This is a genomic window from Luteimonas pelagia (assembly GCF_054776035.1).
This window is the reverse complement of record NZ_BAAHCG010000001.1, coordinates 1-455272: the sequence shown is the minus strand read 5'-3', so window position 1 is coordinate 455272 and position 455272 is coordinate 1. Positions and strand designations below refer to the sequence as shown.

The following is a 455272-nucleotide window of genomic DNA, read 5'->3' as shown; positions in this document are numbered from 1 at the left end:
GATGGCGCTGCGCCGCGGACTGGAGCATCCGCTCGCGGCCGAGGAGCGGATCGGCGAGACCCGTGACGCGGCGCGGTCGATGCTCGTGGCCACCGGCGTCGGCGAGCAGGAGGCCGAGACGCTGTTCGCGCGCATGCCCGACAGCGCCTTCCTGCGCGGCCGGCCCGACCAGGTGGCGTGGCAGGCGGCGTCGCTGCGCGGCCGTACGCCGGGCGACGAGGTGGTCCGCGTGCGACCGCTGCTGCAGCACGCCGGGACGCTCGAGGTCTTCGTGCATTCGCGCGACCGCGACGGGTTGTTCGCGGCGATCGTCGCCACGCTCGACCGCCTGGGCCTGGCGATCCAGCAGGCCCGGGTGCTCGACGGGCCCGACGGCACGATCTTCGACAGCTTCGAGGTCATCCCGGGCGAGGGGCGCGAGGCGCCGGCCCCGGAGACGGTCGAGGCACGGCTGGGCACCGCGCTCGCCGGCGACCTCGCCGCGATCCGCCCGGCCCGCCGCACGCAGCCGCGCCACCTGCGCCATTTCCGAATCGCGCCGCAGATCGCCTTCACCGCCGTCGGCGGCGACGACGCGAACCGGCGCGGGCGCACGGTGCTGAGCCTGGTCTGCACCGACAGGCCCGGCCTGCTGGCCGAAGTGGCGCAGGCGCTGCGCGGCGAGCGGCTCCGCGTGCACGACGCGCGCATCGCGACCTTCGGCGAGCGCGCCGAGGACGTCTTCCAGATCACCGACGAGCGGGACCAGCCGCTCGATGAACACCGGCAGCAGGCGCTGCGACAGGCGCTGCTCGCACGCCTCGATGGAGAAGCACGATGAGTCCCCCGAAGAAGAAGCCGGCCGCGAAGAAGGCCGCCAGTAAGGCCTCGACGAAGGCCGCGAAGAAAGCCACGCAGAAGGCCACCAGGAAGGCCGCGACCGGGAAGGCGCCAACGGCGAAGAAGACGCCTGCGGGTCCGACGAAGGTCGAGGTTCCGGCGCGGAAATCGGTCCCGAAGAAGTCGGCCCCGGAGACGGCGTCTCCCAGGCAGGCGGCGTCTCCGAAGCCGGCGGCGCCGAAGGCGCCGGCGCAGCCGCGCAAGCCGAGCGCGCGCGACAACGCGGCCGCGGGCCTCAAATTCATGATCGACAGCGCGTGGGAGCGTCGGACGATGCTCACGCCGGACGAGCTCGAAGGCTCGACCCGGCCCGCCGTCGAGCAGGCGATCGAGGGGTTGGAGTCGGGCGAATTCCGGGTCGCGGAGCCGGACGGCGAGGGCGGCTGGCGGGTCAACGAGTGGCTGAAGAAGGCGGTGCTGCTCTACTTCCGGGTCAACGACATGGAACTGGTCGAGTCGTACCCGGCGCCGTTCTGGGACAAGGTGCCGGCGCGCTTCGCGACCTTCGACGAGGCGGCGTTCCGCAAGCTGGGCGCGCGCGTCGTGCCGGGCGCGATCGTGCGCGCGGGCAGCCACATCGGCCGGGACGTGGTGCTGATGCCGAGCTTCGTGAACATCGGTGCGCACGTGGGCGCGGGGACGATGGTGGACACGTGGGCGACCGTGGGGTCGTGCGCGCAGATCGGCAGGCATTGCCATCTGTCGGGCGGGGCGGGAATCGGCGGGGTGCTGGAGCCGTTGCAGGCGACGCCCACGATCATCGAGGACCATTGCTTCATCGGTGCGCGCTCGGAGGTCGTCGAGGGCGTGGTCGTGGGGCACCACAGCGTGATCGGCATGGGGGTCTTCCTGGGCCAGTCGACGCGGATCTACGACCGGGCGACGGGCGAGGTCAGCTACGGGCGGATCCCGCCGTACAGCGTGGTCGTGTCGGGCCAGCTGCCGTCGGCCGACGGGTCGCATTCGCTGTACTGCGCGGTGATCGTGAAGCGCGTGGACGCGAAGACGCGCAGCAAGACGAGCATCAACGAACTGCTGCGGGGTCTTGCCGAATGATCATCGGTTTGCGCGGGCGAGCAGGCGCCGCGCAGCCTGGTGCGCGACACGCCGTGAATACGTCCCTGTAGGCTCGGTGGCGACATCCATGTCGCCAACGGTCGCGCACCAGGCTGCGCGACGCCTGCTCCTCGAGATCCTGGAAGTTCTGATGACGACGACGCTGTACGGATTGAAGAACTGCGACACGTGCCGGAAGGCGCGGAAGTGGCTGGACCGCTTCGGCGTCGCGCACGACTTCGTGGACTACCGGGACGAGAAGCCGTCGCCGGAGACGCTGGTGGCGTGGAAGGACGCGCTGGGCGGATGGGACGCGATGGTCAACAGGTCGTCGACCACCTGGCGGAACCTGCCGCCGAACCGGAAGGTGCCCGGGTCCGATGCCGAGTGGACGCTGTTGCTGCGTGAATATCCGCAACTGGTGCGGCGGCCGGTCGTCGTCACTGGAGATGGCGTGGTGACGCAGGGCTTTTCAGACAACGGCTTCAAGAAGCGGTTCGATACCAGATGACCTGTCGTCCCGAGCGCAGCGAGGGACCTGCGCTTGCGCTCGTGGGCGCGGGAAACGCGGGAAGCAGGTCCCTCGCTGCGCTCGGGACGACAGGCTCTGCTGGAGGTGCGCCATGAGCGACGTGCTGCAACTCACGCGGGAACTGATCGCCCGGGCGTCGGTGACGCCCGACGACGCGGGTTGCCAGGCCTTGATCGCCGGGCGGCTGGAGCGCGCGGGATTCGCGTGCGAGCACCTGCGGCTGGGCGAGGTCGACAACCTGTGGGCGACGCACGGTCCGCTGGACGGCAACGAGGACGGTCCGGTGCTGGTGCTGCTGGGGCACACCGACGTGGTGCCGCCGGGGCCGCGCGAGGCGTGGGCGAGCGATCCGTTCGTGCCCGAGATCCGCGACGGCGTGCTCTACGGACGCGGGGCGGCGGACATGAAAGGCAGCGTCGCCGCGTTCGTCGTCGCGGCCGAGCGGTTCGCCGCTGCGCATCCCGACCATCGCGGGACGCTGGCGCTGCTGCTCACCTCGGACGAGGAGGGCGACGCGATCGACGGGGTGCGGCGCGTGGCCGAGATGTTCCGCGAGCGTGGGCAGCGGATCGACTGGTGCGTGACCGGGGAGCCGTCGTCGAAGAATACGCTCGGCGACCTCCTTCGCGTCGGGCGGCGCGGGAGCCTCTCGGCGACGCTCGACGTGCGCGGCGTGCAGGGGCACGTGGCGTATCCGGGCAAGGCGCGCAATCCCGTGCACATGGCCCTTCCGGCGCTCGCGGCCTTGGTCGCGCGCGAGTGGGACGCGGGCTACGAGACGTTCCCGCCGACCAGCCTGCAGGTGAGCAACATCAACGCGGGGACGGGCGCGAACAACGTGATCCCTGGCGACCTGCGCGTGCTGTTCAACCTGCGCTACAACCCGCACTGGGATGCCGGGCGCCTGGAGCGCGAGTGCGAGGCGATCCTGCAGTCGCACGGCCTTGGCGCCGGCGACTACGCGATCCATTGGCACCGCAGCGGCGAGCCGTTCTTCACCCCGGAGGGGCCGCTGCGATCCGCCGCCCGCGACGTGCTCACGCGCTTCGCCGGCGCGCCGCCCGAGGAGAGCACCGGCGGGGGCACGTCGGACGCGCGCTTCATCGCGCCGCTCGGCGCGCACTGCATCGAGGTCGGGCCGGTCAACGCGAGCATCCACAAGGTCGACGAGCACGTGCGCGTGTCGGACCTCGAGGCCTTGCCCGACCTGTACCTCGCCCTGGTCGAGCGCCTGCTGGTCCCCTGAGGCCATCAACCGCGACGCGCCGTAGGAGCGCGCCTACGCGCGCGATGTCCTCCGGTCACACCACGCGTGCAGTGAACGCGCCCGGGCGATGAGGCAATCGCGCGTCTAGGCGTGAGGCGGGATGCGCGAGCCTTTCGTCACTCGCGCTCCGGAACCAGGCGCAGCGTGTGTCGCGTCTCGCCAGGCAGGAACGGCGTCGGACGCCCATGGACCCAGTCGTCGTGGCCCGCGCCCCAGAAGGGCGAGAGGGGGGTGGCCACTCTGGCCGCCGGGCATGTGCGCGATGCCTTCCGCCTCGTGCCCGGGCGCGACGACCATGCGCTGCGATGCACCGGCGTCCGGCGACTGCGCGCGCGGGGTGAGCGTGTCGCCCGCGAGCGGCTCGCGCGGCATGCACAGCACGCGAACGCCGAGGAGCGGGATCGCCCCGGCCAGCGGGTGGCAGATCCGCGCGGTGTTGCGCTCCGACCACGTGCGCTCGGAGAGCGGACCGCGGCCGGACAGTTCGTCGCGGACTTCCCTGGCGGCGTCCTCGAACAGCGCGGGCCAGCTGTCGAACGCGCGCGGCAGCAGGTGCGCCGGCCGTGTCGACGCGATCGGCCAGGCGACGCCCTCGAACTGCGGAAGGCCCGGGACAGGCATGGCGTCGCCGAGCTCGGCGCGCGCGGGCGCGAGCAGGCCGTCGAGGATGCGTGCATGGACCGCGAGGCGCCATGCGCGCGCGATCCGGTAGCTCGCCGTGTCGCCACTCGCGCGCCGTGGCCATGCCGCGTCGGCGTCCGCCAGCGCCGAAAGCGCCGGCGTGCCCGCCGCGCGTGCCTGCGCGCGCAGCAGGTCCCACCAGCGCTCGAGGAACATCGCGCGGTCATCGAGCTGGATCTCGAGCAGGTCCCGTGCGTCGAAGCGCGTGCCCGCCACGAGTCGATCCCGGATCATCCAGGCGCGCACGCCGTTCGCGTAGCCGCCGTCGCCGATGGCGGCCAGCGCCTCGCCATCCACGACGCGGGCGTTCGCGGTCCACAATCGGCCGTCCACGGGGTCCTTGATCCCGGGGTTCCCGGCAGTCGCCAGTTGCCAGGGGCTGCACGACGCTGGTTCCGGATCCGTCCCGGGCGGGTCCGCAAGGGGGCCGTCGACGTCGCAGCGCCCGCCCACCGGAATGGGCCCGAGCAGGCGCCAGCCGATGCGGCCGCTCCGGTCGCCGGCGACCAGGTTCTGCGCGGGAATGGCCGTGTCATCCGCTGCCGCGAACAGTGCATGGAGGTCGCCCGCGTTCGCGAAGTCCAACAGGCCCAGGTTCAGCGCGCCCGGCAGGTGGGCGGCCCAGCGCATCGCGAGGCCGTCGCCCGACGGCGTGGCGTGCACGAGCGGTCCCCAGTCCGTTTCCCGCACTTCGAAGCGGACCGGATCGCCACCGGCGACCTCGATGGTTTCGACATGGACGCGCGCGGCCCGGCAGCCCACCGCGCAGCCCGGCTCCCGCCGCCAGTCGGCCCAGTCGCCATAGCTGTTCGTGAAGCCCCAGGCGACGTGGCCGTTGCTTCCCACGACGACCCCGGGCAGGCCCGGCAGGCTGAAACCGGTGATGTCCGCGCGTCCGCCCGGCGCGCCGCGATCCGGATAGCGCAACCGCACGCGGAACCAGATGTTCGGCGCGCGCAGCCCGAGGTGCATGTCGTCGGCGACGAGCGCCGCGCCGTGCCGGGTCAATGCGCCCGACACGGCGAAGTTGTTGCTGCCGCGCGCGAACGGGGGTTCGACCGACGGGCCGGTGACGGTGCCGGGCGCCGGCAGGGCACGCAGGTCCACGACGTCGGGCTCAGGAAGCACGGCGTCACCGCGGCCACTGCCCTGCAACGGCGCGTCCCAGCTGCTGCCGTCATGCACCAGCAACCGGTACAGCGCGGGCGGGAGGTGCGGGCGCACGCGCCACAACGCGTACTCCCGCGCGTTGTCGCCGCCCTGCAGGTCGAAGTACATCGCGAAGCCGACCAGGGCCGAGTCCGCCGGCGTCCACGGCGCGGGCGGCTGGCGCAGCAGGAGGTAGGGCCAGGGGCGCCCCGCCAGCGCGTCCAGTCCCGCGTTGGCGCCTTCGGCATAGGCGTTGGCGACGCCCTGGTGGCGGCCCAGGATGCGCGCCAGGTTCGCGTCGGTGCGCGCGCGCATCCGGTGGATGCGCTGGCCGCGATCATGGTCGAGGGCGCGGGGGCCGAACAGCGCCGCCAGCTCGCCGGCGGCGCTGCGGCGCATCAGGTCCATCTCGAAATAGCGCTCCTGCGCGTGCACGTAGCCGAGTGCGCGCATGGCGTCGGCCTGGCTGGCCGCGTCGATGGTGACGGTGCCGAGTGCATCGCGCGCCACGGTCGCCGGCGCGGCCAGGCCGGACAGCGGGTGTTCGCCGTCAAGCGGTGGAAGGCTCCGCCGCAGGCCGATCCAAGCCGCGAGCACCGCGACCATCGCGAGCGCGACCAGGCCGCCGGCGCCCCACGTGCTCCATCGGCGCAGTTGCCGCCTGTCCATGCGATGTCGCCCCCGTGCGCGCCGTGGCCGAACCGGCCTCGCCGGCACGTTGGCCCAGTCGTGCACCGCGACGCAAGCGCCATGGGGCACGCGGCCCCCGCCGGGCACGGGTGCCCCGCGGGCGGACAGGACAACCAGGTCGGCGCCCGAAGCCGGCGACCGTCCGACGCGGGGCGACGCTCGCTCTCCCCGGCCTGCACAGGGATGTGCGGGCCTTTTCTTTTTTCAGGACGGGGGCGCTTCCCGGGCCGGCATGTCGGCCCGTGCCAGCCATCGCGCGAGCAGGACGGCCGCCACGGCCCCGGCGACCTGCGCGGCCACGAACGCGCCGACGTCGTCCGGCCGGATGCCGGCGAAGGTCGTGGTGATCGAGCGCGCCAGGGTGACTGCCGGATTGGCGAACGACGTGCTCGCGGTGAACCAGTACGCGGCGAAGATCCATGACGCGACGAGCCCGGGGACCGCGGCGGGCCGGTGCCGCAGGCCCATCAGGATCGCCAGCACCAGGCCGAACGTGGCGACGCCCTCGCTCAGCCATTGCGCGCCGCCGGTCCTGGCGCGGAGGCCGGGTTGCACCAGCGGGAGTTCGAACATCGCGTGCGCGAGCAGGACGCCCGCGATCGCACCGAGGACCTGCACCAGGACGTAGGCGAGGGCGTCCCGCGTCCGCATCGCGCCGCGAAGGCGCATGGCCAGCGTCACGGCGGGATTGAAGTGCGCCCCCGACACGGGACCGAACAGCACGATCAGGACGTAGAGCACCGCCGCGGTCGCGGCGGCATTGGCCAGGAGCGCGATCCCGTCGTTGCCCTGGGCGAGCGCGACGCCCATCACGCCCGACCCGACCACCGTCGACAGCAGGAGCGCGGTGCCGAGTCCCTCGGACAGCAGCGTCGCAGGCGTGGCGCGGATCACAGGGCCCCCAGGAGCGCGATGACGCGGGCTTCGATGTCGTCGCGGACCGCGCGATAGCCGTCGTCGTCCATGTCGCGCGGGTCGGGCAGGGCCCAGTCCTGGCGCAAACGTGCCGCGATCCAGGGGCAGCTGTCGCCGCAGCCCATGGTCACCACCGCGTCGAAGGGTCCCTGGACGTCGTCCAGGGACTTCGAACCGTGCGCCGAAAGGTCGTAGCCGCGCTCGGCCATGAACCGGACTGCCTTCGGGTTGATGCGCCCGGTCGGCCGCGAACCGGCGCTTGCCGCCTCGACCGCGTCGCCCCCATGCGTGCGTGCGAACGCCTCGGCCATCTGGCTGCGATTGGCGTTCTCCACGCACACGAACAGCACGCGCTTGCGCTGGTCCATGGTCCCCGGCCCTCAGCAGCAGCCGGACGCCGGCGCGCAGCACCTGCCGCTCGAGGCGGCCATCGGCTGCATCCTCGCGAGGTCGGGCGTGCAGGAGGCGCCATCGGTCGCGCAGGCGGCGGACGCGCCGTGGTAGGTCGTCGCGCTGCCGAACGTGTGGAACGTCTCCCACTTCGTCCCCTGCGGATCCTCGGTCCAGAACTTGTCCGAGCGCGCATAGCAGCAGACGGTCGCTTCTTCGGGCACGACGGTGCCGCCGGCGGCGTCGAGCCGGCGGCCGAGTTCGGCCAGTGCATCGGGATCGTCCGCCTGGATGCCCAGGTGCTCGATGCCCACCGCGCCGCTGTTGGTGGAGATGGCGAAGTTCACGCGCGGGTCGTCGAGCAGCCACTTCGCGTAGTCGGTCTTCTCGACGGTCGGCGCGCTGCCGAACAGGGCGGTGTAGAAGCGGATGCTGGCGTGCAGGTCGGCGACGGCCAGGTGGACGTGGAAGCGGTTCATGCGGGTGTCTTCCTTCCGGGGGTGCAGTCGGTTGCGGGGCCGCAGGTGGCATCGCCCCCGCAGCAGTTTTCGGTGAGGTAGCCGAGCAGCGCGTCCATCGCGTCGTAGGCGGCGCTGACGCGGATCACGCGACCCTCGCGCCGGTCCCGGACCAGGCCGGCGGCGCGCAGGGTGTTGAGGTGGGCGGTCAGGGTCGCGGGCGGGACGTCCAGGCGCGCGCGCAGGTCGCCAACGGGCATCCCGTCGCGTCCGGCCTGCACGAGCGCGCGGAACGCGGCGAGGCGGGTCTCGTGCCCGAGGGCGGCCAGTGCCTGCAGCGCGGTCTTGGTTTCCATCATTCCAGAATAATGGAAATAAGTGACCTGTCAATGGCCCGCAGGCGGCGGGCTATCGGCGCACGATGCGGTAGGCGACGGTTTCCAGCGCGGTCACGCCTTCGGCCACGAACCCCGGCTGGTCGGCCAGGATGTCGCGGCGCTCGAGCACGTCGACCATCCAGTCCCGTTCGAACAGGGACCGCACCTCGACTTCGGGCACGGTGAAGGGCGGACCCTTCTTCTCGGCCGGCGGGTACTCGAGGGTGATCACCAGCCCGCGGCAGCCGCGGGGCAGCCGCGCGTAGGGCGTGCGTGCGTAGCGCGCACGCAGTTCCGGCGGCAGGGCGATGAGCGCCGCGCGGTCGAACACGCCCTGGCACGACGCCAGCAATGCATCGTCCATGTCGAACACGTCGCCGCACACCAGCTCGACGCCGCCCGCCGCGTAGTGCGTGCCCGAAGCCGTGTCGCGCACGGACGGCGCCAGCCCCTGTGCATCGAAGAACGCCTCGACCGCGATGCGGGACAACTCCACGCCGAGCACCGGGTGGCCCCGTGCGGCCAGCCAGGCCATGTCCAGCGACTTGCCCGCGAGCGGGACGAAGACGCGCCCGCCGTCGGGCACGCCGACCGCGTTCCAGTGCGCCTGGAGCAGGGGCGTGACCTGGTCCTGGTGGAACCCGGTCCGCCCCTCGCGCCAGCGCGCCTGCCAGAACTCAGGATCCATCCAGGGTTCCCGCGGCGCTGGCCGATGCGGCGACCCGGCGCGTGGACCGGTGCCCGCTCATGCGAGCGAGAGGCCGTCGACCTTCTGCCACCCGCGGGGCAGCAGCCCGCCGCGGCTGGCGCGACTACCCAGGTACGCCTCGAGGTCCTTGAACGCGAGCGACATCGTCCGTTGCCCCGAGTGCACCTGCAGCGTGCCGCCCGGCGGCACCACGGCCACGGCCACGACCTTCTCGGTGCCGCGCTTGGCCTTGGGGATCTCGATCAGCTTGTTGCCCTTGCCCTTTGCCAGCTCGGGCAGGTCGGCGACGGGGAAGGCGAGGAGGTGGCCGGCCGAGGTGACCGCCACGATCCGGTCGGCCGCCACGTCCTGCACCATCGCCGGCTGCACGACCTTGGCGCCCGGCGACAGCGACAAGAGCGCCTTGCCGGCCTTGTTGCGGCCCGTGAGGTTCTCGAACCGCGTCACGAAGCCGTAGCCGTGCGAGGACGCCAGTACCAGCGCGGCATCGTTCTCGCCGCTGGCCAACGCCTGGAACGACGCGCCCGAGGGCGGCGCGAAGCGGCCGGTCAGCGGCTCGCCATTGCCGCGCGCGGAGGGCAGCCCGTGCGTGAGCGTCGAGTAGCTGCGACCGGTCGAATCCAGGAACGCCACCTGCCAGGTGCTGCGCCCCGGCACGGCGGCCAGCAACGCGTCCCCCTCCCGGTAGCCGAGGGTGGCCGCATCGATGCCGTGGCCCTTCGCGGCGCGCACCCAGCCCTTCTGGCTGAGCACGACGGTCATCGGCTCGCTGGCCACGAGGTCGGTCTCGTCCAGCGCCTGCGCCGATTCGCGCGCGACCAGCGGCGAGCGGCGCGCGTCGCCGAACTTCTTCGCATCGGCCAGCAGCTCGTCCTTGACCAGCTTCCGCAGCTTGGCCTTGCTGCCGAGCGTGGCGATCAGGCGGTCGCGCTCGCTGTCGAGTTCGTCCTGCTCGCCCCGGATCTTCATCTCCTCCAGGCGCGCGAGCTGGCGCAGGCGGGTCTCGAGGATGTAGTCGACCTGGTCGTCGGACAGTTCGAAGCGCTTCTGCAGCACCGGGCGCGGTTCGTCCTCGGTGCGGATGATGCGGATCACCTCGTCCAGGTTGAGGAAGGCGACCAGCAGGCCCTCGAGCAGGTGCCGGCGGCGCTCGACCTTCTCCAGCCGGTGCTTCAGGCGCCGGGTGACGGTGTCGCCGCGGAACGCCAGCCATTCGGACAGCAGCGCCCCGAGATTCTTGACCTGCGGCTTGCCGTCCAGGCCGATCACGTTGAGGTTGACCCGGAAGCTCTTCTCCAGGTCCGTGGTCGCGAACAGGTGGCCCATCAGCTGCTCGACGTCCACGCGGTTGCTGCGTGGCACCAGCACGAGGCGCACCGGGTTCTCGTGGTCGGACTCGTCGCGCAGGTCCTCCAGCCACGGCAGCTTCTTGGCCCGCATCTGCGCGGCGATCTGCTCGATCACCTTGCTCGGCGACACCTGGTGGGGCAGGGCGTCGACGACGATGTTGCCGCTGCCTTCCTTCTTGAAGGTGGCGCGCGCGCGCACGCTGCCGTTGCCGGTTTCGTAGAGCGACAGCAGGTCGGCGGCCGGCGTGATGATCTCGGCGGTGGTCGGGTAGTCCGGGCCGCGCACGTGCTCCATCAGGTCGCGCACGGTCGCGTCCGGGTCGTCGAGCAGGCGCACGCACGCGCTCACGATCTCGTTGAGGTTGTGCGGGGGCACGTCGGTCGCCATGCCGACGGCGATGCCCGTGGTGCCGTTGAGCAGGAGGTGCGGCAGGCGCGCGGGCAACCAGCTCGGCTCCTCCAGCGTGCCGTCGAAGTTGGGCGCCCAGTCGACCGTGCCCTGGCCGAGTTCGCCCAGCAGGACCTCGGCGATCGGCGTGAGCTTGCTCTCGGTGTAGCGCATCGCCGCGAACGACTTGGGGTCGTCGGGCGATCCGAAATTGCCCTGGCCGTCGATTAGCGGGTAGCGCCACGAGAACGGCTGCGCCATCAGCACCATCGCCTCGTAGCAGGCGCTGTCGCCGTGCGGGTGGTACTTGCCGATCACGTCGCCGACGGTGCGCGCCGACTTCTTCGGCTTGGCGCCCGCATTGAGGCCCAGCTCGCTCATCGCGTAGACGATCCGCCGCTGCACCGGCTTGAGACCGTCGCCGATGAAGGGCAGGGCGCGGTCCAGCACCACGTACATGGAGTAGTCCAGGTACGCGCGCTCGGCGTACTCGCGCAGCGGGATCTGCTCGAAGCCGTGGAAGGCGGGGCGGACGGCGTCGTCGGTCATCGTCGGTCGTACGTCGGGGGAACGCGCGATTGTACGGTGCAGGGCCGGCGCGGCCGGGTCGGCCCCGCCGCTGCATTGGCGGGGTTGGGCGCGGGATGGCGCTCGCCCGGCGGCATGGCGACGTCACGCCCGGCGCGGCGCCGTGCGGATACACTGCGCGCCTTGCGCCGAGGGCCCAGGCATGACGAACACGTTCTCCACCGTTGACCGCGAGAGCGTCCTCCCGCTGGACGTCCAGGAAGTCTTCGGTGACGGCGACGCCGGCATCGAGGAGGTCCTTGCGGCCGCCCGCGAGGCGTTCCCGGGGCGGCGCCTGATCGTCTGGCAGGGCGATCCGCAGACCTTCGCCTTCGACTACGTCGGGGGCGACGCCGAGCAGCTGCTCGGCCACCCCGCTTCCCTGTGGCTGGACCCGTCGTTCTGGGTGGACACCATCGTCCATCCGGAGGACCGGCGCGACGCCGTCGCCTACTGCGCGCTGGCCTCGGGCAAGGCGCGTGACCATGTCTTCGAGTACCGGGCGGTCCATCCCGGGGGCGGCGTGGTGTGGCTGGTCGACTACGTCCGGGTCATTCGGGGCCTTCGGGGGATCCCCACGGTCCTTCGCGGGATCATGTTCGACATCACGGCCGAGAAGGCGCGCTGCGGGGACTACGCGCGTGCGCCCACGTTGCGGCTGCCAACCGCATCCGACCTGAAGGCGCTGCCATAGCGGGACTGGGCCGTTGACAAGCCCCCGGCCGCACCGCAACATACGCGGCCCACCTGCCCAGGTGGCGGAATTGGTAGACGCACTAGTTTCAGGTACTAGCGGGTAAAACCGTGGAGGTTCGAGTCCTCTCCTGGGCACCATGACACCGTCGGGCGGCATCACCGTCCGGCACCAGAAACCCGCCGATGGCGGGTTTTTTGTTGACCGGCACGGGATTCCTCATGCCGCGTCGATCCCCCGGGTGGGATAGTCCGGCGTCTTGCGCGGAGGCACGATGGAAGGCAAGGACCGCAGGAAGGACGAGGCACGCGACCTCGCCCGATTGCGCGCGGGATTGAACGCGAAGCAGTTGTCCACGATCGCCACGATGCAACATCTGGGCTGGACGCTCCGGTTCGTGCGGCGTCCGTTGTTCCTGGAGCCGGTCCCGGTCATGTTCGACCGCGCCGGACGCCGCAGCGCGGTGATGGAGCCCGATGGCACCGCCAACGGGGACCATGGGCTCAAGCTGCGCGACTGACTGGCCCCGCTCCACCGCGACGGGCCGCGACACGCGAACGGGCGAAAGGAGCCGCGAATGAGCAGGAAGTCCGGCAGGGACAAGGGCGCCAAGGCGGGCAAGGGTGCGAAGCCAGGCGGCAAGGCCTCCCCACCGCGGGGCGGATCAGGCGGCAAGCGGGGCAAGCCCGCGTCCAGCCGCCCTGGATGGATGCCCGAGCCGCCGGCGCGCGGCCCCGGGAGGCGTGCACCGGCGGAAGCCGGACGCGGCGGCCGTGGTGGTGGCGCGGGCTTCCACGACCCGCATGCCGATCGCGAGGCGCGTCGCTACGCGGATCCCATCGCGAGCCGCGAGGCGATCCTCGCGCTGCTGGACGCTGCCGACGGCCCGCTGGAGGCGGATGACATCGCAAGCCGGCTCGGCCTCGAGGCGCCGGACCGGTTCGACGCCCTCTCCAAGCGCCTGGCCGCGATGCTGCGCGACGGCCAGCTGCTGCAGAACCGCCGCGGCGGCTACGTGCCCGCCGCACATGCGGACCTGGTGCCCGGCACCGTGATCGCGAACCCCGACGGCTTCGGCTTCCTGCGCCCGGACGCCGGCGGCGACGACCTGTTCCTGCCGCCGTTCGAGATGCGCAAGGCCATGCACGGCGACCGCGTGCTGGCCAGCGTCACCGGCATGGACCGGCGCGGCCGGCTGGAGGGCGCGATCGTCGAGGTGCTCGAGCGCCGCCTCACGCGGCTGATCGGCCGCTACATCGTCGAGGCAGGGATCGGCTACGTGGTGCCCGACGATCCGCGCATCCAGCGCAACCTGCTGATCGCCCCCGACGCGCACGGCGACGCGCAGCCAGGGCAACTGGTGGTGGCGGAAATCACCCAGTCGCCGGACCCGCGGCGCCCGCCGATCGGTCGCATCCTGACGGTGCTCGGCGACCGGCTGACGGCGTCGCTGGCGGTGCAGGCGGCGATCCACGGCCACGACATCCCGCACGAATTCCCGCGCCCGGTGCTCGACCAGGCCGCGGGCGTGCCCGTCGACGTGCAGGACGACGAGGCGAAGCGCCGCCGCGACCTGCGCAAGCTGCCGCTGGTCACCATCGACGGCGAGGACGCGAAGGATTTCGACGACGCGGTGTACTGCGAGCCCAACCGGGACGGGTTCCGGCTGGTCGTCGCGATCGCCGACGTCTCGCACTACGTGCGCCCGGGCACGCCGCTCGACGACGAGGCGCAGAAGCGCGCGACGTCCGTGTACTTCCCGGGCTTCGTGGTGCCGATGCTGCCGGAGACCCTGTCCAACGGCATCTGCTCGCTCAAGCCGAAGGTCGACCGGCTGTGCTTCGTCTGCGACATGCAGGTCGACCGCAAGGGCGAGGTCACCGGCTCGGAGTTCTACGAGGCGGTCATGCACTCGCATGCGCGCCTGACCTACACCCAGGTCTGGAATGCGCTGGACGAGGGCGCGCCCGGGCCGGAGCGCGAGGAGGCCCTGACGGTCATCGGCAAGCTGCTGCCGCAGGTCGAGCGCCTGCACCAGCTCTACGAGGTGCTCGCCAAGGCCCGCCGCAAGCGCGGCGCGATCGAGTTCGAGACCAGCGAGGTGCGCTTCGTGCTCGGGCCGAAGGGCGAGGTCGTCCAGGCCGGCATGCTCCAGCGCAACGACGCGCACAAGCTGATCGAGGAATGCATGATCGCGGCGAACGTCGAGGCCGCGAAGTTCCTGCTCGGCGCGGAGATCCCGGCGCCGTATCGCATCCACGACCGGCCACCGGAGCAGAAGTACGCGGACCTGGAGGAATTCCTCAAGGAGTTCCAGCTGCGCCTGCCGCCATGGGCCCGGGTGCAGCCGAAGGACTTCACCAGGCTCATGGAGAAGATCCGCGAGCGCCCGGACGCCGCGCTGATCGAGTCGGTGCTGCTGCGCAGCCAGAGCCTGGCCGTGTACGACCCGGAGAACATCGGCCACTTCGGCCTGGCGCTCGGGGAGTACGCGCACTTCACCTCGCCGATCCGGCGCTACCCGGACCTGCTGGTTCACCGGGCGATCAAGCACGCACTCGGCGGCGGGAACGCGGAGGACTTCCACTACGCGCACCAGGAGATGTCCGCGCTCTCGCTGCAGAGCTCCGAGCGCAGCCGGCGCGCCGACGAGGCCTCGCGCGAGGTCGACGAGCGCTACCGGGCCGCGTGGATGGAACAGCACGTCGGCGGCGAGTTCGAAGGCGTGATCAGCGGCGTGACCAGCTTCGGCCTGTTCGTCGAGCTGGACGCGTCGAAGGTCAACGGCCTGGTGCACGTGACCCAGCTGCCGAACGACTACTACCACTTCGACCCGATCCGGAAGACGCTGTCCGGCGAGCGCCGCGGCAAGGAATACCGGCTTGGCGACCGGGTGCGGATCCTGGTGCTCAAGGCGAGCGTGGAGGACCGCAAGATCGATTTCCGGCTGGTCGAGGAGGGCGGCCCGCGCAAGGGCGAGCCGAAGCCGCCGAAGGCACCGAAGCCGCGCGGGCAGCCCGCCAAGCGGAAGAAGCACTCGTACTGATGGCCAAGGACACGCAATGGATCGCCGGCATCAACGCGGTCGCCTCGGCGGTCGCCAACGATCCGGAGCACGTGCGCGAAGTGCTGGTCGAGGCGGGGGCGAAGAACCCGCGCCTCGGCGAGCTCGAGACCGAGGCGCGCCGGCACGGCATCGACGTGCGACGCGTGGCGGCCAATGCGCTGGAGGGCGCGGCCGGTGGCGTGCGGCACCAGGGCGTGGTCGCGCGCTACGCTGCGGCGAAGACCTGGGGCGAGCACGACCTGGCGGGCCTGGTCGATGGCGCCGAAGGCCGCGCGCTGCTTCTGGTGCTCGACGGCGTGCAGGATCCGCACAACCTCGGCGCATGCCTGCGCAGCGCGGCGGCGGCGGGCGCGACGGCGGTCGTGATCCCGCGCGACAAGTCGGTGCAGCTCAACGCCACGGTGCGCAAGACCGCGGCCGGCGCGGCGGAAGTCGTGCCCGTGGTCGCGGTGACCAACCTGTCGCGTGCGCTCAAGGACCTGCAGAAGCAGGGCGTGTGGGTGTACGGCCTCGCGGGAGAGTCGGACGGTTCGGTGTACGCGCTCGACCTGAAGGGCAACGTCGCGCTGGTGCTGGGCGGCGAGGGCGAGGGATTGCGGCGCCTGACGCGCGAGACCTGCGATGGCCTGGCGTCGATCCCGATGCCTGGCGGCTTCGAGAGCCTCAACGTGTCGGTGGCCGCGGGCGTGGCCCTGTTCGAGGCGGTGCGCCAGCGGCAGTGACCGCGGCCGTCCGGCCGCACGTTCCGGGGAGGGAGCGATGAACCTCGAGTGGTACGACTGGGTCGGGATCGCCGGCACGCTGATGGTGCTGGGCGCGTTCTTCGGATTGCAGGCGGGGCGCTTGCACGGCAACCGGCTGCCCTACCAGCTGCTCAACCTGTTCGGCGCGGGCGGCGTGCTGGTCTCGCTGCTGGGCAAGTTCAACGTCTCCGTGTTCCTGCTCGAGGCCGCGTGGGTGGCGATCAGCGCCTACGGCATCTGGCGCACCCTCGCGGGCCCGAAACCCGGGAACCCGTAGGAGCGCGCCTGTGCGCGATACCGGCATGGCGCCGGCGTCGCGCCGCGAACCATTCGCGGGCGTAGGCCCGCTCCTACGAGAGCGCGGGAGCGCCGAACCCCTGTGGGAGCGCACCTCGGGGCGCGACCCCGCGTCGGCTGGATCCGCGGCGCAGGCCATCGCGGTGCAAGCCCCGCTCCTACAGGGGCGCGCGCCACGAGTCCGGTGGATGGACGCGCGTAGGAGCGCGCCTACGCGCGCGATGGCGATCGAAGCCCGGATGTCGCGGCGCAAGCGATCGCGGGCGCAGGCCCGCTCCTACAGGACCGGGCGTCCGGCCTCAGCGCGACCGGGGCCAGGCGTTCGCGATCGCGCAGAACAGCTGCGCCGTGCGCTCGGCGTCGTACACCGCCGAGTGCGCATCGGCCTGGTTCCAGTCCAGCCCGGCCGCCTGCACGGCACGCGCGAGCACGGTCTGCCCGTAGGCGATGCCCGCCATCGTCACGGTGTCGAACACGCTGAAGGGATGGAACGGATTGCGCTTGTGGCCACTGCGCGCGACCGCGGCGTTGAGGAAGTTCAGGTCGAAGTGGGCGTTGTGGCCCACCAGAATCGCGCGCTGGCAGCCGTTGCGCTTCACCGCGGCGCGCACGGGCGCGAACACGTGGTTGAGCGCCTCGCGCTCCTCCTTCGCCAGCCGGAACGGATGGTCGATGTCGATCCCGGTGACCTCGAGCGACTTCGGGTCGATCTCCGTGCCGGGCGCGGGGACGAGGTGGACGCTCGCGGTGTCGCCGGGAACGAACCGGCCGTCGTCCGAGAGTTCGATCGGCACCGCCGCCAGTTCCAGCAGCGCGTGGCGGTTCCAGTCGAAGCCGCCGGTCTCCACGTCCACCACCACGGGCAGGTAGCCGCGGAAGCGGGTGGCCATGGGGGGCGTCGAGGGGGTGGCAGCGGCCTCGACGGGGGCCACGGGCGGTGTGGGGGCGTCGCCGGTCATCCCGCCAGCCTAGCAGGCCGCGCGGGCGCGGCCATTTCCGCCCTCAGGCCGCACTCGGGGGGCGCGCGACGGTCCCCTCGCCGGCAAGCCGACGGAGCATCGCGTGGCCGTCCGAGACGAAGCGCGCGGCATCCGGCGCGTCGGCCTCGCGCGCCAGTTGCGTGAGCAGGGCGCGCCCCGTCCGCGCCTCTTCGCCCGAGGCCAGTTCCAGCAGGCGCCAGGTCAGCGGCGAGAGTTCGGAGAAATGCACCGTGCCCGCGGCGTCCCGCCGCACCAGGAGCAGGGTGGGCGCCTCGGGTGCCTCCGAAGGCTGGAAGCCGGGCCCGATCCGGTGCACCGGCCACGCGTATGCCAGGACCCACGCGAGCGGGGAGAGGGCCACGGGGACGTCGAGCAGGTCGTCCCCCGTGCCGAAGCGCTCCGGCGCGGGCGCCTCGCTGATCTGCAGCGCGAGTTCCACCCACTCGTAGTGCGCGAGCTCTGCAAGCCAGGGCGGGTCGCCCGCGTCGGTTCCCGCGCGCGCCTCGAGGCACGCGATGAACTCCCGCGCGACTTCGGTGAACAGCGGCGTGCGGGACCGGTGGGTGGCGTAGAACGCGGCGACGAGCGCACGCCAGCCGGCGTCCCCGAGGGTGAGGCGGATGACCGGGAAGTTGCCCGCCAGCAGCGCGTCGATGCCGTTGAGGAACAGGTCCCGGTACACCTTGAGCCGCCGGTCCTCGACGCCCGCGGGCGCGGCGTGCGTCGCCGGATCGCGCACGTGGTCGGCCAGCGTGTCGAGCTGGGCGCGCAGCGTGGCGGCCGGATCAGCCATGGGCCCGCCTCCCCGCCGCTGACGATCCCTGCAGCGCACGGATTCTGTCCACCTCCGCGCGCAGGCGCTCGAACGGCGGGAAGTTGAAGTCGCGCTCGAGCAGCGTGGGCCGCACGCCATGGCGCGCGTAGGCATGTGCGAGCAGGTCCCACACCCCGTCCTTGACCGGCGCGCCGTGCGTGTCGACCTTCAGGTCGTCGGCTTCGTCGAAATGGCCGGCGACGTGGTAGCAGGCGATGCGTTCCGAAGGCATCGCATCGATGTAGGCCACCGCGTCGTAGCCATGGTTCACGGCATTGACGAAGACGTTGTTGACGTCCAGCAGGAGGTCGCAACCGGCCCGGTCGAGTACCGCGTTGACGAAGTCCGCCTCGGCCATCGGCTCGGCCCCGGGCGCCGCGGGATGCGCGAGGTAGTAGCTGACGTTCTCGATCGCGATGCGCCGGCCGAGCGCGTCCTGCACGCGTCGGATGCGCCCGGCGACGTGCTCGACGGCCGCGTCGGTGAAGGGCAGGGGCAGCAGGTCGTACATCTGTCCGCCGTCGCTGCAGTAGCTCAGGTGCTCGCTGTAGAGCGGCACGCGATGGCGGTCCAGGAACACGCGGATGCGCGCCAGCAGCGTCTCGTCGAGCGGGTCGGGCCCACCCAGCGACAGGGAGAGCCCGTGGCACGTGATGGGCACGCGCGCGGACAGCTCATCCAGGGCCTCGCCCAACCGCCCGCCGACGCCGATCCAGTTCTCCGGCGCGCACTCGAGGAAGTCGAACGCACCGGCCGGCGCGTCCCGCAGCGCGTCCAGCAGGCGGCGCCGCAGGCCCAGGCCCGCGCTGCCCGGCGGAATCGGCTTCGGTGCGTTGTCGGTGGTCATCGTGAAATGGAACGGGGCGCCAAGCGCGCCCCGTCCATGGTCATGCATCGCGTCACCGGCGCAGGTCGCGCACCGGGCCGCGCTCCGGGGAGGCGGTCAGGCCGCGCCGCCGCACTTGCCCTCGCCGCACTTGCCTTCCATCGATTCCTTCTCGCCGGCGGCGTGGTGCGCATCCATCTCGGCGGCGCTGATGAAGCCGTCGCCATCGGTGTCGATGCCGGCGAACTTCCCGGCCTGGCCTTCGTGCTTGGCGGCGAACTCGGCCTGCGACAGGCGGCCATCGCCGTCGGTGTCCATCTTCTCCATGCCGCAGCGGCCTTCGCCGCACTTGCCTTCGGCATGCTTCTCGCCGCCATGGTCCTCCATGGCCGCGCCCAGCGCGTAGCCCTGTGCGAGCGTATCCATCGCGAAGGCCGAGCCGGACAGGGCCAGGCCGCCGGCGAGGGCGACGCCCACCGCGGCGACGACGGGTTTGCGGGTCTGCTTGTTCATCGAAACGCTCCGGATGGCGGGCGGCGGGCCCGCAGGGACCCGAATCGTAGCGCCATCTCCGATCCCGAACGCAAGCGTCTCGTTAACCCGCCGAAACGCGACGGCTTCGGTGGTTTACGCAGGCACCCGACCGGCCGGCCGCGCGCCCGCGAAATCGTCCGGCGCCGCTCTTAGGGCGAGGGCGTCGCGCTGCTGCTGTCGTCGCGCTTCTCGCGCGGCGGCAGCTGCTCCTCGCCGTGCACCAGGAACCAGATGTTCTCGGCGATGTTCGTCGCGTGGTCGCCGATCCGCTCGATGTTCTTGGCCATGAACAGCAGGTGCGTGCTCGGCGTGATCGAGCGCGCGTCCTCCATCATGTAGGTGAGCAGCTCGCGGAACAGGCTGGTGTACTGCGCGTCCAGCTCCGCGTCCCGCTCGCGCACCTGCTGCGCCAGGTCGGCGTCGAACGTACGGTAGGCCTTCATCACGTCGCGCACCAGGTCGGCGGCCAGCTTCCCGAGCGTCGCCAGGCCCCGCGTGTGGGGCAGCGGCGGCGCCTGGTTGAGCGTCTTGGAGCGCTTGGCCACGTTCGCGGCGTAGTCGCCGATGCGCTCGATGTCGGAGGCGACGCGGAGCGCGGCCAGCAGCTCGCGCAGGTCGCGCGCCAGCGGTCCGCGCAGCGCCATCTTCATGACGTCGTGTCCCACCTGCTGCTCGATCGCATCGATGGCCTCGTCGTTGGCCACGATGCGGTCGGCGGCGTTGTCGTCGCGGCGGTCGACGACGTCCAGCGCCGCCTCGAGCTGGGCCACCGACATCTCGCCCATGCGGACCAGCTCGTCGAGCAGGTGCTCGCGGTCGGCGTCGTGGCTCTTGAGGATATGGTCGTGGGGTTGTGCGGTCATGTCAGCCGAACCTTCCGGTGATGTAGTCCTCGGTCTGCTGCTTCGAGGGGTTGGAGAAGATGGTTTCGGTCGGACCGTGCTCGACCAGGTCGCCCAGGTACATGAAGGCGGTGAAGTCCGAGACGCGTGCGGCCTGCTGCATGTTGTGGGTCACGATCGCGATCGTGTAGTCGTGCTTGAGCTCCTCGACCAGCTGTTCGATGCGGCTGGTGGAGATCGGGTCCAGCGCCGAGGTCGGCTCGTCGAGCAGCAGCACGTCCGGGCGCAGCGCCACGGCGCGGGCGATGCACAGGCGCTGCTGCTGGCCGCCGGACAGGCCCAGCGCGCTCTGGCCGAGCTTGTCCTTGACCTCGTCCCACAGCGCGCCCTGTCGCAGGGCCTGCTCGACGCGGTCCTTCATCTCCGCCTTGTTGAGCCTCTCGTGGTGGCGGATGCCGTAGGCGACGTTCTCGAAGATGGTCATGGGGAACGGCACGGGCTTCTGGAACACCATGCCGACCTTGCTGCGCAGCCGGTTCATCGGGAACTTCGGGTCGAGGATGTTCTCCCCGTCCAGCAGCACCTGGCCCGACGCCACTTGCTTCGGGTACAGCGCGTAGATGCGGTTGAAGATGCGCAGCAGCGTGGACTTGCCGCAGCCCGACGGCCCGATCAGCGCGGTGACCTTCTTTTCCGGTATGTCGAGCGAGATGTCCTTGAGCGCGTGGAACTTCCCGTAGTGGAAGTCCAGGCCGCGCGCGGCGAGCTTCGGCAGCTTCGCGCTGGCGGCCGAGGCGACGGTGGCGGAATCGTTCATGGCCGGTGTCCTGGCATGGGCATGGAGGGGGCGGGGCGTCTGGTCGAGCATCATGGGGGTCATCCGTGGCCGACCCGCCCGCGCGCAACGATCGCACGCGCCACCAGGCTGACCACCAGCACGAAGAGGGTGAGGACGAAGGCGCCGGCCCAGGCCAGGCCGTGCCAACTGTCGTACGGGCTCATCGCGTACTGGAAGATCACCACCGGCACGTTGGCCATCGGCGCCAGCACGTTGGTGGACCAGTACTGGTTGTTGAGCGCGGTGAAGAGCAGCGGGGCGGTCTCGCCGGAGATTCGGGCCAGCGCCAGAAGGATGCCGGTGACGATGCCGGGCATGGCCGAGCGGTACAGCACCTGCACGATCACCTTCCACTGCGGCACGCCCAGCGACAGCGCGGCCTCGCGCATCTGCGCCGGCACGAGCTGCAGCATCTCGTCGGTCGTGCGCACCACCACCGGCAGCACGATGAAGGCCAGCGCGATGCCGCCGGCCAGGGCCGAGAAGTGGCCCATCTGCGCCACCACCAGGGTGTAGACGAACAGGCCAAGGACGATCGATGGGGCCGACAGCAGGATGTCGTTGACGAAGCGGACCGTCTCGCCGAGGCGCGCCGACCATTTCGAATGCGAGTACTCGGCCAGGAACGTGCCGGCGAGCACGCCGATCGGCGCACCGATCGCGATGCCCAGCAGGCTCATCAGCGCGCTGCCGAAGAAGGCGTTGCGCAGGCCGCCGTCGGCGCCCGGCGGCGGCGTGTCCTGCGTGAACAGCGACAGGTTCATCGCCGAAAGCCCGTGGCTGAGCGTGGTCCACAGGATCCAGACCAGCCAGAACAGGCCGAAGGCCGTCGCCAGCACCGCCAGCACGTTGGCGACGAGGTTCTTGATCCTGCGCGCGCGGTACAGGGATTCCATCAGCGACCCTCCCGGCGGGACAGGCGGCGCAGCATCAGGCGCGAGATCGTCAGCACCACGAAGGTCACCAGGAACAGCACGAAGCCCAGGGCGATCAGCGAGGACAGGTACATCGGCGAGTCGGCCTCGGCGAACTCGTTGGCGATGGTCGCCGCGATCGAGTTGCCCGGTTCCAGCAGCGAGGCGGTGAGCCGGTGCGCGTTGCCGAGCACGAAGGTGACGGCCATGGTCTCGCCCAGCGCGCGGCCCAGGCCCAGGAACACGCCACCGATCACCGCCGATCGGGTGTACGGCAGCACGATGTCCCAGACCACCTCCCAGCGGGTGGAGCCGAGCGCGTAGGCCGATTCCTTGAGCTGCCCCGGCACGGTGAGGAAGACCTCACGCATCACCGACGAGACGAACGGGATCACCATGATCGCCAGCACCAGGCCCGCCGTGCCCATGCCCAGGCCCAGCGGCGGGCCGGAGAACATGGCGCCGATGAGCGGGATGGCGCCGAGGTGCTCGTCAACCCAGGGGTAGATGTTCTGGCCGAGGAAAGGCACCAGGATGAACAGGCCCCACATGCCGTAGATGATCGAGGGGATGCCGGCGAGCAGTTCGACCGCGGCGCCGACGGGACCACGCAGCCACTTGGGCGCGATCTCGGTGAGGAACATGGCGATGCCGAAGCTCACGGGCACGGCGATGAGCATGGCCAGGAACGCGGTGACCAGCGTGCCGTAGATAGGCACCAGCGCGCCGAAGTCCTGCTGCACCGGGTTCCACGCGTCGCGCCACAGGAACGCGAGGCCGAACTTCTCGAACGCTGCGCGGCCGCCCCAGAGCATCGACAGCGCGGCGGCGGCCAGCGACACCAGCACCAGCACGCCCGCGCCGGTGACGACCCAGCGGAAGCCGCGGTCGGCGCGCGCGTCGGCGACGTCACGGGCGGGCGTCGAGGCGGGCAGGGCGGTCGCGTTCATCGGGTGGAATCCATCGGATCAGCCCCGGCAGGCGCGGGGGCGGACAAAGGCGGAGGCCGGCGGGTGGTTGGCCACCCGTCGGCCCCTGGAGATGCGCCCGGCGCGCAGGACGCGCCGGACGACGATGGCAGGCTGGAGTTTACAGCTTGAACTCGGCCGCCCAGTACGCCTTGACCTGCGCGACCAGCTCCGCAGGCAGGGGGACGTAGTGCAGTTCCTGCGCCTGCGGCTGGCCGTTCTCCAGCGCCCAGGTGAAGAAGTCCATCGCGTCGCGCGAACGCTGCGGATCCTTCGGCTGCTTGTACATCAGGATGAAGTTGGTCGCGGTCAGCGGCCAGGCCTGCTCGCCCGGGGCGTTCGTGATGACCAGGCTGAAGTCCTCCGCGTTCGCCCAGTCGGCGGTCGCGGCGGCGGCCTGGAAGGTCTCGATGCTCGGCTGCACCCAGTTGCCCGCGGCGTTCTGCATCGCGGTGTAGGCCATGCCGGTCTCGGTCGCATAGGCCAGCTCGACGTAGCCGATGCCGCCGTCGATCTGCTTCACGTACGCGGCCACGCCCTCGTTGCCCTTGCCGCCCACGCCGGTCGGCCAGCTGACGGACGTGCCCTCGCCGATCGAATCCTTCCACGCCGGGCTGACCTTGGAGAGGTAGTTGACGAAGTTGAAGGTGGTGCCCGAACCGTCCGAGCGGTGCACGACGCTGATCTTCTTGTCGGGCAGTTGCACGCCCGGGTTCACCGCGGCGATCGCCGGGTCGTTCCAGTTGGTGACCTTGCCCATGAAGATGTCCGCGAGCAGCGCGCCGGTCAGGCGCAGCTCGCCGGCCTCGATCCCCTCGATGTTGACGACGGGGACCACGCCGCCGATCGCGGACGGGAACTGGCCCAGGCCGGCCTCGTCGAGCTCCGAAGTGGGCAACGGCTTGTCGGACGAGCCGAAGTCCACCGTGCCGGCCTTGATCTGGGCGATGCCGCCGCCCGAGCCGATCGACTGGTAGTTGATCCGCGCGCCGGTGGCCTTGTTGTAGTCGTCGGACCACTTCGAGATCAGCGGGTAGATGAAGGTGGCGCCGGCGCCGGTGATCTGGGCGGCGACCTGGTCGGACGGAGCGGCCTGGCCCGGCAGCGGGGCGTTGGCGTCGGAGGCGGCCGGGGGCGCGCCGTCGGAGCAGGCGGCCAGTGCCAGGGAGACGGTCAGGACGGCGAGGGCCGGGATGCGGGACATCGGTGACTCCAGGTCATTGGGTGCCGGCATGCTGCGACGGCGGTGCGACCATGGAATGACATCCGTGTTACATCCGTGTGACAGCCGTCTCCCGAAGGCCCGCAGGACGCCCTGGGTGACATGGGGGGGCCGGAAAGGCAACGCCCCGGTCATGTGACCGGGGCGCTTGCGGGCGGATCAGGCCAGCCGGGGACGCTCGGGCGGCAGCGTCACCAGTAGAACTGCGCGCGCGCCTCGAGGATGTCCGGGTCGTCCGACAGGCGGCGGCGGTCGCTGGAGACGTCGACGTAGTTCAGCATGAACTTGAAGTTCTTCTGCCAGTACCAGTTCACGCCCACGGTCACGGCATCCATCTCGCCGCCCTCGACCAGGCCATCGTCCAGGTCGATCGTGTCGTAGCGCACGCCCAGCTGCCACAGGCCCAGCGACGGATTCTCCGCCTTCGGCGTGGCCGGCACGCCCGGCTTGTAGGCGAAGGACTCGCCGGTGACGTTCCACAGCGCAGCCAGGTACGCACCCTCGGCACCGAAGTCGCCGGCGTTGTAGCGGTCGATCGTGCTGCGCATCACTTCGCCCTGCAGCTTGACCGGGCCGGTGGCCCACATGCCTTCCAGGCCGATCGTGGAGATGCGGTCGGCGTCGGCCAGCGTGCCGGTGTCCACCAGCCGGATGCCGGCCTGGTCGGCCTGCGGGCGGGTACGCAGCCGCGCGCTGTCGTTCGCGGTGTCGTAGTCGACGTAGGACACGCCGACGTGCGCGAGGTTGCCCTCGCCGACGTCGGGGGCGAAGGTGCCGCGCAGGCCGTAGCCCGCACCGCGCGCGCCGCCGTCGGTCAGCTCGCGGCCGAACCAGCTGGCGGTCGCCGTCCAGGGGCCTTCGGCGTAGCCGTACGACGCGCCGAGGCGACGCGAGACGCCGAAGGTGTTGGTCACCATCGCCTTGGAGATGAAGTCGTTGTTCTTGGTGGAGGACAGCTCTTCCATCGAGTTCGGCTGCTTGAACTGGCCGACGCGGAAGGTGTGCGCGCCGAAGCTGCGGGCGAGGTTCACGTCCAGCCACTTCTCGCCGGTCATGTCGTAGCCGGCGACCCAGTCGAAGCCGTGGATGCCGCCGGACAGCACCAGTTCGGAGCGGCGCAGGCCGAAGTCGGCGTCGTCGCCGTCGCCGGCATCGCCGTCGAGGTCGGCCAGGTCGCTGTCGTACCAGTAGGCGTCGGTCTGGACCATGCCCTCGAAGCCGATGCTGAAGTCGTCGGATTCATGGATGGCGACCTCGGCATGGGCGATCGGCGCGAGGGCGGCGGCAAGGAGCGCGAGGGTGAGTCGGCGGGGTGTCAGGTTCATGACGAATTGGCGTCGCATGGCTTGGGGACGGCGCGCAGTCTTGCGTCCGGAGGTTTCGGGAATATGACAGGCCAGCCGGTGGCGGGGCGCCGACCCGCTATTCCGGGTCGCCCGGCGTCTTGTCCCGGTACAGGCACAGGTCCCGCACCGGGCAGCGCGGGCATTCGGGCCGGCGCGCCTTGCAGGTGTACCGCCCGTGCAGGATCAGCCAGTGGTGCGCGTCGTGGAGGAACGCGGCGGGCACGCGCGAGAGCAGCGCGTCCTCGACCTCGCGGACGTCGCGGCCGGGCGCGAGGCCGGTCCGGTTGGCGACGCGGAAGATGTGCGTGTCGACCGCCATGGTCGGCTCGCCGAACGCGGTGTTGAGCACCACGTTCGCGGTCTTTCGGCCCACGCCGGGCAGCGCCTCGAGCGCGGCGCGGTCGCGCGGGACCTCGCCGCCGTGTTCTTCAACCAGGATGCGCGCGGCGGCGACGACGTTCGCGGCCTTGGTGTTGAACAGGCCGATCGTGGCGATGTACGGCTTCAGGCCCTCGACGCCGAGCGCGGCCATCGCCGCGGGCGTGTTCGCCACCTTGAACAGCCGGCGCGTGGCCTTGTTGACGCCGGCATCGGTCGCCTGCGCCGACAGCGCGACCGCGACCAGCAGTTCGTAGGGCGTCGCGTATTCGAGTTCGGTCTTCGGCGCGGGATCAAGCTCGCGCAGGCGCGCGAAGAATTCGTGGATGTCCGCTTCCGGCATGCGTCGCGCGCGCAGGGCGGGGCGCTTGCGCTTCGCGGGCCCGGCCGACGCCTTCTTCGCCCGGGTCGCGGTCGAGGGGGACTTCGCGCGCCCGGGCATCAGTCCGGCTTCGCGGCGCGTGCCAGCGCGCGGGCAAGGGCGTCGGAGGCCGCTTTCGGCAGTTCCGCGGGTGCGCCGGGGCCGGCGGTCGGATCCGCGGCGCCGCGCCGCTGCGCGTCGCGCTCGGCCGCGCGGCGCGCGAGCCGGACCTGCCGCTCGCGGTACCGCTCGCGGGCGGCCAGTGCGGATCGGCGGGCGTGGCGCGCCTCGGTGACCCGGGCCCGGCAGGCCGCGTCACACATGTCGCACGCGATGTCATCGAGCAACCCGCCCTCGATCGCGCGGTCGACGTCGTCCACCAGCAGCGCCGCCACGACCGCATGGGCGGGCGCGTTCGCGATGCAATGGCAGGCGGGGCAGGGCGTCGTCATCGTCAAGTCCCTGTCGTTCCGAACGCAGTGAGGAACCTGCTTCTTCCTTTCGTCGGTGCCTGAAAAGCAGGCCCTCGCTTTGCTCGGGACGACAGTGGGGCGGCTAGGTGCCCTTGAATTCCGGCTTGCGCTTGCCGAGGAACGCCGCGGTGCCCTCGCGCATGTCGTCGGTGGAGAACACCAGGCCGAACTGCGCGGACTCGTACTCGAGGCCCTCGTTCATCGCGCACTCGCCGCCCACGGTGATGCAGTCGAGGATGGCGCGCAGCGCGAGCGGCGCGGCGGCGGCGAGCTGGGCGGCGAGCTTCATCACTTCCTGCTCGAGCGCGTCCTGCGCCACCACGCGGTTGACGATGCCCAGCTGCAGCGCCCGCTGCGCATCGACCGGGGCGCCCGTGAGGCACAGCTCGAGCGTGGCCGCGCGACCGGCCAGCCGCAGCAGCCGTTGCGTCCCACCGAAGCCGGGGACCAGGCCCAGGTTGATCTCCGGCTGCCCGACCTTGGCGTTGTCGGAGGCGATGCGCAGGTGGCAGGCCATCGCCAGTTCCAGCCCGCCACCCAGGGCGAAGCCGTTGACCATCGCGACGACGGGTTTCGGGAAGGTCTCGATCGTGCGCATCAGGCGCTGGCCGCGCAGGGAGAAATCGCGGCCCTGCACCGGCGTGAGGGTGTTCATCTGGGCGATGTCGGCGCCGGCGACGAAGGCCTTCGGGCCGGCGCCGGTCAGGACGACGCAGCGCACCCCTTCAGCGGCGGCTGCGGCGTCGAAGGCGGCCTGCAGCGCGTCGATGGTGGCCGCATCCAGCGCGTTCAGCTTGTCGGGGCGGTTGACGGTGACCAGGCGGACGGCGTCGTGGTCGCGGGTCGCGACGGGCGTGGTTTCGGGGGTGTCGGGCATGGGTTCGGGTCCGTGTCCGGAAGTGGGATGGCTCGGGGTGGTCGGGGCCGAAGGCGCGATGAACGGACGCGGCCGGGGCCCCGGCGGGGGCGGAACTTCCACGGACACCCCCTGTCAGAGGGCCCGCGTCAGTGGAGATTAAGCCCTGCCGCGGCTATCCTAGCGCGTCCAGTCCGTCGCTCGCGGCGGCAGGAATCCTCGGGGCGGCACCACCGCCCCGATTCACATCCGGAGGTTGGAATGAAGTTGCGTTTGCTCGCTGCCGCGGTCGCGGCGCTGACCCTTGCGACCGGCGTGTCGGTCGCGCAGGACACCTCGTCGGACAAGGGCAAGCTGAGCTACGCGCTCGGCTACGACCTGGGCCGCAACGCCGCCGAGAGCGGCGAGTCGCTCGACATCGCCACCATCATCAAGGGCCTGCAGGACGGTTACGCCAAGCGCGAGCCGACCGTGCCGGTCGACCAGTTGCGAACCGTGGTCCAGGGCATGCAGCAGCGCCAGGCCGCCAAGGCCAAGGCGAACTGGGACAAGGCGGCCACCGAGAACACCGCGCGCAGCAACCAGTACGTCACCCAGTACCGCGGCACCAGCGGCGTGAAGGCGCTGCCGGGCGGCGCGATGTACCGGGTGCTGCAGAACGGCAACGGTGCCAAGCCGACCGCCGCCAGCACCGTGCAACTGCAGGTCGCCGGTCCGTTCCCGTGGGGCCAGAAGCCGCAGCAGGTCCCGGCGGCGCAGACCACCAGCATGAAGGTCAGCGGCATCGAGCTGGCCGCGATGCGCGAGGCGATCACCAACATGACGGCCGGCTCGAAGTGGGAAATCGTGCTGCCGGCCGACAAGGCCTATGGCGCGGACCCGCGCACGGGCTTCCCGCCGAACGTGGCGGTGATGTTCGAAGTGCAGCTGGTGAGCGTGCAGTAGGCACGCGCTCCAAGCGTCGAGGCGACGCCGGCCCCGGGCCGGCGTCGTCGTTTCAGATCCCGCTTTCCCCGATCCCCCCGGCACGAGCCATGTCTTCCGGTTTCCGCGCGGTCCTCAGTCCCTGCATCGGCGTGTGCACGCTCGACGAGGAGGGCTTCTGCCACGGCTGCCTGCGCAGCAACGCGGAGATCGCCCGCTGGCTGCAGATGGGTGACGACGAGCGCCTGCGCCTGATGGAACACGTCCTGCCGGCACGCGAGGCGCGCAGGCAGTGAACGGCGGCGGCGCGCACCGCGCCCGGCGCGAGGCGATCGCCCGCGTGCTGCACCCGATCGACCACCCGCCACCCGGCGAGGGCTGGAACCGGCGCGACCTCGATGACCTGCTGCGGCCAGGGCTGGTGTTTCGGGAAGCGGCGGTGCTCGTCGGGCTGGTCGAACGCGACGCCACCCTGCAGGTGCTGCTGACGCTGCGCCCGCCCGCGATGCGCCTGCATGCCGGCCAGGTGAGTTTTCCCGGTGGCCGGATCGACCCCGGCGACGCGGGGCCGATGGCCGCCGCCCTGCGCGAGGCGCACGAGGAAGTGGGCCTGGGCGTCGGCCAGGCCACGCCGCTCGGCTACCTGGATCCCCTCGCGACGATCAGCGGCTTCCGCGTCGTCCCGGTGGTCGCCGACATCGATCCCGGCTTCGTCGCGCGACCGCACGCGGCGGAAGTCGCGGCCGTCTTCGAACTGCCCCTGGACTGGTTGCTGGATCCGGCGAACCTCCAGGCACGCGAGGTCCCGTGGCGCGGCCGCATGCGCAGGGTGCCGCAGTTCGTTCCGCATCCGGCCGCACCGGCCCCGGTCTGGGGCGCCACCGCGATGATCATGCAGAACCTGGGCGCACGCCTCCTCGGGTGACGCATGCGTTCACGCCCCGCCCATGGCGCGGGTCTAGGATGTCGCGCTCGGACCAGGGGGTGCCGCGATGTCGAAGGGTTGGACCACCGTCGTCCAGGCCGAAGTGCTCGGCATCGCGCTGGGGCGCGCGGACCTGGCCATCGTCGATTGCCGCTTCGATCTCGGGGACACCCAGGCCGGCGCCCGCGCGTATCGCGAAGCCCACATTCCCGGGGCGGTGTACGCCCACCTCGACCACGACCTGTCAGACCACGGCAAGCACGGGCAGGGGCGGCACCCGTGGCCCGATGCCGAGGCGTTCACCGCGCAGCTCGGTGCATGGGGGATCTCGCCGTCGCACCAGGTCGTGGCCTACGACGAGGCCGATGGCGCGATCGCCGCGCGACTGTGGTTCCTGCTGCGCAGCCTCGGCCACGAGCGGGTGGCCGTGCTCGATGGCGGCTGGCGGCGCTGGGTCCACCTCGGGTTGCCCGTCGACACCGCCATGCCGTCGGTCCGTTCCACCCGGTACGAAGGCGGTTTCGACGCCACGCGCCTGGTCGACGCCGACGCCGTGCAGGCCCGTCTCGAGTCCGGCGACCTGCTGCTGGATGCGCGGGCCGCGGACCGGTTCCGGGGCGAGCAGGAACTGATCGATGCGCGCGCCGGACATGTCCCGGGCGCGACCAGCCGTCCGTACGCGGCGAACCTTGAAGACGGTCGCCTCAAGCCGCCCGCGCAGTTGGCCGACGAGTTCCGGGCGCTGCTCGACGGCCGGCCGCCGGAGCGGGTGATGGCCATGTGCGGTTCCGGCGTCACCGCATGCCACCACCTGCTGGCGATGGAGCGCGCGGGCCTGAAGGGCGCCGCGCTGTACACGGGTTCGTGGAGTGGGTGGATCAGCGACCCGGACCGGCCGGTCGGCACCGGCGACGCCTGACCGCCCGCGGTCTACTTGCCCAGGCGCGCGACCAGCGCGCGCAGCCCCGCCTGCGTGTCCGGGTCCTGCCAGTCGTCGATGAAGCGGTCCAGGTCGATGTGTTCCGGGCGCAGCGCATCCACCACGTCCGCGCGTGCGATGGCCCGCGTCGTCAGCATCGGTTGGCGGGGCAGGGCGAGCAGCGGGCGCAGCCAGGCGAGGCAGGCCTCCACCACGGCCTCGCCCTCGGCGAGTGCGTCGACGATCCCCGCCTCCAGCGCGCGCTCCGCGGGAAGCAGGTCGCCTGCCACCAGCAACTGTTCCGCCCGGCGTGGGCCGACGGCGCGGACCATCAGCCGCTGCACGCCGATCGGCGCGGCCAGGCCGACGCGGGTCTCGTTGAGCCCGATGGCATAGGGCCGCGCGGCGTCCGCGCTTCGCGCCATCACCCGCCAGTCGCAGCACAGCGCGAGGACGCAGCCACCGGCCGGGGCGTGGCCGTTGATGGCCGCGGCCACGGGGACCGGACTGCCCGCCAGCGCGCGCGCGGCGCCGAAGAACGCCTCCCACGCCGCCATCAGCGCGGCGCGGTCGTCGCCGAGGGAAAGGAGGTGGGGCACGTCGAGGCCCGCGGAAAACACCTTCGGGCCACCGGACAGCACCAGCCCCGCGGCGCCGTCCTCGATCGCCGCCGCCACGGCATCGCGCAGCGCCCCGCACAGCGCGGGGTCGAGCGCGTTGACCGGCGGGCGGGCCAGCCGCAGCTCGACGATGTCGCCGCCTTCGCCCGGATGCGTCCGGCGCTCGACCAGGCTCAAGGCGTCATGCCCCGCGGCCAGCTGTAGCGGACGGTGTAGGCGAGCACCGTCTCGCCACCCGTGGGCACGGGCACCTCGAACTCGGCGTGCTGCGCGTCGCGGCGGGTGCCCTCGATGCTCGATTCGGTGAGCGCCCAGTCCGACCAGCGCCCCATCGGCTCGACCACCGTGACCACCACGTCGGCATCGCGCGCATTGCGCACGGTGACGCGGAACGATTCGGTCATGGTGCGGCCTTCGCGGTCGACGGCGAAGGCGACACGCTCGCGTTCGGCGGTCAGGTCGAAGGCCGTGCCAACCTCCATGCGCAGTTCGGCGCCCGCGGGCGTGTGGCCCTGCTGCGACTCGCCGAGGAACTCGTCGCCGTCGAACACGCGGATGCGGCCTTCGGGAAGCGGGCGGCCCAGGCCGGTGTCTTCGCTGTTGGCGATTTCCACGACCGCCTTGACCGGCTGGGCACCGGTGCCGGTGTCATAACCCGGCTCGAGCAGCGGACGCGGCGGCTGCCAGGGCTCGCCGGCGGGGCCGGTTACGTAGCTGCGCTGGCAAGCGACCGCCTCTGCCCGCGTGAACAGCGGCACGCGTTCGATCGCGCCGTCGGCCAGCGTGCTGTGGCCGGGCAGGTCGTACGCGTGGTATTCGCCCGCGCGGCGCCGGGTCGGCATCGCCCCCTGGGCCATGTCCATTTCCGGCGCGGCCGCGGGCGCGGGTGCGGCGCGGAACTTCCGGGCGTCCTCGGTCGCGCGCTCGGGCTCGCCGGCCACGAGGGTCAGCTGGGCATTCGGATAGCCGACGCCGGACCGGTTGGCGACCATCGCCCAGCCGTCGAGCGCGAGCTGGCAGCCGTCCTCGACCTTGGCCAGCCGCGCCACGTATTCGGCCCGCCATGACAGGCCGGTCGTGGGGTAGGAGAGCAGGAAGTTGGCGTTGCCCGCCTGCGGCGACGTGACCTGCCAGCGCAGGGTCGGTTCGGCACCCGGCAGGTCGCCGGCTTCGAGCACGCTCAGGCTGTCGTACTCCCGGATCAGCTTGTAGCGGCCGTCGGCCAGCGCGAGCGTGATCGCATCCCCGGCCGCCACGAGCGTGCCGCTGTCGGTCTGCTTGGCGCCACCGGAGCTGTGCTCGACGGATACCCGGCGTCCGATCGCACGGGCCAGCACGCTTTCGGCGCTGTCGAACGGGGCAAGGAAGCGCTGGGCCCCGACGTCCACGCCCTGCGTGGACGGTCGCAGCGAGACGGCGGCGACGTCGACGCCACGCGGCAGGTCGCCGACCGCGATGCTGTTCGCGCCCGACTGGAGCGCGTAGGTCAGTTCGCTCCGCACCTGCGCGAAGCCGCCACTGCCGCCGGATGCGAGCTGTGCGTAGTCGCCGCTGAAGATGGTCAGGTGGGAGGCCGCACGCGGTTCCGGTGCGTTGCCGCCTCCGTCCGGCGCCGCCGCTTCCGGTGCGACCGGGCGCTGGGGCGGCGCGTCCGGCGCGTCGACGTTGTTGCAGGCGACGAGCGCACCTGAAAGCGCGAACGGCAGCACGAGGCCCCGCGGCATGCGGATCAGCGATCGATTCATCGACGGCTCCGGCAAGGACGTGCCGATATCATAGGCCGCCCGAACTGAGCCGTGTCATGTCCCAGCCCTCGAACGCCATCCGTGCCGATCGCGCCGTGCGCAGCCTGCCGCTCGCGCTCCTGGTGCTCGTCCTCGCGGCGTGCGGGGAATCCGCGGCACCTTCCGGCGACGCGGGGGCGCCCGACGTGGAACCCGTTGCCGGGTTGGACGATGCCGCCCCGCTGCCCGCGGACGACGCGACGGAATGCTCGCCCGGGCTGGCGGATGGTTGGGCGCGCCAGGGTCCGCCGGGGATGCCGATGCTGGCGGGCTTCGGCACGCTGCGTAACGCCTGCGAGGCAGCCGTGACGGTGGTGTCGGCATCGAGCCCGGCGTTCGGTGCGGTGGAACTGCACGAGACGCGCATGGGCGAGGACGGGGTCAGCCGGATGCGGCCCGTGCCGCGGCTGGCGATCGCGCCCGGCGAGAGGGCGACACTCGCGCCCGGGGGGCTGCACCTGATGCTGATGCAGCCGGTGAATCCGCTGGAGGCGGGCCAGCGCGTGGAGGTCACGTTCGTCCTGGACGATGGCCGCGAGATCGCCGGCCAGTTGGAAGTCCGCAACGCGAACTGACCCCAGACCCGCGCAGGCCGTGACACGGGTGCCGGCGCCGGATGCATCGCGCGCGTAGGCGCGCTCCTACGGGGCCCGAGTGGATCCCGCGGCGGATGCACCCGTAGGAGCGCCTCTACAGGCGCGAAGCCGCGACAGGTCGCGTGTGATGTGCTCGCGGTTCACGATGTCAGCGCCGGCGCCGGCGCCCGTGCCCATGCATCCCCGCCCAAGGGCGCGTGGGTAGCGGCGTCAGGCGGCCATCTCTCGGATGACGTCGGGCAGGGGCACCGGCCGGCCGGTGGCGCGGTCGATCCAGACCATCACGACATGGCCGTCGGCGAACAGCGTGCCGTCGGCGCCGACGATGCGGTGCTCGATCGTCGCGGAGGTGTTGCCCAGGCGCCCGGCCAGCAGTTCGACGGACAGCTCGGACGGATACGGGATCGGCATCCGGTAGTTCATCTGCACCGCGGCCAGCAGCGGCGCCACCGCGTCGGTCATCCACGGCCGGTCCAGGCTTTCGAACCAGCGGATGCGCGCCTCCTCGATGTAGGTGAGGAAGTTCGCGTTGTTGACGTGGTTGAACGCGTCCAGGTCGCGCCATCGCAGCTGCATCGGCGTGCGGAACAGGACGCGCGGTGCGTTGTCGCCCGGCGTCGCGCTCATGCCGCCGACTTCCGCTTGCCCGCCTTGCCCCTGGCCGGTGCGATGCCGCCCATCCGGGCCAGGAACTGCCCGGTGTGCGATGCGGCGATGCCCGCGAGATCCTCCGGCGTGCCGGTGGCGATGATCTGCCCGCCACGATGGCCGCCTTCCGGACCGAGGTCGATCACCCAGTCGGCGGTCTTGATCACGTCCAGGTTGTGCTCGATCACCACGATCGTGTTGCCGTCGTCGCGCAGCCGGTGCAGCACGACCAGCAGGTGCTCGATGTCGTGGAAGTGCAGGCCGGTCGTCGGCTCGTCGAGGATGTAGAGCGTGCGCCCGGTGTCGCGCCGCGACAGTTCCTTCGACAGCTTCACGCGCTGGGCCTCGCCGCCCGAGAGCGTGGTGGCCGGCTGGCCGAGCTTGATGTAGCTCAGGCCCACGTCCACCAGCGTCTCGAGCTTGCGGGCGATCGCCGGCACCGGTTCGAACAGGGTGAGCGCGTCCTCGACCGTCATCTCCAGCACGTCGTGGATGCTGTGGCCCTTGTAGAGGATCTCCAGCGTCTCGCGGTTGTAGCGCTTGCCCTGGCACACGTCGCAGGGCACGTACACGTCCGGCAGGAAGTGCATCTCGACCTTGATCAGGCCGTCGCCCTGGCAGGCCTCGCAGCGGCCGCCGCGCACGTTGAACGAGAAGCGCCCCGGCGCATAGCCGCGGGCGCGCGACTCGGGCACCTGGGAGAAGAGCTCGCGCAGCGGCGTGAACAGGCCGGTGTAGGTGGCCGGGTTCGAGCGCGGCGTGCGGCCGATCGGCGACTGGTCGATGTCCACGACCTTGTCGAACAGGTCCAGGCCCTCGATGTCGCCGTGCGGCGCCGGCGTGTGCGAGGCGCCGTTGATCTCGTTGGCGGCCAGCGCGTAGAGCGTGTCGTTGATCAGCGTCGACTTGCCCGAGCCGGACACGCCGGTGATGCAGGTGAACAGCCCCGACGGAATCTCCAGGTCGACGTCCTTGAGATTGTTCCCCGTCGCGCCCTTCAGCTTGAGCATCATCTTGGGGTTGGGCTTGCGGCGCTGCTGCGGCACCTCGATGCGGCGCTTGCCCGACAGGTACTGGCCCGTCAGCGAGCGCGGCGCCTCGAGCACGTCCTCGAGCGTGCCCTGCGCCACGATCTCGCCCCCGTGCACGCCGGCGCCCGGGCCGATGTCCAGCACGTGGTCGGCCATGCGGATGGCGTCCTCGTCGTGCTCGACCACGATCACCGTGTTGCCGAGGTCGCGCAGGCGCGTGAGGGTGCCGAGCAGACGCTCGTTATCGCGCTGGTGCAGGCCGATCGAAGGCTCGTCGAGCACGTACATCACGCCCACCAGGCCCGCGCCGATCTGCGAGGCCAGGCGGATGCGCTGCGCCTCGCCGCCGGACAGCGAGTCGGCCTTGCGCTCGAGGGTGAGGTAGTCCAGGCCCACGTCGACCAGGAACTTCAGCCGGTCGGCGATCTCCTTGACGATCTTGGCCGCGATCTCGCCGCGCCAGCCGGGCAGCGTCATCGAGGTGAAGAACGCCAGCGCCTCGTCGATCGGCAGCACCACCAGGTCCGGCAGCGGCCGCTCGGCCACGAACACGTTGCGCGCGGCGCGGTTCAGGCGCGCGCCGCCGCACTCGGTGCAGGCGCGCTCGCTGATGTACTTGGACAGCTCCTCGCGCACGGCCGCCGACTCGGTGTCGCGGTAGCGGCGCTCCAGGTTCGGCACGATGCCCTCGAACCGGTGCCGGCGCTGGCTGCGCCCGCCCGCGTCGGTGAGGTAGCTGAAGGTGATGGACTCGTTGCCGCTGCCGAACAGCACGGCCTGGCGCACGTCCTCGCCCAGCTCGTTCCAGGGCGTGTCGACGCTGAAGCCGTAGTGCTTGGCCAGCGAGGCGATCAGCTGGAAGTAGTAGGCGTTGCGGCGGTCCCAGCCGCGCACCGCGCCGGCCGCCATCGACAGCTCCGGGTGCACGACCACGCGCGCCGGATCGAAGAACTGGCTCACGCCCAGGCCGTCGCACTCAGGGCACGCACCCACGGGCGAATTGAACGAGAACAGCCGCGGCTCGAGCTCGGGCAGCGAGTAGTCGCACACCGGGCAGCTGTACTTGGAGGAGAACAGCAGCGGGGGATGGCCGTCGTCGTCCAGCGGCATGACCACGGCCATGCCTTCGCCCAGCTTGAGCGCGGTCTCGAAGGATTCGGCCAGGCGCTGGCGGATGTCGTCGCGCACGCGGAAGCGGTCGATCACCGCGTCGATGCTGTGCTTCTGGCGCAGGGCCAGCGCGGGCACGTCGTCGATCTCGTGCAGCACGCCGTCCACGCGCACGCGCACGAAGCCCTGGGCGCGCAGCTGCTCGAAGACCTGGGCGTGCTCGCCCTTGCGCTCGCGGATCACCGGGGCGAGCAGCATCCAGCGCTTCTCGGCCGTCTCCTCCTTTTCGCCCAGCGCCAGGACCTGGTCGACCATCTGGCTGACGGTCTGCGCCTCGAGCGGGTAGCCGTGGTCGGGGCAGCGGGGCAGGCCGACGCGGGCGTACAGCAGGCGCAGGTAATCGTAGATCTCGGTGATCGTGCCGACGGTCGAGCGCGGGTTGTGGCTGGTGGCCTTCTGCTCGATGGCGATGGCCGGGCTCAGCCCCTCGATGTGGTCGAGGTCGGGCTTCTCCATCACGCTCAGGAACTGGCGGGCGTAGGCCGACAGCGACTCGACGTAGCGGCGCTGGCCCTCGGCGTAGATGGTGTCGAACGCGAGCGACGACTTGCCTGAGCCGGACAGGCCGGTCACCACGATGAGCTTCTCGCGGGGCAGGTCGAGGTCGAGGTTCTTGAGGTTGTGCGTCCGCGCGCCGCGGATGCGGATGTATTCCATCGCCATCGGTGGGGCCGGAATCCTTTCGACGAGGGTGGGGCGGCCGGCCGATCGGGCGGATCGCGGGCCAACGGACGAGCGTAGCGAGGCCCCTATCTGGGGGCAAATGCCCGGACTCCCACCGTCCCAAGCCCCCGGAATGGGGTCAGGTTCATTTTCACTGGCTTCGGGTCGCCCGGCCCCGCGACCCGGGGTATCCCGCTCTTCGCGCGGCAGGGCGTCCTGCCCTGACGCGCGCGCCGGCCATCCTTGGCCGGCTTGTCGCGGGATACCCCGGGTCACGGGTCCTCCTCGGCAGCCAGGACGCCCGGCCTTCGGCCAGAACAGCGCGTCTCGCGCACTGCCTGTTTGGAGCGCTTCTTCCGCCGAAATCGGGTCACCGAGGAGCGGACGGACGGGGCGGGTGCTCGCGCCAAGCAGGCCAGGGATGGCCTGCGCCCGAGTCAGGGCAGGATGCCCTGACCGAGGGAAAAGCGAGCACCCGCCGCGGCCGGCCGCGTGCCCGCGCCCCATCCCGGAGCCGCTTCCACGCGGAGAGCGGCGTTGGGCCGCGGAGCCGGGGTTCCGGGGTTCCGGGGCCTGAGCGTGGCCCTGGGGTCGGTTGACCCTAACCCGCTGAAAGCCCTACAATTCCGCTTCTGTCCGCCCTCGATGGCGGGCAGGTACCCAGAAGAACTACACAACGCACCAAGCTAAGGAACACAGTCATGTACGCAGTTCTGGTCACCGGCGGTAAGCAATACCGCGTGATGAAGGGCGAGGTCCTGCGCGTCGAGAAGCTCGATGCCGAGGAAGGCAAGGAGATCAGCTTCGACAACGTGCTGATGCTCGGCGATTCCGATGGCGTCAAGCTCGGCGACGACATCAAGGGCGCCACCATCAAGGCCAAGGTCGTCGGCCACGGCCGCGCCGACAAGGTCCGCATCGTCAAGTTCCGCCGCCGCAAGCACCATCGCAAGCAGATGGGCCACCGGCAGCATTACACCGAAATCGAGATCACCGGAATCAACGGTTCCGGCGACGGCAAGAAGTAAGGAGAAGCAGCCATGGCACACAAGAAGGGCGTAGGTTCCTCGCGCAACGGCCGCGACTCCAACCCGAAGTACCTGGGCGTCAAGCTGTACGGCGGCCAGGCGTGCGAAGCCGGCAACATCATCGTCCGGCAGCGCGGCACGCAGTTCCACCCGGGTTCGGGCGTCGGCCTGGGCCGCGACCACACGCTGTTCGCGCTCGTCGACGGCAAGGTCGAGTTCTCGACCAAGGGCCCGAAGAAGCGCCGCACGGTGAGCGTCGTCGCCGAGGCCTGAACCGCCGCGACAACGTGAGTCGAGAGGCCCCGCTCCGGCGGGGCTTCTTGTTTGCGGCGCCGCCCGCGGAGTTCCGCCAACACTGTCGTTCCGAGCGCAGCGAGGAACCTGCTTTCCCTGCAGCCACGATGAAGCAGGTCCCTCGCTATGCTCGGGACGACAGGCTGCGTCGCTGCTTCCACAGCACGTTGTTTATGCTTTCCCGCGGCCGCGCCATGCGCGCCACATCCACACCGGGCGACCGATCCAATGAAACTCGTCGACGAAGCTGAAATCCAGGTCATCGCGGGCCGCGGCGGCAACGGCTGCATCGGCTTCCGGCGCGAGAAGTTCATCCCGCTCGGCGGGCCGGACGGCGGCGACGGCGGCGACGGCGGCAGCGTGTACCTGCTGGCCGACGAGAACCTCAACACGCTGGTCGACTTCCGCCACCAGAAGCAGTTCAAGGCCCAGCGCGGGCAGGACGGCATGGGGCGGCAGATGTACGGTCGCGGCGGCGAGGACCTGGTGGTCACGGTCCCGGTGGGCACTGTGGTGGTCAACGTCGAGACCGACGAGGTGATCGGGGACCTGACCCGCCACGGCGAGCGCCTGCTGGTCGCGCGCGGCGGCCGGGGCGGCCTGGGCAACATGCACTTCAAGAGTTCGGTGAACCGCGCGCCGCGCAAGGCGACGCCGGGCGCCGAGGGCGAGGAGCGCACGCTCAAGCTCGAACTCAAGCTGCTGGCCGACGTGGGCCTGCTCGGGTTCCCGAACGCGGGCAAGTCGACCTTCGTGCGCGCGGTCTCGGCCGCCACGCCGAAGGTGGCCGACTATCCGTTCACCACGCTCTATCCGAACCTGGGCGTGGTGAGCGTGGAGCCGCACCGCAGCTTCGTCATCGCCGACATCCCGGGCCTGATCGAGGGTGCGGCCGAGGGCGCGGGCCTGGGTGCGCAGTTCCTGCGCCACCTGCAGCGCACCCGCCTGCTGCTGCACCTGGTCGACATCGCGCCGATGGGCTACGAGAGCACGTTCGATGACGGCAGCGACGACGACGGCGCCCCGGACCCGGTGGAGCAGGTGCGCAAGCTCGAGCGCGAACTGGAGCGCCACGATCCGGAGCTGCTGGCCAAGCCGCGCTGGCTGGTGCTCAACAAGGCCGACCTGATGCCCGAAGCAGACGCGAAGGCGCGCGCCGAGGACATCGTCGCCCGGCTCGGGTGGGAAGGCCCGTGGTACCTGGTGTCGGCCATCGGCCGCGAGGGCACCATGCCGATCATGCGGCAGGTGCAGGCGTTCCTCGATCGCCAGCGGGAAGAGGACGCCGAGCGCGCCGCCGCCGAAGACGCCTCCGCAGGCGACACCACCGCGTAACCGCCCCGCGCATCGGCGCGCCTACGCGCGCGATTGAATCCGGCACCCGGGGACAATGGATCCCGGCCTTCGCCGGGATGACGGCGTCGCACCGGACAGACCCGCGCAAGACCCCTTGTAGGAGCGCGCCTACGCGCGCGATTGAATCCGGCACCTGTGGACAATGGATCCCGGCCTTCGCCGGGATGACGGCTTGGATGCTGTCCGGCGGGAAAGCGCCCCCTGTAGGAGCGCACCTTGGGGCGCGATGCCATGCCGACAGGCGTCGCGGGGAAAGCCATCGCGGTGCAAGCCCCGCTCCTACAGGAGGCGCTTCCCGGGGTCGTGGATCGTCGCCACCCGGGTCGCGCGGGCAACAAAAAACCCGGCCGAGGCCGGGTTTCCTGGTATTGCGGGAGCGCGAGCCTCAGGCGGCCTGCAGCGCCTTGATCCGGGCGGTCAGGCGGCTCTTGTGGCGGGCGGCCTTGTTCTTGTGGATCAGGCCGCGGGCGCTGAAACGGTCGAGGAGCGGCTGCGCCGACTGGAACGCGGACTTGGCGCCTTCGGCATCGTTCGCGTCGAGGGCCTTGAGCACCTTCTTGACGGCCGTGCGCAGCATCGAGCGCTGGCTGGCGTTGCGGTTGTTGCGCACGACAGCCTGCTTGGCGCGCTTCTTGGCGGACTTGATGTTGGCCACTGCGGGAATCCTGGAAGAAACTGGTAGGGTGTTGGAGCGATTGCGCGGGCCGACGGCCCGGCAAGACCGGAAATTATGGGCATTTCAGCAGCTTGGGTCAACCCGGGCGGCCAGGCGGACGGGGCGGGGGGGCGCATGAGTCATTCAGGAGGCGGGGAGGCCGGCGAGCCCGGCGGCCAAGCCGCGCCACCCAGCCCCCCGGCCGGTGCCCCGGAGGGCAGCCCGCCCGTCCCCGGAAACCTGCCCGAGCCCCCGCCCGGCGTCCCCAAGCGCGCCCGCACGGGCCTGATGCGTTCGGGCGCGGTCTTCAGCGCCATGACCCTGCTGTCCCGGATCGCGGGGCTGGTGCGGGACATGCTCCAGGCCCGGATCTTCGGCGTGTCGCTGGCGATGGACGCCTTCGTCGTCGCCTACCGCATCCCCAACTACCTGCGCCGGATCTTCGCGGAAGGCTCCATGCAGATGGCCTTCGTCCCGGTCTTCAACGAGATCCGGCAGAAGGGCGACAAAGCCGCGCTCAAGGACTTCCTCGACCACATGGCCGGCGCCCTGTGCGCGGTGGTGCTGGTGGTGGTGGCCCTCGGCATGCTGGCCGCACCGGGCATCGCGGCGGTCTTCGCGCCCGGCTCGCTGGACGAGCCGGCCAAGTTCGACCTGATCGCGCGGATGCTGCGGATCACCTTCCCGTACCTGCTGTTCATCTCGCTGATGGCGCTGGTCGCCTCGGTGCTAAACAGCTTCGGGAAGTTCGCGCTGCCGGCCGTGACGCCGGTGCTGCACAACCTGACGGTGATCGCGGCGATGCTGTTCCTTGCGCCGCTGCTGGAGGTGCCGCCGGTCGCGCTGGCCTGGGGCGTGCTGGCCGCGGGCGTGCTGCAGCTGGTGGTGCTGTGGCCGGCGCTGGGCCGGCTGGGGCTGCGGCCGCGGTTCAAGGCCGGTTTCAGGCATCCGGACGTGCGCCGGGTCGCCAAGCTGATGCTGCCGACGCTGTTCTCCTCGTCGGTCGCGCAGCTCAACCTGCTGGTGGGCACGATCTTCGCCTCGCTGCTGGTGACCGGCAGCCAGACCTGGCTGTACCTGTCCGACCGGCTGGTCGAGTTCCCGCTGGGTCTGTTCGGCGTGGCGCTGGGCACGGTGATCCTGCCGCACCTGTCGCGCCGGCATGCCGACCAGGACGTCGAGGGGTACTCGCACACGCTCGACTGGGCGATGCGGATGGCGCTGCTGATCGGATTCCCGGCCGCCCTGGGCCTGGTCCTGCTGGCCGGGCCGCTGACCGCCACGATCTACCAGTACGGCGCGTTCACCGCCTTCGACACCCGGATGGCCGCGATCAGCCTGGGGGCGATGGCGATCGGCGTGCCGGCCTTCATGCTGAGCAAGGTGCTGCTGCCGGCGTTCTATGCCCGGCAGGACACGAAGACCCCGATGCGCGCGGCGATCTGGACGGTGGTGGCCAACGTGCTGCTGACCATCGCGATCACCACGCCGCTGTGGCTCAACGGCGTGCAGGGCGCGCACGGCGGCATCGCGCTGGCCACGGCGCTGGCGGGCATCTTCCACGTCTGGCTGCTCCGGCGGTACGTGAAGCGGGCCGGGCTGCACCGGCACGAGCCGGGCTGGGGCGTGTTCGCGCTGCGGATGCTTGCTTCGTGCGCGGTGATGGCGGCGGTGGTCTACGGCCTGCGCGCGTGGGTCGGCGACTGGGATGCGCTGCACGGGCTGGCGCGGGTGTGGTGGCTGCTGGCGATCGTGGCCGCCGGCGCCGCCAGCTATGCCGCGGCGCTGCTGATCTTCGGCCTGCGCCCCCGCCACCTCCGCGACCACTGACCGCGGGAGGGATTCGCGGGGCGGCGCGTTGCACCGCCACCGGGGCTACGCGATTGCATCTTCCCCCGTAGGAGCGCCTCTACAGGCGCGAAGGGCGCGGTCTGTGGCGTGCGACGCCATCCGGTGGCGGTGACGTCCCCGGCGCCGGTGGCATCGCGCGCGCAGGCGCGCTCCTACGAGAGGGTTCGCGTTTCCCGTAGGAGCGCCTCTACAGGCGCGAAGGGCGGGGCACGTCGCGTGCGATCCAATCGCGGCCATCCGGGATGGCCCCGGCGCCGGTGGCATCGCGCGAGTAGGCGCGCTCCTACGAGAGGGTTCGCGTTTCCTGTAGGAGCGCCTCTACAGGCGCGAAGGGCGCGGCACGTCGCGTGCGACCCAATCGCGGCCTCCGGAATGGCCCCGGCGCCGGCGGCATCGCGCGCGTAGGCGCGCTCCTACGGGCAGGGGGCCGCGGTGTGCATGGGTCCCGGTGGCTATACTGCCCGGCCGCTTTCGACTTGCCGGGCCGGCCCTTGGGCTGGCCGGCCACGCCCGCCCTGGACGACGCCGCCCGCCCCGACTGCACCCTGTTCCGCGATCCCGCCGGCCCGCGGCTGTGCCCGGCCGGCAGCGCGGTGTGCATCGGTGCGTTCGACGGCCTGCACCTCGGCCACCAGGCCCTGGTCGCCGCGACGATCGTACGGGCCCGCGCGCTGGGCGTCCCATCGGTCGCGATCACCTTCGACCCGCTCCCGCGCGAGTATTTCGCGAAGGACGCGGGGCCGCCGCGCGTGATGCCCACGCGCCAGAAGATCGAGCGCCTGTGGGACCTCGGCATCGACCTGGTCGGCATGCTGCACTTCGACGCCTCGCTCGCCGCGCAGTCGGCCGAGGCCTTCGTGGGCGAGGTCCTGGTCGACCGCCTCGGCGCCCGGGCCGTGCGCATCGGCCCCGACTTCCGCTTCGGCAAGGGCAGGGCGGGCGACCTCGCGCTGCTGCAGGCCGAAGGCGCGCGCCACGGCTTCGACGCCGCCGCGATCGAGCCGCTGCACCTGGACGGCGAGCGCGTCTCCAGCACCGCCGTGCGCGCCGCGCTCGCGGCCAGTGACTTCGGCGCCGCCGCCCGCCTGCTCGGCCGCCCGTACACGATCGCAGGCACCGTCGTGCACGGCCAGCACCTGGGCCGGACGCTCGGCTACCCGACCGCGAACCTGCGCTACCCGCATGCGCCGCCGCTGACTGGCATCTTCGCCACCCGCGTGCACGGCGTGGGCGACGCGCCCTGGCCGTCGGTGTCGAGCTTCGGCACCCGCCCCACGGTCGACGGCCGCGAGCCCCTGCTCGAGGCCCACCTGTTCGACTTCGACGGCGACCTGTACGGCCAGCGGCTCGAGGTCGAGTTCGTCGCCAAGCTCCGCGACGAGGAGAAGTTCGACGACCTGCCGGCCCTGGTCGCGCAGATGGATCGCGATGCCGCCGCGGCGCGTGACATCCTTGATGCCCTCGCGGGTCGCACGGCCGACGCCGACCCCGCCACGCCCCCCATCCAGCAACGAGCCAACGCGTGACCCAGGACGCCAACCCCTACAAGGCCACCATCCACCTGCCGGCCACCGACTTCCCGATGCGGGGCGACCTGCCCAGGCGGGAGCCGCACACGCTCGCGCGCTGGGAGGAGGAAGGCCTGTACGCGAAGGTGCGCGCCCACGCCAAGGGCCGCCCGAACTTCACCCTGCACGACGGCCCGCCGTACGCGAACGGGGCGATCCACATCGGCCACGCGGTCAACAAGGTGCTCAAGGACATCGTGGTCAAGTCGCGCCTCATGGCCGGCTTCGACGCGCCCTACGTGCCGGGCTGGGACTGCCACGGCCTGCCGATCGAGCACGCGGTGGAGAAGAAGTTCGGCAAGGTCGGGGTGAAGCTCGACGCCGAGCAGTTCCGCGCCAAGTGCCGCGAGTACGCCGGCGAGCAGATCGAGACCCAGCGCCGCGACTTCAAGCGCCTGGGCGTGATCGGCGACTGGGACAACCCGTACCGCTCGATGGACTTCCGCTACGAGGCGGACATCGTGCGCGCGCTGGCGAAGATCGTGGAGCGCGGGCACCTGTCGCGCGGCGTGAAGCCGGTGCACTGGTGCTTCGACTGCGGCTCGGCGCTGGCCGAGGCGGAGATCGAGTACGCCGACAAGACGTCGCCGGCGGTCGATGTCGCCTATCCGGCGCGCGACCCGAAGGCGCTGGCCGCCGCGTTCGAGGCCGCGCTGCCAGAGGGCGTCGAGGTCGCGGTGCCGATCTGGACCACCACGCCGTGGACACTGCCGGCGAGCCTGGCGGTCGCGCTGGGCGAGGACCTCGAGTACGTGCTCGTCGATGGCCCCGCGCGCAACGGAACCCGCCGTTGGCTCGTGCTGGCCGCCGACCTCGCCGACGCCGCGCTCAAGCGCTACGGCATCGACGAGGCCACGATCCACGGCCGCGCCAGGGGCGCCGAACTCGCCGGTGCACTCCTCGACCACCCGTTCCGCGCCGGCGACGCCGCCTGGTCGCGCGACGTGCCGCTGATCCTCGCCGAGCACGTGTCGGACGAGGAGGGCACCGGCGCCGTGCACACCGCCCCCGGCCACGGCCAGGAGGATTTCGTGGCCGGCCAGCGCCACGGCCTGCTGGCGAAGTACGCCGCCAACGAACTCAACCCGGTGGACGCGCGCGGCGCCTACTTGCCTTCCACGCCGGGCATCGGCGACACCGCCATCGCCGGCGTGCACATCTGGAAGGCGAACCCGCTCATCGTCGAGGCGCTGCGCGCCGACGGCAACCTGCTCGCGCATTCGGAACTGCGCCACAGCTACCCGCACTGCTGGCGCCACAAGACGCCGGTGGCGTTCCGCGCCACGCCGCAGTGGTTCATCTCGATGGAGAAGCAGGGCCTGCGCCGCGACGCGCTGGCGGCCATCGACGGCGCCGCGTTCGTGCCCGACTGGGGCCGGGCCCGCATCCGCGGCATGGTCGAGGGCCGCCCGGACTGGACCGTCTCGCGGCAGCGCTTCTGGGGCGTGCCGCTGTGCCTGTTCATCGACCGCGAGAGCGGCGAGCCGCACCCCGAGACCCCGGCATTGATGCGCAAGATCGCCGAGAAGATCGAGACCGACGGCGCCGACGCCTGGTACACCCTCGACACCGCCGACCTGCTGGGCGCCGACGCCGAGCGCTACGACAAGGTCCCGGACATCCTCGACGTCTGGTTCGACTCGGGCGTCACCCACTTCTGCGTGCTCGAGCAGCGCGCCGCCGAGGGCCTGCACAAACCCGCCGACCTGTACCTGGAAGGCTCCGACCAGCACCGCGGCTGGTTCCAGTCGTCGCTGCTGACCGGCGTGGCGATGGACGGCCGCGCGCCGTACAAACAGGTCCTCACGCACGGCTTCGCGGTCGACGCGCAGGGCAAGAAGATGTCCAAGTCGGTCGGCAACGTGGTCGAGCCGCAGAAGGTCATCGACGCGATGGGCGCGGACGTGCTGCGCCTGTGGATCGCGGCCACCGACTACCGCCAGGAGATGTCGGTCTCCGACGAGATCCTGAAGCGCAGCGCCGACGGCTACCGCCGCATCCGCAACACCGCGCGCTTCCTGCTGGGCAACCTGCACGGGTTCGACCCGCGCACGCAGCGGGTCGATGCGCAGGAGATGGTCGCGCTCGACCGCTGGATCGTGCACCGCGCCCACCAGCTGCAGCAGAAGATCACTTCGGCCTACGAGCGCTACGACTTCGCCGAGGTCGTGCACGGGCTGTCGAACTTCTGCAGCGTGGACCTGGGCGCCCTGTACCTGGACGTGACCAAGGACCGGCTCTACACGATGCCTGAGGACTCGCGCGGCCGGCGCAGCGCGCAGACCGCGATGTACCACGTCGTCGAGGCGTTCGCGCGCTGGATCGCGCCGGTGCTGGCATACACCGCCGACGAGCTGTGGTCGCACCTGCCGCCGCCGGCCACGGGCGAGCGCGAGGAGAACGTGCTGTTCGCCACCTGGTACACGGGCCTGTCCGCGCTGCCGGAGGACGCGGCGCTGTCGGCGGTCGACTTCGAACGCCTGCTGGCGCTGCGCGAGCAGGTCGCCAAGGTGCTCGAGCCGATGCGCGCGGGCGGCGAGATCGGCGCCGCGCTCGAGGCCGAGATCACGCTGGGCTGCAGCGTGGCCGACCAGAACCGGCTGGCGCCGCTGGCGGAGGAACTGCGCTTCCTCTTCATCAGCGGCGACGTGAGGGTCGAGGCCGCGCCGGACGCGAAGGCGATCCAGGTGACCGCCGCGGCGACGGACAAGGCCAAGTGCGTGCGCTGTTGGCACCACCGCGCCGACGTCGGTTCGATCGAAGCCCACCCGACGATCTGCGGCCGCTGCGTCACCAACATCGAAGGCCCCGGCGAGGACCGCCACTACTTCTGATGAGTCGCCGACGCCCGTGGTCCACATCGCCCCACCCGCGCGACGCGCTCGGACACCCTGTAGGAGCGCGCCTACGCGCGCGATCCCACCGGCGCCCGCGCGGGTTCGGACGCGGCGATGCCCCGGTCCGGTGCGGAGGCGCTTCATCGCGACTGTAGAGGCGCTCCTACAGCGGCACCCACCGTGAATGTCGGCGCACAGGCCGCCCCTCAACCGAAGAAGAACACGCCACCCATGACCACCCCGCGCCCGACCCCGAACGCCCTGATCTGGCTCGTCCTCTCGGCCGTGGTCATCGGCCTCGACCAGCTCACCAAGTGGTGGGTGCTGACCTCGCTGCCCGAGTACACCGCGATCCCGGTGATCGACGGCTTCTGGAACTGGTACCGCACCTACAACACTGGGGCGGCCTTCAGCTTCCTCGCCGATGCCGGCGGCTGGCAGCACTGGTTCTTCCTGGCCACCGCGGTGGTGATCTGCGGGCTGCTGGGCGCCTGGCTGCGGCGCACGCCGCGCGACGACTGGCGCACCGCGCTGCCGTTCGCGCTGGTGATCGGCGGGGCGATCGGAAACGTCATCGACCGGCTGGCCTACGGGCACGTCGTGGACTTCATCCAGTGGCATTGGCGGGACTACTACTGGCCCGCCTTCAACATCGCCGACGCCGCCATCGTGGGCGGCGCGATCGGGATCGCGGTCTTCGGCCTGTTCCCCCGCAAGCAGCCCACCCCGTCCTGAGACCTGTCGTCCCGAGCGCAGCGAGGGACCTGCTTTTCCCGCGGCATGCGTAGAAGCAGGTCCCTCGCTGCGCTCGGGACGACATTCCGGGGCTGCGCTGGCCCGGGGGCAAGTGAAGGCCCGGGACAGGCGCGGGTCACGCCGCAGGGCCCGCGGCGCGTAAAATGGGCGCGATGGACGTCCTGCTCGCCAACCCCCGCGGCTTCTGCGCCGGCGTCGACCGCGCGATCGAAATCGTGAACCGCGCCATCGACCTGCTCGGCGCGCCGATCTACGTGCGCCACGAGGTCGTCCACAACCGCTTCGTGGTCGACGAACTGCGCGCCCGCGGCGCCGTCTTCGTCGAGGAACTGGACGAGGTCCCCGACGGCAATACGGTCATCTTCTCCGCCCACGGCGTCTCCCAGGCCGTGCGCGCCGAGGCCGAGCGCCGCGGCCTGAAGGTGTTCGACGCCACCTGTCCGCTGGTGACCAAGGTGCACCTCGAGGTCGCCCGCCAGTGCCGCGCCGGCCGCGACATGGTCCTGATCGGCCACGCCGGCCACCCCGAGGTCGAGGGCACGATGGGCCAGTGGGCGAAGGAGGGCGCCAACGGCGCGATCCACCTGGTCGAGGACCTGGACGACGTCGCCACGCTCGCGCTCGCCCAGCCGGACAACTGCGCCTACACCTCGCAGACGACCCTGTCGGTCGACGACACCCGCGGGATGATCAACGCGCTCAAGGCCCGTTTCCCCGCGATCCAGGGCCCGAAGAACGACGACATCTGCTACGCCACCCAGAACCGCCAGGACGCCGTGCGCGACCTGGCGCGCGAGTGCGACCTGATCCTGGTCGTCGGCTCGCCCAACAGCTCCAACTCAAACCGGCTGCGTGAGCTGGCCGAGCGCGAGGGCGTCGAGGCCCACCTGATCGACGGCGCGGGGGACATCGATCCCGCCTGGGTCGAGGGCCGCGCCCGCGTGGGTGTCACCGCCGGCGCCTCGGCCCCGGACGTGCTGGTCCGCGGCGTGCTCGCGCGCCTGCGCGAACTGGGCGGCGGCGATGCCCGCGAACTGGCCGGCCAGCCGGAGAACATGGTCTTCGCGCTGCCCAAGGAGCTTCGCGTCCAGCTGGTCGACTGAACCGGTTGGGTCTAGACTCCGCCAGCCGTCCGCGCGGGTTCGCCGCGGCGGGTCCAGCGAAAGGGGGCAGCATGGACGAGATCTCGATCGAAGACCTGGCCCTGCTCGAGGTCCTCAAGCGGGTCGACCAGCAGATCGAACTGAAGTCGGGCGACACCGAAATCCACCAGCGGCTGGTCCAGAGCGGGCTGCTGGCGGAAGACGAGGATGGCGTCTTCCGCCTGACACCCGCGGGCGTGGAAATGTGCAAGTCCCTCCAGCATCGCGTGGCCGCCGACCTCGAGGCGGCGCGCATCCTGGCCGAGCGGGAGGGGGAGCAGGCCCCCGGCTAGCCCGCGGGGGCAGTGCACCGTCGCGTGCCGCACGGCGCCCGGGATTCCGGCAGTTGGTGTCGCCTGCCGAACCCGGTAGAATTCCCACCCTTGGCCGGCATCGCCCGCCAACCCCGCCGGAATAGCTCAGTTGGTAGAGCGGCGCATTCGTAATGCGTAGGTCGTAGGTTCGAATCCTATTTCCGGCACCAGATCCAGGAGGCCCGCTTCGGCGGGCCTTCGTCGTTTCCGGAACATTGCCGCGTGGACCTCCGCCACGAGCGCGGGCGATTCGCGGGCTGTCCTGAATCCCCTGCCTGGACCCGCGTCGACGGGCATCGGCGCTCCAACCGTTTGGGTTTGGTGTTCTCGCTATCATGGCCACGTTCCGCGGCCACGGGCTTCGGTGCTCGAACCGCATTGGGGCGCAACGACGTTGAACGGTGCCGACCTGCTGCTAGCCACGCTCGCCCTCTGCGTCGGGCTGGTGCTGGCCCGGCTTTGCGTGCCGACGATCCGGGCGCTCCTGTTCGTGTCGACCCTGGTGGTGTCCGGGTTGCTGTTCATTCCCGGCGCGACGCTGAAGGCATGGGTCGGTGCCCATCGCGTCGACGCCCTCGAAGCGGTCGTGGCCCGGACGCCATGGGACATTCCCGACTGGGTGCACCTGGCCGCCTTCTTCTGGCTGACCCTGTTGCTGTGGGTGGGTTGTCGCCGGCTCCGGAACGGGCCTGGGGTGTTGTTGCTGTGCGGGCTGGCGGTCGCGGCCGAGTTCGCGCAGTGGCTGACCGACAGCCGGGAGGTCCGGCTCGCCGATGCCGGCATCAACCTGCTGGGGGTCGCGACGGGGGTCTGCCTCGGCGCAGCGTGGGTCTGGCGGACGCGGACGGCGCCGGTCGACGCGGGAACGCCCTAGATCCCCTCCACTTTCCGTTTGAATCCACGGAAGACGTTCCGCGGGTGTTCGCCAGGGAGCTCCAATGAAAGTCCTCGTCACCGGCACCGCCGGCTTCATCGGCTCCCACGTCGCCCACAGGCTCCTCGCGCGCGGCGACACCGTCGTCGGCTTCGACAACCTCAACGACTACTACGACGTCACCCTCAAGCAGGCCCGGCTGGCGCGCCTGCAGGACGTGCCCGGCTACACGCACGTGACAGCGGACCTCTCCGACCGCGCGGCGGTGGAGTCCGTCTTCGCCCGTCACGCGCCCGAGCGGGTCGTGCACCTCGCGGCGCAGGCCGGCGTGCGCTATGCGGCGGAGAACCCGCACGTGTACGCCAGCAGCAACGTCACCGGCACGCTGCACGTGCTGGAGGGCTGCCGCCACCATGGCGTCGGGCACCTGGTCTTCGCCTCCACCAGTTCGGTGTACGGCGCCAACCTGGACATGCCGTTCTCCGAGCACGCGTCCACGGAGCATCCGCTCACCCTGTACGCGGCCACCAAGAAGGCCAACGAGCAGATGGCGCATGCCTATGCGCACCTGTACGGCATCCCGTGCACGGGCCTGCGCTTCTTCACCGTCTACGGCCCGTGGGGCCGGCCGGACATGGCGCTGTTCCTGTTCACGCGCGCGATCCTGGCCGGCGAGCCCATCCGCGTGTTCAACCACGGCCACCACAAGCGCAGCTTCACCTACGTGGACGACATCGCGGAGGGCGTGGTGCGCGTGCTCGACAGGCCGCCGTCCAAGGACGCGGCGTGGGACGGCCGGGCGCCGGACCCGGCCAGCAGTGGCGTGGCGCCGTACCGCATCTTCAACATCGGCAACGAACAGCCGGTGGAACTGCTGCGGTACATCGAGGTGCTGGAGCAGTGCCTGGGCCGGAAGGCGGTGATGGAGATGCTGCCGCTGCAGGCCGGCGACGTGCCGGATACCGAAGCCGACGTCTCGGACCTCGCGGCGGCAACGGGCTACCGCCCCGTCGTGCCCGTCGAGGAAGGCGTGGCGCGCTTCGTCGAGTGGTACCGGGACTACTACGAACCCTGATGCCATTGACCGGGCGCGCCGGCGCCTGACGTTTCCGGGAAGGGATGCGGGGGCCATGCGTCCCGGGCGATATGATCTCCCCAGCTTGCGGGGGACGCCGCGGCACTCCACGGCAGGAAACGGGGACATCGGATGCGGTCAATCGAAGACGCCCGCGTGTGCGTGGTGGGACTGGGCTACGTCGGGCTGCCGTTGGCGGTGGCCTTCGGCCGGGAGTTCGACACCGTTGGATTCGACATCGACGCCGGGCGGGTCGATGAACTGCGGCGGGGACGGGACCGGACCGGGGAGACCTCGGCGGAGGAGCTGGCGTCGGCGACGCGCCTGGCGTTGACGTCCGATGCCGCCGCCATCGAGGACCGCAACGTCTACGTCATCACCGTGCCCACCCCGGTGGACGAGGCGACGCGCCCCGACCTGCGGCCGCTCGAGGCGGCCAGCGCGCTGGTCGGCGGGCGGATCAGGCCGGGCGACGTGGTGGTCTACGAATCGACGGTCTACCCGGGCACAACCGAGGAAGTGTGCGTTCCCATCCTCGAACGGGCCTCCGGCCTGGCCTTCGGCACCGACTTCCACGTCGGCTACAGCCCGGAGCGCATCAACCCGGGTGACCGGGCACGGCGGCTGCCGGACATCATGAAGGTCACCTCCGGTTCGTCCCCGGAGGCCGCGGCCTTCGTGGACGCGCTGTACCGGCGCATCGTGCCCGCCGGCACCCACCTTGCGCCGAGCATCAAGGTCGCCGAGGCGGCCAAGGTCATCGAGAACACGCAGCGCGACCTCAACATCGCGCTGGTCAACGAACTGGCGATGATCTTCCACACCATGGGGATCGACACCCAGGACGTGCTCGCCGCCGCCGGCACGAAGTGGAACTTCCTGCCGTTCCGCCCGGGGCTGGTGGGCGGGCACTGCATCGGCGTGGATCCCTACTACCTGACGCACAAGGCGACGGTGCTGGGCTACCACCCGGAGCTGATCCTCACCGCGCGCCGCATCAACAGCCGCATGGGCCTGTACGTCGCGCACGAGGTGCTGCGGCTGATGGCGCGCAAGCGGATCCACGCGGTCGATTCGCGCATCCTGGTGCTTGGCGTGACCTTCAAGGAGGACTGCCCGGACCTGCGCAACACGCGCGTGGTCGAGGTGATCCACGAACTGCAGGCCGCCAACGCCCGTGTCGAGGCCTACGACCCCGTGGCCGACGCGGCGCAGGCGAAGGCCGAGGTCGGCGACGCCTGGATCGAAGCGCCGACGGGGACCTACGACGCGATCGTGCTCGCAGTGCCCCACGCCACGTTGCTCCGGGATGGCGCCGACGGCGTGCTGCGCCATGCGAAGCCGGACTGCGTCGTCTATGACGTCAAGGGCGCGCTGCCCGCAGGACGCGTCGACGGGCGCTTGTGACGCGGGGGGGCGCCCGAGCGCTCAGGCGGCGAGGTGGAGGAGCAGCCGGGCGAGGGTGACCACGTCCTGGTGGTTGTGCCTCGCGACGCCGCGAAGCTTCGCCGCGGAACCCCCGCGCAGGTAGCCCAGCCACGCCGCCGGCGCCTCGCTGCCCGGCACGTCGTCCTCGCGCACGATCGACAGCGCATTGCGCTCGATCGTCGCGAGCCTGCAGTTCTCCCACCGTCCCTTGTACCGGCGGCGCGTGGGATGAAGCAGGTCGAGGTGATCGATGCCCGCAAGCGGCGTGCCCATTCGCGCGAGGCGGAACCGTCCGGCGAGCAGTGGCGCGTCGTAGCTGCGGCCGTTGTAGCTCACCAGCTGCGTGCCGGGGCGCAGCCAGGAGGCGAACGCCTCGAGCATGGCGGGCTCCGCGCCGGTGCCGGTGATCAGCAGTTGCCGGACGTGCAGTTGTCCGCCGGCCCAGTGCGCGGCGCCGATCATGAAGGCGCGGGTGCCCACGCCACCGGCCAGGCCGGTGGTTTCGGTGTCGAAGAACAGCATGTCGGCGGTCGGCAGCGCGTCGCGCCGGGCGAACGCGCCGTCGACGTCGGGCGGGACATCCGGTGCGGGGAGTGACGCCTCGGCGTAGTGCAGGCCACGGGCGATCTCCACGCCCGGCACCTCGCGATCGTCGCTGCGCAGCGTGGGCATCCCGCGTTGCCGGATCCGCAACAGTGACCGCAACGCCGGCGCGTCCACGGCGGGGCGTCCGCCGGGAATCGACACACTCCCTGTAGGAGCGCACCTCGGGGCGCGACCCCGCGCAAGGCCGTCCCCATCCAGCACGTCCGGCCGGCGCGCCACCTCCTTCGCGAGCGCCGCACTGGACGTCCGCCCGGCCTGCCGCGACAGCGCCCGCAACCGCTCCAGCGCCACGCTCATGTCTGTGCGTCCCGCGGATTCCACGCATCCGCGGCGTCAGCGTTCCGGATGTCCACCGCGCTCTCCGCCTCCAGCGCGTCCTGCGCCTCCAGCGCGGCGAGGACGGTGACCGCGAGCTCGCGCGGGGTCACGCCAGGTCCCGTGTCCAGCGCCGGGCCCACGCACGCCGGGCATCCGGCCTTGCAGTCGCAGCCGTCGACCAGTTCCCGTGCGTTGCGCACCAGATCCGACTGGCGGCGCCACAGCGGCTCGCTCAGGCCCACGCCGCCCGGGTAGTTGTCGTAGAGGAACACGGTGGGAACGAACGCGTCGGCCGTGCGCGGATCCTTGACGCCTTCGTCGAGCGAGCGCAGCTGCCCGCGGCCCCGCCCGTCGGCCTGCGCGAACCACGCCCCGTCGCCGCTGCCGACCGCCTTCCGCAGGTCGGCGGCATCGGCCATCACCGCCACCTTGGCCACCACGTGCAGCGCGTGCGCCGCGCCCAGGAACCCGTCGAGCATGTCCTGCCGCGACTCGAACAAGGCTTCCAAGGTCGCCTGCGGCAGTTGCCACCACGCCGCCGAGGTGTGCATCTCCTGGTCGGGCAGGTTCACCGGCCCGTAGCCGATGTTCTCGTGGGTGTAGTAGCGGATCTTCTTGTAGCCCGACACGCGCCGGACCACGTGGACTTCGCCGTGGTGGCACCCGCCCTCGCCGGCGATCGACCCGTCGAAGCGCTCCAGCACCTTGAGCTTGGTGTAGTCGATCGCGTCCGTGTAGTAGTCCACGTGCGTCCGGGTCACGAAGGCCTTGCGGCCCTCCCAGTCCAGGTGCTCGACCTGGTAGGGCGTGGACTGGACCATGTGGATCGCGCCCTCGTAGAGCATCAGCGGGGCGGAGCTGTAGTCGACCTCGGCGATGATCACCTGCCGTCCGTCGGTGCGGTCCACGACCACGAAGTTGCCGTCGGCGACCGACCGCAGGTTGACCGCATTGGCCGGGTAGCTGTCGGCGATCCACTCCCAGCGCCCGCCCTCCGGGTGGACCACGCCGTCCTCGGCCAGCAGCTCCAGGTAGACGTGCGGGTCGACCTCGCCGAACCGCTCGCCGGTGCGGAAGGGCAGCTCGAACGCCGCGCAGCGGATGTGGTCGAGCAGGATCACCGGCTGGTCCGGCGCGATGCGGGCGTGCTCGGGCGGGGCGTCGGCGAAGAAGGCCGGGTTGCGGACCACGTACTGGTCCAGCGGGTCGGAACTGGCCACCAGCACGCCGACCGCGGCCTGCTGGCGCCGCCCGGCGCGGCCGAAGCGCTGCCACGTGCCGGAGATCGAGCCCGGGTACCCGTTGAGCACCACCACGTCCAGGCTGCCGATGTCCACGCCCAGTTCCAGCGCGGAGGTCGAGACGATGCCGTCGATGTTGCCCGCGCGCATGGCGCGCTCGGCGTCGCGCCGTTCGGTGGGCAGGTAGCCGCCGCGGTACGCGCGGATCCGGGCCGGCTTGCGCGGATCGTGGTCGAACACGTCCTTCAGGTACTTGGTCAGCACCTCGACCATCGTCCGCGACTGCGCGAACACCAGCGTCTTCAACCCGGCCTTGATGGCGGCGCGGGCGATCCGGTTGGTCTGCGACCGGGCGGAGGCGCGCAGGCCGAGGTCCGGGTTCACCACCGGCGGGTTCCACAGCAGTACGTGCTTCTCGCCGGAGGGCGCGCCGGACTCGGTGATTGCGGTGGCATCGGCCTCGATCAGCGCCTCGGCGTGCGCCTTGGCATTGCCGATCGTCGCCGAGCACAGGATGAACTGCGGGTTCGACCCGTAGAACGCACACACCCGCCGCAGCCGCCGCAGCACGTTGGCCAGGTGCGAGCCGAACACGCCGCGGTACGTGTGGATCTCGTCGATCACCACGTACTGCAGCGACTCGAAGAACTGCGCCCACTTGGTGTGGTGGGGCAGGATCCCCTGGTGGAGCATGTCCGGGTTGGACACCACGATGTCACCGGCCAGCCGGATGGCCTGGCGCTGGTCGCCAGGGGTGTCGCCGTCGAAGGTGGCCGCGCGGATGCCCAGCTCGCCGGCACGGCTGAGTTCGATCAGCTCGGCGACCTGGTCCTGCGCCAGGGCCTTGGTCGGGAACAGGTACAGGGCCTTGGCCTTGCGCTCCATGGCCGCGGACACGACCGGCAGGGTGTAGCAGAGCGACTTGCCCGAGGCGGTGGGCGTGGCGACCACCACGTGCTCGCCCCGGCGGGCCGCGTCCCAAGCCTCGGCCTGGTGGCTGTGCAGCGACTCGATGCCGCGCGAGCGCAACGCGCGGGCGAGCGGGGCGGGCAGGTCATCGGGCAGCGGCGCGCTGCGGCCCGCGTTGGCAGGAATAACGAAGTGGCCGGTCACCCGGTCCAGGTACTTGCGGCGCAGGCGCGTGGCGAGCGTGCCGCCGTCTCGGGCCGGCGCGCGCGCCGGCACCTGCGGCCACGGCACGCTGGCCTGCAGCGCCGTGCCGGTGGCGGGGGCGTCGGGATCGGTCGAATCGACCCGTTGGAGCTGGCTGTGCATGGCGTGCCCTCGGTGCGGGCGGCCAGTGCAACCGATGTGCGTCTCACCACGTGGGACGCATGCTCCTCCCCCTGCGTGCAGGGGGAGGTTGGGAGGAGGTGCTCCTGCCTGCGCAAGCCAGGAGCCCCCCTCCCCAACCCTCCCCTGCAAGCAGGGGAGGGAGTGACGACGCGGCGGAGACGCGCGCCTGCCACAATGCGGCGCTCACCGCATCCGGAACCCCCGCATGGCCGGCGCCAGCCTGTTCACCCTGCTCGACGACATCGCCTCGGTCCTGGACGACGTGGCGGTGCTCACCAAGGTCGCGGCGAAGAAGACGGCCGGCGTGCTCGGCGACGACCTGGCGCTCAACGCCCAGCAGGTGACCGGCGTGCACGCGGCCCGCGAACTGCCGGTGGTTTGGGCGGTCGCCAAGGGCTCGGCGATCAACAAGGCCATCCTCGTGCCGGCCGCACTGGCGATCAGCGCCTTTGTCCCCGTGCTGGTCACGCCGCTGATGATGATCGGCGGCGCCTACCTCGTGTTCGAGGGCATGGAGAAGGTGCTGCACCGCTTCCTGCATTCGAAGGAGGAAGACGCCGCGCACCACGATGAACTCGTCCAGGCGGTCGCCGACGAGGACATCGACCTCGTCGCCTTCGAGAAGCAGAAGATCAAGGGCGCGATCCGAACCGACTTCATCCTGTCGGCGGAAATCATCGTGCTCTCGCTGGGCGTGGTCGATGGGCAGCCGCTGGCGCAGCAGGCGCTGGTGCTGACCCTGATCGCCGCGGCGATGACCGTCGGCGTGTACGGCCTGGTGGCGGGCATCGTGAAGATGGACGATGCCGGCGAGCACCTGGCGGCCAAGGAGGGCGCGGTCGCCGCGCTCGGACGCGGGCTGGTGTATTCGGCGCCGTACCTGATGAAGTTCCTCTCGGTGGCCGGCACCGCGGCGATGTTCCTGGTGGGTGGCGGCATCCTTGCCCACTCGATCCCGGCGGTCCACCACTGGATCGAAGGCATCGCGCCGGAAGGCTGGGCCGGCGTGCTCGTCGAATCGCTGGCCAATGCCGCCATCGGGATGGCCGTGGGCGCGGTGATCGTCGGCGTGGTCACCCTGTTCCAGCGCATGCGCAGCAAGCCCGCCGCGGCGTAGCGGACGCACCCACCGTAGGAGCGCCTCTACAGGCGCGATCCCGCGCCACCATGGCGTGCCTGGCCGACTGGGCGACCGAAGAATCACTGGCGCCGGCGGCATTCGCGCGCGTAGGCGCGCTCCTACAGGGGGCGCTGGTGTTCGGGTCTCGCGGGGCGAGACGCCTGCCCGCACAATGGCGCCCATGGGGAAGACCACCACCAAGGCCCGCACCGCCTACGTGTGCACGCAATGCGGTTCGGACCATTCCAAGTGGCAGGGCCAGTGCAGCGCCTGCGGCGAATGGGACACGCTGACCGAATTCGTGGTGGAACCCGCGGCCGCCCGCCGGGTGGCCACGCCGCCGCGCAAGGCCGGCTGGGCCGGTGGCGCGGACGCACCGGCGGTCGTTGCGCTGTCCGAAGTCCAGTCGGGCGCCCACGCGCGCGTGTCCACCGGCATCGGCGAACTCGACCGCGTGCTTGGCGGCGGCCTGGTGGAGGGCGCGGTGGTGCTGGTCGGCGGCGACCCGGGCATCGGCAAGTCGACACTGCTGCTGCAGGCAGCCGCGAGGATGGGCACCACGCTCCCGGGCCTGTACGTCACCGGCGAGGAGTCGCTGGCCCAGGTCGCCGGCCGCGCGCAGCGGCTGGGGCTGCCGCTCGAGGGCGTGTCGGCGCTGGCCGAAACCGGCGTCGAGCGCATCCTCGCGCACGCGTCGGAGGCGCGCCCGCGCCTGATCGTCGCCGACTCGATCCAGACGCTGTGGACCGACACCCTCACCGCCGCGGCGGGCTCCGTCAGCCAGGTGCGCGAGTCGGCCGCGCGCCTGGTGCGCTTCGCCAAGGAGACCGGCACCGCCGTGTTCCTGGTCGGCCACGTCACCAAGGAGGGCGGCATCGCCGGCCCGCGCGTGCTCGAGCACATGGTCGACGCGGTGCTCTATTTCGAGGGCGAGAGCGGCAGCCGCTACCGGGTGCTGCGCGCGTTCAAGAACCGCTTCGGCGCGGTCAACGAACTGGGTGTGTTCGCGATGGGCGACGCCGGGCTCAAGGAAGTCCCGAACCCGTCGGCGATCTTCCTGTCCGGCGGCAGCCTGCAGCAGCCCGGCAGTTGCGTGATGGTCACGCGCGAGGGCACGCGCCCGTTGCTCGTCGAGGTCCAGGCGCTGGTCGATTCATCGCCGCTGTCCAACCCGCGCCGCGTGGCCGTGGGCCTTGAGGGCAACCGCCTCGCGATGCTGCTGGCGGTGCTGCACCGCCATGGCGGGGTGGGCACCGGCGACCAGGACGTGTTCGTCAACGTGGTCGGCGGCATGCGCCTGCAGGAGACCGCCGCCGACCTCCCGGTGCTGCTGGCGGTGCTGTCGTCGCTGCGCGACCGCCCGCTGGCCGAGAAGACGATCGCGTTCGGCGAGGTTGGCCTGTCCGGCGAGATCCGGCCCGTGCCCAACGGCGAGGAGCGCCTGAAGGAGGCCGCCACCCACGGCTTCGCGCGCGCGATCGTGCCGAGGGCCAATGCGCCGAAATCCGGCCGCATCCGCGACTTGGAAGTCATCGCCGTGGAGCGGCTCGCCGACGCGCTCGAAGTGGCGTAGCGGGCGGCCGAAGGCGGGGAATCCCCCCGCGCGTCCATTCAGGTCGACCGGCTCCGCGCCTCGCGCGGGTCGCTGCGTCGTTCAGGGGAAGCCGGGTGACCGGCGCTGCATCCGTCGCCCGCCGGCGACCGTAACCCCTGCCTGAACGACCGGGATCGTCCCGGGCCGCTCGCGTCGACACCGTCTTCCGAACCAGGAGCTCGACCATGAAATCCGCGAAATTCGCGCCGATCGCAGCGGTGCTCGCATTGGCATGCGGGACCACCGTGCTCGCTTCCAGCCACCGGGAGGCGCCGCTCGTGACGGGAACGCCCAAGGTGGATGCCACCGATTTCTACATGTTCAGGAGTTATGAACCCGACCGGCAGGGGTTCGTGACGTTCCTCGCCAACTACCAGCCCCTGCAGGATCCCTACGGCGGTCCGAACTACTTCCTCATGGATCCGCGCGCGGTGTATGCGATCCACGTCGACAGCGACGGCGACGCGTTGCCCAACCATTCCTTCTATTTCCGCTTCTACAACAAGTACAAGAACCTCACGGTCCCGGTCGATGGACGGGACATGCCCGTTCCATTGAGCAACATCGGCCCGTTCGGCGACAGCGGCGCGCAGAACGCCGCCCTGAACGTGGACCAGTCGTACGTCGTCGTGGCGCGGATGAACCAGGGCGAGCCGCGGGTGGCGACGAACTGGAGCCTGAGGAATCCGGGGCCGATGTTCCTCAAGCCGTTCGACAACATCGGCAACAAGTCGATCCCCAACTACGGGTCCTACGCCGACCGGCACGTTTCGCGCATCCAGGTCGACGGATGCCCCTTCGAAGGCCGCGTGTTCGTCGGACAGCGCAGGGAGGGCTTCGCGGTGAACCTCGGCGAGGTCTTCGACCTCGTGAACACCAACCCGGTCGGTGAACGCGACGCGGAACCCAATGCGCTCACGGACAAGAACGTCACCACGATCGCCCTCGAATTCCCGATCTCGTGCCTGACCAACGGCGATCCGGTGATCGGTGCGTGGACAAGTGCCTACCTTCCGGATGCCAACGGCAACCAGCGTCCCGTCTCCCGCCTGGGCATGCCGCTCGTCAACGAGGTGGTCGTCGGCCTGCCCGACAAGGACGCCTTCAACGCGTCCCAGCCGTACTTCGACAGGCAGTTCGCCGACTACGTGACGCGGCCGACGCTGCCCATCCTGCTGCAGGCGCTGTTCGGCGTGCAGGCGCCGACGACCTACCCCAGGTCGGACCTGGTGGCGGCATTCCTGACGGGACTTGACGGCCTCAACAAGCCGTCTCCATACGTCCGGCCGGCCGAGATGTTGCGCCTGAACACGTCGATCGCGCCGAAGGCGCCTGCCAGCCAGATGGACCTGGGGGCCCTGGCGGGTGACGTGGCCGGCTTCCCGAACGGTCGGCGGCCGGGCGACGACGTCGTCGACATCGAACTGCGCGTGGCGATGGGGGCCCTGCTGAGCGCGTCGGAGGCGCCGGATGGCCAATTGCCCTACACCGATGGCGTCCGCATGGACGCGACGGCATTCAGGCCGGGGTTCCCGTACCTCAATACGCCGCTTCCCGGCGCGCCTGCGAACTGAAGGCGATGTCGCCGGACAGCGCCTCTCGCGGTCGGGTGCAAGCCCGGCCGCGATCGTCCATCGCGAGGGCGACGCGGTTGATCGTGATCGCCTGGCTGGCCGGTGCCTGCGCGCTGTCCGGCTGCACGGAGGGCGGGGACGGGATGCCGCGCGCGTATGTCCCCGAGTCCCGGGACCACATCGTGGAACACCTGCCCGAAGGGTTTTCCAGTGGGTCGCAGGATGGCGAACCGGATTCCCCCGCCGACAGGGTCGAGACACTGCTCGCGCTGGCGGCGACCACGGGCGACGGACGGTTTGCGGGTCGCGCGTCCGCGTTGCTGGAAAGCCTGCCTCGGGAGCAGCTCCGGAGCGTGCGCATGCAGGGCCTGCACGCGTCCGTCCTCCAGCACGGGCATCGTTTCGAAGACGCCGGGACCCTGCTGGACGCCGCCATCCGGTCCGCGCCCCGGGATGGAGAGCTGCGGCTGGCCCGGGCGCAATTGCGCCTTGTGCAGGGACGGATCCGGGCGGCCCGCGAGGATTGCCGTGCCCTGGCGGTGGGCCTGGACGCGGCCCGGGGTCTCGTCTGCACGGCCGCCGTCGAGTTGCGCGTGGGCCGATACCGCCAGGCAGGGGAACTCCTGGATCTCAGCCTGTCGCAGGCGATGCCCATGCCGGATGCCGCGACGTATGTCCTCCTGATGCGTGCGGAGGCGGCCTCTCGCGCGAAGCAAGCGGAGGTGGCAGACGCGTGGTTCACGCGTGCCCTTCGCGCGTCACCGGGAGATGCTCGCGTCCTGGTCGCCTGGTCGCGTCATCTCAGGCGGACGGAACGGCCGGAGGCTGCGCTCGAGATGCTTGGAACGGCGCGCGGCCAAGGCGTGATCCGCGTACAGCGCGCATTGGCGGGCGTCGAGGCCGGCGCTGCGGGGGCCATCGATGCGTGCCGCGCCCTGGCCCGGGAGTTCGCACGACTGCGACGGGCAGGGGCCGTCCCCGAGGCCCGGGACGAAGCGGCGTTGATCCTGGCGTGCGGGGAAGATCCCGGACGTGCGCTGGCACTTGCGCTCGAGAACTTCGAGTGCCAGCGGGACCACGAAGACGTGGCGGTCCTGGTCGACGCCGCGCGAGCGGCCGGGCGACCGGAAGCCGTGGACGCCGCCAGGGCATGGGCGAGCCGGGAAGGCGTGCCGGTGGAGGCGATGGTCCAATGACGCGCTGGCGCCTGCTCGCGGTGGGTCTCCTGCTGGGCGCGCTGCCGCCCGTTGCCAGCGCGCACTCGGTGTCGACGGCGCACGTCCTGATCGAGCAAGGGCACGAGGACGGTGACGTCCTGACGCTCGACGTGCCCGTCGTGGACGCCGCATTGGCGTTGCCCCTGGATGCGGACCGCGACGACCGGATTACCTGGGGAGAGGCCTGGGCGCGCCGGCAGGACCTGCTCGAGATGGGCGTCGACGGGATGCGGCTCGAACGCGGGGGGCGAGCGTGCACCCTGCACCCGCGTGGACTCGCCACGCGACGGATCGACGGCCTTGGTCACCTCACGCTCGATTACCGCGTGGCCTGCCCATCGCAAGGTGCGCTGCGCTTCACGTATCGGCTCTTCGCCGAAACGGACCCGGAGCACCGTGCGTTCGTGCGCGTTCGCGAAGGCGCATCGCAGGCCGCGGTCGTCACGGGAGGAAATCGCCAGGGCGTCGCCATTCCAGCGGTGCAGTCGAGCGGATTCTCCAGCTTCTTCGTCGAGGGCATCAGGCACCTGGCCATCGGCTACGACCACATCGCGTTCCTCGTCGCGCTCCTGCTTCCGGCCGGGCTGGCCACGGTGGGCGGTGCATGGCGACCTTCGGGAAGCTTCCGCACGGCGTTGTTCCATTCCGCGGCGGTCGCGACCGCGTTCACGCTCGCCCACTCGCTGACGCTCGCGGCCGCCGTGCTGGGTTGGGTCCGCGTGGACAGTGCGGCGGTCGAAGCGGTCATCGCCGGGAGCATCATCATCGCGGCGCTCGCCAACCTGCGTCCGCGATGGTCGGGGCGGACGTGGAAACTGGCCTTCCTGTTCGGCCTGGTCCATGGCTTCGGATTCGCCGGGGCGCTGTCCGCGCTCGGGCTTCCGGCGTCAGGGCGCACGTGGGCTCTGCTCGGCTTCAACCTGGGCGTCGAGATCGGCCAGCTCGCGATCGTCGTGTTCGCGCTGCCGCCCCTCTACGTGGCGGCGCGAACCCGTTGGTACCGGCACGTCGGCATGCCGCTGGTGTCGCTGGCCGTCGCGGGCCTCGCGCTCTTCTGGCTGGTCGAACGGGTGGGCGGCTAGTCGTCGGCGTCAGCCGACGCCGCGGCCCAGCACCAGTTCGACCACGAACTTGCTGCCGAAGAACGCCAGCGCCAGCAACGCCATGGCCGCCAGCGTCCAGCCCACCGCCGTGCGCCCGCGCCAGCCGCGGCGCCAGCGGCCCAACAGCAGCACCCCGAAGGCCAGCCAGCTGAGCACGCTGAACACCGTCTTGTGCGCCAGGTGCTGGGCGAACATGTCCTCGACGAACAGCACGCCGGTCAAAAGCGTCGCGGTGAGCAGGACGAAGCCGACGGCGATCGTGCGGAAGAGCAGCGATTCGAGCTCGACCAGGGGGGGCAGGGCGCGCATCCACCGGTGGCGCTCGTGGCGGCGCAGCGCACGTTCCTGCGCCCACGACAACAGCGCGAGCAATGCCGCGATCGCCAGCACGGCGTATGCGAGCAGCGCGCACCAGGCGTGCAACTGGATCGGCCAGGGCATCGGCGCGCCCGGGGCCGTCGCCACCGAGGCGTCGCCCACCAGCAGCGTGGCGGCCAGCGGGAACACGAACACGCCCAGCGCGGCCATGCGCCCGCTGGCGCCGAAGAGCGTGGTCAGCGCCGCCATGCCCAGGCCGGTCAGCGAGAGCGCGGCGAAGAAATGCAGGTCCGGCACGCCGGTGGCCTGCCATTCGCGCGCATGGTGGACCGCGTGGAGGACGACGCCCGTGACCGCGACCGCGAGCCAGGCGCGTCCTACGCCGCTGGCCTCGACGGCCATCGTGCGCATGAGCAGCACGGTGGCGGCGAGATAGGCCAGGACAGCAATGAGAACGAGTGTCATCGGCCGAGTGTGGCACAGCCGCGACCCGTCCCGCCCGCCCCAGTCGCCCCGCCCGGCACTGTCGTCCCGAGCGGCCCTGTCGTCCCGAGCGGCACTGTCGTCCCGAGCGGCACTGTCGTCCCGAGCGGCACTGTCGTCCCGAGCGGCACTGTCGTCCCGAGCGGAGCGAGGGACCTGCTTTTGATCGCAACAAGACAAAGCAGGTCCCTCGCTTCGCTCGGGACGACAGGGGGGGCGGAGCCCGTCACCGGCCGGCCGCCTATAATCCGCGGTTCGCTTCCGCTGCCCCCGCAAGGCCCCGCATGTTCGAGTCCCTGACCCAGCGCCTGTCCGGCACCATCGAGCGCCTGCGCGGGCGCGGCCGCCTGACCGAGGAGAACATCCGCGAGGCGACCCGCGAGGTGCGCATCGCGCTGCTGGAGGCCGACGTCGCGCTGCCGGTCGTGCAGGCGCTGGTCGAGCGGATCAAGGTCCGCGCCGTCGGCCAGGAAGTGCTCAAGTCGCTGACCCCGGGCCAGGCCCTGATCAAGGTCGTGCGCGACGAGCTCACGGCGGTGATGGGCGCGCAGGCCACCGACCTCAACCTCAACGTGCCGGCGCCGGCGGTCATCCTGATGGCCGGCCTGCAGGGCGCGGGCAAGACCACCACCGTCGCCAAGCTCGCCAAGCACCTGAGGGAGCGGCGCAGGAAGAAGGTCATGGTCGTGTCGGCCGACGTGTACCGCCCGGCCGCCATCGAGCAGCTGCAGACGCTGGCCGGGCAGGTCGGCGCGCAGTTCTTCGCCTCCGACCCGTCGCAGAAGCCCGAAGCCATCGTCCGCGCGGCGATCGACGAGGCGAGGAAGACGTTCGTGGACGTGCTCATCGTCGACACCGCCGGCCGCCTCGCCATCGACGAGGCGATGATGGCGGAGATCAAGGCCCTGCACGCCGCGACGAATCCGGCCGAGACCCTGTTCGTCGTCGACTCGATGACCGGCCAGGACGCGGCCAACACCGCCAAGGCGTTCTCCGAGGCGCTGCCCCTGACCGGTGTCGTGCTGACCAAGACCGACGGCGACGCCCGCGGCGGCGCGGCGCTGTCGGTGCGCTACGTCACCGGGCGGCCGATCAAGTTCATCGGCACCGGCGAGAAGCCCGACGGGCTGGACGTGTTCCACCCCGACCGCGTCGCCAACCGCATCCTCGACATGGGCGACGTGCTCAGCCTGGTCGAGCAGGTCGAGCGCGACGTCGACAAGGACAAGGCGGCCAAGCTCGCGGCGAAGGTCGCCAAGGGCAAGAAGTTCAACCTCGAGGACATGCGCGACCAGCTCGAGCAGATGCAGGGCATGGGCGGCATCTCCGGCCTGATGGACAAGCTGCCGGGCATGGGCAAGATCCCGGATTCGGTGAAGGCGCAGGTGACGGGCAAGGAGGTGCCGCGCCAGATCGCCATCATCAATTCGATGACCCCGCGCGAGCGCCGCAATCCGGCGCTGCTCAACGGCTCGCGCCGCAAGCGCATCGCCTCCGGCGCCGGGGTGACCCCGGCCGACGTCAACCGCCTGCTGAAGGCCTTCCAGCAGATGGAGAAGATGATGGGCAAGCTCGGCCGCGGCGGCGGCATGAAGGGCATGCTCCGCGGCATGCAGGGAATGATGGGCGGCCGCGGCATGCCCCCGATGCGCTGAGCGGAAGGCTTGCCCCCGTAGGAGCGCGCCTACGCGCGCGATTGCACCCGGGGCCGCGGCCGATTGGCCCCGTGCAGGGGAACAGTTGTGAGGGCGACGGACGAGAGCCTTCGCGCCTGTAGAGGCGCTCCTACGGGGGGTGCGGTCCGCGAGGGGCGTGCCAGCAAGGTTCCACGGCCCCGGCCGAGCCGCTATACTTGCCGGCTTACCCTGCCATCCTGGCAGCTGGGCAACACCGAAGAACCTATGGTCAAGATCCGCCTGACGCGTGGTGGCGCCAAGAAGCGCCCCTTCTACCACATCATCGTGACCGACAGCCGCAGCGCCCGCGACGGCCGCAACATCGAGCGCCTGGGCTACTACAACCCGGTCGCCTCCGGCCAGGACAAGCCGGTCGAGCTGAACATCGAGCGCGCCGAGTTCTGGATGGGCCAGGGCGCCCAGATGAGCGACAAGGTCCGCGCGCTGTACAAGCAGGCCAAGACCGCCGGCACCGACGCCGCCTGACGGCGCCGCGCGGGCCCCGGCCCGCGCCCCCGCGATGAACGACGCCACGCGCCCCCGAACCGTCCCGATGGGCCGGATCCTGGGCGCGTTCGGCGTGCGCGGTGAACTGAAGGTCGAGTCCTGGAGCGATCCGCCCGCGCGGATCCTCAAGTACCGGCCGTGGCTGCTGCGCGACGCGCGTGGCAACGTCACGGAACTCGAGGACGTGCGCGGCCGCGAGACGGCCAAGGGCGTGGTCGCGCGCCTGCCCGGCATCGAGGACCGCGACGCCGCCGAGGCGATGCGCGGCCAGGAGATCCTCGTTCCGCGCGACGTCCTGCCGCCCCCTGCGCCGGGCGAGTACTACTGGGTCGACCTGGAGGGCCTGCGCGTCCACACCGTCGAAGGGGTCCACCTGGGCACCGTCGCCCACCTGATGCCCACCGGCGCCAACGACGTGATGGTCGTGCGCGGCGACCGCGAGCGCGTCATTCCCTTCATCCAGCCGCAGTACGTCACCGCCGTCGACATGGACGCCGGCACGATCACGGTGGACTGGGACCCGGATTTCTGACGCATCCCTGCCGTCCCGAACACACCCTGCCGTCCCGACCACACGTCGTCCCGACCACACCCTGTCGTCCCGACCACGCCCTGTCGTCCCGAACGCAGTGAGGGACCTGCTTCCCCACGAGACGGCAAGCGACGAAGCAGGTCCCTCGCTATGCTCGGGACGACACTGGCCGGACCTGCCGGAGACTTGGCTCCCATGCGCATCGACCTCGTCAGCCTGTTCCCCGAGTTCGTCGAGCAGGTCGCCGGCCACGGCGTGGTCGGGCGGGCGGGGGAGCGCGGGCTGGTGTCGCTGCACGGCTGGAACCCCCGCGACTACGCCGAGGGCAACTACCGCCGCGTGGACGACCGCCCGTTCGGCGGCGGCCCGGGCATGGTCATGCTCATCGACCCCTTGCGCGCGTGCCTGGCCGCCGTGCGCGCGGCCGACCCGGCGCCCGCGAAGGTGGTCTACCTGACGCCGCAGGGCGAGCGCCTGACCCAGCGGAAGGTCCGCGAACTGGCGGGTCGCGAGCGCCTGGTGCTGCTCTGCGGTCGCTACGAGGGCATCGACGAGCGCCTCGTGGCGGCCGAGGTCGACGAGGAGCTGTCGATCGGCGACTACGTGCTGTCGGGCGGCGAACTGGCCGCCGCGGTGGTCATCGACGCGGTCGCCCGCCTGCAGGCGGGCGCCCTGAACGACGCCGAGTCGGCCGCCCAGGACAGCTTCGGCGCCTGCGACGACGACCTGCCGCTGCTCGATTGCCCCCACTACACCCGCCCGGTGGAACATGAACTCGGGCAGGTGCCGGACGTCCTGCTGTCCGGCAACCACGCCGAGATCGCCCGCTGGCGCCGCCAGCATGCCCTGGGGCGGACCTGGCTCCGGCGGCCGGACCTGCTCGACGAGGCCGGGCTCTCCAGGCAGGACCGGGCCCTGCTGGACGCGTTCAGGGCCCACTGGGCCGCCGCCCAGGACGAGCCCTCCGGCGACGCCTAAGCGCTGGACGCGCCGGGATTTTTCCCGTTAGAATGCGCGGCTTCGCGCGCGTCGCGAACTGCCGTACCAAGTGCCATGACGCGGGTCCACGTGCACTCGCGCAGACAACGACTCCAACAGGCGTGCGCCGCAACGACGGCGCCAGCAAAGGCAACCACCATGAACAAGCCCTCGATCCACACTCTGCTCCAGGAATTCGAATCCGCCCAGGTCCAGCGCGAACTGCCCGACTTCAGCCAGGGCGACACCGTCGTCGTGAACGTGAAGGTCAAGGAAGGCAACCGCGAGCGCCTGCAGGCCTACGAGGGCGTGGTGATCGGCATCAAGAACGCCGGCCTGAACTCCGCCTTCACCGTGCGCAAGATCTCGCACGGCTTCGGCGTCGAGCGCGTGTTCCAGTCCCACAGCGCCGCCATCGACTCGGTCGAGGTGAAGCGTCGCGGCAAGGTGCGCGCGGGCAAGCTGTACTACCTGCGTGGCCTGGAGGGCAAGAAGGCGCGCATCAAGGAGGACCTGGCTGCCCAGGCCAAGGCCAAGGCCGAAGCCAAGGCGCAGAAGGCCGCCGCCGCGGAGTGATCCGCGCGACGTCGCCGGATCCGGCGCACGTGCCCCGAACGGCCGCCCCAGGGCGGCCGTTCTCGTTTCCGCCCCCCCCCCCTGTCGTCCCGAGCGCAGCGAGGGACCTGCTCCTGTTTTTTCTCGGGCGGCAGATGGAACAAGCAGGTCCCTCGCGATGCTCGGGACGACAGGCACGCCCGGGTCTTCGGTGACAGAATCCGGCCCATGTCCCGCCGGCCCGCGATCGCAGCCCTGGTGGCGTGCCTGTGCGTGGCGCAGGCGGACGCCGCGGGTGTGTCCGCGAACGAGACCTTCGACCGGTATTCACCCCTGGCCGGTGCGCTCGAGCTGGCGCGCCGGACCCAGACGCCGACCACCGCCGATCGCCTGGAGCGCTACATCCAGGCCACCGGGACGCAGCTCGAGGCCGCGCCGGTCGACCTGCGGCAGGCCCGCTTCGACGTCTACGTGCCGCCCGCACCGCGTGCCGACGGCCGCTACGCACTCATGGTCTGGGTCTCGCCCTTCGACGAGGCGACCGGCCCGCGCGAGTTCCAGGGCGCGCTCGACGCGCACGGCATGATCCTGGTGTCGGCGCGCGACAGCGGCAACGACCAGAACCTGCTGGTGCGCCGGCTGCCGCTGGCGCTGCATGCCGCCCACAACCTCATGTTGCGCCACCCGGTGGACCCGGCCCGGGTCTACGCCGGCGGTTACTCGGGTGGTTCGCGGACCGCGTTCCGGCTGGCGATCGACTTCCCGGACGTGTTCCGCGGCGCGCTCCTCAACGCGGGCAGCGACGTGCTGGGCGGGGACGCCCTGAGCCCGCCGGCCACCGACCTGCTCGAACGGGTCCAGTCGCGCAGCCGGTTCGTCTACGTCACCGGGGTGCGCGACCTGCCGAACCGCGCGATGGACGCCGACAGCCAGGCGTCATTGCGCGCGCATTGCATCGAGTCGATCGAGCGGATGCAGATGTCCCGCGGCGAGCATCCGCGCATCGACCGGCGGCACTTCGCCCGCGCGCTCGACCGGCTCGACCCGGAGCGTGCCGGGCCGGTGGATGCGGACGCGCTTTCGGCGTGCCGCGAGCGACTCGCCCGCGAGGTGTCGAGCGAACTCGACGCGGTCGAAGCGGCGATGGACGCGGGCGACCTCGACGCCGCGGGCACCCGGCTGGCCGTCATCGACCAGCGCCGGGGCGGCCTGGCCGCGCCCCGCAGCATCGAACTGGCGCGGGAACTCGCCGGTCGCCGCGACGCGCGAACCGGTCCCTGAACCACCCGCCTGTCGCGCACTTCCAGCGCGCGCGGTCGGCGCTACGATGAAGGCGTTCGACGACCACGACTTCCGCCGCATGGACGACGCGACACCCGACACCATCCGCCTGGACGTCTGGCTCTGGGCCGCCCGGTTCTTCCGGACACGCGCGCTCGCGCGGGCGGCGGTGGAGGGCGGCAAGGTGCACGTGGCCGGGCAGCGCGCGAAGCCGTCGCGCGCGGTGCGTGCCGGTGATGCGCTGTCGATCGACCGCAATGGCGAACAGTTCGAGGTCGCCGTGCGCGGCGTGTCGGACGCGCGCGGCCCCGCGTCGGTCGCGCAGGCGCTGTACGAGGAATCACTCGATTCGAAACACGCGCGCGAAGCGGCCCGCGCCCAACGCGCGGCCGAGCGCGCCGGCTACACGCCACCCGAAGGGCGTCCCGACAAACGCGCCCGTCGCCTGATCCGCGCCCTCGGCGACATCGACGCCACCTGACATCGCCCCTCCCCCTGCTTGCAGGGGGAGGTTGGGAGGGGGTGCCCCGACTCGCGTCGGCAGGAGCACCCCGCCCCGACCCTCCCCTGCAGGCAGGGGAGGGGGGGTGCAACCACGATGATCCCCCGGAAAAAAAGAAGGCCCCGCCGGAGCGGGGCCAGGACGCGCGTGCGCGGCGCGCCACGAATCGCCTTCCCTGTCAGCGATGCAGATCGAAGCGGTCGGCCTCCATCACGTGCACCCAGGCCTTCACGAAGTCGTTGACGAAGTCCTTCTGGCCATCGTCGGCGGCATACACCTCCGCCAGCGCGCGCAGCTGCGAGTTCGACCCGAAGATCAGGTCGGCCACCGTCGCCGTCCACTTGCGCTTCTCCGTGGCGCGGTCCAGGCCCTCGAAGACGTGTTCGTTTTCCTCGGTCCTGCGCCACTTTGTGCACATGTCGAGCAGGTTGACGAAGAAGTCGTTCGTCAACGCGCCCGGGCGGTCGGTCAGCACGCCGTGCATGGTGTTGCCGAAGTTGGCCCCGATCGCGCGCATGCCGCCGATGAGCGCGGTCAGCTGCGGCGCGGTGAGCTGCAGCAGCGCGGCCCGGTCGACCAGCGCGTACGCGGTCTGCTCCTCGTCGCCCTTGCGCACGAAGTTGCGGAAGCCGTCGATCGCCGGCTCCAGCACCTCGAACGAGCTGGCGTCGGTCTGCTCGGCGGTGGCGTCGGTACGGCCGGGGGTGAACGGCACGGTGACGTCGTGGCCGCCCTTCCTGGCCGCGGCCTCGATGCCGGCGCTGCCGCCCAGCACGATCAGGTCGGCGAGCGAGATCTTCCTGCCGCCGGTGGCCTTGTCGTTGAAGTCCTTGCGCACCTTTTCCAGCACGCCCAGCACGCGCTGCAGTTCATTGGGCTCGTTGACCTCCCAGTCCTTCTGCGGCTCGAGCTGGATGCGCGCGCCGTTGGCGCCGCCGCGCAGGTCCGTGCCGCGGAAGGTCGAGGCCGAGGCCCAGGCGGTCTTGACCAGGTCCTGCACCGACAGGCCCGAGTCGAGCAGCGTCTTCTTCAGCGTGGCGATGTCGCCGTCGTCCACCAGCGGGTGGTCCACTTCGGGCACCGGGTCCTGCCAGATCAGGTCCTCTTCCGGCACCAGCTTGCCGAGGTACCGGCGCTTCGGCCCCATGTCGCGGTGGGTGAGCTTGAACCAGGCGCGCGCGAAGGCGTCGGCGAACTTGTCGGGGTTGGCGAGGTAGTCGCGCGAGATCTTTTCGTACACCGGGTCGAAGCGCATGCCCAGGTCCGCGGTGGTCATCATCGGCTGGTGCGCCTTGCCCTTGATGTGCGCGTCGGGAACGGTGTCCTTGCCCGCGTCGCCCTTGGGCTTCCACTGGTGCGCGCCGGCCGGGCTTTTGGTGAGCTCCCAGTCGTACTTGAACAGCGTCTCGAAGTAGGCCATGTCCCACTTGGTCGGCGTCGGGGTCCAGGCGCCCTCGATGCCGCTGGTGATGGTGTGCGGTCCGCAGCCGCTGTCGAGCTTGTTGGCCCAGCCGAAGCCGAGTTCCTCGATGTTGGAACCTTCGGGCTCAGGGCCGACGTTGTCGACCGGGCCGGCGCCATGGCACTTGCCGAAGGTGTGGCCACCGGCGGTCAACGCGACGGTCTCCTCGTCGTTCATCGCCATGCGCGCGAAGGTCTCGCGGATGTCGCGCGCGGACGCCTTCGGGTCCGGGTTGCCGTTCGGGCCCTCCGGATTGACGTAGATCAGGCCCATCTGCACCGCGCCGAGCGGATTGGCCAGTTCGCGCTCGCCGCTGTAGCGCTCGTCGCCCAGCCAGGTGGATTCCGGGCCCCAGTCGATCGGCTGCGGTTCCCATACGTCCTCGCGCCCGCCGCCGAAGCCGAAGGTCTTGAAGCCCATGGATTCCAGCGAGACGTTGCCGGCGAGGATGAAGAGGTCCGCCCAGGACAGCTTGCGCCCGTACTTCTTCTTGATCGGCCACAGCAGTCGCCGCGCCTTGTCCAGGTTGCCATTGTCCGGCCAGCTGTTGAGCGGGGCGAAGCGCTGTTCGCCCGAGCGGGCGCCGCCGCGGCCGTCGAAGATGCGGTAGGTGCCCGCGGCATGCCACGCCATGCGGATGAAGAAGGGGCCGTAGTGGCCGTAGTCGGCCGGCCACCAGGACTGCGAGTCGGTCATCAGGTCGTGCAGGTCGGAGATCACCGCGTCCAGGTCGAGCGACTCGAATTCCTTGGCGTAGTCGAAGTCCTCGACCATCGGGTCGGAGAGTTCGGAATGCTGGTGGAGGATCGACAGGTCGAGTGCCTCCGGCCACCAGTCGCTGTTCCGGCGGGCGCGTCGCGGGGTCTTGGCGACGGGGCACTGGGATTCGTCGTTCATGGGCTTGCTCCTGGCGGATGGCGGGCTGCGGTGGCTGGACGGCAGGGGACCCATTGACACTACGCCGCTTCAAGGCATCAATGAAATCGCATGTAACGAATGATTCGATAGCCTCCCCCGATCAAAACCGTGGGTTTCATCCAAGCCGCCACGCTGTAGGAGCGCGCCTACGCGCGCGATGGCCCCGCAAGCCGCGACAGGTGGATTCCGGCTTTCGCCGGAATGACGGCGCGGGGGCCGAAGGTGCGCGGCGCAAGCCATCGCGCCTGTAGAGGCGGTCCTGCAGGGGGAAGGCGGGGCCGCTGTTGTAGGAGCGCACCTTGGGGCGCGACCCCGCGGAAGGCAGGCCACCCGGCGCGGGGAGAGCGGTCGCGGTGCAAGCCCCGCTCCTACAGGGGCGTCGGTACGCCCTGTAGGCGCGCGCCTACGCGCGCGATGGATCCGGAGACCGCGGAAAAGCGCCGTCAGCCCAGGGACTTGAGGCGGTACAGGGCCTCGAGCGCCTGCTTCGGCGTCAGGTCGTCGGGGTCGAGCTCGGCCAGCGCCGACAGCGCCGCGGCCTGCGGCGCGAACAGCCCGATCTGCTGCGGTGCATCCAGCGCCTCGCGGTCCATCGACGGCCGCGGCGCATCCCGCCCGGCCTGCTCCAGCTCGGCCAGCCGACCGCGTGCCTGCCGCACCACCGCCGGCGGCAACCCGGCCAGGGCCGCGACCTGAAGCCCGAAGCTCCGGTCCGCCGGGCCGTCCTTGACCGCGTGCATGAAGACCAGCCGCTCGGAGCCGTCCGGGCCGCGGTGCTCCACCGCGTCCAGGTGCACGTTGGCAATGCCGCTGCCCGGCGTCGCCAAGGCGGTCAACTCGAAGTAGTGCGTGGCGAACAGGGTGTAGCTGCGGTTGGTCGCGGCCAGGTGCCGCGCGCAGGCCTCGGCCAGCGCCAGTCCGTCGTAGGTCGACGTGCCGCGCCCGATCTCGTCCATCAGCACAAGCGACCGGTCCGTCGCGTGGTGGAGGATGTAGCTGGTCTCGCTCATCTCGACCATGAAGGTCGACTGCCCGCGCGCCAGGTCGTCGCCGGCGCCGATGCGCGTCAGGATGCGGTCGATCGGCCCCAGCACCGCGCGTGCCGCCGGCACGAAGCTGCCGATGTGCGCCAGCAGCACGATCAGCGCGTTCTGCCGCATGTACGTGCTCTTGCCGCCCATGTTCGGGCCGGTGATCACCAGCATCCGGCGCGGGCCGACCGCCTCGCCGCCGTCGCGTTCGACCGGCTCGTCGCCCAGCACCAGGTCGTTGGGTTCGAACGGCGCGTCGCGCACGGCCTCGACGACGGGATGCCGGCCCCGCTCGATGTGCAGCCCGGGCGAATCGGACAGCTCGGGCCGCGCCCAGTCCAGCAGCGCCGCGCGTTCGGCGAAGCACGCCAGCACGTCCAGTTCGCTCAGCGCCGCGGCGCAGCGCTTGAGCGGTTCGAGGTCCGCGGCCAGCGTCTCGACCAGTGCCTCGTACAGGGCCTTCTCGCGGGCCAGCGAGCGCTCCCGCGCGCCCAGCACCTTGTCCTCGAACGCCTTGAGTTCCTCGGTGATGTAGCGCTCGGCGTTGGCCAGCGTCTGCCGCCGGGTGTAGTGCGTCGGCACCTTGCCGGCGTGCGCCTTGCCGACCTCGAGGTAATAGCCATGCACGCGGTTGTAGCCGACCTTCAGCGTGCCGATGCCGCTGGCCTCGCGTTCGCGCTGCTCGAGTTCCACCAGCACGTTGTCGGCACTGGTGGAGAGCGCGCGCAGTTCGTCGAGTTCGGCGTCGTAGCCCTCCGCGAGCATGCCGCCGTCGCGCGAGAGCACCGGCGGCTGTTCGACCAGCGCGCGACGGAGCAGGGCGGCGGTGTCGTCGTGCGCGCCGAGTTCCGCCGAGAGCGTGGCCAGGCGCGGCGCGTCGAGCGGCTCGAGCAGCGTGCGCACGTCCGGCAGCAGGGACAGGCCGTCCCGCAGGGTGGACAGGTCGCGCGGCCGCGCGCTGCGCAGCGCCACGCGCGACAGGATGCGTTCCAGGTCGCCGAGCGCGCGGAACGTCTCGCGCAATGCATCGCCCGCCCCGGATTCCACGAGCGTGGCCACGGCCTGGTGCCGCAGGCGCAGGACGCCGTGGTCGCGCAGCGGCCGATGCAGCCAGCGCCGCAGCAGGCGCCCGCCCATCGGGGTGACCGTGGAATCCAGGACGCCCAGCAGCGTGTGCCGGACCTCACCGTCCACGCGCGAATCCAGTTCCAGGTGCCGGCGGGTGGCGGCGTTCATGGCGATCGCCCCATCGCCCGACTCGACCGCGATCGCGGTCAGGTGCGGGAGCCGCTGCTTCTGCGTTTCCTCGACGTAGCCGAGCAGCGCGCCCGCCGCCGCGGTCGCCAGCGGCTGGTCCTCGATGCCGAAGCCGGCGAGGTCGTGCACGCCGAAGAACGCAAGCAACTGCCGCCGCCCGGCCTCCGCATCGAACAGCCAGGGTGCGCGCCGGCGCAGGCCGCCGCGGGTCGACACGGCGACCGGCCAGCCCTCCTCGTCGGGCACCAGCACCTCGGCCGGCTCGAGCCGCGCGAGTTCCGCCTCCAGCGCGTCCTCGCCCGCGACCTCGTTGGCCAGGAACCGCCCGCCGGCCAGGTCCGCCCAGGCCAGGCCGTAGCGCCAGCCCTTCGTCGCCGAGCCGCCGCGCGCCACCGCCAGCAGCAGCGTGTCGCGCCGCTCGTCCAGCAATGCCTCGTCGGTCACCGTGCCCGGGGTGACGATGCGCACCACCTTGCGTTCGACCAGGCCCTTGGACTGCGCCGGGTCGCCGATCTGTTCGCAGATCGCCACCGACTCGCCCAGCGCCACCAGCCGCGCCAGGTAGCCCTCGTACGCATGCACCGGCACGCCGGCCATCGGGATCGCCTGGCCCGCGGACTGCCCGCGCTGGGTCAGGGTGATGTCGAGCAGCCTGGCCGCGCGCCGCGCGTCGTCGTGGAACAGTTCGTAGAAGTCGCCCATCCGGAAGAACAGCAGGATGTCCGGGTGCGCCGCCTTCGCGGCGAAGAACTGGCGCATCAGGGGCGTGTGCTGGGCGTGGTCGTCTGGGCTCATCGTGGGGCGGAAGTGTAGGGGACGACGCGGTCCGGGCCGCGGAACGCCTTGCCGCCCTGCAACATCGTGCGTGACGGGTGTCTCGTTTGCCGCGCCGGTCCCCGGGGCCCGGGGTGGACGTGTGGACGCGTCGGATTCCCCTTGTTTTTCCGTGCCTAACGGTCATCCGCAGGCCCGGGCGCGGGGGATCCGTTAAACCGTTAAGACTGCTTTCCTTGCCCCCCGCCGGATTTCCTGCCTACGGTCGGGACGGGGCGGGGGAGAGACCGCGACCACGTTGGAGGACGCGCCCGGCACGTGCCGGGCCGCGGGCGTCTTGACGTTCAATTTTTCCATTTTCGTTGAGGGGAGTACCTGATGTCGAAGTCGAACACCCTGCGTCCGGGCATGCTGGCCGCCGCCGTCGCGGTCGCGTTGACCGCCGGATTCTCCGGCACCGTCGCCGCCGCCGGACGCGCCGACATCGCCGGCCTGCATGCCGCCGACCAGGCCAGCTTTGACCAGTTCATCGTGAAGTACCGCGACGGGACCACCGCTGCGCAGCAGCGCGGCAACCTGGCCGGCGCGGCGAACGCGAGCGGGAAGGCCGTGGGCCTGGAACGCCTGCGCACGCTGTCGGTGGGTGGCGTGGTCGTGCGCGCCAACCGCGGCCTGGATCGCGTGGAAGCCGAATCCGTGATGCGCCAGATCGCGGCCGACCCGAACGTCGTGTACGTCGAGGTCGACCAGATCATGAAGCCGCTGATGACGCCAAACGACACGCACTACGCCACCTACCTGTGGGGCATGCAGTCCGGTCCCGGCGGCATCCGCGCCGACCAGGCCTGGAACATGGCAGACGGCAGCGCCATCGTCGTCGCCGTGCTCGACACCGGCTACACCGACCACAGCGACCTGGTCGGGAACATCCTCCCCGGCTACGACTTCATCAGCAGCAGCCGGGTGGCGGGCGACGGCGATGGCCGCGACGCGGACGCGCACGATCCGGGCGACTACTACCGCAACTACAGCTCCAGCTGGCACGGCTCCCACGTGGCCGGCACCGTCGCGGCGGTGGGCAACAACAACCTCGGCGTGATCGGCGGCGCGTACGGCGCCAAGGTCGTCCCGGTGCGCGTGCTGGGACGTGGCGGCGGCTACACCTCCGACATCGTGGACGGCATGACCTGGGCCTCGGGTGGCAGCGTGTCCGGCGTGCCGGCCAATGCCAACCCCGCCGAGGTCATCAACATGTCGCTTGGCGGCAGCGGGTCGTGCTCGAGCACCTACCAGAACGCGATCAATGCCACGGTCGCGCGTGGCACGACCGTCGTGGTGGCCGCGGGCAACGACAATGCGGACGCCGCGGGCTTCACGCCGGCCAGCTGCAACAACGTGATCAACGTGGCCGCCACCAACAAGAGCGGCACGCGGGCCAGCTACTCGAACTACGGCAGCAAGATCGACGTGGCCGCACCGGGCGGCGACAGCCCGGACTGCACCACGCTGATCGTGTCCACCGGCAACTCCGGCACGAAGGATCCGTCCACGGAGAACTACATGTGCATGGCCGGCACCTCGATGGCGGCCCCGCACGTGGCCGCGACCGTGGCGCTGATGCAGTCCGTCGCCACCACGCCGCTCACCCCGGCGCAGGTGGAGTCGATCCTCAAGAGCACCCTGCGGGCCTTCCCCGGCAGCAACGACCAGCCGATCGGCAACGGCATCATCGACGCCGCCGCGGCGGTGTCGGCGGCCGCCGCCTACTGATCCGCGCATAACGGCGTCACTCGGGAACCCCGGCTCCGGCCGGGGTTCTTTTTTTCCCGGCGCTTGTGCCGCGACATCCCGGGGCGCATCCATGCCATCCGGCACCGTTCCCACCCGTATGGCCCTGTGCTAGCGTTCGCCCGGGCCGTCCGCCCGCGCGATCCATGCCGTGTTCCCCCCACCACGGCATGTCGCGGGACCCGCGGGCACCCACGCACCAGGGGAGTGGTGCGGACCTGACCAGATCCGGCTCGCCGCGCAGGAGCGCGCGGGCCGCCAGCCGAATCCAATAGAAAAGGGGGAGTCCATGTCGTCGCACGCCAAACCCGGTCGCAACCTGCTCACTTCGGCCGTGCTCGTGGCGCTGGCCACCTGCGTGGCGCTGCCCGCCATCGCCCAGGACGCGTCCCCGGCGACGGAGGAGGAGGACGAGGCGACGACCCTGTCCACCATCGTGGTCACCGCGCAGAAGCGCGAGGAAGCGCTGCAGGACGTGCCGATCTCGGTCACGGCGCTCGACTTCCAGATCCTCCAGGACCAGGGCGTCAAGGACATCAAGGACCTGCAGGTCGTGGTCCCGGGCCTGACGGTCACCAGCACCCAGAGCGAGGCGGTCACCACCGCGCGCATCCGCGGCATCGGCACCGTCGGCGACAACGCCGGCCTGGAGTCGTCGGTCGGCGTGGTGATCGACGGCGTGTACCGCCCGCGCAACTCGGTCGGCTTCGGCGACCTGGGCGAGCTCGAGCGCATCGAGGTGCTCAAGGGCCCGCAGGGCACCGTGTTCGGCAAGAACACCTCCGCGGGCGTGATCAACGTGGTGACCCGCCGGCCGAGCTACACCCAGCGCGCCGAGGCCGAGGTCACCGTCGGCAACTACAACGCGCTGGGCGTGTCCGCCTCCTACAACGACGCGATCGCCGACAACGGCGCCTTCCGCATCTACGCGGCCAAGCGCAAGCGCGACGGCTGGATGGACGTGGTGACCGGCCAGGGGCCGCGCACCGAGGACAAGGACTACGACCAGGACTACCACCTGTTCCGCGGCCAGCTGCTGGTCGAACCGACCGAGGACGTGGACGTGCTGGTCATCGGCGACTACACCAGCCGCGAGGAGAACTGCTGCACCGGCGTGCAGCTGGTGACCGGCGCCACCGGCCCGCTGCTGAACCTGCTGGGCGGCGGCAACGCGATCGCCATCCCGGCCGATCCGTTCGCGCGGGTGGCCTACAGCAACCGCAGCACCGCGCAGGACATCAAGGACAAGGGCCTGTCGGCGCAGGTCGACTGGGACACGGGGCTGTTCGGGGATGCCACGCTCACCTCGATCACCGCCGCGCGCGAGTGGCAGTCGATCAACGGCCTGGACTTCGACTTCACCACCGCCGACATCCTGTACCGCAACCCGGAGCGCGACGACGCGTTCACGGGCTTCGACACCTTCAGCCAGGAACTGCGCCTGACCGGCGGCAGCGACGCCTTCGACTGGATGGTCGGCATGTTCTACGCCGACGAGGACCTGGACCGGAACGAGTCCTACCGACTGGGCGCGGCCTACGAGCCGTACGTGTCCACGCTGGTGGGGCAGCAGGTGCTCGGCGGGCTCGCCGCGCAGCTCGCGCCCTTCGCGCCGCTGGGCATCACGGTGGACCAGAGCAACCCGCAGCTGTTCTTCTCGCAGCTGACCGGCCGGCCGTTCGGCACGAACTTCTCCGGCCTGGGCGCGCGTGACCGCCACCGCCAGAACGCGAAGAGCCTGGCGTTCTTCACCAACAACACCTGGCACGCGACCGACGCGTTCGACCTGACCCTCGGCCTGCGCTACACGCGCGAGGACAAGGAACTGCGGTCGGTCCACACCAACCCGAACGGCAGCATCGGCTGCGGCTCGGTGCTGGCCAATCCCGCCGCGGCCGTGGGCGGCGCGCTGGCGCAGCGCATCACCGGCTTCGCGGCGCTGCCGCCGGAGACGCAGGCCGCGCTGATCGCCGCCGTCGCGCCGCAGGTGGCCGGCTTCATGTGCCTGCCGTGGGCGAACGCGCTGCACAACGGCCGCATCAACGAGCAGGAACGCGACGAGAGCGAGTGGTCCGGCACCCTGAAGGGCGCGTACCGCTTCAACGACACGGTGATGGGCTGGGCCTCGGCCGCGCGCGGCTACAAGGCCGGCGGCTTCAACCTCGACCGCGTGCAGTCGTCCAACGGCCTGTCCAGCGGCGGCCCGGGCATCATCCCGGTCAACGACACCTCGTTCCCGGCGGAGTTCGTCAACAGCTTCGAGCTGGGCGTCAAGACGACCTGGGCCGACGGCAACCTGCTTTGGAACGCCACCGCCTTCCACCAGACCTACGACGACTTCCAGCTCAACAGCTTCCTGGGCACCAGCTTCGTGGTCCGCGCGATCCCGGAAGTCGTGTCCAAGGGCATCGACATGGAGGTCCTGTGGAACCCGGCCGCCGTGCGCGGGCTCTCGCTCCAGGGCGGCCTGATGTACGCCGACACCCGCTACGCGGACGAGATCCCGGGTGCCGACTTCCAGGCCCCGAACGGCCAGCTGTACAAGCTGCCGGGCAGCCGCGTCAGCTTCGCGCCGCGACTGTCGGCCTCGATGTCGGCGACCTACGAGTGGGACGTTGGCTCGAACCTGATGGGCCGCTTCAACATCGGCGGCAAGTGGATGTCCGACTACAACACCGGTTCGGACCTGGACGTCGAGAAGGAACAGGACGCCTACGGCATCGTCAACGCGCGCTTCGGCTTCGGCCGCCGCGACAACCGCTGGATGGTGGAGGTGTGGGGCCTGAACATCTTCGACGAGGACTACGTGCAGGTCGGCTTCGACGGCCCGCTGCAGGCGGTCGGCTCGCCGCAGCCGAACGACCCGCGCAACACCTACAACGCGTTCCTCGGCGCCCCGGCCACCTACGGCGTGACCCTGCGCGTCGCGTACTGAGTCCCGACCTGCGCTGTACGAACGGCCCGCTCCGGCGGGCCGTTTTTTTTTCGCGCGCACCTGGGTCGGGCGGGCATCCGGTGCGCGGCATCCCCCATGCCGTCATCCCCGCGCACCCGGGGATCCATCGTCTCCGCTGCCCGTGCGGCATGGATTCCCGCTTTCGCGGGAATGACGGGGTTCCTGTTCGTCATCCCCGCGCACGCAGGGATCCATCGTCTGCGCTGCCCGCGCGGCATGGATTCCCGCTTTCGCGGGAATGACGGTGTCCCTGTTCGTCTGCCCGCGCACGCGGGGATCCATGGTCTCCGCTGCCCGTGCGGCATGGATTCCCGCTTTCGCGGGAATGACGGGGTCCCTGTTCGTCATCCCCGCGCACGCGGGGATCCATCGTCTGCGCTGCCCGCGCGGCATGGATTCCCGCTTTCGCGGGAATGACGGGGTTCCTGTTCGTCGTCCCCGCGCACGCAGGGATCCATCGTCTGCGCTGCCCGTGCGGCATGGATTCCCGCTTTTCGCGGGAATGACGGGGTCCCTGTTCGTCATCCCCGCGCACGCGAGGATCCATGGTCTCCACTGCCCGCGCGGCATGGATTCCCGCTTTCGCGGGAATGACGGGGTCCCTGTTCGTCATCCCCGCGCACGCGAGGATCCATGGCCTCCGCTGCCCGTGCGGCATGGATTCCCGCTTTCGCGGGAATGACGGTGTTCCTGCTCGTCATCCCCGCGAAGGCGGGGATCCATTTCCGGGCGCCCAAGCCGCCCCGGGGCGTCGCCCGCGGTGAAGGCGCGCATGGTCGCAACCGGGGCGTGCGGGCGGGGCGACATCGCGACACGGATCGGCTAAAACGCACGGCATCCCGCGCGGTTCCGCTCCCATGCCCCACCCTTCCGACGCCGAACTCCACGCCCTCGCCGAATCCATCGGCGCGCGCCTGCGCGACCACCACCACATGCTGGTGACCGCCGAGAGCTGCACGGGCGGCTGGATCGCCAAGACGGTGACCGACATCGCCGGCAGCTCCGGATGGTTCGACTGCGGCATGGCGGCCTACAGCTACGAGGCCAAGCAGGCGCTGCTGGGCGTGAACCCTCACACGCTCGCCGAGCACGGCGCGGTCAGCCAGGAGACCGCGATCGAGATGGTGTCCGGCGCGCTCGTGCACTCGGGCGCCAGCGTCGCGGTGGCCGTCACCGGCATCGCGGGCCCCGGGGGTGGCACGGACGACAAGCCCGTCGGCACCGTGTGGATCGCCTGGAAACGTCGCGGCGGCTATCCCCGCGCCGAGGTCTTCCACTTCGACGGCGACCGCGACGCCATCCGCCGCCAGACCGTCGCCGCCGCCCTCCAGGGCCTCGTCCCCATCACCGACTGAGCGTCGCCGCGATCACCGCGCCCGCGACGCGCCGGCGCCATGCGTGCGTGAGGCCTCCGCTCCTCCAAACCGCCGCGATTCCGGTGCCCCTGTAGGAGCGCACCTCGGGGCGCGACCCCGCGCAACCCCAAATCCCCAGCAATCGCCGCACCCCTGCGCCGCCGAAGGCGGCATCCGCGCCACACGCGCCACGCGTGCCCGCGTCCGGCCCTTGCGGGACCCGTTTGTTAGTAGTAATACTACCCACCATGGACCTGACCGACACCCAGCGCACGCTGCTCGGCCTCATCGCCGAGGGCATCGCGCGCGACGGCATGCCGCCGTCGCAGACCGAACTCGCACGGGCGATGGGTTTCGCCGGGGTGCGCGCGGTGCAGTACCACCTCGAGGCGCTCGAACAGGCTGGCGCGATCCGCCGGATCCCGGGCAAGGCGCGCGGCCTGAAGCTGCTCCTGCCGCCCGAGGCGCTGCACGGCGAGGGCGACCTGTTCGCCGCCGAGGCCACGGCCCCCGCGCAGCCGCCGGCCGCGAACGAGGACGCGCTGCGCCTGCCGGTGCTCGGCCGCGTCGCCGCGGGCCTGCCGATCGGCGCGGCGGTCGACCCGATGGCCGACGACTTCGTCCTGCTCGACCGGGTGTTCTTCTCGCCGGCGCCCGACTACCTGCTCAAGGTCAACGGCGACTCGATGCGCGACGAGGGCATCTTCGACGGCGACCTGATCGGCGTGCACCGCACGTCCGACGCGCGCTCCGGGCAGATCGTGGTGGCGCGCATCGAGGACGAGGTCACCGTCAAGCTGCTCAAGATGGCGCAGGGCCGCATCCGCCTGCTGCCGCGCAACCCCGACTACGCGCCGATCGAGGTGCAGCCCGACCAGGACTTCGCCATCGAGGGCCTGTACTGCGGCCTGGTGAGGCCCAACCGGTGAGGGTGGGGGCGATGCGCGCGCGCGGTGTTTCCCGACGCGGGGGCAGGGCGCCTGCCGCTGCCCTCAGCACGCGGGCCGGCGCAATCTCGATCCCCGCCGCACCCGTCTCAGCCCGTGCGATGCGCCGCCGCTAGCCTTTCGACCAGCACACAAGATTCCCTTCCAAGACTCCGAGGACACCGCCATGGACGAGAACAAGAAGCGCGCCCTTTCCGCCGCCCTGGGCCAGATCGAGAAGCAGTTCGGCAAGGGCTCGGTCATGCGCATGGGCGACCGCACCGTCGAGGCGGCCGAGGTCATCGGCACCGGCTCGCTGATGCTCGACGCGGCGCTCGGCATCGGCGGCCTGCCCAAGGGCCGCGTGGTCGAGATCTACGGGCCGGAGTCCTCGGGCAAGACCACGCTCACCCTGCAGACCATCGCCCAGTGCCAGAAGGCCGGCGGCACCGCGGCCTTCATCGACGCCGAGCACGCGCTCGACCCGATCTACGCGCAGAAGCTGGGCGTCAACATCGACGACCTGCTGCTCAGCCAGCCGGACACCGGCGAGCAGGCGCTCGAGATCGCCGACATGCTGGTGCGTTCGAATGCGGTCGACATGGTGGTGATCGACTCGGTCGCCGCGCTCACCCCGCGCGCCGAGATCGAGGGCGAGATGGGCGACCAGCTGCCGGGCCTCCAGGCGCGCCTGATGAGCCAGGCCCTGCGCAAGCTCACCGGCAACATCAAGCGCAGCAACTGCATGGTGATCTTCATCAACCAGCTGCGCATGAAGATCGGGATCATGATGCCGGGCCAGAGCCCGGAGACGACCACCGGCGGCAACGCGCTGAAGTTCTACGCCTCGGTGCGCCTGGACATCCGCCGCATCGGCTCGGTCAAGAAGGGCGACGAGATCATCGGCAACCAGACCCGCATCAAGGTCGTCAAGAACAAGATGGCGCCGCCGTTCAAGCAGGTCGTCACCGAGATCCTGTACGGCGAGGGCATCTCCCGCGAGGGCGAGCTGATCGACCTGGGCGTGGACGCCAAGGTCGTGGAGAAGTCCGGCGCCTGGTACAGCGCGTTCGACGAGCGCCTGGGGCAGGGCAAGGAGAACGCCCGCCAGTTCCTCAAGGAGAACCCGGACGTGGCGCAGAAGATCGAGGGCATCCTGCGCGAGAAGCTCGTGCCGCAGGGTGCCGCCTCCGAAGAGGACGGCGACGACGCCTCCGACGAGGATTGATGCGCCGCGGGCACGTACCTGGGACCGGCATCGCCGGCGGCGGCGGATCCTCGTCAGGCCGCCGCCGGCGAGCGCCGTTTGGTGCGCGCGCCGCGGAGGACGCATCGACGCAACACCAGGCCGCGAACGAACGCGACACCGGCGCCATGGCGGAAGGCGAGGGCGCCGAGGCGACGCGACCCCGCAAGCGCCGCGAACAGACGCCAGTCCAACGCGCAATCGGCCTGCTCAGCCGCCGCGAGCATTCGCGGCGCGAACTCACCGCCAAGCTCGAGGCGCGCGGCATCGAACCTGATGCCGCCCGCGAAGCCGTCGAACGCGTCAGCGACGCCGGCTGGCAGGACGAGGCCCGCTTCGCCGAAAGCCTGATGCGCAGCCGTGCCGGCGCCGGCCACGGCCCCGTTCGGGTCCGGGCCGAACTGGCGATGCACGGCCTCGACGATGCGCTGGTCTCGAGCACGCTCGCCAACCACGATGGCGACTGGACCGAGGCGGCCCGCGACCTGGTCGCCCGCCGCTTCGGCACCCTCGACCCCCGCGACCACGCCCGCCGCCGCAAGGCCGCCGACTTCCTCTACCGGCGCGGCTTCGAAGGCGACCAGGTCCGCGCCGCCCTTTCCGGCGACCCGGACGACGACTGATTGCCAGACCCCTGTAGGAGCGCGCCTACGCGCGCGATCTTCGCGATGATGACGCTACTGCCCGACGCCCTTCGGCGCCATGGGGTCACGGCATCGCGCCTGTTGAGGCGCTCCTACGGAGGGGCTGGCTGTGGACCGCCTCGCCGTCGGCCACCCGTGCCCCGGCACCCCACCGCTGATACCCTTTGCGATCCCGGCGAACCCGCCACGCCGCCGCCCTCCAGGGCCGGTGGCCACCCGCTGTCCGCCCACGATCCGCTCCCGAAGACCCCATGGCCACCCAGTCCGTCCCCAGCAGCAACCAGATCCGCCGCGACTTCCTCGGCTTCTTCCAGGCCCGCGGCCACGCCGCCGTGCCGTCCAGCCCGCTGGTCCCCGGCAACGACCCGACGCTGCTGTTCACCAACGCCGGCATGGTGCAGTTCAAGGACGTGTTCCTGGGCGCGGAGAAGCGCAGCTACACCCGCGCGACCTCCAGCCAGCGTTGCGTGCGCGCCGGCGGCAAGCACAACGACCTCGACCAGGTCGGTTACACCGCGCGACACCACACCTTCTTCGAGATGCTGGGCAACTTCAGCTTCGGCGACTACTTCAAGAAGGACGCGATCCTCTGGGCCTGGCAGTTGCTGACGGAAACCTGGGGCCTGCCGCCCGAGCGCCTGCTCGCGACCGTCTACCACACGGACGACGAAGCCTTCGCTCTCTGGCGCGACGAGGTCGGCCTGCCGGAGGACCGCATCATCCGCATCGGCGACAACAAGGGTGCGCCGTTCGCCAGCGACAACTTCTGGCAGATGGCCGACACCGGTCCGTGCGGCCCCTGCAGCGAAATCTTCTACGACCACGGCCCGTCGTATGAAGGGGGCCCCCCGGGTTCGCCCGACGAGGACGGCGACCGCTTCATCGAGATCTGGAACCTGGTCTTCATGCAGTTCGACCGCCAGCCCGACGGCAGCCTGCAGCCGCTGCCCGCGCCGTGCGTCGACACCGGCATGGGCCTGGAGCGCCTGGCCGCCGTGCTGCAGCACGTGCACAGCAACTACGAGACCGACCAGTTCCAGCACCTGATCAAGGCCGCCGCGGCGCTCACGTCGACCGGCGACCTCGAGAACAAGTCGCTGCGCGTCATCGCCGACCACATCCGCGCCTGCGCGTTCCTGATCGTCGATGGCGTGCTGCCGTCCAACGAGGGCCGCGGCTACGTGCTGCGCCGGATCATCCGCCGCGCGCTGCGCCATGGCTGGATGCTCGGCGTGCGCGGCGAGTTCTTCTGGAAGATGGCCGCGCCGCTCGTCGAGATCATGGGCGAGGCGTATCCGGAGCTCGCGGCGAAGCGCGAGTTCGTCGAACAGGCGCTGCGTGCCGAGGAGCAGCGCTTCGGCGAGACGCTGGAGCAGGGCATGCGGATCTTCGACGAGGTCGCCGCGCGCAGCGAAGGCACCATCCCGGGCGAGGACGCCTTCCGCCTGTACGACACCTACGGCTTCCCGGTCGACCTGACCGCCGACATCGCGCGCGAGCGCGGCCTGTCCGTCGACGAGGCCGGATTCGAGGCCGCGATGCAGCAGCAGCGCGAGCGCGCCCGGGCCGCCGGCAAGTTCGCCGGGGCGACCGCGCTGCCCGCGGACCTCATCGCCCGCCTGCAGCCCACCGAGTTCCTCGGCTACGAGCACGACGAGGCCGGTGGGCTGGAAATCGTCGCGCTGCTGCGCGACGGCCGGCCGGTCGACGAAGCCCGCGACGGGGAGGACGTCGTCGTCATCCTCGACCGCACGCCGTTCTACGCCGAGTCCGGCGGCCAGGTCGGCGACGCCGGCCAGCTCGCCGAGCAGGGCGTGCTGTTCGAGGTCGAGGACACCGTCAAGCTCGCCGGCCAGTTCCACGGCCACGTGGGCACGGTCAAGGCCGGCACGCTGCGCACCGGCGACCACGTCGTCGGCGTGATCGATGGGCCGCGCCGCGCGGCCACCGTGCTCAACCATTCGGCGACCCACCTGCTGCACGCCGCGCTGCGCCAGGTGCTCGGCGACCACGTGCAGCAGAAGGGCTCGCTGGTCGCGCCCGACCGCCTGCGCTTCGACTTCTCGCACTTCCAGCCGATGACCGCCGACGAGGTCGCCGAGGTCGAGCGCCGCGTCAACGCGGAGATCCGCTCCAACCACGAAGCCGAAGTGCACCACATGGGCATGCAGGAGGCGCTCGACTTCGGCGCGCTGGCCCTGTTCGGCGAGAAGTACGGCGAGCGCGTGCGCGTGCTGCGGATGGGCGAAGGTTCAACGGAGCTGTGCGGCGGCACCCACGTCGGCCGCACCGGCGACATCGGGCTGTTCAAGATCGTGTCCGAAGGCGGCGTGTCCGCCGGCGTGCGCCGCATCGAGGCGGTGAGCGGACAGGGCGCGCTCGACCACGTCGCGCGCGAGGAAGCCGCGCTGGCCGAAGCCGCGTCGCTGCTCGGCGGCAGTGCCGCGGAAGTCTCGGAAAAGCTGCGCATGCTGCTCGACCAGCAGAAGAAGCTGCAGAAGGAACTCGCCTCGCTCAAGGCCAAGGCGGCCTCAGGCGCGACGTCGGACCTGGCCGCGTCGGCACGTGACGTCGACGGCATCAAGGTCGTGGCGCACCGGCTCGAGGGGTTCGACGCCAAGGCGCTTCGCGAGGCGGTGGACCGCTTGCGCCAGCAGCTGGGCGACTCCGTGGTACTGCTGGCCGGTGTCAGCGACGGCAAGGCCGCGCTGGTGGCCGGCGTCGGCGGTGCCGCGCAGCAGCGGGTCAAGGCGGGCGAACTGATGTCGCACGTCGCCCAGCGCATCGGTGGCAAGGGCGGCGGACGGCCCGACATGGCGCAGGGTGGCGGGCCCGACGGCCCGGACCTCGCGCGCGCGCTCGAGGACGTGCCGGACTGGGTGGCCGGCCGGGCAGCCTGACAGGACACGCGCCTGGCCCCGGCCGGCGCGCCAGGCTGTGACCCGCCGCGCTTGTGGCACGCGAGGCCGCGCCCTTAACATGTGGGGCGCTGGAAGTCTTACGGACAGCCCGCCCGGACCCCCACCGGGCCACGCCGGCACGCCCCCCGAGCCGGCAACAAGGAGAATCCCATGCTCATCCTGACCCGACGCGTCGGCGAAACCCTGATGATCGGCGACTCGGTCACCGTGACCGTGCTCGGCGTGAAGGGCAACCAGGTGCGGATCGGCATCACCGCGCCCAAGGACGTCGCCGTCCACCGCGAGGAGATCTACCAGCGCATCCAGCGGGGCGACGAGCCCGCGGAGAGCGGGGAAGGCGATCGCGGCTGAAGTTTCCTGCGGCCGAGGTTTGCCGCAAAGGGGGCCGACCGGCTATCCTTTCGCGTCGCGAATGCGGCGCGATGCGCTGCAAGCTGCACAAACCGGAGAGTTGCCCGAGAGGCCGAAGGGGCTCCCCTGCTAAGGGAGTATAGGGTCAAAAGCTCTATCGAGGGTTCGAATCCCTCACTCTCCGCCAGTCAAGGAAAAGCCGCTGGAAACAGCGGCTTTTTTCTTGCGCGGACGCCTGCGGGCCCGCGTCGGGCAGGTCGCGGAACGTCGCGTCCACGCCGGCTGAACCTGGCCGCGGCGACCATTGACGCACCGCAGCGCAATCCGCATAATGCGCCGCCTGCGCGCCCGTAGCTCAGTTGGATAGAGCACCAGGCTACGAACTTGGGGGTCGGAGGTTCGAATCCTTCCGGGCGCGCCATCAGAAGTCGAGAAGGGCCAATGGGTTGCAACCCATTGGCCCTTTTTCGTTGCCTGACGGTGCGGACGCTGTGCCCAGCGTGTGCCCATCTCGTGACCATCGAGCCGACCGTCTGGCCTTGCATGCGCGGCCCGGCGTCGTTGCTTGGGGGTCGTCGTGCCGTTGGGGGCACTTCTCTCCTGTAGTAGGGTCGTCCGAATCCGGAACTAGGGGGAAGACATGACGCTCAGAGCATGCTTGGGACTGATTGTGGGGGTCGCGCTGACGGGCTGTGCGACGTACAGCTCCAACGTCCGCATCGGCAACGACATGTCCTACACCAGCCTCAGTGACCAGCGCGCGGCCTCTCAGGGGATCGAGGTCCTTGCCACGGTTCCGGAGGGTGCCACCGTCCTGGGGGAGGTCGACGCCGGGAGGTGTCACCGCAGTTTCGTCGAGACGGCGCCCGCGGAACATTCCCTCATGCTGGATCTCAAGATCGCCGCTTTTGCGATCGGTGCCGATGCCATTGCGGATGTGGACATCGAGAAGCAGTCTGCCTTCACGAAGAACTGTTGGTACATGCTCGACGGGAAGGCGACTGCGGTCCGGCTCTCACCTCAAGCGAATCCGTAGGCGGTCTTTGCTGGGGTGAGTGGTTTCTCGCCCCTTAAGAGAGAGAGTGTGTGTGTTCGGGTTCGCCAGCCGCGCCTGTGCGGCAGGTGCTGACGTCGCCGCCAGTTGGCTGCTTCTGTGACGCGATTCGAAGTTCTACGCTGCGCTGCGCAAGTCGCTGTCCAGACTTCTTTACTGAAGACGTTCTCTCTAGCCGGGGAGATGTTGGCAACTGCAGTGCGAGACCGGCCTCAAGTCTAGGTCGCGCTCAAGTCGTAAGCTTCCCCGGTAGGTAGACACCCGACAAGTAGAGCTTTCTGGCATGATGAATCGCCCCGGCTTCTCTAGACATCTCCAAGCCGTACATTTCGGCAATGGCGGAGGTGGACATGTGCGGCAAGCGGTACACGGATGAGTTCAAGGCGGAAGCGGCCCGCAGGTGATCGACCAGGGGCGGCCCCCGCTAGGGGTGAGCGTGCACTCGATGTACGAGCGGGTCCGCTTGCATCACAAGGCACCACAGGAGCGCCGGGACGATACCACCCTTGCGTCCGAGAACCGGCGCCTGAGGCCGAGCTGCGGCGGGTGGCGGAGGAGCGCGACATTCTAAAAAAGGCCGGGCGTACTTTGCCAAGGGGTAAGGGCGAAGTACGGGTTCATGCAATCGCACCTAGACGAGTGCCGCATCACCAGCATTTGCTAGGTGCTGGGCGTGCAGCGCGGCGGGTTCTACGCCTGGCAGCGACGGCCGCACAGCGGCCGTCACCGAGAGGACCGGCGCTTGCTGGGTCTGGTCAAGCAGGCATTGCTGGTGAGCGGCACGGTCTACGGCTACCGGTAGGTCACCGCGGACCTGCGCGACCTGGGCGAGACCTGCGGCAAGCACCGGGTGGCGCGGCTCATGAAGGGGGAAGGGCGGCGGGCGCAGGTCGGCTACGGTCGTCGCCCGCGTCCCCGCAGCGGCGTGGTGTCGACGGTGGCGCCGAACCACCTCGACCGCCAGCTCGACGTGCCGGCGCCGAACACGCACTGGGTCACCGACATCACCTAGATCCGCACGCACGAGGGGTGGCTGTACCTGGCGGTGGTGCTGGACCTGTACTCGCGGCAGGTCGTCGGCTGGTCGATGCAGGGCCGGATGCAGGCCGACCTGGTGCTGCAGGCCCTATTGGCGGCGGTGTGGCGGCGAAAGCCGGCACCGGGCCTGGTGCTGCACTCCGACGAGGGCCGCCAGTTCACGGGCAGCGAGTGGCAGGCGTTCCTGAAGGCACACGGCATCGTCTGCAGCATGAGCCGGCGCGGCAACTGCCACGACAACGCCGTGGCCGAGAGCTTCTTCCAGTTGCTCAAGCGCGAGCGGATCAAGCGCCGGATCTACCTGACCCGGGACGCCGCCAGGAGCGACGTGTTCGATTACATGGAGATGTTCTACAGCCCCAAACGCCGGCACGGATCCAACGGAGGCAGGCTTCCGGTAGAGTTCGAATGGCAGGCGGGATTTTCAGGCTCGTAGGTGTCTACGAAAGCCGGGGCGATTCATTTTGGGCTGTATCAGTAAGCCGTACGCATATGGTTATGACCATGAATAGCTTGTCTATCTTACCCATAATTGCTCACGATTGGTCAGAACCATGACATCCAATGCTGACGCGGGGGAGATCCTCACCCTCAGACAGGTCGCAGAGTTCCTGAAGGTCACGGACCGGACGATCTACAGGCTGGCCGCAGCCAAGAAGATCCACGCGTTCCAGGTCGGTGGGACATGGCGGTTCTCCACGGCGGAGATCACTGAATGGATTCAGTAGCAAATGCAGGGCGGAAAAGCCGATAAGACGTAACCACAGGAGGAGTTGATGACCCAGCAGGCCGAAAGCAGTGAGCAGATGGAGCAATCCCTGCTCGACATCGCTGTCGAGAGTTGGCGTTTCTCGCGTCTGTTCGGAAAGGTCGTCAGCAAACTCGATGCGGGTGAGTCGGGTCGTTACGTCAATCAGCTCCGCTACTTCCAGAAGAAGGTCGAGGAGAGCCTCGACTCGGCTGGCCTTAAGCTGGTCAACGTTGAGGGGCAGCCCTACGACGCGGGCATGGCGGCATCTGCTTTGAATCTCGGGGACTTCGGCCCTGATGACGTGTTGCTCGTCGATCAGATGGTGGAGCCAATCATCATGGGGCCGAACGGCCTGCGCAAACAAGGCACGGTAATGCTCAGGAAGGTGGAAGCATGAAGTACGTCGGTATCGACCTCGGCACGACCAACAGTGCCATCTGTTCTTTCGACGACGAGTCGATCCGGCTCTACAAGAGTCCAGAACAGCACGACGTCACGCCGTCGGCCATCTTCATCGACCGGCGTGGCAACAAGTACGTCGGTTCACGCGCCTACAACAATGCCGCCCGCAACCCCGACAATGCGGCGGTGCTGTTCAAGCGGCTCATGGGTACGAGCACGCCGGTCAAGCTGCCGGCGGTGAACCTCACCATGACGCCAGAGGAATGCTCTGCCGAGGTGCTGCGTGCGCTATACGGCTACCTGCCCGAAGAGATACGGGGCGACGGTGATACCGGCACTGTCATTACGGTTCCAGCCGCGTTTAACCAGATGCAGAAGGACTCGACGATGGCTGCCGCTGATGCGGCTGGGCTTGGGCGAGTGGCCTTGATGCAAGAACCGGTAGCCGCCGTGATGAGCGTCATGCGGCAGCGCAAGAATGACGGCGTGTTTGTCGTTTATGACCTCGGCGGTGGAACGCTCGACATCGCAATTGCAGAGAGTATTTCCGGCGGGGTGACACTTCTCGCGCACGGTGGCATCGCCATGTGTGGCGGGCGCGACTTCGACCGGATTCTGTTCGACAACATCGTGAAGCCGTGGCTGCTGGAAAACTTTGATCTTCCGGACGACTTGACGACCAATCCACAGTTCAAGTCCCTACTGCGTATGGCCACGTGGGCGACAGAGAAGGCAAAGATCGAGTTGTCGCAGAAGGAGGAGGCCGTCGTCAGTCTGCCCGAGACCGAACTCGGTGTCCGCGATCAGGCTGGTGAGGAGATCTACATCGACATCACCATTGATCGCAAACGATACGACGGTCTGATCGGACCGAAGGTGGAAGAGTCCATCGTGTCCGCCCGCGAAACCCTCGAAAAGGCTGGATTGAGCCCACACGACGTCGAGCGTGTCGTCTTTGTAGGTGGCCCAACCCACTACAAGCCCTTGCGTGACAAGGTGGCCTTCGAACTCGGTATTGCCCCGTCTAATGATGTGAATCCGATGACCGCCGTTGCGGAAGGCGCAGCGGTCTTCGCCGAGTCCATCGATTGGGCGACGGAAAGCCGTGGACGCAAGAGCGCCCGAGGAGCCATCAGCGCCGGTGGCGCGCTCGACCTGTCGTTCAACTACATCGCGCGCACGCCGGACTCGAAGGCAAAGATCGTCGCCAAACTGGGAAGTTCTGCTCCGGCTGGAGTCGAGTTTCAGATTGACAGTCTGGACACCGGGTGGTCCTCAGGACGCATCGCCCTGAAGGATGGGGCAGGTATCGAACTCAACCTGACCAAGCCTGGCGACAACACCTTCAAGGTGTTTGTGTTCGATTCCAACGGCGGACCCGTATCGCTGCGTGAAGACAAGATTGTCATCGCACGCACCGCCGCCAGCATCGATGCGATCCCGGCATCGCATTCCGTCGGCGTGGAAGCGCGCGACAAGGTGGGCGGTCGCTTGAGCTTGGATTATCTCGTTCGGGAGGGCGATCAGCTACCCAAGAAAGGCAAGAAGACTTTCAAGGCGGGCGAGTCTCTCAAGGCTGGAAGTGCTGGGTCGATCAAGTTCAAGTTGTGGGAGGGCGACATCTCCGACCCCATCAACGACAACCGATTCATCGGCATGTTTGAGATCAAGGGAACGGATTTCGACGACGGTGTCATCGCCGCTGGCGCGGAGCTGATCTGCGAGTACGAAGTACTCGACTCCGGCAACATCGTTCTGGAGGTTTCAGTCCCTTCAATCAGCGGTTCGTTCCAGAGCGGGCGTAACTTCTACTCCAGCCAGGAAGGCAAGGTCGACTACACCAACCAGGCGAAGAACATCCGGGAGCAGTCGGACCACACCTTGCAGCGGCTCGACGAGATGGCATCCAAGGTCGATGACCCACGTCTGGAGCAGGCTCGGGAGAAGCTGGAGCAGGCGGGCACTATCAAAACTGACGAGGCCGACCCCGAGACGGCCAAGCAGGCGATGGATCACGTTCAGGAGGCCAAACGGCTGCTGGCGCTGACCCGCAAGGAGCATCTGAAGGACATTCGCCAGCTGGAACTTGACAAGGCAGTCGATTTCTTCGACAAGGTGGTGCGCCAGCACGCCAGACCCACCGAAGCCTCGTCTTTCGACAACTTGGTCAAGACGGCGCAGCGCGCGATTGACAACAACAGTGGCGACTTCGAGTCGCACCTGGATGATCTGCGCAGTCGCAACTTCATGATCCTGTGGCGTCAGGACTGGTTCGTCATCGAGCGCTTCAAGTGGCTGGCCCAGGATACCTACCTCTTCCCAGATGCCCGCGAGCATGCCCAGCTGGTGGCTGCGGGAGCGGAGGCGTTGAAGGTCAATGACATCGACAAGCTTCGTGCCGTAGTAGCCCATCTCGACTCCATCCGCATCGGTTCTGCGGGTGAAGACGACATGCTTGCTGGCGCGAACATCTTGCGGAGTTGACCCATGGCGCTCGACGCGTGGCTTCCCATCGGTTTCAAGTTGCCCGACGGTGCGAAGGCGCGCGTCGCCCTGTTTGAAGGGGCAGACTGGCAGATCCTTGAGACCCAAGGCGGTGGGCGGGCGCTCGTCGTACGCGACGCACTGGCGGAGCATTGGCTAGATGCCGGGATGATCGATGACGGGACCTTCAACGCCTTCCAGTTCGGCGATCAGCAGCTTCGGTCCATTTCCTGCGGCCCGAGCCAGACGCTGTGCCCGGTCAGCGAGGCGAAATCACCCGATACCAAGGCCGAGGCGCTCGCCTTTGCTCTTGCATTGAAGGCAACACGCGATATCGATGCGGATTCGGCGCTCCAGGATGCGCTCTACGTTGAGAAGATCACGCGGCTGCTGCCCACCTACAGCATCAGCTCCCGAACTGGCGATGACGTCGTGCTCGGCTACTGGCTGACAGGCGGCACCAGCATTCCGGCTACTTCCTTCCGCCGTCTCCGCCAGACCATGAGCTGGCTGGGCGCGAGCCACCTGAAGGATGTCGTGCAGGCGGCAGGCTTCGAAGTCGCGGAAGTCATGCCGCTGGAGCGCAAGCCAGCGGCTCCTTCCGAAAAGACGGAAGTTGCTCCCGTCGAGAAGGTGGAGAAAGTCGAACGCGCCGAGTCGGAACCCAACAAGGTCTTCGAACTCGCCGGGCGCCCCGAACTGGCGACCTTCTTCAACGAGCACATGGTCGACATCATTCTGCACCGCGACCGCTACAAGGCGCTCGGTATTGAATTCCCATCAGCCGTGATCCTGTACGGCCCTCCAGGCACAGGCAAAACCTTTGCGGTAGAGCGACTGGTTGATTTCCTTGGGTGGCCAAGCTTCCAGATCGACGCATCCAGCGTAGCTAGCCCGTACATCCACGAGACCAGCAAGAAGGTCGCACAGATGTTCGACAACGCGATGGAGAACGCGCCGTCCGTTCTCGTGATAGACGAGATGGAGGCATTCCTTGCCGACCGCGAGATGGGCTCGGGTCATCACCGCGTAGAGGAAGTGGCCGAGTTCCTGCGGCGTATCCCGGAGGCCGTGAAGAACGAGGTACTGATCATCGCGATGACGAACCGGATCGACATGATCGACCCCGCTATCCAGCGCCGGGGACGCTTCGATCACGTCATCAAGGTGGACTTTGCAAGCGAGATCGAGGTGCAGTCGCTCCTGGACAAGCTGTTGTCTGCTTTGCCAAAGGAGTCGGATGTCGACTCCGAGCCACTGGCGCAAGAACTCGCTGGACGACCATTGTCCGACGTTGCTTTTGTTGTTCGGGAAGGTGCAAGGCTCGCAGCACGCTCTGGCAAGGAACGGCTGGACCAGGCCAGCTTGCTGGCTGCCTTACGAACGACACCTGCACGGGAGCGTGAAGGCAGCGAAAAGCGGCGCATAGGATTCATCTAGAGGAGACACAGGTGGCAGCGGAGGAAGAAAACAACAAGAAAAATGAAGGCAAAGGCTTCGCTGGCCTTTCCTCGCTCGTGTCCGACGTGGACACGACATCGCCACCCCCTGCGCCTAAGACCGAATCCGCCGGCTCCAGGACATCCACCGGACGCCCAGCCGCACAGACTGCTCAACCGCAACCGCAGCAGCCACCTCAGCGTCAGACGTATCAAGCGCCTCCGCAACCGTCGTCTGGCGGCAAGTGGTTGCTGGGCATAGCTGCCGTAGTTGGCCTGCTTTGGCTCATCGGCCAGTCCAACAAGCCCACAAGTTCACCGGCTCCAGCCTACTCACCCCCCGCGCAAAGTGCAGCGCCGATCTATTCGCCGCCTGCTCAACCGCAAGCGACCTCCGTGCCACAAGAGACAAAGCCGCCAGTCGGTCAGGACTTGGTGTTTTCAACGGCTCAGATTCGTTATTGCTTGGCGGAAGACATTCGCATGGACGGCGCGAAGGCCGCCATCAACAACTACAGCGAATCCGATGTCGATCGGTTCAACGCCATGGTGGCTGACTACAACAGCCGCTGCGGCAGTTTTCGCTACAGAGGCGGCGCACTGCAGAGCGCGCGCCGAGATGTTGAGCCGTACCGGAGCCAACTTCAGGCAGAAGGCCGGAGCCGATTCGCTCGCGGTCCATCCACGGGCTCCCTGTCGGCACCAGCACCAGCACCAGCGCATCCTGCTGCGGATGAATCGGTGCGTGCCGTTCAGCAGAAGCTCAATGAGCTTGGCTACAACGCCGGCCACGCCGATGGGCTGATGGGAAGGGGCACTCGTGCCGCCATCATCGCTTTTCAGCAAGACAGAGGCCTGGCCGCAACTGGCGTAGCAGATCAGACATTGCTGTTTCAGCTTCGGCAGGTTCCTTCAGGTACCGCTCGCGGTTCGGGTGCCAACGCCCAATCACGATCTGCGCCATCCGCGACTGCGCCCCTGTTCGTTCCTCCAACGCCAAGCGTGCAGAGATCAGGCCCTCCAGCCAATTCTTGGGTGTCAGGCTCGAACTGGTATTGCAGCGATGGTTACAAAAAGGTCGGTAACAGTTGCGAGAAATTGAATGTGCCTCGTAATGCTTGGGTGTCCGGCTCCAATTGGTACTGCAATGACGGATTCAAGAAAGTCGGAGACCAATGTGAAGCCCTCAACGTTCCTGCTAATGCTTGGGTGTCGGGCTCAAAATGGTATTGCAATGATGGCTATCGAAAGGTCGGCGAGCGCTGCGAGAGGCTGAATGTTCCTCGGAACGCTTGGGTTTCGGGGTCTAACTGGTATTGCAACGATGGATTCCGAAAAGTTGGAGACCAATGCGTAGCGCTCAACGTTCCTGCTAATGCTTGGGTTTCGGGTTCTAACTGGTATTGCAACGATGGATTCCGAAAAGTCGGAGACCAATGCGTAGCGCTCAACGTTCCTGCTAACGCTTGGGTGTCTGGTTCCAACTGGTACTGCAATGATGGGTACCGAAAGGTTGGCGAAAAGTGCGTTTCCGTCTACGAGCGATGAGTGAGTTCTGTAATGGCAATTTGCTTTAAATGTGGTTCAGAGAAGTCAGGCGCATTGCTCGCCTGCGGTGCATGCGGAACCATTCCACGATTAAACAGCGAGCTGGCTTTGTCGCTCGTGCTTACTGATCATCTCTCGTCAAGAACGCAGCTGGCGCATTACAGCCACGAGCTTCGAAATCATTTAAAGCTTTCCGCGCCATCTGATGCATTGACTCAGGCGCAAGAAGCCTTGAAGGACCCGCAGCTCATGGCGATGCTCGGCGCTCAACCAGCATCAAGCTCTTCGGCGGCACCAGTGCCAACAGCGGCGTCCTCCCGTCCAACCGCTGTGCCCCCTCTGCAATCGACCCGGCATACCCTATCTCCGCGAGCCGCTCAACGCACAATGAAGACAACTGCGCTCCATGAGACGCCCTTCGCGATTCTCGGCGTGACCACTCGCGACGACCGCAGGCGAATCGTTGAATTGGCTAAAGAGAAGACTTTGGAGCTGGACCACGATGTCTGCCAGAAGGCACGGTCTGATCTAACGAATCCACGTACTAGGTTAAGCGCAGAGATTGCATGGCTCCCCGGCGTTTCTCCACGAAAGGCATCCCACCTCGTTGAAGGTCTGCTCCATGATGCTATGGCGGTCAGGGAGGAATCTGGCCTGCCCACGCTTGCACACTTAAATTTGCTCGCCGCCGCCTTCGAGGCGGTGGATAGCGAGCACGATGCGGAAGACCTGGCCAGCTTCATTCAGGAGGTTGCTTACCTCGTGGATGAGATCGATCCCGAAGATGTCCTACGCGACATCAATGAAGACCGCGCTGTCTCCGGCTTCCCGGAGGTCTGGGCACCCGACCAAATTGAAGCCGAACTGGCGGAACGTAAACGGTACTACCGCAGCGCCATCAAGGACGCCCTCGATAGGTTGGCACCGACGACGCTTGTCCAGGTCATGACGGACACAGTGGAGGGGGTTACGTTGGGCGGCGAGGATCACGCGCCCGAACTGATCGATGACCTCGTCGACAGCTACGAAGTGGAAACCCAGGGCTTCCTGCAGAAGGAAGCTGAGAACGTTCACAAGCTGATCAAAGCCGCCCGTGACTCGGCGAACTCGGGTGAAGCTGCCGTCAAACCGTATGTGGACAAACTTGATGCCGTGGCGCGCAATTGGGACAAGGTCGCACAGCCTATCCAGCTGAGCGCCAAAGCGCGCGGCATCGATCATGAAGCAAGCCGTGACCTAGCCTACGAAATACGTAGCCTTGCCATCGACCTGTTCAACACGCATGACATATTGACGCAGTCCCAACGGCTGACTGGTCTTCTTCAAGAGCTGTTTGCCGAGCTACCTGAAGTGTCTGAACGCGTTGAGCAGGATGCGGATGCGCTTGCCGATATCTTCCATGAGCGGAAGCAGGCGGTAGCACGCAGAGACGAATGGGCGCGTGAGATCACCTACCGCGCTGAAATTGGTGTGATGTTCAAGGACACCCTGAGCATTTCACCCGATGGCATCTCATGGAAGGGACAGAGTTTTTCTCTGGACTCGATCACTCGAGTTCGCTGGGGTGGTGTGCGCCACTCCGTAAACGGCGTGCCGACCGGGACGACCTACACCATTGCCTTCGGAGACAAACGCTCCGAGGCGGTTGTCGAGCTAAAGAATGATGACATCTACAGCAAGTTCATCGACAAGCTGTGGCGAGCCGTGTGCGTTCGCCTGTTGGGTGAGATGCTGGAGGCGCTGAAGGATGGGCGGGAGCTCTACTTTGGCGACGCACTCCTTCACGACGATGGCATCACCTTGGTGAAGCACAAATTTCTGGGTGCCAATGAAAGGGTACGGTGCACGTGGGGGCAGGTGCAGATATGGAATGCTGATGGATCGTTCTGCATCGGGTCCAAGGACGACAAGAAAACCAATGCCGGCATTTCCTACATTCACGTCGCAAACACGCACATCCTGGAGCAGCTCATTCGCATGGCTTTCAAGAAGCCGGGGCTGCGCCGCCTGAGCGAATTGCTGCAATGACGTAATCCATTCGGCTTTGGGGGCAGTTTATATGGGATTTTTATCAAACCTCTTCGGGGGCAACAAAGAAGAAAAGGCGTTACGTGAGGCGTTTGCGCGCATCCATCGCATCCTGGATGACGAAAAGTTCCAACTGGAGCTCGTTCATCCAATGATGAAGGCGATGCTGGAATCTGCGCCTGCCTACGACAAGGTCCCGAACGGCTCTGGACCATTTGGCTTTACTGAAACGAACCCGATCCCGGTCAACGGGCCGATCGGTCAGCTGGCATATCTGTCCAGACTCGAAACGCAGACGGGGCAGCGAATCATTTTTCATCGCCTCGGTGCCATCGATAAAGTGGACGTGTTTGAGGCCGTGACATTCGACGGAAGCGGATGGTTCATCTTTTTCGTTGACTTCTACCATCCACGGCGCTCGCGCCTCACCCCAAACGGCTTCCGATTCACGAAGGATGTCGCGCAGTTCTCCGGCTTCCACAAGTTCTGCGAGAACTTCCCATACGATTTCGTCGAGAAGAAGGCCTCAGAGCGGGAGTCTGGCTTGAGCATGGCATACATCGCCATCAGCAAGGTGTCCGACCAAATCCAGAATCGTGTTTTCAACAGGCCACTGGCCCATAAGGCCAAGCTAGACCTCATGAAAAGCCGCTTGTCGAGCTTCCAGACCCAATAGGCGATGGTCATGAAGAAGACACTACTGGCCGCGCTTGCCGCATTAATGACCCTTCAGGCCGGATCAGTTCTGGCTGAAAACTATGATGTGAGCCTGTGACCTGCCCCCCGATTTCCGGGCCAGTCTGACTTAAGTAGAGTCCGTTCCCAAGACAGAGGACGGACATGAAGTAGCGCTACACCGGCGAGCAGATCATCGGCTTCCTGAAGCAGGCGGCGGCCGGCACCCCGGTCTAGGAGCTGTGTCGCAAGCACGGCTTCAGTGACGCGTCCTCCTACCTGTGGCGCCGGAAGTTCGGCGGCATGGACGTGCCCGATGCCAAGCGGCTGCGGTCGCGGGAGGCGGAGAACGCGAAGCTCAAGAAGATGCCGGCGGAGGCGATGCTCGGCATCGAAGGGCTGAAGGTGGTGGCGCGGGGAAAGTTCTGAGCCCGCACGCGCGGCGCACTGCCGTGGCGGCCGTGCGGGCCAGGACGAATCACTCGGCACGCCGTGCCTGCCGGCTGCTGGGGCTGTCGCGCAGCGTGCTGCATTACGCCTCCCAGCGTCGGGACGATGGCCTGAAACAGCAACTGGTGGAGCTGGCCGGCCAGCGCCGGCGCTTCGGCTACCGGCGCCTGCACATCCTGGTCGAGCGGCAGGGCTTCGTGGTCAACCACAAGCGCGTGCACCGGCTGTACCGGGGAAGCTTAAGCCGGTGGCGGGCCCGTCGCGATCGGTCGAGTCGACCAGTTGGAGTTGGCTGTGCATGGCGGGCCCTGGGTGCGGGCCGCCAGTCCAGCTGATGTGCGTCTCACCTGATGGGACGCGTGGGGTCGCGGGCCAAAACAAGCCGTCGCCCCGCCGGTCCTCCGCACGGCTCCGGCGATGCCCAGGCGCGGAGCTACTAGGTGGGCGCCTTGGCGACGACCTCGAGGACGGCGGCTGCGGCTGCTGGAGACACATCTGTATGGTCCAGCGCACTGCTGATCTCGGCCAACGCCGTCTCGCGCCGATCCCACGTGGAGTACCTCCAAGGCAAGACCTCCTCAAGGTAGGTAATCCTCAGCCAGGAGGAAGCCGTCCCAAGGCTTGGCGGCAAGCTGCCGAGCTTGGCGAGAAGGGCGCCTTCCTGCCCCCGCGGGATGAAGATCCACGGCTGGAAAGACCAACTTTCACCGGGTACGGAGTCGCGCTGGATCGCGGCGCAGAGATCTGGCCAATGTTGAGCCCAGAGTCTTAGGCGCTGGACCAAGGCCTGCATCGACCTCGAGTAGGTGACCTCGCACAGGTACACCTTCTTTTCCTTGATGTTCACTGCTAGTGCGTCGCAGTACCAGTGGCGGTCCCTCTTGGGCTCCCCGTCGTTGTCTAGGCGGAGTAGACACTCTGTGTTTACGAAAACGGCGCGATCCGCGCGCAGGTACTCCGTCACCACGCCCTGAAAGTAGTCCAATCGATTCACCCCTTTGCTAAGTCCTACAGAAATACAGGACAGGCCACGTCTCGGCTTCAATCGGCGCCCTGCTGTCGCAAGGTTCTCAATCGTCGCGTCCAACGATTGACTACATCCTGGTCTTGACTCTTGTGCACCTCAGTCAGAACTACCTGTTCCACATCAGGCGCGACGTGGAGAGCAAAGAGCCTGTGCCACCGGTAGCGTTCCATGAATGCGAGAGCGGCGAGTAGGGAAGTTGCCTCGTGAACCTTGCCGCTGAAAGCCTCTAGGTCCTCCTCTCCGTAGTCTCCTTCGTCGAGATACACAGAGAATGGCGCCTGGTTGTTGCCGGGCTCAGGACCGTAAACGGAGAGAGAGCCTCCCTCTGCGCCAAGTCGAAGCAACAACCGGCCTTGCCCATCTTCGGCTGTGCCCAATCGAGTGTCTCCCCATCCTCCGACTCACGGGGTAGAACGAAGTCCATGCCGCGCAGCGGCCTTGCTGGCGGCGCGGCTCGCGAACTCTCGAGTCCAGCTGAATCGCCCCGTACGCGCCGCGTCCAGACGCCGCGAAACCCAGGTAGGTCGCGCCAGCATAGTGGGCAGTGCCGGTATCCGGCCGGCACCGTCACCCCCTTGGACGACCAAAGGTCAGGGGCTAGCCCAGACCGATATTCCAGCGCATCGACGGCCCGGGGGATGTAAGAATTGCATCGGCTTTAGCTTGGAATTGCTTCCCGACGAGGGGGGAGACAGTTCAGATCGAACCTCGCCTCCAACTTCTTAGTGCCACGACCGCTCGGCTCCGCGTGACCTGGGTCGACCGCAGGGCGCCGCCGTCCGAGGGTTGTCCGCCCCGAACTGGTAGCTCAGCCCGTTGCGCCGCCCATGATGGATTCCAGGTACGCGATGACCACCCGGGCATTGCCTTGCGTCACGAGTTGGTCTGGCGTGTGGCCCCCGAAGTCTCGGAGCTCTTGGGTCAGGAACCACTGTGCGGCCCGCTTCTCGTCATCGGCGTACTCGAAGGCGACGATCAGCACGTCAACGACGTGGCCGAGGTATGCCTGCACCTGCGGCGCCTCGGGCTGGGTCATGAACAATTGGACGGGCACGCCGGCGCGCTGGGCCAGTTCTGCAGGGCGCAGGCCGAGCAAGCGGCCCACTTTCCCGGGCGAGTAGTAGTCGGGCTTCGGAGGCATCGCGCCGAGCCGAAACCTGTAGCGGGGATCGCTCGAGTTCTGGTCGTCCCACGCCTCCGCGAGGGTGGGTTCGCCGCGCTCGCGGAGGATCTCGTCTCCCACGCATACGCGGCCGCCCCAGCGAATCGGTAATGCATTGGCCCACTCGATGGCCAAGGCAAATGCTTCAGGCTCGCGCGTTCGCTGCCGGTTCCGAAAAGTCTCCAGGGACTTCGCGGCGCGACCGCCCTTTGGCGGGTCGGCTTCACTCCCGTCGCGGTTGTCGGACACCGGCTCGCTCCCTATGGCCCAGAAGAGGTCGCCACTATTGGCCACCGCGGATACTTCAAGACATGCGCGTCTCACAGGCTGGGATGCGTACCACCAACCCTGTCACCAGCGTTCTCGATCCCTGCGACAGCAATCTGCAACGCTGGCCAAGTCTTGTAGCGGAGTGGACGGATGAGACTACTTGCCAGCTTCGTGTCCGGTCTATTGCAAGGGATGCGTGAAGGACCCGGACTGTTCTTCTGGCCGGTCAGGGCCCTGTGGCGCTGGGGCGCAAGGCAGGTGAGCTGCTCCAGTGGTGCTGTTCCTATGTGATCTTCCTAGCTTGAACAGCCACTATTTCGTGGGTGCCAAGATGGCAGAGCACCCAGGCCATTGCTTGAAGGGGAGACTGTGGAAGTAAGCCCGGACCAAGCGGCGCTCATCGAGGACGTCGCGGAGCAGTTTGTCTATTGGTGCTTCCCGACGGGCCGAAATCCTGCCTTCTGCGCGTGCCCGGGTGCATCGCTGACAGAGGCGTTGATCCGTGCGGTCACACTACGCGCGGCGGAGAAGGGGGTTTGCACCGAAGTCGTGAGGCTCGCGCCGGATCCCGGCGAGGCGTTGGATTCGGTCACCGATCGACTTGAGGAATCGCGCTGTCGACAAGACGACAGCCCGCCTCCTGCACCCCTCTTGATCTTGGACGGCTTTGACCTGCTGGAGGGCTACGAGAACGAAGGCCCCACCTATCCGTTCCGGTCCGAGTTCGACATCGACTATGGGCGGCATCTCTGGCTGTTCCTCGGACAGGATCACGAGCGCCTACGAAGGTTGTTCTTCAGCCGGGAGTTGCCACTGTATCGCTCGGCCTCTTCCCTGACACCCCAAGCATGGCGAGGCGAGGCAGGCCGCGCGGGCAGCCACCGTTCTCCATGGAAGATGCCTAAGCGCTGAAGCACAAGCGAGCGCGCACACGTCTTGCCGCAAATGTTCTTTGACGTGGTCAGGGGACCGGAGCGTGATGTGCGCCGGTCTAGGTCGGCTGCGCTAGCGCTGGAGGAGCTGCAAGGTCGCCTCGGGGCGGCCTATGCGGGGTCCTCAACATATATTGCCAGGTCACCCACTTGGCACTCGAAGTACTTGCACAGCCGATCGAGGATCTCCGTGCCGGTGTGATAGCCCCGGTTGTTGGCGATCTTCGACAGCGTCACCCGATGGATGCCCGTGGCTTCTGCCACCTCGGCCAAGGTGATCACGCGGTTCTCCCGGAACTCGCGCTCCGCCATCAGTTCCTTGAGCCGGAATCGAATCATGTGTCCGTGTAGCCTATAGAATACAAAAGTAGTTGACAGGCATCATCCGATGTGATCTAGTGACTTCGAACGTAGCTCAAACGCTACATCTGAAGGTTACTGACATCGGAGATGAGATGGCAACTTACCTGAGCACGCGTGAACTCGCCAGCCGGATCCCCTACGACGAGCGGACGATCCGGGAGCAGCTCAAGGACTCGGTCCTTCTGGAGGGCGTCCACTACATCCGGCCGTTCGGACGCCGGCGGGTCGCCTATATCTGGGAGGCGATCGAGCGGGACATGCGGGCCGCGTCCGAGGCCATGTGTGGCATCCCCCTGACGTCGGGGGGCAGCTGCAATGGCTAGCGTCAGGACCCGGGCAGAGACCGGGAAGCTCTACATCGACTTCCGGGCGGACGGCATGCGGTTCCGGGAGCAGACGGAGTTGTCGGACACGCCCGCCAACCGCAGGCGTCTGTCGGCGGTCGTGGCGCGCCTGGATCTTGCCCTGCGGGCGGGGCAGTTCCGGTATGCGGAGTTCTTCCCCGGCTCCCGCAACATCGATCGCCACGAGTCCGTCGCCAGGACGGTGTCCCGGCCCACGGTCGGGCATGGGGCAGGGCGGACCCTCGAGGACTTCTCCGAGCGCTGGTTCACGCAGAACGAGGTGCGGTGGCGGAGGACGACCAAGTCGCTCGTGAGACAGCAGCTCGACTCGCACATCCTGCCGCGATTCGGTGCGAAGCCCTTGGAGGAGATCGGCCGGCAGGACCTGCTCGACTTCAGGGCTGACCTTGCCTCGCCGCACCGGCCGGGCAGGGTGCTTTCGCCCAAGACGGTCAACGACATCTTTGGGCTGCTGAAGTCGATCGTCGACGAGGCGGCAGCCTCGGCGGGCTCGCCGAGCCCCGCCGCCAACATCAAGCGATTGCGGGTGCCGCGGAGCGACGTGGAGCCCTTCACGCTGGAGGAGTGCAGGCGCCTCATCGAGGCCATCCGGCCGGATTATCGGGACTACCTCGTGGTCCGGACTTTCACCGGCATGCGCACTGGCGAGGTCAATGGCCTGCGCTGGAAGAACGTGGACCTGGACCGCGCCCTCGTCCTGGTCCGCGAGACCTTCACGCACGGGGAGATGGACGAGACCAAGACGGATGGCTCGTGGCGCGAGGTCGAATTGCCCGCGCTCGTCCTCCAGACGCTGCGGCGCAGGATGGCGCGCGTGCAGGCCCGACCGGAGGCGTTTGTCTTCGCCAATGCTGTGGGCGGACCGATCGACAACCACAACTTCACCAAGCGCGTCTGGTACCCGCTCCTGCGGCGCTTGGGAATCCGCCCCAGGAGGCCCTACCAGCTGCGGCATACGGCCGCGACGCTCTGGCTGTCGGCCGGGGAGAACCCGACCTGGATCGCGAGGCAGCTGGGGCACTCCAGCCTGGAGATGCTCTACCGGACGTACGCCCGCTGGACCCGGAACATGACGCGCCGGGACGGCTCCTCCTTCGACCAGCTCCTCGTGGGGCACGAGCTGGGAGAGCAGCCGCATGGTCAGGATTGACTCCTTCAACGCAGAAGCCATTTCCGACGGCTATCTGATCGCCCGACTGACCTCGGTCGAAGCCCGTTCGACCCTCGGCGGTGGCAGGCGCGTGGATGCGGCCCTCGACGACTCCACCGGCAAGCTGCAGGTGTTCTGCGCCCAGTACGTGGACGCGCTTGAGGCCGTCGAGCCCGGGAGCGCGATCGAGTGCCGTGTGAGGGCGAGGGAGCTCGGGGGTCGCAGGTTCAACGAGCTCAGCGAGCTGTACGTCCTGGACAGTTTCGACGTCCCCTGGCACGCGGGTCGCCTGATGCCACACGAGGCCTGCCCGGTCCGCGCCCGGGACGCCCTGGCGCGTCTGGATCGAATGTTCGATTCGCTGGGACACGCCGGCCTGCGCAGGTTTCTTGGCGGCGTGCTGTCCGACGACGCGCTCTTGGTCCCGTTCCTGACATCGAGGGCGAGCCGGAACCACCACCATGCGTACCCCGGGGGGCTGCTCGTCCACAGCGTCGAGACCGCCATGCGTGCCGCCGCATGGTCGGGTGATCTTGCGCCGGACTTGGCAGAGCTCGTCCAGGTGGCCGCCCTCCTGCACGACATTGGCAAGATCAAGACGGTGGGTTGCGGGAGGGGACGGCCCGAGTTGGGCCGCTGGGTGCGCCACGAGGACCTCACACTCGAGATCCTCGCCGGTCACTTGGCGCAGATGGAACGCCACTGGCCCCAAGGCGCTGCACTATTCCGGCATACCGTCACTTGGTACCGCCCGGCCAAGCCCTCGGGTTACGCCAAGTTCGTTGGGGCCGACATCTTGCGTGCGTGCGACAGCATCGATACCGCGGTTGACCTCGGCAAGCATGCCCCCCGAATCCCCGACCGTCCGCTCTCCATCTAGCATGCGCTAGAGCAATGACGGCTCAAGCTGGCAGTGGACCAGGTCTTCATCGGTCGCGAAACGGACCTCTTCGACCAGCGCAATATCGAGCCTGAAGGCGTTAATCGTACCTGCGCCCACGACCGCGACCGGCCGATCTGGGGTGGCCGATCGCAGGAATGCGGGGTGTCCCGCAAGGAGCACCTCGATGCTCCTGTAGGCATGACGATTGTCCAAGACTTCTAGCGTGAGAGCCTGTTCCCGCCAGCGGGTGTGAAGCACGTTTCCGACCGCGATTCCTCTCCACGGCGAGCCCAGCTGAGGCGCGTCAGCCCGGGCAAGGTTTCGAAGATGGACGACCTGACTATCCAGGGAGACCAGCCCCTCAAAGCGGGGATCGGAGAACACGCGGTTCAGATCGAAGAGCGTCTTTCGCCGCTTGCCTTGCTCGAGTCGAGAGATGCGCTCGCTGGCAATCATCTCCCGCAGGTCGCCGAAGCAGCCATTCAAGTCAAGTGGGCGCGACGTCTTGATCCGTCCGACGGCAGAGCAGTGCTTGGTCGACGTCTTCATGTCGCCCGCACCATTGTGGAAGCGAATGCCCGGATTGTGCGCACGCAACAGTGAAAGCGTACCGTCGATGGTTTCGACTAGGTACTTGTATGCCTGGGCCGCAATCCTTGGGACTTCAGACGCCCCCTGAAGAATGCGGATCTCACACTCGAGCCGAGTGAAGTGGCTCATGCGAGTCCCACCGCTTGCGCGCGATACCTGATCAGCCAGAGCGCCGCCGCGGCGACCATCGGACGAAGTCGCGCCTTTTCATCGCGTTCGAAGTTGAGGCGCACCAGAAATCCACTGGCCCGCTCACGCTTGCGCATCGAAGCGTCCACACGATGTTTCGGCGCGATCACGTTGACAAGCTCCAGCGACCTGTCCGACTCCTTCAAGCCTTCGCGGACTGACGGAAGATCCCCGGGTGCTTGGATCTCGATCCTTTGTGGGAGGACCCCCATCGCGGCTAGCATCCCGCACCCATCGACCAAGTCTCCCCACGTCCGGATGCTGAGCACCGAGCGGCTCTGCGAAAAGTTCCTGCACAGGGCTTCGGCCATGCGCGCGGTCGATTCCGTCGCCTCGAGGTTCTCGGCCTGCTCCATTGCATACGTCGAGAAGTGGTGCCGACCGGATTCGATCAGCCGCGTCTGCACCAACCCCTTCGAGGTGCGTGCGAGCTCTTCGTCCTCGATGAGCACGATTCCGCTCCTAGCCCGAAGTTTCAGCGCCTCGGAGACGATCGCTGCGACGCGGCTCTCGGCCATGCCAGTCTGCTGCGCGATACGTTCGACAGGAAGATCGAGATCTCGTTGCAAGAGCAGGGCGTTTCGAACAGCCGGCAGGCTGATTGCAGCAGCGCCGGGTGCGTCCATCTTTTTCGTGAGGTCGGGTGCGGGCGCACGCTCGAGGTTGGACAGCAGCGCCGTGGGTGGCAGGTCTCTAATAAGAGTGCGAAGGCGAAGTGAGAGCATCTCTGCCGGGCTTTCCCCTTCAATTGCCGCCTCACCATTCGGTGCGGCCGCCACGCCGATGATGCGAGCCAGCGTCGCCAGCGGGATGTCATGAAGGGTGGCGTCCAATGCCTTGGCGACGGTGAATTCCAGGTTGTGTACGTAGGCGGAGAGTGTCGTTTCCGGGCCTGCATGTCCGGCAAGCTGCGAGAGTCCGCGCATGGCGCGTCGGCTGGCCATTTCGTCACCGACGATGGCCATGCGCAGGTCCCTGCCTTGCTGCCATTGAGCAGACTCGTACCCGGGGTGCAGAAGCGCTTCCGCGGCCCTGGTGATGCCCGAGTGGCGGAGATGATGCGCGTGGACGGCGGGGTCGTTGGTCCCCTTCCGTAGGGCCCAACTGATCTGCCGCTCCAGCCAGTTGCGGTCGACCAGCCAACTTGGGCGTTCCGAATCGCAGAAGATGGGCGTCGTTGGCAGCTTCGAAAGACCTCGCGCCCGATCGACCGCGATGTCGAGGAGTGCCCGGGCAGCCGCCCAGCGTTCGCCGACCATGGGGATCGCACGCCGCCCCGCCTCGCTCTTGGTCTTTCCGTGAGCGGTGCTCCGGATCAAGAGGAAGTTTTCGTGGACATCGCCCACCCTCAGGCGGAAGGCTTCGCCCATACGAAGACAAGCGGCGTCCATCAGTCGAATGGCGAGCTGGGCCATGGGGCTGTAAACCGGCTCCTGCGATCGGTTTCCTTCCAAGAGGGCGATCGCGAGTTCAAGCTCGTGCGGGTAGACCAGGTTCGCATCCACCCTGGCCTCGACATCGGGCAGGCCCTGCGTTGCCGCACCCCATTCGATCCCAGGAAGCCCGAGTTCCTTCTGTCCCACTTTCAGGATCTCTACAAGACACATCAGCGTCCGCCGGCGGGAGGGACCATCGGTATCCAGCAGCAGACCGTGAATGAGCTCCTCGAGCGCCATTGCGTCGAGTGAGGTAATCGAGGCTCCGTCCAGTCGCTTCAACAGCGCGGTATACGTGCCGAAGTAGGTTTTTACGGTGCCGAGTGCCAGCTTCTCCTTGCGAAGTCCGCCGTTCCTCAGCATTTTTCGCAACCATTGGATGCCAAGCCAGGCGTGTGCCTCGTTCTCGATGCGGACCAGCTCTTCAAGCTGGACCTCTAGCGCGTGCCCACGTTGCCCTTCGCTGCCCTTTGCGGCTCCCCCTGTACTGCCCGAGGCAAGTGACCAGCGCAGCAACTTCTTGAGGTCCTCCAGCTTCTGGTCACGGAGGAGCCCCCGAAAAATGTCGGGTTCTTTCAAGGGCGCTTCCGCCGGCGAAACGGGGCAGGCCAAGCGGGCATTGGCTCGGGCGATCGTCCGGCTCGGAACGGGGGCAACGACCGTGGTCCCCTCGATGATGGCGGTGAGATGGCAAGGGAGATGATGTCGGTACCACGCCAAGGCCGTGCGCCAGATCGATTCGCGCGGTGACGAAGTCTCGGCCGGCGTCGGGTCACGAAAACTGCCTACAAGCTTTCTCGTGTGAGCAAGAATCTCCTCCGAAGTGGCAGTCAAACCATCGCCGTGGCGGATGATGGCTGTGGCGATCAAGCAGCTGGTCAAGGCATCGGGTACCCAGCGCCGTGGAAGGCCCTTGCGGGTGTAGTCCACCCAGATTCTGTCGTCTGATGCTCGCAGGCCTTCCTGCAAGGCGGGCATGACGTAGCGGAGCACTTTGGGGCTCGCGCCACCGAACACCATCGCCGACAGGCGGATCTTGGCCAGTGATACGGTCGGTTCGTCCAGGCAGGGAGGCTGTTCGCTCGTCCCAAGAGCTTGCATAAGGGAAGTCCGTAGAACGCCGTGCCTCTCGATCTGCTGCAAGTGATCGTCGGAAAGCCTAGGAACTTCGGGCGTCAGCACGTTTTTCTTCATGCGGCGTGCCTGCGACTTGTTGCGTCACGACAGCTGCTTCGACTGGATGTGACGCGTCCTTGGGCATAGGGGCGGAGGTAGCGACTGGCTTTGACCTGCAAGAGTTCTGCATACGAATTCAGATGACCGCGTAGTGCCTCCATCACTTCACGGGGTGTGGCGCTGCATGCCGCCGTATGCATCGCCTGTCCGGGTTCCGCGTGTCCGACGAGGAAGCTGATCAGCTCGCGGGATGCCCCCATGCGCTGGAGTGCCTGGATCAGCGCGTGACGGTTCGTGTTTGGAGGTTGCGACCACGCATCGAGATGGGCCAACCAATCCATCGGGATGGCAGGCCTCAGCCGCCAGCCTCCGCGAGTCTTCTCTAACATGGAGAACGCGGGATGCGTGGCATGTAGCGAACCCCGGAGCGCTTGCGCTAGCTCGGGGTGGCTCGGCATCAGCAGATCCGCGGCAACCTGGGTGGTCCTGCGCAGGACGCGAAGTTGCTCGGTCGCGACGGAGGGCAGGGGGACGATGCGAAGGCTGGTCCGGTCGTCGAAAACTTTATCCGAGATCGCAACCGCGGTGAGGTCCGAGGAGAAGTTCCGCCAGGCGCCAAAGCCATCAAGCGTGTGCCGATGCGCGGTGAGCACCTGGAGCACGGCCAGCGTGTAGCGGCTGATGGTGTTGAAGGCCTCGATCACCCGCTCCGCGGTCCGCCGTCCGCGCGCAGCTTCATCAGTCGCACCCCTGAGCCGGGTCAGGTCTTCGCGCAGCGCGTCCACGCGAACCGATACCTCGCTGCCCACCGTCGAGTCGCCGTACGCGTCGAGCCAGGCCGGAATGCCGGCCTCGGAAGCAAACAGATCGTTGGCCGCGCGTTGGTGGATCTGGAACGCTTCAAGAACGGTAATCGCCGAGTAGTAGCTTCCCGCGCCTGCCGCGACTCCTGCCGCTGGCAAGACCACCTGTACTTTGCACTCGTCCTGGGTCAGGCTCATGATCGGCGCGCAAAGCGCGCGCCTGAGTCGGCCGATGTGCTGTCTGCCCAAGGTCTTCGCGCGCAGGGCTGCGGCAAACTCCCGCGCCGATTCCACGACCCTCGGATGGGCCGCCGCGAGGCAGGGCAGCGGTTGATCTGGAGCTCGACTTGCGAGCGCCTGCGGGATCTCCTGCACGACGTGGCTGGAACAGGGCAGGAAGTGTTCTTCCACGACAGCGCCCCTGCGAAATGCCTGGGGCGGGCGACGCACCTGCTGGAGGAAAAAGAGTCGGTCGGCCTGCCAAAGGAGAACGCACGGCTGACGTTCGACGAACCGTTTGGCCTCGTCGACCGAGTCAAGCACCGGCGCGAGCGCGAGATCGAGAAGGTCGCACCCGGTGACCATCGCAAGCCCGACACCGAGTGCACCGCTGTGGGGTCCGGCGGCGAGCGCATCCTTCACGCTGATTGCAGCCACTTTCAGTTCTTCGCTGGTCGCCAGGCTGACGTGGAGCGGCAGGTGGGCATGGACGTTTGCGGTGCCGATCCTGACAGCTGAGAGCGTGGCGCTTGAGACTTCTCCCTCGTCATCGACGGCATCGGGGACCTCGAGACGGACCAGTCCCAAGTCTTCGGGCGCCAACCCCTCGTCCAGCGGGTTGGTTTCCTGGTCACCGACCTGTCTCAGGAGGCCGAGTTCGTCAACCTGGGGCCGGGTGCGCGGCGCGTACTCCAAGCCGGCCAGATAGGTCTGCTTGGCGCGTGCCAGGCACATGCGCAGGTCGCGCACCGGCCACGGGCTGTCTGGCAGATCCTCGACCGGGATCTCCCCGATTTCCATGGCGCCACCCAGCGCATCGCACATCTCACGCTCCCGTCCCGGATGGTGGGCATTGCGCAGCCAGGTGAGGAGCTTCTCCGGTGGCTCGCCGCTCGGCGGTCCGAGCTTGAGGTGCTCCTTGATCGTGGGGGCGGCGACGAGCGTGGCCACCAGGCTCCAGTTGTGATCATCCGGCACCTGCATCCCGCCAGCGATGGCGGAGATCAGCTTGAAGTCGTTGGTGGATCCAAAGAGGGCATTCGGATGCGAAGGGCGAATTGCCGAGTGGTGCGTACGTTTGGGAGCCGTGCTGGCAACGTAGGCTTCAAGCAACCGGGGCCACATCGGCACGTGGGGTTCGATCCGGCACAGCACCGCGATCACTCGCGCCAAGCCCGCGTCGACGTCAGGGATGCCGTCCTGATGCTGCTTGAGGAGGGAGGGGGGCAGTAGGAGGATGGAGAGATAGCTCTTCATGCCTGTCATCGTGGCCAAGTCAGACGCCCAGCGGGGGGCGGAACCGGCCCCGCGTGACGGGGGGTTAGCCGATGAGCGAGCCCGGTCGTCGACTCGAGGGACACCGCGGCGATGGGCTAGCTCGAGCTTCCTGAGCCGATGTCGTGACCGCTAACTGCCTGATTTTTCAGGTTGGATATACAGGGCGCGGGCCTCGCCCACCTCTGCCGCGATGTCCTCGCGCAGCGCGCTTGGCTGACGCACCCTGACCTGGGCGCCAAACGCGAGCAGCCACCAGCGGAACCGCATGTCGTTCTCCACCGTCGCGGTGACGCGGACCCAGCCGTTCTCGAGTCCGGTGATCTCCTGATCCGGCGAAAGTGGTGTCTCATGGAGGTGGGCAGCCGCGTCAGCGCGGAAATCCGCCTCAAAGCGGATCACGCCCGCCGAGCGCAGCAGCGCGCCCTCATGGGCCAGATGCTGCGACAGGTCGAAGCCTACGGGCTCGCGGGATCTCTCCAGGGTGTCGACAGCCGCAGCGATCCGATGCACCGCCATATGCCGGACGTCGGGGTAGTTGAACAGCGTGGCGACAAGGTAGGTCACTGGCCCCCGTTGGAAGAGGCCGAGAGGATGGGCGATCCGCCGACGCGCTCCGGTGCCGCCCTTCTCCTTGTACTCAAGATCGAGTACGTGGCGACGGGCGATCGCCCGTTGCACCGTGGCCAGGATCTCACCATCGATTGCGGGGGGCTGCGGCTGGAACTGCAGTGCCAGGACGGCAGTGCGACGGTGCCAGTCGCTCCAGCCCGAGTCGCCCAGCGTGCGCATTGCCGAGCCGAATAGTGGCTCGAGCTCGTTGCGCATCGCGTAGGGCACTAGGCCCTCCAGGTGCCTTTGAGCCAAGAGCAATGCCACCGCCTGTGCCGGCGCAAGCGCCGGCATGAAGGCGAAGGCAGCGTCCCTTGCCCAAGACCATCCAAAGGGTTTGGACCGGTCGTCCACGACCAGGGGAAAGCGCGCCGAAAGCGACTGGAGGTCGCGCTCGATGGTTCGACGCGCCACCCGGAAGCCTTCATCGAGGAGCTTCTGCTCCAGTTCGGCCACGGTGATTCGAACCGGTGCGCGGGGGACGGCGGCAAGCATCTTCCACTGCCTTGCCAGGGTCTCGTTGGCATCCGACTTCACTGCGCGCCCTCCGTCCTTGAACCCCCGCAGCGTCGTCGAGGGTGCGACTTATCCTGTCGCAGGCCTGCGGATCATGGAAGCCCGTCATCGATCCGGAGCAACCATGCCGCGGCCCGCCAACCTGCCCTCGTGTCCTGCCGACGCCCGTCGCCAGGCTGCCCGGTTTCGCGACCTGACCCGCCTGTGGCGGCTGCGCATGTTGCTGGATCTGGGGGCCCTGGCGGCCTGCGACTACGGTGACGCATGCCCGACCAGCCGCCAGCTTAGGCGGCTCCTTCGGGATGACGTCCGCTGGACCGGGGACCTCGAACTCGATCAGGTATCGACGGGGCTCGAGCTCCTGCGCCAAGCCTTGGAGGCCCGAGCCGGCCAGTTGCGGCTGCCCGATCCCCTGCACGGCAACCTGCGTCGCCTGCAGCAAGCCTTCTCGATCGGCACCGTCGAAGCTCGAGTGCTTGGACTCGCGGTTGTGCTGATGGCCGATGAGTCGTTCCGGGCGCTGGCGAAGGTCACGGCGGATTCCTGCGATACCACAAGGCAGCTTGCCGTGGTGCTGGGGGCCAGCGAGCTCCGGGTGGCAGAGGCCCGGGCGGCCGGCAGTCGTCTGCGTCGCACCGGACTTCTCACGGTGACCACGGGGGGCGGGGTCGCGGATAACCTCGAACTGTGCCGTGGCGGCCTTCGTTGGCTCGCACGTCGTCCCATGCGGCAGGCCACCGACCTGTTCGCCCGGGTGATCACGACTGCACCTGCGCCGTCGCTCTCGCTGGAGGCTTACGGTCACGTCACTCCGGCTGTCCGCGCGATCGGCTCACTTCTTCGCGAGGCCCTGGCCACGGGGCGCAAGGGCGTGAACATTCTTCTGCACGGACCTCCGGGGACGGGAAAGACCGAACTTGCCCGCGTGCTCTCGGCTGCAGTCGGGGCCTCCCTCTATGAGGTGGCCAGTTGCGGTCATGACGCGGACACGCTGACGCCCGGCCAGCGCCTGGGTGCAACCGCGACCGCCCAGTTCCTGCTGTCGAATCGGAAGGCAGTCGTCTGTTTCGACGAGGTGGATGCGCTGTTCGAGTACGGCTCGATTCCCACGGGCGGTGCGTCGACGGCGGATCATCTGAAGGCATGGGTGAACTCCATGCTCGAGTCCAACGGCGCTCCGACAGTCTGGATCGCCAACCAGGTCGGTCCGATGGATCCTGCCTTCCTCCGGCGCTTCGACGTGATTGCCGAGGTGGACATCCCGCCGCAGGCGGCCCGGGAAAAGCTGTTGGTCGACGTCTGCGGCGACCGACTTCCCCACGCTGCCATCCAGCAATTGGCCAAGGTCGAGCGGGTGGCACCCGCCAGCCTTGTGCGCGCGGTGTCGGTGGCCGAGCGGATGTCGTCGGAAGGGCACATCGGCATGGTGGCGGCTGTCGAGGCCAGCGTATCGTCATTGCTGAACGCGCAGGGGGACCGTGGCATCGTTTCCGGCTCGCTGGCCAACCCCGCCAGTGCGTTCGACCCGGCGTTCTGCAACGCCAGCGTCGATCTTGCCGAGCTCGCCGAAGGGGTAGGGCAGGTCACCGGCGCCCGCATCTGTCTCCATGGTCCACCGGGGACCGGGAAGACCGCGTTCGGCGAATGGCTCGCGGGCCGCGCCGGCCGACCCCACCTGCTGCGACGCGTGTCCGACCTCCAGTCCCATTGGGTCGGGCAGATGGAGAAGAACCTTGCGCGGACCTTCAAGGAGGCCGAGCAGGCCGGCGCCGTGCTGCAAATCGACGAGGTCGACAGCTTCCTGCGCGACCGTCGACGCGCCGACCACGGCTGGGAGGTCTCGCAGGTCAACGAGTTCCTGCTGCAGCTCGAAAGCTTCCGTGGCGTGTTCATTGCCAGCACGAACCTCATGGACGGACTGGATCCCGCAGCGTTGCGCAGGTTCGACTACCGGGTGCGGTTGGCACCGCTGCATGCGGAGCAGGCCGCGGCGCTTGTGGCGCGCTGCCTCCAGGAGCTGGGCATAGCGCACGGTCCGGAAGACCTCTCGCGGGCGAAGCGGATTGAGATGGTCGTACCCGGGGATTGCGCGGTGCTTCTCAGGCGCCATCGGGTCGTCCCCTTCCGCCGAGCTGGCGACTTCATCGAGGCCCTGCACGAGGAGGTGTCGGGTCGCGTCCGAACCGCCCGGATCGGATTCCTGCCATGACCAGCCGATGGGTGGACCGGCGGCCGATCGCGACCCGGCATTCGGGCTATCCGGCGTGGGTCCTGCGCCGGCTCGATGGGCTCGACCGGGCGTTCATTGACGGCGACGGACTGAAACATCCCGAGGTGACGCGCCGAGCTTACTCACGAATGGGTGGGGGCTCGGGCTGCCAGATTCTCCCTCACCATCTGGACTGGATCGCCAGGTCAATGCTTGTCGCGGGGCCGCATGCGCCGCGGCCTCCCACGGTGCAGCTTCCGGGGCTCGTCGAGGCCCTGAACTGCTTCCAGCAACTGCATCCGCTGCTCGAGACCTGGCTGACCGACCTTGCAGCGGCTCACTTGCGTCGGCACGGGTGGGACAGCTTGTGCCGGCTGAATCTGGCGAACGACTACCTCGAAAAGCGAATCCTCCAGCGCTACTGGGACTGGCTGATCGGAGTCGTGTCGACGTACCGACCGTTCGAGTACACACTCAAGAGAAGCGAGGAGGAGCTCGCCAGCGCCCGCATCGTCAGGTCCCTCTTTCGGGATACGGGTCTGGCGGGGCTGTGCGAACGCGCAGCCAGGTGGATCCGCAGCCCCCCGGAAGTTCGGGCGCCGCTGGTCGAAACGGGGGTCGGTGCGTGGCTGCCGCTCCTGGATGACAAGTGCGGCGTGTTTGTTGACGGCGTCGCAGTCGCCTGCCTGCAAAACAGGACGTCCATCACATTTGCGGCCGCGGAGCTGGAGGTGGACCCCGGACGAATCTGGGAGGCTGTCCTTTCGCGGGTCTACTTAACGTTCTCTTTGTGGGATTCCGAAGCCGCGCTTGGCGCCTTGGCGAATCTCGTGTTCGTCGAACGGCACGGCTGGCACGTGGCGGAGCTCAAGGGGAAGAGGGGGGCGAAGATTTTGCAGGGAAGCAGACTTTGGTACGTGGCAAGGCGCCTGTGCGAAGTGCTCGATGAGACTGGCGAGAGTCACCCTCTGGCAGCAGAGTATGTGTCCGGCGACTCGGAGGCCGCGCGATGGCGTAGGGTCGGGCGTCATTTGGCGGAACCCGACAAGATGGGGATGCATGTGGCGGGCGTTGGAAACGACGCATCCTGCGTGTTGAGGACCGAGTGGCGGCGGGTGATGCGCGGCTATAGCGCGACCGCGCCAGGTCGGTGAGCGCGCAAGGTTGCGTTGCGGCACGCGAATCGAGTGGCTATCTGGAAATTGAAGTTGGGGGGGTTAAGTGAATTCGCGAGAGCTTCAGGAGTGTGTCCGCTCCGGTGACATCTACGTCTACAAGCTGACTTCCGACAATGGCGGGGCCCCATGCATCCACAAAGACAAACTCTCGCTGGCCATCTGCAAGCCGAAGATCCGCACGAGCGCCCAGACCGGTGACTGGATCCTTGGCTTTGGCGGCAAGAGCGTCGCGGAGCTGAAGAACAAGCTCATCTACATCGCCCGTGTGTCGAGCGTCATCAAAGACGGAGAGTACTACCGCGACGAGCGCTATGCAGATCGTCCCGATTGCATCTATGAAGAGCGAGCCGGACGCTTCGCCTACCGTCATGGGAAGAAGTTCCACTCGGAGGAGGATATAGCCCACGATATTGGCGAAGCACCGGAATACGACCGCGCCGTGACCCTGTTGAGCGATACGTTCGTCTATCTCGGAGGAGAGGCTGACGAGTCTTCGATTGCCGCGGTGCGAGACATCTATGAGAGCCTCCCGCGCGACTATCGGAAAAACCACGATCCCCAGGTGCGGGAACGCCTCGAGAGCTACATCGTTGCCATGCTCCTGGCAGGCGATGGGGGTTCTTCTGCGCAGCCCACACATCAGGACACGAAGCGCAAGTGCGGCGGCGAAGAAGACGAGCTGCTGATCGTGTCTACATGCAGCCGATGACTGCCCTTCCCGAACCGGCTAGGGCAATTCTGGTTCGTGTTGGCGCAGACCAGAGCTTCGGAAAGTGGAACGGGCCGTGCAACCCAAGAACCGGCGACTTCGTGTATGTGCCGATTCCTCAGAATCGAGCAAATGCACCGGGCATGGCGCGTGACTATTCCATCGTGACTCCGGCGTTGCAGGCCTTCTCGGCCAGCAATAATGTCCAGTGCGAGCTGCCTGCGCACCTGACTGGCCAGCGGATGCACCTTGATCCCGACTTCGAGCATCTGACGTACGGCGATACGCAGACTCGTGGAAAAAAGCTCCTCGAGTTCCGTAGGAACGATTGGGTGGTGTTCTATGCGGGCCTGCGACCTTCAGACGGGCAGGCCGGCTTGGTCTATGCCCTCATTGGCTTGCTCGTGGTCGAAGGTGTTCGGCGCGTTCGGGATATTCCCTCTTCCGAGCATGACTGGAACGCCCACACTCGACTTGCGGAGAGAACCGAAACAGATGTGGTTGTGACTGGTCGCAAGGATCTTTCGGGTCGCTTCACACGATTTTTGGAGATCGGTGAGTTCAGAAGTGGTGCCTACCGCGTGCGGCGCGATCTTTTGGATGCTTGGGGAGGGCTCAGCGTCAATGACGGATGGATTCAGAGAAGCGCCAATCCGCCGATGTTCCGGAATCCTGGGCTTTTCGCGATTTGGCTCAAGACGATGTCCCCCTCGCTGATCGCAGCGAACAACTTCGCCTCCCTCTCCCTGTGATGTCGGCACCGTTCGTGACTGGCGCGGGTATTGGGGGTCCAGTGGCCCCTGGCCACGTTTCGAACGTCAGGGAGTCAAGTCGAAAGGCTTTCGGCGGAGCCAAGCTATCGCCAGCTTTATGTTTGAAGGACTGCGGTTCTTGGACGATGTTCGAGGCGAGTGATGAATCCGCTTCGGAGTTCGAGGTTCCAATGTGGGCGGATGGCTTGGCAAACGTCGGTCACTGGGTTGTCAGTGCCGCGACCGCTGGGCAGTTTCATCGGTTGGTTCTAATAGTGCCAGCACGGCAATCCGCGAGCGTTTGGCTCGCCTTGGGCTCATTGTTCGCGAGTCTTCAAGCTTCGCATCCCAAGGACGTCGTCCCGGGCGACACAGTCTGGTTTCCGCCCGTGCGCAACAGGACCAGATTCACGAAAGGTACGGTCTTGGATCCGGCACAGGATCCGGATGGCCTATATCGAATCAAGACAACCTGCGGAAAGAAGCCGTCTTGTATCGAGTCGCGGAGGAGGAACGACTTCTTTGCTCTAGAGGGTGCACCAGGACTGGAGTCTGCAAGGTGCGCTGAGAAAACCTCGCAGCTCGCAGCACGGCTCGGCGTCTCCTGTCGCCCTGAGCAATGCCTCAGGCTGGAGAACGCAGTGCAAATTGCAGGTCGCGAAGCTCAGTTCATGTCATCTGCCGAGAGATTTCGCGTTGCCGGTGCTTCCTTGGCGCAGTTGCTCATGTTCAATGTGGGCGCAGGGTTTGCGGTGTGCAGGCATCTTGGCGAACGTCATGCAGTTGCAGACGAGCAGGCAAAAGTAGTGATCGTCGACGGCCCGAATGCACTCGGTGTCCTTGAGGAGGAGTCATTCCGGACGGCAGAAACACCTGCGATCGTTTTGTTGACGCCGGATGAATGGTTGTCCGGACAGCCGGACTCCAACAGGATCGTGAATGCTCTGGGCGATTGGGGTTGCCAGTGTGAAGATTGGCCGGACCCAGAGATAGCGATTCCAGGTTTGGGTGGTCTGAACTTCCGGCTTGGATGAGTGGGGCAGAGCAACGATGGAATTGGAGGCGAGGATATGGACACAGGCAGGAAGCTGCTCAGCGCACTTTCATTGCATTCACGATGCACGGATATCTGCGGTCGACAGTGTGCTGCGGAGCGCAATTGTCAGGGCCGGCGAACGAGGAGAGCCAACGAGCAAGCTTTGGCAGCTGCGTCTGATGCTTCTGCAGAGTCTGCAGCCTTTCAACCTCATTGATTCCGTGCGCGAGGACCTCCTCTTGGAGGCCTCGGAGACTCCTGAACTTGGACGCGTCTTGACTGAGATTGAGAAAGTCTTTTCAGATGAAGGTCCCAATGAGAAAGCTGAGTTCCTCGACTCTCTCTACTGTGCCTACGACGGTGATATCCATGTCTGGAACAGACCGTGGAATGAGTCTCCGCCCGGATGGCCACTCGATGCGAACCAACGGTTTGAGAGCGAATACGGGTCAAGAGTCAGGATTATCGGTGGAATTCGTGAGATCCCGGAGGTGGGTGACTCGTTGGTCTTGGTCTCGCCGCTGCATTCGAAGCGCTTTCCGTTCGCGAGTGCCGTGAAGCTCCTCCGTCAGGGTCGCTGGAAATGCGTGCACGTGCTGCGGTATGGAGTCGCTATCGAGAGCGATGACTTCACCAGGGAAGCGCTGTCGCCAATGTTCAAAGAGAGGTCTTGGCGCGTGACGTGGGAGACGCACGACCACATCATTGGCTCGGTGGCCGATTTAGTTGAGGAGGGACAGGACAGGAATCAGGATATTCCGTTCATCGCAGATGATCTGTTTTCTCCGTCAGATCGGACGGATGAAAGTGCCGGCGAACCAGTGTCGGCGTGTGTCGTACGATTTCAGTCCGGCGAGTACGTCGCGCTAAGTGTTGGCGATGATGTGAGGCTGCTGAATGGCCAGCGAAAGCGCGTTCCTGTTCTGGATCTCCAAAGCGGTGACTTGATCCCGGTCAACGTTGACGATCCCGATCGAGAGCTCCTCGAGAGCGGGGCTCAGCAACGACTTGGCATCGAGCGCGTCGAATCCGTAAAAAAGCGAATGAGAGCTTGGAAGCAGATCGTTCGCACATGCCTCAACCATTGCGGCGATGCCAAGTTCAAGGCTGCCTTCGATGAACGAGGCAAGGATACGTGGAGGCAAGACGCTTGGACCGGCGAGCTGCCCTGGGCGCCCGCGAAGCGAGCGGATTTCAGAGCGCTGATTCTTGCGGCACGGGATCTGGGATTCTTTCGGGCCGAAGAGGATATCGAAGTCTTCATTCAGCACTGCTGGAGTGACGTACAGTCCCTTCGCAGCGCGCATCGTTCGGCGGGTCGCGATCTCGTTCATCGTCTCGATGACGAGCTTGAAGCGGATATCGCCAGTGGAGTTCAATGGGAGGCAGGGAATGTCGTAGGGGAGGAACATGGCGGTCGCAAGTACGTCGTCCTCGAGGTCATGAGCGTAGGAGAGGCCGGAAAGCTTTATCCAAGTCAACTCCAGAGGCTAAAGAATTGGCAAGGTTGATACCAGAGCATGCAATAAAGCCCAAGCGAACACCGTTGTCCGAGTGGGAAATTGTTTGCGGCCTGCGGGAGGATCGTGGCGCCTCGAAGACATGGTACGTATTGCACTCGCTCGACATCCGTCGACACATCACGAAGATGGAGGGCGAGGCGGACTTTCTCGTGCTTGCACCCGGGCTCGGCATCATGGTCGTCGAGGTAAAGGGCTGCAACGTAAGTCGCAGGAACGGCATTTGGACGTATCACTACTCTCATCCACAGAACTGTAGCGAAGGGCCGTTCGAGCAGGCTAGATCCGCCATGCATTCCCTCAAGAGGTGGCTCGATAGTCGACCTAGGGATGAGATGGAGCGGCTAGGGATCGGGAACTCCTCACGCTGGCCTTGGCACAGCTGTGTGGTCTTCTCCTCGCTAGAAGAGCTGCGTGTAGCACCGGACCACTCCGCTGCGGAGTTGGAGTGGATGCCTTCAGAGGTCGTAACGCGATCCGAGATCTCGTCTCACGGAGTTGCCGAAGCGCTTGCTCGAGCGCTCAAAGCTCGTCGACGAGAGCTTGCGTCGATGAAACGAGACGGAAATCGCGGAGTTTCCTGGTTCGATGAAGAGCGCAGTAGACCCTCTCAGGAGGAGATGGAGGCGCTGGTCAATGTTCTTCGGCCCGACTTCCGTTGCGAAGGTGAAGCGTTGGCTAACGTCCAGCGTCTCGAGAAGATCATCTTTGATGCAACCGAGAAACAGGCGGCAACTGCCAGTTTGGTTCTTGAAATCAAAAGATTGGTATTGAAGGGGGCGGCAGGAACCGGGAAGACCTATATTGCGCTCCGACTCGCCAAATTCTTTGCAGAATCCGGCCTCAGGGTTGGCTTCTTGTGCTTCAACAGCCTGCTTGGTGCTTGGCTGAAGAAGGAGATGGGCGCCGCCATCGGCGAGCATGGCTACGTTGGCACGTTCTCGAAGCTGATGCTGGAACTCACCAATGAGCAAGTCCCCCCCGGAGCTGACAGCGAGTTCTGGCGCGATCTCACAAAGCGCGCCCTTACTCAGCTGATTGAAGCTGATGAGGGGTCAAAATTCGACGTGCTGGTAGTGGACGAGGCGCAAGACCTTCTTCAGTCCGACATGGTTGATGCCTTGGATCTGCTGCTGGAAGGAGGTCTCAAGGATGGGCGCTGGGTTTTTTCGGGCGACTTCTCCGGACAAGCGATTTTCGCTGCAGGGGCAACGGAAGAAAAACTGCTGGCCAGACTTGATCGAAAAGGCATCGCACAGGCAACTGTTACGCTCAGGGAAAATTGCAGGAACGCGCTCAGGATTACGGAGAATATCCAGATCCTGACCAATCCTTCAATCGGCTATTCCTCGTGCTTGGGCGCCGATTTTCCCGGTGAGTTCAAGCCTCACTTCGGGGCTGACAGTCCGGAAGCTCTTAGCAGAATCCTCGAGAAGGTGATCGTTGAACTTCGCAGGAAGTTTAAGCCGGAAGAGATTGTTGTCCTCTCGCGACTGAATGAATCCACGGCTTCGAGTCTCGCCACTTCGCAGCCGGGATTGAACCTGCGGGAATTGAAGGATGCTGTTCCGGAATACGGGTTTTCAGGCTACAGCACGGTGCATGCCTTCAAGGGCCTCGATGCCCCGGCCATCATCTTGACCGACGTGGCAAGCCTTGGCGATTCCCTGTTCTACACGGGCATTTCGAGAGGCCGTCAGGAGGTGCATGTCTTGCTTCCCGAGGGCATGAAGCAGGCCTATGCGGCGAAGATCGTTGGGTGAAGCGCTAAGTCATTAGGGGGGAACATGGGGTTGCAAGAGAACTTGGAGAGCCGCCTGTTGCTTCTGCGGGGCCTTCGCAGTGAGGTTGTTGGACCTGATCCCGTCGGCATCAGTCTCGAGACCCTTCCTGCCAGGCTGTCGAACGAAGAACTCTGGAAAGAGTTCGCAGCTGTGCGGCAGGGAAACGGCGAGGAGATTCTCACGAGGGATGGCCCGGTTAGACGCTATGGCGCAGGCGTCCTCTACCCAAGAGAAACGCTGGAATCGCCCGATGCAGATGACGCGGATGGACTGGGTGCGGGCCCAGCAGATGCCGACACGGCGAGGAACGCCCGGGATGATGACGTTCGCGCGCAGGCGCAGGCCCGCACGAGGAGGTTTGACGCCGAGTCAGACGACTTCGGGCTGACGGCAACTAACGGTTTTAAGCCTTCCGCGATGGGGCTGAGTTTCGTCGTTGATCTTGGAGCTCTTGAGGCAGCGCGGCAAAGGCTGAACATCATCGTCGCGAGTCGATTTCGAACCGGTCGTGACTCATTTGAACAGGAGAATTGCGGCTTTTACCGTCTGCACAAGGTGGCAATGACGGATGGATCACAAGCTCAGGCAGAGAGCCGTGATCGCTCATGGTGGCTTCGAGCCCCCTTTATCGCCCAGCACAAGGAACCCACACTTTCCCTCGGTGCCGACGATCTTGACGCCGGCCTTGGTCGACATGATGTGGCGGGAGTCGAGGGCTTTCCCGGGAAGATTTCAATCCGATGGCATGTGCGCCGTTGGCCAGAAGCTGCGCCGCAAGAGCGGCTAGTGACGATCACTCTGGTTAACGAATCTCGGATCGGAGAAGGTGCCGTCGATTCAATCTGCTTGTTCCAAAGCGGGCTGGTGATTGAGGCACCGCTTGGAGTCATCAAGAACTACCCGCGTACAACCTTGTCCGACCGAGAGGCATACGATCCGCTAGAGGATGAACGCGTAAATCGCGTGATTTATCGCCAGCGCACTGTGCGCAGCGTGGGACACGGCTGTGCCGTGGACTGGCTGGACACCTCCGACGGTACGAAGTTGTGGACGGACGTCATGCCGGCATGGGAGATGCATCCCATGGATTTCGATGTCATAGATCGCGAGGGGAGGCCGCTGCAGTTGCCGATGCGCTTGTTCTCCGAGATGGAGCGGTCGGACTCGATGGCGTTGGACCTGCTCGAGCGATTGGTGTCTGGCTATGAGAAATGGATATCGGATCTGAAGCCCGACAGCGTCGCAGAGTTGCAGGAAACTGCGGTTGCCATCGTTCAGCGATGCAAGAAGGTGGCAGATCGAATGCGGGACGGGCTGCAGCTGCTCCGCGGACGCGATGCAAACGTCCTAAAGGCGTTCGCGCTAGCCAACCGCGCGATGCTGATGGCGCAGCACCGCCGCTCCGGAGAGGCGCGATTGGCGCTCTATGCCAAGGGCCAGGTCAGCGCATCGGGCGCTCGTCTAAGAGGGAGGTCGGCAGCTTCTGATCCAGATCCTGTGGGGTGGAGCAGAGCATACGAGGCGCTTGATCTCGAATCTGAGGATGCAAGAGCCGCGGAACAAAGATTGGATCGCCCAGTTGGAATGTGGCGACCATTTCAGCTTGCCTTCCTTCTCATGTCATTGGATGGCGTTGTTCACGATGACAGTGATGATCGTCAAACGGTCGATCTGATCTGGTTCCCGACCGGCGGCGGCAAGACGGAAGCCTACTTGGGGCTGACGGCGTTTACTGTCTTCTACAACGCCCTCTCCGGTCGAGTGAGCAAGGCGGAAGGTGAGAACCGCGCTGTGTCGATCATGATGCGATACACGCTTCGACTCCTAACCGCACAGCAGTTTGAGCGTGCTGTGAAGCTCTTCTGCGCCATGGAGCTGCTCCGTGTCGATTCGCAGGACGCACTGGGCGATCTCCCCTTCACTGTTGGACTTTGGGTCGGCGGAAGCAACACACCAAATAGGATCGACAACAGGAGCAATGAGGCACCTGGTGCCAAGCAAAGCCTTGAGAATCTGAGGCGAGATCCCGCCGCTAGAAACCCATTTGTGCTGCTGCAGTGCCCATGGTGCTGCGCCCCCTTCGGACCTGACGAGCTCGGATTCGTTCGCGGCTATCGAATTTCGGGTAGTGGAACTGCTGCAACGTTCGAGTACGTCTGCCCCGATCGCAGTTGTGAATTTGGTCAAGGTCGGGGTCTTAGAATTCCAGCGCAAGTTGTTGACGAGAATCTCTACAGGTCGCCACCAACGCTACTGATTGGCACGGTCGACAAGTTCGCGATGCTGGCATGGATGCCGGAGACGCGAGCGTTCTTTGGTATAGATGCTGATGGAGCGCGGCACGCGGCTGGCCCCAGTCTGATCATTCAGGATGAGATGCATCTCATGACTGGACCGCTGGGGACGATGGTTGGGCTGTTTGAGACGTCGATCGACGCACTGTGTCGTTACAAGTCTGGCACCTCGCCCAAGGTCATTGCATCGACGGCCACTGCCGCTCGCGCGGGTGAGCAGATCCTTGGGTTGTATTCACGCAAGGACAGCATGGTGTTCCCGCCTCCAGGACTGGACGCATCTGATGCATTCTTCGCGCGCGAGGACTCAAGCAAGCCAGGCCGCCTCTATGTTGGTGTGCTTGCTCCCGGGCATGGCTCGATGCAGACAACTCAGCGAATCGTGTACGCCGCACTGGCCCAAGGTGCGGCCGATCTGGCGTCATCTGCATATGCCAACACACCAGGGGATCGCGTCGCCAAAACTAAGGAGGCCGCCGAAGTGGCAGATCCTTGGTGGACGCTCTTGGCGTACTACAACTCTCTCCGTGAACTTGGAGGTGCTCTGACACTCTTCGGGGCCGACATTCCGGATCAGCTTGGAGTCCTTCGAAAGCGAAGGGCGACGGAGCCGAGCAAGTCTCGCCGAGTGTACGTGGACGGTCGCGTCCTTGAGTTGACCAGCCGCTTGGATTCCGGCGAGGTGCCGCATGCGCTGCGCTCGCTCGAGAAGGGCGTGCACAACTTCGCGGCCGACAAGGATGGAGGATTCTCGGTATGGGCGGAGTCAGGCCCCCAAGACGCGTGTCTCGCATCCAACATTGTTGAGGTTGGTGTTGACGTTCCGCGCCTGTCCCTAATGGCGATTGTCGGCCAGCCGAAAACGACGGCCTCATACATCCAAGCTTCGAGTCGGGTCGGTCGGCGGGAAGACAGGCCTGGATTGGTCGTCATGCTCTATAGCAGCACTAAGCCTCGGGATCGGAGTCATTACGAGCGGTTCCGCGCGTATCACCAAGCGATCTATGCATGGGTTGAGCCCACCAGCGTGACACCGTTCAGCCCACCCGTCTTGGAGAGAGCATTGCATGCAGTCATGGTGTCGATGCTGAGGCAGCGAGTGCCGGCAAATTTCGGTCCCCAGCAAGTGATCGAGATGGATGAGGCGCTGGCGTGGGTGGAGATCGAGCTGCGAAAGAGGGCGGAGAGCGTTGCCAGGGATGACGAGGTGACTGCACTTGTCGAGAAACTCCGCCGACTGGTACGGGAGTGGCGCGCATACAATCCGCACGAGTGGGGAAAGATCGTGATTTCCGGCGCGCTCGGGGACAGCCCGATGCTGATGTTCCCGACGGGCAGGGAGAAGCCCGAGTCGTGGCGCCTCGCTGGCTGGGCCACCCCAACGTCGTTGCGGGCCGTTGATGCCACGTGCGATGCAGAAGTGTCGTCGTGGTACGCCGAGCAGTTGGCATTGACCGACGACTCCTTGGAGGCACACTGAGATGGCAGCGAAGTCCATCCGATCTTTAAGGCCCATACGATCGTCGCAGGCCGTCGCACCGTTTGGCGTCGGCGCGATGATGGACTTTCCGGGTCCAGAGTCCTTGATCCACGCGGGCCTCGATGCGTGGCCCGGCGCCGTGGTAAGAGACGAGACGAGGAGAATTCGGAATGAACGTCGCTTGGCCGAGAGCTTGGGCGTTGACTTCTTCCTGACCCCTCCGCCGTTCGACCTCAGCAACGCTTCCTCCACCAGACTGCCTTGGCTTCGGTTTCCCCGATGGCACTTTTGTCCGGTGTCTGGGTGTGGGTTGATGAAGGAAGCGAATCTCCACGACCCCCGAGCGCCGCGCTGCGATGCTCATGGCGCGGGCGCCAAGCAGCCTGCAATGTTGCAGATGCGATTTGTTGCCGCCTGCGCGAACGGGCACCTGCGGGATTTCCCATGGCTGGAGTGGCTCGCGGCAGGAGAGGAAGGTAGGGGGGTCGACAGCTTGCGGAGGGACCTGACGGAAGGGGCGCGCCTTAGGCAGGTGGCGACTGGCGAGTCGGGCGGTGCCGGGGTGCGAATCGAACTGGTGCGCCGGAGGGATGGCGATGCGGCCTGGAGCATCTTGGCGAAGAGAACACTCGCGGGGGCATTCGGCGGAGACCCGGCCAGCAGTGAACCCGATGCAACGCCGCTCTCTCGGATTGGCGTCAAGTGCTGCAGCGAGAATCCGGCGATTGCCATTTCGCCTGGCGACTCGGAGTGCAACAGCTGTGATGCACCTCTTCTAGTTCTGCTGCGGGGCGCAGGTAACCTTTACTTCGCGGACGTTGCGAGTGCGATCCATATCCCTGACAAGGTTCCCGGGAAGCTGTCCGATGAGCTTGTCGAACTGCTCGAGGATGATGCCTTTGTTCGAAGGCTCCTCAGAGAGGCGAGTCGCGCAAATGACGGACGGTTGGACTCTGAGTCCGCCGATGAAGCATTCCGTGACCTAAAGCCTTGGATTACGTTATCCGGGGATGAGCGCGCGTCCTTCGTTACCACTTTCAATGCGATCGAGCCGTTCCGGCAACTGGAGAGATCATTCAGCAAGCTCAAGGGCATTAATGATTCGGTCGGATTGGATGAGCAGACGCTTCTGTCGATTCTCGCTAGCATCACGCTCGACGGGCGCCCGCTGGCTGGGTGGCGCGTATTGCCTACAGGTCTTCTCGAGCGGGCGCTTGACCTGGTGAGTGGAGCCTGTGTGAATTCTGAGGCGGAGCCTGCGGACGACCAGCGCAGCCGAGAGTTCAAGGTCTTCAGCCAGTCTCAGGGAGAGGTCAAGGGGATGCCGAAAAGCATCCTAAAGATCAGAAGTCACCCGATCGCGAGTTACGGTGGAATCATAAGTAGCCACTTTGAACACATCTCTCTACTGGACACACTACGTGAAACGCGCGTACTCAAAGGGTATAGCCGACTGTATGCCCGAAGTCGGCAGCCACATGAGTACACGAAGCTACTGTGGCGCTCAGCGCCAGCCGCCGAAGGCACGCGTTGGCTCCCGGCGACAATGGTTTACGGTGAGGGGATCTTTCTGCGCTTTAGACAGGAGGCTCTCGAGCTTTGGGAGCGGGGGCATCTCGAACACCACGTGCGGCGTTTGGATGCAGTCACCAGAAGCATGGCCCAGTTGGCGCGGCGCCGCGGGATTGAGCCCGAATCCTCGCATCCGCGACGTGCGATGATTCATACGTTTGCCCATTTGCTGATAAACCAACTGATTTTCGACAGTGGCTATGGATCCTCCTCTCTCCGCGAAAGGATTTACTTCTCGGAAAGATCGGAGGGCAATTCGGGCATGGCGGGAATCCTGATCTACACAGCCGCAGGCGACTCCGAAGGGTCCATGGGCGGACTCGTGAGAATGGGTGAACCCGGTCGATTGGAGGGCGCCGTCGGCAGGGCACTCGAGAACGCGAAATGGTGTTCCTCGGATCCGGTCTGCATCGAGAGTGAAGGTCAAGGGCCGGACAGCTGCAATCTTGCGGCTTGTCACTCCTGTGGCCTTCTCCCTGAGACAAGCTGCGAGAACCAGAATCGCTTGCTGGATCGCGGGACCGTTGTCGGGACGCTGGGAGACCCGGATTGCGGATACTTCAGCAAGGCGTTCGAAGCGTGATGGGGCGGTTTCGCGGTCGCTCCAAGTTGCCCACGTTCTGCGGTGGCACGTGCAAGGTGCTGCGACGCAGTACATCCTTGACAACATCTAGTACCTGCACCGCCAACGAAAGTTGACAGTTGTCAGTTTCGTGCGATCCTGGCGGCTCGGTTGCTTGAGCCGGATGGACACGTTCGAGTAATGCAAATTCCAGTCGTCGACATTTTTGCCGGCCCAGGCGGTTTGGGTGAGGGGTTTTCCGGTTTCGTTGCGCCGAACCGATCTAGGCCTTTCCGTATCGCCATTTCCGCGGAAATGGAGCAGAATGCATGGAAGACGCTTCGCCTCAGAGCGTTCTTCCGGCAGTTTCCTTCGGGCCATGCACCAGCCAGCTATTACGACTATGTTTCCGGGCGCGGGCAGCAGCCCTTCACTGCCAAAACGAAGGAGAAATGGGTCGCCGCGAACAGGGAGGCCTGCCAGCTGAAACTGGGCGACGCCGCCGACGACCGCGTCCTGCGCGGACGCGTTGAGGCGCTTGTAAAGAAGGGGGATCCATGGGTCTTGATCGGAGGCCCGCCGTGCCAGGCATACTCACTGGTCGGCCGGGCCCGCAACCGAGGAATCGTCGGATACCGCCCAGAAGACGACGAGCGGTACGAGCTGTACCAGCACTATCGCAAGCTCGTCTCGAGATTCCGTCCTGCGGCCTTCGTGATGGAAAATGTAAAAGGCCTCCTTTCCGCTGAGGCCTTTGGGTTATCGGTATTCGAAGAGATCGCAGAGTCTCTACGGCGCCCGGGAGGCAGAAGCGGTCCTCGGTATGAGTTGGTGCCGCTCATCAAGCCGGCAGGAGAGGGCGATTCCGTCAACGATCCCCGCAACTTCATCCTGCGTGCGGAGGACTTGGGCGTGCCACAGGCGCGCCACCGCGTGATTCTAGTGGGAGTGCGCAGCGACGTGTATGTCGGAACGGCGCATTTCCTGGCCTCCAGTGCGAACCGGTGTTCAGTCGGCGATTTGATCAGCACCTTGCCGCCGTTGCGGAGCGGCTTGCGTGTAGAGAAGAAGGAACGCGTCGTCGAAGACTGGGCAGCTTTTGCGGGAGGCTTGCTCCGCGATACTGCAGATCTGGTACTTGAGGACACCGTGGTCGCAAGACGGTTGCGTGGGCTATCTGCTGAGGTATCCAAGTCGATTGACCGGGGGCGTGGCGAGCTGCGTCAAGCCCGCACGCGTGGTTGCGACAGGGTGCCCGATCATCTTGAGTCGTGGCTTCTCGACCGAAGGCTCGATTGCCTGCTCAATCACCAAACGCGGAGTCACCAATTCAGCGATCTTCAGCGCTATGCCTATGTTTCTACGTTCGGCGAAGTTCACGGGCGGTCGCCACGCGGGGCCTCGGAGTTCCCGGAAGCTCTGCATCCGGAGCACAAGAACTGGAAGAGTGGCAAATTTGTCGATCGATTCAAAGTGCAGCTAAAAGACGATCCTAGCTTGACGATAACGAGTCATCTCAAGAAGGACGGCCACTACTTCATCCATCCCGATCCGGCGCAGTTTCGAAGTCTGACGGTGCGCGAAGCTGCGCGCTTGCAGACGTTTCCTGACAATTACTTTTTCGAAGGCGCCCAAGGGTGGCAGTATGGCCAAGTCGGAAATGCGGTGCCGCCGTGGATGGCTCGTCAGATCGCGGGGGTGGTTTACGCCTACTTGAGAACGTAGCTCACGAGAAGAAAATCTCTACCGCGTCCCGATCCGAGCCGATGAAATCAACGAGCGATTTGAGTGCTGCAGTTCGATTCAGTTTCAGGGCGCATTCCCAAATCACTGCAGTCCGCCAGCCAAGCGTTCGAAGCTGTGATTCGGTCTCCCGGTCTCGTTTTTGGTTTGACGAGATCTTCTCGCTCCAAAATTCGGGCCGGGTCGCTGGTAGCTTCGCGTACCTGCAGCCATGGTGCCCATGCCAGAAGCAGCCGTGAACGAAAACTACCGCTTTGTGCTTTCGGAGGACGATGTCCGGCTTTCCCGGCATGCCCTTCGGTGAAACTCGATATCGGAACCCGAGGGCATGTAGGTGGTGACGTACCGTCAACTCCGGACGCGTGTCTCGCGAGCGAATCGTTGCCATCATTCGCGAACGAACTTCCGGCGTCACCCTGTCAGTCATGAGTATGCTTCGGCGTCGGCATGAAGTTCTTCAGAAGTAGAGGCCTGTCGGTATTCTCGTTGCGTGCATTGCATAGTTCATTGAGGCCTTGCCAAGCCATAACCATCGCCAAGGTGTCCAGCTCACAGTAGCGAAGCAGCTGCAATTTGAGCCGCTTCTGCGCTGCATGGTCGAGCAGGCCACTCATGAGCAGGCCGTAGGCGACCATGGCAGCGCCACCATCCGCGATCGTCGAGGCTTCATCCTCGAGCGCCTCCAATCCTGCAAGTTCAGGTTCATCAGTGCGTTCTCCCAACAGTAGGTAGGGGTCAATGACCTGACCTTGCGAGTCGGTTTGCACCCACGTTTGATCCTTGAAAAACTTGGTACGCCATCCGCACTTCCATAGGTCGGGTTGCCGTAGTGCGCTCTGAGTGTCTCCAAGGTCGCAAGAAGGGCGGGGAGGATCCTTTTAAGCGAGCTGCTCCCACAAGTTCCGGGTAAGAAGACCGAGCGATGGACAAGCCGCCCAAGGTCAAGAAGGCGACCGGGCGCGTCCTTGCTTCCTATCAGTTCGTCAATAAAGGCCGTCAACTCTAGCCCGTCATCAAGCGCGCCCTCTGGCATTGCGGCGATCTGCGCACGGACTTCCTTGAGGACGGTTCGCTCGTGATCCCACCAATGCAGGATGCTGCCGTGAGAGTGTAAAGTGCCGTCTAACATTAAGCCGGCGGCTTACATGGTGGCGACTACCGTCCTGACCAAGGATCGGGGTATTACCAGCGTCCGAGACGTGCGCGCGGCGATGCTGGATGCCGCAGCGCACCTAGCGCTCTTGGGGCCAGCGCTGCGGGTGTGTCTTGTGCTGACTTCGCGTGAGCTAAGTGAGGAGACCATCCGAGCTGAGTGGAACCGGATGCTGCCCGCCTTGGAAACCGGCATCAGGTTGCGGTTGACCCTCGAGGTGGTCGCGCCCGACGAAACGCCCGCGAGGGGCAAACGAATCCCGCTGGACTCGATCAACTCCGTCCACGAGGTACTTCGCCTCTTGGCTCGTGCGGCCCTTCACGACGACGGCCACACGCCGGTCACCAGGCTGGCGGAGCAATCCGGGCTCTCGCGCCCCACGATCTATGGCGTGCTTAAGACGCTGCGTGAAGCCGGGCTGCTGCACGACGGTAGGGGGCCCCAGCTTGACCTCGGCGCCCTATCGCCCGAACTGCTGGCCACCGTCCGAGGACGGGCAGGGGCGTTGCGGTTCACCTTTGCCCGGGGCGCGTGCCCCATGGATCCGAGCACCCTGGTTGCGCGGGCGGGCGAACTGCTGCACGCGAACCGCAGGGGCTGGGGCTCGGTCGCGCTGTCGGGATTCGCGGCGGCCATGCTGGACTTCCCCGCGCTGGACCTGGTGGGCATGCCGCGCCTAGATCTTGCGGTCCAAGTGCCGCGCGGAACGCGGGAGCTCACCCCAGCCTTCATCCACGCCCTTCACCCCGATCTGGAACTCGAGCCTCGGATCAACGAGCCGGCTGCGGTGGTCGTGCACGTGCTGCGCGGCGAGCCGCTGTTCCGAACGCGCACAGACGGCATCGCGCTGGCGCAGGTAGGTGATGTCCTGCTGTCCATCTTTGAAAGCAGCGCAGTCAGGTACGCGCACGACTACATCAAGTACTGCAGGCCAGCGCGCAAGTGACCAATGACTTCAGCTTCTGACAGAGTCATGTCCTGATGCGCGACCCCTTGCCCCTTGGACACATTTGATCGTAGTGTGTGCCCGAGGTTCGTCGGTCCGGCTGGATTCGGGCGCAAATGCCGAGCTAGAACGGCATGTCTCGGGCACAAATGTGCATCTGGAATCAGCCGTCGCATCAAGGGCTTAGCCGTTTTTCACCTAGTGAGACCGGTTGCTGTCCTTCAAAACCGAACTCCGATCCCCGCCTACGAACTTGGGGGTCGGAGGTTCGAATCCTTCCGGGCGCGCCATCGGACATCGAGAAGGGCCAACGGGCTGCAACCCGTTGGCCCTTCTTCGTTGCCAGATCCGGCGGCGCCCCTGCCTGCCGGACGAGGGGCGAGGGATCTTCCGGCGTGCAGCCCAAGGCGCGATCCCGGGTGCGATCCGCTGGAAGCCCGGCCCCTCATCGCCTTCATCAGGGTCGATCACTCCGGCGCGGCGGTCGCCCGGTCCGACCCGGATGACGCCACGCGCTTGAACGATCGCGGCATCCCGGTCAGTGCGGCCATGTACCCGGGCCGGAACTCCCAACGGCGGAGCTGCGGGTCGCGCCACCCGGCCGGATAGGTCGTCTGGTCGCGCAGCTGCTGATCCGACCGGCCCTCTCCGCCCGCGCCGGGCGGCGAACTGCTCGTGTCGTAGAAGACCGAGGCGAGCGTCGACGGCTTCGGGCGGGTGTGGGTTCCCGTGCACAGGAACGGGCCCTGGGGTGACGTGCGCACGCCATCCGCGATGACGCCGACGGCACCGCCGGTCGTCTTGCCGATGCTGTCGTAGCCAACCGATGCATAGCTGTCCCGGATGCGCGCGTCCCCGATTCGACCGGCGATGCCGCCCGCCTGTCCGTCGGAGTCGATGAAGCCCTCGGCAGTCGCCTGGTCGACCAGCGCACCGCACGTGACCTTGCCCGCGGCGCCGCCGGCGACCGCGCCGCGGACCACCGCCAGGGCATGGCCGCCGCTCCAGCTTCCTCGATCGGCGTGGCCGATGAGCCCGCCGGCAACGGGCGCTTCGACGGTCCCGTTGAAGTGAGCCTGCAGGATCGTTCCGAATCGCTCGCGCACCAGGGCACCCGTGTACCCCGAGATACCGCCGGCCGTTCCCTTGGACGCGACGAGGCCTTCGAAGAAGGGCCCCTGCAACTGTCCACCGAACTGCTCGCCCACGATCCCGCCCGCCACGCGGCCCGCGCGGATCACGCCTTCGGCCTCGACGCGACGCAGGCCGCCATCATCCATCCTCACCGCGAAGGCGCCGGCTGCATCCGACACGTCGATGTGGACCTGTCGCAACCGTAGCCGGTCGATGCTGGCGCGCCGTCCGTCCAGGTGCGCGAACAGGCCGCCGGTGGCCGCGCCAACGAACCGCATGCCGATGATGGCGTGGCCGTCCCCCCGGAAGCGCCCGGTGAACCGCAGCGGAGGCTCACCCGGCTTGCGCGGCTGGCCGCCGATGGGATAGCCACCGGCCGGACCCAGCAGGGACCAGTGGATGTCCTGCGCAAGGACGAAGCGCTTGGACAGATCCTCGTCGCGGATCGCCATCAGCTGGTGCGCGGTGCAGATTCGGAACGGCTCGCCCTCCTCGCCGTCCACACCGGGCTCGCGCCAGTTCGCGTAAGGATGGTTCCTCCATCGCTGGACCAGCTGGCCGCTGACCGGGTCGGTGATCCATGCGAGGCAATACGGCGACTGGTCATGGATGCTGACGCCGGCGGGCCGCTGGTGGAACAGCGACTGGTACGCGTTGAGGCGGCGACCCTCGTCGATCTTCATCGCCATGCCTTCGAGCCGGTCGGCAGCGCCGAGCACGCGCGCGAGGCGGTCCTCGTATGTCTCCTCCGGATACAGCGCCTTCGCCACTGCGAAGACCGCCGCCACCATGGGGGTGGCCATGGATGTGCCGCTCTTGAGGCAATACGTGCCGCCCCGGCAGGTCGACAGGATCTCCTCGCCGGGGGCCGCGATCGCGACGCCGGGTGCCGTCACGCGGACGCCGAAGTTGGAAGAGGGCAGGAGCGCATCGTCGGCGCCGGTGGCCGCGACGCAGACCACGTCGACAACCGCGCACGGAAACACGGGCGTCTTGGTGATGTCCTTCCCGACGCCGTCGGGAAGTCCGTTGCCGGCCGCCGCGACCTGGTGGATGCCGGCGAGCCGGTTCTCACGCAACTCGGCCTCGAGGATGGGCGAGCCCACGTCCGTCTCGAACGACATGTTGATCACGTCGACCCCCTGGTTGCGGGCATACGCGAGCGCTTCCAGGACGGCGAACAGCGGTGCCCGCGATTGGGCCCCTTTTCCAAGGACGCGCAACGGCATGATCTTCGCGATGGGCGCCAGCCCGAAGGCGACGAAGGAGCGGGAAGGATCCGGCGGGTTCGAGGCGATGATGCCCGCGACGTGGGTGCCGTGCCCCGTGAAGTCCGGCACCTGCCCCCAGTGGCTGAGGAAATCCCAGCCGTTCACGTCGTCGACGTAGCCGTTGCCGTCGTCGTCGATGCGGTTGCCGGGGATTTCCTTCGCGTTGGTCCACACCGACTCGCGCAGCGAGGGATGGCCGGTCTCCAGCCCCGAGTCCATGACGGCGACGACGAGTTGGTGCTTGATCCGGGTGTTGTGGACGAGCGCGACGAGCGCCTCGTAGCCATCCACGTCGGCATCCGGCACGCGGCCGAAGGCGCCGGGGAACGCACCGACGTTGCGGAGCGCCCACTGCGATTCCAGTCCGCGGCCGAGCAGGTCCTGGTTTGACGAGGCCCGGAAGGTGAAGTTCGGCTCGAAGGCGAATCCGTCCGGCAGGTGCGGTCGGAGGCGCTCCAGGATCGCACCTGGCGCATGCGGCGTGGCGCCGTCGATGCGCAGGAGGAACAGGTGCTCGCCCGGGATTTCGCCAGCCACGCGCAGGCGCAGCCCGCTCGCCCGGATCGCGTCCTGGATGACCGTCCGGGGATCGTGCAGCGATTCGGGAGCCGCGACGATCAGTTCATTCGCGTGGATGCGCGTGGTCGACGCACGGCCATCGACCCGCTCGTAGGTGAGCAGCGGCAGTCGCGTGTCTTCGTCGGTGGACACCGAGGCACGCATCGTCGTGCCCGGGACCAGCGAGGGGCCCACGTGCCGCAGCCCCGGGCCGGACGTGGTTGCACCAATGGCGGCCGTGGCCAGGACAACGCCGACCAGCACGATCGTGATCGCCTTCATTCATCCCCCTGATGACGTGGATGGACCCCTGTCGGCAGGCATGCCCCGGCGGTTCCCCGGTTCCGTGGCGAGCCGACTCCAGAGCCAGATGGCCGTCCCCGCCACCACGCCTTGCCGCCCGCCACTGCGGCCGATCATCGCGGGCCGTCGAACCCCGTGCAAGGACACGCGCTGTGCGCATGGCGCCGTCAGCGCACGTCAACATCCTTCAAGAAGGCGACGGGGCGGCGGATCGGTGCCGTGGAGTCGACCGGCGCCAGTCAGTCGATGTCGGTGCCGGGCGTGAAGGCCGTCGGGCGAACGCGACGGTCGGCGCGGACCGGTCGCCCGCGTCGCCACCCCGTGGTGGCCGACCTGCGTGACCGCATCCCCCGGCCGGCCGGGACGGGTCATCGATAGGGGGGCGGTGCCATCGCCGCGGCGTGCGCCTCGCGGACCCGCGCCAGGTCGGGCGGGAACCGGAGTTCCCGTTCGGCCCGCGCGAGCGCGAGGACGGCCTGCGCCTTCGCCGCCTCGGCCAGGTCGGGCGTGCCCTGGCGGACCAGCATCCCCAGCATCTTCTGCACCCACATGTTGACCTCGACCGACCTTGGCGACGGCCGCGAAACAGTCCTCCATCAGGTCGCGTGGCGACAGCGGGCTGGCGTAGACGCGGTCGAAGTCGGGCGTGCGCGCCTGTTCCGCGTCACGTGGCCGGTTCCACTCGCGCAACAGGCGCGACATGCGCACCACGATGTCGATCGCGGTGCCCGGGTCGTTCACCGCCGGCGAGAGCGCCCGCGACGCGATCTCCGACATCACCACCAGGCCGAAGCGCGGGTCGAGCGCGTAGTTGCGACGCGCGCCGAACACGAACGCGTCGAGAAGTTCCCCGATGTCCGGTAGCGGCTCCGAGGAACGCCGCTTCACCGTGAGCAACGGCCGGTCGGTGCTCACCAGCGCCCCCGGTGGGGACCGCAGGTGCACGGTCGCCTCGTACTTCTCGCCCCAGTGCTGCAGCGCCCGCACGTCGACGTGCTGCACGAAGCCGATGTCGTTGCCGTAGAGGTGCAGGCCGCCACGCGGCGGGTCCGGATCCGGCCTCGCCCCGAGCGGCGCCTCCGGTGGCCATTGGGCGAAGGCCTCGCGGGTGGCGCGCTCCACCCGGTCGATCGTGTTCTCCAGCCGCCCCAGCCGCGCGATGTTGTCGACCCAGCGCACGAAGGTGAAGACGACCCACGCGAAGATGGCCAGCGTGAACAGGAACAGCGCGAACCGGCCCGCGATCGCGAAGTACTCGATCTTGATCGCGACGATGCCCACGATGCTGAAGATGAAGGCGCCGATGAAGCTGGACAGCGCCGTCTGCGAGAAGCTGTCCGACACCACCAGGACGAACGCGCGCGGCGTGGCGCGCCCGCTGGCCGATGCATACGCCGAGACCATCGAGGCCACCGCGAACGTCGCCACGCCCAGCATGCTGGCGGAGATCACGGTGAGCAGCTTCTCGACCGTTTCCGCGCTGACGTTCGGGACCACCTGCGACAGCGGCAGCCAGTCGGCCAGGGCGGCGACGAAGACCACGGCCACGCCCACCAGCGCGTAGCCGAGTGGCTTGATCCACAGCTTCTCCTGGAGCCTGCGCAGCGAGAACTTGAGCCTGCTGAGGATCATGGCCCGCTCCCTGCGGCGGCCGCGCCCGTGGCGACGATCGCGCAGCTTAGTCCCCGGGGCCGAGGGTGCGTGTCATGAATCGGCTGTGCGGGTCCTCGCCATACGGCCCGAACGGGCCGCAGGAGGAAAAGCCCGCGCTTTCGTAGAGGCGATGCGCCGGCTTGAACGCCTCGGCGGTGCCGGTCTCCAGGCTCAGGCGCGCGTAGCCCCGGCGGCGCGCCTCGTCGAGGATGTGGTCGAGGATGCGCCGTCCGGCACCCTGGCGCCTGCGCCCGGCGGGGGTCCGCATCGACTTGATCTCGCCATGGTCGCGCGCCAGCTCCTTCAGCGCGCCGCAGCCGGCCAGCCCGTCTTCGTCCCATGCGGTCCAGAACGTCATGCCGGGGCCCCTCAGCCCGTCGAGGTCGAGGGCATGCACGCTTTCGGCGGGGGAGAGGGCGAGCATGCCCTGCAGGTGCTCGGCGAGGAGGGCGTGGACTTCGGGGCGGGTGAGGTCGTCGACTTCGATGCGCATGGCTGGGGACGGGCAGGGCGTCAGGCGGGGCGGGGGACGTGCTGGTCGAGCATGACGACGTTGCCGTCGGGGTCGGACAGGACCAGGTGCGCCGGGCCGGTGCCCTCGGCGTCAGCGCGGGTGGTGATCTCGACCCCCGCGGCGTCGAGCGCGGCCTGGATCTCGCGCACGTCGGTGAAGCGCGGCACGGCGTTCGCGCCCTGGTCCCAGCCCGGATTGAAGGTGAGGATGTTCTTCTCGAACATGCCCTGGAACAGGCCGATCACGGTCGTCCCGTTCCTCAGGATCAGCCAGCCCTGCGCGGCATCGCCGCCCATCGCGGTGAAGCCGAGCTTCTCGTAGAAGTCGCGCGAAGCCTGCAGGTCCTTGACCGCGAGGCTGACGGAGAAGGCACCGAGTTCCATGGGGCAGCTCCTGGCCGGGCGGCCGTCGAGCATAGGCGAACCGGAGGGTGATCCGCGACCGCAAGATGGTCTGCGGCCGCGACCCGGTCAGGCGCGCTCTTCCGACGCGGTCCCCAACGCCGTGACGCCTGCGGCGGCAAGCTGCGCCCGGGCCTCGGGGTCTTCGGACACCAGCCGATGCAGCGTGTGGAAGACATAGGTGCGGCACAGCCCCGGCCACGCGACCAGCAGGTACACCGCGCCCGCCGCCAGCCAGTCCGGCCGGGCGAACGGCTTCCAGCCGGCGAAGTGCGCGACGGCGGTGTAGGCCAGCACGGCCAGCAGGACCCAGCGGAACCAGCGCCAGAAGCGCACGCCCCACAGCACGTTTCGGAAGTGGCGGATCTCGCCGTCGGTGAGCTTCATGCGCCGCGGCGCCGGCGGTCGACCAGCGCGATCCACAGCCATCCGAGGGCGCCGGCGGCAATCGCCCCCAACAGGCCGCCCCGGGTGAAGCGCTCGCCCGTGGCCCAGGCGGCCAGCGCGCCGATCGTGAAACCGACCAGCACGAGGACGGCGACCCTGCGGCGCTCGGCCAGGGATCGTGCCTCCTGTTCGCGTCGCGCGTGCAGCGCGGCCCGTGCCTCCGTGTCGGGGTGGGCGATCGCCTCGGCGATCGCATCGGCCCTGTCCCTGTGCATGGTGTCCGTCCCTGATGGCTGGAGGGCAAGCCTAAGGCAGCCCGGGCATGCAGGCGAGCACGGCCAGGATGGCCATCGAGCGCGGTGCAGTCCTCAGCGCGCGTCCGGCACCCGCCAGGGTGGGTGTGTGCGATTCACGCCGGCGTGGTACAGGCAGAGCACGTTGCCCGCCGGGTCCCGGAGCCGCGCCTCGCGCCAGAGCCAGCGCTCATCGGTCGGCGGTTGGTCGAACGCGATCCCCTGCGCCTGCAACGCGGCGACCCGCTGGTCCAGGTCGGCGCACTCGAAGTAAACGACGACGCCGGTGTCTTCCTGGGGTTCATCGACGAGGTGTACCGAGAACGTGGCATCGCCCTCCGGGCACTCGAACCGCGCGTAGTGGGGCGACCGCACGATCAGGGTGAAGCCCATCCGCGCGTAGAAGGCGACGGACGCGGCGATGTCGACGGCCGGAAGCGTGACCTGGTTGAGGTTCACCGAAGGCACTCCGAATAGCGTCGCCGCCGCAGGAGCTGGAATGCCAGCCAGCCGGCGACAGCGAGGTCGAACGAAAGGCATAGATGGGCGTACCACTGGGGCGCCGTGCCGGCCGCCGGACCCAGCAGGTGCAGGCCGATGTCCCACGCGACATGCAGCGCCCAGCCTGCTGCCAGCCACCATGCGGACAACCGGACCCCGGCCCACGCGAGCGCGCCGTACAGGGCCACGCCGACGAGCTCGCGCAACACGCCGGCTGCGCCCGCGCCCGCGGAAATCGCGAAACCGACGTAGATGAGTGCCGCGATGAGCAGGAGGACGGCCAACGACCGGATAGGCGACCTCGAGAGGCGGTACGCGAGGGCAATCACGAGTGTGGCAAGCGCGACACCTGCAAAGTGGAACATCCAGATCGTCAAGGGGTTATCGATTGGGTTGGGGGGCGGTCGAGGTCAGGCGATGACGCCTTACGGGCCCTCATCGGTGCCTCGCGCGGGCAAGCGCTCCGGCGATGAAGCGGAGGGCGCAGAAGACCAATGCGAGCCAGAGAACGACGCCAAGGACGTATGCCGGGAATGATGCCCCCGCATGCGGGTCGGTCGTCACGACATCCGACATGACCGAGCCGACCCAGAGCCCTGGCGCAAGCACGTAGAAGCCCAAGGCGCGACCCGCCTGCGCAGCGGAAGAACACGTGTGCGAGCCGTGGATGTCGTGCGGGCAGGCAACCAGCGACCCCAGGGCGATCAGGCAGACGACGCCGACCAGAATCCAGACGAACTTCATGGCCCCTTCCTTTGTCCTCGCGCGCATCACGCCGCGCCGTGAAAGGTTGTTGGCTCGGACGATTTGTCGGGCGGCAGCGATATCCCGCCGAGGTTGCCCACACGCCATTGGTGCAAGACGACGAGAAACGGTAGACCCACCGACAGCCCGAGCGCCAGAAGGACGTGTCCCCTTCGCAACCCGCCATCGCCCTCTCGAGCCATGCCGAAGCGGTATGCGGATTGCAGGAGAACTGCGAGTACCCCAAGGCCCGCCAGGGTGGCCATGAAAAACAGCGTTGCCCCTGCCGAAGCGGGCCACGGGTCATCCCCGAAGACATAGATCCACAAAATGCCCGTGCCGGCCGCAACGGTCACAGCCGTCACGATGAGACCGAGCACCGCGCTCGGGACCAGAAACAGCAGAGGGTAGACGTATCGAACCTTCATCTGCGACATCGCCTCCGAGGAGCCTAACTTTTGAGCTAAGCCGCGCCGTGAAGCGGCGTCGGCTTGAACGAATTGTTAGGGCGCGAGCCGCACGCCCACGAGGCGCGGCCACGGAATTGCCGCAACTGCTAGAAGGATGGCGCCAGCCAACAAAGCTGACTTCTCGGACAGGAGGAACGCTGAAAGAATCCCTCCTAGCACGAATAGCACCGCAACGAGTCGCATCGTTACCGGCTGTGGATCCGGTAATAGTTCGAACCACGTCCTAAGCTTCTGAGCGCGTACCCGGGAGTACACCCACGCCGCAGACATACATGGCACGAGTGAGAACACGGCGTCCAGCTGCGAGTTGGCAAAGCCTAAGTTACCAAAGGCGAAAGCACTTGGCGGGAACATATACATGCCAACCATGAACGTGCCCGTCCAGCCAGGACGCTCAAAGCCGTCAGCGTTCGCTTTGGCGAACACTGCGTGCATGAAGTCAAGGGACGAGAGAATCATTGTTGCCTGAGCGCCCTAACACCTAAGTTTAGCCGCGCCCCGATGCGGTGTCGGCTTGAACGCGTTGTTAGGCTGATGCTCAAAGTGATAGGTAACGCTCAGCAAAGAAGCTCTTCATGAAATCCAACACCTCCTCTTCTGTCATTCCGTCGGCATCGTTGCGGAGTTCTTCAAACTGCACTTTGAACTCTTCGGTGGCAGAGAATTCGTTGAACTTCTTGTCCTTGTACTGGACGAATTCATCGTCGGAAAGGATCACGTGCTCGACAACACGACCAGATTCTATGCGAAGGACCTGATAGCTCTCGTACGATGAGCCGTAACCCATGTGCACGTAACCGGTAATTTCACCCTGCGGAACTATAAGGGCACCACTGTACCAATCCGCGATCACTCCATTTGATGCCGAAGGGTACAGCTCCCCAAGGATGCTCTTCTTGATGTAGTCGCCACGGTCAGCTCCGTGGAGACGGATAGTTACATCTGTCAAGCGAAGCTGTTCATCCTTCACTTCCCAGCTTGCGATGTAGCCTCGCCAGTTGGCCGACGAGATGACAATGTCTTCTGGCGGGTCCCAGTTAAGTCGCTTCAGCTCAGTGGCTAGAGGATTCGTGTTTAGGGCATGCTCCTCGCCGTGAATGAGAATGACGTCTGGCGACTGAGCCGTGGCGAATGCGAGCCCAGGCAGCATGAGCGCAGCCGCAAAAAGAAATGCTCTAATAATCTGTGCCATATAGGTTCCCATCAGTCTAACGATTGAGTTGAGCGGCGCCACGAAGTGGCGTCCGCTTGAACGAATAGTTAGACCACAGCGAATCGAACTCGGTCATCGTCCGCGTCCCAGATGAGAAGCGATCATCCGCTTGGTGATCCATCTGCCAAGAAGGAAGAAAGGTCCAAGAACGGCAAGGGCACCAGCAAGATACGCGATCTCTCCGATCTGCGGCCGTGCCAAGTGCAGCGGCCACGCAACGACTACGATCGAGGCCATGAAAAGCCCTAGCCGAACTAGATACGCCTTCGTGTGCACCGTCATTTGGACTGGGGTTTAACGCCTGAATTAAGCCGCGCCGCGAAGCGGCGTCGGCTTGAATGAATTGTTAGGCGCCATGGCGAGTAACCTCGGAAGCGGCCTTCTGGATAGCGTCACTGACTCCACGAAACTCGTCCTCAAGTGCAAGGGAGAGTAGACGGATTTTACCGAGCAGTGCGAGAGTCTGCCCTAGATCCAAGGGCTGGGATGAAGCATCCGAAACCAAGCGATTGAAGTCCTTCAAATCCGCGGCGTAGTGCTTGCAACCGTCACTGGCTCCCTCGCGCAGGTCGTCGCGGAATGACAGACGAACGCCTGCCAATTCCTCAAGGCGGAGGACTGCTTCGTAGACCTGCGATAGTGCTGGTTCCATGGTGCCTAACGCCTGAGTTAAGGGGTGCCGCGAAGCGGCATCCCCTTGAACGAACTGTTAGGCGCCACCCGGCTCACCACCAGCCCGAGCCCACCGCCCGCTCAATGTCCAAGACTGAGTCTGGACCATCCTCCGGTCCGAAGAAACTGTAGCCGGAGTTCGGAGAACGCTTGAAAGGGCTCCACACACGCGACACCAGGTCTACCGACAGGACTGGCGGCGGCGAAGATTGGAATGCAGGCTCCGCGGCTGCTGTGGCCTCAACCAGACGCAGCGCCTCTTGAGCGGCGAGCTCCGGAGAAGACGCAGTTACGAATCGAGTTGTAACGAAGCCGGCGATGCCGTCAGGCGGGACGCTCATCCCAGTACCGACGACGACAATGCGAAAGCGAGCCATCTGTGTGTGGCGCCTAACGCCTGAATTAAGCCGACCCGCGAAGCGGGTTCGGCTTGAATGAATTGTTAGGGCTCACCCACCCGCGGCACACCAGATGGGTAAGCCAGGCAACTGGAGGGCCACATAAAATTGAAAACAACCCTAGCTCAAGCTGGACTAGCAATAGGAGAGCAGCAGGTACTAGAGCAACTGCCGACACAGAGACCCAGTTCGCCCGGCCCGTTCGCGAGAGCCAGACATACACCGGCGCTCCGTACAGCGTGACCGGCAAGAGACCAAAGAGAAATGTGCCGAGGAAACCAATGTGAGCGGAACCGGCAGGGCCAATCATTCCGGGAGAGTGAACCGCGCCCAGCGCGCCGAAGGCGGCCATGAGGCCGGCTACGACTATAAGCCAGCCCATCGCAACCGCTTCTGCACCGACAAGTTGCTTCCAAAGCCTCATGTGAGCCCTAACGGTTGAGTTGAGCGGCGCCGCGAAGCGGCGTCCGCTTGAACGAATTGTTAGGGCTCATCTCGCCCCCATGGAGTCGCACGCCCGATATTGCAGAGTGTGCCGGACCACTGACTGAGGTGTCCCCTCTCAGTTGCTGTGAAGATCCCCTCGAGGCGGGCGTAGCGATCATTCAACGCGTCAGGAATAGTAGCGCCCGTCACCCATAGGCCGTTGGGCGCGATGCCCTGTGCGTAGTCCTCGCGATGTAAATAGATGGCCGAATGCTCGAAGGAGCGGTGAAGGAAACCGATTACCGCGACGGGTTGGCCCTCAAAGCGTTTCGGCTCTGCAAGTAGCGCGGCCAACGAGACCCTGGCCGGATCTATCACATCCGACGAACAGGGCTCGGTACGCGGTGCGACGTCCACCGGCGCCGTTGCCGGGTCGGCCGCGCACCCACTAATGCCGAATGCCAAGGCTGCGAAGATCTTCCACATGGGCCCTAACGATTGAGTTGAGCGGCGCCACGAAGTGGCGTCCGCTTGAACGATTGGTTAGGCCTCATCTAACTCGACTACCCCCAATGCGGATGAGGGTGATGGCAAAGATCGGAAGTGTAGCCAAGAGCCAAAAGAGCCCGTCCTCGCTTATTTTGCTCCCGTCCCAATACAAAACGCCAATTGCTGCGCCTATGAGGGCAAGCAGTACGTAGGCTGCGCCCAGCAGGAGCCGATTCTCGCGGCGGTCGAGCCCGTACATGGCTGCGAGGAGCGTCACAAGGGATGCGGCCATCCAGATGCGATGTGGCGGCATTGCTGCAAAAACAACCACGTTGCCAAGGGCTAAAAACGCCAAGTAAAGAATCAAGCAAACTCGCGGCTTCGACGGAGCATCCATGGGGCCTAACGATTGAGTTGAGCGGCGCCACGAAGTGGCGTCCGCTTGAACGATTGGTTAGGGCTCAACGGTTTCACCCTCCCTTAGTGGCCTGCAAGACACGACCCGAGTCACGGCGATCTCTCGATCGTAAGCGCCCAAATGGCCGAACTGGCCAGCGGGAGAGACGGTGCCTTCCAGCTCAACGTAGACGTGATGCCAAGGTGCGTGGCGCTCTTGGTCCAAGGTCAGGAAAGCGCATGGAAGCGATCCCTCAACCCACCACCGCTCTTCCAGTGCTGCCAATGAGCGGAATTCGCGTGTCTCAAAGCCCTCTGTGTAGTAACCGGCATGAAAACGTGAGTCTGACTCTGCGGCGCCCGGCGGTGCTGGCGAGCGAGTGCAGCCACTTGCTGCGAGGACCAACAGAAGCAGCGCAAGTTTCATTGGGCCCTAACGATTGAGTTGAGCGGCGCCACGAAGTGGCGTCCGCTTGAATGAATTGTTAGACGGCAAGCTAATGGACACTGCGTGCGGCCGACAACGTGAGTATCGAGTGGTTGGGTGGCCCTCCTGATCTTGATGGGACGAACTCGAAGCTCGCCGTGATCTGAAGGGACTCGTCTCCATGCGGCCACAGCGGCGATTTGATCTCAGCGGGCAGCTCGTTCGCCTCAAGTTGGCGTATAAACAAATCTCGCTTCTGTGGCTCTAAGCAAGCAGCGACCCGCTCAGCATTTCGCTCGCCGAACTCCCATGACGTGTTTGGGAGCAGGTACTCGCATAGCGCAATCCCAGGCTGATACCCGGAATGATTGCATTGATGTGTCATGAGGGTATCCGGCCCATTGCCACCCCAACCACCGCGCAGGACGACGGAGCGAACTTCGCCTGGCGCGGTAGCTGTGGCAAACGAGGTGATCTGAGCGCACATCGCATCCTGCGGCTCGGTGCGGCCAGTAGCGCAGGACGAAGTCAGTGCGATGACTAACAGGCCCAGATACCGGATTGGCGATGATGCATCCATGCCGTCTAACTACTTTTCGACCCCAACGGGGAGGATAAGCCCGGAGTCTGCCCGCCTGCGGTGACCCGGTCAAACGGGGAAATCCTACGTCGGTCAGTGCCTTGGCCGGATGCCCGGCGGCGTTCCCGGAACCGAGCATGTCGGCTTATCCCGGCACAGGCACCCTCATATGCGTTATGGCGGCGAAACCACCCCGTCGGTGGACGGGGCGGTGGGTGGGCGGCCGTTGCGGCTGATCGATGCGGTTCGCGACCGGATGCGGGTCAAGCACTACAGTCTGCGGACGGAACAGGCGTACCTGTACTGGATTCGCCGCTATATCCGGGCGAACCCCGGGACGCATCCGCGCGAACTTGACGGGGTGGCGGTCGAGGGGTTCCTGACCAGCCTGGCCACGCGCGGGCAGGTGTCGCCCAGCACGCAGAACCAGGCCCTGGCGGCGCTGCTGTTCCTGTATCGGGAGGTGCTCGGCATCCGGCTGCCGTGGATGGAGAACGTCGTCCGGGCGAAGAAGACGCGCCGGTTGCCCGTGGTGCTGTCGAAGGCGGAGGTCGCGCTGTTGCTGCGCCACCTGTCCGGGCGGCAGTGGCTGATGGGGGCGCTGATGTACGGCAGCGGCCTGCGCCTGATGGAATGCCTGCGCATCCGCACCAAGGACGTGGACCTGGCGCGCAACGAGATCCTCGTGCGTTCCGGCAAGGGCGGGAAGGACCGGCGCACCGTCCTGCCCGCGTCCCTGCGCGAGCCGCTGCGGCGCCAGCTCGAGGAGGCCCGCCTGGTGCATGCGCGCGACCTCGAGGCCGGGCACGGCGAGGTGTCGCTGCCGCATCGGTTGGCGCGCAAGTATCCGAACGCGCCGCGCAGTTTCCAGTGGCAGTACCTGTTCCCGGCGGGCCGCCGCGGCGTCGACCCGCGCGACGGGCGGCACAAGCGCCACCACATCGACGAGAAGGTCCTGCAGCGGGCGGTCTCGCGGGCGGCCCGCGAGGCGGGCATCGGCAAGCCGGTCACGCCGCACGTGCTGCGCCACAGTTTCGCCACCCACCTGCTGGAGGACGGCGCCGACATCCGTACCATCCAGGAACTGCTGGGCCACAAGGACATCGCCACCACCCAGATCTACACGCACGTGCTGGGGCGCGGGCCCAACGGGGTGGTCAGCCCGCTCGACCGCTGACCGGCGGTAGAGTCGGCGGCGGGCCACGCCGACGGATCGCCATGCAGCCGCCGAACCCGTTCGAGACCCACGCGGTCGACAACCAGCCGCCGCCGTTCTTCGCGCGCGACCTGTGGGCGGACGACGCGTCGCTGCGCGAGGCACTTGTCCGCGAGGGGGGCGGGGCCTTCGAGGCACGCGTGGCCGGTTACGGCCGGGTCGCCGGCACGGACCTGCCGCCGCTGGCCGACGAGGCGCACCGCGATCGTCCGCGCCTGCGCACGCACGATGCGGCCGGGCATCGCATCGACCGGGTCGAATTCAACCCGGCGTGGCACGAAGTGATGCGCACCGCCATCGGGCACGGCGTCGCCGGGCTGTCGTGGGCCGACCCTGCGCCGGGCGGGCACGTCGCCCGCGCCGCGCTCGCCTACCTGCACTACCAGGTCGAGCCGGGCAGCAGTTGCCCGCTGACGATGACCCATGCCGCCGTCACGGTGCTGCGGCGGGAGGCCGCGTTCGCCGACTGGGCCGCGAAGGCCGCAGCGCCGCACTACGACCCGCGGCCCGTGCCCGTCGCCGACAAGGCCGGCATCACCCTGGGCATGGGCATGACCGAGAAGCAGGGCGGCAGCGACGTGCGCGCCAACACCACCACCGCCACCGCTGCGGGCGACGGCTACCGGCTGGTCGGGCACAAGTGGTTCTTCTCCGCGCCGCAGAGCGATGCGTTCCTCGTTCTGGCCCAGGCGCCGGGCGGGCTCACCTGCCTGCTCATGCCACGCATCCGCGACGACGGCACGCCGAACGCATTCCGCCTCGTGCGCCTGAAGGACAAGCTCGGCGACGCGTCGAACGCGTCCTCGGAGGTCGAGTTCACCGGGGCGCACGCGTGGCGCATCGGCGAGGAGGGCCGCGGCGTGGCGACCATCCTGGACATGGTCATGCTCACCCGGCTGGACTGCATGCTCGGTTCGGCCGGGCTCATGCGCATGGCGATGGCAAGGGCGCTGCACCATGCCCGGCACCGGCGTGCGTTCGGCAGGCCGCTCGTGGACCAGCCGCTGATGCGCAACGTGCTGGTCGACCTGGCCATCGAGGCCGAGGCCGCGCTCGCCCTGTCGATGCGGGTGGCCCGCGCCGTCGACGCCGCACCCCGCGATCCGGCCGAGGCCGCCTTCGCCCGCGTGGCGACCGCGATCGGCAAGTACTGGGTCTGCCGCCGCACGCCGATGGTGGTGAACGAGGCGCAGGAGTGCCTGGGCGGGGCAGGGTACGTGGAGGAGGGCGGCATGCCGCGCCTCTACCGCCAGGCGCCGCTCAACTCGATCTGGGAAGGCAGCGGAAACATCCAGTGCCTGGACGTGCTCCGCGCACTGGACCGCGAGCCCGCGGTCGGCGAAAGCCTGTGCGCGATGCTGTGCGGCGCACGTGGACGGGACCGGATGTTGGACAGCGGCGTCGACGCGGCGCTATCAGCGCTCGATGCCATGCGCGCTGCACCCGAAGACGCGGAAGCCCAGGCGCGCAGGCTGGTCGAACGCCTGGCGCTGGTGCTGCAGGGGATCGTGCTGACGGATGCCGGGAGTCCGGTCGCGCCGGCGTTCTGCGCGACGCGGCTGTCGCCGGATGCGCATGGGCAGGCCCTGGGCACGTTGCCCGTCGTGTGGGTGGATGCATCGGTTCTGGAACGCGCATTGCCGGAGTAAAGCGTCTTCGGCAACGGTGCGTTCCCCCGTTGGCATCGGCGTCGGAAGCATCGCGCGCGTAGGCGCGCTCCTACGGGATCATCGCGGAGAAACTGTCCCCTGTAGGAGCGCGCCTACGCGCGCGAATGGCGTCACGCGCGGAAATCCATCGCGGTGCAAGCCCCGCTCCTACAGGGGGCGTTTTTCGTTCGCCCTTGTAGGAGCGCACCTCGGGGCGCGATCCCCCCGAGCCCGTCACCTGCCCGCGAACCCTCAATCCAGGAACTGCAACTTCGCCAGCTCCGCGTACAGCCCGCCCTGCGCGATCAGCGCGTCGTGCGTGCCTTCCGCCACGATCCGCCCGCGGTCCATCACCACGATGCGGTCGGCTTTCAAGACGGTGGCCAGCCGGTGGGCGATGACCAGCGTCGTCCGCCCGGCCATCAGGTTCTCCAGCGCATGCTGCACCGCGCGTTCGCTCTGCGCATCCAGCGCGCTGGTGGCCTCGTCCAGCAGCAGGATCGGCGCGTCCTTCAGCAGCGCCCGCGCGATCGCCACCCGCTGCTGCTGCCCGCCGGACAACCGCGCCCCGCGCTCGCCCAATTCGGTCGCGTAGCGTTCCGGCAAGGCGTCGATGAAACCGTGCGCCTCGGCCGAGCGCGCGGCGGCCTCGACCTCGGCGTCGGTTGCCTCCAGGCGCCCGTAGCGGATGTTGTCCGCGGCGCTGGCGGCGAAGATCGTCGGGTGCTGCGGCACCAGCGCGATCGCCGCGCGCAGCTCGGCCGGGTCCAGCCGCCGCACGTCGATGCCGTCCACCGACACCGTGCCCGACTCCGGGTCGTGGAAGCGCAGCAGCAGCGACAGCACCGTGCTCTTGCCGGCGCCGGAGGGGCCGACCAGCGCCACCGTCTCGCCCGGCCGCACGTGCAGGTCGAAGTGGTCCAGCGCGGGCAGGTCCGGGCGCTGTGGGTAGTGGAAGACCACGTTGTCGAGCCGCACCTCGCCGCGCACCGGCAGCGGCAGCGGGCTGGCGTCGTCGGGCGCGGCGATCGCCGGGCGCGCCTGCAGCAGCTCGGCGATCCGGCCCATGCCGCCGGCCGCGCGCTGCACTTCGTTCCAGACCTCCGCCAGCGCGCCGACCGAGCCACCGCCGATCAGCGCGTACAGCACGAATTGCGCCAGCGTGCCTGCGCTCATCCGCCCGCTGACCACGTCGTGCGCGCCGGACCACAGCACCAGGGTGATCGCGCCGAACACCAGGGTGATCGCCACCGCGGTGACGACGGCCTGTGCACCAATGCGCTTCCGCGCGGTCGCCACCGCGACCTGCAGCGCCTCGGCGAACCGCCGGCGCTCGTGCGGCTCGCGCCCGTGCGCCTGCACCGTGCGCACTGCGCCCAGCGCCTCGGCGGCCACGGCGTTCGCGTCGGCCACGCGGTCCTGGCTCTGTCGGGAGATTCCCTGCAGCCGTCGCCCGCCCAGTACGATCGGCAGGACCGCCAGCGGGATGCCGACCAGCGCCCACGCCGCCAGCCGCGGGCTGGTCACGAACAGCATCGCGATGCTGCCGAGGAACGTCACCGCGCTGCGCAGCGCCACCGACATCGCGCTCGCCACCACGCTGCGCAGCAGTTCCGCGTCGGCGGTGAGTCGCGACACCAGTTCGCCGCTGCGCGTGGTGTCGAAGAACGCCGCGTCCAGCGAGACGAGGTGCGCGTACAGCCGTTCGCGCAGGTCGGCCACCACGCGCTCGCCGAGCAGCGACACGAAATAGAAGCGCGCGGCCGTCGCCAACGCGAGCGCCACCGCCACCGCGAACAGCAGCAGGAAGGCCTGGTCGATCGCCGCGCCGCCACCCGCCGAGAACCCGCGGTCGATCATGGTGCGGAAGGCGACGGGGAGGCTGAGCGTGGCGGTGCTCGAGGCGGCCAGCGCCGCCAGCCACGCCCCGAAGAGCCCACGATGCCGGCGCACGAAGGGCCACAGCGAACGCAGCCGCGCCACCGGCGCCTTCGCGGGCACGGGGGTGTCGTCGGCGGGCGTTCCCGGGGCGGTGGTGGACGTGGCGTCGCGCATCAGGGGCGCGATTGTGACGGCCGCGGCCGCCGCGCGCACCCCCGCGCCACGCACCGCCGCCGTAGGAGCGCGCCTACGCGCGCGATTGGCGCCGGCGCCGGTGCGCGACTGGCAACCCGATGGCGTGGCACGCCGCGGAGGCGCGGTGATCGCGCCTGTAGAGGCGCTCCTACGGGGTGGGGTGCATTTCGGACATGCCACGTAGGAGCGCGCCTACGCGCGCGATGGTCGTCGGCGCCGGTGCGAATGAAGCAACGGGAATGGCGCGGCACGCCGCGGTTGGCGCGGGTTTCGCGCCTGTAGAGGCGCTCCTACGGGATCTCGGGCCAGGTGGCCTGGTCTCGGGTGGCGTTGCGGACCTGGTCGCGGAAGGCGTCGACGTGGTCGACGGGCAGCCGCAACGTGATCCGGGCGCCCCGTGTGTCGAAGGACTCTTCGAGCTTGTCCGCGTCGAACGCGGCCAGCGCCTGGTGCACGGCGCCGAGCGCGTCGAAGGGGCAGGCCAGCGACAGCGTCGCCATCGGCACGATCGGCGTGCGCGGGGCGGTCCGCAGGCATTCGGCGGCGGCCCCGCCGTAGGCCCGCACGAGGCCGCCCGCGCCGAGCTTGATGCCGCCGTACCAGCGCGTTACCACCACCAGCACCCGGTCGAAACCCTGGCCGTCGATGGCGGCGAGGATCGCCCGGCCCGCGGTGCCTGCCGGTTCGCCGTCGTCGCTGGAGCGGTAGGCGTCGTCGATGCGCCAGGCCCAGCAGTTGTGGGTCGCGGCCGGGTCGGACAGGTCCGCGAGCCGCGCCATCGGGTCGTCGCCCGCGGCGAGCGGCACCGCCCGAGCGCGGAACCGGCTGTGCCGGACCTCGAGTTCGTGTTCGGCCGGCGCGGTCAGGACGTGGCGGGTCATTCCGCCAGCGCGCGCAGGTCCGCGGGCACCTCGGCCCCCGGCCAGCGCTGTCGCCACGCCGCGAGCGCGGCGCGCGCGGCTGCGAGTTCGCCGGCGTCGCGCAGGACCCGGATGCGTGCGAGTTCGGCGTCGCGTCGTGCGGCCAGGGCATCGCTGTCGCCGGCGGGGGGCGCCATGGCGGCATCCGCCGCGGCCATCGGTTCGCTGGCCTGTTGGGTCGCGGTCGCCTCGGCTTCGGCCTCGACCGCGGCGGCCCGTTCGTACAGCCGGGCGCTGCGCTCGGCGCTGTCCGCCGGGACATCCGGCGCGTCGGCGACCGGCGCCGGCGCGGGAAATGCCTCGGGCGCGGTGGCGGCCTGCGGCGTCGCGGCTGCGCTCGGCGCCGTTGGCGGCGGCGGAGGGGGCGCTGCCGGTGCAGGTGCAGGCGCGGGGTCCGTGGCCTCGGTGGTGCGCGCCCGGAGGTCGACCGGCGGCGCCACCATGTCCACCCTGGTCTCACCCTTTTCGTCGGTGCCCACGGCCGCGGTCCCCGCCTGCGCGGCGGCGGTCCCGTCCGGTCGCTCGAGCGCACGCCGCGGCACAGGCGCCGCGGGTTCCGCCGCGACCCCTGTGCGCTGGCCATCCATGCCCGTCGCGGGCGCCGGCGGCGGATCGAGCAGCGGCCGCAACTGCACCACCAGCACGAACGCCACCACCAGCGAGGCCGCGATGCCGAGCACGACGGGCATGCGCACGCGCCGGCGCGTCGCCGCCATTGGGGTGGCCGCCGCGCGCGCCGCGGCCAGGATCCGCGCGTCGAGGGCGTCCGGCGGCAGGCCATGGGGGCCGGTCCGCGCCAGCGCGTCGGCGAGCGCGCGCTCCTCGGGATCGAGCCGGTCGTGGGGGCCGCGCGGGGTCATGGCGCCACCCTCGCACGCAACTTGTCCATCGCATAGCGCAGGCGCGACTTGACCGTCTCGCGCCCCACGCCCGTGATCCGGCCGATCTCCTCCAGCGACAGTTCCTGTTCCAGCCGCAGCAGGACCACCTCGCGCTGCTCGTCGGGCAGGTCCTCCAGCGCCAGCTGCAGCCAGCGCCGGCGCTCGAACTCCGACACCGCGTGCTCGGGCGTGCGTCCGTCGGCGATGCGCTCGGTGCGCAGGTCGGCGTCCCGCGGCGCGGGGGGGCGGTGGCTGGCCGCGCGCCAGTGGTCGGCCAGCCGGTTGTGCGCGATCGTGAACAGCCAGGTCCGGAACGTGGCGTCCGGCACCCACCGCGCGCGTGCGGCGATCACCTTCTGCCAGATGTCCTGGAACAGTTCGTCGGCCAGCCCGCCGTCGCGCAGCTGGCGCAGGAGGAAGCGGTACAGCGGTCCCCGGTGTCGGCCGTACAGCTGCTCGAACGCGCCCACGTCGCCGGCCACCCAGGCCTGCATCAGCGCCGCGTCGTCCGGTGCGTCGTCCGCGCCGGGCGCGCCCGTGGCGGCGGTTTCGGCGGGGGCGGGCGGGTCGGACTCCATCGGCGCGAGCCTAGCAGCCGCGCGGGGCCGCGCGCCGGACGGGGGGCGGCAGGACGCGGGGCGGCGCCGGGCCGGACCGGGCGGGCGGGGGGCGGTGGCGGTGGACATCGCGCGGGGCAAACGCGCCGCGCCGGCGGGCGGGGTCACGCCGCCCTCGCGGGCCGGATCGACGCGCTATGCTTCCCCGCCATGGGCAGGGGACCGGCGCCGGTGCGGGAACAGGGACAGGGTCAGCTGAAGAAGGACGCGCCACGTCGACCGCGCAACCTGGGCCCCGCGCTCGCGCGTTCGCTCGAGGACTCGCTGCCGCCAGGCTCGCGGGTGGTCGTCCAGTGGCGCGACCCGCGCGGCGAGATGGTCTGCTCCGCGCGCCACGAAGCGCCCGACGCGCTCTTCGCACGCGCCACCGAACTGCTCAACGGCACTGCGGTCGCGCCCTCGGGCGAAGGCCTCGACGACACCTGGCAGGCGACGATGGGGCCGCGGATCGGTCTCGCCGTGCAGTTGTCCGCGCCGGTGCCCGACGCCGCGCAGCCGGCCTGGCTCGCGCTCGCGCGGCAGGCGGTTGACGCGAACCTGGAACTCCAGCGCGCCCAGGCGCGCATCGGGGTGCTGGAGAAGTCCGAGCGCCTGCAGCAGGCGCTGTTCGAGATCGCCGACCTCGCCGGGTCGTCGCTGGACCTGCAGACGATGCTCCAGCGGATCCACTCGATCATCGGCGGCCTGATGTACGCCGAGAACTTCTACATCGTCCTCTACGACGCCCACCGCGACACCTTCCGCTTCATCTATTTCGCCGACCGGCAGGACCCCTACGTCGCGGACCCGGACGTCGAGATCGCCGCCAGGGACGCGCCGACCAGCCTCACCCTGGCGATGCTCAAGCTCGGGCATCCCATCCAGGGCTCGTCGGCCCACGTCCGCGAACAGCTGGGCGTGCCGCGCGACCTGGCCCACGGACCCGACAGCCAGGACTGGCTCGGCGTGCCCATGCGGCGGGGCGACGAGGTGTGCGGCGGCATCGTGGTGCAGAGCTACGACCGCGGCGACTGCTACGGCGAGGAGGAGCGCGCGCTGCTGGCGTTCGTCGCCCAGCACATCCTCACCGCGCTCGACCGCCACCGCGCGCGCGAGGAACTCGAGCGACGGGTCGAGGACCGCACCCATGCGCTGCGCCAGGCCAACCGCGAGCTGCAGGCGGAAATCGTCGAGCGCCAGCGCGGCGAGCGACTGCAGCGCGCGCTGTTCCGCATCGCCGAACTGTCCATCACCTCCGAGACGCTCGAGCGCTTCTACGCCGAGGTCCACGGCGTGGTCGGGGAACTGCTGTACGCGCGCAACTTCTACATCGCGCTGCTGAGCGAGGACGGCAGCCGGCTGGAGTTCCCGTATTCGATCGACGAGCGCGACCCGGTGCGCGCGAGCCGCGCCATCGGCAAGGGCATGACCGAATACGTGATCTCGAGCGGCACGGCGCTGCTCGCCGACCGCGACCGGATCGAGGCGCTGGAACAGCGCGGTGCGCTGCGCAGCCACGGCGCGCTTTCGCACTGCTGGCTGGGCGTGCCGCTGCTGCGCGAGGACAAGGTCGTCGGCGTCATCGCGCTGCAGAGCTATTCGCCCGACGTGGTGTTCACCGACCGCGACCAGGAGCTGCTGACCTTCGTCGCCTACCACATCGGTTCGGGCCTGGCGCGCAAGCAGGCGCAGGACCGGTTGCGCGCGGCGCACGTCCAGCTCGAGCAGCGCGTGGCCTCCCGCACCCGGGAGCTGGCAGAGGCCAACGTCGAGCTGCGTGCGCAGATCGTCGAGCGCCTGCGCGCCGAACAGCGGCTGACGCACCAGGCGGAGCACGATGCCCTGACCGGGCTGCCGAACCGGTCCCAGCTGCTCGCGCGGCTCGACGGGGCGATCGCCACCGCGCGTCGCGACGGCTCGCTGTTCGCGGTGCTGTTCCTGGATCTGGACCGCTTCAAGCTGGTCAACGACAGCGTGGGCCACGCCGCGGGCGACGAACTGCTGGTCGAGGCGGGACGGCGCATCGTCGAATGCATGCGCGAGAGCGACGTCGTCGCGCGCCTGGGGGGCGACGAGTTCGCGATCCTGGTGCAGGACCTCGACGGGCTTGCCGCGGCGCGCGAACTCGCCGAGCGCCTGCTGGCCAACATCGGCGCGCCGATGCTGGTGGCGGGCCGCGAGATCTTCCCGTCGGCGAGCATCGGCATCGCGATGTGGCACCCGCGGTACCGCAACGGCGAGGAACTGGTCCGCGACGCGGATGCGGCGATGTACAAGGCCAAGGCCGCGGGCCGCGACCGCTCGGCGGTGTTCGACGAGCTGATGCGCGAGGAGGCGATGCAGCTCCTCGACCTGGAAGCGGACCTGCGCCGCGCCATCAACTTCGACGCCTTCGAGGCGCACTACCAGCCGATCGTGCGCCTGGCCGACGGCAAGGTCGCGGGCCACGAGGCCCTGCTGCGCTGGCGCCACGACCGCCGCGGCCTGCTGCTTCCCGCCGAATTCATCGGCCTGGGCGAGGACTCAGGCCTGATCGAGCAGGTCGACTGGCTGCTCTACGCGCAGGCGGCCGACCGGCTGGCGCGCACGACCGAGGGCTACATCTCGGTCAACGTCTCGCCACGGCACTTCCGCGCGGAGGATTTCTCGCGGCGCCTGCTCGGGTTGCTCGACGAGAAGGGGGCGGACCCCGCGCGACTGCGCATCGAGATCACCGAGGTGGCCCTGCTCGACGACGCGCCCCGCGCGCTGCGCACCATGCGCACGCTTCGGGACGCGGGGGTGGTGGCGCAGCTCGACGACTTCGGCACCGGCTTCTCGGCGCTTTCCTACCTGCACCGGTTCCCGATCGAGACGCTGAAGATCGACCAGAGCTTCGTCGCCGGGCTGGCCGGCAAGTCGCAGCCCGAGAGCCTGGCGGTCATCCGCGCGATCCTCGCGCTGGCCAACACGCTGAACATCGAAACGATCGGCGAGGGCATCGAGCAGCCCGCGCAGGCCGAGGCCCTGCTGGAGCTGGGCTGCGTGTACGGGCAGGGCTACCTGTTCGGGCGTCCCGCCGCGCCCTGACGGATTCGCCGCGCGTCAGTCGCGGATCACCAGCAGGCGAGGCTCGGTCATGTCCTCGATCGCGCAGCGGACGCCCTCGCGCCCCAGCCCCGACTGCTTCACGCCGCCGTAGGGCATGTTGTCCACCCGGAAGCTCGGCACGTCGCCCACGACGACGCCGCCCACCTCCAACCGGTCCCAGGCGCGCATCGCATGGGCGAGCGAGCCGGTGAACACGCCCGCCTGCAGGCCGAAGTCGCTGTCGTTGACGGTGTCGAGCGCGGCGTCGAAGTCGTCGAACGTCTCGAGCAGCGCGACCGGGCCGAAGGCTTCCTTGCGGTACAGCTCGAGCGTGCGCGGGACGTCCTCGAGCAGCCAGGCCGGCAGCAGGTTGCCCTTGCGTTCGCCGCCCGCCAGCTTCTTCGCCCCGGCGCGGCGGGCGTCCCCGATCCAGGCCTCCAGGCGCTCGGCGGCGGCCTCGTCGATCATCGGGCCGATGAACGTGGCCGGCTTGCGCGGGTCACCCATCGCCAGCTTGCCCACGGCGGCCTTCAGTTTCCTGCGCAGCGTGTCATGCACCTCGGCGTGCACCAGGATCCGCTGCACGCTGATGCAGCTCTGGCCGGACTGGTAATAGGCGCCCGTCACCAGCCGGTCGACCACCTCGTCGAGCGGCCGGCCCGGGTCCGCGTCGACGATGCACGCCGCGTTGCCGCCCAGTTCCAGCACGACCTTCTTGCGGCCGGCCCGGGCCTTCAGCTCCCAGCCGACCAGCCCGCCCGTGAAGCTCAGCAGCGCGATGCGCTCGTCCTCGACCAGCGCGGCGGCGTCCTCGTTCGAACAGGGCAGGATCGAGAACGCGCCCTTCGGCAGGTCGGTTTCCGCCAGCACCTCGCCGATGATCAGCGCGCCCACCGGGGTCTTCGCGGCCGGCTTGAGCACGAAGGGACAGCCGGCCGCTATCGCCGGCGCGACCTTGTGGGCGACCAGGTTGAGCGGGAAGTTGAACGGGGTGATGAAACTGCACGCGCCGATCGGCACGCGCCTGGTCATGCCGCGATAGCCTTCGGTGCGCTCGGCGATCTGCAGTTCCAGCACCTCGCCGCCGATGCGCGTGGCCTCGCCGGCCGCGATGCGGAAGGTGTCGACCAGCCGGCCAACCTCGCCCTTCGCGTCCTTGATCGGCTTGCCGGCCTCGATGCACAGCGCCATGGCAAGTTCGTCGCGCCGGGCATCGAAGCGCTCGGCGCAGTGTTCAAGCACGTCGCGCCGGGCATGGGCGGGCAGGGCGGCCATCGCCCGTCGTGCCCCGTGCGCCGCCGCGATCGCCTTGCGCACGGCGGCCGCATCGCCCATCGCCACGCGCGTCGCCACCTTGCCGGTGTACTTGTCGCGCACTTCCAGGTCCGTGTTCGCGGCGACCGGGCGGTTGGCGATGTAGTAGGGATACGACGCGTGCAGGGACGTGCGTTTGCTGGCCATCGGTCCTCCGTGGAAAGGCGTCCGCCCTCGGCGGCAGGTCGGCAGGATCGCGTCCCCCCGGTTAACCGTACGTGCCGAACCCACCCGCGCCGCGCTGCGGACCGCCGCGACATCGCCCCTGTAGGAGCCTCTACAGGCGGGATGGCTTTCCCCGCGCAACTTCGGCGCCCGCGTCGTCATTCCGGCGGATGCCGGAATCCATGTCTTCCCGTCTCCGGAACCAGCGCGCGCGTAGGCGCGCTCCTACATGGGGGTGTCCTGTGATCGGGGGGCGCGTTACGCGGCGTCGCCGTGCTCCACGCGCAACGGCAGGTGCCCGTCCGCCAGGCGCGCGCGCAACCGGTCGCCGGGCGCGGCGTCGCCCGTGCGGCGCAAGACGCGGCCATCGGGGTGCTGCAGGATCGCGTAGCCGCGCGCCACGGTCGCCAGCGGGCTGACCGCTTCGAGCGAACGGGCCAGGCCACGCAGCCGCAGGGCGTCGCCCCGGAGCCGGTGGGCGATCGCCGTGCCCGGCCGGGTGGCCAGTGGCGCGAGTCGCTCGCGCATCCGCGCGATGCGACGCGCCGGCGCCTCGGCGCGCAGGATGGCGCCGGCGGCATCGAGGCGCGCGCGGTGCCGTTGGAACGTCTGTTTGAGGGCGGTCGCCAGCCGTCGACGTGCCTCGTCGCGACGGCGCGCCAGCAGTTCCAGCCGCGCCCGCGGACGCTGCGCGGCCAGCCGCAGCGCCGCGCGATCGGCCCCCTGCATCGCCTGGCGCAGGTGCACGCGCACCTGCCGCAGCAGTTGCGCGTCCAGCGTCGACAGGCGCCGGGCCAGGTCGTCGCGGTGCGGCACCAGCAGTTCCGCCGCCACGGAGGGCGTGGGCGCACGCAGGTCGGCGGCGAAGTCCGACAGGCTGAAGTCGGTCTCGTGTCCGACCGCCGACACCACGGGCGTGTCCAGCGCGGCGATCGTCCGCGCCAGTTGCTCGTCGTTGAACGCCCACAGGTCCTCGAGCGACCCGCCGCCGCGGGCGACCAGCAGCACGTCGTAGCGTCCGCTGGCATCGGCGCGCCGCAGCATGTCCACGATCTGCGCCGCGGCCGTCTCGCCCTGCACCTGCACCGGGAGGACCTCGACCTCGAGCAACGGGCAGCGCCGGCCCAGCACGCTGAGCACGTCGCGCACCGCCGCGCCGGTGGGCGAGGTCACCACGCCCAGGCGCCGGATCCACGGGGGCAGGGGGCGCTTGCGCGCCTCGTCGAACAGGCCCTCGGCCTGCAGCCGGGCCTTCATGGCCTCGAACGCGCGCCGCAGGGCGCCTTCGCCGGCCTCCTCCATGTGGTCGAGCACGAGCTGGTACTCGCCACGGGCCTCGTACAGCGTCAGTCGTCCCCGGGCCAGCACCCGCATGCCCTCGCGGGGGACGAACTTCAGCCAGGTGCTCTTGGGCCGGAACATCGCGCAGCGCACCTGGGCGCGCTCGTCCTTCAGCGCGAAGTACAGGTGCCCCGACGCCGGCCGCGCGATCCCGCCCAGTTCGCCCTCGACCCACACCGTCGGGAAGGCATCCTCGAGCAGGTTCCGCGCCAGGGTGTTCAGCTGGCTGGGCGTGAGGGTGGGGTGGCTGTTCTCTTCCATCCCGCGCAGGGTACCGGACGGTGGTGGGGGCGCGTTCGCGGGCCAGGGCGAGCGGCGGGGCACTCCGGTGCGGGACACGCCGTGAATCCCCGCTGCGCGGGTCCGGCCCGCCACCGCAGGCGGCGGGCGTTCGGCAGCGCACGAGGCAGTGCCTCGCAAGCGCGCTGCCTCACCCATGGAGGCTCGATGGCGACATCCATGTCGCCAACGGTCCCGCACCGGAGTGCCCCGCCACTCACCCTGCGGGACATCCCGCGAAGAGCAACGGTTTCGCCAATGCCTTCGAGTGATGCGCCCGTCGGAAAGCCCGCGAGGACGGTGGAGCGGCAGCCTTCCGCGAAAGGCTTGGCGCCAGGGATGGCGCCACGCAGCCTCCAGGGATGGATTCACGGCGTCTTTCGCGGAAGGCTGCCGCTCTGCCGGCCGTCCAACCGGAGCCGATCGGGCAACGCCGACCGGCCGGCGCAATACAATTGGCCCATGAGCGTGGATTACGAGATCGGCGGCGCGGAAGGACCGGCGGGCGCCCAGGAGCGGTTCGGCCCGGCGGCCCGGCGGCGGACCCGGCAGGTCGAGATCGGCGGCGTGCGCGTGGGTGGCGACGCCCCGGTCGTCGTCCAGTCGATGACCAACACCGACACCGCGGACGTCGAATCGACCGCCCGGCAGGTCGCCCAGCTGTGGCGCGCCGGTTCGGAAATGGTCCGCGTCACGGTGAATACCCCCGAGGCCGCCGCGGCGGTGCCGCGGATCGTCGACCGCCTTGCGATGCAGGGCGTGGAGGTGCCGATCATCGGCGACTTCCACTACAACGGGCACCAGCTGCTGGCCGGCGAACCTGCCTGCGCCGAGGCGCTGGCCAAGTACCGCATCAACCCCGGCAACGTCGGCTTCGGCAAGAAGAAGGACACCCAGTTCGCCCAGCTGATCGAGTTCGCGATCCGCCACGGCAAGCCCGTGCGCATCGGCGCGAACTGGGGCTCGCTCGACCAGGCGCTGGCCGCGCGGCTGATGGACGAGAACCACGCGCGCAGCGAACCCTGGGACGCCGCGCGCGTGCTGCGCGAGGCGCTGATCCTGTCCGCGCTGGACTCGGCCGAACGGGCCGTGGAGCTCGGCCTGCCGCGCGAGAAGATCGTGCTGAGCGCGAAGGTCAGCGGCGTGCAGGAACTGGTCGCCGTGTACCGCGACCTGGCCGCGCGCAGCGATTTCGCGCTGCACCTCGGACTGACCGAGGCGGGCATCGGCAGCAAGGGCATCGTCGCCTCGAGCGCGGCGCTGGCGATCCTGCTGCAGGAAGGCATCGGCGACACGATCCGCATCTCGCTCACCCCCGAGCCGGGCGCATCGCGCACGCAGGAAGTGATCGTCGCGCAGGAGCTGCTGCAGACGATGGGCCTGCGCGCGTTCACGCCGATGGTCACCGCGTGCCCGGGGTGCGGGCGCACGACCAGCACCTTCTTCCAGGAACTCGCGCAGACCGTCCAGGACCACGTGCGGGCGAAGATGCCGGAGTGGAAGGTGACCCACCCCGGGGCGGAGAACCTCACCCTGGCGGTGATGGGTTGCGTGGTGAACGGGCCGGGCGAGTCGCGGCACGCGGACATCGGCATTTCGCTGCCGGGCACGGGCGAGGCGCCGTCCGCGCCCGTGTTCATCGACGGCGACAAGGCCGTCACCCTGCGGGGTGGGAACATCGCCGGGGAGTTCGTCGCCCTCGTCGATGCCTATGTCGAACGCAAATACGCGCGCCGCTCGACCGACTGAGCCGCCGCCCGACGCGGGCCCCACGCGCCGGGCGCTGCACCGAAAGCTGTGGACCCTGCTGGTCGAGGCCCGCTTCGGCGCCAACTTCCTGCGCCGCTACTGGCGGCGCGTGCTGCTCGTGTTCGCCCTGCTGCTGCTGCCGCTGTGGGGGTTCGCCGAACTGGCCGACGAGGTGCAGGACGGCGACCCGTTCGCCTTCGACAAGCCGATGCTCCGCTGGGCGCACGCCTGGGCGAGCCCCGGGGCGGACCGGTTCATGGCCGTCGTCACGCACCTCGGCTATGAGTGGTTCGTGGTGCCGTTCGACGTACTGCTGGTGCTGCTGCTGGCCTGGAAGGGGCGGATGCGCGAGGGCCTGTTCGCGGCACTGGCGCTGGGCGGGTCCGCGCTGCTCAACATGGCGACCAAGCAGCTCTACGCGCGCGAACGGCCCGACCTCTGGGTGTCGCTGCTGCCGGAGCACACGTACAGCTTCCCGTCCGGCCACGCCATGGGCTCGATGACCCTGGCGTGCGTGGCGATCCTGCTGGCCTGGCGGACGCCATGGCGCTGGCCCGTGCTCGTGGTCGCGGGCGGGTTCGCGCTGCTGGTGGGCGCGTCGCGCGTCTACTTCGGCGTGCACTATCCCTCGGACATCCTCGCCGGGTGGACCGCGGCGATGGTGTGGACCGCCACGGCCTTCGTCAGCGTGTTCCACCACCACCGGCACCCCTGGGAGCGCCCCGAGGCGGTCGCCGACGATCCCGAGGACGTCTAGGGCTCACTCCCCGGCGGCGTCGACCGGGACCGCGTCGACCGGCGCCTCGAACGCGATGAACAGCACGCAGTCGGGCCCCGCCGCGCACGCGCCGGAATGCGGCACGCGGGCGGGGCCGTACGCGTAGCTGCCGGGGCGGAGCACGACCGGGTCGGCGTCGTCGTACCGCACTTCCAGTTGGCCGGAGACCAGGACCATCCGTTCGGCGGACGTGTGCCAGTGCGAGGCGATCTCGCTGCCGCCGGGCACCTTGAAGAACAGGTCCGCGTTGGGCGCCGCGGGATCGCCGTGCAGGACCGCGATGGCGCAGCCGTCGGGGAAGAACTCCGGGCAGTCGGACCATGCGAGGGCGGGGTCGTCGTGCCGCAGCGTGGCCGGCGCGGCGGCCGTGTCGGTGGCCACCGGCGCCGCATCGGGTGCCGCCTGCGTGGCTCCATCGGCGGCGATCGCCTGGAGGCCGGTCACGGCGAGTCCCGTGGCGAGTGACAGGACTGCGAGGGTGCGCGGTTCGGGAGCGTGCATGCGGGTGTCCTCCGCGGCCCGGCGTGCGGACACGTCGCGGCCGGGCCGCTGACCGCGCGTGCTTCCGTGCCGTGCCAACGCGCTGGTGGCCGCCGTGCGGCCAGCCGATGCGCGCGCTGGCGTCATTCGCCCGGCTTGGCGGCCTCGAGGGGCGCCTGCGTCGCGTGGCGGCGCGCAAGCTGCGCCTCGCGGTGCGCGATGTAGAAGTTCGAACCGAGGATGATCCCCGCGCCGACCACGGTCCACCGGTCCAGCGTCTCGCCGAACAGCAGCCAGCCGAGCAGCGCCACCACCGGCAACTGCATGAAGCTGATGGGCGTGAGCGCGGAGACTTCGCCGAGCTTGAGCGCGCGCGTCCACAGCATGTGCCCGCCGGTGCCCAGCGCGCCCGCCGCGACCACCCACAGCCACATGAGGCCCGTGGGCCATTCCCACACGGCGAGCGCGGGCAGCAGCGACATCGGCACCCACAGCGCCGTGGTCCAGATGACGATGCGGTCCGCCGGCTCGGTGCGCGAGAGCTGCTTGATCTGGATCGCGACCAGGCCGCTGAGCAGGGCCGCCATCACGGCGACCAGCGAGCCGGCCGTGAACCCCGCCATGCCCGGCCGGACGATCACAAGCACGCCGATGAAGCCCACGACGACCGCGGTCCAGCGGCGCGCCCGCACCTGCTCCTGCAGAAGGATGACCGCGGCGATGGTGACGAACAGCGGCGACGAATACGTGATCGAGATGGCCTGCGCCAGCGGCAGGTTGGCGATGGCCCAGAACGCGGCGAACATCGAGGCGATGCCGATCAGGCAGCGCACGCCGTACCGCGGCAGCTGGTCCGTGCGCAGGAACCCGATGCCACCGTGGCGCACCAGCAGCGGCAGCGCCGCCAGCAGGCCGAAGAAGTTGCGGAAGAACGCGATCTCGAAGGTGTGCAGCTGCGCCGAGGCCAGCCGGATCGCCAGCGCCATCAGCGCGAACAGCAGGGTGCTGCCCAGCATCAGCAGCGCGGCGCGGCCGTGGTCGTTCATGGCCGGGCGGTCACCAGGCGTCGCCGACGATGCGGGGCTCGGGTTCGATGGCGACGCCGAACCGGTCATGCACCGAGGCGGCGATGTCGCGGGCCAGGGCCAGCAGTTGCGCGCCGGTCGCGCCGCCGTGGTTGACCAGCACCAGCGCGTGCGCGTCCGACACGCCCGCCGCGCCGCGCCGGTGGCCCTTCCATCCGCAGGCATCGATCAGCCACGCCGCCGAGAGCTTGGAAAAGGGGTCGGGTTCATTTCTTGCGGAAAATGAACCTGACCCCTTTTCATTCTCCTTTTCCTCCCGGCGCGCCGCGTCGGCGGGGAAGGCCGCGACCGGGAACACCGGCAGCCCGCCGTGCTCGGCCTTCAGCGCCGCCGCGACGCCGGCCGGCACGATCGGGTTCTTGAAGAAGCTGCCGGCGTTGCCGACCACTGCCGGGTCCGGCAACTTCCGGCGACGGATGCGCACCACCGCCTCGGCGACCCGCGCCACGCTCGGCGCGCCGTCGACGCCCATCGCCGCGAGTTCCTGAGTGATGCCGGCATAGCCCAGCCGCGGCGCCGCGTCACGCGCGAGGGCGAACTCCACCGCGGTGACGATGAAGCGGTCCGGTGCGTGCTTGAACAGGCTGTCGCGGTAGGCGAAGGCGCAGTCGGCCGCCGCCAGGCGATGCAGCTCGCCCGTCGCCGGCTCGTAGGCCTCGACGGCATGGATCGTTTCGCCGACCTCCACGCCGTAGGCACCGATGTTCTGGATCGGCGCGGCGCCCACCGTGCCGGGGATCAGCGCCAGGTTCTCCAGCCCGCACAGGCCGCGTGCCAGGGTCCATTGCACCAGCGCATGCCATTCCACGCCGGCGTCCGCGCGCACCACGGCGTGCCGGCCATCGTCGGAGGCGATGCGCACATCGCGGCCGCGCAGCGAGAGCACGGGCCCCGGTGCGTCGCCCGCGAACAGCAGGTTGCTGCCACCGCCGAGCACGAGGGGCGCGCAGGAACGCATGCGCGCGTCCGCGAGCACCGCCGGCAGCGCGGCCGCATCGGCGACTTCGGCAAGCACGGGCGCGCGGGCGGGCACGCCGAAGGTATTGCGCGCGTCGAGCGGCGCGTCGTCGAGGAAACAGAAGGGGGAACTCATGGACGCATGATGCCCGGAGTCGGTGCGCGACGGGCCGGTCGCGCCGGGAGCAGGCCGCGCGTCGTGGCGCCGGGCGATCGCGCGGGGGTCACTCCGGCGGCAGGTGGCCGCGGCTGGGCGCTTCCTTCCGCCGCCGCATCGCCTCGACGCACTCGCCGATGAGCTCCGGGCCCCGGTAGACCAGCCCCGTGTACACCTGCACCAGGTTCGCGCCGGCCGACATCTTCGCCGCGGCGTCGGCGCCGGACAGGATGCCGCCCACGCCGACCATCGGGATGCTCTCGGGCAGGCGCGTGCGCAGCCGGCGCAGGACCGCGGTCGCCTTGCCCATCAGCGGCGCGCCCGACAGGCCGCCGGCCTCGTCGGCATGGCGAACGCCCTGCACGGCGAAGCGCGAGACGGTGGTGTTGGTCGCCACCACGCCATCGACCTCCAGGTCCGCCAGCACCCGGCCGGCGGCGTCGATGTCCTCGTCCGACAGGTCCGGGGCGATCTTCACCAGCATCGGCACGCGCTTGCCGTGCCGCGCGCCGAAGGTTTCCTGCGCCTCGCGCAGCGTGCCCACCAGACGGCGCAGCGCCTGCTCTTCCTGCAGCTCGCGCAGGCCCGCGGTGTTGGGCGAGGAGATGTTGACCGTGACGTAGTCCGCCAGCGGGTACACCCGCTCCAGGCAGAAGAGGTAGTCGTCGACCGCCTCCTCGTTCGGGGTGTCCTTGTTCTTGCCGATGTTGATGCCCAGCAACGCGCCGCGGCGCCGGGCCCGGGACACGTTCGCAACGAGCGCATCCACGCCCAGGTTGTTGAACCCCAGCCGGTTGATCACCGCGCGGTGCTCGGGCAGCCGGAACATGCGCGGCTTCGGGTTGCCTTCCTGCGGGCGGGGCGTGGTCGTGCCGACCTCGATGAAGCCGAAGCCGAGCGCCATCAGCGCATCGACGTGCGCGCCGTCCTTGTCCAGGCCCGCCGCCAGGCCCACCGGGTTCGGGAACTCCAGCCCGAGCGCGCGGGTGGGCAGCCGACGCGGGTGCGGCAGGAACAGCCGGCCGACGCCGCTGCGGTAGGTCGCCTCCAGCGCGGACAGCGTGGCGTGGTGCGCGCGCTCGGCGTCGAGCCCGAACAGGAAGGGCCGGGCGAGTCCGTACATGGTCACTGCGCGAGCCAGGCCAGCCAGGCGACGCCGCCGAACACGAACAGGAACAGCACGAGGCCGAGCAGCACCAGGGCCAGGTTCGCCCAGCCGAGCACCAGGCCGGCGACCGCGAGCCCGTCGCCCTCGACCGCGCCGGCCGACCGGCGGATCTCGCCGCGCGCCACGTGCCCGGTCACCACGGCCACGATGGCCCCCACGAGCGGCAGCGCGACCCAGCTCAGGATGCCGAAGACCAGGCTGAGGATGGCGGTGGCGCTGGTGCGCCTGATCGGGTCGGTCATGCAGGTTCGCGGCCGCGCGGGGGCGTTCGTTCGGTTCGGTCGGGGGCGTGTCCCCCGGATGAACGCGATCCGCGGGCGCGGCAGGACGCCGCGCCCGCGACGCGCGTCACAGGTCGAACTTGATGCCCTGCGCCAGCGGCAGGTCGTTCGAGTAGTTGATGGTGTTGGTCTGGCGGCGCATGTAGGCCTTCCACGCATCCGAACCTGACTCGCGGCCGCCGCCGGTCTCCTTCTCGCCGCCGAAGGCGCCGCCGATCTCCGCGCCCGAAGTGCCGATGTTGACGTTGGCGATGCCGCAGTCGCTGCCGGCCGCCGAGAGGAAGCGCTCGGCCGCGCGCAGGTCGGTCGTGAAGCAGGCCGAGGACAGGCCCTGCGGCACGGCGTTCTGCATCGCGATGGCCTCGTCCAGGTCGTTGTACTTCATGACGTACAGGATCGGGGCGAAGGTTTCGGTCTGCACCACCTCCGCGTCGTTCGACAGGCCGGTGATGATCGTCGGCAGCACGAAGTTGCCCTTGCGGTCGATGCGCGCGCCGCCGGTCTCGACCTTGCCGCCCGCGGCCTTCGCCTTCTCGACGGTGTCCAGGTAGGCGTCGACCGCGTCGCTGCTGTTGAGCGGGCCCATCAGGTTCTTCGCATCGGTCGGGTCGCCGATCTTGCCTTCGACCTGCTTGTAGGCCGCGACCAGCTTGGCGAGCACGTCGTCGTAGATGTCGGCATGGAGGAACGCGCGGCGGGTGGTGGTGCAGCGCTGGCCGGCGGTGCCGACGGCGCCGAACACGATCGCCGGGATCGCCAGCTTCAGGTCGGCCGACTTGTCCACGATCATCGCGTTGTTGCCGCCCAGCTCCAGCAGCGACTTGCCCATGCGGCGGGCGACGCGCTCGCCGACGTGGCGGCCCACCTTGGTCGAGCCGGTGAAGCTGACCAGCGCGATGCGCCTGTCGTCCACGAATTCCTGCGCCAGGTCGGTGCCGGCGTCGTTGAACAGGAAGAAGATGTCCGGGAAGCCGCCTTCCTTCAGCGCCTCGTTGCAGATCTTCATCGACGCGATCGCCGAGAGCGGGGTCTTCGGCGAGGGCTTCCAGATGCAGATGTCGCCGCACACGCCGGCCACGAACGCGTTCCAGGCCCAGACCGCGACCGGGAAGTTGAAGGCCGAGATGATCCCGACCAGGCCCAGCGGGTGCCACTGCTCGTACATGCGGTGGCCCGGGCGCTCGGAGTGCATCGTCAGGCCGTACAGCTGGCGCGAGAGGCCGACGGCGAACTCGCCGATGTCGATCATCTCCTGCACCTCGCCGTCGCCTTCCGGCTTCGACTTGCCCATCTCCAGCGCGACCAGCGACCCCAGCGCGTCCTTGTTGCGGCGCAGGGCGTCGGCGCACAGGCGGATGGCCTCGCCGCGGCGCGGGGCCGGGGTGGTGCGCCAGACCTTGAACGCGGCCTCGGCGCGCTCGACGAGGGTGTCGTAGTCGGCCTTCGAGGACGCCATCACCTTCGCCAGCACGGTGCCGTCGGTCGGGTTGGTCGGCTCCAGCACGCCGGCATCGGTGGTCTTCGACCACTCGCCGCTGCCGAGGTAGGTGCCCGACTCGGTGTCGCCGAGGCCGAGGGCGGAAAGGACGGAATGGGTCATCGAAAGGCTCCTTGGAACGAAAAACGTCCGCGGCGGGCGCGGGGCCCGGGCGCGGAAGACGTGGGTGGCGACCCCGACACGATTCGAACGTGTGACCTTCCCCTTAGGAGGGGGACGCTCTATCCAGCTGAGCTACGGGGCCATGCGACCTTGCGCGCGGCCGCCGGCAGGTGGCCGGCCGGCCGATCCGCCCGATTTTCGCATGGCGGGCCATCCCCGGGCCAATCGCGGCCCGGCCGCGGTCAGGGCGAGCGCGGCAGCAGCGGCGGCCGGCGGAAGGCGTAGACGACCGCGCCGACGACCAGCGCCGCGCCGCCCATCGCCAGGTTCTGCCAGCTGGCGCTGGCCAGCAGGCCGAGCGACAGCGCGATGGCGAGGACCGGGATGACGGGCCCGCCGGGCAGCCGCAGCGTACCTTCCCGGTCCGGGTGGCGGCGTTGCAGCACGATCGCCGCGGACGCGGTGGCGATGTAGGCGAACAGCCGGGCGATCACCGACAGCAGCGCCAGTTCGACGAACGACCCGCTCAGGGCCAGCCCCACCGCCAGCACCGCCTGGACCCAGATCGCCACGTGCGGCGTGCGCCAGCGTGGATGCACCTTCGCCAGCGGGCGCGGCAGCAGGCCGTCGACGGACAGCGCGTACATGTAGCGCGGGCCGAACAGCATGGTGTTGAAGTTGGTGCCGAGGATCGACACCGCCGCGCCCACCGTCAGGAGCAGCGCGGCGCCGGTGCCCGCGAACGTCGCCGCGGCCTCGGCCAACGGCGTCTCGGACTGCGCGATGCCGGGCAGGGTGCCCTGCGCGACGGCCTGCACCGCCACGTAGATCGCGGTGACCAGCACGATCATCATCACCAGCGCGAACGGCACGTCGCGCCGCGGGTCCTTGTATTCGCCGGCCGCGGCCGGGGTGTTCTCGAAGCCGGCATAGGCGAACAGCAGCAGCAGGGCGGCCTCGCCCAGCTTCCCGGGCTGGTCCAGGGGCAGGCCCTCGAGCGCCAGGCGGGACGGGTCGACGAACCACATGCCCACGACGACGAAGAACAGCAGCGGCAGCAGCTTGAGGATGGTCAGCAGGGTGCCGGCGCGCGCGGCGGTGCGCACGCCGACCAGGTTGACCCAGGTCAGCAGCGCGAGCGAGCCGACGATCACCAGCACGCGCCCCATGCCCTCGGTCGCCCATGGCCAGAACAGCGACACCGCCAGCGCCAGCCCGTTGGCGAGCGCGGCGGCCGAGGTGAGGCGGGTGAGGATCGTCATCCAGCCCGCGCTGAAGCCCACGAACGGCCCGAACGCCTCGCGCGCGTAGAGATAGGCACCGCCGGGCTGGTCGAAATGGCTGGCGGCCTGCGCGTAGCACAGTACCAGCAGCGCGACCGCCAGGCCCGCCACCAGGATCGCCCACAGGCTGGCGCCGCCGAGCAGCAGCACCGCAGCGGCCGGCAGCAGGTAGATGCCGCTGCCGATCACGTCGTTGATCGACAGGCCCACGATCTGCCAGCGCCCGACGGCGCGGACCAGCGCGGGTCGGTCGGTGGGGGGCAGGGGCGGGATCGCGGTCGGCGTGCCGGACATGCAGGCTCCTCGGGGTCAGTCGTCGGTCGGGGGCAGGTGCCAGGCGGCCCGCAGTCGCGCGTGGTCGGCGTCGGTGAGCAGGACGAAGACCGGCGTGGCGGCGGGATCGAGCCAGCCCAGCAGCGTTTCCATCGTCGCCGGCGCCATCGCGGTGCAGCCGGCGGTCGGCGTGGTGGGCGAGGCCCACTCGTGGGCGAAGATGCAGCTGCCGCGACGGGGCACGGCCGCCGTGTTGTGCTCGATCACGAACCCGAGGCGGTAGCGCTGGTCGCCATCGACGTGGATGTCGCGGCGCATCGGCTCGGTCGATCCCTCGATCGCGGCCTCGCCGACGTCGTCCACGTCGACGATGCGGTTGTAGAGCGGCGAGCCAGGCACGTCGATGCACCAGTCGCCGGCGTCCATCGCCACGTAGGGCAGGGCGGTGGCGAACGAAGGTGCGTAGCCGAACGCGTGACCGATCCGGAACACGCCGGCGGGCGCGCGGCCGTCGCCTTCCTGCTTCGCCTCGCCGGGCTGGACCGGATGCAGGCCGTCGCCCCAGGCGATGCCCGCGCGGCCGACGGTGACAGGCGCGGCCTCGCCGACCCGGCGCCAGCCATCGTCGGCGTCGCGCTCGAAGCGGCGCAGCGTGCCGCGGTCGGCGTTGCTCGAGGGGGTCGTGACCAGGACCAGCTGGCGGCTGTCAGACCAGGCCAGCGCGGCGGAGGGCGAACGGGTGGCACACGCCGGGGCGAAGAGCGCCATGAAGACGAGGACCGCGGCGTGGCGGAGGCGGGCGCGTCGCGCGTCGGGCTTGGGCATGCGGTCGGTCTTCCGGTCGTTCGGGCCGGCGGCAGCTTCGCACATCGGCCCGGCACCGTGCCGCGTCAGCGTGTCGCGCGGATCCGGTGCGGGCGGACGATGGTCGTGGCCAGCGCGGTGAACGGCGTGCCGTCCCCGGCCACGAGCGTGTCCAGCGGGGTGACCACCACGCCGTTGAAGTGCATCGGGCGGATCGTGCCTTCCGCGTCGCGCATGTGCCCGCCGTGGATGTCGTGGACCACGTGGGTGGCGCCGTCGCGTTCGCCGATGACCAGCATCACGTGGCCCGGGATGTACACGAGGTCGCCGACCTCGAGTGCGTCGAGCGCCGCCATGCGGTCGGCGGGCGGCGCGCCGGAGAGGTCCGTGCGATCGAGGGCGGTGGCGGCGGCCTGGTCGCCCGTGTTGCGCGGGAGCAGCACGCCCATGCTCCGGTACACCTCCGACACGAAGCCGCTGCAGTCGCGGCCACCGTTCCAGTGGCCCCAGCCGTAGCGTTCGCCGAGGAACTTGAAGGACTGGCGCAGGAGGTTGGCGCGCGTGAGCGGCAGGACCCCCGGGCGGGTGTCCTCGATGCGTGGCAGCAGGGCGGGCGCGAAGACGAGCCGTCCCTCCGCGTCCCGCACCGGCAGTTCGACCGGCCAGTGCATGCCGGGGTGCTGGCCGTTGACCGGGCCCTCCGGGAGATGGCGCGCGACCGGCACGGCCACGCCCATGTCGAGCACGAGGTTCGACAGGGCGGGCGCCTCCGGCGCGGTCACGGTGCGTGCCACGGCCCCGGTGACGACCCGGCGCGGGCCGGACCCGATCCTGTCGAGGTAGCCGAGCACTTCGTCGCGCGGGCCCACCGCCACGTGGCGGGCTTCGATCCACGCCTGGTACCGCGGCGACGCGACGAACTGCCAGGCACCGTCGGCGCTGGAATGCAGGATCGCCACGGGCGTGCCGGGGAACAGCGCGCTCTCCTGGAAGCGGTCGATGTCCGAGTCGCCGGGGCGGGAGAACACGCGCTGCGGGGTCGGGAAGGTGCGCAGGTCGGCGCGGTGGACGACCAGCCCGAAGCGGATTCCAACCGTCGCGGGGATCGCGTCCAGCGCCAGCGAGGCGTCCAGCCGCGCCCAGTCCGCCTCGCCGAGTGCATTGCCGTCTGAATCGAATCGCGGGCCCGCCGGCCGCGACGACAGCGCGCGGATCCGCGAAGCGACGTCCTCGCCCGCCAGGCGTTCCGGGAACGTAAGGAGGTCCCGCATCGACGGGGCCGATCCGACCAGCAGCGTGTTCTGGGCGTCGATCGCCTCGCGCGACGCGAGCAGGTCGTCGCCGTCCGGCGCGACATCAATCCAGGCAGCGACGTCGACCTCTACGGGATCAGGACCGCCGGATGCGGCTCCAGAGGCGTGCGACGCAGCTGCGAGCAGCGCGAAGGCGAGCGTCGCGCACGCACGCGACATCGTTTTCGCAAGTCGCATCATCGGATGGGGGCTCGCAATCGGCGTCGCGGTGCATTGAAGCACGGGCACGAAAAAGGGCCGCGCTTGCGCGCGGCCCTTCGGGATCGTGGTGGAGCGGAGGAGGATCGAACTCCCGACCTTCGCATTGCGAACGCGACGCTCTCCCAGCTGAGCTACCGCCCCACGAGGGCGCGTAGTCTAGCCGCGCGTCCCGCCGGGCGCCAGCCCCGCCGGCAGCAGCGGCGCCAGCACCGGTTCCAGTTCAGCGCGGCGCCAGCCATCCAGCGCGCCGGGCCACGGGTCCAGCCCGCGCGCGGCCCGGTCGAGCATCGCCTGCAGCAGCCGCCGCGAGGCGAGGACGCCGTCGGGGAGGCCGAGGGCCTGCGTTCGCTGGGCCACCGCGTCCTGCATGGCGCGCAGGGTGGCCTTGTCGGCGGGGGTCCAGGGGCAGCCCAACGCGGATGATCCGCACCCGGACACCGCTCGAAACGGGCTCCTAGTCTGCACTTACGGCCACTTACCGTTGCAGGCAGCCAATGCGGATCAACCTCACCAAGCGCCTCGTCGCCACCGCTGAGCCCCGGGAGCGCCCCTACGAGCTCAGGGACCTGGCCATGAAGGGGCTGATCCTTCGGGTCCAGCCTTCTGGCTACAAGGCCTGGATCGTCGAGTGGGCCCGCGGGAAGCGGAAGACGCTGGGGTTCGCCGGCCACCTGACCCTGGACGAGGCCCGCGCCCAGACCCTGCAGGCCATGGCCCAGGCCCTCCAGGACAAGCTTCCCGACATCGCCGGGAAGACGGTCGCCGGCCCCACGCTTCGTGACTTCCTGACCGAGCGATACGAGCCCTGGGCGATCGAAGAGCTCCGGGGCGGTGCACGCTACGTGGAGCGGATTCGGGTCACGTTCCCGGGCTTCCTGGCTCAGCCCCTGGGCGCGATCGACCACGAGAGCATCGAGGACTGGTGGCGGGCGAGGGTGCACGCCAGGGGCGACGAGGCGCGGCCTGTGACCAAGGCAACGGCGTCCCGGGATCTTGCCTGCCTGCGGTCTGCCCTGAGTCGTGCCGTGGAATGGAAGCTGCTCGAGTCCAATCCCCTGATGGGGCTGCGGAACCGCTCCGTTGCCTCGCGAAAGGTCGTCCGCTACCTGTCCGAGGACGAAGAGCGTCGCCTCAGGGCTGCACTGGCCAGCCGGGACGCCTACATGGCTGCAGCGCGCGCCTCAGCGAACTACTGGCGGGAGCAGCGGGGGAGGGCGTGTTACCCGGAGATCGGAGAGGGTGGCTTTGGCGACCATCTGACTCCTGTTGTCCTGCTGGCGATGAACACCGGGCTGCGCCGCAAGGAACTGCTGACCTTGGAGTGGGCGGATGTTGACCTGGCGGGGCGGATGCTGACGGTCCGGGCATCCGCAGCCAAGAGCGGGAAGGAGCGGCACGTTCCGCTCAATGGCGAGGCGTGGGACGCGCTGACGCGTTGGCAGGCGCAGCGCGGAGAGAGCAGTGGGGACGTATTCCCGGTCCGGGACGTCAAGAAGGCCTGGGCGAACCTGCTCGAGGGGGCGGAGATCGTGAACTTCCGCTTCCACGATCTCCGCCATCACTTCGCGAGTCGGCTGGTGCGGGCTGGTGTGGACCTAAACACGGTGCGCGAGCTGCTGGGCCACGCCGATCTCAAGATGACTTTGCGCTATGCGCATTTGGCGCCGGAGAATCTGATGGCGGCAGTTGCGTGCTTAACGCACAGTCTCTAGTGAGCGAAGCTGAAAGACTCTGAACTGCGGCTAAAAGTGCGAAAAGGTGAAAGTGCACGACATTTATAAAGATGGCCACAGCGTCTATCACGAGATGACAAAAGTGTCACCAGCGGCATCGACTCGATTCAAAACAGAATTGGTATGGGGGGATTCTTGGTGCCGGCTTGGCGCACCGAGAATTGGTGGCAAGGCCAGGCTCTACGCGCGCCGAGAAACCGGGCAACTCACTGTGCCCCGTCGCCAGAACTTTATCTCTTTCCAACCCGGCAGCTCCAGCAAAAAACGCGTTCGGTCGCTCTCGACCCAAACGCGATAAATTCACCATCCAGACCAACCCACAATACGGACTTGCAGACTAATGCAAAGCGATCCGCCAAGGAGTCTCCGAGAGAGCGTTCAATAAAATCAATATAGCGCTGCCGATTGAAAGTCCCAGTATACCGTGGGTCAAAGCCATAAATCTCCTGCATGTCGGGCTCAACGGCAAGCACTGCGCAATTTAACTGACCCACTACTCCGCCAGCCAATTCTTCGTCGAAGTCATACAGGAAATCGTCGAATTCGTGTTCCACCACGAATTGGAAAGAGCTGGAAATTCTCGCCAACGTCTGCTCGCGACGATTTGCAAGGTTTTCTTTCAGCATCTCAATATCGAACGCACCTTTGACATCGTTCTCAGCGCCACCCGTTTTCATTAGTCCTTCTCCGGTCGAATCTTCAGCACAGGCTTTCCTCTCCCGTCACCACCGGGCTTAAAGTCGACAGATGGTTTATCCGTTCTGAAGACGTACGATTTCTCTCCATTAGTCATCACGGTGACCGTCCCATCTTGGCTTGTGCTAGAGCTATAGCCTGCGCTCGATAAATTCTCTTGCATTGATTCTCGAGATGCATTCGTCTCCCGATTTGCAACACTCGATCCACGGGTGGAATCCCTGTATGTCGAGGCGCGCCCCTCACGCACGGCTCGATCGGCTCCCGCACTAACTCGATCTACGATTGCTTTGCCGCCTTTAACCGCATCCTTGATGTCGCCGATGCTGACTGGCGCGGCTTCACTTGCGAGTGCGACACCAGCCATTATCCGTTCCGGGACGCTGGCTTGCGGATTAGTCAATGTCCGGAAGTCATCCACAACTCCTGAGACGGTTTGTGCAAAGTCACCGCCATTGACGGCCAACTTAACCAGCTTCGTTAAAGCACTTCTTCCGTCAGGATCGACAAGAGTTGTTGGATTCCCGTTCGCGTACCTATATCTATTGAAGTGAGTGACCGGATTTAAAGCGGGAGCGACAGAATCCACACTCAGGAACAACCCAATCTCCGCATCGTAATACCGCTGCTGCATGTAGGTCAGCCCGGTCGCCGAGTCCATCACGTGGCCGGTGTAGCCGGGGCGGTCGTCGTTGGCACGATCGATCAGCGCGCCGTAGGGCTCGTACTTGCTGCGGCGGACCGACAGCCAGGGCGTGCTGCTTGAGTCCGTGACGGCCACCGAGCTGCCGAGCGCGTCGGTGTGGTGGTACTCGAACGTTTCGGCAGTGCCCGGGATCGGGCGCGAGCGCTGGGCGACCAGTTGGCTGCCCAAATAGAAGTACTCCACCTTGCGCTTGGCACGCTCGTCATACTGGTAGTAGAGCCGGCCGTCGAAGCCGTAGTGGGACAGGATCCTGCCCGCGGCGGTGGTGGACATCGCCCGGCGGCCGTGGCCGTCATACAGGTAGGACTCCAGGCCGACGATGCTGCGCAGGCGGTTGCCGTAGTCGAAGTCGAAGGTGCGTCCGTTCTTGTTGGCGATGTTGCCCTGGGCGTCGTAGGCCAGGCCGGCCACGGTGCTGCCGGTCGCCACGTCCTTGACGCTGGTCAGCCGATTGGTGCCGTCGTCGTAGTGGTAGGCGTGGTTTCGGCTACCGATGGAGACGCCGGTCAGGTTGTCCTGGACGTCATACGTGTAGGTGGCAAGGCCGCCAGCGCCGAACATCGGCGAGTAGGCCTGCGTCAGGCGATCCAGGCCATCGTAGGTCAGGTCACGATTGCCCACCTGCTGTTGCCCCGTCGCCCCATCGGTGATGGCAAGCAGGTTGCCGACGCTGTCGTAGGCAAGCGTGTCATCGAGGATGCGGTTGCCCGAGATGGCGTCCGTCACCTGCTCGGCAAGGCCACGCAGGTTCTGGACTGACTCCACTCGACTCATGCCATGGAGTGGTGGCATCCAGCGTCTTGGCCCCTCAGGAAAGTCGCGGGTGCGCCTCTAGTGAGCCAAGGCTAACGAGGGCCCTTCGATACATGAGCATTTCCAGGCACATGCCAGCGCCACGGGTGGTCGACGGCCTTCGATATCCCCACCCGGGGTCCAGCGATTGGGTTCGTGGGCGGCCCGCACCCGTCATCGGCCAGCCAGATCCCTCGATCCGGGTGCACCAGGTCCGCCCCATCAAGATCGCCAGCCACGCCCATTGCCTGCGCCAGCCTGGCGGGACCGCTGCCGATGTCGCGTGGGCGAGCCGGATTGCCGCGCGCGACACGCATCAGGTCGATTCCTGCCACCGGCTCCATCGCTCGCAACAGGACGCCGACGCCGACACCTTCGTCACCGCACACGGCGTTGGCGCACCAGTGCATGCCGTAGGTGAAATAGACATAGAGATGGCCACCAGGCCCGAACATGGTGGCGTTGCGCTTGGTCTTCCCACGGTAGGTGTGGGCCGCGGGGTCTTCCGGGCCACAGTAGGCCTCGACTTCCACGATCCGTCCCATCCGACCATCCGATCGGACGAGCACCTTGTTGAGCAGTTCCGGAGCGACGTCCCGCGGGTCGCGCTGGTAGAAGGTGCGCGGCAATGGAGGCAGCGCGTCAGCCATTGATCCCGGACCGCTCCACGATGGCTTCCAATGCTTCCTCGGCGTATGCCTGATCCTCCGGCCGAGTCCGACCGAGGATGATCTCGACTTCGTCCTCGAACGCGCGGAAGAAACCGTCGCGATCCTCGAGCAGATTGGGCACCTGGGCTTCCAGGCCACGCAGACGCTGATCGAGTTGTTCGCGCGTCCACTTCATACGTACGTCACGGGTCGGGGAGGGCCGGGAGTCAGGACTTTGCCCGGACGCCTACCGGTCCATGGTGAAGGCGTGCCACCCGTCCAAGGTCGGTCAGAAATCCTGCGAAACCAGTCGCGAGCTTATGGACTTCCGGGCGCGTGACGCTGGGAGCCCACTGGCGCGCAGGCCCTCAGCGAGGCAGGAGTTGGTCATCCATCTGTTGGCAGGGCGTCTCTCGACTCCCTCGTGAGGATTACGAACGCGACGCTCTCCCCGCTGAGCGATCGTCCACGGGGCCGCGTCACCTAGCCGCGCGCCCCGTCCGGCGCCAGCCCCGCCTGCAGCAGCGGCGCGAGCACCGGTTCCAGTTCAGCGCGGCGCCAGCCGTCCAGCGCGCCGGGCCACGGGTCCAGCCCGCGGGCGGCCCGGTCGAGCATCGCCTGCAGCAGGCGGCGCGAGGCGAGCACGCCGTCCGGCAGGCCGAGGGCCTGGGTGCGCTGGGCCACCGCGTCCTGCATGGCGCGCAGGGTGGCCTTGTCGGCGTCCGCATCGCGCGCCAGCGGCATGTCGGCCTCGTCGTCCAGCGGCGTGTCCAGTGCGCTCCAGATCGGTCCCGCCAGCGAGCGCGGGGCCTTCGGCGTGGCGGCGAGCACGGCGTCGAGCGCGGCCCGGTCGGCCGGCGCGCGGCGCGCGAGTGCCACGGCCAGTTCGTTGTCCAGGATCCAGCCGCGTGGCCTGTCGCTGGCGCGGGCATGCGCCTCGCGCCAGCGCAGCAGGCGCAGCAATCGCGCCTGGGCCTCGGGTGCGAGGTAGGCCGCGGCGCGCACGGCCAGGTGCGGCCAATCGTCGCCGTCCACGTCGGCGGCCACGTCGAGCTGGCGCGCGATGTCCTCGGCCAGCCAGTCGGCACGCCCCAGTGCTTCGAGCCGGGGCGCCAGTGCGTCGTGCAGTGCGAACAGGTGCCGCACGTCGTCGGCCGCGTACTCGAGCTGGGATGGGGACAGGGGGCGGCGAAGCCAGTCCGATCGGGTTTCGCCCTTGGCCAGCGCGATCCCGGTGACCCGCTCGACCAGCTTCTGGTAGCCCATGCCGGCGCCTTCGCCGGCGAGCGCCGCGGCGGCCTGGGTGTCGAACAGCGGCGCGGGCAGCGCGTTGCAGGTGCGACCGAGCGCCAGCAGGTCCTCGCCCGGGCTGTGCATGACCTTGAGGATCGAGGCATCGGTCAGCAGGTCGGCGATCGCCGCGGCCATCCCATGCACCAGCGGGTCCACCAGCAGGATGCCGTCGTCGTCGTCGCCGTCCGCCGGCAGGGCCACCTGGACCAGCGCGAGCTTCGGCCAATAGGTGCGCTCGCGGATGAACTCGGTGTCCAATCCGACGCGTCCGGGCGACGCGGACTTCAGGCGCGAGGCCAGCGCCTCGGGAGCGTCGATCCAGTGCGGCAAGGTGGGAACCGGGGGGCGGGCAGGGCGGCGACGATAGCAGACGCCCGGTCGCGCGCCTGGCGCGCGTGCCGCGCGGGGCGGGCGGGCCGATTGGCTATCATCGGGCGGCGCGGTGCCGACGGCACCGCATCCACGTCGGCCGGGGAGGCCCGTTGCGCCAATTCGCGACCCCTTGGGTGTTGCTGTTCTGCCTCGCGTTGGCCGGCGGGTGCGGGCGCGATCCCGCGGACGGAGCCGAGGATCCGGTCGGCGGCGCCGACACGGCTCGAGCCGGCGCCGGCCGCGTCAGCGTCGGTGAGGACCGGCCCGTGGAGGCGTGGGACGCCCCCGAGGTCGAGATCGCGCCCGAAGCCGCCGGCGAGGTGCTGGCCGAAGCCCGCGAGGCACTCGAAGCCGGCCGCCTGTTCGGTGGCCCGCGCGACGCGATCCCGCTGCTGCTCGCCCTGCGCGAGGCGGCGCCGGACGATGCCGAAGTCATCGAAACGATGGACGCGGCGCGCGCGGCGCTGCTGGCGGAGGGCGCCCTGGCGCTCGAGGCGGACGACCGCGATCCGGCGTCCGTCCGGCGGATGCACGAGGTCGCCGCCGTGGCGCGCGCGATCGACGCCGGTCATCCCGAAGTGCAGGCGTACCTGGAGCGCGTCGACCGGGCCGACGAGGTCGGTGCGGCCAACCTGGCCGGCGAAGGGGCGCTTGCACAGGGTGATGTCGGCGAGGACGGCGGCGGCGCGATCGCGCGGTTCCGCGAGGCGCTGGAACTCGACCCCGGCAGCGAGCGCGCCGCGCAGGGCGTGCGCGATGCCGAGCAGGCGCTAGTCGAACGGGCCGTCGCCTCGGCACGCGAAGCGGATTTCGAAGCGGCGTCGGCCTGGCTGGACCGCGCATCCGCGGTCCGGGGCGACGATGGCGCGCAGGCGCTGGCGGAAGGCCGGCGGCGCGTCGAGGCGGTGCGCGCGGCGCTGATCCGTCGCCACCGGAGCGAAGGCATCGCGGCCCTGGCGAGCCCGGGCGGGCTGCCCGAGGCCCGCCGGCAACTGGACGCCATGCTGCGGATCGCGGCGCCCGGGGACCCGGCGGCCGCCGAACTGCGCAGGCGCATCGACCAGGTCGCGCACTACGGTCTGTACCGGCCCGGCCAGGCCTTCACCGATGCGATGCGCAACGGCGGCCGCGGGCCGGTGATGGTCGTCGTCCCGCACGGCGGCTTCGCGATGGGTGCCGGCCCGGACGAGCGCGGCGCGACGGACGTCGAGCGGCCGCGCCACTACGTGCGCTTCGACCGCGGGTTCGCGCTGTCGCGGCACGAGGTCACGGTGGGCGAGTTCCGTCGCTTCATCGAGGCCTCGGGCCACCAGACCCGGGCGGAGCGGCGCGGATTCTCGCTGGTGTACGACGAGCGGCGCGGCAACCTCGTGCGCCGCAGCGGGGTGGACTGGCGCCACGATTTCGCCGGTGAGACGGCCGCCGCGGACCTGCCCGTCATCCATGTCAGCGCGCGCGACGCCGAGGCCTACGCGGCGTGGCTGTCGGAACAGACGGGCGAGGGCTACCGGCTGCCGAGCGAGGCCGAGTTCGAGTACGCGACGCGTGCGGGCACGGAAACGCGCTTTCCCTGGGGCGACGCCGGCAACCCGCCGCCGCAGGCCGGCAACTTCACCGGCGGCGAGGATGCCTCGCCGCGCGGCCGGAACTGGCGCAACGCGTTCCAAGGCTATGGCGACGGGTTCTGGGGGCCGGCGCCGGTCGGCAGCTTCGCCGCCAATGCATTCGGCCTTCACGACCTCGCCGGCAATGTCGCCGAGTGGGTCGCGGACTGCTGGCACGAGGGTTACCGGCGCGCGCCCACCGACGGGGGGGCCTGGGTCAACCCGGGGTGCCGGACGCGGGTGATCCGCGGCGGTTCCTGGGCCAGTTCCCCCGTGCAGACCCGGTCCGCGTGGCGGCTGTCCGCCGACGCGGACACGACCAACGCCCGGCTCGGCTTCCGGTTGGCGCGCGGCATCTGAGCGCGTCCGCCGGGCAGGGCCCCCGTCCCGCCCACGGAGGCTCGACATGCGACAGAACCCCTTTGGCCGACGCACGCCCGTCGAGGGCCAGCCGCGCCGGCGCTTCGGTGGCATCCGCTGGTGGGTGCTGCTGCTGTTCGCCGGCTACGCGGCCTGGTACTGGTTCTCCAACCGCACCGTCGACCCGTACACCGGCGAGAAGGTGTTGATCGACCAGAACCTGTCCGCGGAGGACGAGGCGGCCCTGGGCCTGCAGGCCTATCAGGAGATCCTGTCCCAGGAGCGCCCGGTGGATCCGAATGCCGAGGTGGCGCAGCAGATCCGTGCGATCGCCGCGCGCCTGGTCGACAAGATCGACGAGGTCGAAGGCGCGCTCGCGTCCGAGCACGGCATGCAGGCGCAGAACTTCGCCGCCGAGTTCGACTGGGAAGTCACCGTGCTCGACTCCGAGCAGGTCAATGCGTTCGCACTCCCGGGCGGCAAGATGGCGGTGTACACCGGGCTGGTGCCGGTCGCCCAGAACGCCGATGCCATGGCGGCGGTGATGGGCCACGAGATCGCGCACGCGCTGCAGCGCCACGGCGCCCAGCGCATGACCGAGCAGCGGCTGGCGCAGATCGGCCAGATGGCCGGCGCGATGAGCGGCATGGACCCGCAGCAGATGCAGATGGTGATGGCGGTCTACGGCTATGGCCGGGCGCTGCCGTACGCGCGCAAGCACGAGACCGAGGCGGACTACGTCGGCCTGATGCTCATGGCGGCGGCCTGCTTCGACCCGAACGCGGCCATTCCGCTTTGGGAGCGCATGTCGCAGGCCAGCGGCGGGCAGGCGCCGCCGGAGTTCGCGTCCACCCACCCGAACCCGGGCACGCGCATCGAGAACCTGCAGTCGCTGCTGCCCAAGGCGATGGAGTACCGGCAGCGCTTCTGCGAGACGGCGGGCGCGCCGGCGTCGTAGGCGCGCTGCGCGCGGCGGATTGCGCGGCCTCGGACGGCATCGCGCGCGTAGGCGCGCTCCTACGGGTGGGGTGCCAACGTGGTCATACCCCCGCGTGACCGAAGGCACCCCGTAGGAGCGCCTCTACAGGCGCGAACCGCGCCACCGTCCGAAGCACGCAACCGCGCCCCCGCCGCCAACTCAGAAGCTCATGAACATCCCGCCGTTCACCGGCAGGTTGGCGCCGGTGATGAACGCGGCGCGGTCCGAGGCCAGGAACGCCACCGCGCTGCCGATCTCCTCCGGGCGGCCCAGCCGGCCGACGGGAATGCCGTCGACGATGCGCCCGCGGATGTCCTCCGGGATCGCCATCACCATGGCCGTTTCGCAATACCCCGGCGACACCGAGTTCACCGTCACGCCCTTGCGCGCCAGTTCGCGCGCCAGCGACATGGTGAAGCCGTGCATGCCGGCCTTGGCCGCGGCGTAGTTGGCCTGGCCGAACTGCCCGGACTGCCCGTTGACCGAACTGATGTTGACGATCCGGCCGAAGCCGCGCGCCGCCATGCCGGCCGATGCCGGGCGCGTCAGGTTGTAGACGCCGTCCAGGTTGACCGAGAGCACGGCGTCCCAGGCGTCGGGCTCGAGCTTGCGCAGCGTGGCGTCGCGGGTGATGCCCGCCGCGTTCACCAGGATGTCGACGGCCCCGTGCCGTGATTCCACGTCCGCGACCAGCGCATGGCACGCCGCCCGGTCGGTGACGTCGAGCGCCGCGAACGCCACCGGATGGCCGTTGATCGCCGCGCGGAACGCATCCACGCGCGCCGGGTCGGCGTCCAGGTCGACCGCGACCACGCGGTGCCCGTCCCGGGCAAGGGCGATGCAGATGGCCGTGCCGAGGCCGCCGATGCCGCCGCTGACGACGGCCGTGCGCTGGGTCATGCGTGGATCCCTGTCTCTCTGGGTCGGGCGCGGCGCGGGCCGGCCCGGGGAACGCCGGGGGCTCAGCCGCTGCGGCGCTTGTCGTCGGGCTTCTCGCCCTTGCGGGGCGGCGCGGCCGGGCGGCCGATGCCCCCGACCAGGTTCTGCTGGAACTCCTGCCACAGCGCCAGGTTGCGCTCGGTGAGCTGGTTGAGCATCGCCCACGGGGTCTGGCCCATCACGCCGTCGAGTTGCTTGCGCAACTGGTGCTGCTGGTCCATGAACGCCTGCATCGAGCGTTCCAGGTACGTGCCCATGAAGCCCTGCAGCGAGTCGCCGTAGAAGCGGATGATCTGGCTCAGCATCTGCGTGGACAGCATCGGTTCGCCGTCCTGCTCGTGCTCGGCGATGATCTGCAGAAGCACCTGGCGGGTGAGGTCGTCGCCGGTCTTCGCGTCACGTACTTCGAAGTCCTCGCCGTCGACGATCAGCTGGCGCACGTCCTCGATCGTGATGTAGCTGGAGATCTCGGTGTCGTAGAGGCGGCGGTTCGGGTACTTCTTGATGACGCGGCTCATGGGCTGGCCCGGGCGCGAAGGCTCGCGCGAGCATGGCGCAGCCGGCGGCGGCGCGCAACTCGCGCGGTGACAGGAAGTTGAAGCCGGCGACGCACCGTCGCCGGCGCAGGGTCACCAGCCCATGTACTGCCCGCCGTTGGCGGAGAGGTTCGCGCCGGTGATCCAGCCCGCCTCGTCGGGCACGAAGAAGGCGACCGCGTACGCGATCTCGTCCGGCGTGCCCAGGCGACCCGTGGGAATCTGCGCGACGATCTTCTCGCGGATCTCCTCCGGCACCGCCATGACCATGTCGGTGCCGATGTAGCCGGGGGACACCGTGTTCACGGTGATCCCGAACTTCGCGTTCTCCTGCGCCAGCGAGATGGTGAAGCCGTGCATGCCGGCCTTCGCCGCGGCGTAGTTCGCCTGGCCGTACTGGCCCTTCTGGCCGTTGATCGAGCTGATCTGGATGACGCGGCCCCACTTGCGCGCGCGCATGCCCTCGATCACCGGGCGGGTGACGTTGAAGCAGGAGTTGAGGTTGGTGCAGATGACCTCGTTCCATTGCTCGGGCGTCATCCGGTGGAACGTGGTGTCGCGGGTGATGCCGGCGTTGTTGACCAGGATGTCCACCGGGCCCAGCTTCGACTCGACCTCCGCGACCATGGCCGCGGCGTCCTCCGGGGTGGACACGTCGCCGCGGGCGAGCGCCACCTCGCAGCCGCGCTGGCGCATGGCGTCCTGCCAGGCGAGCGCCTTCTCCTCGTTGCGGTAGTTGGTCGCGACCCGGTGGCCGAGGTTGCACAGGCGCCGGCAGATCGCCGTGCCGATGCCGCCCGTGCCGCCGGTGACCAGTGCGATGCGTCCACTCATGCGTGCTGTCCTTTGCGCCCGGGGCGCCAACGGGTGATCGGATCGATGTTGATCGGGTCGATTCTATGTACGGCGGGTGACAGTACCGTGGTGCGCCGCCGCGACCGGGGGCAGGGCGCGCGGGACCCTGGACGGGTCGAACGCGGTCAGCGCGCGGGACAGGGCAAGCGCGGGCGTCGTGGCGTCCGCGAGGACGAGAGGCGACTGGCCGAGCTGCGCCCAGGCCGCGCGCAGCGCCGGCATGGGGTCCGCCGGGTCGACCGGCAGCGCGGCGAGGGACTTCGACAGCTTGCGTCCCTTCGCGTCCACCAGCAGGGGCAGGTGCACGTGGCGGGGCGTGGGCAGGCCGAGCGCGCGCTGCAGCAGGATCTGCCGCGGCGTGGAGTCGAGCAGGTCGGCGCCGCGGACGACCTCGGTGATGCCCTGCGCGGCGTCGTCGACCACGACAGCCAGCTGGTAGGCCCACAGGCCGTCCGTGCGACGAAGCACGAAATCGCCCACGTCCGCGGCCACGTCCTGCACGACCGGCCCGTGGACCAGGTCCTCGAACGCCACCACGCTGCCGACGGGCACCCGGAACCGGATGGCGGGGTCGGGCCGCGACGCCCCGGGCACGCAGCCGCGGTGCACGCCGCCCGAGGCGGCGAGGTCGGTGCGGCTGCAGTGGCAGGTGAACGCGTGCCCGCCGGCGAGCAGCCGGTCGAGCGCGGCCTGGTAGTGCGCGCCGCGCTGGCCCTGCCAGGCGACCTCGCCGTCCGGCTCCAGGCCGAACGCTGGCAGCGCGGCCAGTTGCCGCGCCGCCGCGCCGGCGACTTCCCGGGGCGGGTCGAGGTCCTCGACGCGGACCAGCCACGCCCCGCCCGCGCGCCGCGCGAACAACCAGCTGCCCAACGCGGCCAGCAGCGAGCCGGCATGCAGGTCGCCGGTGGGCGAGGGGGCGAAGCGGCCGCGGTAGGCGGGCGTGGGATCGGGCATGGCCATGGCGACTTGAATTTAACCGCCGCGTGCCACACTTTTCCCGCATCGCGTGGAACGCGCGCGACCCAACGATGGATTCCGACCCATGTTCAAGCGCATCGCCCTGTTCCTGGCCACCAACCTCGCCGTGCTGGCGCTGGTCAGCATCGTCATGTCGATCCTCGGCGTGCGCGCCGACCAGTTCACCGGCCTGCTCGTCTTCGCGGCGCTGTTCGGCTTCGGCGGCTCCTTCATCTCGCTGCTGATGTCCAAGTGGGTGGCCAAGCGCTTCACCGGGGCGCAGGTGATCGAGAACCCGCGCAACGAGGCCGAGCAGTGGCTGGTCTCGACCGTCCGCCGCCAGGCCGAGGCCGCCGGCATCGGCATGCCGGAGGTCGCGGTGTACGACGCACCGGAGATCAACGCCTTCGCCACCGGCGCCAATCGCAACAACGCGCTGGTGGCGGTCTCCACCGGCCTGTTGCGCGCCATGGACCGCGACGAGGCCGAGGCGGTGATGGCCCACGAGGTGAGCCACGTCGCCAATGGCGACATGGTGACGATGGCGCTGCTGCAGGGCGTGCTGAACACGTTCGTGATCGTGCTGGCACGCATCGTCGGCCGGGTGATCGACGGGTACCTGTCGGGCGGGCGCGAGGGGCCGGGCCTCGGCTACTTCGCCATCGTCTTCGTGCTGGACATGATCTTCGGCCTGTTCGCCAGCATGATCGCGATGTGGTTCTCGCGGCACCGCGAGTTCCGCGCCGACGCCGGTGGTGCGCGCCTGGCCGGCAAGGAGAAGATGATCGCCGCGCTCGAGCGCCTGGCGCAGACCTACGGCCACAGCACGCTGCCCAAGCAGGTCGCGGCCTTCGGCATCAGCGGCGGCGTCGGCCATGGCCTCAAGCGCCTGCTGATGAGCCACCCGCCGCTGGACGAGCGCATCCAGGCCCTGCGCGACGCGCGCCCGGACGAACGCGACGTGCGCCAGGGCGTCGTGGCCTGAGGCCCCCATGCGCGCGACGAAGAAGCCCGCCTTCAAGGCGGGCTTTTTCTCGTCGGCGACGCGAACGGTGCCGGTCTACTCGAAGTCGTAGGTCATCTCGGACTCGGCCGGGGCCAGGAAATGGCCCTGCACGTAGTCCACGCCGGCGCCGAAGAGCAGGCTCATGCTCGTGGCGTCCTGCACGAACTCGGCGATGGTGAGCTTGCCCGCCTCGCGCGCCCGCGTGGCGATCTCGCGCACCCGCTCCTGGTTGTCCGTGTTGGCCGAGAGGTCCTGCATGAAGCCGCGGTCGATCTTCAGCAGGGCCGCGTCGAAGTGCGTGAGAAGCTGGAACGAATTGAGGCCCGACCCGAACTGCTCCAGGCACATGCGGCAGCCCATCTCCGCGATCGCGGTCTGGAAGGCCTGCGCCGCGCGGAGGTGGGTGAAGACCTTGGCTTCCGGGATCTCCAGCACCAGCAGGTTGCCGGGGACCCCGTGCCTGGCGAGCTTCTCGCGGATGTACTGGACCAGGCTGTCGTCCTGCAGCGAGGCCTGGGTGATCTTCACCAGCAGCGTGGTCTCGTGGCCCGACTGCAGGCGCTCGCCGATCACCCTGATCGCGTTGGAGACGACCCACCGGTCGATCTCCCAGAGCAGGCCGTGCTCCTCGGCGATATGCAGGAACGACAGGGGCGGCACCAGCTCGCCCGGACCGGTCCGCATGCGCAGGAAGCCCTCGTAGAGTTCGCCCGGCTCGCCGTGCAGGCTGACCACCGGCTGGTAGTGCAGCTCGAAGTTGTCCTTGTCGATGGCGTCGCGGACGCGCTCGACCCACGCCCGGATGCGCTCCTCCTCGGCGCGGTCGACCGCGCCGGGGTCGAAGATCTCGGCGCGGTTGCCACCCACGCCGATCGCCGACTGCACGCCCTGCGAGGCCTTCGCCAGCACCTGGGTGACGCTGGCGATCTTCTCGCCGACCTGCACGCCGCCGATGCTCACCGTGGCGTTGAGCGAGCGGTCGCCGACCTCGATGACGTGGTCCGCGAACGCGGCGCGGACCCGCTCGGCCAGCTTGGCGGTCTGGACGTGGTCGCTTCCCATCACGAGCACCGCGAACTGGTTCTCGCCGAAGCGCGCGGCCACCGCGCCCTCGGGCAGCGCGCCGCGCAGGCGGTCGGCGAGCGTGGCCATCAGCGTGTCCGCCGCGTCCAGGCCGATGTCCTGCAGCAACTGCGCGGAATGGTCGGGCTCGATCAGCAGCAACGCATGGCTCGTGCCGGACTTGGCGGCGCCGGCCACGGCGTCCTCGAGGTTGCGCAGGAAGGTGGGGCGGTTGAACAGTCCGGTCACCTGGTCGCGCTGGCGCAGCGCCTCGACCTCGCGTGCCAGCTCCGGATCGACTTCCTCCTGGCGGCGGAAGACGACCTGGATGCACTGCTCGCCCTCGTAGGTGGCGGTCGTGAACTCCATGACCGCGGGGAAGTCGTTGCCCTCCAGGTCGCGCGCCTGCAGTTCGTAATGCGAAGGCGGCGGCTCGCCCTTGGACAGCGACTTCAGCAGCGTCTTGAACTCGGCCACGTGCGCGGGCGCGACCAGGTCGAGCAGCGACATGCCCTCGATGTCGTCGAAGCCCTCGAAGCCGAACATCTCCAGGTAGGCCGCGTTGGCGCGGATGTGCATGCCCTCGTGCACGTAGGCGATGGGGTCGCGCGAGGACTCGATCAGCGCGTCGCAGCGCCGCTCGGTCTCGCGCACCTGCGCCTCGAGCCGGCGCAGTGCGCGGCGGGCCTCGAGGTCGGTCCATTCGCTGCGCACGGCCGAGAGCAGGTGGTCCGGGCGGCCGCGCAGCACCACGCCGCGCGCGCCGGCGTCGACCGCCTGCAGCAGCATGTGTTCGTCCAGCGTGTCGACCGCCACCAGGACCGGCAGGTCCTTGCCGCTGACGTCCACGCATTGCATGACCTGGTCGAGCGGAACCGCCTTCGCGTCGCGGGCCACCAGGACGAGGTCGAGCGGCTGTCCCGTCACGGCCGCGGCGAGGTCCGCGGCGGCCTCCGGGCGCGACGGACGCACCGCGATGCCGCCGTTGCGCAGGCTGCTGACGATCGCCTCGGCAGCTTCGGCGCTGTCGTCGACGATCAGCAGCCGCAGCACCATGTCCTTGCCGAATTGCATGCGGGTCCCCTGGTCAGGTGCCTGTTTATGGCATGAAGCGGTCGATGGCGTCCATGCGGTACGGGGCCGGTCCGCGACGCAGGTCCGCCCGGGACGTGCCGCGGGTCGCTACGTGGTGGGCCGGAGCGGGCGCTTGCCGGGGTCGCCGGCCACTTCGCGCACCAGTCGCGGCACGAGGTAGCCGGACAGGCGCGCGGCCAGTTCGCGGTGCAGCGCGAGGGCGGTGGCGTCGTCGACCTCGAAGTGCGCCGCCCCCTGCACGCGGTCGAGCTGGTGCAGGTAGTAGGGGAGCACGCCGGCGGCGAACCCGCGCTCGGACAGGTCCGCGAGCGCATCCGCTGAATCGTTCACGCCGCGCAGCAGGACCGCCTGGTTGAGCAGGGTCGCGCCGGCCGCGCGCAGGCGCGCCATGGCGCCGTCGACCGCGGCGTCGAACTCGTTGGCGTGGTTGGCGTGGAGGACCACGGTCACCGGCCAGGGCAGGGCGTCCAGCCAGGCGCGGAGCGCGTCGTCCACCCGCTCGGGCAGCACGACCGGCAGCCGGGTGTGGATGCGCAGCCGGCGCAGGTGCGCGATGCCGGCCAGGGCGTCGGTGAGTTCGGCCAGCTTGGGGGTGGCCAGCGACAGCGGGTCGCCCCCCGACAGGATCACCTCGTCGATCGACGGGTCGCCGGCGACCGTCGCGACGGTCCCGCGCCAGCCGCCGGCGGCGGCCGACTCGTCCGAATAGGGGAAGTGGCGCCGGAAGCAGTAGCGGCAGTGGATGGCGCAACTGCCGGTCGCGACCAGCAGCGCGCGCCCGCGGTATTTCCGGATCACGCCGCGTCCCGCCGCCGCGGCGCCATCACCCACCGCGTCCAGGCTGAACCCGGGCATCGGGCGCAGCTCGTCGTCCAGCGGCAGCACCTGCCGTAGCAGCGGATCACGGGGGTCGCCATGGCGCATGCGCGCGACGAATCCGCGCGGCACGCGCAGCGGGAACTGCGCGGTCGCGGCCGGATCGGGCAGGGGGACGTGGTCCGCCAGGCCCAGCAGGCGCAGCAGTTCGGCGGGATCGCGCACGGCGTCGCGGTAGGCCTGCTGCCAGCCGCTCGGCTGCATCGGAAGGGGGGCTGCGGGTATCATGGCGGCCGGAAATCACGCGCCGGCGCGGCCATCGGCCGCCGGCAAGCTCGGTCCGGCATTGTAGCCGCCCGTCGCCCCGCCGCGACGGGCGGGCCGGTGTCCGCGCCGCCATCGAACACGCAATCCAAGCACTCCAGGAGTTCCAGCGCATGGCCAGCTACGGCATGAACGACGTCAAGAACGGGATGAAGATCCTGGTCAATGGCGAGCCCTGCATCATCACCGACACCGAGTACGTGAAGCCGGGCAAGGGCCAGGCGTTCACCCGCGTGAAGTACCGCAACATCAAGTCGGGGCGCGTGGTCGAGCTCACGATGAAGGCGACCGACTCGCTCGAGGCCGCCGACGTCGTCGACACCGACATGCAGTTCCTCTACGCCGATGGCGAGTACTGGCACTTCATGCAGCAGGAGACCTTCGAGCAGGTGCAGGCCGACAAGGCCGCCATCGGCGAGGCCTGGCAGTGGCTCAAGGGCGAGGAGGCGTGCGTGGTCACGCTGTGGAACGGCAGCCCGATCTCGGTCCAGCCGCCGAACTTCGTCGAGCTGCAGATCGTCGAGACCGATCCCGGCGTGCGCGGCGACACCTCCGGCGGCGGCGGCAAGCCGGCGAAGCTGGAGACCGGCGCGACTGTGCGGGTGCCGCTGTTCGTGGCGCAGGAAGAGGTGATCAAGGTCGACACCCGCTCCGGCGAGTACGTCAGCCGGGTGAAGTGACGCCCCGGCCCGCTCGCGCCGAGCGCGAGCGGCTCCGCCGGTGCGTCATCCTTGCCGGCGTGTCATCCCGAGCCGAAGGCGGGGGATCTGCTTTCGGGGCGCCGGTGATCAACAGGAGCCAGGAGCAGGTTCCTCACTGCGTTCGGAACGACAGGAAGCGCCGGGCGACAGGAAGCACCGGCCGACAGGAAGCGCCGGACGACAGGAAGCGCCGGACGACAGGAAGCGCCGGACGACAGGAAGCGCCGGACGACAGCAAGCGTGGGACGGCGGCGCGCGGAACGACAGCTAAGGAACCGACTGCATGGCGGAGAACCAGCGCGAAGCCTGTGACCTGCTGATCGAGGCGGGCTGGGTCGTGCCGGTCGAACCGGCGGGCGTGCTCGAAGGACACGCCGTGGCGGTCCGAGGCACGGAGATCGTCGCGGTCCTGCCGGCCGCGGAGGCCCGCGCGCGCTTCGCGGCGGACGAGGTGGTGTCCGCGCCCGGGTCGGTGCTGATCCCCGGGCTGGTCAACGCCCACGTCCACAACCCGATGACGCTGCTGCGCGGCGTCGCGGACGACCTGCCGCTGATGACCTGGCTGCAGGAACACATCTGGCCGGTCGAGGGCAAGGTGATCGGGCCCCAGTTCGTCGCCGACGGCATCGCGCTGGCGGTGGCCGAGATGCTGCGCGGCGGCACCACCGCGTGCGCCGAGAACTACTTCTTCCCCGACGTGCAGGCGGCCACGTACGCGCGCCTGGGTTTCCGCGCGCTGGTCGGCCTTCCGGTCATCGACTTCCCGACGGCGTGGGCGAAGACCCAGGACGAATATTTCGACAAGGGCCTGGAGGTCCACGACAACTGGCGGCGCGACCCGCTGGTGTCGACCTGCTTCGTGCCGCACGCGCCGTACACCGTCGACGATGCCGGGTTCGAGCGCATCCGCATGCTCGCCGAGCAACTCGACCTGGTCGTGCACTGCCACGTGCACGAGACCGCCCAGGAGAACACGGATGCGGTCGCGAAGCACGGCATGCGCCAGCTCGCGCGCCTGGACCGCCTGGGCCTGGTCACCGACCGCCTGATGGCGGTGCACATGACCGACCTGACCGATGCCGAGATCGCGCTGTGCGCCGAGCGTGGCGTGTCGGTGGTGCACTGCCCGGAGTCGAACCTCAAGCTCGCCTCGGGGTTCTGCCCGGTGGCGAAGCTGGCCGCCGCGGGCGTGAACCTCGGGCTCGGCACCGACGGCGCGGCCAGCAACAACGACCTGGACATGTTCGGCGAGATGCGCACCGCCGCGCTGCTGGCCAAGGGCGTGTCCGGCGACGCCGCGGCGCTGCCGGCCGAGGCCGCGCTGCGCATGGCCACGCTCGGCGGCGCGCGGGCGATGGGCCAGGAGTCGCGGATCGGCTCGATCGAGCCGGGCAAGCAGGCCGACCTCGTGCTGGTGGACATGGCACCGCTGGAGACCCGGCCGCTGCACCACGTGGTCTCGCAGCTTGTCTACGCCGCCGGGCGCCACCAGGTCACCGACGCCTGGGTCGCCGGCCGCCGCAAGCTGCGCGCGCGCGAACTGGTCGACATGGACGTGGCCGCGCTGCGTACCAGCGCCGACGCCTGGCGCGACCGCATCGCCGCGATCCACCCCTGACGCCCGGAGCCCCGCCATGCAGGCCAACGAACGCGGCGACAACTTCAGCCAGGCCGAGCTCGACAAGTTCGGTGCGCTTGCACAGCGGTGGTGGGGCGAGCGGGCGCGCTTGCGAACCACGGGTTCGCGCGTCCGGGAGCGCCCGCGCACACTTGCGCGGGCCGGGGCGATTGGCCGCGATGATGCTTGAGGAGTCCTCTGGGCGATGACACCGGAACAGGGCAACAACTTCAGCCAGGCGGAGCTCGACAAGTTCGGGGCATTGGCACAGCGGTGGTGGGATCCACAGGGCCCGCAAAAGCCCCTGCACGCCCTCAACCCCGTCCGCCTCAAGTACGTCGCCGACCGCACGACCCTCGACGGCGCCCGCGCCCTCGACGTCGGCTGCGGCGGCGGCCTGCTCAGCGAGGCGCTCGCCGGATCCGGCGCGAACGTCACCGCCATCGACCTGGCGCCTGAACTGGTCAAGGTCGGCCGCCTGCACGCGCTGGAGAGCGGCGCGACGGTGGACTACCGCCTGCAGTCGGTCGAGTCGCTCGCCGCCGAGATGCCTGGTGTGTTCGACGCCATCACCTGCATGGAGATGCTCGAGCACGTGCCGGACCCCGGCGCGATCATCGCCGCCTGCGCCACGCTGCTGCGCCCGGGCGGCCGCCTGTTCCTGTCCACGCTCAACCGCACGCCGGCCGCGTTCGCGCTCGCGATCGTCGGCGCGGAGTACATCGCCCGCCTGCTGCCGAAGGGCACGCACACGTATCGCGACTTCATCCGGCCGTCCGAGCTGGCCGGCTGGCTGCGTGAATCCGGCTTCGAACTGGAGGACGTGAGCGGCCTGATGTACGAACCGTGGCGCAACGGCGCGCGGCTCACTTCGCGCACCGACGTCAACTACCTCGCCGCCGCCCGCAAGCCCGACTGACCTGCTGCCGTTCGCACACCCTGTCGTTCGCACACCCTGTCGTTCCGAGCGCAGCGAGGAACCTGCTCCACCGACGAATCCCATGCCATACCCCAAAGCCGTCCTCTTCGACCTCGACGGCACGCTGCTCGACAGCGCGCCCGACATGGCCGTCGCCATCTCCCGCCTGCGCGGCCTGCACGGGCGCGACCCGATGCCGCTCGACGCCCTGCGCCCGCATGTCTCGCGTGGCGCGCGCGCCATGGCCGCCGCCGCGTTCCCGGACCTCGACGAGGCGGCACGCGACGCCCTGATCCCCCCGTTCCTCGACCTGTACCGCGAGGAGCTCGGCCGCCACTGCGCGCCGTTCGACGGCGTCGAACGCCTGCTGCGCGCGCTGGATGAGGCCGGCACGCTCTGGGGCATCGTGACCAACAAGCCCGAATGGCTGGCCACGCCGCTGATCCCGATGCTCGGCTGGGAAGGGCGCTGCGGCGTCCTGCTGGGTGGCGACAGCCTGCCGGCGCGCAAACCCGACCCGCTGCCGCTGCGGGTGGCCGCCGAGCGGCTTGGCGTGGCCACGTCCGACTGCGTCTACGTCGGCGACGACAAGCGCGACATCGACGCGGCGCGCGCGGCCGGCATGCCGTCGGTCGTCGCGCTGTGGGGCTATCGCGTGGACGGGGACGATCCCGCATCGTGGCGGGGCGATCGCATGGTCGACCTGCCGGCCGACCTGCTCGCCGCCGCGGCCTGGCCCCGGATGCCGGCGTGAGCAACGCACCGCGCGACCCGGACCTGGCGGCGTTCGTCGACAAGCATCGCGCGCGCTGGCCCGAGTGGCAGCTGGCGGAAGTCTTCCTGCCCGAGGCCCAGCGCCCGGTCGCCGCGGCATGGCTGGCGCTGCTGCAGGAACTGGGCGACGCCGCCTGGGGCGGCGAGGATCCGACGCCCGGGCTGGCGAAGCTGGCGTGGTGGCAGGAGGAACTGCAGGGCTGGCGGGCCGGTCGCCGCCGCCATCCCCTGGGCCGGGTGCTGAAAGCGGGCGACATCCCCTGGGATGCCTTGGCCGTGGGCGTCGGCGCGCTGCCCGGCAGCCGGGAGCGGCCCACCGACACGGGCGAGGCCATCGGCGCCCTCGGTCCGGTCGCGGTCGCGGCGGCGCAGGTCGAGGCGGACCTGTTCGGCGTCCCCGCCGCCGCGGCGTCCTCCGGCGACCTCGCCAGCGCGCTGCTGGCGGAACGGCTGCTCCACCATCGCGCGACGGCCGCGCCGCTGGCGGTGCAGGCGGAGGCCGGTGACGCGGCTGAGCGCGCCTGGGCCGGACTGCTCCTGTCCACCTGGCCACGCGGCCCGGTCGTCAGCCGGCCGCGCCGGTTGCACGCGATGCTGCAGCGCGCGCGCCTGCACCAGCTGGCCGCGGGCCGCACCGACCCCGAGCCGATGTCGCGCTGGGCGACCCTCTGGCAGGGCTGGCGGTCCGCCCGCCGCGACCCGGCCGGCTGACCCGCCGGCCGGCACGGCCGCGACGCAGCGTTCCGCCGGCGGTCAAGGGCCTGCCATGCGGGGCCGGTACACTACGCGTCCCGCGTTTCGAGCCCACGCCGTGACTTCCGCGTTCCGTTCCCCCGCCGGCGCTCCGTTGCCCGACGTCGCCCACGACGCCGCCGCGCAGTCGCGGCCGCTGGACTGGGTGGGCATGGCGTCGATCGCGCTCCCGGTCCGCGTGGCGGCCGGGGCGGGCGGTCCGGTGCAGGTGGCGGCCTCGGTCGACGTGGCGGTGGACCTGTCCGACGCGGAGGCGCGCGGCATCCACATGTCGCGCCTGTACCTGGAGCTGCAGCAGGCCTTCGCGCACGAACCGCTGTCGGCGCCGGGCCTGCGGCGCGTGCTGCAGGCGCTGGTGGATTCGCAGCGCGGGCTCTCGACCCGCGCCCGGTTGGCGATCCGCTACGACCAGCTGCTGCTCCGTCCGGCGCTCGAGAGCGGGCACGCCGGCTGGAAGCGCTATCCGGTGGAGGTCGAGGCGATCCTGGCCGACGGGCACCTGTCACTGGCGCTGTCGCTGTCGGTGGCGTACTCGAGCACCTGCCCGGCGTCCGCGGCGCTGTCGCGGCAGATCAATGCCGAGCGCTTCGGCGCCGATTTCGCCGCGGCGCGGCCGCTGTCGACCGCGGTGGTGCGCGACTGGCTGGCCTCCGAGCGCGGCATGGCCGCCACGCCGCATGCGCAGCGCAGCACGGCGACGCTGCGGGTCGAGTTGAAGCCCGCGTTCGAGGAGCTGCCGGTGGCGGCGCTGGTGGACGCGGTCGAGGCGGCCCTCGGCACGCCGGTGCAGACCGCGGTCAAGCGCGCCGACGAGCAGGCCTTCGCCCGGCTCAACGCCGAGAACCTGATGTTCGCCGAGGACGCGGCGCGCCGGATCGCCGCCGCACTGGACGCGGACGAGCGCGTGCAGCGCTTCGAGGTCGACGTCGCGCACCACGAGAGCCTGCACGCCCACGACGCGGTCGCCCGCGTCACCGGCCCCACGCGCTGACCGCGGATCCGTGGCGTGCCGGGAGGGCGCGGGATCGCGCCTGTAGAGGCGCTCCTACGAGGAAGGGGCCAATTGGCGGCGTAGGAGCGCGCCTACGCGCGCGATGTCACTGGCGCCCGACCCGTCGCGGCGATCGCGCTGGTCCGGTGTGCACGGATCCCGCGTTCTACTGCCCGCCTCGCTCCAGCACGAGGAGCGGGTCCACGCGCACGTCGAACCAGTTCATGCCCCAGTGCAGGTGCGGTCCGGTCGCGCGACCGGTGGCGCCCACCGCCCCGATGACCTGCCCCTGCTCGACGACGTCGCCCACCGACACGTCGATGCGCGACAGGTGCAGGAAGTTCGAACTCACCCCGTGCCCGTGGTCGAGCAGCACCGTGCCGCCGGTGATGTAGAGGTCGGCGGCGAGCGTCACGACGCCACTGGCGGGCGCCCGCACCGGCGTGCCCGAGGCCGCGGCGATGTCCATGCCCGAATGCCCGCCGCCGGCGCGGCCGTTGTACACGCGGCCGCTGCCGAACCGCCCGCTGATGCGCCCGCGCACCGGCCATTGGAACGCCTGCGCGAACCCGGTGCGCGCATCGTCGCGGGTGCGGGCGTCGGCGACGGCCTTCGCCTCGCGGGCGATGCGCGCGGCCACCTCCGGCGGCGGCTCGACGGTGCGCGGCGGCACGCCGTCGATGACCTCCAGGCCGAAGTCGCGCGCGTCCACCGCGATGTGCACGTCCTCGACCGGGCCGTCGGGCCGCGCGACCGAAACCACCAGCGTCCCCGATGCATCGCGCGGCACGCCGAACACGACCGTGCCGTACGGCGTCACCCGGAGCGTCCGGTCGCCATGGCGAACGGTGCTGCCCGGGGGCACCTTGCCGAACACCAGGGCACCCTGCGACGCGCGCGGCGGGAACACCACGCGTGCATCCGCCGGCGTCGCGACGCCGGCGGGCTGCGCGACGGCCGGCACGGGCGCGGCGACCGTGGCCGCGAGCGCGGCGGCCAGCAGGAGGCGACGCGCCATCAGCGTGCGAACTCGAGGCGACGGCCGGCCGGCGTGCCCACCAGCTGGCGTCCGTCCCAGACCAGGCGGCCGTTGACCCACGTCGAGGCGATGCTCGAGTGGAAGGTCATGCCCTCGAACGGCGACCACCCGCACTTGGACAGCACGTCCTCGCGGCGCACCGTGAGCGGCCGGTCGGACACCAGGACCAGGTCTGCCCAGTACCCCTCGCGCAGGAATCCGCGTCCGGCCACGTCGAACAGCTGCGCCGGCGCGTGGGCGAACTTCTGCACCACCTGCGTCGTCGTCAGCGCCCCTTCGTGCACCAGTTCAAGCGCGGCGAGCAGCGCGTACTGCACCAGCGGCAGGCCCGATGGCGCGCTGGTGTAGGGGTTGTGCTTCTCCTCGAGCGTGTGCGGCGCGTGGTCGGTGGCCAGCACGTCGATCACGTCGTCGGCGATCGCGCGGATGATGGCCTCGCGGTCGGACGCGTCCTTGATTGCCGGGTTGCACTTGATCAGGTGGCCGAGGCGCGCGTAGTCGGCGCGGTCGAAGCGGGTGAAGTGGATGCAGGTCTCGGCGGTGATCCGCTTGCGCACCTGGCCGTCCGCGTCGACCAGCGGGCCGCGCTCGAACAGAGCGAGCTCGTCCGCGGTGGAGATATGCAGCACGTGCAGGCGGGTGCCGTGCCGGCGCGCCAGCTCGAGGGCCAGGCGCGTCGACTTGATGCACGCCTCCCGCGAGCGGATGTCCGGGTGGCACGCGGCCGGGATGTCGTCGCCGTACTTCTCGCGGTACCTGGCGAGCTCGGCGTCGATCATCGGCGTGTCCTCGCAGTGCGTGATGATCGGCACCGGGGTGTCGCGGAAGATCGCGTCCAGCGTTTCCGGGTCGTCGACCAGCATGTTGCCGGTGGACGCGCCCATGAACACCTTGAGGCCGGGCGTCGCCTTCGGGTCGATCGCGCGGACCGCCTCGAGGTTGTCGTTGCTGGCGCCCATGTAGAAGCCGTGGTTGCCCCATACGCGCCCGGCCGCGCGGCGGTACTTGTCCTCCAGCGCGTCCGCGTCGAGCGTGGGCGGGCTGGTGTTGGGCATGTCCATGAAGCTGGTCAGGCCGCCGGCGACCGCGGCGGCCGATTCGGTCGCCATGTCGGCCTTGTATTCCATGCCGGGTTCGCGGAAGTGCACCTGGTCGTCGATCATCCCCGGCAGCAGGCGGCGTCCGTCGGCGTCGACCACCCGCTCGTCGGGGCCGGCGGTGATCTGCCGGTCGATGCGCGCGATGCGGCCGTCCGCGCCGATGCGCAGGTCGCCGTCGAACTCACGGCCTTCGTTCACGAGTCGGGCATTGACGATCAGTGTCATGGGGCACTTCCGTGGTTGGGGGCGGGCGGGACCGGGTCGGCGCGCGGGGGCACCGGGTCGTGGCCGCCTGGATGCAGGGGATGGCAGCGGGAGATGCGGCGCAACGCGAGCCACCCACCGCGTGCGGCGCCGTGCAGGGCGATGGCCTGCATGGCGTATTCCGAGCACGTCGGCACGAAGCGGCAACGCGGACCGAGCAGCGGGCTGAGCCAGCGCTTGTAGCCGCGCAGCAGGGCGATCAGAAGGCGTTCGATCACGCGTCGTTCCGGTGGCGGCGCGGGCCTCGGGCGGCTGCGGCTTGACGCGCTGGTCGCGGTTGCCGCACCCGTCGGGGCAGGGTATAACAGCGCGCTTTCCCGCCTCAAGGGAACCGAAGGACACGATGCCCGTGGCAGCGAAGAAATCCGCCAAGAAGGCCGCCAAGGCCACGAAGAAGTCCGCCGCCAAGAAGGCGCCGGCGAAGAAGGCCGCGGTGAAGAAGCCGGCGGCGAAGAAGGCGCCGGCCAAGGCCGCGAAGCGCGCGCCCTCGAAGAGCACACCTGCGAAGAAGGCACCGGCCAAGGCCGCGAAGAAGGCGCCTTCGAAGAAGGCACCCGCCAAGGTCGCCAAGAAGGCGCCAGCCAAGAAGGCTGCGCCTCCCAGGGCGCCCGCGACGAAGGCGCCGGTGAAGGCCGCGAAGAAGGCCGCCCCCACGAAGAAGGCCCCGGCTGCGAAGGCGCCGGCGGCCAAGGCAGCCCCCGCCAGGCAGGCGACCGCGGTGCGCAAGCCCGCCGCGAAGCCGGCCACCAAGGCGGCGCCGGTGCGCCCCGTCGCGCGCAAGCCGGTGGGCAAGGTCGCCGTCGCGGTGCCGTCGCGCCCGCAGGCGCCGGTCGTTCGTGGCAAGGTGAAGGTCGTGCCGTACAAGACCGACGACGCCACCGGCCGCCCGATCCTCCCGGCCGGCTACAAGCCCTCGCCCGACGAGGAGTACATGAGCGCGCTGCAGCTCGAGTACTTCCGCCAGCGCCTGCTGCAGTGGCGCGCGGACCTGGTCGAGGAGTCGAAGCAGACCATCGAGAACCTCAAGGAAGAAGTGCGCGACGTCGGCGACGAGGCCGAGCGCGCCACCCGCGAGACCGAGAACTCGCTCGAGCTGCGCACCCGCGACCGCTACCGCAAGCTGATCAGCAAGATCGACAGCACGCTCAAGCGCGTGGATTCCGGCGACTACGGCTTCTGTGTCGACACGGGCGAGGAGATCGGCCTGGAGCGCCTGGACGCGCGCCTGACCGCCGAGCGCACGATCGACGCGCAGGAGCGCTGGGAGCACATGCAGAAGCAGATGGGCGACTGAGGCACCGCGCCTCGCCGCCTGGCAGGAAGGGCCCCGCTCCGGCGGGGCCTTTTCCGTTCCGGGACGCGCCGCCGCGGCGGGCCATCACTGCAGTTCGCGCAGGTCCAGCCGCCGAAGGCGGGGCGCGAGCCGCGCGGTCGCGGCGACCACGGCCATCGTCATGAACCCGCCGAACACCACGGCGGGGACCAGGCCGAGCAGGCGCGCCATCGAACCGGCATAGAACGCCCCGAGTTCGTTCGACGACCCGATGAACAGCCCGTTGATCGAGGACACGCGACCGCGCATCGCGTCGGGCGTGGCCAGCTGCAGGATGGTGGAACGCAGCACCACCGAGACGCCGTCGCACAGGCCCGAGCCCAGCAGGAATGCCGCAGACAGCCAGAAGTGCGTCGACAGGCCGAAGCCGACGATGCACACGCCGAAGCCCGCGACCGCCGCCAGCAGCAGGTGACCGGCATTGCGGCTCGGCGGCCGGCGGGCCATCCACACGCCGACGGCGACCGCGCCCAGCGCCGGCATCGCGCGCAGGATGCCGAGGCCTTCCGGCCCGTAGTGGAGGATCTCCTTGATGAAGGCCGGCAGCAGCGACACCGCGCCGCCCAGCAGCACCGCGAACATGTCCAGCGCCAGCGCGCCGAGCAGGACCTGGTGGCCGAACACGAAGCGCAGGCCTTCGCGGATGCTGGCGAACACGGGCGCCTTCTGCAGCTGGATCGGTGGCTCCGTCACGCGAAGCGCGCCGACCGCGAACGCCGCGCAGACCGCGAGCACCAGCGCGGTGCCGTAGGCGACGTCCTTGCCGGCCCAGCCGATCAGCACGCCGCCGATGGCGGGCCCGAGCACCAGGCCGAGCTGGAACACCACGCTGCCCAGGCTCGCGCCGCGGGCGAACTGGGGGCGCGGCAGCACGCGCGCGAACAGCGCGTTGTAGACGGGGCCGAGGAACGCGCGAACCACGCCCGTCAGCGCGATCGCGGCATAGATCGGCCAGGTGCGCGGTGCCTCCGGGGTGCCGGTCGGGATCCAGCCGGTCGCCACCGCGACCAGGATCGCCGCGGTCGCCGCCAGTCCCAGGCACGCCACCGTGCCGAGCTTGCGGCGCGGCAGGTGGTCGACCAGGTAGCCGGCGAACGGCGCCGTGCAGAAGTAGGGCAGCACCTCGGCCAGGCCGATGAGGCCCAGCGCGAACGGATTGCGGGTGAGCTCGTAGACATGCCAGCCGACCGTGACCGCGACGACCTGGTACGACAGGATCGTCAGCAGGCGGTAGGCCATCAGGCCAAGGAAGCCGCGGTTGCGCAGCGGTGATGCGTCCGGGTCGCCGGCGACGACCGGCTCGCGTTGCGGGTCGCCGGAGCCCGGCGGGTCGGCGGGGTCGTCCCCGCTCCCGGAGGGCGGACTCACGCAGCGGCCCGCGCGCGTTCGCGGATGAACGCCAGCAGGGCGGCCAGGCCATTGCTGCGGGTCGGCGAGAGGTGCTTCGCCAGTCCGATGTCGGCGATGTAGTCGGGGTCGGTCGCGAGGATCTCGTCGGCAGGACGGCCGGAATAGACGCGCAGCGCCAGGTACACCAGGCCCGATACGATGGCCGAGTCGCTGATCGCCCGGAAATCGAGCCGGCCGGCGTCACCCGACGGCACGATCCAGACCATCGACTGGCACCCGTGCAGCCGGTGCTCCTCGGTGCGCAGGTCGTCCGGGAACGGGGGCAGCTTGCGGCCGAGGTCGATCAGGTACTGGTAGCGCTCCGACCAGTCGCCGAAGAAGGCGAACTCGTCGCGGATCGCGGCCTGCGCCTCGGCGGCGGTCGGTTCGAGCGGGAAGGGGGTGTCGGCCATCCCGCCATTTTAGACCGCCGCGCGCCGCGCGATTCGCAGGTTCGCGCCCCAAGGTGCGCTCCTACAGGATCGGGGCGCCCCTGTAGGAGCGGGGCTCGCACCGCGACGGCTTTCGCCGCGAACCCGGCGGCGCGCGACTGTGCGTGCGAAGGCGCAGGCGTCGGCGGGATCACGGCGACCATGTCGTCGTGGCACGACAGGAAGGCGCGGGCTTCGCGCCTGTAGAGGCGCTCCTACAGGATCCGAGCGCCCTTGTAGGAGCGGGGCTCGCACCGCGACGGCTTTCGCCGCGAACCGTGCGGCGCGCGACGGAGCGTGCGATGGCGCAGGCGTCGGCGGGATCACGGTGGCCGTGTCGGCGTGGCGCGTCGGATTGGCGCGGGCTTCGCGCCTGTAGAGGCGCTCCTACGGGGTGTGTGTGGTGCATGCCATCGCCGCCCGACGCAACGCGCACGCCCACATGCGGCGCGAACTGGCCGCCTCGCCACCAACGCCCAAGACCCCCGTAGGAGCGCGCCTACGCGCGCGATGGCGCCGGCGCCCGGGCGGGATCAGCACGCGCGGCGGGTCCAGCGCACGCCCTGCGGCGTGTCTTCCAGCAGGATCCCTTCGTCGGCGAGCTGGGCACGGATCGCGTCCGCCCGCGCGAAATCGCGTGCCTGCTTGGCGGCGGCGCGCGCGTCGACCAGCGCCTGGATCCGCGCGTCATCCTCGCCGGACGCCCCGCGGGCGAACCACGCCGCGGGATCCTGCTGCAGCAGCCCCAGCGCGCGACCCGCGCCGAGCAACTCCGCCTTCAGCCGCGCGCGCTCGCCGGCCTCCGCGGCCTTGCGCGCCTCGGCCGCGATCCGCGCGACCTCCGCCAGCGCCTGTGGCGTGTTGAGGTCGTCGTCGAGCGCGGACTCCACGCCCGGTGGAATGGCCGTCGCGCCGCCGCATTCCACGTCCGCGAGTTCACGGAGCGTGCCGTACAGGCGGTCCAGCGTGCGGATGCTCTGCTCGACCAGCGCATCCGACCAGTCCAGCGGCTGCCGGTAGTGCGCCGACAGCAGCGCGTGCCGCAGCGCCTCGGGCGGATGCGCGCGCACCAGGTCGTGCACCTTGGCGATGTTGCCCAGCGACTTGGACATCTTCGCGCCGGCCAGGTTGAGCATCCCGTTGTGCAGCCACCAGCGGGCGAACGGCCTGCCGCCGTGCGCGCATTCGCTCTGCGCCACTTCGTTCTCGTGGTGCGGGAACTGCAGGTCCACGCCGCCGGCATGGATGTCGATCGTCTCGCCCAGGTGGGCGGCCGCCATCGCCGAGCATTCGATGTGCCAGCCCGGGCGCCCGCGACCCCAGGGCGAATCCCAGCCCGGCAGGTCGTCGGTGGACGGCTTCCACAGCACGAAGTCGCCCGCGTCGCGCTTGTACGGCGCCACGTCCACCCGCGCGCCGGCCAGCATCTCCTCCGGATCGCGGCGCGAAAGCTTCCCGTAGCCATCGAAGCTGCCGACCGAGAAAAGCACGTGGCCCTCGGCCGCGTACGCATGCCCGGTCTCGATCAGCCGCTCGATCATCGCGATGATCTCGCCGATGTGCGCGGTGGCGGCCGGCTCGACGTCCGGCGCGAAGTCGCCCTCCACCCCCAGCGCCGCCATGTCCTCGCGGTAGGCGGCGGCGAAGCGGTCGGTGATGGCGGTGATCGGCGTGCCCGCCTCGCGCGCGGCCGCGTTGATCTTGTCGTCGACGTCGGTGATGTTGCGGGCGTAGCGCAGCGCGCCGAACCGGCGCCGAAGCAGGGCCGCCAGCACTCCGAAGACCACCGGGCCCCGGGCATTGCCGATGTGGACGTAGCCGTACACGGTCGGGCCGCAGACGTACATCGTCGGGCACGCCGGATCGAGTGGAACGAATGGCTCGAGGCGCCGGGTCAGGCTGTTGTACAGGCGCAGGCTCATAGGCAGGCCGGCTTCGACGGCCCGATAGTCTAGCCGTGGCGCGGGCCGGTGACAGGAGGGGTTCAGCCCGCCGGTGTCGCCAGCGCATACACTTCCGGTCCTATGCCCGTGCCCGTCGCCCCGCGAATCCGCCGCGTCCTCCCGCTCGCCCTGTGCCTCGCACTGGCGTCCGCCGCGGCAAGCGCACAGCAACTCGCCCAGCGCAGCGTGGTCCAGGCCGAAGATGTCCGCTACGACCACGCCCAGGTGATCCGCGCCCGGCCCGTGTACCAGACGCTCAACGCCACGCGCATGGAAGAGCGCTGCGAAACGCCCGGCGGGGTGGTCGTGATCGAGCCGGCCGGGGCGGAGAAGGGCCGGTTCGAACGCTTCGTCGACGCCGTGCGCGGCGTGCTGGCGGGCGACGCCGCCGCCGGCGAGCCCAGGAGCGTTCCCGCGCGCCCGGACAATGCCACCGACTGCGACATGGTCCAGGTCGAACGCCGCTTCCGCCGGCCGATCGCCTACGACGTGGACTACGTCTACAAGGGCGCGAAGTACCGGTCCCGCCTGCCCGAGGACCCCGGCAACCTGGTCCGGATCCGGGTTTCGGTGACGCCGGTGGTCGGTGCCGTCGACGAGCCCTGAGCCGTGCCCGGACGGGCCGCGCCGCGTCCGATTGCGCGCAAACCGCCCCCGTGGCAGGATGCGCGCCCGATGCACGCCCTCCGCGCCGACGCCGACATCCTGACCTCCGCCCGCATGGCGGCGGGCATGACCTCGCGCGCGCGCCGACGCCCGACGCCACATCCGGCCGGGTAGCCGTTCGCACGCAACGCGGTCCAAGCGTGCCCCACGACAAGCCCAGCCACCGTGCTGGGCTTTTGCGTTCCAGGGGCCCGGCGATCCACCTGCAAGGTCGACGATCCCCCGGAGCCCCCGCATGCCACGACACTTCCTCAACACCCAGGACTGGTCCCGCCCGGACCTCGACGCGCTGCTCGACGAGGCCGCGCGCCTGAAGGCCAGCCCGTTCGGCGACCAGCTGCGCGGGCGCGGCGTCGCGCTGGTGTTCTTCAACCCGTCGATGCGCACGCGCACCAGCTTCGAACTGGGCACCTTCCAGCTCGGTGGGCATGCCGTGGTCCTGCAGCCGGGCAAGGATGCGTGGCCGATCGAGTTCGAGGCCGGCGCGGTGATGGACGGCGAGGCCGAGGAGCACATCGCGGAGGTGGCGCGGGTGCTGGGCCGCTACGTCGACATCATCGGCGTGCGCGCCTTCCCGAAGTTCCAGGACTGGTCGGTCGACCGCGAGGACCGCGTGCTGCGCGCGTTCGCCGCGCACAGCCCGGTGCCGGTGGTGAACATGGAGACGATCACGCACCCCTGCCAGGAGCTGGCGCACGCGCTCGCGCTGCGCGAGCGCTTCGGCACGTCCGACCTGCGGGGGAAGAAGTACGTGCTGACCTGGACCTACCACCCGAAGCCGCTCAACACCGCCGTGGCGAACTCCGCCCTCACCATCGCCACCCGCATGGGCATGGACGTGACCCTGCTGTGCCCGACGCCGGACTACGTGCTCGACGAACGCTACATGGGCTGGGCGCGCGACAACGTGGCCGCGCACGGCGGCTCGCTCACCGTCAGCCACGACATCGAGACGGCCTACGCCGGCGCGGACGTGGTCTACGCCAAGAGCTGGGGCGCGCTGCCGTTCTTCGGCCGGTGGGACGCCGAGAAGGCGATCCGAGACCGCCACCGCCACTTCATCGTCGACGAGGCCAAGATGGCCCTGACCCACCGCGCGGCCTTCTCGCACTGCCTGCCGCTGCGGCGCAACGTGAAGGCGACCGACGCGGTGATGGACTCGCCCGACTGCATCGCCATCGACGAGGCCGAGAACCGCCTGCACGTGCAGAAGGCGGTGATGGCCGCCCTCGTGGATTCCTGACCCTTTGCACCCCTTGCCCCGGATCCCGTTCCCATGAGCCAGAAAGACATCGTCCTCGCCTTCTCGGGCGGCCTCGACACCAGCTTCTGCGTGCCGTGGCTGCGCGAGCGCGGTTGGAACGTGCATACCGTGTTCGCCGACACCGGCGGCGTCGATGCCGAGGAGCGTGCGTACATCGAGGCGCGCGCGAAGGAACTCGGGGTCGCCTCGCACGTCACCGTCGACGGCGGCCCGGCGATCTGGGACGGCTTCGTCAAGCCGTTCGTGTGGGCGGGCGAGGGCTACCAGGGCCAGTACCCGCTGCTGGTGTCCGACCGCTACCTGATCGTGGACGCGGCGCTGGCACGTGCCCGCGACCTCGGCACCCGCGCGATCGCCCACGGCTGCACCGGGATGGGCAACGACCAGGTGCGCTTCGACCTGGCGGTGAAGGCGTCGGGCGACTACGAGATCGTGGCGCCGATCCGCGAGATCCAGAAGGAACACACGCAGACCCGCGCGTACGAACAGGCGTACCTGGCCGAGCGCGGCTTCGAGGTGCGCGCCAAGCAGCAGGCCTACACGATCAACGAGAACCTGCTGGGCGTGACGCTGTCCGGCGGCGAGATCGACGAATGGCGGGCGCCGGGCGCGGGTGCCCGCGGATGGTGCGCGCCGCGCGCCGGGTGGCCGGCCGAGCCGCTGCGCATGACCATCCGGTTCGTCGAAGGCGAGGCCGTGGAACTGGATGGCCAGGCCATCGACGGGCCGGCGCTGCTGGCGCGGCTGAACCGCGAGTTCGCCCGCTACGGCATCGGCCGCGGCATGTACACCGGCGACACCACCATCGGCCTCAAGGGCCGGATCGTCTACGAGGCCCCGGGCCTGGCCGCGCTGCTGGCCGCGCACCGCGCGCTGGAGGAAGCCGTGCTGAGCAAGCCGCAGAACCGGTTCAAGCCGGATGTCGCGCGACGCTGGGTGGAACTGGTGTACGAGGGCTTCTTCCACGATCCGCTGAAGACGGACCTGGAGGCGTTCCTGCGGTCCTCGCAGCGAATGGTCAGCGGCGAGGTGGTGCTGGAGACGCAGGGCGGCACGGTCGAGGCGGTGGAGGTGCGCTCGCCGCACATCCTGCGCTCGGCGGGCGCGACCTACGCCCAGTCGGCCGACTGGGGCGTGGAGGAGGCGGAGGGCTTCATCCGCCTGTTCGGCATGAGCAGCACGCTCTGGGCGCAGGTGAACAAGTCCGAATGAACGCGCGCCATTTCCATGCTGTCCTCCCGAGCGAAGCGAGGGACCTGCTTTACGGGCAAGCCGCCGCGCCCCGTGTCGTCCCGAGCGAAGCGAGGGACCTGCTTTTCGGGCAAGTCGCCGCGCCCCGTGTCGTCCCGAGCGAAGCGAGGGACCTGCTTTTCCTGCTGCCGGGCGATGAAGCAGGTTCCTCACTGCGTTCGGAACGACAGGCGGTGCGTTCCGAACCACAGGTCGTGGGTTCGGAACGACAGGTCGTGTGTTCGGGACGGCAGGTGGTGCGTCCCCAACGGCGGGTCCGCCAATGATCGATGCCATCCTCCAGTACCTCGAGGCGCTGGTGTCGTTCGACACCCGCAACCCGCCGCGTGCGATCGGCACCGGCGGGATCTTCGACCACCTGCGTGGCGCGCTGCCGGGCTTCAAGTGCACCGTCACCGACCACGGCGACGGCGCCGTGTCGCTGCTGGCCGTGCGCGGCCGTCCCACGCGGGTGTTCAACGTGCACCTGGACACGGTGCCGGATTCGCCGGCGTGGACCGCCGACCCGCATCGCCTGCGGGTCGAGAACGGGCGCGCGATTGGCCTGGGCGCCTGCGACATCAAGGGCGCGGCCGCTGGCCTCGTGGCGGCGGCCAATGCGACCACTGGCGACGCCGCGTTCCTGTTCTCCAGCGACGAGGAGGCCAACGACGCGCGCTGCATCGCCGGCTTCCTGGCCACCGACCACGGCTTCACCGAGGCGATCGTGGCCGAGCCCACCCACTGCGAGGCCGTGCTCGCGCACCGCGGCATCAGCTCGGTGCTGATGCGCTTCCGTGGCCAGGCCGGACATGCCAGCGGCGCCGGCGCACTGCAGGCGAGCGCGCTCCACCAGGCGATGCGCTGGGGCAGCCGCGCGCTGGACCTGGTGGAGGACGAGGCGCACCAGCGCTTCGGTGGCCTGACCGGCCTGCGCTTCAACATCGGCCGGGTGGAGGGCGGGATCAAGGCGAACGTGATCGCGCCATCCGCCGAGCTGCGCTTCGGGTTCCGGCCGTTGCCGTCGATGCCGGTCGACGACCTGCACCTGCGGTTCGGCGGGCTGGTCGAGGCCGGTGCGATCGAGCGCTATAAGGAGACCTTCCGCGGCCCACCGCTGCCGGCCGGCGACATCGCCGATGCCGAGGCGCGCCGGCTGGCCGCGAGGGACCTCGCCGAGGCGCTCGACCTGCCGATCGGCAACGCGGTCGACTTCTGGACCGAGGCCTCGCTGTTCTCGGCCGCCGGCCTCACCGCGATCGTGTACGGCCCGGGCGACATCGCCCAGGCGCACACCGCCGACGAATGGGTGTCGCTCGAGCAGCTCGAGCGCTACGCCCGGTCCATCGTCCGCATCCTCTCCACCGGTGCCTGACCGCCGCCCGCCCGCCACGAACGAATGAACGCCGTCGCCCCCCACGATCCCCAGACCCGCCAGACCATCGTCCGGCTGCTGTCCTCCATGGCGAGCGCCAAGGAGATCCACCAGTACCTCAAGCGCTTCTCGCAGCTGGACGCGGCGCGCTTCGCCGTGGTCAAGGTCGGGGGCGCGGTGCTGCGCGACGACCTGGAAGCGCTGGCCTCGTCGCTCGCGTTCCTGCAGGACGTCGGGCTGACGCCGATCGTCGTGCACGGCGCCGGGCCGCAGCTCGACGCCGAGCTGGCCGCCGCCGGCGTCGACAAGCGCACCGTCGACGGCCTGCGCGTGACGCCGCCGGAGGCGCTGGCGGTCGTGCGCCGCGTGGTGCACGCGCAGAACCTGCGGCTGGTCGAGGCGCTGCATGCGAGCGACGCGCGCGCGACCTCGATCGTCTCGGGCGTGTTCGAGGCCGAGTACATCGACCGCGACGCGCTGGGCCTGGTGGGCCGCGTCGTGCGCGTGGAATCCGCGCCGCTGGAGGCCGCGCTGGCCGCCGGCTCGATCCCGGTCATCGCCAGCCTGGGCGAGACCGCCGAGGGCCAGATCCTCAACATCAACGCCGACTTCGCCGCCAACGAGCTGGTGCAGGCGCTGCAGCCGTACAAGATCGTGTTCCTCACCGGCACGGGCGGGCTGCTGGACCCGGAAGGCAAGGTCATCGACTCGATCAACCTGTCGAGCGAGTACGACCGGCTGATGGGCGAACCGTGGATCGAGGGCGGGATGCGGGTGAAGCTGCAGCAGGTCAAGGCGCTGCTGGACGGGCTGCCGCAGTCCTCGTCGGTCTCGATCACGCGCCCGTCGGAGCTGGCCAAGGAGCTGTTCACCCACAAGGGCTCCGGCACGCTGGTGCGGCGTGGCGAGAGGATCCTGGTGGCCGATCGGTGGGACGACCTCGACACGGACCGCCTGCGCGGGCTGATCGAGTCCGCTTTCGGCCGACGGCTGGCCACCGACTACTTCGACCGCACGCGACTTCACCGCGCCTACGTCAGCGAGCACTACCGCGCCGCGGTCCTGCTCACCGACGAGGACGCGGGCATCTACCTGGACAAGTTCGCCGTGCTGGACGACGCGCAGGGCGAGGGCCTGGGCCGCGCGGTGTGGCTGGCGATGCGCGCGGAGGTGCCGCGCCTGTTCTGGCGCTCGCGCCACGGCAACCCGGTCAATCCGTTCTACTACGCCGAATCCGATGGCCACCTGCGGCAGCAGGACTGGCGGGTGTTCTGGATCGGGATCGACGACCTGGACGACGTCGCGCGCTGCGCGGCGCACTGTGCCCGGCGGCCGGTGACGCTGGAGGGATGAGCATGGACGCCACCCGATCCACCGCCTGGCGTGAGACACCCACCTTGCAGGGGCGGCACGTGTCGCTGGAGCCCATGTCGATGGACCACGTCGATGCGCTTGCGGCCGCCGCGGCCGATGGCGCGCTGTGGGCTCTGAACTACACGACCGTGCCTCGCCCTGAAGAGACCGCGACCTACGTCGCCACGGCCTTGCGCGCACGGGACGCCGGCGAAGGGATGCCGTTCGTCGTGCGCGACGCGGCCGGCGCCGTCGTCGGCAGCACCCGCTACTACAGGCTCGACCCGGGCACGCCGCGGCTGCTGATCGGCTACACCTGGTACGCGCGCCGCGTGCAGCGCACCGCGCTGAACTCCGAGGCCAAGCGGCTGCTGCTGGCGCACGCGTTCGAGGTGTTGGGCTGCATCGGCGTGGCGTTCGAGACCAGCACCGCCAACCTGGCGTCGCGCAAGGCCATCGCCCGGCTCGGCGCGGTGCAGGAGGGCATCCTGCGAAATCACCTGCGCCACAAGGACGGCAGCGTGCGCGACACGGTGTGCTTCTCGATCACGGATGCCGAGTGGCCCGGCGTGCGTGCGCGGCTCGACGCATTGCTGGCGGAGCGGGCCGATGGCTGACCCGATCCGCATCGGCCTGGTCGGCGCGCGCGGCCACACGGGATCGGAGCTCGTGCGCCTGGTCGACGGGCATCAACGTTTCGAGCTGGCCTTCGTGTCGTCGCGCGAGCGGGCGGGGCAGGCGTTGCGTGCGCATGAGCCGGACTACGCAGGCGATCTCGACTACGTGTCGTACGGGCCCGAGGCGGCCGCGGGGCAGGGCGTCGACGCCATCGTGCTGGCGCTGCCGAACGGCAAGGCGGCGCCGTTCGTGGCCGCGATCGACTCGGCTGCGCCCGGGACGGTCATCGTCGACCTGTCGGCCGATTACCGCTTCGACGATTCCTGGCATTACGGGCTGCCCGAGCTGGGCCGCGATGGCGCCGCCGGGGCGACTCGAATCAGCAACCCGGGCTGCTATGCCACCGCGATGCAGCTGGCGGTGGCGCCGATGCGCGACGTGCTCGACGGCCTGGTGCAGTGCTTCGGCGTGTCCGGCTACTCGGGCGCCGGCACCACGCCCTCGGACCGCAACGATCCGGACAGGCTGCGCGACAACCTGATGCCGTATGCGCTGGCCGGCCACGTGCACGAGCGCGAGGCCAGCCGCCGGCTCGGCCATCCGGTCGAGTTCATGCCGCACGTGGCGCCGCACTTCCGGGGGCTGATGGTGACCGCGAACCTGCACCTGCGCGAAGCGGCGACCCGCGAAGCCGTGGTGGCGCGCTACCGCGAGCACTATGCGGACGAACCGCTGGTGCGCGTGCTCGACGACGCGCCGTGGGTCAGCCGCATCGCCGGGCGACACCACGCCGAGATCGGCGGCCTCACCCTGTCCGACGACGGCTGTCGGCTGGTCGTCGTCGCCACCTTGGACAACCTCCTGAAGGGCGCCGCCACCCAGGCCCTCCAGAACCTCAACCTCGCCTTCCACCTCCCCGAAACCACCGGTATCCCCACCACCCCCTGACGCGAACCGTCCAACTCCCCCCCCTGTAGGAGCGCGCCTACGCGCGCGATGGCGCCGGCGCCGGCTCCACCACCGGCCCCGACACCGCGCGGCACGCCACGATGCCGCGGATTCGCGCCTGTAGAGACGCTCCTACAGCGGGATTCCTCACGCCCCCTGTAGGAGCGCGCCTACGCGCGCGATGCCCCCGGCGCCGGCGCCATCCTCGGTCCCGGCGCCACAAGGCACGCCACGATGCCGCGGAATCGCGCCTGTAGAGGCGCTCCTACAGGGGGGCGATCGAACCATGTCCTTGCATCCGGAGACCCTGATGACCGACCTCCTCTGGCAGAAGCCCGGCGTCCGCGTCGACGAACGCATCCAGCGCTTCTGTGCCGGCGACGACGTGATGCTCGACCGCGGGTTCCTGCGTTTCGACATCGCCGCCAGCCGCGTCCATGCCGAAGGCCTGCAGCGCATCGGCCTGCTCACGAAGGACGAATACGAGGGCATCGCACGCGAGCTGGCCGCGCTCGACACCGACTTCGCCGAGAGCCGCTTCGTCCTCGACGACCGCTACGAGGACGGCCACTCCGCCATCGAGGCCCGGCTGGTCGAGCGCCTCGGCGAACCCGGCAAGAAGATCCACGCCGGCCGCAGCCGGAACGACCAGGTGCTGGTCGCAACGCGCCTGTGGCTCAAGGACCGGCTGTCGCGCGTCGAGGCCGCCTGCCGCGCATGCGCCGGGATCGCGCTGGAGCGCGCACGTGCCGAGGCCGACGTGCCGCTGCCCGGCTACACCCACCTGCAGCGCGCGGTCGTGTCGTCGCTGGGCATGTGGTGGGCCGGCTGGGCCGAGGCCTTCATCGACGACGCGGTTCGCGCGCGCGACACCCGCACGTGGGTCGACGCCAACCCGCTGGGCAGCGCCGCCGGCTACGGCGTGAACCTGCCGCTCGAGCGTGATTTCGCCACCGAAGCACTCGGATTCGGCCGCCTGCAGCTCGCCGCCACCTACGCCCAGCTCTCGCGCGGCAAATTCGAGCTGGCCGCAATCGAGGCGCTCGGTTCCGCGGTGCTTGACCTGCGCCGGGTGGCCTGGGACCTGAGCCTGTTCACCAGCGCCGAATTCGGCTTCGTCGCGTTGCCGGCCGAGTACACGACCGGCAGTTCGATCATGCCCAACAAGCGCAACCCGGACGTGGTCGAGCTGATGCGGGCGAGCTATGCCAGCGTCGCGGCCGCGCGCACCGAGATCGAGCAACTGCTGTCGCTGCCGTCGGGCTACCACCGCGACCTGCAGGCCTCGAAGGGCGCGATCGTCCACGGCTTCGGGCGCGGCCTGGGCGCGCTGGAGCTGCTGCCCGACCTGCTGCGCAACCTCGAGTGGCGGCTCGACGCCATGCGCGCGGCGCTCGACCGGTCGATGTACGCCACCGACCTGGCCGTCGACCTCGCGCGCGCGGGCACCCCGTTCCGCGACGCCTACCGCCAGGCCGCCGACCCCGCCAACTGGCCCGACGGCGACGCCGCCGCCAGCCTCCACGCCCGCACCTCCCCGGGCGCCCACGCCGACCTGCGCCTGGACGCCCTCGCGCGGCGCCTTGAGGCAATCCCGACGCTGTAGGAGCGGGCCTACGCCCGCGATGGCGTGCCCCGCGACTCGAACGAAGAGCATCGCGCCTGTAGAGGCGCTCCTACAGGGGAGGAGGGCAACCGTCCGCGCGGCTGATGCCGCCCGCGGACAACCCGCCCCTGTAGGAGCGGGGCTCGCACCGCGACGGCTTGCGCCGCGAACCCGACAGGCGCGGCGTCGCGCCCCGAGGTGCGCTCCTACAGGGTCGCCCTCGAAGGCCGATGCGCCGGCTAGCCTCGCGGCTCGCCCACATACGGATGTGAACCCTGGTCGATTTCCCCGGTGGCATGTCGCTGTTCGCCACGCTCTTCCTGATCCTGCTCGTCGTGCTCTGGATCCTGGTGCCGTTCGCGATCTTCGGCATCAAGCCGCTGCTCAAGCAGCTGGTCGCCGAGCAGCGCCGCACCAATGAACTCCTGCACCTCTCCGCGGCCCAGGCATGGGCCGACCGGGCGCGGCCCTGACGCCAAGCCGGCCCGCTCCGCCCATGTAGGAGCGGGGCTCGCACCGCGACGGCTTGCGCCGCGAACCCGACAGGTGCGGGGTCGCGCCCAGAGGTGCGCGCATACAAGGGATGGGCGAACGCATCGCGCGGCAGGTCCCGGGGTTGCAGCCCATCTCCCCTGTAGGAGCGGGCCTACGCCCGCGATGGCGTGCCCCGCGACTCGAACGAAGCGCATCGCGCCTGTAGAGGCGCTCCTACGGGGGTGGGGGTGGAGGGGTGATGCGGGAGGCGGTGGCGGACTCGTTCGCGAATCGGCCGCCGTCTCAGAACGGCAGGATCCAGGACAGCTGCACGTGGCGGTAGCCGTAGCCGGCGCCGGTCGAGCTGGGCGTGTTCGTGTAGACCATCGTGGCGTCGAAGTAGCTGCCGGCGTCCCCGCGCGGGCTCGTCAGCGTGGCTTCGAACAGGCGCGACTGGCGGGTGTCCGACGCCGCGTCGCGCTGCCAACCGATCCCCGCCGCCGCACTCCATCGCCAGCCGCCCTGGTAGCGCCGGACCTGGAGCACGGGCATCGCCTCGGCGAACCAGCCGGGTGCGTAGTAATCGAACTCGCGCGGGGTGCTGTCGCGGAACCAGCGCGTGCGCAGCTGCGCGCTGAGCCCGGCCTCCGGCGCCACGACCGCGATGTACCGGGCGCGCAGGTGCACGCGCGTGTTGTCGCCGGTGAAGTCCTGCACCCCGGCGACCGTGGCCAGCTGGTGGCGGCCGTCGTCCGACAGGGGGATGTCGTGCGCGGCGCCGACGAACGTGTGGAACAGCCGCCGCGACACGCCAAGCGGCGTCTCCAGGATCTCGCGCTCGGCGAAGTACTCGTGGCGCAGGTCACGGTCGAGCACCAGGTTGGCGGACCCGAGCAGCGTTTCGCCGTCAGTGCCGGCGCGCACCCGCCAGCGGCGGTCGCGGGCCGTGCCGGCATGCAGGAAATAGAGCCGCTCGTCGGTCCACGTCGCCTGGCCCTGCGGGCGGATGCGCACGGTTTCGGCCTGCAGGCCCGTGAACGCGTCCGGGGACTCGAACCGGAAGTCCCAGCCCACCGCGGCCCGGAGCACCTGCGTGTCCTCGGCGTCGTCCGATGCGAACAGGTCGGTGTGCACCGCCTGCCCGGCGTGGCAGCTGCCGGCCAGCATCAGCCCCAGCGCCGCGAGGCGCGCCGGGCGCCGCGATGCGATCGGCGAGGTCACTTGGTGCCCCAGTTCTTGCGCATGCCGAACAACTCCGTGAGGTAGCCCCAGACGCAGATCGGCTGGAGCAGGAACGAATACGCGAGCACGTACATCAGGAAGCCGCCGACGTTGCGCCGGACCCGCAGGTCCTGGCGTTTGAACATGGCCCGCTGGACCCGGAAGATCATGCCGTTCCACAGCACCGCCAGCGGCAGCACCAGCAGGGTCATGATGCCCGCGATGTAGTAGTGCCCCATCAGCGCGAGCACCACGCCCGGGATGAAGGCGAGGGTATAGACCAGGTCCAGCGGCAGGAACAGCACGTTCCACCAGATGAAAAGCAGCGTCAGCCGCGGCTTCCAGAGCAGCCGCGGGTGCGACTTGAACGCCTCGAGCAACCCCCGCGACCAGCGCTTGCGCTGGCGCGCGAACTGGCGCAGCCGGTCGGGGACGTTGGTGAACACCACCGCGTCCTCGCAGTAGCCGATCCGGTGGCCGGCCTCGAGCAGCGACCAGGACACCACGATGTCCTCGCCCACGCATTCCGGCCAACCGCCCGCGTCCACGAGGGCCTCGCGGTCGTAGAGCGAAAACGCGCCCTGGGCGACCAGCGTCCCGTGGTACATGCTCTGCATCCGCTTGACCGCGGCGATGCCGTGGAAGTAGTCCCACTCCTGCACGGCCGTGAGCCAGTTCCGCCGCGAGTTCCGGACCAGGACCGAGCCGGCGACCGCGCGCGTGCCGGGCGGGTCGGCGAGGTAGCGTTCGACGATCCGCTCGATCGCGTCGCCGTAGACCCAGGAGTCGCCGTCGATGGTCAGCACGATGTCGTGGGTCACGAGGGCGAGGCCGCGGTTCAGGACCGCCGCCTTCCCCCGGTTGTGGTCGGCCGTGACCACGTGGAAGCGGTGCTCGCCACCGCGGGGGTGCGGCGTGACGTCACGTTCCAGCGCCTGCCTCGCGCGCGCGACCGTGTCGTCGGTCGAGCCGTCGTCGAGGATGTACACGTCCATCGCGCCGGCGTATTCCTGCAGGCGCAGGCTCTCGATGGTCGCCGCGATGTTGTCCGACTCGTTGTAGCAGGCGACGAGCACCGCGATGCCGGGATACCGGTCCAGCCGCCGCCGCTCCGGACGACGGTCCAGCATGATGCTCGAGAGCAGGAACGCGTTCATGAAGCCGGGGACGTAGGCGATGAACGTGATCACGAAGATCGCGAGGGGGCGCCCCAGCAACGCCGACAGGTCGTCGAGCCAACGCAGTGAAAGCCAGACGCTCAATGCGCACCACGCGACCGCGATCAGGAGGGCGAGCGCGAACTTCACGCGCACGGGCAGGTAGAACCCGCGGGTCGGCTGCATCGGGCTGTCCAGCCCGAAGTCGGCACCCCGGTTCGGGCGCGCGACCCGGCCGGACCGGTCCGCCGCGGTCGGGTCACCCGGGGTCGCGGCCAGTCTGGCGTCCAACCGGTCGCGCGGCGTCGCCTCCGGGGCGGCTTCCTGCTCCAGGGTGTTCATTGGAATCCAATGGCGAGCATGCCGATACCATCCCGGACGGCGATCCGAACGCCGTGCAAGCGATTCATCGCCCTGAACCAAGGGCGCGCGCATACGAAAAAACCGGCCGAATGGCCGGTTTCTCTTGCCCCATGGGGCATCGGACTGGTCGGGGAGACAGGATTTGAACCTGCGACTTCTACGTCCCGAACGTAGCGCTCTACCAGGCTGAGCTACACCCCGACGACCGAGCGCGGCATTGTAGGGAATCCAACGCCCCCGGGGCAACCGCCCCGTGCCCCGGCCCCGCGTGGCGGGCCATCCGGGGCCGGCCGCCTGAACCGGCCCGGTACACTGTGCAGCTTCGCCAGCCAGCCGGAGCCGACCGCTTGATCAAGCCACGCACGCCGCCCGGGGTGATGGAGCTGCTGCCCCGCGACCAGGTCGCCTTCCAGCGGATGCTGGACGCGATCCGGGCCACGTTCGAGGCCTTCGGCTTCCTGCCCGTCGAGACCCCGGTCTTCGAGCTGTCCGACGTGCTGCTGACCAAGACCGGCGGCGAGACCGAGCGGCAGGTCTACTTCGTCCAGTCCACCGGCGCACTGGAGAAGGGCGGCGACGCCCGGCCCGAGCTGGCGCTGCGCTTCGACCTGACCGTGCCGCTGGCCCGCTACGTGGCCGAGCACGAGCACGACCTCGCGTTCCCGTTCCGCCGCTACCAGGTCCAGCGCGTGTACCGCGGCGAGCGCGCCCAGCGCGGCCGATTCCGCGAGTTCTACCAGTGCGACATCGACGTGATCGGCAAGGACGGGCTGTCGACCCGCTTCGACGCCGAGATCCCGGCGGTCATCCACGCCGTGTTCGAGCGCCTGGCGATCGGCGCGTTCACCATCCAGCTCAACCACCGCAAGCTGCTGCGCGGCTTCTTCGAGGGGCAGGGCATCGCCGACCCCGCAATGCAGGCCGGCGTGCTGCGCGAGCTGGACAAGCTCGACAAGCGCGGCGCGGATGCGGTGCGCGACACGCTGGCGGGCGAGGGCTACGACCTGCCGGCCGAGGCGATCGACAGGATCATGGCGTTCTCGCAGGTGCGCTCGACCGGCCATGACGACGCGCTGGCGAAGCTCGCCGCGCTGGGTGCAGGCAGCGCGCTGTTCGAGGAAGGCCGCGGCGAACTGCGCGCGATCCTCGACCAGCTCCGCGCGCTCGGCGTCCCCGAATCGCGCTACGCGATCAACCTGTCGATCGCCCGCGGCCTGGACTACTACACGGGCGTGGTCTACGAGACCGTGCTCGACGCGCACCCGGGCATCGGCTCGATCTGCTCGGGCGGCCGCTACGACGACCTGGCCGGCCACTACACGAAGTCCAGGCTGCCGGGCGTGGGCATCTCGATCGGCCTGACCCGGCTGTTCTGGCAGTTGCGCGAGGCCGGCCTGGTGCCGACCGCCGGAAGCAGCGTCGATGCGCTGGTCGCGCTGCTCGAGGACGCGGGCCTCGGTGAAGCGCTGGCGCTCTCGCAACGCCTGCGCGCGGCCGGCCTCAACGTCGAGACCCAGCTCGAGGCGCGCAAGCTCGCCAAGCAGTTCCAGTACGCCGACAAGGCGGGCATCCGCTTCGTCGTGCTGCGCGGCCCGGACGAGGCCGCCCGCAATGCCGTGTCGGTCAAGGACCTCGCCAGCGGCGAGCAGTTCGAAGTGCCGGAAGCCGAGGTCGCCACCCGCCTGCGGGGCCTGCGCCAGGAGGGCGGCCGATGAGCACGAAGCCGGCCATCCGCCTCGACGGCCGCTCGCTCACCCGCGCGCAGCTCGTCGCCGTCGCCCGTGGCGCCCCGGTCGAACTCGATGCCGGCGCCCTGCGTGCGGTCGAGAAGGCCGCGGCGTTCCTGGCCGAGCAGGTCCGCCGCGAGGAACCCATCTACGGCGTGTCCACCGGCTTCGGCAGCAACGCCGACAAGCTGCTGGGCGCGCACCCGCTGCGCGACGAACTGACGGACGTCGCGTCATCCGGTCGGTCGCTGCACGAGGAACTGCAGACCAACCTGATCGTCACCCACGCGGTGTGCGTGGGCGAGCCGTTCGCGCCGGACGTGGTACGGGCGATGCTGTGCATCCGCATCAACACGCTGCTCAAGGGCCACTCGGGCATCCGCGTGTCCACGCTGCAGGCGCTGGCGGCGATGCTCAACGCCGGCGTGGTGCCGGTGGTGCCGCAGCTGGGATCGGTGGGCGCCTCGGGCGACCTGGCGCCGCTGTCGCACCTGGCCATCGTGCTGCTGGGCGGTGGCGAGGCCTGGTTCGAGGGCGAGCGGATGCCGGGCGGCAAGGCGCTCGAGCGCGCCGGCCTCGCGCCGGTCACGCTGTCCTACAAGGAAGGCCTGTCGCTCAACAACGGCACCGCGCAGATGCTGGCCTGCGGCGTGCTGGCGCTGCACCGGCTGGAGGAACTGCTCGACACGGCGGATCTCGCCGCGGCGATGACCATCGACGCCTTCGCCGGGCGCCTGGGCGCGTTCCGCGAGGAGGTGCACGCACTGCGCCCGCATCCGGGCCAGGTGCACGTCGCCGGCCACCTGCGCGACCTGCTCGACGGCTCGACGCTGGCCGACATCCCGTACCACCTCGTCCCGCGCCACCGCAGCTGGCAACCCGACAGCTGGGACGCCGGCGACCAGCAGGCGCTGACCTTCGACATCGGCTGGGAGTGGGTGCCGGCCAACCGCCGCCACGGCCGCGAGAAGTTCTACAAGCGCTTCCGCCCGTTCCGCGGCGGCAAGAAGCACCAGCCGCAGGACAGCTACTCGCTGCGCTGCATCCCGCAGGTGCACGGCGCGGTGCGCGACGCCGTGGCGCACGCCGCGCGCGTGCTCGAGGTCGAGCTCAACGCGGTCACCGACAACCCGCTGGTGTTCCCGGACGCGGTGGCCGAGCACGTGGAGGAGCAGGTGATCTCCGCCGGCCACTTCCACGGCATGCCGCTGGCGCTGGCGCTGTCGGCGGTGAAGGCGGCGATCCCGGTGCTGGCCTCGATCTCCGAGCGCCGGCTCAACAAGCTCGTCGACCCGGCCACCAGCGACGGCCTGCCGGCGTTCCTGATCGGCAACGAGGACGGCACCGAGTCGGGCCACATGATCGTGCAGTACACCGCCGCGGCGATCGTCAACGACCTCGCCAGCCGGGCGATGCCGGCCTCGGTGTACTCGATCCCCACCAGCGCGAACGCCGAGGACCACGTCTCGATGGGCGCCAACGAGGCCCGGCACGTGCTGGCGATGGCCGCGGACCTGGGGAAGGTGCTGGCGCTGGAGTGCTACACCGCCGCGCAGGCGCTGGATTTCCGCATCGACATGATCAACGCGGCGCGCGAACTGGCGCGGGGCGGGGACGCGGAAGCGCTCGCGGGCAAGGTGTCGAACGCGCCTGGCACGTCGCATGCCATGCGTCCGGTCTTCATGGAGGAGGTCGAGGGCCTGCGCGAGGAACTGGCCGGCAGCGCGCCGTTCCGCGCCGGCGCCGCCGTGGCCGCGGCGCACGCGGCGCTGCGCGACCGGATCCCGTTCCTGGAGCGCGACCGGGCGATGGACGGCGAGGTCGCGACCGCCGTCGCGCTGGTGGATGGCAACGTGCTCCTCGACGCGGCGCGCAAGGCCCGCGCAGGCTGAGTCAGGCGCGTCGGCGCAAGGCGCCGCCGCTCAGGCCGCGCTGACGGAATGCCGCACGCAGTTGCGGCCGTCGCGCTTGGCCCGGTACAGCGCCTCGTCGGCGAGCCCGATGACCTCCTCGGGCGTCCACGCGCGGTCCGGGACCAGCGCATGCACGCCGATGCTCACGCTCAGGCGGATCCGGCACCCGTCGGACTTGACGCTGTCCTCGAGGATGCGGGCGCGCAGCGCTTCGGCCGCTTGCAGCGCATCCTGCGGATTCACGCCCGGGAGCACGGCCACGAATTCCTCGCCGCCGAATCGCGCGACCAGGCCGCCCCGCCGCGTCAGCGCGCCATGGAAGCAGTGCGCGACCCAGCGCAGGCACTCGTCGCCGACGAGGTGGCCGTGGGTGTCGTTGATCTGCTTGAAGTTGTCCAGGTCGGCGATGAGCAGCGCCACCGGTTGCTGCCCGGCGAGCGCCTCGTCCAGCGCCGCCTTGAACGACTCGTGGAAGTGCCGGCGGTTGTACACGCCCGTGAGCGGATCGAGGCGGCTGAACTCGCGCAGCTGCTGGTTGGCCTCGCCCAGCTTCGCCATCGCGTTCTGCAGCTCGCGGGTCCGTAGCTGCACGTTGCGCTCGAGCAGCTCGTTGGCGTCGCGCACGATGCGCTCGTTCTCGTTGCGCAGCACCGCGTACCGGTAGCCCAGCGCCACCGACAGCAGCAGCATCTCCAGCGCCGAGCCGATCTGCACGCCGTACTCGGTGAGGAAGGTCTTGGGCAGCAGCCCGAACGCCAGCAGGCTGAAGATGAAGGTGCCGACCAGGAACGAGGCCCAGGCGAACAGGAACAGCCACGCCGGCCGGTAGCCGCGGCGCAGCACCACCACGTTCGCCACCGCGACCCAGGCCACGCTGGCGAGGACCGCGCGCGTGGCGATCGGCGTGGACGTGCCGTAGGGCAGGAACAGCGAGGCGATCGCCAGCAGGGCGAAGAACGCGATCACCGCGACGCTGATCCGGTTGCCCAGCGGCCAGCGCGTGCGCAACTCGAGGAACACCCGGGCGAACTGGTGCATGCCCAGCATCGCCAGGCAGATCGTCAGCGGGACGGACTTGTCCGCCAGCCAGGTGGAGGCTGGCCACAGGTACTCGAAGCCGAGGCCGTTGAGGGTGAACAGCACCAGCCCGAACGCGGTGATGTGCAGCAGGTACCAGAAGTAGCTGGCGTCCCGCAGGCTGACCCACAGCACCAGGTTGTAGAAGAACAGCGCCAGCAGGATCCCGTAGTAGACGCCGATGGCCAGCTGGGCGTCGCGCGACAGTTCGGCGAACGCGGTGGGCGTGTAGAGCTTGAGCGGCACCTGCATCGAACTCTGGCTCTGCACCCGCAGCAGCAGTTGCACGGGTTGGCCGACGGGCAGGTCGAGCATGAAGTTCGGGTGGCGGTAGCGGATGCTGCGCGCCTCGAAGGGCAGGGCGTCACCCCCGGCCATGTGCACGGTGCGCCCGTCCGGATAGCGCACCCACAGGTCGAGCCGGTCGCTGAGCGAGTATTCCTGGAGCAGGAGCCAGCGTGGCTCGCCCGGGTCGCGGTTGGTGACCGTCGCGTGGAACCAGAACGCGCCGTCGGCGAAGCCGAACGCGGGGCCGCCCTCCGGGAGCGGGACGAAGTCGCCGGCGTCGGCCCGCTCGAACATCGCCGCGGGGCCGTCGCGCGCATCGCGCTCGTGCAGGTACGCCATGTGGGGGACGAGGTCCACCGTCTCCCGCGCCGGGGCGAGCGCCACCGGCGCCGTGCGTGACAGGGCCGGCCAGGCCGCCATCAGCAGCCAGCCGCACAACAGGACCCGCCAGGCCGTCATGGCCGTGGACACATCGGCTCTCCCCCAAGGGCGGCGGGCGCACCTTCGTGCCGCCGCAAGGCTACAGAACGGAATCGCTGGCCCTCCTGGGACATTGACTAATGTATTAACGCATTAGTACATTACGCGGCCCCGCCGCCTCGCGAACCGGACCCGGCCCCATGAAGCAGCGACAGCCACGCACCCAGGACGACGCGGACGCCGCGCTCGCGGCACTCGCACGCGTGCTCGCCCTGCTGGACAGGCCGGACGACGTCCGCGCCTTCCTCGTCGACCTGTGCACGCCCGCCGAACTGGAGGCCCTGTCGGACCGCTGGTCGGTGGTGCCGCTGCTGCTCGAGGGCCACCCGTACCGAGACATCCACGACCGCACCGGGGTGAGCGTGACCACCATCGGCCGCGTGGCGCGGACTTTGGGCCATGGCACGGGGGGGTACGGCGTAGCGAGCCGCCGTGCCCGCCGTGCGGGAGGCGGCTCGTGAGCCCGGATGGCGCCTCGCCGGCGCGCGAGCGGCTGCGCATCGCGATCCAGAAGTCGGGACGCCTCGCGGCCCCGGCACGGGCACTGCTCGCCGCCTGCGGGCTGGCCTGGCGGGAGGACCGGGACGGCCTGTTCTGCCATGGCGCGGCGCTCCCGGTCGACCTGCTGCTCGTGCGCGACGACGACATCCCCGGCCTGCTGGCCGAAGGCGCATGCGAGATGGGCATCGTCGGCAGGAACGTGCTGCGCGAGGCCCTGCCCGACGGCACCGCAGGAGTCGGCGAAGCGCGCGCGCTCGGTTTCGGTGGCTGCCGGTTGATGCTGGCGGTGCCGCAGGCGTGGGACTGGGATGGCGTCGCCGCCCTGGCCGGGCGTCGCGTCGCGACGAGCTATCCGCGCTTGCTGCGTGCGTGGCTGGAGGCGCAGGGCGTGCAGGCCGACATCGTGACGCTGTCAGGGTCCGTGGAGATCGCGCCGCGGCTGGGGCAGGCGGATGCGGTATGCGATCTCGTGTCCAGCGGCGCGACGCTCGCGGCGAACGGGCTGAAGCCCGTCGACACCGTCCTCGACAGCGAGGCGGTGCTGGCGACGCGCGCCCTTGCCGCCGGCGATCCGCGCACGGCGCTCGCGGAGATGCTGGCGCGCCGGATCGAGGGCGCGCTGCGGATACGCGACAGCCGCCTGCTGCTGTTCCAGGCCCGCCGCGATGCGGTGCCGGGACTGCTCCGCATGTTGCCCGACGCCGATGCGCCGACCGTGATGCCGGTCGACGGCGGCGACGTGCTGGCGCTGCAGGCGCTGTGCCACGGGCAGGTGTCGTGGCAGCGGCTGGAGGAACTCAGGCAGGCCGGCGCGCGCGGCCTGATGGTGCTGCCGGTGGAGCGGATGCTGGCATGAGCGGCGGGGATGCCGGCATCACGCCCGCATGGCGCGAGCGCGACGCGTCCATGCCCGCGGTGCTCGACTGGGATGCGCTGGACGCCGACGGGCGCGACGCCGTGCTTGCCCGACCGGGCCGGGTGGACGCCATCGCGGTGAGCAACACCGTGCGTGCGATCGTGGCGGCCGTCCGCGACGATGGCGATGCGGCGTTGCGCGCCTTCGGCGAGCGCTACGACGGGGTGCTGCCCTCGTCGCTGCGCGTGTCCGAAGCGGAGATCGAACGCGCCGGCGACGCGTTGCCCGCGCGCCTGCGCGCGGCGATCGATGCCGCGATCGCCCGCATCGAGCACTTCCACCGCGCCGGCATGGCCGCGCCGTTCGCGGTGGACACCGCCCCTGGCGTGCGCTGCGAACGGATCCTGCGCCCGATCGACCGCGTCGGTCTGTACGTGCCGGCCGGTAGCGCGCCGCTGCCATCGACCGCGCTGATGCTGGGCGTGCCCGCGCGTCTGGCGGGGTGCCCGGAGGTGGTGCTGTGCACGCCGCCGCGTCGCGACGGGCGGGCGGATCCCGCGGTGCTCTACGCCGCGGCCCGCTGCGGCATCCGCACCGTGTTCGCGACCGGCGGCGCGCAGGCGATCGTCGCGATGGCGCTCGGGACCGCCACGGTCCCGCGTTGCGACAAGCTGTTCGGCCCCGGCAACGCCTGGGTCGACGAGGCCAAGCGCCAGCTCGCCGCCGCGCCGGGGGGCCCCGCGATCGACCTCCCGGCCGGCCCGTCGGAGGTGATGGTGGTCGCCGACGGTGGTGCCGATGCCACGTTCGTCGCCGCGGACCTGCTGGCGCAGGCCGAACACGGCCCGGATGCGCAGGTCCTGCTCGCGAGCGACGACGCCGGACTGCTCGAACGCGTGCGCGTGGCGCTGCGCGCCCAGCTGGCGGACCTGCCGCGGGCGCCGATCGCCACCCGGGCGATGGCCGCGGCGCGCCTGCTTCGGGTGGCGTCCCTGGAGACGGCCCTCGAGGTCGCCAACCGCTATGCGCCGGAGCACCTGATCCTCGCGCTGCGCGACCCGCGCGCGTGGCTCGACCGGGTGCGCGCGGCCGGGTCCGTGTTCCTGGGCGACTGGACGCCCGAGGCGCTGGGCGACTACTGCAGCGGCACCAACCACGTGCTGCCGACCGGCGGCGCGGCGCGCGCCTGGAGCGGGGTGTCGGTCGCCAGCTTCCAGCGCGCGATCAGCGTGCAGGAAGCGACGCCGGCCGGGCTGCGCGCGATCGGCCCGGACGCCGAGGCGATCGCCTTGGCCGAAGGACTGGGCGCGCACGCCCGCAGCGTGGGACTGCGCCTGTCGGCGCTCGATGCCGCGCGTTCGGGCGCCGCCGGGAGCAAGGGTCGATGAGCGTCCTGTCCGTGGTCCGCGACGACCTGCGCGGGTTCGCCGGCTACCGCTCCGCGCGCGGCGAGGCGGCGCACGGCGACGCCTGGCTCAACGCCAACGAGTCCCCCTGGCCCAATCCCGCCGATCCGGACGGGCGCCTACGCCGGTATCCGTCGCCGCAGCCCGGTGCGCTGCGCGACGCGCTGGCCGCGCTGTACGGCGTGGACCCCGCGCGGGTGCTCGCGGGCCGCGGCAGCGACGAGGCGATCGACCTGGTGATCCGGGCCTGCTGCCCGCCGGGCGACGGCGCGGTCGCGATCGCACCGCCCACCTTCGGCATGTACGCGGTCTGCGCCCGCCTGCACGGCACGCGGGTGGTCGAGGTGCCCTTGCGCGATGCGGGGGACGCCTTCGAGCTGGACGTGGACGCCTTCGGCGACACGGTGCTGGCCACGGACGCTCGCGTCGCCTTCGTGTGCTCGCCCGGCAATCCGACTGGCCACCTGGTGCCGATGGCCGACGTCTCGCGCCTCGCCGCGAGGCTGGCGGGCCGCGCCCTGGTGGTGGTCGACGAGGCCTACGCGGAGTACGCCGATGCACCGTCGGCGACGACGCTCCTGGATCGGCACGACAACCTGGCGGTGCTGCGCACGCTGAGCAAGGCGCATGCGCTGGCCGCCGCGCGGATCGGCTGCATCCTCGCGGCGCCCGCGCTGGTGGACGTGCTGCGGCGCTGCCAGGCGCCGTACCCGCTGCCCGTGCCGAGCGTCGAGGCGGCGCTCGGGGCGCTGGCGCCCGCCGCGTGCCTGCGCACGCGTGCACGCGTGCTCCAGACGGTGGTCGCCCGCGACCGCCTGCTCGCCGCCCTGCGCGGCGCGCCCGCCGTCACGCGGGCCTATGCCTCACGCGCCAACTTCGTGCTGGCGCGCCTGCGCGACCCGGACGCCGTGCTGCGCGCGCTGGCGCGCGAGGGCGTGGTGGTGCGCGACCAGCGCGGCGCGCCCGGCCTGGGCGACGCGGTTCGGATCGCCGTCGGCCTGCCCGCGGAGAACGCACGCGTGTTGCGCGCCCTGGCCGCAGGGGCCGTCGCCGCATGAGCACCCTGCGCCCGGTACTGTTCGTCGACCGAGACGGCACCCTGATCGAGGAGCCGGACGACCTGCAGGTCGACCGCTTCGACAAGCTGCGCTTCGTCGCCGGTGTCGTGCCCGCGTTGCTGCGCCTGCGTGATGCCGGCTACGAGTTCGTGATGGTCACCAACCAGGACGGCCTCGGCTCGGAGGCGTTCCCCGAGGCCGACTTCGTCGGGCCGCACCGGCTGATGATGCAACTGTTCGACAGCCAGGGCATCGTGTTCCGCGAGGTACTCGTCGACCGCAGCCTGCCGGGGGAGAACGCACCAACGCGCAAGCCCGGCCTCGGACTGGTCGCGCACCTGCTGCGCGACCGCGGGATCGACTGGCCGCGCTCGGCGATGGTCGGCGACCGCGAGACGGACGACGCCTTCGCCGCGGCCATGGGCATCCGCGGGTTCCGCCTCGCCACGCCCCGGTTCGGCGGCGAATGGGACTGGCCCGGCATCGCCCACGAACTTGCCGATGCGCCGCGCCGCGCGCGCGTGGCGCGCGACACGCGCGAGACCCGCGTCGCGGCGGCGGTCGACCTCGACCGCGTCGTCGATCCGGTGGCGCGCACGGGGCTGGGCTTCTTCGACCACATGCTCGAGCAGCTGGGCAAGCACGGCGGCTTCGGACTCCATGTCTCGGCCGAGGGCGACCTTAGCGTCGACGAACACCACACCGTCGAGGACGTGGCGCTGGCGCTCGGACAGGCGTTGCGCGAGGCGCTCGGCGACAAGCGCGGGATCGACCGCTACGGCTTCGTGCTGCCGATGGACGAATCGCTGGCGCACGCCGCGCTGGACCTGTCCGGACGCCCGGTCTTCGAGTTCCATGGCACGTTCCGGCGCGAGCGTGTCGGCGACCTGCCGACCGAGCTGGTCCCGCACTTCTTCCGGTCGCTCTGCGAGGCGGGCGGGATCAACCTGCACCTCTCCGTCCGCGGCGACAACGACCACCACCAGGTCGAGGCCTGCTTCAAGGCGGTCGGCCGGGCCCTGCGCATGGCGTTGCGACGGGGCGGCCATGGCGTGCCGTCGACAAAGGGCGCGCTGTGAGCGCGGTGGTCGAACGCATTGGCGCGGCATGGCCCGCGTCCGGCCGGACGGTCGGCGACGTGGTCGTCGTCGACGCCGGCGGCGCGAACCTCGGTTCGGTGCGCTACGCCCTGGAGCGGCTCGGCGTGCGCGCGCGGCTCGCCCGCGACGCGTCCGGGCTGGACGGGGCGGACCGCGTGATCCTGCCCGGCGTGGGCGCCGCCGCGCCGGCGATGGCCCGCCTGCGCGACACGGGCATGGACACGGCCCTGCGCGCGCTGCGGGTGCCGCTGATGGGCATCTGCCTCGGCATGCAGTTGCTGTACGAACGGTCGGAGGAGGGCGGGGTGGACTGCCTCGGCATCCTGCCCGGCACGGTGCGCGCGCTGGTGCCCGCGCCCGGCGCGCGGGTGCCCCACATGGGCTGGAACCGGATCGAACCCCTGGGGGCTTCGCCGCTGCTGGCGGGCATCGCCGTGGACGCCCGGGCCTACTTCGTCCACGGCTACGCGGCACCGGTCGACGCGGCCTGCGTCGCCGCCGCGACCCACGGTGGGCGCTTCGCCGCCGTGGTCGCGCGTGGGCGTGCGTGCGGCGCGCAGTTCCATCCGGAGCGGTCCGGGGATGCCGGCGCCCGGTTGCTCGCGAACTTCCTGCGGTGGTCGCCATGAACGCCGCCGTCGGAGCCGCGCCCGGGTTCACCGTCTACCCCGCCATCGACGTGCGGGACGGCCGCGTCGTCCGCCTGCGACAGGGGGACTACGCCAGGGAGACCCGGTACGCCGGGGACCCCGTCGACACGGCCGCCGGGTATGCCGCGCTGGGCGCGGACTGGCTCCACCTGGTCGACCTCGACGCGGCCCGGGCCGGCGGCTACGGCCTGCATGCCCTGATCGAGCGGATCAAGCGCGGCACGTCGCTGCGGATCCAGACGGGGGGCGGCATCCGGACGCGCAACGATGTCGCCCGGTTGTTCGAGGCCGGCGCGGACCGGGTGGTCGTCGGATCAGCGGCCGTGCACCGCCCCGACGACGTGGCCGGATGGCTCGACGCGTTCGATCGGGAACGCATCGTCCTCGCACTGGACGTCAGGCAGGACGGTTCCGGCGAATGGCGGCCGGCGGTGTCCGGGTGGACGTCGACGTCCGACACCGCCCTGGCGCCGCTGCTCGAAGGCTACGCGATGCGCGGGGCGATCCACGTGCTGAGCACCGACATCGATCGCGACGGCATGCTGTCCGGTCCGAACCTGGCGCTGTACCGCGCCATGCGCGACCTGGCGCCGTCGTTGCGCATCCAGGCATCCGGCGGCGTCCGCGGGGCGGCCGACGTGGCGGCCGTCCGCGCGCTGGGGTGCAGCGGGGTGGTGCTCGGCCGGGCCCTGCTCGACGGGCGCGTCGACCTACGCGCGGCGCTCGCATGCTGAGCCGGCGCATCATCCCGTGCCTGGACGTGCGCGACGGGCGCGTGGTCAAGGGCGTTCGTTTCCGCGACCACGTCGACCTGGGCGACATCGTCGAACTGGCCGTGCGTTACCGCGACGCCGGCGCCGACGAACTGGTGTTCTACGACATCGGCGCCAGCCCGGGCGGGCGGACGGTGGACGCGGGCTGGGTCGAACGCGTGGCACGCCGGCTCGACATCCCGTTCTGCGTCGCCGGCGGAATCCGTTCCGTGGAGGCGGCGCGCGCGGTCCTGCACGCGGGGGCGGACAAGGTCTCGATCAACACGCCCGCCCTGGAGCGGCCGGCACTCGTGTCGGAACTGGCCGCCGTGTTCGGACGGCAATGCGTGGTCGTCGGCATCGACTCGATCCGGGAACCAGACGGCGCGTGGTGGGTGCGCACGCATTCGGGGGATCCGTCGCGGATGCGCGCGCCCCGCACGCGCACGCTCGATTGGGTGCGACAGGCACAGGCGCTGGGCGCCGGCGAGATCGTGCTCAACTGCATGGACAGCGACGGGGTGCGGTCCGGGTACGACATCGAACAGCTCAGCGCCGTGCGTGCGGCGTGCGACGTGCCGCTCGTGGCCTCCGGTGGCGCCGGCGCGCCCGTCCACTTCGCCGAGGCGTTCGAACGGGCCGATGTCGATGCGGCGCTGGCGGCCAGCGTCTTCCACCGCGGGCAGGTGGCCATTCCCGCGCTCAAGGCACTGCTCGCCGCGCGCGGGATCGAGGTGCGCCTTGGCTGACGCGACGGGCGGCGTGGCACGCGCGGAGGCCGCGCTGGACTGGGACAAGCAGGGCGGCCTGCTTCCGGCGGTGGTGCAGGACGCCGATTCGATGCGCGTGCTGATGCTCGGCTGGATGGACCGCGATGCGCTCGAGGCGACCCGGCGCACGGGACGCGTCACGTTCTACAGCCGGACCCGCGGGCGCGCGTGGACCAAGGGCGAGACGTCCGGGAACGTGCTGCGGGTCGCGTCGATCACCGCCGACTGCGACGGTGACGCGCTGCTGGTGCGCGCGCGGCCGGCGGGCCCGACCTGCCATCTCGGGCGCGCGAGCTGTTTCCCTGGGGCGCCGGAGGCATTCCTGGGCCGGCTCGATGCACTCGTGGCGACGCGCGCGGCCGACCGGCCTGCCGGAAGCTACACGACGCGATTGCTGGAGGCGGGCGTGCGCGCCGTGGCGCAGAAAGTGGGCGAGGAGGGCGTCGAGGCGGCACTCGCCGCGGTGGCGCAGGACGACGATGCGCTGTCCGGTGAGATCGCCGACCTGATGTTCCATGCGCTGGTCCTGCTGCACGCCCGTGGACTGTCGCTCACGGACGTGGAGTCGGTCCTGCGCGAGCGCCACGCAACCCGTGACGGCGGCACGCCCCCGTAGGAGCGCCTCTACAGGCGCGATTGGCGGAGATCGCGGGTGGAGGCGCGCCTGCGCAGGCCGCCATCGTCCATCGCGGGCGCAGGCCCGCTCCTACGGATGTGCGCGCGCATCCCCTGCGAACGTACCCGCGCCTCCCGTAGGAGCGCCTGTACAGGCGCGATCGGCGGAGATCGCGGAAGGGGCCGCGCCGGCGCAGGCCGCCATGCTCCATCGCGGGCGCAGGCCCGCTCCTACGGATGTGCGCGCGCATCCCCTGCGAACGTACCCGCGCCTCCCGTAGGAGCGCCTCTACAGGCGCGATCGGCGGCGATCGCGGATGGAGGCGCGCCTGCGCAGGCCGCCATCGTCCATCGCGGGCGCAGGCCCGCTCCTACGGATGTGCCCACGCATCCCCTGCGAACATACCCGCGCCTCCCGTAGGAGCGCCTCTACAGGCGCGATCGGCGGAGATCGCGGATGGGGACGTGCCAGCGCAGGCCGCCACGGTCCATCGCGGGCGTAGGCCCGCTCCTACGAATGTGCCCACGCATCCCGCGCGGGTGTGCCTACGCAATCCGTGCGAACGTACCCGCGCCTCCCGTAGGAGCGCCTCTACAGGCGCGATCGGCGGAGATCGCGGATGGGGACGTGCCAGCGCAGGCCGCCACGGTCCATCGCGGGCGTAGGCCCGCTCCTACAGGGGGGCGTGGCCTATGCGGGGATCTGGATGTCGGCGAACGTGGTCACGCGCGGGTGGCCGTTGGCGGCGGTGCCGGTGCGGGGTTCCGGGTAGTCCTCGCGGCGGTCGACCAGGGTCGTCGCCATGCCGCCCTCGCGCGCCGCATCGAGTTCCTCGACGACGTCCGACAGGAACAGGATGTCGCCGGCCGGCAGTCCGACCGCCTCGGCGATGCGCTGGTAGCTCGGCACCTCGCGCTTGCCCCCGATCTCGGTATCGAACCAGCCGCTGACGACCGGGCGCAGGTCGCCGGCCGTGCTGTGGCCGAAGAACAGCTTCTGCGCGGGCACGCTGCCGGAGGAGTACACGTGCACGGGGATGCCCGCCTCGTGCCACGCCCGCAGGGACGTGGCCGCGTCGTCGTACATGTGCGCGGCGAAGTCGGCGTTCTCGTAGCCGTCCTGCCAGACCATGCCCTGCAGCGCCTTGAGCGCGGTGTGCTTGCGGTCGGTGTCGATCCAGCCCTGCAGCACCTCGACCACCATCGCGTCGTCGCACATGCCGCCCAGCTCGGCGGCCACCGCGTCGAGCCAGCGGCGCACGTCGCGCTCGCGTGCATGCCGCGCCACGAAGCCGGGCAGCGCCTTGCGGGCATACGGGAACAGCACGTCCTTGACGAAGGAGATGCTGCCGGTGGTGCCCTCGATGTCGGTGAGGATCGCGCGCCTGGCCATGCCGGTCATCCGTGCCGCGGGAAGCGTTGCGCGATGTCGGTCCCAGTGAAGTGGCCGACCCAGCCGTCCGGTTCGGTGAAGAAGCGGATGGCCACGAAGCTCGGCTCCGGGCCCATGTCGAACCAGTGCCTGGTCCCGTCCGGCACGCCGACGAGGTCGCCGGCCTCGCACAGGATCTCGTAGACCCGGTCCTCCACGTGCAGCGTGAACAGGCCCGAGCCGGCGACGAAGAACCGGACCTCGTCCTCCTTGTGGAAGTGCTCGTCCAGGAACTTCTTCCGCATCTCGGCCCGGTCGGGGTGGTCCGGCGCGATGCTCACCACGTCGACGGTCCGGAACCCGCGCCCGGCGACCAGCCGGTCGATGTCCTCCCGGTAGGCATCCATGATCGCCTCGGGCGCGTCGCCCGGCCGGACGTCCCGCGACGCCGACCACTGCTCGAAGTCCACGCCGATCGCCAGCAGCTCGCGGGCCATCTCGGCGTGGTCGGTGGTCTCGCGCACCGGGCGGTCCGGGTGCGCCTCCTCGAAGATCCGCAGCCTGCTCATTTGCGCAGCCTCCTCAACTCCAGTTCGCACGACAAGAGGAACTCGAACGCGTCCAGGTGGCGCCTGGCCTGCGCCATGTCCGCGCCCCACGCGTACAGGCCGTGCCCGTCGATCAGGTAGCCCCACAGGCACTGCCGGTCGAGCAGCACGTCGACCTGCGCGGCCAGCGTGTGCATGTCCTGGCTGTTGGGCAGGACCGGCACGTCGATGCTGGTTTCGTGGGTGCGGTTGCCCTCGAACGCCTTGAGCAGCTCGTAGCCCTCCAGGCGCACGTGCCCGGCGCCCGCGAACAGCCGCGAGGCCACCGTCTGCGCCACCGAATGCGTGTGCAGCACGCAGCCGATCTCCGGGAAGCGGCGGTAGAGCTGCACGTGCAGCAGCGTCTCGGCGGACGGGCGGTGGTCGCTGCCCACGGCCTTGCCGTCGAAGTCGACGACCATGACGTCGTCCTCCGACAGCCGGCCCTTGTCGCGGCCGGAGATGGTGATCGCCGCGTGGCGGTCGTCGATTCGCCGGGAGAAGTTGCTGCTGGTCGCGGGCGTGAGGCCGGCGGCGGCGAGTTCGCGCGTGGCGACGACGATCTCGCCGGCGCGGGCCTTCAGCAGGCCGGCGTCGTAGGGGAGGGCTGGCATGGCCGAAGTCTACCAACGCGGCCGTGCGCCGCGGCGTGCACGGGGCCTTGCGAAGTCCGGCCCGTCAGGCCGCGGCGCGGCGGCGACCGAACAGGCGGAACAGGCCCCAAGCGACCAGCATGGCGAGCAGCAGCCCCCCGAGCATGGTCCACGAGGTCGACCACAGCAGCAGCCCGCAGGCGAACAGCGCGCCGGCGCCCAGCATCCGATCGCTCGTGGTCGGCCGGCGCGCGCGCGTCCCGACCACCAGGCTCAGGCCTGCGGCCGCGTAGGCCAGCACCACCAGGTTGACCACGATGCCGATGATCAGCCCGAACTGCTCGGACACGTTCGGCGACAGCGTGAGGAACGCGATCAGGCTCATCGCGCTGGCGATGATCAGCAGCCCGGTCGCGGCCGCGCCACGCCCGTTGAGCCGGCCGAACACGCGGGGCAGGAAGCCGTGCTGCGCGGCGCGCGCGCCCGTCTCGCCGGTCACCAGCATCCAGCCGCCGAGCGTGCCGGTCGCCTTGAGCGCGGCGGCGGCCGCGATGGCGATGGCGGCCCACGGTCCGAAGACCTCGGCGGCCACCAGCGCGAACGGCGCGCTCGAGCCGGCCAGTTCCCCGGCGGGCACGATGCCCATCACCAGCACCGAGGACACGATGTAGACGATGCCGGCGATCAGCACGCCGCCGGCGGTCGCGATCGGGATGTCGCGGTCCGGGTCCTTGACCACGCCGGCGATCATCGCGCCGGTCTCCAGGCCCACGAATGCCCAGAAGATGGCGCCCAGCGAGCCGAACACGATCGAGGCGTCGGACTCGCCGGTCACGTTCCAGGCCGCGTCGTAGATGCCGCGGTCGAAGTGGCCCCAGCCGAACAGCAGCACGAAGGCGACCGGCACCAGGCCGAACACCACGCAGAACGACTGGAACTTCGCCACCGGCCGCGGGCCGAGCAGGTTGATCGCGAACATCAGCCAGATCAGCGCCACCTGCCCGCCGACCTGGACCATCGGGTTGTCGCCGTCCAGCGGCAGCAGCGTGACCAGGTAGCCGAACGCGGCGACCGCGATCGCGTTGTTGCCCACCCACGACGAGAACCAGTACAGCGACGAGGCCAGGAAGCTGGCGTCGCGCCCCAGCGAGGGGCGCACGTAGTCGTCGGCGGACTGCAGGTCGGGGTACTGGCGTGCCAGCCGGGCGAACGCACCGCCCAGCATGAGGGCGAGCAGCGTGCCCACGATCCAGCTGAAGACGGTCACCGCGCCCGAGTTGGCGAGGGTGGCCGGCAACAGGAAGAACCCCGAGCCGATCATGTTGTTGGCCACGACGAACGTGGCCAACCCGGCGCCTATCTTCTTGGGAGGCATGCGTGGACGGCGCCGTGGATCAGCGCTGGCGCAGCTTGCTGTGGCGGTAGCCGTAGAGCGCGTAGACCAGCGCGCCGACGATCACCCAGATCACCAGCAGGTACCAGTAGTCGACGAAGGCGAGCCAGAACAGGTACAGGCAGGCGACCGCGCCCAGCGGGCAGATGAGGTTCGCCATCGGCACGCGGAACGGGCGGGGCAGGTCCGGGCGCGTGTAGCGCAGCACGAGCACGCCGATGCAGACCGTGGCGAACGCCAGCAGCGTGCCCATCGAGACGATGTCGCCGAGGATCCCGATCGGCAGCAGGCCGGCCAGGGCCGCGGCGACCACGCCGACGATCACCGTTCCGACGTGCGGCGTGCGGTACTTCGGATGCACCTTGCCGAACAGCTTCGGCAGCAGGCCGTCCTGCGCCATGCTGTAGAAGATGCGCGGCTGCGCCATCAGCATCACCAGGATCACCGACGAGAGGCCGGCGATGGCGGCCAGTTCGACCAGCGTCTGCAGCCAGCCCAGGCTCGGGTAATTGATGAGCGCGGTCGAGACCGGCTCGGCGGTACCCAGCTGCGGGTACGGCATCATGCCGGTGAGCACCGCGCACATCGCGATGTACAGCACGGTGCAGATCGCCAGCGAGCCGAGGATGCCGATCGGCATGTCCTTCTGGGGGTTCTTCGCCTCGCCCGCGGAGGTCGAGACCGCGTCGAAGCCGATGTAGGCGAAGAACACGACCGTCGAGGCGCGCAGCACGCCCTCGATGCCATAGCGGTCGCCGCCCTCGTTGGCCGGGATGAAGGGCTCCCAGTTGCCCGGGTCGACGTACTGGATGCCGAAGCCGATGAACAGCAGGATGACCGAGACCTTGATCGTCACGATGATCGAGTTCACGAAGGCCGACTGGCTGATGCCGACGTAGCCGACCGCGCACACCGCGCCGACGATCAGCACCGCGGGCAGGTTGATCAGCCCGTTGGCGGTGCGCACGAACTCGCCCGCCTCGTACACGAACGGCGCGCTGGACAACGCCTCGGGCAGGGCAGCGCCGAAGTTTCCGAGGAACGCGTTCAGGTACCCCGACCAGCCCACCGCGACCGTGGACGCCGCGAACAGGTACTCGAGGATCAGGCACCAGCCGATGAACCAGGCCACCGATTCGCCAAGCGTGGCGTACGAGTAGGAGTACGCGCTGCCCGAGACCGGCAGCATCGCCGCGAATTCCGCGTAGCACAGGCCCGCGAACGCGCAGGCCAGGCCGGCGAAGATGAAGCTGAGCATCACCGCGGGGCCGGCGTAGTTCGCCGCCGCCTGCCCGGTGAGCACGAAGATGCCCGCGCCGATCACCGCGCCGACGCCCAGCAGCATCAGCTGCCGGCCGGTCAGCGTGCGGCGGAGCGTCGGTTCGCCGGTCAGGCTGCCTTCGAACGGCTCGCCCGCGTCGACATGCCCCGCCGGCTCGACCGGCTTGGTGATGAACAGGTTCTTGAACATCTGGATCCCCATGGATGGACGTCGCGTCGCGACGGGTGGCGACCGCCCCGAGTCCCCGGGCGTGCGCGAATGGCGGGCCACCTTACCCCAGCGGCGAAACGACCGGCAAGCGTCGTCCGGCAGGGTGTCGCGGGCGATAATCGCGTGCCCCCGAACGCCCCGCCCGACATGCCCGAAGCCGCAGACAGGTTGCCGCCCGGCCGCGTTGCCGGACGCATGGACGCCTGCCCTCCACCTGTCGTCGCGGGCGCAGCGCGGGACCTGCTCCAGGCCTCTTCACCTGTCGTCCCGAGCGCAGCGAGGGACCTGCTTCATGGTTTGCGCTTCTGCCTCGTAGGTGAAGCAGGTCCCTCGCTGCGCTCGGGACGACAGCTGCGCTCGGGACGACAGCTCCGCTCGGGACGACAGGCTCGCTCGGGACGGCAGGCATGACGGTGTGGCAGGTGAGCCTCGCGGAGGCGCTGGTCGCGTATCGGCGCGCATGGCCGGACGAATCGGATGCGGTCGCGCTGTTCGAGGCGCTGCTCGCCGAAGGCGGCCACGCGTTCGTGCGCGAGCGGCTCGAGGGGCACTTCACCGCATCGGCATGGCTGGTCTCGGGCGACGGCGAGCGCGTGCTGCTCACGCACCACCGCAAGCTCGACAGGTGGCTGCAGCTGGGCGGGCACGCCGACGGCGACACGGATCTCGCGCGCGCCGCGCTGCGCGAAGCGGAGGAGGAGTCCGGCCTGGCGTCGCTGGTGCTGGAGCCCGGCCTGTTCGACCTGGACCGCCATCGCATCCCCGAACACAGGGGCGTTCCCGCGCACTGGCACTACGACGTGCGCTACGTGGTGCGGGCCGGCGACGACGAGGCGTTCGTGGTCAGCGACGAGTCGCACGACCTGGCCTGGCGGCGCGTGCGCGACCTGCCGGCCGAGCCCGGGCTGGATGCCTCGGTGCGCCGGATGGCGCGCAAGTGGCTGGCGCGACCGCCGCACCGCTGACGCTCAGTCGGGGCGTTTGGCGACCTGCTTCACTTCGCGGTCGATCCACCGCAGCACCGGCGTGGCGCTCAGCCCGTGCAGCAGCAGGGACATGGCGATCACCAGCAGCACGGTGCCCCACAGGGTCTCCGCCCCCGCGAACTCCATCGCGGTCAGCCCGAACGCCAGGTAGAACAGCGAGCCGATGCCGCGCACGCCGAAGAAGGCGATCGCCAGCCGCTGCGGCCAGGGCAGTCCGCAGCCGGTGAGCGCCAGCAGGCCGGTCGCCGGCCGCACGACGAACACGAAGGTCAGCGCGAACCAGAACGCCGGGCTGTCCAGGTCGGCCGCGAACCCGAGCGCCAGCGCCCCGCCGAACAGGATCAGCAGGATCACCATCAGCACGCGCTCGCACTGCACGACGAACGTGTCGAGCGTCTCGTGGAACTGGTGGTCGCGCTCGTACTGGCGGATCGCCAGCGCCGCGACGAACACGGCCAGGAAGCCGTAGCCGTGCAGGATCTCCGCCACGCCGTACACGAGCAGGGTCACGGCGAGCGCGGCCAGCCCTTCGCGGCTGCGCGAGACCTCGCGTCCCCCGCCACGGAACAGGAAGCGCATCGCGACGTAGCCCAGGCCCCAGCCCACGCCGATGCCGCTCGCGCAGCGCCACAGGACGTCGAGCGTGAGCCAGTCCGCCAGCGAGAAGGGCGCGTCGCCCGCGGCCGCCGCGGCGAACGCCAGCGCGAGCCAGACGAAGGGGAAGGCGAGGGCGTCGTTGAGGCCGGCTTCGGAGGTCAGCGCGAAGCGCACCGGGTCCTCGCCGCCCTTGCCCGGCGCGGCGACCTGCACGTCGGCGGCCAGCACCGGATCGGTGGGGGCCAGCGACGCGCCCAGCAGCAGCGCCGCCGCCAGGCCGAGGTCCAGCCAGGTCATGCCCAGCCACGTGGCCATGGCGATGCACAGGGGCATGGTGATCGCCAGCAGCCGCCAGGTCAGCGACCAGCGGCGCCAGCCGAAGGCCGTGTCGATGCGCAGGCCCACGCTCATCAGCGACACGAGCACCGCGAGTTCGGCCAGCCGCTCGAGGAACTCGCCGTGCACGATGGGATCGGGCAGCGGCAGGGGCAGTTCGAGCGGCCAGGCCAGGCCGTACAGGGCCAGGCCGATCAGGACGTACAGCAGGGGGAACGGCAGCGCCTTCTCGCGCAGTGCATGCGGTAGCCAGGACGCGCCGAACAGCGCCAGCCCGAGCAGCGCGAGGGTGAACGCGTAGGGCGGCAGCTCAGTCGGCACGGCCGGCGAATTCGCCGGTGGTGGTGTTGACCAGCACGCGTTCGCCGTTGCCGATGTACTCCGGGACCATGATCTCGATCCCGGTGGACAGCTTCGCCGGCTTCGGCCGCTTGGTGGCGGTGCCGCCCTTGAGCTCCGGCGGCGTCTCCACGACTTCCAGCACCACGCTCTGCGGCAGCTGCAGCGCCACGGGCAGGTCTTCGATGATCTGCACGTAGCAGTTCGCCAGGCCGTCGGTGACGTAGCCGGCGGCGTCGCCGACCACGTCGGCGTCGAGCTGGTAGGGCGTGTAGTCCTCGTCGTCGAGGAACACGAAGGCGTCGCCGTCCTTGTAGGAGAAGCTCGCCTGGCGCCGGCTCAGCTCGACCTCGCGCAGGTCGTCGTCGGCGTCGAAGCTGGCGTCGAGCTTGGTGCCGCCGGGCACCGCGTACATGGTGAAGCGGAAGCGCACGTTGCCGCCGCGGCCCTGCGGCGAGGACCGCTCGATGTCGCGCACCTGGTACACGCCGCCGTTGTACTCGACGACGTTGCCCTTCCTGATCTCGTTCGCTTTCATGTGCGTGTCTTGGTGACCCTGAATGTCGTTCCGAGCGCAGCGAGGAACCTGCTCCACGCTCTTGTCGTTGTTGGATTGAAAAGCAGGTCCCTCGCTGCGCTCGGGACGACAGGGGATGGCTACTTCGGGGCCAGGCGCGTGGCGCCGTCCAGGCGGATGGTCTCGCCGTTGAGGTAGGTGTTGCCGAGGATGTAGCCGACCAGGTCCGCGAACTCCTCCGGCGTGCCCAGGCGCGACGGGAACGGGATCGACGCGGCAAGCGACTGCTGCACCGCCTCGGGCATGCCATCGACCATCGGGGTCCAGAAGATGCCCGGCGCCACGGTCATGACGCGGATGCCGAAACGCGCCAGTTCGCGCGCCATCGGCAGGGTCATGCCGACCACGCCGCCCTTGCTGGCCGAGTACGCGGCCTGGCCGATCTGCCCCTCGTACGCCGCGACCGAGGCGGTGTTGACGATCACGCCGCGCTCGCCGTCCTTGCCCGCCTCGTTGCCCTGCATCAGCGACGCCGCGGCCTTGGCGACGTTGAAGCTGCCCACCAGGTTCACCATCACGGTCGCCTGGAACTGCGAGAGCTTCATCGGGCCGTCCTTGCCCAGCACGCGGCCGGCGCCCAGGATCCCCGCGCAGTTGATCGCGGCGTTCAGCCCGCCCATGAAGTCGCGCGCGGCGGCGACATTGGCTTCGACCGCGGCCTCGTCGGTCACGTCTGTCTGCCAGAAGCGGGCGTTGCCTTCGCCGAGCGCGGCGACGGCCTCGGCGCCCTTGTCGGCGTTGACGTCGAACAGCGCGACCTTGCCGCCGGCGGCGACGACGTGGCGGGCGACGGCCAGGCCCAGGCCGGAGACGCCGCCGGTGACGATGGCGCGGGTATCTGACAGCTGCATGGGGGATCCTGCGGGACGGAAACGACACATTCTATCCGGCCCCGCCGGACGCTCGCGCCAGCGCGGGATTCAGCCGATCAGCTGCGGGCGCGGCCCGTTCCCCGGCGGCGGAAGCGCCGGCCCGAGCCGCGGCGCGATCTCGTCGGGCGTCAGGCCGGGCGCGAACAGGAAGCCCTGGCCCACGGCCACGCCCAGCCGGAGCAGGAAACGCCGCTGGGCCTCGTTCTCCACGCCCTCGGCGACGATCCCCAGGTCCAGGCTGCGCGCGATCCCGGCCACCGCCCGGCAGATCGCCGCGTCCGACTCGTTCTCCGGCACGCCCTGCACGAACAGCTGGCTGAGCTTGAGCCCGTGGATCGGCAGGCGGCGCAGGTAGTTGAGCGCGCTGTAGCCCTCGCCGAAGTCGTCGATGCTCAGCGACACCCCGAGCGCGCGCAGGCCGTCGAGCGAGTGCAGGGTGTCGGCCGCGTCCTCGATCAGCACCCGCTCGGTGAACTCGAGCTCCAGCGCGCTGCCCGGCAGGCGCGCGGCCTCGAGCGCCTGCGCCACGTGCCCGGCCAGGTCGTCGTTGCCGAACTGGCGGTAGGACACGTTGACCGCGACGCGGTCGAGCTGCAGGCCCAGGTCGCGCCAGCGGCGCATCTGCATGCAGGCCTCGCGCAATGCCCAGACGCCGATGCCGACGATGTCGCCGGTGGTCTCGGCATGGGCGATGAAGTGGCCGGGCGACATCTCGCCGAGGTGGCCGTTGCGCCAGCGGATGAGGGCCTCGACGGACAGGATCTTGCCGCTCGCCAGGTCCACCTGCGGCTGGTACACGAGGTGGAACTCGCCGCGGTCGACCGCGCGCCGCAGGTGCGTTTCCATCTGCAGCCGCTGCGATTGCTGTTCCGCCAGCTCCGGCGTGAACGCCTGCCAGCCGTTGCGGCTGCGGCGCTTGCTGTCGTACATCGCCACGTCGGCGTTCTGGATCAGCTGCTGCGGGCGGTCGCCGTCGGCCGGGGCGTGCGCCAGGCCGATGCTGGCGGTGATGCCGAACTCCTCGCCGTCCATGCGGAAGCTGGCGCCGAACGCGCGGAGCACGGCGCCGGCCAGGCGCTCCGCGCGGCCCGCGTCGTCGCCGGTCTCGCACACCACCATGAACTCGTCGCCGCCGAACCGCGCGATCAGGCCCTCCGTGCCGACGGCCTCCTGCAGCCGCTGCGCCGCGGCTCGCAGTACGCGGTCGCCGGCGCCATGGCCGAGCACGTCGTTGACGATCTTGAAGCGGTCCAGGTCGATGTACAGCACCGCGAGCCGCGACTGCACCGGATCGCGCAGGCGCTCGCCCAGTTCGGCCAGCACCGCGTCGCGGTTGAGCAGGCCGGTGAGCGGGTCGGTGCGCGCCTGCACGCGCAGCGTCTCCTCGGTCTGCTTGCGCAGGGTGACGTCCTGCAACGTGCCGTGCAGGCGGGCCGCGCTTGGGTCGCCCACCTGGCGTTCGCCGATCATCCGCAGCCACACCGTGCGGCGATCGGAGGGGTGGGCCTGCAGGTCGAGCTCGAACGGCGTGCCGTGTTCGTGCGCCGCCTTCAGGGCCGCGCGCAGGCGTCGCCCGTCGCTCTCGCGCAGGAGTCCGAGCAGGGCGTCCATGCCGCGCGGGGCGGCGGGCATGGCCGGCACGCCCAGCAGGCGCGCGGCCTCGGCCGTCAGGTGCACCTCGTCCCGTCCGGCGTCCCATTGCCAGCCGCCGATCCGGGCCAGCGCCTGCACGCGCTCGAACAGCGCGCCGTCGCGCTTGAGCGCCGTGACCTCGGTGAACAGCGAGAGCACCTGGTGGACGCGGTCGGTGCCGGGCTCGAACTGCGGGACCGCGGTGACCGACGCCCAGCTGAGCGTGCGGCGTTGCTGGTCGTAGTAGCCCAGCACGGTGTTGGCGACCGGTTGGCCGGTGCGCAGCACGCGTGCGGCGGGGAACTGGTCGGGCGCCAGTTCGCGGCCGCGCTCGTCGACGACGAGCCAGCGGTCGCCGGCGAGGATCTGCTCGAAGCCCGTGCCGGGCTCGACGCCGAACAGGCGCATGGCCGCCGCGTTCGCGTGGACGACACGGCCGGTGGCGTCGCGGACCAGCAAACCCTGGTCGATGTTCTCGATCAGGGCGCGGTAGCGCAGTTCCGCGTCGTGGCGCGCCGACAGGTCCCGCGCGACGGCGACGATGGCCTTGCGCCCCTCGAACTCGAACGCGGCCGAATGGACCTCGACCGGGAAGCGCGTGCCGTCCGCGCGCATGTTGGTGACTTCGACCACGTAGGTTTCGTTGCGGTCCAGCGTCTCGCGGACCGGCGCCAGGTGGTCGCGCGGCAGGTCCGGGTTGAGCACGTCGATCGGCTTTCCGACGATCTGGTCGCGCGGGCGCTTGTACGCCGCCATGCCGGCGCGGTTGAGGTCGAGCACGGTGCCGTCCCAGCCGATCACGCTGACCGGGTCGGGCACCGCGTCGAACAGCGCGTGGTAGCGGTCGCGCGCTGCGCTGGCCTCGGTGGTGGCCGCCAGCAGCGCGGCCTGCGCGCGGCGCAGCACGTCGCGCAGGGACGGGTCGAGGTCGGCCGCGCCGAGGGACAGGGTGATCGCGTCGAGCGCGGCGTCGACGTCCGCGGCCGCGGTGCCGTCCACCGGCCCGGGCGCGGTCGCGTTCACACCGGCTCCGGCTCCGAATCCCGCGCGGCGAGCGCCTGCGCGACCTTGCTGCCCGGCGGTCGGCCCAACCGCCCGGACAGCCAGCGGCCGGTCGCCGCGAGCGCCTCCAGGTCCACGCCGGTGTCGATGCCCAGGCCGTGCAGCATGTAGACGACGTCCTCGGTGGCCACGTTGCCGCTGGCGCCGCGGGCGTAGGGGCAGCCGCCGGTGCCGGACACGGAGGCGTCGACCACGGCCGCGCCTTCCTCCAGGCACGCGAGCACGTTGGCCAGCGCCTGGCCCCAGGTGTCGTGGAAATGGACCGCGAGCGCGTCGACGGGGACGTCGCCGGCCACCGCCCGGAACATCGCCCGCGCCCTGCCGGGCGTACCCACGCCGATGGTGTCGCCCAGCGAGACCTCGTAGCACCCCATGCCATGCAGGGAACGGGCGACCCGCACCACGTCGGCCAGCGGGACCTCGCCCTGGTAGGGGCAACCGAGCACGGTGGACACGTAGCCGCGGACGCGGACGCCGTCCGCGCGGGCCCGTTCGACCACAGGGGCGAAGCGCGCGAGCGACTCGTCGATCGAGGCGTTGATGTTCCGCCGGTTGAACGCTTCGGACGCGGCGGTGAACACCGCGACCTCCTCGACGCCGACCTCGCGGGCGCGTTCGTAGCCGGTCAGGTTGGGGACCAGCACCGGGTAGTGCACGCCGGGCCTGCGCGCGATGCCCCGGTAGACCTCGGCGGCGTCGGCCAGCTGCGGCACCCACTTCGGGCTGACGAAGCTGGTGACCTCGATCGTGGACAGGCCGCAGGCCGAGAGCCGGTCGACCAGTTCGATCTTGTCGGCGGTCGGCACATGGGCGCGCTCGTTCTGCAGCCCGTCGCGCGGGCCGACCTCGACGATGCGGACGTGGCGGGGCAGGGCCATGGGACGAGGATGCGTCCGGCGGGTCGCCGGCTCAAGCCTCGCCGACGGGTTCGAGGACGACGAGCGCGGCATCCGCCTCGACGAACTCACCCTCGGCGGCCCGGACCTCGGCCACCGTGCCGTCGCGCGGCGCCTTGAGCGCCAGTTCCATCTTCATCGCCTCCAGCACCAGCAGCTCCTGGCCCTCGGTGACCGTGTCGCCGGGGGCGGCGCGGACGACCACCACGCGGCCGGGCATCGGCGCCAGCACGCGGTCCGCGCCGGCGCCGGCGTCGCCGGCCTGGCTGCGGTAGACCTCCACCGGCGCCATGGCCAGGCGATGCGTGCCGTCGTGGACCAGGACCTGGCGCGCGTCCGCCCAGGCGCGCAGGCGCCGGCGGGTGCCGTCCAGGCGGAGTTCCAGCGCGTCGCCGTCCAGGCGCGCGGACGCGACCTCGACGTGGGCGCCGTCGATCTCCAGCCGGTAGTCGCCGGCGTGGCCGTGGGCCACGATCCGTCGCTCCTGGTCGCCGTGCAGGAACGCGATCGGGCGGGCGCCGGCGTGGCCCAGGCGCCAGCCGTCGGCGCGCGCCCAAGGCGAGCCGGGGTCGGCCGAGCCGGCGGCGCGCGCGGCGGTGTCGGCCTCCTGCCGCAGGAGGCGGGCGGTGGCCGCGGCGGCGAGCAGGTCGCGCGGCGGCATCGCGTCCGGATCCGGCAGGAATTCATCGAGGTGCCGGTCCAGGTAGCTGGTGTCGATGGTGCCGTCGACCACGGCAGGGTGGCGCGCCAGGCGTTCGAGGAACGCGATGTTCGACTTCGGGCCCTCGATCGCGCAGACGGCCAGCGCGTCGCGCAGGCGCGCCAGCGCACGCGGCCGGTCGGCGTCGTGGACGATGAGCTTGGCGATCATCGGGTCGTAGTGGATCGTGACCGTGTCGCCCTCGACCACGCCCGAGTCGATCCGCACGTGCGCGGATTGGGCGGGCAGGCGCAGGCGCTCCAGCCGGCCCGAGCCGGGCAGGAAGCCGGCCGCCGGATCCTCCGCGTACAGCCGCACCTCGATCGCGTGGCCCCGGCGTGGGATCGCGTCCTCCGCGAGCGGCAACGGCTCGCCGGCCGCCACCCGCAGCTGCCATTCGACCAGGTCCAGGCCCGTCACCATCTCGGTGACCGGATGCTCGACCTGCAGCCGCGTGTTGATCTCCATGAAGTAGAAATCGCCGAGGCTGCCGTCCTCGCGGCTTTCCACGATGAACTCCACGGTGCCGGCGTTGACGTAGTCGATGGCGCGCGCCGCCTCGACCGCCGCCTGGCCCATCGCCTGGCGCAATTCCGGCGTCATCGACGGGGAGGGCGATTCCTCGAGCACCTTCTGGTACCGCCGCTGCGCCGAGCACTCGCGTTCGCCGAGGTGGATGACGGTGCCGTGCGTATCGCCGAACACCTGGAACTCGATGTGCCGCGGGCGGGTGACGTAGCGCTCGAGCAGCACGCGGTCGCGGCCGAACGCGCCGGCCGCCTCGCGCTGGCAGCTCTCCAGCGCGGCGTTGAACTCGTCCAGCGCGCGTACCACGCGCATGCCCTTGCCGCCGCCGCCGTGCGCGGCCTTGATCATCAGCGGGAAGCCGATGCGGGCGGCCTCGCGCGCGAGCGTGGCGGGCGACTGGTCGGTGCCGTTGTAGCCCGGCACGACCGGCACGCCGGCATCCTGCATGAGGTCCTTGGCGCCGGCCTTGCTGCCCATGCGGCGCATCGAGGCCGCCTTCGGCCCGACGAACACCAGGCCGGCGGCCTCGACCGCCTCGGCGAAGTCCGCGTTCTCGCTCAGGAAGCCGTAGCCGGGGTGGATCGCCTGCGCGCCGCTGCGCCTGGCGACCTCGAGGATCGCGTCGCCGCGCAGGTAGCTGTCCTGGGGGCGCGGGCCGCCGATCGCGTGCGCCTCGTCGGCGAGGCGCACGTGCAGCGCATCGGCATCGGCGTCCGAATGCACCGCGACGGTGCGGATGCCGAGCCGGCGCGCGGTGCGGATCACGCGGCAGGCGATCTCGCCGCGGTTGGCGATGAGCAGGGTGTCGAACATCAGTCGGTCGTCCAGGCGGGCGGGCGCTTGTCCAGGAAGGCGCCGAGGCCTTCCTGGCCCTCCGGCGACACGCGCAGGCGTGCGATCAGGGCGGCATTGTCGGCGTCGAGGCGGTCGCGGTCGCCGCCCGCGGCGACGCGGCGCACCAGCTGCTTCGCCTGCGCGCTCGCCACCGGGCCGGCCTTGCGCAGCAGGTCGACCTGGCGATCGACGGCGGCGTCCAGCGCGTCGGGCTCGACCACCGCGTGCAGCAGGCCGAGGCGGCAGGCCTCGTCGGCGTCGAACATCTCGGCGGTCGCGAACAGCCGGCGCGCCTGCCGCGCACCGATCGCCTCGACGACATAGGGCGAGATCACCGCCGGCAGCAGCCCCAGCCTGCTTTCGGTGAGCCCGAACTTCGCGCCGCGCGCGCCGATGGCGATGTCGCAGCAGGCGACCAGGCCGACGCCGCCGCCGAACGCCGCGCCGTGGACGCGGGCGACGGTGGGCTTCGGCAGCTCGTCCAGGGTGCGCATCAGGCGGGCGAGGGCGAGCGAGTCGGTGCGGTTCTCGTCCTCGCTGGCGGCTGCCATGCCGCGCATCCAGTTGAGGTCCGCGCCGGCGGAGAACGACGGCCCCTCGCCGGCGAGCACCACCACCCGCACCCCGTCGTCGTCCCCCAGCGCCCGGAGCCCCTCGGTCAGGGCGGTCACCAGGCCGGCGTCGAAGGCGTTGTGCAGGCGTGGCCGGTCCATCACGACCGTGGCCACCGCGCCGTCCCTGCGCACCTGCAATGGCTCGCCCATCGACCTCTCCCCGGGGATGCGAAACGCCCAATCATAGCGGTCGCGTCCGGACGGGCCGCCGGCCGTCGCCGGAGGCGGCCCGCATGGTGCATCCGGGGGCGCCTTTGCCGCTATAATCGAGAATCATTCCTGTTCTCGGGTGCGACCGTGCAGCTGTCGCAATTGCCGCGCCGGACGGCCGCGGTCGTGCAATCGGTGGAGGCGCTGGGCGCGACCGACATGGTGGCCAGGCGCCTGCGCGAACTCGGCTTCGTCGCCGGCGAACGCGTGGAAGTGCTGGCGGTCGGGCCGTTCTCGGCCGAGCCGCTGCTGGTGCAGGTCGGCTTCACCCGCTTCGCGTTGCGGCTGGCCGAGGCGGCGCGGATCCGCGTGGTCGAGGGCGAACCTGCGGACGTGGCGGTCGCCGCATCCACGGCGGACGACGCGACGTTCCGCGAGGACGCCCTGGCCGCGCGCGCGGCCGCCGGGGTGGATGCATGACCGCCGACGCCACGTCGCTGCGCCTCGCCCTGGTCGGCAGCCCGAACTGCGGGAAGACGGCGCTGTTCAACCTGCTCACGGGCAGCCGGCAGAAGGTCGCCAACTACGCAGGCGTCACCGTCGAGCGCAAGGAAGGGCGCTTCACGTCGCCGGCCGGCCGCGACGTCGCCGTGCTCGACCTGCCGGGCACCTACAGCTTCGATGCCGCCAGCCTGGACGAGGCGGTGACGCGCGACGTCTGCCGTGGCCACTACCCGGGCGAACCGGTGCCGGACGCGCTGGTGTGCGTGGTCGACGCGACCAACCTGCGGTTGCACCTGCGCTTCGCGCTCGAAGTCCGCGCGCTGGCGCGCGAGCTCGGCCGACCGGTGCTGCTGGCGGTCAACATGATGGACGCGGCGAAGCGGCGCGGGATCGCCATCGACCTGCAGGCGCTGTCGAACGAACTCGGGATGCCGGTCGTGCCCACGGTCGCCATCCGCCGCGACGGCGCGCAGGCGCTGCTGTCGGCGCTGGACCAGGTCGCAGGCATCGCGCGTGCACCGGTCGAAGGCGTGCGCGCGACCGGTCCGTGGCAGCCGCCGGACGAGGGCGAACTGCACGCGGAGACCCGCCGGCTGCTGGCGCTGGGCGTGCGCATGCCGCGCCGCACGGCCGCGATCGACGACGCGCTCGACCGCTGGCTGCTGCACCCGGTCGTCGGCATGGCCTCGCTCGCCGCGGTGATGTTCCTGATCTTCCAGGCGGTCTATGCCTGGGCCACCCCGCTGATGGACATGATCGATGCCGGCACCGGCATGCTCGCGGGCTGGGTGGTCGACACCTTCCCGGACGGCCCGGCGACCAGCCTGCTCGCGGACGGCATCATCGCCGGCCTGGGCGGCGTCATCATCTTCCTGCCGCAGATCCTGATCCTGTTCGCCTTCATCCTCGCGCTCGAGGAATCGGGCTACCTGCCGCGCGCGGCCTTCCTGCTCGACCGGATCATGTCGAAGGCGGGGCTGTCGGGCCGGTCGTTCATCCCGCTGCTGTCGAGCTTCGCCTGCGCCATCCCCGGGATCATGGCGACGCGTTCGATCCAGGACCCGCGCGACCGGCTGGCGACCATCCTGGTCGCGCCCCTGATGACCTGCTCGGCGCGGCTGCCGGTCTACGCGCTGCTGATCGGCGCGTTCATCCCGCAGCAGTCGGTCGGCCCGTTCAACCTGCAGGGGCTGGTGCTGTTCGCGCTGTACTCGGCGGGCATCCTCAGCGCGCTGGCGGTGGCGTGGGTGATGAAGCGCTGGCGCCGCGACCGGGGCGAGCATCCGCTGATGCTCGAACTGCCCTCGTACCGCGTGCCGCATCCGCGCGACCTGCTGATCGGCCTGTACGAGCGCGGCATGATCTTCCTGCGGCGCGTGGGCGGCATCATCCTGGCGCTGACGATCCTGCTGTGGTTCCTGCTGTCGTTCCCGGCGCCGCCGGACGGCGCCGTCGGGCCGGCGATCGACTACAGCCTGGCCGGCCGGATCGGCCACGCGATGACCGCGGTGTTCGCGCCGCTGGGCTTCAACTGGCAGATCTGCATCGCGCTGATCCCGGGCATGGCCGCGCGCGAGGTGGCGGTCTCCTCGCTGGCCACCGTGTACGCGCTGTCGGCCGCCGACGACGCGGCGGCGACCGAGGCGCTGACCCCGATCATCGGCAGCGAGTGGTCGCTGGCCACCGCGCTGTCGCTGCTGGTGTGGTTCATCTACGCGCCGCAGTGCATCTCGACGCTGGCCACGATCAAGCGCGAGACCAACTCGTGGAAGCAGGTCGGCATCGCCACCGGCTACCTGTTCGCGCTGGCCTACCTGGCGTCGTTCGTGACGTACCAGGTGGCGGTGGCGCTCGGGGCGGGCTGATGGACGCCGGCCTGCTCGCGCAGCACGTGGTGGTCGGCCTCGCGGTGCTGGCGAGCGTGGTGTTCGTGGTGCGCCGGCAGTTCCCGGGCAGCGTGCGCCGGGCGCGCGTGGCCTGCGCGCTGCGCCTGCGCCGCCGGCCGACGGGCAGCCTGGCGCACCGGCTCGGGACGCGGCTCGCGCCGGCCGCGACGGCGACGTCCGCCGACGGCTGCGGCGGCTGCGACGGCTGCGACTGAAACGGAGAAGGCGGGCCACGGCCCGCCTTCGATCCAACCGGATGACGGTGCGGCCGTTGGGCCGCACCTGATCGTGCCTAGTGCCGCCCGCGCCGCCGCGCCGCGGCCCCGGTCGCCTCCGTCGCCTCGACCGAGACGCTGAAGCTGCGGGACTCGCCGGGGAACATCGCACCGACGCCGACGACCTTGCGATCGACCTCCTCGCCGCGCTCGTTCTTGATCGACACCACCATCGTGTACTCGTAGGCGCCGGACTCCGGCGCCTGGATGGTGCCCTCGACCTGCAGCGGCACCATGCGGTTCGCCGGCACCTGGCCGGCGGCCGCCGCGGAGTCGAAGCGCAGGTGCCCGCGACAGGCCGGGCAGACCGGCGAGCTGTCGAGGATGGTCGCCTTGCAGTGCGGGCACTGGCGGGTGGCGCCCGCCGTGCCCGATCGCTGGGCGTTCATGGCGCTCAGGCGTTGTCCTTGCCCTTGCCGTTGCCGTTGCCGGACGCGCCTTCCCAGCCGAACTCGACCGAGCCGCGCATGCGGGCGCCGTTGGCGACGGTGAGCGAACCGGCCTTGAGGTCGCCGGCCAGCACGCCGCCGGACAGCAGTTCGACCTGCTTGGCCGAATCCACGTTGCCCTCGAGCTCGCCGGCGATCACGACCTTCTCGGCGCGCACGCTGCCGGTGACCTTGGCGCCCGGCTCGATGGTGAGGTTGCCGCGCACGTTGACGTCGCCCTTGAACTTGCCGGCGATGCGGACATGGCCCGCGCCTTCGATCTTGCCCTCGATGGCGAGGTCGGCGGCGATCAGCGACTCCTTGCCTTCCGGCGTGCGGGCCGGGGCGGGCGCCGGCGCGGCGACGGGCGCGGGGGCGCGGTCGCTGGCGGCGTCGTTGGCCGGCTTGGCGGCGGCCGGCTCGTCGAACGCCGCGGGGGCGGGGTTCGACTTGGCGGCGGGAGCGGGTTCTTTCCAGAGAGCCATGGCGTTGGTCCTGCGTCGATGGAACGGGGAACCGGAGGCTAGCACCGCTTCACGCGGCGTTGACGCGTTCGCTTCAGGTTGCAGACAGGTGGTCCGGCGATCGCGCCTGAAGGACGTGAACCCCGTCGCAGAACATCGCGGTCACATGCGGAAGACGCCAAAACGCGTGGCGTGCGGGCCACGGTCGATCGGCGCATTCAGGCTGGCCGACAGGCCCAGGCCGAGCACCCGGCGGGTATCGGCCGGGTCGATGATGCCGTCGTCCCACAGGCGCGCGGTGGCGTACCACGGGCTGCCCTGCGATTCGTACTGCTCGCGGATCGGGGCCTTGAAGGCATCCTCCTCCTCGGCGCTCCATTCGCCGCCGCGGGCCTCGATGCCGTCGCGCTTCACCGTCGCCAGCACGCTCGCCGCCTGCTCGCCGCCCATGACCGAAATGCGCGCGTTGGGCCACATCCAGAGGAAGCGCGCGCCGTAGGCGCGGCCGCACATCGCGTAGTTGCCGGCGCCGAAGCTGCCGCCGATGACCACGGTGAACTTGGGCACGTGCGAGCAGGCCACCGCGGTGACCATCTTCGCCCCGTCCTTGGCGATGCCGGCGTTCTCGTACTTCCGCCCGACCATGAAGCCGGTGATGTTCTGCAGGAACACCAGCGGGATGCCGCGCTGGTTGCACAGCTCGATGAAGTGCGCGCCCTTGAGCGCGCTCTCGGCGAACAGGATGCCGTTGTTGGCGACGATGCCCACCGGGTACCCGTGCAGGTGGGCGAAGCCGGTGACCAGCGTCTTGCCGTAGCGCGCCTTGAACTCCTGCAGTTCGCTGCCGTCGACCACGCGGGCGATGACCTCGCGGATGTCGAACGGCCGTCGGGTGTCCTTCGGCACGATGCCGTAGAGCTCCTCGGCGGGGTAGGCGGGCTCGCGCACCGGGCGGGTGGCGACCGGCAGCACCTTGTCGCGGTTGAAGTGGCCGACGATGTCGCGGGCGACCTGCAGTGCGTGCCGGTCGTCCTCGGCGAAATGGTCGGCGACGCCGGACACCGACGTGTGCACGTCCGCGCCACCCAGGGCTTCGGCATCGACCACCTCGCCGGTGGCCGCCTTCACCAGCGGCGGGCCGCCGAGGAAGATCGTGCCCTGCTCGCGGACGATCACCGACTCGTCGCACATCGCCGGCACGTAGGCGCCGCCGGCGGTGCAGCTGCCCATGACCACGGCGACCTGCGGGATGTTCTCCGCGCTCAGCCGGGCCTGGTTGTAGAAGATCCGGCCGAAGTGTTCCCTGTCGGGGAACACCTCGTCCTGCAGCGGCAGGAACGCGCCACCGGAATCGACCAGGTACACGCACGGCAGCCGGTTCTCGCGCGCGATCTCCTGCGCGCGCAGGTGCTTCTTGACCGTCATCGGGAAGTAGGTGCCGCCCTTGACCGTAGCGTCGTTGGCCACGACCACCACTTCCTGCCCCATGACCCGGCCGATGCCGCAGACCATGCCGGCCGCGGGCGCGGCGCCGTCGTACATGTCCTCCGCGGCGAGCGGGGCGATCTCCAGGAAAGGGGAACCCGGGTCGAGCAGGGCGGTGATGCGGTCGCGGGCCAGCAGCTTGCCGCGTTCGACGTGCCTGTCGCGCGCCTTCGCGCCGCCACCCTCCGCGGCGCGCGCGAGGCGGCGGTCGAGTTCCTCGACGAGCGCCCGGTGGTAGGCCGCGTTGTCCTTGAAGTCCTGCGCGCGCGTGTCGATCGAGCTGGTCAGCGTGGGCATGCCGGTCCCGGGGATCGGAAAGGGCGCCATCGTAGCGGGCCGGGCGCACGGGGTCATGGCGCGCGGCGTCGCCGGGGTGGCGCGGGCAAAAAGAAAGGGCCCGCCGAAGCGGGCCCTTCCGATGCTGCGTTGAAGCCGGACGGTCAGTCCTGCACTTCGGCGTTGGCCTCGGCCTCGGCCTCGGCGGCCTCTTCGCTCATCTCGGCGGAGACGTCGGCGGCGCCTTCGGCGATCGCGCCGGCGGCGTTGGCCTTGCCTTCCTCGTACGCCTGCTGGACCGGGTCGGCAGCGGCGTCGACGGCGGCGGCCGCGGCGCCAGCGGCGGCGGCGGTACCGGCAGCGGCGGCCTCGCCGGCCGAAGAGGCGGCGTCACCGGCGGCGTCGGCGGCGATCTCGGCCTGGGCCTCGGCCTCGGCGGCCTCCTGCTCGGCGGTCGGCGAGTTGCAGGCGGCCAGGGCGAAGGCGCTGGCGGCGATCAGGGTGGCGAGCTTGATGTTCATTGAATACTCCTGTGTGTCGGCAGTGATTGCGTTTTGCCGGAACGCTGCCGGCGGGGCGCACTATCCTGCCTTGCCTGTAAAGGGATGTGAAGGGGAGGCCCGCGGGCGGGGCCGGTGCCAGGTGTCGGGGCGCCGGTCCGCGGGCACAAAAAAGTGCCGCCGGGAAAGCCCGGCGGCACTGGGGTGTTGCTTCGACTTGCGTCGATTACTCGCCGGTGGCGTCCGGATCCATGTCGGAATCCGTGTCCGCGCCAGCGGAGTCGGCCGCGTTCTCGGCAGCCTGCGCAGCCTGCTCGGCGGCGTCGGCGGAGTCCTCGGCAGCCTCGGCGGCGTCGGCGTTGTTCTCCATGTCGCCGGTGCCGGCGTCGGCAGCAGCGTCGGCAGCGGCGTCGGCAGCCATCGCGGCGGTGTCGGCGGCGGCCTGGGCGGCGTCGGCGGCGGCCATGTCGCCGGTACCGGCGGCGGCGTCGGCGTCCATCTGGGCCTCGGCGGCGGCGTCAGCAGCCTCGGCGGCCGAGTCGGCAGCGCGGTCCTGGTTCGAGCACGCGGCCAGGGCAAAGCCCAGGGCGACGGCAAGCAGAGCCTTGTTGATGGTCATGAGCTGGTAATCCTCGTCGTGTAGTTTGGGCAACGCGCGGTTGCGCGCCGATAACATGATGACGTGGGCCGGTCGCCTGTCAAGCGGCTACCCGTGGTTTTTTTGTAAAGCGGAAGTTAACCGAAGCGCCCCGTACGGCGGGCGTTCCGGGAGGCGAAGAAAACGTTTGCACCCACCTCCCCGGACACCCGTCCGGCGTGCTAGGTCAGGCCAGCTCGACCGCCACGGCCGTGGCCTCGCCGCCGCCGATGCACAGCGACGCCACGCCCTTCTTCCCGCCCCGCGCCTTCAGCGCGTGCAGCAGCGTGACCAGCAGGCGCGCGCCGCTGGCGCCGATCGGATGGCCGAGCGCGACCGCGCCGCCGTTGACGTTGAGCTTGTCGTGCGGGATGCCCAGGTCCTGCATCGGCGCCATGGCCACGCACGAGAAGGCTTCGTTGACCTCGAACAGGTCGACGTCGTCGACCGACCAGCCGGCCTTGTCGAGCACCTTGCGCAGCGCATCGACCGGCGCGGTGGTGAACCACTCCGGATCCTGCGAGTGCGTGGCATGCGCGACGATGCGCGCGATCGGCTTCAGGCCGCGCTTCTTCGCCTCGTCGGCGGACATCAGCACGGTGGCCGCGGCGCCGTCGGAGATCTTCGAGGACGACGCGGCGGTGAGCACGCCTTCCTTGCCGAACGCGGGGCGCAGGCCGGCGATCTTCGCGGTGTCGATCTTCCCGGGCTCCTCGTCGGTGTCGACGACGACCTCGCCCTTGCGGGTCTTGACGGTCACGGGAACGATCTCGTCCTTGAAGCCCCCTTCGGCCACCGCCTTCTGCGCGCGCTTGACGCTCTCCTCGGAGAAGGCGTCGAGCTTGGCGCGGTCGAACTTGTACGCGCTGCACGCCTGGTCGCCGAACACGCCCATCGCCTTGCCGTCGTACGGATTGGTCAGGCCGTCGTAGGCCATGTGGTCGATGAACTCCGCGGTGCCGTAGCGGATGCCGGTGCGCGCGCCGTTGACCAGGTGCGGGGCGTTCGTCATCGACTCCATGCCGCCGGCGACGACGACCGTGGCCGAGCCGGCCTTGATCATGTCGTGGCCGAGCATCACGGCCTTCATGCCGGAGCCGCAGACCTTGTTGATGGTGGTGCAGGCGGCGGCCGTTGGGATGCCGGCGGCGATGGCCGCCTGGCGGGCGGGCGCCTGGCCGAGGCCGGCCGGCAGCACGCAGCCCATGACCACCTCGTCGACCTGGTCGGGCGCGACGCCGGCATGTTCGAGCGCGCCGGTGATGGCGGCCGCGCCCAGGGTCGGGGTCGGCACGCCGGTGAACTGGCCGAGGAAGGAACCGATGGCGGTGCGCTTGCCGCCGACGATGACGATGTCGGTCATGGGGGGACTCCAGTGCGTACGTAAGGCCGGACGAAGCCGGAACCGCCCGATTATGGCCCCCGATGTTGCACCGCCGCAAACCGCGCTCCGACGGCCCCCGCAGTCCCGTAGGAGCGCCTCTACAGGCGCGATTGGATTGCCGGCGCAAGCATCGCGCGCGTAGGCGCGCTCCTACGGGGTGGCGGCGATGCGTGATTTTCGTAGGAGCGCCTCTACAGGCGCGATGGGTTGCCCGGCGCAGGCATCGCGCGCGTAGGCGCGCTCCTACAGCAGGCGCCGGGTGATGGCGTTCATGACGGCGTGTGTCCGGTCGCGGGCGTCGAGCTTCACCAACAGGTCGGACACGTAGTTCTTCACCGTGCCCTCGGACAGATGCAGGCTCCGCCCGATCTCCTTGTTGGAATAGCCACCGGCCACCAGCCGCAGGATGCTGCGCTCGCGATCGGTCAGCCGCAGCCCCGTGTCGGCCACGCCGGGCACCGAGGCACGCACCGGCCCCAGGCTCACCGGCTGCAGCAGGGTCTCGCCCGCGGCCACGCGCGCGATGGCGTCGCGCAGGTCGCCGGGCGAAGCATCTTTCAGCAGGAATCCCTGCGCGCCGGCTTCGACCGCGCGCAACATCAGGTCCTGGTCGTCGAAGGTGGTCAGCAGGATCACCGGCGTCGCGTCGCCCGCCTCGCGCAACGCGCGCACCAGGCCGATGCCCCCGATGCCCGGCATGCGGATGTCGCTGACCACCACGTCGACCGGGCGGCGGGGCAGGGCGTCCAGCAGCTGCTCCGCGTCGCCGGCCTCCAGCGCGATCTCGATGCCCAGGCCACCGAGCAGGGCCGACAGGCCGCGCAGCACCAGCGCCTGGTCGTCGCACAGCGCGATGCGGACCGGTCGGCCAGCGTCCGTCGTCATGCGGTCGACCCCGGCAGTCGTGCCAGCACGCGCACGCCACGCGGCGGCGTGGGCGCGACCTCGAGCGTGCCGCCCAGCGCCTCGATCCGTTCGCGCATGCCCGACAGGCCGTTGCCCGGGCGCAGGTGGCGGGGCGCCACGCCGTCGTTGTCCACCTGCAGCACAAGGGCGTCGGCGTCCCGGCGGACCAGGATGTCGATCCGGGCCGCCCGCCCGTGCCGGAGCGCATTGGTGGTCGCCTCCTGCGCGCAGCGCACCAGCGCCTCGGCCTGCGCGAGGTCCGCGACCCGCAGGTCGGGCGGCACGTCCACGCGGATGTCGGTACCGGGCACCGGGCGCGCCAGTGCCTCGAGCGCGCCGCGCAGCTCCAGGCCGTCATGCATGCGCAGTTCGGACACGACGCCGCGGATGTCCGCCAGCAGGTCGTCGGCCAGGCCGCGCGAAGTGGCCAGTTCCGGCCGGTCGGCCAGCGCCGCGTCGCGTTCGAGCAGGGCCAGGTTGAGCTTGAGCGCGGTGAGCTTGTGGCCGGCCACGTCGTGCAGTTCCCGCGAGAGCTTCAGGCGCTCGCCGCCGCGCGCCGATTCCTCCAGCAGGTGGCGCGTGGCCAGCAGCTCGGCGTTGACTTCCGAGAGGTGTTCGCGCTGGCGCTCGCTCATGCCTGCGTAATGGCCGGTCAGCCCGGCGAACGCCTGGAACGCGGCCACCGGCAACCACCACGACGCGACCTGCAGCAGCGTCGCGTCACCGGACAGCCAGATCGCCACGAACGCGAGGTTGAACAACGCCAGCCAGGCCACCGCGCGCCACACGGGCATCAGCAGCACCATCTGGCCCGCGACGATGATCAGCAGCACCGCGGTCTGGCCCTCGCGCAGGAACCATTCCGCGGCGACCACCAGCACGCCCTGCGCCACCGTGTTCCAGGCCGCGCCGCGGCAGTCCGCGAGCGGGTCGCGCACCGCGCGCAGCACGAAGAGCGCCAGCATGCCGGCCAGCGTGGCGAGCCCCGCCCATTCGGTGGGCGCGCCTGCGCGCAGGGCCGGCATGTCGACGGCCGCCGCGGTGATCGCCAGCCAGGTGACGTAGGCCGCCAGGCTGAGCGGGCTCGCCAACCGCTGCACGAGGCGCGTGTCCCGGTGCGTGGAGAGTTCGTTGCCGCGTTGCGGCGGGAGCGCGTGCGTCGCCATGCGGCGAGCATGGCAGCGACGGCGGCCGCCCGGAAGGCGCTGGGCGCAGGTGGTGACTTTCCTCACCCCTCGCGGGTGACGACCGGGACCTGCGGCGCGGACCGCCCGCTGCGGAGACTGGCGCCATTCCAACGGAGCCCGCGCCATGTCCGCCTACCAGGTCCTCGTCGCCGTCCATGGCGCCTCGGGCGTCGCCGCCCTCGCCACGTTCTGGACCGCCGCCTGCGCGCGCAAGGGCGGGCCGCTGCACCGGGGCGCGGGCAAGGTCTACTTCCTGTCGATGCTCGGCATTTGCGCGACCGCGGTGCCGATGACCGCCAGCTTCTTTGCGCGCGGGCAGCCTGTGACCGCGACGTTCCTCGGATACCTCGTGGTGCTCGTGGCCGCGGGCCTGTGGCTGGGCTGGCATGCGCTCCGGCTCAAGGGCGACCAGGCCGCGTTCCGCGGGCCGGCGTACCTGGCGATCCTGGTGGCCCTGCTGGCCGCGTCCGGCACGGTGCTCGCCGTCGGGTTGGCCAAGGGGCATCCGCTGCTGATCGGGTTCAGTGGCGTCGGCCTGCTGTCGGGCGTGCAGATGGCGATGCGCCGCGCGCGGCCGATGCAGGCGCGCAACTGGTGGCTCCAGGAGCACTACGGCGCGATGGTCGGCCTGGGGGCGGCGACGCACGTCGCGTTCCTCGGCATCGGGCTCAACCGGCTGGTGGAGGCGGCGGGCTGGGAGATGCCGCCGAACTTCCAGCTGGTGGCGTGGTTCCTGCCGGTCGTGGTGTCGATCGTCGCGGCGGTGCTCCTCGACCGGCGCCACAAGCCCCGCCCCCCGGTGCCCGTGCCCGCCACATCCCCGTAGGCCCGCGCCTACGGAGAGGGAGCTGTCGTAGGAGCGCCTCTACAGGCGCGATGGGTTGCCCGCGCAGGCATCGCGCGCGTAGGCGCGCTCCTACGGAAGGGGGGCTGTCGTAGGAGCGCCTCTACAGGCGCGATGGGTTGCCTGCGCAGGCATCGCGCGCGTAGGCGCGCTCCTACGGAAGGGGGGGCTGTTGTAGGAGCGCCTCTACAGGCGCGATGGGTTGCCTGCGCAGGCATCGCGCGCGTAGGCGCGCTCCTTCGGAGGGGGGCTGTTGTAGGAGCGCCTCTACAGGCGCGATGGGTTGCCTGCGCAGGCATCGCGCGCGTCGGCGCGCTCCTACGGGTGGGGTCCCGCGGCGGCCTCAGGCGTTGCCGGCGACGAGTTCGCGGCCGATCAGCATGCGGCGGATTTCATTCGTCCCCGCGCCGATCGCATAGAGCTTCGCGTCGCGCAGGATCCGCCCGGTCGGGTACTCGTTGATGTAGCCGTTGCCGCCCAGCGCCTGGATCGCCTCCAGCGCCACCTGCACCGCGGCCTCGGAGGCCTGCAGCAGGCAGGCCGCCGGGTCGATGCGCGACTGGTGCCCGGCGTCGTAGTCGCGCGCCACCTGGTAGGCGAACGCACGCGCGGACTGCAGCGCGGTGTACATGTCGGCGACCTTGGCCTGCATGATCCCGAAGCTGCCGATCGCGCGGTCGAACTGCTTGCGCTCGCGCACGTAGGGCAGGGTGATGTCCATCGCCGCCTGCATCAGGCCGAGCGGGCCGCCGGTCAGCACCAGGCGCTCGGTATTGAGGCCGGACATCAGCACCTTGACGCCCTGGTTCACTTCGCCCAGGACGTTCTCGGCCGGGATCTCGCAGTCCTCGAACACCAGCTCGCAGGTGTTCGAGCCGCGCATGCCCAGCTTGTCCAGCTTCTGCGCGGTGGAAAAACCCTTCATGCCCTTCTCGACGATGAAGGCGGTCATGGACCGGCTGCCCGCGTCCTTGCCGGCGGTGCGCATGTAGACGATGAGGACGTCGGCCTCGGGGCCGTTGGTGATCCACATCTTGTTGCCGTTGGCGACCCACGTGTCGCCCCTCTTCTCCGCGCGGCAGCTCATCGACCCGACGACGTCCGACCCCGCGCCCGGCTCGCTCATCGCCAGCGCGCCCTTCCATTCGCCGGTGCACAGCTTCGGCAGGTATTTCTCGCGCTGGGCCTGTTTGCCGTTGGCGTACAGGTTCTGCACGCAGAGGTTGGAGTGCGCGCCGTACGACAGGCCGACGGAGCCGGAGGCGCGGGAGATCTCCTCCATCGCGACCAGGTGCGCCAGGTAGCCCATCTCCGACCCGCCGAACTCTGCTGGCACGGTCATGCCCAGCAGGCCCAGTTCGCCCAGCTTCGGCCACAGGTCCTGCGGGAAGGCGTTGTCCTCGTCGATCTTCGCCGCCCGCGGCGCGATTTCGCTCTCGGCGAAGCGGCGGACCGCCTCGCGCAGGGCATCGATGTCGTCGCCGAGGGGGAAGGTGCGCATGGGGACTCCGTGGATGTTCGGACTACGGGCCACGCATCCGGCGCGGCGGGACCGCCTATTTTGCCCGAGGTTGCCGCTGGGGGGTCGCGGACCCCCTGTTGCCCAACCGTCAATCCTGCGGCTCCGCCATTCCCGCGATCCCGCCATTCCCGCGATTCCGCGATCCCGTCATTCCCGCGATCCCGTCATTCCCGCGAAGGCGGGAATCCATGGCGCGCAGGCGCCGGACGCCGTGGATCCCCGCCTGCGCGGGGATGACGGACGTAGTGCGGGGAAGCCGAATGCGGTGGACCCCGCCTGCGCGTGAATGACGAATGGGGCGCCGTCATTCCCGCGAATGCGGGAATCCATCGCGCGCAGGCGCCGAACGCGGTGGATCCCCGCCTGCGCGGGGATGACGAGCGGAACACCGTCATCCCCACGACCCCGTCATTCCCGCGAATGCGGGAATCCCTCGCGCGCAGGCGCCGGACGCGGTGGATCCCCGCCTGCGCGGGGATGACGAGCGGGACACCGTCATCCCCACGACCCCGTCATTCCCGCGAAGGCGGGAATCCATTGCGCGGGGCCGGAAACGACGACGGGGCCGATCGGCCCCGTCGTGGTGCAGCGGTGTGGCGTGGCTCAGTGACCGCGGATGCGGCCCTGGAAGCGCGGGGCGGCGCGGCCCAGCGGCAGCTTGAGCTTGCCGATGGTCTCGATCCGCTCCTCGGCCATGCGGTCGGCGGCCTTGTAGGTCGGGATACCGTCGCGCTCGGCGATCTCGAAGATGCGGGTGAGGTTGTGGTAGATCGTCCGCATCATGCGCATGGCGCGCTCGCGGTTGTAGCCGTCGATCTCCAGCGACACGTTCATGACGCCGCCCGCGTTCACCGCGTAGTCCGGGGCGTACAGGATGCCGCGCTTCTGCACCTCGTCGCCGATCGCGTTCGTCGACAGCTGGTTGTTGGCCGCGCCGCAGATCACCTTGGCCTTCAGGCGGGGCAGGGTGTCCTCGTTGACGGTGCCGCCCAGCGCGCACGGGGAGTACACGTCCACCGGCACGTCGTAGATCTCGTCCAGGCCCACGGCCTCGGCGCCGAACTCGTTGACCGCGCGGTCGACCAGGCCCTTGTTGATGTCGGTGACGAAGATCTTGGCGCCGCGCTCCTTGAGCAGCTTCACGAACTCCATGCCGACGTGGCCCAGGCCCTGCACGGCGTAGGCGTACTTGCCCACTTCCTCGTCGCCGAACTTGCGGTTCAGCGAGGCCATCAGGCCCTGCAGCGTGCCGTAGGCGGTGAACGGCGACGGGTCGCCCGAACCGCCGTGGACCTGGTGCACGCCGGTGACGTACTCGGTCTCGCGGTAGACGAACTCCATGTCGTTGACGTCGATGCCGACGTCCTCGGCGGTGATGTAGCGGCCGCCCAGCGACTCGACGAAGTGGCCGAACGCGCGGAACAGCGCCTCGGACTTGTCGGTGGCCGGGTCGCCGATGATCACGGCCTTGCCGCCGCCGATGTTCAGGCCGGCGACCGCGTTCTTGTAGGTCATGCCGCGCGACAGGCGCAGCACGTCGTTGAGCGCCTCGGCCTCCGACTTGTATGGCCACATGCGCGTGCCGCCCAGCGCCGGGCCGAGCACGGTGTTGTGGATCGCGATGATCGCCTTCAGGCCGACGTCCTTGTTGTGGCAGAACACGACCTGCTCGTGGCCGTAGGTGTCGAGGTGTTCGAAAAGCATGGAGGGCTCCGCGCGTGGACGGCCGATGCGCGCCTGGCGCTCGACGTCAACATTGGTGGGCAAGTCGTTGATTCGACAGTGGACTGCGGCGAAATCGAGGCCCGAGGCGGGCGCCGCAGGCGCAATAGTCTACAGGGATCGCCGGCGCGGGGCGTTCATGCGGCCCGCCCGCGGGACGGGCCGGGCGGGGGCCGCGCCGCCGCTACACTGCGCGTCCGCCCGTCCCGGCCGCCGCATGACGACCGCATCCCAGCAGGCCTGGCAACGGGCCGACGCGCTGTTCCGCCAGGACCGCCGGGCCGAGGCCCGTGCCGGCTTCGAGTCGCTGCTCGGCGACCCGGACTGGGTGCTGCCGGTGCAGCTGCGCCTGTCGGCGATCGCCTCGGCCGACGGGCGCCTGTGCGACGCGACCGCCGCTGCGCTGGCGGCCTTCGCCGTGCGCGAACCGGACCCGGTGCTGCTGGAGGCGCTGGCGAAGCGGCTGATCGAGGTCGGCGAACTGGAATCGGCCGTGACCTGCGCCACCGACGCGGCGCTGGCGACGTGCGACGACCCGGCCGTGCTGGCGGGCACCGGGGAACTGCTGCTCGACCAGGCGCTGCCCGCGAAGGCGCTGCCCCTGCTGCTGCGGGCGCGCCACCTCGGCGCACGCGGGCCGAAGCTCGACTACCTGCTGGGGCTGGCGCGGCTGCAAGCCGGCGATCCCGAGGGCGCGGAGCGCCACCTGCTGGCCTGCGTGGCCGCCGCGCCCGCCGCCGGCGCCGCGTGGCGCGAACTGGCCCGGCTGCGCCGCCAAACGCCGGATCACAACCACCTCGAGGCCATGCGCGCGGCGCTGGCCGGGATGCCGGACGGGCATCCCGATGCGCCGCCGCTGCACTACGCGCTGTTCAAGACGCTCGACGACCTGGGCGAGACCGAAGCCGCGTGGGCGGCGCTCGAGGCCGGCATGCGCGCGCGCCGCGCCCAGCTCGACTGGACCGAGGCCGAGGCGGTCGCCCTGCACGAGGCCCTGCTCGACACGCCGGTGGCCACGCGCGGCACGCACCGCGACGACGACGGGCCGCAACCGGTGTTCATCGTCGGGCTGCCGCGCTCGGGCACGACGCTGCTCGAGCGCATGCTGGGTGCGCACCCCGACCTCGCCGACGCCGGCGAGTTGCGCGACTTCGGCGCGCAGTTGCGCTGGATGACCGGGCTGCCGGGGCCAAACACCCCGGACGTCGGACTCATGCTGGCCGCCGAGGACATCGACCACGCCGAACTCGGCCGCCGCTACCTGGCGCATACGCGCTGGCATGCGGACGGCCGGCGGTTCTACACCGACAAGCTGCCGGCGAACGCGCTGCTGGTGGGGGTGATCGCCCGCGCGCTGCCGGCGGCGAAGTTCATCCACGTGGCGCGCGCGCCGATGGACGCGTGCTTCTCCAACCTCAAGGAGCTGTTCGGCGAGGCGTATCCGCACAGCTACGACCAGGGCGAGATGGCACGGCACTGGCTGCGGCACCGGGACCTGATGGCGCACTGGCGCGAGGCGTTCCCGGGGCGCATCCACGACGTCTCGTACGAGGCACTGGTGGCCGATCCCGAGGGCGTGGCGCGGGGGGTGTTCGCGCATCTGGGCCTGGCGTTCGATCCGTCCGTGGTCGCCGTGGACCAACGCGCCGGTGCCGTCGCCACGGCAAGCACGGCGCAGGTGCGCGAACCGATCCATGGGCGGTTCGTGGGGCAGTGGCGGCGCTACGCCGACCATCTCGGCCCCACCCGCAGCATCCTCGAGCAAGCCGGCATCCCGTAGGAGCGCCTCTACAGGCGCGATCGCCCGCGCCGGAAACCGTCGGCGGCAACTTGGCCTTGCCGTGCCCGTCGGCGCCCATGCCGATCGCCTCCGGACCCCATCGCGCGCGTAGGCGCGCTCCTACGGAAGGACGTTGCCCTTGTAGGAGCGCCTCTACAGGCGCGATGGGTGGCCTGCGTCGTCATCGCGCGCGTAGGCGCGCTCCTACGGAAGGCCGGGGCGGTTTGCCGTAGGAGCGCCTCTACAGGCGCGATGGGTGGCCTGCGTCGTCATCGCGCGCGTAGGCGCGCTCCTACGGAAGGCCGGGGTTGTTTGCCGTAGGAGCGCCTCTACAGGCGCGATGGGTGGCCTGCGTCGTCATCGCGCGCGCAGGCGCGCTCCTACGGAAGGCAGGGGGTGTTTGCCGTATGAGCGCCTCTACAGGCGCGATGGGTGGCCTGCGTCGTCATCGCGCGCGTAGGCGCGCTCCTACGGAAGGCCGGGGGTGTTTGCCGTAGGAGCGCCTCTACAGGCGCGATGGGTGGCCCGCGTCGGCATCGCGCGCGTAGGCGCGCTCCTACGGAAGGCAGGGGGTGTTTGCCGTAGGAGCGCCTCTACAGGCGCGATGGGTGGCCCGCGTCGGCATCGCGCGCGTAGGCGCGCTCCTACGGGGTGGGGGCGTTGCGGTCGCGGTGGCGGCGGCCGCGCGGGTGGCGGTGCATGGCGTCGGCGACGGCGCGGCGCTCCTCGGGCGTGAGCTCCGTCGCGAGGTCGGTGAGCATCGCCTGCACCGCGCTGGCCGCGGCGGCGTCGTGCGTGCGCAGGTCCGCGAACGCCGCTTCCATCGCGTCCGCATCGACCGTGTCCGCGGTCAGCTGCGCATGCACCGCGCGGCGCGCCTCGAACACGTCGCGCACCGATGCGCGGATCCCCGCCCGGTGCTTCTCCAGGATCGCGTCGACCACGGCCTGTCGTTCGGCGGGCAGGGCGCCCCGAAGCAAGCGCGGGCTGGGCATCATCCCGCCGCGCAGGGGGTGGCCGGGTGGGCCGTGCCTTGGGCCGTCGTCGTGGAGGTGCTGCCACGCGAAGCCGGCCAGCAGCGCCACGTTCAATGCGAGGGAAGCGACCAGCACCCAGCGCGTCCGCCGCGCCGTGCCCGGGGGCGTGGCTGTGCCACCCGGCGTGCCGGATCCGCCCAGGCCTGCCGTATTCCCGCCCTCGCTGCGCTGGCCTTCGGTTTGGCTGGATTCGTTGCCGGGTCCGGGCGTGCTCATGGCGCGTAGTCCTCGTAGGCGCCGTCGAGCAGCGCCAGTTCGGCGTAGTCGGGCGGTTCGGCGGTCGTCGTGGCGTCGAGCGCGGGCGACAGCATCGCGGAGGCGGCGACGCCCAGTACGACGCTCGCGGCCAGCGCGGGCCCGGCGATGCGCGCGCCTCCGAGTTCGCGCCACAGGGTCTTCCAGAAACCAGCTTCGAGGCGCGCATCGGCGGCCAGCACGATCGCACGGCGCAGGCCGGTCGACAGCGACGCCACCACGTCGTGGCCGAGAAGCGCATCGAGCGAACGCGCATCGTCGAGCACGGCGCGCGCTGCCGGCGTCGTCGCAAGGATCACTTCCGCCGCCGCCTGATCGGACACGGGCCAGCGCGACAGGTCGCCACCCCAGGCATCGGCCAGGGCACGGAATCGGTCGAGGGTCATCGGGGTGGTCATCGGGACACTCCCGCAATCGAAACGGTGGAAGGGCACAGGGCGAACATCATGGCGCGACACCCTCGGCCACGAGCCCCTGCCGCAACCCGCGGCGTGCCCGCGCCAGCAGCGACTCGAGTGCCTCGATGCTGATCTCGAGCAGCCCCGCGGCCTCGGCCTGGGGCAGTTCCTGGAAATGGCACAGCACCAGCGCCTCGCGCTGGCGGTCGGGCAGGGCGGCGATGGCGCGGCGCACGCGGCGGGCGGTTGCATCGGACGCCGCGCGTTGCGATGGGCCGGGCGCGGGGTCGTCGAGCATGTCGAGCGCCGTATCGTCCTGCGGCCTGCGCCTGCGCAACCGGTCGCGGCAGGCATTGAGCGCCACGCCGTGCAGCCAGGTCGAGAACCGGGCCGAACCGGGCGTCCAGCGCGCTGCCATCGCCCAGGCCTTCATGAAGGTGTCCTGGCACACGTCCTCGGCCTCGGCGGGGTCGTCGAGCAGGCGCGTGGCCAAGGCGTGCAGCGACGGGAGGTGCCGGTCGACCAGCACGCGGCACGCCGTCGCATCGCCCGCGCCGATCGCGTGCACGACCGGGAGGTCGGGATCGTCGGCGGGTTCGGCTTGGCGTCCACGGGGTCGTTCGTCGCTCAGGGTGCGTGCTCCGGACACGAAGCGGCGGCGCCCAATGCGCCGCCGCCATTCTTGCCTGATTCAACCGCGCGCGATCACTCGCCGGTGGGCGGGCCGCGATGGCCACCCCGGCGGCCGTGGCGCCCGTGGCCCTGCGCCATCTCCTCGCGGCTGATCGAACCGTCCTTGTTGGTGTCCATCCGCTCGAACATGCCCTCGCCGCGCATGCCCATCTCGTCGACCGACACGCGGCCGTCGCCGTTGGCGTCGTGGCGCTCGGTGAAGTGCGCGCGGGCCCGGGCCTCGCGGGCGGCCTTCATCTCGTCGTACTCGACGAAGCCGTCGTTGTTGGCGTCGAGTTCGGCGAGGTGCGCGGCCTTCATCGCGGCGGCCTCCTGCCGGCTGACGGCGCCGTCGCCGTTGGCGTCGAGCTTGTCGAAGAACTGGCCGCCCTTGCCGCCGGGCGCGGCGACCAGCAGGCCCGCGGCCAGCAGGCCGGTGGCGGCGATGGCGGCCAGAACGGCCGGGCGACGGATCGGTGTGGAATCGTGCATGGGGTCGGTCTCTCGTGTTGGACGGGAAGACCCGTTCGGGCCTCGAGACGTTCCACGCGCCAGGCGGCGGAATCCGTCGCCGCGCCGGCCGTCGCGTTCATCCGCCGTTTCCGAATCCCGGCGACCCGCCATTGGCTTTCCCGCGAGCCGGCACCGCTATTCCCGCGAACAAGGGGCACCGTCATTCCCGCGAACAAGGGGCGCCGTCATTCCCGCGAAGGCGGGAATCCATGCCACGTGGGCCCCGGACGCAATGGATCCCCGCCTACGCGGGGATGACGACCGGGTTTCGCATCCGCACCCGCGCCGGCATTCCCGCGAACGCCCCAACCGTCATTCCAGCGAAGGCGGGAATCCATGGCGTGTATGGCGCCGCGATCGATGCCGCTGGGCACCGGAGGCAGTGGATCCCCGCCTTCGCGGGGATGACGAACGGGGGGCCGTCATTCCCGCGAAGGCGGGAATCCATTGCGCGTGGGCGCCGGAGACAGTGGATCCCCGCCTGCGCGGGGATGACGGTGTGGGTGGTCGGGGATGACGGTGTGGGCGGACGGGGATGACGGTGCGGGCGAGCGGGATTGGCGGTTTGGGTAGGGCGGGGTGGGCGCGCGGCGGGGCGTGGCCGGCCGGCGGATTGGGGCCCGGGCGCTAGAATGCCGGGTCGCCTTGGATTTACCCGGATACCACCCATGAGCACCCCCGCCGCCAAGCTGCCGAACGCCCCGGAGACCGAGGCCCGGCCGGAGACCACCCCGCTGCGCTTCGTCACCGCCGCCAGCCTGTTCGACGGCCACGACGCGGCCATCAACATCATGCGCCGGCTCATCCAGGCGCAGGGCGCGGAGGTCATCCACCTGGGCCACAACCGCTCGGTGGAGGACGTGGTGCGCGCGGCGCTGCAGGAGGACGCAGACGCCATCGCGCTGTCGTCCTACCAGGGCGGCCACGTCGAGTACTTCAAGTACATGGTCGACATGCTCAAGGAGCGCGGCGCCGACCACATCCGCGTGTTCGGCGGCGGGGGGGGAACGATCACGCCGGAGGAGATCAAGGAGCTGCAGGCCTACGGCGTGGAGCGCATCTACCACCCCAACGACGGCATGCACATGGGGCTGGTGGCGATGATCGAGGACGTGGTCCGCCGGACCACCAACTCGCGCGTCGAGGGCGAGGCACCGGCCAAGGTCGACATCGACGACGAGATCAGCGTCGGCCGCATGCTCAGCGCCATCGAGGAGGACCAGTACGACGAGGCCCAGCTCGCCAAGCTCCGCAAGGAATGGCAACTCGCCGGCGGCAGGACCCCGGTGATCGGCATCACCGGCACCGGCGGCGCCGGCAAGTCCTCGGTGACGGACGAGTTGCTCAACCGGTTCCTGGCCAGCTTCCCGGAAATGCGCATCGCGGTGATCTCGGTCGACCCGACCCGCCGCCGCACCGGCGGCGCGCTGCTGGGCGACCGCATCCGCATGAACTCGCTGCGGTCAAAGCGCGTGTACATGCGCTCGATGGCCACCCGCCGCCAGCACATGGCCACCAATGCGGTGCTGAAGGACTCGATCGCCTTCCTCAAGGGCCTGGGCTACGACCTGGTGATCGTGGAGACGGCCGGCATCGGCCAGAGCGACTCGGAGATCGTCGACCTGGTCGACTTCCCGATGTACGTGATGACCAGCGACTTCGGCGCCCCGAGCCAGCTCGAGAAGATCGACATGATCGATTACGCCGAGCTGATCGTGCTCAACAAGTTCGACAAGCGTGGGGCCGAGGACGCCCTGCGCGACGTGCGCAAGCAGTGGAAGCGCAACCGGGTGAAGTTCGACCTCAAGGACGAGGACGTGCCGGTCTACCCGACGATCGCCAGCCAGTTCAACGACCCCGGCATCAGCTGGATGTTCGTCAACCTGTGCCGGCTGCTGCGCGAGCGCCTGGTCGCCGAGCACGCCGACGCCGCCAAGGCCGGCGCCAGCAACGACGACGCCGGCGCGCCGGTGGGGACGCCGAACTGCGACTTCCAGCCGGAGCTGGACACGAGCCTGAAGGAGCCGCGCGCCACGGTGCTGATCCCGGGCAGCCGCGTGCGGTACCTGGCCGAGATCGCGGAGCAGGGCAGGGCGATCAATCGCCGCATCGAGACCCAGTCCGAAGTGGCCGATCGCGCCCAGTCGCTGTACCAGGCGCTCAAGGAGCTCGAGGACACCAAGCTCCCCAAGCCCCTCGACCTCTACGAAAGCAACGACATTGTCGTCCCGAGCGAAGCGAGGGACCTGCTTTCCAACACGGGCGCGGGTAAAGCAGGTGAAGCAGGTTCCTCGGCTGCGCCTCGGAACGACAGTGATGCGCCTCGGAACGACAGTGTGGGCGTGGACAGGTCGATGCTGACCCTCCGCCAGCGCTACAACGACGCCATCCAGTCCCTCGACGCCGAAGCCCTCAAGCTCCTCCGCGACTGGCCCGCCCGCCTCAAGTCCATCACCGACGATGTCACCGAGTACGAAGTCCGCGGCAAGGCCATCAAGGTCCAGAACTACCGCGAGTCCCTCAGCCACCAGAAGATCCCCAAGATCGCGGCGCCCACCTACAAGAGCTGGGGCGAGCTGCTGACCTTCCTGCAGAAGGAAAACCTGCCCGGGTCGTATCCCTACACCGGTGGCGTGTATCCCTACCGCCGCACGGGGGAAGACCCGATCCGCATGTTCGCCGGCGAGGGCACCCCGGAGCGCACCAACCGCCGATTCCACTACCTGAGCCTCGGCCAGCCGGCCGCGCGCCTGTCCACCGCCTTCGACTCGGTCACCCTGTACGGCGAGGACCCGGCCGAGCGCCCGGACATCTACGGCAAGATCGGCAACTCGGGCGTCAGCATCGCCACGCTCGACGACATGAAGAAGCTGTACTCCGGCTTCGACCTGTGCGCGCCCACCACCAGCGTGTCGATGACCATCAACGGCCCGGCGCCGATGATCCTGGCGATGTTCATGAACACCGCCATCGACCAGCAGGTGGAGAAGCACCTGCGCGAGGACGACGCCCGCTGGGCCGAGGCCCGCAAGAAGATCGATGCCCTGTTCGATGGCAAGCAGCGCCCCGAGTACGGCGGCCCGCTGCCGGAAGGCAATGACGGCCTCGGCCTCGGCCTGCTGGGCGTGACCGGCGACCAGGTGGTCGACGCCGAGACCTACGCCCGCATCAAGGACTACACGCTCAAGACCGTCCGCGGCACCGTGCAGGCCGACATCCTCAAGGAGGACCAGGCCCAGAACACCTGCATCTTCAGCACCGAGTTCGCGCTGCGGATGATGGGCGACATCCAGCAGTACTTCGTCGACCACGGGGTGCGGAACTTCTACTCGGTGTCGATCTCCGGCTACCACATCGCCGAGGCCGGGGCGAACCCGATCAGCCAGCTCGCCTTCACCCTGAGCAACGGTTTCACGATCGTGGAGTACTACCTCGCGCGCGGCATGGACATCGACAGCTTCGCGCCCAACCTGTCGTTCTTCTTCAGCAACGGCATGGACCCGGAGTACACCGTGATCGGCCGGGTGGCCCGCCGCATCTGGGCCCGCGCCATGCGCGAGCGCTACGGCGCCAGCGCCCGCAGCCAGATGATGAAGTACCACATCCAGACCAGCGGCCGCTCACTGCACGCGCAGGAGATCCAGTTCAACGACATCCGCACCACGCTGCAGGCCCTGTACGCGCTGTTCGACAACTGCAACAGCCTGCACACCAACGCCTACGACGAGGCCATCACCACGCCCACGGAAGAGAGCGTGCGCCGCGCGGTGGCGATCCAGATGATCATCAACAAGGAGCTGGGGCTGAACTACTGCGAGAATCCCTGGCAGGGCAGCTTCATCGTCGACGCGCTGACCGACCTGGTGGAGGAGGCCGTCTACAAGGAGTTCGAGGCCATCAGCGAGCGCGGGGGCGTGCTGGGCGCCATGGACACCATGTACCAGCGCGGCAAGATCCAGGAAGAAAGCCTGTACTACGAGCACAAGAAGCACGACGGCAGCCTGCCCCTGGTGGGCGTGAACACCTTCCTGGGCAAGGACGGCCACAGCGACGTGGCCACCGAGATCGAACTGATCCGCAGCACCCCGGAAGAAAAGGGCCAGCAGATCACCAACGTTCAGACCTTCCAGCAGCTGCGCAACACCCCCGCGCTCCCCTGTCGTCCCGAGCACAGCGAGGGACCTGCTTCACCGCAGGAAACCACGACCCCCATCACAAACAAGAACCTGGTCACCCTCCAATCCACCGCCCGCGACCGGAAAAACGTCTTTTCCGCGTTAATGCAGGCGGTGAAGACGCATTCGCTGGGGCAGATCAGCCATGCGCTCTACGAGGTAGGTGGCGAATATCGGCGGAATATGTAATGGCGTATGGGGACCAAATGAGCTTAAAAAAGGCGCTGGGTGCCGCCCTGACAGAAGAAGATGTCAAAGATGCCTACATCAAGGCGCTAGGGCTGAAGAAGTACACCAAAGGTCTGATCGATATTAGAACAGACGAGATTTGGTTTGAGGCCAAGGAAACATCGAAGCCAGCGATATTGATGTTCGCCCAGCTTCTTTGTTACGTCCGCGAGGCTCGTAAGAAGGGTGAGCACGTTCCGCCTTTTCTCGCCGTGATCGATCGTGAAAAGGCCGCCATCATGGAGACCTCTAAGGCTCTAGGTATCCTTGCTGATAAATCCATCAAATGGCCGAAATCAGGTTCTGCGGTTGCAAGGGCGACAGCAGATCAGATGGCGCCATATATCGAGACTCACTTCGTTGTTTATAAACTCGATAGTCACGAAAGAGAATTCATCGAAGCCGTAAAATACGCGATCAAGGCTGGAAAGTTCGTCCGCACGCCGATCACACCCGATAATCTGCGACAAGTTTTCGACAGGTGGGTCGAGATGATCGGGCGAGAGCTTGTTGGAGTAAACGAGTCCGACTTTCCGCTTCTGTTCTTTGCAGACATTATGCACGATGGCAGTAAGGCGGCGATGCCTGACCTTCCCGTTCGCCTGCTGCATGAGGGCGACCGCCCTGTTTTCCTCCTGAACGGCACTGCATATGAACTGGCCAGTGAGAAAGGCTACCGCAATTTCTGGGCGATCTACCACCGACCGCCAGAGGAGGAGCACCGCGCATATCTACTGGAGCGCAGAGATAGCTTGCTCGCATTGGACGAGCGGAGCTTCAAAGGCGCTTATTACACGCCCCTGCATATCGTTGACAAAGCGTATGACACGTTGGCGCAAATTTTAGGTAAGAACTGGCAGCGAAACTATATTGTTTGGGATATGTGCTGCGGCGTCGGCAACCTAGAGGTTAAACACTCGAATCACCGCAACATTTTCATGAGCACCCTTGACCAGGCCGACATTGATGTCATGAGGGCTAGTCGTACTTGTGTTGCCGCCACGAAGTTTCAGTACGACTACTTGAATGATGACGTCGACGATTTCGGTCAGATCGACTATTCGTTGACCGACAAAGTGCCCATGGAGTTGCGGCGAGCTGTCCTTGAGGCGAAAGAGCAGTCAAGGGGTGCCAAGAAGATACTCGTCTTGATTAATCCGCCCTACGCTGAAGCGGCGAATTCCCAAGGAAATGCTGGCAAGACCGGTGTCGCGAGCACTCGAATTGCTGCGAGCATGGAAGGGATGGGTAAAGCGACCAATGAGCTATTTGTGCAATTCTTGGTCCGTATTCAGCGCGAGCTACCGAATGCAGTAGTAGCGATGTTTAGCACATTGAAATACGTGAATGCCCCAAACTTCGCCAAATTTCGCGAATTGTGGTCGCCAAAATATCTGGGTGGCTTCGTGGTTCATAGCAAGGCATTCGATGGGGTCAAAGGAAACTTTCCAATCGGTTTCCTGATTTGGGACACTTCAGTTGATGATCCGGATTCAAGACTGGAAACGATAGCGCTGGACAAAGATGGCGCTCCAGTGGGCGAAAAAACTTTCTATCGCGTAGAGATTCGACCGCCGCTTTCATCTTGGGTGCGTCGCCCGCGAGCGGACAGCAATGATGCTGTTCCTCTGAAGAATGCGATTTCGCCCGCTGACAGCACTAAGGATGCTCGTGGTCGATGGGTCGATGGTGCAATCGGTAGTCTGATGTGCAACGGCAACGATGTGCAGAATGCCGGGACGATGACTGCACTTTTTTCTTCAGTTCACGCGGTGGGGCACGCCGGTGGGTTTTTCGTCACGAAAGAGAATCTTTCGCAGGCCGCGGTCGTATTCGCGGTTCGTCGCTTGATCAAACCAACGTGGTTAAACGACCGCGATCAGTTCCTGCAGCCTTCTGGCGCGCTATCTGGCGACTTTGTATCCGACTGCCTGATTTGGATGCTTTTCAACGGCTCAAACCTTACAGCCGGTGCTAATGAGCTGCAATGGAACGGGAGAGCTTGGTCGCTCGTGAATCATTTTCTTCCGTTTACTGAACAAGAGGTGGGTGCTCCTGGCCGCTTTGAATCCAACTTCATGTCTGAATACTTGGCTACAATAAGACTTTCCCGTGAAGCTGCTGACGTAATCGACGAAGGGCGCAAGCTCTGGCAGAAGTATCATGCTACGTCGTTCGAGCGCAAAGTTCGTGAAGAACTGAAGCTCAATCGCTCAGATGTCGGCTGGTATCAGATACGCCGTGCGCTCGAGGCCTACTCAGATAGGATGATCGTCAGCTTCGACCCCATGCGGACGGTATACGCAGCATTGAGTGCGAAATTGCGTCCGCAGGTCTATCAGTATGGATTCCTCCGGCTGTGACCTTCGAGTCCTTTCTGTTCTTTGTCCTGGCGATCAGTGGGCGTCAGAACGCGACCGACGCTATATCTGTGGGCTGTTAAATCTTTATGTCAGCAAGCGCAGGCTTCATGTATCGCTTCGTTTCAAGCAAGCCTTCACATAGGGAGAGCTGAATGGCGTTCGATGTCCTAGCACAAGGGGGCGGTTCCGTTTTGGAATTCGGGAGCGTGCTTCAGGACCTTGCTGCAAATCCTCGCCTAGACGCCACTCGGGTTGCAGCGGCATATGTAACGGTTTCCGGTGTGCGCTCGCTAATGGATGCGGCCAGGGAAACGAATGTGCTTAATTCCAGCCTATGGGTTGTTGGTCTAGATGACGCTCTGACGCAGCCCGGTGCCATCGAGTCGCTAGCTGCATTAGATAACTCAGAGGTTCGCGTAGCAGGGGTTAGATATTCTGGACTGAGATTCCACCCGAAGTTTTTCCAGTTCTCGGATTCTTCGACTGGTGCTGGCGGGCTCTTGCTTGGGTCGGCAAACTTGACAAAAGCCGCTTTCCGCTCGAATGTCGAGGCCGGTATAAAAATCACTTATGAAGATGGCGAAACAATTGCGCAAATCCAATCGGCGTGGGCGGTGCTTTGGAATAGTGGCGTCGCGCTAACTTCGGAAATATTGGAGCGCTACAAGGAAGAATATCGAGAGTCGAGAGCAAATCGCGAAGCTGTTGCGCGAGAGACCGGGAAGCGTGTGTTGGATGATGACGAGGGCACGGTTGACCCGGCGCTTGCCACTACGTGTTGGATTGAGGTGGGTAACATCACGGGGTTCCAAGCGGAGCAGTTAGAAATTAAGGCAGAGCAGGCCCTTTTTTTTGGCGTAGGGGCGCACGGCGGGCCGGATAAAGTCGTTCCTCTGCGGCTGCAATCAGGCGCCATCGTTGATGTGCGTCTCACCTACCTTGGGAACTACATGTGGCGTTTTTATCTTCCGCCCACAATTCCTGAGGTGGCCGATCGTGGGCTCAGGCCTGATGGCAAAAGGTCGCCGTACGTTGCCGTGTTTTCTAGGGTCGCTGCTGATGCGCAAATCGACCTACGCTTTCTTCAGGTCAATTCTCCTGAGATTCAAGGGATCAGAACTGTGAGTTTGGCGGCCGGAACAATGGGTCGGACAACGGCGCGCGAATACGGATGGTACTAATTTGGCGGGGAAAAGGGGTCGGGAAAAGGGGTCGGGAAAAGGGGTCAGGTTCATTTCTTAGGGCTCGCTACTAGGGCCGGGCGGTGCGAAGTCGTCGGCGCCTAGTGGACAGCGCGGGCTGCGCGCCGTGCCACTCCTGGCGACGCTCGCGGCGTAAACAAGTCGAGGACGCGATTTGAGGTCGGTCACGCCCAAGCGCGGGGCCGTGTCTTTACCCAATGGAGGGGTTCAGTGGAAGTGATCCTGGTTCTGCTGGCAATCATGGTGCCCGGAGCGATTGCGATCGCCTTCTTGGCTCTCTGGCGAGCATGGCGTCGCTTGGACAAGCGACGTACGCCGCTCACCTTCGAGCTCCGCAATCTGCCAGGTGAGAATCTCCGTCGACGCGCTTCCGAGCACAGCGACGCCTTCATGGAAGCCGCTGCGCTGGTGATTGCGCTGGGGCCGATCGTGTTCTCGGCTTGGCTACTAAGCAGGATCCGGACTGCGAACGTCGAACTGCTCGCCATGGGCTTTGGCTGGGGTGACGTGCTAATGGCAGTGCTGGCTTCCGGCTTCCTGGCGTGGTTGGTTTGGAAGCTGATGCGCCACGGCCGGTCTCGCCGCTGGGCGCTCGAAGGCCTGCAAGCCGAACTCGCGGTTGCCCAATGCCTGACGCCGCTGATCGCGGAGGGCGCCATGGTCTTCCACGACTTCCCAACGGACCGGGGCAACATCGACCACATCGTCATCGGTCGCAGTGCGGTGTTCGCCATCGAGACCAAATGGCGGCGCAAGCCGCCGCAGCGTGGGAGGGACGCCGCACGCGTGCAGTTCGACGGTCAGCAGCTGCTGTTCCCCCATCACGCGGAAACGAGGCCCATCGAGCAAGCGCGCTATCAGGCTGAGTGGCTGGCCAAGTTCCTCGCCAGCGGGACCGGTGAGCCGGTGCCCACCCGCCCGTTGCTGGCGCTTCCGGGCTGGTACGTTGAGAAAGCCAACCGTGCTGTTCGCCATGACCTTTTGGTCAGCAACTGCCACAACCCGGCCTTCATGATGGGCGACAAGTTCGGGCCTGCTTTACCCGAGGCCATGCGTCGCCGCATTGCGCATGTGATTTCCCAGAAGTATCCCGCGCTCAAGTTCGAGTAGCGTTGACGCGTACAACTAAGAAGAGCGGACCCGGCATGACTAGTCGCAAAGCGCGCGTGCACGACCTTCTGCATCAAGCGGCCGACGTGCTCCTGGAGGAGCTGAGGACGCTGGAGGCCGACTATGAGGCCCGATGGGTGCCTGCTTCGCGCCTGAAGTCGAATCTATCGCTCAATCTGGTCACCTACCCGCAGAGCAATCCAATCCAGCAGGAGAAGGGTTGGGTGTTTGCGGCGCTGGCACGTCTGCTTGAAGATCGAAATCTGGTGCAGTTCCGAAAGATCGGCGGCCGGTCCTACTACCGCTCCACAACCTAAGGCTTGGAAAGAGAGTAGGGGTCACGTTCATTTCTCGGCGTTCAGTCGCGGTCGGGCGCGCCGAGCGGGAAGTAGCTGCGATACGGCCGGGCCTCGTCCACGGCACGCGCGAACGACGGCCGTGCGAGCAGGCGGTCGCGGTACGCCCGCACGTTCGCGAAGCGCGGGGCGATCGCGTGGGTCCAGTCGGCGTAGAACAGGAACGGCGCGGCCCCGCAGTCGGCGAGCGAGAACGCTTCGCCGGCGGCCCAGGTGCGGCCCGCCATGTGCCGGTCGAGCCAGGCGTACGCGGTCTCCAGCATCCGCCGCGCCTCCTCGACGCCGTGCGGGTCGCGCTAGTCCTCGGGCCGCAGGGCGTCGAACGTGAATTTCTGCTGCGGCGTGGAGACGTAGTTGTCGAAGACGCGGTCGAGCATCCGGACCTCGAGCGCGGCGTCCGGGTCGGCTGGGATCAGCCGCACCGGACCGGGGTGGTGCAGCTGCAGGTACTCGATGATGCAGGTCGCCTCCAGCACCGTGCGCTCGCCGTCGACCAGCACCGGGAAGCGCTTCATCGGCCACAGGGCCGCGAGCTCCTCGCCGACGCCGGGCGTTTCCAGGTGGCAGTACTCGAACGCGGTGCCGTTCTCGTACAGCGCCACCAGCACCTTCTGGCAGTAGGACGAGAAGGGGTGGGCGTAGAGGCGGGGGCGGGCGGTGGCGTCGGGCATGGTTTTCTACTCGGATTGGGACGCGCGGGCCGCAGGTCCGCTCCTTGCACGACGATGCATGCGCGGCGGATTCGACAGCTGCCCGGAGGATCATGTCGACCTGAAGCCAGCGTCAGCTGGATCGATCTCCTCAAGGCAAATCGACGTCCCCCGGCCCGCAAGGCGGATACGCCCCCGTGGCGAACCCCTTGGCCTCCAGCCAGTCCGCCATCTCCGGCCAGTAGTGGTCGGTGTAGCGCACGGACCCGTCCGGCTGCTCGATGAGGAACGAGTGCGGGGCGTCGCGGATCGTCACCACCGTGATGTCGGCATCGTCCTGCTGGCTGGCCTGCTCGAGCGCGCGCAGGCTGTCGGCGTACGGCACGTTCTGGTCCTTCTCGGCCAGGAACCACAGGACGGGGATGCCGAGCGTGCCCGCGGTGCGTGCCGGGTCCAGCCTGGCGTTGGCCTGCCGCCGCCGCCAGGCATCGGCGTCCACGCGGCGCCATCCGTCGCCGAAGGTGGCCTCGAACCACGGCGCTTCGGCTGCGGCGTCGACCAGGGCCTGCGCCTCGGCAACCGTTCCGCCGTGGCGCGCGAGGTCCTGGAGCCGCCGCCACAGCGCCGAGGCCGCCGTGATGTCACGTTCCGGGATGTCATCGGCCCGCCAGTCGCTTTCGTTCTCATGCGCGGTCACGGGCCCGATCCACAGGGCCGGCCCGACGCGCTGGACCAGGAAGCGCACGCGCGGTCGCGCGCCGCGGCGAGCGGCGCGTACCAGCCCGACTGGCTGCTGGTGTGCACGCCCACGCGTGCGGGGTCGACGCCGGGCTGGGTCGACACCCAGGCGACGGCGGCTTCCAGGTCCGCCGCCAGGTCCAGGTAGCTGGCCTGCCGCCAGTCGCCTTCCGATTCGCCCACGCCCCGCTTGTCGTAGGCGAACACGGCGAACCCGAGGTCCGTGAAGTAGGTGATCCAGGGTCCGCCGAAGCGATCCGCCGGGCCAGAGCCATGCGCAAGCACCACCGCGGGATGCTGCGCGGCGGTGGACGGCGTGTATAGCGTCCCGGCCAAGCGCAGGTCGCCGCTTTGGAAGCGGACCTCGCGTGTATCCGGCCTGCGCACGCGCGTGGCGGTGCGGACCTGGCCGTCGGCATCGGTCAGGGTGAGCGTCCGGCCATCGTCCGCCAGGCGCAGTTCGCTGCCGGGCGGCACCAGCATCCGCAATGCGCCGTCTTCCATGCGCGCCAGCAGGGCGAGGCGGTTCTCGCGGACATCCATGTAGAGCAGGCGGATGCCGCCTTCGTCCATGCGCCCGCCGGTGACGCAGGTGCCGTCGTCGAAGCGATACGTCCCCTGCGCGTGGGCAAGGATCGAAGGATCGAAGACGCGGGCCTGCCCGCAGGCACTGGCCGCCAACAGGCAGGTCAGCAGCCAACGCGGCGATGCGGCCGGTCCGAGGGACATCGCTGGAGGGTAGGCGCCGTGCACAGGCGGGTCAAAACGACCGGTGGGCGCTGGCTGCCTGCCCGTGCGCCCGCAAGGCCCGCGTCGGCGCCCTGAACGCCCCTTCGACCGTGCGGCCTCTACTGTGCGTGCATTCGCGCTCCATCCAGGCCGGCCGCCGCGCTGCATGTTCCACGCCCTCCGCACCTACAACTACCGCCTCTGGGCCGCCGGCGCGCTCGTCTCCAACGTCGGCACCTGGATGCAGCGGATCGGCCAGGACTGGCTGGTGCTCACCGTGCTCACCGACCACAGTGCTACCGCGGTCGGCTGGGTGATGGCGATGCAGTTCGGGCCGCCGCTGCTGTTGCTGCCACTCACGGGCTACGTCGCCGACCACTGGGACCGTCGCAAGCTGCTCATGGCCACCCAGGCCGCCGCCGGGCTGCTCGCGCTGGGGCTGGGCCTGCTGGTGCTGTCGGGCGCGGTGCAGCTTTGGCACGTGTATGGGTTCGCCCTGTTGCTGGGCTGCGTGAGCGCGTTCGACGGGCCGGCGCGGCAGGCGTTCGTGTCGGACCTGGTCAGCGACCGCGAGCTCGCCAACGCGGTGGCGCTGAACTCGGCCTCGTTCAACGCGGCGCGGATGGTCGGCCCGGCGGTGGCGGGCCTGCTGATCGCGGCAGTCGGCGAAGGCTGGCTGTTCGTGGTCAACGCCGGGTCGTACGCGGCGGTGCTGGTGTCGCTGGCCTTCCTGCGGGTGCACGAGCTGCACGCCGAGGCCGCGCCCGAACGCACGCCCGGCAGCCTGCTGGCGGGCTTCGGCTACGTGGCGCGGCGGCCGGACCTGATGGCGGTGATGGTGATGCTGGCGCTCATCGGCACGTTCGGCTTCAACTTCGCCATCTTCATTTCCACCATGTCGGTGACGGTGTTCGACGGCGACGCCCGCCTGTACGGCCTGCTCACCTCGGCGATGGCGGCCGGCACCCTGTGCGGCGCGCTGCTGTCCACCCGCCATCCGGCGCCCGGCATGGTGCTGATGGCGGTGTCATCGGCGGCCTTCGGGCTGAGCGTGGCGGTGGCGGCAGTGATGCCCGGGCCGCTGCTGTTCGCGGCGGTGCTGTTCTTCGTGGGGCTGGCGGCGCTGACCTTCATGACCGCCAGCAACTCGATGATGCAGCTCACCACCGAGCGTGCGATGCGCGGGCGCGTACTGGCGCTGCGCATCGCCGTGGTCATGGGCGGCACGCCGGTGGGCGCGCCGCTGGTGGGCTGGGTGGTCGACCGCTTCGGCGCCCGCTGGGCGATGGGCATCGGCGCGCTGGCGGGCCTGGCCGCGGCGGGCGTGGCGGTGCACTACCTGGTGCGCCACCGCGGATTGCGCGTGGCGCGCGGCGCCGGGCGCACGCGGTTGAAGATCCGCCCCGCGCGGCTGCATGCGTCGGAGGTGCGGCTGGCGGCCGGTGAGCGGGTGAAGTAGGCCGGGGAGGGCGCCGGCGCTACGCCCGGGGCGCCCCACGCTTGCGATATTCCGGCCGCACGGTCGCCTCGCCCGTGTCCGACATCACGTGCAGCTCGCCGTCCTGGATCATGCAGTTCAGGCGCATGCCGCGCTGGTGCAGCGCCAGGAGCTGTTCGACGGCTTCGGTGGGCAGGTCGATGACCGAGAGGTTGGGCAAGCGGTCCAGCACCGGCGCCACGCGCGCCCACCAGAGGTCGCCGGCGCGCCCGCCGTAGTTCACCACCACCACTTCGCGTGCGCGGCTGCAGGCCTTCTTGATGCGCGATTCGTCCGGCTGGCCCAGGTCGATCCACACGTCGGTGTCGCCGGTGTAGTCGCGGCGCCAGAGGTCGGGTTCCTCCTCGTTGCCCAGCCCGCGGCCGAAGGCCAGTTGCTCGTGGGCATGCAGCGCGAACGCCACGATCCGCACCATCACGCGCTCGTCGGTCTCCGACGGGTGCTGCGCGACGGTGAGCGCATGGGTGCCGTAGACATGCCGGTCCATGTCGCTGACCTGCAGTTCGGCTTTGAGCACGGTGGCCTTGGGGGCCATGGCGATCCTGGGGGCGAGGGAGGGCGCACTGTACATGGCCCGGGCGCGCGCAACGCCTCGCCTTGAAAGCACGTCGGCCGGGGATGGCCCGGCCGACGTGGTCAAGCGAGGTGCCAGCGACGCTTACTTGCGATCGGCCTGGCGGTCCTGCGTGGCGTCCTTGCCCGGCGCCTCCTTGCCGTAGGCGACGGTGCCGCTGGTCGGCGTGGCGTCCTTCCCTGCCTCGGAGGCGGTGTTGGCGGGCTTCTGGCCCTCGTACGGGCGCTTGCTCTTGTCGCTCGATGCGTTGGTGTCGGTCTTGTCGTTCATGATGGTGTTCACCTGAGTTGGACCCGGCGCTGGCCGGATCGAAGGCGGCCGAAGCCATTGCCCTGCCGGAGGCAGGGCGAAGAAGGCTCAGAAGGGACGCGAATCAACGGGTCTGCGGCTGAGTGCCGTTACGACGTTGCGCCGTAGTGCCCATGTACCATGCGCCCCCGGCGATGATGGGAGCGTTACGCGACGGCGCGCGGTGCGGCGTGGAACACGCCGGGTGTCGTGCGCAAGCGCTGTCCAGGCACCGTGCGCGTGGTCCAGTGCGTTAGCATCAGGCTGCTGTCTTGCCCTGAGGGTACCCATGAACGAGATTCTCGCGGTCCACACCGACCGCCCGGATGCCCGTGCGGCCGCGGCCGACCTCGCCGCGCAGGTCAACGCCCGCATGGGCGGGGCGCCGGACGTGCTGGTGGTGTTCGCCTCCGCCGCCTTCGACTACGGCATGTTGCTGGAGGCGCTGCAGCAAGGCTGCCACCCGGCGCTGATGATGGGTGCCTCGTCGGCGGGCGAGTTCACGCATGCCGGCCGCGGCACGGGCACGGTCAGCGCGCTGGCGGTCAGATCAGACGAGATCAGGTTCTCGGTCGCGCTCGGCACCGGCATCAGCCAGGACGCGCGGGGTGCGGCGCGCGCCCTGGGTCGCGGGTTCCAGGGGCTGGAGGGCCGGGACCGGTATCGCGCGGCGCTGGTGCTCACCGATGCGCTCGCGGGCCATGCCGATTCCCTGGTGGACGAACTGACCCTGGTCACCTCGGGCCGGTACCAGTTGGCGGGCGGCGGGGCGGGCGACGATGCCAGGTTCAGCCGCACGCACGTGTTCCATGGCACCCAGGCCCACACCGACGCCGCGGTCGCGCTGGAGATCCTGTCCGACAAGCCCATCGGCGTCGGGGTGGGCCATGGCTGGGTGCCGACCGGCAAGCCGATGCTGGCCACCGAGGTCGATGGCATGCGCCTGGTCGGACTGAACGGCATGCCGGCGGTGGACGCCTTCGAGGCGCACGCCGAAGCGACGGGGCAGGCCTTCGACCGCGCCGATCCGATGCCGTTCTTCCTGCACAACATCCTGGGCGTCGACACCGGCGAGGGGTACCGCCTGCGGGTGCCGCTGGCCGCCAACGACGACGGTTCGGTCGCCCTTGCGGCCGAGGTGCCGGAATACGCCAGCGTGTCCATCATGCGGACCACGTCAGGCTCGGCGGCCGAAGCCGCTGCGCGCGCGACGGCGGCCGCGATGGAGGCGCTCGAATCGCACCCGCCCGGGGCGGCCCTGTTCTTCGACTGCGTCGCCACCCGCCTGCGGCTGGGCGACGATTTCGCGGTCGAGCTGCAGACGGTCTGCGACGCGCTGTCCGGCGCCCCGCTGGTCGGCTGCAACACCTACGGGCAGATCGCGCGCGCGCACGGCCAGTTCAGCGGGTTCCACAACTGCACGGCCGTCGTGCTGGTCCTGCCCGACTGACATGGATGCAGCCGCAGCAAACGCGGCCGTGGTGGCACTCGCGAGCGTAGACGGGCGTGCCGAGGCCGCGCGTCGACTGGCCGGCCAGCTGGGTGTCGACGACATGCGGCTGCTGGTGCGCCACCCGCACGTGGACACCCTGCTGCCCGCGCCCGGCTTGGCGCGCACGCTACCGGGCGGCGCGGCCTGGCGGGACTTCGTGGCCCGATGCGGCTCGCCCGGGATCCACCGCGGGAAGGTGCCGGGTCCCGCGGGGGAGGGCGCCCTGCCGATCGCGGCCTGCAGCGACGGCACGACCGCGATGCTGTTCGCCGGGGGGGCGGTGGCGGACGACACGCTCGGCGTGCTGGCCACGACCTTGCCGGTGCTGAGCGAGCTGCTTGCGGCGCAGCTCGGGGGGGCGATCTGCCAGGGCGAACTGGCGGCGGCACGCTCGGAAATGCGGCAGTACGCCACGCTGGCCAGGTCGCTGGACGAAGCCCGGGCCCAGCTCGACGCGACCGTGCACGAGCTCGGGGTGCAGGCGCGCCGCCTGCGGGAGCAGCAGTCGAAGGCGGAGCGCGCGATGCGCGCCAAGGACGAGTTCCTCGCGATGCTGGGCCACGAGCTGCGCAATCCGCTCGCGCCGATCGTCACGGTGCTGGAGGTGATGCGGCTGCGCGGCGCGGAGTCCCCCGAGCTCGCGATCATGCAGCGGCAGGTACGCCACCTGCAGCGGCTGGTGGACGACCTGCTCGACGTGTCGCGCATCGCGCGCGGGAAACTGGCGCTCGACCGCAAGCCCATCGAACTGGGCGCCGTGATCGACGCCGCGATCGAGACCGTGCAGCCGCTGCTCGCACAGAAGGACCAGCGCATCGCGCTCGACGTGGCCGGCACCGGGCTGCCGGTCCTTGCCGACGCGGCGCGGCTGGCGCAGGTGTTCTCGAACCTGCTGACGAACGCCTCCAAGTTCAGCGCGCCCGGCGGTGAGATCCAGGTCCGTGCGTCGCGGTCGGGCGGCAAGGTGGTCGCCGAGGTCGTGGACAAGGGCATCGGCATCGCCCCGGAGATGCTGCCCCGCGTGTTCGACCTGTTCGAGCAGGAAGCGACCACGCTGGACCGGTCGCAGGGCGGGCTCGGCCTCGGGCTGTCGATCGTCCGCAACCTGGTCAGCCAGCACGGTGGGCACGTTTCGGCCCACAGCAACGGGTTGGGGCGCGGCAGCCGGTTCGTGGTGAAGTTGCCCGTGGCGGCGTCGACGCCCGAGGCACGTGCAGGAGACGCAGCGCCCGCGGCGACGAAGACGGTGCGCGGATTGCGCGTGCTGCTGGTGGACGACAATGCCGATGCCGCGAACACCCTTTCGCTCGCGCTCGAGGTCGCCGGGTACACCGTCGCGGTGGCGGAGGATGGGCGCGGCGCGCTCGAGCGTGCGGTGGAGTTCCAGCCCGAAGTCGCGGTGCTGGACATCGGCTTGCCCGGGATGAACGGGTACGAGTTGGCGCGGGCCCTGCGCGGGGCGTTGCCCGGGCAGGACCTGGTGCTGATCGCGTTGACCGGCTACGGACAGCCCGAAGACCGCAAGCTGGCACGCGACGCGGGATTCCATGCGCACTTGCTGAAGCCGGTCGACGTCGCCCACCTGTGCGCATTGGTGGATTCCCTGGCCGCCGAGCGGTCCACCGCGGCTGCGCAGCAGGACTAGCAGAAGGTCGGCGCGATGCTCGCAGTGCTTCCGGCGTTCGGCGTGGCTGCGGCGCTGCGGGTGGCCGTTACGCGCGCATCGCCGCCTCGATCGTCGCCACGTCGATCTTCCGCATGGTCATCATCGCCTCGAACGCCCGCTTCGCCACGTCGCGGTCCGGGCTGGTGAACGCCTCCGTCAGCACCCGCGGCGTGATCTGCCACGACAGGCCCCACTTGTCCTTGCACCAGCCGCATTCGCTTTCCTGCCCGCCGTTGCCAACGATCGCGTTCCAGTAGCGGTCGGTCTCGGCCTGGTCGTCGGTGGCCACCTGGAACGAGAACGCCTCGCTGTGCTTGAAGGCCGTGCCGCCATTCAGGCCCATGCAGGGGATGCCCAGCACGGTGAAGTCCACGGTCAGCACGTCGCCGGCCTTGCCACCCGGGAAGTCGGCGGGCGCACGGAAGACACCGTTCACGGCGCTGTCGGGGAAGGTGCGGGCGTAGAACTCGGCGGCCTCGAGGGCGTCGCTGTCGTACCAGAGGCAGATGGTGTTCTTCGGGATCATGGCGGGGCTCCTGGGTGGCCGGTGCCGGGCCATCCTGCGCTTGCGGGCCGGGCGCGTCGAGCGCACTGTGGCCGCCTGCCGCCACCGGAGGATCCGCCATGAAGATCGTCACCAGCCTCAGCTTCCGCGGGCAGTGCCGCGAAGCGTTCGAGTTCTACGCCAAGGTGCTCGGCGGCAGGATCACCGCCGCCTTTCCCTATAGCGAGGGGCCACCGGACATGCCCGTCTCAGAGGCCCACAAGGATTGGCTGATGCACTGCTGGCTGGAGGTCGGCGACCAGGCGCTGATGGGCGCGGACATGGACGAGGCCTGGGCCCCGAACGTGGGCAAGGCCAAGAACGGCTTCGACGTCACGCTGCACACCGACGACGTGGACGAGGCCCGCCGCTGGTTCGATGCCCTGAAGGAGGGCGGCAAGGTGGTGATGGACTTCGACAAGACGTTCTGGTCGCCGGGGTATGGCTCGCTGGTGGACAGGTTCGGGGTGCCGTGGATGGTCAACACCACCGGGGCGCAGTAGGGCGTGGCCATGGCGCCCGACGTCCACCCCGAAGGCGAACCGGGCGGGATCCCGGGCAGGGCCCCCCATCCGGCGCGCGATCCCATTCCCGACCAGCCCAGGGACCCGGTGCCCGACACGCCGGTCGATCCCGTGCCGGACCGGCCGGTCGATCCGACCGCGCCGGAGCCGTTGCGGACGCCGGATAGGTCCACACCCGTCTGAGCGGGGCGGGAGTCACGGTGGGTGCGGCCTGCGGCGCCTGGCGCCGATGGCCCGCGCCCCGTGGAAAGATCGTCCTGTGCGGAAGGATCGGGGCCGCGCGTTGAGGGCCGGGATCAAGCGACGCGTCCACCCGGGCGCGTGCATCAAGGGGACGCTGGGAATGGCCACCGCGTGGGCGCGCGATCGCGCGACGCTGTTCTACCTCGGGTTCGGGCTGCTGGGACTGGGCGTGGTCGCGCTGGGGTTCGGCGTGACCTACGCGGCACCCATGGTGCGCCGCACGTTCGACGCGCCGTGGTTCGTGCATGTCCACGGCGCGACCGCGCTGGGCTGGGTGCTGCTGCTGATCCTGCAGGCGCGGCTGGTGCAGGCACGGGGCACGCCCGTGCACCGGCGGCTCGGGCAGGTGGCCTTGCCACTCGCGGTGGCGGTATGGGCCAGTGGCATCGCCACCGCGCACTGGGCCGCCCGCCGCGACCTGCCTGAACTCGGTACGGTCGCCACGTCCAGCATGGCCGGCACGATCAGTGGACTGACCATCTTCATTCTGCTGGTCATCGCCGCGGTTGCGATGCGCCACCGGCCCGACTGGCACAAGCGGCTGGTGATGCTGGCGACCATCCAGTTGCTGTGGCCGGCGTTCTTCCGCCTGCGTCACTGGCTGCCGGCCGTGCCGGACCCGGAGCTCTGGTTGGGCCTGGTGCTGGCCTATGCGCCGATCGGGGTCGCCGCCGTGCGCGACCAGCTGCGTTTCGGCAAGGTGCATCCAGTCTGGTGGGTCCTCGGGCCCGTGCTGGTGCTCGAGCAGAGCCTCGAGTTCGCGCTGTTCGACCGCGGGCCGATGCAGCGGTTCGGGCAGTGGGTGTTCGCGCTGCTAGGGTAGGTGTGTCGCGACGCCTTGATGCTCGTTGGGCTAGCCTCCCCGCTTTCCGGGAAGCGCAGGGATGCCGTGATGAAAGCCACCGTCGCCGGCCTCGTGACGCCCCACCTGCTGCGCGTGCTCGAGATCGCGGAACAGGCCGAGCGGGGCATGAACGTGGACTGGCACCTGCGGGAAGCCGTCGGCGGGACCATGGCCGAGCTGGGCGACCAGTTCAACGCGTCGGCACTGGTGGCGGCCTATATCGATGGCCTGGAGGGCGCCGCGGCCAAGGCCCCGAGGTCGCAGGCGCTGTATCTGCGCGCCCTGCAGTCCGCGATCGACTCGGCGCAGCGGCTCCGGCGCGATTGAAATCGGGTAAGAGCCTCACCCGGCGCAGGCCGTCACCGCCCGCGCTTCGCCAACCAGTTGTCGAGGCAGTTCGCGAACGCCTGCCGGTCGCGCGCGTTGAACGCCGGGGGGCCGCCAGTCTGCACGCCGGCGCCGCGGAGTTCTTCCATGAAATTGCGCACCGACAGCCGTTCGGAAATGTTGTTGGGCGTGAAGCGTTCGCCGCGCGGGTTGACCGCCTCGGCGCCATTGGCCAGGACGCGGGCCGCCAGCGGGATGTCCTGGGTGACGACAAGGTCGCCGGGGCCGGCGCGCTCGGCGATGGCGTCGTCCGCCACGTCGAACCCGCCCTGCACCTGCAGCGACTTGAGATAGCGCGAACCCGGCGTGCGGATCCACTGGTTAGCGATGAAGGTCACCGGTACCTTCGCGCGCTCGGCGGCGCGGAACAGGATCTCCCTGACCGGGCCGGGGCAAGCGTCGGCGTCCACCCAGACCTGCGGCGCGCGGGGCGCGGCGTCGGTCATTCCTGCTGCGGTGCCGCGGGCTGGTCCTCCGGCTTGGCACCCTCGCGCGCCTCGCGCTTCTTCGCCGCCTTCTCGTCCTGCTTCTTCTTCTTGGCCAGCTCGCGCTGGCGCTTCTCGTACGAATAGTTGGGCTTGGCCATCGGTCACCGGGGGATCGGGGGAGGGCGGAGTGTACGCGGCAGGGCCCGCGCATCGCGAAAAAGGGGCGAGCTTCGCCTCGCGGACCCTGTTCAGTGCCGGCGCGAGTTCCGCTCGAAACCGAAAAGCGGCGCCAGCGGATGGCGCCGTCGTTCGACATGGGCACGCAGCAGGCCCGCGCCGGCCATGCTGTAGGTGATCCCGTTGCCGCCATAGGCCATGGCGAACAGCACCCGCGGCCCGAGTTCCGCGTGCGGACCGAAGAAGGGCAGGCCGTCTTCGGTTTCAGCAAACGTGCCGGCCCACGCGAATGCGGGGACCAGGTCGAGGCCCGGGATCGCCTTCGCCACCCGCTTGACCAGGGTGCGCGCCTTCCTGTCGACGCGCCGGTCGCGGCGCGCGGGCACGTCCACGCTGTCGTCCTCCCCGCCCACCAGCATCCGGCCGTCGCCGGTCGTGCGCAGGTAGAGATACGGGCGGGCCGACTCCCAGACCATGGTGCCGGCGAGGGGCGCCGTGTCACACACGTCCATCGGGTCGGTGATGAAGGCATAGCTGCTGCGGTTGCGGGCGAGACGCTGCCGCAGCCAGCGCTGTGACTCGTAGCCCGCGGCGACCACCACGTGGCCGGCGGTGACCGCGTGGCCGGCCGCGGTGCGCAGGCGCACGCTGCGCGCGCGCGGCTCGACCTCGACCACGCGCGTCCGGTCGAACACGCCGGCACCCCGGCGCTGGAGCCGGGCCATCAGGCGGTAGGCCATGCGGTACGGGTCCAGCCGGGCGGCGAGGGCGCTGAGCAAGGCTCCCGGCGCATCGATGCCGAATCGCTCGCGCAGTCCACCCTCGGGCAGCCATTCGATGTCCAGGCCGATCCGCCGGCGGGCGACCAGCTCTTCGCGCAGGCGGGGCACGTGCCGCCGCTTGCTGGCGAAGTAGAGGCTGTCCATGCGCGCGAAGTCGACGTCGCGCAGCCCCTTCGCCAGGGCGTGCAGCATCGGGATGGCTTCGGCGCAGGCCAGGTACGCCTGGTTCGCGGCGTCGTCGCCGTACCGGTTCGCCAGGTCGACCAGATGCGTGTCGATCTCGTACTGAAGCAGGGCCGTGCTGGCGGCCGAGCTGCCCCAGCCGATGTCGCGCTGTTCGAGCACGGCGACCTCGTGGCCATGCGCCGCGAGTTCGTCGGCCACCAGCGCGGCGGTGATGCCGCCGCCCACGATCGCCACGTCGCACCGCAGGTCGGCCTCAAGTTTCGGGAACGCATGCATCAGGCCGTTCTTGACGGCCCAGAAGGGGTAGCCGCTCTTGAGGTCCATCAACGGGGAATCCGGCGCGTCGGCCGCGCACGATGGTGCCGTTCGGGTGGACGGACGGTGAGTGCGTCGGCCCCGCCACCGCGGCTAGTCGGCGCCGCGCACCACCGTGCCCTGCTTGATCACGTAGCGCACCGCGCGCACGGCGGCGAGGTCGTCGAGCGGATTGCCCGCGACCAGCAGCAGGTCCGCGTCATAGCCGGGGGCGACCTGGCCCACCCGGTCGTCGATGCCCAGGGCCATGGCGTTGTTGCGGGTCGCCGCGGCAAGCACGGCCGCGCGCGGCACCCCGCAGGCGTGCAGGCGCTCGAGCTCCATCGCCAGCAGGTCGCCCTCGCCATCGAAGTCGGTCCCGGCGCCGAGTGTCACCCCGGCCCGGTGCGCTTCTCCGGTGGCGCGGCAGGCCCAGTCGCGCATGGCGCGGCGTGGTGGTGGCAGGTCGCGGCCCTGCCGCGGCATGGGCCATCTCCCGAAGATGCGGATCGGCGGTGGGGTGCCAGGGGTCGACCCAGGCGAACGCCGTGGCCGCGTGCGAGCGGCCGTTGCGCGGCTTCCGCCGCGGGTGGAGTGCGAGCGATGGACACGCCTTTCATTCGGGCGCACCGCCGCTGGCCGCCGAGTCACCCGTCCGGCGTTGTAGCGGCGAGTGCCCCCATGCGATGCCGCCATGGATCTCTCGCCCGCGTCGCCTGCCCGTGAGCGTCTCGAACTCCTCGACGCCCTGCGTGGCTTCGCGCTGTTCGGCATCCTGCTGGCCAACGTGCTGGTCTGGTCCGGTTGGGTGATGGTCGACGCCGCGGCGCACGTCGCCTGGGCGGGCGAGGCGGCCGCGCGCTGGCAGTACCGGCTGCACCACCTGTTCGTGGACGGGAAGTTCTACACGCTGTTCTCGCTGCTGTTCGGGCTGGGGTTCGCGCTGCAGCTCGAGCGACTGACGCGCCGGGGGCACGACGGCCTGCGCATCTACCGGCGGCGGGTGCTGGTGTTGCTGGCCATCGGCGCGGTGCACTGCTTCATCATCTGGGATGGCGACATCCTGCTGCTGTACGCGCTGCTCGGGCTGGTGCTGCCGCTGTTCCATCGGTGGCGGACGCGGTCGCTGGTGCTGGCGGGGTTCGCATTGATCTTCGTCGTGCCCCCCTTGGGCATGGCGCTGTTCGCAGCGCTTGGCTGGGCACCGCATGCCGCGATGTATGGCGCGAGTTTCGCCATCGCCGAGGCGCTGGGCGCGGACACCGCGCTGGACAAGGTCATCCCGTGGATGCAGCGGGAGGACTTCGCCGGTTGGCTCTCATGGCAGGCGAGCGGGCCGTTGTACTCGTGGGGCCTGCGGCTGGAAAGCTGGCGCATCCCGAAGGTGCTCGGGATCATGCTCGTCGGCATGGCCGCGGGTCGCGGACTGGCCGCCGGCGCGTTGCTCGCCGACCGACGCCTTTTGTGGGGCGTGCTGGCGGTTGGATTGGCGGTCGGCCTGCCCGCGATGCTGGTGTACGCCTGGACACCCGGGCTGGGGCAGGGCGACTGGCCATCGATGGTGGGTACGGTGCCGCTGGCGTTGGCCTACGCGGCCGCGTTCGCCCTGGCCTGGCCGCACGCGCACCGCTGGCTGGGCGTGTTCGTCGCCCCGGGGCGGATGGCGCTGACGAACTACCTGGCGCAGTCGGTGATCGGCGTGACCGTGTTCATGGGGATCGGTTTCGGACTGGTCGGCCGACTGCCGCTGCCGGCGATCTATGCCTACGCCATCGGCCTGTACGCGCTGCAGGCCCTGTTTTCCCATTGGTGGCTGGCCCGGCACGCGCAGGGCCCGATGGAGGCGCTGTGGCGGCGATGGACATACGGTCGCACCACCGCCATCCCCGCACCCGCCTGATCCAGCGTCCCCCCGTAGGAGCGCGCCTACGCGCGCGATGGAACACCAGCGCCCGGCGATCCCGAATCGTCATGGCCGACGATCACCCGCGCCCCGACATCCGGGAAAAAGAAGGGCCGCCCATGTGGCGGCCCTCCCTTGGACTGCAGTTCCCGGTCAATCAGAACCGCAGTTCCGCACCCAGCGTCAGCGTGTCGGCGTCGATGTCGTAGCCGTCGCCGTCCGCGCGCAGGCGGTCGTAGTTCAGGCTCAGGCCGAAGCGCTCGCTGAAGTCGTAGCCGGCATTGACGCCGAAGTACGGCTCGACGGAGCTGGCCTCGGCTTCCTCGACGTCACCGTCGACTTCGAGCGTCGCCACGCCGCGCGAGATGCCCGCCCGGCCGCCGATGAAGAAGCCCAGGTGGTCGCCACCGAAGTTCTTCTTGGCCACCACGCCCAGGCCGACGCCGTGCAGCTTGAGGTCGTACGAATCGAACCCGTCGTCGAACGACAAGCTGTAGACCTGGCTGTAGAAGCCCTCCACCGCGAAGTTCGGGTTGAACCAGTACCCGCCGCGGAAACCCCACGTGGTGTCCTTGTCCTCGAGGCGTTCGCCTTCGGCGCCGATGTCGATGTCGCTGCGGCCCACTTCGCCACGGATGAAGGCGTTGCCCGCGAACACGGGGGCGGAAAGACCGGCCAGCACGAGGCCGGCGGCCAGGATCAGATTCTTCTTCACTCTTGGGTATCCCCTGTTGAGAACGCCCGACGACATGTCGGGTCCGAGCGGTGTACGCGAATTCCGCGCCGTGGAGGACAGGCGGCGGCATTGCCTGCGATGCGACCTCCCGCTCACGACCGTTGCACTAGGCTGCGCGCGGATGCATCCGATGGAGCTTGCGATGGCCAGGCGCTTCAAGGTGGGTGACCACGTGCGCTGGAATTCCGAAGCGGGCCGCGTGTCCGGGACGATCCGCAAGGCGCACACGCGCGACTTCACGTGGAAGGGCCACACGCGGCATTGCACGGCGGACGAGCCGCAGTACGAAATCGAAAGCGACCGGACCGACCACGTCGCGGTGCACAAGGACTCTGCGCTGGAGAAGGCATGAGCGAGCCGACGCCCCGGACCGGCTGCGGCGTGGTCCACACGATCGGCCATTCGAACCGGTCGCTGGAGGCCTTCCTGGCGCTGCTGGCCGCGTCGGGCATCCAGTGCGTGGTGGACGTGCGGCGCCTGCCCGGGTCACGGACCTTCCCGTGGTTCGACGCCGAGCGGCTGGTGCCGGCGCTGGCGGTCGAAGGCATCGACTACTGGCACCCCGAGGGTTTCCGCGGCCGCAGGACGCGGTCCGAGCTCGACGGCGCGCCGCCGGAACCCTTCTGGTCGAACGCGAGCTTCGCGCGGTTCGCGGCGCATGCCCGCGGCGAGGCGTTTCAGAACGACCTTGCGACCCTCATGGCGCGTTCGCGCGGGGAGCGCTGCGCCCTGATGTGCTCGGAGGCGGTGTGGTGGCGCTGCCACCGGCGGATCATCGCCGACCACCTGCTGGCGCGGGGTTGCGAGGTCCGGCACATCCTGGGGCCGGGGCAGGTCGCGACCGGCACCCCGACGCGGGGGGCGCGGCTGGCGGACGGGACCGTGCATTATCCCGCCTGATCCCGGGACCCGCAGGTGCCAATGACCATCGCCCTCACCGATTTCGCCCGCAGCCGCCTGTTCCGCGCGCAGCGGCGCAACACCATCCAGGACATCACGCCCGAGGGCTTCGAGCGGCACCTCAACGACGTGCCGCCATTGCAGGTACTGGACGGCTACGCACCGTTCTGCAAGCTGCACGTGCACCGCAACTGGACCTCGACGCGTTGCCAGGCCGTGCCGATCACCGAGGACAACCGCCACCTGCTGCGCTCCGACTACGAAGCGCGCTCGGACGACGAACTGCCGGTGCTGGTGCGCTGGTTCGAGGGGCTCGAGCCGCCGGTGGCCGACTACCTGATTCCGATCCTCTACGATCGCGAACAGCTTGCGAAGGAAGGCACCGTGGTCGACGCCGACTGGGGCGTGGTGGGCTGCCTCTACACCGCCGAGCCGGTCGAAACGCCCCTGGTGCCGATCACCATGCTGCGCAATGCACTCGGCGTGGAGGAGGGCGGTTCGGGCGTGCCGTTGGATCGCGAGGCCTACCGCCGCAGCGTCGACTTCTGGCGGCTGCACGCGAACTGGCGGGGCTAGGGCCGTCCTTCCCGCCGTGCCCGGCGCGGTGCACCCGGGCCACCGTCGGTCGGTCATGGGTTTTCCCTCATTGCCGCCCATTTAACGTTCTGTTAATAAGCCCATGGTCCGTCCGGAAGCAGGGGGCAGGGCGGCTGTTGTCCCGCGCGAAAAGAAGATCACGACCACAACTTTCGGGGAGAAGGCACTGATGGAAGCGAGGACGAACAACAAGCAGCGGCTGTCGGCCAATGCGCTCGCGACGGGCGTCCGCATGGCCCTGGCGGCGGCGGCCCTGTCGGCGACCGGCCTGGCGGCCGCGCAGCAGGCGGATCCACCGCCCTCCGGCGACGAGGAGACCACCACGCTGGAAACTGTTTCGGTCCTCGGCACCCGCGCCAAGCCGCGCACCGAGGCGACCTCCGCGGTGCCGATCGACATCCTGTCCGGCGAGGAATTCCATGCCGTGCCGTCGGTCGACGTGCTCGACAAGATGCGCGTGCTGGTGCCCTCGTTCAACGTCAGCACCATCCCGATCGACGACGCCGCCACCCTGGTGCGCCCGGCCAACCTGCGTGGCCTGCCGCCCGACAACACCCTGGTGCTGGTGAACGGCAAGCGCCGCCACCGCGCGGCGGTGATCACCTTCCTCGGCCACGGCCTGTCCGACGGTTCGCAGGGCCCGGACATCTCCGTGTTCCCGTCGCTGGCGCTCGAGCAGGTGGAAGTGCTGCGCGACGGCGCCGCGGCGCAGTACGGCTCCGACGCGATCGCGGGCGTCATCAACTTCGGCCTGAAGCGGCTCGACGGCGGCGGCACGGTCGAGGCCTTCGCCGGCGAGCACTACGAGGGCGACGGTTTCACCCAGCAGTACAGCGCGCAGCTCGGCCTGCCGCTGGCCGCCGAGGGCTTCGCCACGCTGACCGCCGAATGGCGCCAGGCCGACCCGACCTCGCGCAGCGTGCAGCGCGACGACGCGGCCGCGGTCGCCGCGGCCGGCTACCCGGGCGTGCGAAACCCGGCGCAGATCTGGGGCTCGCCGGAGACGAAGGAGGACTTCAAGTTCGTCGCCAACCTGGGCGTGTCGGGCGAGGCCGTGGACTGGTACCTGTTCGGCAACCATGCCCGGCGCGACGTCGAGGGCGGGTTCTACTACCGCAACCCGACCAACCGTGGCGGCGTGTTCTCGAACGACGGCGGCAATACGCTGCTGATCGGTTCGCTCGACGGCACCGTCTGCCCGGAGATCGCGCTGCGTGATCCGGCCGGCAACCTGATCCCGTACTCGGTGGTCGGCCCGCAGGTCGACGCGCTGCCGCCGGGCTGCTTCACCTTCCTCTCGCAGTTCCCCGGGGGCTTCACCCCGCGCTTCGGCGGCGAGATGGACGACAGCGCCGTGACCACCGGCGTGCGCGGCGTGTGGGGCGACGGCTGGCACTGGGACCTGAGCGGGTCCTACGGCCGCAACAACATCGACTTCTACATGCTCAACACGGTCAACTCGTCCCAGGGTCCGACCCAGCCCGACGGGCTGCGCTTCAATCCCGGCGGCAACACCCAGACGGAGACGATGTTCAACTTCGACCTGAGCCGCGACTTCGAGACCGGCTTCACCGTCGAGCCGCTGGCCGTGGCGATGGGCGCGGAGTGGCGCAAGGAGGAGTTCGAGATCAAGGCCGGCGATGCGGCGTCCACCGCCATCGGCCCGCTGACCTCGCAGGGCTTCAGCATCGGCTCGAACGGCTTCCCGGGCTTCAACCAGGTGACCGCCGGCAAGAGCGACCGCGACAACTGGGCGGTGTACGTGGACGTGGAGGGGCGGCCGACCGAGCAACTCCTCCTGGCGGCCGCCGTGCGCCACGAGGAATTCAGCGACTTCGGCGGGACGACCAACGGCAAGCTCACCGGCCGCTTCGACGTGAACGACGTGTTCGCGCTGCGCGGCGCGATCAGCACCGGCTTCCGCGCGCCGACCCCGGGCCAGGCCAACGTGAGCCAGGTCACCACCGCCTTCATCGACGGCGAGCTGCGCGACACCGCCACGCTCCCGCCGACCAACCCGATCGCCGCGTTCTACGGCGCCGAGCCGCTGACGCCGGAAGAGTCGAGCAACCTGTCGTTCGGCGCGGTCTGGGACAGCGGCCCGTGGCTGGTCACGGCTGACTGGTACCGCATCGAGGTCGAGGACCGGATCGCGCGCAGCACGGACTTCACCCTGACCGACGCGGACCGCGCCGCGCTGGTGGCGGCCGGCAACCCGCAGGCGGCGACCCTCGACCGCGTGGGCTTCTTCGTCAACGACTTCGACACCACGACCACCGGCTTCGACCTGGTGGGCAGCGTGCAGACCGGACACTTCGGCGGCGAGACCACCTACTCGCTGGCGGCGAACTGGAACCGCACCGAGGTGGACGACTTCACGCCGGGCATCATCAGCGAGGCGCGGGTCAAGAAGCTGGAGGAGTCGCTGCCCAGCACCAAGGGCTACTTCAGCATCAACCACCAGCGCCAGGTCATGCACGCCAACCTGCGCGTGAACTACTACGGCGGGTTCTACGAGGACCACCTGGACAGCGACGTGGTGCTGGCGGCCGACGGCGGCCTGCCGATCCATGGCGACAGCGCGGTCACCGTGGATGCCGAACTGGGCTGGACCTTCGACTCGGGCCTGTACTTCAGCGTCGGCGCGCAGAACCTGTTCGACAAGGTGCCGGACGACAACCCGTGGGCGGGCATCGCGGGCGCGCAGTATCCGGTGCACGCGCCGTACGGTTTCAACGGCGGGTTCTACTACGCGCGGGTGGGCTTCCGCTTCTGAGGTCAGGCACGATGGGTGGCTGGGAGGCCCCGCACACGGGGGCCTTCCAGGCACGCGCGGTCCGTACCGATCAATCACTGGAGGGCAGGGCGACATGGATTCGATGACGATGTTGCGGACCGCGATCGGGCTGTTCCTGGTCGCCGCGGCGGGTGGACTGGCCATGGCGGGCATCCGCTTCGCCGGCGGGCGGAACCCGCCCGCATGGCTGGCGATGCTGCACGGACTGCTCGCGGGTGCCGGGCTGACCCTGCTCGTCTATGCGGCCGTGTTCGGCGGCGTGCCCGCGATGGCGCAACTGGCCGCGGTGCTGTTCGCCATCGCCGCGGCCGGTGGGGCGCTGCTGAACCTGGCGTACCACCAGCGCGGGCGTCCGATGCCCAAGGGGATCGTCGTGGTGCACGCCACGGTCGCGGTGGCGGCGTTCGCGTTGCTGTGGCTGGCGGCCCGGTCGGGATCCTGAACGCGTCGGCGACCCCGGCGGCGCCGGCAGGGCGGACGCCACCGGGGTTGCTGGTGTAACGTCACCCGGGCGACGCGGCCATCCAGCATTGGCACGTCGCCCCTCCTGCGGCCATGCCGGAACCCCGATGAGCACCGCGCCCGACCGTCCCCCCGAAGGGCGCCCTGCCCCGGCGTCCGCGCCCCACTCGCGGGCGTTGCTCGATCGCCAGCGGGGCGTGCTGGAAATGGTCGTGCGCGGCGAACCGCTGCCCCTCGTCCTCGCCGAGCTGTGCAGGATCGTGGAGGACGAAGCGAGCGACGAGGTGGTCGCCGCGGTGCTGCTCGTGGAGGACGGCCACCTGCGGCATGGCGCGGCTCCGGGGCTGCCCGACGAATACAACGCCGCGGTGGACGGCCTGGCCGTCTCGCCCGACCTGGGCACGTGCTCGGCCGCGGCCGCGCGCAACACGATCATCGTGACCCCGGACATCGCGGCGGACCCCCGCTGGGAAGGCATCGCGCGCCTCCCGCTCGGTCTCGGACTGCCGGCGGCCTGGTCGATGCCGATCACCGGATCGGACGGCGCCGTGATCGGCACGTTCGGCACCTACTTCCGGGCGCGGCGCGTCCCCACGCAGCTCGAGATCGACCTGGTCGGCACGCTGGCCCGCACCGCCGCGCTGGCCATCGAGCGCAGCCGCAGCGACGAGGCGCTGCAGGTGCGCGAGGCGCAGCTTGCCTTCCTGTCGCGCCTTGCGCTGGCCCTGCAGCCGCTGTCGGAATCCGCCGACATCGTCGGGACCGCGGCGCGCCTCCTGGCCGAGCAGCTTGGCGCCGACCGGTGCGTGTACGCGGCCAGCGACGGGGACGACCACCTCTGGGTGGTCGGCGGCCATTCCAATGGCGTGCCGCCCGTGTCGGGGCGATGGCCCCTCGACGGTTTCGGCGAGCGCTTCGAGACGGCCATGCGCGCAGGGCGCTCGTACCTCGTGCACGACAGCGAAGCCGACCTGGACGTCGATCCTCGCATTCGCGACGCGTTCGCCCAGACACGGGTGCGCGCGTCGATCACCGTGCCCCTGATGCGCGACGGCGCGCTCACGGCCGTGGCCTCGGTCCAACAGACCGTGCCGCGGCACTGGAAGTCCCATGAGGTGGCACTGGCCGAACAGGTCGTGGCGCGCTGCTGGGAGGCCCTTGAGCGGGCGCGCGTGGCCGGGGAACTGCGCGTCAGCGAAGCGCGGTACCGGGCCATGGTGCAGGCCAGCCCGGAGTGCGTGAAGGTCGTGGCCCCGGACGGCACCGTGCTGCAGATGAACGCCGCGGGCCTGCGGATGGTCGAGGCGCCTGGGCCGGAGGCCGTGGTCGGGAAATGCGTCTACGACCTCATCGCGCCCGAGCACCGCGACGCCTTCCGCGCGTTCAACGAGCGGGTCTGCGCGGGGGAGGGCGGGGCGCTGGAATTCGAACTCGTCGGACTCGGCGGGAAGCGGCGCTGGATGGAGACGAACGCCGTGCCGTTGCCCTGGTCGACGGGCGGGCATGCCCACTTGGCGGTCACCCGCGACGTCTCCGAGCGGGTGCAGTCCGAGCGCTCGCTCAGCGACAGCCGGGCGCGGCTGGACTACGCGGTGCGGCTGTCGGGCATCGGTTTCTGGTACTGCGACCTGCCGTTCGACGAGCTGATCTGGGATGCCCGGGTGAGGGAGCACTTCTTCCTCGAGCCGGACACGCGGGTCACGATCGAGACCTTCTACGAACGCATCCATCCCGAGGACCGCGAGCCGACGCGGGAGGCCATCGAGCGGGCCATCGCCAGCCACGCCGCGTACGACGTGTACTACCGCACCGTCGCCCCCGACGGCTCCGCGTTCAAATGGATCCGCGCGCTGGGCGGCAGCGCCTACGCGGACGACGGGTCGCCGATCCGCTTCGATGGCGTGACCGTGGACGTGACCGAGGTGAAGCTGACCCAGGCGCGCCTGGCCGCGCTGCTCGACCGGGAGCGGGAGCAGGCCCGCCTGCTCGGCGAGGTGGCACGCGCGGCGCGGACGATCTACGCGTCGACCACGGTCGAGAGCGTGCTTGCGGTCATCACCGAGGAAGCGCGCCGGATCATCGGGGCCCACCAGGCCGTGGTCAGCCTGACCACCGGGGCGGACTGGTCGCAGGCGATCGTCAACGTGTCGATGTCGGACAAGTACGCCCGCTACGCCGGCTACGACGCCGCGCCCAACGGGGCGGGCATCTATACCGTGGTCTGCGAGACCAACCGCCCCATGCGCCTGACCCAGGCGGAGATGGAGGCCCATCCGCGCTGGAAGAGGTTCTCGGGCAGCGCGGGGCATCCGCCGTTGCGGGGCTGGCTGGCGGTGCCGCTGGTGGCGCACGACGGGCGGAACATCGGCCTGGTGCAGCTATCGGACCGCCTGGAGGGCGATTTCACCGAAACCGACGAGGCGGTGCTGGTGCAGCTGGCGCAGATCGGCTCGGTCGCGCTGGAGAACAGCCGGCTCTACGAGAAGCTGCGCGACCAGGACAAGCGCAAGGACGAGTTCATCGCCACCCTCGCGCACGAGCTGCGCAACCCGCTCGCGCCGATCCGCACCGGCCTGTCGCTGGTGTCGCGCGGCGGCGATCCCGTCGAGCTGCGCCGCACGCTGGCGATGATGGAACGGCAGATCACCCACCTGGTCCGGCTGGTCGACGACCTGCTCGACGTGTCGCGCATCACGCACGGCAAGCTCGTGCTTGCGCGCGCCCCCTGCGACGTGCGCGACGTGGTGCAGAGCGCGGTGGAGACGTCGATGCCCGTCGTGCAGTCGTTCGGCCATCGGCTCGACATCGCGATGGACGACCGGCCGATGGTGGTGGACGCGGATGCGACGCGGCTGTCGCAGGTGCTGTCCAACCTGGTCAACAACGCGGCGAAGTACACGCCGCGGTCCGGCGAGATCCACGTTTCGGCGCGCGTGGAGGATGGCGAGGTCGAGCTGCGCGTCCAGGACAACGGGATGGGCATCCCGGCGGCGATGGTCGGGCGCGTGTTCGACCTGTTCACCCAGGTCGACCGGCCCGAGGACGGGCACCAGGCCGGCCTGGGCATCGGACTGACCCTCGTGCGGCGGCTGGTGGAACTGCACGGCGGCACCGTGCACGCCGAGAGCGACGGACCGGGACGGGGCAGTACGTTCGTGGTGCGGCTGCCGCTGCTTGCCGGGTGGGCGGAATCCCCGCATGCGCGCGCGCTGCCGTCGACAGCGGCCGCGGGTTCGTTCCGCATCCTCGTGGTCGACGACAACCGGGATGCGGCCGACACCCTGCGCATGCTGCTGGAGATGGAAGGCCACGACGTGCGGATGGTCCACGACGGCCCCGCGGCAGTCGAGGCGGCGGCGGCGTTCGTCCCGGAGGTCGTGTTCCTGGACATCGGCCTGCCTGGCATGGACGGCTTCCAGGTGGCGGCCCACCTGCGCGAGGCCGGGCGGCCGATGCACCTGTTCGCCGTCACCGGCTGGGGCGCCGAGGACGACCGCCGACGGGCGCGGGAATCGGGCTTCGACGACCACCTGGTCAAGCCGGTGGACACCGGCCGCCTGCTGGAGCTGCTCGCCGCGATCGAGCCGCGGGCGGTGGCCGTCGCGCGCGACGCGGACTGATCGCTAGCCCCTGTCCAGTGCGTGGTGGATGAGCACCACGCACTGCGATGCAAACAGCATCGTCCGGCCCAGCGCGAGCCGCTTCGCGCCCAGGCGGTCGAGGCTGTTGAACGTCTTCTTCGGCATCGGGATGTGGTCGGTGAGCAGGAAGCACGGGCTGTCGCCGAAGGCTTCTTCCCCGATGGGCGTGCCCTTGCGGTCCATGACATAGAGCGCGTGGTCGGTGGCCAGCTCCCGCACCAGGTGCTCGAAGCTGACCGTGCGCACCGTGACGCCCGGTTCGACGGGGCGCGTTTCCTCCTTGCCCATGCCGCGGGAGGCATCCAGCGCGCGGGCGACCTTGCCCAGCAGCGCCTGCTCGTGGAAGCCGCCGATGTCGTGCATGGCGGCGGCCTCGAACCGGATCGCGCGGGAGTAATCCTGCGTGCTCTCGAGCAGGAGGTGCACCACCACGTCGGGCCGGTGCGACTGCGCCACGAAGATGGCGTTCATCAGCGTGTGCGCGAGGATCTCGGTGTGCGCCTCGCCGCCGACGCCCGAAAGCAGCTTCGCGCTGTCCACCGGCGCCGCCCGGGCCCTGAGTACGAAAGTCCGCATCCGCGCGATTGTGCCGGAAACGGGGTCGGGTCCATTTCCCGGGGGCGCACGCTGCGGTCAGGCGCGCCGCGAACGCGCCCGGCGGGAACTGGGCTAGCATCCGCGCATGTCCAGGCTCCTGCTCAACCTGCGCCATGTGCCCGACGACGAGGCGGACGACGTCCGGGCGATGCTCGATGAGCACGGGATCGCGTTCTACGAAACCACCCCGAGCATCTGGGGTATTTCCGCCGGCGGCATCTTCATCACCGACGACACCGACATCGACCGGGCGAAGCGCCTGATGGCCGACTACCAGGACAAGCGCCGCACCCGCGTGCGCGCCGAGTACGCGGCCGCGCGAGAGGCGGGCACCGCGGAGACTTTCTGGACGGTGCTGCGCGACGAGCCGCTGCGCGTGGTGCTCACGCTGCTGGGCATCGCCTTCCTGCTGGGGCTGGTTGCGCTCCCGGTCTACCTGCTGCGCGGCTAGCGCGGGCCGCCTTGGGCCGTGCAGGGCCGGGCGCGTAGCCCCTGGGAGCGTGGACGGCCCCGCGATCGGCCTGCTGTCGGGCACCGCGGCCTGACTTCGCGTCCACCGCGGGCATGCATGAATGCGCGCTTCCGACAGACAACGGAGGCGGCGACATGTTCTTCGACGGCTGGAACGAGGTCCTGCGTGTACTCGTCGTGGGCACGCTGGCGTACCTGGCGCTCGTGGGCTGGCTGCGCGTCACCGGGAAGCGCACGGTGTCGAAGTGGAATGCATTCGACCTGATCGTGACGATCGCCCTCGGCTCGACGCTGGCGACGATCCTCCTCAGTCGCGACGTCGCGCTGTTGGAGGGCCTGGCCGGGATGGGCCTGCTGATCATGCTCCAGTACGCGATTTCGTGGCTTTCGGTGCGGTCGCCCCGGATCCGACGCATCGTCAAGAACGCGCCGTCGGTGCTGCTGCAGGACGGGCGGTTCCAGCGCGATGCGATGAAGCGCCACCGCGTGACCATGGGCGAGGTCCGTGCCGCCGTGCGTTCGCGGGGCCACGCTTCGCTATCCCGCATCGCGGCCGTCGTCCTGGAGACCGACGGCACGTTCAGCGTCGTCACCGACGGCTGGGATGGCGACCGCGGGGCGATGGTCGGCGTCGAGGGGCTGGCCGGGACTCCGTGACCTGCGCCGGACCGGTGGCTAGAAGCGGTACTCGGCGGTCAGGGTGACGCTGCGGGCGTTGCGCTTCTCGCCGGACAGTGCGTACTCGTCGCTGGCGGCGTCGTACTCGACCTGGGAAACGCGGTACTGGTTGACCATCAGGCCGACGTCGAGCATCGGCAGGATCGTGGTGCCCACGCCGACGCCGACGTAGGTGCCGCCGTCGGTCCGGTCGAAGGTGCTGCGCCGGGTGATCGGCGTGGTGCCGGTGGTGTCGATCGACGTGGACGCCAGCTCATGGCGCATGCCGATGTAGCCGGCGCGGCCGATGGCGTACAGCGGCACCAGCGGCGGCTTGACGCGCGCGTTCAGTCCGACGAATCCGTAGCGCGAGTCCAGCTGGTAGCTGTTGTCGACGAAGCCGTCGACCGTGGTGGTGCGGCTCTGGTCCTCAAGCTCGCCGAGCTTGCCCAGGCCGCCCTCGATGCCGACCTGCGCCATGCCCAGGCCCCAGCGGTACCCGGCGCTGGCCTGCGCGAGGCTGCTCTCGTCGCCGTCGAAATCGTCGCCGTCCAGGTCGATGCGGCCGGCCTGGCCGTTGATGAAGAAGTCGCCGGCCAGCGTGGCGGGCGCAGCGGCGAGGGAGGCGACGAACAGGGCGGCGGGAGCGAGCTTGTGCATGCGGGCGGTGTCCATTCTGCGGGGAAACACGGGGCCGACGGGGCCGCGCGGCGCGCAGGGTAGCCCACCCACCTCGCCGGGGCGTGCCTGGCGGGGACGTCGGACATGGTGGCGTTCACGTTGGGGCGCGGATGCCGGGTTGCCGGCGAGGTCGCGTTCTACCTATCCGGGAACAGGGGCCATGCCGACCGCGCGCCACGCCGCGCGACGCCCCTGGACGCCCCGATGACCGGTAGCTACGCCTTCGACCACTACGTACTGACCCCGTCGCGCCACGAGTTGCGCCGGGACGGCGTGCCGCTGACGCTCGAACCGAAGGCGATCGCCGTGCTCGGCGAACTGGTGACCCATCCGGGGGAGCTGCTCGGCCGCGAACGCTTGCTGGACGTGGTCTGGGGCCACCGGCACGTGACCCCCGGCGTGCTCAACCGGCTGGTGATGCAGTTGCGACGCGCGCTCGAGGATGACGCCAGGGCGCCGCGCTTCATCCAGACCGTGCATTCGCTCGGATACCGGTTCATCGCGCCGGTGCGTTCCGGGGACGCGGACCAGGTCGACGCGGGCGGGCCGGCCGGGGCACGGCTGCCGCAGGCGACCTCGCACGGCGCGATCCCGCTCGCGGTGCTGCCGTTCCGCGATCTCTCCGGGGCCCCCGGGGAGGCGTGGTTCAGCGACGGCATCACCGAGGACATCATCACCGCGCTCTCGCGGTGGCGGATGCTGGCGGTCCGCTCGCGTTCCGCCTCCTTCCGGCACCGCGGTTCGGACGACTTCGAAGGCGTCGCGCGGGCCCTCGGCGTGCGCTACATCGTCGAAGGCAGCGTCCGCCGCCTCGGCGACGATGTGCGGATCGGCGCGTCCCTGATCGACGCGGACTCCGGGAACACGCTTTGGGCGGAAAAGTTCGACCAGCCGGCCTCCGGGATCTTCGCGGTGCAGGACAGCGTCGTCGCGACCATCGTCAGCACGCTCGTCGGACGGGTGCAGGCCAGCGACGTCGAGCGCGCGCGGCGGAAGCCGCCCCCGAGCCTGGCCGCCTACGAATGCGTGCTCGAGGGCAATGCACTGCACTGGTACGACGCTTCGCAGCGCGCCGAGGCGACGCGCCTGTTCGAGAAGGCCATCGCGTTGGACCCCGACTACGGCCTGGCGCATGCGCTGTTGGCGGTGATGCGCTACGTCGACTGGTACGACGCGCCAAAGGGCGACGACACGTCCCTGGAGGCCGCATACGTCCTGGCCCGGCGCGGCGTGGAAATCGATCCCGGGGACAGCGCCTGCCATTCGCTGCTGGCACAGGTGCACCGGCTGCGCGGGGAGTGGGCGCTGTGCGAGCAGCAGATCCACCGGGCCATCGAGCTCAACCCGACCAACCAGTGGAACACCGCGGCGATGGGGATGATGCAGGCGTACCTGGGCCGTCCGGAGGCGGGGGACGCGTGGTTCCAGCGAACGCGGCGCATCGACCCGTACTTCGACGAACCGTGGTTCTGGCGCGAGCAGGGCATCGCGCGGCTGGTCCGCGGCGACGACGTCGCGGCGGTGTCGATGTTCGATCGCATGACCGTGCGGCACTACCGTGTCGACGCCTTCAGGGCGGCGACGCTGGCCCTGAAGGGTGATCAGGAGGCCGCGCGTGCGGTGGCGGCGGACTGCCTCGCACGACGGCCGGGATTCTCCTCCGCCCAGTTCCTCTCGAAGATGCCGTTCGCCAACCCGATGCACCGCGACCGCATCGCCAGGGGATTGCGGCTGGCCGGCCTTCCCGGCTGATGGCGGGCTACTTCATCGAGTGGAGCCCGAACCGGTTGCCCTCGCTGTCGATGGCCAGGGTGATGAAGCCGTACTGGCCGATCGCCATCTTCGACCGCTCGACCCGGCCCCCGGCATCGGCGACCCGGCCCTCCTCTACGGCGCAGTCCTCGCACGTGAAGTAGACCACCGTGCTATTGCCGCCGGAGGGCACGCCCGCGAACTTCGCCAGCGCCCCGGTCGCGCCCGGTTGGTCCGGGGCGCCCGGGAAGGCCTGCATCTGCAGCCCGGAATCGTTCGGGTCGCCCAGGCGCGAAAGGGTGATGCCCAGGACGGCCTCGTAGAAGCGCTTGGCGCGTGCCATGTCCTGGACGTAGATCTCGAACCAGACGACGGGATTGGTGTTCATGGGGCGAAACTCCATCGACCGGCCTTTCGGCTGGCCGAGTGGGAACCGGCCGGGCGATCCCCGACGAATCGCTGGATCAAACCGGGGAGTCGGCGGGAATCGCGAACCTGGGCCGGTCCGCGCCTAGTGGATGGCCCGGCCCAACCCAAGGCCGGCGCTATTTGTCACGGCTCGCATTGGTGCCGCCGTGGCAGGCGCCGGACCAGCCGGGGAAGCCCGGTGGCAACCCATAGAACTTCCACGCATCCGCGACGGTCTGGACGTGTGACTCGTTCTGACCCTCTTCCTCGTCGTAGTCGTTCAAGCCGCTGTACGCGCAGTCGGAATTCGCATTGTCGCGGACACCTGTTGGTCTGGGGTCCTGGGTACCCGGTGGCCCGGCGACTTCGCCGGCATTCGCGGCGGTCACCGGGAGTCCCAGGGCCAGCGCGAGCCCGCCGGTCAGGGCGAGCGAGGAAAGCTTTAGCATGACCGTCTCCTTCTTGAGCGACGCTAGTGGCGTCCTGCGGAATGCACCAGCGGCAGCTGCCTGGCGCCGGCATGGGTGTCAACGCCGGACCGGCGTGACGGCGGCCAGCACGGGTTCCGCGGTCACGACGCGAGTCCGGCGCGTTCGCGCAGGTAGTCCGGGACCACGTCGTCGGGGCAGTGCGTGAAGCGGCCGGTGCCCCGGCCGATGGCGAGCGTGAAGCTGCGCCGGTCGTGGATCGTGACGGTCTGCGACTCGACGGTGCGCGGGCCGTTCCCCGCGGGCGTGTCGACGCAGGACTGGTCGACCCCGTAGGTGTCGCCCTGGCGCGACCGGACGATGGCTTCGCAGGCATGGGTGGCAGTGCCGCTGATGCCGTGGCCGTCGTAGAAGCGCAGGCCGGCATTGGACGGGGCGGTGCAGTCCCCGCCCGCCATCACATAGACACCGTGCTGCAGGGGCAGGGCATCCGGCGGTGCGGCGGGTGCTGGCCCCGGGGGCGGCGCAATGGCGGGAGCGGGTTCCTCGGTGGCCGGTTCCAGGGACGGCATGTCCCCCCGGTCCGCGCATCCCGCGAGCAGCAGCAGGAGCAGGGGAACGCGCGGGAGCGGGTTCGGAATCGGGCTCGTCTTCATGTCCGCTTCCCCGCAACCGCCATGTTGTCCACCAGGTTCGGATAGCGACGGCCGGCGGCTTCGGCACGTGCCCGCGCTTCCGCCTTCTCGTCCGGCGTCAGCCGGATGCGTGCCGCCGGCTTGACCGGGTTCTTCCGCTTCCACGGGGGCGGCTGTCTCGACGGCATGGCGGGCTCCGGTCGGAGCGGCAATCCTCGGTGCCGCGTGCGAAGCGTGCCGTGAAGCAGGCCGCGCCGTGCTCAGTGGCGCGCCTTGGCCACCGGCAATTGCCAGCCGAACCGCATGGCCATGAACCGCAACGCGAAGCACGCCCCGGCGCCCACGATCGCGACCGGCGTGGCGGGCAGACCCAGCGCGTCGCCGGCCACGACGATCGCCGCCCCCAGCAGTGCCGCGATGGCGTACAGCTCGCGCTGCAGCACCGTCGGCACCTGCATCACCAGCACGTCGCGGACGATGCCGCCGCCGATGCCCGTCAGCACGCCGAGCATCACCGCGCCGACAGGCCCCATCCCGAACGCGAGCGCCTTGCCGGCGCCGACCACGGCGAACAGGCCCAGCCCGACGGCGTCGGTGAACTGGAGCGGGTTCCGCAGTCGGTCGACCGCGTCGAACCGGTAGAACGTGATCACGCCGGCCAGCGACGCCACGGCCAGGTATCGCCAGTCCACCAGCGCCACCGGGGGCGTCGCGCCGAGCAGCGCGTCACGCGCGATCCCGCCCGCGGTGGCCGCCGCGAACGAGAGCACCAGCACGCCGAACAGGTCGAGGCCCTTGCGCACGCCGGCCGTCGCGCCGCTGATGGCGAAGGCGAACGTGCCGATGAAATCGATCGCGGCGACGAAGTCGGCGTAGAGCGAAGTCTGCACGGGTGTCATCAGCCGGTCTCCCCGCGCGTCCACGACCACGGCGCGGTGTCGCGCATTGGCGTCCCGACGTTCCTGCGGTGCGGGTGCATCAACCCGATCGCCGAGGCCGCCATCGGGCGAGTCTAACGGCTGCCCCGTGCTATCCGCACCGCACCCGCGACAGCCCCACCGCGGTGTCGGTCAGCGACTGGCCGTCCTCGGCCAGCTGGAGCGACAGGTCGGCCATCCAGGTCTCGCCTTCGCCGGTGAGTTCGGCGGTGAACTTCAACGCGTTGCCGTCCACGTCGACCGCGGTCACCGGGCCGCCGCTTTCGTGGAACTCGACGTCCGAGGCGCGCAGGACCATGTGCGACTCGTCCGCCGATTCACCGCAGTGGGCGAGATCCGATGCCCACGTCCCGTGGAAGCGCTCCGGGATCGCCGCGGACGCCGGCGCGGTTGGCGTCGAGTCGTCCGATGCGGCCTCGGCGGCCTGCACGAACTGCCCGGCGCCGTCCTGTTCGCCGCAGGCGGCGAGCACGGCGAGGGCGATGAAGATGATCGGGATGCGCACGGCGCCTCCTTGTGCCGGGACGGACCCGGATCGGTGTGGCGGAACGAAGGCCCGGCCGGGTGGCGGCCGGGCCTGGGGGCGGGGTCAGCCGCAGCGCACCCGGACCATGCCGCCACCGTTGTCGGTGAGCGTCTGTCCGTCCTCGGACAGCATGAAGGCGTAGGTCGCGGTGCGCGTCTCGCCTTCGCCGGTCAGTTCGGCGGTCACCTCAAGGTCGTTGCCGCTGGACTGCACGCCGGTCACCGTGCCGGAGCTCTCGTGGAATGCGATGGTCGAGGCGCCGATCATCAGGTGCGATTCGTGGCCTGCCGCGTTGCAAGCCTCGGCATCGGCGGCGTAGGTGCCCTGGAACTTGCCCGGGACGGTGTCGGAGGGCTCGGGCGACGGCGGCGGCATTGTCGGCGGGGCGTCGGTGCCGGCGTCCGTGCCGGTGTCGGCGGCGGGCGGCATCGCGGCGTCATCGGCCTCGTCCGGGGACCGGTCGGCGCAGCCGACGGCCAGCAGCACGCCGAGTGCGAGCACGTGGAATCGCATGGTGACCTCCTGGGGGGTGGGGGACGCGGCGGCCAAGGTTCACGATCCCGCGTGAGGGTCCGGTCGATGGCGAGGGGCCGGCGTTCATGGATGCGCTTGTCATGTGAGGGCCCGCGCCCGGGGCCATTCTGCGGCCCGGCCCATTCCGGGCGCTCGCGGTCGACCCGCGTTTGTATGCTCCCGGGATGCCGCTGTTCGTCCTGCCCCTCGTGCTCATGGCCGCCTTCGCGCTCTGGGTCGTGCTGCTGCCGGTTTCGGTGGTCCAGCGCTACCGGGCGGGGCGCGTGCGCCGCCGGGTGCAGCCCTGGTTCGTCGCCGCGAATGCGTGGTTGCTGGCGCTGTCGGCACTGATGTTCCTGGCCGCGGCCTGGGTGTTGGGGGCGTGGGTGGACGATGCGGCGCGCGATGCTGCCGCGGGCCTGTGCGCCGGCGTGGCCGCCGGTGTCGTGGGCCTTCGCTTCGACCGGCTGGAATGGACCGACCGCGGCCTGTACCGCACGCCGAACCGGGCGTTCCTGCTCGCATTGACGCTGTTGCTGGCCGCGCGGATCGCGCTCGGCATCTGGCTCGCATTGGGCGATGCCACGCTCGCTTTCGGGGCGGCGTGGCTGGACCGGGGCGGCCTGCTGGCGGTCGCAGGGGTCCTGCTGGGACACGCGGCCGGCACGGCGTGGGGCCTGCGCCGGACGCTCGGGAAGCGGGTCGCGCAGCACCCGTCCGCGTGACCGTAATCGGTACACGCCTGCGTAGTCCCGGACAGCAGCAGCGTGCGGGGATCGGTCGTGGCCAACGCATCGAAGTCCGGAGACAACGGCACGCCGCGTCGCCCACCCGTTGGGCGCTCCCTGGGTCGGCAGGCGGGCTTCCGGCTGCTGCGGCGACTGGTTGCCTATCACGTTGCGCTGGCGCTGGCGCTGGGCCTGTCGATCCTCGTGATCCCGTCGTTGCCGGGCGTCCTGCCGGTGGGTGGGCTGGCCAACCTGGCCGGCTTCGGGGTGGTGGTCGACGGACCGGCCGGGCTGCCCGGTGACGCGATCCCGTCGGCGGCCGAGGCCATCGGCACGCAGTTCGACCGCTTGGGCTACGCACGCCGGCTGGCCATCGCGCTGGTGGGCGTCTGGCTGCTCATGCTGCCGGTGTCCTGGGTGCACAAGGGCATCTACCGCAGCAGCGGCTACGACCATTCGCTCGACGAGACGACGCTGATCCTGCCGGGCGTGGTCGCGGCGATCGTGCTGGTCGTGCAGTACAGCCTGGCGCTCGCGTTCGCGCTGGCAGGGATCGTCGCCGGCGTGCACTTCCGGCGGGCGTTGCAGGACACCTTCGATGCGCTGTTCATCCTGGTGGCGATCGGCGCGGGCATCGCGGCGGGGGTGGCGGCGCTGGAGGTCGCGGCGGTCATGACCGTGTTCTTCTGCTACGCCACGATGTACGTGTGCTGCTTCGGCGATGGACTGCAATCGGACTTCGATGCCGAGCGGAAGGCGCGCAAGCGTGAGCGCAAGGCGCGCGGCGGCGCCGATGATGCAGGTGGACCGGGGGCCTAGGCGCCGATGCGTGGTTCGCGGTCATTCCTTGCCGGGCGGGTGTTCGCGCGTGTCGCGGCAGGGGCCGCGTTCGTCGTCGTCTCCGCGTTCGCCTACGCGCAGGACCGCGCCGGGAGGCTCTTCGACGACCCCGGCGTGCTGGACGTGCGCATCGCGGTTCCGTGGTCGGAACTGCGGCGGGACACCGCGCAGGTGCGTCGCCATCCGACCGTCCTGGCGTACCGGGACGCGGCGGGCAATGAACGCAGGATCGAGGGCACGGTCGAAGCACGCGGCATCAGCCGGCGGCGCATGTGCCGGTTCCCGCCGTTCCGACTGCGGTTCGACGACGCCGCGATCGCGGGCACGCTGTTCGAGGGCGCCGGTTCCCTGAAGGTGGTGACCCACTGCGAGAACGGCCGGCGATGGTCGGCGTATCCGGTGCTGGAATTCCTCGCCTACCGCATCTACAACCTGGTCACCCCGCATGCCTTCCGGGTGCGACCGCTCGCGGTGCGCTACGGCGGCGGCGATGCGGATGGCGACGGCCCGCGGTTCGCCTTCCTGATCGAGGACGTCGACGACGTCGCGCGCCGCAACGGCCGCCGGCGCCTGGAGACCGGCGCCTTCGCCGCCCGGGACTACGACGCCGCGCAGATGGGGCGCTTCATGCTGTTCCAGCTGCTCATCGGCAACACGGACTGGGAGATCCTGGGCGCGCCGACCGACATCACGTGCTGCCACAACGTGCGCGTGACCGCGGGCGATTCGCCCCCGGGACTCGTGGCATTGCCGTACGACTTCGACGTGTCGGGCTTCGTGGATGCGCACTACGCCGTCCCCGATGCGCGGCTGCCGATCGAGGACGTGACCGAACGCCTGTTCCGCGGCTTCTGCGTCCATGACCCGGCGATCGATGGCATGCGTGCTGAATTCCTTTCACGCCGCGGGGCCATCCTGGCGCTCGTGGAGGGTGAGCAGCGGCTCGAGCCGCGCCGCAGGCGCGAGGCGCTGCGCTACCTGGAGGGCTTCTTCGACACGCTGGCCGACGATGCGCGCTACGCGCGGCAGGTCAGGGCGTCGTGTCGCAGGTGATGGCGGGCGGCGGCGCGACCGGCTCGCCCGTGGGTTCCGTCGCCTCCGGTGCCTCCGCTGACGCCGCCGTGGTGCCGGCCAGCAACGCTTCGCGGCCGTCGCGCAGTGCGGCGTTGCCAGGCTGCAACGCGATGACCGCGTCGAGGTAGTCGGCGCGCCCGGCGTCGTCCGCGGGCAACGGCACGCGACCGCCCGGGTAACCGGCGAACAGTCCGTCGGCGGTGGCTTCCAGCCAGGCGGGGTGGCCGCCGTAGGCCGCGCCGATGCCGGTGTCGATGACGATGACGCGCGTGTCGAACCGGGGCCACACGATGCCGTCGGTGGGCGTGTGCGCAATCACGAGGTGCCGTGCGCCGTGCGTGGCCAGGATGGCGTCGACCAGCTCGGGCGGTGCCGCAGGCGCCACGCCCGCGAGGCCGCGGTACCAGAGCGGACCGAGCGGATCGAGCAGGATGTCGGCGTCGCCTTCGGCGACGGCCTGCCCGCGCAGGCTCGAGCGTGCCTTCCCCGTGAGCGACGCGAGGCTGTTGCCGCAGTAGGCGCCACTGATGCCACCGTGCACGAACACCAGGTCGTTCAATTGGACGGCCACCGGGCGGCCCACCGCCCACGCGAACAACTCGCCGTCCTCGCCCCAGCGCGGGTCCCAGGCCAGCCGGTGTTCGACCCAGCCGAGCGGATGCTCGCGGTCCCATTGCGCGCGGTGGTCGGCGGGCAGGGCGGCGAAGGCCTCCGGGTCGCGCTCGCGCAGGGCGTCCAGCACGGCGGCGTAGTAGCGGTCGCGCCGCGCCGCCGAACGCCGGTCGGCGAACGCCGCGTACTCGCCGGGCGTCACGTAGCGCAGGTCGCCCAGCACGTTCATCGCCTCGTGGTTGCCGAGCAGGGCATGCACGCGGCCGCCGTCGCGCGCGGCCTGGCGCGAGAGGCCGCGCAGGTGCGCGATGATCCGGCGCGTGTCCGGGCCCCGGTCGGCGATGTCGCCGGTCTGCACCAGGTGCGTGGTGCCCCCCGTCCAGTGCCCGCGCGCGTCGATCAGTCCCGCGCCACGCAGGACCGCGAGGTAGTTGGCGTAGTCGCCGTGGAGGTCGCCGACCGCGACGATGCGTTCGACGCCGGACCAGCGGAGGTCGTCCAGCTGGCGGGGTGCGGCCGCGGCCGACAGCGCGTGGGCGCACAGCAGCAGTCCAAGCAGCAGAAGGCGCATCGGGGGCCTCCGCATCGCGCCGGCCATCGGGCGTGGCCGCCGGCGGCAGCATAGCGCCGCGGACGGGTCGCGGGCGTACCGCCCGACCGGCGCCGCCGTTAAGCTGCGCGCGGCGGGCGTGGACCCGCCGGGACCGTGACCTTGACCGCTGCCGAAGCCGGCTCCACTTCCGCGTCCGTGCCCTTCCGGCTGGCCGTGCGCGTCTGGTGGCGGATCGGCTGGCTGGGCTTCGGCGGGCCCGCGGGCCAGATCGCCCTGATGCATCGCGAGCTGGTGGAGCGACGCCGCTGGATCGGCGAGTCGCGCTTCCTGCACGCATTGAATTTCTGCATGTTGCTTCCGGGGCCCGAGGCGCAGCAGCTGGCGGTCTACATCGGTTGGCTGATGCACGGGATCCGCGGTGGCCTGGTGGCCGGCGTGCTCTTCGTCCTGCCCGGCGCGCTCGTGCTGGGCGTGCTCGCCGCGCTGTACGTGGCGCACGGCGACCTGCCGCAGGTCGCGGCGGTGTTCCGCGGACTGCAGGCCGCCGTCGTCGCGCTGGTCGTCGAGGCGCTGCTGCGGATCGGGCGTCGCGCGCTGGTGTCCCCGGCGCACGTGGCGATCGCCGCGCTCGGGTTCCTCGCGCTGTTCGCGCTGGACATCGCGTTTCCCTGGGTGGTGATGGGCGGGGCCTTGGTGGGCGCCGCGATCGTCCGCTACCTGCCTGCGTCGGGCACGCGCGACGGCGTGACGCCGGAAACCGATGCCCGCTACGCGGTTGACGCCATGATGGCCGGTCGAGGGCCCGCCCACCTCCGGCCTTCGGGGCGCCGGCAGGCCTGGCTGGCGCTGGCGCTCGCGGTCGCCTGGACGGCGCCGCTGCTGGTCGCGTGGGCGACGCTGGGACCGACGCACGCCATCACCGAGGGCGGGGTCTTCTTCAGCCAGGCGGCCCTGGTCACGTTCGGCGGGGCGTATGCGGTCCTGGCCTACGTGGCGCAACGCGCCGTCGAGGATCTCGCCTGGCTCTCGCCGCGCGAGATGCTCGACGGACTCGCGCTCGCCGAAACGACCCCCGGGCCGTTGATCATGGTGCTGCAGTTCGTGGGCTTCCTGGCCGCGTTCCGGTTCCCGGGCGAACTCGATCCATGGCTCGCGGGCGTGCTCGGCGCGGCGCTCGCGACCTGGGTGACCTTCGTGCCGAGCTTCGCCTTCATCTTCCTCGGCGCGCCGCATGTCGAACGGCTGCGGGGCCAGCCGCTGCTCCGGGGGGCGCTGCAGGGCATCACGGCGGCGATCGTGGGCGTCGTGCTGAGCCTGTCGGCGTGGTTCGCGTCGCGGGCGATGTTCACGCAAGTGCACGCGTGGGACTTCGGCATCGTGCATGTCGACGTCCCCGCCTGGGAGACCGTCGACTGGACCTCGGTGGGCATCGCGGGCGCCGCGTTCCTGGCGCTGTGGAAACTGCGGGTGGACCTGGGCTGGGTGCTGGCCGGTGCGGCGCTGGCCGGACTGGGTGCGTGGATCGCAGGCGGGTGACCGGGCGCCGCGCGGGCGCCCGGCCTGTCGTCAATCCCGGCGGGCGGGGGCGGGTTGCGCGTGGCCGTCGCGGACCGCCGCGTCGACCAGCGTGCGCATCGCCGCCTCGGCCGCGTGGGCCTCGCGTTCGATCCGCTCGCCCAGCCGCTCCATCTCGGCGCCGACGACCTCCATCTTCTCGCCCTCGGCCTCCATCTTGCGGCCGATCGCTTCCATCGGTGCGTGCTGGCGCTCCATGCGTTCACTGGCGGCCTCCAGCAGTGCGCCGTGCCGCTCCATCTCGGCGCCGAGCGCTTCCTGCTGGCGGCCGACGGCTTCCATCTCGCGCTCGATGCGGGCGCGTTCGGCCGCGTCGGCGGCATGCATCCGCGCGGCCAGCGCGGCCTGCCGTTCGGCCAGCGGCGCCATGCGGTTGCCCAGCGCCTGCATGCGCGCGGTCGCCGCGCGCATTTCGGGCGTGTCGAAGGCGTCGGGCGCCGCGAGGGCGTGCATGCGCTCGCCCAATGCCTGCATGCGCGCGCTGTGCGGCGCCATCCGGGCGTTGAGCGCCTGCATTTCGCGCGACAGCGCGTCCGTGGCCGCCCATGCGGCGCGTGCCCGTGACACCGTTGCCGCGTCGCGCACGACGTAGGCCTTCCCATCGCGGCGGAACCACAGGAAGTCGCCGTCGATCGCGCGCTGCGCGGCCGCCAGGTCGTCCATGTCGCGCACGTCGCCGGACATGACCGTGTGCTGGTCGTCGCCGCGCACCAGCGCCATGGCGTGGCCATCGCGCGGGGCGAAAGTGTGCACGCCCCGCGGCGGCTTCGGGGGCTTCGGTGCGGCCGGCGGGCGCGGCGCGGGCGGGGCCGCGGGCGGCGGCGGAGGCGCGTCCGGTGCGGCCGCGGGAAGGGCCGGGCTGGCGGTCAACGCGCCCGGTGCAGGCGGTGCGGGTGGCGCGGGAATGGCCGGGGGCGCACCCGGCGCGGCCGGCGGGGCCGGCACGCGTGAACCGGCCGCATTGCCCGTGGGCGCCGGCAACACGGCGGTGCCGGGCGTCGCCGAGGGCGCCGGCAGCGCCTGCGCGACCAGCACGCGGGATGCGGCGGCGTGGTCGGTGAAATCGCCTTGCATGTCCATGCGGGCCCAGGCGTGGAACGCGGCACCGGCGAGGGCGAGGCCGACCAGCGGCAGCACGAGCGTGGCGCCCGGGCGGCGGCGGTCGGGACGGATGAGGGACTGGATGCGTGGCATGAGCTGACCTCCATTCGCGGCGGGGGCGAGGCGGGACGGGGCCGACCGGGTCGGTTCGACACGGGCGAGTTCGGACAGCGCGATCGCCAGGCGTCGGCGATCGCCGATCGCGTCGGCGGCGAGGTCGTCGGCGACCAGTTCGCGTTCGACGCGGATGACGCGGGACAGCCACCAGGTGACCGGGTGGTAGAACAGCAGCGATTCGGCCGCGCCCTGCAGCAGGTTCACCAGGTAGTCGTGCCTGCGGACGTGGGCGAGCTCGTGGGCGAGGAGGGCTTCGACCAGGTCGACCGGCAAGCGCGCGGCGACCGCGACCGGCAGCAGCACCACCGGCCGCCACCACCCCACCGTCATCGGCGTGTCGCCGTCCCGGGCAAGCCGGAGGGGGACGGGGCGCCGGATGCCCAGGCGCAGGGCCAACGCGTCGACGCGGCCCTGCCAGTGGCCGTCCGCGTCATCGATGGCATGGCGGCACTGCTGGCGGACCCAGAGCAGCCCGCAGCCCATCCGCAGCGACAGCGTGGCGGCGCCCGCGGCCCACAGCGAGACGACCCAGGGCATCGCGTCGAAGGGCAGGGTGGGGCGCATCCGGATCGTGGACGCGAGTGCGGGTTCGACGGCCGCCGCGGCCGGTGCGGACGCATTGAACGACGTGGTCGCCTGCAGTGCACCGGCGTCCAGCAGCGCGATGCACAACGTGGCCACGGGCAACAGCACGCAGGCCAGCAATGCGCCGCAGGCCACCGCGTAGCGCGTTGCCGGGCGGGCGTCGCGCAACACCGCGAGCGCCAGCCATGCCAGCAGGCCGACCAGCGCGCCCTGCCAGAGGAAGTGGAGCAGCGCCGCGCCGAGCGCGGGAACCCATCCGGCTGCCAGGTCAGTCATCGCGCGTCTCCTCGAGGAAGCGCTGGATCTCTTCGCGTTCGGCGTCGCTGACCCGGCCACCGCGCAGCGCGGCCATCACCAGGTCCTTGCCCGAGCCCGCGAACGCCTTGTGGATGAGGTCGTCCAGCAGCCGGGTCTGCAGCGAGCCGCGCGGCTGCGCGGCGGCGTACACGTGCGATCGCTGGGATTCGTCGCGCTTGAGCAGCCCCTTGCCATGCATCACCTGCATGAGGCGCAGCACGTTGGCGTAGGTGATGTCCGGGCGGTCCGCCTGCCGCGCCTCGTGCACCTGTTTCACCGTGGAGGGCCCGAGCGTCCAGAGCGTGCGCAGCAGCTCCAGTTCGGTGGGCGTCGGCTTGGGGAGGCGCGGCGTGGGCATCTGGGCGCGGACGGTCTGGCGATGGGCTGACGCTACGCCGTCTAGAATGTCTTGTCTAGACCTTTTTGTCTAGGAAGGAAGTCATGGTGTCGTGCGGAGGGCCGTTCCCGGTGAGCGGTGGGCTGCGTTTTCGGCGGCTTCGGGCCTTGTGTGACGCAGGTCACGCGATTCCGATGCTCGCGAAACCCGCCCTGAATCCGACCGCCCCCATTGGGTTGCCACCGCGTCGCGGACGGGCCGAGGATGCCGGCGCCGCCTTCCCCCGGGCGGTCCCTTTCCAACACGAGTGACGCGCATGAAGCCGACTCCCCGTTATCTGTTGCTGTCCGCCGCGCTGGGCGCCGCCCTGTCGCTGTCCGCCACCGCCTCCGCCCAGGACGCCGGCCTCGAGGGCGATGTCGACGCAGGCATCGTCGCCGAGGCCGAGGTCCCGGCCGAGCGCCTCGTGGAGCGCTACGCCGGATTCGCCGGCTCCGAGGAGGCCGCCGCCGAACTGGTGAGCGACCTGCGCACCGGCGGCGAGTTCACCTGGACGGAAGAGGTCACCACCACCGTCACCAACGACGATGGCACCACGACCACGACCACCGAGCTGGTCGAGCGCACCCTGGCCAACCCGAACGGCCCGATGGGCTACGGCGAGGTCAACATCACCCTGTCCCTGGCGAAGGCGCTGGTCGACGCCGGGACGTACCCGGACCTGCAGTCCGCGCTGACCGGCATCGCCACCACCACGACCCATCCCGACGGCACCACCACCACCGTCGTCGAAGGGGGCGTGCTGGCGATGCGGGCCGATGGCATGGGCTGGGGCCGGATCGCGCAGGAGTTCGGGTTCAACCTGGGCAGCCTGGTGAGTGCGTCCAACCGGAATGCGCGCGCCGACGCGTCGGTCGACGCCGCCGCGCGTGGCCAGGCCGCCGGTGCCAAGGCCTCCGGCCGCGCGAAGGTCGACGTGGATGCCGGTGTCCGCACCGGCCGTCCGGACACCACCGGCCGCCCGGCGCGCATCGAGCGCCCGGCGATGCCGACCCGCCCCGAGCGCCCTGAACGACCGGAGCGCTCGCAGCGCGGCGGGGGCGGCTGACCCGCGCCCTGCGGCATCCAGCGACGCCGTACCCGACGGGCGCCCGCCGGCGCCCGTCGCCCATGGCGATCTTCGAACCCGGCAACAGGACATCCCTCGCAATGCAAGGACACACCCCGCTTCGCATCGCGGCGCTCGGCGCCGCACTGCTGCTGGCCGGTGGCGCACGCGCCGACGGCGTGACGCTCGGCATCGGCACCGACTACAGCACCGGTGACTACGGCGGCGACACCACCACCGAGATCTGGTCGGTGCCGCTGAGCGCCCGCGTCGACACCGGCGACTGGACCTTCAAGGCCACGCTGCCGTGGTTGCGCGTCTCGGGCGACCCGAACGTGCTGCCCGGCGTCGGCCTCGTCGACAACCTCAACCCGCGCGGCCGGGGTCGTGGCGGCCTCCTCGGCCCGCCGCCGGGCGGCGGCACGGAACAGGCCAGCGGCACCGCGTCGGGCGTGGGCGACCTCGCGCTCGCGGCGACCTACACGCTGCCCACGCGCGGCGCGCTCGGCATCGACCTGACCGCCAACGCCAAGATCGCCACGGCCGACGAGGACAAGGGCCTGGGCACGGGCGCGAACGACTACGGCGTGGCGATCGACCTGTACCGCGCGTCCGGCGACACGACGTGGTTCGGTGGCGCCGGCTACACGCAGCTGGGTGATTCTGACTACATCGACGTCGAGGCGGTGGCCAGCGCCAACGCGGGCTTCAGCCACAAGGTCGGGCAGGGAAGCGCGGGGCTGGTCTACGACTGGAAGCAGGCCGCCTCCAGCAGCTTCGACGACCGCAGCGAGGTGATGGCGTTCTACGGCATGCCCGCCGGCGAGGCCGGGCGCTTCCAGGTCTACGCGTTGCGTGGACTGTCGGAGGGCAGCCCCGACTGGGGTGCGGGCCTGTCGTATTCCCACGGGTTCTGATCGCCCGTGGTTCGCCCGGCGGCGCGACCGGCGTGGATCGCCGGGCCGCCGCCCGGGCCTTTCGATCGGCCGGCTCGGGGTGCGCACGCCCGGGCCGGGAGCACGACCGCGCGTTGGTAGAGTGCGGCCCCCTGCCACGTGGAGTTCCCATGGAGCGCTTCTATCCGATCGGTACCCCGGGCCAGCCCTGGGGCGCGGCCGAGAAGGCCGAATGGCTCGGGGCGCAGCGTCGCCAACGCAGCCATGCCGACGACGTGGTCGCGCGCATCGACGCCCTCCGCGACCGGTTCGACGTCGAGGAATACGGGCGGCTGGACTACGCCGGCGAATCCTTCCCGCTGCTCGCGGTGCGCAGCCGCAACCGTGACGCGGCACTGCCCGACGTCGTCGTGACGGGCGGGGTGCACGGCTACGAGACCAGCGGCGTGCACGGCGCGTTGCAGTTCCTCGAACAGGCCGCCGGTGACTTCGAGGGTCGCGCCAACCTGCTGGTGGTGCCGTGCGTGAGCCCCTGGGGCTACGAGCGGATCCATCGCTGGAACCCGGACGCGATCGACCCGAACCGGAACTTCCGCGAAGGCAGCCCGTCGGGCGAGGCCGCCGCGCTGGTGCGGCTGCTGGCGCCCGTGCGCGACGCGTGCCTGGTGCACATCGACCTGCACGAGACCACCGACAGCGACGAATCCGAATTCCGCCCCGCGCTCGCCGCGCGCGACGGCAAGGACACCACGCCGGACACGATCCCCGACGGCTTCTACCTGGTCGACGACAGCGAGAACCCGCAGCCGGGCTTCCAGGCGGCGATCATCGAGGCGGTGTCGAAGGTGACCCACATCGCGCCGGCGGACGCGGACGGCAACATCATCGGCTCGCCCGTCGTCGCGCCCGGCGTGATCCGCTACCCGGTCAAGCAGCTCGGGCTGTGCGCCGGCATCACGAACGCCCGCTACGTGACGACCACCGAGGTCTACCCCGACAGCCCGCGCACCACGCCGGCCGAATGCAACGACGCCCAGGTGGCGGCGGTGCGTGCCGGGATCGAGTACGCGCTGGCCAACGGCTGAGGTCGCCCACCGCCCGTCGCGCCGCGCGTCGCTAGTGCGCGGCGGACCCGGCGGGCGGTCGCATCGCCCGCTCGATCGCCTGGGCCGCGGTGCCGACCAGCGCTGTCACGAGTTCGACTTCGGCGTCGGTGGGGGCGCGTCGCTCGATGAAGTAGGTGCCCAGCGTGCCCAGCACGGTGCCGTCGCTGCCGGTGATGGGCATGGACCACGCCGCGTGCAGGCCCAGGCCCAGCGGAAGGTGCGCGATGCCCGACCAGGCCGCATCGGATTCGATGTCCGGGGTGATGACCACGGTGCCCAGCGCGGCGGCGGACGCGCAGGTCCCCACCCTGGGGTCGATGTGGATGCCGTCGATCGCGAGGTTGTAGCGCTCCGGCAGCGTGGGCGCGGCGCCGGTCCGCAGGCAGAGCGTGACCGGGTCGAGCAGCAGGATGGCCGCGCGGACCGAGGAGTTCGCCTCGGCCTCCACGATGTGGCACAGCAGGGCCAGGGTGTCCGCCAGCGGCGCGCCGCGGTCGATCATCTCGAGCGCCAGTTGCTGGCGTGCGATCAGGGTGGAGCGGTCGCCAACGGTCGTGACGTTCATGGCGCCTCCGCGGTGCGCCAGTCTAGCGCCGCGCGGGGCCCTCGGAGGCCACGGGCGACGGGCAGGAGCCGGCATCGGACGAACGGTAGAATCGCGCCATGCCCCTGCTCACCCTGCAAGGCGTCGACTACGGCGTCGGCGGTCCCGCGTTGCTCGACGGCGTGGACCTGGCCATCGAACCCGGCGAACGGATCGCGCTGATCGGCCGCAATGGCGCCGGCAAGTCCACGCTGCTCAAGCTGCTCGACGGCACGCTGCGGCCGGACGACGGCGAGGTGCGCGTGGCCGGCGGGGCGCGCGTGGCGCGGCTCGAGCAGGAGGTGCCGGCCGATGCCGCGGGCGATGTCTGGGATGTCGTCGCGGCCGGACTGGGCGAGCTCGGGCAATGGCTGGCGCGGTTCCACCACCTGAGCCATGCGGAGCCGGTCGACACGGCGGCGCTCGCCGAGGTGCAGGGCCGGATCGAGGCGGCGGGCGGCTGGTCGCTCGACCAGCGGGTGACCGAGACGCTCACCCGCCTCGACCTCGATGGCGACGCGTCCTTCCACGCGCTCTCGGGTGGCATGAAGCGCCGCGTGCTGCTGGCGCGCGCCCTGGTGTCCGCGCCCGACCTGCTGCTGCTGGACGAGCCGACCAACCACCTGGACATCGCCGCGATCGAATGGCTCGAAGGCTTCCTGGCCGCGTGGCCCGGTGCGCTGGTCTTCGTCACGCATGACCGGCGCTTCCTGCGCGCGCTGGCCACGCGCATCGTCGAGATCGACCGCGGCAGGCTCACCAGCTGGCCCGGCGACTGGGCGAACTACCTGCGCCGCCGGGAGGAACGCGCGAACGCCGAGGCGCAGGCGCAGGCGCGCTTCGACAAGGTGCTCGCGCAGGAGGAGGCGTGGATCCGCCAGGGCATCAAGGCCCGGCGGACCCGCGACGAGGGCCGTGTCCGCCGCCTGGAGGCAATGCGCCGCGAACGGGCGGCGCGCCGCGAGTCCGCGGGCAACGTGCGGATGGAGGCCGGGCAGGGCGAGGCCTCGGGTCGCAAGGTGGTCGAGGCGAAGGACGTGTCGTTCGCGCACGGCGACCGCTGCCTGGTGCGCGGTTTCTCGACCACGATCCTGCGCGGCGACCGGATCGGCCTGGTGGGGCCGAACGGCAGTGGCAAGACCACGCTGCTGCGCCTGCTGCTCGGCGACCTGGCGCCCGACGCCGGGACGATCCGCCAGGGCACCAACCTCCAGGTCGCCTACTTCGACCAGCACCGCGCGACGTTGCGCGAGGACTGGAACGCGCTGGAGAACGTCGCCGAGGGCCGCGAGAGCGTGACCATCAACGGCCGCCAGAAGCACGCGATCGGCTACCTGCAGGATTTCCTGTTCACGCCGGAGCGGGCCCGGGCGCCGATCACCCGGCTGAGCGGCGGCGAGCGCAACCGGCTGCTGCTGGCCAAGCTGTTCGCGCAGCCCTCGAATGTCCTGGTGCTCGACGAGCCGACCAACGACCTCGACGTGGAGACGCTCGAGCTGCTCGAGGAGCTGCTGGGCGAGTACGCTGGCACGCTGCTGCTGGTGAGCCACGACCGCGACTTCCTCGACAGCGTGGTGACCTCGACGCTGGTGATGGAGGGCGATGGCCGGATCGCCGAATACGTGGGTGGCTACAGCGACTGGGAACGGCAGCGGGCGGCCCCTGCCGTGGTGGATTCGACGGGCACCGCGCCGTTGGAGCGGTCCGGTGCGCCCCCGGCGACTCCGGCGGCCGCGCGACCGGCGCAGAAGAAGCTGGGCTACAAGGCGCAGCGCGAGCTTGACCAGCTGCCGGCCCGGATCGAGGCGCTGGAGGCACGCATCGCGGCATTGACGGCGGCGATGTCCGACCCGGCCTTCTTCCAGCGCGATGCCGAAGCGATCGCGAGCGACAACGCCACCCTCGCCGGGGTGCAGGCCGAGCTCGACGCGGCGTACGCCCGCTGGGAAGAACTGGAGGCCGGCTGAGCGACGGCGGCCGGCGCTATAGTCGCGGTCCCACGTCAGGAGGCGGCGCGATGGCGATCTCGATGTACCAGGCTTCGGTTCCGGTGTTCGTGCGCGCCCTGCGCAACCTGTCGCACGTGGTCGACAAGGGCGCGTCCCACGCCCGCGGGCACGGCGGCGACCCGGACGCGCTGCTCGCGCTGCGGATGGCCGAGGACATGCTGCCGCTGTCGCGGCAGGTCCAGATCGCCACGGACATGGCCAAGAACGGCGCCGCGCGCCTGGCCGGCGTCGAGCCGATGAAGGTGGCGGACGACGAGGCGACCGTCGACGCGCTGCAGGCGCGGATCGTGCGCGTGCTCGACTACGTGAAGGGCTTCGGCGCCGACCAGGTCGACGGCAGCGAGGACCGGCGCATCGTGGTGCCGACGTCCGCCGCCGGCGAACTCACCTTCACCGGCCAGGAGTACCTGCTCGGCTTCGTGCTGCCGAACCTCTACTTCCACTCGACCATGACGTACGCGCTGCTGCGGCGCGAAGGCGTGCCGCTCGGCAAGGTGGACTTCATGGCCGGCGGGCGGCACCCGGGCTAGTCGCCTGCCGCGCGCCGCGCGGGCGCCGTTTTCCTCACGACGCGGATGCAGCCGGTTGGTAGGCTTCCCGGCTGGACCGGGGATGGGACGTAGGCGGATGGACGGCGATCTCCTCACCACGGAAGGACAATTGCGTGCCGTGTGCGAGAACGCGACCGTCGCGCTTTTCGTGATGGATGCGCGGCAGCACTGCGTCTACATGAACCAGGCGGCGGAAGTGCTGACCGGGTTCACGCTGGGGGAGGTCCGGGGGAAGCCCCTGCACGATTTCGTCCACCATACCCGGCCGGATGGGCGGCCCTATCCGCTCGAGGAATGCCCGATCGATCGCGCCGCGCCGCAGGACATGCAGGAACACGGCGAGGAGGTGTTCGTCCACAAGGACGGAAGCTTCTACCCCGTCGCGTTCACCGCCAGCCCGATCCGGCGCGATGGCCATGTGCATGGCACGGTGATCGAGGTGCGCGACCTGCGTGGCGAACGCCAGCGCGAGGCCGAGCGCGCCGAGTTGCGGGAACTTTCCCAGCTCATGCTGCGCGAGATCGAACTCGAGGCGATCGTGCAGCCTGTCACCGACGCGAGCACGCGACTGACCGGCGCCCAGTTCGGCGGGTTCTTCTACAACGTCGAACACCAGGACGGGCAGGGCAGCTACATGCTCTACGCCCTTTCCGGGGTGCCGCGCGAGGCGTTCGAACGATTCCCGATGCCGCGGGCGACACTGCTGTTCGGTCCGACATTCCGTGGAGAGGGCACGATTCGCATCGACGACGTGCTCCAGGATCCGCGTTATGGCAAGGAGCCGCCACACCACGGCATGCCGAAGGGCCACCTCCCGGTCAGGAGCTACCTCGCGGTCCCCGTGACGTGGGACAACGGCGAGGTCCTGGGCGGCCTGTTCCTCGGCCACGCGAAGCCCGGGGTGTTCAGTGAAGCGCACGCCCGGCTGGTGGAGGCCATCGCGGCGCAGGCCGCGGTCGGCATGAGCCGGGCCCGGTTGTTCCGCGCGGCGCAGGCGGGTCGCGAGCGCGCGGAGGCGGATGCCAGGGAGAAGGAGCGCCTGTTCCTCGAGGCCGCGCGCGCGAACGAGATGAAGGACCAGTTCCTCGCGGTCATTTCCCACGAACTGCGCACGCCATTGACCTCCATCCTCGGGTGGAGCGAGATGCTCGCGACCGGGCGGCTGGCGGGCGAGATGGTGTCCCAGGGCCTGGCCACGATCGACAGGAACGCGAGGGCGCAGGCCCAGTTGATCGGCGACCTGCTCGACATTTCCCGGATCGCGAGCGGCAAGTTGCGGCTGGACATGCGGGCGGTGGACGTCGCCGAGCCGCTGCTCGCGGCCACGGAATCCGTCCGCTCGGCAGCCATGGCCCGCGACGTGTGCCTCGAGACCGTGCTCGCTGCCGGGCTGGGCGAGGCGTGCGTTGATCCCGACCGGTTGCAACAGGTCGCCTGGAACCTGCTTTCGAACGCGATCAAGTTCAGCCGTCGTGGCGGTACCGTGCGCCTCGAAGCGCGGCGGACCGACGCCGAGGTAGAAGTGCGCGTGACCGACCATGGGCATGGCATCGATCCCGCCTTCCTGCCGCGGGTGTTCGATCGATTCAGCCAGATGGACGCGTCGTCGACCCGCGAGCACGGGGGGCTGGGCCTCGGCCTGTCGATCGTCCAGCAGCTCGTCCACATGCATGGCGGCACGGTCGAGGCCCACAGCGACGGCCTGGGACATGGCGCGACGTTCACCGTCCGGCTTCCACTCGCCGGATCGGGGGGTGGCAGGGACGTGGAGGCCATCCTGCACGCGGCCGCACCGGCGGAATCCCGCGCGGTCGGTTCCCTCGGCCACGAGTTGACCGGGCTGCAGGTCCTGCTGGTCGAGGACGACCGGGACTCGCGGGACGTGCTGGCCGCGGTACTGCAGGCCCACGGGGCGCTCGTGCACGCCTGCAGCTCCGCGGCCCAGGCGCTTTCTTCGGCGCCCCGCGTGGACATGCTGATCAGCGACATCGGCATGCCCCAGATGGACGGGTATGCATTCATCCGGGCCTGGCGCGCAAGGGAAAAGGCGGAGGGGCGCGTACCCGTCCCGGCGCTCGCACTCACCGCCTACGCCCGGGACGAGGACCGCGAGCGCGCCATCACCTCGGGGTTCCACGCGCATGTCGCCAAGCCGGTCTCCCCGGCCGAACTGGTGGCGGCGGCCGCGCGGCTCCACGACGGGGCCACAATCCCCTGACCCGGGCGCCGGGCAGGCGTCAGTCCAGCCAGTCGGGTGCCGGGATCTCGCGGTGCGCGGCCTGGATCGCCGCGTTCCAGCGCGTGCGCAGGTCGCGGAAGTAGGCGTCGTCCTCGGTGATCCGGTGCGTGGTGAACCCGTCGATGCTGTCCTTGCGGTAGACCAGCAGGTCCAGCGGCAGGCCGACGCCGAGGTTGGAGCGCAGGGTCGAGTCCATCGAGATCAGCGCCAGCTTGATGCCGTCCACCAGCGAGGTGTCCGCGTCGATCGCGCGGTCCAGGATGGGCTTGCCGTACTTGTGGTCGCCGATCTGCAGGAACGGCGTGTCGACCGTGGCCTCGATGAAGTTGCCCGCGTCGTAGACCTGGAACAGGCGCATGGTGCGGTCGGCGAGCTGGCCGCCGAGCAGGATCGACACGTCGAACGACACGTTCTTCTCGCGCATCGCGTCGTCGTGGACGCGGTGCACCCGCCGGATGGCCTCGCCGACGAGCGCGGCGGCGCGGAACATCGTCGGGACGGTGTAGATGGTTTCGATCTCCCCCGTCTCCGGGTCGGGCAGGCCGTCCTGGATCAGGTTGATGACCGCCTGCGACAACGCCAGGCTGCCGGCGCTCATCGTCGCGATCATGCGTTCGCCGGGCACGTGGAAGCGGTGCAGTTTGGCGAAGCACGAGATGTTGTCCATGCCCGCGTTGGTGCGGGTGTCGGCCAGCATGACCAGCCCGTCTTCGAGCTGCAGGCCAACGCAATACGTCATCGGGGAGCCTCCTCGGGCACGCGTCGCGGCGCCGCGACCGGCGCGACGCACGGTGCATGATGCCTCAGCGCGTCACGCCTGCGACTGGCGGGACTGCTGGTGGTCGCGGGCCCCACGGTCTCCGATCCGCACCTCGACGTCCAGGGCTTCCGCCAGTCCTCCCTGGCGGACGCCACGGATCGGCGCCGCATCCCGGTAGTCGCGCCCGCAGGCGATGCGTACGTAGCGCGCGTCCGGCGACTGGCGATTGGCGGCGTCGAACCCGACCCAGCCGAGCGACTCGATCCACAGTTCGCACCAGGCATGGCTGGCAGCGGCCTCGGTGCCGGCCGGGCACAGGTAGCCGCTGACGTAGCGGGCCGGGAAGCCGACCGCGCGCGCCATCGCCGACAGGACGTGCGCATGGTCCTGGCACACGCCCTTGCGCGCCTCGAAAGCCTCGGCCGCAGGCGTCAGGGCATCCGTGGCATCGGGGATGTAGTCGACGCTGTCGCGCACGGCGGCGCTGAGGCGGTGCGCCGCCGCCAGGCCGTCGCGATGGTCCCCGGCCACCTCCCGGGCCAGGGCCGTCATCGCCCCGCTGGGCGCGGTGAGGTCGGTGCCATGCCGGTAGAAGGCCGGTGGCAGGGCGCGGTCGGCGCCGAAGACGCCATGCAGGTCGCGTGTGTCCACGCGCGCGTCGACTGTGACGTCCACCGTTTCCACCTTGCGGTCGACGGTGTGCGTTGCCACCCGGTTGCCGAATCCGTCGACCGACGTCGGTCGCAGGAGCCGCCCGTCGACCTCCACGCGCCAGTCGTCCGCATCCTGCGAGGGGCAGGGGGCGGGCCACACGCGCAACGCCTGCACGACCAGGCTCGCGGCATGGGCGTAGCGATACGTGGTCCGGTGGTGGATGTGCAGTCGCATGCAGTGGTCGATCGCGCTAGAAGAGGTGGCCTTCGGCGATCTCCGCGCCCAGCCGGTCGGTGCGCTCGATCAGGTCGGTCAGGTACTCGTGCAGCCCGCCCGAGATGACCTCGTCGACCTGCACGAATCGGAGGTCCGCGTTGAGCGCGTGCGCGCAGTGCAGCGCGCCGGAGGCGAGCCGCCGGTCCTGCGCGGCGACCGAATCCAGGTGCATGGTGATGTTCCGGTAGCAGAAGGCGAGGGAGCGCGGGAACTCCTCCCGGGCGATCAGCAGTTCCGCCACCCGGGCCGGTTCGACCTGCCCCTTGAACAGCACCCGGTACGCCCGGCGCGCGCCCACCACGCGCAGGATCGCGAGCCACTGGTAGTAGTCGACCACGCCGCCCACGTCGCTGACCTCCGGCAGCCGCACGTGGTACTTCACGTCCAGCAGCCGCGCCGTGTTGTCGGCGCGTTCGAGGAACTGCCCCAGGCGCGCGAAGTGGAAGCCGTCGCGCCGCAGCATGGCGTTGGCGCAGATGCCGTGGAACAGGCCGACGCGGGCCTTCACCCAGTCGAGGAAGTCGTCGCGCCGGTCAACGCCCAGGCCGCCGGCGCGCCAGCCGGACAGTTCCTGCCAGGTGCCGTTGACCGCCTCCCACATGTCCGCGGTCAGCGCGGTGCGCACGGCCCGCGCGTTGCGGCGGGCGACTTCCAGGCAGTTGGCGATCGACGCGGGGTTGTCCGGGTCGAAGGCGAGGTAGGCGACCACCCGGTCCTCGTCGGCGGTGTCGTGCCTTGCGAAATAGCCGTGGCTGCTGCCGGAGGCGATGATCGCCGACTCCCACTCGCTGCCCTGGCCCTCGTCCACGCGCACAGCGCTCATCTGGCCGGCGACCTGCAGCAGGCGCGCGACGTAGTCCGCCCGCTCCATGTAACGGGTCAGCCAGAACAGGTTGTCGGCCATCCGGGCGAGCATCAGGCCTCCAGCACCCAGGTGTCCTTGGTGCCGCCACCCTGGGACGAGTTCACGACCAGCGAGCCTTCCTGCAGCGCAACGCGGGTCAGGCCGCCGGGCACCACGCGGATCCGGTCCGCGCCGCACAGCACGAACGGCCGCAGGTCGACGTGGCGCGGCGCGATGCCCTGCTCGACGAAGGTCGGCACCGTGGACAGCGACAGCGTGGGCTGCGCGATGTAGTCCTGCGGGCGCCTGCGAAGCAGGCTGCGGAATTCCTCGAGCTGCTTCTTCGAGGCGTGCGGGCCGACGAGCATCCCGTAGCCGCCGGAGCCGTGCACCGCCTTGACCACGAGTTCGTCGAGATGGTCGAGCACGTACTTGAGGTCGCCGGGCTGGCTGCAGTCGTGGGTGGGCACGTTGTTGAGCAGCGGTTCCTCACCCAGGTAGAAGCGCACCATCTCCGGCACGTGGATGTACACGGCCTTGTCGTCGGCGATGCCCGTGCCGACGGCATTCGTCAGCGTCAGGTTGCCGGCGCGGCTGGCGTAGTGGACGCCGGGCACGCCGAGCATGGATTCGGGCCGGAACACCAGGGGGTCGAGGTAGTCGTCGTCGATCCGGCGGTAGATGACGTCCACGCGCTCGAGGCCGGCGGTCGTGCGCTGGTAGCAGACGTCGTCCACCACCACCAGGTCCGCGCCCTCGACCAGGTCGATGCCCATCTCGTCGGCCAGGAACGCGTGCTCGTAGTAGGCGCTGTTGTAGATGCCCGGTGTGAGCAGCGCCACGGTCGGCTCGCCCTTGCAGTTGGGCGGGGCCAGCGAGCGCAGCGTGGCGAGCAGCTCGTCCGGATAGTGGGCCACGGGCGCGACGTGGTTGCGCCGGAACAGGTCCGGGAACAGCCGCTGCATCACTTCCCGGTTCTCGACCATGTACGAGACGCCCGACGGGGTGCGGCAGTTGTCCTCGAGTACGTAGTACTCGTCCGGCCCGGTGCGGACCATGTCGATGCCGCAGACATGGGCGTACATGTCGCCGGGCGGCGCGTGCCCGGCCGCCTCGGGCCGGAACTCGGCGTTGCCCAGCACGAGGGACTCCGGGATGCGCCCCGCCCGGACGATCTCCCGGTCGTGGTAGACGTCGTGGATGAACGCATTGAGCGCACGGGCGCGCTGCTCCAGTCCGGTGCGCAGGCGCCGCCATTCGGCCTGCGCCAGCACCCGGGGGATGAAGTCGAACGGGATCAGCCGTTCCGGATCCCCGCCCTCGGTGTACACGGCGAAGGTGATGCCGATGCGGCGGAACAGGATCTCGGCCTCGCGGCGCTTCAGTTCGCGCTGGTCGTCCGGGAGCGTGCGGAGCCAGTCGTCCACCAGGGCGTAGGGCGCGCGGGCTTCGCCGGGCCACCCCATCTCGTCGAAGATGGGCGCATCGCCCTGGCCGTCGCGCGATCGCGGGGGCGTGGCGCGGCCGGCCACGGCATCCATGCTGGAGGGTGTGGATCCGCTCCCCATCCTTCTCCCTGCGGGTTCGGTTCGGGTGTCGGCGTTGCGCGCCGGTGCGATCGACGAGCGTCGGCCCGGGAGATTCGATCGGCGTGGCGCGGTGCGTGGGTCCAGTATGGCCGCGTGCGCGTAAGGCCTCGTTAACGCATCGCCTGCTTGCACGCTTGCACGTTGCCCCCGGACGGAGTGAACTCGCCGTCCCGACCGACCACGAGAGGTGTGCCATGGCGACGTTCCGAGCTCCAGCGCTGCTGCCCGGACTGGCCGCGGCCTGCCTGGTCGCCGGCTGCGCGACGCACGATCCCGGCTGGAGCGGCAGCGAGGCGGCGCCGCATGCCGCCGCGCGCGCGCAGTGCGAGGCGCACGCCGGTTCCGCGGACTCCGGGCCCGAGCGCGACACGCTGTTCGAGCAGTGCATGGCACGACACGGCTGGACGCGCGGCGACGACTAGCCGCGTCCGACGGCGGTCACCCGGGCGCCACGGGTGGCCGCGGATACTGCCGCTTCACCGAGCGAATGAAGGGGGATCCCCGCATGGCGGATGCGCTCCAGGAGCCGATCCAGAACCAGCACGACATCTCGCACCTCGACCTGCCCGACATCCTCGGCACGATCCACGAGGAAGTGAAGGGGCGACTGGGCGAGGGCAGCCAGGCGGACTACATCGATTCGCTGGCGGACGTGCCCCTGGACCGCTTCGGCATGGCGCTGGTGACCCTCGACGGCACCGTGCACGAGGTGGGCGATTCCCGGCAGCGGTTCTCGATCCAGTCGATCTCCAAGGTGCACACGCTCACGCTGGCGCTCGAGGCGGTGGGTGATGCGCTCTGGGACCGCGTGGACCGCGAGCCGTCGGGCGACCCGTTCAATTCGCTCATCCAGCTCGAGTACGAGAAGGGGATCCCCCGCAATCCGTTCATGAACGCCGGCGCGATCGTGGTGGCGGACGTGATCCTCTCCAACTGCGACGGCGCCGAGGACCGGTTGCTGGATTTCGTCCGCCGCCGATCGGGCAATGCCGACGTGGGCGCGGACGAGATCGTGCGCCGTTCCGAGCGCGAGAGCGGCCACCGCAACCTCGCGACCGCCAACTTCATCAAGAGCTTCGGCAACCTCGAGAACGACGTCGACGCCGTGCTCGACTTCTACTGGCTCCAGTGCTCGCTGTGCATGGACTGCGTGGACCTGGCGCGTAGCATGCAGTACCTCGCCGACCACGGTCGATGCGGCGTGTCGGGCGAGCGCGTGGTCAGCGCGGAACTCGCGACCCGGATCAACGCCCTGATGATGACCGCCGGGACCTATGACGCGGCGGGCGATTTCGCCTTCTACGTGGGCCTGCCGGCAAAGAGCGGCGTGGGCGGCGGGATCGTCGCGGTGGTCCCGCATGTCATGAGCCTGTGCGTGTACTACCCGGGGCTGGACGAGAAGGGCAATTCGCTGCTGGGCCGCTATGCGCTGCACCGGTTCGCGCGCCTGACGGGCCTGTCCGTGTTCTGATGCCGCGCCCGCCGGCGGGCGGGAAGGAAATCGCATGCAGCTGTACTACACGCCACGCTCGCACTTCTCGCGCAAGGTGAGGATCCTCGCCGCCGCGCTCGGACTGGATCTCGCCCCGGTCGACGCGGGCAACGTCGCCGACGCCGACCCGGCGGCCTTCGGGCCGAATCCGCTCATGCGCGTGCCCACGCTGGTGGACGGGGACACGGTCGTGTTCGATTCCGACCACATCGCGGCGCACCTGGTGCGCCGGCACGATCCCGGCGACCGCTATGGCGTGCTGGCGACGGCGCCCGCGATCCTCAATGCGCGGGCGGTGCTCAACGGCATCATGTCCACCGAGGTCGAACTCATCCTGGCCGCCCGCACGGGCATCGACACCGCCGCCCATCCGCGTTTCGCGAAGATGCGCCGTTCGATCGCCGCGGGGCTGGACTGGCTCGAATCGCAGGCGATGCTGCTGGATCCGGGCGACGACTACCTTGGCTTCCATCTCGTGTCGGCCTGGCAGCACCTCGCGTTCTACGGCGAGGTGCCGTTGCCCCGCGGGCGAATCGCCGACGCGGTCGACCGGATCGCCATGCTGCCGCACGTGTCGCGCTCGGCGCCCGCCTAGCGCGCCATCCCGCGACGGACACGGCGCCCTCGGGTGTTCAGGACAGTGAACGCCGTCGCATCCCGGGCTGGCCTGTTGCGCTGGAAAAAGGCCTGGTTCCCGGGCTTTTTTCGTTAGGCTCCCGATGCGGCATGGGGATGCCGCGCCCGGCCCGGCCGGGAAGTTCGGATCCGCAGTGGCATCACGGGGGACAGGGGAATGGCAGGAGGCTTCAGGCGCGCGGCATGCGCGCTCGTGTGTGTTCTCGGGGTCGTGGCCAGCACCGCCGCATGGGGGATGAGCGAAGTCGACCCGGGCGAGATCCCGAGGCTCGATCCGGACGAGGGCCTGCTCCTGCTGGCGGTGGACGCCAACATGGACGTGGACTCCGTCAAGGTCCGTCGCGTCGGCGGCATCTTCGGCACCGACAAGATCAACGACCTGCCCGAGGGCCGCAGTTTCCGGCTCTTCGTGGCCAAGGCCGGCGAGTACGCGTGGACCGAGCTGCGCCCTTTCCACGACCTCCGGTTCGACCTGCGCCGCGACGAGGACTTCGACTACGGGTTCCAGGTCCACGCCGGGACCATCTCCTACCCGGGTGACTTCGTCTTCCGCGCGGGCAAGCTCGAGGACGTCCGGTTCCAGCTCTCGAATCGCAGCCTGGGCGCGATCGACTGGCTGTCGAAATCGCATCCGGCGCTCTACGCGCGCCACGGCCTGGTGTATTCGGGCAGCGACCCGGATCCGTTCCCGGACTTCTACCGCGAACAGCTCGAGTCGACGACCGCGGGCGCGGGTGCGACGCCGCTGCGCGCCCCGCCGAAGCCCGGCCGGCTCCCGCTGTCCGTACGCGACCTCTGGAAGGAATCGCGCGTCGTGCAGGCCCGCATGAACCCGGCCGGAGACCTGATCGCGATCGAAGTACTGAAGGACGAGGACGACTGGGTGCTCGAACTGGTCGACCTCGAGGCCGGCACCGTGTCGGTGATCGCCCGCAGCGACATCGAGTTCGGTTGGGTGAGCTGGTCGGGCGACCGCACGCTGATCACGCCGTCGCTGGACCTGGGGGACCTGTCGATCGTGCGCATCGGCGAGCTCGGCACCAAGGGCCGCACCTTCGAGCGGCTCGACATCCCGCGCAGGGGCTGGGTCATCGACGGCCTCGACGACGAGCCGGGCCGCATCCTGTTCGGCTCCTGGGACTCGAGGGGCCAGCTGATGGTCCACCGGCTCGACATCTCCAGCCAGGCGGCGATCGACCGGTCCGGCTTCAAGTTCGCCGACCGCCTCAACACGTCCGTTTCGCGGGACATCGGCTGGTACACGGATGCCGCCGGCAACCTGCGGATGGGACTGGTGCGGCGGCCGATGAAGGATGCGGAGGGCGAGGAGGAGACCCGTACCGTCGTGATCCACGGCATCGACGGTCGCTTCAACGACGTGCTGGTGCTCGACAAGGACGAACCGATGCACCCGGTGGGCGTGTCGGCGGACGGCAACCGCATCTTCGCGCTCGCCGAGAAGGGCCGCTCGCAGAAGGACCTGGTCGAGATCGACCCGCGCACCGGGCAGGTCGCGCGCACCGTGTTCACCCGCGACGGCGTCGACGTCGTGGGTGCGCTGTTCGACGAGCGCCACGAGATCGCCGGCGTGCGCTACTACCAGGGCGGTCGCCTGGTGAGCGAATACTTCGATGCCGACCGCGATTCGCAGGCGGCCATGCTCCGGGCCGCCTTCCCGGGCATGAACGTGGTCGTCGCCGGCCGCAGCCGGGACAACCGCCAGTTGATGCTGTGGGTCGAGTCGGGCGACCAGCCCGCGCAGCTGTACCACCTCGACGTGGCCGCGCGGCGCGCGTCGCTGGTCGACGAGACGATGCCGTGGATCGACACCGCCAGGCTGGCGCCGACGCACCGGCTCGAGGTCGCCGCCGCCGACGGACTGCGCATCGAGGCGTTCCTGACGCTGCCTGCGGGCAAGGGCAAGCGGCCCCTCGTGGTGTATCCGCACGGGGGGCCGATCGGCATCAGCGACCGCGACCGCTTCGACCCGGGCGTGCAGTTCCTCGCGTCGCTCGGCTATGCCGTGCTGCGGGTGAACTTCCGCGGTTCGGAGGGCTACGGCCGGGCCTTCCAGGAGGCGGGACACAAGGAGTACGGCCGCGGCATCGAGGACGACATCGACGCCGCGATCCGGCATGCGATCGCCCACCACCCGCTCGACGACGCCCGCATGTGCACGCTGGGCAGCAGCTACGGCGGGTTCTCGTCGCTGGTCTCCGCGGTCCGCTGGCCGGATCGCTTCCGCTGCGTGGTATCCATCGCCGGCCCGAGCGATCGGATCCTGGCCTTCAGCGCGAGCGACTACGGCAGGAACGAGAAGCTGCGGCCCGTCATCCTCAGGGTCATGGGTGATCCGGCCACGGACCAGGCACGGATGCGCGCGAGTTCGCCGATCTATCGATACCGGGACCTGACCGCCCCCGTCATGCTCGTGCACGGGCGCGAGGACCTGCGCGTCGACTACGAGCACATGGCGCGGATGCATCGCATGCTCGCGCTCGACGGGCGGCCCCCGGTCGGTCTGGTGTTCGACGAGGAGGCGCATTCGTTCGAGGAGCTCGACAACCTCGAGACCCTCTGGCATGGCGTCGCGGGATTCCTCGCCGAGCACCTGGGCGCCGGTGCGGTCGCGTCGGGCGGGGCGTCGACCGCCGCGCCTTGACGGAACGGGGTCCGGACCCTGCCGGTCCGGCCCCCGGGGGGCTTCCGCGCCGGTGCCGTCCCGGCGCATGCTCGACGACCGACGGCCGGAGATCCGCGCATGCGTGCCCATGCTTCATTCACCGTTGGCCTGCTCCTCGCGATGGCATGGCTGTCGCCCGTCCCGGGGGCCGCAGGCGAACCCCGTCCCGCCCCGCTGGAGGCCACGCCCCCCGGCTACGACGCGGCGCTGGCCGAACGCGTCACGGCCGATGCGCACGGCATGCGCCGTTACGTCCTGGTGGTGTTGAAGTCCAGCGGGACGCCCGTTCCGGAGGGCGAGGCGCGCAAGGCGATGTTCGCGGGGCACTTCGCCAACATGGCGCGGCTGTCGGAGGCCGGCACGCTGGTCCTGGCAGGCCCCTTCATCGAGGATCCGGCAGGCTGGCGCGGGCTGTTCGTCCTGGCGGTGGCGGATGTCGCCGAGGCCGAGCGCATCGTCGCCACCGATCCGGTGGTCGCCCAGGGCGAGATGGTCGCCGAATACCACCCGTGGTATTCGTCCGCGACGTTGGCGCTGGTGCCGGAATGGCATGAAAAGGTGGCGCGCGAGTCGCCCTGAGGCGCACCGCGCGGACGACGGCAGGGAGGCAGGACATGGCGGAGACCGGTACCGACGGCAGCCAGGAAGGGACGCAACCGGCTCCCCCGGTCGGCGGTGGCCGGCTTCCGCCCGCCACCCGATGGTGGCGGCGCGTGCCCCTGCGACACCAGTTGCTGTATGCATTCGTGGTGCCCATGGCGATCGCCGTCATGTCGTCGATGTACGTGGCCGACGCGCTGCGCGTGCTCCGGCTCGGTGCCGACGCGACCGCCGAGGCGAGCGAGGCGGTGCGGCTGCGGCACGTCCTGCTCGGCACGATGCTCGAGGCCGAGTCCGCGTTCCGGGGCTACATGCTGACGGGGGACGACGGCGTGCTGCGTCCCTACGTGACCGCCCCGCGGGTCCTGGACAATGCAATGGCGCGCCTTGCCATCACGGAGTCCGGAGAGCCGGGGCACCTGTCCAGGTTGCGGGCGGTGCACGCCGAGTTCCTGCGTTGGCGCGGCACGTTCGCCGAACCCCTGGTCGCGCGACGGCTGGAAGCGCCACCCAGGGCGCCTGCCGAGCTGCGGACCCTGGCGATCGGGAGGACCGCGGACGCCGACGGCGACCGGGCACCGCTGCTGCGGGCCGTCGCGGCCCGGTTCCCCGAGGACAGTACGCGGCGTGCGCGCCTGCTGCGCGCGGCCGCCGCGCTGGAAGCGGGCACGCCCGGGGTGGCGACGGAGATCCTGGCGGTCGCGGCGGAGGTGGACGCCGACGACCAGGCGATCCGCGAGACGCTCGGTGGCGCGCGGGGACGGACGATGCTGGCCGAAGTGCGGTGGGCGGTGGACACGGCGCTCGAGGAGGAGATGGCGGAGCTGGCCGATCGCCACGCGGACGAACAGGTCCACGCCCAGAACGCGCGTTGGCTGGTGCTGCTGGCACCCATCTTCGCGGTGCTGATCGGGCTGGCGGTGACCTGGTTCCTGCTCTACGACGCACGTCGCGGCATCGAGGCGGTGGCCAAGGCGGCCACGCGTGTCGCCGCCGGCGACCTCGAGCGGCGCGCGCGCGTATTGCGGGACGACGAGATCGGCCAGCTCGCGGTCGCGTTCAACCGCATGGCCTCCGAGATCGCGGACCGCCGCCGGCGCAGCGAAGCGATCCAGCGCCACCAGGCACTGCTGGCGGAGTCGGATTCGCCGGAAGAGCTTTACCAGGTGGTGGAAAGCGCCTGCCGGTTGCTTTTCCCCCATGCCGCGGGCGCGATCTACCGGACCCGCGCGTCACGGACGCTTGCCGAGCGGGTCACGTCGTGGCGATGGCCCGAGGACTCGCCGGCGCAGATCGACCCGCAGCAGTGCCGCGCCCTGCGGTCCGGCCGCGCGATGTTCTATGACGGACTCGGGGACGACATCGCCTGTGCACACACGCTCGCGATCCAGCACCCGGTGCGCCGCAGCCTCTGCCTGCCCCTGGCGGCGCATGGCGAGATGCTCGGCATCCTCCAGCTCGCGCAGTTCGGGGAGGGGCCGCGGGGACCGATCTCCGATCGCGACCACGCCAGCGCCCGGCTCGTCGCCGAACAGCTCGGGATGGCGATCGCCAACCTCCAGCTGCGCGAGACCCTCCGCTACCAGTCGATCCGCGACGCGCTCACGGGGCTGCACAACCGGCGGTACCTCGAGGAGACCCTGGCGCGCGAGCTCGAGCGCAGCCTGCGCGGCGGCGAGCCACTGTCGCTGGCCGTCCTCGACGTGGACAACTTCAAGCAGTTCAACGACACCCATGGACACGCCGCCGGGGATCGCGCCCTCCGGACGGTCGCGACCGTGTTGTGCGAGGGCGTGCGGGGCGCCGACGTCGCCTGCCGGTTCGGTGGCGAGGAGTTCGTCCTGCTCCTGCCCGGGATGCCCGCCGACGTGGCCCTCGAGCGCGTCGACGCGTTGCGCGAAGCGTTGTCGCACCGGACGTCGGCGTCGCGCGAGGGCGGCGGCCCGCTGACGTTCTCCGCCGGGATCGCCGCCGCCCCGGCCAATGGCACCGACGCCGAGACGCTGCTCAGGAAGGCCGATGCCGCCATGTACCGCGCGAAGCAGGCGGGCAGGAACCGGGTGTTTCCCGCGGCGGGCTGATCACGACGCGCCGTCGTGCCTTGCCCGCGGCCAGCGGGGCCCGTAGGCTCCCGCCATGCCGACGTCCCTGGTCATCGTCGACGACTTCTTCGACGACGCCGCGCAGCTGCGCGAAGCCGCCCTCCGCCTGGACTACCCGGGCGGCGGCGACAACATGTTCCCGGGCCGCAATTCCGTGCAGCGGATCCAGCTGGAGGGGCTTGGCCAGCGGGTTTCCGAGCTCGTCGGCGAACCGGTCGTGCCGATGCCGCCGCCACAGGCGCACGGCAAGTGCCGGATCGCGCTTGCCGGCGACACGGGGCGCGCGAAGGTGCACGTCGATACCGCGCACTGGTCGGGCATCCTCTACCTGAGCCGCCCGGAGGACTGCCGCGGCGGGACCGAGTTCTTCCGCCACCTGCCCACGGGCACGGAGCGCGCACCGTTCGACGACCGCGAGGCGCAGGCGCATGGGTACCCGACGGCGAAGGAGATGGTGGCCCGCATCCTCGACCGCGACACGGTCGACGAGAGCAAGTGGGAAATGACCATGCGGGTGCCGATGCGCTTCAACCGGCTCATCCTGCTGCGGCCCTGGCTGTGGCACACCGCCGGCGAGGCGTTCGGTTCGTCGTTGCAGGACGGGCGGCTGGTCTACCTGATGTTCTTCGCGTCCGCGCGTCGCTGAGGCCGGCTGCACGCCCGGGTTCATGCCCTGCGTTCGCAGGGGCGCGATAATCGGCGCTCCGAACCACCGGAGACCCCACATGGCCACGGGTTGGGCCGGCGACGGCGCCGTGCAGGACCAGATCGACGCGACCGTGGAGGACGCGGTCAAGCGCGCACGCAGCCAGCTCAGCAAGGGGCCGGGGCGGTCTCGCTGCGAGGAGTGCGATGCGCCGATCCCGGAGGCCCGCCGGCGTGCCGTGCCGGGCGTCCGGCTGTGCGTGGCGTGCCAGGAACTGATCGACCGCGAGGCGGGCACGGGCGGCGGCGTCAATCGCCGCGGCAGCAAGGACAGCCAGCTGCGCTGAGGTGCCGCGTGTCCGGGCGGACCCGTCAGGCTTCCGCGGGTTCGGCCACGTCCGCGCGCGCGGCGCGGTCGCGGCCGGCGTGCTTGGCGCTGTAGAGCGCACGGTCGGCCAGGATCAACCACGTTCGCAGGTCCTCCACCCCGGCGGCATCGGCGATGCCCACGCTCAGGGTGCACGGCGGCGCGTCCGCGGCCGGCCGTGACAGCGCGCGGACCTCGCGGAGGATGCGTTCGGCCATGCCCTGCGCGGTGCCGCCATCGACCGGCAACGCCACGACGAACTCGTCGCCGCCCCACCGGCCGGCATGGCCGGCACCGGCGTGCCGGCGGAGCACCTCGCCGACGCGGCGCAGCAGCTCGTCGCCCGCCGCGTGGCCGCAGCGGTCGTTTGTTTCCTTGAAGCGGTCGACGTCGAAGATCAGCAGGCTGGCGTGGTAGCCGGGGAGGCGGCTGCGCTCCAGCAGCGCGGCCGCCTCGAGCTCCCAGTGGTCGCGGCTGTGCAGTCCGGTCAGCCGGTCGGTGCGGTGCAGGGCATCGAGCTGCCGGTTCTGCCGCTTCACCGTGCGGACCAGCCGGTAGCCGTTGAGGCTGACGGCGATGGTGTGGATCAGCAGCAGCGGCATGCAGGCGAGCACGACCGCCATGCCGGTCGCCGGGGCGAACGCGAAGCCCGTCGCCGCCGCGCCCAGCGCCAGCGCCCCGAGCAGCCAGGGCAGGGAGCGCCACCAGAGTCCGCGTACGCCGGTATTGATCTTGTCGACCGTGGCGAGCGTGGCGATCAGCACGCTGGGCAGCAGGTTGAAGTGCATCAGCGGCACCCATAACCCGGCGATCGCGGAGTCGACCAGCAGGTTGACCAGTTCCGCCCGGTAGGGGTCCGCGGCCGTCGTCGCGCGCCAGCGCGCCACGTGGGGCCACGCCAGCGCGGTGAACGCCAGGCACGCCCAGGACGGCCAGCCGGCGCCCACCTCGAACAGCACGGCCGCGATGGGCAGGCCGGCCAGTCCCATGCCCAGCATGCGCAGGGGGAACACGGCCGCCGGCAGGTTGCCGGCATCGGCGAGCCGGGTGCGCGGCGCGGACGGGTCCGTGCCACGGCGCGGTGTCGCGCCGCGCGTGCCCGCGCGCTGGTTGGCCCCTGCTTCCCCCATCTGGCCGGAAAACGCATCCGGCCGCTGCAACCGGTCAGTGGCCGGCGGAGGCGACGTCCTCCCGGGGTCAGCGCGGGTTCGGCGGTAGCCTCCGGTGCACTGCGGTGGCGGCGATCGCGGCATGGCCGACCGCCACGCTGATCTGGTTGAGCGCGCTGACCACGTCGCCGATCGCGTAGAGGCCGTCCACCGTCGTGTGCAGGTGCGCGTCCACCACCAGTTCGCCGTTGTGGTCGCAGGCCGCCCCGAGCGCCAGCGCCAGGCCCGATTGCGCGTCCGAGCCCAGCACGGGGTAGAGGGTGTCGAGCCGCATGCGGCCCTCGCTCGATTCGACGACGCACGCGCCGTCCTCGAGCGCGATCCGCTGCGGCGGGGGGTGGAGCACGACCTCCGCGGACCGGGCGCGCCGGGCCACGTCCGGGTCCGCGCTCGCCGCCGGGTCGTCGCCGGTGTCGAGCGCGACGACGCGTCGCGAGAACGTGCGCAGGAACGCGGCGTGCGCCACGGCCTCGCGCGCGGGCGCCAGCACGCCGATCACGTCGTCCCGTGCCTCGTAGCCATCGCAGACCGCGCAGAGCCGGACGGCCCCGGAGGCGATCGCGTCCTCGACGCCCTCGATCGACGGGAGCCGGTCCACCACGCCGGTGGCCAGGATGACGTGGCGCGCGCGCCAGCGTTTCATCCCGGCGCTTGCCGCGAAGCCCGACTCATCCCGCTCCAGCGTGTCGATGCGGCCTTCGACGGGGCGGACACCGTATTCCTCCGCATGGGTGCGGAACCGCGCCAGCAGCTCGTTGCCCGCGACGCCGAAGGGGAAACCGGGGCAGTTGTGGCTGGCGGGGATCCAGCGGGCCCGGCTGCCGCCCGCGTCCACCACCACCACGTCGCGGCGGAAGCGCGCCAGGTAGGTGGCGGCGGTCAGGCCGGCGGGACCGGCGCCGACGATCAGGCAGTCGTGGACCAGGTGGGTGGGGTCGTCGGGCATGCCCGGGTCCGGGGATCGGAAGCCGCAGCCTCACGCACGCGGGCGTGACGGAACCGTGTGCGGGCCGGGTCGCAGGCACCGCGGTGCGCTAGGCTCGCCGCCGGCCGGGCGCGGGAGGATCGGATGGCGGGCAGCGGACAGGACGATGGGCGGGGCGGCGGCTGGCTGGCGTGGCTGGCGAGATGGTGGCGCGGTGCCGATGGCGCGCAGGTGCCCATGGTGCGCCGCCGCTGGAACACGACGGAGCTCCAGTTCGCGCGCGGCGTGTCCCAGAGCCGGATGCTGACCTCGCATCCCGATCGGCTGCTGATCGACTACACGCGCACGATGATGGGCGTGCTGCTGTTCCAGCCGCGTCCCGCGTCGATCGGGATCGTGGGGCTGGGGGGCGGCTCGCAGGCCAAGTTCTGCCATCGCGAACTGCCGGCGGCGCGGATCGAGGCGATCGAGGTGGACCCGCGAGTCGTCGCGCTGCGCGATCGCTTCCGCATCCCTGCGGACGACGCGCGGTTCCAGGTGCGGGTCGACGACGCCGTGCGCGTCCTGCCCACGCGCCGCGGCGCCTACGACCTGCTGCTGGTGGATGCCTACGACGCGTCGGGCATCCCCGCGGCCCTGTCGACCACCGGCTGGTACCGCGCCTGCCGCGATGCGTTGGCCGAAGGCGGGGCCGCCTCGTTCAACCTCTACGGCGACGATGCGGACGGACACGTCGGCCGCCTCCGCGAGGCGTTCGGCGAGCGGATGGTGGTGCTGTCGGAACGACGCCAGAGCAACCGCATCGCGTTCGGCTGGCGTGGCGACCCGCTGCCGTCCGGCCGGTTGGACCGGTTGCGGCCGCCGGCAGACCTGTCGGGGGAAGCGAGGACGATGCTCGAACCGGTGTTCGCGCGCCTCGGCCGGACGCTGCAGGCGCAGCGCGAGGCAGCGAGGCGCTGATCCGCGAGGGGGCGCGACGGCGCCCCCGTGGCACGGATCAGGCGGCGGTGGCCACGTGACCCTGCTGGCGCTCGTCGTCGGTCGCCTCGCGGACCTCGGCCACATCGACCGCGAAATGCAGCGTCTTGCCGGCCAGGGGGTGGTTGCCGTCGACCGTGACGTGCTCGTCGCCGATGTCGGTCACGGTCACGACCAACGGGCCGCGCTCGGTGCGCGCCTCGAAGCGGCTTCCCTGCTCGACGGTGGCATCGGCGGGGAACGCGCCGCGCGGCACCTTCTGCACCAGGCCGTCGTGGCGCGGGCCGTAGCCCTGCTCGGGCGCGACGTCGGCCTTCACACTGTCGCCGGCCTGCTTGCCGTCCAGGGCCTTCTCCAGGCCCGGCACGATGTTGCCCGCGCCATGCAGGTAGCTCAGTGGCGCCTCGGGGCGCGACTTGTCGATCACCTGGCCATCGTCGTCGGTCAGGGTGTAGTGGATCGTGGCGACACGGCCGGTGCTGATTTCCATGGGGACCTCTCTGCTGCGAATGACGGGTGCGGATACACGCGCAGCGTCCATTCGCGCCGCGCGCAGTGAACGGACCACCCTAGGAAACCGCGTCGGCAGAAGCAAACCGCGTCGCAGGATCGGCGCTATCGGCGCTTGCCGCCCACGTACCGTCGCCCGTGGCCCGGCGGATGCGCGCCCCGCGGGGCGCTAGAGCATCCAGAGCACGCCCGCCAACGCCAGCGCCGAGGCGATCAGCCCGTAGGACAACCACCGCATCCCGGCGAGGGGCAGGGTGTCGACTTCGTGCACGTCGAGGCGCCGGAGCACGCCGCAGGCACGGCGCCACGCGAGCCAGATGATCGCCACGCCCGCCAGGATGAACAGGGTGGCGATCGACTTGGCCAGCCAGGCCGGTTCGAACGTGCGCAGGAGCGCGCGGAAGCCGAGCCCGACGCCGATGCAGCCCAGGCCCGTGCGCATCCACCCGGCATAGGTGCGCTCGTTGGCGAGGATGGTGCGGTCCTCGGCCAGCCCGGTGCGATTCCGGGCGAGTTCGTTCCTGTCCTTGCCGTCGGTGTCCATCGCAGTCACATCATGGCGAGTTCGACGTTGCTCAGCGTGCGGTTGTACTGGTCGCGCAGCCCGACCTTGCGCTCCAGGTCCGAGATGATGTGGCCGCTGAAATCCACGCCGGTCAGTTCCTCGGCCATGTTGATGCCGCCCGGCGTGTCCACGTTGATCTCCATCAGCTTGTCCCCGACGATGTCCAGCCCCGCGAGATACATGCCGTCGCGGATGAGCTTCGGCGCGACGATCGCCGCCAGGCGCAGCGCATCCGCGTCCGGCTCGGCCATCTCCACCTTTCCGCCCGCGGTGATGTTGCTGCGCGCGTCGCCGCTGTCGTTGTAGCGGCGGAAGCAGGCGTAGCGCCCGTCGACCTCGAGCGGCCTGCCGTTGAGCGTGAGCAGTCGCAGGTCGCCATCCGCGGCCTTGGGCAGGTACTCCTGCGCGATCGCGTAGCCATCGCGGGTGACCGCCTCGATCATCTGGTTGAGGTTGGCGCCGCCGTCGGGCGTCACCACGAACACACTCTGCCCGCCGGAGCCCTGCAGCGGCTTGATCACGCCGTAGCCGTCATGGGCCTGGATGAACGACTTGAGCTCGTCCGGATCCAGGCTGATGCACGTCACCGGGCGGACCTCTTCCGGGAAATGCTGGAAGTAGGTCTTGTTCGACGCGTCGGTGAGGTGGGTGGGGTCGTTGAGCACGATCACGTGCTTGAGGGCGGCCAGCTGCGCGAACAGCAACCCGCTGTTGGGTGCCCACGGACGGTCCTCGAGTTCCTCGGCCGGGTCGCTGCGCAGCATGAGCACGTCCAGTTCCTCGACGTTGATGCGGTGGACGTCGGCGTCCTCGCCCTGCAGCTCCTTGAGCAGCGCCGCGTCGTCCGCGTACTCGGTCTCCCTGGGCACGTGCGCCTTGGCGCGCACGACGCCGTTCGCGTCGTAGATGAAGCCGCCCAGGCCGATGATCGCCACCTCGTGTCCGCGGCCGGCCGCCGTGCGGGCCAGGCGGATCGTCGTGTAGTTGTCCTTCTCAGTGGCCATGTCGTTGACGACGAAGCCGATCTTGATGCGCCTGCTCATTGGATCGCGGACTCCTGCTGCGTGCGGGCGGCCCTGGCGGGCGCGCTCCGGTCGGGAAGGGGGTGGAAGAAGCGCTCGACCGGCACTGCGCGCATGCGCTCGAGCCGGTCGTCGAAGCCATCGGATCGGGTGTAGCGGGGGAGCAGCGCAGGGGGCGCGACCCAGCCCTCGTCCTGCAACCAGTCGAGCACGCTCAGGTGGGAGAGGGCGAACTTCCCGCGGAAGAGCGGCTCGAGCGCCCCGCCGTCGGCGAGGTACTGGACGAGTTCCCGCAGGCCGTCGAGGTAGACGGCGTCCTTGGTGAGCCCGCCGCCGCGGCGCGCGCGCACCGCGACGTCGAACGCGTCGTCGGTCGGCAGGCCGTGGCTTTCGTGCAGCGCGTCGAAGATCGCGGGGACGCGCTCGCCCTGGATCGCCATCTCCGCGGCGAGCACGCGCGCGGCGAGGATGCGCAGCCGCGCGCCGGGCAGGCAGCCGGCGAGGTACTCGGCGAGCACACCGAGCCCCTCCTGCAGCGGGTCGTAATGCGCCAGGCCCACGGCGAGCTGCCTGAGGGGCTGGCGCAGCCCGTTGTGGCGCGTCACGACGTGCGTGCCGATCTCGTGCTGGACCAGCGGCTGCACGCGTGCGTGGGGGATCCGGATGTCGCCGTCGACGTAGAAGGTGCCGTGCGACACCATCATCATCGAGGACAGGTCCGTGTCCACGACCACCTCGCAGCCGAACTCGCCGCATTCCCCGCGGTACCACGCCAGTTCGGCGTCGACCGCCGCCATGACCTCGTCGATGCCGGCGTCCGCCTCGAGGGGCGCGCTGGCCGGCACGTCGCGCAGGATGGTCTCCGCCAGGTGGTGCAGGGACGGTTCAACGCCGCCGAACAGGTCCAGGCTTGCGTTGAGGAAGCCGTCGGTGCCGCGCAGGCGCACGAGTTCGATCTGGCGATCGAGCTCGCGCTGCTTCTCCGCCAGCAGGCCGGACAACAGCGGCGACTCGATCTCCTCGATCGGCAGGTCGAGCAGCCGCCTGCGCTCGCGCTTCAGGTCGAGGTCCAGGTCGATGTAGCTGAGGGGTGGCTCCTCGCGCCGCCCCCCCGCGTCGAACTCCGCCCACATCCCGTCGTTGTCCAGCGGTGACAGGGCGAGCAGCCAGTCGATGCGTGCGTCGAGTTCACACAACGCCGCGTCCACCCGGGCGGCGACCGGTGGCAGGCGTCGCGTCGGCGCCTCGACCGTCACCGGCATGCCAGGAATTCGGGACGCACCGCCTCCACCGCCGTGCGCAGGCCACAACGCAGGGCATCCACTGCCGCCAGATCGGCGTGCGACGACCACTCGTCCATGAAGATCTTCTTGAACTCGAGCGTGACCGTGCACACGGCCTTGCCGTAGGTCGCGTGGAGCCATTCCGGGAAGTGGCCGCCGTCGGGATAGCGGACGTTGTCGCGGACGTCGAGGTGGCGACCGTCGATCCGGATGCGCCGCAGCGAATCGCGCAGCGTCGCGAGCACGTCGCCCCACGTCCCGTGGTCGAGCGTGGTCACACCGAGGTCGATGTCGGGGTTGTCGCCGGGCTCGGCGGGCGCGGCCTCCGGTCCGTCGCGGCGATGGTTGTAGCTGTGCAGGTCGAGCACGAGCAGGCAGCCCCAACGGTCGAGCTCGCGGTCCACCAGTTCGCCGATCATCCGGTAGAAGCGGTCGTGTCCATCCAGGGAAGCCTCGAGCTCGCTCTGCGGCAGCGGACCCCGCCACACGCGCAGGCCCCAGGTATCCGCGGGATTGGTCGAGACGGCGCGCTCGCGCGGGCGGTTGAGGTCGACCTGGAAGCGCGAGTCCCGCACGACGATGCGCGTGTCGCCGGCGGAGGACGCCAGCAGCCCGGTCAGCGGGTCCTCCTCCCGCCGGCGCTGCTGTTCGTCGATCGCCATGTACGGGACGAGCGACGGGCGCACGGCGTGGCCGTCGTGGATGGCCGTCACGATGACGGGCCCGTTCCCGACGCTGACGTCCCATGCCGGGTCGCGCCGGACGGGCGTGTTGAGCCGGACCGGCTCGAAGCACGTCGCGTCGGCGACGGCGGTGCCGGGATGTTCGAATGTGCGTTCGCCTTCCATGGCGACGATGGTCGCAGCGCCGTGGTTTGCCATCCGTGAGCGGGCGCTTGCCCGCTTGGGCGCTGGTCGGGAATGCAGAGGCCGCGTGAAGCCCCGGTGCGGCGGCGGTCGCGGATCCGCCGTGCGCACCGCCCTCCCGCGGCCCGCTGTCAGCCGAGCTTTCCGAGCGTGCTCTCGAGCACGCGCTGGAGCTTCTTCGCGGCGGCGTTGACCGCGGCCGCGACACTCTCGGCGTCGGCGGACGCGGTGACCGGTGGCCGTCCCTCGAGTCGCGCCTCGATGAGGCAGTGCTTGTCATGCGCACCGGCCTTGCCGGCATTGTCGTCGCGAAGGTGCACTTCGATCCGGGTCACCTGCTGTCCGTAGCGGGCGAGGCTGGACTCGACCGTTTCCTCGACGTGGCGCACGACGGAGGGATCGCCCTGGATGTGGTTGTCGGTGTTGAGCTGGATCTTCATCGGGTCCTCTGCACGGTGGGTTCCGGGCGCTTGGCGCCGCCCGGGGAACGCTAGACGTTGCGCCGTGTAGGCCGTGGCTACGGGGTGGGGCGGCACGGGCGGTCTGGCACAATCCGCGGCCATCGACCGCCCCGGGACGCCGATGGAACCGAACGACCGACCGACCGCCAGGAACTCGCCAGCGCGCGTGCTGTTCGCCAGCCTCGTCGGCACGACGATCGAGTTCTTCGACTTCTACATCTATGCAACGGCGGCGGTGCTGGTCTTCCCGGCACTGTTCTTCCCGGCGCAGGATCCCTCCACCGCGATCCTGCAGTCGCTGGCGACCTTCGCGCTGGCCTTCTTCGCCCGCCCGCTGGGCTCGGCGGTGTTCGGGCACTTCGGCGACCGCGTGGGGCGCAAGGCGACGCTGGTCGCCGCCCTGTTGACGATGGGCCTGTCGACGATCGCCATCGGCCTGCTGCCGACCTACGACCGCATCGGCCTGCTCGCGCCCGTGCTGCTGGCGGCCTGCCGGTTCGGGCAGGGCCTGGGCCTGGGCGGCGAGTGGGGCGGGGCGGTGCTGCTCGCCACGGAGAACGCGCCGCCCGGCAAGCGCACCTGGTACGGCATGTTCCCGCAACTCGGCGCGCCGCTGGGCTTCCTGCTGGCCACGGGCGCGTTCCTCTGGCTCGACTTCGCGCTCGACGAGACGGCCTTCATGGCCTGGGGCTGGCGCGTGCCGTTCCTCGGCAGTGCGGTCCTCGTGGTGCTCGGCCTCTGGGTGCGGCTGTCGATCGACGAGACGCCGGAGTTCAGGCGCGTGCTCGAGCGCCAGGCGCTCGAACGGCAGCCGGTCGCGGCGGTCGTGAAGCGCCACGCGGGCGCCCTGGCCGCCGGCACGTTCGCGTCGCTGGCGACCTTCGTGCTGTTCTACCTCATGACGGTCTTCGCGTTGAGCTGGGGGACGTCGAAACTGGGCTATGCGCGCGATGGCTTCCTCTGGATGCAGATGCTCGGCGTGCTCGGGTTCGCGCTCACCATCCCGGTGGCGGCCTGGCTGGCCGACCGGCACGGGCGGCGCCGCGCGATGCTCGCGGTGACCGTGGGGATCATCGCGTTCGGCCTCGCGTTCGAACCGCTGTTCGCCGCCGGCGATCCGGCGCGCGTGCTGGTGTTCCTGTGCGTCGGCCTGGGCCTGATGGGCTTCACGTACGGCCCCCTGGGCGCGCTGCTCGCCGAACTGTTCCCGGCGCCGGTGCGCTACAGCGGCACGTCGCTGGCGTTCAACCTGTCGGGCATCCTTGGGGCGTCGCTGGCGCCGTACATCGCCATCTGGCTGGCGCAGCACCACGGGTTGCAGTGGGTGGGCTACTACCTCGCGGCGGCGGCGGTGCTGACGCTCGCCGCGCTCCTGGTGGCAAGGCCGGCGCCCGAACCCCCCTGAGCATCCGCCCCCGGGCGCGGGTTCGGTCGGGCGAGGAAGAAAAAACCGCCCGGCGGGTGCCGGGCGGTCATCGGTCACGCGGCGTCGGCGTCGGCGTCAGCCGATCTGCTGGAGGCCCAGCACCACCGCCAGGATGGCCTCGAGGATCGAGTACTGCCCCTGCTGGTGGCGGCCGTAGCGCGACCGCCCGTAGTAGCCGTCGTCATAGCCGCGGCGGAAGCCCTCGCGGAAGTAATGGTTGTAGTCGAACCGGCTCACGTAGTACCCGTTGTAGCCGTAGTTCGCGTCCATGTAGGCCCACGAGTTCCGGTAGTCGGGGCGCCAGCCGTCCATGCGGTCCGCGCGGCCCGCGCGGATGCCTTCGCGGTAGCCGTGGCGGATCGCCTCGCGCAGCAGGTCGGCGCCGTACCGGTTGGTGCTGTAGTACGTCCCGCCCCGCTGGTAGCGGTAGTTCGCCGGCGTGTAGTAGTACGGGTCCGACCAGTAGTCGTACTGCCGCGAGGCCAGCAGCGACTGCTGGCGGCGCAGGCGCTCGTAGTAGTCCTGCTGGTAGCGGTATTGCGCCAGCCGGCGCGCGCGCTGGAGCTGCTCGGCGCGGAGGCGGGCGAGCGACTGCTGGTGCTCCAGGTGGCGGTGGTAGGCGCGCGCGCGGTCCCGCTCCCGCTCGATCCGCTCCCGCTGGACCTCCCGCGAAAGGCGTGCGGCGTCGTCATGGCGATTCCGATCCCGATCCCGTCGCGCCTCGCGATGCCGCTCGGCCACCAGGCGCTCCCGGGCGCGCTCACGGTCCTCGGCTTCGCGTCGCGCGTCGCGGATGCGATCCGCCTCGCGCCCGGCGAGTGCGCGGCGTTGCGCCTGGGCCTCGCGTTCGGCCTGCGCGCGGCGCGCGGCACCCATCTCCTGCGCGCGGCGGGTGTGCCGTTCCTGCTGGGCGCGCTGCGCTTCGATCCGGCGGGACTGCTCGCGCGCGGCATCGCGGCGATCACGGGCCTGCGCGTCGGCGCGTTGCCTCAGTTCCCGGGCATGCGCCTGTCGCGCGGCCTGCTGGCGTGCCTGCGCCTCGCGCTGCGCGTGCTGGCGATCGCGCGCCTGCTCGGCGCGCCGCTGCTGCTGCGCGCGCTCGGCCCGCTGGCGTTGCTCTGCCTGCCCGGCCTGTTGCCGGTGCCGCGCACGCGCCGCGTCATCCTGCCGGCCACGCGCACGCTGCTGTGCCTCCGCAGCCTTGGCGCGCGCCGCGGCCTGTCGGGCCTCGGCGCGATAGTCGCGCTCGTCCTCGCCGCGCTGCTGTCGCTCGACGCGATCGCCATGGGAGCGTCGTGAATCGTCGTCGCGCGCGAACGCCGTCGACGCCGTTCCGAGGGAGAAGAGGGTGGCCAGCACGGCCACCGCCATGCGGGAAGGATGTCGGGAAAGGGCGTTCATCGCAGTACCTCGTCGTGCGGCTACGCGGTGAAGTACGCGTGAAACGCTCTGAATCAGCCCTGACGCCGGCTGCCGCCGTTCAGCCGCGGGCCGGTTCCACGCACCTCATCCCGCGCGGGGGAGATCGTCGGGCCTGGGCCGGGCATCGACGTCAGTGAGCAGGGCGCCCAGCGCATCGATCTCCACGGGCTTGGCGAAATGGTGGTCGAAACCCGCCGCCCGCGAGCGCTGGCGGTCCTGCGCCTGGTTCCAGCCGGTCACCGCGACCAGCAGCGCCGAGCGGGTCGCCGGATGCTGGCGCAGGCGCCTGGCGACCTCGTAGCCGTCCATCCCGGGCATGCCGATGTCGAGCAGCACCACGTCCGGGCCATACGCGAGGGCGGTCTCCAGCGCCGTGTCGCCGTCGTGCGCGATCCGATGGTCCAGCCCGAGCGAGTCGAGCACCATGGCCAGGGACATCGCCGCATCCACGTTGTCGTCCACCACGAGCACGCGCGTGCCGCCCGGGCCGCGGCGACCCGACGTCGTCGCGTCGGCGGGCTCGGTGGCCGGCGTGGCGGCACCGCTGCTGGAGATGGGCAGGCGCGCGATGAATTCCGCGCCATGCCCGGATCCGTCGCTGCGCGCCTCGATGCGCCCGCCATGCATTTCCAGCAGGTTGCGCACGAGCGCCAGGCCGATGCCGAGGCCATCCTGCGCCTTGGGCATGCCGTGCCGCCCCTGGGTGAACAGGTCGAACACGTGCGGAAGCACCTCGGGATCGATGCCCATGCCCTCGTCGAGCACCGAGACCACGGCCTCGTCGCCCTCGTGGCGGGCCGACAGGGTGATCCGGCCGGCCTTGTCCGAATACTTGGCCGCGTTGTTGAGCAGGTTTCCGAACACCTGGGCGATCCGTACGGGGTCCGCGTCCACCGGGATGGGTGTTTCGGGAAGCTTGACCGACAGGGTGTGTCCCCCCGCGTCGATCAGCGGCCGGCTCAGGTCCACGGCATTGCGCAGCGCATCGCGGAGGTCGACGCGCCTTGCCTGCAGCCGGATCGTGCCGTGGGAGAGGCGGGAGACCTCGACCAGGTCGTCGACCAGCCGCACCATGTGGTCGATCTGGCGCGACATCATGGACTGGAGTTCGTCCCGTCGCGCGGGATCGGCGCCCGCGCCCGCGGTCAGCAGGTGCAGGGCATTGCGCACCGGCGCCAGCGGGTTGCGGAGTTCATGGGCGAGCATCGCGAGGAACTCGTCCTTGCGCCGGGCCGCGAGGGCTTCCGCGTCGCGTGCGCGCTCGAGCTGGACGATGTGGTCGCGCAGCTGGTACTGCCGTTCGCGGGCCCGCAACGCGCTGCGGAGCGAGGTCACCAGCGCGGCGATGCGGACCGGCCGCTCGAGCAGGGTGACGTTGCCGAGCGTGCGCACCGCGTCGCCCAGGGTCGCCGAGTCGGCGCCGCTGCGGGTCATCACCAGGACCGGCAGGTCCGACCAGCGCGGCTGCTCGTCGAGGGCCCGGATGAGGACCGCGTGCGCGCCGTCCAGGGCGAGCGCCTCCTCGGACAGGAGGACCGCGCCAGCGCCCCGGGCGATCTCCCTGAGCAGTTCGGAGGCGTCTTCACAGGCATGGCAGGCCATGTCGTGCCGCCCGAGCACCTCGCACGTCAGGTCGACGTCGCTGGGCGTGGAGAGCAGCAACAGGATCCGGTGGGCCCTGTCGGGCGTGGTGGCGCAACTGCTCACTTCGGGTCCCTGTCCCTGCCCGGCTCGACACGCTCGAGCTGCTCGTGCGGCACGCCGGTGAGCACCCCGCGCAGGTTCGAGAGGGGCTCGCCGATCTGGATCCCGCCGGTGCTGAGGTGGAGTTCTCGGATCGTGCGCTCGTGCGCGCCGGTGCGCTTCTTCAGCACCGAGATCGCCTGGTGCACCGCGCCGCGCGATTCGAAGTAGCGCAACAGGATGACGCTGTCGGCGAGATAGCTCACGTCCACGTTCGCGACCATCTGACCGATCAGGCCCTGCTGCGCGCTGACCAGGATGGTGAGGATGCCCATCTGGCCGAGGTAGGCGAGCACTTCGTGCAGCTGCACGATCATGAAGCGCTCCTCGGGCATGGCGTTGAGGTAGCCGTTGAGGCTGTCGATCACCACCATGCGTGCGTCGAAGCGTTCGACCGCCTCGCGGATGCCCTGGATGAACTCGCCGGGCGACAGCTCGGCCGGATCGATCGCCTGGACGCGGATCATGTCCTCGTCCATGAGCCGCTCCACGGGGAAGCCCATGCCCTCCGACCGCGTCAGCAGCGAGCGGACGCTTTCGTCGAAGGTGAACATGGCGGACTTCTCGCCGCGCCTGGCCGCCTCGACCATCGCCATGGTCGCGAGCGAGGACTTGCCGGTGCCGGCCGCGCCGATGATCAGCGTGCTCGTGCCACGCTCCAACCCGCCGCCGAGCAGCGTGTCCAGTTGCGGCGAACCGCTGCCCACGGGTTCGTGCTCGCCGTAGCGCCGGTAGTGCGCGGCGACGAGCCGCGGGAACACCACCAGGCCACCGGTGCGGATCTCGTAGTCGTGGTAGCCGCCGCGGAACGCCCGCCCGCGGAACTTGCTGATCCGCAGGCGGCGCCGGTCGCCACCGTATTCGGGCCGGAGCTGGTCGAGCGAGATCACGCCGTGGACGATCGTGTGCACGTGCAGCCCCTGCTCGGCGACCTTGCTCTCGTCGAGCAGGAGCACGGTGCTGCCGCGACCGGAGAAGTACTGCTTGAGGGCCAGCACCTGGCGGCGGAAGCGCAGCACCGAACCCGACAGCAGGCGCAGTTCGGCCAGGGAGTCGAAGACCACGCGGTCCGGCTTCAGGCGCTCGACTTCGTCGAGGATGGTCCGGGTGGTCCGGCCGAGTTCCACTTCCGACGGGTGGAACATCGTGTACTGGTCGTCCGGGTCAAGGGTCTCCCCGGCCTGCTGCAGCTCGTGGATGTGCAGGCCTTCGAGCGACCAGCCGTGCGATTCCGCGACCTCGCGCAGTTCCTCCTCGGTCTCGGAGAGGGTGACGTACAGCACGGTCTCGTCGCGGCGCCGGCCCTCGAGGAGGAACTGCAGCGCCAGGGTGGTCTTGCCCGCGCCGGGCACGCCCTCGACCAGATAGAGGCGACTCGCGGTGAAACCGCCACCCAGGATGGTGTCCAGTCCCGCGATCCCGGTGGACACCGCGGTCGCGGCGTCCGTTGTTCCATTGTCCATGCACGCCCCCGCGTACGTTCCGCGGGGGTGCCGGATGCGCCGCCCCCACCAAATCGATGCAAGTGCACCATGCGACGCCGTCAACGGCGCGTGGATGCGGCGTGAAGCGTTCCGCATCCTTTCATCCAGCCGCCAATGGTCGCACGATGCGCCGATGGCGCTCCGCTTCGATAACCGCTTCATCCGGGATCTTCCCGGCGAGCCGCAACCCGCCCCCGGCGTACGCCAGGTGCGGGCGGCGTGGTCTCCCGTCGCGCCGACGCCGGTCGAGGCGCCGCGCACGCTCGCCGTGTCCCGAGACCTGGCCGATCGCCTGGGGATCGACGATGCGGCGCTGGCATCCGACGCGTTCGCCCGGGTGTTCGCGGGCAACGCACTCTGGCCGGGCATGGAAACCTACGCGGCCAACTATGGCGGCCACCAGTTCGGCCACTGGGCCGGGCAACTCGGGGACGGGCGCGCGATCGGCCTGGGCGAGGCGGTCGCCACGGACGGGTCGCGCTGGGAGCTCCAGCTCAAGGGCGCCGGGCCGACGCCCTACTCGCGCCAGGCGGACGGACGCGCGGTGCTTCGTTCATCGATCCGCGAGTTCCTCTGCAGCGAAGCCATGCACGCGCTGGGTGTGCCGACGACGCGCGCGTTGAGCCTGGTCGGGACCGGCGAGCGCGTCGAGCGCGACATGTTCTACGACGGGCGTCCGCGCCTGGAACCGGGCGCCGTCGTCTGCCGGGCCGCGCCGTCTTTCATCCGCTTCGGCACGTTCGAGCTGCCGGCGTCTCGTGGCGACGAGGGCCTGTTGCGCGCACTCGTCGACTTCTGCATCGACCGGGACTTCCCCGGATTGCAGGGGATGGGCACCGGGCTGCATGCCGCCTGGTTCGCGGAGGTGTGCGGGAGGACCGCCGTGGTGGTGGCGCACTGGATGCGCGTGGGGTTCGTGCATGGCGTGCTGAACACCGACAACATGTCGATCCTCGGGCTGACGATCGACTACGGTCCGTTCGGCTGGATCGAGGACTACGACCCGGACTGGACCCCCAACACGACGGATGCGCACGGGCGCCGCTACCGGTTCGGCTGGCAGCCGCGCGTCGCGGGCTGGAACCTCGCGCGCCTGGCGCAGGCGCTGTCGCCCCTGTTCGAAGACCCCGCGCCGCTGCAGGCCGGGCTCCAGCGGTACGTCGACGTGCTCGACGGGGAAACGCGCCGCCACGCGGGCGACAAGCTCGGGCTCGACCCCGGCGACGCGTCGCTCGCCCTGATGGACCGGCTGCTGCCCCTGATGCAGGCGGCGGCAGTGGACATGACCCTGTGGTTCGGCGCGCTGGCGCAGGTGGATGTCGAACGACCGACGCTCGCGCCGGTCGCGCATGCCTTCCCCGACGGCGTCGTGCAGGACGCGCACGCCGCGGCGTTCGACGAGTGGTTGCGCGACTGGGCGCGGGAATGGGGCGGCGGGCCGGACGATCGTGCCGCGCGGCTCGCGCGCATGGCGCGGGCCAATCCCGTCTACGTGCCGAGGAACTGGTTGCTGCAGCAGGCCATCGACCGTGCCGAGGCCGGCGACATGGAGGGCATCCTCGAGTTGCAGGCGGTGTTCGCCCGCCCCTACGAACCACGCCCCGGGCTGGACGCGTTCGCGCGGCGCCGACCCGACTGGGCCAGGACGCGACCCGGTTGCGCGATGCTGTCCTGCAGTTCCTGACGGCGTGAAGCGCGCCTGAAGCGTTTCGACGCTGCCCGCGGCGATCAACCGCCCATTCACGATCGGGGTGGCGAAGATGTCCGGTGCCGCCGGGGCCCGGCCCCGTCACTCGAACCGAGGATGCCGCCATGACACTGCACCTGCCCACCGAATCCCGTCGCCCCCGCGCCGCGGAGGCCCACCCCCGCCGATTCGCCCGCCTGGCCCGGCTTCCGCTCATGGCGGCATGCCTGGTGGCGCTCGGCGGCTGCGCGACCTACGGCTACCCCGGCGGCTATGGCGGCTACCCGGGGCAGGGTGGCTACGGGGGCGCCCCGTACGGCGGGGCCCATGCGCAGGTCGTGGTCGGTACGGTCATCGGCGTCGACCGCGGCTCCAATCGCATCGTGCTGGCGCGCGACGACGGATACGGCGGCCGGGGTGGCCAGGTGGCGGTCCAGTACGACGGCCGGACGCTGCTCGCCTACCAGGGACGCCAGTATCCGGTCGAGGGTCTCGAGCGCGGAGATGTCATCCGCGTCGAAGGCTCGAGCAATGGTGGCCGGCTGTGGGCGCGGCGGATCGAGGTCCTGCGCAACGTGCGCGAGGGCGGATATCCCGGTGGGTATCCCGGTGGCTATGGCTATCCCGGCGGCCATGCGCCCGGCGGGTACGCCCCGGACCCCTACTATCCGGGCCCCTCCGACGAGCTGATGGAACTTCGCGGCCGCGTGGTGTTCGTCGATCGCAACGCGCGCGTGATCCGGATCGATGGTGGTGGCTACGGCCGAGGCGGCGACGTCCACTACGCGCAGAACGCGACGATCCGCTGGCAGGGCCGGAGCTATCCCGCCCGCAACCTCGATCCGGGCGACGTGATCCGGGTGCAGGCACGGCGCAGCGGCAACCGCTGGTACGCGGAGCGGCTGTGGATGGAGTCCAACCGCGGGCGATGACGGCTGGCGATCACGCGCCGTCCGGGTCGGGCGGCGCCTCGCCCAGGATGGCGAGGAACGGGATGTCGCGATCGCGCCAATCGACCGCCGCATCCTCCAGCACCGAGAGGAGCGTGGCGAGCGCGGGCGCGTCGGCTTCGCGCAGGTCGCCCGCGTCCTCGAGCAGCAGGACGTGTCCCGTGCCCGGTGGCAGCCACGCGAGGTCGCGCAGGTCGTCCAGCAATGCATCCCAGTTACCCCCGCGTCCGCGCGGCGTGTCGAGGGCGACGTTGAAGCGCATGAGCAGCGTGCGCCGGTCCCGGCAATCCCGCAGGTCCACGCGGCGGACGACGAGGCCGGCGTCGCGCGCGGCCGCGCCGAGCGCGTCCAGGTCGCCGGGCGCCGCGAAGTAGACCCCCGACGCGGCGGCATCGGCCAGGCCGGCGTCGAAGCCTGACGCACTCATTCGGCGACCTCGAATTCGCGGAAGCGTCGGTAATGGTCGTCGGTGTAGTACCAGTCGACGGGCGGGTGGCCACCGGTCACGATTCGACGCGTGCCGCGGTGGTCGAGGCCGGGGGTCGGGACGGTGTATTCGCGGTAATGGCCGCGGGGGCGGTCCGGCAGCCGGCGTTCGCGGTTGTGGAAGGTGCCGCCGTCCTGCGGGTGTGGATGCGGCGCGCCCGACAGGATCCGCGCGACCACCGGTGCCGCCTCCGCTGGCAGGAATGCTGGCAGGGACGCCGGCCGCGCGGTCGGCGCGCGCGCACCTTCCGCGGCACCGATGGCCTGCGTGGGCGGGGGGCGGGCCATGGGCGGGCCGGGCGAGGCGACCGGGCGTGGCCAGAGCAACCACGCCAGCAGCGCGAGGATGGCGAACAGCCAGACCCACGGATTCCTGATGTGCCTGCGCATTGGGGGGAACGTCCGTGGCGCATCGAACCGGTGGGATCGATCATTCGCCCCGGCGGCGCCGAACGCAACCTCCGGGAACGCTACGCCCGCAGGCGCAACGGATGGTGCTCGTTGACGGTGCCGTCGGCCTCCAGGAGCGCGACACGTACGCCCGTCTCGTCGTGGATCACCACCTCGGGCGCCTGGAACAGCGGGTGCCTCACGAAGGACAGGTGCCAGCCCAGGTGGCCGAGCGAGGCCAGCGCGCCGCGCTGGCTCGGGGTGAGCGCATCGAGCGCGGCTTTCGCCTGCCCGTTGGCGTTCCCCGGCCGCCGGCGTTCCCTCAGCTGCATCGCGGCGTTCACTCGTGTGGCCTGTTGACGGCAACGCGGAAAGCCTGCCGGAAGGGGCCAACGGGCGTTCCGTCGCCGCCGCTCACTCCATGAAGGCCGCGAAGTCGTCCAGGAAGGCACCGCAGCCGGCGTAGCGCCGGTCGTCCACCGCCAGCTCGACCCGGGCCTCGTGCAGGACGCCGCTCATCCCGTCCTTGCATGGCCCGGGCGTGGCGGTCAGGCGGACATGCATGCCCGGCGCGGTCGCGGACCAGGCCGGCGCGGGGCTGCCGGCGGGGGTGTCCGCCGTCAATGGAAGTTCGAGCGTCCGTTCGCCGTAGTCGAGCGTTGCGAAGAGCGTGGGTGGCGTGCCCGGACGGAGCTCCACGGACCATCCGGGTTCGTTGCCCACGCCGCGCAGGAGGACGCCGCGCGCCGCGGCCTCGAACCAGGGCGACGGCCGGGCGGCTGGCGTGCACTCGTTCCCCGGTTCCCCCGGGAGGGTGAGGCGCGTGGCGTCGCCCCCGGAATCGAAACGGTTTCCTTCGACATCGGTCGCCACGCGGTTCCCCGCCGCCGACCCGCCGTGCTGCAGGACCAGCAACCGGCCGGAAACGAACAGGCGGACGGTGCCGGGACCGACCGACCGGCTGGCGACGCCGGTTTCGCCGCACTGCCAGTGCGTCGGCGGCGTGGCGGGCCCGGCGCCGGTCGCCTCCGTGGTGGTGGCGGCCGGCGCGGGCGCCTGACCGCTGGCGGTCGGACGGCCATCGCATGCGGACAGGCCGCCCGCGACCAGGACGGCGATCGCGAGCGCGCGTCGTGTCGCGCAGTGCATCGCGACGGTCAGTCCGGCACCGTCGCGGTGCGCAGGACGGGATACAGGTGCAGTCGCTCGTCCCATGACGGGTGCCTGCGATAGAAGAAGTCGAGCCTTGCCGCGGGATCGGCGGCGAACGCCGGATCCTCGCGCAGGCGCCGCTCGAAGGTCGCCCTGAGCGCCGGGTCCGCCGCGAGCATCTCCCGCGCCACCTGCTCGGCGACGTAGGCCTCCATGTATTCCTTGCGCTCGAAGTGGTTGTTGAACATCCCCCACGCGGCCATCGAGTCCGGCGCGCGCGGTTCGAGGAGCGCCATGACCAGGCGCGCCTTGGGCTGCGCGATCGGCACGAACAGCCCGCCCGCGCCGACCGCACGCGCTTCCGGGGCCCATTCGCCCTGGACCGTGGCGCGCTGGCGGCCTTCGAACGGGGTGGCCGCGAACGTGACCTCGCTGGCACGGAAGGCCGATATGCCGGCGCCGTCCAGCGGAGCGCCCAGCGGCCGGAACGCGATGCCGTGCACCGCGAGCACGTCGCCGACCGGGCCGGAGAGGGCGGCCGGCACGAGGTAGCCGCCGCGCGGGGCGTCCACGGTCAACGCCGGTTCGATGTCGTCGCACAGCGGAACATGCCAGGTGCGCGGCGTGCGCTCGTCGTAGCGGGTCATCGACGCGCCGGAGACGTCGGACGGCGTCCGGGTCCACGCGTAGCCCTTGAACGCGATCGTTTCGCAGGCGTCACCCACGCGGTAGTCGAGCGCCACGGGCGCCCCGGCCAGGGCGCTCGCCCGGCGATCCGCGGCCGAGGCCACCGCCCGCCAGGCATTCCCGTGTTCGGCCACCTGTTCGACGACGGCCACGATCGTGTTGCGCGTCGCCGCCACGCGCTCCGGGTACGGCTTCCACGAATGCGTCTCGACCAGCATCCCGAGCCGGTTCCGCACCGACGCGTAGCCATGCGAGAAGCGGGGCGACGACACCCCGTCGCGGAATCCGGAATCCGGGTTGTCGTGCTCGACGAACGAGGGATAGAAGGGCAGGGGCATCGAGCCCGCGGCTTCGAGCCGGGCGATCGTGCCGTCGCGCAACGCCCGGCCGACCTCGGCCAGGGCCGGGTCGCCATCGGCGAACGGCTGCACCTGGATCGAGATGTCGTGCTCGAACTGCGCCCCGTTGGTCGCGTGCAGGTCGACGTAGGCAAGCGGATCCCACGCGTCGAACAGGCCGAGCAGGGCGCGCATCTCCGGCGCGTCCGCCTTGGCGTAGTCGCGGTTGAGGTTGAGGTTGCGCGCGGTCGTGCGCCAGCCCATCTCCCGCGGACCGCGCTGGTTGGGCCGGTTTCATGCGCCGAAGCGCTCGTGTCCGTCGACGTTGAGCACCGGCACGAAGACAACGACCTGCCGCTCGAGCGCCCCGGGCGCCACTTCGCCCTCGAGCAGTTCGCGCAGGGCCAGGAAGCCGGCGTCCTTGCCGTCGATCTCGCCCGCGTGGATCCCCCCTTGCACCAGCACGACCGGCAGCCCGCGCGCACGCGCGGCCGCCGGATCGAGCACGCCGCTGCGCGAGGCGACCAGCGCGTGCATCGGCCGGCCTTCCGGTGTCTGGCCGAAGGTTGCGCAGCGAACCGCGTCGGGCCAGCGCGAGGCGAACGCCGCGCACAGGCGGCCGACCTCGTCGTAGCGGCCGGTTTCCTCGAACCCGGTGCGTTCGGCGTGCGTCACCAGGTCCGCGGCGGTCGCGGCGGCGGCCGGCGACACGGGCGCAAGCGCGGCCAGGGAGGCGAGGAGGACGGTTCGGATCATGTTCGTCGGAATCGCGGCCGGGGCGGCGGACGAGCATAGCGGAGGCGCCACGGACTTCCGCGCCCGGGCGCCGGTCGATACGCTGGCCGGCCTTCCATCCGGACGCGCGCATGTCGATCACGCTCCTGGTCATCCTCGCCACGGTCGGCTTGTCGTGGCTCGCGTTCGAGCGCCCGCGCCTGCTCGACCGGCTCCTGCTCTGGCCGCCGGCGATCCGCCGGAACCACCAGTACGACCGCTTCGTCACCCATGGCTTCGTGCACGCCGACTGGCAGCACCTGCTGTTCAACATGGTCACGCTGTACTTCTTCGGGCGGCTGGTCGAACAGCTGTTCACCCCCTACCTGGGGTCGATCGGCTTCCTGCTCTTCTACCTGTCGGCGATCGTGGTGGCGATGCTCCCGAGCTGGCTGCGCCACCGCAACGACGCGAACTACCGGAGCCTGGGGGCGTCCGGGGCGGTGTCGGCCGTGCTCTTCGTCTACATCCTCGCGTCGCCGTGGTCGCTGATCTTCGTGTTCTTCCTGCCGGTGCCCGCGATCCTCTACGCGGTCGCCTACGTCGGCTACAGCATGTGGGCGGATCGCCGCGGCGGCGACAACATCAACCACAGCGCGCACCTGGCCGGTGCGGCGTACGGCGTGCTGTTCACCCTGCTGATGGAGCCGAGGGCGGCCGCCGGCTTCCTCGAGAAGCTGATGTCGCCCTCGTTCTGAGCGCCGTCGCCGTCGCGGCGATCACCGGATCTGAATGTCCGGGCTGGTATCGACGGCGCCATCGGCCGCACCGCGGCCCGGACCGTGGAGACGACGGGATGGCGATGAAGCGCGCAAGCAGCACGAAGGCGAAGAAGGCGGCGAAGAAGACCTCCGGGCGGTCGGCGACTTCGAAGGCTCCGGCGAAGAAGACGGCGTCGAAGAAGCCTGCGGCGAAGAAGCCAGCAGCGAAGAAGACCGCGTCAAGGAAGTCAGCCTCAAAGAAGACAGCGTCAAAGAAGACGGCGTCGAAGAAGACCGCGACGAAAAAGCCTGCAACGAAGAAGACCGCAGCGAAGAAGACGGCATCGAAGGCTTCAGCCAGGAAGGCGGTGACCGGGAAGGCGGCGGCGAAGCAGGCACCGGCGCGGAAGGTCGCCACGAAGAAGGCCGCCGCGGGAAAGGCGCGGACCCCAGCCGTGCGGGTCGGGAAGTCGCCGGCGAAGAAGACGACGAGGGCGGCCAAGTCGACGGCAGGCAAGGCCGCCGGCAAGGGCGGGTCGAAGCGCATCACCGCATCGAAGGCGCTGGCGAACACGCGCCGCCTGCTCGAGGCCAAGCGGGCCCATGATCGCCAGCCCCAGCCATGGGAGCAGTTCGACGCCGCGCACGCGCACGGGCCCGCGCCGGGCTACCAGTCCGGGGAGGCCGCGGCGAAGGCGCGCGAGCTGCACGACGCCGAGAGCCGCCTGCCTGCCATCGAGGGCAGCGTCTCGACCACCGACCGACGGAACCAGGCCAAGCGCGACGGCCGCTGACCCCGGATAGACCACCAAGCCACAGGAGCCGCAGGATGCCGGAGACCCCCGAGCTGGACATCACCCACCACCCCGTCCCGGGCCGCTTCCTCGTCGAGGTGGACGGGTTCCAGGGCCACTTGGACTACGAGGTGGCGGGCGATCGGCTGCGGATCACCCACACCCGCGTGCCCGGGGAAATCGGCGGCCGCGGCATCGGCGGGGCGCTGGTCCGCGCCGCGGTCGAGCACGCCGGGCGCGAGGGACTGCAGGTCGAGGCGACCTGTTCGTTCGCGGAGGCGTGGCTCCGCGAGCACGGTGGGACCGGCGGCGCGGTCGGCGGCCGATGAGCCGCCGCGTGGCGCCCGGGGCGCCGGGCGGGGGATCGCGCGGGCGGCCGGGGAATGCGGTCCGGCTGAACGGCGGGCCGGGCTAGGCGGCGCTTCTCCGGGCGGGGGTCGCACTTCCCTCCGGATTTCGGGTATGTTAGGCGCACTGTTCATGCCGGGATCACGGTACATCGTGGCTCCGATGCGGTAGATCCGACCGATCCGCTACATCGCTTCTCGCGTCATTACCCCTTGCTCGACAGTCCGGTACGCCTTCCCGAGGACGGCGACCGTGCAAATCAACAACCCGCTAAGAAATGTTCCAAGGAGTAAAGAGATGTCGGATCGTCAGACCGGTACCGTCAAGTGGTTCAACGACGCCAAGGGCTTCGGCTTCATCACCCCGGAGTCCGGCCCGGACCTGTTCGTGCACTTCCGTTCCATCCAGGGCACCGGCTTCAAGTCGCTGCAGGAAGGCCAGAAGGTGACCTTCAAGGTCGTGCAGGGCCAGAAGGGCCTGCAGGCCGACGAGGTCCAGGCTGTCTAAGCCACGCGACACCGTCACAAGGAAGAACCCGGCTCCGGCCGGGTTTTTTCTTGCCCGCGGTCCGGGGACGGCGGCGCGGCGGCGTCCATCCGGGCATCACGCCGGCGCATTTAGCGTTGCGGGCATTTCCGAAGGACCGGAGACAGCCATGTCCCTCCCACTCCACCCACATGCGGCAGCGATACGCGCGACGTTCCGGCGCTGCGTGCAGGCGGCGGTCCCGCTTGCATTCCTCCTCGCCGCCGCCTGCGGGCGGGACGCGCCGCCGGCGGACACCCCCGCCGGGCAGCCCCGCGAGGCGGCCACGTCGCCGGCAGGCGAGGGCACGAATGCCCCCGTGAGCCTCGAGGACGTGGTCGAGCGCGATCCCGGCTACATCATCGGCATCACGTATCCGTCCGTGGCCAACGCCCATCCCGGACTGGCCCGCGCGCTCAAGGCCTATGCCGACGCGGCGCGGGCCGAACTCATGGCGGCCGTCGAGGCTCGGCCCGCGGATGCCGTCGGCCCGTACGACCTCTCGCTGTCCTTCACCGAGCTCGAGGCGACGCCGCGCATCGTCGCCGTCGCGGTGGATGGCAGCAGTTACCTCGGCGGCGCGCACGGCAAGGCGCTGGTCGAGCGGTTCGTCTGGCTCCCCGAGCGCAACGCGATGCTGGTGGCATCGGAACTCTTCGCCGGCGCGGACGCCTGGGCCGCGGTGTCGGAACAGACGCGCGAGCGCCTGCACACGCGCCTGGCGCAGGAGGCCGACGACGCCGGGCTGGAGGGCGAGGCGCGCGCCGAGTTCCTGCGCACGCGCGCACGCATGCTCGAGGATGGCACCACGCCGGAGCCCGGGAACTTCGACATCCTCGAACCCGTGCTCGACGGCGAAGGCCGGATCACCGCGCTGCGCTTCGTGTTCCCGCCCTACCAGGTCGCGCCGTATGCCGCGGGCACCCAGATCGTGGAAGTGCCGGCGGCGACCCTCCTGCCCCACGTGGCGGCCGACTACCGGGCGCTGTTCGCCGGCGGGTGACGCGCACCGCGCGCGACGACGCACTATGCTGGTCCCGGGCATCCCGCGCGGGATGGCACGTCGATGGACCAGATCGCGGACTTCCGGCCGCCGGGCGGCCTGGGCCCCGCCGGGCGACGCGTCGCCGCGTTGCTCGACGCCGCCGGCGTGCGCGTCGACGGCCCGCGGCCCTGGGACATCCAGGTCCACGACCCGCGCTTGTACCGGCGCGTCCTGGCGCAGGGGTCGCTGGGCCTGGGGGATGCATACATCGACGGCTGGTGGGACGCCGCGTCGCTCGACGGATTCCTGTTCCGGCTGCTCGAGGCGCGCGTCGACGAGCGCGTGCGCGGCGTGGTCGCGCTGCTCGACGGCCTGCGCGCACGCCTGGTGAACCTGCAGGCGGTCCGCCGCGCCTTCGAGGTCGGCGAGCGGCACTACGACTTGGGCAATGACCTCTACGAGGCGATGCTCGGCCGCCGCATGGTCTACAGCTGCGGCTACTGGGCACGCGCGCCAGACCTGGACGCCGCGCAGGAGGCGAAGCTCGACCTGTGCTGCAGGAAGCTGGGCCTTCGCCCCGGCATGCGGCTGCTCGACATCGGCTGCGGCTGGGGCGAGATGCTCCGTTTCGCCGCCCGCCGGTACGGTGTCGAAGGCGTCGGCGTGACCATCTCCCGCGAGCAGGCCGCGTATGCCCGCGCGCGTTGCGAGGGGCTGCCGGTCGAGATCCGGCTCCAGGACTACCGGGCGCTCTCGGAGCCCTTCGACCGGATCGTCTCGATCGGGATGTTCGAGCACGTCGGCGTGCGCAACTACGCGCGCTTCTTCGACGTCGTCCGCCGCTGCCTGCGTGACGATGCGGGCACGGGCGGGGGGCTGGCGCTGCTGCACACGATCGGCGCGAGTCGCTCGCGCCGCCGCACCGATCCCTGGATCGCGCGGCACGTGTTCCCGAACTCGATGCTGCCTTCGGCCGCGCAGCTCACGCGGGCGCTTGAAGGCCGGTTCGTGGTCGAGGACTGGCACAACTTCGGCAGCGACTACGACCTCACGCTCCGGGCGTGGCGGGACAACATCGAGGCCGCCTGGCCGCGCCTGCCCCCGCGCTACGACGTGCGGTTCCGCCGCATGTGGCGGTTCTACCTCGCCGGTTCGATGGCGACCTTCCGCGCCCGGCGGAACCAGCTCTGGCAGCTCGTGCTCTCGCCGCGCGGCGTGCCCGGCGGCTACGTGGCCGCGCGCTAGGCGCCCGTGGCGGTGGTCGCACCCTCGACGGCGGCCTCGGCCAGCGCCGGCCGGGCCTTGTCGCGGGCGACCTCGCGCGCCACGCCCGCGATCGCCCCGCGCTCGACGAGGCCGAGCCCGGCCGCGTGCTCGGCCATCGCCAAGCTGTCGCGCGAGCGCAGCATCGGCACCGACGTGCCCGCGACGCGTTCGATGTGGGCGTCGACGCCGCGGTCGAGCGCGGAATCGACGCCCGGGTCCACGTCGCGGATGTAGATCGCGAGGATCCGGTCGGGGTGGGCGAGCGCGGCCTCGGCGTAGAGTTCCGCGTCGGCCTGGCCCGAGTCGCCCGCGAGGACCCACGACAGGTGGGGATAGCGCTCGATCAGCGCGATCGCGCGCTCGAGCTTGTGGCCGTGGCCCGTGCTCTTGAGGAACTTGGTCTCGTCGAGCCCGATGTCGCGAAGGAAGATCGGGCCGCACGGGATGGCATTGAGTTCGATGAAGTCGTCCAGCAGGTCGTACAGGTTCCAGGGCGAGCTGGACACGTAGAAGACCGGATGGCGCCGATGGCCCTCGCGCGCCTGCGCGCCCGCCTGCAGTGCCTGGTAGAAGGCGGCGACGCCATCGAGCGGCTTGCGGGTGCGCGCGTTGTGCAGGAACGTCAGTTGCGCGGCGGTCTTCCAGTCCACGATCGAGCTGTGCAGGATCGTGTCGTCGATGTCGGAGATGACGCCGAAGCGCGCGTCCGGCGCGACCTGCAGGACCGGCTGCGGGAAGGTCAGCGTGCGATCCTCGAGCGAGACCGTCGCGTTGTCCCACAGCAGCGGCCCGGGCGCGCCGGTGCCGTCGAGGTGCGCGGCGTAGTAGCCCTCGTCGTCCGAGCGGACCGAGGCCTGCACGCCATGGAAGGCGACCCGGAGGGGCACGCCGGGCAGTTCGCGGCTGGCGAACCGCCGGTAGGTGGAGAGCAGGTTCTCCCACCACGCGTCGTCCTCTTCGGGACCACCCCGCGGCGTGTCGGCGAGCACCCGGCCGAACAGCTCCACGCCACGTGCATCGCCATGGCCGCGGTAGGCGGCGATGTGGCGTGGCTGGTCGCGGCCGAGGCGCGCATCCAGGCGGCGCCAGGCGGCGTCGACGGTGTCCTCGATCTCGACGGCGGTGCCGTGGAGGCGCCGGCGGAGCGCGTGCGGCCAGGCGGTCGGGGCGGCGTCTTCGATCACCCGCCGCACTGTGGTCCGGACCGGGCCAAGGCGCCGTGAGCGTCGCAGTCCGCAAGACCGTGGTATCGCACGGTGTGCCGATGCCCGCCCCGTTCCGCCTGTCGTTGTCGAGCCTGCCGCCCGGGCGCGGTGTTCAGGTGCCCGGACGGGGCGGGGCGGATAATCGCGCGATGCCCGCGCCGTTCCCCGCCCTCGAAGGCTTCCATCCGGCGGTGGCCGGGTGGTTCTCCGAGACGTTTCCCGCGCCCACCGACGCACAGGCGGCGGCCTGGCCGCGCATCGCCTCCGGCCGCCACGTGCTCGTGGCCGCACCCACCGGGTCGGGCAAGACGCTGACGGCGTTCCTGGCGGCGATCGATTCGCTGGTGCGCCTCGGCGTGGACGGCGCGCTTCCCGACGCGACCCGCATCGTCTACGTGTCGCCGCTCAAGGCGCTGTCCAACGACATCCACCTCAACCTCGAGGCCCCGCTGGCCGGGATCCGCGAGCACCTCGCGCGGCGGGGCCTGCCGGACGTCGAGATCCGCACGGCCGTCCGCACCGGCGACACGCCCCAGGCCGAACGCGCGGCGCTGCGGCGCCGGCCGCCGCACATCCTGGTCACGACGCCCGAATCGCTTTACGTGCTGCTCGGTTCCGAATCCGGCCGCGCGATGCTCGGCGGCACGCGCACGGTGATCGTCGACGAGATCCACGCGATGGTCTCGGGCAAGCGCGGCAGCCACCTCGCGCTGAGCCTGGCGCGGCTCGAGGCGCTGTGCGGCCGCAGGCTGGCGCGCATCGGGCTGTCGGCGACCCAGAAGCCGGTCGAGGACGTCGCGCGTTTCCTGGTCGGTGCGGGCAACCTCGTCGAAGGGCAGGGCGACGACGGGCTGCCGCGACCGGACTGCGACATCGTGGACGTGGGGCATTGCCGACCGCGCGACCTGGCCCTCGGGCTGCCCCCCGCGCCGCTGCAGGCCGTGATGTCGGGCGAGCAGTGGGCGACGGTGCATGCGCGCCTGGCCGAACTGGTGCGCGCGCATCGCACGACGCTGGTCTTCGTCAACACGCGCCGGATGGCCGAGCGGACCGCGCGGCACCTCGCCGAACTGCTCGGGCACGAGCGGGTCGCCGCGCACCACGGCAGCCTGTCCCGCGAATCGCGCCTGGATGCCGAGCAGCGCCTCAAATCCGGGCAGCTGCAGGTCCTGGTGGCGACGGCGTCGCTCGAGCTGGGCATCGACATCGGCGACGTGGACCTCGCCTGCCAGGTCGGCTCGCCGCGTTCGATCGCCGCGTTCCTCCAGCGGGTGGGGCGGTCCGGGCACCACGTCGGCGGTGTGCCGAAGGGACGTCTGTTCCCCACGTCGCGGGACGACCTGGTCGAATGCACGGCGCTGCTGGACTGCGTCCGGCGCGGCGAACTCGACGCCCTGCGAATGCCGCCGGCGCCGCTGGACGTGCTGGCGCAGCAGGTCATCGCGGAAGTCGCTTCGCGCGAATGGGAGGAGGACGCGCTGTTCGACGTGTTGCGGCGCGCCTGGCCCTACGCAGCGCTGGCGCGCAAGGACTTCGACGCCGTCGTCGCGATGCTGGCCGAGGGCTTCGCGAGCCGCCGTGGCACGCGCGCCGGACTCTTGCACCGCGATGCGGTGAACGGCCGGCTGCGGGGCCGGCGTGCCGCCCGCATGGTGGCGGTGACGTCCGGCGGCACCATCCCGGAAACCGGCGACTACACCGTCCTCCTCGAGCCGCAGTCGGTGACCATCGGCACCGTCAACGAGGATTTCGCCATCGAGAGCATCGCCGGCGACATCTTCCAGCTCGGCAACGCCAGCTACCGGGTCCTCAAGGTCGAGGCGGGCCGGGTGCGCGTGGAGGATGCGCAGGGCCAGCCGCCCAACATCCCGTTCTGGCTGGGCGAGGCGCCCGGGCGCACCGATGAACTCTCGATCGGCGTCTCGCGGCTGCGGGACACCGTGGAGGCGCTGCTGCGCGGCGCGGAGGGTGACACCGGGCCGGCGGTGGCGTGGCTGGTGGGCGACGTCGGGATCCACGAGGACGCCGCGCGGCAGGTCGTCGACTACCTGGCCAGCCAACTCGCGGCGTTCGGCATGCTGCCCACGCGGGGGCGCATCGCCATGGAGCGTTTCTTCGACGAGTCGGGCGGCACCCAGTTGCTGGTCCACAGCCCGTTCGGCAGCCGCGTCAACCGTGCCTGGGGCCTGGCGCTGCGCAAGCGGTTCTGCCGCAAGTTCAACTTCGAACTGCAGGCCGCGGCCACCGAGGACGCGATCGTGCTGTCGCTGTCGACCAGCCACAGCTTCCCGCTCATCGAGGTCGCCGGCTACCTGCATTCGTCCAGCGCCGAGCACGTCCTCGTGCAGGCGCTGCTGGACGCGCCGATGTTCGCCGCGCGTTGGCGCTGGAACGCGACCAACGCGCTCGCCCTGCCCAGGTTCTCCGGCGGCAGGAAGGTCGCGCCGCAACTGCAGCGCATGCGGTCGGAGGACCTGCTCGCGACGGTGTTCCCGGACCAGGTCGCGTGCCTGGAGAACGTCGTCGGCGAGCGCGAGGTCCCCGACCACCCGCTGGTCGCCCAGACGCTGCACGACTGCCTGCACGAGGCGATGGACGTGGATGGGTGGCTCGCGCTGCTGCGGGGCCTGGAATCCGGCGGCATCGAGATCGTCGCGCGCGACCTGACGGCGCCGTCGCCGTTCGCGGCCGAAGCGCTCGGCGCACGGCCGTACGCGTTCCTGGACGATGCGCCGCTCGAGGAGCGGCGCACCCAGGCGGTCGCCACGCGCAGGCCCGGCGTGGACACCGGCGACCTGGGCCGCCTCGATCCGGAGGTCGTGCGCGACGTCGGCGCGCAGGCCTGGCCGCAGGCGCGGGATGCCGACGAGATGCACGAGGCGCTGATGGGGCTGGGCATGGTGACGGTGGCCGAGGCGGACCAGGAGGGTCACTGGCCCGGGCTGCTTGCGTCCCTGGCGCGCGAGGGACGCGCGACCTGCGTCGCGCCGCCGGCCGGCGATCCGACGCGCGCGATGCCGCTGTGGTGTGCGACCGAGCGTTGGCCGGAGGTGCGGGCACTGTGCCCCGGCGCGTCCTGCGAGCCCCCGGTACGCGTGCCGGCCGCGTTCGAGACGCCGTGGTCGCGCGGGGATGCGCTGGCGGAACTGTTCCGGGCACGGCTGTCCGGCCTGGGCGCGGTCACCGCGGATCGCCTGTCCGCGCCGTTCGGCGTCGCGGACGACGAAGTCGCGATGGCGCTGGCGCGGCTGGAAGGCGAGGGCTACGCGATGCGCGGCCGCTATTCGGGTGCCGCGCAGGCCCCGGACGCGGCGGAGGAGTGGTGCGAACGCCACCTGCTCGCGCGCATCCACCGCCAGACGCTGGGCCGGCTGCGTCGCGAAATCGCCCCGGTGTCACCGCGCACGTTCATGCGTTTCCTGTGCGACTGGCAACGGGTCTCGCCCGGTACGCGCGCCGGTGGCCCCGAGGCACTCGCCGGCGTGCTGGCGCAGCTCGAGGGGTTCGAGGCGGCGGCGGGCACCTGGGAGTCGGCGCTGTTGCCGGCCCGCCTCGCGGACTATTCCTTCCCCTGGCTGGACGAACTATGCGCCGCCGGCCGCATCGCTTGGGCCCGGCTGCGCGAGGCGCCGGCCGAAGGCAAGGGCGGCAACGCGCTGCGGTCGACGCCGCTCGTGCTGGCGCCGCGGCGCGACCTCGCCCGGTGGGCGCGGCTGGCCGCGGGTGATGCGACACAGGCGCCGCTGCTGTCGTCGCGGGCGGAAAAGGTCGCCGGGGCGCTGCGCGCGCACGGCGCGTCCTTCTTCGACGACCTGCTCGTGGACACGCACCTGCTGCGCACCGAACTGGAGGACGCGCTCGGCGAACTGGTCGCCCGGGGCGTGGCGTCCTGCGACAGCTTCGCGGGCCTGCGCGCCCTCATGGTGCCCGCCGCGCGCAGGCGCCCCGGGCACCGGCAACGGCAGCGCGCGATGCTGGGCGGGATCGAGGATGCCGGCCGCTGGACGCTTGCGCGCGGGGGGCGGGAGGCATCGACCGATGCCGACGTGGAGCATGCCGCGCGCGTGTTGCTGCGGCGCTATGGCGTGGTGAGCTGGCGGTTGCTGGAGCGCGAGGCGCCCTGGCTGCCGCGGTGGCGCGCGCTGGCCGCGGTCTACCGTCGGCTGGAGGCGCGGGGCGAGATCCGCGGCGGCCGGTTCGTGGACGGTCTCGCGGGCGAGCAGTTCGCATTGCCGGAGGCGGTCGGCCTGCTGCGCGACGTGCGCAAGCGCGACGCGGACGGCGCGATCGTGGTGGTCGCCGCCTCGGACCCGTTGAACCTGGCGGGCCTGCTGGTCGGCGGCAGCCGCGTGGCGCGCCAGCCGGGTGCGAAGGTCGCCTGGCGGGACGGCATCGCCGTCGGCTGGCGCGTGGGCGGGGAGGTCGTGTTCGATCCGTCGCTCGAGGCGGCGGGACGGCCCGCCGTGCGCGCCGCCCTCGTGCAGGGCGGGGCGCGGTCCGCCTTGTCCGCGCCGGCCCCCGTGCCCGCAGTCTGACGGCAAAAAAAAGACCGCCCGGTCTCCCGGGCGGTCCGTCGTGCACGGCGGGCGGTCAGTCCGAAGTACCGGGCTCGGTGGCCTCGGCGCCCGAAGGCGGCGCGCTGTCGTCAGCGTCGGGGGCGGAATCCAGTCCGCGCCGTGCCAGCAGCGGTTCGATCCTCGGCTCCGCGCCGGTGAAGTCGCGGAACAGCTGCAGCGCATCCTTGCTGCCGCCCTGCGACAGCAGCGTGGCGCGGAAGCGATCGCCGTTCGCCGTGGTCAGGCCACCGTTGTCCTCGATCCATGCCACGGTGTTCGCGTCGAGCACCTCGGACCAGATGTAGGCGTAGTAGCCGGCCGAGTAGCCGCCCATGATGTGGCTGAAGTACGGGATGCGGTATCGCGGCGGCACCGGCGCGTAGTCCAGGCCGATCTTCTCCAGCGTCGCCGCCTCGAAGTCGACGATCTGGTTGGCCGCCGGCAGCGAGGCGGTCGGCTGCTGGTGCAGCGCCTGGTCGATCATCGCCGCAGCCAGGTACTCGGTGGTCGCGAAGCCCTGGTTGAACTGGGCGGCGGCGACGACCTTGTCGAGCAGCGCCTGCGGCATCGGCTCGCCGGTCTCGTGGTGCTTGGCATAGTTGGCCAGCACGCTCGGCCAGTCGGCCCACATCTCGTTGACCTGGCTGGGGAACTCCACGAAGTCGCGCGGCACGCTGGTGCCGGAGAACATCGGGTACTTCACGTCCGAGAACATGCCGTGCAGGGCGTGGCCGAACTCGTGGAACATCGTCGTCACCTCGTCCCAGGTGAGCAGCGTCGGCTCGCCTTCGGACGGCTTGGGGATGTTCTGGTGGTTGGTCACGACCGGCAGGGTGCCCATCAGGTCGCTCTGCGAGACGTAGGAGTTCATCCACGCGCCGCCGCGCTTCGAATCGCGCGCGTACGGGTCGAAGATGAAGATCGCCAGCTGGCTTCCGTCCTTGTCGAACACGTCGTAGGTCCACGTGTCCGGGTGGTACTTCGGCAGGTCGGTGCGCTCCTTGAAGGAGATCCCGTACAGCTGGTTGGCGGCATGGAACACGCCGTTCTCCAGCACGTTGCGCATCTCCAGGTACGGCTTGAGCTCGGACTCGTCGAAGTCGTAGCGGTCCTGGCGGACCTTCTCGGCGTAGTAGGCCCAGTCCCACGGTGCGAGCTGGAAGCTCGGCTCGCCCTTGGCGGCCTGCTCCTTGTCGATCATCGCCTGCAGCGCGGCACCCTCGCGGCGCGCGTTCGCGACTGCGGCCGGCGCCAGCTTGCCCAGCATCGCGTTGACCGCCTCGGGCGTCTTCGCGGTCTCGTCGTCCAGCACGTACTCGGCGTGGTTGTCGTAGCCGAGCATGCGCGCGCGCTCGTCGCGCAGCGCCAGCACGCGGGCCACGATGCCGGTGTTGTCGAACTCGTTGCCGCGGCTGCCGCGCGCGACCGAGGCCTCGTGGATCTGCTGGCGCAGCGCGCGGTCGTGCAGGTAGGTGTTCGGCGGCTGGCCGGTGGTGTTCTGCAGTGCGATCACGTACTTGCCGTCCATGCCGCGCGCCTTGGCGGCTTCGGCGGCGGCGGTGACCTGCTCGTCGGAGAGGCCGGCCAGGCGCGTGCGGTCCTCGACCACGATCGCGGAGGCGTTCACTTCCTTCAGCACGTTCTGGCTGAACTGCGTGCCGAGCGTCGCCAGCTCGCCGTTGATCTCGCGCAGGCGGGCCTTCTGCGTCTCGTCCAGGCGGGCGCCGGCGCGGACGAAGTTGGTGTGGTACCGCTCGACCAGGCGGACGCCCTCGGCGTCCAGGCCCAGGCTGTTGCGGTTCTGGTGCAGGGTGTCGATGCGCGCGAACAGGGCGGGGTTCAGCGTGATCGCATCGCTGTGCGCGGACAGCTTCGGCGCATATTCGGCCTGCAGGGCCTGGCGCGTGTCGTTGGTGTCGGTGCCGATCAGGTTGAAGAACACCGTGGCGACGCGGTCGAGGATCTCGCCGGACTTCTCCAGCGCCAGGATCGTGTTCTCGAAGCTCGCCGGCTCGGGGTTGTTCGCGATCGCTTCGACTTCCTCGAGGTGGTCGGCCATGCCGCGGTCGAAGGCCGGCCCGAAGTGGCTGTCCTCGATCCGGTCGAAATGCGGGTACTTCAGCGGCAGGGTGCTTTCGGCGTAGAAGGGATTGGACATGGCGCTCACGTCGTTGGCGTCGGCGGACTCGGCCACGGGCGCGTCGTCGGCGCGCGGGGCGGTGGCGCAGCCTGCCAGCGTCAGCGCGATGGCGACGGCCAGGGTCCTGGCGATCGGGTGGTTCATGTCGAGGCGTCCTCGTCGGGCGGAACACCGGAGCCTACCGTATCCCCGCGGCGCGGTGCCCATGACCAATGGCCCGGTCGCGACCGATGGGAGGGGGCCGGGTTCGTCCGGATTCGCCCGGCCCACCGGGATTCACCCGGATCAAACCCTTGGGACGGCACCCTGAGCCGCTCCCCCCCGATTCAAAGAGGACGACCGCCATGGACCTGCGCTCGGTGATGACCGCCAACCCCGCATGCTGCACCCAGGGCACGACCCTGCAGGAGGCCGCGAGGCTGATGAAGGACAACGACTGCGGCCAGATCCCGGTCATCGACGGCGCGCGCCAGCCCCTGGGCGTGATCACCGACCGGGACATCGCGATCCGCGCGGTCGCCGGCGGCTGCGATCCGTCCTCGGCGACGGTGGGCGATTACATGACCTCGCCGGTGGCGACGGTGCCCGAGGACTGCAGCCTCGAGGAGGCGTGCAACGTGATGGAGCAGCACAAGATCCGCCGCGTGCTGGTGGTCGACTCGCGCGGCGGCGTGGCCGGCATCGTGGCGCAGGCCGACGTGGCGCGCAGCGGCAAGGACGCGCAGACCGCCGAGGTCGTCAAGGAAGTGTCGGAACCCGGGAAGCACTGACCGATGGCCGACCGGGACACCGCCCGCACCGCCTTCGATTTCGTCGCCGACGACATCGAGGGCCGGCCGCGGCCGCTCGACGACTTCCGCGGCCAGGTGCTGCTGGTCGTCAACGTCGCCTCGCGGTGCGGGTTCACGCCGCAGTACGAGGGCCTCGAGCAGTTGTGGCGCCAGCACCGGGAGGAAGGCTTCGCGGTGCTGGGCTTCCCGTGCGACCAGTTCGGCCACCAGGAGCCGGGCGACGAGGCCGAGATCGCCAGTTTCTGCAAGCTGAACTACGACGTCGGGTTCCCGATGTTCGCCAAGGTCGAGGTCAACGGCGACGGCGCGCATCCGTTCTGGCGCTGGCTCAAGGACCAGAAGCCCGGCCTGCTCGGAAGCGAGGCGATCAAGTGGAACTTCACCAAGTTCCTGGTCGGCCGCGACGGCCGCGTGCTGTCGCGGCATGCGCCGACGACGAAGCCCGAAGCGCTCGAAGAGGACGTCCGGGCCGCCCTCGGGCACTGACCCCCGGGTGGGCACCTGCGGTGAACCCCGACCGGCATCGGGCGGGAACCCGGGCGCTCACTTCTCGACGAAGGCGCGCTCGAACACGTACTCGCCGGGCGTGCCGATGCGCGGCGCGGCGGTGAATCCGCGACCCTCCAGCAGCGCGCGGAAGTCGGACAGCATGGCCGGGCTGCCGCACAGCATCGCCCGGTCACGGGCGGGGTCGACGGGATCCAGGCCGAGGTCGCTGGCCATCTGTCCACTCGCCATCAGGTCGGTCAGCCGCCCGCGATGGCGGCGCCCGTCCTCGACATGGTCTTCCCGCGTGACCGCCGGGTAGTACAGCAGCCGGTCGCGCACCAGGTCGCCGAGCAGGTCGTGCGAGGCGAGCGCGCGGATCTGGTCGCGGTACGCGAGGTCGCGGGCATGGCGCACGCCGTGGCACACGACCACGCGCTCGAAGCGGTCGTAGGTCTCCGGGTCGCGGATGATCGACAGCCAGGGCGCCAGGCCCGTGCCGGTGCCGAGCAGGTAGAGGTTGCGCCCGGGGTGCAGGTCGTGGACCAGCAGCGTGCCGGTCGGCTTGCGCCCGACCAGCACCGGGTCGCCGGGGCGCACGTGCCGCAGGCGCGAGGTCAGCGGCCCGTCCGGCACCTTGATGCTGAAGAACTCCAGCTGCTCCTCCCAGCTCGCGCTCGCGATCGAATAGGCGCGCAGCAACGGTCGCGCCGTGCCATCCGCCTGTTCGACGGGCAGGCCGATCATCACGAACTGGCCGCTGGCGAAGCGCAGGCCGGGGTCGCGCGTGGTGGTGAAGCTGAAGTAGTCGTCCGTCCAGTGGCGGACGTCGAGCACGGTTTCGGTGCCGAAGGCGGCGGACATGGCGGGGCGGGGGAAGTCGGGGGAGGCCACGCGGCGGGTGCGTTGCCGGGCGCGCAAATGATAACGAATCGCACTGGGGCGAACCATCGGCGCACCCTCCAAAGCCCCCATCGTCCCGCTACCCGTCCTCCCAAGCGCCCCTGTCGTCCCGAGCGCCCCTGTCGTCCCGAGCGAAGCGAGGGACCTGCTCTTGTTCCCGGCCGCCCGCGCCGATCGAGGCAAAAGCAGGTCCCTCGCTGCGCTCGAGACGACAGGTGACAATGCACGCTTCGTGATGGAAGGCCGCGGTGCGCGGCGGAGGGGCACCGCGGGTGCGGATCGACGTGGACGTGCTGGTCATCGGTGGCGGTGCCGCCGGCCTGATGTGCGCGCTGGTGGCGGGTGGCCGCGGCCGTCGCGCCATGGTCGTCGAGCACGCCGAGCGCGTCGGCAAGAAGATCCTCATGTCCGGCGGCGGGCGGTGCAACTTCACCAACACCGGCGCGGGCCCCGGCAACTTCCTGTCCGCGAACCCGCATTTCTGCAAGTCGGCGCTGGCGCGCTACACGCCGTGGCACTTCATCGAGATGGTGGAGCGGCACGGGATCGCCTACCACGAGAAGGAACTCGGCCAGCTGTTCTGCGACGACAGTTCGAAGCAGATCGTGGCGATGCTGCTGGACGAATGCGCCACCGCCGGCGTGCGCGTGGAGACGCGCTGCCTGGTGGAATCGGTGGAGCACGCGGAGGACGGCCGGTTCGCGGTGCGGACGTCCGCGGGACGCGTGCATGCAGAACGGCTGGTGGTCGCCAGCGGCGGGCTGTCGATCCCGCGCATGGGCGCGACCGGGTTCGGCCACGACCTCGCGCGACGCTTCGGCCACGCGGTGCTGCCGCTGCGCGCGGGACTGGTGCCGCTGACCCTGAGCGGCACGCACCTGGAACGCATCGACGGGCTGAGCGGGATCGCGTTGCCCGTGGAAGCCCGCGCCGACGGCGCGGCCTTCGCCCACGACATGCTGCTGACGCATCGCGGGCTCAGCGGTCCGGCGATCCTGCAGGTGTCGAACTACTGGGAGCCGGGCGAGGCGCTCGCGATCGACCTGCTGCCCGGCCGGGACCCGGCGTCGGACCTGCGGGCCCTGCAACGGTCCCGCCCTGACGCGGCATTGCGCACCGTGCTGTCGGAGTGGCTGCCCAAGCGTTTCGCCCAGCGGCTGTGCGAGCACTGGCTGTCGGACCGACCGCTGAAACAGTTCACGCCACGCGAAATGGACGAGGTCGCCGCCGTGCTCGCGGCCTGGCCGGTCACCGCCAGCGGCACCGAGGGCTACCGGACCGCGGAGGTCACCCTAGGCGGCGTGGACACGCGCGAGCTGTCGTCATCGACGATGGAATCCACGCGCGTGCCGGGCCTGTACTTCATCGGCGAGGTGGTGGACGTCACCGGCTGGCTCGGCGGCTACAACTTCCAGTGGGCCTGGGCCTCCGGCCACGCCTGCGGCCAGGCCGTCTGAGGCACCGCCCGCGTCTTGGTGCGCACCCTCCGTAGGCGCGCGCCTACGCGCGCGATTGGATCCGGCGCCACGGAAGCTGGATTCCGGCCTGCGCCGGAATGACGGCCACGGGGCGGCAGGTTGCGTGGCACGCCGTTCGGGCCTGTAGAGGCGCTTCTACGGGGCGCGGGTCAGTAGCCGCCGAAGCTGCCGGCGGCGCCGGGGAACACGACCGGGCTCTCGGTGCCGTCCTTCGCCACCGCGGCCACGCCGAAGAAGTAGTTGTCGATGACCACGTTCTCCAGCGTGTGCTCGGTGACGTCGCCGACGTAGACGCTGCGCGTCCACTGCGGCTCGGTCGTGAGCCGCCAGTAGACCCGGTAGCCGGCGAGGTTCGGCGCCTGCGAGGCCGGCGGCCGCGACCACTTCAGCGTCGTGTCCGGGCTGACCGCGCCCTCGATCGTGACGTCCGCGGGCGGCGGCGGCGCCCACGCCATGCCGGCCAGGCTCACGGCGTTGAGCGCGGTCAGCTTCGCCGCATAGTCGAAGTCCACGCCCCCGATCGTGTCGCCGTAGGCGCGCCCGTCCTCGGTGCGCAGGTCCTGGTGCTGGCGGTCGTAGTGCTCGTTGGTCTCCATGATCCGGACCGCCGGCCAGCCGACGTCGTTGAAGGGGCGGTGGTGGCCGCCGCGGCCGAAGCGGTCCAGCCGGTAGACCATCATCGTGTCCAGGTTCGGCACGTAGGCGTCGGCCATGCGGTCGATGTAGCGCGCGAGGTTGCGGCTGGGCGAATCGACCTCGCCGCCGGTGAAGCGCCGCGCCCGCGCCTCGTCGGGCGTTTCGGTCACGCGCGTGCCCTCGGAGAAGACGCGGGCGGTGGTGTTGTCCACCACGCCGTTGATGCCGGCGATGTTGCCGATCATGTCGTTGTTGAGCACGGCCTCGATGCGCCAGCCGGCGGCCTTCGCTTCCTCCGCGAGGATCTTGCCGCCGAACAGGCCCTGTTCCTCGCCGGCGAGCGCGGCATAGACGATCGTGCCGGGGAACCGGTACTTCGTGAGCACGCGGGCTGCCTCCAGGGCGCCGGCCACGCCCGAGGCGTTGTCGTTCGCGCCCGGCGAGTCCGAGGTGGCGTCCATCACGTCGCTCACGCGCGAGTCGATGTCGCCGCTCATCAGCACGTGCCGGCCGGGGTCCGCGGTGCCGCGCTGGATCGCGATGACGCTCACCACCTCGACGGGGTCCGGGATGCGCTCTTCCCCGGACACGACCGCCCGCGAGTAGCGCACCTCCAGGCAGCCGCCGCAGGCGGCCGAGATCCGCTCGAACTCGGCGAAGATCCAGCGCCGGGCCGCGCCGATGCCGCGCGTGTCCGATTCCGTCTCCGAGGCCGTGTGGCGCGTGCCGAACGCGACCAGCCGGCGGATGTCCGCCTCGATCCGCTCGGCCGAGGGCGCGGTCGCGATCGCATGCAGTTCCGGCTTGGAGGCGGGCGGGACCGCGGACTGCGCGAGGGCGACGCCGGACAGGCAGGCGAGGGCGGCAAGGGCGGGCAGGATGCGCGGCACGGCGGGCCTCCGGGGCGAAAGGCAGCAGTATGCACACCGGGGCGCGCGTTATCCTCCCGCTGCCGACGCCCGAGGATCCGACCGGATGGAGAAGACGCCGCGCATCGCTTTCCTGGCCAGCCCCGCCGATGGCGCGCGCCAGTCGTTGGACGCGCTCGCGAAGCGGCATGGCCAGCATGCGCCCGAGGACGCGGACGTCCTCGTCGCGCTCGGCGGCGACGGCTTCATGCTGCAGACGCTGCACCGGCATGGCGCGCTGGGCAAGCCGGTCTACGGCATGAAGCATGGCGGCGTCGGCTTCCTCATGAACCAGCACAGCGAAGAGACGCTCGTGGAACGCCTGCACTCGGCCGAACCGGCGATCCTGCGGCCGCTGGAGATGGTGGCGATGGGCGAATCCGGCGCGAGCACCGGATCGCTGGCCTACAACGAGGTGTCGCTGCTGCGCCAGACGCGCCAGGCCGCGCACCTGTCGATCGAGCTCAACGGCAAGCCGCGGCTGGACGAACTGATCGCGGACGGCGTGATGGTCGCCACCCCCGCCGGCAGCACCGCCTACAACTACTCCGCCCACGGGCCGATCCTGCCGCTGGGCTCGAGCGTGATCGCCTTGACCCCGATCGCCCCGTTCCGCCCCCGCCGCTGGCGCGGCGCGCTGCTGCGCGCGGACACGGAAGTGAAGTTCCGCGTGCTCGACCCGTACAAGCGGCCGGTGAGCGCGACGGCGGACTCCCATGAAGTCCGCGACGTCGTGGAAGTCACCATCCGGGAGTCCCGCGAGCGGACCGTCACGCTGCTCTTCGACCCCGAGCACAACCTCGAGGAGCGGATCCTCAGCGAGCAGTTCGTTGCCTGAGGCGCGGCCCGGCGCCGGTGTCTCGACCCGTGCGACCCGCGCGGCCGATACTGTCGCCATGCCCGGTGCCGCGCCCACGTCCATCCACGCCGCCGACCCGGTCGATCCGCTGGTCGTCGCGATCTCCTCGCGCGCGCTGTTCGACATGGAGGACAGCCACGCCCTGTTCGAACGCGAGGGCCTGGCGGCCTACGCCGCCTTCCAGCGCGACCACGAGGAGGACCTGCTGGCACCCGGCGTCGCGTTCCCCCTGGTGCGCAAGCTGCTGGCGCTCAACGACGGCGCGCCCACGGGCCCGGACGGCGAACCGGCGCCGCGGGTCGAGGTGATCCTGATCTCGCGCAACTCGGCCGACACCGGGCTTCGCATCTTCAATTCGATCCAGCACCACGGGCTCGGCATCCGCCGCGCGGCCTTCTCCAACGGCGCGGCGCCGTACCCGTACATCCGGCCGTTCGGCGCCGACCTGTTCCTGTCCACGCATGCCGAGGATGTCGGCAACGCGCTGGCGGCGGGCGTCGCCGCGGCCGCGATCCTGCCGGCGGCCGCGCGCCAGTCGCGGCACGACCAGCTGCGCATCGCCTTCGACGGCGACGCGGTGCTGTTCGGCGACGAGTCCGAGCGCGTGTCGCGCACCGAGGGCCTGGCCGCGTTCGCGCGCAACGAGCGGGCGAGGGCGCGCGAGCCGCTATCCGGCGGCCCGTTCCGCGGGTTCCTGGATGCCCTGCAGCGCCTGCAGTCGGCGTTCCCGCCCGGCGAGGACGCGCCGATCCGCACCGCGCTGGTCACGGCGCGCTCGGCGCCGGCGCACGAACGCGTCATCCGCACCCTGCGCGAGTGGGGCGTGCGGCTGGACGAGGCGCTGTTCCTGGGCGGTGCGCCGAAGGGCCCCTTCCTGGAGGCCTTCGGCGCGGACATCTTCTTCGACGATTCCGAGCACAACATCGTGTCGGCCCGCGACCTGGTCGCGGCCGGCCACGTGCCGCACGGGGTGGCGAACGAGTAGCGGCGGGCCACGTCAGGGCGCGGGCGCGTCCCCGAGGGGCAGCCGGATGTCGGTCAGGCGCCAGTCCAGCCCCTGCCGCGTCAGCACGAAGGTGAGCGGGCGACCGTCCTCGTCGAGCACGGTGGCGGTGACGCGGGAAGGCGACTCGATGCGGTACTCGGGGTCGCGCAGTGCGCGCTCGCGCGGCGCCGCCGGCGCACCCGTGCGGGGCGCGACGTCGGGCCCCGCGACGCCCTCGTCCACCGTGTCCCAGACCTTGCGGCCCTCCATCACCGCCGCCAGGCCCATCGGCGTGACCATCGCGTCGACCGCCGCGTCCACGGCCATGCCGCCCACGCGCAGCGCGAACGCGCCGAACAGCCCGGACTGCATGCGCGGGCCCGCCTTGCGCACCATGTGGTCGTTGAGCTGCGCCTTCAGGCTGGCGCGCACGGCCGGGAAGTCGACTTCGCGCGACAGGGCCGCCGCGTCCTTCGCTTCCACCGCGTCGCGGATGGCATTGACCGTGAGGAACGGGCCGGCGGCGATCCAGCCGGCGAGGGCGACGACCACGACGAGCAGGAGGGCGGCCAGCTTCTTCATTCGGTGCTTCCGTGTTGCGGGCGGGCAGGTAGGCCGCGGCGGCATGGACGCGCGTCGGCCGCGAGGATCAGAATGGCAGGTCGAGCGAGGCGCAGAGGTAGTCGACGAACGGCGCGAGCGCCGCGAGGTCGCGCTCGATCGTCGGGCGCAGCCGGGGCGAGGTGAACAGGTCGTCGTCGAGCGGGCGCCGCGCGACGAAGTTGCGGTGGCGCAGGTCGTCGATGAACGCGAAGTCCGGCGGGAAGCCGCGTGGCGGTCGCACCAGCATCTCCCGGTCGTCGCGGTCGAAGCGGCGCCGGAAGGCGGGCGCATGGGCGGTCGCCTTCCATGCGGCCGGGTTGTCGACGATGAACTGGCGCACGCGCCGCTGGGTGGGCGTGTCCGGGTGCCAGAGGCCGGCGCCGATGAAGCAGCCGCCGGGCTGCAGGTGGACGTAGAAGGAGGGTGTCGCCACCTCGCGGCGGCGCTCGTGGAACAGCCGCGCGCCCTGCCAGGGCTTGTACGGCGCCTTGTCGCCCGAGAACCGCGTGTCGCGCTGGATCCGGAACAGCGAGCCGCCGACCGTGCTTGGGTCGGCGTGGTAGTGCGGGCTGATGGCGGTGAGCGCCGGCTGGAGGTCGCCGAGCAGGTGCTGGAACGGCGCGCGCACGTGCGCCTCGTACTGCGCCTTGTGGTCCTGGAACCAGGCGCGCTCGTTGTGCCGGGCGAGCCCGCGCAGGAAGCGGAACGCGGCGTCGGTGAAGTACGTGGGCATGGGCCGACGCTAGTCGCCGGGCATCCCGGCGGCAATACCCCCGCAGGCGCACATCTGCAGGAGCGATCACGCGCCGCGTCACCGGGTGGGGTTCGCCGGGCATTGATCGACCCGCCGGCGCGGGCGCCATCGCGCGCGTAGGCGCGCTCCTACGGGGCGCGGCGCGCGTTGCCCACCGTAGGAGCGCCTCTACAGGCGCGATCGGTTTGCCCGCGCAGGCATCGCGCGCGCAGGCGCGCGCCTACGGCGAGGAGGGGAAGAGGTCGGCGTGGAGGGTGTTGCGCCAGGCCTGCAGCTGGTCGAGGAGGGCCAGCCGGGGGCCGTCGCCGGCATGGGCCGCGCGCATCGCCGCCAGTTCGGCGTCGAACCGCGGGAAGCCGTGCTCGGCCAGGTCGCGGTCGTCACCCCCGAGGCGGTGGCGGCGGAAGTCGTCCCAGCGGGTGCGCTCGGGCTGCGACAGGCTGTCGGGCCAGTTGCGCGCCCGGTAGCGGAACAGCAGCTCGGGCAGGCGCGGGTCGGAGAAGCCGAAGTCGCGCGCGCCCAGCAGGTGCGGCGGCGTGGCGCGGACGTCGGCGAGCTTCCGCTTGTCGCCGTCGGCGAGGAAGGCACCGTACAGTGCGCCGTCGACGTCGCCGGGTTCCCGCGCATCCTCGCGGGCGAAGACCCGGCGGACCTTCTCGGCCAGCGCGGGGCCGGCGGCGCGCAGTCGCGCGGCATGGGCCTCGACCCGGTCCGGGTCGATCCCCAGCCGGGCGAAATCCGCGGCGCGCAGGTGCTGCCAGGGCACCAGGGCAGGGCACCGGTTGAGGTGCACTTCCTTGAGCGGGATCCGCGCGACGCCCTCGGGCAGGTCTGCGGCACGGACGAAGACGCGGTCCGCGATCTCGTCGGGCGCCAGTTTCAGCACGGCGTCGGGCGAGGGGTCGAGGTCCAGGACGATCACCCGGCTGTCGATGCGCGGATGCCGGGCGATCGGGACCACCGGCGCGGCGCAGCGGCGCGACGCGGGATAGCGGTTGGACACGTGCAGGACCGGCGTCATCGCGGCCACGTCGAGCAGCCCGCCGCAGTGGCGCTTGTCGCGCAGCTTCAGCGCGTAGTCCCACAGCCGTGGCTGGGCCTGGCGGAACAGGCGCGCCAGGCCGATCAGCGCGCGCACGTCCGACAGCGCCTCGTGCGCGTCGCCCACGCGCACGCCGTTGGCGGTGGCCAGGTGCTCGAGCTTGAAACTGGTGCCCTGGCCGTCCTCGCGTGCCGGCCATTCGATGCCGTCGGGCCGGAGCGCGTGCATCAGCCGCAGCGCGTCCAGCAGGTCCCAGCGGCAGTTGCCGCCGCGCCACTCGCGCTCATACGGCTCGTGGAAGTTGCGGTACAGCCCGTGGCGCACGAACTCGTCGTCGAAGCGCAGCGAGTTGTAGCCCAGGCTGCACGTGTTCGGCCGGGACATCGCCTCGGCGATCACCGCGAAGGCGTCGGCCTCGTTGACGCCCTCGCGCGCCGCGCGCTGCGGCGTGATGCCGGTGACCAGGGTCGCGCCGGGGGAGGGGAGCAGGTCGTCGGCGGGCCGGACGAGGACGTTGGTCGGCGGCTCGATCTCCTCGAGCGCCTCGTTCGTGCGGATCGCGGCGAACTGTGCGATCCGGCTGGTGCGCGGGTCCGACCCGAAGGTCTCCAGGTCGTAGAAGAGGAACGACGCCGCCACTACGCCACCACCCCCGCCATCGCTGTCGTCCCGAGCGCAGCGAGGGACCTGCTTCCTGGCCATGAGAGCGAAAAGCAGGTCCCTCGCTGCGCTCGGGACGACAGGGGTTGGCCGGGCGTCATTCGACGGGCAGCGGCGGCAGGCGGCGTTCGACTTCCGCGTCGAGCCACGCGCGGTCGACGGCGTCGAGCGAGTCGCGCCCACGCGTCGCCTCGACCAGCAGGTCGCGCTGCACCCGGCCGCGCTCGAACGCGGTCGCGTAGGGTAGGCGCCGGAACGTCACCATCGCGTAGCGGGGCACGAAGCGGTCGGGATGGCGCGCCGCCAGCTCGCGTTCCAGGGCGCGCTGCAGCAGGAAGTCCGCGTCGTCGACGCGGTCGCGCATCTCGATGTAGTTCTCCAGCGCCATCGCCTGGATCGCCCGCGCGTTCGGCAGGCGCTCGGCCTCGAACGCGGCGAAGGCGGCGGCCAGGTCGCGCTGCGCCTCCATGTGGCGCGCGAGCGCCGTGCAGTCCTCGAACGCGCAGTTCATGCCCTGGCCGTGGAACGGCACCATCGCGTGCGCCGCGTCTCCCAGCAGCACCGCCTGGCCGCCGAGGGACCAGGCGTCCAGGTACAGGGTGCCGAGGGTGCCGACCGGGTTGCGGTCGAAGTCGGCCTCCAGTGCCGGGATCAGGGGCAGCGCGTCGGCGAAGTCGCGCTCGAACAGGGCGCGCACGTCGGCGCCGGTGCGCACGGTGTCGAAGCCGGGCTCGCCGGCCGCGGGCCGCGCATGGTTGGGCAGGAACAGCGTCACCGTGAAGGTGCGCTCGTCGTTCGGCAGCGCGATGCACATGTAGCCGCCGCGTGGCCAGATGTGCAGGGCGTTGGGCTCGATGCGGAAGCCGCCATCCGGGGACGGCGGGATCTCGAGTTCCTTGTAGCCGTGGCCGAGGGGTTCATGGCGTTCGCCCAGCTCGATGCGGTCGGCCATCGCCTCGCGCACCGCCGAACCGGCGCCGTCCGCCCCCAGCAGGGCGGTGAATTCGTGCGCATGGACGGTGCCGCTGCGGTCGTCGACGAACCGCGCCTGGCTGGCGTCGAAGTCGACCGTGTGCAGGCGCTGGTCGAAGTGCAGGCGGGCGCCGGCGGCTTCGGCGGCGTCGAGCAGCGTGATGTTGAGCTCGCCGCGGCTGACCGACCAGATCACCTCGCTGTCGTCGCGCCCGTAGCGCTGCAGCTGCTGGCGGCCGTCCGCAAAGTGGACCATCCGGCCGCGCATCATCACGGCCTGCCGCAGCACGGCGTCGGCGGCGCCCGCTTCGCGCAGGGCGTGCAGGCCGCGCTCGGCGAGCGCGAGGTTGATCGAGCGCCCGCCGGCATAGCCCGCCAGGCGCGGATCGCCGCGGCGCTCGAACACGTCGACGGAGAAGCCCCGGCGGGCGAGCAGGGTGGCCAGCAGGGCGCCGGCCAGGCCCGCGCCCACGATGGTCAGCGACCGGTCGCGCGTCATGCCGCGTCGCGCCATTCGGCCACGGTGCGCGCGAAGCGCAGCACGTCGGCGTGGGTGTTGTAGAGCGGGGCGGGGGAGATCCGGATCACGTCCGGCTCGCGCCAGTCGCCCAGCACCCCGCGGGCCGACAGGAATTCGAACAGGGCACGGCCGGCCTCGCGGCCACCCACTACGCGGATCGAGAGCTGCGCGCCGCGCTGTTCGGGTTCGCGTGGCGTGGAGACGTCGAGCACGCCGGACAGGCCGGTGTCGATCAGCGCCTGGAGGTAGCCGGTCAGCCGCTGCGACTTCGCCCGCAGCGCCGTCATCCCGGCCCGGTCGAACACCCCGAGCGAGGCGCGCAACGGCGCCAGCGCGAGGATGGGCGGATTGCTGAGCTGCCAGCCGTCCGCGCCCGGCGTCGGGCGGAAGTCCGGGCCCATGCGGAAACGGCTCTCGAGCTCGTGGCCCCACCAGCCCGCGAGCCGTGGCCGGTCGGTGCGGGCGTGGCGTTCGTGCACGAAGCAGCCGGCAACCGCGCCCGGCCCGCTGTTGCAGTACTTGTAGTGGCACCAGACGGAGAAGTCGGCGCCCGAATCGTGGAGCGCGAGGTCGAGGTTGCCCACCGCGTGCGCGAGGTCGAAGCCGGCGATGGCGCCGGCGTCGCGTGCGGCGCGCGCCAAACGCGCGAGGTCGAAGGCCTGGCCCGTGCGGTACTGCACGCCCGGCCACAGCAGCAGCGCCAGGCGGGGGCCGAGTTCCGCGATCTTCGCTTCGATGGCCTCGTGCGAGAACACGCCGCCGGGCAGGTCGGGCTCGAGCTCGACCAGGTCCACGCCGGGATCGAAGCCGTGGAAGCGCACCTGCGACTCGAGCGCGTAGCGGTCGGACGGGAACGCGCCGGCCTCCATCAGGATCGCCGGCCGTTCCACGGTGGGCCGGTAGAAGCTGACCATCATCAGGTGCAGGTTGGCGGTGAGCGAGTTCATCGCCACGACCTCCCGTGGCTTCGCGCCCACCAGCCGCGCGAGCGGCTCGCGCAGCAGCGCGTGGTAGTCCAGCCACTGCGAATGGCCGCGGAAGTGGCCCTCGACCGCCTCCATCGACCAGATGTCGAGCACTTCCTCCACCTCCGCCCGCGCCGACTTCGGCTGCAGGCCCAGCGAGTTGCCGACGAAGTACGCCTGCTCGACGCCGTCGCGGCACGGCACGTGGAATTCACCGCGCAGGGTCGGCAGCGGATCGCCGGCGTCGAGCGCGCGGGCGTGGGCGTCGGAGAACAGGTCGGTCATCGGATCGGTGGTCGTGTCGTTCATTGGAAGCGCGAGGCGGGCAGCCCCAGCCACTCGAGCGCGGTGCCGTGGTACAGGCGCGCGCGCTCGGCCTCGTCCAGGCCCAGGGCCTCGATGCCGGCGCCGGGTTCCTGCTCGCCGAGCGGGAAGGGATAGTCCGTGCCCAGCATCACGCGGTCGGCGCCGGCCACGTCGAGCAGGTAGCGCAGGGCCAGGTCGTCGGCGACCCAGGAGTCGAAATAAAGGCGCTTGAGGTACTCGCGCGGGTTGCGGTGGTTGTCGGTGGCCACCAGGTCCGGCCGCATCTTGAAGCCGTGCTCGATGCGACCGATCGTGTAGGGGAAGCTGCCACCGCCGTGCGCCATGCACACGCGCAGCTTCGGCAGGCGCTCCAGCACGCCGCCGAACACCAGGCTGCAGGCCGCGCGCGACTGTTCGGCGGGCATGCCGACCAGCCAGGGCAACCAGTACTTGGGCATCGTGTCGGTGCCCATCATGTCCCACGGGTGCACGAGGATCGCCGCGCCCAGGTCGGCGGCGGCCTCGAAGAACGGGAACAGTTCCGGCGCGTCCAGGTTCCAGTGCGCGCCGTCCGGCCCGTGCACGTGCGAACCGATCTGCACGCCCTGCAGGCCGAGCTCGTCGACGCAGCGCTCCAGTTCCCGGATCGCGAGCTGCGGCGACTGCAGCGGCACGGTGCCGATGCCCGCGTAGTGCCGGGCGTGGTCGCGACAGGTCTGCGCCATGTGGTCGTTGAGCGCGGCGTGCAGTTCCAGCGCCTGGTGCCCCTTGGCCCAGTAGCTGAACATCACCGGCACCGTGGACAGCACCTGCACCTGCACGCCGAAGCGCGCGTAGTCGTCGACGCGGATGCCTGCGTCCCAGGTCTTGGGCCAGATCTCGCGGAAGAACTTGCCGTCGCGGTAGATCCGGTGGCGGCCGTCGTCGCCGTGGTGGATCACGGGGAAGCGCTTGTCGCCGAACTTGCCGGCCAGGTCCGGCCAGTCGCGCGGCAGGTAGTGGGCGTGGATGTCGATCTTGAGCATGCGTGGGTCCGCGCGGTCAGGTGATGTCGGCGAGCGAATCCGGGTCGGACTCGTAGCGCGCGGGGCGCGGGTTGAGGTGGCCGCATTCGCCGCAGGTGCGGTGGTCGTCCGAGCGGTAGAAGCGGTCGAACACCGGCGGGAAGTCGTTCTCGATGTCGCGCAGGTGGAAGAACTCCTCGTACAGCTTGTGGTTGCAGCGCTCGCAGAACCACATCAGGCCGTCCTGCTCGTGGGCGAGCCGGCGGCGCTCGATCACCAGGCCCACGCTGCCGGCCATGCGCTGCGGCGAATGCGGCACGCGCGGCGGCAGCAGGAAGGTCTCGCCGGCGCGGATCGGGATGTCGCGGACCGCCCCGTCCTCCTGCACCTTGAGCACCATCTCGCCCTCGAGCTGGTGGAACCACTCCGCGCCCTCGTCGTAGTGGTAGTCGGTGCGCTGGTTCGGGCCACCCACGGCCATGACGATGAACTCGCCGTCGAACATGCACTTGTTGCCCACGGGGGGCTTGAGCAGGTGGCGGTGCTCCTCGATCCACGCCTGGAGGTTGAAGGGGGCGGGCAGGGGCATGGCGGTACCTCGGGATTGCCGGTGCGCCCCTGCAGGAGCGCACCTCGGGGCGCGATGCCGCGCCGTGTGGATTCGCGGGGGAGAGCCTATCGCGGTGCGAGCCCCGCTCCTACAGGGTGTGTCAGGCGTCGCCGGAGACCCGCGCCACGCACTTGAGTTCGATCGCGATCGGGGTGGGCAGGGCGTCGATGCCGAGCGTGGTGCGGCACGGCGCGGTGGCCGGGTCCGGGAAATGCTCCGCCCAGACGGCGTTGTAGCCCTTGAAGTCGCGCACCATGTCGGTGAGGTAGACGGTGACGTCGACCAGGTCCTCCCAGCGCGCGCCGCTGGCCTCCAGCACGGCGCGCACGTTCGCCATCACCGCGCGGGCCTGCAGGTCGATGTCGTAGGAGATCAGGCGCCCCTCCGCGTCGTGCACGTTGCCGGGCACGCCGTTGGTCTTCGGGTCGCGCGGGCCGATGCCGGACAGGAACAGCAGGTCGCCGACGCGGCGGGCATGCGGGTACGCGCCGACCGGGGCCGGCGCGGTGTCGGTGAGATAGACGCGGTCGCTCATCAGCGGTCCTCCCGGTCCTCGCGGATGCGCGCCAGGGCGGCCGCGTACTGGGGATCCAGCGACTCGAGGGAGTCCACGTCCAAGCCCAGGTCATGCACCCGGCCGTCGCGGAGGGTGTAGACCCAGCCATGGACCGACAGCGACTGCCCGCGCGCCCAGGCGTCGCGGACGATGGTGGTCTGGCAGACGTTGGCGACCTGCTCGAGCGCATTGAGCTCGCACAGCCGGTCGTGCTGCAGCTCCGCCGAGTCGATCGCGCGCAGCCAGTCGCCGTGCTTGTCCGCGACGTCGCCCACGTGCCGGATCCAGTTGTCGGCCAGGCCCACGCGCGCCCCGTGCAGGGCGGCATGCACGCCACCGCAGCCGTAGTGGCCGACGACGATCACGTGCTTGACCTTCAGCACGTCGACCGCGAACTGGATGACCGACAGGCAGTTGAGGTCGGTGTGGACCACCACGTTCGCGATGTTGCGGTGGACGAAGACCTCGCCCGGCATCAGGTCGACGACCTGGTTGGCCGGCACGCGCGAGTCCGAGCACCCGATCCACAGGTATTCGGGCGCCTGCTGGCCGGACAGGCGGTCGAAGAAGCCCGGGTCCTCGGCCTGCACCCGGTCGGCCCAGGCGGCGTTGCGATCTAGAAGTGACTTTATGTTCGAGGACATTTGAATTTGAAATCAATAGATTGGAAAGTGTTTTGAAAGCTGTTTCGATGGGTCAGTCTCGGCGCGACGGGCCCGGAAGCGCGATCCCGATGTTCCTCGGCTCGGTGAAGAACCGCATCGCCTCCATCCCGCCCTCGCGGCCGAGGCCGGAGGCCCCCATGCCGCCGAACGGCGTGCGCAGGTCGCGCATGAGCCAGGCGTTGATCCAGACGATGCCGGCGCGCAGGTCGCGGGCGAAGCGGTGGGCGCGGTCCAGGTCGCGGGTCCAGACCGAGGCGGCCAGGCCGTAGTCGCCGGCGTTCGCCAGCGTCAGCGCCTGGTCGTCGTCGTCGAACGGCTGCAGCGTCGCGACCGGCCCGAAGATCTCCTCGCGGTTGCTGGCGCAGTCCGGCCCGAGGCCGTCCACCAGCGTGGGCGACACGAACCAGCCGGGGCGGTCGAGCACCTGGCCGCCGCACAGGATCCGCCCGCCTTCCTCCCGGACGCGGGCGATGGCGGCGACCACCTTGTCGAAGTGCGCCTGCGACACCAGCGGGCCGAGCTGGGTGTCCTCGTCGATCGGGTCGCCCACCCTGAGCGCGATCGCGCGTTCGACCAGCGCGTCGCGGACCTCGGCGTAGACCGTGCGTTCGACCAGGATGCGCGAGCCGCACAGGCAGATCTGGCCGGAGTTCTGGAACGCCGAGCGCACCAGCGTGTCGAGGTGGTCGCGCCAGTCGCTGTCGGCGAACACCAGGGTCGGGTTCTTGCCGCCCAGCTCCAGCGAGACCTTCTTGAGCATCGGCGCCGCGAGCCCCGCGATGCGTCGGCCGACCGCGGTGCTGCCGGTGAAGGACACCGCGCGTACGTCCGGATGCACCACCAGCGGCTCCCCGACGTCCGGGCCGGCCCCGTGCACCACGTTGAGCACGCCGGCGGGGAACCCGATCTCCGCCGCCAGTTCCGCCAGCATCGTGGCGGTCACCGGGGTGACCTCCGACGGCTTCGCCACCACCGTGTTCCCGGCGGCCAGCGCGGGGGCGATCTTCCACGTGAACAGGTAGAGCGGCAGGTTCCAGGGGGAGATCGTCGCGACCACGCCGAGCGGGGGGCGCAGCGTGTAGTTCAGGCCGGCCTCGCCGTGGTGCGACTCGCTCGCGAACTGGGTGGCGGCGTGCGCGAAGAAGCGGAGGTTGGCCACCGCGCGAGGGATCTCCACGTCGCGCGCCAGGCGCACGGGCTTGCCGCCGTCGCGCGACTCGGCGTGTGCGAACGCTTCCAGCCGGTCCTCGAGCGCCTGCGCCAGCCGCTCGAGCCAGCGTGCGCGCTGCGAGTTGGGCAGTGCGGACCAGGCCGGCAGCGCCTTGCGCGCGGCGGCGACGGCCCCGTCGACGTCGCTGGCGTCGCCGTCGGCCAGGCGTGCGGCCACCCGGCCGGTCGCCGGATCGTGCACGTCGCGCCAGGCGCCGCGGGCGGCGGGCACGGACTGTCCGTCGATGACGTGGTGCAGCTCCTGCATCCGGCTAGCTTAACCGCCGCGGCGCGTCCGGCGCGCCGTCGGTCCGCCCCTGGAAGGGGGGGCGGGCGGGGTCAGATCGACTGCATGCGGCCGCCATCGACCGCGAGCGAGACCCCATTGATGTAGGCGGCCGCCGGCGAGCACAGGAACGCGATCGCCGCGGCGACCTCCGCGGGCTCGGCGAACCGGCCTGCCGGCACGGTCTTCCGCATCGCCGCCTCGACCGCGTCCTCGCTGGTGGATTCCTTCGCGGCGCGGTTGCGGACGATCTCCTCGATCCGCCCGGTGTGCGTGAAACCGGGCAGCACGTTGTTCACGGTGATGCCGTCCGCGGCCAGTTCGCGCGACAGGGTCTTCGACCAGCCGGCCACCGCGCCACGCACCGTGTTCGACACGCCCAGGCCCGGGATCGGCTCGCGGACCGAGGTGGAGACGACGTTGACGATCCTGCCCCAGCCCATGCTGCGCATGCCGGGGAGCACCGCCTGAACAAGCAGGTGGTTGGCGCGCAGGTGGCGCGAGAACGCGTCCATGATCGCCGCGTCGTCGGCACCCGCGAGCGGGCCGCCCGGCGGCCCCGCGGTGTTGTTGACCAGCACGTGCACCGGCTTGCCCGCGACCAGCGCCTCGACCTTGGCGCGGAGGGTGGCGTGGTCGGCGACGTCGGCGGCCACGTGGCCGTGGCGCTGGCCGTCCTTGCTCGGCAGCGACGCCGCGACGTCGGCGAGCGCGTCCTCGCGCCGTGCCAGCACGGTCACGTCCGCGCCGAGCAGCGCCAGTTCGTGCGCCGCGGCGCGACCGATGCCCGCGGACGCGCCGCAGACGAGGGCATGCTTGCCGGTCAGGTCCAGGTCCATCGTGCCTCCGGTTCTGTCGTACGTGTCGTGCGCGTCAGTGGCGCGCGGGCAGCTTGCGCACCATCTGCGGCCGCAGCGCCCCCTCGTCCTCGCCCGTGGGCGGCGCCAGCTCCTCCAGCGCGAAGCCGCGCGCGGCCGCGTCGTCCTCGTCGAGGCCGTCGAACGCGACGAACTCCGCGTCCATCAGCGCGGCGCGGGCGCTGTCCCCGCTGTCGTAGGGGAGGGTGTTGCCGTCGCTGTCGAAGACCTCGGCGGTGCCCGCCTCGCGCACGCGCAGCCGCGCCCACACGACCGTGCGCCCGAGGGTCGCCAGCCACCACTGCACGCCGTCGCCCTCGCTCATGCCGCGCCCACCGCGATCGCCCAGAGCCACAGCAGCCCGGCCAGCGCGAGCCCGGAGAGGATCACCAGCAGCGAGATCCGCGCCGGCGTCGCGAGCCCGGACAGGCTGCGGTCGCCGGTCGCGCGGTAGCGCCCGGCCAGCAGCCAGCCCAGCGCGGACGGATTGAGGAACGCGGCGGGGCCGAGCCGTGCCTGCAGGTCCGGGTGCCGGTCGCGCAGGTGGACGAGGGCGAGCGGCCAGAAGATCACGAACGCGGTGGCGCCGGCGATCGCCATCGACAGGCAGACGAGCGAGAAGAACAGGATCACCTCAGTACTCCGCCAGGCCCGGTGCGCGCGGATACGGAATCGCGTCGCGGATGTTCGACAGCCCCGCGACGTAGACCACCAGCCGCTCGAAGCCCAGGCCGAAGCCGGCGTGCGGCACCGTGCCGTAGCGGCGCAGGTCGCGGTACCACTGGTAGTGGTCGACGTCCAGGCCGAACTGGGCGATGCGCGCGTCGAGCCGGTCCAACCGCTCCTCGCGCTGCGCGCCGCCGATGATCTCGCCGATGCCCGGGGCCAGGACGTCCATCGCCGCCACCGTCTTCCCGTCGTCGTTCAGGCGCATGTAGAACGCCTTGATGTGCTCGGGGTAGTTCGTCACCACGACCGGGCGACCCACGTGCTGCTCGGTGAGCCAGCGCTCGTGCTCTGTCTGCAGGTCCAGGCCCCATTCGACCGGGAACTCGAACTTCTGCCCCGACTTCTGCAGCAGCGCGATGGCGTCGCCGTAGTCGATGCGCTCGAACGGCGCGTTGACGAAGGTCTCCAGGCGCGTCACCGCGTCCTTCTGCACCCGCTCGGCGATGAACGCCATGTCGTCGCCGCGCTCGTCGAGCACCGCGCGGAACAGGTACTTGAGGAAGTCCTCCGACAGCGTGGCGATCGCGTCGAGGTCGGCGAAGGCGACCTCCGGCTCGATCATCCAGAACTCGGCCAGGTGGCGCGGCGTGTTGGAGTTCTCGGCGCGGAAGGTCGGGCCGAAGGTGTAGACCTTGCTCAGCGCCAGGCAGTAGGCCTCGACGTTGAGCTGGCCGGAGACGGTGAGGAACGCCTCCTTGCCGAAGAAGTCGCGCGAGAAGTCCACCGAGCCGTCGTCGCGGCGGGGCAGGTTGGCCAGGTCGAGCGTGGAGATGCGGAACATCTGCCCGGCGCCCTCGGCGTCCGAGGTCGAGACGATCGGCGTGTTGATCCAGTAGAAGCCGTGCTCGTGGAAGAACCGGTGCACCGCCATCGCCAGGCAGTGGCGGATGCGGGTGACCGCGCCGAACAGGTTGGTCCGCGGGCGCAGGTGCGCGACCTCGCGCAGGAATTCCAGCGAGTGGGCCTTGGGCTGGATCGGGTAGGTCTCCGGATCGTCGACCCAGCCCACCACCTCGATCGCCTCGGCGCGCACCTCGAACGACTGGCCCTGGCCCTGCGACGGCACCAGTTCGCCGCGCGCCACGACGGCGCAGCCGGCGGTCAGGTGCTTCACCTCGGACTCGTAGTTGGGCAGCGTGGACGGGGCGACCACCTGGATCGGGGCGAACCCGGAGCCGTCGCTGACGTTGACGAACGACAGCCCGGCCTTCGAGTCCCGGCGGGTGCGCACCCAGCCGCGGATCGTGACCTCGCCGCCGGCGGGGACCTTGCCCGCGAGCGCGTGCTGCACGCTGACCACCGTCATGCCCTGGTTCCTTGCCCGTCCGGGCCGATCTGGGAGCCGGCAAGTCTACCGCCGACCCCGCCGGGGCAGCGACCCTCCCACCCTGTCGACCGACTCCCACCCTGTCGTCCCGCATCCCACCCTGTCGTCCCGAGCGCAGCGAGGGACCTGCTTCATCGCTCTTCGCGGTGCGCCGTGGAAAGCAGGTCCCTCGCTGCGCTCGGGACGACAGGGCTAGGTTGGGACGACAGGATTCGGGTGGCGGGGGGTTGGGATGGTGGGGCGCGCCCTTATAATTGGTGTCGTTCGACAGGGATCCCCCATGGCCATCACGCTCGCCCCCGCCGCCCTCGACCGCGTCCGCCGCTTCCTCGCGGAGGAGCCGTCCGCGCTCGGCCTGCGCTTCGGCGTGAGCAAGGCCGGGTGCTCGGGCTGGCAGCACGTGGCCGAGCTTGCGCGCGAGCCGCGCGACGGCGACACGGTGTTCGAGTTCGAGGGCGTGCGGATCCTCGTCGACGCCACCAGCCTCCCGCTGGTGGACGGCACGCGGATCGACTTCCGCAAGGTCGGCCTGGGCGAGCAGTTCGTGTTCGACAACCCGAACATCGTCGAGGCGTGCGGCTGCGGCGAGAGCTTCACCATCGAGGCCAGCGACGCCGCCTGAGCCGCGCGCCGGCGTGACGTCCGTCGCGCCGGCCCAACCATCGGCAGGGTGGGGCGACGACCCGCGACGCTAGACTCCGGCGGATTCGTCCGTTCCGGAGCCGCCCATGTCCCCGATGCCTTCGTCCCGCCCCGCCTTCCGTCGCGTGGCCCGCCCGCTGCGCGCCGTCGCACTATCCGGCCTGGCCCTCGCGCTCGCGGCGGGGCTCGCGCTACCCGCCGCGGCGCAGGCGCCGGCCACCTCGCTCGCGGAACCCGGCAATCCGGCCAGCGTCGCCCTGCACGCGCTGTTCGACGCGGAGTGGGAACGCCAGATGCGCGAAAGCCCGGAGACCGCGAGCTACCGTGGCGACGACCGGTACGACGACAGATGGAGCGACCTGTCGCTTGACGCGATCCGCGCGTCGCAGGCGGCCGACCGCGCGGCGCTGGCGAAGCTGCGCGCGATCGACCGCGACGCGCTGTCCGCCGACGACCGCCTGAGTTACGACGTCTTCGCCTGGCAGCTGGAGCGCGCGGTCGAGCGCCAGAAGTACAACGAGTGGCAGCGGCCGGTCAGCCAGCGCGGTGGCGTGCAGAACGCCGAGAACATCGCCGAGGTCCTGCCGTTCGCCGATGCGGAGGACTACCGCGACTGGCTCGCGCGCATGCGCGCGCTCCCGGCGCTGCTCGACCAGACCGCGACGCTCATGCGCGAGGGCATGGCCGCCGGCAACACGCCGCCGAAGGTGCTGATGGAGCGCGTGCCCGGCCAGATCGAGGCCCAGCTCGTCGACGACCCGGAGAAGAGTCCGTTCTACAAGCCGTTCCGCGAGATGCCCGACACGATCCCGGCGGCGGCGCAGGCGGCGCTGCGCGCGGAGGCGCGCGAGGTGATCGACGGCACGATCGTGCCCGCCTACCGCGATTTCGCGGCGTTCTTCCGCGACACCTACCTGCCGGGCACGCGCGACACGATCGCGGCGGTCGACCTGCCCGACGGCAAGGCGTACTACGACTTCCTCGTCGGCCAGTTCACGACCACCGACCTCACCGCCGAGCAGGTGCACGCCATCGGCCTGCGCGAAGTCGCGCGCATCCGCGCGGAAATGGAACAAGTGCGCGAGGAGGTCGGCTTCGACGGTGACCTGGCCGCGTTCTTCGAGCACCTGCGCACCGACCCGAAGTTCTTCCACGAAACGCCGGCGGAACTCCTGGAGGCCTACCAGGCGATGTCCAAGCGCATCGACCCGGAGCTGGTGAAGGTGTTCAGGACCATCCCGCGCCTGCCCTACGGCGTGCGTCCGATCCCCGACAACATCGCGCCCGACACCACCACCGCGTACTACCAGCCCGGTGCCGTCGACGGCAGCCGGGCCGGCTACTACTACGTCAACCTCTACCGGCCCGAGGTGCGGCCGAAGTGGGAAATGATGGCGCTCTCGCTGCACGAGGCGGTGCCGGGCCACCACTTCCAGTTCGCCCGCGGCCAGGAGCTGCCGGACGTGCCGATGTTCCGGCGGGTGGGGTACTTCACCGCCTACGGCGAGGGCTGGGGCCTGTACGCGGAACGGCTGGGCTACGACATGGACCTGTACGACGACCCGTACGACCGCATGGGCCAGCTGGCCTACGACATGTGGCGGGCGGTCCGGCTGGTGGTCGACACCGGCATGCACTCGAAGGGCTGGACCCGGCAGCAGGCCATCGACTACTTCATGGACAACGCCCCCAAGACCCTGCAGGACGTCACCAACGAGATCGACCGCTACATCGGCTGGCCGGGCCAGGCGCTGGCCTACAAGATCGGCCAGCTGAAGATCTCGGAACTGCGCGAGCGGGCGGCCACGGCGCTGGGCGAGGACTTCGACGTGCGCGATTTCAACGACGCGGTCCTGTCCACCGGCTCGGTCCCGCTGGCGACGCTGGAGCGGCACATCGACGCCTGGATCGCCTCGGAGCGGGCCCGGGTGGAATGACGGGGGCACCCCCGGGGCGGTTCGTAGGCCCGGTTCCGCCGCGGGGAGGGGCTCGGCGCCGCCCGTTCGGGGGTGACGCCGCGCCTTGCCGCAAGCCGTTGATCCTGCGAGAATAGCCGGCTCCCTGCGGCCCGAGCGGCCCGCGGGGACCCTTGCCCCACCGCGAACGCGGGGGGCTGTCCCGGCCCGGGCATGCCGCCCGGCCGACATCCACAAGGAACCACCGATGCGCCATTACGAAGTCGTGTTCCTGGTCCACCCGGACCAGAGCGAGCAGGTGCCGGCCATGATCGAGCGCTACAAGGCGCTGATCGAGGGCGGCGAGGGCAAGATCCACCGCCTCGAGGACTGGGGCCGCCGGATGCTCGCGTACCCAATCTCCAACCTGGTGAAGGCCCACTACATCCTGTTCAACATCGAGTGCGACCAGGCCGTGCTCAACGAGCTGGTCGACGCGTTCCGCTTCAACGACGCGATCCTGCGCCACCTCGTCATGAAGCGCGACGAAGCCGACACCGAGCAGTCGCACATCATGAAGAACAAGGACGACAAGGGCGACAAGCCCGAGCGCTCCGAGCGTCGCCGTCGCGACGACAACGACGGCGATGACGGCGACAAGGACGACAAGTCCGACGCCGCCGAAGCCGCCTGACGCCCGACCCATCCAGGAGCCGACACATGTCCAAGTTCTTCCGCCGCCGCAAGTTCTGCAAGTTCACGGCCGAGGGCGTCAAGGAGATCGACTACAAGGATCTCAACACGCTGCGCCAGTACCTGACCGAGACCGGCAAGATCGTGCCCAGCCGCATCACCGGCACGAAGTCGCGCTACCAGCGCCAGCTGGCGACCGCGGTCAAGCGCGCGCGCTACCTCGCCCTGATCCCGTACACCGACAACCACAAGGCGTAACCCCGCCCTTTCCGTTCGGACAGCACACGCTGCGGCGCCCCGGCGCCGCTAACGAACCAGGAGTTACACGATGCAACTGATCCTCCTCCAGAAGGTCACCAACCTCGGCAACCTCGGCGACAAGGTCACCGTGAAGCCGGGCTTCGGCCGCAACTTCCTCGTGCCGCAGGGCAAGGCCGTCCCGGCCACCGAGGCCAACCTGGCCGAGTTCGAGGCCAAGCGCGCCGATTACGAGGCCAAGGCGCAGGCGGCGTTCGACGACGCCGAGCAGCGCCGCGGCAAGCTCGAGGACGCGTCGGTCACGATCTACGCCAACGCCTCGACCGAGGGCAAGCTCTACGGCTCGATCGGCCCGCGCGAGATCGCCGAGGCGCTGACCAGGGCCGGCACCGAGGTCAACAAGTCCGAGGTGATCATGGGCGAGGGCGCGATCCGCCGCACCGGCGAATACGAGGTCACCGTGCACCTGCACGCGGACGTCGAGGTCCCGGTCAAGGTGGTCGTGGAGCCCGAGGCGGCCTGATCCGCCGACGACCCTGGCAACACGGACGGGCGCCGAGAGGCGCCCGTTTCCGTTTGCGTCGCCGGTGTCCGTGTCTCAATCCGTGCGATGCCCACCGGTTATCCACAGTGTTGTCTGCAACACCCCATGCCGGATGACGACTAGGATGCCCGCTCGCCAGGAAGACAGCGACCGCGGCGACGGTCCACCAGGGGGAGTCACGCCACTGATGAGCGCGCGCCAGGGGTTCCGTGCCGACGGGACGGGGTTCAGCCGTCCGGAACAGAAGATCGAGCAGCTGCGCGTGCCGCCGCAATCGATCGAAGCGGAACAGGCGGTGCTCGGCGGGCTGATGCTCGCGCCGGAGGCCTACGACCGCGTTGGCGACCTGGTCACCGAGCGGGACTTCTATCGCCGCGACCACCAGCTGATCTACCGCGCCATCCGCGAGCTGGCGGAGAAGAGCCGGCCGTTCGACGCGGTCACCCTGGGTGAATGGTTCGAGTCGCAAGGCTTGGCCGAGCAGGTCGCCGGCGGCGCGTACCTCGTCGAGCTCGCCAGCACCACGCCCTCGGCGGCCAACATCCGCGCGTACGCCGAGATCGTCCGCGACAAGGCGGTGCTGCGGCAGCTGATCGAGGTCGGCACCGGCATCGTCAACGACGGCTTCCAGCCGGACGGCCGCGAGAGTGCCGAGATCCTGGCCAAGGCCGAGCAGGACGTGTTCGCGATCGCCGAGCAGGGCTCGCGCGGGCGCACCGACTTCACCCAGATCAACACGGCCCTGATCGAGGCCTTCGACGTGCTGCAATCGCGGCACGCCAGCGGCGGCAGCATCACCGGCCTGCCCACCGGCTACACCGAGTTCGACGAGATGACCGCGGGCCTGCAGCCGACCGACCTGCTGATCCTCGCGGCGCGCCCGGCGATGGGCAAGACGACGCTGGCGCTCAACATGGCCGAGTTCGCGGCCATCAAGAGCAAGAAGGCGGTCGCGGTGTTCTCGATGGAAATGTCGGCCAGCCAGCTCGCGCTGCGCCTGATCTCGTCCAACGGCCGCGTCAACGCCACCCGCCTGCGCACCGGCCAGCTCGAGGACGAGGACTGGAGCCGCGTCACCAGCGCGATCCGCATGCTGCGCGAGGCCAAGATCTTCATCGACGACACCCCGGCGCTGTCGCCGGACGTGCTGCGCTCCAAGGCGCGCCGGCTCAAGCGCGAGCACGACCTCGGCCTGGTGGTGATCGACTACCTGCAGCTGATGCAGGTGCCCGGCAACAGCGAGAACCGCGCGACCGAGATCTCGGAGATCTCGCGCTCGCTCAAGGCGCTGGCCAAGGAGCTCAACGTGCCGGTGATCGCGCTGTCGCAGCTCAACCGCTCGCTGGAGACGCGGACCGACAAGCGCCCGGTGATGGCCGACCTGCGCGAGTCCGGCGCCATCGAGCAGGACGCGGACGTGATCGTCTTCATCTACCGCGACGAGTACTACAACAAGGAGAACTCGCCGGACAAGGGCCTGGCCGAGGTCATCATCGGCAAGCAGCGAAACGGCCCGACGGGTTCGATCAAGCTCAAGTTCTTCGGCGAGTACACGCGCTTCGACAACCTCGCGCACGACACGGTGGGCAGCTTCGAGTAGCCCGTCCGCCCGGTCCGGGCATGCGCCTGGCGCGGGACCGCTCCGCTTAGACTGCGCGCCATGGCCCGTCCGACCACCGTCACGATCGACCTCGACGCCCTGCGCCACAACCTGCAGGTGCTGCGGGGCAGGGCACCGCGCAGCCGGCTGATGGCGATGGTCAAGGCGGACGCGTACGGGCATGGCCTGGTGCGCGTCGGCAAGGCCCTGTCCGGTCTCGCCGACGCGTTCGGCGTGGCCTCGCTGCAGGAGGCCGAATCGCTGCGTGCCGCCGGCATCGACGACCGGATCCTGGTGCTGTCGGGTATCGACGGCCAGGACGACCTGGCGCGGTTCCGCGCGCACCGGCTCGATGCCGTGGTCCACGACGGCACGCAGCTGGACGTCCTCGCGCAGGCACCCGATGGCGTGCCGCTGCGTTGCTGGTTGAAGGTCGACAGCGGCATGCATCGGCTCGGGTTCGCCCCCGCGGACGTGCGCGCCGCCCACGACCGGCTGCGTGCGATGGCGGCGGTCGACGGCGACATCCACCTGATGACCCACTTCGCCAGTTCCGATGCCTTCGAGGACCCGCAGACCGCCCGCCAGGCGGAGGTGTTCGCGGCGGCCGTGGCCGACCTCCCGGGGCCGCGCTCCCTGGCCAATTCCGCCGCCGTCCTCGGGTGGCCCCAGGCCCACGCCGACTGGATCCGGCCGGGCGGCGCGCTGTACGGCATGTCGGTCGTGCCCGGGACGACCGGCGCGGACTTCGGGCTGCGCCCGGCGATGCGCTTCACCACGCGCCTGCTGGCGGTGAAGGATGTGGCCGCGGGCGAGCCGGTCGGCTACTCGGCCACGTGGTGCTGCCCCGAGGACATGCGCCTGGGCGTCGCGGCCGTGGGCTATGGCGACGGGTACCCGCGACTGGCGACGGCGGGCACGCCGGTCCTTGTGGACGGCCGGATCGCCCAGGTGGTGGGTCGGGTCTCCATGGACCTGGTGACCATCGACCTGCGTCGCCATCCCGCGGCGCGCGCGGGGGATCCGGTCGTCCTCTGGGGCGCGCCCGACCTCCCGGTCGAACACGTGGCGGAGCGCGCGGGGACCATCGCGTACGACCTCACCTGCGCGGTGAGCAGCCGCGTCGCCGCCAGGACGTCGGGCGGCCCCGGATAGCCCATCCAGGGGCCGGGTTGCTGCTTTGCAGCATGACCTTCGGCACGGGGTCCACTACGGTGGGCCGGCCGCCTTTCAGGTGGCATTCATCCCGCGCTGTCAAGGGCGGGTGTTCCGTTTTGCGGGGGAGTACGCATTTCATGAAGCAACGTCATTTGACCGCCGCCCTGGCCCTGGGCCTGGCGACGATGGTCGGCGCCGCGTCGGCGGCCGACAAGGAGCGTGTCTGGGTCCAGTTCAAGCCGGGCAGCAAGGCGCAGGTCCAGCGCGCGCTCAAGGGCGCCGGCGGCGAGGTCCACCACGCGTTCGACGGCCTCAACGCCTTCGCCGTCAGCCTGCCGTCGCAGGCGATCGCCGGCATCCGCAACAACCCGAACGTCCGCCTGGTCGAGGCCGACGCGGTCCGCAAGCCGATGGCGCAGATCCAGCCCTACGGCATCGGCATGGTCCAGGCGCCCGAGGTGTGGGCGGCGGGCACCGATGGCGACGGCATCACCGTCTGCGTGATCGATTCGGGCATCCACGCGGCGCACGAGGACTTCCAGGGCGTCAACCTGATCGGTGGCTATCCGAGCGGCTGGAACAACGACAGCTGCGGGCACGGCTCGCATGTCGCGGGCACGATCGCGGCCAAGGACAACGCCTCAGGCGTGGTCGGCGTCAACACCGGCAACCTGTCGCTCTACATCGTCAAGGTCTTCGACGGCGCCTCCTGCGGCTGGAGCTACAGCTCCGACCTGGTCGACGCCGCCAACCGCTGCGCGAACGCCGGCGCCAAGGTCATCAACATGAGCCTGGGCGGCTCGTTCAGCAGTTCCACCGAGGCCACGGCCTTCCAGAACCTCTACAACCAGGGCGTGCTGAGCATCGCCGCGGCGGGCAACGACGGGAACACCCGCCACAGCTACCCCGCGTCCTACGACAGCGTGGTCTCGGTAGCCGCGGTCGACAGCACGAAGACCGTCGCGGACTTCTCGCAGCAGACCAACCAGGTCGAGCTGGCGGCGCCCGGCGTCGGCGTGCTGAGCACGGTGCCGCAGGTCGACGCGACCGCGTCGGTCGACGGCGCGTCGTACATCGTCTCGGCGCTGGAACTCACGCACCAGGGCACCGCCAGCGGTGCCATCGCCAACGGTGGCCGGTGCACCAGCGCGGGCAGCTGGGGTGGCAAAACCGTGCTGTGCGAGCGGGGCGACATCAGCTTCGCGGACAAGGTGAACAACGCCCATGCCGGCGGCGCCGCGGCGGTGATCGTCTACAACAATGCGCCGGGCGGCTTCAGCGGCACGCTGGGAAGCGCGGGGCCGGCGATCCCGGCCGTGAGCATGAGCCAGGAGGACGGCCAGTACCTGGCGGCCAACAAGATCGGGGCGAACGCGAACGTCAGCACGATCCCGGACAACCAGGGCAACGGCTACGCGTACTACGACGGCACGTCGATGGCGACGCCGCACGTGGCCGGCGTGGCCGCGCTGGTGTGGAGCGCCAACCCGACCTGGACCAACGCCGAGGTGCGCTCGGCCCTGGCGGCGACGGCGCAGGACCTGGGTTCGGCCGGCCGCGACAACGCGTACGGCTGGGGCCTGGTCCAGGCAAAGGCGGCGCTGGACGAGCTGCAGGGTGGCGGCGGCGGCGAGCCGGGCGTCACCGCGCCGAGCAACCTGTCGGCGTCGACCATCAAGTCGAAGGGCCAGACGACCGGCGTGGCGCTGTCCTGGACGCCGGGCACCGCGGCCACGGTCGACGTGTACCGCGACGGCAGCATGATCGGCACGACCGCCAACGACGGCAGCCACACCACCACGAGCGTCGGTCCCAAGCGGTCCACGTCGACCTACAAGGTCTGCGTGTCGGGAGATCCGAACGCGTGCAGCAACCAGGTGTCCGTCCGGTTCTGATCCGGTCACGGGAAGGCACCACGGGGCCCGGCACGATGCCGGGCCCTTTTTCTTCCCGGTGCGTTCGGGCAACGTGCAGCCAACGACGACGGGCGACCGGGCATGGCCACCGCGATCCTCTGGTTCCGCAATGACCTGCGCCTGGCCGACAACCCCGCGCTGAAGGCGGCGGTCGACGGCGGCTACGCGATCCTGCCGGTCTACATCCACGCGCCGGAGGAGGAAGGCGCATGGGCCCCGGGCGCGGCATCGGATGCATGGCGGGCGAAGTCGCTGGCCTCGCTCGACGCGGCATTGCGCAAGCGGGGCAACCGCCTGCGCCGCTTCGTCGGCCCGAGCATGGCGACGCTCGAGACCCTCGTGGACATGGCGCGGGCCGACGCCGTCTTCTGGAACCGGCGCTACGAGCCGGAGGTCGAGCGCCGCGATGCCGCGATCAAGCGCGCGCTCAAGTCGCGCGGGCTCCGCGTGGACAGCTACAACGGCGCGTTGCTGTTCGAGCCCTGGGAGGTCGAGAACAGGTCAGGCGATCCGTACCGGGTCTTCACCCCGTTCTGGAAACGTGCCCTGTCGCAATGGCGCACGCCGACCACATGGGACGCCCCCGACGCGCTACCGGACGTGCGCGACGCGCCGTCGGGCGTCGCACCCGACGCCCTGAAGCTCGCCCCCGCAGCGCGTTGGGACGCGGGCTTCTGGACGCACTGGTCGCCGGGCGAAGCCGGGGCGGCCGAATCACTCGACGGGTTCCTGGGCGATGGGCTCGACGAATACGCCGGCTGCCGGGACGTGCCCGCGGTGGACGGGACGTCGCGGCTGTCGCCGCACCTGCACTTCGGCGAAATCTCCATCCGGCGCGTGGCCGCGAGGCTCGGGGAGACGGCCGACGGCACGCCCGCGCGCGAGGCCGCCATCGCGGCGTGGTTGCGCGAGCTCGGCTGGCGGGAATTCTCGCACCACCTGCTGCACCACTTCCCGGACACGCCCGACACCAACCTCGACCCGCGCTTCGCCGACTTCGACTGGGCGCGTGCCGAGCCCTCGCGCCTGGCGCGCTGGCGGCGCGGTCGCACCGGCGTGCCCATCGTCGACGCGGGAATGCGGCAGCTCTGGGCCACGGGCTGGATGCACAACCGCGTGAGGATGATCGTCGCAAGCTACCTGACCAAGCACATGCGCATGCACTGGCGGCATGGCGCGCGCTGGTTCTGGGACACGCTCGTCGACGCCGACCTCGCCAACAACACGCAGGGCTGGCAATGGACCGCCGGCACGGGCGCCGACGCCGCCCCGTACTTCCGCGTGTTCAACCCGGTGCTGCAGTCGCGTCGCTTCGATCCGGACGGTAGGTACCTGGCGCGGTGGCTCCCCGAGCTGGAGGGACTGGCGCCCGCGCAACGCCATGCACCCTGGGAACATCGCGACGCGCTTCGCCGCCGCGCGCCGGGCTATCCGCGGCAACCGCTGGTCGGACTCGAGGCCGGACGCGACGCCGCGCTCGCGGCATGGAACGGGGTCAAGCGCTGACGCCCGGGTCGCCACGGCAACGCGGGCTGAACCGCTCGCGCCGCATCACCCCGCGGAGACACCGGCGTGCCTACGATGCGCCGCGTATTCACCTTTGTCCCCGCAGGAGGCACCCATGAACCGCATGCTCGGAAAGACCCTGATCGCGACCGCGCTCGCCGGCACCCTCACGCTCGCCGGCTGTGCCACGTACACCGGCCAGACCAACGATCCCAACGATCCGAACCGCACCCGGACCGGCGCCCTCATCGGCGCGGGCATCGGCGCCGTGGCCGGCCTGCTCAGCGGCGACGACGCCACCGAGCGCCGCCAGCGCGCGCTCGTCGGCGCGGGCGTCGGCGCGATGGCCGGTGGCGCCGTCGGCGCGTACCAGGACCGCCAGGAAGCCGCGCTGCGCCAGCGCATGGCCGGCACCGGCGTGGACGTGGTCCGCAACGGCGACAACATCACGCTCAACATGCCGGGCGCGATCACCTTCGGCTTCGACTCCTCGCAGCTGCAGCCGCAGTTCCGCCCGGTGCTCGACGACCTGGCCGTGACGCTCAACGAGTACAACCAGACGATCATCGAGGTCGCCGGCCACACCGACAGCGTGGGCGACGCGGCGTACAACCAGCGCCTGTCCGAGCAGCGTGCCGCCACGGTGGCGGGCTACCTCGCCGGCCGGGGCGTGATCCGCGACCGGATGATCACGATCGGCGCCGGCGAGACCCGTCCGATCGCCAGCAACGACACGGAGGCGGGCCGCGCCCAGAACCGCCGCGTCGAGATCACGCTGGTGCCGCTGAGCAACTGACGGCCGGCATCGACCGCTGTCTCCCGGGCGTCCTCGCGAGGACCTGCCGGGGAGGGGAGGGGCCGCTCCGGCGGCCCCTTCTTTCGTGTCGCGTACACGGCGCGGCGACGCAGAAAAAAAAAGGGCCGGGATCCTGCGATCCCGGCCCTTGAGGATGGTGGAGGTGGGCGGAATCGAACCGCCGTCCGAAGGCACTCCATCTCCGGCACTACATGCTTAGCCCGCCGTTAGGTCTCGTCCCGCGGCAACACGACGTGCGAAGCACACCGTGGGACACACCCGCTAGGTTTGAGCGCCGGCTGGCGGGTCGCCACCTGCGCCGATCCCGTGATGATGACCCTACACCGGCGAGCACGGGCACAAACCGGTTCGGGGCTAGGCCTTAAGCGGCCAGAGCGTAGACGTCGTCGTTGGCGTCTGAGTGTTTGCAGCTGGATTAACGAGGAAAGCTACCCCCTCGGCATGCGCCGGTCGATTTCGCGACCCCCGTCGAAGCCAGTGCACCCCCGGGAGCGTCGAACACGCCGACGCTGCAAGTATAGGGGCGGCGCGGGCCGACTCAAGCGCGGGACTGAACGAATGCCCGCGAACCGTGGCCAGGCGCGGCTGCGGGTCCATCGGCCGTCCACGCGCGACGGAGCGGCGCCATGGGTATGCTTGCCCGATGAAGGGGGACGCACACCACGATCACGACGGGGCGGACGCCGCCGCCCCGCCGATGGCGCCCCGCGGCTACGTGCTGGCCGCGGCGGTGCTGCTCGGTTCGCTCGTGCTGGTCCTGCTGTCCTGGCGGGAAGGGCGGCAGCGCGAGCTCGAACGCGCGGAGTCGGTGTTCCAGGCCGAGGCCGCGGAACTGGTCGACAAGATCACCCAGCGGGCCGAGCAGCAGGAGCTGCTGCTGCGGGGCGGCGTGGCGCTGTTCGGCACCGTCGCCCGGCCGACGCCGCAGCAATGGAAGGCCTACGTCGACGCCATCCGGATCGACGCCCGCTTCCCGGCGATCGTCGGCCTCGGCTTCGCCGCCTACCTGACCCCGTCGGGACTCGAGCAGCTGCAGATCGCGCAGCGCGCGGCGGGGCACGGCCTGCTCGAGATCCACCCGCGCGGCGTCCGTGAACACTACGGACCGATCCTGTACCTCGAGCCCAAGACGGCCGCGAACCTGGACGCGCTGGGATTCGACATGTACGCCGAACCTGTGCGCCGCGCGGCGATGGACGCGGCGCGGGACACGGGCCTTGCGCGGATGAGCGGACCGGTCCACCTGGTGCAGGACGGCGGTGCGCCGATCCATTCCGTGCTCCTGTATGCCCCGGTCTACCGCGCGGGCGACCTGCCGCGGACGGTGGCCGCGCGTCGCCTGTCGATGCAGGGCTGGGTCTACATGCCGTTCCGCGTCGGCCCGTTCCTCGACGTCACGCTGGGTGACCGCCACGGGATGCGCTTCAGCGTGTTCGACACGTCCGGGCCGGGCACGGACGTGCTGGTCCACCGGGACGCGCCGCGCAGTGACACCGCGCCGCCTGCGTTCCGGCACGAGATCAGGATCGACGTCCATGGGCGGGCATGGCGCTTCGAAGTGGAATCCCCGCCCTTGGCGCAGGCGGCGCCGCGACTCGCCGGGATGCGCACCAACCTGCTGCTCGGACTGCTGGCCTCGCTCCTGCTGTTCCTCCTGGCACTGCTGCTGGCGCGCACCGAGGCCCGCGCCACGATGATCGCCACCCGGATGACGGAGAACTACCGCCGCAGCGAACGGCGCTTCCGCAATGCGATGCGCTACTCGGCGATCGGCAAGGCGCTGCTCGACCGCGACGGCAGGATCGTCGAGGCGAACCCGTCGCTGGCGAAGATCGTCGGGCGGGACGAGGACGCGCTGGTGGGCGTCCGCTTCACCGACCTGTTCGACGCCCGGGGCGAGCCCTCCCCGCCCGAGGCGGAGTCGTCGACCGAGGATGGCGTGTTCCGCACCACGCGCCAGCTGCATCGCGGCGGCGAATTGCGCCAGGCCCAGCTTACGTTCGCGCCGGTGCCCGGCAATGTCGGCCAGGACGTCGCCAAGCTCGTCCAGGTCGAGGACGTCACCGAACGGCTGCGCGCCGAGGCGAAGGTGCATGCCCTCAACCGGACGCTCGAGGCCCGGGTCTCGCTGCGCACCCGCGAACTCAGCGCGGCGAACCGGGAACTGGAGATGTTCGCCTACAACGTGTCCCACGACCTTCGCGCGCCGCTTCGCGCGATCGAGGGCTTCAGCCGGCTGCTCGTCGAACGGCATGCGTCGGCGCTGGACCCGACCGGCCGCGACTACCTGGAGCGCGTGCGCAAGGCGGCCGGCCGCATGGGCGACCTGATCGAGGCGATGCTGAAGATGTCGCGGCTCAGCCGGAGCGAGTTGCGCATGGCCGAGGTGGACCTCGGCCGGCTGGCGGCCGAGATCGTGGCCGAGCTGCGGGGGGCGGAACCCGACCGCCGGGTCACGGTGGAGATCGGCGATGGCCTGGTCGCGTTCGGCGACCCGACGCTGGTGCGCAACCTGCTCCAGAACCTGCTGGAGAACGCGTGGAAGTTCACGCGGCGACGCGAGGGGGCGCGGATCGAGGTTGGCGGCGGGGCGCCGCGCGACGACGGCGCGTGCGAATTCTTCGTCCGGGACAACGGCGTGGGATTCTCGCCCGAGTACGCCGACAAGCTGTTCCGTCCGTTCCAGCGGCTGCACAGCGAATCGCAGTTCGCCGGCCATGGCATCGGCCTGGCCTCGGTCAAGCGCATCGTGGACCGCCATGGCGGCGAGATCCGCGCCGAGGCGGGCGAGGGCGAGGGCGCGACGTTCTACTTCACCCTGCCGGGCCGCCTGCCGGGCCAGTAGGCGAGGGCTTCAGGCGTCGCGGTTGTGCCGCCGCAGGACGCGCTGCTTCTCGCGCTGCCAGTCGCGCTCCTTGGAAGCCTCGCGCTTGTCGTGGGCCTGCTTGCCGCGCGCCAGCGCCAGTTCCGCCTTCACCTTGTTGCCCTTCCAGTAGAGCGCCGTGGGGATGAGCGTGTAGCCCTCGCGCTCGACCTTGCCGACCAGCTGGTCGATCTCGTGCCGGTGCAGGAGCAGTTTCCGGGTGCGGCGCTCGTCGGCGACGAAATGGGTCGACGCGGTGGACAGCGGGGTCATCTGCGCGCCGAACAGGAACAGCTCGCCCTGGCGAACGACGGCATAGCTCTCGCCGATGTTCGCGCGGCCGGCGCGGATCGACTTCAGCTCCCACCCCTGCAGCGCGAGGCCCGCCTCGAAGCGCTCCTCGAGGTGGTACTCGTGCCGGGCGCGCTTGTTCAGCGCGATGGTGCCGCCGGTGTTTGCCTTATCCTTGCCGTTCTTCTTGCCCATCGCGCCATTGTCGCCGAACCCGCCTGCCCGTGACAGGCAAGGGTGGGCGACGGAACCGACCCGATGCCCGAGATCCGCCGGTCCGCCCTCGTGGAGCATTCCGCCGCGCGCATGTTCGCGCTGGTCGACGACATCCCGTCCTACCCGGCGCGCTTCGCCTGGTGCGAGGCCGCGCGGGTCCTGGAGGAGGACGGCGACCGCGTCGTCGCGCGGCTCGACCTGCGGCTCGGCGCCTTCAGGACCTGGTTCACGACCGAGAACACCCGCGCGCGGCCGCACCACATCGACCTCCTGCTGGTGGACGGGCCGTTCCGCAGGCTTTCCGGCCGCTGGCAGTTCCACGCGCTGGACGAGTCGGCCTGCAAGGTGACCCTGCAGCTCAACTTCGAGCCGGCCACCCGGTTGCTGGCGCCGGCGATGGCACTCGGGTTCCAGGCCCTGGCCGACCGGATGGTCGACGACTTCGTCCGCGCGGCCGACGGCCTGCTGGCGCCGGCCGATGCCGGGAACTGAGGGGTGGCACGTCCGGGTTGCATCGCCGTCGAAGTCGTCGCCGCCTGGCCGCGGCGGCACGCCTCGGTCCGGCTGAGCCTGCCGGAGGGCGCCACGGTGGCCGATGCGCTGCGCGACGCCGCGCTGCCAGCGGGCATGCGGGAGGGGATCGCGGGGCAGGCGATCCACGGCGTCGCGGCGTCGCCCGACGCGCGCCTGCACGACGGCGACCGCCTCGAGTTGCTCAGGCCGCTGCAGGCCGATCCGAAGGATGCGCGGCGGCGCCGCGCGGGACGGGGCGCGGGGCGCTGAAGCCCCTGCGCCGCAGGTTTGGCCGGGATGCCGTCAGCGGCCGCCCGGACCGTCCTCGTCGCGCTTGAGGTTCGGGCCGAATTCGCGTCGCGCGCGGTCGGCGATCTCGGCGTCCTGCTCGGGGAAGTAGTCGCCGTCCCACCGCGCCAGCACGCCCGACTCGAACCACAGCGTCAGGTTGCGCACCTCGGTGTCGCCGGCGCGGCCCACGCGTCGCGTGCTGGTGTAGTCCCAGCGCTCGTGGTGGAACGGATCGGTCACCGACGGCGTGCCGATCAGCGTGATCACCTGCTGCTGCGTCATGCCGGCCTGCAACTGTTCCACCGCGGTGGGCTCGAGCAGGTTGCCCTGGTAGATCGGTTGCCTGTACAGCACGCCACAGCCCGAGGCGAGCAGGGCGACGAGGGTGGCGGTGGCCAGTGTCCGTGGGAGGTTTCGCATCGGTCTCGCGGGGTCGGTCCGAAGCGGCCGATGATACACTCAACGCCCGCCGCCGCCGTCCCGCACAGTGCCGGCGATGCCCCCGCAGGACCGGGCCGGGGCCCGGACCCATCGACGAGGACAGGGACCGATGGAATCGCAGGACCTGCGCAAGGTCGGACTGAAGGTGACGCATCCGAGGATGCGCATCCTGGAGTTGCTCGAGCACGCCAAGCCGCGGCACATGACAGCGGAGGACATCTACCGCCAGCTGCTCGAGCATGGCGACGAGATCGGGCTGGCGACGGTCTACCGCGTGCTCACGCAGTTCGAGGCGGCCGGCCTGGTGCTCAAGCACAACTTCGAGGGCGGGCATGCGGTCTACGAGCTCGACCGCGGCGAGCACCACGACCACATGGTCGACATCGACACCGGCAAGGTGGTCGAGTTCCACAGCGACGAGATCGAGCGCCTGCAGGAGCAGGTCGCCGCGAGGCACGGCTACGTCATCGAGGACCACTCGCTGGTCCTGTACGTGCGCAAGAAGCGCTGACGTCCTTCAGTCGGCGTCGGCCAGCAGGGCCTTCGCGGCCGCGCGCGCCTCGCGTCCCACCGTCGAACCACCCAGCATCCGCGCCAGCTCCTCGGCACGCGCGGTGGCGTCCAGCCGTTCGACCGCGCTGCGGGTCAGGCCGTCCGCGTCCGCCTTGCTGACGCGGTAGTGCGCGTGGCCCTGGGCGGCCACCTGCGGCAGGTGGGTCACGCAGAGCACCTGCCGCGCCGCGCCCAGCGCCCGCAGCTTGCGCCCGACGATGTCGGCCACGGCACCGCCGATGCCTGAATCGACCTCGTCGAAGACCATCGTCGGGACGGCGTCCATCCCGAGCGCGGCGACCTCGATCGCCAGCGAGATGCGCGACAGCTCGCCGCCCGACGCGACCTTGCGCAGGGGTCTGGGCGGCTGCCCAGCGTTGGCGGACACCTGGAACTCCACGCGCTCGGCGCCCTGCGGATCCGGCGTGTCGACGCCGACCGGTTCGAGCGCGACCCGGAACACGCCGCCCCCCATGCCGAGCTCGCCCATCAGGGCGGTGACCTGGCGCGACAGCCGGTCCGCCGCCGCCTGGCGCGCGGACGTCAGCGCGGCGGCCGCGCCGGCCCAGGCCGACCGGGCGGCATCGATCTCCTTCCCGAGCGCCTCGGCCCGCTCGCCCGCGCCCAGCAGGGCGTCGCGTTCGGAGGCGAGGGCGTCGCGGTGGGCCCGGAGCTCACCGGCCGGTACGCGATGCTTGCGGGCGAGGTCGTGGATGCGCGCAAGGCGCCGGTCCATGTCCTCCAGCGTCGCCGGGTCGAGGTCCAGGTCCGCGCGGACGCGCCCGAGCAGGGCACCGGCCTCGTCGAGCTGGATCGCCGCCGCGTCGAGCATGCCGTCCACTTCGCCCAGCCGGGGTTCGTGGGCGGCCTCCCGGGCCAACGCCTGGCGGATGCGCTGCAGTTGGGTCGCCAGCGCGGCGTCGCCGGCGATCCGCGCGAGTGCATCGTCGCAGGCCGCCGCGAGCTCGGCCGCGTGCGCCTGCCGGCGGTGGCCGCTGGCCAGCGATTCGATCGCCTCGGGCGACAGGTCCTCGCGGCCGAGTTCGGCCAGCTGGTGTTCGAGCAGGGCGAGCCGTTCGGCGGGATCGCCGCGGTGGGACAACGCGTCGCGCTCGCGCACGAGCGCCGACCATGCGCCGGCCGCCGCGCGCACCGCGGCGAGCGCGTCGGCATGGCCGCCCTGCGCATCGAGCAGCGCGAGCTGGCTCGGCCGCGCCAGCAGCGCCTGCTGGTCGTGCTGGCCATGGATCTCGACCAGGTGGGCCGAGAGCGCCGCCAGCTGGCCGATGGTGGCCGGGCGGCCGTTGATCCAGGCACGCGAGCCGCCGTCGGCGCGCAGCGTGCGCCGCAACTGGCAGGCCTCGTCCTCGTCCATGTCGTTGTCGCGCAGCCACCGTGCGGCATCGGGCGCGTCGTCCAGCGCGAAGCCGGCCGACAGTTCCGCCCGGTCCGCGCCATGGCGGACCATCGCGCTGTCCGCGCGCGCGCCCGACAGGAAGCCCAGCGCGTCGACCAGCAGCGACTTGCCCGCGCCGGTCTCGCCCGAGATGACGGTCATGCCGGGGCCGAACTCGAGTTCGGCGCTCCGGACGACGGCGAAATCGCGGATGGCGAGGTGGCGCAGCATGGGGGGCGATTGTGCCGTGCGCGCGCTGCGCGGCCAACGTGCCGGCGTCGGGAATCCCGCCGGGCGCGCGTGGGAACCGGCGCCACGGTCCGGCTTGCGCCCCCGCGCGGCCGGTCGTATACCGGATCGGCCATGACCAAGCGCGCCACCGATCCCGCCAGCGACCCGCGTGCCCGCCAGCTCCTGCGCACGCTCATCGCGCGGTACATCCGCGACGGCGAGCCGGTGGGGTCGCAGACGCTCGCGCGCCATTCCGGCCTGGACATCAGCCCCGCGACGATCCGCAACATCCTGGCCGACCTCGAGGACGTCGGATTGCTGGCTTCGCCGCACACGTCCGCCGGCCGGGTGCCGACGGCGCAGGGTTACCGGATGTTCGTGGACTCGCTGCTGCAGCTCCGCCCGCTGCCGGAGACCGAGGTCGCCCGCCTCCGCGCCGAACTCCCCGCCGGATCCGGCACCAAGGACCTGCTGGGCTCCGCCTCCGAGCTGGTGTCGGCCATGACGCACTTCGTGGGCGTCGTCAGCGTGCCGCGGCGCGAGGCCTTCGCCTTCCGGCACATCGACTTCGTGCCGATCGACGGCCAACGGGTGCTGGCCATCCTGGTGTTCGCCGACAACGACGTCCAGAACCGCGTGCTGCAGACCCGCCGCCCCTACGAGGCCGACGAGCTGGAGCGGGTGGCGAACTACCTGAACCGGCATTTCGCCGGCCGGCCGCTGGCCGACATCCGCGCCACCCTCGTGCGCGACCTGCGCGCGGCGCGGGACGAGATGGAAGCGCTGCTGGCGAGCACGATGGACCTTGCCGAGCAGGCCCTGGCGCCCGGCGACGAGGACATGCTGCTCGCCGGCCAGACCCGCTTGATGGGGGTGCAGGACCTGTCCGACCTCGACCGCCTGCGCGAGCTGTTCGAGGCCTTCGCGCGCAAGCGCGAGATCCTGCAGTTGCTCGAGCGGACCATCCAGGCACCCGGCGTGCGCATCTTCATCGGCGAGGAGACCGGCCTGGGTCCGCTGGAGGGCGTGTCGCTCGTGACCGCGCCGTATGGCGCGGGCTCGCCCGGTGGGCCGGTGCTGGGCGTGCTGGGCGTGATCGGCCCGACGCGCATGGCCTACGAACGCGTGATCCCCGTGGTCCAGGCGACCGCGGACGCGCTGGGCGCCGCCCTGCAGGGGCGCTGACCCCGTCGCGTCGCCGCGGGTTCACGTCCGTGGCTTGAAATCCCACGCGGCGGCCCCATTGGGCATCCCCGTGCGGCACGGTGCCGCGTGAGGACACGGAGCGGATGACCACGGAACCGATGCAGGACGGCACGACGGACACCCGTCCGGCCGACGAAGCGAACGACCCCACCCGGGCGCTCGAGGACCAGGTCGAGGCATTGAGCGCGGAGCTCGAGCAGCTGCGCGCCGAGTCGCTGCGCGAGCGCGCGGACCTCGACAACCAGCGCAAGCGACTGGCGCGCGAGATCGACCAGGCGCGCAAGTTCGCCAACGAGCGGCTGCTCTCCGAGCTGCTGCCGCTGTTCGACAGCATGGAGGCGGGCCTTGCCGCGGCCGCGCAGGCCGACCCGCTGCGCGAGGGCATGGAGCTGACGCTGCGCCAGCTGCACCGGATCGCCGAGGCGAACGGGCTGGTGGAGGTCGCGCCCGCGGCGGGCGACGCCTTCGACCCCGAGCGCCACCAGGCGATGAGCATGGTCGCGGCCGAAGGCGTGCCGCCCGGCGCCGTCGCGCAGTTGTACCAGAAGGGCTACGTGCTCAACGACCGCCTGCTGCGCCCCGCGCTGGTGGTGGTCGCCAACCACGACTGAGCCCGCGTCGGCCACCGGGTTGAACCCCGGGCCGCCGGCCCCACATCACCGGCATCGGCGCCAGCGCGCGCCCATCGAACCAGGCCGCCCCGGCGGCCACCGCAATCGGAGAGGGAGCACCACACCATGGGCAAGATCATCGGCATCGACCTCGGCACGACGAACTCGTGCGTGGCGATCATGGAGGGCGGCAAGGCCCGCGTCATCGAGAACGCCGAGGGTGATCGCACCACGCCGTCGATCGTGGCGTTCACCAAGGACGGCGAAGTGCTGGTCGGCGCGTCCGCCAAGCGCCAGGCCGTCACCAACCCGAAGAACACGTTCTTCGCGGTCAAGCGCCTGATCGGCCGCAAGTTCACCGACGCCGAGGTCCAGAAGGACATCGGCCTGGTGCCGTACACGATCGTCCAGCACGACAACGGCGACGCCTGGGTGCAGACGGCGGACGGCAGGAAGCTGGCGCCGCAGGAAATCTCCGCCAAGGTGCTGGAGAAGATGAAGAAGACCGCCGAGGCCTACCTCGGCGAGACCGTGACCGAGGCGGTGATCACCGTCCCGGCCTACTTCAACGACTCGCAGCGCCAGGCGACGAAGGACGCCGGCAGGATCGCCGGGCTCGACGTCAAGCGCATCATCAACGAGCCGACCGCCGCGGCGCTGGCCTACGGCATGGACAAGAAGGGCGGCGACCGCAAGGTCGCGGTCTACGACCTGGGCGGCGGCACCTTCGACGTGTCGATCATCGAGATCGCGTCGGTCGACGGCGAGATGCAGGTCGAGGTGCTCGCCACCAACGGCGACACGTTCCTGGGCGGCGAGGACTTCGACAAGCGGGTCATCGACTACCTCGTGGAGGAGTTCCAGAAGGACCAGGGCATCGACCTGCGCAAGGACCACCTCGCGCTGCAGCGCCTGAAGGACGCGGCCGAGCGCGCCAAGATCGAGCTGTCCACCGCGCAGCAGACCGAGGTCAACCTGCCGTACGTGACGGCCGACGCCTCCGGCCCGAAGCACCTCAACATCAAGCTGACCCGCGCCAAGCTCGAGTCGCTGGTCGAGGACCTGGTCAAGAAGACGATCGAGCCGTGCCGCGTCGCGCTGAACGATGCCGGCCTGCGCGGTTCGGACATCTCCGAGGTGATCCTGGTCGGCGGCCAGACCCGCATGCCGAAGGTGCAGCAGGCGGTGGGCGAGTTCTTCGGCAAGGAGCCGCGCAAGGACGTCAACCCCGACGAGGCGGTGGCGCTGGGCGCCGCGATCCAGGGCGGCGTGCTGGCCGGCGACGTCAAGGACGTGCTGCTGCTCGACGTGACCCCGCTGAGCCTGGGCATCGAGACCCTGGGTGGCGTGTTCACCAAGATCATCGAGAAGAACACCACGGTGCCGACCAAGGCCTCGCAGACGTTCTCGACCGCCGAGGACAACCAGTCCGCGGTGACCGTGCACGTGCTGCAGGGCGAGCGCGAGCAGGCCCGCTTCAACAAGTCGCTGGCCAAGTTCGACCTCACCGGCATCGACCCGGCCCCGCGCGGCATGCCGCAGGTGGAGGTGTCGTTCGACATCGACGCCAACGGCATCGTCCACGTGACCGCCAAGGACAAGAAGACCGGCAAGGAGCAGAAGGTCGAGATCAAGGCCGGCTCGGGCCTGTCGGACGACGAGATCCAGCGGATGGTCCAGGACGCCGAGGCGCACCGCGAGGAGGACAAGAAGTTCCAGGAGCTGGTTCAGGCCCGCAACCACGCCGACGCCCTCGTGCACGCCGCGCGCAGCGCGATCAAGGACAACGGCGACAAGGTGCCGGGCGACGTGATCGGGTCGACGGAGTCGGCGATCGCGGACCTGGAAACCGCCATGAAGGGCGACGACAAGGCGCAGATCGAGGCCAAGTCGAAGGCGCTGGAGGAGGCCAGCCAGTCGCTGTTCGCCGCGGCCGCTGCCGCCGCCCAGGGTGGCCAGGCCGGCCCGGACGCGGGTGCAGGCGGTGCGTCGGGCCAGGGCGGGCAGGGCGACGACGTGGTCGACGCCGAGTTCACCGAAGTCAAGGACGACGAGCAGAAGTAGCTGTCATCCACCAGCGCCTTGCGCTGATGGATCAACTGCCCGCGTTCAACCGGCTGGTGCCGGTTAACGCGGGCGGTGCGTTTCGGGGAGAACGGGACCTGCGATGAGCAAGCGTGATTACTACGAAGTCCTGGGCGTCGCGCGCGACGCGTCCGCCGAGGATCTCAAGAAGGCCTATCGCCGCTGCGCGATGAAGCACCACCCCGACCGCAACGGTGGCGACGCCGGGGCGATCGAGAAGTTCAAGGAGTGCAAGGAGGCCTACGAGGTCCTTTCGGACGCCGGCAAGCGCCGGATGTACGACCAGCACGGCCACGCCGCCTTCGAGCACGGCATGGGCGGCGGCGCGGGTGGCGCCGGTTACGCCGACATGGGCGACATCTTCGGGGACATCTTCGGCAACATCTTCGGGGGCGGCATGCGCGGCGGCCCGCGGCGCGGCGCCGACATCGGGTACGTGATGGAGCTCGACCTCGAGGACGCGGTCGCAGGCGTCGAGAAGCGCATCGAGGTGCCGACCCTCTCCAGCTGCGCGCCCTGCAACGGCACCGGCTCGGAGGACGGTGAACTCGACACCTGCGCCACCTGCGGGGGCCACGGCCAGGTCCGGCTGCAGCGCGGCATCTTCAGCATGCAGCAGGCCTGCCCGCAGTGCGGCGGGCGCGGGCGGACCATCCGCAACCCCTGCGCGCACTGCCAGGGCCGCGGCCGCGTCGAGGAGGAGAAGGTCCTGTCGGTCAAGGTGCCGGCGGGCGTGGACAACGGCGACCGGATCCGGCTGGCGGGCGAGGGCGAGGCGGGGCCGCCGGGCGCCCGGCCCGGCGACCTGTACGTCGAGGTGCGGGTGCGCCCCCACGCGATCTTCGAGCGCGACGGCGACGACCTGCACTGCGAGGTCCCGATCCGCCTGGGCCAAGCCGCGCTGGGCGACAGCGTGCGCGTGCCGACGCTCGGCGGCGAGGAGGAGATCCGGATCCCCGCCGAGACCCAGACCGGCAAGGTGTTCCGCCTGCGGGACCGGGGCGTTAAGTCGGTCCGCAGCCGCCGCCCGGGCGACCTGTACTGCAAGGTCGTGGTGGAGACGCCGGTCAACCTCACCGCGGAGCAGCGCGAACTGCTCGAGAAGTTCGACGCGACCTTCGTCGGCGAGAGCGCGCGCCGCCACGCACCGCGATCGGCCACGTTCCTCGATGGCGTCAAGGGGTTCTGGGACCGCATGGTGTCCTGATCGGGCGCCTGCCCGCGTTTTTTCCTTCGGGGTTGCGCTAGTCTTCGCGGCCTTGGCATCGGGGGAGGAGCAGCGTGGGGGCCGGACGTCGCATCACGACCGCGTGCAACCGGGAGCGGCGGGACCGTGGCCGACCACGCTGAAGCGCCGCCGACGGCGGGCGACCGCGCCCTGCGGCGGCGGCTGGACTTCGAGCGCAGGCTGACCTCGATCTCCGCGGCGCTGATGCGCAGTGGCGGGGACGCGCTCGATGGCGCGGTCGTCGACGCCCTGGGGCAGGTCGGCGGGTTCTTCCAGGTCGACCGCGCGTACGTGTTCGAGATCGACGCCGCCGCGGGGCTGCAGAGCAACACGCACGAGTGGGTCGCGCCGGGGATCAGTTCCGAGGCCGCCAACCTGCAGGGCCTGCCGCTGGACACGTTCCCCTGGCTGATGAGGGAGCTGTCCGCGGACCGCGCGGTCGCCTTCGCGGACATCGCGGAACTGCCCCCCGAAGCGACCAGCGAGCGCGAGGAGTTCGACCGCGAGGGCATCCGGTCCATCGTCATCGTGCCGATCTGGGACGGTCCGTCGCTGTCGGGCTTCGCCGGCTTCGACGCGGTGCGCAACCACATCGAGTGGGACGAGGACTACCTGATCGGCCTGCGACTGCTCGCGCAGATGCTCGGGAGCGCGCTGCGGGCGCGGGAGATGGCGCACCGGTTGCGGGCCATGGCCTTCAGCGACCCCCTCACGGGGCTGGCGAACCGCGCGCTGCTGGCGCGGCGCTTCGAGGACGCGCTCGCCTCGGCACGCGCCTCGGGGGGCCAGGTGATCGTGGCCCTGGTCGACCTGGACGACTTCAAGCCGGTCAACGACCGTCTGGGCCACGCGGCCGGCGACGCGGTGCTGTGCGAGGTGGGTCGCCGCCTGCGGTCGTGCGCGGACGGTCGGGACACCGTCGCGCGCCTGGGCGGCGACGAGTTCGTGGTGCTGGTCGCCGATCCGCACGCGACGGCGCACGAGGTCGGCGCGCGGCTCATGGGTGCATTCGACGAAGCCTTCCTGGCCGACGGCCAGGTCGTCGGCCTGCACGCGAGCATCGGGCTCGCGGTCGCCGGCTCGAGCGACGACCACGCCGACGGATTGCTCCGTCGCGCGGACACCGCGATGTACCGCGCCAAGGCCGCGGGCAAGCACCGCTGGATCGTGCTCGACGACGCCTGACCGCCTTGTCGCCGCGCGTTCACGCCGCTAGCCTGCCGCGATGGCGCCCACCCCGATGACATCGACCCGCCTGAAGCTGCTCGTGCACGGTGCCTCCGGCCGCATGGGCCAGGCGCTCCTGCGCCTCTGCGCGGAGGAGGGCAGTCCGTGCGAAGCCGTGGCGGCCGTGTCCCGCAGCCGGCCCGGGCAGCGCGTCGTCGAAGGCGTGCCCTGGTTCGCCTCCAGCGAGATCGGCGGCGTGCCGGCGTTCGACGTCGCCGTCGACTTCAGCGTGCCGGAGGCCTTCGACGACATCCTGGCCCTGTGCCGTCGCCGGCGCGCGCCGCTGGTGTCTGGGACCACGGGCCTCGGCGAGGCGCGGTTCGCCGCGCTCGACGCCGCCGCCACGGACCTGCCCGTCGCATGGGCGGCGAATTTCAGCCTGGGCGTGGCCGTCCTGCAGGACCTCGTGGCGCGCGCGGCCGCCGCGTTGCCGGGCTGGGACCTCGACATCCTCGAGGCCCACCACGTGCACAAGCGCGACGCGCCGTCGGGCACGGCCTTGGCGCTCGGTGAGGTCGCGGGCGCCGCCGGCGCGGAGCCGCGCTACGCCAGCGTGCGTGCCGGCGACATCGTCGGCGAGCACACCGTGCAGCTGACGGGGCAGGGCGAGCGGATCGAACTGGTCCACCGCGCCACCAACCGCGACATCTTCGCCCGCGGGGCGCTCCACGCCGCCACGCGGCTGCGCGGGCGCCCGCCGGGGCGCTACGCGCTGCGCGACCTGCTCGACTGAACCGGCTGCCGGCCGCGCGCCATCGCGTGCTGGCGTGGCCGCGTCCGGACCGGTAGAATTCCGGCTCGCCCGAACCCCGCCCGCTGGACCGGCCCACGCCGCGTCCGCGGCTTGTTGCAGCCCGCGTTCAGCCAGACCGCCCGGTGGCGGTGGCCGGAGGCGCGGCCGGCGGGGTGGCATCCCCCCGGCAGCCGAGGCGATCCCCGCGTGACCCGACCCGCAATCCTGGTCCTCGAAGACGGCACCGTGTTCGAGGGCGACTCGATCGGTGCGCCCGGCCTCTCGGTCGGCGAGGTGGTGTTCAACACCGCGATGACCGGCTACCAGGAGATCGTCACCGATCCCTCGTACGCCCGGCAGCTGGTGACGCTGACCTACCCGCACATCGGCAACACCGGCTGCACCGGCCGCGACGACGAGGCCACGCGCCCCTGGGCCGCGGGCCTGATCGTGCGCGACGTGCCGCGCCGCCCGTCCAACTGGCGCAGCCAGGCGTCGCTGCCCGAGTGGCTGGCGGCGCGCGGCGTGGTCGGCATCGCCGGCATCGACACCCGCAAGCTGACCCGCCTGCTGCGCGACCGCGGCGCCCAGAACGGCGCGCTGCTCGCCGCCGGCGACGACGGCGTGCTCGACGTCGAGCACGCGCTCGAGGCGGCGCGCAAGTTTCCGGGCCTCAAGGGCATGGACCTTGCCAAGGAAGTCTCGGTGCGCGAGGCCTACCGCTGGAGCGAGGGCCAGCTGGACCTGGATTCCGGCGAGTGGGTGTCGGCGAAGCCCGCGTTCCGCGTCGTGGCCTACGACTACGGCGTCAAGCTCAACATCCTGCGGATGCTCGCCGAGCGCGGCTGCGACGTGACCGTGGTGCCCGCCACCACGCCGGCCGCGGACGTCCTCGCCATGGATCCCGACGGCGTGTTCCTGTCCAATGGCCCCGGCGACCCGGCGCCGTGCGACTACGCCATCGCCGCGATCCGCACCTTCCTCGAGCGCCGCGTGCCCGTGTACGGCATCTGCCTGGGCCACCAGCTGCTGGCGCTCGCCGCCGGCGCGCGCACGGCGAAGATGAAGTTCGGCCACCACGGCGCCAACCACCCGGTCCAGGACCTGGACACCGGCCGGGTGATGATCACCAGCCAGAACCACGGCTTCGCGGTCGACGAGGCGAGCCTGCCGGCCAACGTGCGGGTGACCCACCGCTCGCTGTTCGACGGCTCGAACCAGGGCATCGCGCTGACCGACGCGCCGGCGTTCTCCTTCCAGGGCCACCCGGAGGCGAGCCCCGGCCCGCACGACGTGGCGCCGCTGTTCGACCGCTTCCTCGAATCCATGCGCACCGCCCGCGAGGGCGCGCCCGCGCGCGCCGCGTCGATGGAGGCGCACTGACATGCCCCGCCGCACCGACATCAAGACCATCCTGATCATCGGCGCCGGCCCGATCGTCATCGGCCAGGCCTGCGAGTTCGACTACTCCGGCGCGCAGGCGTGCAAGGCGCTGCGCGACGAGGGCTTCCGGGTGGTGCTGGTCAACAGCAACCCGGCCACGATCATGACCGACCCGGAGATGGCCGACGCGGTCTACATCGAGCCGATCAACTGGCAGACGGTCGAGAAGATCATCGCCAAGGAGAAGCCCGACGCGCTGCTGCCGACGATGGGCGGCCAGACGGCGTTGAACTGCGCGCTGGACCTCGCCGACAACGGCGTGCTCGAGCGTCATGGGGTGGAGCTGATCGGCGCCTCGCGCGATGCCATCCGCATGGCCGAGGACCGCGAGCTGTTCAAGCAGGCGATGGCCGAGATCGGGCTGGAATGCCCGCGGGCCGAGGTGGCCCGGACCTTCGATCGGGCGCTGGAGATCCAGGCCACGGTCGGCTACCCGACGATCATCCGCCCGAGCTTCACGCTCGGCGGCAGCGGTGGCGGCATCGCCTACAACCGCGAGGAATTCGAGGACATCGTCAAGCGCGGCCTCGAGCTCAGCCCGGTGAACGAGGTGCTGGTCGAGGAGTCCGTCCTCGGCTGGAAGGAATTCGAGATGGAGGTGGTCCGCGACCGCGCGGACAACTGCATCATCGTGTGCTCGATCGAGAACCTCGACTCGATGGGCGTGCACACCGGCGACAGCATCACCGTCGCGCCGGCGCAGACGCTCACCGACAAGGAATACCAGCGCCTGCGCGACGCCTCGATCGCCGTGCTGCGCAAGATCGGCGTGGACACGGGCGGCTCGAACGTGCAGTTCGGCGTCAACGTGGAGAACGGCCGCGTGGTCGTGATCGAGATGAACCCGCGCGTGTCGCGGTCCTCGGCGCTGGCCTCGAAGGCGACCGGCTTCCCGATCGCCAAGGTCGCGGCCAAGCTCGCCGTCGGCTACACGCTCGACGAGCTGCGCAACGAGATCACCGGCGGCGCGACCCCGGCCAGCTTCGAGCCGGCGATCGACTACGTGGTCACCAAGATCCCGCGCTTCGCCTTCGAGAAGTTCCCGCAGGCCGACGCGCGCCTGACCACCCAGATGAAGTCGGTGGGCGAGGTCATGGCCATGGGCCGCACCTTCGCCGAGTCGCTGCAGAAGGCGCTGCGCGGGCTGGAGACCGGCAAGGTCGGCCTCGACCCGACCGGCCTGGACCTGGCGTCCGAGGACGGCCTGGCGAAGCTGCGCCGCGAACTGAAGGAACCGGGCCCGGATCGGATCTTCCACGTCGCCGACGCGTTCCGGGCGGGCATGGCGGTCGAAGAGGTCCACGCACTGTCGTTCGTCGACCCGTGGTTCCTCGACCAGATCGAGGAGATCGTCGCGGCCGAGCGCGAGGTGGCCGAGGCCGGCCTGGACGCCATCGACGCCGCGCGCATGCGCCGCCTCAAGCGCCTGGGTTTCTCCGATGCCCGCCTGGCGCAGCTCACCGGCACCAGCGAGGCCGCGCTCCGGGCCCTGCGCCGTGCCTTCGGCGTGCGCCCGGTCTACAAGCGCGTGGATTCGTGCGCGGCGGAGTTCGCGACCAGCACGGCCTACATGTACTCGACCTACGAGGACGAGTGCGAGGCCGCGCCGACGGACCGCGACAAGGTGATCGTGCTCGGCGGCGGCCCCAACCGCATCGGCCAGGGCATCGAGTTCGACTACTGCTGCGTGCACGCCGCGCTGGCGCTGCGCGAGGACGGGTTCGAGACCATCATGGTCAACTGCAACCCGGAAACCGTCTCCACCGACTACGACACCTCCGACCGCCTGTACTTCGAGCCCCTGACGCTCGAGGACGTGCTGGAGATCGTCGAACTGGAGAAGCCCAAGGGCGTGATCGTCCAGTACGGCGGCCAGACGCCGCTCAAGCTGGCGCAGGCGCTCGAGGCCAACGGCGTGCCGATCGTCGGCACCAGCCCGGACTCGATCGACCTTGCCGAGGACCGCGAGCGCTTCCAGCAGCTCGTCGACCGCCTGGGCCTGAAGCAGCCGCCCAACCGCATCGCCCGCAACGCCGGCGAGGCGGTGGCGCTGGCGCGCGAGATCGGCTATCCGCTGGTGGTGCGCCCCAGCTACGTGCTCGGCGGCCGCGCGATGGAAGTCGTGCATTCCGATGCCGAGCTCGAGCGCTATATCCGCGACGCGGTGAAGGTTTCCGACAAGTCGCCGGTGCTGCTCGACCGCTTCCTCGACAACGCCGTCGAGGTCGACATCGACGTGATCGCGGACCGCGAAGGCAACGTGCTGGTCGGCGGCGTGATGGAGCACATCGAGGAGGCGGGCGTGCATTCCGGCGACTCGTCGTGCTCGCTGCCGCCGTACTCGCTGCCGCAGTCGGTGCAGGCACGGCTGCGCGAGCAGGTGGTCGCGCTGGCGCGCGCGCTCGACGTGGTCGGCCTGATGAACACCCAGTTCGCCGTGCAGGTGGACGGGGAGGGCGAGGCCACGATCTACCTGCTCGAGGTCAACCCGCGTGCGTCGCGCACCGTGCCGTTCGTCTCCAAGGCGACGGGGCGGCCGCTGGCGAAGATCGCCGCGCGCTGCATGGTCGGCCGCACGCTGGCCGAACAGGACGCGACCACCGAGATCGTGCCCGAGTACTTCTCGGTCAAGGAAGCGATCTTCCCGTTCGCGAAGTTCCAGAACGTGGACCCGATCCTCGGCCCGGAGATGCGTTCGACCGGCGAGGTGATGGGCGTGGGCCGCAGCTTCGGCGCGGCCATGGCGCGCGCGCAGGAGGCGGGCGGGATCCGCGCGCTGCCGCCGTCCGGCAAGGCGTTCCTCTCGGTGCGCGATCCGGACAAGGCACGCCTGGCGCCGGTCGCCCACGAGCTGGTGCGCCGGGGCTATGGCCTGGTCGCGACCGGCGGCACCGCGGACTTCCTCAAGTCCGAGGGCTTCGAGTGCGAGCGCATCAACAAGGTGATCGAGGGCCGGCCGCACGTGGTCGACCTGATCAAGAACGGCGAGATCGCCTACATCGTGAACACGACCGAGGGCCGCCAGGCCATCACCGACTCGTTCTCGATCCGGCGCGAGGCGCTGCAGCATCGCGTCACGTACTCGACCACGATCGCCGGCGCGAAGGCGCTGCTGCATTCGCTCGACTTCCGCGATTCCGGCCCGGTCTGGTCGCTGCAGGAACTGCACGACGAGGTCGGCGTCGGCTGACCCGCGACGCCGGCGCAGGCCGGCACCCTCCCAAGCCAGAGATCCACGGCCGGCAGCGCCGGCCCCCGATGGAGTGACCATGCGAGCACCGATCACGACCCGAGGCGCCCAGCGCCTGCGCGCCGAACTCGACGAACTCAAGTCGGTGAAGCGTCCCGCGGTGATCAACGCGATCGCCGAGGCGCGTGCCCACGGCGACCTGAAGGAGAACGCCGAGTACCACGCCGCGCGCGAGCAGCAGGGCTTCATCGAGGGCCGCATCAAGCAGCTCGAGGCCGAGCTGTCGCATGCGCAGGTCATCGACGTGGCCGGCCTGGACGCCGGCGACAAGGTGGTGTTCGGCGCCACCGTGCAGCTGGCCGACGTCGAGTCCGACGAGGAGAAGACGTACCAGATCGTTGGCGACCTGGAGGCGGACATCAAGCTGGGCCTGATCGCCATCTCCTCGCCCGTCGCGCGCGCGCTGATCGGCAAGCACGAGGGCGACAGCGTCACCATCGAGGCGCCGGGCGGCACGCGCGAGTTCGAGATCGTCTCGGTCAGCTACGCGGGCTGACCCCCGGTGGCGCGCCGGGTCCTGCTGCTGCCAGCGCGGAGCGCACTGACGGGCACGTTCCCCGATGCGGTGGCCAGGGTGCTGGGCCGCGCGGATGTGGCGACGGCCGGGACGCCCGGCCACCAGGCGCAGCTCGCCCGTCATTTCGACGTCCTTCCGCGCCAATGGGCAGTCGCCCCGCTGACCCGCCGGCTGGACATGGGCGAGGCGGGTGACGCGGGCTCGGCCGCATGGCTGCGTGCCGATCCCGCCTACGTCCGCCCGGACATCAACGGTGCGCGCCTGCTCGCCTGCGGCGAGGGGCTGCAGGTGGATGCCGCGGATGTCGACGCGTTGCTGCCGGCCCTGCGCACCCTGTTCGGCGATGCCGGCTGCCCCATCGATGCCCCGCACCCCTCGCGGTGGTACCTGCGGCTGGCGCGCGAGGCCCGCCTGCCGCGCTTCGTGCCGCCGGGCGAAGCACTCGGCGCGGACCTGTTCGACACGCTGCCGGGGGAGGGCGAGGACACGCCCGAGGCACGCCGCTGGCGCGCGCTGCTGAGCGAAGTGCAGGTCGTGCTCCACAACCACCCCTGGAACGCCCGGCGCATCGCGGCGGGCCGGCCGCCGGTGAACTCGCTGTGGTTCTGGGGCGGCGGCGTGCTGCCCGACCACGTGCGCGCCCGGGGCTTCGATGCGACCGTCGGCGGCGACGGCGAACTGCGCGCGCTCGCGGGGATGGCGGGGTGCCGACGCCTGGACGACGTGCACGGGGCCGGCGACGACATCGACGTGCTGGTCGATGGCCGGCACCTGCGTTCGGCAGACGAACTCGCGTCGTGGCTGGCGCCGCGGCCCGATGCGATCGAACTCGATTTCGCCGACGGGCATGCGCTGTCGCTGTCGCGTTCGCACCGCTGGCGGTTCTGGCGCCGTCCGCTGGTCCGGTTCCCGAAGGCGGAGGCATGACAGGACCGCTGCTGCGGCAACGCAGGGCCGTGGCCCCGGAGGGCGAATGGCCCGCGCACGTGCCGCCGCTGCTGCGACGGCTGTATGCGGCGCGGGGCGCGCCGCGACCCGAGCAGGCACTGCCACGGCTTGCCCAGCTGCCCGCGCCCTCGTCGATGGCCAACATCGACGACGCCTGCGCGCTGCTCCACGACGCGATCGAGCGCGACCTGCACATCGTGGTGGTCGGCGACTTCGACTGCGACGGTGCCACCGCGTGCGCCGTCGGCGTGCGCGGGTTGCGGTTGCTGGGCGCGCGCCGCGTGTCGCCCGCCGTCCCCAACCGCGCCGTCCACGGCTACGGACTCTCGCCGGGGCTGGTCGAGGAACTGGCGGCCCTGTCGCCCGACGTGCTGGTGACGGTCGACCACGGCATCGCCTGCCACGCGGGTGTCGCGGCGGCGCGCGAACGCGGCTGGCGGGTGCTGGTGACCGACCACCACCTGCCCGGCGCGACGCTGCCCGATGCCGACGCGATCGTCGATCCCAACCTGCCGGCGTGCGCGTTTCCATCGAAGGCCCTGGCGGGCGTCGGGGTGGTCTTCTACGTGCTCATGGCGCTGCGCGCCCGCCTGCGGGACGCAGGACGGTACGGCAACGGGCCGGAGCCCGACCTGTCCGCGCTGCTCGACCTGGTCGCGGTGGGCACCATCGCCGACCTCGTCCCGTTGGACGCCTGCAACCGCGCGCTCGCCGGTGCCGGCCTGCGCCGCTTGCGTACCGGGCGGGGGTGCGTCGGCCTGGTCGCGCTCGCGGAGGCCAGCGGGCGCAGGCCGGACGCGTTGACCTCCGCCGACGTCGCGTTCGCCATCGCGCCGCGGTTGAACGCCGCCGGCCGGCTGGAGGACATGGCGCTCGGCATCGAATGCCTGCTCACCGAGGACATGGACCAGGCCCGCGCCATTGCGGCGACGCTCGACGGGATCAACCGCGAACGCCGCGAGGTGCAGCAGGCGATGACGGATGCCGCGGAAGCCGCGATGTCCCGGCTCGCGGCGGACGGGCCGGTGCCGGTGGCGGCCTGCCTGTTCGATCCGGACTGGCACCCGGGCGTGGTCGGCCTGGTGGCGTCGCGCATGAAGGACCGGCTGCACCGGCCGGTGGTCGCGTTCGCGCCCGCCGAACCGGGTGGCGCCTGGCTGCGCGGGTCCGCCCGTTCCATTCCCGGGCTGCATGTCCGCGATGCGCTCGCCGCGGTCTCGGCAGCGCACCCGGGCATGGTGGAACGCTTCGGCGGCCACGCGATGGCCGCCGGCCTCACGCTCGCGCGCGAGCGGCTCGGGGCGTTCGAGGCGGCCTTCCGGTCCCACGTGGAGGCGGTGCTCGACCCGGCGTCGCTCCGGTCGGAGCTGCTGACCGACGGCGCACTCGCGCCCGGCGGGTTCGACCACGCGACCGCGCGTGCGCTGCGCGATGGCGGGCCCTGGGGCCAGGCCTTCCCCGAGCCGCTCTTCGAGGGCGCGTTCGAGGTGCGGGGCTGGCGTCGCGTGGGCACCACGCACCTGCGGATGGACCTGGACACCGGGTCGGGCGTGGTGCCGGCCATCGCGTTCGGCGCGTGGACGGACGCTCGGGCGCCCGAACGCGTGCACGTGGCATTCCGCCTCGAGCCGGACGACTACCGCGGCGGCGACGCGGTGCAAATGGTGGTCGTGCACGTCGCGCCGCTGCACGCCTGAGCGGCGCGCCGCGGCAACGCCCGTGCCCCCGCGGCTGGTAGAATCGCGGTCTTTCCGCATCCGTCCGGGCGCGTGGCCCGGCATACGCCATGATCGAACTCAATCCGATCCGAGCACGCATCGCCGACCTCACGGGCCGGCTCGATGCGCTCCGGGGGTTTCTTTGACTACGACGCCCGCCGCGAGCGCCTGGAGGAAGTCGAGCGCGAGCTCGAGGTCCCGTCGGTCTGGGACGATCCCGAGCGCGCACAGGCCTTGGGCCGCGAGCGCGCCACGCTCGACCGCGTCGTCAACGGCATCCGCACGCTGACCGAGGGGCTGGCGGGCGCCGGCGAGTTGCTCGAACTGGTCGAGGCCGAGCAGGACGAGGAGACCCTGGCGGCCATCGAGGCCGACGTCGCGCGTTTCGGTCGCGAGGTCGACCAGCTCGAGTTCCAGCGCATGTTCTCCGGCGAGATGGACTCGCACCCGGCCTTCGTCGACATCCAGGCCGGCGCCGGCGGCACCGAGGCGCAGGACTGGGCCGAAATGCTGCTGCGCATGTACCTGCGCTGGGCCGAGTCGCGCGGCTGGAAGACCGAGCTGCTGGAGGTCTCCGGCGGCGAAGTGGCGGGCATCAAGTCGGCCACGTTCCGTGTCGAGGGCGACCACGCCTACGGCTGGCTGAAGACCGAGATCGGCGTGCACCGGCTGGTGCGCAAGTCGCCCTTCGACTCGGACAACCGGCGCCACACCAGCTTCACCTCGGTGTTCGTCAGCCCCGAGGTCGACGACGACATCGACATCGACATCAACCCGGCCGACCTGCGGACCGACGTGTACCGGTCCTCCGGCGCGGGCGGCCAGCACGTCAACAAGACCGAGTCGGCGGTGCGCATCACGCACGTCCCGACGAACACGGTGGTGGCCTGCCAGACCGAGCGCAGCCAGCATGCCAACCGCGACCGCGCGATGAAGATGCTCGCCGCCAAGCTCTACGAGCTCGAGGTGCAGAAGCGCAACGCCGAGAAGGACGCGCTGGAGGCGACCAAGTCCGACATCGGCTGGGGCAGCCAGATCCGCAACTACGTGCTCGACCAGAGCCGCATCAAGGACCTGCGGACCGGCATCGAGCGATCGGACACGCAGAAGGTGCTGGACGGCGACATCGACGAGTTCCTCGAGGCCAGCCTGAAGGCGGGCCTGGAGGCGGGCGCCAAACGCAGCGACGCCGCCTGATCCACGCGCCACGCCGCCACGCACCTCCGGACCGACCCGACCCATGACCGACGCCACCCATCCCGCCGCCGACCCGGGCGCGACGCACGCCGACGAGCACCGCCTGGTCGCCGAACGACGCGCCAAACTGGCCGAGCTCCGCCGCCAGGGCTTCGCGTTCCCGAACGATTTCCGCCGGACCGACGAGGCGGGCGCCCTGCAGGCCGAATACGCCGACGCGGAGCGCTGGACCGGCGAGGCGCTCGAGGCGGAAGGCCGCCGCGTCGCGCTGGCCGGCCGCCTGCTCGCCAAGCGCGTCATGGGCAAGGCCGCCTTCGCGCAGGTCCAGGACGTGTCGGGGCGGATCCAGCTGTTCCTCCAGAGCGCGGCGCTGGGCGAGGCCTACGACGCGTTCAAGCACTGGGACGTGGGCGACATCGTGGCCGCGACCGGCACGGTGATGCGCACGCGCACGGGCGAACTGTCGGTCAAGGCCGATTCGCTGCGCCTGCTGGTCAAGGCGCTGCGCCCGCTGCCGGACAAGTGGCACGGGCTGGCGGACGTCGAGCAGCGCTACCGGCAGCGGTACGTCGACCTGATCGTCTCGCCCGAGTCGCGCGAGGTGTTCGTCAGGCGCTCGCGGATCGTCGCCGCGCTGCGACGCTGGCTCGACGCGCGCCGCTTCCTCGAGGTCGAGACGCCGATGATGCATTACCTCGTCGGCGGGGCGACCGCGAAGCCGTTCGCCACGCACCACAACGCACTGGGCCTGGACCTCTACCTGCGCGTCGCGCCCGAGCTCTACCTCAAGCGACTGGTGGTCGGCGGCTTCGAACGGGTCTACGAGATCAACCGCAACTTCCGCAACGAGGGCGTGTCCACGCGGCACAACCCCGAGTTCACGATGCTCGAGCTGTACGAGGCCTACGCGTCGTACGACGAGGTGATGGACCTCACCGAGTCCATGATCCGCGACGTGGCGCTGGAGACGCTGGGGACCACCTCGGTCGAATGGGAAGGCCGCGCGATCGAGCTGGGGCCGCGCTTCCGCCGCTGGCGCCTGGACGAAGCGGTGCGGGAGCACAACCCGCACATCTCCGCGGAGGACTGCCGCGACCGCGGGGCGCTGGCCGGCCATTGCCGCGCCCTCGGCATCCCGGTGAAGGCGGGGCAGGGCTGGGGCAAGCTGCTGCTGGAGATCTTCGAGAAGACGGTCGAGCAGACGCTGGTGCAGCCGACCTTCATCACCCACTACCCGGTCGAGGTTTCGCCGCTGGCGCGCGAATCCGACGCCGAGCCCGGCGTCACCGACCGCTTCGAGCTGTTCGTCGGCGGCAAGGAACTGGCGAACGGCTTCTCGGAGCTCAACGACCCCGAGGACCAGGCCGCACGGTTCCGGGCGCAGATGGACGCCAAGGCCGGCGGCGACGACGAGGCGATGCACTTCGACGCCGACTACATCCGGGCGCTGGAAGTCGGCCTGCCGCCTACGGGTGGCCTGGGCGTGGGCATCGACCGGCTCGTGATGCTGCTCACGGATTCGCCCTCGATCCGCGACGTGCTGCTCTTTCCGTACATGCGGCCCGAACACCACGGCTGAGTGCGCCGGCGCGCCACCGCGCGGCGCGCCATTCCGGAACCGTGTCCGCCTGCGCGGACCCGTGACGGTGGCGTCGCTAGAGTGGCTGGATGTCCCTGCTCACCCTCAACGGCTTCCGCCGGTCGCGCTGCGCGATCGATGCCGAGGCGCGCCTGCGCGGCGTGCACGGGGAGTGCCTGGCCGAGGTGATCGACCTGTCGATGAGCGGCTTGAACCTGCACCGGCCCCGCGAATTCGAGCCCATGGTTGGCCATGCGGTGGAGGTGGAACTGCGTTGCGGGCGTGCGCGCGACCGCCGGGTCGGTGTCCGCGGCCGGGTCGTCCGGCGCGAGGCCGGCCGGATCGCGTTGCGGTTCGAGCGGCTCAGTCCACTGGTCGAACGGGAGCTCCAGGGGGTGATCGACGACCTGGGCACCCTGAAGGACGACACCTTCGACTGAGGGGCGGGGGGCTGCCGGGCGGGCCCCGGGCGAGTATGCTTGGGCCAACGCCGCGCACGGACGTGGGGCGCCGCGAGGGGGGGGTCCGCTTGAATATCGTCATCGTCGACGACCAGACCTCGGCGCGCACGATGCTGCGCCACATCATCGAGGACATCACCGCGGAACTGGCGGTGCACGACTTCGGTGATCCCGAGGAAGCGCTCGGCTGGTGCGACGGCAACCGGCCCGACCTGCTGTTGCTCGACTACCGGATGCCGGGCATCGATGGCCTGGAGTTCGCGCGCCGGTTCCGCCGCGCGCCGCTGCATCGCGACGTGCCGATCATCCTGGTGACCGTCGTGGGCGACGCGCCCGTGCGGCAGGCCGCGCTCGAAGCGGGCGTCATCGACTTCCTGGTCAAGCCCGTGCGGCCGCGCGAGTTGCGCGCGCGCTGCCGCAACCTGCTGCAGCTCAGGCAGCAGTCGGAGAACGTGAAGCAGCGCGCGCTGTCCCTGGAGCAGCGCCTGCTGTCGAGCATGCACGAGGTCGAGGAGCGCGAGCGCGAGACGTTGAACCGCCTCGCCCGCGCGATCGAGTACCGCGACTCGGGCACCAGCGCCTACCTCGAGCGGATGTCGCACGTGGCCGGCCTGGTGGCCGAGCAGCTCGGGCTGTTCGAGGACGAGGCGCGGGTGGTGGAGCTGGCCGCGCCGCTGCACGACCTCGGCAAGATCGCGATCCCGGACCGCATCCTGCTCAAGCCCGGGCCGCTCGACGAGGAGGAGCTGGTCGAGATGCGCATGCACCCGCGCATCGGCCACCAGTTGCTCAGCGGCAGCAACAACCGCTTCATCCAGACGGCGGCCACGGTCGCGCTGCGCCACCACGAGCGCTGGGACGGCAGCGGTTATCCCGACGGCCTGAAGGGCGACGCGATCCCGCTCGAGGCCCGCATCGTCGCCGTCGCCGACGTCTTCGACGCGCTGATCTCCCCGCGGCCGTACAAGGGGCCGTGGGACATCGACAGCGCGCTTGCCTACCTGTTCGCGCAGCGCGGGCGGCTGTTCGATCCCGCCTGCGTCGACGCGCTGGTGCGCAACCGCTCGCGGCTCGAGGACATCTGCAGGCGTTTCTCGGGCGCCCGGCCGCGGCCCGGGGTGGAGTGAGGCCATGCTTCCCGCCATCGCTTGGGTGAAGCGCCGGCTGACGGGGCGCCCCGACAGCGAGCACCTGCAGGTGATGGTGCGGATGGTGATCACCGCCCTGTTCTGCGGCTATCTCGGCGCGGAAGTGGGCGCGGGCTCCGGCTCCATCTCGCTCTACGCCACCTGGCTCATCCTGATGGGCGAGCTGGTCGTCTCGCTCGGCCTGCTCGCCGCGATCCTGGCGAATCCCGGCGTGTCGCACGTGCGCCGCTGGATCGGGATGCTGGCCGACTATTCGGCCATCGGCCTGGTCATGTACCTGCAGGGAGAGACCGCGTCGCCGCTGTACAGCGTGTACCTGTGGGTGACGATCGGCAACGGCCTGCGCTACGGGCCGCGCTACCTGTACACCGCCACCGCGCTGGCATCGCTGTCATTCCTCGCGGTCCTGTCGGCCACGCCGTTCTGGCACGACAGCCCGTACCTTTCATGGGGCCTGTTCGGCGGACTGGTGGCGGTGCCGCTGTATTTCGCGAACCTCCTCAACGCCCTGACCCGGGCCATCGACGAGGCACGCCGCGCGAACCTGGCCAAGAGCCGCTTCCTGGCGAACATGAGCCACGAGTTCAGGACGCCGCTCAACGGGCTCGCCGGCACCTCGGAACTGCTCGCCGCCACCCGGCTGGACCGCGAGCAGCGGGAATGCCTGGACACGATCCAGGCGTCCACGCGGAGCCTGATGGCGCTGGTCGAGGACGTCCTGGACATCTCCGCGATCGAGGCGGGCAAGCTGCGGGTCAACCAGGTGGAGTTCTCGCTGCGCGAACTGGTCGAATCGATCGGGCTCATCCTCCAGCCGATGGCGCGGGGCAAGCGCCTGGACTACCGCGCGGAGGTCGCGGTGGACGTGCCCGAGCGCGTGCTGGGCGACGTGGGCCACCTCCGCCAGGTGCTGCTCAACCTCGCCGGCAACGCCGTCAAGTTCACCGACGCGGGGTCCGTCGCGCTCGAGGTGGCCCGCGTGTCGGGCGGCCGCGACAGCGTGCGCCTGCGCTTCACCGTCAGCGACACGGGTATCGGCATTCCCGCCGCGGCGCGGGAAAGGCTGTTCGAGGCGTTCGAGCAGGCCGACGCGAGCCTCTCGCGGCGCTATGGCGGGACGGGTCTGGGAACGACCATCGCAAAGGGACTCACCGAGGCCATGGGCGGCACGATCGGCTTCGAAAGCCGGGAGCGCGAAGGCAGCCGCTTCTGGGTCGAGCTGCCCTTCGAAACAGTTGCGTTGCCGGCCGAATCGGACGACGGCGAGGTCGCCGCCGCGCAAGGCCGGGTCGAGACGGACGCCAAGGGCGAGAACGTCATCGCGTTCGCGGATCCGTTCCTGCGCCATCGCGCGCGCGTGCGGAGCATGCAGATCCTCATCGCCGACGACCATGCGGCGAACCGGATGGTGCTGCAGAAGCTGCTGCAGAAGGCGGGGCACCGGGTCGTCCAGGTCGAGGACGGCGAGGCGGTGCTGTCGGCGCTGGAGGTCGGCGACTACGACGCGGTGGTCATCGACCTGCACATGCCGGGACTGAGCGGCCTGGACCTGTTGCGCCACCTGCGGGTGATGGAGGCGGGCAGCGCGCCGCGCACGCCGGTGCTGGTGCTCAGTGCCGACGTCACGCCCGAGTCGATCCGCAGCTGCGAACAGGCGGGCGCCCGCGCCTTCCTGTCCAAGCCGGTGTCGGCCGAGCGCCTGCTGGAACTGCTCGCGGACATCGCCGTGGGTGGCCAGGCGGCGACGGGCGCGCTGCAGGTCGTGGGGGCGGGCGACGGCGGGGATGCCGAACTCGTCCTGGATCCCGGCGTGCTGGAGGAGCTCGCGGCGCTGGGCATGGGCGAACGCTTCGAACGGGAGCTGGTGGACCAGTGCCTGCGCGATGCCGCGGACTGCCTGGCCTCGATCGAGGTGGCGGCCGCGAACGCCGACTGGGACGCGATGCGCGACCACGCCCATGCACTGAAGGGCGTCGCCGGCAACGTCGGCCTCGTCAAGCTGGCGGCGATCAGCGGCGAGTTGATGCGTCTCGACCGCTGGCGCCTCGCGCAGGAGTGGCGGCAGCGGTTCGAAGCCCTGCAGTCCCAGCTTTCGAAGGGCCGGGCCGCCCTCGCCGCGCGCACCGGAGGTGGCGTGGCGGGGCGGGAGGACGGCGTGGAGCGGAGCTGAGCGGGATCACCCCGGCACCAGCCCGGCCCGGCGGCTCTGGGCACGCACGAGGCGCTCCATGGTCCGCAGCGACTTCTCCCCGAGCTGCAGCGCGGTGTCGACCCAGACCTCGGTGATGCTCATGAGCTCTTCCAGCGTGACCGGCTGGGTCATGGAACGCACCCGGTGCATCGCGGCGCGCGCATGCGGGATGCGGCGGTTCGCGCGGATCACTTCCTCGACCGCACGCACGCCTTCTCCCTTGGGGACCAGCACGTCGACCAGGCCCATCCGGTGGAGCTCCTCGCTCGAATAGACGCGACCCTCGAGCATCAGCAGTTCCGCGCGGTGGGCCGGGATCCGCCTGCACAGGAAGGAATAGGCACCCATGCCCGGGAACAGGTCGAACAGCACCTCGGGCAGTCCCATCCCGACGCCTTCCTCCGCGACGATGGTGTGGCAGCTCAGCGCGGCCTCGAAGCCACCGCCCAGCGCATCGCCCTGGACCAGCGCAATGGAGTGCGCACCGGCGCCGAGGCCGACGTGGAATGCATGGACGCCGCGCACACACTGGCGCGCATACGACAGCAGCGTGCCGCGGTCGCGGTTGTGGATGGCGCGGCAGAACAGCTCCAGGTCACCGCCCAGGTTGAACACGTCCGACTCCGACGCCAGCACGACGTGGGGCAGGGTGTCGTCCTGGTCGGCGCGACGACGCAGCAGGTCCGACAGCGACTGCTGCCAGTCGAGGATGTCGTCGACGAGTTCGGGACGGAAGCAGGCGCGCCCGGGCCGCTCGGCCAGGTCGGCATGCATGTGGCACCAGTGGATCCCCTCGGCGTGGTCTTCGGTGACGCGAAGGGTGCGATAGGGCAGCGAGCGTTGGAAAAGCGGAACGGCGGACATGGCGAAACCCCCCTCGTTGGGCCGCCCGGCCGGTCGCGGTGTTACGGACGGCAGGTCTATGGAGCCGTGGATGCGCCCGACCGGCCGATTCTATGCCTGCTTTCAGTCACGGCCGCAAGAAGGGCCGGTCCGCCCCGCGGTCTTCAGGCGCCCGGGCCCTGCTCGCGCAGTTCGCGGCGGAGGATCTTGCCCACGTTGGTCTTGGGCAGCTCGTCGCGGAACTCCACGTACTGGGGCCGCTTGTAGCCGGTGAGGTTCTCCCGCGCGTGCGCCAGGATCTCCGCCTCGCCCAGCGCCGGGTCCTTCCGCACCACGACGACCTTCACCGCCTCGCCCGACTTCTCGTCTGGCACGCCCACCGCGGCGACCTCGAGCACGCCAGGCAACATCGCGATGACGTCCTCGACTTCATTCGGGTACACATTGAAGCCGGAGACCAGGATCATGTCCTTCTTGCGGTCGACGATGTAGAAGAAGCCCTCGTCGTCCATTCGCGCCATGTCGCCGGTGTGCAACCAGCCCTCGCCGTCGATCGCCTGCGCGGTTTCCTCCGGGCGCTGCCAGTAGCCCTTCATGACCTGCGGCCCGCGGATGCAGAGTTCGCCGACCTCGCCTGCCGGCAGCATCGCGCCGTCCTCGCCCTTGATGCAGGCGTCGGTCGAGGGAACGGGCAGCCCGATGGACCCGTTGTACTCGGGCAGGTCGATGGGATTGATGCAGGCGGCAGGCGACGTTTCCGTGAGCCCGTAGGCCTCCACCAGGGTCACGCCCGTGGCTTTCTTCCAGCGCTCGGCGACCGACCGCTGCACCGCCATGCCGCCTCCGAGCGTCAGGTGGAGCGGCGAGAAGTCGATCTCGTCGAAGCCGGGCGTGTTGAGCAGGCCGTTGAACAGCGTGTTGACGCCGGTGATCGCGGTGAACCGGACCTTCTTCAGTTCCTTCACGAAGCCCGGCATGTCGCGCGGATTGGTCACCAGGTAGTTCAGCCCGCCGAACTTCATGAAGACCAGGCCGTTCGCCGTCAGCGCGAAGATGTGGTACAGCGGCAGCGCGGTGATGATGATCTCCTCGCCCTCGCGCACGTTCGTGCCGACCCAGCTGGCCGCCTGCTGCATGTTCGCCACGAGGTTGCGGTGCGTGAGCATCGCGCCCTTCGCCACGCCCGTCGTCCCGCCCGTGTACTGCAGGAAGGCGATGTCGTTCGCCGAGATGGCGACGTCCGGCAGTTCGTGCCCGCGCCCCTTCGCAAGCGCGTCGCGGAAGCGGACCGCGCCGTGGATGGCGTAGTCGGGCACCATCTTCTTCACGTGGCGCAGGACGAAATTGACGATCGCACCCTTCGGGAAGGGCAGCATGTCGCCCAGGCCTGTCGTCACCACGTGCGGGACCGGGGTGTCGGCGAGCACCTTCTGGACCGTGTCCCCGAAGTTGTCCAGCACCAGGATGGCCTTCGCGCCGGAGTCGCGCATCTGATGCCGCAGCTCGCGCGGGGTGTACATCGGATTGACGTTCACCACGGTCAGCCCGGCGCGCAGGATGCCGAAGGTCGCCACCGGGTACTGGAGGCAGTTGGGCATCATGATCGCGACCCGGTCGCCCTTCTTCAGGCCCAGTTCGCCCAGCAGGTAGCCGGCGAACGCGCGGCTGAGCGCGTCCAGCTCCCCGTAGGTGATCGACCTGCCGAGGTTCGCGAACGCGGGCCGGTCCCGGAACCGTGCGATCGACGCGTCGAGGACGGCGACGATGCTCGGGTACTCGTCCGCGTCGATCTCGGCGGGAACGCCCTCGGGATACTGGGACAGCCACGGACGGTCTAGCGGCATCGCGATTTCCCCTCAGGCCGTCGCGGCCTTACTGTGGCCGGCACGGGCGGCGGGTCAGTCGCGCCCGCGCGGTCCGGATCGAATCGATTGGATCACAGCGTCGTCGAGACTGACAAGGCGCGGCGCCGCACGGTGCGGGCGCGCGCGAAGGCCACGAACGGATGGGGAACGGGAATGCGCATGCGCATGCGGGCTGCAAGCTGGTTGACGTTGGTCCTCGTGGCGTCCGTGCTCGGCGTCGCAGGATGCGCCAGGCCCGCGCCCGAAGAGGCGCTCAGGAAGGAGATCGCCGGGTTCGCGGCCGCGATCGAGGCGCGGGACCGCGGCGGGATCGACGACCGGCTGCATGGCGAATTCATCGGTCCGGGCGGATTGGACCGGACCGGCGTGCGGCGCATGGCGGCGGGGATCTTCCTGCGCCACCGGGAGATCGACGTGGTGCTCGGCCCCGTCGACGTCGTCTCGCTCGGCGACACGTCCGCGCAGGCGCGGTTCACGGCCGCGGTGGCCGGCGGCTCTGGAGGGATCCTGCCCGAGCGGGCGCGGGTGTACCAGGTCGAGACCGCCTGGCGCCTGGAGGACGGCGACTGGCGCCTGCTGTCGGTCGCGTGGGACGACCGGCTCTGAACCACGAAAAAGGCCCCCGCGCATCGCACGGGGTCCCTTCCTTTCGCCGGCTTCGGGGTCGTCGCCGGTTCGTTGAAGGTTACTTCGCGGCGAGCTGACGGAGCACGTAGTGCAGGATGCCGCCGTGGTGGGCGAGCGGGCGCGCTTGCGAAGCATCGCTTCGCGCGCCCGGGAGCGCCCTCGCGTCACGCGCGAGGGCCGGGCTTCCGCCCCGTCCGCAGGGGTCGAAGGTTACTTCGCGGCGAGCTGACGGAGCACGTAGTGCAGGATGCCGCCGTGGCGGAAGTACTCCACTTCCTTCGGCGTCAGCAGCAGCACCGCCACCTCGAACTCGACCTTGCTGCCGTCCTTGCGGGTCGCGGTGACCTTCGCGGTCTTGGACGCCCCGTCCTCGAGCCCGGTCACGTCGATCGATTCGCTGCCATCCAGGCCCAGCGACTTGACGCCCTGGCCATTCTTGAACTGCAGCGGCAGCACGCCCATGCCGACCAGGTTCGAGCGGTGGATGCGCTCGAAGCTCTCGGCGACGACGGCCTTCACGCCCAGGAGGTTCGTGCCCTTGGCCGCCCAGTCGCGCGACGAGCCGGTGCCGTACTCCTTGCCGGCCAGCACCACCAGCGGCGTGCCTTCGGCCTTGTACTTCATGGCGGCGTCGTAGATCGACATCCGCTCGCCGGACCCGTCGCCGTGGTAGAGGGTGTTGCCGCCTTCCTCGCCGCCCAGCATCAGGTTCTTGATGCGGATGTTGGCGAAGGTGCCGCGCACCATCACGTCGTCGTTGCCGCGGCGCGAGCCGTAGCTGTTGAAGTCGGCCGGCTGGACGCCACGCGACTGCAGGTACTTGCCGGCCGGGCTGTCCTTCTTGATGTTGCCGGCCGGCGAGATGTGGTCGGTGGTGATCGAATCGCCGAACAAGCCGAGGATCCGCGCACCGCGCACGTCGTCGATGGCGCCGACCTGCATCGTCATGCCGTCGAAGTAGGGCGGGTTCTTGATGTAGGTGGACGCCTCGTCCCAGGCGAAGGACTCGCCCTCCGGCGACTCGATGAGGTTCCAGCGGCTGTCGCCCTTGAACACGTCGGCGTAGTTCTGCGCGAACAGCTCCGGGCCCACGGTCGCGGCGATCATGTCGCCCACGTCCTTGTTGCTCGGCCAGATGTCGCGCAGGTACACGGCGCTGCCGTCCGGCGCGTGGCCGATCGGGTCGCTCGCCAGGTCGATGTCGACCGTGCCGGCGATCGCGTAGGCGACCACCAGCGGGGGCGAGGCCAGGTAGTTCATCTTGACCTCCGAGTGCACGCGGCCCTCGAAGTTGCGGTTGCCCGAGAGCACGGACGCCACGGCCAGGTCGTTCTCGGCGATGCCGCGCGAGACCTCCTCGGGCAGCGGGCCGGAGTTGCCGATGCAGGTCGTGCAGCCGTAGCCGACCACGTAGAAGCCCAGCTTCTCGAGGTCGTCGAGGACGCCGGCCTTCTCGAGGTAGTCGGTGACCACGCGCGAGCCCGGGCCGAGCGAGGTCTTGACCCACGGCGCGGCCTTCAGGCCCTTGGCGGCGGCGTTGCGCGCCAGCAGGCCGGCACCCAGCATCACCGCCGGGTTGGAGGTGTTGGTGCACGAGGTGATCGCGGCGATCACGACCGAACCGTCGGTCAGGTCGTGCTCCTCGTCGTGCAGCTGGATCCTGGAGACCGGCGCCGCCGCGAGGTGGTCCGCCTGTTCCTGGCCGCCGCCCTCGGCGTCCTCGCGCGCGATCTGCTCGGCGGTCGACTTGCGGTTGGCGACCAGGCCGGCGACGTTCCTGCGGAAGTTGGCGCGCATGTCGGTGAGCAGCACGCGGTCCTGCGGGCGCTTCGGTCCGGCCAGCGACGGCTTGACGTCGCCCAGGTCGAGCTCGAGCGTGGCGGAGTAGATCGCCTCCGGAGCGCCCGGCTCGTGCCACAGGCCCTGGGCGCGCGCGTAGGCCTCGACCAGCGCGACCTGGTCGTCGCCCCGGCCGGACAGGCGCAGGTAGGCCAGCGCCTCGGCGTCGATCGGGAAGATGCCGCAGGTCGCGCCATACTCGGGCGCCATGTTGGCGATGGTCGCGCGGTCGGCCAGCGGCAGGTGCTGCAGGCCTTCGCCGAAGAACTCCACGAACTTGCCGACCACGCCGTGCTTGCGGAGCATCTCGGTGACGGTCAGCACCAGGTCGGTCGCGGTCGCGCCCTCGGGCAGCTTGCCGGTCAGCTTGAAGCCCACGACCTGCGGGATCAGCATCGAGGACGGCTGGCCGAGCATCGCGGCCTCGGCCTCGATGCCGCCCACGCCCCAGCCCAGCACGCCGATGCCGTTGATCATGGTGGTGTGGCTGTCGGTGCCGAACACGGTGTCGGGGAACGCATGCAGTTCGCCGTCCACCTCGCGCTCCATGACCACGCGCGCCAGGTTCTCCAGGTTCACCTGGTGCACGATGCCGGTGTTCGGCGGCACGACCTTGAAGTCCTCGAACGCCTTCTGGCCCCAGCGCAGGAAGCTGTAGCGCTCCTTGTTGCGCTCGAACTCGATCCTGCCGTTGATGTCCAGCGCGTCCGGGCGTCCGAACACGTCGACCTGGATCGAGTGGTCGATGACCAGTTCGGACGGGATCTGCGGATTGATCTGGGAGGGGCGCCCACCCAGCTTCGTCACCGCGTCGCGCATCGCCGCCAGGTCGACCACGCAGGGCACGCCCGTGAAGTCCTGCAGGACCACGCGCGCGGGCATGAAGGCGATCTCGGTCGACGGCTCGGCCTTCGCGTCCCAGGTCGCCACCGCCTCCACGTGCCCGGCGTTGACCGTCACGCCGTCCTCGTGGCGCAGCAGGTTCTCGAGCAGGATCTTCATCGAGTACGGAAGCCGGGCGATGTCGAACCGCTCGCCGAGCTTCGGCAGGCTGCGGTACGCGTAGGACTTGCCGTTGACGTCGAGTCGGGCGCTGGTGGCGAAGGAGTCGGCCATGCGTGGGGCTCCGTGGCTGCAGATGGGGGAGGGCGGCGGAATGGGCACGCCGCTGAGCCCCGTGATTATGCCGGAATCCGCCCGGTTCCGCAGCCGCGACCGCGCCTCGCGGGCGCCTGGACGCCCCCGCGGCGGCTCATCCGCCGCCGGTCTGCGCCCGCGCGATCGACGCCATGCGGCCGCGCAGGAACAGGAAATCCCAGAGCGACCCGCCGAGCTGGCGCCACAGGACCGCGGACCGCAGCGCGGCGAGCAGCACCGCGCGGATTTCCGCCACCACGTTCGCCTGGCCCAGGTAATGCGGGTTGCCCTGGACCATGACGCGCGGCCGGAGGTGGCTCACCGTGTCCGAATAGAGCGCGCCGAGCGCGGCGAGGATCTCCGGGTGCGTGCTGCCCTGGCGCGTTGCCTCGGGCGCGAGCCGGAGGATGCCCTCGCGCACGCGCTGCGCAGCGGTCGCTTCGGCAACGAATCGGCGCTCGAGCTGCAGCACGGTGAAGGCCAGCCGGGCGAGCGCCGGGTCCTGCCCGCCACCACCGAAGTAGCGCACCAGTTCGCGCATGCCGGGGCGCAGTGCGTGCGCGCCGCCATAGACGGCGCCGGGCGAGGCGGCATCGATCCGGAAGATGCTGTCGATCGCCGTTTCCAGCGAAGGGGCCTCCACCTCGCCCGTTTCGGCGATGCGGCGCACCTGGGCCAACGCCTGCACCATGCCCGCCAGCGCGAGCACCCGGTCCTCGAGGCGCGGATCGGCACTCATGGCGCGTCCTCCCGCCAGGCCGGCATGGGCGCATCGGTCGTCTCGATCACGGCGCCACCCAGGCACACCGCGCCGTCGTAGAGGACCACCGACTGGCCGGGGGTCACCGCGCGTTGCGGCGCGTCGAAACGGACCTCGAGCGTTCCATCGTCCTGCACCTTCACCTCGCATGCCTGGTCGTGTTGCCGGTATCGGACCTGCGCCGTGCACCGGACGCGGGTCCCCGGCGGGGCGCCTGCGATCCAGTGCGCCTGTTCGCTGCGCAGCCGCGTGGACTGCAGATGGGGGCTGCGATCGCCCTGGTCAACCGTCAGCACGTTGCCCGCCACGTCCTTGTGGACCACGTACCACGGCCCCTGCGGCCGGCCCCGCACGCCGCCCAGGCCCAACCCCTCGCGCTGTCCGAGGGTGAAGTAGACGACGCCGGGATGGGTGCCCAGCACGCGCCCCGCGGGGTCGCGGATCTCGCCCGGCCGGGCGGGGAGGTAGCGCGAGAGGAAGTCGCGGAAGTCGCGCTCGCCGATGAAGCAGATCCCGGTCGAGTCCTTCTTGTCGTGCGTGGGCAGTCCCGCGGCGCGGGCCCGCTCGCGCACCGCGTCCTTGCGCAGGCCGCCCAGCGGGAACAGGGTGGCCGCGAGCTGCGCCTGCCCCAGCTGGTGCAGGAAGTAGCTCTGGTCCTTGGACCGGTCGACGGCGCGCAGCAGCTGGAACAGCCCATCGCCGCCGCGTTCGACGCGGGCATAGTGCCCGGTCGCGATGCGGTCGGCACCCAGGGCCAACGCGGCCTCGAGGAAGTGGTGGAACTTCACTTCCCGGTTGCAGAGCACGTCCGGGTTCGGCGTGCGGCCCGCGGCGTACTCGCGCAGGAACCAGGTGAACACGCCGTCCCAGTATTCGCGGGAGAAGTCCCTGAAGTGGATCGGGATGCCCAGGCGACCGCATACCGCGACCGCGTCACGCCGGTCGTCCTCGGCGCGGCAGTCCCCGTCGTCGTCCTCCGACCAGTTGCGCATGAACAGACCGGCGACATCGTAGCCGGCATCCCGCAGGCGCAACGCCGCGACGGACGAATCGACGCCGCCGGACATGCCGACGACCACCCCGGGCCCGCCCGGGGTCACGGGACGGACCGGACCAGGGCGAGCGGGTGGCGGGCGCCGCCGAGGTGGTCGGCCACGGCCTGCCAGACGAGCGGGCTGCGATGGCGTGCCTTGTCCGCGTCCAGTTCGGCCGGGGTCATCCACACCGCCCGCACGATGCCCTCGTCCAGCGGCTGCCCGGGGTCGTGCCGCAGCGGCGTGGCGGCGAAGGCGAACCGGAGGAAATGGCGGTCCGGGCGATGCGCGTCGGCGGGCGCCTTCCACTGGTAGGCACCGATGAATCCCGTCAATCGCACCGTCCAGCCCGTTTCCTCGCGCGTCTCCCGGACCGCGGCGTCGACGAGGCTCTCGTCGGGTTCCAGGTGTCCGGCGGGCTGGTTGAGGACCAGCCGGCCGCCCACCGCCTCCTCGACCAGCAGCAGCCGTCCGCCGTCCACGACCACGGTCGCCACGGTGACGTCGGGCTGCCAGAAGCGTCCCTCGCGATAGCTCATGGTCGCGGCATCGCGGCGGTGGAGGGTCCGGTCATCGTCGATCGACGCGTCGTGCGGCGGGGGCGTTGCATTCTGCGGTGGCGGGTCCGGCGCGTCCATGCGCGGGCAAAACGGCGGAAGCGGCCCGGGGCGGCCGATATAATGGCCCGCATGCCACGCACGCCGGATCCGAACCACGAGCACGAACACGACCACGGCGTCCTGGTCCAGGCCGGCAAGCCGAAGGTGGCACGTCCGCCGCTGTATTCCGTTCTACTACTCAACGACGACTACACGCCGATGGACTTCGTGGTCGAGGTCCTGATGCGCTTCTTCGCCATGGACCTGGAAAAGGCCACCCAGGTGATGCTCCACGTCCACACCCGCGGCCGCGGGGTGTGCGGGGTCTTCACCAGGGAGGTCGCAGAGTCCAAGGTGGCGCAGGTGAACGAATACGCAAGGCTCAACCAGCACCCGCTGCTGTGCACGATGGAAAAGGCGTAGCGTAGGGTTCGAAGGGGAAGCAGGAAGGGATCCGGGCGGCGCTGGAAAAACCGGCTCTGCGACCCCACCTGATGCGGAGACGATCCGGAGGCGGCGCCCCCATGTTCAGCAAGGACCTCGAGTACACCATCGGCCAGTGCTACAAGCGCGCCCGCGAGGCGCGGCACGAGTACATGACCGTCGAGCACCTGTTGCTTGCGCTGCTCGACAACCCGTCCGCGGAATCCGTGCTCAAGGCCTGTGGCGTCGACTTCCAGCGGCTGCGCTCCGAACTCGAGCAGGCGATCGGCAACTCGGTCACGCGGCTGTCGGAGGACGACGGCCGCGACACCCAGCCCACGCTCGGCTTCCAGCGCGTGCTCCAGCGCGCGGTCTACCACGTGCAGTCGTCGGGCCGGAAGGAAGTCTCCGGCGCGAACGTGCTCGTGGCGATCTTCGGCGAGAAGGACTCGCACGCCGTGTACTACCTCAACCAGCAGGACGTGAGCCGGCTGGACGTGGTCAATTTCATCTCGCACGGGATCGCCCGCCGGGGCGAGGGCGAGGACGCGCCGCACGGCCAGGACGAGGGCGCGAAGGGCGGCGAAGGCGAGGGCGAGGGCAAGGGCGACGCGCTCGCCGAGTACGCCAGCGACCTCAACGCGCTGGCCGCCGCCGGCAGGATCGACCCCCTGGTCGGGCGCGCCGAGGAGGTCGAGCGGACCATCCAGGTGCTGTGCCGCCGCCGCAAGAACAACCCGCTCTACGTGGGCGAGGCCGGCGTGGGCAAGACAGCGCTGGCGGAGGGCCTGGCCAAGCGGATCGTGGACGGCGACGTGCCGGAGGTGCTGTCGGACGCGACGATCTTCGCGCTCGACCTGGGCGCGCTCGTCGCCGGCACCAAGTACCGCGGCGATTTCGAGAAGCGGCTCAAGGCGGTGCTCGCGGCGCTGAAGAAGCACCCCGGCGCGATCCTCTTCATCGACGAGATCCACACGATCATCGGCGCCGGCTCGGCCTCGGGCGGGACGATGGACGCCTCGAACCTGATCAAGCCGGTGCTGGCCTCGGGCGAGCTGCGCTGCATCGGCTCGACGACCTTCCAGGAATACCGCGGCATCTTCGAGAAGGACCGGGCGCTGGCCCGTCGCTTCCAGAAGATCGACATCGTCGAACCGACGGTGGGCGAGACGGTCGAGATCCTGCAGGGCCTGAAGCAGAAGTACGAATCGCACCACGGCGTGACCTACGCCGACGACGCGATCCAGGCCGCGGTGGACCTTTCGGTCAAGCACATCGGCGACCGGCTGCTGCCGGACAAGGCGATCGACGTAATGGACGAGGCCGGCGCGCGCCAGCGCCTGCTGCCGGAGGACAAGCGCAAGTCGCTGATCGACGTCGAGGAGATCGAGATGATCGTCGCGCGCATGGCGAGGATCCCGGCCAAGCAGGTCTCGGCCAGCGACAAGGACGTGCTCGAGCACCTGGAGCGCAACCTCAAGATGGTGATCTTCGGGCAGGACCCGGCCATCGAGACGCTCGCGTCCTCGATCAAGCTGGCCCGTTCGGGCCTGGCCAACCCCGACAAGCCCATCGGCAACTTCCTGTTCGCCGGCCCCACCGGCGTGGGCAAGACCGAGGTCACGCGCCAGCTGGCGCTGCAGCTCGGCATCGAACTGGTCCGCTTCGACATGTCCGAGTACATGGAGCCGCATTCGGTCAGCCGCCTGATCGGCGCGCCCCCGGGCTACGTCGGCTTCGACCAGGGGGGCCTGCTGACCGAGAAGATCGTCAAGACGCCGCACTGCGTGCTGCTGCTCGACGAGGTCGAGAAGGCGCACCCGGACATCTTCAACATCCTGCTGCAGGTCATGGACCGCGGCGTGCTGACCGACACCAACGGCCGCGAGGCGAATTTCCGCAACGTGATCCTGGTGATGACCACGAACGCGGGCGCGGCGCAGGCTTCGCGCCGGACGATCGGCTTTACCCGGCAGGACCACAGCACGGACGCGATGGAGGTGATCCGCCGCAGCTTCACGCCGGAGTTCCGCAACCGGCTGGACGCGATCGTGCAGTTCCAGGCGCTGGGCTTCGAGCACATCCTGCGCGTGGTCGACAAGTTCCTGATCGAGCTGGAGACCCAGCTGCACGAGAAGCACGTGTCGCTGTCGGCCTCGCCCGAGGCGCGCGACTGGCTGGCGCAGCACGGCTTCGACCCGCTGATGGGCGCGCGTCCGATGGCGCGGGTCATCCAGGAGAAGATCAAGCGCCCGCTGGCCGACGAACTGCTGTTCGGCAAGCTGGTCGGGGGCGGCCGGGTCACGGTCGAGGTGCGCGAAGGCGAGCTCGTCGTCGAGGCGCACCCGGAGAGCGAGAAGCTGTTGCCGGCGACCGTCTAGGGTGTCCTCGACGGGCAAGAGAAAAGGCGGCCAATGGCCGCCTTTTCAATGGGTTGAGACGCGTTCCTAACGCCGGATCACGATGCCTTGCGCGCCGCGATCCACTGGTCGATGCGACGCTCCAGCAACGGCATCGGCAACGCGCCGCCACCCAGGACGGCGTCGTGGAAGCCGCGGATGTCGAACTTGTCGCCCAGCTCGGCCTCGGCCTTCCGGCGCATCTCCTGGATGCGGATCATGCCGATCTTGTAGGCCGTCGCCTGGCCCGGCCACGTGATGTAGCGCTGGACCTCCGCGCGGATCGCCGCCTCCGGATTGGCCGTGTTCGCGTTGAAGTAGTCGACCGCCTGCTGCTCGGTCCAGCCCTTGGCGTGCAGGCCGGTGTCGACGACCAGGCGCACGGCGCGCCAGAGCTCGGAACTCAGGCGGCCGTACTCGGAATAGGGATCCTGGTAGGTGCCCGGCATCTCGCGCGCGAGCCACTCCGAATACAGCCCCCAGCCCTCGGCGTAGGCCGTCGAGTCGGCCTGGGTGCGGAACTCGGGCACGCCGGTCAGCTCCTGCGCGATCGAGATCTGCATGTGGTGCCCCGGCAGGCCCTCGTGGTACGCGATGACCTCGAGCTCGGGCTTGGGCATGGCGTTCATGTCCGAGAGGTGCGCGTAGTAGATGCCCGGCCGCGAGCCGTCCGGGGTGCCCGGGAAGTAGTGCTGGGCGGCGCCGTCCTGCTCGCGGAACGGCTCGACGCGGCGCACCACCAGGTCCGCCTTCGGCAGGATGCCGAAGTAGTCGGGCAGCGCCTTCTTGATGTTGTCGATCGCGCGCGTGGCCTCGTCGATGTACGCCTGGCGGCCGGCGTCCGTGTCCGGGAACTTGAAGCGCGGGTCGGTCGAGATGAAGGCGAAGAAGTCCTGCAGGTCGCCTTCGAAGCCGACGCGGTCCATCAGCGCGCGCATCTCGCCGTGGATGCGGTCGACCTCGGACAGGCCGATCCGGTGGACCTCGTCGGCCGTCAGGTCGGTGGAGGTGTGCATCCGCAGCTGGTGGCGGTAGTAGGCCTCGCCGTTGGGGTGCGTCGTGCCCACGCCGGCCGGATTCTCGATGGCATTGGCCATGTCGGCCTCCGCCCACGCGATCAGCTTGGCGTACGCCGGCGCCACGTGGGCGACGAGCGCCTCGCGGGCCTGTGCCTTCAGCGCCTCGCCCCGGGCCGCGTCGATCTTGCCCGCCTTGACGAGCGCATCGGCCTCCGACTGCAGGTCGGCCCACAGCGCGGAGTCCGCGCCGGCGTCGAAGGGTGCGCCGGAGACGACCTTGCGCGATTCGGCCAGCACGCCCTCGTAGGAGAACTTCGGCATGCGGTAGCCGGCTTCCGCGTTCTCCTTCGCGCGCGAGAGCAACTGGTCCATGGCGCGCGGCGCGGCGGCGATGCGCGCGAGGTACGCGAGGTAGTCGGCCTCGGTGTCGACGCGGTGGAAGTTGATCAGGAACGTCGGAAGGAAGGACTGCGCGCCCTGCATCTGGTTGAAGACGTAGACGTTGTCGCGGAACTGCAGGCCGTCGCGCTCGAGCTCGTACTGGCGCTTCCACAGGTCGTAGGACAGCTGGGTCTCGGCGTCGAGCGCGTCGTAGTCGAACCCGGCCACCATCTCCTCGACGGTGGCCTTGCGCCACGCCAGCTGCGCGTCCTGCGCGGCCTCGGACATGTCGTCGAGCTGGTCGTAGAGTTCCTTGCGCCCGAGGAAGGTCAGCGTGACCGGGCTGAAGCGGAGCTCCTCCTCGTACTTCTCCTCGAACCAGGCGTTGAGCCGCTGCGACTCCGACTGCGCCGATTCACCGGCGACCGGTGCCGGCGCCGTGTCACGCGTCGTCGTGGCGCAGGCCGACAGGGCCAACGCGATGGAAAGGGCAAGCGGTCCCGCGGCGAATCGACGATGCATGGGTATCCCCCGGCAATAGGTCGCCGCAGGATACGGCGGCCCGCCGACAGGGAGCCATGTGCCACAAGTGGGATGTGCGGGGACGGCGATCACCGTCCTGGACGTGCGCCGGGGGCGCGGCCGCGGCCGGTGCGCCGCGACGGCCGACTCACTTCATCCGGTAGGTGATCCGGCCCTTCGTGAGGTCGTACGGGGTCATTTCGACCTTGACGCGATCACCGGTGAGGATGCGGATGTAGTGCTTGCGCATCCGGCCGGAGATGTGGGCGATGATTTCGTGGCCGTTCTCCAGCTTCACCCGGAACATGGTGTTCGGGAGGGTTTCGGAGACCGTGCCTTCGAATTCGATGACGTCGTCTTTCGCCATGGGGGTCCTGCAGTGGCGGGGCGGGCCCGCGTGGTTGGGCACCCTAGGGCGCCCGAAGGGCGGGCATTCTGCCACGCGCGCGCCCTGTTCGCAAAGAAACCGTTAAGCGTCCGGACGGTCGGACAGGACGCGCGCCGGAAGACGACCGAACGCCGACGGCCAGTCGGCCACGCCGGGCCGTGCGACGAGCGTGCCGATCGCCTCGAGGAACACGTCGCGCGGCATCGCCCCGGCGCCGAGGGCGCGCAGGTGCGGATTGTCCACCTGCGCATCCAGCAGCGGCCAACCCCAGCCGGACATGCGCAGCGCCAGTGCCGCCAGGGCAACCTTCGAGCCACCGCTGCGGAGGCTCACCATGCTTTCGCCGAAGAACATCCGCCCGACGGCCACGCCATAGAGCCCGCCGACGAGTCGGTCGTCGCCGTCGCGCACTTCGATCGAGTGCGCGAGGCCGACCGCGTGCAGGGCCGCGTAGGCGTCCCGCATGGCGCGGGTGATCCACGTGCCGTCCTGTCCGGCGCGGGGCGCCGTCGCGCACGCATCCACCACGGCCGCGAAGTCGCGGTCGGCCACGACCACCCAGTCGCTGCCGCGTAGGGTGCGCCGGAAGCGGCGTGGCAGGTGGACCGCATCGGTCCGGAAGACGGTCCGCGGATCGGGGCTCCACCACAGGATCGGCTGCCCTTCGGAATACCAGGGAAAGATGCCGGCCCGGTACGCGTTGGCAAGGCGCACGGGCGACAGGTCGCCCCCGACCGCCAGCAGCCCGTCCGGACGGCGCAGGGCGCGGGCCGGATCGGGGAAGGGCGATGCGGGGTCGGTCGACAGCAGGCAGGGCACGCCGCTCATGGTCATGCGGGCGCGGCGACGTTGCGGCGGAAGGGACCGTGGTCCGCCAGCCTGCGTGCGTGTTCGCGGACCACGGCGCGCTCCTCGGTGCACCACCGGTCGATCGCGTCGCGGAACCGGACGTCGGCGATCCAGTGCCGGCTCCGCACCAGCGCGGGCAGGAAGCCGCGCGACAGCTTGTGCTCGCCCTGCGCGCCGGGTTCGAAGCGCGCCAGGCCTTCGCGCAGGCAGTACTCGATGCCCTGGTAGTAGCAGGCTTCGAAGTGCAGTCCCGGGACGTGTTCGTCCGCGCCCCAGTACCGCCCGTGCAACGTGTCGCCGCCGCGCAGGAACAGGGCGCCGGCGATCGGCGTGGCATCGCGTTCGGCCAGCACCAGCACCAGCGCGCGGGGCATCGCCTGCGCAAGGTGGTTGAAGAAGCCTTCGGTCAGCGCGGGCAGGTTGCCCCGTTCGTCGAACGTGCGGCGGTAGAACCGGTGCATCGCGGCGACGTCGCCGGGCAGGAGGGTGTCGCCGTGCGCGACGCGAAGCGTGATGCCGGCTCGCGCGACCTTCGCCCGCTCCTGGCGGATGTTCTTGCGATGGCGGTGGTCCATCGCGTCGAGGAACGCGTCGAAATCGCGCCAGCCGCCGTTCGTCCAGTGGTACTGGATGTCCAGGCGCGCGGGCCAATCGTCGGGAAACGCCGCGTCCTCGTCCCCGCGATGGAAGTTGACATGGGCCGAGGACAGGTTCGCGCGCGAGACGAGGCTGGCCATCGCCGCGACCAGCATCTCCCGGTCGCCCGGGTCCCGCGCGAGCAGCCGCGGGCCGCTGCAGGGCGAGTAGGGCACCGCGCACAGCCATTTCGGGTAGTACTCCAGCCCCTGCCGCGCGTACGCATGGGCCCAGGCGTGGTCGAACACGAACTCGCCGTGCGAGTTGCCCTTGACGTAACCCGGGGCCGCGGCCCGCAGCTGGCCGGCATCCTCGAGCAGCAGGTGCGCCGGCCGCCAGCCGTGGGCGGGTAGCACGCAGCCCCCGGTTTCCAGGCCCGCGAGGAACGCATGGGAGACGAACGGATTGCCGCCGTCGTGCAGGGCGTCCCACGCCGCCGCGGGGACGTCCTTGAGCGTGTCGACGATGCGGAGGGTCGGCATGGCGTGACCATCGCGCCGGGCGCGGCCGGGCGGCCCGCCGAGGATCCCCGCGCTACTCGCCCTTGTCGAGGAACTTCTCGGCGTCGAGCGCGGCCATGCAGCCGAAGCCGGCCGAGGTGATCGCCTGCCGGTAGTGCTGGTCGGCGACGTCGCCGGCGGCGAACACGCCCGGGACCGACGTCTGCGTCGCGCCGCCGGCGAGGCCCGAACGGATCTCCAGGTAGCCGTTGTGCATCGCCAATTGCCCGTCGAACAGCGACGTGTTGGGGGTGTGGCCGATCGCCACGAACATGCCGTGCACGGTGATCTCGCGCGTGCTGTCGTCCTGCGCGGACTTCAGGCGCAGGCCGGTCACGCCGGCGTCGTTGCCGAGCACCTCGTCCACCACGTGGTGCCAGACCGGCTCGATCTTCCCCGCCTGCACCTTGGCGAACAGCTTGTCCTGCATGATCTTCTCGGCGCGCAGCGTGTCGCGGCGATGCACCAGGTAGACCTTGCGGGCGATGTTCGACAGGTAAAGCGCCTCTTCGACCGCCGTGTTGCCGCCGCCGATCACGGCGACGTCCTGGTCCTTGTAGAAGAAGCCGTCGCAGGTCGCGCACGCCGAGACGCCCCGGCCCTTGAACGCGTCCTCGGACGGCAGGCCCAGGTACTTCGCGGTGGCGCCGGTGGCGATGACGATCGCGTCCGCGGTGTACTCGCCGGAGTCGCCCTTCAGCCGGAAGGGGCGCGACGACAGGTCCGCGGTGTGGACGTGGTCGAAGACGACCTCGGTGTCGAAGCGCTCCGCATGCGCCTGCATGCGCTGCATCAGTTCGGGGCCCTGGAGCCCGTGCGCGTCGCCCGGCCAGTTGTCCACGTCGGTCGTGGTCATCAGCTGGCCGCCCTGCTGCAGGCCGGTGACGACGACCGGCTTGAGGTTGGCGCGGGCGGCGTAGACGGCTGCGGTCCAGCCGGCGGGGCCGGAGCCGAGGATGAGCAGGCGGCAATGCTTGGCGGAGGTCATTGGAATCCGGGTCGGAATGAGGGGAGGCGGCGTCCGGCGCCGGTGTGGAGGCGTGGGGCGCGCGGGTATAATCGCCGGCCTTGACGCGTCGGCCGCACCGGGGCGCGAGCCGCCGGCAGCGCCATAGAGTGGCGACGCCGGCCGGCGATGACAAGGCGAAACCCAACCGTGGCGCGCGTGGCGCGACCGCGATCCGGCGACCGGCCGCCCTGGCCGGCGTTTTTTTATCCAGCGAGGCAGTGCAATGCGGATCGGCGTTCCCAAGGAGACCAAGACACTCGAGGGGCGGATCGCCCTCGTCCCGGCGGCCGCGGGCGACCTGGTCCGTCGCGGCCACGAAGTGTGGATCGAGCAGGGCGCGGGCCTGAAGTCGGGCTTCAGCGACGAGCAGTACGCCCGCCTCGGCGTGAACATCGCCCCCGACGCGGCCGCGCTGTACGAGAAGGGCCAGCTGATCGTGAAGGTCAAGGAGCCGATCGCGGGCGACCTGATGCACCTGCGCGGCGACCACCTGCTGTTCTGCTACCTGCACCTGGCGCCCGAGCCGGAACTGACCCGCAAGCTGCTCGACATCGGCCTGACCGGCGTGGCGTTCGAGACCGTGGAACTGGACAACGGCGAGCTTCCGCTGCTGGCGCCCATGTCGATCATCGCGGGCAAGATCGCCACGCAGGTCGGGACCACGCTCCTGCACCAGCCCCAGGGCGGCAAGGGCAAGCTGCTCGGCGGCCTGCCGTCGACGGAGCGGGGCAAGGTCGTCGTGTTCGGCGCGGGGCAGGCGGGTGGCGCGTCCGCCGCGCTGGCCGCGGCCGGCGGCGCGAACGTGGTGGTGTTCGAGAAGCGCCAGGACCGCATGGACGAGATGATGCGGCTGGGGTCGAACGTCACCGCGCTGTACCCGTACGACGACGAGGTCGCGCGCCAGGTGGCGTCGGCGGACCTGGTGGTCGGCGCGGTGCTGATCCCGGGCGCGAAGGCGCCGCACGTGCTGAACCGCGAGATGCTCAAGGGCATGGAGGACGGTTCGGTCGTCGTGGACATCTCGATCGACCAGGGCGGCTGCTTCGAGACCTCGCGCCCCACCACCTGGGCCCAGCCGACCTACATCGAGGAAGGCGTCACCCACTTCTGCGTCACCAACATGCCCGGCGCAGTGCCGCAGACCAGCTCGCAGGCGATCTGCGCGGCGATCCTGCCGTGGGTGGCGAAGCTGGCCGGTGGCGAGGCCTGGCGCAACAACGAGGCACTGGTCCGCGGCATCAATGTCGAGAACGGACGCCTGGTCCATCCCGCGCTGCAGGACATGGTCCTCTGACGGCCGCCCACGGGTTCCGTCCGGCCCGTTCGGGCGGAACCTGAATTTGATGTAGGATCAGTCGATTGCAGCAGGTTCCTGAGGTTTAACCGCACGGTGGCACGCGAGCTCCCGGAACGCAGTCGATCCCCCCGTGCCGGCCGCAAGGCGCAAGCCGAGGTCCCGCGCCGGTCGCGCCTGTGGCGCGACCTGGCGCTGATCGCCATCGCGCCGCTGCTGCTCTACCTGCTGGCGAGCCTGTTCACGTTCTCGCCCGGCGATCCGGGCTGGTCGCATTCGGGCAGCGTCACCGCGCCGCTCGAGAACGTCGGTGGTCGCGTTGGCGCATGGCTCGCCGACGTGTTGCTCTACCTGACGGGCTACGTGGCCTACCTGTTGCCGGTGATGCTCGGGCTGATCGCCTGGATCGCGCTGTTCGGCATGGACAGCGACGGCGACGGCGAGGCCGACCTCGGGCCCGCGCTCCGGCTGGTGGGCATCGTCGGGTTCCTGGTCGCGGCGGCCGGCTTCCTGCACCTGAGGATGGGCGCGGTCGTCGACCTGTCCGCGGGCGGCGGGGGCATCCTCGGCCAGATCGTCGGACGGTCCCTCTACCGCGCGTTCGGCCCCATGGGCGCGAACCTGTTCCTGGTCGCGTTGCTGCTCATCTCCACCACGCTGGCCACGGGCCTGTCGTGGTTCCGGGCGATGGACCGCATTGGCGGCTGGACGCTGGCGGCGGGGCCTTGGCTGGCGAAGCTGTTCCGGCGCGGCAGCCAGCAGGCCGGCGACTGGCAGCGGGCGCGTGCATTGCGCGAGGCCCGCGAGGAGGTGCGCAAGGTCGACACGGAGCTGCGCGCCAAGCGCGCACCGGTGAAGATCGAGCCGCCGCCGGCGCCGGTCGTCGAGAAAAGCGACCGCGCCAAGCGCGAACAGCAGATCCCGTTGTTCCACGTCGGGGACGGCTCGGGCATCCCGCCGCTGGCGCTCCTGGACGATCCGAAGCCGCAGCCCAAGGGCTACAGCGAGGAGACCCTCGGCACGCTGTCGCGCCAGATCGAGTTCAAGCTCAAGGACTTCCGCATCGACGCGGAGGTCGTCGGCGCGTACCCGGGCCCGGTGATCACGCGCTTCGAGATCGAGCCCGCGCCCGGGGTCAAGGTCAGCCAGATCAGTTCGCTGGACAAGGACATCGCGCGCGGCCTGTCGGTCAAGGCGGTGCGCGTGGTCGACGTGATCCCGGGCAAGTCGGTCGTGGGCCTTGAGATCCCGAATTCGCACAGGGAGATGATCTATCTCTCCGAGCTCCTGCGCTCGAAGGAATACGACAAGGCCGGCAGCCCGTTGACGCTGGCGCTCGGCAAGGACATCGGCGGCCGGCCGACGGTGGCCGACCTTGCGCGCATGCCGCACCTGCTCGTGGCGGGCACCACCGGTTCGGGCAAGTCCGTCGCGGTGAACGCGATGGTGCTCAGCCTGCTGTACAAGGCCTCCGCGCGCGACGTGCGGATGCTGATGATCGACCCGAAGATGCTCGAGCTGAGCGTCTACGAGGGCATCCCGCACCTGCTGGCGCCGGTCGTGACCGACATGAAGGAGGCCGCCAACGGCCTGCGCTGGTGCGTGGCGGAGATGGAGCGCCGCTACAAGCTGATGAGCGCGGTCGGCGTGCGCAACCTCGCCGGCTTCAACAAGAAGGTGAAGGACGCGGCCGACGCCGGCCAGCCGATGCTCGACCCGCTGTTCAAGCCGGAGGAGGGCGTCTCCGAGGCGCCGCCGCAGCTCGAGCCGATGCCATACGTCGTCGTCATCATCGACGAGTTCGCCGACATGATGATGATCGTCGGCAAGAAGGTGGAGGAGCTGATCGCGCGCCTGGCGCAGAAGGCCCGCGCCGCCGGGATCCACCTGATCCTCGCCACGCAGCGCCCGTCCGTCGACGTCATCACGGGCCTGATCAAGGCCAACATCCCGACGCGCATCGCCTTCCAGGTGTCGAGCAAGATCGACTCGCGCACGATCCTCGACCAAAGCGGCGCCGAGACGCTGCTCGGCCACGGCGACATGCTCTACCTGCCACCCGGCACCGCGATGCCGGAACGCGTGCATGGCGCGTTCGTCTCGGACGAGGAGGTGCACCGCGTCGTCGAGCACCTCAAGCAGTCGGGCGGCGGCCCGGACTACATCGAGGGCGTGCTGGACGAAGTTCAGCCCATGGGCGACGGCGTGGTCGTCGGCGCGACCGGCCTGCCGGAGAGCGGCGGGGGCGGGGACGAGTCGGACCCGCTTTACGACGAGGCGGTCAAGATCGTCACCGAGACGCGGCGCGCCTCGATTTCCGGCGTGCAGCGCCGGCTGAAGATCGGCTACAACCGCGCGGCCCGCCTGATCGAGGCGATGGAGGCGGCCGGTGTCGTCAGTCCCCCAGAACACAATGGCGACCGCACCGTGCTCGCGCCGCCGCCGCCGCGCGGCTGAACGCCGTCCGGGCGTCCCATGATCGCGTGATCGCGCATTCAGGTCGGCTCGCCGAGACTGGCCGCCTTGCCTGCAAACGAGGGTCCACCATGAAGTGCAAATCCGTCTTCCGCCGTGCCCTGCTGGCAGCCGCGGTCGTGTCCGGCGCGACCTTCGCCAGCGTCGCGTCCGCCGAGGCGCTCGACGACCTCAACGCTTTCAGCAAGGGCCTGGAGGGCCTGGACGGGCGCTTCGAGCAGAAGGTCTACGGTGACGGGGGCAAGCTCAAGGAAACCTCGACCGGCCGCGTCGCGCTTTCGCGCCCCGACCATTTCCGCTGGGAGTACGTGAAGCCATATCCGCAGCTGATCGTCGCCGACGGCAGCAAGGTGTGGGTCCACGATCCGGACCTGGAGCAGGTGACGGTGCGGACCCAGGGGCCCGAGGAACGGAACAGCCCGCTTGCCGCGCTGCTCGACCCGGCCCAGCGGGACAAGCGCTTCCGCATTGCCGAGGCCGGCACGGCCGACGGCCTGGAGTGGCTGCGCCTCACGCCCGCGAACGAGGACGACGCGAGCTTCAAGACCGCGCGCCTGGGCTTCCGCGGAAACCAGCTGGTGCGGATGGACGTGACCGATGCCCTGGGACAGCGCACGGCCATCACGTTCAGTGGCTGGAAGCGCAATCCCCGGTTCGCGTCCACCACGTTCCGGTTCACGCCGCCGGCGGGCGCCGACGTGATCGGCGAACGCTGAAAGATGCCGGATCCGCCGCATGCGCGGGTGGCGCGACCACCCGCGCGTGAAGGCGGCATCGAGGAAGTGACGATTCGGACGTGATTCAGGCTGGCGCCTCGCCGGCTCACGAACCACCGACCCCATCGAACGCAAAGTGGTCCCGTCCGGCGCGGATTGCCCGCGCCGAATCTCTGGATGACGGATTCCACGATGCGCCGCACCTCCCTCGCCAGCACCCTTGTCGCCAGCAGCCTCCTCGCCGCGAGCGCGATCGCCGCGCAGGTGGTGCCCGGGGCAGGGGAGGGGTCCACGACCGTGTCGGCCACGGTGCCGCTCTCGGCCAGCGCGCCCGCGCAGGGCACCCACGACGCCGTCGCCGTGGCCGTGATCGGTGCGCTGCAGGCGCAGTTCGATGGCCGCGACGTCGAATTCCGGATCGACGCGCTCGAATCCAAGCCGGTCAGCCGCCGCGACCTTGCATTGACCGGGCGCGGCGACATCCGCATCGAGGGATCCGGCGCGTGGTTGCCGGTGACGTTCCAGGCGCTCTATGACACGGCGACCTTGACGGTCCTGAGCCCCTCGATTTCGCTCGACCAGTCATCCGTCGAGGGTGCCGCCCGCGTCGATTCGCGTGCGCTCGAGGACGAGGTCGGGCGCCGACTCGCGGCCGAGTTCGACGCGCAGTCCGTTTCGTTCGCCCTGCTGGATGTCCAGGTTTCCGGTGGCGATGCCCGCCATGCGGTGGCGAGCGGGCAGGGCGTGGCGGACTTCGGGCCTGAAGGCCAGGCGCCCGTGCAGCTGCAGGGGGTCTTCGATCGCGTCGAGAACACCTGGATCCAGGTGGACTACGAACTCGGCGGCGGGGACACGCTGGGTACCGGCCTCGCGGCACTCTGAAGCGGGCTCCGGCGGCAGCCGGACGCCACCCGCCTGACCCGCGGATTCCCCGAACACACTGCACCTGCCACGGCGCCGTGACGGCAGTCGGTTGGCGCGGCCGCGTTGGAGGGTGGTCCAATAGCAGCCTCCGGGCCGCCGCTGTCCGCCACAGACACACCCAAGATGGCCGGAAACATGTCCCCGGGGCAGGGGAACGACCTGCTCGCCCCGCTGTCCCGCGATGCCTCGGAAGACCTGCGCCCGCTGGCGGACCGGATGCGCCCGCGCGACCTCGACGAGATCGCGGGCCAGCGCCGTCTGCTCGACGCACGTTCGGCATTGCGCCAGGCGATCGAGCGAGGCCGTATCCACTCGATGGTGCTCTGGGGCCCGCCGGGGTGCGGCAAGACGACGCTCGCGCTCCTGCTGGCGCGTTACGCCGATGCCGAGTTCCGCTCGATCTCCGCCGTGCTGTCGGGGCTGCCCGAGGTCCGCCAGGTGCTTGCGGAGGCGGGGATGCGGTTCGAGCAGGGGCGTCGGACCGTGCTTTTCGTCGACGAGGTGCACCGGTTCAACAAGGCGCAGCAGGATGCCTTCCTGCCGCACATCGAGCGCGGTTCCATCGTGTTCGTCGGCGCGACGACCGAGAACCCGTCCTTCGAACTGAACTCGGCGCTGCTCTCGCGCTGCCGCGTGCACGTGATGGAGGCGGTGTCCGCGGCGGACATCACCGGCGTGTTGCGCCGCGCGCTCGAGGATTCCGAGCGCGGCCTGGGTGGGCAGGGCATCTCGATCGATGCAGAGGGCCTCGAGGACATCGCGCAGGCCGCCGACGGCGACGTGCGCCGTGCCCTCACGCTGCTCGAGATCGCGTCCGGCCTGGCCTCGGAGGCGGGGAGCGACGAAGGACGGATCACCGGCACCGTGCTCGCGCAGGTGCTCGCCGACCGCACGCGGCGCTTCGACAAGGGCGGGGAGCAGTTCCACGACCAGATCTCCGCACTCCACAAGTGCGTCCGCAGTTCCAATCCCGATGCCGCGCTGTACTGGCTGGTCCGCATGCTCGATGGCGGCTGCGACCGGGCCTACCTGTCGCGCCGCCTGACGCGCATCGCGATCGAGGACATCGGCCTGGCCGATCCGCGCGCGCAGGCCATGGCCCTGGACGCATGGGATACCTACGAACGGCTCGGCAGCCCCGAAGGCGAACTGGCGCTGGCTCAGCTCGTCCTCTACCTGGCGAGCACGGCCAAGTCGAATGCGGGCTATGCCGCGTTCAACGCCGCGCGGGCGGAGGTCGCGCAGGGCGGGACGGAGGACGTCCCCCTGCACCTGCGCAACGCACCGACGCGCCTGATGCGCGAACTCGGCTACGGCAAGGATTACGCGTACGACCACGACGCCCCCGAGGGGGTGGCGTTCGCGCAGTCCGGATTCCCGGACGCGATGGGAGAACGGGTGTACTACCGTCCCGCGCCACGGGGCCTCGAGCTCAAGCTTGGCGAGAAGATCGAGTCGATCCGCGCGCGCCGTCGCGAGGCGCTGCGCCAGGGCAACGGTGGATCGGGAGGCGATCCGGCCTGAACCCGCGTCGAGTGTTGCAGATGGCGCGTCAGCGGCTTGCGGGTGTCCGCGCGCTCGGGAAAGCTTGGATCGGAACGGTACGGGAGATCCGGAATGGGCGCGGGCCTGTCGTTGTGGTGGCAACAGTTCCTGCTCGTGCTCGCGGGCGGTGCCGTGGGTGCCGGGGGCCGGTTCTGGCTGGGTGGGGTCCTGCTGCGGCGGGTCGGCGACGGGCTGCCGTGGGGCACGTTGGCGGCGAATCTCGCCGGTTCGTTCCTGGTCGGGTTTCTCGCGGTCTGGTTGCAGGGCCGCGGCCAGTCCGCGCTCTACTGGCGTGCGTTCCTGATCGTGGGACTGCTGGGCGGCCTCACCACGTACTCGTCGTTGATGATCGAGTGGCTGCTGATGGCGCGCGGCGAGCGCGCCGGCGGTCCGTTCGCCTATCTGGCGCTGACGCTGGCCGGGGGAATGGCGCTGGTCTGGGCCGGGGCGCGCGTCGCGATGGCGTTGCGGCCGGAGTGGTGAGGCGATGGGGCGCGCTCAAGTCGAGGCGCAGCGCATGACCCGAAAGTGCGCATAATGCACATTATGTAATTTTAGAGGCCAGGTCGATGGACGGGATCGCGGCCGGCACGCGGCGCCTGCGCACCGGATCCCGGGGTTCCCGTGCATAGCCGTCCGGATTCCCCGACTGCCACCGCCAGGCATCCGCGCACATCTCGGCCAGCCCGCGCTGTGCGCGCCAGCCCAGCAGGCGATGGGCGAGTGACGGATCGGCGTAGACCTCCGCCACGTCCCCCGGCCGTCGACCGACGGTCTCGCTCGGGACGCGCAGGCCGCAGGCCGCCTCGAACGCATGGACGAGTTCCAGGACGGTCACGCCCCGGCCGGTCCCCAGGTTGACCGTGATGTTGCGGTCTGCCTCCACCAGGTAGCGCAGCGCCGCGACGTGGGCGGCCGCCAGGTCCATGACGTGGATGTAGTCCCGCACGCACGTGCCGTCGCGCGTCGGATAGTCGTCGCCGAAGATGCGCAATGCCGGTCGCCGCCCCGTCACCACCTGGCAGATGTACGGCATCAGGTTGTTCGGCTCGCCGACGGGATCTTCCCCGATCAGTCCCGACGCATGCGCCCCGACCGGATTGAAATACCGAAGCGTCGCGGCGCGGAACGTCGGATCCGCGTGGCACACGTCGCCGATCAACTGTTCCATGACCAGCTTGCTTCGCCCATAGGGATTGGTGGCCACCAGGCGCGCGGTCTCGTCGACGGGCACGGCCTCCGGTTCCCCGTAGACGGTCGCCGAGGAACTGAACACGAGCAGGCGGACGCCGGCCGCCTGCATGGCCTGCAGGAGGTTGATGGTGCCCGAGATGTTGTTGTCGAAGTACTCCAGTGGCCGCTCGCAGGACTCCCCCACTGCCTTGAGCGCGGCGAAGTGGAACACCGCGTCGAAGCGATGCCGGTTGAACAGCCGCGCGAGGGCCCGCCTGTCGCGCAGGTCGACGCGCTCGCACTCGACCGGCGAGCCGGTGATCCGTTGCAGGCGCAACATCACGCGAGGCGAGCTGTTGGCGAAGTTGTCGGCCACCACGACGCCAAGCCCCCTGGCCACCAGGGACGCGCAGGCATGGCTGCCGATGTAGCCGGCCCCGCCGCAGACGAGGATGCGCCTTGGATTCGGTGCGGCCATTCGCGACCCGTGCCGTGTTGCCCGTTGTCCCGGTCAACGCAGCCACCTGGCAGGTCCGGACGCCCTGCCCCGCCCTGTCCCCGGATTTGACCCTGCGCTTCCTGGAATGTCCGGCCGGCGGGGATGCACCCATGCCGGGACCGATGCGGCCCACCAAGCGACGAAAGGCTGGCCGAGGGTGCATGCGGTCGGCGTTGGCAAGGTGGGGCCAATCCGGAGAACCGCCATGCGCCTTGCGTCCGCCCTTACTGGCTTGGGTCTTTCCCTGCTGCTGGCCGCCTGTGCAAGCCCGGGCGCATACCAGTCCGGAGCGCCTCCGGCGACCGCGCCGGCGCCCGTCGACTACCGCATCGGGGTCGACGACATGGTCCAGGTGTCCGTCTGGCGCAACCCGGAGCTCGGCATCACCGCACCGGTCCGGCCCGACGGCAAGATCTCGGTGCCGCTCGCCGGGGACGTGGTCGCCGGGGGGCGCACGCCCGACGAAGTGGCGGCCGAAGTGAAGGCGAAGCTCGCGGACTACGTGATCGAGCCGCAGGTCACCGTCATCCTCACGGAACTGCGCAGCCACGAGTACCTGTCGCGCGTACGCGTGACCGGCGCCGTCCGGCAGCCGGTGTCGATCCCCTACCGCCAGGGCATGACCGTGCTCGACGCGGTGCTGGCGGCCGGTGGCGTGACTGAGTTCGCGGCGCCCGCCCGGTCGAGCCTGCATCGCACCTCCGGCGGTGCAAGTGCGAGCTATGGCGTCCAGCTCGACCAGATCCTGCACCAGGGCGACCTGAGCACCAACTACCCGGTGGCCCCGGGTGACGTGATCACCGTGCCGGAGCGGCTGCTGTGAATGGCAGCGGCCAACTGCACCTGCCCGGCCCGCCAGGCGGGCGCCTTCCGGCGCTCGACTTCCTGGCGCTCGCACACAGGGAGTTGCGCCGCTACCTCCTGCCCCTCGCCACGATCTTCGCCGCCATCGCGTTGCTTTTCCTGGCCTGGGGGCTGATGAACGCGCCCACCTACAAGTCCTCGGCCACGGTGCTGGTCGAGGACAACAGCGCGATCGCTCCGCTCATGGAGGGACGCGCCGCCGACGTGGAATACGCCTCGCGTGCGGTGATCTCGCGCGAGCTCCTGTTCAGTCGACGCGTGATGGAGGACGTGGTCCGCGCCGGCGGCTGGATCACGGGGCGGCCCGATCCGGCCGAGATGGACGGCCTCATCAAGGGCGTGATCGGCAGGACGGACATCGAGGTCACCCAGGGAGCGTCCGGAAGGTCCTCGAACCCCGGGCTGAGCCTGGTGAAGATCACCTATGCGGACTCCGACCCCGACCGGGCCTATCGCGTGGCGAAGCGCTTCTCCGAGGCGCTGATCGAGCAGGTCCTCGATTCCAAGGCCCGCGCAAGCCGGACCGCATACCAGTTCATCGACGCCCAGGTGGAAACCTACGAGACGGCCCTCGCCGCGGCGGACGAGCGCCTGCAGGCCTACAGGAGCGCGCATCCGGATGCCATGCCGGGGGTCGAGGCCGACGTCGCCTCCCGGATCGCCGAGTTGCGTCGCGCCGTGGACAACGCGCGCATGGACCTCGCCGACGTCGGTGCGCAGGAACGCCAGGTCATCGGTTCGCTCTCGCGCGAAAGCCAGGTCGCCACGGTGCCCCGCGCGAGCCAGGTCAATGCGCGCCTGGCCGCATTGCAGGCCGAGCAGGATCGCCTGCTCCTGACCTACACCGACAAACATCCGGACGTGGTGCTGGTCCGCAAGCAGATCCAGCAGGTGCGGTCGCAGGCGGCCGACCCCGGTGGAGCGGACATGCCGTCGACCGTGGCGGGCGCCGCGCCGTCGCTCAATCCGGTCTACAGCCAGATCCGCGGGCAACTGGTCGACGTCCGGCGCCAGGGCGCCGCGGCCGCCTCCCGCGTCGCCACGGCACAGGCGCTGCTGGCCGAGGAACTGGAGCGGAATCGCCGGATCCTCGAAGACCAGGGCGAAGTGGCGGCGCTGACCCGTGCCCATGACGTCAACCGCGAGATGTACGAGGACCTGCTCAAGCGCAGGGAGAACGCGCGCGTCTCGATGACGCTCGATGCCGACGGGCGCAGCCTCGGGTTCCAGATCCAGGAACCGGCATCCGTCCCGCTTGCGCCCAGTGGCGTGCGGTTCGTCCATTTCGCGGCCGCGGGGCTGCTGTTCGCGACGCTCGTGCCCATCCTCCTGCTGGCGCTGGTGGTGAGGCACGACCCGCGCGCGCGATCCGCGACGCAGATCGAACGCGAGGCGGGCTTGCCGGTGATCGCATCGATTCCCTCGCACGCCTCCCACGGCGCAGCCATGCGAAGCGCCAGGCGCTTCCACGTGGCGACCCTCCTGCTCGTCGCGGTCCCGGTGGTCTATGCGTTGGCGATGGTTCTGAAACTGGTGGACGTGCTGTGACGCAGCACGGGTACTCGCTCGTCGACGCACCCGCGCCGGGCATGCGCCGCGGCGACGGGAAGACCGCGATCGTCCGCGCGGAACCGACCGACCTGACGCCCGCGGACCTGGATGCCCGGGCCATCATTCCGTACCTGGACGGCGCGCACCGGCCGCTGGTGGATGCGTTCCGTGAGTTGCGGACCCGCCTGCTGGCGACGTCGAGCGACAACTTCGTCACGCTGGTGGCCCCCGTGGGCACCGGTTGCGGCGGGAGCTTCGTCGCGCGGAACCTCGCGGTCGCGCTGACGTTCGACCCCGCCAGGAGCGCGGTACTGGTCGACTGCAACCTCCGCCAGCCGACGCAACACGTCGCCCTCAAGGTCGATGACGCCCATGCCGGGTTGTGCGAGTACCTGGAGGATTCCGAGGCCGCCGTCGAAACGGTGGTCCACGACACCGCGCTTCCCCGCCTCAAGCTGATCCCCGCGGGCCGTTCGCGGTACCGGGGCATGGAAACCGAGCATTTCGCATCGGTGCGGATGCGCCTGCTGGTCGATTCGCTGCGTGCCGGCCACGCGGACCGGTACGTCTTCCTCGACGGCCCCCCCGTCCTCGGCGCACCGGATGCGCGCATGCTGTCCGAACTGGCGGATGTCGTGGTCCTGGTGGCGGGCTATGGCCACCACACGCCCGCCCACATCGCCGCGGCCGCCGGCAACTTCGATCCGGCGCGGTTCGCGGGCGTGGTGTTCAATGAAGGCGCGTGAACGCATGTCGGGTGCAGGCCACTGCCCCGGGCGGCCACGCGCGCGCCTGGCAAGCGCCTGCTTGGCCGTGCTTGCCGTGTGCGCCTGGGGCGCGGTGGACGCGGCCGAGGTCGAGTACACGGTCGAGGTGGAGGTGCTCCACAGCGACAACCTCAACCTCGACGAGGTCGATCCGGTCTCTGACACCGTGGTGGTGCCCCGGCTGGTCTTCCGGGTCAGGGAAGAAGGCGCGAGGATCGCCCTGGAGGCCCGGGGCGAACTGGAGCGGCGGCATTACGTCGACGACAGCTTTCCCGACGAGACCCGCGGCGAATTCGCGGGCCAGCTTGACTGGACCGTCGTGCCGGGGCGCCTGAACCTGGTGCTGGAGGACTACCTCAGCCAGGAACCGATCTCCTTCGAGGGTGCAAGGGATCCCGGCAACCTGCAGCGGGTCAACGTACTCCTCGGAGGCCCCACGTTCTTCGCGCGCCTCGGGCCGTCGACGCGACTCCAGGTGGATGTCCGGGCCGCCGACAGCCGCGCGGAGGTCACCCCGGGATTCGATGGCCAACGGTACAGCGTGGCCGCCGCCCTCCAGCGGCAGTTCAACCGGAGGGCGACGGGATCACTGAACGTCGTGTCCTCGCGGGCCGAGTTCGACGCTCCGGCGACCGTCGACGACTACACCCGGCACGACGCGTTCGGCCGCTACGAGGCCGTCCTGCGGAACCTGGAGTACGAGTTCGACCTGGGCTATTCCTGGCTGGACCGCCAGTCGGAATCCGATGATTCGATCACCATCGGGCGGGCCCGCGTGCAGTGGCAGGCCACCCCGCGCAGCCGCCTCCGGCTGCGCGCGCGACACCAGTTCACCGACGGCGTGCAGGACCTCGTGATCCGGCTCCAGGATCCTGACCAGGCCACCATCCCCGCGCTGGCCGAATTCTCCTCGGTGACCCCGGGCGTGTTCCGCGAGCGCTACGTGGACGGCGAGTACCGCTATGCCGGCGCACGCCTCGGCGTGCGGGTCCGGCCGGTGCATCGGCGCCTCCGTTTCCTGGACCGGCCCGCCAGCGACCGCGACGAGGACGGCGGGTACGCCCGCGTGGACTATCGCCTGCGGCCGCGCACCCTGGTGTTCGCGGAAGCGTTCGTGCGCGACCGCGCGTTCCGCAACCAGCCGCGCGACGACACGGACCGGGTGTACGGGGTCGGCATCGAGCACCAGCTGTCGCGCCACTGGAGCTGGCGCGCGGCGGCGTTCCGGAACACCCGGGACTCGAACCTCGCCGGCCAGTCCTACGACGAGAACGCCGTCCAGGTCGCGGTGGCCTGGACCCGCTGACGAGGAGCCCACGACGTGCTCGAAATCCTGCTCTGGTGTGCGCTTGCCGTCCTGGGCTACATCTACGTCGGCTATCCGTTGCTCGCGGTCCTCGTCGCCACCGTCGCGCCGCGCCGCGTGGCCAGGGGGCCGTCGACGCCGACGGTCACGCTGGTCATTGCCGCCTACAACGAAGAGAAGGACATCGGGCGCAAGCTTCGCAACGTGCTCGAGATGGACTATCCGCGCGAACGCTACGACGTGATCGTGGCGTCCGATGCCTCCAGCGACGGCACCGACGGCATCGTGCTGGGGTTCGACGCGCCGAACGTCCAGCTGCTGCGGATCGAGGGTCGCCTGGGCAAGACCGCCTGCCAGAACGCCGCCGCGGCCAGGGCCACGGGCGAGATCCTGGTGTTCATGGACGCGACCACCATGACCGATCCCCGCGCCGTCGCGGCGATGGTCCGCAATTTCAACGACCCGGAGGTGGGCTGCGTCGCGGGTCGCCTGGTCTATCGGGCGCGGGGCGACGACGCCACGGGTGCCGGAGGCACCTCCTACTGGGGCTACGAGTCGAGGCTGCGCCGGGCGGAAAGCGACCTCGGATCGCTGATCGGGGTGAGCGGCCAGCTCTACGCGGTGCGTCGCAGCGCGTACCGGCCGATCCCGCCCGACCTCATCAGCGACTTCGTGATCGCGATGGTCATGCGCGAGCAGGACCTGCGCACGGTGCTCGAACCGGATGCGGTCTGCTTCGAGGAAACGCTCGACCGACCGGACCGCGAACTCTCCATGCGCATCCGTGTGGGGCTGCGCAGCCTGTTCGCACTCGCGTCGAAGCGCAGCCTGCTCGACCCGTTCCGTTACGGCCGGTTCGCATGGCAACTGTGGTCGCACAAGGTGCTCCGCTACCTGTCGCCCGTGTTCTGGCTGGTCGCGCTGCTTGCGAACGCCGCCCTCGCGCTGGACGGCCAGTACGTGCCGCTGCTGGCGGCACAGGCGGCGACGATCCTGCTCGGCGTGCCCGGATTCCTTTGGTCCGGCCGCGCGTTGAATCCCCGCCTCCTCGCCCATCCCTACTACTTCCTGCTGACCAACCTCGCTTCCGCGGTCAGCCTGGTCAGGTTCCTTCGCGGCGAACGCGTCGTGACGTGGACCCCGCTGCGGGAGTGAGGTCGGGGGCCGCCTCGTGAACCCCTGCACCGATCCGGTCCCCGATGAGTTCCGCCCGACGCGGGAGGCGGCCATGGACGAGGACGTGACTGCGCCCGGGACCGCGTCGCGCGGCGACGCGACCTGCGGGCCCGGCTCGGCGCCGCACGCGCCGCTGCGCCGGGTCCTCTACGTGGTGTCCCAGTTCCCGAGCCTGTCGGAAACCTTCATCGTCCGGGAGATCCGGACGCTCCTGGAGTCCGGCGTCGACGTACGGATCCTTTCGCTCAAGCGCGCTGGCGGGACATCCCTTCCGTCCGACGTGGATGGCTTGATGGAGCGGGCATGGCCGCCGGCGGGACTGCGCGAAGGCCTGTCGGGCACGCTGCGCACCCTGGCGACCACGCCGCGCATCCTGGTCCGTGCACTGGGTACGGTCGTTGCCGACACCTGGCGCCAGCCGGACGTCCTGCTCAAGTCGATCGTCGCCGTGTTCCGGGCGCTCGGCGGTCGCCGGCAGCTGGACGCCTTCGCCCCGGAGTTCATCCATGCGCACTGGTCCACCTATCCCACGACCGCCGCGTGGCTGCTTTCGCGGGTGACCGGGCGTCCCTTCGGCTTCACCTGCCATGCGCACGACGTGTTCGTGAACCGCCACTTCCTGCCGCGCAAGATCGAGGATGCCGCCCTCGCGGTCACCATCTCGAGGCACAACGTCGACTGGCTCGCCGCCAACGTGTCGCCGATCGCGCGCGGCAAGATGGAGGTGGTGCATTGCGGCGTCGACCTGCGGCAGGTCCGCTGGCAGCCGGACGGCCGCACCGGCGACCTGATCGTGGGGGTGGGCCGCCTTGCGCCCGAGAAGGGATTCGAAACGCTCGTCGAGGCACTGGCGCTGCTGCGGGACCAGGGCATGGCGTTCCAGTGCAGGGTGATCGGCGACGGGCCCGGGAAGCCGGCCCTCGAGTCCTTGATCGCGCGCCGCCGCCTCCAGGATCTGGTGACGCTGGCCGGCGCGCTCCCGCAGCCTCGCGTACGCGATGCGCTGGGCGAGGCCGGCGTGTTCGCCCTCCCCTGCCAGGTCGCGCCCAATGGAAGCCGGGACGGCATTCCCGTGGCGCTGATGGAGGCCATGGCGTCCGGGTGCGCCGTGGTGAGTTGCCCGGTCTCCGGCGTGCCGGAACTGGTCGTCGACGGCGTGCACGGCCTGCTCGCCGCCGAGCACGACGCCGTGTCGCTGGCACACGCGCTCAAGCGCCTGCTCCGGGACGCGCCGCTACGCCGGCGGCTGGCGGTCGCCGCGCGTGAACGGATCGAGCTGGAATTCGACGCGGGCAATGAGGGCCGCAGGCTGCACGGCCTGATGGCCCGGGCAACGGCCGATGCGACCTGATCGGCTGCTGCTGGTGATCGACGGCATGGAGGTCGGTGGAAGCCAACGCCAGCTCCTGTGCCTGCTGCGCGGACTGGACCGGACGCGCTGGGCGCCCGAAGTCGCCTATTTCCGCGACGCCTCGCCCCTCTTGGACGCGGTGCGGGCCGAAGGCGTGCCGGTGCACCACGTGCCCAAGCGGCGCCGGGTCGACCCGCCCTTCGTCATGGCGTTCGCGCGTCTGCTGCGCGCACGCGACTACGCTCTCGTGCACGCCTTCTCGCTGACCGCCGAACTCTGGTCCCTTCCCGCCCGAAGGCTCTCGGGTCGCATGCCGGTGCTGGTGGCGTCCGAGCGGAGCGCGAATCCCCGCCATCCGACCTGGTACTGGTGGGCGAAGCGCCTCGTCGTCGGGCATGCCGCCGCCGTGATCGCCAACACCACCGCGGGCGCCGAGGCCACGGCCCACCGGACCGGCGCCGCGAGGGAACGGTTCACCGCGATCGGCAACGGGATCGCGCCGCCCGCGCCCCTCGGGCCTGGTGACCGATGCGAAATTCGCGAGGCCTTGCGGGTCGTGCCGCGTCGCCTGCTCGGCCTCTTCGTCGGCCGCCTCGTGGCGGCGAAGAACGTGCCGTGCCTCCTTCGGGCCCTCGCCCGCATCCCACCCGCGGGGCGCCCGTGCATCGCGATCGCGGGCGAAGGGCCGCTCCGGGCCACCCTGGAGGACCTCGCCCGGGCGTTGGACGTGGCCGGCGACGTGCGCTTCCTGGGGGAACGGGCCGATGCGACCCGATTGATGCAGGCTGCGGACTTCCTGGTGCTGCCTTCGCGGTTCGAGGGCCTCTCCAACGCGCTGCTCGAGGCGATGGCCGCCGGCTGCCCGGTCCTGGCCTCGGCGGTCGGCGGCACGCCCGAACTCGTGGAGGACGGGCGCAGCGGATTGCTTTTCGCCGACGACGACGATGCCGCGCTCGCCGCGCTCATGCGCCGGATGGACGACCGGGACCTGCGCGACCGGCTGTCCCGGGCCGCGGCCCGCCACGTCGAACGACACCACGGCGTGGCCGCGATGGCGGCCGCCACCTCCGCCGTGTACGAACGCTGCCTGGAGCCGCGCACCCGCGGGGCGCCGCCGCACCGGGCGGCCCCCCTGGCAGGAGGCGGGCCGCCATGATCCCGCTCCGTCCGTCCCCGGCCTTCCGCGCCAGCCCCGGCACCCGTCCCGGTCCCGACCCCGGTGCGGACTGATCGATGCGCCTGCTGCTCGCCATCCCCATCGTCCTGCTTCCCCACACGGGGTTGATGCCGGCGGACTTCGGCATGGGGTTCTCGCTTGTGCTGCTCGGCCTGCTTCTGGCCATGCACCGTCCGGAGCCCCCCCATCTCGCGCGGCCGGCCCATCTCCTGCCGCCGTTCGTGGCGCTGTTCCTCGCCATGGCCCTGGGCTTCGTCGTCGCGCACTGGCACGACACCGCCGGTGCCGCGGGCGCGCTGCTCGAGGCGAAGACCGCGGTCCTCTATCCGTTCTTCTACCTCGCCTACCGGCGGTGCGGACTGGACCTGAAGGCGACCAAGCAGATGATCGGCCTGGTGGTCGTCGTGTCCGTGGTGGCCGGCCTGCAGGCGGTGTACCAGGGCCTGTCCTTCGACCTCGGCACGTTCGATCCCGACCAGCGGGCCACGGGGCCCTTCGGCGACATCCGGGCGGCGAACCGTGCCGGCGTCTTCTTCGCGATGTTCCTGCCGATGCTGGTGGCGATCGCGCTCTACACGCGGCATCGAAGGGTGGTTCGCTGGACGGCGATCGCCGGCAGCTTCGTCCTCGTGGCGGCCATCCTCGTCACCTTCTCGCGGCAGGCCTACCTCATCGCGCTCCTGGCCAGCATGGTCCTGCTCGTCAGGCGAAGCGTCCTCCTCGCGCTGGTCGCCGCTGTCGGCTTCACCGTGATCGCCGTCTCCGTGCTGCCGGGTGGCGTGATCGAACGCGTCCGGTTGGCGCAGCCGGGACCCGGCGTCGATGGGGCAACGGTCGAGGGAACCGCGGCATCCCGACTGGAAATCTGGATGGGAACGGTCGACATGTTCCGCGAGCACCCGAACGGCGTGGGCCTGGGGCGCTTCGATGACGAGATCGGCCACTACACGACACAGCCCGGCATGGATGCGCACAACAGCTTCGTCCTGGTGCTCGCCGAATGCGGGCCGCTCGGGCTGCTTGCCCTGCTCTGGCTGTTGTGGCGACTGTGGTCGCTGGCCGGCTGGTTGCGCCGATCCGCGGGGGACACGCGACCCGAGGAACGGATGGTGGCCTTCGGCTTCACCCTGGCCGTGATCTCGATGGTGCTGGGCAACCTGTATGGAAGCGCGTTCTTCGATCGCCTGGTGATGGCGAACTTCTGGATCTTCGTGGGGCTGATCGAACGTTACGGTCTGCTCAAGGCCCGGGCCGCGAGCCTCGTCGCGACCTATGGCACGCCCGTCCCGCCGCCTGTCCCGATGGGACAGCGCTTCCCGCTCGCGAGCCGGGCGCTGCCGGGACTGTCGGGCCAGGATGCCTTCCCCCGGTTTCCGGCGGCGCGACGATGGCGGCGCAATTGAGCCCCCGCTGGACCCGCGGCGTGGCGTTGTCCGCCCTCATTCCCGGCCTGCTGGCATGCACCGGGGCGGCGACGCCGCAACTCGGCGATTGCGGGTCGGCCGACGCGTTCGAGGCCGTTCCGCCCTCGGGGGGCGTGGCCACGGCAGGCACCGGGCGCACCTTCCACGTCCGCGCCGATGGCGGCAGTGCCAGCCAGTGCACCGGCCGCGCCGATGCCCCCTACCCCGGCAGCGGCACCGGCCAGGCCTGCGCCTGGCGCAGCCCGGAGACCGCGCTGGCCAACATCGCCGGCGGCGACACCGTGA

General features: G+C 70.1%; 399 protein-coding genes, 7 tRNA genes, 1 other RNA gene and 10 pseudogenes (1 of these 417 cut by a window edge). 222 read left to right on the top strand and 195 right to left on the bottom strand.

What is annotated here, in order from left to right; all coding sequences use genetic code 11:
- The 4 genes from glnD to dapE form a co-directional block, all read left to right on the top strand.
- Positions 1 to 820: the final stretch of a [protein-PII] uridylyltransferase gene (gene glnD / locus ACYU7H_RS02085; protein ID WP_460812088.1), read on the top strand. It extends 1817 nt beyond the left edge of the window; 820 of the gene's 2637 nt are visible here — the last part of the coding sequence; its start codon lies beyond the left edge, outside the window; it ends in the stop codon at positions 818 to 820.
- A complete protein-coding gene (gene dapD, locus ACYU7H_RS02080; protein ID WP_460812086.1) occupies positions 817 to 1935 on the top strand; it encodes a 2,3,4,5-tetrahydropyridine-2,6-dicarboxylate N-succinyltransferase in 1119 nt (372 codons plus the stop codon). Before glnD ends, dapD begins: the two co-directional genes overlap by 4 nt.
- Before the next feature lie 151 nt (positions 1936 to 2086).
- Positions 2087 to 2446, top strand: a complete 360-nt coding sequence (locus ACYU7H_RS02075) for a Spx/MgsR family RNA polymerase-binding regulatory protein (protein WP_460812084.1) — start codon at positions 2087 to 2089, stop codon at positions 2444 to 2446.
- Between the two features lie 112 nt (positions 2447 to 2558).
- Positions 2559 to 3713 (top strand): succinyl-diaminopimelate desuccinylase, encoded by a 1155-nt coding sequence (gene dapE, locus ACYU7H_RS02070; protein ID WP_460812083.1) that lies wholly within the window; start codon positions 2559 to 2561, stop codon positions 3711 to 3713.
- Positions 3714 to 3818: 105 nt separating this feature from the next.
- Here dapE and ACYU7H_RS02065 read toward each other — a convergent pair whose 3' ends face one another.
- The 7 genes from ACYU7H_RS02065 to parC all read right to left on the bottom strand — a co-directional run bounded on the left by ACYU7H_RS02065 (position 3819) and on the right by parC (position 11389).
- Positions 3819 to 6233 (bottom strand): penicillin acylase family protein, encoded by a 2415-nt coding sequence (locus ACYU7H_RS02065; RefSeq protein ID WP_460812081.1) that lies wholly within the window; start codon positions 6231 to 6233, stop codon positions 3819 to 3821.
- Between the two features lie 225 nt (positions 6234 to 6458).
- On the bottom strand, positions 6459 to 7148 hold the full coding sequence (locus tag ACYU7H_RS02060) for an aquaporin (protein ID WP_460812080.1): 690 nt from the start codon (positions 7146 to 7148) through the stop codon (positions 6459 to 6461).
- A complete protein-coding gene (locus ACYU7H_RS02055) occupies positions 7145 to 7537 on the bottom strand; it encodes an arsenate reductase ArsC (RefSeq protein WP_460812078.1) in 393 nt (130 codons plus the stop codon). Before ACYU7H_RS02055 ends, ACYU7H_RS02060 begins: the two co-directional genes overlap by 4 nt.
- Before the next feature lie 12 nt (positions 7538 to 7549).
- Entirely contained in the window at positions 7550 to 8038 is a 489-nt protein-coding gene (locus tag ACYU7H_RS02050) for an ArsI/CadI family heavy metal resistance metalloenzyme (protein ID WP_460812077.1), read from the bottom strand.
- On the bottom strand, positions 8035 to 8373 hold the full coding sequence (locus tag ACYU7H_RS02045) for an ArsR/SmtB family transcription factor (protein WP_460812075.1): 339 nt from the start codon (positions 8371 to 8373) through the stop codon (positions 8035 to 8037). The genes ACYU7H_RS02050 and ACYU7H_RS02045 overlap by 4 nt, the downstream gene beginning before the upstream one ends.
- A gap of 52 nt (positions 8374 to 8425) precedes the next feature.
- Positions 8426 to 9082 carry a thiopurine S-methyltransferase gene (locus ACYU7H_RS02040; RefSeq protein ID WP_460812074.1) on the bottom strand — a complete coding sequence of 219 codons (657 nt, stop codon included), beginning with the start codon at positions 9080 to 9082 and terminating at the stop codon, positions 8426 to 8428.
- A gap of 57 nt (positions 9083 to 9139) precedes the next feature.
- A complete protein-coding gene (parC, locus tag ACYU7H_RS02035; protein WP_460812072.1) occupies positions 9140 to 11389 on the bottom strand; it encodes a DNA topoisomerase IV subunit A in 2250 nt (749 codons plus the stop codon).
- A 181-nt stretch (positions 11390 to 11570) separates the two neighbouring features.
- Between parC and ACYU7H_RS02030 the strand changes: the two genes are divergently transcribed.
- The 6 genes from ACYU7H_RS02030 (at position 11571) to ACYU7H_RS02005 (ending at position 16188) form a co-directional block, all read left to right on the top strand.
- Positions 11571 to 12101: a PAS domain-containing protein gene (locus tag ACYU7H_RS02030; protein ID WP_460812070.1), complete on the top strand. Its 531-nt coding sequence runs from the start codon at positions 11571 to 11573 to the stop codon at positions 12099 to 12101.
- A gap of 55 nt (positions 12102 to 12156) precedes the next feature.
- Positions 12157 to 12241, top strand: a tRNA-Leu gene (locus tag ACYU7H_RS02025).
- Between the two features lie 134 nt (positions 12242 to 12375).
- Positions 12376 to 12621: a hypothetical protein gene (locus tag ACYU7H_RS02020; protein WP_460812068.1), complete on the top strand. Its 246-nt coding sequence runs from the start codon at positions 12376 to 12378 to the stop codon at positions 12619 to 12621.
- A 57-nt stretch (positions 12622 to 12678) separates the two neighbouring features.
- Positions 12679 to 15147, top strand: a complete 2469-nt coding sequence (rnr, locus tag ACYU7H_RS02015; protein WP_460812066.1) for a ribonuclease R — start codon at positions 12679 to 12681, stop codon at positions 15145 to 15147.
- Complete coding sequence (rlmB, locus tag ACYU7H_RS02010; protein WP_460812065.1) at positions 15147 to 15890, top strand: 23S rRNA (guanosine(2251)-2'-O)-methyltransferase RlmB; 744 nt, start codon at positions 15147 to 15149, stop codon at positions 15888 to 15890. The genes rnr and rlmB overlap by 1 nt, the downstream gene beginning before the upstream one ends.
- Positions 15891 to 15927: 37 nt before the next feature.
- Positions 15928 to 16188: a CBU_0592 family membrane protein gene (locus ACYU7H_RS02005; protein WP_460812063.1), complete on the top strand. Its 261-nt coding sequence runs from the start codon at positions 15928 to 15930 to the stop codon at positions 16186 to 16188.
- A gap of 319 nt (positions 16189 to 16507) precedes the next feature.
- Here ACYU7H_RS02005 and rnt read toward each other — a convergent pair whose 3' ends face one another.
- The 13 genes from rnt to ACYU7H_RS01940 all read right to left on the bottom strand — a co-directional run bounded on the left by rnt (position 16508) and on the right by ACYU7H_RS01940 (position 27581).
- Positions 16508 to 17098, bottom strand: coding sequence for a ribonuclease T (rnt, locus tag ACYU7H_RS02000; RefSeq protein ID WP_460812062.1), 591 nt, complete (start codon positions 17096 to 17098; stop codon positions 16508 to 16510).
- 112 nt (positions 17099 to 17210) lie between these two features.
- Complete coding sequence (locus ACYU7H_RS01995) at positions 17211 to 17981, bottom strand: HvfC family RiPP maturation protein (RefSeq protein ID WP_460812060.1); 771 nt, start codon at positions 17979 to 17981, stop codon at positions 17211 to 17213.
- Positions 17974 to 18849, bottom strand: a complete 876-nt coding sequence (locus ACYU7H_RS01990; protein ID WP_460812058.1) for an HvfB family MNIO-type RiPP peptide maturase — start codon at positions 18847 to 18849, stop codon at positions 17974 to 17976. The genes ACYU7H_RS01995 and ACYU7H_RS01990 overlap by 8 nt, the downstream gene beginning before the upstream one ends.
- Positions 18850 to 18945: 96 nt before the next feature.
- On the bottom strand, positions 18946 to 19341 hold the full coding sequence (locus ACYU7H_RS01985; RefSeq protein ID WP_460812057.1) for an HvfA family oxazolone/thioamide-modified RiPP metallophore: 396 nt from the start codon (positions 19339 to 19341) through the stop codon (positions 18946 to 18948).
- A gap of 170 nt (positions 19342 to 19511) precedes the next feature.
- Positions 19512 to 20225 carry a phosphate signaling complex protein PhoU gene (gene phoU, locus ACYU7H_RS01980; protein ID WP_460812055.1) on the bottom strand — a complete coding sequence of 238 codons (714 nt, stop codon included), beginning with the start codon at positions 20223 to 20225 and terminating at the stop codon, positions 19512 to 19514.
- Position 20226: 1 nt separating this feature from the next.
- Complete coding sequence (gene pstB / locus ACYU7H_RS01975; protein ID WP_460812054.1) at positions 20227 to 21021, bottom strand: phosphate ABC transporter ATP-binding protein PstB; 795 nt, start codon at positions 21019 to 21021, stop codon at positions 20227 to 20229.
- A 59-nt stretch (positions 21022 to 21080) separates the two neighbouring features.
- On the bottom strand, positions 21081 to 21938 hold the full coding sequence (gene pstA / locus ACYU7H_RS01970) for a phosphate ABC transporter permease PstA (protein ID WP_460812052.1): 858 nt from the start codon (positions 21936 to 21938) through the stop codon (positions 21081 to 21083).
- Positions 21938 to 22906, bottom strand: a complete 969-nt coding sequence (pstC, locus tag ACYU7H_RS01965) for a phosphate ABC transporter permease subunit PstC (RefSeq protein WP_460812051.1) — start codon at positions 22904 to 22906, stop codon at positions 21938 to 21940. The genes pstA and pstC overlap by 1 nt, the downstream gene beginning before the upstream one ends.
- A gap of 139 nt (positions 22907 to 23045) precedes the next feature.
- The gene (pstS, locus tag ACYU7H_RS01960; protein WP_460812049.1) at positions 23046 to 24128 is read right to left on the bottom strand and encodes a phosphate ABC transporter substrate-binding protein PstS; all 1083 of its coding nucleotides are present in this window, start codon (positions 24126 to 24128) and stop codon (positions 23046 to 23048) included.
- A 209-nt stretch (positions 24129 to 24337) separates the two neighbouring features.
- Complete coding sequence (locus ACYU7H_RS01955; RefSeq protein WP_460812048.1) at positions 24338 to 25471, bottom strand: OprO/OprP family phosphate-selective porin; 1134 nt, start codon at positions 25469 to 25471, stop codon at positions 24338 to 24340.
- Positions 25472 to 25568: 97 nt separating this feature from the next.
- Positions 25569 to 26213: an endonuclease III gene (nth, locus tag ACYU7H_RS01950; protein ID WP_460813031.1), complete on the bottom strand. Its 645-nt coding sequence runs from the start codon at positions 26211 to 26213 to the stop codon at positions 25569 to 25571.
- A gap of 98 nt (positions 26214 to 26311) precedes the next feature.
- Positions 26312 to 26683, bottom strand: coding sequence for a hypothetical protein (locus ACYU7H_RS01945; RefSeq protein ID WP_460812046.1), 372 nt, complete (start codon positions 26681 to 26683; stop codon positions 26312 to 26314).
- Between the two features lie 103 nt (positions 26684 to 26786).
- Complete coding sequence (locus tag ACYU7H_RS01940) at positions 26787 to 27581, bottom strand: enoyl-CoA hydratase/isomerase family protein (RefSeq protein WP_460812044.1); 795 nt, start codon at positions 27579 to 27581, stop codon at positions 26787 to 26789.
- Positions 27582 to 27821: 240 nt separating this feature from the next.
- On the opposite strand from ACYU7H_RS01940, the gene ACYU7H_RS01935 reads away from it, so the two are divergent.
- The 3 genes and pseudogenes from ACYU7H_RS01935 to ACYU7H_RS01925 all read left to right on the top strand — a co-directional run bounded on the left by ACYU7H_RS01935 (position 27822) and on the right by ACYU7H_RS01925 (position 30328).
- Positions 27822 to 28505 carry an FKBP-type peptidyl-prolyl cis-trans isomerase N-terminal domain-containing protein gene (locus ACYU7H_RS01935; RefSeq protein ID WP_460812043.1) on the top strand — a complete coding sequence of 228 codons (684 nt, stop codon included), beginning with the start codon at positions 27822 to 27824 and terminating at the stop codon, positions 28503 to 28505.
- An 89-nt stretch (positions 28506 to 28594) separates the two neighbouring features.
- Positions 28595 to 29409 (top strand): annotated as a pseudogene (locus ACYU7H_RS01930) (NUDIX hydrolase).
- Between the two features lie 67 nt (positions 29410 to 29476).
- Positions 29477 to 30328: a sulfurtransferase gene (locus ACYU7H_RS01925; protein ID WP_460812041.1), complete on the top strand. Its 852-nt coding sequence runs from the start codon at positions 29477 to 29479 to the stop codon at positions 30326 to 30328.
- An 11-nt stretch (positions 30329 to 30339) separates the two neighbouring features.
- Here ACYU7H_RS01925 and ACYU7H_RS01920 read toward each other — a convergent pair whose 3' ends face one another.
- Together ACYU7H_RS01920 and ACYU7H_RS01915 are read right to left on the bottom strand one after the other, a co-directional pair.
- Complete coding sequence (locus ACYU7H_RS01920) at positions 30340 to 31119, bottom strand: enoyl-CoA hydratase/isomerase family protein (RefSeq protein WP_460813030.1); 780 nt, start codon at positions 31117 to 31119, stop codon at positions 30340 to 30342.
- 2 nt (positions 31120 to 31121) lie between these two features.
- On the bottom strand, positions 31122 to 32693 hold the full coding sequence (locus tag ACYU7H_RS01915) for a DUF4139 domain-containing protein (RefSeq protein WP_460812039.1): 1572 nt from the start codon (positions 32691 to 32693) through the stop codon (positions 31122 to 31124).
- A gap of 56 nt (positions 32694 to 32749) precedes the next feature.
- On the opposite strand from ACYU7H_RS01915, the gene ACYU7H_RS01910 reads away from it, so the two are divergent.
- On the top strand, positions 32750 to 33307 hold the full coding sequence (locus ACYU7H_RS01910; RefSeq protein ID WP_460812037.1) for a copper chaperone PCu(A)C: 558 nt from the start codon (positions 32750 to 32752) through the stop codon (positions 33305 to 33307).
- Positions 33308 to 33538: 231 nt separating this feature from the next.
- On the opposite strand, the gene ACYU7H_RS01905 is transcribed toward ACYU7H_RS01910, so the two are convergent.
- Both ACYU7H_RS01905 and uvrA read right to left on the bottom strand, forming a co-directional pair.
- Positions 33539 to 33955 carry an acyl-CoA thioesterase gene (locus ACYU7H_RS01905; RefSeq protein WP_460812035.1) on the bottom strand — a complete coding sequence of 139 codons (417 nt, stop codon included), beginning with the start codon at positions 33953 to 33955 and terminating at the stop codon, positions 33539 to 33541.
- A 50-nt stretch (positions 33956 to 34005) separates the two neighbouring features.
- A pseudogene (gene uvrA, locus ACYU7H_RS01900) lies at positions 34006 to 36840 on the bottom strand (excinuclease ABC subunit UvrA); the annotation flags it as partial.
- Between the two features lie 701 nt (positions 36841 to 37541).
- Here uvrA and rplU point away from each other — a divergent pair.
- The 3 genes from rplU to obgE all read left to right on the top strand — a co-directional run bounded on the left by rplU (position 37542) and on the right by obgE (position 39497).
- Positions 37542 to 37868 (top strand): 50S ribosomal protein L21, encoded by a 327-nt coding sequence (gene rplU, locus ACYU7H_RS01895; RefSeq protein ID WP_460812033.1) that lies wholly within the window; start codon positions 37542 to 37544, stop codon positions 37866 to 37868.
- A 12-nt stretch (positions 37869 to 37880) separates the two neighbouring features.
- Complete coding sequence (gene rpmA, locus ACYU7H_RS01890; protein WP_460812031.1) at positions 37881 to 38141, top strand: 50S ribosomal protein L27; 261 nt, start codon at positions 37881 to 37883, stop codon at positions 38139 to 38141.
- Positions 38142 to 38390: 249 nt separating this feature from the next.
- A complete protein-coding gene (gene obgE, locus ACYU7H_RS01885) occupies positions 38391 to 39497 on the top strand; it encodes a GTPase ObgE (protein WP_460812029.1) in 1107 nt (368 codons plus the stop codon).
- A gap of 406 nt (positions 39498 to 39903) precedes the next feature.
- Here the strand turns inward: obgE and rpsT are convergent, their stop codons facing one another.
- Complete coding sequence (gene rpsT / locus ACYU7H_RS01880; protein WP_460812027.1) at positions 39904 to 40173, bottom strand: 30S ribosomal protein S20; 270 nt, start codon at positions 40171 to 40173, stop codon at positions 39904 to 39906.
- Positions 40174 to 40308: 135 nt separating this feature from the next.
- Between rpsT and murJ the strand changes: the two genes are divergently transcribed.
- From murJ to ACYU7H_RS01830, 10 genes are all read left to right on the top strand, one after another.
- A complete protein-coding gene (murJ, locus tag ACYU7H_RS01875; RefSeq protein WP_460812025.1) occupies positions 40309 to 42003 on the top strand; it encodes a murein biosynthesis integral membrane protein MurJ in 1695 nt (564 codons plus the stop codon).
- Positions 42004 to 42569: 566 nt separating this feature from the next.
- Positions 42570 to 43550, top strand: coding sequence for a bifunctional riboflavin kinase/FAD synthetase (locus ACYU7H_RS01870; protein WP_460813028.1), 981 nt, complete (start codon positions 42570 to 42572; stop codon positions 43548 to 43550).
- A complete protein-coding gene (ileS, locus tag ACYU7H_RS01865; RefSeq protein WP_460812023.1) occupies positions 43547 to 46426 on the top strand; it encodes an isoleucine--tRNA ligase in 2880 nt (959 codons plus the stop codon). The genes ACYU7H_RS01870 and ileS overlap by 4 nt, the downstream gene beginning before the upstream one ends.
- A 234-nt stretch (positions 46427 to 46660) precedes the next feature.
- Entirely contained in the window at positions 46661 to 47164 is a 504-nt protein-coding gene (gene lspA, locus ACYU7H_RS01860; protein ID WP_460812021.1) for a signal peptidase II, read from the top strand.
- A 173-nt stretch (positions 47165 to 47337) separates the two neighbouring features.
- On the top strand, positions 47338 to 48288 hold the full coding sequence (gene ispH / locus ACYU7H_RS01855; RefSeq protein WP_460812019.1) for a 4-hydroxy-3-methylbut-2-enyl diphosphate reductase: 951 nt from the start codon (positions 47338 to 47340) through the stop codon (positions 48286 to 48288).
- A 71-nt stretch (positions 48289 to 48359) separates the two neighbouring features.
- A complete protein-coding gene (locus tag ACYU7H_RS01850) occupies positions 48360 to 48620 on the top strand; it encodes a hypothetical protein (protein WP_460812017.1) in 261 nt (86 codons plus the stop codon).
- Between the two features lie 115 nt (positions 48621 to 48735).
- Positions 48736 to 48811 (top strand) — tRNA-Thr (locus tag ACYU7H_RS01845).
- Positions 48812 to 49005: 194 nt separating this feature from the next.
- Positions 49006 to 49515 carry a VanZ family protein gene (locus ACYU7H_RS01840; RefSeq protein ID WP_460812015.1) on the top strand — a complete coding sequence of 170 codons (510 nt, stop codon included), beginning with the start codon at positions 49006 to 49008 and terminating at the stop codon, positions 49513 to 49515.
- A gap of 64 nt (positions 49516 to 49579) precedes the next feature.
- Positions 49580 to 50590, top strand: a complete 1011-nt coding sequence (locus tag ACYU7H_RS01835; RefSeq protein ID WP_460812013.1) for an NAD-dependent epimerase — start codon at positions 49580 to 49582, stop codon at positions 50588 to 50590.
- A 132-nt stretch (positions 50591 to 50722) separates the two neighbouring features.
- Positions 50723 to 51997: a nucleotide sugar dehydrogenase gene (locus ACYU7H_RS01830; RefSeq protein ID WP_460812011.1), complete on the top strand. Its 1275-nt coding sequence runs from the start codon at positions 50723 to 50725 to the stop codon at positions 51995 to 51997.
- A gap of 21 nt (positions 51998 to 52018) precedes the next feature.
- Here the strand turns inward: ACYU7H_RS01830 and ACYU7H_RS01825 are convergent, their stop codons facing one another.
- Together ACYU7H_RS01825 and ACYU7H_RS01820 are read right to left on the bottom strand one after the other, a co-directional pair.
- Positions 52019 to 52921 (bottom strand): ribonuclease H-like domain-containing protein, encoded by a 903-nt coding sequence (locus ACYU7H_RS01825; protein ID WP_460812009.1) that lies wholly within the window; start codon positions 52919 to 52921, stop codon positions 52019 to 52021.
- Entirely contained in the window at positions 52918 to 55458 is a 2541-nt protein-coding gene (locus ACYU7H_RS01820; protein WP_460812007.1) for a DEAD/DEAH box helicase, read from the bottom strand. The genes ACYU7H_RS01825 and ACYU7H_RS01820 overlap by 4 nt, the downstream gene beginning before the upstream one ends.
- Positions 55459 to 55684: 226 nt before the next feature.
- Here ACYU7H_RS01820 and ACYU7H_RS01815 point away from each other — a divergent pair, with 226 nt between their 5' ends.
- The 5 genes from ACYU7H_RS01815 (at position 55685) to ACYU7H_RS01795 (ending at position 62066) form a co-directional block, all read left to right on the top strand.
- On the top strand, positions 55685 to 56596 hold the full coding sequence (locus tag ACYU7H_RS01815; RefSeq protein WP_460812005.1) for a DUF808 domain-containing protein: 912 nt from the start codon (positions 55685 to 55687) through the stop codon (positions 56594 to 56596).
- Between the two features lie 184 nt (positions 56597 to 56780).
- Entirely contained in the window at positions 56781 to 58172 is a 1392-nt protein-coding gene (radA, locus tag ACYU7H_RS01810; protein WP_460812003.1) for a DNA repair protein RadA, read from the top strand.
- A 206-nt stretch (positions 58173 to 58378) separates the two neighbouring features.
- Positions 58379 to 59767 (top strand): DUF4331 domain-containing protein, encoded by a 1389-nt coding sequence (locus ACYU7H_RS01805; protein WP_460812001.1) that lies wholly within the window; start codon positions 58379 to 58381, stop codon positions 59765 to 59767.
- 77 nt (positions 59768 to 59844) lie between these two features.
- Complete coding sequence (locus ACYU7H_RS01800; protein WP_460811999.1) at positions 59845 to 60963, top strand: tetratricopeptide repeat protein; 1119 nt, start codon at positions 59845 to 59847, stop codon at positions 60961 to 60963.
- Positions 60960 to 62066: a HupE/UreJ family protein gene (locus ACYU7H_RS01795; RefSeq protein WP_460811998.1), complete on the top strand. Its 1107-nt coding sequence runs from the start codon at positions 60960 to 60962 to the stop codon at positions 62064 to 62066. Before ACYU7H_RS01800 ends, ACYU7H_RS01795 begins: the two co-directional genes overlap by 4 nt.
- A gap of 9 nt (positions 62067 to 62075) precedes the next feature.
- Here ACYU7H_RS01795 and ACYU7H_RS01790 read toward each other — a convergent pair whose 3' ends face one another.
- Positions 62076 to 62870, bottom strand: a complete 795-nt coding sequence (locus ACYU7H_RS01790; protein ID WP_460811996.1) for a cytochrome C assembly family protein — start codon at positions 62868 to 62870, stop codon at positions 62076 to 62078.
- A gap of 302 nt (positions 62871 to 63172) precedes the next feature.
- On the opposite strand from ACYU7H_RS01790, the gene ffh reads away from it, so the two are divergent.
- The 7 genes from ffh (at position 63173) to ACYU7H_RS01755 (ending at position 68898) form a co-directional block, all read left to right on the top strand.
- Positions 63173 to 64543 carry a signal recognition particle protein gene (ffh, locus tag ACYU7H_RS01785; RefSeq protein WP_460811995.1) on the top strand — a complete coding sequence of 457 codons (1371 nt, stop codon included), beginning with the start codon at positions 63173 to 63175 and terminating at the stop codon, positions 64541 to 64543.
- Positions 64544 to 64789: 246 nt separating this feature from the next.
- Complete coding sequence (gene rpsP, locus ACYU7H_RS01780) at positions 64790 to 65050, top strand: 30S ribosomal protein S16 (RefSeq protein WP_460811993.1); 261 nt, start codon at positions 64790 to 64792, stop codon at positions 65048 to 65050.
- Positions 65051 to 65084: 34 nt separating this feature from the next.
- Positions 65085 to 65603, top strand: coding sequence for a ribosome maturation factor RimM (gene rimM, locus ACYU7H_RS01775; protein WP_460811991.1), 519 nt, complete (start codon positions 65085 to 65087; stop codon positions 65601 to 65603).
- Between the two features lie 195 nt (positions 65604 to 65798).
- Complete coding sequence (gene trmD / locus ACYU7H_RS01770; RefSeq protein WP_460811990.1) at positions 65799 to 66581, top strand: tRNA (guanosine(37)-N1)-methyltransferase TrmD; 783 nt, start codon at positions 65799 to 65801, stop codon at positions 66579 to 66581.
- Between the two features lie 159 nt (positions 66582 to 66740).
- Entirely contained in the window at positions 66741 to 67157 is a 417-nt protein-coding gene (gene rplS / locus ACYU7H_RS01765; protein ID WP_460811988.1) for a 50S ribosomal protein L19, read from the top strand.
- A gap of 207 nt (positions 67158 to 67364) precedes the next feature.
- A complete protein-coding gene (locus tag ACYU7H_RS01760; RefSeq protein WP_460811986.1) occupies positions 67365 to 68417 on the top strand; it encodes an alpha/beta hydrolase family protein in 1053 nt (350 codons plus the stop codon).
- Positions 68418 to 68496: 79 nt separating this feature from the next.
- A complete protein-coding gene (locus tag ACYU7H_RS01755; protein ID WP_460813027.1) occupies positions 68497 to 68898 on the top strand; it encodes an RNA-binding S4 domain-containing protein in 402 nt (133 codons plus the stop codon).
- A 199-nt stretch (positions 68899 to 69097) separates the two neighbouring features.
- Here the strand turns inward: ACYU7H_RS01755 and katG are convergent, their stop codons facing one another.
- Both katG and mutS read right to left on the bottom strand, forming a co-directional pair.
- On the bottom strand, positions 69098 to 71278 hold the full coding sequence (gene katG / locus ACYU7H_RS01750) for a catalase/peroxidase HPI (RefSeq protein ID WP_460811985.1): 2181 nt from the start codon (positions 71276 to 71278) through the stop codon (positions 69098 to 69100).
- 464 nt (positions 71279 to 71742) lie between these two features.
- Entirely contained in the window at positions 71743 to 74382 is a 2640-nt protein-coding gene (mutS, locus tag ACYU7H_RS01745) for a DNA mismatch repair protein MutS (protein WP_460811983.1), read from the bottom strand.
- A gap of 357 nt (positions 74383 to 74739) precedes the next feature.
- Between mutS and ACYU7H_RS01740 the strand changes: the two genes are divergently transcribed.
- The 20 genes and pseudogenes from ACYU7H_RS01740 to ACYU7H_RS01645 all read left to right on the top strand — a co-directional run.
- Positions 74740 to 76131 carry a S8 family peptidase gene (locus tag ACYU7H_RS01740; protein ID WP_460811982.1) on the top strand — a complete coding sequence of 464 codons (1392 nt, stop codon included), beginning with the start codon at positions 74740 to 74742 and terminating at the stop codon, positions 76129 to 76131.
- A gap of 307 nt (positions 76132 to 76438) precedes the next feature.
- On the top strand, positions 76439 to 79084 hold the full coding sequence (locus tag ACYU7H_RS01735; protein ID WP_460811980.1) for a TonB-dependent receptor: 2646 nt from the start codon (positions 76439 to 76441) through the stop codon (positions 79082 to 79084).
- A gap of 878 nt (positions 79085 to 79962) precedes the next feature.
- Positions 79963 to 80460 carry a CinA family protein gene (locus ACYU7H_RS01730; RefSeq protein ID WP_460811978.1) on the top strand — a complete coding sequence of 166 codons (498 nt, stop codon included), beginning with the start codon at positions 79963 to 79965 and terminating at the stop codon, positions 80458 to 80460.
- Positions 80461 to 80708: 248 nt separating this feature from the next.
- Entirely contained in the window at positions 80709 to 81389 is a 681-nt protein-coding gene (gene lexA / locus ACYU7H_RS01725; RefSeq protein WP_460811977.1) for a transcriptional repressor LexA, read from the top strand.
- A gap of 184 nt (positions 81390 to 81573) precedes the next feature.
- The gene (recA, locus tag ACYU7H_RS01720) at positions 81574 to 82614 is read left to right on the top strand and encodes a recombinase RecA (RefSeq protein ID WP_460811975.1); all 1041 of its coding nucleotides are present in this window, start codon (positions 81574 to 81576) and stop codon (positions 82612 to 82614) included.
- 146 nt (positions 82615 to 82760) lie between these two features.
- Entirely contained in the window at positions 82761 to 83255 is a 495-nt protein-coding gene (locus ACYU7H_RS01715) for a regulatory protein RecX (protein WP_460811974.1), read from the top strand.
- A 272-nt stretch (positions 83256 to 83527) separates the two neighbouring features.
- Positions 83528 to 86176, top strand: coding sequence for an alanine--tRNA ligase (alaS, locus tag ACYU7H_RS01710; protein WP_460811972.1), 2649 nt, complete (start codon positions 83528 to 83530; stop codon positions 86174 to 86176).
- Positions 86177 to 86347: 171 nt separating this feature from the next.
- Positions 86348 to 86548: a carbon storage regulator CsrA gene (gene csrA, locus ACYU7H_RS01705; RefSeq protein ID WP_460811970.1), complete on the top strand. Its 201-nt coding sequence runs from the start codon at positions 86348 to 86350 to the stop codon at positions 86546 to 86548.
- Between the two features lie 94 nt (positions 86549 to 86642).
- Positions 86643 to 86735 (top strand) — tRNA-Ser (locus ACYU7H_RS01700).
- A 157-nt stretch (positions 86736 to 86892) separates the two neighbouring features.
- Positions 86893 to 86969: transfer RNA gene (locus ACYU7H_RS01695), tRNA-Arg, on the top strand.
- A gap of 219 nt (positions 86970 to 87188) precedes the next feature.
- Complete coding sequence (locus ACYU7H_RS01690; RefSeq protein WP_460811968.1) at positions 87189 to 87584, top strand: hypothetical protein; 396 nt, start codon at positions 87189 to 87191, stop codon at positions 87582 to 87584.
- Positions 87585 to 87952: 368 nt separating this feature from the next.
- Positions 87953 to 89076: pseudogene (locus ACYU7H_RS01685) on the top strand (IS3 family transposase).
- 118 nt (positions 89077 to 89194) lie between these two features.
- Positions 89195 to 89368 (top strand): helix-turn-helix domain-containing protein, encoded by a 174-nt coding sequence (locus tag ACYU7H_RS01680; protein ID WP_460811966.1) that lies wholly within the window; start codon positions 89195 to 89197, stop codon positions 89366 to 89368.
- 48 nt (positions 89369 to 89416) lie between these two features.
- Positions 89417 to 89788, top strand: a complete 372-nt coding sequence (locus tag ACYU7H_RS01675; RefSeq protein WP_460811965.1) for a hypothetical protein — start codon at positions 89417 to 89419, stop codon at positions 89786 to 89788.
- The gene (locus ACYU7H_RS01670; RefSeq protein ID WP_460811963.1) at positions 89785 to 92277 is read left to right on the top strand and encodes an Hsp70 family protein; all 2493 of its coding nucleotides are present in this window, start codon (positions 89785 to 89787) and stop codon (positions 92275 to 92277) included. Before ACYU7H_RS01675 ends, ACYU7H_RS01670 begins: the two co-directional genes overlap by 4 nt.
- A gap of 3 nt (positions 92278 to 92280) precedes the next feature.
- Positions 92281 to 93717, top strand: a complete 1437-nt coding sequence (locus ACYU7H_RS01665) for an ATP-binding protein (RefSeq protein ID WP_460811961.1) — start codon at positions 92281 to 92283, stop codon at positions 93715 to 93717.
- A gap of 11 nt (positions 93718 to 93728) precedes the next feature.
- Positions 93729 to 95264, top strand: a complete 1536-nt coding sequence (locus tag ACYU7H_RS01660) for a peptidoglycan-binding domain-containing protein (RefSeq protein ID WP_460811959.1) — start codon at positions 93729 to 93731, stop codon at positions 95262 to 95264.
- 12 nt (positions 95265 to 95276) lie between these two features.
- Positions 95277 to 97292, top strand: a complete 2016-nt coding sequence (locus tag ACYU7H_RS01655) for a hypothetical protein (protein ID WP_460811957.1) — start codon at positions 95277 to 95279, stop codon at positions 97290 to 97292.
- Positions 97293 to 97323: 31 nt separating this feature from the next.
- On the top strand, positions 97324 to 97968 hold the full coding sequence (locus tag ACYU7H_RS01650) for a hypothetical protein (protein WP_460811955.1): 645 nt from the start codon (positions 97324 to 97326) through the stop codon (positions 97966 to 97968).
- 191 nt (positions 97969 to 98159) lie between these two features.
- Positions 98160 to 98686: pseudogene (locus ACYU7H_RS01645) on the top strand (transposase); the annotation flags it as partial.
- 167 nt (positions 98687 to 98853) lie between these two features.
- Here ACYU7H_RS01645 and ACYU7H_RS01640 read toward each other — a convergent pair.
- Both ACYU7H_RS01640 and ACYU7H_RS01635 read right to left on the bottom strand, forming a co-directional pair.
- A complete protein-coding gene (locus ACYU7H_RS01640; protein ID WP_460811953.1) occupies positions 98854 to 99402 on the bottom strand; it encodes a hypothetical protein in 549 nt (182 codons plus the stop codon).
- Positions 99403 to 100252: 850 nt separating this feature from the next.
- The gene (locus ACYU7H_RS01635; RefSeq protein WP_460811951.1) at positions 100253 to 100855 is read right to left on the bottom strand and encodes an MbcA/ParS/Xre antitoxin family protein; all 603 of its coding nucleotides are present in this window, start codon (positions 100853 to 100855) and stop codon (positions 100253 to 100255) included.
- Between the two features lie 390 nt (positions 100856 to 101245).
- Between ACYU7H_RS01635 and ACYU7H_RS01630 the strand changes: the two genes are divergently transcribed.
- A complete protein-coding gene (locus ACYU7H_RS01630) occupies positions 101246 to 101788 on the top strand; it encodes a hypothetical protein (RefSeq protein WP_460811949.1) in 543 nt (180 codons plus the stop codon).
- A gap of 131 nt (positions 101789 to 101919) precedes the next feature.
- Here the strand turns inward: ACYU7H_RS01630 and ACYU7H_RS01625 are convergent, their stop codons facing one another.
- Positions 101920 to 102147: a helix-turn-helix domain-containing protein gene (locus ACYU7H_RS01625; protein WP_460811948.1), complete on the bottom strand. Its 228-nt coding sequence runs from the start codon at positions 102145 to 102147 to the stop codon at positions 101920 to 101922.
- 116 nt (positions 102148 to 102263) lie between these two features.
- On the opposite strand from ACYU7H_RS01625, the gene ACYU7H_RS01620 reads away from it, so the two are divergent.
- Genes ACYU7H_RS01620 through ACYU7H_RS01610 form a run of 3 tightly spaced genes read left to right on the top strand, consistent with a single transcriptional unit; the run spans position 102264 to position 104566 of the window.
- Positions 102264 to 102494: a hypothetical protein gene (locus tag ACYU7H_RS01620; protein ID WP_460811946.1), complete on the top strand. Its 231-nt coding sequence runs from the start codon at positions 102264 to 102266 to the stop codon at positions 102492 to 102494.
- Positions 102487 to 103686: a tyrosine-type recombinase/integrase gene (locus ACYU7H_RS01615; RefSeq protein WP_460811945.1), complete on the top strand. Its 1200-nt coding sequence runs from the start codon at positions 102487 to 102489 to the stop codon at positions 103684 to 103686. The genes ACYU7H_RS01620 and ACYU7H_RS01615 overlap by 8 nt, the downstream gene beginning before the upstream one ends.
- Positions 103673 to 104566, top strand: a complete 894-nt coding sequence (locus ACYU7H_RS01610; RefSeq protein WP_460811944.1) for an HD domain-containing protein — start codon at positions 103673 to 103675, stop codon at positions 104564 to 104566. Before ACYU7H_RS01615 ends, ACYU7H_RS01610 begins: the two co-directional genes overlap by 14 nt.
- Positions 104567 to 104572: 6 nt before the next feature.
- Here the strand turns inward: ACYU7H_RS01610 and ACYU7H_RS01605 are convergent, their stop codons facing one another.
- The 4 genes from ACYU7H_RS01605 to ACYU7H_RS01590 form a co-directional block, all read right to left on the bottom strand.
- Positions 104573 to 105289, bottom strand: coding sequence for a hypothetical protein (locus tag ACYU7H_RS01605; RefSeq protein WP_460811942.1), 717 nt, complete (start codon positions 105287 to 105289; stop codon positions 104573 to 104575).
- Positions 105286 to 107979, bottom strand: a complete 2694-nt coding sequence (locus ACYU7H_RS01600) for a hypothetical protein (RefSeq protein ID WP_460811941.1) — start codon at positions 107977 to 107979, stop codon at positions 105286 to 105288. The genes ACYU7H_RS01605 and ACYU7H_RS01600 overlap by 4 nt, the downstream gene beginning before the upstream one ends.
- The gene (locus ACYU7H_RS01595; protein WP_460811939.1) at positions 107976 to 110240 is read right to left on the bottom strand and encodes a hypothetical protein; all 2265 of its coding nucleotides are present in this window, start codon (positions 110238 to 110240) and stop codon (positions 107976 to 107978) included. Before ACYU7H_RS01595 ends, ACYU7H_RS01600 begins: the two co-directional genes overlap by 4 nt.
- A gap of 150 nt (positions 110241 to 110390) precedes the next feature.
- Positions 110391 to 111407: a helix-turn-helix transcriptional regulator gene (locus ACYU7H_RS01590; protein WP_460811938.1), complete on the bottom strand. Its 1017-nt coding sequence runs from the start codon at positions 111405 to 111407 to the stop codon at positions 110391 to 110393.
- 103 nt (positions 111408 to 111510) lie between these two features.
- Between ACYU7H_RS01590 and ACYU7H_RS01585 the strand changes: the two genes are divergently transcribed.
- The 11 genes and pseudogenes from ACYU7H_RS01585 to ACYU7H_RS01535 all read left to right on the top strand — a co-directional run bounded on the left by ACYU7H_RS01585 (position 111511) and on the right by ACYU7H_RS01535 (position 128207).
- On the top strand, positions 111511 to 113595 hold the full coding sequence (locus ACYU7H_RS01585; protein WP_460811937.1) for an AAA family ATPase: 2085 nt from the start codon (positions 111511 to 111513) through the stop codon (positions 113593 to 113595).
- Positions 113592 to 114749, top strand: a complete 1158-nt coding sequence (locus ACYU7H_RS01580) for a hypothetical protein (protein ID WP_460811935.1) — start codon at positions 113592 to 113594, stop codon at positions 114747 to 114749. Before ACYU7H_RS01585 ends, ACYU7H_RS01580 begins: the two co-directional genes overlap by 4 nt.
- A 67-nt stretch (positions 114750 to 114816) precedes the next feature.
- Positions 114817 to 115482, top strand: a complete 666-nt coding sequence (locus tag ACYU7H_RS01575) for an Nmad2 family putative nucleotide modification protein (protein WP_460811934.1) — start codon at positions 114817 to 114819, stop codon at positions 115480 to 115482.
- A complete protein-coding gene (locus tag ACYU7H_RS01570) occupies positions 115470 to 116234 on the top strand; it encodes an Nmad3 family putative nucleotide modification protein (RefSeq protein WP_460811933.1) in 765 nt (254 codons plus the stop codon). The genes ACYU7H_RS01575 and ACYU7H_RS01570 overlap by 13 nt, the downstream gene beginning before the upstream one ends.
- Positions 116235 to 116875: 641 nt before the next feature.
- Entirely contained in the window at positions 116876 to 117268 is a 393-nt protein-coding gene (locus ACYU7H_RS01565; RefSeq protein ID WP_460811931.1) for a hypothetical protein, read from the top strand.
- Positions 117269 to 117449: 181 nt separating this feature from the next.
- Positions 117450 to 118781 carry a hypothetical protein gene (locus ACYU7H_RS01560; RefSeq protein ID WP_460811930.1) on the top strand — a complete coding sequence of 444 codons (1332 nt, stop codon included), beginning with the start codon at positions 117450 to 117452 and terminating at the stop codon, positions 118779 to 118781.
- Positions 118769 to 119176 (top strand): annotated as a pseudogene (locus ACYU7H_RS01555) (nuclease-related domain-containing protein); the annotation flags it as partial. The gene ACYU7H_RS01560 and the pseudogene ACYU7H_RS01555, both read left to right, overlap by 13 nt.
- Before the next feature lie 234 nt (positions 119177 to 119410).
- The gene (locus tag ACYU7H_RS01550; protein ID WP_460813025.1) at positions 119411 to 120553 is read left to right on the top strand and encodes a DNA/RNA helicase domain-containing protein; all 1143 of its coding nucleotides are present in this window, start codon (positions 119411 to 119413) and stop codon (positions 120551 to 120553) included.
- A 30-nt stretch (positions 120554 to 120583) separates the two neighbouring features.
- Complete coding sequence (locus ACYU7H_RS01545; protein ID WP_460811928.1) at positions 120584 to 124348, top strand: helicase-related protein; 3765 nt, start codon at positions 120584 to 120586, stop codon at positions 124346 to 124348.
- Positions 124349 to 124661: 313 nt separating this feature from the next.
- Complete coding sequence (gene drmB, locus ACYU7H_RS01540; RefSeq protein ID WP_460811927.1) at positions 124662 to 126503, top strand: DrmB family protein; 1842 nt, start codon at positions 124662 to 124664, stop codon at positions 126501 to 126503.
- Between the two features lie 180 nt (positions 126504 to 126683).
- Positions 126684 to 128207: a DNA cytosine methyltransferase gene (locus ACYU7H_RS01535; RefSeq protein WP_460811925.1), complete on the top strand. Its 1524-nt coding sequence runs from the start codon at positions 126684 to 126686 to the stop codon at positions 128205 to 128207.
- A 1-nt stretch (position 128208) separates the two neighbouring features.
- Here the strand turns inward: ACYU7H_RS01535 and ACYU7H_RS01530 are convergent, their stop codons facing one another.
- Complete coding sequence (locus ACYU7H_RS01530; protein WP_460813024.1) at positions 128209 to 128613, bottom strand: very short patch repair endonuclease; 405 nt, start codon at positions 128611 to 128613, stop codon at positions 128209 to 128211.
- A gap of 31 nt (positions 128614 to 128644) precedes the next feature.
- Complete coding sequence (locus tag ACYU7H_RS01525; protein WP_460811924.1) at positions 128645 to 128992, bottom strand: hypothetical protein; 348 nt, start codon at positions 128990 to 128992, stop codon at positions 128645 to 128647.
- Between the two features lie 381 nt (positions 128993 to 129373).
- On the opposite strand from ACYU7H_RS01525, the gene ACYU7H_RS01520 reads away from it, so the two are divergent.
- On the top strand, positions 129374 to 130324 hold the full coding sequence (locus ACYU7H_RS01520; RefSeq protein WP_460811922.1) for a helix-turn-helix domain-containing protein: 951 nt from the start codon (positions 129374 to 129376) through the stop codon (positions 130322 to 130324).
- A gap of 467 nt (positions 130325 to 130791) precedes the next feature.
- On the opposite strand, the gene ACYU7H_RS01515 is transcribed toward ACYU7H_RS01520, so the two are convergent.
- The 11 genes from ACYU7H_RS01515 to ACYU7H_RS01465 all read right to left on the bottom strand — a co-directional run bounded on the left by ACYU7H_RS01515 (position 130792) and on the right by ACYU7H_RS01465 (position 139787).
- The gene (locus ACYU7H_RS01515; RefSeq protein ID WP_460811921.1) at positions 130792 to 133569 is read right to left on the bottom strand and encodes a S8 family serine peptidase; all 2778 of its coding nucleotides are present in this window, start codon (positions 133567 to 133569) and stop codon (positions 130792 to 130794) included.
- A 198-nt stretch (positions 133570 to 133767) separates the two neighbouring features.
- Entirely contained in the window at positions 133768 to 135222 is a 1455-nt protein-coding gene (locus ACYU7H_RS01510; protein WP_460811920.1) for a DUF2254 domain-containing protein, read from the bottom strand.
- Positions 135223 to 135268: 46 nt separating this feature from the next.
- Positions 135269 to 135736, bottom strand: a complete 468-nt coding sequence (locus ACYU7H_RS01505) for a GNAT family N-acetyltransferase (protein WP_460811918.1) — start codon at positions 135734 to 135736, stop codon at positions 135269 to 135271.
- A gap of 20 nt (positions 135737 to 135756) precedes the next feature.
- Positions 135757 to 136140, bottom strand: a complete 384-nt coding sequence (locus tag ACYU7H_RS01500; protein ID WP_460811916.1) for a VOC family protein — start codon at positions 136138 to 136140, stop codon at positions 135757 to 135759.
- Positions 136141 to 136227: 87 nt separating this feature from the next.
- Positions 136228 to 136545 carry a hypothetical protein gene (locus tag ACYU7H_RS01495; RefSeq protein ID WP_460811915.1) on the bottom strand — a complete coding sequence of 106 codons (318 nt, stop codon included), beginning with the start codon at positions 136543 to 136545 and terminating at the stop codon, positions 136228 to 136230.
- Complete coding sequence (locus ACYU7H_RS01490) at positions 136542 to 136820, bottom strand: hypothetical protein (protein WP_460811913.1); 279 nt, start codon at positions 136818 to 136820, stop codon at positions 136542 to 136544. Before ACYU7H_RS01490 ends, ACYU7H_RS01495 begins: the two co-directional genes overlap by 4 nt.
- A gap of 93 nt (positions 136821 to 136913) precedes the next feature.
- The gene (locus tag ACYU7H_RS01485) at positions 136914 to 137297 is read right to left on the bottom strand and encodes a VOC family protein (protein ID WP_460811912.1); all 384 of its coding nucleotides are present in this window, start codon (positions 137295 to 137297) and stop codon (positions 136914 to 136916) included.
- Positions 137294 to 137716 carry a DUF6010 family protein gene (locus tag ACYU7H_RS01480; RefSeq protein WP_460811910.1) on the bottom strand — a complete coding sequence of 141 codons (423 nt, stop codon included), beginning with the start codon at positions 137714 to 137716 and terminating at the stop codon, positions 137294 to 137296. Before ACYU7H_RS01480 ends, ACYU7H_RS01485 begins: the two co-directional genes overlap by 4 nt.
- Positions 137717 to 137774: 58 nt before the next feature.
- A complete protein-coding gene (locus tag ACYU7H_RS01475; protein WP_460811909.1) occupies positions 137775 to 138083 on the bottom strand; it encodes a hypothetical protein in 309 nt (102 codons plus the stop codon).
- A 26-nt stretch (positions 138084 to 138109) separates the two neighbouring features.
- Entirely contained in the window at positions 138110 to 138520 is a 411-nt protein-coding gene (locus ACYU7H_RS01470) for a hypothetical protein (RefSeq protein WP_460811907.1), read from the bottom strand.
- Between the two features lie 571 nt (positions 138521 to 139091).
- Positions 139092 to 139787 carry a hypothetical protein gene (locus ACYU7H_RS01465; RefSeq protein ID WP_460811905.1) on the bottom strand — a complete coding sequence of 232 codons (696 nt, stop codon included), beginning with the start codon at positions 139785 to 139787 and terminating at the stop codon, positions 139092 to 139094.
- 3536 nt (positions 139788 to 143323) lie between these two features.
- Here ACYU7H_RS01465 and ACYU7H_RS01460 point away from each other — a divergent pair.
- Complete coding sequence (locus tag ACYU7H_RS01460; protein WP_460811904.1) at positions 143324 to 144331, top strand: integron integrase; 1008 nt, start codon at positions 143324 to 143326, stop codon at positions 144329 to 144331.
- Between the two features lie 41 nt (positions 144332 to 144372).
- On the top strand, positions 144373 to 146019 hold the full coding sequence (locus ACYU7H_RS01455; protein WP_460811903.1) for an acyl-CoA dehydrogenase family protein: 1647 nt from the start codon (positions 144373 to 144375) through the stop codon (positions 146017 to 146019).
- A gap of 252 nt (positions 146020 to 146271) precedes the next feature.
- Here the strand turns inward: ACYU7H_RS01455 and ACYU7H_RS01450 are convergent, their stop codons facing one another.
- The 4 genes from ACYU7H_RS01450 to ACYU7H_RS01435 form a co-directional block, all read right to left on the bottom strand.
- Complete coding sequence (locus ACYU7H_RS01450; protein WP_460811901.1) at positions 146272 to 148074, bottom strand: ABC transporter transmembrane domain-containing protein; 1803 nt, start codon at positions 148072 to 148074, stop codon at positions 146272 to 146274.
- Positions 148075 to 148385: 311 nt separating this feature from the next.
- Positions 148386 to 148976, bottom strand: coding sequence for an IMPACT family protein (locus ACYU7H_RS01445; RefSeq protein ID WP_460811900.1), 591 nt, complete (start codon positions 148974 to 148976; stop codon positions 148386 to 148388).
- On the bottom strand, positions 148973 to 149875 hold the full coding sequence (locus tag ACYU7H_RS01440) for a hypothetical protein (RefSeq protein ID WP_460811898.1): 903 nt from the start codon (positions 149873 to 149875) through the stop codon (positions 148973 to 148975). Before ACYU7H_RS01440 ends, ACYU7H_RS01445 begins: the two co-directional genes overlap by 4 nt.
- The gene (locus ACYU7H_RS01435) at positions 149872 to 150474 is read right to left on the bottom strand and encodes an RNA polymerase sigma factor (RefSeq protein WP_460811896.1); all 603 of its coding nucleotides are present in this window, start codon (positions 150472 to 150474) and stop codon (positions 149872 to 149874) included. The genes ACYU7H_RS01440 and ACYU7H_RS01435 overlap by 4 nt, the downstream gene beginning before the upstream one ends.
- 189 nt (positions 150475 to 150663) lie before the next feature.
- Between ACYU7H_RS01435 and ACYU7H_RS01430 the strand changes: the two genes are divergently transcribed.
- Positions 150664 to 153561 (top strand): EAL domain-containing protein, encoded by a 2898-nt coding sequence (locus ACYU7H_RS01430; protein ID WP_460811894.1) that lies wholly within the window; start codon positions 150664 to 150666, stop codon positions 153559 to 153561.
- Between the two features lie 15 nt (positions 153562 to 153576).
- On the opposite strand, the gene ACYU7H_RS01425 is transcribed toward ACYU7H_RS01430, so the two are convergent.
- Both ACYU7H_RS01425 and xseA read right to left on the bottom strand, forming a co-directional pair.
- Positions 153577 to 155022, bottom strand: coding sequence for an aldehyde dehydrogenase family protein (locus ACYU7H_RS01425; protein ID WP_460811892.1), 1446 nt, complete (start codon positions 155020 to 155022; stop codon positions 153577 to 153579).
- A gap of 276 nt (positions 155023 to 155298) precedes the next feature.
- A complete protein-coding gene (gene xseA / locus ACYU7H_RS01420) occupies positions 155299 to 156642 on the bottom strand; it encodes an exodeoxyribonuclease VII large subunit (protein ID WP_460811890.1) in 1344 nt (447 codons plus the stop codon).
- Between the two features lie 480 nt (positions 156643 to 157122).
- Between xseA and ispG the strand changes: the two genes are divergently transcribed.
- A complete protein-coding gene (gene ispG / locus ACYU7H_RS01415) occupies positions 157123 to 158409 on the top strand; it encodes a flavodoxin-dependent (E)-4-hydroxy-3-methylbut-2-enyl-diphosphate synthase (RefSeq protein ID WP_460811888.1) in 1287 nt (428 codons plus the stop codon).
- A complete protein-coding gene (locus ACYU7H_RS01410; protein ID WP_460811886.1) occupies positions 158366 to 159166 on the top strand; it encodes a phosphatase PAP2 family protein in 801 nt (266 codons plus the stop codon). Before ispG ends, ACYU7H_RS01410 begins: the two co-directional genes overlap by 44 nt.
- A gap of 3 nt (positions 159167 to 159169) precedes the next feature.
- Here ACYU7H_RS01410 and ACYU7H_RS01405 read toward each other — a convergent pair whose 3' ends face one another.
- The 12 genes from ACYU7H_RS01405 to ACYU7H_RS01350 all read right to left on the bottom strand — a co-directional run bounded on the left by ACYU7H_RS01405 (position 159170) and on the right by ACYU7H_RS01350 (position 169203).
- Positions 159170 to 159688, bottom strand: a complete 519-nt coding sequence (locus ACYU7H_RS01405; protein ID WP_460811884.1) for a cupin domain-containing protein — start codon at positions 159686 to 159688, stop codon at positions 159170 to 159172.
- 122 nt (positions 159689 to 159810) lie between these two features.
- Positions 159811 to 160713, bottom strand: coding sequence for a DMT family transporter (locus ACYU7H_RS01400; RefSeq protein WP_460811882.1), 903 nt, complete (start codon positions 160711 to 160713; stop codon positions 159811 to 159813).
- Between the two features lie 10 nt (positions 160714 to 160723).
- Positions 160724 to 161845 (bottom strand): UDP-N-acetylmuramate dehydrogenase, encoded by a 1122-nt coding sequence (murB, locus tag ACYU7H_RS01395; RefSeq protein ID WP_460811880.1) that lies wholly within the window; start codon positions 161843 to 161845, stop codon positions 160724 to 160726.
- 88 nt (positions 161846 to 161933) lie between these two features.
- Positions 161934 to 162989: a quinone-dependent dihydroorotate dehydrogenase gene (locus tag ACYU7H_RS01390; RefSeq protein ID WP_460811878.1), complete on the bottom strand. Its 1056-nt coding sequence runs from the start codon at positions 162987 to 162989 to the stop codon at positions 161934 to 161936.
- 2 nt (positions 162990 to 162991) lie between these two features.
- A complete protein-coding gene (locus ACYU7H_RS01385; RefSeq protein WP_460811876.1) occupies positions 162992 to 163276 on the bottom strand; it encodes a DUF4190 domain-containing protein in 285 nt (94 codons plus the stop codon).
- Between the two features lie 106 nt (positions 163277 to 163382).
- Positions 163383 to 164915 carry an L-piperidine-6-carboxylate dehydrogenase gene (amaB, locus tag ACYU7H_RS01380; protein WP_460811874.1) on the bottom strand — a complete coding sequence of 511 codons (1533 nt, stop codon included), beginning with the start codon at positions 164913 to 164915 and terminating at the stop codon, positions 163383 to 163385.
- A gap of 65 nt (positions 164916 to 164980) precedes the next feature.
- A tRNA-Arg gene (locus ACYU7H_RS01375) sits at positions 164981 to 165057 on the bottom strand.
- 100 nt (positions 165058 to 165157) lie between these two features.
- Positions 165158 to 166492: an APC family permease gene (locus ACYU7H_RS01370; protein ID WP_460811872.1), complete on the bottom strand. Its 1335-nt coding sequence runs from the start codon at positions 166490 to 166492 to the stop codon at positions 165158 to 165160.
- Positions 166493 to 166507: 15 nt separating this feature from the next.
- Positions 166508 to 167296 carry a L,D-transpeptidase family protein gene (locus ACYU7H_RS01365; protein WP_460811870.1) on the bottom strand — a complete coding sequence of 263 codons (789 nt, stop codon included), beginning with the start codon at positions 167294 to 167296 and terminating at the stop codon, positions 166508 to 166510.
- Positions 167297 to 167361: 65 nt separating this feature from the next.
- Positions 167362 to 168765 (bottom strand): C40 family peptidase, encoded by a 1404-nt coding sequence (locus tag ACYU7H_RS01360; protein ID WP_460811868.1) that lies wholly within the window; start codon positions 168763 to 168765, stop codon positions 167362 to 167364.
- 89 nt (positions 168766 to 168854) lie between these two features.
- Positions 168855 to 168930 (bottom strand) — tRNA-Ala (locus ACYU7H_RS01355).
- A gap of 15 nt (positions 168931 to 168945) precedes the next feature.
- Positions 168946 to 169203 (bottom strand): hypothetical protein, encoded by a 258-nt coding sequence (locus ACYU7H_RS01350; RefSeq protein ID WP_460811867.1) that lies wholly within the window; start codon positions 169201 to 169203, stop codon positions 168946 to 168948.
- Positions 169204 to 169283: 80 nt separating this feature from the next.
- On the opposite strand from ACYU7H_RS01350, the gene ACYU7H_RS01345 reads away from it, so the two are divergent.
- Positions 169284 to 170501 carry a tyrosine-type recombinase/integrase gene (locus ACYU7H_RS01345; protein WP_460811865.1) on the top strand — a complete coding sequence of 406 codons (1218 nt, stop codon included), beginning with the start codon at positions 169284 to 169286 and terminating at the stop codon, positions 170499 to 170501.
- Between the two features lie 251 nt (positions 170502 to 170752).
- On the opposite strand, the gene ACYU7H_RS01340 is transcribed toward ACYU7H_RS01345, so the two are convergent.
- The 5 genes from ACYU7H_RS01340 to rnd form a co-directional block, all read right to left on the bottom strand.
- A complete protein-coding gene (locus tag ACYU7H_RS01340; protein WP_460811863.1) occupies positions 170753 to 171199 on the bottom strand; it encodes a hypothetical protein in 447 nt (148 codons plus the stop codon).
- Complete coding sequence (locus ACYU7H_RS01335) at positions 171199 to 172698, bottom strand: RHS repeat-associated core domain-containing protein (RefSeq protein WP_460811861.1); 1500 nt, start codon at positions 172696 to 172698, stop codon at positions 171199 to 171201. Before ACYU7H_RS01335 ends, ACYU7H_RS01340 begins: the two co-directional genes overlap by 1 nt.
- A 71-nt stretch (positions 172699 to 172769) precedes the next feature.
- Positions 172770 to 173366: a DNA-3-methyladenine glycosylase gene (locus ACYU7H_RS01330; RefSeq protein ID WP_460811860.1), complete on the bottom strand. Its 597-nt coding sequence runs from the start codon at positions 173364 to 173366 to the stop codon at positions 172770 to 172772.
- The gene (locus ACYU7H_RS01325; protein WP_460811858.1) at positions 173359 to 173562 is read right to left on the bottom strand and encodes a hypothetical protein; all 204 of its coding nucleotides are present in this window, start codon (positions 173560 to 173562) and stop codon (positions 173359 to 173361) included. The genes ACYU7H_RS01330 and ACYU7H_RS01325 overlap by 8 nt, the downstream gene beginning before the upstream one ends.
- Before the next feature lie 287 nt (positions 173563 to 173849).
- A complete protein-coding gene (rnd, locus tag ACYU7H_RS01320; RefSeq protein ID WP_460811856.1) occupies positions 173850 to 174989 on the bottom strand; it encodes a ribonuclease D in 1140 nt (379 codons plus the stop codon).
- Positions 174990 to 175141: 152 nt separating this feature from the next.
- On the opposite strand from rnd, the gene ACYU7H_RS01315 reads away from it, so the two are divergent.
- Entirely contained in the window at positions 175142 to 176995 is a 1854-nt protein-coding gene (locus tag ACYU7H_RS01315) for a formylglycine-generating enzyme family protein (RefSeq protein WP_460811854.1), read from the top strand.
- Positions 176996 to 177041: 46 nt separating this feature from the next.
- Entirely contained in the window at positions 177042 to 177953 is a 912-nt protein-coding gene (locus tag ACYU7H_RS01310; RefSeq protein ID WP_460811853.1) for a M48 family metallopeptidase, read from the top strand.
- Between the two features lie 180 nt (positions 177954 to 178133).
- Here the strand turns inward: ACYU7H_RS01310 and phbB (ACYU7H_RS01305) are convergent, their stop codons facing one another.
- The 4 genes from phbB (ACYU7H_RS01305) to gluQRS all read right to left on the bottom strand — a co-directional run bounded on the left by phbB (ACYU7H_RS01305) (position 178134) and on the right by gluQRS (position 181258).
- Positions 178134 to 178874 carry an acetoacetyl-CoA reductase gene (phbB, locus tag ACYU7H_RS01305; RefSeq protein ID WP_460811851.1) on the bottom strand — a complete coding sequence of 247 codons (741 nt, stop codon included), beginning with the start codon at positions 178872 to 178874 and terminating at the stop codon, positions 178134 to 178136.
- A gap of 62 nt (positions 178875 to 178936) precedes the next feature.
- Positions 178937 to 179431 carry a polyhydroxyalkanoate synthesis repressor PhaR gene (gene phaR, locus ACYU7H_RS01300; RefSeq protein WP_460811849.1) on the bottom strand — a complete coding sequence of 165 codons (495 nt, stop codon included), beginning with the start codon at positions 179429 to 179431 and terminating at the stop codon, positions 178937 to 178939.
- Positions 179432 to 179542: 111 nt separating this feature from the next.
- Positions 179543 to 180283, bottom strand: a complete 741-nt coding sequence (gene phbB, locus ACYU7H_RS01295; RefSeq protein ID WP_460811847.1) for an acetoacetyl-CoA reductase — start codon at positions 180281 to 180283, stop codon at positions 179543 to 179545.
- 63 nt (positions 180284 to 180346) lie between these two features.
- A complete protein-coding gene (gene gluQRS / locus ACYU7H_RS01290) occupies positions 180347 to 181258 on the bottom strand; it encodes a tRNA glutamyl-Q(34) synthetase GluQRS (protein WP_460811845.1) in 912 nt (303 codons plus the stop codon).
- An 88-nt stretch (positions 181259 to 181346) separates the two neighbouring features.
- On the opposite strand from gluQRS, the gene htpX reads away from it, so the two are divergent.
- Positions 181347 to 182246 carry a protease HtpX gene (gene htpX / locus ACYU7H_RS01285; protein WP_460811844.1) on the top strand — a complete coding sequence of 300 codons (900 nt, stop codon included), beginning with the start codon at positions 181347 to 181349 and terminating at the stop codon, positions 182244 to 182246.
- Between the two features lie 75 nt (positions 182247 to 182321).
- On the opposite strand, the gene ACYU7H_RS01280 is transcribed toward htpX, so the two are convergent.
- Both ACYU7H_RS01280 and epmB read right to left on the bottom strand, forming a co-directional pair.
- On the bottom strand, positions 182322 to 184403 hold the full coding sequence (locus tag ACYU7H_RS01280) for an EAL domain-containing response regulator (RefSeq protein ID WP_460811842.1): 2082 nt from the start codon (positions 184401 to 184403) through the stop codon (positions 182322 to 182324).
- 108 nt (positions 184404 to 184511) lie between these two features.
- On the bottom strand, positions 184512 to 185528 hold the full coding sequence (gene epmB, locus ACYU7H_RS01275) for an EF-P beta-lysylation protein EpmB (RefSeq protein WP_460811841.1): 1017 nt from the start codon (positions 185526 to 185528) through the stop codon (positions 184512 to 184514).
- Positions 185529 to 185677: 149 nt separating this feature from the next.
- Between epmB and efp the strand changes: the two genes are divergently transcribed.
- The 7 genes from efp to folE2 all read left to right on the top strand — a co-directional run bounded on the left by efp (position 185678) and on the right by folE2 (position 191320).
- Positions 185678 to 186244: an elongation factor P gene (gene efp / locus ACYU7H_RS01270; protein WP_460811839.1), complete on the top strand. Its 567-nt coding sequence runs from the start codon at positions 185678 to 185680 to the stop codon at positions 186242 to 186244.
- Positions 186245 to 186548: 304 nt separating this feature from the next.
- Entirely contained in the window at positions 186549 to 187883 is a 1335-nt protein-coding gene (locus ACYU7H_RS01265; protein ID WP_460811838.1) for a TRZ/ATZ family hydrolase, read from the top strand.
- A 16-nt stretch (positions 187884 to 187899) separates the two neighbouring features.
- Entirely contained in the window at positions 187900 to 188073 is a 174-nt protein-coding gene (locus ACYU7H_RS01260) for a hypothetical protein (RefSeq protein ID WP_460811837.1), read from the top strand.
- A 15-nt stretch (positions 188074 to 188088) separates the two neighbouring features.
- Positions 188089 to 188802, top strand: coding sequence for a bifunctional 2-polyprenyl-6-hydroxyphenol methylase/3-demethylubiquinol 3-O-methyltransferase UbiG (gene ubiG, locus ACYU7H_RS01255; RefSeq protein ID WP_460811836.1), 714 nt, complete (start codon positions 188089 to 188091; stop codon positions 188800 to 188802).
- 82 nt (positions 188803 to 188884) lie between these two features.
- Entirely contained in the window at positions 188885 to 189556 is a 672-nt protein-coding gene (gph, locus tag ACYU7H_RS01250) for a phosphoglycolate phosphatase (RefSeq protein ID WP_460811834.1), read from the top strand.
- Positions 189553 to 190287 (top strand): phytoene/squalene synthase family protein, encoded by a 735-nt coding sequence (locus ACYU7H_RS01245; protein WP_460811833.1) that lies wholly within the window; start codon positions 189553 to 189555, stop codon positions 190285 to 190287. Before gph ends, ACYU7H_RS01245 begins: the two co-directional genes overlap by 4 nt.
- Positions 190288 to 190423: 136 nt before the next feature.
- On the top strand, positions 190424 to 191320 hold the full coding sequence (gene folE2, locus ACYU7H_RS01240; protein ID WP_460811831.1) for a GTP cyclohydrolase FolE2: 897 nt from the start codon (positions 190424 to 190426) through the stop codon (positions 191318 to 191320).
- Positions 191321 to 191486: 166 nt separating this feature from the next.
- Here folE2 and ACYU7H_RS01235 read toward each other — a convergent pair whose 3' ends face one another.
- The 3 genes from ACYU7H_RS01235 to yidD are packed head-to-tail and all read right to left on the bottom strand — an operon-like array spanning position 191487 to position 193941.
- Positions 191487 to 192338, bottom strand: coding sequence for a M23 family metallopeptidase (locus tag ACYU7H_RS01235; protein WP_460811830.1), 852 nt, complete (start codon positions 192336 to 192338; stop codon positions 191487 to 191489).
- Entirely contained in the window at positions 192338 to 193684 is a 1347-nt protein-coding gene (locus tag ACYU7H_RS01230) for a dihydroorotase (protein ID WP_460811828.1), read from the bottom strand. Before ACYU7H_RS01230 ends, ACYU7H_RS01235 begins: the two co-directional genes overlap by 1 nt.
- Positions 193681 to 193941 (bottom strand): membrane protein insertion efficiency factor YidD, encoded by a 261-nt coding sequence (gene yidD, locus ACYU7H_RS01225; protein WP_460811826.1) that lies wholly within the window; start codon positions 193939 to 193941, stop codon positions 193681 to 193683. The genes ACYU7H_RS01230 and yidD overlap by 4 nt, the downstream gene beginning before the upstream one ends.
- Positions 193942 to 194072: 131 nt before the next feature.
- Here yidD and dksA point away from each other — a divergent pair, with 131 nt between their 5' ends.
- The gene (gene dksA, locus ACYU7H_RS01220; protein ID WP_460811824.1) at positions 194073 to 195017 is read left to right on the top strand and encodes an RNA polymerase-binding protein DksA; all 945 of its coding nucleotides are present in this window, start codon (positions 194073 to 194075) and stop codon (positions 195015 to 195017) included.
- A gap of 84 nt (positions 195018 to 195101) precedes the next feature.
- Here the strand turns inward: dksA and ACYU7H_RS01215 are convergent, their stop codons facing one another.
- From ACYU7H_RS01215 to cysS, 3 genes are all read right to left on the bottom strand, one after another.
- Positions 195102 to 196322: an MFS transporter gene (locus tag ACYU7H_RS01215; protein WP_460813022.1), complete on the bottom strand. Its 1221-nt coding sequence runs from the start codon at positions 196320 to 196322 to the stop codon at positions 195102 to 195104.
- Between the two features lie 98 nt (positions 196323 to 196420).
- Positions 196421 to 196858, bottom strand: a complete 438-nt coding sequence (locus ACYU7H_RS01210) for a SufE family protein (RefSeq protein WP_460811823.1) — start codon at positions 196856 to 196858, stop codon at positions 196421 to 196423.
- Positions 196859 to 197409: 551 nt separating this feature from the next.
- Complete coding sequence (cysS, locus tag ACYU7H_RS01205) at positions 197410 to 198798, bottom strand: cysteine--tRNA ligase (protein WP_460811821.1); 1389 nt, start codon at positions 198796 to 198798, stop codon at positions 197410 to 197412.
- A 102-nt stretch (positions 198799 to 198900) separates the two neighbouring features.
- Here cysS and ACYU7H_RS01200 point away from each other — a divergent pair, with 102 nt between their 5' ends.
- From ACYU7H_RS01200 to ACYU7H_RS01160, 9 genes are all read left to right on the top strand, one after another.
- Complete coding sequence (locus ACYU7H_RS01200) at positions 198901 to 199425, top strand: hypothetical protein (protein ID WP_460811820.1); 525 nt, start codon at positions 198901 to 198903, stop codon at positions 199423 to 199425.
- Between the two features lie 295 nt (positions 199426 to 199720).
- Positions 199721 to 200728, top strand: a complete 1008-nt coding sequence (locus tag ACYU7H_RS01195; protein ID WP_460811818.1) for an N-acetylornithine carbamoyltransferase — start codon at positions 199721 to 199723, stop codon at positions 200726 to 200728.
- A gap of 33 nt (positions 200729 to 200761) precedes the next feature.
- Positions 200762 to 201961 carry an argininosuccinate synthase gene (locus ACYU7H_RS01190; protein WP_460811816.1) on the top strand — a complete coding sequence of 400 codons (1200 nt, stop codon included), beginning with the start codon at positions 200762 to 200764 and terminating at the stop codon, positions 201959 to 201961.
- Between the two features lie 301 nt (positions 201962 to 202262).
- Positions 202263 to 203354 (top strand): acetylornithine deacetylase, encoded by a 1092-nt coding sequence (locus ACYU7H_RS01185; protein WP_460811815.1) that lies wholly within the window; start codon positions 202263 to 202265, stop codon positions 203352 to 203354.
- A gap of 24 nt (positions 203355 to 203378) precedes the next feature.
- Positions 203379 to 204707: an acetylglutamate kinase gene (locus tag ACYU7H_RS01180; protein ID WP_460811813.1), complete on the top strand. Its 1329-nt coding sequence runs from the start codon at positions 203379 to 203381 to the stop codon at positions 204705 to 204707.
- Positions 204708 to 204709: 2 nt separating this feature from the next.
- A complete protein-coding gene (locus ACYU7H_RS01175; RefSeq protein WP_460811811.1) occupies positions 204710 to 205324 on the top strand; it encodes a GNAT family N-acetyltransferase in 615 nt (204 codons plus the stop codon).
- The gene (gene argC, locus ACYU7H_RS01170; protein ID WP_460811809.1) at positions 205317 to 206273 is read left to right on the top strand and encodes an N-acetyl-gamma-glutamyl-phosphate reductase; all 957 of its coding nucleotides are present in this window, start codon (positions 205317 to 205319) and stop codon (positions 206271 to 206273) included. Before ACYU7H_RS01175 ends, argC begins: the two co-directional genes overlap by 8 nt.
- A 310-nt stretch (positions 206274 to 206583) precedes the next feature.
- Positions 206584 to 207879, top strand: coding sequence for an argininosuccinate lyase (locus tag ACYU7H_RS01165; RefSeq protein WP_460811808.1), 1296 nt, complete (start codon positions 206584 to 206586; stop codon positions 207877 to 207879).
- Between the two features lie 296 nt (positions 207880 to 208175).
- Positions 208176 to 208352 carry a hypothetical protein gene (locus ACYU7H_RS01160; RefSeq protein WP_460811806.1) on the top strand — a complete coding sequence of 59 codons (177 nt, stop codon included), beginning with the start codon at positions 208176 to 208178 and terminating at the stop codon, positions 208350 to 208352.
- Positions 208353 to 208656: 304 nt separating this feature from the next.
- Here ACYU7H_RS01160 and ACYU7H_RS01155 read toward each other — a convergent pair whose 3' ends face one another.
- The 3 genes from ACYU7H_RS01155 to ACYU7H_RS01145 all read right to left on the bottom strand — a co-directional run bounded on the left by ACYU7H_RS01155 (position 208657) and on the right by ACYU7H_RS01145 (position 211295).
- On the bottom strand, positions 208657 to 209574 hold the full coding sequence (locus ACYU7H_RS01155; RefSeq protein ID WP_460811805.1) for a hypothetical protein: 918 nt from the start codon (positions 209572 to 209574) through the stop codon (positions 208657 to 208659).
- Positions 209571 to 211073 (bottom strand): glycosyltransferase family 2 protein, encoded by a 1503-nt coding sequence (locus ACYU7H_RS01150; protein WP_460811803.1) that lies wholly within the window; start codon positions 211071 to 211073, stop codon positions 209571 to 209573. The genes ACYU7H_RS01155 and ACYU7H_RS01150 overlap by 4 nt, the downstream gene beginning before the upstream one ends.
- Positions 211074 to 211218: 145 nt before the next feature.
- Positions 211219 to 211295: transfer RNA gene (locus ACYU7H_RS01145), tRNA-Pro, on the bottom strand.
- A 146-nt stretch (positions 211296 to 211441) separates the two neighbouring features.
- On the opposite strand from ACYU7H_RS01145, the gene hisS reads away from it, so the two are divergent.
- Together hisS and ACYU7H_RS01135 are read left to right on the top strand one after the other, a co-directional pair.
- Positions 211442 to 212809: a histidine--tRNA ligase gene (hisS, locus tag ACYU7H_RS01140; protein ID WP_460811802.1), complete on the top strand. Its 1368-nt coding sequence runs from the start codon at positions 211442 to 211444 to the stop codon at positions 212807 to 212809.
- Complete coding sequence (locus tag ACYU7H_RS01135; RefSeq protein ID WP_460811801.1) at positions 212806 to 214713, top strand: HAL/PAL/TAL family ammonia-lyase; 1908 nt, start codon at positions 212806 to 212808, stop codon at positions 214711 to 214713. The genes hisS and ACYU7H_RS01135 overlap by 4 nt, the downstream gene beginning before the upstream one ends.
- Positions 214714 to 214743: 30 nt before the next feature.
- Here ACYU7H_RS01135 and ACYU7H_RS01130 read toward each other — a convergent pair whose 3' ends face one another.
- Positions 214744 to 216558 carry a sensor domain-containing diguanylate cyclase gene (locus ACYU7H_RS01130; protein ID WP_460811799.1) on the bottom strand — a complete coding sequence of 605 codons (1815 nt, stop codon included), beginning with the start codon at positions 216556 to 216558 and terminating at the stop codon, positions 214744 to 214746.
- 161 nt (positions 216559 to 216719) lie between these two features.
- Between ACYU7H_RS01130 and ACYU7H_RS01125 the strand changes: the two genes are divergently transcribed.
- Genes ACYU7H_RS01125 through hisIE form a run of 9 tightly spaced genes read left to right on the top strand, consistent with a single transcriptional unit; the run spans position 216720 to position 224288 of the window.
- Positions 216720 to 217040: a YerC/YecD family TrpR-related protein gene (locus ACYU7H_RS01125; RefSeq protein WP_460811797.1), complete on the top strand. Its 321-nt coding sequence runs from the start codon at positions 216720 to 216722 to the stop codon at positions 217038 to 217040.
- A complete protein-coding gene (hisG, locus tag ACYU7H_RS01120; protein ID WP_460811795.1) occupies positions 217037 to 217936 on the top strand; it encodes an ATP phosphoribosyltransferase in 900 nt (299 codons plus the stop codon). The genes ACYU7H_RS01125 and hisG overlap by 4 nt, the downstream gene beginning before the upstream one ends.
- A 50-nt stretch (positions 217937 to 217986) precedes the next feature.
- Positions 217987 to 219324 (top strand): histidinol dehydrogenase, encoded by a 1338-nt coding sequence (gene hisD, locus ACYU7H_RS01115; protein ID WP_460813020.1) that lies wholly within the window; start codon positions 217987 to 217989, stop codon positions 219322 to 219324.
- Positions 219321 to 220400 (top strand): histidinol-phosphate transaminase, encoded by a 1080-nt coding sequence (gene hisC, locus ACYU7H_RS01110; RefSeq protein ID WP_460811794.1) that lies wholly within the window; start codon positions 219321 to 219323, stop codon positions 220398 to 220400. Before hisD ends, hisC begins: the two co-directional genes overlap by 4 nt.
- A gap of 5 nt (positions 220401 to 220405) precedes the next feature.
- Entirely contained in the window at positions 220406 to 221479 is a 1074-nt protein-coding gene (gene hisB / locus ACYU7H_RS01105) for a bifunctional histidinol-phosphatase/imidazoleglycerol-phosphate dehydratase HisB (protein WP_460813018.1), read from the top strand.
- A gap of 5 nt (positions 221480 to 221484) precedes the next feature.
- Entirely contained in the window at positions 221485 to 222129 is a 645-nt protein-coding gene (gene hisH, locus ACYU7H_RS01100) for an imidazole glycerol phosphate synthase subunit HisH (protein WP_460813017.1), read from the top strand.
- Positions 222126 to 222884: a 1-(5-phosphoribosyl)-5-[(5-phosphoribosylamino)methylideneamino]imidazole-4-carboxamide isomerase gene (locus tag ACYU7H_RS01095; protein ID WP_460811792.1), complete on the top strand. Its 759-nt coding sequence runs from the start codon at positions 222126 to 222128 to the stop codon at positions 222882 to 222884. Before hisH ends, ACYU7H_RS01095 begins: the two co-directional genes overlap by 4 nt.
- Complete coding sequence (gene hisF / locus ACYU7H_RS01090) at positions 222878 to 223651, top strand: imidazole glycerol phosphate synthase subunit HisF (RefSeq protein ID WP_460811790.1); 774 nt, start codon at positions 222878 to 222880, stop codon at positions 223649 to 223651. Before ACYU7H_RS01095 ends, hisF begins: the two co-directional genes overlap by 7 nt.
- On the top strand, positions 223644 to 224288 hold the full coding sequence (gene hisIE, locus ACYU7H_RS01085; RefSeq protein ID WP_460811789.1) for a bifunctional phosphoribosyl-AMP cyclohydrolase/phosphoribosyl-ATP diphosphatase HisIE: 645 nt from the start codon (positions 223644 to 223646) through the stop codon (positions 224286 to 224288). The genes hisF and hisIE overlap by 8 nt, the downstream gene beginning before the upstream one ends.
- Positions 224289 to 224978: 690 nt before the next feature.
- Here the strand turns inward: hisIE and mtnC are convergent.
- The 5 genes from mtnC to ACYU7H_RS01060 form a co-directional block, all read right to left on the bottom strand.
- Entirely contained in the window at positions 224979 to 225680 is a 702-nt protein-coding gene (gene mtnC, locus ACYU7H_RS01080; protein WP_460811787.1) for an acireductone synthase, read from the bottom strand.
- A gap of 5 nt (positions 225681 to 225685) precedes the next feature.
- The gene (locus ACYU7H_RS01075; protein ID WP_460811786.1) at positions 225686 to 226228 is read right to left on the bottom strand and encodes a 1,2-dihydroxy-3-keto-5-methylthiopentene dioxygenase; all 543 of its coding nucleotides are present in this window, start codon (positions 226226 to 226228) and stop codon (positions 225686 to 225688) included.
- A complete protein-coding gene (locus ACYU7H_RS01070) occupies positions 226225 to 226860 on the bottom strand; it encodes a methylthioribulose 1-phosphate dehydratase (protein ID WP_460811785.1) in 636 nt (211 codons plus the stop codon). The genes ACYU7H_RS01075 and ACYU7H_RS01070 overlap by 4 nt, the downstream gene beginning before the upstream one ends.
- 64 nt (positions 226861 to 226924) lie before the next feature.
- On the bottom strand, positions 226925 to 228187 hold the full coding sequence (locus ACYU7H_RS01065; protein ID WP_460811783.1) for an amino acid permease: 1263 nt from the start codon (positions 228185 to 228187) through the stop codon (positions 226925 to 226927).
- 46 nt (positions 228188 to 228233) lie between these two features.
- Positions 228234 to 229703 carry an amino acid permease gene (locus tag ACYU7H_RS01060; RefSeq protein ID WP_460811781.1) on the bottom strand — a complete coding sequence of 490 codons (1470 nt, stop codon included), beginning with the start codon at positions 229701 to 229703 and terminating at the stop codon, positions 228234 to 228236.
- Between the two features lie 434 nt (positions 229704 to 230137).
- Between ACYU7H_RS01060 and ACYU7H_RS01055 the strand changes: the two genes are divergently transcribed.
- Positions 230138 to 230689: an NUDIX hydrolase gene (locus ACYU7H_RS01055; protein WP_460813015.1), complete on the top strand. Its 552-nt coding sequence runs from the start codon at positions 230138 to 230140 to the stop codon at positions 230687 to 230689.
- A 3-nt stretch (positions 230690 to 230692) separates the two neighbouring features.
- Here ACYU7H_RS01055 and ACYU7H_RS01050 read toward each other — a convergent pair whose 3' ends face one another.
- The 7 genes from ACYU7H_RS01050 to ACYU7H_RS01020 form a co-directional block, all read right to left on the bottom strand.
- Entirely contained in the window at positions 230693 to 231964 is a 1272-nt protein-coding gene (locus tag ACYU7H_RS01050) for a cation:proton antiporter (protein WP_460811779.1), read from the bottom strand.
- Positions 231954 to 232520: an elongation factor P-like protein YeiP gene (yeiP, locus tag ACYU7H_RS01045; protein WP_460811778.1), complete on the bottom strand. Its 567-nt coding sequence runs from the start codon at positions 232518 to 232520 to the stop codon at positions 231954 to 231956. The genes ACYU7H_RS01050 and yeiP overlap by 11 nt, the downstream gene beginning before the upstream one ends.
- A gap of 119 nt (positions 232521 to 232639) precedes the next feature.
- The gene (locus ACYU7H_RS01040) at positions 232640 to 233410 is read right to left on the bottom strand and encodes an SDR family NAD(P)-dependent oxidoreductase (RefSeq protein ID WP_460811776.1); all 771 of its coding nucleotides are present in this window, start codon (positions 233408 to 233410) and stop codon (positions 232640 to 232642) included.
- A 69-nt stretch (positions 233411 to 233479) separates the two neighbouring features.
- The gene (locus ACYU7H_RS01035) at positions 233480 to 236086 is read right to left on the bottom strand and encodes a sensor domain-containing protein (RefSeq protein WP_460811774.1); all 2607 of its coding nucleotides are present in this window, start codon (positions 236084 to 236086) and stop codon (positions 233480 to 233482) included.
- On the bottom strand, positions 236083 to 237003 hold the full coding sequence (locus ACYU7H_RS01030; protein WP_460811772.1) for a hydroxymethylglutaryl-CoA lyase: 921 nt from the start codon (positions 237001 to 237003) through the stop codon (positions 236083 to 236085). The genes ACYU7H_RS01035 and ACYU7H_RS01030 overlap by 4 nt, the downstream gene beginning before the upstream one ends.
- 31 nt (positions 237004 to 237034) lie before the next feature.
- The gene (locus tag ACYU7H_RS01025) at positions 237035 to 239062 is read right to left on the bottom strand and encodes an acetyl/propionyl/methylcrotonyl-CoA carboxylase subunit alpha (protein ID WP_460811771.1); all 2028 of its coding nucleotides are present in this window, start codon (positions 239060 to 239062) and stop codon (positions 237035 to 237037) included.
- The gene (locus tag ACYU7H_RS01020; RefSeq protein WP_460811769.1) at positions 239062 to 239847 is read right to left on the bottom strand and encodes an enoyl-CoA hydratase/isomerase family protein; all 786 of its coding nucleotides are present in this window, start codon (positions 239845 to 239847) and stop codon (positions 239062 to 239064) included. Before ACYU7H_RS01020 ends, ACYU7H_RS01025 begins: the two co-directional genes overlap by 1 nt.
- Positions 239848 to 239994: 147 nt before the next feature.
- On the opposite strand from ACYU7H_RS01020, the pseudogene ACYU7H_RS01015 reads away from it, so the two are divergent.
- The 3 genes and pseudogenes from ACYU7H_RS01015 to ACYU7H_RS01005 all read left to right on the top strand — a co-directional run.
- Positions 239995 to 240219 (top strand): annotated as a pseudogene (locus tag ACYU7H_RS01015) (FeoA family protein); the annotation flags it as partial.
- 104 nt (positions 240220 to 240323) lie between these two features.
- Positions 240324 to 242216 (top strand): ferrous iron transporter B, encoded by a 1893-nt coding sequence (gene feoB / locus ACYU7H_RS01010; RefSeq protein WP_460811767.1) that lies wholly within the window; start codon positions 240324 to 240326, stop codon positions 242214 to 242216.
- On the top strand, positions 242216 to 242452 hold the full coding sequence (locus tag ACYU7H_RS01005; protein WP_460811766.1) for a DUF6587 family protein: 237 nt from the start codon (positions 242216 to 242218) through the stop codon (positions 242450 to 242452). Before feoB ends, ACYU7H_RS01005 begins: the two co-directional genes overlap by 1 nt.
- A 77-nt stretch (positions 242453 to 242529) precedes the next feature.
- Here the strand turns inward: ACYU7H_RS01005 and ACYU7H_RS01000 are convergent, their stop codons facing one another.
- The 8 genes from ACYU7H_RS01000 to ACYU7H_RS00965 form a co-directional block, all read right to left on the bottom strand.
- On the bottom strand, positions 242530 to 242901 hold the full coding sequence (locus ACYU7H_RS01000; RefSeq protein ID WP_460811765.1) for a hypothetical protein: 372 nt from the start codon (positions 242899 to 242901) through the stop codon (positions 242530 to 242532).
- Between the two features lie 5 nt (positions 242902 to 242906).
- Positions 242907 to 243425: a bactofilin family protein gene (locus ACYU7H_RS00995; RefSeq protein WP_460811763.1), complete on the bottom strand. Its 519-nt coding sequence runs from the start codon at positions 243423 to 243425 to the stop codon at positions 242907 to 242909.
- A 141-nt stretch (positions 243426 to 243566) separates the two neighbouring features.
- Positions 243567 to 245186, bottom strand: a complete 1620-nt coding sequence (locus tag ACYU7H_RS00990; RefSeq protein ID WP_460811762.1) for a carboxyl transferase domain-containing protein — start codon at positions 245184 to 245186, stop codon at positions 243567 to 243569.
- Between the two features lie 143 nt (positions 245187 to 245329).
- Positions 245330 to 245686, bottom strand: a complete 357-nt coding sequence (locus tag ACYU7H_RS00985) for a hypothetical protein (RefSeq protein WP_460811761.1) — start codon at positions 245684 to 245686, stop codon at positions 245330 to 245332.
- 205 nt (positions 245687 to 245891) lie between these two features.
- On the bottom strand, positions 245892 to 246284 hold the full coding sequence (locus ACYU7H_RS00980) for a hypothetical protein (RefSeq protein ID WP_460811759.1): 393 nt from the start codon (positions 246282 to 246284) through the stop codon (positions 245892 to 245894).
- 205 nt (positions 246285 to 246489) lie between these two features.
- Entirely contained in the window at positions 246490 to 247665 is a 1176-nt protein-coding gene (locus ACYU7H_RS00975) for a thiolase family protein (RefSeq protein WP_460811757.1), read from the bottom strand.
- 264 nt (positions 247666 to 247929) lie between these two features.
- Positions 247930 to 248571: a response regulator gene (locus tag ACYU7H_RS00970; protein WP_460811755.1), complete on the bottom strand. Its 642-nt coding sequence runs from the start codon at positions 248569 to 248571 to the stop codon at positions 247930 to 247932.
- A complete protein-coding gene (locus ACYU7H_RS00965; protein WP_460811753.1) occupies positions 248568 to 249758 on the bottom strand; it encodes a sensor histidine kinase in 1191 nt (396 codons plus the stop codon). The genes ACYU7H_RS00970 and ACYU7H_RS00965 overlap by 4 nt, the downstream gene beginning before the upstream one ends.
- A gap of 145 nt (positions 249759 to 249903) precedes the next feature.
- Between ACYU7H_RS00965 and ACYU7H_RS00960 the strand changes: the two genes are divergently transcribed.
- Positions 249904 to 250605: a DUF2306 domain-containing protein gene (locus ACYU7H_RS00960; RefSeq protein WP_460811751.1), complete on the top strand. Its 702-nt coding sequence runs from the start codon at positions 249904 to 249906 to the stop codon at positions 250603 to 250605.
- 361 nt (positions 250606 to 250966) lie between these two features.
- Here ACYU7H_RS00960 and ACYU7H_RS00955 read toward each other — a convergent pair whose 3' ends face one another.
- Together ACYU7H_RS00955 and ACYU7H_RS00950 are read right to left on the bottom strand one after the other, a co-directional pair.
- On the bottom strand, positions 250967 to 252124 hold the full coding sequence (locus ACYU7H_RS00955; protein ID WP_460811750.1) for an isovaleryl-CoA dehydrogenase: 1158 nt from the start codon (positions 252122 to 252124) through the stop codon (positions 250967 to 250969).
- Between the two features lie 624 nt (positions 252125 to 252748).
- Complete coding sequence (locus ACYU7H_RS00950; RefSeq protein WP_460811748.1) at positions 252749 to 253849, bottom strand: Glu/Leu/Phe/Val dehydrogenase dimerization domain-containing protein; 1101 nt, start codon at positions 253847 to 253849, stop codon at positions 252749 to 252751.
- A 235-nt stretch (positions 253850 to 254084) separates the two neighbouring features.
- Between ACYU7H_RS00950 and ACYU7H_RS00945 the strand changes: the two genes are divergently transcribed.
- Positions 254085 to 255647, top strand: coding sequence for a sulfotransferase family protein (locus tag ACYU7H_RS00945; RefSeq protein WP_460811747.1), 1563 nt, complete (start codon positions 254085 to 254087; stop codon positions 255645 to 255647).
- A 644-nt stretch (positions 255648 to 256291) separates the two neighbouring features.
- Here ACYU7H_RS00945 and ACYU7H_RS00940 read toward each other — a convergent pair.
- From ACYU7H_RS00940 to ACYU7H_RS00925, 4 genes are read right to left on the bottom strand one after another with little or no spacing between them, the layout of a single operon-like run.
- Positions 256292 to 256900 carry a periplasmic heavy metal sensor gene (locus tag ACYU7H_RS00940; protein ID WP_460811746.1) on the bottom strand — a complete coding sequence of 203 codons (609 nt, stop codon included), beginning with the start codon at positions 256898 to 256900 and terminating at the stop codon, positions 256292 to 256294.
- A complete protein-coding gene (locus ACYU7H_RS00935; RefSeq protein WP_460811744.1) occupies positions 256897 to 257337 on the bottom strand; it encodes a hypothetical protein in 441 nt (146 codons plus the stop codon). Before ACYU7H_RS00935 ends, ACYU7H_RS00940 begins: the two co-directional genes overlap by 4 nt.
- Before the next feature lie 46 nt (positions 257338 to 257383).
- Positions 257384 to 257986, bottom strand: a complete 603-nt coding sequence (locus tag ACYU7H_RS00930; RefSeq protein WP_460811743.1) for an RNA polymerase sigma factor — start codon at positions 257984 to 257986, stop codon at positions 257384 to 257386.
- A 56-nt stretch (positions 257987 to 258042) separates the two neighbouring features.
- Entirely contained in the window at positions 258043 to 258501 is a 459-nt protein-coding gene (locus ACYU7H_RS00925) for an EF-hand domain-containing protein (RefSeq protein ID WP_460811741.1), read from the bottom strand.
- Positions 258502 to 259190: 689 nt separating this feature from the next.
- Between ACYU7H_RS00925 and ACYU7H_RS00920 the strand changes: the two genes are divergently transcribed.
- The 5 genes from ACYU7H_RS00920 (at position 259191) to ACYU7H_RS00900 (ending at position 267917) form a co-directional block, all read left to right on the top strand.
- Entirely contained in the window at positions 259191 to 262886 is a 3696-nt protein-coding gene (locus tag ACYU7H_RS00920; protein WP_460811739.1) for a methylmalonyl-CoA mutase family protein, read from the top strand.
- 17 nt (positions 262887 to 262903) lie between these two features.
- Positions 262904 to 265288 (top strand): hypothetical protein, encoded by a 2385-nt coding sequence (locus ACYU7H_RS00915; protein ID WP_460811738.1) that lies wholly within the window; start codon positions 262904 to 262906, stop codon positions 265286 to 265288.
- Positions 265289 to 265440: 152 nt separating this feature from the next.
- Positions 265441 to 266469 carry a hypothetical protein gene (locus tag ACYU7H_RS00910; RefSeq protein WP_460811736.1) on the top strand — a complete coding sequence of 343 codons (1029 nt, stop codon included), beginning with the start codon at positions 265441 to 265443 and terminating at the stop codon, positions 266467 to 266469.
- A 231-nt stretch (positions 266470 to 266700) separates the two neighbouring features.
- Complete coding sequence (locus ACYU7H_RS00905; protein ID WP_460811734.1) at positions 266701 to 267600, top strand: nuclease-related domain-containing protein; 900 nt, start codon at positions 266701 to 266703, stop codon at positions 267598 to 267600.
- 56 nt (positions 267601 to 267656) lie between these two features.
- Positions 267657 to 267917: a hypothetical protein gene (locus ACYU7H_RS00900; protein ID WP_460811733.1), complete on the top strand. Its 261-nt coding sequence runs from the start codon at positions 267657 to 267659 to the stop codon at positions 267915 to 267917.
- Positions 267918 to 267958: 41 nt separating this feature from the next.
- Here the strand turns inward: ACYU7H_RS00900 and ACYU7H_RS00895 are convergent.
- The 4 genes and pseudogenes from ACYU7H_RS00895 to ACYU7H_RS00880 all read right to left on the bottom strand — a co-directional run.
- Positions 267959 to 268228 (bottom strand): annotated as a pseudogene (locus ACYU7H_RS00895) (glutathione S-transferase family protein); the annotation flags it as partial.
- A 24-nt stretch (positions 268229 to 268252) separates the two neighbouring features.
- Entirely contained in the window at positions 268253 to 268627 is a 375-nt protein-coding gene (locus tag ACYU7H_RS00890; protein ID WP_460811731.1) for a glutathione S-transferase family protein, read from the bottom strand.
- Between the two features lie 130 nt (positions 268628 to 268757).
- Positions 268758 to 269303 carry an alpha/beta hydrolase family protein gene (locus ACYU7H_RS00885; RefSeq protein WP_460811730.1) on the bottom strand — a complete coding sequence of 182 codons (546 nt, stop codon included), beginning with the start codon at positions 269301 to 269303 and terminating at the stop codon, positions 268758 to 268760.
- On the bottom strand, positions 269300 to 270073 hold the full coding sequence (locus tag ACYU7H_RS00880) for an alpha/beta hydrolase (RefSeq protein WP_460811729.1): 774 nt from the start codon (positions 270071 to 270073) through the stop codon (positions 269300 to 269302). The genes ACYU7H_RS00885 and ACYU7H_RS00880 overlap by 4 nt, the downstream gene beginning before the upstream one ends.
- 166 nt (positions 270074 to 270239) lie before the next feature.
- Between ACYU7H_RS00880 and ACYU7H_RS00875 the strand changes: the two genes are divergently transcribed.
- Entirely contained in the window at positions 270240 to 271532 is a 1293-nt protein-coding gene (locus tag ACYU7H_RS00875; protein WP_460811727.1) for an MFS transporter, read from the top strand.
- Between the two features lie 19 nt (positions 271533 to 271551).
- Here ACYU7H_RS00875 and ACYU7H_RS00870 read toward each other — a convergent pair whose 3' ends face one another.
- Together ACYU7H_RS00870 and ACYU7H_RS00865 are read right to left on the bottom strand one after the other, a co-directional pair.
- Positions 271552 to 272106, bottom strand: coding sequence for a YaeQ family protein (locus ACYU7H_RS00870; protein ID WP_460811725.1), 555 nt, complete (start codon positions 272104 to 272106; stop codon positions 271552 to 271554).
- A 123-nt stretch (positions 272107 to 272229) separates the two neighbouring features.
- Entirely contained in the window at positions 272230 to 272415 is a 186-nt protein-coding gene (locus ACYU7H_RS00865) for a hypothetical protein (RefSeq protein WP_460811723.1), read from the bottom strand.
- Between the two features lie 307 nt (positions 272416 to 272722).
- Here ACYU7H_RS00865 and ACYU7H_RS00860 point away from each other — a divergent pair, with 307 nt between their 5' ends.
- Together ACYU7H_RS00860 and ACYU7H_RS00855 are read left to right on the top strand one after the other, a co-directional pair.
- Positions 272723 to 273883 (top strand): FIST signal transduction protein, encoded by a 1161-nt coding sequence (locus ACYU7H_RS00860; RefSeq protein ID WP_460811722.1) that lies wholly within the window; start codon positions 272723 to 272725, stop codon positions 273881 to 273883.
- 31 nt (positions 273884 to 273914) lie between these two features.
- Entirely contained in the window at positions 273915 to 275570 is a 1656-nt protein-coding gene (locus tag ACYU7H_RS00855; RefSeq protein ID WP_460811720.1) for a hybrid sensor histidine kinase/response regulator, read from the top strand.
- Positions 275571 to 275637: 67 nt separating this feature from the next.
- Here the strand turns inward: ACYU7H_RS00855 and ACYU7H_RS00850 are convergent, their stop codons facing one another.
- Positions 275638 to 276117 (bottom strand): VOC family protein, encoded by a 480-nt coding sequence (locus ACYU7H_RS00850; protein ID WP_460811719.1) that lies wholly within the window; start codon positions 276115 to 276117, stop codon positions 275638 to 275640.
- A 98-nt stretch (positions 276118 to 276215) separates the two neighbouring features.
- On the opposite strand from ACYU7H_RS00850, the gene ACYU7H_RS00845 reads away from it, so the two are divergent.
- The 3 genes from ACYU7H_RS00845 (at position 276216) to ACYU7H_RS00835 (ending at position 278073) form a co-directional block, all read left to right on the top strand.
- Positions 276216 to 276638 carry a VOC family protein gene (locus ACYU7H_RS00845; protein ID WP_460811717.1) on the top strand — a complete coding sequence of 141 codons (423 nt, stop codon included), beginning with the start codon at positions 276216 to 276218 and terminating at the stop codon, positions 276636 to 276638.
- A gap of 364 nt (positions 276639 to 277002) precedes the next feature.
- Positions 277003 to 277725 (top strand): hypothetical protein, encoded by a 723-nt coding sequence (locus ACYU7H_RS00840; protein ID WP_460811715.1) that lies wholly within the window; start codon positions 277003 to 277005, stop codon positions 277723 to 277725.
- A 69-nt stretch (positions 277726 to 277794) separates the two neighbouring features.
- Positions 277795 to 278073 (top strand): hypothetical protein, encoded by a 279-nt coding sequence (locus ACYU7H_RS00835; RefSeq protein WP_460811713.1) that lies wholly within the window; start codon positions 277795 to 277797, stop codon positions 278071 to 278073.
- A 32-nt stretch (positions 278074 to 278105) separates the two neighbouring features.
- Here the strand turns inward: ACYU7H_RS00835 and ACYU7H_RS00830 are convergent, their stop codons facing one another.
- The 4 genes from ACYU7H_RS00830 to ACYU7H_RS00815 form a co-directional block, all read right to left on the bottom strand.
- Positions 278106 to 278579 carry a YaiI/YqxD family protein gene (locus ACYU7H_RS00830; RefSeq protein ID WP_460811712.1) on the bottom strand — a complete coding sequence of 158 codons (474 nt, stop codon included), beginning with the start codon at positions 278577 to 278579 and terminating at the stop codon, positions 278106 to 278108.
- Positions 278576 to 278719, bottom strand: coding sequence for a hypothetical protein (locus tag ACYU7H_RS00825; RefSeq protein WP_460811710.1), 144 nt, complete (start codon positions 278717 to 278719; stop codon positions 278576 to 278578). The genes ACYU7H_RS00830 and ACYU7H_RS00825 overlap by 4 nt, the downstream gene beginning before the upstream one ends.
- A gap of 90 nt (positions 278720 to 278809) precedes the next feature.
- Positions 278810 to 280030 (bottom strand): NAD(P)/FAD-dependent oxidoreductase, encoded by a 1221-nt coding sequence (locus ACYU7H_RS00820; RefSeq protein ID WP_460811708.1) that lies wholly within the window; start codon positions 280028 to 280030, stop codon positions 278810 to 278812.
- A gap of 84 nt (positions 280031 to 280114) precedes the next feature.
- Positions 280115 to 280486: an amidohydrolase family protein gene (locus ACYU7H_RS00815; RefSeq protein WP_460811706.1), complete on the bottom strand. Its 372-nt coding sequence runs from the start codon at positions 280484 to 280486 to the stop codon at positions 280115 to 280117.
- A gap of 208 nt (positions 280487 to 280694) precedes the next feature.
- Between ACYU7H_RS00815 and ACYU7H_RS00810 the strand changes: the two genes are divergently transcribed.
- A complete protein-coding gene (locus ACYU7H_RS00810) occupies positions 280695 to 281900 on the top strand; it encodes a DUF418 domain-containing protein (RefSeq protein ID WP_460811704.1) in 1206 nt (401 codons plus the stop codon).
- A 160-nt stretch (positions 281901 to 282060) separates the two neighbouring features.
- On the opposite strand, the gene ACYU7H_RS00805 is transcribed toward ACYU7H_RS00810, so the two are convergent.
- Positions 282061 to 282618 carry a porin family protein gene (locus ACYU7H_RS00805; protein ID WP_460811702.1) on the bottom strand — a complete coding sequence of 186 codons (558 nt, stop codon included), beginning with the start codon at positions 282616 to 282618 and terminating at the stop codon, positions 282061 to 282063.
- Between the two features lie 163 nt (positions 282619 to 282781).
- Between ACYU7H_RS00805 and ACYU7H_RS00800 the strand changes: the two genes are divergently transcribed.
- From ACYU7H_RS00800 to ACYU7H_RS00775, 6 genes are all read left to right on the top strand, one after another.
- On the top strand, positions 282782 to 282991 hold the full coding sequence (locus ACYU7H_RS00800) for a hypervirulence associated TUDOR domain-containing protein (RefSeq protein WP_460811700.1): 210 nt from the start codon (positions 282782 to 282784) through the stop codon (positions 282989 to 282991).
- Positions 282988 to 283539 (top strand): DUF488 domain-containing protein, encoded by a 552-nt coding sequence (locus tag ACYU7H_RS00795; protein ID WP_460811699.1) that lies wholly within the window; start codon positions 282988 to 282990, stop codon positions 283537 to 283539. The genes ACYU7H_RS00800 and ACYU7H_RS00795 overlap by 4 nt, the downstream gene beginning before the upstream one ends.
- A gap of 21 nt (positions 283540 to 283560) precedes the next feature.
- Entirely contained in the window at positions 283561 to 284115 is a 555-nt protein-coding gene (locus ACYU7H_RS00790; RefSeq protein ID WP_460811698.1) for a DUF3228 family protein, read from the top strand.
- Positions 284116 to 284305: 190 nt separating this feature from the next.
- Positions 284306 to 286912 carry a TonB-dependent receptor plug domain-containing protein gene (locus ACYU7H_RS00785; RefSeq protein WP_460811696.1) on the top strand — a complete coding sequence of 869 codons (2607 nt, stop codon included), beginning with the start codon at positions 284306 to 284308 and terminating at the stop codon, positions 286910 to 286912.
- A 94-nt stretch (positions 286913 to 287006) separates the two neighbouring features.
- Positions 287007 to 287375 (top strand): hypothetical protein, encoded by a 369-nt coding sequence (locus ACYU7H_RS00780; protein ID WP_460811695.1) that lies wholly within the window; start codon positions 287007 to 287009, stop codon positions 287373 to 287375.
- Positions 287376 to 287502: 127 nt separating this feature from the next.
- Positions 287503 to 291015, top strand: a complete 3513-nt coding sequence (locus ACYU7H_RS00775) for a GAF domain-containing protein (RefSeq protein ID WP_460811693.1) — start codon at positions 287503 to 287505, stop codon at positions 291013 to 291015.
- 3 nt (positions 291016 to 291018) lie between these two features.
- On the opposite strand, the gene trmY is transcribed toward ACYU7H_RS00775, so the two are convergent.
- Entirely contained in the window at positions 291019 to 291612 is a 594-nt protein-coding gene (gene trmY / locus ACYU7H_RS00770) for a tRNA (pseudouridine(54)-N(1))-methyltransferase TrmY (RefSeq protein WP_460811691.1), read from the bottom strand.
- A 106-nt stretch (positions 291613 to 291718) separates the two neighbouring features.
- Between trmY and ACYU7H_RS00765 the strand changes: the two genes are divergently transcribed.
- Both ACYU7H_RS00765 and ACYU7H_RS00760 read left to right on the top strand, forming a co-directional pair.
- Entirely contained in the window at positions 291719 to 292084 is a 366-nt protein-coding gene (locus ACYU7H_RS00765) for a DUF6164 family protein (protein WP_460811690.1), read from the top strand.
- A 155-nt stretch (positions 292085 to 292239) separates the two neighbouring features.
- The gene (locus ACYU7H_RS00760; protein ID WP_460811689.1) at positions 292240 to 292761 is read left to right on the top strand and encodes a DUF421 domain-containing protein; all 522 of its coding nucleotides are present in this window, start codon (positions 292240 to 292242) and stop codon (positions 292759 to 292761) included.
- A gap of 18 nt (positions 292762 to 292779) precedes the next feature.
- Here the strand turns inward: ACYU7H_RS00760 and ACYU7H_RS00755 are convergent, their stop codons facing one another.
- Entirely contained in the window at positions 292780 to 293421 is a 642-nt protein-coding gene (locus ACYU7H_RS00755) for an outer membrane beta-barrel protein (RefSeq protein WP_460811687.1), read from the bottom strand.
- Between the two features lie 225 nt (positions 293422 to 293646).
- Between ACYU7H_RS00755 and ACYU7H_RS00750 the strand changes: the two genes are divergently transcribed.
- Positions 293647 to 295194 (top strand): winged helix-turn-helix domain-containing tetratricopeptide repeat protein, encoded by a 1548-nt coding sequence (locus ACYU7H_RS00750; protein WP_460811686.1) that lies wholly within the window; start codon positions 293647 to 293649, stop codon positions 295192 to 295194.
- A 7-nt stretch (positions 295195 to 295201) separates the two neighbouring features.
- On the opposite strand, the gene ACYU7H_RS00745 is transcribed toward ACYU7H_RS00750, so the two are convergent.
- The 7 genes from ACYU7H_RS00745 to ACYU7H_RS00715 form a co-directional block, all read right to left on the bottom strand.
- Positions 295202 to 295582 (bottom strand): VOC family protein, encoded by a 381-nt coding sequence (locus tag ACYU7H_RS00745; protein WP_460811685.1) that lies wholly within the window; start codon positions 295580 to 295582, stop codon positions 295202 to 295204.
- Between the two features lie 157 nt (positions 295583 to 295739).
- Positions 295740 to 296051 (bottom strand): hypothetical protein, encoded by a 312-nt coding sequence (locus ACYU7H_RS00740; protein WP_460811683.1) that lies wholly within the window; start codon positions 296049 to 296051, stop codon positions 295740 to 295742.
- A 122-nt stretch (positions 296052 to 296173) separates the two neighbouring features.
- Positions 296174 to 296686, bottom strand: coding sequence for a hypothetical protein (locus tag ACYU7H_RS00735; protein ID WP_460811682.1), 513 nt, complete (start codon positions 296684 to 296686; stop codon positions 296174 to 296176).
- Positions 296683 to 296853 (bottom strand): hypothetical protein, encoded by a 171-nt coding sequence (locus ACYU7H_RS00730; protein WP_460811681.1) that lies wholly within the window; start codon positions 296851 to 296853, stop codon positions 296683 to 296685. The genes ACYU7H_RS00735 and ACYU7H_RS00730 overlap by 4 nt, the downstream gene beginning before the upstream one ends.
- A 72-nt stretch (positions 296854 to 296925) precedes the next feature.
- Positions 296926 to 297564 carry a trimeric intracellular cation channel family protein gene (locus ACYU7H_RS00725; RefSeq protein WP_460811679.1) on the bottom strand — a complete coding sequence of 213 codons (639 nt, stop codon included), beginning with the start codon at positions 297562 to 297564 and terminating at the stop codon, positions 296926 to 296928.
- Positions 297565 to 297694: 130 nt separating this feature from the next.
- The gene (locus tag ACYU7H_RS00720; RefSeq protein ID WP_460811678.1) at positions 297695 to 298108 is read right to left on the bottom strand and encodes a hypothetical protein; all 414 of its coding nucleotides are present in this window, start codon (positions 298106 to 298108) and stop codon (positions 297695 to 297697) included.
- Positions 298109 to 298192: 84 nt separating this feature from the next.
- Positions 298193 to 298642 (bottom strand): hypothetical protein, encoded by a 450-nt coding sequence (locus ACYU7H_RS00715; protein WP_460811677.1) that lies wholly within the window; start codon positions 298640 to 298642, stop codon positions 298193 to 298195.
- A 185-nt stretch (positions 298643 to 298827) separates the two neighbouring features.
- Here ACYU7H_RS00715 and ACYU7H_RS00710 point away from each other — a divergent pair, with 185 nt between their 5' ends.
- Genes ACYU7H_RS00710 through ACYU7H_RS00700 form a run of 3 tightly spaced genes read left to right on the top strand, consistent with a single transcriptional unit; the run spans position 298828 to position 301263 of the window.
- The gene (locus ACYU7H_RS00710) at positions 298828 to 299367 is read left to right on the top strand and encodes a hypothetical protein (RefSeq protein ID WP_460811675.1); all 540 of its coding nucleotides are present in this window, start codon (positions 298828 to 298830) and stop codon (positions 299365 to 299367) included.
- Positions 299368 to 299424: 57 nt separating this feature from the next.
- The gene (locus tag ACYU7H_RS00705; RefSeq protein WP_460811673.1) at positions 299425 to 300189 is read left to right on the top strand and encodes a hypothetical protein; all 765 of its coding nucleotides are present in this window, start codon (positions 299425 to 299427) and stop codon (positions 300187 to 300189) included.
- A gap of 39 nt (positions 300190 to 300228) precedes the next feature.
- Positions 300229 to 301263: a hypothetical protein gene (locus ACYU7H_RS00700; protein WP_460811671.1), complete on the top strand. Its 1035-nt coding sequence runs from the start codon at positions 300229 to 300231 to the stop codon at positions 301261 to 301263.
- Here ACYU7H_RS00700 and ACYU7H_RS00695 read toward each other — a convergent pair.
- Positions 301241 to 302467 (bottom strand): metallophosphoesterase, encoded by a 1227-nt coding sequence (locus ACYU7H_RS00695; RefSeq protein ID WP_460811669.1) that lies wholly within the window; start codon positions 302465 to 302467, stop codon positions 301241 to 301243. The genes ACYU7H_RS00700 and ACYU7H_RS00695 overlap by 23 nt on opposite strands.
- Positions 302468 to 302602: 135 nt before the next feature.
- Between ACYU7H_RS00695 and chrA the strand changes: the two genes are divergently transcribed.
- On the top strand, positions 302603 to 303985 hold the full coding sequence (gene chrA, locus ACYU7H_RS00690) for a chromate efflux transporter (protein ID WP_460811667.1): 1383 nt from the start codon (positions 302603 to 302605) through the stop codon (positions 303983 to 303985).
- A 30-nt stretch (positions 303986 to 304015) separates the two neighbouring features.
- Here chrA and ACYU7H_RS00685 read toward each other — a convergent pair whose 3' ends face one another.
- Positions 304016 to 306103, bottom strand: coding sequence for a M56 family metallopeptidase (locus tag ACYU7H_RS00685; RefSeq protein WP_460811665.1), 2088 nt, complete (start codon positions 306101 to 306103; stop codon positions 304016 to 304018).
- Positions 306096 to 306482 (bottom strand): BlaI/MecI/CopY family transcriptional regulator, encoded by a 387-nt coding sequence (locus ACYU7H_RS00680; RefSeq protein WP_460811664.1) that lies wholly within the window; start codon positions 306480 to 306482, stop codon positions 306096 to 306098. Before ACYU7H_RS00680 ends, ACYU7H_RS00685 begins: the two co-directional genes overlap by 8 nt.
- A 295-nt stretch (positions 306483 to 306777) precedes the next feature.
- Between ACYU7H_RS00680 and ACYU7H_RS00675 the strand changes: the two genes are divergently transcribed.
- The 3 genes from ACYU7H_RS00675 to ACYU7H_RS00665 all read left to right on the top strand — a co-directional run bounded on the left by ACYU7H_RS00675 (position 306778) and on the right by ACYU7H_RS00665 (position 309550).
- The gene (locus ACYU7H_RS00675) at positions 306778 to 307569 is read left to right on the top strand and encodes a hypothetical protein (protein ID WP_460811663.1); all 792 of its coding nucleotides are present in this window, start codon (positions 306778 to 306780) and stop codon (positions 307567 to 307569) included.
- 101 nt (positions 307570 to 307670) lie between these two features.
- Positions 307671 to 308486 (top strand): transporter, encoded by an 816-nt coding sequence (locus ACYU7H_RS00670; protein WP_460811661.1) that lies wholly within the window; start codon positions 307671 to 307673, stop codon positions 308484 to 308486.
- Positions 308487 to 308635: 149 nt separating this feature from the next.
- On the top strand, positions 308636 to 309550 hold the full coding sequence (locus ACYU7H_RS00665; protein ID WP_460811660.1) for a M14 family metallopeptidase: 915 nt from the start codon (positions 308636 to 308638) through the stop codon (positions 309548 to 309550).
- 31 nt (positions 309551 to 309581) lie between these two features.
- Here the strand turns inward: ACYU7H_RS00665 and ACYU7H_RS00660 are convergent, their stop codons facing one another.
- Entirely contained in the window at positions 309582 to 310136 is a 555-nt protein-coding gene (locus ACYU7H_RS00660; RefSeq protein WP_460811659.1) for a GAF domain-containing protein, read from the bottom strand.
- A gap of 98 nt (positions 310137 to 310234) precedes the next feature.
- Here ACYU7H_RS00660 and ACYU7H_RS00655 point away from each other — a divergent pair, with 98 nt between their 5' ends.
- From ACYU7H_RS00655 to ACYU7H_RS00645, 3 genes are all read left to right on the top strand, one after another.
- Positions 310235 to 312121, top strand: a complete 1887-nt coding sequence (locus tag ACYU7H_RS00655; RefSeq protein WP_460811657.1) for an ATP-binding cassette domain-containing protein — start codon at positions 310235 to 310237, stop codon at positions 312119 to 312121.
- Positions 312122 to 312171: 50 nt separating this feature from the next.
- The gene (locus tag ACYU7H_RS00650; RefSeq protein ID WP_460811656.1) at positions 312172 to 312693 is read left to right on the top strand and encodes a DUF1993 domain-containing protein; all 522 of its coding nucleotides are present in this window, start codon (positions 312172 to 312174) and stop codon (positions 312691 to 312693) included.
- 97 nt (positions 312694 to 312790) lie between these two features.
- Positions 312791 to 314932 (top strand): PAS domain-containing hybrid sensor histidine kinase/response regulator, encoded by a 2142-nt coding sequence (locus tag ACYU7H_RS00645; protein ID WP_460811654.1) that lies wholly within the window; start codon positions 312791 to 312793, stop codon positions 314930 to 314932.
- 19 nt (positions 314933 to 314951) lie between these two features.
- Here the strand turns inward: ACYU7H_RS00645 and ACYU7H_RS00640 are convergent, their stop codons facing one another.
- The 4 genes from ACYU7H_RS00640 to ACYU7H_RS00625 all read right to left on the bottom strand — a co-directional run bounded on the left by ACYU7H_RS00640 (position 314952) and on the right by ACYU7H_RS00625 (position 318953).
- A complete protein-coding gene (locus tag ACYU7H_RS00640) occupies positions 314952 to 315692 on the bottom strand; it encodes a peptidase (RefSeq protein WP_460811653.1) in 741 nt (246 codons plus the stop codon).
- A 72-nt stretch (positions 315693 to 315764) separates the two neighbouring features.
- Positions 315765 to 316601: a transglutaminase family protein gene (locus tag ACYU7H_RS00635; RefSeq protein WP_460811652.1), complete on the bottom strand. Its 837-nt coding sequence runs from the start codon at positions 316599 to 316601 to the stop codon at positions 315765 to 315767.
- 16 nt (positions 316602 to 316617) lie between these two features.
- Positions 316618 to 317559, bottom strand: a complete 942-nt coding sequence (locus tag ACYU7H_RS00630) for an alpha-E domain-containing protein (protein WP_460811650.1) — start codon at positions 317557 to 317559, stop codon at positions 316618 to 316620.
- Complete coding sequence (locus tag ACYU7H_RS00625; RefSeq protein ID WP_460813014.1) at positions 317559 to 318953, bottom strand: circularly permuted type 2 ATP-grasp protein; 1395 nt, start codon at positions 318951 to 318953, stop codon at positions 317559 to 317561. Before ACYU7H_RS00625 ends, ACYU7H_RS00630 begins: the two co-directional genes overlap by 1 nt.
- 317 nt (positions 318954 to 319270) lie before the next feature.
- On the opposite strand from ACYU7H_RS00625, the gene ACYU7H_RS00620 reads away from it, so the two are divergent.
- The 8 genes from ACYU7H_RS00620 to ACYU7H_RS00585 all read left to right on the top strand — a co-directional run bounded on the left by ACYU7H_RS00620 (position 319271) and on the right by ACYU7H_RS00585 (position 327581).
- Complete coding sequence (locus tag ACYU7H_RS00620) at positions 319271 to 319498, top strand: hypothetical protein (RefSeq protein WP_460811649.1); 228 nt, start codon at positions 319271 to 319273, stop codon at positions 319496 to 319498.
- A gap of 83 nt (positions 319499 to 319581) precedes the next feature.
- The gene (locus ACYU7H_RS00615) at positions 319582 to 320547 is read left to right on the top strand and encodes a glutaminase (protein WP_460811647.1); all 966 of its coding nucleotides are present in this window, start codon (positions 319582 to 319584) and stop codon (positions 320545 to 320547) included.
- Between the two features lie 34 nt (positions 320548 to 320581).
- Positions 320582 to 321163 (top strand): glutathione S-transferase family protein, encoded by a 582-nt coding sequence (locus tag ACYU7H_RS00610; RefSeq protein WP_460811645.1) that lies wholly within the window; start codon positions 320582 to 320584, stop codon positions 321161 to 321163.
- Positions 321164 to 321439: 276 nt separating this feature from the next.
- Positions 321440 to 323866 (top strand): alpha/beta hydrolase family protein, encoded by a 2427-nt coding sequence (locus tag ACYU7H_RS00605; RefSeq protein WP_460811644.1) that lies wholly within the window; start codon positions 321440 to 321442, stop codon positions 323864 to 323866.
- A 99-nt stretch (positions 323867 to 323965) separates the two neighbouring features.
- Positions 323966 to 324466, top strand: a complete 501-nt coding sequence (locus ACYU7H_RS00600; RefSeq protein ID WP_460811642.1) for a YciI family protein — start codon at positions 323966 to 323968, stop codon at positions 324464 to 324466.
- 134 nt (positions 324467 to 324600) lie between these two features.
- A complete protein-coding gene (locus tag ACYU7H_RS00595; RefSeq protein WP_460811640.1) occupies positions 324601 to 326568 on the top strand; it encodes a diguanylate cyclase in 1968 nt (655 codons plus the stop codon).
- Positions 326569 to 326623: 55 nt separating this feature from the next.
- Entirely contained in the window at positions 326624 to 327235 is a 612-nt protein-coding gene (locus ACYU7H_RS00590; protein ID WP_460811638.1) for a DUF6445 family protein, read from the top strand.
- A 79-nt stretch (positions 327236 to 327314) separates the two neighbouring features.
- Positions 327315 to 327581: a DksA/TraR family C4-type zinc finger protein gene (locus ACYU7H_RS00585; protein ID WP_460811636.1), complete on the top strand. Its 267-nt coding sequence runs from the start codon at positions 327315 to 327317 to the stop codon at positions 327579 to 327581.
- 25 nt (positions 327582 to 327606) lie between these two features.
- On the opposite strand, the gene ACYU7H_RS00580 is transcribed toward ACYU7H_RS00585, so the two are convergent.
- Entirely contained in the window at positions 327607 to 328731 is a 1125-nt protein-coding gene (locus tag ACYU7H_RS00580; RefSeq protein ID WP_460811634.1) for a diguanylate cyclase domain-containing protein, read from the bottom strand.
- 67 nt (positions 328732 to 328798) lie between these two features.
- A complete protein-coding gene (locus ACYU7H_RS00575; RefSeq protein WP_460811632.1) occupies positions 328799 to 329716 on the bottom strand; it encodes an NAD(P)/FAD-dependent oxidoreductase in 918 nt (305 codons plus the stop codon).
- Positions 329717 to 329839: 123 nt separating this feature from the next.
- On the opposite strand from ACYU7H_RS00575, the gene ACYU7H_RS00570 reads away from it, so the two are divergent.
- Positions 329840 to 330655, top strand: coding sequence for a class I SAM-dependent methyltransferase (locus ACYU7H_RS00570; protein WP_460811630.1), 816 nt, complete (start codon positions 329840 to 329842; stop codon positions 330653 to 330655).
- Positions 330656 to 330692: 37 nt separating this feature from the next.
- Here ACYU7H_RS00570 and ACYU7H_RS00565 read toward each other — a convergent pair whose 3' ends face one another.
- The 6 genes from ACYU7H_RS00565 to ACYU7H_RS00540 all read right to left on the bottom strand — a co-directional run bounded on the left by ACYU7H_RS00565 (position 330693) and on the right by ACYU7H_RS00540 (position 335359).
- Positions 330693 to 331163, bottom strand: coding sequence for an FKBP-type peptidyl-prolyl cis-trans isomerase (locus tag ACYU7H_RS00565; RefSeq protein WP_460811629.1), 471 nt, complete (start codon positions 331161 to 331163; stop codon positions 330693 to 330695).
- A 189-nt stretch (positions 331164 to 331352) separates the two neighbouring features.
- Complete coding sequence (locus tag ACYU7H_RS00560) at positions 331353 to 331727, bottom strand: YidH family protein (RefSeq protein WP_460811627.1); 375 nt, start codon at positions 331725 to 331727, stop codon at positions 331353 to 331355.
- A 5-nt stretch (positions 331728 to 331732) separates the two neighbouring features.
- Complete coding sequence (locus ACYU7H_RS00555; protein ID WP_460811625.1) at positions 331733 to 332791, bottom strand: ATP-grasp domain-containing protein; 1059 nt, start codon at positions 332789 to 332791, stop codon at positions 331733 to 331735.
- Complete coding sequence (locus ACYU7H_RS00550) at positions 332788 to 334032, bottom strand: flavohemoglobin expression-modulating QEGLA motif protein (protein ID WP_460811624.1); 1245 nt, start codon at positions 334030 to 334032, stop codon at positions 332788 to 332790. Before ACYU7H_RS00550 ends, ACYU7H_RS00555 begins: the two co-directional genes overlap by 4 nt.
- Positions 334023 to 334901 (bottom strand): N-formylglutamate amidohydrolase, encoded by an 879-nt coding sequence (locus ACYU7H_RS00545; protein WP_460811622.1) that lies wholly within the window; start codon positions 334899 to 334901, stop codon positions 334023 to 334025. Before ACYU7H_RS00545 ends, ACYU7H_RS00550 begins: the two co-directional genes overlap by 10 nt.
- 149 nt (positions 334902 to 335050) lie before the next feature.
- Entirely contained in the window at positions 335051 to 335359 is a 309-nt protein-coding gene (locus tag ACYU7H_RS00540) for an HPF/RaiA family ribosome-associated protein (RefSeq protein WP_460811620.1), read from the bottom strand.
- Positions 335360 to 335501: 142 nt separating this feature from the next.
- On the opposite strand from ACYU7H_RS00540, the gene ACYU7H_RS00535 reads away from it, so the two are divergent.
- Positions 335502 to 336785, top strand: a complete 1284-nt coding sequence (locus ACYU7H_RS00535) for an MFS transporter (RefSeq protein WP_460811619.1) — start codon at positions 335502 to 335504, stop codon at positions 336783 to 336785.
- Between the two features lie 96 nt (positions 336786 to 336881).
- On the opposite strand, the gene ACYU7H_RS00530 is transcribed toward ACYU7H_RS00535, so the two are convergent.
- A complete protein-coding gene (locus tag ACYU7H_RS00530; protein WP_460811617.1) occupies positions 336882 to 337547 on the bottom strand; it encodes a hypothetical protein in 666 nt (221 codons plus the stop codon).
- Between ACYU7H_RS00530 and ACYU7H_RS00525 the strand changes: the two genes are divergently transcribed.
- Complete coding sequence (locus ACYU7H_RS00525) at positions 337533 to 338105, top strand: hypothetical protein (protein WP_460811615.1); 573 nt, start codon at positions 337533 to 337535, stop codon at positions 338103 to 338105. The genes ACYU7H_RS00530 and ACYU7H_RS00525 overlap by 15 nt on opposite strands.
- Positions 338106 to 338312: 207 nt before the next feature.
- Here ACYU7H_RS00525 and ACYU7H_RS00520 read toward each other — a convergent pair whose 3' ends face one another.
- Both ACYU7H_RS00520 and ACYU7H_RS00515 read right to left on the bottom strand, forming a co-directional pair.
- Positions 338313 to 339935: an ATP-binding response regulator gene (locus tag ACYU7H_RS00520; protein WP_460811614.1), complete on the bottom strand. Its 1623-nt coding sequence runs from the start codon at positions 339933 to 339935 to the stop codon at positions 338313 to 338315.
- A complete protein-coding gene (locus tag ACYU7H_RS00515; protein ID WP_460811612.1) occupies positions 339932 to 341434 on the bottom strand; it encodes an ATPase domain-containing protein in 1503 nt (500 codons plus the stop codon). The genes ACYU7H_RS00520 and ACYU7H_RS00515 overlap by 4 nt, the downstream gene beginning before the upstream one ends.
- Before the next feature lie 154 nt (positions 341435 to 341588).
- Between ACYU7H_RS00515 and ACYU7H_RS00510 the strand changes: the two genes are divergently transcribed.
- The gene (locus ACYU7H_RS00510) at positions 341589 to 343139 is read left to right on the top strand and encodes a protein adenylyltransferase SelO (protein ID WP_460811610.1); all 1551 of its coding nucleotides are present in this window, start codon (positions 341589 to 341591) and stop codon (positions 343137 to 343139) included.
- A 128-nt stretch (positions 343140 to 343267) separates the two neighbouring features.
- Complete coding sequence (locus tag ACYU7H_RS00505; RefSeq protein WP_460811609.1) at positions 343268 to 344074, top strand: DUF5666 domain-containing protein; 807 nt, start codon at positions 343268 to 343270, stop codon at positions 344072 to 344074.
- A 10-nt stretch (positions 344075 to 344084) separates the two neighbouring features.
- Here the strand turns inward: ACYU7H_RS00505 and ACYU7H_RS00500 are convergent, their stop codons facing one another.
- From ACYU7H_RS00500 to ACYU7H_RS00480, 5 genes and pseudogenes are all read right to left on the bottom strand, one after another.
- Positions 344085 to 344519, bottom strand: a complete 435-nt coding sequence (locus tag ACYU7H_RS00500) for a barstar family protein (RefSeq protein ID WP_460811607.1) — start codon at positions 344517 to 344519, stop codon at positions 344085 to 344087.
- Complete coding sequence (locus ACYU7H_RS00495) at positions 344516 to 344968, bottom strand: guanyl-specific ribonuclease (protein ID WP_460811606.1); 453 nt, start codon at positions 344966 to 344968, stop codon at positions 344516 to 344518. Before ACYU7H_RS00495 ends, ACYU7H_RS00500 begins: the two co-directional genes overlap by 4 nt.
- A gap of 80 nt (positions 344969 to 345048) precedes the next feature.
- A complete protein-coding gene (locus ACYU7H_RS00490) occupies positions 345049 to 345312 on the bottom strand; it encodes a hypothetical protein (protein ID WP_460811605.1) in 264 nt (87 codons plus the stop codon).
- A 70-nt stretch (positions 345313 to 345382) separates the two neighbouring features.
- Positions 345383 to 346117 (bottom strand): hypothetical protein, encoded by a 735-nt coding sequence (locus ACYU7H_RS00485; protein ID WP_460811604.1) that lies wholly within the window; start codon positions 346115 to 346117, stop codon positions 345383 to 345385.
- Positions 346118 to 346125: 8 nt separating this feature from the next.
- Positions 346126 to 347901 (bottom strand): annotated as a pseudogene (locus tag ACYU7H_RS00480) (M14 family zinc carboxypeptidase).
- A 110-nt stretch (positions 347902 to 348011) separates the two neighbouring features.
- Between ACYU7H_RS00480 and ACYU7H_RS00475 the strand changes: the two are divergent.
- Positions 348012 to 348617: a rhomboid family intramembrane serine protease gene (locus ACYU7H_RS00475; protein WP_460811602.1), complete on the top strand. Its 606-nt coding sequence runs from the start codon at positions 348012 to 348014 to the stop codon at positions 348615 to 348617.
- Here the strand turns inward: ACYU7H_RS00475 and ACYU7H_RS00470 are convergent.
- Positions 348550 to 349122, bottom strand: coding sequence for a hypothetical protein (locus ACYU7H_RS00470; RefSeq protein WP_460811601.1), 573 nt, complete (start codon positions 349120 to 349122; stop codon positions 348550 to 348552). The two genes, ACYU7H_RS00475 and ACYU7H_RS00470, sit on opposite strands and share 68 nt — an antisense overlap.
- On the opposite strand from ACYU7H_RS00470, the gene ACYU7H_RS00465 reads away from it, so the two are divergent.
- The 5 genes from ACYU7H_RS00465 to cfa all read left to right on the top strand — a co-directional run bounded on the left by ACYU7H_RS00465 (position 349076) and on the right by cfa (position 352517).
- Positions 349076 to 349414, top strand: a complete 339-nt coding sequence (locus ACYU7H_RS00465) for a hypothetical protein (protein WP_460811599.1) — start codon at positions 349076 to 349078, stop codon at positions 349412 to 349414. The genes ACYU7H_RS00470 and ACYU7H_RS00465 overlap by 47 nt on opposite strands.
- 35 nt (positions 349415 to 349449) lie before the next feature.
- A complete protein-coding gene (locus tag ACYU7H_RS00460; protein ID WP_460811598.1) occupies positions 349450 to 349743 on the top strand; it encodes a GNAT family N-acetyltransferase in 294 nt (97 codons plus the stop codon).
- Positions 349744 to 350059: 316 nt separating this feature from the next.
- Positions 350060 to 350269: a cold-shock protein gene (locus ACYU7H_RS00455; protein ID WP_460811596.1), complete on the top strand. Its 210-nt coding sequence runs from the start codon at positions 350060 to 350062 to the stop codon at positions 350267 to 350269.
- Between the two features lie 148 nt (positions 350270 to 350417).
- The gene (locus ACYU7H_RS00450) at positions 350418 to 351290 is read left to right on the top strand and encodes a DUF3298 and DUF4163 domain-containing protein (protein WP_460811595.1); all 873 of its coding nucleotides are present in this window, start codon (positions 350418 to 350420) and stop codon (positions 351288 to 351290) included.
- 63 nt (positions 351291 to 351353) lie between these two features.
- A complete protein-coding gene (gene cfa / locus ACYU7H_RS00445; RefSeq protein WP_460811594.1) occupies positions 351354 to 352517 on the top strand; it encodes a cyclopropane fatty acyl phospholipid synthase in 1164 nt (387 codons plus the stop codon).
- Here cfa and ACYU7H_RS00440 read toward each other — a convergent pair.
- Positions 352514 to 353722, bottom strand: coding sequence for an App1 family protein (locus tag ACYU7H_RS00440; protein ID WP_460811592.1), 1209 nt, complete (start codon positions 353720 to 353722; stop codon positions 352514 to 352516). The genes cfa and ACYU7H_RS00440 overlap by 4 nt on opposite strands.
- A gap of 170 nt (positions 353723 to 353892) precedes the next feature.
- Between ACYU7H_RS00440 and ACYU7H_RS00435 the strand changes: the two genes are divergently transcribed.
- Complete coding sequence (locus ACYU7H_RS00435; RefSeq protein ID WP_460811590.1) at positions 353893 to 358278, top strand: DEAD/DEAH box helicase; 4386 nt, start codon at positions 353893 to 353895, stop codon at positions 358276 to 358278.
- Between the two features lie 55 nt (positions 358279 to 358333).
- Here ACYU7H_RS00435 and ACYU7H_RS00430 read toward each other — a convergent pair whose 3' ends face one another.
- Positions 358334 to 360571, bottom strand: coding sequence for a M3 family metallopeptidase (locus ACYU7H_RS00430; protein WP_460813012.1), 2238 nt, complete (start codon positions 360569 to 360571; stop codon positions 358334 to 358336).
- Between the two features lie 212 nt (positions 360572 to 360783).
- On the opposite strand from ACYU7H_RS00430, the gene ACYU7H_RS00425 reads away from it, so the two are divergent.
- On the top strand, positions 360784 to 361209 hold the full coding sequence (locus tag ACYU7H_RS00425) for a CBS domain-containing protein (RefSeq protein ID WP_460811588.1): 426 nt from the start codon (positions 360784 to 360786) through the stop codon (positions 361207 to 361209).
- A 3-nt stretch (positions 361210 to 361212) separates the two neighbouring features.
- Entirely contained in the window at positions 361213 to 361716 is a 504-nt protein-coding gene (locus ACYU7H_RS00420) for a glutathione peroxidase (protein WP_460811587.1), read from the top strand.
- Between the two features lie 57 nt (positions 361717 to 361773).
- Here ACYU7H_RS00420 and ACYU7H_RS00415 read toward each other — a convergent pair whose 3' ends face one another.
- Positions 361774 to 362580 carry a ferredoxin--NADP reductase gene (locus ACYU7H_RS00415; protein ID WP_460811585.1) on the bottom strand — a complete coding sequence of 269 codons (807 nt, stop codon included), beginning with the start codon at positions 362578 to 362580 and terminating at the stop codon, positions 361774 to 361776.
- Positions 362581 to 362891: 311 nt separating this feature from the next.
- Here ACYU7H_RS00415 and ACYU7H_RS00410 point away from each other — a divergent pair, with 311 nt between their 5' ends.
- On the top strand, positions 362892 to 364076 hold the full coding sequence (locus ACYU7H_RS00410) for a BaiN/RdsA family NAD(P)/FAD-dependent oxidoreductase (RefSeq protein ID WP_460811584.1): 1185 nt from the start codon (positions 362892 to 362894) through the stop codon (positions 364074 to 364076).
- 170 nt (positions 364077 to 364246) lie between these two features.
- Here ACYU7H_RS00410 and ACYU7H_RS00405 read toward each other — a convergent pair whose 3' ends face one another.
- On the bottom strand, positions 364247 to 365623 hold the full coding sequence (locus ACYU7H_RS00405) for a M28 family metallopeptidase (RefSeq protein WP_460811582.1): 1377 nt from the start codon (positions 365621 to 365623) through the stop codon (positions 364247 to 364249).
- An 85-nt stretch (positions 365624 to 365708) separates the two neighbouring features.
- Between ACYU7H_RS00405 and ACYU7H_RS00400 the strand changes: the two genes are divergently transcribed.
- Positions 365709 to 366479: an NAD kinase gene (locus ACYU7H_RS00400; RefSeq protein ID WP_460811580.1), complete on the top strand. Its 771-nt coding sequence runs from the start codon at positions 365709 to 365711 to the stop codon at positions 366477 to 366479.
- Positions 366480 to 366537: 58 nt separating this feature from the next.
- Positions 366538 to 367485 (top strand): 5'-nucleotidase, encoded by a 948-nt coding sequence (locus ACYU7H_RS00395; RefSeq protein WP_460811579.1) that lies wholly within the window; start codon positions 366538 to 366540, stop codon positions 367483 to 367485.
- A gap of 12 nt (positions 367486 to 367497) precedes the next feature.
- On the opposite strand, the gene ACYU7H_RS00390 is transcribed toward ACYU7H_RS00395, so the two are convergent.
- The 14 genes from ACYU7H_RS00390 to asnS all read right to left on the bottom strand — a co-directional run bounded on the left by ACYU7H_RS00390 (position 367498) and on the right by asnS (position 380529).
- Positions 367498 to 368067 carry a DUF2939 domain-containing protein gene (locus ACYU7H_RS00390; protein WP_460811578.1) on the bottom strand — a complete coding sequence of 190 codons (570 nt, stop codon included), beginning with the start codon at positions 368065 to 368067 and terminating at the stop codon, positions 367498 to 367500.
- Between the two features lie 67 nt (positions 368068 to 368134).
- The gene (locus ACYU7H_RS00385; protein WP_460811576.1) at positions 368135 to 368821 is read right to left on the bottom strand and encodes a DUF2461 domain-containing protein; all 687 of its coding nucleotides are present in this window, start codon (positions 368819 to 368821) and stop codon (positions 368135 to 368137) included.
- Between the two features lie 241 nt (positions 368822 to 369062).
- Positions 369063 to 370523, bottom strand: a complete 1461-nt coding sequence (gene sbcB / locus ACYU7H_RS00380) for an exodeoxyribonuclease I (protein ID WP_460811575.1) — start codon at positions 370521 to 370523, stop codon at positions 369063 to 369065.
- A 118-nt stretch (positions 370524 to 370641) separates the two neighbouring features.
- On the bottom strand, positions 370642 to 372015 hold the full coding sequence (locus ACYU7H_RS00375) for an FAD-dependent oxidoreductase (protein ID WP_460813010.1): 1374 nt from the start codon (positions 372013 to 372015) through the stop codon (positions 370642 to 370644).
- On the bottom strand, positions 372012 to 373286 hold the full coding sequence (kynU, locus tag ACYU7H_RS00370; RefSeq protein WP_460813009.1) for a kynureninase: 1275 nt from the start codon (positions 373284 to 373286) through the stop codon (positions 372012 to 372014). The genes ACYU7H_RS00375 and kynU overlap by 4 nt, the downstream gene beginning before the upstream one ends.
- A 20-nt stretch (positions 373287 to 373306) precedes the next feature.
- Positions 373307 to 374332 carry an amidohydrolase family protein gene (locus tag ACYU7H_RS00365; RefSeq protein ID WP_460811573.1) on the bottom strand — a complete coding sequence of 342 codons (1026 nt, stop codon included), beginning with the start codon at positions 374330 to 374332 and terminating at the stop codon, positions 373307 to 373309.
- Positions 374333 to 374348: 16 nt separating this feature from the next.
- Positions 374349 to 374900, bottom strand: coding sequence for a 3-hydroxyanthranilate 3,4-dioxygenase (locus ACYU7H_RS00360; RefSeq protein ID WP_460811572.1), 552 nt, complete (start codon positions 374898 to 374900; stop codon positions 374349 to 374351).
- A 121-nt stretch (positions 374901 to 375021) separates the two neighbouring features.
- Entirely contained in the window at positions 375022 to 375456 is a 435-nt protein-coding gene (locus ACYU7H_RS00355) for a RidA family protein (RefSeq protein ID WP_460811570.1), read from the bottom strand.
- Complete coding sequence (can, locus tag ACYU7H_RS00350; protein ID WP_460811569.1) at positions 375456 to 376121, bottom strand: carbonate dehydratase; 666 nt, start codon at positions 376119 to 376121, stop codon at positions 375456 to 375458. Before can ends, ACYU7H_RS00355 begins: the two co-directional genes overlap by 1 nt.
- Before the next feature lie 52 nt (positions 376122 to 376173).
- The gene (locus tag ACYU7H_RS00345) at positions 376174 to 377619 is read right to left on the bottom strand and encodes an aldehyde dehydrogenase (RefSeq protein WP_460811567.1); all 1446 of its coding nucleotides are present in this window, start codon (positions 377617 to 377619) and stop codon (positions 376174 to 376176) included.
- A 71-nt stretch (positions 377620 to 377690) separates the two neighbouring features.
- Positions 377691 to 378476 carry an SDR family oxidoreductase gene (locus ACYU7H_RS00340; RefSeq protein WP_460811565.1) on the bottom strand — a complete coding sequence of 262 codons (786 nt, stop codon included), beginning with the start codon at positions 378474 to 378476 and terminating at the stop codon, positions 377691 to 377693.
- A gap of 34 nt (positions 378477 to 378510) precedes the next feature.
- Positions 378511 to 378819, bottom strand: coding sequence for a hypothetical protein (locus ACYU7H_RS00335; RefSeq protein WP_460811563.1), 309 nt, complete (start codon positions 378817 to 378819; stop codon positions 378511 to 378513).
- On the bottom strand, positions 378816 to 379127 hold the full coding sequence (locus ACYU7H_RS00330) for a hypothetical protein (protein ID WP_460811561.1): 312 nt from the start codon (positions 379125 to 379127) through the stop codon (positions 378816 to 378818). Before ACYU7H_RS00330 ends, ACYU7H_RS00335 begins: the two co-directional genes overlap by 4 nt.
- A gap of 1 nt (position 379128) precedes the next feature.
- Complete coding sequence (asnS, locus tag ACYU7H_RS00325) at positions 379129 to 380529, bottom strand: asparagine--tRNA ligase (protein WP_460811559.1); 1401 nt, start codon at positions 380527 to 380529, stop codon at positions 379129 to 379131.
- 301 nt (positions 380530 to 380830) lie between these two features.
- On the opposite strand from asnS, the gene ACYU7H_RS00320 reads away from it, so the two are divergent.
- The 10 genes from ACYU7H_RS00320 to ACYU7H_RS00275 all read left to right on the top strand — a co-directional run bounded on the left by ACYU7H_RS00320 (position 380831) and on the right by ACYU7H_RS00275 (position 391558).
- On the top strand, positions 380831 to 381172 hold the full coding sequence (locus tag ACYU7H_RS00320; RefSeq protein WP_460811558.1) for a HesB/IscA family protein: 342 nt from the start codon (positions 380831 to 380833) through the stop codon (positions 381170 to 381172).
- 115 nt (positions 381173 to 381287) lie between these two features.
- Entirely contained in the window at positions 381288 to 383129 is a 1842-nt protein-coding gene (locus tag ACYU7H_RS00315; RefSeq protein ID WP_460811556.1) for a DUF885 domain-containing protein, read from the top strand.
- 226 nt (positions 383130 to 383355) lie between these two features.
- On the top strand, positions 383356 to 383781 hold the full coding sequence (rpsF, locus tag ACYU7H_RS00310; RefSeq protein ID WP_460811555.1) for a 30S ribosomal protein S6: 426 nt from the start codon (positions 383356 to 383358) through the stop codon (positions 383779 to 383781).
- A gap of 26 nt (positions 383782 to 383807) precedes the next feature.
- The gene (gene rpsR, locus ACYU7H_RS00305) at positions 383808 to 384038 is read left to right on the top strand and encodes a 30S ribosomal protein S18 (protein ID WP_460811553.1); all 231 of its coding nucleotides are present in this window, start codon (positions 383808 to 383810) and stop codon (positions 384036 to 384038) included.
- Positions 384039 to 384108: 70 nt separating this feature from the next.
- Positions 384109 to 384561, top strand: a complete 453-nt coding sequence (gene rplI, locus ACYU7H_RS00300; protein WP_460811551.1) for a 50S ribosomal protein L9 — start codon at positions 384109 to 384111, stop codon at positions 384559 to 384561.
- A 208-nt stretch (positions 384562 to 384769) separates the two neighbouring features.
- Positions 384770 to 386182: a replicative DNA helicase gene (locus tag ACYU7H_RS00295; protein WP_460811550.1), complete on the top strand. Its 1413-nt coding sequence runs from the start codon at positions 384770 to 384772 to the stop codon at positions 386180 to 386182.
- Between the two features lie 60 nt (positions 386183 to 386242).
- A complete protein-coding gene (gene alr / locus ACYU7H_RS00290) occupies positions 386243 to 387337 on the top strand; it encodes an alanine racemase (protein ID WP_460811548.1) in 1095 nt (364 codons plus the stop codon).
- 155 nt (positions 387338 to 387492) lie between these two features.
- The gene (locus ACYU7H_RS00285; RefSeq protein WP_460811546.1) at positions 387493 to 389235 is read left to right on the top strand and encodes a S8 family serine peptidase; all 1743 of its coding nucleotides are present in this window, start codon (positions 387493 to 387495) and stop codon (positions 389233 to 389235) included.
- A 102-nt stretch (positions 389236 to 389337) separates the two neighbouring features.
- Positions 389338 to 390762: a cryptochrome/photolyase family protein gene (locus tag ACYU7H_RS00280; protein WP_460811545.1), complete on the top strand. Its 1425-nt coding sequence runs from the start codon at positions 389338 to 389340 to the stop codon at positions 390760 to 390762.
- Between the two features lie 124 nt (positions 390763 to 390886).
- Positions 390887 to 391558 carry an OmpA family protein gene (locus tag ACYU7H_RS00275; protein ID WP_460813007.1) on the top strand — a complete coding sequence of 224 codons (672 nt, stop codon included), beginning with the start codon at positions 390887 to 390889 and terminating at the stop codon, positions 391556 to 391558.
- Positions 391559 to 391713: 155 nt separating this feature from the next.
- Here ACYU7H_RS00275 and ssrA read toward each other — a convergent pair.
- Positions 391714 to 392066, bottom strand: a transfer-messenger RNA (tmRNA) gene (gene ssrA, locus ACYU7H_RS00270).
- 156 nt (positions 392067 to 392222) lie between these two features.
- Here ssrA and ACYU7H_RS00265 point away from each other — a divergent pair.
- Positions 392223 to 394424 (top strand): CHASE domain-containing protein, encoded by a 2202-nt coding sequence (locus ACYU7H_RS00265; protein ID WP_460811543.1) that lies wholly within the window; start codon positions 392223 to 392225, stop codon positions 394422 to 394424.
- Positions 394425 to 394433: 9 nt separating this feature from the next.
- Here the strand turns inward: ACYU7H_RS00265 and smpB are convergent, their stop codons facing one another.
- On the bottom strand, positions 394434 to 394928 hold the full coding sequence (gene smpB / locus ACYU7H_RS00260) for an SsrA-binding protein SmpB (RefSeq protein ID WP_460811542.1): 495 nt from the start codon (positions 394926 to 394928) through the stop codon (positions 394434 to 394436).
- Positions 394929 to 394991: 63 nt separating this feature from the next.
- Between smpB and ACYU7H_RS00255 the strand changes: the two genes are divergently transcribed.
- Both ACYU7H_RS00255 and ACYU7H_RS00250 read left to right on the top strand, forming a co-directional pair.
- Positions 394992 to 395441 carry a type II toxin-antitoxin system RatA family toxin gene (locus ACYU7H_RS00255; protein WP_460811540.1) on the top strand — a complete coding sequence of 150 codons (450 nt, stop codon included), beginning with the start codon at positions 394992 to 394994 and terminating at the stop codon, positions 395439 to 395441.
- A gap of 3 nt (positions 395442 to 395444) precedes the next feature.
- Complete coding sequence (locus ACYU7H_RS00250; RefSeq protein WP_460811539.1) at positions 395445 to 395732, top strand: RnfH family protein; 288 nt, start codon at positions 395445 to 395447, stop codon at positions 395730 to 395732.
- Between the two features lie 33 nt (positions 395733 to 395765).
- Here the strand turns inward: ACYU7H_RS00250 and ACYU7H_RS00245 are convergent, their stop codons facing one another.
- Positions 395766 to 396173, bottom strand: coding sequence for an outer membrane protein assembly factor BamE (locus ACYU7H_RS00245; RefSeq protein WP_460811537.1), 408 nt, complete (start codon positions 396171 to 396173; stop codon positions 395766 to 395768).
- 130 nt (positions 396174 to 396303) lie between these two features.
- On the opposite strand from ACYU7H_RS00245, the gene fur reads away from it, so the two are divergent.
- Positions 396304 to 396705 carry a ferric iron uptake transcriptional regulator gene (gene fur, locus ACYU7H_RS00240; RefSeq protein ID WP_460811536.1) on the top strand — a complete coding sequence of 134 codons (402 nt, stop codon included), beginning with the start codon at positions 396304 to 396306 and terminating at the stop codon, positions 396703 to 396705.
- Positions 396706 to 396711: 6 nt separating this feature from the next.
- On the opposite strand, the gene recN is transcribed toward fur, so the two are convergent.
- Positions 396712 to 398373 (bottom strand): DNA repair protein RecN, encoded by a 1662-nt coding sequence (gene recN, locus ACYU7H_RS00235; protein ID WP_460811534.1) that lies wholly within the window; start codon positions 398371 to 398373, stop codon positions 396712 to 396714.
- Positions 398374 to 398505: 132 nt separating this feature from the next.
- Between recN and hrcA the strand changes: the two genes are divergently transcribed.
- From hrcA to ACYU7H_RS00155, 16 genes and pseudogenes are all read left to right on the top strand, one after another.
- Positions 398506 to 399558 carry a heat-inducible transcriptional repressor HrcA gene (hrcA, locus tag ACYU7H_RS00230; RefSeq protein WP_460811533.1) on the top strand — a complete coding sequence of 351 codons (1053 nt, stop codon included), beginning with the start codon at positions 398506 to 398508 and terminating at the stop codon, positions 399556 to 399558.
- Between the two features lie 119 nt (positions 399559 to 399677).
- On the top strand, positions 399678 to 400190 hold the full coding sequence (gene grpE / locus ACYU7H_RS00225) for a nucleotide exchange factor GrpE (protein WP_460813005.1): 513 nt from the start codon (positions 399678 to 399680) through the stop codon (positions 400188 to 400190).
- 114 nt (positions 400191 to 400304) lie between these two features.
- Positions 400305 to 402254: pseudogene (dnaK, locus tag ACYU7H_RS00220) on the top strand (molecular chaperone DnaK); the annotation flags it as partial.
- 103 nt (positions 402255 to 402357) lie between these two features.
- The gene (gene dnaJ, locus ACYU7H_RS00215) at positions 402358 to 403482 is read left to right on the top strand and encodes a molecular chaperone DnaJ (RefSeq protein WP_460811531.1); all 1125 of its coding nucleotides are present in this window, start codon (positions 402358 to 402360) and stop codon (positions 403480 to 403482) included.
- Positions 403483 to 403608: 126 nt separating this feature from the next.
- Positions 403609 to 404688, top strand: a complete 1080-nt coding sequence (locus ACYU7H_RS00210; RefSeq protein ID WP_460811529.1) for a diguanylate cyclase domain-containing protein — start codon at positions 403609 to 403611, stop codon at positions 404686 to 404688.
- A gap of 55 nt (positions 404689 to 404743) precedes the next feature.
- Positions 404744 to 405463, top strand: coding sequence for a 4-hydroxy-tetrahydrodipicolinate reductase (locus tag ACYU7H_RS00205; protein WP_460813003.1), 720 nt, complete (start codon positions 404744 to 404746; stop codon positions 405461 to 405463).
- 207 nt (positions 405464 to 405670) lie between these two features.
- Complete coding sequence (carA, locus tag ACYU7H_RS00200) at positions 405671 to 406846, top strand: glutamine-hydrolyzing carbamoyl-phosphate synthase small subunit (RefSeq protein ID WP_460811527.1); 1176 nt, start codon at positions 405671 to 405673, stop codon at positions 406844 to 406846.
- A gap of 1 nt (position 406847) precedes the next feature.
- Positions 406848 to 410096, top strand: coding sequence for a carbamoyl-phosphate synthase large subunit (carB, locus tag ACYU7H_RS00195; RefSeq protein ID WP_460811525.1), 3249 nt, complete (start codon positions 406848 to 406850; stop codon positions 410094 to 410096).
- 91 nt (positions 410097 to 410187) lie between these two features.
- Positions 410188 to 410652 carry a transcription elongation factor GreA gene (gene greA / locus ACYU7H_RS00190; protein ID WP_460813001.1) on the top strand — a complete coding sequence of 155 codons (465 nt, stop codon included), beginning with the start codon at positions 410188 to 410190 and terminating at the stop codon, positions 410650 to 410652.
- Positions 410653 to 410658: 6 nt separating this feature from the next.
- Positions 410659 to 411600 carry a phosphoglycerate mutase gene (locus ACYU7H_RS00185; protein ID WP_460811524.1) on the top strand — a complete coding sequence of 314 codons (942 nt, stop codon included), beginning with the start codon at positions 410659 to 410661 and terminating at the stop codon, positions 411598 to 411600.
- Complete coding sequence (gene recJ / locus ACYU7H_RS00180; protein WP_460811522.1) at positions 411597 to 413318, top strand: single-stranded-DNA-specific exonuclease RecJ; 1722 nt, start codon at positions 411597 to 411599, stop codon at positions 413316 to 413318. Before ACYU7H_RS00185 ends, recJ begins: the two co-directional genes overlap by 4 nt.
- Before the next feature lie 89 nt (positions 413319 to 413407).
- Positions 413408 to 414536 (top strand): peptide chain release factor 2 gene (prfB, locus tag ACYU7H_RS00175; protein WP_460811520.1). Its coding sequence is split into 2 segments (ribosomal slippage): positions 413408 to 413482 and positions 413484 to 414536, totalling 1128 coding nucleotides; the frame shifts between segments, so codons are not numbered across the junction.
- A gap of 43 nt (positions 414537 to 414579) precedes the next feature.
- On the top strand, positions 414580 to 416115 hold the full coding sequence (gene lysS, locus ACYU7H_RS00170) for a lysine--tRNA ligase (protein WP_460811519.1): 1536 nt from the start codon (positions 414580 to 414582) through the stop codon (positions 416113 to 416115).
- Positions 416116 to 416204: 89 nt separating this feature from the next.
- Positions 416205 to 416555, top strand: coding sequence for a PilZ domain-containing protein (locus ACYU7H_RS00165; RefSeq protein ID WP_460811517.1), 351 nt, complete (start codon positions 416205 to 416207; stop codon positions 416553 to 416555).
- A 35-nt stretch (positions 416556 to 416590) separates the two neighbouring features.
- Positions 416591 to 417703 (top strand): HD domain-containing phosphohydrolase, encoded by a 1113-nt coding sequence (locus ACYU7H_RS00160; protein WP_460811516.1) that lies wholly within the window; start codon positions 416591 to 416593, stop codon positions 417701 to 417703.
- 4 nt (positions 417704 to 417707) lie between these two features.
- Positions 417708 to 419894, top strand: coding sequence for an ATP-binding protein (locus ACYU7H_RS00155; RefSeq protein ID WP_460811514.1), 2187 nt, complete (start codon positions 417708 to 417710; stop codon positions 419892 to 419894).
- A gap of 6 nt (positions 419895 to 419900) precedes the next feature.
- Here the strand turns inward: ACYU7H_RS00155 and ACYU7H_RS00150 are convergent, their stop codons facing one another.
- Positions 419901 to 420779: a crotonase/enoyl-CoA hydratase family protein gene (locus tag ACYU7H_RS00150; protein WP_460811513.1), complete on the bottom strand. Its 879-nt coding sequence runs from the start codon at positions 420777 to 420779 to the stop codon at positions 419901 to 419903.
- A gap of 143 nt (positions 420780 to 420922) precedes the next feature.
- Complete coding sequence (locus tag ACYU7H_RS00145; RefSeq protein ID WP_460811511.1) at positions 420923 to 422602, bottom strand: long-chain fatty acid--CoA ligase; 1680 nt, start codon at positions 422600 to 422602, stop codon at positions 420923 to 420925.
- A gap of 204 nt (positions 422603 to 422806) precedes the next feature.
- Between ACYU7H_RS00145 and ACYU7H_RS00140 the strand changes: the two genes are divergently transcribed.
- Complete coding sequence (locus ACYU7H_RS00140; RefSeq protein ID WP_460811510.1) at positions 422807 to 423229, top strand: Cif family virulence factor; 423 nt, start codon at positions 422807 to 422809, stop codon at positions 423227 to 423229.
- Positions 423230 to 423460: 231 nt separating this feature from the next.
- Here ACYU7H_RS00140 and acnA read toward each other — a convergent pair whose 3' ends face one another.
- The 4 genes from acnA to ACYU7H_RS00120 form a co-directional block, all read right to left on the bottom strand.
- Positions 423461 to 426205 carry an aconitate hydratase AcnA gene (gene acnA, locus ACYU7H_RS00135; protein ID WP_460811509.1) on the bottom strand — a complete coding sequence of 915 codons (2745 nt, stop codon included), beginning with the start codon at positions 426203 to 426205 and terminating at the stop codon, positions 423461 to 423463.
- A gap of 136 nt (positions 426206 to 426341) precedes the next feature.
- Positions 426342 to 426965 carry a high frequency lysogenization protein HflD gene (hflD, locus tag ACYU7H_RS00130; RefSeq protein ID WP_460811507.1) on the bottom strand — a complete coding sequence of 208 codons (624 nt, stop codon included), beginning with the start codon at positions 426963 to 426965 and terminating at the stop codon, positions 426342 to 426344.
- Positions 426962 to 428053: a tRNA 2-thiouridine(34) synthase MnmA gene (gene mnmA / locus ACYU7H_RS00125; RefSeq protein WP_460812999.1), complete on the bottom strand. Its 1092-nt coding sequence runs from the start codon at positions 428051 to 428053 to the stop codon at positions 426962 to 426964. The genes hflD and mnmA overlap by 4 nt, the downstream gene beginning before the upstream one ends.
- Positions 428054 to 428082: 29 nt before the next feature.
- Positions 428083 to 428559, bottom strand: coding sequence for an NUDIX hydrolase (locus ACYU7H_RS00120; RefSeq protein ID WP_460811506.1), 477 nt, complete (start codon positions 428557 to 428559; stop codon positions 428083 to 428085).
- 150 nt (positions 428560 to 428709) lie between these two features.
- Between ACYU7H_RS00120 and clpS the strand changes: the two genes are divergently transcribed.
- Positions 428710 to 429042 carry an ATP-dependent Clp protease adapter ClpS gene (clpS, locus tag ACYU7H_RS00115; RefSeq protein ID WP_460811504.1) on the top strand — a complete coding sequence of 111 codons (333 nt, stop codon included), beginning with the start codon at positions 428710 to 428712 and terminating at the stop codon, positions 429040 to 429042.
- A gap of 101 nt (positions 429043 to 429143) precedes the next feature.
- Positions 429144 to 431423 carry an ATP-dependent Clp protease ATP-binding subunit ClpA gene (gene clpA / locus ACYU7H_RS00110; protein ID WP_460811503.1) on the top strand — a complete coding sequence of 760 codons (2280 nt, stop codon included), beginning with the start codon at positions 429144 to 429146 and terminating at the stop codon, positions 431421 to 431423.
- A gap of 77 nt (positions 431424 to 431500) precedes the next feature.
- Here the strand turns inward: clpA and ACYU7H_RS00105 are convergent, their stop codons facing one another.
- The 5 genes from ACYU7H_RS00105 to trxB all read right to left on the bottom strand — a co-directional run bounded on the left by ACYU7H_RS00105 (position 431501) and on the right by trxB (position 436724).
- The gene (locus ACYU7H_RS00105) at positions 431501 to 433363 is read right to left on the bottom strand and encodes a DUF885 domain-containing protein (RefSeq protein WP_460811501.1); all 1863 of its coding nucleotides are present in this window, start codon (positions 433361 to 433363) and stop codon (positions 431501 to 431503) included.
- A gap of 148 nt (positions 433364 to 433511) precedes the next feature.
- On the bottom strand, positions 433512 to 433730 hold the full coding sequence (gene infA, locus ACYU7H_RS00100) for a translation initiation factor IF-1 (protein WP_095209467.1): 219 nt from the start codon (positions 433728 to 433730) through the stop codon (positions 433512 to 433514).
- A 102-nt stretch (positions 433731 to 433832) separates the two neighbouring features.
- Positions 433833 to 434579: a leucyl/phenylalanyl-tRNA--protein transferase gene (gene aat, locus ACYU7H_RS00095; protein ID WP_460811499.1), complete on the bottom strand. Its 747-nt coding sequence runs from the start codon at positions 434577 to 434579 to the stop codon at positions 433833 to 433835.
- Positions 434580 to 434581: 2 nt separating this feature from the next.
- On the bottom strand, positions 434582 to 435718 hold the full coding sequence (locus ACYU7H_RS00090) for a GNAT family N-acetyltransferase (protein ID WP_460811498.1): 1137 nt from the start codon (positions 435716 to 435718) through the stop codon (positions 434582 to 434584).
- Between the two features lie 52 nt (positions 435719 to 435770).
- Positions 435771 to 436724 carry a thioredoxin-disulfide reductase gene (gene trxB, locus ACYU7H_RS00085; protein WP_460811496.1) on the bottom strand — a complete coding sequence of 318 codons (954 nt, stop codon included), beginning with the start codon at positions 436722 to 436724 and terminating at the stop codon, positions 435771 to 435773.
- 244 nt (positions 436725 to 436968) lie between these two features.
- Between trxB and ACYU7H_RS00080 the strand changes: the two genes are divergently transcribed.
- The 6 genes from ACYU7H_RS00080 (at position 436969) to ACYU7H_RS00055 (ending at position 444182) form a co-directional block, all read left to right on the top strand.
- Complete coding sequence (locus ACYU7H_RS00080) at positions 436969 to 438039, top strand: alanine dehydrogenase (protein WP_460811494.1); 1071 nt, start codon at positions 436969 to 436971, stop codon at positions 438037 to 438039.
- A 96-nt stretch (positions 438040 to 438135) separates the two neighbouring features.
- Entirely contained in the window at positions 438136 to 440496 is a 2361-nt protein-coding gene (locus tag ACYU7H_RS00075) for a DNA translocase FtsK (protein WP_460811492.1), read from the top strand.
- 89 nt (positions 440497 to 440585) lie between these two features.
- The gene (lolA, locus tag ACYU7H_RS00070; RefSeq protein ID WP_460811491.1) at positions 440586 to 441230 is read left to right on the top strand and encodes an outer membrane lipoprotein chaperone LolA; all 645 of its coding nucleotides are present in this window, start codon (positions 440586 to 440588) and stop codon (positions 441228 to 441230) included.
- A 177-nt stretch (positions 441231 to 441407) separates the two neighbouring features.
- Complete coding sequence (locus tag ACYU7H_RS00065; protein ID WP_460811489.1) at positions 441408 to 442112, top strand: hypothetical protein; 705 nt, start codon at positions 441408 to 441410, stop codon at positions 442110 to 442112.
- A 177-nt stretch (positions 442113 to 442289) separates the two neighbouring features.
- The gene (locus tag ACYU7H_RS00060) at positions 442290 to 443678 is read left to right on the top strand and encodes a replication-associated recombination protein A (protein ID WP_460812997.1); all 1389 of its coding nucleotides are present in this window, start codon (positions 442290 to 442292) and stop codon (positions 443676 to 443678) included.
- Between the two features lie 93 nt (positions 443679 to 443771).
- Entirely contained in the window at positions 443772 to 444182 is a 411-nt protein-coding gene (locus tag ACYU7H_RS00055) for a CrcB family protein (RefSeq protein WP_460811488.1), read from the top strand.
- A gap of 61 nt (positions 444183 to 444243) precedes the next feature.
- Here ACYU7H_RS00055 and galE read toward each other — a convergent pair whose 3' ends face one another.
- Entirely contained in the window at positions 444244 to 445350 is a 1107-nt protein-coding gene (gene galE / locus ACYU7H_RS00050) for a UDP-glucose 4-epimerase GalE (protein ID WP_460811486.1), read from the bottom strand.
- A 226-nt stretch (positions 445351 to 445576) separates the two neighbouring features.
- Between galE and ACYU7H_RS00045 the strand changes: the two genes are divergently transcribed.
- From ACYU7H_RS00045 to ACYU7H_RS00005, 9 genes and pseudogenes are all read left to right on the top strand, one after another.
- A complete protein-coding gene (locus ACYU7H_RS00045; RefSeq protein WP_460811485.1) occupies positions 445577 to 446194 on the top strand; it encodes an XrtA/PEP-CTERM system exopolysaccharide export protein in 618 nt (205 codons plus the stop codon).
- The gene (locus tag ACYU7H_RS00040) at positions 446191 to 447783 is read left to right on the top strand and encodes an XrtA system polysaccharide chain length determinant (RefSeq protein WP_460811483.1); all 1593 of its coding nucleotides are present in this window, start codon (positions 446191 to 446193) and stop codon (positions 447781 to 447783) included. The genes ACYU7H_RS00045 and ACYU7H_RS00040 overlap by 4 nt, the downstream gene beginning before the upstream one ends.
- Complete coding sequence (locus ACYU7H_RS00035; protein WP_460811481.1) at positions 447780 to 448532, top strand: CpsD/CapB family tyrosine-protein kinase; 753 nt, start codon at positions 447780 to 447782, stop codon at positions 448530 to 448532. Before ACYU7H_RS00040 ends, ACYU7H_RS00035 begins: the two co-directional genes overlap by 4 nt.
- Positions 448533 to 448593: 61 nt before the next feature.
- Positions 448594 to 449859 (top strand): hypothetical protein, encoded by a 1266-nt coding sequence (locus ACYU7H_RS00030; RefSeq protein ID WP_460811479.1) that lies wholly within the window; start codon positions 448594 to 448596, stop codon positions 449857 to 449859.
- A 15-nt stretch (positions 449860 to 449874) separates the two neighbouring features.
- Positions 449875 to 451014, top strand: a complete 1140-nt coding sequence (locus ACYU7H_RS00025) for a glycosyltransferase family 2 protein (RefSeq protein WP_460811477.1) — start codon at positions 449875 to 449877, stop codon at positions 451012 to 451014.
- Positions 451015 to 451087: 73 nt separating this feature from the next.
- Positions 451088 to 452386, top strand: a complete 1299-nt coding sequence (locus ACYU7H_RS00020) for a glycosyltransferase family 4 protein (RefSeq protein ID WP_460811476.1) — start codon at positions 451088 to 451090, stop codon at positions 452384 to 452386.
- The gene (locus ACYU7H_RS00015) at positions 452376 to 453542 is read left to right on the top strand and encodes a glycosyltransferase (RefSeq protein ID WP_460811475.1); all 1167 of its coding nucleotides are present in this window, start codon (positions 452376 to 452378) and stop codon (positions 453540 to 453542) included. The genes ACYU7H_RS00020 and ACYU7H_RS00015 overlap by 11 nt, the downstream gene beginning before the upstream one ends.
- Positions 453543 to 453619: 77 nt before the next feature.
- On the top strand, positions 453620 to 454966 hold the full coding sequence (locus ACYU7H_RS00010) for an O-antigen ligase family protein (protein WP_460811473.1): 1347 nt from the start codon (positions 453620 to 453622) through the stop codon (positions 454964 to 454966).
- A 20-nt stretch (positions 454967 to 454986) separates the two neighbouring features.
- Positions 454987 to 455272, top strand: a pseudogene (locus tag ACYU7H_RS00005) (hypothetical protein); the annotation flags it as partial.

Excerpts from the sequence above, each read along its gene's own strand:
- ACYU7H_RS00830 (WP_460811712.1), bottom strand. The coding sequence starts at position 278,579 with ATGACCGACGCCGCGCCCCGCGCGCCGCAGGTCTGGGTGGACGCCGAC.
- ACYU7H_RS01680 (WP_460811966.1), top strand. The coding sequence starts at position 89,195 with ATGACATCCAATGCTGACGCGGGGGAGATCCTCACCCTCAGACAGGTC.
- ACYU7H_RS01025 (WP_460811771.1), bottom strand. The coding sequence starts at position 239,062 with ATGTTCGACACCCTGCTCATCGCCAACCGCGGCGAGATCGCCTGCCGC.
- ACYU7H_RS00275 (WP_460813007.1), top strand. The coding sequence starts at position 390,887 with ATGCTCGGAAAGACCCTGATCGCGACCGCGCTCGCCGGCACCCTCACG.
- ACYU7H_RS00760 (WP_460811689.1), top strand. The coding sequence starts at position 292,240 with ATGTTCTTCGACGGCTGGAACGAGGTCCTGCGTGTACTCGTCGTGGGC.
- ACYU7H_RS00675 (WP_460811663.1), top strand. The coding sequence starts at position 306,778 with ATGAAGCCGACTCCCCGTTATCTGTTGCTGTCCGCCGCGCTGGGCGCC.
- ACYU7H_RS01650 (WP_460811955.1), top strand. The coding sequence starts at position 97,324 with ATGGGATTTTTATCAAACCTCTTCGGGGGCAACAAAGAAGAAAAGGCG.
- ACYU7H_RS00280 (WP_460811545.1), top strand. The coding sequence starts at position 389,338 with ATGGCCACCGCGATCCTCTGGTTCCGCAATGACCTGCGCCTGGCCGAC.
- ACYU7H_RS01335 (WP_460811861.1), bottom strand. The coding sequence starts at position 172,698 with ATGAGTCGAGTGGAGTCAGTCCAGAACCTGCGTGGCCTTGCCGAGCAG.
- pstS (WP_460812049.1), bottom strand. The coding sequence starts at position 24,128 with ATGTCCCGCATCCCGGCCCTCGCCGTCCTGACCGTCTCCCTGGCACTG.
- ACYU7H_RS00875 (WP_460811727.1), top strand. The coding sequence starts at position 270,240 with ATGTTCCACGCCCTCCGCACCTACAACTACCGCCTCTGGGCCGCCGGC.
- ACYU7H_RS00815 (WP_460811706.1), bottom strand. The coding sequence starts at position 280,486 with ATGCCGCGGCAGGGCCGCGACCTGCCACCACCACGCCGCGCCATGCGC.
- ACYU7H_RS01755 (WP_460813027.1), top strand. The coding sequence starts at position 68,497 with ATGGACGACGCGACACCCGACACCATCCGCCTGGACGTCTGGCTCTGG.
- clpA (WP_460811503.1), top strand. The coding sequence starts at position 429,144 with ATGTTCAGCAAGGACCTCGAGTACACCATCGGCCAGTGCTACAAGCGC.
- ACYU7H_RS01390 (WP_460811878.1), bottom strand. The coding sequence starts at position 162,989 with ATGTACGGACTCGCCCGGCCCTTCCTGTTCGGGCTCGACGCCGAGCGC.
- drmB (WP_460811927.1), top strand. The coding sequence starts at position 124,662 with ATGAAGGAAGCGAATCTCCACGACCCCCGAGCGCCGCGCTGCGATGCT.
- can (WP_460811569.1), bottom strand. The coding sequence starts at position 376,121 with ATGTCCTCGAACATAAAGTCACTTCTAGATCGCAACGCCGCCTGGGCC.
- ACYU7H_RS00725 (WP_460811679.1), bottom strand. The coding sequence starts at position 297,564 with ATGACACCCGTGCAGACTTCGCTCTACGCCGACTTCGTCGCCGCGATC.
- ACYU7H_RS01935 (WP_460812043.1), top strand. The coding sequence starts at position 27,822 with ATGAAGTTGCGTTTGCTCGCTGCCGCGGTCGCGGCGCTGACCCTTGCG.
- obgE (WP_460812029.1), top strand. The coding sequence starts at position 38,391 with ATGAAACTCGTCGACGAAGCTGAAATCCAGGTCATCGCGGGCCGCGGC.
- ACYU7H_RS00660 (WP_460811659.1), bottom strand. The coding sequence starts at position 310,136 with ATGAACGTCACGACCGTTGGCGACCGCTCCACCCTGATCGCACGCCAG.
- ACYU7H_RS00810 (WP_460811704.1), top strand. The coding sequence starts at position 280,695 with ATGGATCTCTCGCCCGCGTCGCCTGCCCGTGAGCGTCTCGAACTCCTC.
- ACYU7H_RS01435 (WP_460811896.1), bottom strand. The coding sequence starts at position 150,474 with ATGGAGTCCGACCCGCCCGCCCCCGCCGAAACCGCCGCCACGGGCGCG.
- ACYU7H_RS01265 (WP_460811838.1), top strand. The coding sequence starts at position 186,549 with ATGGCGGAGAACCAGCGCGAAGCCTGTGACCTGCTGATCGAGGCGGGC.
- ACYU7H_RS00975 (WP_460811757.1), bottom strand. The coding sequence starts at position 247,665 with ATGACCGACATCGTCATCGTCGGCGGCAAGCGCACCGCCATCGGTTCC.
- hisD (WP_460813020.1), top strand. The coding sequence starts at position 217,987 with ATGCCCGCGGTGCTCGACTGGGATGCGCTGGACGCCGACGGGCGCGAC.
- ACYU7H_RS00995 (WP_460811763.1), bottom strand. The coding sequence starts at position 243,425 with ATGGCTCTCTGGAAAGAACCCGCTCCCGCCGCCAAGTCGAACCCCGCC.
- ACYU7H_RS00535 (WP_460811619.1), top strand. The coding sequence starts at position 335,502 with ATGGAACCGAACGACCGACCGACCGCCAGGAACTCGCCAGCGCGCGTG.
- ACYU7H_RS00795 (WP_460811699.1), top strand. The coding sequence starts at position 282,988 with ATGAGCGAGCCGACGCCCCGGACCGGCTGCGGCGTGGTCCACACGATC.
- ACYU7H_RS00865 (WP_460811723.1), bottom strand. The coding sequence starts at position 272,415 with ATGAACGACAAGACCGACACCAACGCATCGAGCGACAAGAGCAAGCGC.
- hflD (WP_460811507.1), bottom strand. The coding sequence starts at position 426,965 with ATGAGTGCCGATCCGCGCCTCGAGGACCGGGTGCTCGCGCTGGCGGGC.
- ACYU7H_RS01235 (WP_460811830.1), bottom strand. The coding sequence starts at position 192,338 with ATGGCGCGTCGCCTCCTGCTGGCCGCCGCGCTCGCGGCCACGGTCGCC.
- ACYU7H_RS01925 (WP_460812041.1), top strand. The coding sequence starts at position 29,477 with ATGTCGAAGGGTTGGACCACCGTCGTCCAGGCCGAAGTGCTCGGCATC.
- ACYU7H_RS01370 (WP_460811872.1), bottom strand. The coding sequence starts at position 166,492 with ATGTCCGGCACGCCGACCGCGATCCCGCCCCTGCCCCCCACCGACCGA.
- ACYU7H_RS00020 (WP_460811476.1), top strand. The coding sequence starts at position 451,088 with ATGGACGAGGACGTGACTGCGCCCGGGACCGCGTCGCGCGGCGACGCG.
- ACYU7H_RS01000 (WP_460811765.1), bottom strand. The coding sequence starts at position 242,901 with ATGAACGCCCAGCGATCGGGCACGGCGGGCGCCACCCGCCAGTGCCCG.
- lolA (WP_460811491.1), top strand. The coding sequence starts at position 440,586 with ATGAAGTGCAAATCCGTCTTCCGCCGTGCCCTGCTGGCAGCCGCGGTC.
- ACYU7H_RS00385 (WP_460811576.1), bottom strand. The coding sequence starts at position 368,821 with ATGCCCACGTACTTCACCGACGCCGCGTTCCGCTTCCTGCGCGGGCTC.
- dapD (WP_460812086.1), top strand. The coding sequence starts at position 817 with ATGAGTCCCCCGAAGAAGAAGCCGGCCGCGAAGAAGGCCGCCAGTAAG.
- ACYU7H_RS00590 (WP_460811638.1), top strand. The coding sequence starts at position 326,624 with ATGCCGACGTCCCTGGTCATCGTCGACGACTTCTTCGACGACGCCGCG.
- ACYU7H_RS00455 (WP_460811596.1), top strand. The coding sequence starts at position 350,060 with ATGTCGGATCGTCAGACCGGTACCGTCAAGTGGTTCAACGACGCCAAG.
- ACYU7H_RS00255 (WP_460811540.1), top strand. The coding sequence starts at position 394,992 with ATGCCCGAGATCCGCCGGTCCGCCCTCGTGGAGCATTCCGCCGCGCGC.
- ACYU7H_RS00960 (WP_460811751.1), top strand. The coding sequence starts at position 249,904 with ATGTCCGCCTACCAGGTCCTCGTCGCCGTCCATGGCGCCTCGGGCGTC.
- ACYU7H_RS00620 (WP_460811649.1), top strand. The coding sequence starts at position 319,271 with ATGGCGACGTTCCGAGCTCCAGCGCTGCTGCCCGGACTGGCCGCGGCC.
- trmD (WP_460811990.1), top strand. The coding sequence starts at position 65,799 with ATGCGCATCGACCTCGTCAGCCTGTTCCCCGAGTTCGTCGAGCAGGTC.
- ACYU7H_RS01835 (WP_460812013.1), top strand. The coding sequence starts at position 49,580 with ATGAAAGTCCTCGTCACCGGCACCGCCGGCTTCATCGGCTCCCACGTC.
- ACYU7H_RS00765 (WP_460811690.1), top strand. The coding sequence starts at position 291,719 with ATGTCCAGGCTCCTGCTCAACCTGCGCCATGTGCCCGACGACGAGGCG.
- ACYU7H_RS01160 (WP_460811806.1), top strand. The coding sequence starts at position 208,176 with ATGTCGCTGTTCGCCACGCTCTTCCTGATCCTGCTCGTCGTGCTCTGG.
- ACYU7H_RS00160 (WP_460811516.1), top strand. The coding sequence starts at position 416,591 with ATGCTTGGGCCAACGCCGCGCACGGACGTGGGGCGCCGCGAGGGGGGG.
- trxB (WP_460811496.1), bottom strand. The coding sequence starts at position 436,724 with ATGACCTCCGCCAAGCATTGCCGCCTGCTCATCCTCGGCTCCGGCCCC.
- ACYU7H_RS01330 (WP_460811860.1), bottom strand. The coding sequence starts at position 173,366 with ATGGCTGACGCGCTGCCTCCATTGCCGCGCACCTTCTACCAGCGCGAC.
- ACYU7H_RS00600 (WP_460811642.1), top strand. The coding sequence starts at position 323,966 with ATGCGTGCCCATGCTTCATTCACCGTTGGCCTGCTCCTCGCGATGGCA.
- ACYU7H_RS01625 (WP_460811948.1), bottom strand. The coding sequence starts at position 102,147 with ATGATTCGATTCCGGCTCAAGGAACTGATGGCGGAGCGCGAGTTCCGG.
- ACYU7H_RS00950 (WP_460811748.1), bottom strand. The coding sequence starts at position 253,849 with ATGCTTTTCGAACACCTCGACACCTACGGCCACGAGCAGGTCGTGTTC.
- mtnC (WP_460811787.1), bottom strand. The coding sequence starts at position 225,680 with ATGGCCAGGCGCGCGATCCTCACCGACATCGAGGGCACCACCGGCAGC.
- dapE (WP_460812083.1), top strand. The coding sequence starts at position 2,559 with ATGAGCGACGTGCTGCAACTCACGCGGGAACTGATCGCCCGGGCGTCG.
- katG (WP_460811985.1), bottom strand. The coding sequence starts at position 71,278 with ATGAACGACGAATCCCAGTGCCCCGTCGCCAAGACCCCGCGACGCGCC.
- ACYU7H_RS00575 (WP_460811632.1), bottom strand. The coding sequence starts at position 329,716 with ATGCCCGACGACCCCACCCACCTGGTCCACGACTGCCTGATCGTCGGC.
- ACYU7H_RS00710 (WP_460811675.1), top strand. The coding sequence starts at position 298,828 with ATGCCGCTGTTCGTCCTGCCCCTCGTGCTCATGGCCGCCTTCGCGCTC.
- kynU (WP_460813009.1), bottom strand. The coding sequence starts at position 373,286 with ATGACCGACCTGTTCTCCGACGCCCACGCCCGCGCGCTCGACGCCGGC.
- ACYU7H_RS00935 (WP_460811744.1), bottom strand. The coding sequence starts at position 257,337 with ATGACCACCCCGATGACCCTCGACCGATTCCGTGCCCTGGCCGATGCC.
- ACYU7H_RS00955 (WP_460811750.1), bottom strand. The coding sequence starts at position 252,124 with ATGCGCACCTTCCCCCTCGGCGACGACATCGATGCCCTGCGCGAGGCG.
- ACYU7H_RS00630 (WP_460811650.1), bottom strand. The coding sequence starts at position 317,559 with ATGCTCGCCCGGATGGCCGACAACCTGTTCTGGCTGACCCGTTACATG.
- rplU (WP_460812033.1), top strand. The coding sequence starts at position 37,542 with ATGTACGCAGTTCTGGTCACCGGCGGTAAGCAATACCGCGTGATGAAG.
- ACYU7H_RS01475 (WP_460811909.1), bottom strand. The coding sequence starts at position 138,083 with ATGAAGTTCGTCTGGATTCTGGTCGGCGTCGTCTGCCTGATCGCCCTG.
- ACYU7H_RS01310 (WP_460811853.1), top strand. The coding sequence starts at position 177,042 with ATGCGACAGAACCCCTTTGGCCGACGCACGCCCGTCGAGGGCCAGCCG.
- smpB (WP_460811542.1), bottom strand. The coding sequence starts at position 394,928 with ATGGGCAAGAAGAACGGCAAGGATAAGGCAAACACCGGCGGCACCATC.
- ACYU7H_RS00145 (WP_460811511.1), bottom strand. The coding sequence starts at position 422,602 with ATGCCGCTAGACCGTCCGTGGCTGTCCCAGTATCCCGAGGGCGTTCCC.
- ACYU7H_RS01450 (WP_460811901.1), bottom strand. The coding sequence starts at position 148,074 with ATGCGCGACGCCACGTCCACCACCGCCCCGGGAACGCCCGCCGACGAC.
- ACYU7H_RS01505 (WP_460811918.1), bottom strand. The coding sequence starts at position 135,736 with ATGCGCATCGAAGTCGACGACCTCACCCGCCCCGAAGTCCACGCCCTC.
- phoU (WP_460812055.1), bottom strand. The coding sequence starts at position 20,225 with ATGACCGCACAACCCCACGACCATATCCTCAAGAGCCACGACGCCGAC.
- ACYU7H_RS01805 (WP_460812001.1), top strand. The coding sequence starts at position 58,379 with ATGAAATCCGCGAAATTCGCGCCGATCGCAGCGGTGCTCGCATTGGCA.
- ACYU7H_RS01730 (WP_460811978.1), top strand. The coding sequence starts at position 79,963 with ATGCCCCACCCTTCCGACGCCGAACTCCACGCCCTCGCCGAATCCATC.
- ACYU7H_RS00785 (WP_460811696.1), top strand. The coding sequence starts at position 284,306 with ATGGAAGCGAGGACGAACAACAAGCAGCGGCTGTCGGCCAATGCGCTC.
- ACYU7H_RS01260 (WP_460811837.1), top strand. The coding sequence starts at position 187,900 with ATGCAGGCCAACGAACGCGGCGACAACTTCAGCCAGGCCGAGCTCGAC.
- ACYU7H_RS00980 (WP_460811759.1), bottom strand. The coding sequence starts at position 246,284 with ATGACCATCAACAAGGCTCTGCTTGCCGTCGCCCTGGGCTTTGCCCTG.
- ACYU7H_RS00650 (WP_460811656.1), top strand. The coding sequence starts at position 312,172 with ATGGCGATCTCGATGTACCAGGCTTCGGTTCCGGTGTTCGTGCGCGCC.
- ACYU7H_RS01585 (WP_460811937.1), top strand. The coding sequence starts at position 111,511 with ATGCCGCGGCCCGCCAACCTGCCCTCGTGTCCTGCCGACGCCCGTCGC.
- xseA (WP_460811890.1), bottom strand. The coding sequence starts at position 156,642 with ATGGAAGAGAACAGCCACCCCACCCTCACGCCCAGCCAGCTGAACACC.
- ACYU7H_RS00850 (WP_460811719.1), bottom strand. The coding sequence starts at position 276,117 with ATGATCCCGAAGAACACCATCTGCCTCTGGTACGACAGCGACGCCCTC.
- radA (WP_460812003.1), top strand. The coding sequence starts at position 56,781 with ATGGGGAAGACCACCACCAAGGCCCGCACCGCCTACGTGTGCACGCAA.
- ACYU7H_RS01990 (WP_460812058.1), bottom strand. The coding sequence starts at position 18,849 with ATGACCACCGACAACGCACCGAAGCCGATTCCGCCGGGCAGCGCGGGC.
- ACYU7H_RS01550 (WP_460813025.1), top strand. The coding sequence starts at position 119,411 with ATGGAGGCGCTGGTCAATGTTCTTCGGCCCGACTTCCGTTGCGAAGGT.
- efp (WP_460811839.1), top strand. The coding sequence starts at position 185,678 with ATGGCCAGCTACGGCATGAACGACGTCAAGAACGGGATGAAGATCCTG.
- ACYU7H_RS00635 (WP_460811652.1), bottom strand. The coding sequence starts at position 316,601 with ATGCGACTGCACATCCACCACCGGACCACGTATCGCTACGCCCATGCC.
- rplI (WP_460811551.1), top strand. The coding sequence starts at position 384,109 with ATGCAACTGATCCTCCTCCAGAAGGTCACCAACCTCGGCAACCTCGGC.
- ACYU7H_RS00745 (WP_460811685.1), bottom strand. The coding sequence starts at position 295,582 with ATGAACACCAATCCCGTCGTCTGGTTCGAGATCTACGTCCAGGACATG.
- ACYU7H_RS00540 (WP_460811620.1), bottom strand. The coding sequence starts at position 335,359 with ATGAAGATCCAGCTCAACACCGACAACCACATCCAGGGCGATCCCTCC.
- ACYU7H_RS00685 (WP_460811665.1), bottom strand. The coding sequence starts at position 306,103 with ATGACTGACCTGGCAGCCGGATGGGTTCCCGCGCTCGGCGCGGCGCTG.
- cfa (WP_460811594.1), top strand. The coding sequence starts at position 351,354 with ATGGACCAGATCGCGGACTTCCGGCCGCCGGGCGGCCTGGGCCCCGCC.
- ACYU7H_RS00990 (WP_460811762.1), bottom strand. The coding sequence starts at position 245,186 with ATGCCCACGCTGACCAGCTCGATCGACACGCGCGCGCAGGACTTCAAG.
- ACYU7H_RS00265 (WP_460811543.1), top strand. The coding sequence starts at position 392,223 with ATGAAGGGGGACGCACACCACGATCACGACGGGGCGGACGCCGCCGCC.
- ACYU7H_RS00475 (WP_460811602.1), top strand. The coding sequence starts at position 348,012 with ATGTCGATCACGCTCCTGGTCATCCTCGCCACGGTCGGCTTGTCGTGG.
- ACYU7H_RS01940 (WP_460812044.1), bottom strand. The coding sequence starts at position 27,581 with ATGCCCGACACCCCCGAAACCACGCCCGTCGCGACCCGCGACCACGAC.
- ACYU7H_RS01795 (WP_460811998.1), top strand. The coding sequence starts at position 60,960 with ATGACGCGCTGGCGCCTGCTCGCGGTGGGTCTCCTGCTGGGCGCGCTG.
- ACYU7H_RS01985 (WP_460812057.1), bottom strand. The coding sequence starts at position 19,341 with ATGAACAAGCAGACCCGCAAACCCGTCGTCGCCGCGGTGGGCGTCGCC.
- rimM (WP_460811991.1), top strand. The coding sequence starts at position 65,085 with ATGAACGACGCCACGCGCCCCCGAACCGTCCCGATGGGCCGGATCCTG.
- ACYU7H_RS00510 (WP_460811610.1), top strand. The coding sequence starts at position 341,589 with ATGGCGCTCCGCTTCGATAACCGCTTCATCCGGGATCTTCCCGGCGAG.
- ACYU7H_RS01665 (WP_460811961.1), top strand. The coding sequence starts at position 92,281 with ATGGCGCTCGACGCGTGGCTTCCCATCGGTTTCAAGTTGCCCGACGGT.
- ACYU7H_RS00365 (WP_460811573.1), bottom strand. The coding sequence starts at position 374,332 with ATGCTCAAGATCGACATCCACGCCCACTACCTGCCGCGCGACTGGCCG.
- ACYU7H_RS01405 (WP_460811884.1), bottom strand. The coding sequence starts at position 159,688 with ATGCACGCTCCCGAACCGCGCACCCTCGCAGTCCTGTCACTCGCCACG.
- pstC (WP_460812051.1), bottom strand. The coding sequence starts at position 22,906 with ATGAACGCGACCGCCCTGCCCGCCTCGACGCCCGCCCGTGACGTCGCC.
- ACYU7H_RS00390 (WP_460811578.1), bottom strand. The coding sequence starts at position 368,067 with ATGAAGAAGCTGGCCGCCCTCCTGCTCGTCGTGGTCGTCGCCCTCGCC.
- rpsP (WP_460811993.1), top strand. The coding sequence starts at position 64,790 with ATGGTCAAGATCCGCCTGACGCGTGGTGGCGCCAAGAAGCGCCCCTTC.
- ACYU7H_RS01130 (WP_460811799.1), bottom strand. The coding sequence starts at position 216,558 with ATGACGGCCTGGCGGGTCCTGTTGTGCGGCTGGCTGCTGATGGCGGCC.
- ACYU7H_RS01410 (WP_460811886.1), top strand. The coding sequence starts at position 158,366 with ATGCCTATGTCGAACGCAAATACGCGCGCCGCTCGACCGACTGAGCCG.
- ACYU7H_RS00880 (WP_460811729.1), bottom strand. The coding sequence starts at position 270,073 with ATGTCCCTCGGACCGGCCGCATCGCCGCGTTGGCTGCTGACCTGCCTG.
- ACYU7H_RS00395 (WP_460811579.1), top strand. The coding sequence starts at position 366,538 with ATGCCCGGTGCCGCGCCCACGTCCATCCACGCCGCCGACCCGGTCGAT.
- ACYU7H_RS01915 (WP_460812039.1), bottom strand. The coding sequence starts at position 32,693 with ATGAATCGATCGCTGATCCGCATGCCGCGGGGCCTCGTGCTGCCGTTC.
- ACYU7H_RS00560 (WP_460811627.1), bottom strand. The coding sequence starts at position 331,727 with ATGGACACCGACGGCAAGGACAGGAACGAACTCGCCCGGAATCGCACC.
- clpS (WP_460811504.1), top strand. The coding sequence starts at position 428,710 with ATGCCACGCACGCCGGATCCGAACCACGAGCACGAACACGACCACGGC.
- ACYU7H_RS01455 (WP_460811903.1), top strand. The coding sequence starts at position 144,373 with ATGCAGCCGCCGAACCCGTTCGAGACCCACGCGGTCGACAACCAGCCG.
- ACYU7H_RS01440 (WP_460811898.1), bottom strand. The coding sequence starts at position 149,875 with ATGACCCCGCGCGGCCCCCACGACCGGCTCGATCCCGAGGAGCGCGCG.
- ACYU7H_RS01460 (WP_460811904.1), top strand. The coding sequence starts at position 143,324 with ATGCGTTATGGCGGCGAAACCACCCCGTCGGTGGACGGGGCGGTGGGT.
- ACYU7H_RS00625 (WP_460813014.1), bottom strand. The coding sequence starts at position 318,953 with ATGGGGTGGCCCGGCGAAGCCCGCGCGCCCTACGCCCTGGTGGACGAC.
- lysS (WP_460811519.1), top strand. The coding sequence starts at position 414,580 with ATGACCGACGCCACCCATCCCGCCGCCGACCCGGGCGCGACGCACGCC.
- ACYU7H_RS00890 (WP_460811731.1), bottom strand. The coding sequence starts at position 268,627 with ATGCCCGACGCCACCGCCCGCCCCCGCCTCTACGCCCACCCCTTCTCG.
- ACYU7H_RS00205 (WP_460813003.1), top strand. The coding sequence starts at position 404,744 with ATGACATCGACCCGCCTGAAGCTGCTCGTGCACGGTGCCTCCGGCCGC.
- ACYU7H_RS01385 (WP_460811876.1), bottom strand. The coding sequence starts at position 163,276 with ATGACCGACCCGATCAGGCGCACCAGCGCCACCGCCATCCTCAGCCTG.
- ACYU7H_RS01825 (WP_460812009.1), bottom strand. The coding sequence starts at position 52,921 with ATGAGCGTGGCGCTGGAGCGGTTGCGGGCGCTGTCGCGGCAGGCCGGG.
- ACYU7H_RS01560 (WP_460811930.1), top strand. The coding sequence starts at position 117,450 with ATGCTTCTGCAGAGTCTGCAGCCTTTCAACCTCATTGATTCCGTGCGC.
- ACYU7H_RS00345 (WP_460811567.1), bottom strand. The coding sequence starts at position 377,619 with ATGCAGGAGCTGCACCACGTCATCGACGGACAGTCCGTGCCCGCCGCC.
- aat (WP_460811499.1), bottom strand. The coding sequence starts at position 434,579 with ATGAGCGGCGTGCCCTGCCTGCTGTCGACCGACCCCGCATCGCCCTTC.
- ACYU7H_RS00320 (WP_460811558.1), top strand. The coding sequence starts at position 380,831 with ATGGCCATCACGCTCGCCCCCGCCGCCCTCGACCGCGTCCGCCGCTTC.
- ACYU7H_RS00375 (WP_460813010.1), bottom strand. The coding sequence starts at position 372,015 with ATGACGCGCGACCGGTCGCTGACCATCGTGGGCGCGGGCCTGGCCGGC.
- ACYU7H_RS00730 (WP_460811681.1), bottom strand. The coding sequence starts at position 296,853 with ATGCCGTCGAGACAGCCGCCCCCGTGGAAGCGGAAGAACCCGGTCAAG.
- ACYU7H_RS00565 (WP_460811629.1), bottom strand. The coding sequence starts at position 331,163 with ATGGAAATCAGCACCGGCCGTGTCGCCACGATCCACTACACCCTGACC.
- ACYU7H_RS00970 (WP_460811755.1), bottom strand. The coding sequence starts at position 248,571 with ATGACGACGGACGCTGGCCGACCGGTCCGCATCGCGCTGTGCGACGAC.
- ACYU7H_RS00910 (WP_460811736.1), top strand. The coding sequence starts at position 265,441 with ATGGCGTTCGATGTCCTAGCACAAGGGGGCGGTTCCGTTTTGGAATTC.
- ACYU7H_RS00340 (WP_460811565.1), bottom strand. The coding sequence starts at position 378,476 with ATGGACCTGGACCTGACCGGCAAGCATGCCCTCGTCTGCGGCGCGTCC.
- ACYU7H_RS00640 (WP_460811653.1), bottom strand. The coding sequence starts at position 315,692 with ATGACGTATTGCGTTGGCCTGCAGCTCGAAGACGGGCTGGTCATGCTG.
- ACYU7H_RS00120 (WP_460811506.1), bottom strand. The coding sequence starts at position 428,559 with ATGAGCTATCGCGAGGGACGCTTCTGGCAGCCCGACGTCACCGTGGCG.
- rpsF (WP_460811555.1), top strand. The coding sequence starts at position 383,356 with ATGCGCCATTACGAAGTCGTGTTCCTGGTCCACCCGGACCAGAGCGAG.
- ACYU7H_RS00570 (WP_460811630.1), top strand. The coding sequence starts at position 329,840 with ATGGCGGGCAGCGGACAGGACGATGGGCGGGGCGGCGGCTGGCTGGCG.
- ACYU7H_RS01040 (WP_460811776.1), bottom strand. The coding sequence starts at position 233,410 with ATGCAGCTGTCAGATACCCGCGCCATCGTCACCGGCGGCGTCTCCGGC.
- ACYU7H_RS01670 (WP_460811963.1), top strand. The coding sequence starts at position 89,785 with ATGAAGTACGTCGGTATCGACCTCGGCACGACCAACAGTGCCATCTGT.
- ACYU7H_RS00610 (WP_460811645.1), top strand. The coding sequence starts at position 320,582 with ATGCAGCTGTACTACACGCCACGCTCGCACTTCTCGCGCAAGGTGAGG.
- ACYU7H_RS00065 (WP_460811489.1), top strand. The coding sequence starts at position 441,408 with ATGACGGATTCCACGATGCGCCGCACCTCCCTCGCCAGCACCCTTGTC.
- ACYU7H_RS02005 (WP_460812063.1), top strand. The coding sequence starts at position 15,928 with ATGAACCTCGAGTGGTACGACTGGGTCGGGATCGCCGGCACGCTGATG.
- galE (WP_460811486.1), bottom strand. The coding sequence starts at position 445,350 with ATGGCCGCACCGAATCCAAGGCGCATCCTCGTCTGCGGCGGGGCCGGC.
- ACYU7H_RS00055 (WP_460811488.1), top strand. The coding sequence starts at position 443,772 with ATGGGCGCGGGCCTGTCGTTGTGGTGGCAACAGTTCCTGCTCGTGCTC.
- ACYU7H_RS00245 (WP_460811537.1), bottom strand. The coding sequence starts at position 396,173 with ATGCGAAACCTCCCACGGACACTGGCCACCGCCACCCTCGTCGCCCTG.
- ACYU7H_RS00355 (WP_460811570.1), bottom strand. The coding sequence starts at position 375,456 with ATGAGCGACCGCGTCTATCTCACCGACACCGCGCCGGCCCCGGTCGGC.
- ACYU7H_RS01400 (WP_460811882.1), bottom strand. The coding sequence starts at position 160,713 with ATGAACGACCACGGCCGCGCCGCGCTGCTGATGCTGGGCAGCACCCTG.
- ACYU7H_RS00585 (WP_460811636.1), top strand. The coding sequence starts at position 327,315 with ATGGCCACGGGTTGGGCCGGCGACGGCGCCGTGCAGGACCAGATCGAC.
- ACYU7H_RS00415 (WP_460811585.1), bottom strand. The coding sequence starts at position 362,580 with ATGTCCGCCGCCTTCGGCACCGAAACCGTGCTCGACGTCCGCCACTGG.
- ACYU7H_RS00775 (WP_460811693.1), top strand. The coding sequence starts at position 287,503 with ATGAGCACCGCGCCCGACCGTCCCCCCGAAGGGCGCCCTGCCCCGGCG.
- ACYU7H_RS01190 (WP_460811816.1), top strand. The coding sequence starts at position 200,762 with ATGAGCCAGAAAGACATCGTCCTCGCCTTCTCGGGCGGCCTCGACACC.
- ACYU7H_RS00505 (WP_460811609.1), top strand. The coding sequence starts at position 343,268 with ATGACACTGCACCTGCCCACCGAATCCCGTCGCCCCCGCGCCGCGGAG.
- ACYU7H_RS00940 (WP_460811746.1), bottom strand. The coding sequence starts at position 256,900 with ATGAGCACGCCCGGACCCGGCAACGAATCCAGCCAAACCGAAGGCCAG.
- fur (WP_460811536.1), top strand. The coding sequence starts at position 396,304 with ATGGAATCGCAGGACCTGCGCAAGGTCGGACTGAAGGTGACGCATCCG.
- recJ (WP_460811522.1), top strand. The coding sequence starts at position 411,597 with ATGACAGGACCGCTGCTGCGGCAACGCAGGGCCGTGGCCCCGGAGGGC.
- ACYU7H_RS01910 (WP_460812037.1), top strand. The coding sequence starts at position 32,750 with ATGTCCCAGCCCTCGAACGCCATCCGTGCCGATCGCGCCGTGCGCAGC.
- ACYU7H_RS00695 (WP_460811669.1), bottom strand. The coding sequence starts at position 302,467 with ATGCGCCTTCTGCTGCTTGGACTGCTGCTGTGCGCCCACGCGCTGTCG.
- ACYU7H_RS01675 (WP_460811965.1), top strand. The coding sequence starts at position 89,417 with ATGACCCAGCAGGCCGAAAGCAGTGAGCAGATGGAGCAATCCCTGCTC.
- ACYU7H_RS01185 (WP_460811815.1), top strand. The coding sequence starts at position 202,263 with ATGATCGATGCCATCCTCCAGTACCTCGAGGCGCTGGTGTCGTTCGAC.
- ACYU7H_RS01530 (WP_460813024.1), bottom strand. The coding sequence starts at position 128,613 with ATGGCAACGATTCGCTCGCGAGACACGCGTCCGGAGTTGACGGTACGT.
- ACYU7H_RS02055 (WP_460812078.1), bottom strand. The coding sequence starts at position 7,537 with ATGGACCAGCGCAAGCGCGTGCTGTTCGTGTGCGTGGAGAACGCCAAT.
- ACYU7H_RS01735 (WP_460811980.1), top strand. The coding sequence starts at position 76,439 with ATGTCGTCGCACGCCAAACCCGGTCGCAACCTGCTCACTTCGGCCGTG.
- ACYU7H_RS01195 (WP_460811818.1), top strand. The coding sequence starts at position 199,721 with ATGCCACGACACTTCCTCAACACCCAGGACTGGTCCCGCCCGGACCTC.
- ACYU7H_RS01280 (WP_460811842.1), bottom strand. The coding sequence starts at position 184,403 with ATGCAATTCGGCAAGGACATGGTGCTGCGGCTGCTGATCGTCGACGAC.
- gph (WP_460811834.1), top strand. The coding sequence starts at position 188,885 with ATGCCATACCCCAAAGCCGTCCTCTTCGACCTCGACGGCACGCTGCTC.
- ACYU7H_RS01500 (WP_460811916.1), bottom strand. The coding sequence starts at position 136,140 with ATGGAACTCGGTGCCTTCTCCGTCAGCCTCGCGGTCAAGGACCTGCAG.
- ACYU7H_RS01430 (WP_460811894.1), top strand. The coding sequence starts at position 150,664 with ATGGGCAGGGGACCGGCGCCGGTGCGGGAACAGGGACAGGGTCAGCTG.
- ACYU7H_RS01175 (WP_460811811.1), top strand. The coding sequence starts at position 204,710 with ATGGACGCCACCCGATCCACCGCCTGGCGTGAGACACCCACCTTGCAG.
- ACYU7H_RS01595 (WP_460811939.1), bottom strand. The coding sequence starts at position 110,240 with ATGAAGAGCTATCTCTCCATCCTCCTACTGCCCCCCTCCCTCCTCAAG.
- feoB (WP_460811767.1), top strand. The coding sequence starts at position 240,324 with ATGACCGCCGACGCCACGTCGCTGCGCCTCGCCCTGGTCGGCAGCCCG.
- ACYU7H_RS00840 (WP_460811715.1), top strand. The coding sequence starts at position 277,003 with ATGGCCACCGCGTGGGCGCGCGATCGCGCGACGCTGTTCTACCTCGGG.
- ACYU7H_RS01715 (WP_460811974.1), top strand. The coding sequence starts at position 82,761 with ATGGCGGAAGGCGAGGGCGCCGAGGCGACGCGACCCCGCAAGCGCCGC.
- ACYU7H_RS01020 (WP_460811769.1), bottom strand. The coding sequence starts at position 239,847 with ATGGGCGAGCCATTGCAGGTGCGCAGGGACGGCGCGGTGGCCACGGTC.
- ACYU7H_RS00010 (WP_460811473.1), top strand. The coding sequence starts at position 453,620 with ATGCGCCTGCTGCTCGCCATCCCCATCGTCCTGCTTCCCCACACGGGG.
- ACYU7H_RS00295 (WP_460811550.1), top strand. The coding sequence starts at position 384,770 with ATGAGCGCGCGCCAGGGGTTCCGTGCCGACGGGACGGGGTTCAGCCGT.
- ACYU7H_RS01125 (WP_460811797.1), top strand. The coding sequence starts at position 216,720 with ATGAAGCAGCGACAGCCACGCACCCAGGACGACGCGGACGCCGCGCTC.
- parC (WP_460812072.1), bottom strand. The coding sequence starts at position 11,389 with ATGACCGACGACGCCGTCCGCCCCGCCTTCCACGGCTTCGAGCAGATC.
- argC (WP_460811809.1), top strand. The coding sequence starts at position 205,317 with ATGGCTGACCCGATCCGCATCGGCCTGGTCGGCGCGCGCGGCCACACG.
- ACYU7H_RS01470 (WP_460811907.1), bottom strand. The coding sequence starts at position 138,520 with ATGTCGCAGATGAAGGTTCGATACGTCTACCCTCTGCTGTTTCTGGTC.
- ACYU7H_RS01610 (WP_460811944.1), top strand. The coding sequence starts at position 103,673 with ATGGTCAGGATTGACTCCTTCAACGCAGAAGCCATTTCCGACGGCTAT.
- ACYU7H_RS00735 (WP_460811682.1), bottom strand. The coding sequence starts at position 296,686 with ATGAAGACGAGCCCGATTCCGAACCCGCTCCCGCGCGTTCCCCTGCTC.
- cysS (WP_460811821.1), bottom strand. The coding sequence starts at position 198,798 with ATGAGCCTGCGCCTGTACAACAGCCTGACCCGGCGCCTCGAGCCATTC.
- ACYU7H_RS00150 (WP_460811513.1), bottom strand. The coding sequence starts at position 420,779 with ATGTCCGCCGTTCCGCTTTTCCAACGCTCGCTGCCCTATCGCACCCTT.
- murB (WP_460811880.1), bottom strand. The coding sequence starts at position 161,845 with ATGAGTTCCCCCTTCTGTTTCCTCGACGACGCGCCGCTCGACGCGCGC.
- ACYU7H_RS00545 (WP_460811622.1), bottom strand. The coding sequence starts at position 334,901 with ATGGAAGGCGAACGCACATTCGAACATCCCGGCACCGCCGTCGCCGAC.
- ACYU7H_RS01165 (WP_460811808.1), top strand. The coding sequence starts at position 206,584 with ATGACCGACCTCCTCTGGCAGAAGCCCGGCGTCCGCGTCGACGAACGC.
- rpmA (WP_460812031.1), top strand. The coding sequence starts at position 37,881 with ATGGCACACAAGAAGGGCGTAGGTTCCTCGCGCAACGGCCGCGACTCC.
- ACYU7H_RS00965 (WP_460811753.1), bottom strand. The coding sequence starts at position 249,758 with ATGGCGACGCACGCGCTCCCGCCGCAACGCGGCAACGAACTCTCCACG.
- ACYU7H_RS01510 (WP_460811920.1), bottom strand. The coding sequence starts at position 135,222 with ATGATCCTCAGCAGGCTCAAGTTCTCGCTGCGCAGGCTCCAGGAGAAG.
- recA (WP_460811975.1), top strand. The coding sequence starts at position 81,574 with ATGGACGAGAACAAGAAGCGCGCCCTTTCCGCCGCCCTGGGCCAGATC.
- csrA (WP_460811970.1), top strand. The coding sequence starts at position 86,348 with ATGCTCATCCTGACCCGACGCGTCGGCGAAACCCTGATGATCGGCGAC.
- ACYU7H_RS01095 (WP_460811792.1), top strand. The coding sequence starts at position 222,126 with ATGAACGCCGCCGTCGGAGCCGCGCCCGGGTTCACCGTCTACCCCGCC.
- ispH (WP_460812019.1), top strand. The coding sequence starts at position 47,338 with ATGGACGTCCTGCTCGCCAACCCCCGCGGCTTCTGCGCCGGCGTCGAC.
- yeiP (WP_460811778.1), bottom strand. The coding sequence starts at position 232,520 with ATGAAAGCGAACGAGATCAGGAAGGGCAACGTCGTCGAGTACAACGGC.
- ACYU7H_RS00315 (WP_460811556.1), top strand. The coding sequence starts at position 381,288 with ATGCCTTCGTCCCGCCCCGCCTTCCGTCGCGTGGCCCGCCCGCTGCGC.
- ACYU7H_RS02020 (WP_460812068.1), top strand. The coding sequence starts at position 12,376 with ATGGAAGGCAAGGACCGCAGGAAGGACGAGGCACGCGACCTCGCCCGA.
- recN (WP_460811534.1), bottom strand. The coding sequence starts at position 398,373 with ATGCTGCGCCACCTCGCCATCCGCGATTTCGCCGTCGTCCGGAGCGCC.
- ACYU7H_RS02040 (WP_460812074.1), bottom strand. The coding sequence starts at position 9,082 with ATGGATCCTGAGTTCTGGCAGGCGCGCTGGCGCGAGGGGCGGACCGGG.
- rplS (WP_460811988.1), top strand. The coding sequence starts at position 66,741 with ATGAACAAGCCCTCGATCCACACTCTGCTCCAGGAATTCGAATCCGCC.
- ACYU7H_RS00945 (WP_460811747.1), top strand. The coding sequence starts at position 254,085 with ATGACGACCGCATCCCAGCAGGCCTGGCAACGGGCCGACGCGCTGTTC.
- ACYU7H_RS00555 (WP_460811625.1), bottom strand. The coding sequence starts at position 332,791 with ATGAGCAGGCGCATCAAGATCGGCTTCGTCGTCAACGACATGGCCACT.
- ACYU7H_RS00165 (WP_460811517.1), top strand. The coding sequence starts at position 416,205 with ATGTCCCTGCTCACCCTCAACGGCTTCCGCCGGTCGCGCTGCGCGATC.
- rnr (WP_460812066.1), top strand. The coding sequence starts at position 12,679 with ATGAGCAGGAAGTCCGGCAGGGACAAGGGCGCCAAGGCGGGCAAGGGT.
- ACYU7H_RS01360 (WP_460811868.1), bottom strand. The coding sequence starts at position 168,765 with ATGCGACTTGCGAAAACGATGTCGCGTGCGTGCGCGACGCTCGCCTTC.
- ispG (WP_460811888.1), top strand. The coding sequence starts at position 157,123 with ATGAGCGTGGATTACGAGATCGGCGGCGCGGAAGGACCGGCGGGCGCC.
- ACYU7H_RS00835 (WP_460811713.1), top strand. The coding sequence starts at position 277,795 with ATGAAAGCCACCGTCGCCGGCCTCGTGACGCCCCACCTGCTGCGCGTG.
- gluQRS (WP_460811845.1), bottom strand. The coding sequence starts at position 181,258 with ATGCCCGATCCCACGCCCGCCTACCGCGGCCGCTTCGCCCCCTCGCCC.
- ACYU7H_RS00515 (WP_460811612.1), bottom strand. The coding sequence starts at position 341,434 with ATGGACAATGGAACAACGGACGCCGCGACCGCGGTGTCCACCGGGATC.
- ACYU7H_RS01180 (WP_460811813.1), top strand. The coding sequence starts at position 203,379 with ATGAACGCCGTCGCCCCCCACGATCCCCAGACCCGCCAGACCATCGTC.
- ACYU7H_RS01515 (WP_460811921.1), bottom strand. The coding sequence starts at position 133,569 with ATGAAGGCGATCACGATCGTGCTGGTCGGCGTTGTCCTGGCCACGGCC.
- ACYU7H_RS01815 (WP_460812005.1), top strand. The coding sequence starts at position 55,685 with ATGGCCGGCGCCAGCCTGTTCACCCTGCTCGACGACATCGCCTCGGTC.
- alr (WP_460811548.1), top strand. The coding sequence starts at position 386,243 with ATGGCCCGTCCGACCACCGTCACGATCGACCTCGACGCCCTGCGCCAC.
- ACYU7H_RS01600 (WP_460811941.1), bottom strand. The coding sequence starts at position 107,979 with ATGAAGAAAAACGTGCTGACGCCCGAAGTTCCTAGGCTTTCCGACGAT.
- trmY (WP_460811691.1), bottom strand. The coding sequence starts at position 291,612 with ATGCGGACTTTCGTACTCAGGGCCCGGGCGGCGCCGGTGGACAGCGCG.
- ACYU7H_RS00870 (WP_460811725.1), bottom strand. The coding sequence starts at position 272,106 with ATGGCCCCCAAGGCCACCGTGCTCAAAGCCGAACTGCAGGTCAGCGAC.
- ACYU7H_RS00495 (WP_460811606.1), bottom strand. The coding sequence starts at position 344,968 with ATGCGCAGGCACATCAGGAATCCGTGGGTCTGGCTGTTCGCCATCCTC.
- ACYU7H_RS00860 (WP_460811722.1), top strand. The coding sequence starts at position 272,723 with ATGAACGAGATTCTCGCGGTCCACACCGACCGCCCGGATGCCCGTGCG.
- ACYU7H_RS00435 (WP_460811590.1), top strand. The coding sequence starts at position 353,893 with ATGCCCGCGCCGTTCCCCGCCCTCGAAGGCTTCCATCCGGCGGTGGCC.
- ACYU7H_RS00605 (WP_460811644.1), top strand. The coding sequence starts at position 321,440 with ATGAGCGAAGTCGACCCGGGCGAGATCCCGAGGCTCGATCCGGACGAG.
- hrcA (WP_460811533.1), top strand. The coding sequence starts at position 398,506 with ATGACCAAGCGCGCCACCGATCCCGCCAGCGACCCGCGTGCCCGCCAG.
- ACYU7H_RS01490 (WP_460811913.1), bottom strand. The coding sequence starts at position 136,820 with ATGCACAGGGACAGGGCCGATGCGATCGCCGAGGCGATCGCCCACCCC.
- asnS (WP_460811559.1), bottom strand. The coding sequence starts at position 380,529 with ATGACGGTGGTCAGCGTGCAGCACGCGCTCGCGGGCAAGGTCCCCGCC.
- ACYU7H_RS02045 (WP_460812075.1), bottom strand. The coding sequence starts at position 8,373 with ATGGAAACCAAGACCGCGCTGCAGGCACTGGCCGCCCTCGGGCACGAG.
- ACYU7H_RS00420 (WP_460811587.1), top strand. The coding sequence starts at position 361,213 with ATGGCCGACCGGGACACCGCCCGCACCGCCTTCGATTTCGTCGCCGAC.
- ACYU7H_RS01760 (WP_460811986.1), top strand. The coding sequence starts at position 67,365 with ATGTCCCGCCGGCCCGCGATCGCAGCCCTGGTGGCGTGCCTGTGCGTG.
- ACYU7H_RS01615 (WP_460811945.1), top strand. The coding sequence starts at position 102,487 with ATGGCTAGCGTCAGGACCCGGGCAGAGACCGGGAAGCTCTACATCGAC.
- ACYU7H_RS00655 (WP_460811657.1), top strand. The coding sequence starts at position 310,235 with ATGCCCCTGCTCACCCTGCAAGGCGTCGACTACGGCGTCGGCGGTCCC.
- ACYU7H_RS02030 (WP_460812070.1), top strand. The coding sequence starts at position 11,571 with ATGACGAACACGTTCTCCACCGTTGACCGCGAGAGCGTCCTCCCGCTG.
- alaS (WP_460811972.1), top strand. The coding sequence starts at position 83,528 with ATGGCCACCCAGTCCGTCCCCAGCAGCAACCAGATCCGCCGCGACTTC.
- ACYU7H_RS01850 (WP_460812017.1), top strand. The coding sequence starts at position 48,360 with ATGGACGAGATCTCGATCGAAGACCTGGCCCTGCTCGAGGTCCTCAAG.
- ACYU7H_RS01740 (WP_460811982.1), top strand. The coding sequence starts at position 74,740 with ATGTCGAAGTCGAACACCCTGCGTCCGGGCATGCTGGCCGCCGCCGTC.
- ACYU7H_RS00580 (WP_460811634.1), bottom strand. The coding sequence starts at position 328,731 with ATGGGGGAAGCAGGGGCCAACCAGCGCGCGGGCACGCGCGGCGCGACA.
- ACYU7H_RS01150 (WP_460811803.1), bottom strand. The coding sequence starts at position 211,073 with ATGAACACCCTGGAGCAGGAAGCCGCCCCGGAGGCGACGCCGCGCGAC.
- ACYU7H_RS01570 (WP_460811933.1), top strand. The coding sequence starts at position 115,470 with ATGCAGCCGATGACTGCCCTTCCCGAACCGGCTAGGGCAATTCTGGTT.
- ACYU7H_RS01580 (WP_460811935.1), top strand. The coding sequence starts at position 113,592 with ATGACCAGCCGATGGGTGGACCGGCGGCCGATCGCGACCCGGCATTCG.
- ACYU7H_RS01060 (WP_460811781.1), bottom strand. The coding sequence starts at position 229,703 with ATGTTCAAGAACCTGTTCATCACCAAGCCGGTCGAGCCGGCGGGGCAT.
- ACYU7H_RS01445 (WP_460811900.1), bottom strand. The coding sequence starts at position 148,976 with ATGACCCGCCACGTCCTGACCGCGCCGGCCGAACACGAACTCGAGGTC.
- mnmA (WP_460812999.1), bottom strand. The coding sequence starts at position 428,053 with ATGTCCGGCGGCGTCGATTCGTCCGTCGCGGCGTTGCGCCTGCGGGAT.
- ACYU7H_RS02065 (WP_460812081.1), bottom strand. The coding sequence starts at position 6,233 with ATGGACAGGCGGCAACTGCGCCGATGGAGCACGTGGGGCGCCGGCGGC.
- ACYU7H_RS00680 (WP_460811664.1), bottom strand. The coding sequence starts at position 306,482 with ATGCCCACGCCGCGCCTCCCCAAGCCGACGCCCACCGAACTGGAGCTG.
- ACYU7H_RS01955 (WP_460812048.1), bottom strand. The coding sequence starts at position 25,471 with ATGAACCTGACACCCCGCCGACTCACCCTCGCGCTCCTTGCCGCCGCC.
- ACYU7H_RS01070 (WP_460811785.1), bottom strand. The coding sequence starts at position 226,860 with ATGCCAGCCCTCCCCTACGACGCCGGCCTGCTGAAGGCCCGCGCCGGC.
- ACYU7H_RS00670 (WP_460811661.1), top strand. The coding sequence starts at position 307,671 with ATGCAAGGACACACCCCGCTTCGCATCGCGGCGCTCGGCGCCGCACTG.
- ACYU7H_RS00460 (WP_460811598.1), top strand. The coding sequence starts at position 349,450 with ATGCCGGAGACCCCCGAGCTGGACATCACCCACCACCCCGTCCCGGGC.
- ACYU7H_RS01535 (WP_460811925.1), top strand. The coding sequence starts at position 126,684 with ATGCAAATTCCAGTCGTCGACATTTTTGCCGGCCCAGGCGGTTTGGGT.
- ACYU7H_RS00645 (WP_460811654.1), top strand. The coding sequence starts at position 312,791 with ATGGACGGCGATCTCCTCACCACGGAAGGACAATTGCGTGCCGTGTGC.
- ACYU7H_RS00740 (WP_460811683.1), bottom strand. The coding sequence starts at position 296,051 with ATGCTAAAGCTTTCCTCGCTCGCCCTGACCGGCGGGCTCGCGCTGGCC.
- ACYU7H_RS00780 (WP_460811695.1), top strand. The coding sequence starts at position 287,007 with ATGGATTCGATGACGATGTTGCGGACCGCGATCGGGCTGTTCCTGGTC.
- ACYU7H_RS00105 (WP_460811501.1), bottom strand. The coding sequence starts at position 433,363 with ATGCATCGTCGATTCGCCGCGGGACCGCTTGCCCTTTCCATCGCGTTG.
- epmB (WP_460811841.1), bottom strand. The coding sequence starts at position 185,528 with ATGATACCCGCAGCCCCCCTTCCGATGCAGCCGAGCGGCTGGCAGCAG.
- ACYU7H_RS00335 (WP_460811563.1), bottom strand. The coding sequence starts at position 378,819 with ATGAGCGAGGGCGACGGCGTGCAGTGGTGGCTGGCGACCCTCGGGCGC.
- ACYU7H_RS01820 (WP_460812007.1), bottom strand. The coding sequence starts at position 55,458 with ATGCACAGCCAGCTCCAACGGGTCGATTCGACCGATCCCGACGCCCCC.
- ACYU7H_RS00155 (WP_460811514.1), top strand. The coding sequence starts at position 417,708 with ATGCTTCCCGCCATCGCTTGGGTGAAGCGCCGGCTGACGGGGCGCCCC.
- ACYU7H_RS01830 (WP_460812011.1), top strand. The coding sequence starts at position 50,723 with ATGCGGTCAATCGAAGACGCCCGCGTGTGCGTGGTGGGACTGGGCTAC.
- ACYU7H_RS00755 (WP_460811687.1), bottom strand. The coding sequence starts at position 293,421 with ATGCACAAGCTCGCTCCCGCCGCCCTGTTCGTCGCCTCCCTCGCCGCT.
- ACYU7H_RS00360 (WP_460811572.1), bottom strand. The coding sequence starts at position 374,900 with ATGCCCCTGCCCGCCCCCTTCAACCTCCAGGCGTGGATCGAGGAGCAC.
- ACYU7H_RS01345 (WP_460811865.1), top strand. The coding sequence starts at position 169,284 with ATGCGGATCAACCTCACCAAGCGCCTCGTCGCCACCGCTGAGCCCCGG.
- ACYU7H_RS00715 (WP_460811677.1), bottom strand. The coding sequence starts at position 298,642 with ATGCGATTCCACGTGCTCGCACTCGGCGTGCTGCTGGCCGTCGGCTGC.
- ACYU7H_RS01605 (WP_460811942.1), bottom strand. The coding sequence starts at position 105,289 with ATGAGCCACTTCACTCGGCTCGAGTGTGAGATCCGCATTCTTCAGGGG.
- ACYU7H_RS00665 (WP_460811660.1), top strand. The coding sequence starts at position 308,636 with ATGGAGCGCTTCTATCCGATCGGTACCCCGGGCCAGCCCTGGGGCGCG.
- ACYU7H_RS00450 (WP_460811595.1), top strand. The coding sequence starts at position 350,418 with ATGTCCCTCCCACTCCACCCACATGCGGCAGCGATACGCGCGACGTTC.
- ACYU7H_RS00750 (WP_460811686.1), top strand. The coding sequence starts at position 293,647 with ATGACCGGTAGCTACGCCTTCGACCACTACGTACTGACCCCGTCGCGC.
- ACYU7H_RS00080 (WP_460811494.1), top strand. The coding sequence starts at position 436,969 with ATGCGGATCGGCGTTCCCAAGGAGACCAAGACACTCGAGGGGCGGATC.
- nth (WP_460813031.1), bottom strand. The coding sequence starts at position 26,213 with ATGCCGGAAGCGGACATCCACGAATTCTTCGCGCGCCTGCGCGAGCTT.
- ACYU7H_RS00915 (WP_460811738.1), top strand. The coding sequence starts at position 262,904 with ATGAGCTTAAAAAAGGCGCTGGGTGCCGCCCTGACAGAAGAAGATGTC.
- hisF (WP_460811790.1), top strand. The coding sequence starts at position 222,878 with ATGCTGAGCCGGCGCATCATCCCGTGCCTGGACGTGCGCGACGGGCGC.
- ubiG (WP_460811836.1), top strand. The coding sequence starts at position 188,089 with ATGACACCGGAACAGGGCAACAACTTCAGCCAGGCGGAGCTCGACAAG.
- ACYU7H_RS00820 (WP_460811708.1), bottom strand. The coding sequence starts at position 280,030 with ATGGACCTCAAGAGCGGCTACCCCTTCTGGGCCGTCAAGAACGGCCTG.
- ACYU7H_RS00985 (WP_460811761.1), bottom strand. The coding sequence starts at position 245,686 with ATGAACATCAAGCTCGCCACCCTGATCGCCGCCAGCGCCTTCGCCCTG.
- ACYU7H_RS01995 (WP_460812060.1), bottom strand. The coding sequence starts at position 17,981 with ATGGCTGATCCGGCCGCCACGCTGCGCGCCCAGCTCGACACGCTGGCC.
- ACYU7H_RS01790 (WP_460811996.1), bottom strand. The coding sequence starts at position 62,870 with ATGACACTCGTTCTCATTGCTGTCCTGGCCTATCTCGCCGCCACCGTG.
- pstB (WP_460812054.1), bottom strand. The coding sequence starts at position 21,021 with ATGAACGATTCCGCCACCGTCGCCTCGGCCGCCAGCGCGAAGCTGCCG.
- ffh (WP_460811995.1), top strand. The coding sequence starts at position 63,173 with ATGTTCGAGTCCCTGACCCAGCGCCTGTCCGGCACCATCGAGCGCCTG.
- mutS (WP_460811983.1), bottom strand. The coding sequence starts at position 74,382 with ATGAGCCCAGACGACCACGCCCAGCACACGCCCCTGATGCGCCAGTTC.
- ACYU7H_RS01210 (WP_460811823.1), bottom strand. The coding sequence starts at position 196,858 with ATGGCCGACACCCCCTTCCCGCTCGAACCGACCGCCGCCGAGGCGCAG.
- ACYU7H_RS00925 (WP_460811741.1), bottom strand. The coding sequence starts at position 258,501 with ATGCACGATTCCACACCGATCCGTCGCCCGGCCGTTCTGGCCGCCATC.
- ACYU7H_RS00800 (WP_460811700.1), top strand. The coding sequence starts at position 282,782 with ATGGCCAGGCGCTTCAAGGTGGGTGACCACGTGCGCTGGAATTCCGAA.
- ACYU7H_RS00060 (WP_460812997.1), top strand. The coding sequence starts at position 442,290 with ATGTCCCCGGGGCAGGGGAACGACCTGCTCGCCCCGCTGTCCCGCGAT.
- ACYU7H_RS01690 (WP_460811968.1), top strand. The coding sequence starts at position 87,189 with ATGACGCTCAGAGCATGCTTGGGACTGATTGTGGGGGTCGCGCTGACG.
- acnA (WP_460811509.1), bottom strand. The coding sequence starts at position 426,205 with ATGGCCGACTCCTTCGCCACCAGCGCCCGACTCGACGTCAACGGCAAG.
- lspA (WP_460812021.1), top strand. The coding sequence starts at position 46,661 with ATGACCACCCCGCGCCCGACCCCGAACGCCCTGATCTGGCTCGTCCTC.
- ACYU7H_RS02075 (WP_460812084.1), top strand. The coding sequence starts at position 2,087 with ATGACGACGACGCTGTACGGATTGAAGAACTGCGACACGTGCCGGAAG.
- infA (WP_095209467.1), bottom strand. The coding sequence starts at position 433,730 with ATGGCGAAAGACGACGTCATCGAATTCGAAGGCACGGTCTCCGAAACC.
- ACYU7H_RS00045 (WP_460811485.1), top strand. The coding sequence starts at position 445,577 with ATGCGCCTTGCGTCCGCCCTTACTGGCTTGGGTCTTTCCCTGCTGCTG.
- ACYU7H_RS01495 (WP_460811915.1), bottom strand. The coding sequence starts at position 136,545 with ATGAAGCTCACCGACGGCGAGATCCGCCACTTCCGAAACGTGCTGTGG.
- phbB (WP_460811851.1), bottom strand. The coding sequence starts at position 178,874 with ATGACCCAGCGCACGGCCGTCGTCAGCGGCGGCATCGGCGGCCTCGGC.
- rlmB (WP_460812065.1), top strand. The coding sequence starts at position 15,147 with ATGGCCAAGGACACGCAATGGATCGCCGGCATCAACGCGGTCGCCTCG.
- ACYU7H_RS01135 (WP_460811801.1), top strand. The coding sequence starts at position 212,806 with ATGAGCACGAAGCCGGCCATCCGCCTCGACGGCCGCTCGCTCACCCGC.
- dnaJ (WP_460811531.1), top strand. The coding sequence starts at position 402,358 with ATGAGCAAGCGTGATTACTACGAAGTCCTGGGCGTCGCGCGCGACGCG.
- ACYU7H_RS00845 (WP_460811717.1), top strand. The coding sequence starts at position 276,216 with ATGAAGATCGTCACCAGCCTCAGCTTCCGCGGGCAGTGCCGCGAAGCG.
- ACYU7H_RS01075 (WP_460811786.1), bottom strand. The coding sequence starts at position 226,228 with ATGAGCAGGCTGCGGATCTTCGAGGAGGCGCACCCGGACCGCCCGGTG.
- ACYU7H_RS00920 (WP_460811739.1), top strand. The coding sequence starts at position 259,191 with ATGAGCACCCCCGCCGCCAAGCTGCCGAACGCCCCGGAGACCGAGGCC.
- ACYU7H_RS01200 (WP_460811820.1), top strand. The coding sequence starts at position 198,901 with ATGCCCGTGCCCGTCGCCCCGCGAATCCGCCGCGTCCTCCCGCTCGCC.
- murJ (WP_460812025.1), top strand. The coding sequence starts at position 40,309 with ATGAGTCATTCAGGAGGCGGGGAGGCCGGCGAGCCCGGCGGCCAAGCC.
- phbB (WP_460811847.1), bottom strand. The coding sequence starts at position 180,283 with ATGAGTGGACGCATCGCACTGGTCACCGGCGGCACGGGCGGCATCGGC.
- ACYU7H_RS01905 (WP_460812035.1), bottom strand. The coding sequence starts at position 33,955 with ATGAGCGCGACGCCGGGCGACAACGCACCGCGCGTCCTGTTCCGCACG.
- ACYU7H_RS01340 (WP_460811863.1), bottom strand. The coding sequence starts at position 171,199 with ATGAAAACGGGTGGCGCTGAGAACGATGTCAAAGGTGCGTTCGATATT.
- ACYU7H_RS01425 (WP_460811892.1), bottom strand. The coding sequence starts at position 155,022 with ATGGCCAGCAAACGCACGTCCCTGCACGCGTCGTATCCCTACTACATC.
- phaR (WP_460811849.1), bottom strand. The coding sequence starts at position 179,431 with ATGAGCCGCGTCATCAAGAAGTACCCGAACCGCCGCCTCTACGACACC.
- ACYU7H_RS01325 (WP_460811858.1), bottom strand. The coding sequence starts at position 173,562 with ATGAAGTGGACGCGCGAACAACTCGATCAGCGTCTGCGTGGCCTGGAA.
- ACYU7H_RS02050 (WP_460812077.1), bottom strand. The coding sequence starts at position 8,038 with ATGAACCGCTTCCACGTCCACCTGGCCGTCGCCGACCTGCACGCCAGC.
- ACYU7H_RS00790 (WP_460811698.1), top strand. The coding sequence starts at position 283,561 with ATGACCATCGCCCTCACCGATTTCGCCCGCAGCCGCCTGTTCCGCGCG.
- ACYU7H_RS00090 (WP_460811498.1), bottom strand. The coding sequence starts at position 435,718 with ATGCCGACCCTCCGCATCGTCGACACGCTCAAGGACGTCCCCGCGGCG.
- rnt (WP_460812062.1), bottom strand. The coding sequence starts at position 17,098 with ATGGCCACCCGCTTCCGCGGCTACCTGCCCGTGGTGGTGGACGTGGAG.
- ACYU7H_RS01620 (WP_460811946.1), top strand. The coding sequence starts at position 102,264 with ATGGCAACTTACCTGAGCACGCGTGAACTCGCCAGCCGGATCCCCTAC.
- ACYU7H_RS00500 (WP_460811607.1), bottom strand. The coding sequence starts at position 344,519 with ATGAGTGCGTCAGGCTTCGACGCCGGCCTGGCCGATGCCGCCGCGTCG.
- grpE (WP_460813005.1), top strand. The coding sequence starts at position 399,678 with ATGCAGGACGGCACGACGGACACCCGTCCGGCCGACGAAGCGAACGAC.
- ACYU7H_RS01230 (WP_460811828.1), bottom strand. The coding sequence starts at position 193,684 with ATGACACTGATCGTCAATGCCCGACTCGTGAACGAAGGCCGTGAGTTC.
- ACYU7H_RS00015 (WP_460811475.1), top strand. The coding sequence starts at position 452,376 with ATGCGACCTGATCGGCTGCTGCTGGTGATCGACGGCATGGAGGTCGGT.
- hisC (WP_460811794.1), top strand. The coding sequence starts at position 219,321 with ATGAGCGTCCTGTCCGTGGTCCGCGACGACCTGCGCGGGTTCGCCGGC.
- carB (WP_460811525.1), top strand. The coding sequence starts at position 406,848 with ATGCCCCGCCGCACCGACATCAAGACCATCCTGATCATCGGCGCCGGC.
- ACYU7H_RS00400 (WP_460811580.1), top strand. The coding sequence starts at position 365,709 with ATGGAGAAGACGCCGCGCATCGCTTTCCTGGCCAGCCCCGCCGATGGC.
- amaB (WP_460811874.1), bottom strand. The coding sequence starts at position 164,915 with ATGACCCATTCCGTCCTTTCCGCCCTCGGCCTCGGCGACACCGAGTCG.
- lexA (WP_460811977.1), top strand. The coding sequence starts at position 80,709 with ATGGACCTGACCGACACCCAGCGCACGCTGCTCGGCCTCATCGCCGAG.
- ACYU7H_RS00615 (WP_460811647.1), top strand. The coding sequence starts at position 319,582 with ATGGCGGATGCGCTCCAGGAGCCGATCCAGAACCAGCACGACATCTCG.
- ACYU7H_RS01945 (WP_460812046.1), bottom strand. The coding sequence starts at position 26,683 with ATGACGACGCCCTGCCCCGCCTGCCATTGCATCGCGAACGCGCCCGCC.
- ACYU7H_RS00550 (WP_460811624.1), bottom strand. The coding sequence starts at position 334,032 with ATGCCGGTGACGGTCGAGGCGCCGACGCGACGCCTGCCACCGGTCGCC.
- rpsR (WP_460811553.1), top strand. The coding sequence starts at position 383,808 with ATGTCCAAGTTCTTCCGCCGCCGCAAGTTCTGCAAGTTCACGGCCGAG.
- htpX (WP_460811844.1), top strand. The coding sequence starts at position 181,347 with ATGTTCAAGCGCATCGCCCTGTTCCTGGCCACCAACCTCGCCGTGCTG.
- ACYU7H_RS00425 (WP_460811588.1), top strand. The coding sequence starts at position 360,784 with ATGGACCTGCGCTCGGTGATGACCGCCAACCCCGCATGCTGCACCCAG.
- pstA (WP_460812052.1), bottom strand. The coding sequence starts at position 21,938 with ATGGAATCCCTGTACCGCGCGCGCAGGATCAAGAACCTCGTCGCCAAC.
- ACYU7H_RS00525 (WP_460811615.1), top strand. The coding sequence starts at position 337,533 with ATGCCGCTCGGCCACCAGGCGCTCCCGGGCGCGCTCACGGTCCTCGGC.
- ACYU7H_RS01030 (WP_460811772.1), bottom strand. The coding sequence starts at position 237,003 with ATGGCCCTGCCCCGCCACGTCCGCATCGTCGAGGTCGGCCCGCGCGAC.
- ACYU7H_RS01655 (WP_460811957.1), top strand. The coding sequence starts at position 95,277 with ATGGCAATTTGCTTTAAATGTGGTTCAGAGAAGTCAGGCGCATTGCTC.
- ACYU7H_RS01365 (WP_460811870.1), bottom strand. The coding sequence starts at position 167,296 with ATGCCCAAGCCCGACGCGCGACGCGCCCGCCTCCGCCACGCCGCGGTC.
- ACYU7H_RS00825 (WP_460811710.1), bottom strand. The coding sequence starts at position 278,719 with ATGGCCAAGCCCAACTATTCGTACGAGAAGCGCCAGCGCGAGCTGGCC.
- ACYU7H_RS00485 (WP_460811604.1), bottom strand. The coding sequence starts at position 346,117 with ATGCACTGCGCGACACGACGCGCGCTCGCGATCGCCGTCCTGGTCGCG.
- ACYU7H_RS01005 (WP_460811766.1), top strand. The coding sequence starts at position 242,216 with ATGGACGCCGGCCTGCTCGCGCAGCACGTGGTGGTCGGCCTCGCGGTG.